436 protein-coding genes, 9 tRNA genes, 1 rRNA gene, 1 other RNA gene, 6 pseudogenes and 1 riboswitch (1 of these 454 only partly in view) are annotated in these 455037 nt (G+C 68.6%); of the genes and pseudogenes, 207 read left to right on the top strand and 246 right to left on the bottom strand.

All coding sequences use genetic code 11. The features are described 5' to 3' along the window. A protein-coding gene (locus HQ306_RS08580) for a class II 3-deoxy-7-phosphoheptulonate synthase (RefSeq protein WP_027505831.1) crosses the window boundary here: on the bottom strand, positions 1-758 show its 5' portion. It extends 628 nt beyond the left edge of the window; the window shows 758 of its 1386 coding nt (coding positions 1-758); its start codon is at positions 756-758; its stop codon lies beyond the left edge, outside the window. A gap of 46 nt (positions 759-804) precedes the next feature. Further along, entirely contained in the window at positions 805-1314 is a 510-nt protein-coding gene (locus HQ306_RS08575; protein ID WP_027505830.1) for a polyadenylate-specific 3'-exoribonuclease AS, read from the bottom strand. A 39-nt stretch (positions 1315-1353) separates the two neighbouring features. Between HQ306_RS08575 and HQ306_RS08570 the strand changes: the two genes are divergently transcribed. Beyond that, a complete protein-coding gene (locus tag HQ306_RS08570; RefSeq protein WP_222630563.1) occupies positions 1354-2631 on the top strand; it encodes a glycosyltransferase 87 family protein in 1278 nt (425 codons plus the stop codon). A 1-nt stretch (position 2632) separates the two neighbouring features. Here the strand turns inward: HQ306_RS08570 and HQ306_RS08565 are convergent, their stop codons facing one another. The 6 genes from HQ306_RS08565 to HQ306_RS08545 form a co-directional block, all read right to left on the bottom strand. Beyond that, positions 2633-3370 (bottom strand): 1-acyl-sn-glycerol-3-phosphate acyltransferase, encoded by a 738-nt coding sequence (locus HQ306_RS08565; protein ID WP_027505828.1) that lies wholly within the window; start codon positions 3368-3370, stop codon positions 2633-2635. 190 nt (positions 3371-3560) lie between these two features. After that, positions 3561-4544, bottom strand: coding sequence for an ROK family protein (locus HQ306_RS08560; RefSeq protein ID WP_027505827.1), 984 nt, complete (start codon positions 4542-4544; stop codon positions 3561-3563). A gap of 37 nt (positions 4545-4581) precedes the next feature. Beyond that, positions 4582-4980, bottom strand: a complete 399-nt coding sequence (locus HQ306_RS08555) for a hypothetical protein (RefSeq protein ID WP_222630548.1) — start codon at positions 4978-4980, stop codon at positions 4582-4584. Beyond that, the gene (locus HQ306_RS08550; protein ID WP_308116147.1) at positions 4973-6199 is read right to left on the bottom strand and encodes an ArsA-related P-loop ATPase; all 1227 of its coding nucleotides are present in this window, start codon (positions 6197-6199) and stop codon (positions 4973-4975) included. Before HQ306_RS08550 ends, HQ306_RS08555 begins: the two co-directional genes overlap by 8 nt. A 29-nt stretch (positions 6200-6228) precedes the next feature. Beyond that, positions 6229-6666, bottom strand: coding sequence for an SRPBCC family protein (locus HQ306_RS22155; protein WP_027505826.1), 438 nt, complete (start codon positions 6664-6666; stop codon positions 6229-6231). Positions 6667-6790: 124 nt separating this feature from the next. Next, positions 6791-7168, bottom strand: a complete 378-nt coding sequence (locus HQ306_RS08545; RefSeq protein WP_222630538.1) for a polyketide cyclase / dehydrase and lipid transport — start codon at positions 7166-7168, stop codon at positions 6791-6793. 135 nt (positions 7169-7303) lie between these two features. Here HQ306_RS08545 and HQ306_RS08540 point away from each other — a divergent pair, with 135 nt between their 5' ends. After that, the gene (locus tag HQ306_RS08540) at positions 7304-9112 is read left to right on the top strand and encodes a long-chain fatty acid--CoA ligase (RefSeq protein ID WP_027505824.1); all 1809 of its coding nucleotides are present in this window, start codon (positions 7304-7306) and stop codon (positions 9110-9112) included. On the opposite strand, the gene HQ306_RS08535 is transcribed toward HQ306_RS08540, so the two are convergent. From HQ306_RS08535 to HQ306_RS08515, 5 genes are all read right to left on the bottom strand, one after another. After that, positions 9100-10224 carry a glycosyltransferase family 4 protein gene (locus tag HQ306_RS08535; protein WP_222630536.1) on the bottom strand — a complete coding sequence of 375 codons (1125 nt, stop codon included), beginning with the start codon at positions 10222-10224 and terminating at the stop codon, positions 9100-9102. The genes HQ306_RS08540 and HQ306_RS08535 overlap by 13 nt on opposite strands. 26 nt (positions 10225-10250) lie before the next feature. Then, positions 10251-11567, bottom strand: a complete 1317-nt coding sequence (locus HQ306_RS08530; RefSeq protein WP_235578979.1) for a hypothetical protein — start codon at positions 11565-11567, stop codon at positions 10251-10253. Beyond that, positions 11537-12538, bottom strand: coding sequence for a C40 family peptidase (locus tag HQ306_RS08525; RefSeq protein ID WP_222631415.1), 1002 nt, complete (start codon positions 12536-12538; stop codon positions 11537-11539). The genes HQ306_RS08530 and HQ306_RS08525 overlap by 31 nt, the downstream gene beginning before the upstream one ends. Positions 12539-12828: 290 nt before the next feature. Beyond that, positions 12829-13398, bottom strand: a complete 570-nt coding sequence (locus HQ306_RS08520; protein ID WP_027505820.1) for a C40 family peptidase — start codon at positions 13396-13398, stop codon at positions 12829-12831. Positions 13399-13414: 16 nt separating this feature from the next. After that, positions 13415-13580, bottom strand: a riboswitch (cyclic di-AMP (ydaO/yuaA leader). Between the two features lie 113 nt (positions 13581-13693). Further along, on the bottom strand, positions 13694-13984 hold the full coding sequence (locus tag HQ306_RS08515; protein WP_261769350.1) for a hypothetical protein: 291 nt from the start codon (positions 13982-13984) through the stop codon (positions 13694-13696). 175 nt (positions 13985-14159) lie between these two features. Between HQ306_RS08515 and HQ306_RS08510 the strand changes: the two genes are divergently transcribed. Continuing rightward, positions 14160-15902, top strand: a complete 1743-nt coding sequence (locus HQ306_RS08510) for a DEDD exonuclease domain-containing protein (protein WP_231476318.1) — start codon at positions 14160-14162, stop codon at positions 15900-15902. 64 nt (positions 15903-15966) lie between these two features. Then, positions 15967-16242, top strand: a complete 276-nt coding sequence (locus HQ306_RS08505; protein WP_027505818.1) for an Lrp/AsnC family transcriptional regulator — start codon at positions 15967-15969, stop codon at positions 16240-16242. A gap of 1 nt (position 16243) precedes the next feature. Here HQ306_RS08505 and trpD read toward each other — a convergent pair whose 3' ends face one another. Both trpD and HQ306_RS08495 read right to left on the bottom strand, forming a co-directional pair. Further along, complete coding sequence (gene trpD, locus HQ306_RS08500) at positions 16244-17287, bottom strand: anthranilate phosphoribosyltransferase (RefSeq protein ID WP_222630534.1); 1044 nt, start codon at positions 17285-17287, stop codon at positions 16244-16246. Positions 17288-17298: 11 nt separating this feature from the next. Then, positions 17299-17790, bottom strand: coding sequence for a hypothetical protein (locus tag HQ306_RS08495; RefSeq protein WP_222630532.1), 492 nt, complete (start codon positions 17788-17790; stop codon positions 17299-17301). 287 nt (positions 17791-18077) lie between these two features. Here HQ306_RS08495 and HQ306_RS08490 point away from each other — a divergent pair, with 287 nt between their 5' ends. The 4 genes from HQ306_RS08490 (at position 18078) to HQ306_RS08475 (ending at position 22617) form a co-directional block, all read left to right on the top strand. Continuing rightward, positions 18078-18692: a heme-copper oxidase subunit III gene (locus HQ306_RS08490; protein WP_027505815.1), complete on the top strand. Its 615-nt coding sequence runs from the start codon at positions 18078-18080 to the stop codon at positions 18690-18692. Positions 18693-18770: 78 nt separating this feature from the next. Then, the gene (locus tag HQ306_RS08485) at positions 18771-19652 is read left to right on the top strand and encodes a c-type cytochrome (RefSeq protein WP_056446281.1); all 882 of its coding nucleotides are present in this window, start codon (positions 18771-18773) and stop codon (positions 19650-19652) included. Next, positions 19649-20884, top strand: a complete 1236-nt coding sequence (locus HQ306_RS08480; protein ID WP_081821261.1) for a ubiquinol-cytochrome c reductase iron-sulfur subunit — start codon at positions 19649-19651, stop codon at positions 20882-20884. The genes HQ306_RS08485 and HQ306_RS08480 overlap by 4 nt, the downstream gene beginning before the upstream one ends. Beyond that, positions 20881-22617 carry a cytochrome bc complex cytochrome b subunit gene (locus tag HQ306_RS08475; protein ID WP_037185718.1) on the top strand — a complete coding sequence of 579 codons (1737 nt, stop codon included), beginning with the start codon at positions 20881-20883 and terminating at the stop codon, positions 22615-22617. The genes HQ306_RS08480 and HQ306_RS08475 overlap by 4 nt, the downstream gene beginning before the upstream one ends. A 255-nt stretch (positions 22618-22872) precedes the next feature. Here HQ306_RS08475 and HQ306_RS08470 read toward each other — a convergent pair whose 3' ends face one another. From HQ306_RS08470 to HQ306_RS08460, 3 genes are all read right to left on the bottom strand, one after another. Further along, positions 22873-23760, bottom strand: coding sequence for an alpha/beta fold hydrolase (locus HQ306_RS08470; RefSeq protein ID WP_222630530.1), 888 nt, complete (start codon positions 23758-23760; stop codon positions 22873-22875). Between the two features lie 214 nt (positions 23761-23974). Then, positions 23975-24391, bottom strand: coding sequence for a cytochrome c oxidase subunit 4 (locus HQ306_RS08465; RefSeq protein WP_027505813.1), 417 nt, complete (start codon positions 24389-24391; stop codon positions 23975-23977). Positions 24392-24397: 6 nt separating this feature from the next. Next, positions 24398-25444 (bottom strand): cytochrome c oxidase subunit II, encoded by a 1047-nt coding sequence (locus HQ306_RS08460; RefSeq protein WP_371831725.1) that lies wholly within the window; start codon positions 25442-25444, stop codon positions 24398-24400. Between the two features lie 295 nt (positions 25445-25739). Here HQ306_RS08460 and asnB point away from each other — a divergent pair, with 295 nt between their 5' ends. Continuing rightward, complete coding sequence (gene asnB, locus HQ306_RS08455; RefSeq protein ID WP_027505811.1) at positions 25740-27665, top strand: asparagine synthase (glutamine-hydrolyzing); 1926 nt, start codon at positions 25740-25742, stop codon at positions 27663-27665. A gap of 14 nt (positions 27666-27679) precedes the next feature. Here asnB and HQ306_RS08450 read toward each other — a convergent pair whose 3' ends face one another. The 3 genes from HQ306_RS08450 to HQ306_RS08440 all read right to left on the bottom strand — a co-directional run bounded on the left by HQ306_RS08450 (position 27680) and on the right by HQ306_RS08440 (position 30348). Next, positions 27680-28654: a carbohydrate kinase family protein gene (locus tag HQ306_RS08450; RefSeq protein ID WP_027505810.1), complete on the bottom strand. Its 975-nt coding sequence runs from the start codon at positions 28652-28654 to the stop codon at positions 27680-27682. 166 nt (positions 28655-28820) lie between these two features. Beyond that, entirely contained in the window at positions 28821-29201 is a 381-nt protein-coding gene (locus HQ306_RS08445; RefSeq protein ID WP_027505809.1) for an iron-sulfur cluster assembly accessory protein, read from the bottom strand. A gap of 97 nt (positions 29202-29298) precedes the next feature. Further along, complete coding sequence (locus HQ306_RS08440) at positions 29299-30348, bottom strand: glycerate kinase (RefSeq protein ID WP_222630528.1); 1050 nt, start codon at positions 30346-30348, stop codon at positions 29299-29301. Between the two features lie 85 nt (positions 30349-30433). Here HQ306_RS08440 and HQ306_RS08435 point away from each other — a divergent pair, with 85 nt between their 5' ends. The 4 genes from HQ306_RS08435 to cobS are packed head-to-tail and all read left to right on the top strand — an operon-like array spanning position 30434 to position 33481. Continuing rightward, positions 30434-31102, top strand: a complete 669-nt coding sequence (locus tag HQ306_RS08435) for a DUF3043 domain-containing protein (RefSeq protein WP_374197727.1) — start codon at positions 30434-30436, stop codon at positions 31100-31102. Between the two features lie 11 nt (positions 31103-31113). Continuing rightward, positions 31114-31680 carry a bifunctional adenosylcobinamide kinase/adenosylcobinamide-phosphate guanylyltransferase gene (locus HQ306_RS08430; RefSeq protein WP_308115557.1) on the top strand — a complete coding sequence of 189 codons (567 nt, stop codon included), beginning with the start codon at positions 31114-31116 and terminating at the stop codon, positions 31678-31680. Beyond that, on the top strand, positions 31674-32729 hold the full coding sequence (gene cobT / locus HQ306_RS08425) for a nicotinate-nucleotide--dimethylbenzimidazole phosphoribosyltransferase (RefSeq protein WP_374197726.1): 1056 nt from the start codon (positions 31674-31676) through the stop codon (positions 32727-32729). Before HQ306_RS08430 ends, cobT begins: the two co-directional genes overlap by 7 nt. Continuing rightward, positions 32729-33481: an adenosylcobinamide-GDP ribazoletransferase gene (cobS, locus tag HQ306_RS08420; RefSeq protein ID WP_261769347.1), complete on the top strand. Its 753-nt coding sequence runs from the start codon at positions 32729-32731 to the stop codon at positions 33479-33481. Before cobT ends, cobS begins: the two co-directional genes overlap by 1 nt. 4 nt (positions 33482-33485) lie before the next feature. Here the strand turns inward: cobS and HQ306_RS08415 are convergent, their stop codons facing one another. Beyond that, entirely contained in the window at positions 33486-34589 is a 1104-nt protein-coding gene (locus tag HQ306_RS08415) for a branched-chain amino acid aminotransferase (protein ID WP_027505804.1), read from the bottom strand. A 33-nt stretch (positions 34590-34622) separates the two neighbouring features. Next, the gene (gene gcvT / locus HQ306_RS08410; RefSeq protein WP_222630526.1) at positions 34623-35720 is read right to left on the bottom strand and encodes a glycine cleavage system aminomethyltransferase GcvT; all 1098 of its coding nucleotides are present in this window, start codon (positions 35718-35720) and stop codon (positions 34623-34625) included. Positions 35721-35825: 105 nt separating this feature from the next. On the opposite strand from gcvT, the gene HQ306_RS08405 reads away from it, so the two are divergent. Further along, positions 35826-37334 carry a leucyl aminopeptidase gene (locus tag HQ306_RS08405; protein WP_222630518.1) on the top strand — a complete coding sequence of 503 codons (1509 nt, stop codon included), beginning with the start codon at positions 35826-35828 and terminating at the stop codon, positions 37332-37334. 22 nt (positions 37335-37356) lie between these two features. Here HQ306_RS08405 and HQ306_RS08400 read toward each other — a convergent pair whose 3' ends face one another. Further along, entirely contained in the window at positions 37357-37689 is a 333-nt protein-coding gene (locus HQ306_RS08400; RefSeq protein ID WP_222630516.1) for an oxidoreductase, read from the bottom strand. 310 nt (positions 37690-37999) lie between these two features. On the opposite strand from HQ306_RS08400, the gene sucB reads away from it, so the two are divergent. The 5 genes from sucB to HQ306_RS08375 all read left to right on the top strand — a co-directional run bounded on the left by sucB (position 38000) and on the right by HQ306_RS08375 (position 43565). Beyond that, positions 38000-39850, top strand: a complete 1851-nt coding sequence (sucB, locus tag HQ306_RS08395) for a 2-oxoglutarate dehydrogenase, E2 component, dihydrolipoamide succinyltransferase (protein ID WP_222630508.1) — start codon at positions 38000-38002, stop codon at positions 39848-39850. A 138-nt stretch (positions 39851-39988) separates the two neighbouring features. Next, positions 39989-40876 carry a TIGR01777 family oxidoreductase gene (locus HQ306_RS08390; RefSeq protein WP_027505799.1) on the top strand — a complete coding sequence of 296 codons (888 nt, stop codon included), beginning with the start codon at positions 39989-39991 and terminating at the stop codon, positions 40874-40876. 24 nt (positions 40877-40900) lie between these two features. Then, positions 40901-41668 (top strand): lipoyl(octanoyl) transferase LipB, encoded by a 768-nt coding sequence (gene lipB, locus HQ306_RS08385; RefSeq protein WP_056445660.1) that lies wholly within the window; start codon positions 40901-40903, stop codon positions 41666-41668. Between the two features lie 24 nt (positions 41669-41692). Further along, entirely contained in the window at positions 41693-42730 is a 1038-nt protein-coding gene (gene lipA, locus HQ306_RS08380; RefSeq protein WP_027505797.1) for a lipoyl synthase, read from the top strand. Positions 42731-42812: 82 nt separating this feature from the next. Beyond that, entirely contained in the window at positions 42813-43565 is a 753-nt protein-coding gene (locus tag HQ306_RS08375; protein WP_056445665.1) for a DUF4191 domain-containing protein, read from the top strand. Between the two features lie 69 nt (positions 43566-43634). Here HQ306_RS08375 and HQ306_RS08370 read toward each other — a convergent pair whose 3' ends face one another. Next, positions 43635-44108, bottom strand: a complete 474-nt coding sequence (locus HQ306_RS08370; RefSeq protein ID WP_222630506.1) for an RDD family protein — start codon at positions 44106-44108, stop codon at positions 43635-43637. 226 nt (positions 44109-44334) lie between these two features. Here HQ306_RS08370 and glnA (HQ306_RS08365) point away from each other — a divergent pair, with 226 nt between their 5' ends. From glnA (HQ306_RS08365) to HQ306_RS08345, 5 genes are all read left to right on the top strand, one after another. Next, positions 44335-45771 (top strand): type I glutamate--ammonia ligase, encoded by a 1437-nt coding sequence (glnA, locus tag HQ306_RS08365; RefSeq protein WP_027505794.1) that lies wholly within the window; start codon positions 44335-44337, stop codon positions 45769-45771. 238 nt (positions 45772-46009) lie between these two features. Further along, positions 46010-46660 (top strand): ABC transporter permease, encoded by a 651-nt coding sequence (locus HQ306_RS08360; protein WP_027505793.1) that lies wholly within the window; start codon positions 46010-46012, stop codon positions 46658-46660. After that, complete coding sequence (locus tag HQ306_RS08355; protein ID WP_056445669.1) at positions 46653-47858, top strand: ABC transporter ATP-binding protein; 1206 nt, start codon at positions 46653-46655, stop codon at positions 47856-47858. Before HQ306_RS08360 ends, HQ306_RS08355 begins: the two co-directional genes overlap by 8 nt. Then, on the top strand, positions 47855-48667 hold the full coding sequence (locus HQ306_RS08350; RefSeq protein WP_027505792.1) for an ABC transporter permease: 813 nt from the start codon (positions 47855-47857) through the stop codon (positions 48665-48667). Before HQ306_RS08355 ends, HQ306_RS08350 begins: the two co-directional genes overlap by 4 nt. Further along, positions 48667-49641 carry a glycine betaine ABC transporter substrate-binding protein gene (locus HQ306_RS08345; protein ID WP_027505791.1) on the top strand — a complete coding sequence of 325 codons (975 nt, stop codon included), beginning with the start codon at positions 48667-48669 and terminating at the stop codon, positions 49639-49641. Before HQ306_RS08350 ends, HQ306_RS08345 begins: the two co-directional genes overlap by 1 nt. A gap of 87 nt (positions 49642-49728) precedes the next feature. Here the strand turns inward: HQ306_RS08345 and HQ306_RS08340 are convergent, their stop codons facing one another. From HQ306_RS08340 to HQ306_RS08330, 3 genes are all read right to left on the bottom strand, one after another. Continuing rightward, positions 49729-52743 (bottom strand): bifunctional [glutamine synthetase] adenylyltransferase/[glutamine synthetase]-adenylyl-L-tyrosine phosphorylase, encoded by a 3015-nt coding sequence (locus tag HQ306_RS08340; RefSeq protein WP_056445676.1) that lies wholly within the window; start codon positions 52741-52743, stop codon positions 49729-49731. 167 nt (positions 52744-52910) lie between these two features. Continuing rightward, positions 52911-54251: a type I glutamate--ammonia ligase gene (gene glnA, locus HQ306_RS08335; RefSeq protein ID WP_027505789.1), complete on the bottom strand. Its 1341-nt coding sequence runs from the start codon at positions 54249-54251 to the stop codon at positions 52911-52913. A gap of 103 nt (positions 54252-54354) precedes the next feature. Further along, positions 54355-55944: an alpha/beta hydrolase gene (locus tag HQ306_RS08330; protein WP_308115558.1), complete on the bottom strand. Its 1590-nt coding sequence runs from the start codon at positions 55942-55944 to the stop codon at positions 54355-54357. A 134-nt stretch (positions 55945-56078) separates the two neighbouring features. On the opposite strand from HQ306_RS08330, the gene panB reads away from it, so the two are divergent. The 4 genes from panB (at position 56079) to HQ306_RS08310 (ending at position 59941) form a co-directional block, all read left to right on the top strand. After that, a complete protein-coding gene (panB, locus tag HQ306_RS08325; RefSeq protein WP_222630502.1) occupies positions 56079-56915 on the top strand; it encodes a 3-methyl-2-oxobutanoate hydroxymethyltransferase in 837 nt (278 codons plus the stop codon). Positions 56916-56984: 69 nt separating this feature from the next. Continuing rightward, the gene (locus HQ306_RS08320; protein ID WP_308115559.1) at positions 56985-57398 is read left to right on the top strand and encodes a hypothetical protein; all 414 of its coding nucleotides are present in this window, start codon (positions 56985-56987) and stop codon (positions 57396-57398) included. A gap of 2 nt (positions 57399-57400) precedes the next feature. After that, the gene (gene pip, locus HQ306_RS08315; RefSeq protein ID WP_222630500.1) at positions 57401-58366 is read left to right on the top strand and encodes a prolyl aminopeptidase; all 966 of its coding nucleotides are present in this window, start codon (positions 57401-57403) and stop codon (positions 58364-58366) included. Positions 58367-58405: 39 nt separating this feature from the next. Next, complete coding sequence (locus HQ306_RS08310) at positions 58406-59941, top strand: CYTH and CHAD domain-containing protein (protein ID WP_222630498.1); 1536 nt, start codon at positions 58406-58408, stop codon at positions 59939-59941. A gap of 43 nt (positions 59942-59984) precedes the next feature. Here the strand turns inward: HQ306_RS08310 and HQ306_RS08305 are convergent, their stop codons facing one another. The 3 genes from HQ306_RS08305 to rnpB all read right to left on the bottom strand — a co-directional run bounded on the left by HQ306_RS08305 (position 59985) and on the right by rnpB (position 62496). Next, positions 59985-61412, bottom strand: a complete 1428-nt coding sequence (locus tag HQ306_RS08305) for an RNB domain-containing ribonuclease (RefSeq protein WP_374197728.1) — start codon at positions 61410-61412, stop codon at positions 59985-59987. 4 nt (positions 61413-61416) lie between these two features. Next, positions 61417-61602, bottom strand: a complete 186-nt coding sequence (locus HQ306_RS08300; RefSeq protein ID WP_037185713.1) for a hypothetical protein — start codon at positions 61600-61602, stop codon at positions 61417-61419. A 470-nt stretch (positions 61603-62072) separates the two neighbouring features. Further along, an RNA gene (gene rnpB / locus HQ306_RS08295) (RNase P RNA component class A) lies at positions 62073-62496 on the bottom strand. A gap of 174 nt (positions 62497-62670) precedes the next feature. Here rnpB and HQ306_RS08290 point away from each other — a divergent pair. Further along, entirely contained in the window at positions 62671-63198 is a 528-nt protein-coding gene (locus tag HQ306_RS08290; protein WP_056445695.1) for a DUF1697 domain-containing protein, read from the top strand. Beyond that, positions 63198-64463 (top strand): SLC13 family permease, encoded by a 1266-nt coding sequence (locus tag HQ306_RS08285; protein ID WP_374197712.1) that lies wholly within the window; start codon positions 63198-63200, stop codon positions 64461-64463. Before HQ306_RS08290 ends, HQ306_RS08285 begins: the two co-directional genes overlap by 1 nt. A gap of 3 nt (positions 64464-64466) precedes the next feature. Here HQ306_RS08285 and HQ306_RS08280 read toward each other — a convergent pair whose 3' ends face one another. From HQ306_RS08280 to cobC, 4 genes are read right to left on the bottom strand one after another with little or no spacing between them, the layout of a single operon-like run. Beyond that, a complete protein-coding gene (locus HQ306_RS08280; protein WP_056445698.1) occupies positions 64467-65579 on the bottom strand; it encodes a bifunctional RNase H/acid phosphatase in 1113 nt (370 codons plus the stop codon). After that, entirely contained in the window at positions 65576-66313 is a 738-nt protein-coding gene (locus HQ306_RS08275; protein ID WP_027505779.1) for a zinc ribbon domain-containing protein, read from the bottom strand. Before HQ306_RS08275 ends, HQ306_RS08280 begins: the two co-directional genes overlap by 4 nt. 13 nt (positions 66314-66326) lie before the next feature. Further along, on the bottom strand, positions 66327-67487 hold the full coding sequence (locus HQ306_RS08270) for a Nif3-like dinuclear metal center hexameric protein (protein ID WP_222630493.1): 1161 nt from the start codon (positions 67485-67487) through the stop codon (positions 66327-66329). Continuing rightward, entirely contained in the window at positions 67487-68548 is a 1062-nt protein-coding gene (gene cobC / locus HQ306_RS08265) for an Rv2231c family pyridoxal phosphate-dependent protein CobC (protein ID WP_222630485.1), read from the bottom strand. The genes HQ306_RS08270 and cobC overlap by 1 nt, the downstream gene beginning before the upstream one ends. A gap of 35 nt (positions 68549-68583) precedes the next feature. Here cobC and HQ306_RS08260 point away from each other — a divergent pair, with 35 nt between their 5' ends. From HQ306_RS08260 to HQ306_RS08250, 3 genes are read left to right on the top strand one after another with little or no spacing between them, the layout of a single operon-like run. Then, positions 68584-69273 carry an HAD-IA family hydrolase gene (locus tag HQ306_RS08260; protein WP_222630483.1) on the top strand — a complete coding sequence of 230 codons (690 nt, stop codon included), beginning with the start codon at positions 68584-68586 and terminating at the stop codon, positions 69271-69273. Then, positions 69270-69728, top strand: a complete 459-nt coding sequence (locus HQ306_RS08255; protein ID WP_027505775.1) for a low molecular weight protein-tyrosine-phosphatase — start codon at positions 69270-69272, stop codon at positions 69726-69728. The genes HQ306_RS08260 and HQ306_RS08255 overlap by 4 nt, the downstream gene beginning before the upstream one ends. Positions 69729-69765: 37 nt before the next feature. Next, on the top strand, positions 69766-70680 hold the full coding sequence (locus HQ306_RS08250; protein ID WP_027505774.1) for an SURF1 family protein: 915 nt from the start codon (positions 69766-69768) through the stop codon (positions 70678-70680). Here HQ306_RS08250 and HQ306_RS08245 read toward each other — a convergent pair. Then, complete coding sequence (locus HQ306_RS08245) at positions 70609-71583, bottom strand: cobalamin biosynthesis protein (RefSeq protein ID WP_027505773.1); 975 nt, start codon at positions 71581-71583, stop codon at positions 70609-70611. The two genes, HQ306_RS08250 and HQ306_RS08245, sit on opposite strands and share 72 nt — an antisense overlap. 70 nt (positions 71584-71653) lie before the next feature. On the opposite strand from HQ306_RS08245, the gene HQ306_RS08240 reads away from it, so the two are divergent. Further along, complete coding sequence (locus HQ306_RS08240) at positions 71654-72349, top strand: acetoacetate decarboxylase family protein (protein WP_222630481.1); 696 nt, start codon at positions 71654-71656, stop codon at positions 72347-72349. 43 nt (positions 72350-72392) lie between these two features. Further along, positions 72393-72800, top strand: coding sequence for a PaaI family thioesterase (locus tag HQ306_RS08235; protein ID WP_056445720.1), 408 nt, complete (start codon positions 72393-72395; stop codon positions 72798-72800). Between the two features lie 183 nt (positions 72801-72983). Here HQ306_RS08235 and HQ306_RS08230 read toward each other — a convergent pair whose 3' ends face one another. Then, on the bottom strand, positions 72984-74363 hold the full coding sequence (locus tag HQ306_RS08230; protein ID WP_222630479.1) for an amidase: 1380 nt from the start codon (positions 74361-74363) through the stop codon (positions 72984-72986). A gap of 189 nt (positions 74364-74552) precedes the next feature. Here HQ306_RS08230 and HQ306_RS08225 point away from each other — a divergent pair, with 189 nt between their 5' ends. Next, the gene (locus HQ306_RS08225) at positions 74553-76022 is read left to right on the top strand and encodes an MFS transporter (protein WP_027505769.1); all 1470 of its coding nucleotides are present in this window, start codon (positions 74553-74555) and stop codon (positions 76020-76022) included. Here HQ306_RS08225 and HQ306_RS08220 read toward each other — a convergent pair. After that, positions 76016-76921 (bottom strand): LysR family transcriptional regulator, encoded by a 906-nt coding sequence (locus HQ306_RS08220; RefSeq protein ID WP_222630477.1) that lies wholly within the window; start codon positions 76919-76921, stop codon positions 76016-76018. The genes HQ306_RS08225 and HQ306_RS08220 overlap by 7 nt on opposite strands. Before the next feature lie 120 nt (positions 76922-77041). Between HQ306_RS08220 and HQ306_RS08215 the strand changes: the two genes are divergently transcribed. Further along, on the top strand, positions 77042-78532 hold the full coding sequence (locus tag HQ306_RS08215; protein WP_042575241.1) for a CoA-acylating methylmalonate-semialdehyde dehydrogenase: 1491 nt from the start codon (positions 77042-77044) through the stop codon (positions 78530-78532). Between the two features lie 105 nt (positions 78533-78637). Continuing rightward, positions 78638-79795 carry an iron-containing alcohol dehydrogenase gene (locus HQ306_RS08210; protein WP_222630469.1) on the top strand — a complete coding sequence of 386 codons (1158 nt, stop codon included), beginning with the start codon at positions 78638-78640 and terminating at the stop codon, positions 79793-79795. A 67-nt stretch (positions 79796-79862) separates the two neighbouring features. On the opposite strand, the gene HQ306_RS08205 is transcribed toward HQ306_RS08210, so the two are convergent. The 4 genes from HQ306_RS08205 to HQ306_RS08190 form a co-directional block, all read right to left on the bottom strand. Beyond that, entirely contained in the window at positions 79863-80159 is a 297-nt protein-coding gene (locus HQ306_RS08205; RefSeq protein WP_261769464.1) for a DUF1272 domain-containing protein, read from the bottom strand. Positions 80160-80169: 10 nt separating this feature from the next. After that, positions 80170-80241: transfer RNA gene (locus HQ306_RS08200), tRNA-Val, on the bottom strand. 31 nt (positions 80242-80272) lie between these two features. After that, positions 80273-80737, bottom strand: coding sequence for a peroxiredoxin (locus tag HQ306_RS08195; protein WP_204868236.1), 465 nt, complete (start codon positions 80735-80737; stop codon positions 80273-80275). Then, entirely contained in the window at positions 80737-81159 is a 423-nt protein-coding gene (locus tag HQ306_RS08190) for a DUF3052 domain-containing protein (RefSeq protein ID WP_027505760.1), read from the bottom strand. Before HQ306_RS08190 ends, HQ306_RS08195 begins: the two co-directional genes overlap by 1 nt. A 370-nt stretch (positions 81160-81529) precedes the next feature. On the opposite strand from HQ306_RS08190, the gene aceE reads away from it, so the two are divergent. The 6 genes from aceE (at position 81530) to HQ306_RS08160 (ending at position 90088) form a co-directional block, all read left to right on the top strand. Beyond that, positions 81530-84316, top strand: a complete 2787-nt coding sequence (aceE, locus tag HQ306_RS08185) for a pyruvate dehydrogenase (acetyl-transferring), homodimeric type (protein ID WP_239533026.1) — start codon at positions 81530-81532, stop codon at positions 84314-84316. Positions 84317-84351: 35 nt separating this feature from the next. Continuing rightward, positions 84352-85716: a CdaR family transcriptional regulator gene (locus HQ306_RS08180; RefSeq protein ID WP_222630466.1), complete on the top strand. Its 1365-nt coding sequence runs from the start codon at positions 84352-84354 to the stop codon at positions 85714-85716. Positions 85717-85844: 128 nt separating this feature from the next. Next, positions 85845-86762, top strand: a complete 918-nt coding sequence (locus tag HQ306_RS08175; protein ID WP_222630464.1) for an ACP S-malonyltransferase — start codon at positions 85845-85847, stop codon at positions 86760-86762. A 191-nt stretch (positions 86763-86953) separates the two neighbouring features. Then, positions 86954-87265 (top strand): meromycolate extension acyl carrier protein AcpM, encoded by a 312-nt coding sequence (gene acpM / locus HQ306_RS08170; RefSeq protein ID WP_027505756.1) that lies wholly within the window; start codon positions 86954-86956, stop codon positions 87263-87265. Between the two features lie 8 nt (positions 87266-87273). Beyond that, positions 87274-88524 carry a KasA/KasB family beta-ketoacyl-ACP synthase gene (locus HQ306_RS08165; RefSeq protein WP_027505755.1) on the top strand — a complete coding sequence of 417 codons (1251 nt, stop codon included), beginning with the start codon at positions 87274-87276 and terminating at the stop codon, positions 88522-88524. Positions 88525-88654: 130 nt separating this feature from the next. Then, positions 88655-90088, top strand: a complete 1434-nt coding sequence (locus HQ306_RS08160) for an acyl-CoA carboxylase subunit beta (protein ID WP_222630462.1) — start codon at positions 88655-88657, stop codon at positions 90086-90088. Positions 90089-90157: 69 nt separating this feature from the next. On the opposite strand, the gene HQ306_RS08155 is transcribed toward HQ306_RS08160, so the two are convergent. Further along, on the bottom strand, positions 90158-90661 hold the full coding sequence (locus HQ306_RS08155) for a DUF3145 domain-containing protein (protein ID WP_027505753.1): 504 nt from the start codon (positions 90659-90661) through the stop codon (positions 90158-90160). A 147-nt stretch (positions 90662-90808) separates the two neighbouring features. Next, complete coding sequence (locus HQ306_RS08150; protein WP_308115407.1) at positions 90809-91636, bottom strand: serine hydrolase domain-containing protein; 828 nt, start codon at positions 91634-91636, stop codon at positions 90809-90811. A 71-nt stretch (positions 91637-91707) separates the two neighbouring features. Between HQ306_RS08150 and HQ306_RS08145 the strand changes: the two genes are divergently transcribed. Next, positions 91708-93948, top strand: a complete 2241-nt coding sequence (locus HQ306_RS08145) for a molybdopterin-dependent oxidoreductase (protein WP_222630454.1) — start codon at positions 91708-91710, stop codon at positions 93946-93948. Here the strand turns inward: HQ306_RS08145 and HQ306_RS08140 are convergent. Further along, a complete protein-coding gene (locus HQ306_RS08140) occupies positions 93867-95711 on the bottom strand; it encodes a bifunctional diguanylate cyclase/phosphodiesterase (RefSeq protein ID WP_222630452.1) in 1845 nt (614 codons plus the stop codon). The genes HQ306_RS08145 and HQ306_RS08140 overlap by 82 nt on opposite strands. Before the next feature lie 241 nt (positions 95712-95952). Here HQ306_RS08140 and HQ306_RS08135 point away from each other — a divergent pair, with 241 nt between their 5' ends. From HQ306_RS08135 to HQ306_RS08120, 4 genes are all read left to right on the top strand, one after another. Beyond that, on the top strand, positions 95953-96360 hold the full coding sequence (locus HQ306_RS08135; protein ID WP_222630450.1) for a PAS domain-containing protein: 408 nt from the start codon (positions 95953-95955) through the stop codon (positions 96358-96360). Between the two features lie 69 nt (positions 96361-96429). Continuing rightward, entirely contained in the window at positions 96430-97152 is a 723-nt protein-coding gene (locus tag HQ306_RS08130; RefSeq protein ID WP_051613357.1) for a hypothetical protein, read from the top strand. Positions 97153-97174: 22 nt separating this feature from the next. Next, the gene (locus tag HQ306_RS08125; RefSeq protein WP_222630448.1) at positions 97175-99280 is read left to right on the top strand and encodes an Rv1355c family protein; all 2106 of its coding nucleotides are present in this window, start codon (positions 97175-97177) and stop codon (positions 99278-99280) included. Positions 99281-99353: 73 nt separating this feature from the next. Next, complete coding sequence (locus tag HQ306_RS08120) at positions 99354-101183, top strand: bifunctional diguanylate cyclase/phosphodiesterase (RefSeq protein WP_261769343.1); 1830 nt, start codon at positions 99354-99356, stop codon at positions 101181-101183. A gap of 3 nt (positions 101184-101186) precedes the next feature. On the opposite strand, the gene HQ306_RS08115 is transcribed toward HQ306_RS08120, so the two are convergent. Further along, the gene (locus tag HQ306_RS08115; protein ID WP_197027787.1) at positions 101187-101333 is read right to left on the bottom strand and encodes a hypothetical protein; all 147 of its coding nucleotides are present in this window, start codon (positions 101331-101333) and stop codon (positions 101187-101189) included. Positions 101334-101400: 67 nt separating this feature from the next. Here HQ306_RS08115 and HQ306_RS08110 point away from each other — a divergent pair. Beyond that, positions 101401-101474: transfer RNA gene (locus HQ306_RS08110), tRNA-Ile, on the top strand. 226 nt (positions 101475-101700) lie between these two features. Beyond that, the gene (locus HQ306_RS08105; RefSeq protein WP_222630440.1) at positions 101701-104016 is read left to right on the top strand and encodes an EAL domain-containing protein; all 2316 of its coding nucleotides are present in this window, start codon (positions 101701-101703) and stop codon (positions 104014-104016) included. Between the two features lie 3 nt (positions 104017-104019). Here HQ306_RS08105 and HQ306_RS08100 read toward each other — a convergent pair whose 3' ends face one another. Further along, positions 104020-104760 (bottom strand): GAF and ANTAR domain-containing protein, encoded by a 741-nt coding sequence (locus HQ306_RS08100; protein WP_056445747.1) that lies wholly within the window; start codon positions 104758-104760, stop codon positions 104020-104022. A gap of 197 nt (positions 104761-104957) precedes the next feature. Between HQ306_RS08100 and treS the strand changes: the two genes are divergently transcribed. The 8 genes from treS to HQ306_RS08060 all read left to right on the top strand — a co-directional run bounded on the left by treS (position 104958) and on the right by HQ306_RS08060 (position 114355). Further along, positions 104958-107141, top strand: coding sequence for a maltose alpha-D-glucosyltransferase (treS, locus tag HQ306_RS08095; protein WP_027505747.1), 2184 nt, complete (start codon positions 104958-104960; stop codon positions 107139-107141). A gap of 37 nt (positions 107142-107178) precedes the next feature. Then, the gene (locus tag HQ306_RS08090) at positions 107179-108126 is read left to right on the top strand and encodes a methionyl-tRNA formyltransferase (RefSeq protein WP_056445750.1); all 948 of its coding nucleotides are present in this window, start codon (positions 107179-107181) and stop codon (positions 108124-108126) included. 103 nt (positions 108127-108229) lie between these two features. Next, positions 108230-109330, top strand: coding sequence for a diguanylate cyclase (locus HQ306_RS08085; protein ID WP_222630438.1), 1101 nt, complete (start codon positions 108230-108232; stop codon positions 109328-109330). Positions 109331-109390: 60 nt separating this feature from the next. Then, the gene (locus tag HQ306_RS08080) at positions 109391-110425 is read left to right on the top strand and encodes an NAD-dependent epimerase/dehydratase family protein (RefSeq protein WP_056445755.1); all 1035 of its coding nucleotides are present in this window, start codon (positions 109391-109393) and stop codon (positions 110423-110425) included. A gap of 45 nt (positions 110426-110470) precedes the next feature. Next, the gene (locus tag HQ306_RS08075) at positions 110471-111535 is read left to right on the top strand and encodes a YihY/virulence factor BrkB family protein (protein WP_222630436.1); all 1065 of its coding nucleotides are present in this window, start codon (positions 110471-110473) and stop codon (positions 111533-111535) included. Positions 111536-111586: 51 nt separating this feature from the next. Continuing rightward, positions 111587-112693 carry a diguanylate cyclase gene (locus HQ306_RS22575; protein ID WP_056445761.1) on the top strand — a complete coding sequence of 369 codons (1107 nt, stop codon included), beginning with the start codon at positions 111587-111589 and terminating at the stop codon, positions 112691-112693. A gap of 170 nt (positions 112694-112863) precedes the next feature. Next, complete coding sequence (locus HQ306_RS08065) at positions 112864-113796, top strand: SDR family oxidoreductase (protein ID WP_051613353.1); 933 nt, start codon at positions 112864-112866, stop codon at positions 113794-113796. 4 nt (positions 113797-113800) lie between these two features. After that, positions 113801-114355: a hypothetical protein gene (locus tag HQ306_RS08060; RefSeq protein WP_222630434.1), complete on the top strand. Its 555-nt coding sequence runs from the start codon at positions 113801-113803 to the stop codon at positions 114353-114355. Here HQ306_RS08060 and HQ306_RS08055 read toward each other — a convergent pair. Next, entirely contained in the window at positions 114322-115215 is an 894-nt protein-coding gene (locus HQ306_RS08055; RefSeq protein WP_056445764.1) for a siderophore-interacting protein, read from the bottom strand. The genes HQ306_RS08060 and HQ306_RS08055 overlap by 34 nt on opposite strands. A 167-nt stretch (positions 115216-115382) precedes the next feature. Here HQ306_RS08055 and HQ306_RS08050 point away from each other — a divergent pair. Together HQ306_RS08050 and HQ306_RS08045 are read left to right on the top strand one after the other, a co-directional pair. Further along, a tRNA-Asn gene (locus tag HQ306_RS08050) sits at positions 115383-115455 on the top strand. A gap of 129 nt (positions 115456-115584) precedes the next feature. Continuing rightward, a complete protein-coding gene (locus HQ306_RS08045; protein ID WP_027505741.1) occupies positions 115585-115821 on the top strand; it encodes a hypothetical protein in 237 nt (78 codons plus the stop codon). Here the strand turns inward: HQ306_RS08045 and dnaG are convergent. The 7 genes from dnaG to HQ306_RS08010 are packed head-to-tail and all read right to left on the bottom strand — an operon-like array spanning position 115818 to position 123359. After that, positions 115818-117743 (bottom strand): DNA primase, encoded by a 1926-nt coding sequence (dnaG, locus tag HQ306_RS08040; RefSeq protein ID WP_056445766.1) that lies wholly within the window; start codon positions 117741-117743, stop codon positions 115818-115820. The two genes, HQ306_RS08045 and dnaG, sit on opposite strands and share 4 nt — an antisense overlap. Positions 117744-117800: 57 nt before the next feature. Next, positions 117801-119072, bottom strand: coding sequence for a deoxyguanosinetriphosphate triphosphohydrolase (locus HQ306_RS08035; protein ID WP_222630427.1), 1272 nt, complete (start codon positions 119070-119072; stop codon positions 117801-117803). Then, positions 119069-119758: a YdcF family protein gene (locus tag HQ306_RS08030; RefSeq protein WP_027505738.1), complete on the bottom strand. Its 690-nt coding sequence runs from the start codon at positions 119756-119758 to the stop codon at positions 119069-119071. The genes HQ306_RS08035 and HQ306_RS08030 overlap by 4 nt, the downstream gene beginning before the upstream one ends. 46 nt (positions 119759-119804) lie before the next feature. Then, positions 119805-120413, bottom strand: a complete 609-nt coding sequence (locus HQ306_RS08025; RefSeq protein WP_027505737.1) for a response regulator transcription factor — start codon at positions 120411-120413, stop codon at positions 119805-119807. After that, complete coding sequence (locus tag HQ306_RS22570) at positions 120410-121609, bottom strand: histidine kinase (RefSeq protein WP_222630425.1); 1200 nt, start codon at positions 121607-121609, stop codon at positions 120410-120412. Before HQ306_RS22570 ends, HQ306_RS08025 begins: the two co-directional genes overlap by 4 nt. A 35-nt stretch (positions 121610-121644) precedes the next feature. Continuing rightward, the gene (locus tag HQ306_RS08015) at positions 121645-122448 is read right to left on the bottom strand and encodes an ABC transporter permease (protein ID WP_222630423.1); all 804 of its coding nucleotides are present in this window, start codon (positions 122446-122448) and stop codon (positions 121645-121647) included. Beyond that, positions 122445-123359, bottom strand: a complete 915-nt coding sequence (locus HQ306_RS08010; RefSeq protein ID WP_222630415.1) for an ABC transporter ATP-binding protein — start codon at positions 123357-123359, stop codon at positions 122445-122447. The genes HQ306_RS08015 and HQ306_RS08010 overlap by 4 nt, the downstream gene beginning before the upstream one ends. A 127-nt stretch (positions 123360-123486) precedes the next feature. Here HQ306_RS08010 and HQ306_RS08005 point away from each other — a divergent pair, with 127 nt between their 5' ends. The 3 genes from HQ306_RS08005 to HQ306_RS07995 all read left to right on the top strand — a co-directional run bounded on the left by HQ306_RS08005 (position 123487) and on the right by HQ306_RS07995 (position 126825). Next, a complete protein-coding gene (locus HQ306_RS08005) occupies positions 123487-125508 on the top strand; it encodes a TPM domain-containing protein (protein ID WP_222630414.1) in 2022 nt (673 codons plus the stop codon). A 4-nt stretch (positions 125509-125512) separates the two neighbouring features. Next, a complete protein-coding gene (locus HQ306_RS08000; protein ID WP_222630412.1) occupies positions 125513-126319 on the top strand; it encodes a hypothetical protein in 807 nt (268 codons plus the stop codon). A 74-nt stretch (positions 126320-126393) separates the two neighbouring features. Further along, entirely contained in the window at positions 126394-126825 is a 432-nt protein-coding gene (locus tag HQ306_RS07995) for an SRPBCC family protein (RefSeq protein WP_027505731.1), read from the top strand. Between the two features lie 3 nt (positions 126826-126828). Here the strand turns inward: HQ306_RS07995 and HQ306_RS07990 are convergent, their stop codons facing one another. After that, positions 126829-128214 carry a glycine--tRNA ligase gene (locus HQ306_RS07990; protein WP_222630410.1) on the bottom strand — a complete coding sequence of 462 codons (1386 nt, stop codon included), beginning with the start codon at positions 128212-128214 and terminating at the stop codon, positions 126829-126831. 202 nt (positions 128215-128416) lie between these two features. Here HQ306_RS07990 and HQ306_RS07985 point away from each other — a divergent pair, with 202 nt between their 5' ends. Continuing rightward, positions 128417-128764 (top strand): metalloregulator ArsR/SmtB family transcription factor, encoded by a 348-nt coding sequence (locus HQ306_RS07985; protein ID WP_027505729.1) that lies wholly within the window; start codon positions 128417-128419, stop codon positions 128762-128764. Further along, on the top strand, positions 128761-129165 hold the full coding sequence (locus tag HQ306_RS07980) for a Fur family transcriptional regulator (protein WP_027505728.1): 405 nt from the start codon (positions 128761-128763) through the stop codon (positions 129163-129165). Before HQ306_RS07985 ends, HQ306_RS07980 begins: the two co-directional genes overlap by 4 nt. 1 nt (position 129166) lies before the next feature. Here the strand turns inward: HQ306_RS07980 and HQ306_RS07975 are convergent, their stop codons facing one another. The 4 genes from HQ306_RS07975 to HQ306_RS07960 are packed head-to-tail and all read right to left on the bottom strand — an operon-like array spanning position 129167 to position 131717. Then, positions 129167-129571: a hypothetical protein gene (locus HQ306_RS07975; RefSeq protein ID WP_027505727.1), complete on the bottom strand. Its 405-nt coding sequence runs from the start codon at positions 129569-129571 to the stop codon at positions 129167-129169. Next, positions 129568-130374: an isoprenyl transferase gene (locus tag HQ306_RS07970; RefSeq protein WP_027505726.1), complete on the bottom strand. Its 807-nt coding sequence runs from the start codon at positions 130372-130374 to the stop codon at positions 129568-129570. The genes HQ306_RS07975 and HQ306_RS07970 overlap by 4 nt, the downstream gene beginning before the upstream one ends. Next, positions 130325-131158, bottom strand: a complete 834-nt coding sequence (gene recO, locus HQ306_RS07965; protein ID WP_027505725.1) for a DNA repair protein RecO — start codon at positions 131156-131158, stop codon at positions 130325-130327. The genes HQ306_RS07970 and recO overlap by 50 nt, the downstream gene beginning before the upstream one ends. A 58-nt stretch (positions 131159-131216) precedes the next feature. Further along, positions 131217-131717: an SRPBCC family protein gene (locus HQ306_RS07960; RefSeq protein ID WP_222630408.1), complete on the bottom strand. Its 501-nt coding sequence runs from the start codon at positions 131715-131717 to the stop codon at positions 131217-131219. A 139-nt stretch (positions 131718-131856) separates the two neighbouring features. On the opposite strand from HQ306_RS07960, the gene HQ306_RS07955 reads away from it, so the two are divergent. After that, positions 131857-134226 (top strand): FdhF/YdeP family oxidoreductase, encoded by a 2370-nt coding sequence (locus tag HQ306_RS07955; RefSeq protein ID WP_222630406.1) that lies wholly within the window; start codon positions 131857-131859, stop codon positions 134224-134226. 55 nt (positions 134227-134281) lie between these two features. Here HQ306_RS07955 and era read toward each other — a convergent pair whose 3' ends face one another. The 7 genes from era to hrcA all read right to left on the bottom strand — a co-directional run bounded on the left by era (position 134282) and on the right by hrcA (position 141535). Next, positions 134282-135190: a GTPase Era gene (gene era / locus HQ306_RS07950; protein ID WP_027505722.1), complete on the bottom strand. Its 909-nt coding sequence runs from the start codon at positions 135188-135190 to the stop codon at positions 134282-134284. After that, positions 135177-136514 carry a hemolysin family protein gene (locus HQ306_RS07945; RefSeq protein ID WP_056445784.1) on the bottom strand — a complete coding sequence of 446 codons (1338 nt, stop codon included), beginning with the start codon at positions 136512-136514 and terminating at the stop codon, positions 135177-135179. Before HQ306_RS07945 ends, era begins: the two co-directional genes overlap by 14 nt. Further along, positions 136511-137074 (bottom strand): rRNA maturation RNase YbeY, encoded by a 564-nt coding sequence (ybeY, locus tag HQ306_RS07940; protein ID WP_027505720.1) that lies wholly within the window; start codon positions 137072-137074, stop codon positions 136511-136513. The genes HQ306_RS07945 and ybeY overlap by 4 nt, the downstream gene beginning before the upstream one ends. Positions 137075-137126: 52 nt before the next feature. Then, positions 137127-138146, bottom strand: a complete 1020-nt coding sequence (locus HQ306_RS07935; RefSeq protein WP_056446329.1) for a PhoH family protein — start codon at positions 138144-138146, stop codon at positions 137127-137129. Positions 138147-138486: 340 nt separating this feature from the next. Continuing rightward, complete coding sequence (locus tag HQ306_RS07930) at positions 138487-139248, bottom strand: 16S rRNA (uracil(1498)-N(3))-methyltransferase (RefSeq protein WP_222630398.1); 762 nt, start codon at positions 139246-139248, stop codon at positions 138487-138489. An 18-nt stretch (positions 139249-139266) separates the two neighbouring features. Further along, complete coding sequence (gene dnaJ / locus HQ306_RS07925) at positions 139267-140418, bottom strand: molecular chaperone DnaJ (protein WP_027505717.1); 1152 nt, start codon at positions 140416-140418, stop codon at positions 139267-139269. Between the two features lie 73 nt (positions 140419-140491). After that, positions 140492-141535, bottom strand: a complete 1044-nt coding sequence (hrcA, locus tag HQ306_RS07920) for a heat-inducible transcriptional repressor HrcA (RefSeq protein ID WP_027505716.1) — start codon at positions 141533-141535, stop codon at positions 140492-140494. A 107-nt stretch (positions 141536-141642) separates the two neighbouring features. Here hrcA and HQ306_RS07915 point away from each other — a divergent pair, with 107 nt between their 5' ends. Beyond that, complete coding sequence (locus tag HQ306_RS07915) at positions 141643-141948, top strand: type II toxin-antitoxin system VapB family antitoxin (RefSeq protein ID WP_027505715.1); 306 nt, start codon at positions 141643-141645, stop codon at positions 141946-141948. A 7-nt stretch (positions 141949-141955) separates the two neighbouring features. On the opposite strand, the gene hemW is transcribed toward HQ306_RS07915, so the two are convergent. Then, on the bottom strand, positions 141956-143131 hold the full coding sequence (gene hemW, locus HQ306_RS07910; RefSeq protein ID WP_056446332.1) for a radical SAM family heme chaperone HemW: 1176 nt from the start codon (positions 143129-143131) through the stop codon (positions 141956-141958). 298 nt (positions 143132-143429) lie between these two features. On the opposite strand from hemW, the gene HQ306_RS07905 reads away from it, so the two are divergent. The 5 genes from HQ306_RS07905 to HQ306_RS07885 all read left to right on the top strand — a co-directional run bounded on the left by HQ306_RS07905 (position 143430) and on the right by HQ306_RS07885 (position 149168). Beyond that, the gene (locus HQ306_RS07905; protein WP_056445789.1) at positions 143430-145130 is read left to right on the top strand and encodes a nitrite/sulfite reductase; all 1701 of its coding nucleotides are present in this window, start codon (positions 143430-143432) and stop codon (positions 145128-145130) included. A gap of 70 nt (positions 145131-145200) precedes the next feature. Beyond that, complete coding sequence (locus HQ306_RS07900; protein WP_027505713.1) at positions 145201-145932, top strand: phosphoadenylyl-sulfate reductase; 732 nt, start codon at positions 145201-145203, stop codon at positions 145930-145932. Further along, complete coding sequence (cysD, locus tag HQ306_RS07895) at positions 145929-146855, top strand: sulfate adenylyltransferase subunit CysD (protein ID WP_222630395.1); 927 nt, start codon at positions 145929-145931, stop codon at positions 146853-146855. The genes HQ306_RS07900 and cysD overlap by 4 nt, the downstream gene beginning before the upstream one ends. Next, positions 146855-148612: a GTP-binding protein gene (locus HQ306_RS07890; protein WP_222630393.1), complete on the top strand. Its 1758-nt coding sequence runs from the start codon at positions 146855-146857 to the stop codon at positions 148610-148612. The genes cysD and HQ306_RS07890 overlap by 1 nt, the downstream gene beginning before the upstream one ends. Positions 148613-148685: 73 nt before the next feature. After that, positions 148686-149168 carry a hypothetical protein gene (locus HQ306_RS07885; protein ID WP_222630391.1) on the top strand — a complete coding sequence of 161 codons (483 nt, stop codon included), beginning with the start codon at positions 148686-148688 and terminating at the stop codon, positions 149166-149168. Position 149169: 1 nt separating this feature from the next. On the opposite strand, the gene HQ306_RS07880 is transcribed toward HQ306_RS07885, so the two are convergent. The 6 genes from HQ306_RS07880 to HQ306_RS07860 form a co-directional block, all read right to left on the bottom strand. Continuing rightward, entirely contained in the window at positions 149170-150216 is a 1047-nt protein-coding gene (locus HQ306_RS07880) for a sulfate/molybdate ABC transporter ATP-binding protein (RefSeq protein WP_051613350.1), read from the bottom strand. Beyond that, positions 150213-151016 carry a sulfate ABC transporter permease subunit CysW gene (gene cysW / locus HQ306_RS07875; protein WP_027505710.1) on the bottom strand — a complete coding sequence of 268 codons (804 nt, stop codon included), beginning with the start codon at positions 151014-151016 and terminating at the stop codon, positions 150213-150215. The genes HQ306_RS07880 and cysW overlap by 4 nt, the downstream gene beginning before the upstream one ends. After that, positions 151013-151915 carry a sulfate ABC transporter permease subunit CysT gene (cysT, locus tag HQ306_RS07870; protein ID WP_222630389.1) on the bottom strand — a complete coding sequence of 301 codons (903 nt, stop codon included), beginning with the start codon at positions 151913-151915 and terminating at the stop codon, positions 151013-151015. The genes cysW and cysT overlap by 4 nt, the downstream gene beginning before the upstream one ends. A 2-nt stretch (positions 151916-151917) precedes the next feature. Beyond that, complete coding sequence (locus tag HQ306_RS07865) at positions 151918-152937, bottom strand: sulfate ABC transporter substrate-binding protein (protein ID WP_222630388.1); 1020 nt, start codon at positions 152935-152937, stop codon at positions 151918-151920. A 120-nt stretch (positions 152938-153057) separates the two neighbouring features. Next, the gene (locus HQ306_RS22765) at positions 153058-153147 is read right to left on the bottom strand and encodes an Ms4533A family Cys-rich leader peptide (protein ID WP_321163718.1); all 90 of its coding nucleotides are present in this window, start codon (positions 153145-153147) and stop codon (positions 153058-153060) included. A gap of 117 nt (positions 153148-153264) precedes the next feature. Next, complete coding sequence (locus tag HQ306_RS07860; RefSeq protein WP_037185709.1) at positions 153265-153504, bottom strand: hypothetical protein; 240 nt, start codon at positions 153502-153504, stop codon at positions 153265-153267. Between the two features lie 67 nt (positions 153505-153571). Here HQ306_RS07860 and HQ306_RS07855 point away from each other — a divergent pair, with 67 nt between their 5' ends. Next, positions 153572-155620 carry a glycoside hydrolase family 15 protein gene (locus HQ306_RS07855; protein WP_222630386.1) on the top strand — a complete coding sequence of 683 codons (2049 nt, stop codon included), beginning with the start codon at positions 153572-153574 and terminating at the stop codon, positions 155618-155620. A 3-nt stretch (positions 155621-155623) separates the two neighbouring features. Here HQ306_RS07855 and HQ306_RS07850 read toward each other — a convergent pair whose 3' ends face one another. The 3 genes from HQ306_RS07850 to HQ306_RS07840 are packed head-to-tail and all read right to left on the bottom strand — an operon-like array spanning position 155624 to position 159296. Continuing rightward, positions 155624-156316 (bottom strand): TetR/AcrR family transcriptional regulator, encoded by a 693-nt coding sequence (locus HQ306_RS07850; RefSeq protein WP_222630384.1) that lies wholly within the window; start codon positions 156314-156316, stop codon positions 155624-155626. 28 nt (positions 156317-156344) lie between these two features. Next, positions 156345-158231, bottom strand: a complete 1887-nt coding sequence (gene lepA, locus HQ306_RS07845; RefSeq protein WP_308115408.1) for a translation elongation factor 4 — start codon at positions 158229-158231, stop codon at positions 156345-156347. A 36-nt stretch (positions 158232-158267) separates the two neighbouring features. Further along, positions 158268-159296: an iron-siderophore ABC transporter substrate-binding protein gene (locus tag HQ306_RS07840; protein WP_200933839.1), complete on the bottom strand. Its 1029-nt coding sequence runs from the start codon at positions 159294-159296 to the stop codon at positions 158268-158270. A 106-nt stretch (positions 159297-159402) separates the two neighbouring features. Between HQ306_RS07840 and HQ306_RS07835 the strand changes: the two genes are divergently transcribed. Further along, complete coding sequence (locus HQ306_RS07835) at positions 159403-159984, top strand: type II toxin-antitoxin system PemK/MazF family toxin (RefSeq protein ID WP_056445806.1); 582 nt, start codon at positions 159403-159405, stop codon at positions 159982-159984. Positions 159985-159991: 7 nt separating this feature from the next. Here HQ306_RS07835 and HQ306_RS22565 read toward each other — a convergent pair whose 3' ends face one another. Further along, positions 159992-160411 carry a hypothetical protein gene (locus HQ306_RS22565; protein ID WP_051613347.1) on the bottom strand — a complete coding sequence of 140 codons (420 nt, stop codon included), beginning with the start codon at positions 160409-160411 and terminating at the stop codon, positions 159992-159994. 192 nt (positions 160412-160603) lie between these two features. Between HQ306_RS22565 and HQ306_RS22560 the strand changes: the two genes are divergently transcribed. Next, positions 160604-162037: an ATP-binding protein gene (locus HQ306_RS22560; RefSeq protein ID WP_222630382.1), complete on the top strand. Its 1434-nt coding sequence runs from the start codon at positions 160604-160606 to the stop codon at positions 162035-162037. Here the strand turns inward: HQ306_RS22560 and HQ306_RS07820 are convergent. Genes HQ306_RS07820 through HQ306_RS07810 form a run of 3 tightly spaced genes read right to left on the bottom strand, consistent with a single transcriptional unit; the run spans position 162021 to position 165495 of the window. After that, entirely contained in the window at positions 162021-162851 is an 831-nt protein-coding gene (locus HQ306_RS07820; RefSeq protein ID WP_222630380.1) for a transglutaminase family protein, read from the bottom strand. The two genes, HQ306_RS22560 and HQ306_RS07820, sit on opposite strands and share 17 nt — an antisense overlap. Before the next feature lie 8 nt (positions 162852-162859). Continuing rightward, positions 162860-163831 (bottom strand): alpha-E domain-containing protein, encoded by a 972-nt coding sequence (locus tag HQ306_RS07815; RefSeq protein ID WP_027505702.1) that lies wholly within the window; start codon positions 163829-163831, stop codon positions 162860-162862. Next, positions 163831-165495 carry a circularly permuted type 2 ATP-grasp protein gene (locus HQ306_RS07810; RefSeq protein ID WP_197027785.1) on the bottom strand — a complete coding sequence of 555 codons (1665 nt, stop codon included), beginning with the start codon at positions 165493-165495 and terminating at the stop codon, positions 163831-163833. The genes HQ306_RS07815 and HQ306_RS07810 overlap by 1 nt, the downstream gene beginning before the upstream one ends. A 266-nt stretch (positions 165496-165761) precedes the next feature. Here HQ306_RS07810 and rpsT point away from each other — a divergent pair, with 266 nt between their 5' ends. Continuing rightward, positions 165762-166022 carry a 30S ribosomal protein S20 gene (gene rpsT, locus HQ306_RS07805; protein WP_027505700.1) on the top strand — a complete coding sequence of 87 codons (261 nt, stop codon included), beginning with the start codon at positions 165762-165764 and terminating at the stop codon, positions 166020-166022. A 137-nt stretch (positions 166023-166159) separates the two neighbouring features. On the opposite strand, the gene holA is transcribed toward rpsT, so the two are convergent. The 10 genes from holA to HQ306_RS07755 form a co-directional block, all read right to left on the bottom strand. Beyond that, positions 166160-167149, bottom strand: coding sequence for a DNA polymerase III subunit delta (gene holA / locus HQ306_RS07800; RefSeq protein ID WP_308115409.1), 990 nt, complete (start codon positions 167147-167149; stop codon positions 166160-166162). Continuing rightward, positions 167146-168672, bottom strand: coding sequence for a ComEC/Rec2 family competence protein (locus HQ306_RS22555; protein WP_222630376.1), 1527 nt, complete (start codon positions 168670-168672; stop codon positions 167146-167148). The genes holA and HQ306_RS22555 overlap by 4 nt, the downstream gene beginning before the upstream one ends. Then, positions 168669-169388, bottom strand: a complete 720-nt coding sequence (locus HQ306_RS07790) for a ComEA family DNA-binding protein (protein WP_222630374.1) — start codon at positions 169386-169388, stop codon at positions 168669-168671. Before HQ306_RS07790 ends, HQ306_RS22555 begins: the two co-directional genes overlap by 4 nt. 77 nt (positions 169389-169465) lie before the next feature. Further along, positions 169466-170188: a diglucosylglycerate octanoyltransferase gene (octT, locus tag HQ306_RS07785; protein WP_222630366.1), complete on the bottom strand. Its 723-nt coding sequence runs from the start codon at positions 170186-170188 to the stop codon at positions 169466-169468. After that, positions 170188-170829, bottom strand: coding sequence for a histidine phosphatase family protein (locus HQ306_RS07780; RefSeq protein WP_222630364.1), 642 nt, complete (start codon positions 170827-170829; stop codon positions 170188-170190). Before HQ306_RS07780 ends, octT begins: the two co-directional genes overlap by 1 nt. Beyond that, positions 170826-171281, bottom strand: coding sequence for a ribosome silencing factor (rsfS, locus tag HQ306_RS07775; RefSeq protein WP_051613344.1), 456 nt, complete (start codon positions 171279-171281; stop codon positions 170826-170828). Before rsfS ends, HQ306_RS07780 begins: the two co-directional genes overlap by 4 nt. Then, positions 171278-172024, bottom strand: coding sequence for a nicotinate-nucleotide adenylyltransferase (gene nadD / locus HQ306_RS07770; RefSeq protein WP_268788579.1), 747 nt, complete (start codon positions 172022-172024; stop codon positions 171278-171280). The genes rsfS and nadD overlap by 4 nt, the downstream gene beginning before the upstream one ends. Before the next feature lie 58 nt (positions 172025-172082). Next, positions 172083-173525 carry a VWA domain-containing protein gene (locus HQ306_RS07765; protein ID WP_222630362.1) on the bottom strand — a complete coding sequence of 481 codons (1443 nt, stop codon included), beginning with the start codon at positions 173523-173525 and terminating at the stop codon, positions 172083-172085. A 3-nt stretch (positions 173526-173528) separates the two neighbouring features. After that, entirely contained in the window at positions 173529-174410 is an 882-nt protein-coding gene (locus tag HQ306_RS07760) for a MoxR family ATPase (RefSeq protein ID WP_056445834.1), read from the bottom strand. A gap of 41 nt (positions 174411-174451) precedes the next feature. After that, positions 174452-175729, bottom strand: a complete 1278-nt coding sequence (locus HQ306_RS07755) for a glutamate-5-semialdehyde dehydrogenase (protein ID WP_222630360.1) — start codon at positions 175727-175729, stop codon at positions 174452-174454. A gap of 156 nt (positions 175730-175885) precedes the next feature. Here HQ306_RS07755 and HQ306_RS07750 point away from each other — a divergent pair, with 156 nt between their 5' ends. Further along, on the top strand, positions 175886-176989 hold the full coding sequence (locus HQ306_RS07750; protein ID WP_222630358.1) for an NADH:flavin oxidoreductase/NADH oxidase: 1104 nt from the start codon (positions 175886-175888) through the stop codon (positions 176987-176989). A gap of 34 nt (positions 176990-177023) precedes the next feature. Here the strand turns inward: HQ306_RS07750 and HQ306_RS07745 are convergent, their stop codons facing one another. Continuing rightward, a complete protein-coding gene (locus HQ306_RS07745; RefSeq protein ID WP_082544536.1) occupies positions 177024-177674 on the bottom strand; it encodes a TetR/AcrR family transcriptional regulator in 651 nt (216 codons plus the stop codon). Between the two features lie 74 nt (positions 177675-177748). Here HQ306_RS07745 and HQ306_RS07740 point away from each other — a divergent pair, with 74 nt between their 5' ends. Then, on the top strand, positions 177749-179095 hold the full coding sequence (locus HQ306_RS07740) for a DUF3533 domain-containing protein (RefSeq protein ID WP_222630356.1): 1347 nt from the start codon (positions 177749-177751) through the stop codon (positions 179093-179095). On the opposite strand, the gene HQ306_RS07735 is transcribed toward HQ306_RS07740, so the two are convergent. The 10 genes from HQ306_RS07735 to HQ306_RS07690 all read right to left on the bottom strand — a co-directional run bounded on the left by HQ306_RS07735 (position 179030) and on the right by HQ306_RS07690 (position 190025). After that, a complete protein-coding gene (locus tag HQ306_RS07735) occupies positions 179030-180016 on the bottom strand; it encodes a D-2-hydroxyacid dehydrogenase (RefSeq protein ID WP_222630354.1) in 987 nt (328 codons plus the stop codon). The genes HQ306_RS07740 and HQ306_RS07735 overlap by 66 nt on opposite strands. Then, positions 180013-181185: a M20 family metallopeptidase gene (locus HQ306_RS07730; protein WP_222630352.1), complete on the bottom strand. Its 1173-nt coding sequence runs from the start codon at positions 181183-181185 to the stop codon at positions 180013-180015. The genes HQ306_RS07735 and HQ306_RS07730 overlap by 4 nt, the downstream gene beginning before the upstream one ends. Beyond that, positions 181182-182408, bottom strand: coding sequence for a PLP-dependent aminotransferase family protein (locus tag HQ306_RS07725; RefSeq protein WP_027505687.1), 1227 nt, complete (start codon positions 182406-182408; stop codon positions 181182-181184). The genes HQ306_RS07730 and HQ306_RS07725 overlap by 4 nt, the downstream gene beginning before the upstream one ends. Positions 182409-182413: 5 nt before the next feature. Continuing rightward, complete coding sequence (locus tag HQ306_RS07720; RefSeq protein WP_027505686.1) at positions 182414-183598, bottom strand: Xaa-Pro peptidase family protein; 1185 nt, start codon at positions 183596-183598, stop codon at positions 182414-182416. An 82-nt stretch (positions 183599-183680) separates the two neighbouring features. Further along, positions 183681-184367, bottom strand: a complete 687-nt coding sequence (locus HQ306_RS07715; RefSeq protein ID WP_308115410.1) for a GntR family transcriptional regulator — start codon at positions 184365-184367, stop codon at positions 183681-183683. Then, positions 184364-185842 carry an NAD-dependent succinate-semialdehyde dehydrogenase gene (locus HQ306_RS07710; RefSeq protein ID WP_051613385.1) on the bottom strand — a complete coding sequence of 493 codons (1479 nt, stop codon included), beginning with the start codon at positions 185840-185842 and terminating at the stop codon, positions 184364-184366. The genes HQ306_RS07715 and HQ306_RS07710 overlap by 4 nt, the downstream gene beginning before the upstream one ends. After that, a complete protein-coding gene (locus HQ306_RS07705) occupies positions 185839-187155 on the bottom strand; it encodes an aspartate aminotransferase family protein (protein WP_222630350.1) in 1317 nt (438 codons plus the stop codon). Before HQ306_RS07705 ends, HQ306_RS07710 begins: the two co-directional genes overlap by 4 nt. Before the next feature lie 45 nt (positions 187156-187200). Next, positions 187201-188550: an allantoinase AllB gene (gene allB, locus HQ306_RS07700; protein ID WP_222630348.1), complete on the bottom strand. Its 1350-nt coding sequence runs from the start codon at positions 188548-188550 to the stop codon at positions 187201-187203. After that, on the bottom strand, positions 188547-189608 hold the full coding sequence (gene alc / locus HQ306_RS07695; protein WP_222630346.1) for an allantoicase: 1062 nt from the start codon (positions 189606-189608) through the stop codon (positions 188547-188549). The genes allB and alc overlap by 4 nt, the downstream gene beginning before the upstream one ends. 3 nt (positions 189609-189611) lie before the next feature. After that, the gene (locus HQ306_RS07690) at positions 189612-190025 is read right to left on the bottom strand and encodes a gamma-glutamylcyclotransferase (RefSeq protein ID WP_027505680.1); all 414 of its coding nucleotides are present in this window, start codon (positions 190023-190025) and stop codon (positions 189612-189614) included. A gap of 139 nt (positions 190026-190164) precedes the next feature. Here HQ306_RS07690 and HQ306_RS07685 point away from each other — a divergent pair, with 139 nt between their 5' ends. The 4 genes from HQ306_RS07685 (at position 190165) to HQ306_RS07670 (ending at position 195757) form a co-directional block, all read left to right on the top strand. Further along, positions 190165-190917, top strand: a complete 753-nt coding sequence (locus HQ306_RS07685) for an aspartate/glutamate racemase family protein (RefSeq protein WP_027505679.1) — start codon at positions 190165-190167, stop codon at positions 190915-190917. An 11-nt stretch (positions 190918-190928) separates the two neighbouring features. Then, entirely contained in the window at positions 190929-191822 is an 894-nt protein-coding gene (locus HQ306_RS07680) for a PfkB family carbohydrate kinase (protein ID WP_222630344.1), read from the top strand. Next, a complete protein-coding gene (locus HQ306_RS07675) occupies positions 191819-193906 on the top strand; it encodes a RecQ family ATP-dependent DNA helicase (protein WP_222630342.1) in 2088 nt (695 codons plus the stop codon). The genes HQ306_RS07680 and HQ306_RS07675 overlap by 4 nt, the downstream gene beginning before the upstream one ends. A 102-nt stretch (positions 193907-194008) precedes the next feature. Beyond that, entirely contained in the window at positions 194009-195757 is a 1749-nt protein-coding gene (locus HQ306_RS07670) for an ABC transporter ATP-binding protein (protein ID WP_027505676.1), read from the top strand. Here the strand turns inward: HQ306_RS07670 and HQ306_RS07665 are convergent. Both HQ306_RS07665 and HQ306_RS07660 read right to left on the bottom strand, forming a co-directional pair. Further along, positions 195740-196384 carry an SDR family oxidoreductase gene (locus tag HQ306_RS07665; RefSeq protein WP_222630340.1) on the bottom strand — a complete coding sequence of 215 codons (645 nt, stop codon included), beginning with the start codon at positions 196382-196384 and terminating at the stop codon, positions 195740-195742. The genes HQ306_RS07670 and HQ306_RS07665 overlap by 18 nt on opposite strands. A gap of 66 nt (positions 196385-196450) precedes the next feature. Then, entirely contained in the window at positions 196451-197992 is a 1542-nt protein-coding gene (locus HQ306_RS07660) for a hypothetical protein (RefSeq protein WP_222630338.1), read from the bottom strand. A gap of 320 nt (positions 197993-198312) precedes the next feature. Here HQ306_RS07660 and ectA point away from each other — a divergent pair. From ectA to HQ306_RS07640, 5 genes and pseudogenes are all read left to right on the top strand, one after another. Continuing rightward, a pseudogene (gene ectA, locus HQ306_RS22125) lies at positions 198313-198816 on the top strand (diaminobutyrate acetyltransferase); the annotation flags it as partial. 60 nt (positions 198817-198876) lie between these two features. Continuing rightward, positions 198877-200154, top strand: a complete 1278-nt coding sequence (ectB, locus tag HQ306_RS07655; RefSeq protein WP_027505675.1) for a diaminobutyrate--2-oxoglutarate transaminase — start codon at positions 198877-198879, stop codon at positions 200152-200154. A 43-nt stretch (positions 200155-200197) separates the two neighbouring features. Then, a complete protein-coding gene (locus HQ306_RS07650) occupies positions 200198-200596 on the top strand; it encodes an ectoine synthase (protein ID WP_027505674.1) in 399 nt (132 codons plus the stop codon). A 206-nt stretch (positions 200597-200802) separates the two neighbouring features. Beyond that, positions 200803-201582 carry a Sir2 family NAD-dependent protein deacetylase gene (locus tag HQ306_RS07645; RefSeq protein WP_027505673.1) on the top strand — a complete coding sequence of 260 codons (780 nt, stop codon included), beginning with the start codon at positions 200803-200805 and terminating at the stop codon, positions 201580-201582. Further along, on the top strand, positions 201579-202757 hold the full coding sequence (locus HQ306_RS07640) for an MFS transporter (RefSeq protein WP_222630336.1): 1179 nt from the start codon (positions 201579-201581) through the stop codon (positions 202755-202757). Before HQ306_RS07645 ends, HQ306_RS07640 begins: the two co-directional genes overlap by 4 nt. A gap of 8 nt (positions 202758-202765) precedes the next feature. Here HQ306_RS07640 and proB read toward each other — a convergent pair whose 3' ends face one another. From proB to HQ306_RS07570, 14 genes are all read right to left on the bottom strand, one after another. Continuing rightward, on the bottom strand, positions 202766-203887 hold the full coding sequence (proB, locus tag HQ306_RS07635) for a glutamate 5-kinase (protein WP_222630327.1): 1122 nt from the start codon (positions 203885-203887) through the stop codon (positions 202766-202768). Then, positions 203884-205335 carry a GTPase ObgE gene (obgE, locus tag HQ306_RS07630; RefSeq protein WP_027505671.1) on the bottom strand — a complete coding sequence of 484 codons (1452 nt, stop codon included), beginning with the start codon at positions 205333-205335 and terminating at the stop codon, positions 203884-203886. The genes proB and obgE overlap by 4 nt, the downstream gene beginning before the upstream one ends. Before the next feature lie 188 nt (positions 205336-205523). Further along, positions 205524-205787, bottom strand: a complete 264-nt coding sequence (rpmA, locus tag HQ306_RS07625; RefSeq protein ID WP_027505670.1) for a 50S ribosomal protein L27 — start codon at positions 205785-205787, stop codon at positions 205524-205526. Between the two features lie 104 nt (positions 205788-205891). After that, on the bottom strand, positions 205892-206203 hold the full coding sequence (gene rplU / locus HQ306_RS07620) for a 50S ribosomal protein L21 (RefSeq protein ID WP_027505669.1): 312 nt from the start codon (positions 206201-206203) through the stop codon (positions 205892-205894). Between the two features lie 247 nt (positions 206204-206450). Next, on the bottom strand, positions 206451-209852 hold the full coding sequence (locus tag HQ306_RS07615; RefSeq protein WP_222630325.1) for a translation initiation factor IF-2 N-terminal domain-containing protein: 3402 nt from the start codon (positions 209850-209852) through the stop codon (positions 206451-206453). 433 nt (positions 209853-210285) lie between these two features. Next, entirely contained in the window at positions 210286-210699 is a 414-nt protein-coding gene (gene ndk, locus HQ306_RS07610; protein WP_056445877.1) for a nucleoside-diphosphate kinase, read from the bottom strand. A 46-nt stretch (positions 210700-210745) separates the two neighbouring features. Further along, entirely contained in the window at positions 210746-211144 is a 399-nt protein-coding gene (locus tag HQ306_RS07605) for a DUF4233 domain-containing protein (protein WP_027505665.1), read from the bottom strand. Then, complete coding sequence (locus tag HQ306_RS07600) at positions 211141-212544, bottom strand: glutamate ligase domain-containing protein (RefSeq protein WP_027505664.1); 1404 nt, start codon at positions 212542-212544, stop codon at positions 211141-211143. Before HQ306_RS07600 ends, HQ306_RS07605 begins: the two co-directional genes overlap by 4 nt. A gap of 29 nt (positions 212545-212573) precedes the next feature. Next, positions 212574-215225 (bottom strand): valine--tRNA ligase, encoded by a 2652-nt coding sequence (locus tag HQ306_RS07595; protein ID WP_222630323.1) that lies wholly within the window; start codon positions 215223-215225, stop codon positions 212574-212576. A 9-nt stretch (positions 215226-215234) separates the two neighbouring features. Then, positions 215235-217289: an alpha/beta fold hydrolase gene (locus HQ306_RS07590; RefSeq protein ID WP_222630314.1), complete on the bottom strand. Its 2055-nt coding sequence runs from the start codon at positions 217287-217289 to the stop codon at positions 215235-215237. A gap of 18 nt (positions 217290-217307) precedes the next feature. Then, positions 217308-218279 carry a DUF3445 domain-containing protein gene (locus HQ306_RS07585; protein ID WP_222630312.1) on the bottom strand — a complete coding sequence of 324 codons (972 nt, stop codon included), beginning with the start codon at positions 218277-218279 and terminating at the stop codon, positions 217308-217310. Then, the gene (locus HQ306_RS07580; protein ID WP_222630310.1) at positions 218276-219196 is read right to left on the bottom strand and encodes a PDR/VanB family oxidoreductase; all 921 of its coding nucleotides are present in this window, start codon (positions 219194-219196) and stop codon (positions 218276-218278) included. The genes HQ306_RS07585 and HQ306_RS07580 overlap by 4 nt, the downstream gene beginning before the upstream one ends. Continuing rightward, entirely contained in the window at positions 219193-219573 is a 381-nt protein-coding gene (locus HQ306_RS07575; protein ID WP_051613335.1) for a dimethylamine monooxygenase subunit DmmA family protein, read from the bottom strand. The genes HQ306_RS07580 and HQ306_RS07575 overlap by 4 nt, the downstream gene beginning before the upstream one ends. Positions 219574-219613: 40 nt before the next feature. Then, entirely contained in the window at positions 219614-220603 is a 990-nt protein-coding gene (locus tag HQ306_RS07570) for an iron-siderophore ABC transporter substrate-binding protein (protein ID WP_222631375.1), read from the bottom strand. 164 nt (positions 220604-220767) lie between these two features. Between HQ306_RS07570 and fdhD the strand changes: the two genes are divergently transcribed. Then, positions 220768-221616, top strand: coding sequence for a formate dehydrogenase accessory sulfurtransferase FdhD (gene fdhD / locus HQ306_RS07565; protein ID WP_222630308.1), 849 nt, complete (start codon positions 220768-220770; stop codon positions 221614-221616). Here the strand turns inward: fdhD and HQ306_RS07560 are convergent. From HQ306_RS07560 to HQ306_RS07550, 3 genes are read right to left on the bottom strand one after another with little or no spacing between them, the layout of a single operon-like run. After that, positions 221585-222943 carry an amino acid permease gene (locus HQ306_RS07560; RefSeq protein ID WP_222630306.1) on the bottom strand — a complete coding sequence of 453 codons (1359 nt, stop codon included), beginning with the start codon at positions 222941-222943 and terminating at the stop codon, positions 221585-221587. The two genes, fdhD and HQ306_RS07560, sit on opposite strands and share 32 nt — an antisense overlap. Before the next feature lie 18 nt (positions 222944-222961). Next, a complete protein-coding gene (locus HQ306_RS07555; protein ID WP_222630304.1) occupies positions 222962-223606 on the bottom strand; it encodes a CoA transferase subunit B in 645 nt (214 codons plus the stop codon). Then, positions 223603-224349, bottom strand: coding sequence for a CoA transferase subunit A (locus HQ306_RS07550; RefSeq protein ID WP_037185784.1), 747 nt, complete (start codon positions 224347-224349; stop codon positions 223603-223605). Before HQ306_RS07550 ends, HQ306_RS07555 begins: the two co-directional genes overlap by 4 nt. A gap of 107 nt (positions 224350-224456) precedes the next feature. Here HQ306_RS07550 and HQ306_RS07545 point away from each other — a divergent pair, with 107 nt between their 5' ends. Together HQ306_RS07545 and HQ306_RS07540 are read left to right on the top strand one after the other, a co-directional pair. Continuing rightward, positions 224457-225278 (top strand): IclR family transcriptional regulator C-terminal domain-containing protein, encoded by an 822-nt coding sequence (locus HQ306_RS07545; protein ID WP_222630296.1) that lies wholly within the window; start codon positions 224457-224459, stop codon positions 225276-225278. Positions 225279-225323: 45 nt separating this feature from the next. Then, positions 225324-226532, top strand: coding sequence for an acetyl-CoA C-acetyltransferase (locus HQ306_RS07540; RefSeq protein WP_222630294.1), 1209 nt, complete (start codon positions 225324-225326; stop codon positions 226530-226532). On the opposite strand, the gene HQ306_RS07535 is transcribed toward HQ306_RS07540, so the two are convergent. The 6 genes from HQ306_RS07535 to HQ306_RS07510 form a co-directional block, all read right to left on the bottom strand. Further along, entirely contained in the window at positions 226529-226798 is a 270-nt protein-coding gene (locus HQ306_RS07535) for a SelT/SelW/SelH family protein (RefSeq protein ID WP_027505655.1), read from the bottom strand. The two genes, HQ306_RS07540 and HQ306_RS07535, sit on opposite strands and share 4 nt — an antisense overlap. A 108-nt stretch (positions 226799-226906) precedes the next feature. After that, on the bottom strand, positions 226907-228187 hold the full coding sequence (gene clpX, locus HQ306_RS07530) for an ATP-dependent Clp protease ATP-binding subunit ClpX (protein ID WP_027505654.1): 1281 nt from the start codon (positions 228185-228187) through the stop codon (positions 226907-226909). A 225-nt stretch (positions 228188-228412) separates the two neighbouring features. After that, entirely contained in the window at positions 228413-229078 is a 666-nt protein-coding gene (locus HQ306_RS07525) for an ATP-dependent Clp protease proteolytic subunit (RefSeq protein ID WP_027505653.1), read from the bottom strand. A gap of 79 nt (positions 229079-229157) precedes the next feature. Further along, positions 229158-229754: an ATP-dependent Clp protease proteolytic subunit gene (locus HQ306_RS07520; protein WP_051613384.1), complete on the bottom strand. Its 597-nt coding sequence runs from the start codon at positions 229752-229754 to the stop codon at positions 229158-229160. Between the two features lie 241 nt (positions 229755-229995). Then, positions 229996-231414: a trigger factor gene (tig, locus tag HQ306_RS07515; protein ID WP_222630286.1), complete on the bottom strand. Its 1419-nt coding sequence runs from the start codon at positions 231412-231414 to the stop codon at positions 229996-229998. Between the two features lie 115 nt (positions 231415-231529). Further along, a tRNA-Pro gene (locus HQ306_RS07510) sits at positions 231530-231603 on the bottom strand. A gap of 192 nt (positions 231604-231795) precedes the next feature. Here HQ306_RS07510 and HQ306_RS07505 point away from each other — a divergent pair. Then, positions 231796-231869, top strand: a tRNA-Gly gene (locus HQ306_RS07505). A gap of 55 nt (positions 231870-231924) precedes the next feature. On the opposite strand, the gene HQ306_RS07500 is transcribed toward HQ306_RS07505, so the two are convergent. Beyond that, positions 231925-232341 carry an STAS domain-containing protein gene (locus tag HQ306_RS07500; protein WP_051613329.1) on the bottom strand — a complete coding sequence of 139 codons (417 nt, stop codon included), beginning with the start codon at positions 232339-232341 and terminating at the stop codon, positions 231925-231927. A 229-nt stretch (positions 232342-232570) separates the two neighbouring features. Between HQ306_RS07500 and HQ306_RS07495 the strand changes: the two genes are divergently transcribed. The 4 genes from HQ306_RS07495 (at position 232571) to HQ306_RS07480 (ending at position 236715) form a co-directional block, all read left to right on the top strand. Beyond that, positions 232571-233404 (top strand): universal stress protein, encoded by an 834-nt coding sequence (locus HQ306_RS07495; protein ID WP_222630270.1) that lies wholly within the window; start codon positions 232571-232573, stop codon positions 233402-233404. Between the two features lie 88 nt (positions 233405-233492). After that, entirely contained in the window at positions 233493-234827 is a 1335-nt protein-coding gene (locus HQ306_RS07490; RefSeq protein WP_222630268.1) for an EAL domain-containing protein, read from the top strand. Between the two features lie 18 nt (positions 234828-234845). Then, on the top strand, positions 234846-235862 hold the full coding sequence (locus tag HQ306_RS07485; RefSeq protein ID WP_222630266.1) for an iron-containing redox enzyme family protein: 1017 nt from the start codon (positions 234846-234848) through the stop codon (positions 235860-235862). Between the two features lie 37 nt (positions 235863-235899). Beyond that, on the top strand, positions 235900-236715 hold the full coding sequence (locus HQ306_RS07480) for a DUF1542 domain-containing protein (RefSeq protein ID WP_222630264.1): 816 nt from the start codon (positions 235900-235902) through the stop codon (positions 236713-236715). Positions 236716-236827: 112 nt separating this feature from the next. Here the strand turns inward: HQ306_RS07480 and HQ306_RS07475 are convergent, their stop codons facing one another. Next, positions 236828-237625 carry an Fpg/Nei family DNA glycosylase gene (locus HQ306_RS07475; protein WP_027505647.1) on the bottom strand — a complete coding sequence of 266 codons (798 nt, stop codon included), beginning with the start codon at positions 237623-237625 and terminating at the stop codon, positions 236828-236830. 39 nt (positions 237626-237664) lie between these two features. Then, a complete protein-coding gene (locus HQ306_RS07470; RefSeq protein ID WP_027505646.1) occupies positions 237665-238162 on the bottom strand; it encodes a ribose-5-phosphate isomerase in 498 nt (165 codons plus the stop codon). A 16-nt stretch (positions 238163-238178) separates the two neighbouring features. Here HQ306_RS07470 and HQ306_RS07465 point away from each other — a divergent pair, with 16 nt between their 5' ends. Then, positions 238179-238889: a DUF429 domain-containing protein gene (locus HQ306_RS07465; protein WP_231476312.1), complete on the top strand. Its 711-nt coding sequence runs from the start codon at positions 238179-238181 to the stop codon at positions 238887-238889. A gap of 39 nt (positions 238890-238928) precedes the next feature. On the opposite strand, the gene HQ306_RS07460 is transcribed toward HQ306_RS07465, so the two are convergent. After that, entirely contained in the window at positions 238929-239540 is a 612-nt protein-coding gene (locus HQ306_RS07460; protein WP_027505644.1) for a DsbA family protein, read from the bottom strand. A gap of 188 nt (positions 239541-239728) precedes the next feature. Here HQ306_RS07460 and pepN point away from each other — a divergent pair, with 188 nt between their 5' ends. Next, positions 239729-242311 (top strand): aminopeptidase N, encoded by a 2583-nt coding sequence (gene pepN / locus HQ306_RS07455; protein WP_222630261.1) that lies wholly within the window; start codon positions 239729-239731, stop codon positions 242309-242311. A gap of 82 nt (positions 242312-242393) precedes the next feature. On the opposite strand, the gene HQ306_RS07450 is transcribed toward pepN, so the two are convergent. The 3 genes from HQ306_RS07450 to HQ306_RS07440 are packed head-to-tail and all read right to left on the bottom strand — an operon-like array spanning position 242394 to position 243879. After that, positions 242394-242876 (bottom strand): DUF5130 family protein, encoded by a 483-nt coding sequence (locus tag HQ306_RS07450; RefSeq protein ID WP_222630258.1) that lies wholly within the window; start codon positions 242874-242876, stop codon positions 242394-242396. Beyond that, the gene (locus tag HQ306_RS07445; protein WP_261769336.1) at positions 242863-243138 is read right to left on the bottom strand and encodes a hypothetical protein; all 276 of its coding nucleotides are present in this window, start codon (positions 243136-243138) and stop codon (positions 242863-242865) included. The genes HQ306_RS07450 and HQ306_RS07445 overlap by 14 nt, the downstream gene beginning before the upstream one ends. 18 nt (positions 243139-243156) lie before the next feature. After that, complete coding sequence (locus tag HQ306_RS07440; protein ID WP_231476311.1) at positions 243157-243879, bottom strand: HNH endonuclease; 723 nt, start codon at positions 243877-243879, stop codon at positions 243157-243159. Between the two features lie 236 nt (positions 243880-244115). Here HQ306_RS07440 and HQ306_RS07435 point away from each other — a divergent pair, with 236 nt between their 5' ends. Together HQ306_RS07435 and HQ306_RS07430 are read left to right on the top strand one after the other, a co-directional pair. After that, positions 244116-245069 carry a mechanosensitive ion channel family protein gene (locus tag HQ306_RS07435; RefSeq protein WP_222630254.1) on the top strand — a complete coding sequence of 318 codons (954 nt, stop codon included), beginning with the start codon at positions 244116-244118 and terminating at the stop codon, positions 245067-245069. A gap of 20 nt (positions 245070-245089) precedes the next feature. Further along, complete coding sequence (locus HQ306_RS07430) at positions 245090-245485, top strand: globin (RefSeq protein ID WP_222630239.1); 396 nt, start codon at positions 245090-245092, stop codon at positions 245483-245485. A gap of 10 nt (positions 245486-245495) precedes the next feature. Here HQ306_RS07430 and HQ306_RS07425 read toward each other — a convergent pair whose 3' ends face one another. Continuing rightward, entirely contained in the window at positions 245496-245927 is a 432-nt protein-coding gene (locus HQ306_RS07425; protein ID WP_222630235.1) for a cupin domain-containing protein, read from the bottom strand. 247 nt (positions 245928-246174) lie between these two features. Here HQ306_RS07425 and HQ306_RS07420 point away from each other — a divergent pair, with 247 nt between their 5' ends. Next, a complete protein-coding gene (locus tag HQ306_RS07420) occupies positions 246175-247788 on the top strand; it encodes an alpha-amylase family glycosyl hydrolase (RefSeq protein WP_374197743.1) in 1614 nt (537 codons plus the stop codon). A 21-nt stretch (positions 247789-247809) separates the two neighbouring features. Here HQ306_RS07420 and HQ306_RS07415 read toward each other — a convergent pair whose 3' ends face one another. The 6 genes from HQ306_RS07415 to HQ306_RS07390 all read right to left on the bottom strand — a co-directional run bounded on the left by HQ306_RS07415 (position 247810) and on the right by HQ306_RS07390 (position 258211). Continuing rightward, on the bottom strand, positions 247810-248481 hold the full coding sequence (locus tag HQ306_RS07415) for a hypothetical protein (protein ID WP_374197723.1): 672 nt from the start codon (positions 248479-248481) through the stop codon (positions 247810-247812). Beyond that, the gene (locus HQ306_RS07410) at positions 248478-248909 is read right to left on the bottom strand and encodes a thioesterase family protein (RefSeq protein WP_027505634.1); all 432 of its coding nucleotides are present in this window, start codon (positions 248907-248909) and stop codon (positions 248478-248480) included. Before HQ306_RS07410 ends, HQ306_RS07415 begins: the two co-directional genes overlap by 4 nt. 61 nt (positions 248910-248970) lie before the next feature. Continuing rightward, complete coding sequence (locus HQ306_RS07405; protein ID WP_222630229.1) at positions 248971-253836, bottom strand: NAD-glutamate dehydrogenase; 4866 nt, start codon at positions 253834-253836, stop codon at positions 248971-248973. A gap of 154 nt (positions 253837-253990) precedes the next feature. Further along, on the bottom strand, positions 253991-255670 hold the full coding sequence (gene ettA, locus HQ306_RS07400; RefSeq protein ID WP_027505632.1) for an energy-dependent translational throttle protein EttA: 1680 nt from the start codon (positions 255668-255670) through the stop codon (positions 253991-253993). Between the two features lie 142 nt (positions 255671-255812). Next, positions 255813-256259 (bottom strand): single-stranded DNA-binding protein, encoded by a 447-nt coding sequence (ssb, locus tag HQ306_RS07395; protein WP_056445933.1) that lies wholly within the window; start codon positions 256257-256259, stop codon positions 255813-255815. A 137-nt stretch (positions 256260-256396) separates the two neighbouring features. After that, complete coding sequence (locus HQ306_RS07390; protein ID WP_222630227.1) at positions 256397-258211, bottom strand: ABC transporter ATP-binding protein; 1815 nt, start codon at positions 258209-258211, stop codon at positions 256397-256399. Between the two features lie 73 nt (positions 258212-258284). Here HQ306_RS07390 and HQ306_RS07385 point away from each other — a divergent pair, with 73 nt between their 5' ends. Next, positions 258285-258725 (top strand): MarR family winged helix-turn-helix transcriptional regulator, encoded by a 441-nt coding sequence (locus HQ306_RS07385; protein WP_027505630.1) that lies wholly within the window; start codon positions 258285-258287, stop codon positions 258723-258725. Positions 258726-258761: 36 nt separating this feature from the next. Here the strand turns inward: HQ306_RS07385 and HQ306_RS07380 are convergent, their stop codons facing one another. Continuing rightward, positions 258762-260300 (bottom strand): MFS transporter, encoded by a 1539-nt coding sequence (locus HQ306_RS07380; RefSeq protein WP_222630198.1) that lies wholly within the window; start codon positions 260298-260300, stop codon positions 258762-258764. 125 nt (positions 260301-260425) lie between these two features. On the opposite strand from HQ306_RS07380, the gene HQ306_RS07375 reads away from it, so the two are divergent. Both HQ306_RS07375 and HQ306_RS07370 read left to right on the top strand, forming a co-directional pair. Beyond that, positions 260426-261088: a TetR/AcrR family transcriptional regulator gene (locus HQ306_RS07375; protein WP_222630196.1), complete on the top strand. Its 663-nt coding sequence runs from the start codon at positions 260426-260428 to the stop codon at positions 261086-261088. 47 nt (positions 261089-261135) lie between these two features. Then, a complete protein-coding gene (locus HQ306_RS07370; protein WP_155957030.1) occupies positions 261136-261537 on the top strand; it encodes a GtrA family protein in 402 nt (133 codons plus the stop codon). Here the strand turns inward: HQ306_RS07370 and HQ306_RS07365 are convergent. After that, the gene (locus HQ306_RS07365) at positions 261534-263570 is read right to left on the bottom strand and encodes a cytochrome c oxidase assembly protein (protein ID WP_222630193.1); all 2037 of its coding nucleotides are present in this window, start codon (positions 263568-263570) and stop codon (positions 261534-261536) included. The genes HQ306_RS07370 and HQ306_RS07365 overlap by 4 nt on opposite strands. Positions 263571-263717: 147 nt before the next feature. Beyond that, the gene (locus tag HQ306_RS07360) at positions 263718-264809 is read right to left on the bottom strand and encodes an XdhC/CoxI family protein (RefSeq protein WP_261769430.1); all 1092 of its coding nucleotides are present in this window, start codon (positions 264807-264809) and stop codon (positions 263718-263720) included. 114 nt (positions 264810-264923) lie between these two features. On the opposite strand from HQ306_RS07360, the gene HQ306_RS07355 reads away from it, so the two are divergent. Next, positions 264924-264999, top strand: a tRNA-Arg gene (locus tag HQ306_RS07355). Between the two features lie 6 nt (positions 265000-265005). On the opposite strand, the gene HQ306_RS07350 is transcribed toward HQ306_RS07355, so the two are convergent. After that, complete coding sequence (locus HQ306_RS07350) at positions 265006-265644, bottom strand: YoaK family protein (protein ID WP_027505624.1); 639 nt, start codon at positions 265642-265644, stop codon at positions 265006-265008. 40 nt (positions 265645-265684) lie between these two features. On the opposite strand from HQ306_RS07350, the gene HQ306_RS07345 reads away from it, so the two are divergent. Continuing rightward, positions 265685-266104 carry a DUF732 domain-containing protein gene (locus tag HQ306_RS07345; protein WP_222630174.1) on the top strand — a complete coding sequence of 140 codons (420 nt, stop codon included), beginning with the start codon at positions 265685-265687 and terminating at the stop codon, positions 266102-266104. On the opposite strand, the gene HQ306_RS07340 is transcribed toward HQ306_RS07345, so the two are convergent. Further along, the gene (locus tag HQ306_RS07340) at positions 266068-267633 is read right to left on the bottom strand and encodes an AMP-binding protein (RefSeq protein WP_222630158.1); all 1566 of its coding nucleotides are present in this window, start codon (positions 267631-267633) and stop codon (positions 266068-266070) included. The two genes, HQ306_RS07345 and HQ306_RS07340, sit on opposite strands and share 37 nt — an antisense overlap. Positions 267634-267699: 66 nt before the next feature. On the opposite strand from HQ306_RS07340, the gene HQ306_RS07335 reads away from it, so the two are divergent. Then, entirely contained in the window at positions 267700-268476 is a 777-nt protein-coding gene (locus tag HQ306_RS07335) for a LuxR C-terminal-related transcriptional regulator (RefSeq protein WP_222630155.1), read from the top strand. Here HQ306_RS07335 and HQ306_RS07330 read toward each other — a convergent pair. Beyond that, positions 268465-269643 (bottom strand): winged helix DNA-binding domain-containing protein, encoded by a 1179-nt coding sequence (locus HQ306_RS07330; protein ID WP_222630153.1) that lies wholly within the window; start codon positions 269641-269643, stop codon positions 268465-268467. The genes HQ306_RS07335 and HQ306_RS07330 overlap by 12 nt on opposite strands. 249 nt (positions 269644-269892) lie before the next feature. On the opposite strand from HQ306_RS07330, the gene HQ306_RS07325 reads away from it, so the two are divergent. Continuing rightward, positions 269893-270552, top strand: coding sequence for an excalibur calcium-binding domain-containing protein (locus HQ306_RS07325; RefSeq protein ID WP_222630150.1), 660 nt, complete (start codon positions 269893-269895; stop codon positions 270550-270552). A 34-nt stretch (positions 270553-270586) separates the two neighbouring features. On the opposite strand, the gene HQ306_RS07320 is transcribed toward HQ306_RS07325, so the two are convergent. After that, positions 270587-270769: a hypothetical protein gene (locus HQ306_RS07320; protein ID WP_222630147.1), complete on the bottom strand. Its 183-nt coding sequence runs from the start codon at positions 270767-270769 to the stop codon at positions 270587-270589. Positions 270770-270809: 40 nt separating this feature from the next. On the opposite strand from HQ306_RS07320, the gene HQ306_RS07315 reads away from it, so the two are divergent. Then, positions 270810-271034: a PASTA domain-containing protein gene (locus HQ306_RS07315; RefSeq protein WP_222630145.1), complete on the top strand. Its 225-nt coding sequence runs from the start codon at positions 270810-270812 to the stop codon at positions 271032-271034. A 190-nt stretch (positions 271035-271224) separates the two neighbouring features. Here the strand turns inward: HQ306_RS07315 and HQ306_RS07310 are convergent, their stop codons facing one another. The 3 genes from HQ306_RS07310 to HQ306_RS07300 are packed head-to-tail and all read right to left on the bottom strand — an operon-like array spanning position 271225 to position 273848. Beyond that, positions 271225-271473 carry a hypothetical protein gene (locus tag HQ306_RS07310; RefSeq protein ID WP_027505620.1) on the bottom strand — a complete coding sequence of 83 codons (249 nt, stop codon included), beginning with the start codon at positions 271471-271473 and terminating at the stop codon, positions 271225-271227. 11 nt (positions 271474-271484) lie between these two features. Beyond that, positions 271485-272696 (bottom strand): acyl-CoA desaturase, encoded by a 1212-nt coding sequence (locus HQ306_RS07305; protein ID WP_027505619.1) that lies wholly within the window; start codon positions 272694-272696, stop codon positions 271485-271487. A 30-nt stretch (positions 272697-272726) separates the two neighbouring features. After that, complete coding sequence (locus HQ306_RS07300) at positions 272727-273848, bottom strand: ferredoxin reductase (protein WP_222630142.1); 1122 nt, start codon at positions 273846-273848, stop codon at positions 272727-272729. A 202-nt stretch (positions 273849-274050) separates the two neighbouring features. On the opposite strand from HQ306_RS07300, the gene HQ306_RS07295 reads away from it, so the two are divergent. Together HQ306_RS07295 and HQ306_RS07290 are read left to right on the top strand one after the other, a co-directional pair. Further along, complete coding sequence (locus tag HQ306_RS07295) at positions 274051-274728, top strand: TetR family transcriptional regulator (RefSeq protein WP_222630139.1); 678 nt, start codon at positions 274051-274053, stop codon at positions 274726-274728. A gap of 20 nt (positions 274729-274748) precedes the next feature. After that, positions 274749-275558, top strand: a complete 810-nt coding sequence (locus HQ306_RS07290) for an alpha/beta fold hydrolase (protein WP_222630136.1) — start codon at positions 274749-274751, stop codon at positions 275556-275558. Here HQ306_RS07290 and HQ306_RS07285 read toward each other — a convergent pair. Together HQ306_RS07285 and HQ306_RS07280 are read right to left on the bottom strand one after the other, a co-directional pair. Beyond that, the gene (locus HQ306_RS07285) at positions 275555-276151 is read right to left on the bottom strand and encodes a GyrI-like domain-containing protein (RefSeq protein WP_222630133.1); all 597 of its coding nucleotides are present in this window, start codon (positions 276149-276151) and stop codon (positions 275555-275557) included. The genes HQ306_RS07290 and HQ306_RS07285 overlap by 4 nt on opposite strands. Further along, entirely contained in the window at positions 276148-277479 is a 1332-nt protein-coding gene (locus tag HQ306_RS07280; RefSeq protein WP_235578968.1) for an MFS transporter, read from the bottom strand. Before HQ306_RS07280 ends, HQ306_RS07285 begins: the two co-directional genes overlap by 4 nt. Positions 277480-277502: 23 nt before the next feature. Here HQ306_RS07280 and HQ306_RS07275 point away from each other — a divergent pair, with 23 nt between their 5' ends. Then, on the top strand, positions 277503-279515 hold the full coding sequence (locus tag HQ306_RS07275) for an NADPH-dependent 2,4-dienoyl-CoA reductase (protein ID WP_222630103.1): 2013 nt from the start codon (positions 277503-277505) through the stop codon (positions 279513-279515). A 39-nt stretch (positions 279516-279554) separates the two neighbouring features. Then, on the top strand, positions 279555-280361 hold the full coding sequence (gene cmrA, locus HQ306_RS07270) for a mycolate reductase (protein ID WP_222630100.1): 807 nt from the start codon (positions 279555-279557) through the stop codon (positions 280359-280361). Positions 280362-280365: 4 nt separating this feature from the next. Here the strand turns inward: cmrA and HQ306_RS07265 are convergent, their stop codons facing one another. Beyond that, entirely contained in the window at positions 280366-281940 is a 1575-nt protein-coding gene (locus tag HQ306_RS07265) for a helicase HerA-like domain-containing protein (protein WP_222630097.1), read from the bottom strand. A 123-nt stretch (positions 281941-282063) separates the two neighbouring features. On the opposite strand from HQ306_RS07265, the gene orn reads away from it, so the two are divergent. Beyond that, positions 282064-282666: an oligoribonuclease gene (gene orn / locus HQ306_RS07260; protein ID WP_222630093.1), complete on the top strand. Its 603-nt coding sequence runs from the start codon at positions 282064-282066 to the stop codon at positions 282664-282666. Between the two features lie 80 nt (positions 282667-282746). Then, a tRNA-His gene (locus tag HQ306_RS07255) sits at positions 282747-282819 on the top strand. 54 nt (positions 282820-282873) lie between these two features. Here HQ306_RS07255 and HQ306_RS07250 read toward each other — a convergent pair. Further along, the gene (locus HQ306_RS07250) at positions 282874-284097 is read right to left on the bottom strand and encodes a DUF4185 domain-containing protein (RefSeq protein ID WP_261769330.1); all 1224 of its coding nucleotides are present in this window, start codon (positions 284095-284097) and stop codon (positions 282874-282876) included. Between the two features lie 515 nt (positions 284098-284612). Between HQ306_RS07250 and HQ306_RS07245 the strand changes: the two genes are divergently transcribed. Further along, positions 284613-285362, top strand: a complete 750-nt coding sequence (locus HQ306_RS07245) for a M23 family metallopeptidase (protein ID WP_231476309.1) — start codon at positions 284613-284615, stop codon at positions 285360-285362. A 4-nt stretch (positions 285363-285366) separates the two neighbouring features. Here the strand turns inward: HQ306_RS07245 and HQ306_RS07240 are convergent, their stop codons facing one another. Continuing rightward, positions 285367-286581: an Ig-like domain-containing protein gene (locus HQ306_RS07240; RefSeq protein WP_261769329.1), complete on the bottom strand. Its 1215-nt coding sequence runs from the start codon at positions 286579-286581 to the stop codon at positions 285367-285369. Between the two features lie 481 nt (positions 286582-287062). Between HQ306_RS07240 and HQ306_RS07235 the strand changes: the two genes are divergently transcribed. Genes HQ306_RS07235 through HQ306_RS07220 form a run of 4 tightly spaced genes read left to right on the top strand, consistent with a single transcriptional unit; the run spans position 287063 to position 290503 of the window. After that, positions 287063-287455: a molybdopterin-binding protein gene (locus HQ306_RS07235; protein ID WP_222630091.1), complete on the top strand. Its 393-nt coding sequence runs from the start codon at positions 287063-287065 to the stop codon at positions 287453-287455. After that, positions 287455-288273 carry an ABC transporter permease gene (locus HQ306_RS07230; RefSeq protein ID WP_231476328.1) on the top strand — a complete coding sequence of 273 codons (819 nt, stop codon included), beginning with the start codon at positions 287455-287457 and terminating at the stop codon, positions 288271-288273. Before HQ306_RS07235 ends, HQ306_RS07230 begins: the two co-directional genes overlap by 1 nt. After that, complete coding sequence (locus tag HQ306_RS07225) at positions 288270-289379, top strand: sulfate/molybdate ABC transporter ATP-binding protein (protein ID WP_082544551.1); 1110 nt, start codon at positions 288270-288272, stop codon at positions 289377-289379. Before HQ306_RS07230 ends, HQ306_RS07225 begins: the two co-directional genes overlap by 4 nt. Then, positions 289376-290503, top strand: coding sequence for a TetR/AcrR family transcriptional regulator (locus HQ306_RS07220; protein WP_222630088.1), 1128 nt, complete (start codon positions 289376-289378; stop codon positions 290501-290503). The genes HQ306_RS07225 and HQ306_RS07220 overlap by 4 nt, the downstream gene beginning before the upstream one ends. 36 nt (positions 290504-290539) lie before the next feature. On the opposite strand, the gene glgX is transcribed toward HQ306_RS07220, so the two are convergent. Continuing rightward, positions 290540-292594, bottom strand: coding sequence for a glycogen debranching protein GlgX (gene glgX / locus HQ306_RS07215; RefSeq protein WP_222630085.1), 2055 nt, complete (start codon positions 292592-292594; stop codon positions 290540-290542). A 150-nt stretch (positions 292595-292744) separates the two neighbouring features. On the opposite strand from glgX, the gene HQ306_RS07210 reads away from it, so the two are divergent. Continuing rightward, complete coding sequence (locus HQ306_RS07210) at positions 292745-293608, top strand: YhjD/YihY/BrkB family envelope integrity protein (protein ID WP_222630082.1); 864 nt, start codon at positions 292745-292747, stop codon at positions 293606-293608. Here the strand turns inward: HQ306_RS07210 and HQ306_RS07205 are convergent. Next, the gene (locus tag HQ306_RS07205; RefSeq protein WP_222630079.1) at positions 293541-294266 is read right to left on the bottom strand and encodes a CDP-alcohol phosphatidyltransferase family protein; all 726 of its coding nucleotides are present in this window, start codon (positions 294264-294266) and stop codon (positions 293541-293543) included. The genes HQ306_RS07210 and HQ306_RS07205 overlap by 68 nt on opposite strands. A gap of 10 nt (positions 294267-294276) precedes the next feature. Next, a complete protein-coding gene (locus HQ306_RS07200) occupies positions 294277-294573 on the bottom strand; it encodes a hypothetical protein (protein ID WP_027505601.1) in 297 nt (98 codons plus the stop codon). Positions 294574-294786: 213 nt separating this feature from the next. On the opposite strand from HQ306_RS07200, the gene HQ306_RS07195 reads away from it, so the two are divergent. The 3 genes from HQ306_RS07195 to HQ306_RS07185 are packed head-to-tail and all read left to right on the top strand — an operon-like array spanning position 294787 to position 298653. Beyond that, a complete protein-coding gene (locus tag HQ306_RS07195) occupies positions 294787-295152 on the top strand; it encodes a PLD nuclease N-terminal domain-containing protein (protein WP_222630076.1) in 366 nt (121 codons plus the stop codon). Between the two features lie 49 nt (positions 295153-295201). Beyond that, positions 295202-296905, top strand: coding sequence for an ABC transporter ATP-binding protein (locus HQ306_RS07190; protein ID WP_222630073.1), 1704 nt, complete (start codon positions 295202-295204; stop codon positions 296903-296905). Further along, positions 296902-298653 (top strand): ABC transporter ATP-binding protein, encoded by a 1752-nt coding sequence (locus HQ306_RS07185; RefSeq protein WP_222630070.1) that lies wholly within the window; start codon positions 296902-296904, stop codon positions 298651-298653. Before HQ306_RS07190 ends, HQ306_RS07185 begins: the two co-directional genes overlap by 4 nt. 3 nt (positions 298654-298656) lie before the next feature. On the opposite strand, the gene HQ306_RS07180 is transcribed toward HQ306_RS07185, so the two are convergent. Beyond that, positions 298657-299577 carry an MSMEG_6728 family protein gene (locus tag HQ306_RS07180; RefSeq protein WP_222630068.1) on the bottom strand — a complete coding sequence of 307 codons (921 nt, stop codon included), beginning with the start codon at positions 299575-299577 and terminating at the stop codon, positions 298657-298659. Between the two features lie 106 nt (positions 299578-299683). Then, positions 299684-300685: a LacI family DNA-binding transcriptional regulator gene (locus HQ306_RS07175; RefSeq protein WP_037185774.1), complete on the bottom strand. Its 1002-nt coding sequence runs from the start codon at positions 300683-300685 to the stop codon at positions 299684-299686. Between the two features lie 161 nt (positions 300686-300846). Here HQ306_RS07175 and HQ306_RS07170 point away from each other — a divergent pair, with 161 nt between their 5' ends. The 3 genes from HQ306_RS07170 to HQ306_RS07160 are packed head-to-tail and all read left to right on the top strand — an operon-like array spanning position 300847 to position 303714. Further along, positions 300847-301770, top strand: a complete 924-nt coding sequence (locus HQ306_RS07170) for a sugar phosphate isomerase/epimerase (protein ID WP_027505594.1) — start codon at positions 300847-300849, stop codon at positions 301768-301770. 35 nt (positions 301771-301805) lie between these two features. Further along, positions 301806-302840, top strand: coding sequence for a Gfo/Idh/MocA family protein (locus tag HQ306_RS07165; RefSeq protein WP_222630066.1), 1035 nt, complete (start codon positions 301806-301808; stop codon positions 302838-302840). Position 302841: 1 nt separating this feature from the next. Then, the gene (locus HQ306_RS07160) at positions 302842-303714 is read left to right on the top strand and encodes a sugar phosphate isomerase/epimerase family protein (RefSeq protein WP_222630064.1); all 873 of its coding nucleotides are present in this window, start codon (positions 302842-302844) and stop codon (positions 303712-303714) included. 19 nt (positions 303715-303733) lie between these two features. Here the strand turns inward: HQ306_RS07160 and HQ306_RS07155 are convergent, their stop codons facing one another. Further along, positions 303734-304396 carry a GNAT family N-acetyltransferase gene (locus HQ306_RS07155; protein WP_027505591.1) on the bottom strand — a complete coding sequence of 221 codons (663 nt, stop codon included), beginning with the start codon at positions 304394-304396 and terminating at the stop codon, positions 303734-303736. Between the two features lie 82 nt (positions 304397-304478). Between HQ306_RS07155 and HQ306_RS07150 the strand changes: the two genes are divergently transcribed. Next, complete coding sequence (locus HQ306_RS07150) at positions 304479-305504, top strand: LLM class flavin-dependent oxidoreductase (protein ID WP_056448617.1); 1026 nt, start codon at positions 304479-304481, stop codon at positions 305502-305504. Here HQ306_RS07150 and HQ306_RS07145 read toward each other — a convergent pair. After that, complete coding sequence (locus HQ306_RS07145; RefSeq protein WP_222630061.1) at positions 305478-306059, bottom strand: TetR/AcrR family transcriptional regulator; 582 nt, start codon at positions 306057-306059, stop codon at positions 305478-305480. The genes HQ306_RS07150 and HQ306_RS07145 overlap by 27 nt on opposite strands. A 35-nt stretch (positions 306060-306094) precedes the next feature. Here HQ306_RS07145 and HQ306_RS07140 point away from each other — a divergent pair, with 35 nt between their 5' ends. Genes HQ306_RS07140 through HQ306_RS07130 form a run of 3 tightly spaced genes read left to right on the top strand, consistent with a single transcriptional unit; the run spans position 306095 to position 307813 of the window. Further along, the gene (locus HQ306_RS07140) at positions 306095-307042 is read left to right on the top strand and encodes a DMT family transporter (protein WP_222630047.1); all 948 of its coding nucleotides are present in this window, start codon (positions 306095-306097) and stop codon (positions 307040-307042) included. Next, positions 307039-307335 carry a hypothetical protein gene (locus tag HQ306_RS07135; protein WP_222630033.1) on the top strand — a complete coding sequence of 99 codons (297 nt, stop codon included), beginning with the start codon at positions 307039-307041 and terminating at the stop codon, positions 307333-307335. The genes HQ306_RS07140 and HQ306_RS07135 overlap by 4 nt, the downstream gene beginning before the upstream one ends. 28 nt (positions 307336-307363) lie before the next feature. Then, positions 307364-307813: a Rieske 2Fe-2S domain-containing protein gene (locus HQ306_RS07130; RefSeq protein WP_222630030.1), complete on the top strand. Its 450-nt coding sequence runs from the start codon at positions 307364-307366 to the stop codon at positions 307811-307813. Here the strand turns inward: HQ306_RS07130 and HQ306_RS07125 are convergent. The 4 genes from HQ306_RS07125 to HQ306_RS07110 form a co-directional block, all read right to left on the bottom strand. Beyond that, positions 307794-309293 carry an amidase gene (locus HQ306_RS07125; RefSeq protein ID WP_222630026.1) on the bottom strand — a complete coding sequence of 500 codons (1500 nt, stop codon included), beginning with the start codon at positions 309291-309293 and terminating at the stop codon, positions 307794-307796. The genes HQ306_RS07130 and HQ306_RS07125 overlap by 20 nt on opposite strands. A gap of 87 nt (positions 309294-309380) precedes the next feature. Next, a complete protein-coding gene (locus HQ306_RS22760; RefSeq protein WP_374197713.1) occupies positions 309381-309596 on the bottom strand; it encodes a hypothetical protein in 216 nt (71 codons plus the stop codon). Positions 309597-309822: 226 nt separating this feature from the next. Further along, positions 309823-310521, bottom strand: a complete 699-nt coding sequence (locus HQ306_RS07115; RefSeq protein ID WP_222630006.1) for an aquaporin — start codon at positions 310519-310521, stop codon at positions 309823-309825. Between the two features lie 217 nt (positions 310522-310738). Further along, the gene (locus tag HQ306_RS07110) at positions 310739-311158 is read right to left on the bottom strand and encodes an Asp23/Gls24 family envelope stress response protein (protein WP_222630003.1); all 420 of its coding nucleotides are present in this window, start codon (positions 311156-311158) and stop codon (positions 310739-310741) included. Positions 311159-311392: 234 nt separating this feature from the next. Between HQ306_RS07110 and HQ306_RS07105 the strand changes: the two genes are divergently transcribed. Both HQ306_RS07105 and HQ306_RS07100 read left to right on the top strand, forming a co-directional pair. After that, positions 311393-312067, top strand: a complete 675-nt coding sequence (locus tag HQ306_RS07105; RefSeq protein ID WP_231476307.1) for an RNA polymerase sigma factor — start codon at positions 311393-311395, stop codon at positions 312065-312067. Then, on the top strand, positions 312058-312579 hold the full coding sequence (locus tag HQ306_RS07100; protein WP_222630002.1) for a hypothetical protein: 522 nt from the start codon (positions 312058-312060) through the stop codon (positions 312577-312579). Before HQ306_RS07105 ends, HQ306_RS07100 begins: the two co-directional genes overlap by 10 nt. Here the strand turns inward: HQ306_RS07100 and HQ306_RS07095 are convergent. Further along, entirely contained in the window at positions 312563-313420 is an 858-nt protein-coding gene (locus HQ306_RS07095) for a cyclopropane mycolic acid synthase family methyltransferase (RefSeq protein WP_222629999.1), read from the bottom strand. The two genes, HQ306_RS07100 and HQ306_RS07095, sit on opposite strands and share 17 nt — an antisense overlap. A gap of 197 nt (positions 313421-313617) precedes the next feature. Here HQ306_RS07095 and HQ306_RS07090 point away from each other — a divergent pair, with 197 nt between their 5' ends. Further along, positions 313618-313848: an acyl carrier protein gene (locus HQ306_RS07090; RefSeq protein ID WP_222629984.1), complete on the top strand. Its 231-nt coding sequence runs from the start codon at positions 313618-313620 to the stop codon at positions 313846-313848. A gap of 30 nt (positions 313849-313878) precedes the next feature. Continuing rightward, positions 313879-315090, top strand: a complete 1212-nt coding sequence (locus HQ306_RS07085; RefSeq protein ID WP_222629981.1) for an alcohol dehydrogenase catalytic domain-containing protein — start codon at positions 313879-313881, stop codon at positions 315088-315090. Between the two features lie 69 nt (positions 315091-315159). Here HQ306_RS07085 and HQ306_RS07080 read toward each other — a convergent pair whose 3' ends face one another. The 4 genes from HQ306_RS07080 to HQ306_RS07065 all read right to left on the bottom strand — a co-directional run bounded on the left by HQ306_RS07080 (position 315160) and on the right by HQ306_RS07065 (position 317507). Continuing rightward, positions 315160-315564: a four-helix bundle copper-binding protein gene (locus HQ306_RS07080; RefSeq protein WP_027505583.1), complete on the bottom strand. Its 405-nt coding sequence runs from the start codon at positions 315562-315564 to the stop codon at positions 315160-315162. 80 nt (positions 315565-315644) lie between these two features. Continuing rightward, positions 315645-316577, bottom strand: coding sequence for a TIGR01777 family oxidoreductase (locus tag HQ306_RS07075; RefSeq protein ID WP_222629978.1), 933 nt, complete (start codon positions 316575-316577; stop codon positions 315645-315647). Next, positions 316574-317245 (bottom strand): TetR family transcriptional regulator, encoded by a 672-nt coding sequence (locus tag HQ306_RS07070; protein ID WP_222629975.1) that lies wholly within the window; start codon positions 317243-317245, stop codon positions 316574-316576. The genes HQ306_RS07075 and HQ306_RS07070 overlap by 4 nt, the downstream gene beginning before the upstream one ends. A 106-nt stretch (positions 317246-317351) precedes the next feature. Next, complete coding sequence (locus HQ306_RS07065; RefSeq protein ID WP_197027779.1) at positions 317352-317507, bottom strand: hypothetical protein; 156 nt, start codon at positions 317505-317507, stop codon at positions 317352-317354. Positions 317508-317630: 123 nt separating this feature from the next. Between HQ306_RS07065 and HQ306_RS07060 the strand changes: the two genes are divergently transcribed. From HQ306_RS07060 to HQ306_RS07040, 5 genes are read left to right on the top strand one after another with little or no spacing between them, the layout of a single operon-like run. Further along, positions 317631-317858 (top strand): hypothetical protein, encoded by a 228-nt coding sequence (locus tag HQ306_RS07060; protein WP_056448660.1) that lies wholly within the window; start codon positions 317631-317633, stop codon positions 317856-317858. Further along, positions 317855-318775 carry an ABC transporter ATP-binding protein gene (locus tag HQ306_RS07055; RefSeq protein ID WP_222629972.1) on the top strand — a complete coding sequence of 307 codons (921 nt, stop codon included), beginning with the start codon at positions 317855-317857 and terminating at the stop codon, positions 318773-318775. Before HQ306_RS07060 ends, HQ306_RS07055 begins: the two co-directional genes overlap by 4 nt. Then, the gene (locus tag HQ306_RS07050) at positions 318772-319557 is read left to right on the top strand and encodes an ABC transporter permease (protein ID WP_027505580.1); all 786 of its coding nucleotides are present in this window, start codon (positions 318772-318774) and stop codon (positions 319555-319557) included. Before HQ306_RS07055 ends, HQ306_RS07050 begins: the two co-directional genes overlap by 4 nt. A gap of 40 nt (positions 319558-319597) precedes the next feature. Further along, the gene (locus HQ306_RS07045; protein ID WP_222629969.1) at positions 319598-320737 is read left to right on the top strand and encodes a sensor histidine kinase; all 1140 of its coding nucleotides are present in this window, start codon (positions 319598-319600) and stop codon (positions 320735-320737) included. Then, positions 320734-321339 carry a response regulator transcription factor gene (locus HQ306_RS07040; protein ID WP_027505579.1) on the top strand — a complete coding sequence of 202 codons (606 nt, stop codon included), beginning with the start codon at positions 320734-320736 and terminating at the stop codon, positions 321337-321339. The genes HQ306_RS07045 and HQ306_RS07040 overlap by 4 nt, the downstream gene beginning before the upstream one ends. Positions 321340-321345: 6 nt before the next feature. Here HQ306_RS07040 and HQ306_RS07035 read toward each other — a convergent pair whose 3' ends face one another. Beyond that, entirely contained in the window at positions 321346-321708 is a 363-nt protein-coding gene (locus HQ306_RS07035) for a metalloregulator ArsR/SmtB family transcription factor (protein ID WP_027505578.1), read from the bottom strand. A 15-nt stretch (positions 321709-321723) separates the two neighbouring features. Next, positions 321724-322986: an MFS transporter gene (locus HQ306_RS07030; protein ID WP_222629955.1), complete on the bottom strand. Its 1263-nt coding sequence runs from the start codon at positions 322984-322986 to the stop codon at positions 321724-321726. Between the two features lie 69 nt (positions 322987-323055). Between HQ306_RS07030 and HQ306_RS07025 the strand changes: the two genes are divergently transcribed. Then, the gene (locus HQ306_RS07025) at positions 323056-323259 is read left to right on the top strand and encodes a zinc-ribbon domain-containing protein (protein ID WP_027505576.1); all 204 of its coding nucleotides are present in this window, start codon (positions 323056-323058) and stop codon (positions 323257-323259) included. A gap of 1 nt (position 323260) precedes the next feature. On the opposite strand, the gene HQ306_RS07020 is transcribed toward HQ306_RS07025, so the two are convergent. From HQ306_RS07020 to HQ306_RS07000, 5 genes are all read right to left on the bottom strand, one after another. Next, entirely contained in the window at positions 323261-324445 is a 1185-nt protein-coding gene (locus HQ306_RS07020) for a phytanoyl-CoA dioxygenase family protein (RefSeq protein WP_222629950.1), read from the bottom strand. A gap of 117 nt (positions 324446-324562) precedes the next feature. After that, positions 324563-325579 carry a LacI family DNA-binding transcriptional regulator gene (locus tag HQ306_RS07015; protein ID WP_027505574.1) on the bottom strand — a complete coding sequence of 339 codons (1017 nt, stop codon included), beginning with the start codon at positions 325577-325579 and terminating at the stop codon, positions 324563-324565. 60 nt (positions 325580-325639) lie between these two features. Continuing rightward, complete coding sequence (locus HQ306_RS07010; RefSeq protein ID WP_222629924.1) at positions 325640-329164, bottom strand: AAA family ATPase; 3525 nt, start codon at positions 329162-329164, stop codon at positions 325640-325642. 31 nt (positions 329165-329195) lie between these two features. Continuing rightward, positions 329196-329846, bottom strand: coding sequence for a dihydrofolate reductase family protein (locus HQ306_RS07005; RefSeq protein WP_222629921.1), 651 nt, complete (start codon positions 329844-329846; stop codon positions 329196-329198). A gap of 33 nt (positions 329847-329879) precedes the next feature. After that, entirely contained in the window at positions 329880-330512 is a 633-nt protein-coding gene (locus HQ306_RS07000) for an isochorismatase family protein (RefSeq protein ID WP_222629918.1), read from the bottom strand. Between the two features lie 154 nt (positions 330513-330666). Here HQ306_RS07000 and HQ306_RS06995 point away from each other — a divergent pair, with 154 nt between their 5' ends. Continuing rightward, complete coding sequence (locus tag HQ306_RS06995; RefSeq protein ID WP_222629915.1) at positions 330667-331635, top strand: GlxA family transcriptional regulator; 969 nt, start codon at positions 330667-330669, stop codon at positions 331633-331635. Between the two features lie 63 nt (positions 331636-331698). Here HQ306_RS06995 and HQ306_RS22120 read toward each other — a convergent pair. Continuing rightward, positions 331699-331941: pseudogene (locus HQ306_RS22120) on the bottom strand (hypothetical protein); the annotation flags it as partial. A 56-nt stretch (positions 331942-331997) separates the two neighbouring features. On the opposite strand from HQ306_RS22120, the gene HQ306_RS06990 reads away from it, so the two are divergent. Then, positions 331998-332981, top strand: coding sequence for a bile acid:sodium symporter (locus HQ306_RS06990; RefSeq protein ID WP_222629912.1), 984 nt, complete (start codon positions 331998-332000; stop codon positions 332979-332981). Between the two features lie 128 nt (positions 332982-333109). Then, positions 333110-333445 (top strand): hypothetical protein, encoded by a 336-nt coding sequence (locus HQ306_RS06985; protein ID WP_222629909.1) that lies wholly within the window; start codon positions 333110-333112, stop codon positions 333443-333445. A gap of 175 nt (positions 333446-333620) precedes the next feature. On the opposite strand, the gene HQ306_RS22550 is transcribed toward HQ306_RS06985, so the two are convergent. Both HQ306_RS22550 and HQ306_RS06975 read right to left on the bottom strand, forming a co-directional pair. After that, positions 333621-334433: a MerR family transcriptional regulator gene (locus HQ306_RS22550; protein ID WP_222629893.1), complete on the bottom strand. Its 813-nt coding sequence runs from the start codon at positions 334431-334433 to the stop codon at positions 333621-333623. Between the two features lie 12 nt (positions 334434-334445). After that, a complete protein-coding gene (locus tag HQ306_RS06975) occupies positions 334446-334781 on the bottom strand; it encodes a nuclear transport factor 2 family protein (RefSeq protein ID WP_222629890.1) in 336 nt (111 codons plus the stop codon). Between the two features lie 161 nt (positions 334782-334942). On the opposite strand from HQ306_RS06975, the gene HQ306_RS06970 reads away from it, so the two are divergent. From HQ306_RS06970 to HQ306_RS06955, 4 genes are read left to right on the top strand one after another with little or no spacing between them, the layout of a single operon-like run. Then, the gene (locus tag HQ306_RS06970) at positions 334943-335920 is read left to right on the top strand and encodes an intradiol ring-cleavage dioxygenase (protein ID WP_222629887.1); all 978 of its coding nucleotides are present in this window, start codon (positions 334943-334945) and stop codon (positions 335918-335920) included. Between the two features lie 23 nt (positions 335921-335943). Continuing rightward, entirely contained in the window at positions 335944-336177 is a 234-nt protein-coding gene (locus HQ306_RS06965) for a twin-arginine translocase TatA/TatE family subunit (RefSeq protein ID WP_027505561.1), read from the top strand. Continuing rightward, positions 336174-336956: a twin-arginine translocase subunit TatC gene (gene tatC, locus HQ306_RS06960; RefSeq protein WP_222629884.1), complete on the top strand. Its 783-nt coding sequence runs from the start codon at positions 336174-336176 to the stop codon at positions 336954-336956. Before HQ306_RS06965 ends, tatC begins: the two co-directional genes overlap by 4 nt. Continuing rightward, on the top strand, positions 336944-337411 hold the full coding sequence (locus HQ306_RS06955) for a preprotein translocase (protein WP_222629881.1): 468 nt from the start codon (positions 336944-336946) through the stop codon (positions 337409-337411). Before tatC ends, HQ306_RS06955 begins: the two co-directional genes overlap by 13 nt. Positions 337412-337566: 155 nt before the next feature. Here the strand turns inward: HQ306_RS06955 and HQ306_RS06950 are convergent, their stop codons facing one another. Beyond that, positions 337567-338514: an ABC transporter substrate-binding protein gene (locus HQ306_RS06950; protein WP_056448699.1), complete on the bottom strand. Its 948-nt coding sequence runs from the start codon at positions 338512-338514 to the stop codon at positions 337567-337569. A gap of 152 nt (positions 338515-338666) precedes the next feature. Here HQ306_RS06950 and HQ306_RS06945 point away from each other — a divergent pair, with 152 nt between their 5' ends. Continuing rightward, positions 338667-339182: a hypothetical protein gene (locus HQ306_RS06945; protein ID WP_222629878.1), complete on the top strand. Its 516-nt coding sequence runs from the start codon at positions 338667-338669 to the stop codon at positions 339180-339182. 9 nt (positions 339183-339191) lie between these two features. On the opposite strand, the gene HQ306_RS06940 is transcribed toward HQ306_RS06945, so the two are convergent. Continuing rightward, the gene (locus HQ306_RS06940) at positions 339192-339812 is read right to left on the bottom strand and encodes an NAD(P)H-dependent oxidoreductase (protein ID WP_056448705.1); all 621 of its coding nucleotides are present in this window, start codon (positions 339810-339812) and stop codon (positions 339192-339194) included. Positions 339813-339910: 98 nt separating this feature from the next. Between HQ306_RS06940 and HQ306_RS06935 the strand changes: the two genes are divergently transcribed. The 3 genes from HQ306_RS06935 (at position 339911) to HQ306_RS06925 (ending at position 342305) form a co-directional block, all read left to right on the top strand. After that, positions 339911-340486 (top strand): TetR/AcrR family transcriptional regulator, encoded by a 576-nt coding sequence (locus HQ306_RS06935; protein ID WP_235579002.1) that lies wholly within the window; start codon positions 339911-339913, stop codon positions 340484-340486. A gap of 100 nt (positions 340487-340586) precedes the next feature. Then, the gene (locus HQ306_RS06930; RefSeq protein WP_222629875.1) at positions 340587-341804 is read left to right on the top strand and encodes an FAD-dependent monooxygenase; all 1218 of its coding nucleotides are present in this window, start codon (positions 340587-340589) and stop codon (positions 341802-341804) included. A gap of 30 nt (positions 341805-341834) precedes the next feature. Continuing rightward, entirely contained in the window at positions 341835-342305 is a 471-nt protein-coding gene (locus HQ306_RS06925; RefSeq protein WP_027505555.1) for a MarR family winged helix-turn-helix transcriptional regulator, read from the top strand. Between the two features lie 3 nt (positions 342306-342308). Here HQ306_RS06925 and HQ306_RS06920 read toward each other — a convergent pair whose 3' ends face one another. Then, positions 342309-343589: an EAL domain-containing protein gene (locus tag HQ306_RS06920; RefSeq protein WP_222629872.1), complete on the bottom strand. Its 1281-nt coding sequence runs from the start codon at positions 343587-343589 to the stop codon at positions 342309-342311. 199 nt (positions 343590-343788) lie between these two features. Between HQ306_RS06920 and HQ306_RS06915 the strand changes: the two genes are divergently transcribed. The 3 genes from HQ306_RS06915 to HQ306_RS06905 are packed head-to-tail and all read left to right on the top strand — an operon-like array spanning position 343789 to position 346003. Further along, on the top strand, positions 343789-344640 hold the full coding sequence (locus HQ306_RS06915; RefSeq protein ID WP_082544688.1) for an NAD(P)-dependent oxidoreductase: 852 nt from the start codon (positions 343789-343791) through the stop codon (positions 344638-344640). A 59-nt stretch (positions 344641-344699) separates the two neighbouring features. Then, a complete protein-coding gene (locus HQ306_RS06910; protein ID WP_308115411.1) occupies positions 344700-345353 on the top strand; it encodes a helix-turn-helix domain-containing protein in 654 nt (217 codons plus the stop codon). Beyond that, positions 345350-346003: an enoyl-CoA hydratase-related protein gene (locus tag HQ306_RS06905; RefSeq protein ID WP_222629866.1), complete on the top strand. Its 654-nt coding sequence runs from the start codon at positions 345350-345352 to the stop codon at positions 346001-346003. Before HQ306_RS06910 ends, HQ306_RS06905 begins: the two co-directional genes overlap by 4 nt. A gap of 18 nt (positions 346004-346021) precedes the next feature. Here the strand turns inward: HQ306_RS06905 and HQ306_RS06900 are convergent. Next, a pseudogene (locus HQ306_RS06900) lies at positions 346022-347524 on the bottom strand (flavin-containing monooxygenase). A gap of 156 nt (positions 347525-347680) precedes the next feature. On the opposite strand from HQ306_RS06900, the gene HQ306_RS06895 reads away from it, so the two are divergent. Then, positions 347681-348535, top strand: a complete 855-nt coding sequence (locus HQ306_RS06895; protein ID WP_222629863.1) for an alpha/beta hydrolase — start codon at positions 347681-347683, stop codon at positions 348533-348535. Here HQ306_RS06895 and HQ306_RS06890 read toward each other — a convergent pair. Then, the gene (locus tag HQ306_RS06890; RefSeq protein ID WP_162246787.1) at positions 348516-349397 is read right to left on the bottom strand and encodes a bifunctional 2-polyprenyl-6-hydroxyphenol methylase/3-demethylubiquinol 3-O-methyltransferase UbiG; all 882 of its coding nucleotides are present in this window, start codon (positions 349395-349397) and stop codon (positions 348516-348518) included. The genes HQ306_RS06895 and HQ306_RS06890 overlap by 20 nt on opposite strands. A gap of 48 nt (positions 349398-349445) precedes the next feature. On the opposite strand from HQ306_RS06890, the gene HQ306_RS06885 reads away from it, so the two are divergent. Both HQ306_RS06885 and HQ306_RS06880 read left to right on the top strand, forming a co-directional pair. Further along, positions 349446-350258 carry a class I SAM-dependent methyltransferase gene (locus HQ306_RS06885; RefSeq protein WP_222629860.1) on the top strand — a complete coding sequence of 271 codons (813 nt, stop codon included), beginning with the start codon at positions 349446-349448 and terminating at the stop codon, positions 350256-350258. Next, positions 350249-351235, top strand: a complete 987-nt coding sequence (locus HQ306_RS06880) for a phytanoyl-CoA dioxygenase family protein (RefSeq protein ID WP_222629857.1) — start codon at positions 350249-350251, stop codon at positions 351233-351235. Before HQ306_RS06885 ends, HQ306_RS06880 begins: the two co-directional genes overlap by 10 nt. On the opposite strand, the gene HQ306_RS06875 is transcribed toward HQ306_RS06880, so the two are convergent. Then, complete coding sequence (locus tag HQ306_RS06875; RefSeq protein WP_222629843.1) at positions 351207-351356, bottom strand: hypothetical protein; 150 nt, start codon at positions 351354-351356, stop codon at positions 351207-351209. The genes HQ306_RS06880 and HQ306_RS06875 overlap by 29 nt on opposite strands. A 37-nt stretch (positions 351357-351393) precedes the next feature. Here HQ306_RS06875 and HQ306_RS06870 point away from each other — a divergent pair, with 37 nt between their 5' ends. Beyond that, positions 351394-352653 (top strand): hypothetical protein, encoded by a 1260-nt coding sequence (locus HQ306_RS06870; RefSeq protein ID WP_222629828.1) that lies wholly within the window; start codon positions 351394-351396, stop codon positions 352651-352653. Between the two features lie 31 nt (positions 352654-352684). Here the strand turns inward: HQ306_RS06870 and aztA are convergent, their stop codons facing one another. Continuing rightward, positions 352685-353329 (bottom strand): zinc ABC transporter ATP-binding protein AztA, encoded by a 645-nt coding sequence (aztA, locus tag HQ306_RS06865; protein ID WP_222629825.1) that lies wholly within the window; start codon positions 353327-353329, stop codon positions 352685-352687. Positions 353330-353383: 54 nt separating this feature from the next. Here aztA and aztB point away from each other — a divergent pair, with 54 nt between their 5' ends. Genes aztB through aztD form a run of 4 tightly spaced genes read left to right on the top strand, consistent with a single transcriptional unit; the run spans position 353384 to position 357656 of the window. Continuing rightward, entirely contained in the window at positions 353384-354241 is an 858-nt protein-coding gene (gene aztB, locus HQ306_RS06860) for a zinc ABC transporter permease AztB (protein WP_308115412.1), read from the top strand. A gap of 33 nt (positions 354242-354274) precedes the next feature. Continuing rightward, complete coding sequence (locus tag HQ306_RS06855) at positions 354275-355492, top strand: ABC transporter (RefSeq protein ID WP_222629822.1); 1218 nt, start codon at positions 354275-354277, stop codon at positions 355490-355492. Further along, on the top strand, positions 355492-356415 hold the full coding sequence (gene aztC, locus HQ306_RS06850; RefSeq protein ID WP_261769321.1) for a zinc ABC transporter substrate-binding protein AztC: 924 nt from the start codon (positions 355492-355494) through the stop codon (positions 356413-356415). The genes HQ306_RS06855 and aztC overlap by 1 nt, the downstream gene beginning before the upstream one ends. A gap of 32 nt (positions 356416-356447) precedes the next feature. Next, positions 356448-357656 carry a zinc metallochaperone AztD gene (gene aztD, locus HQ306_RS06845; RefSeq protein WP_222629819.1) on the top strand — a complete coding sequence of 403 codons (1209 nt, stop codon included), beginning with the start codon at positions 356448-356450 and terminating at the stop codon, positions 357654-357656. Between the two features lie 54 nt (positions 357657-357710). Here aztD and HQ306_RS06840 read toward each other — a convergent pair whose 3' ends face one another. Then, positions 357711-358163: a hypothetical protein gene (locus HQ306_RS06840; RefSeq protein ID WP_222629816.1), complete on the bottom strand. Its 453-nt coding sequence runs from the start codon at positions 358161-358163 to the stop codon at positions 357711-357713. A 29-nt stretch (positions 358164-358192) separates the two neighbouring features. Further along, positions 358193-359077, bottom strand: coding sequence for a DUF6745 domain-containing protein (locus tag HQ306_RS06835; RefSeq protein WP_261772338.1), 885 nt, complete (start codon positions 359075-359077; stop codon positions 358193-358195). Positions 359078-359632: 555 nt separating this feature from the next. Between HQ306_RS06835 and HQ306_RS06830 the strand changes: the two genes are divergently transcribed. From HQ306_RS06830 to HQ306_RS22755, 3 genes are all read left to right on the top strand, one after another. After that, positions 359633-359809 carry a hypothetical protein gene (locus HQ306_RS06830; protein WP_155957009.1) on the top strand — a complete coding sequence of 59 codons (177 nt, stop codon included), beginning with the start codon at positions 359633-359635 and terminating at the stop codon, positions 359807-359809. 61 nt (positions 359810-359870) lie between these two features. Further along, a complete protein-coding gene (locus HQ306_RS06825) occupies positions 359871-360302 on the top strand; it encodes a hypothetical protein (RefSeq protein WP_027505539.1) in 432 nt (143 codons plus the stop codon). Continuing rightward, positions 360244-360660, top strand: coding sequence for a helix-turn-helix domain-containing protein (locus tag HQ306_RS22755; RefSeq protein WP_374197742.1), 417 nt, complete (start codon positions 360244-360246; stop codon positions 360658-360660). The genes HQ306_RS06825 and HQ306_RS22755 overlap by 59 nt, the downstream gene beginning before the upstream one ends. 150 nt (positions 360661-360810) lie before the next feature. On the opposite strand, the gene HQ306_RS06815 is transcribed toward HQ306_RS22755, so the two are convergent. Together HQ306_RS06815 and HQ306_RS06810 are read right to left on the bottom strand one after the other, a co-directional pair. Next, a complete protein-coding gene (locus tag HQ306_RS06815; RefSeq protein WP_261769317.1) occupies positions 360811-361449 on the bottom strand; it encodes an HAD family phosphatase in 639 nt (212 codons plus the stop codon). A gap of 115 nt (positions 361450-361564) precedes the next feature. Continuing rightward, complete coding sequence (locus HQ306_RS06810; protein WP_222629806.1) at positions 361565-361900, bottom strand: antibiotic biosynthesis monooxygenase; 336 nt, start codon at positions 361898-361900, stop codon at positions 361565-361567. A 249-nt stretch (positions 361901-362149) separates the two neighbouring features. Between HQ306_RS06810 and HQ306_RS06805 the strand changes: the two genes are divergently transcribed. Both HQ306_RS06805 and HQ306_RS06800 read left to right on the top strand, forming a co-directional pair. Then, positions 362150-362815, top strand: a complete 666-nt coding sequence (locus tag HQ306_RS06805; protein ID WP_222629803.1) for a MerR family transcriptional regulator — start codon at positions 362150-362152, stop codon at positions 362813-362815. A gap of 201 nt (positions 362816-363016) precedes the next feature. After that, positions 363017-363373, top strand: coding sequence for a hypothetical protein (locus tag HQ306_RS06800; protein WP_222629792.1), 357 nt, complete (start codon positions 363017-363019; stop codon positions 363371-363373). Here HQ306_RS06800 and HQ306_RS06795 read toward each other — a convergent pair. Both HQ306_RS06795 and HQ306_RS06790 read right to left on the bottom strand, forming a co-directional pair. Then, positions 363351-363626, bottom strand: a complete 276-nt coding sequence (locus HQ306_RS06795; protein WP_222629790.1) for a hypothetical protein — start codon at positions 363624-363626, stop codon at positions 363351-363353. The two genes, HQ306_RS06800 and HQ306_RS06795, sit on opposite strands and share 23 nt — an antisense overlap. 373 nt (positions 363627-363999) lie before the next feature. Then, positions 364000-364491: a hypothetical protein gene (locus tag HQ306_RS06790; protein ID WP_222629788.1), complete on the bottom strand. Its 492-nt coding sequence runs from the start codon at positions 364489-364491 to the stop codon at positions 364000-364002. A 541-nt stretch (positions 364492-365032) separates the two neighbouring features. On the opposite strand from HQ306_RS06790, the gene HQ306_RS06785 reads away from it, so the two are divergent. Then, positions 365033-365239, top strand: coding sequence for a hypothetical protein (locus HQ306_RS06785; protein ID WP_222629752.1), 207 nt, complete (start codon positions 365033-365035; stop codon positions 365237-365239). A 295-nt stretch (positions 365240-365534) separates the two neighbouring features. Next, positions 365535-366230 carry an SMI1/KNR4 family protein gene (locus HQ306_RS06780; protein WP_222629750.1) on the top strand — a complete coding sequence of 232 codons (696 nt, stop codon included), beginning with the start codon at positions 365535-365537 and terminating at the stop codon, positions 366228-366230. 79 nt (positions 366231-366309) lie between these two features. On the opposite strand, the gene HQ306_RS06775 is transcribed toward HQ306_RS06780, so the two are convergent. Next, positions 366310-367716: a cytochrome P450 gene (locus HQ306_RS06775; protein WP_222629747.1), complete on the bottom strand. Its 1407-nt coding sequence runs from the start codon at positions 367714-367716 to the stop codon at positions 366310-366312. 236 nt (positions 367717-367952) lie between these two features. Between HQ306_RS06775 and HQ306_RS06770 the strand changes: the two genes are divergently transcribed. The 3 genes and pseudogenes from HQ306_RS06770 to HQ306_RS06760 all read left to right on the top strand — a co-directional run bounded on the left by HQ306_RS06770 (position 367953) and on the right by HQ306_RS06760 (position 371229). Next, positions 367953-368651, top strand: a complete 699-nt coding sequence (locus HQ306_RS06770) for a TetR/AcrR family transcriptional regulator (RefSeq protein ID WP_222629744.1) — start codon at positions 367953-367955, stop codon at positions 368649-368651. Continuing rightward, positions 368648-369574, top strand: a pseudogene (locus HQ306_RS06765) (ATP-binding cassette domain-containing protein). Before HQ306_RS06770 ends, HQ306_RS06765 begins: the two are co-directional and overlap by 4 nt. After that, positions 369571-371229 carry a hypothetical protein gene (locus HQ306_RS06760; RefSeq protein ID WP_222629741.1) on the top strand — a complete coding sequence of 553 codons (1659 nt, stop codon included), beginning with the start codon at positions 369571-369573 and terminating at the stop codon, positions 371227-371229. The pseudogene HQ306_RS06765 and the gene HQ306_RS06760 overlap by 4 nt, the downstream one beginning before the upstream one ends. A gap of 54 nt (positions 371230-371283) precedes the next feature. Here the strand turns inward: HQ306_RS06760 and HQ306_RS06755 are convergent, their stop codons facing one another. From HQ306_RS06755 to HQ306_RS06740, 4 genes are all read right to left on the bottom strand, one after another. After that, the gene (locus HQ306_RS06755; protein ID WP_261769313.1) at positions 371284-372561 is read right to left on the bottom strand and encodes a serine hydrolase; all 1278 of its coding nucleotides are present in this window, start codon (positions 372559-372561) and stop codon (positions 371284-371286) included. Between the two features lie 145 nt (positions 372562-372706). Beyond that, positions 372707-373195, bottom strand: coding sequence for a DUF3995 domain-containing protein (locus HQ306_RS06750; RefSeq protein ID WP_222629738.1), 489 nt, complete (start codon positions 373193-373195; stop codon positions 372707-372709). Positions 373196-373357: 162 nt separating this feature from the next. Then, a complete protein-coding gene (helR, locus tag HQ306_RS06745; RefSeq protein WP_222629721.1) occupies positions 373358-375469 on the bottom strand; it encodes an RNA polymerase recycling motor ATPase HelR in 2112 nt (703 codons plus the stop codon). A 125-nt stretch (positions 375470-375594) separates the two neighbouring features. Next, positions 375595-375795: a helix-hairpin-helix domain-containing protein gene (locus HQ306_RS06740; protein WP_222631355.1), complete on the bottom strand. Its 201-nt coding sequence runs from the start codon at positions 375793-375795 to the stop codon at positions 375595-375597. Positions 375796-376022: 227 nt separating this feature from the next. Here HQ306_RS06740 and poxB point away from each other — a divergent pair, with 227 nt between their 5' ends. Then, positions 376023-377756 (top strand): ubiquinone-dependent pyruvate dehydrogenase, encoded by a 1734-nt coding sequence (poxB, locus tag HQ306_RS06735; protein WP_222629707.1) that lies wholly within the window; start codon positions 376023-376025, stop codon positions 377754-377756. Positions 377757-377928: 172 nt separating this feature from the next. On the opposite strand, the gene HQ306_RS06730 is transcribed toward poxB, so the two are convergent. The 5 genes from HQ306_RS06730 to HQ306_RS06710 all read right to left on the bottom strand — a co-directional run bounded on the left by HQ306_RS06730 (position 377929) and on the right by HQ306_RS06710 (position 381427). After that, positions 377929-378885: a hypothetical protein gene (locus tag HQ306_RS06730; RefSeq protein ID WP_156380571.1), complete on the bottom strand. Its 957-nt coding sequence runs from the start codon at positions 378883-378885 to the stop codon at positions 377929-377931. A gap of 90 nt (positions 378886-378975) precedes the next feature. Then, positions 378976-379236, bottom strand: coding sequence for a hypothetical protein (locus HQ306_RS06725; RefSeq protein WP_155957006.1), 261 nt, complete (start codon positions 379234-379236; stop codon positions 378976-378978). A 581-nt stretch (positions 379237-379817) separates the two neighbouring features. Continuing rightward, positions 379818-380021, bottom strand: coding sequence for a three-helix bundle dimerization domain-containing protein (locus HQ306_RS06720; RefSeq protein ID WP_027505531.1), 204 nt, complete (start codon positions 380019-380021; stop codon positions 379818-379820). A gap of 279 nt (positions 380022-380300) precedes the next feature. After that, positions 380301-380903 (bottom strand): hypothetical protein, encoded by a 603-nt coding sequence (locus HQ306_RS06715; RefSeq protein ID WP_308115414.1) that lies wholly within the window; start codon positions 380901-380903, stop codon positions 380301-380303. Positions 380904-381211: 308 nt separating this feature from the next. Next, positions 381212-381427 (bottom strand): hypothetical protein, encoded by a 216-nt coding sequence (locus HQ306_RS06710; protein ID WP_222629701.1) that lies wholly within the window; start codon positions 381425-381427, stop codon positions 381212-381214. A 39-nt stretch (positions 381428-381466) separates the two neighbouring features. Here HQ306_RS06710 and HQ306_RS06705 point away from each other — a divergent pair, with 39 nt between their 5' ends. Next, positions 381467-381604 carry a hypothetical protein gene (locus HQ306_RS06705; protein ID WP_222629686.1) on the top strand — a complete coding sequence of 46 codons (138 nt, stop codon included), beginning with the start codon at positions 381467-381469 and terminating at the stop codon, positions 381602-381604. Positions 381605-381651: 47 nt separating this feature from the next. On the opposite strand, the gene HQ306_RS22750 is transcribed toward HQ306_RS06705, so the two are convergent. From HQ306_RS22750 to HQ306_RS06690, 3 genes are all read right to left on the bottom strand, one after another. Then, the gene (locus HQ306_RS22750) at positions 381652-382479 is read right to left on the bottom strand and encodes a VOC family protein (RefSeq protein ID WP_374197714.1); all 828 of its coding nucleotides are present in this window, start codon (positions 382477-382479) and stop codon (positions 381652-381654) included. A gap of 204 nt (positions 382480-382683) precedes the next feature. Continuing rightward, positions 382684-383331, bottom strand: coding sequence for an SRPBCC family protein (locus tag HQ306_RS06695; RefSeq protein WP_222629684.1), 648 nt, complete (start codon positions 383329-383331; stop codon positions 382684-382686). A gap of 4 nt (positions 383332-383335) precedes the next feature. Next, on the bottom strand, positions 383336-383725 hold the full coding sequence (locus HQ306_RS06690; protein WP_056448796.1) for a helix-turn-helix transcriptional regulator: 390 nt from the start codon (positions 383723-383725) through the stop codon (positions 383336-383338). A gap of 108 nt (positions 383726-383833) precedes the next feature. On the opposite strand from HQ306_RS06690, the gene HQ306_RS06685 reads away from it, so the two are divergent. Next, positions 383834-384640 (top strand): MerR family transcriptional regulator, encoded by an 807-nt coding sequence (locus tag HQ306_RS06685; protein ID WP_308115415.1) that lies wholly within the window; start codon positions 383834-383836, stop codon positions 384638-384640. A gap of 302 nt (positions 384641-384942) precedes the next feature. Then, complete coding sequence (locus HQ306_RS06680) at positions 384943-385659, top strand: DUF899 family protein (RefSeq protein WP_222629681.1); 717 nt, start codon at positions 384943-384945, stop codon at positions 385657-385659. Positions 385660-385746: 87 nt separating this feature from the next. Here the strand turns inward: HQ306_RS06680 and HQ306_RS06675 are convergent, their stop codons facing one another. Both HQ306_RS06675 and HQ306_RS06670 read right to left on the bottom strand, forming a co-directional pair. Continuing rightward, positions 385747-386169 (bottom strand): antibiotic biosynthesis monooxygenase, encoded by a 423-nt coding sequence (locus HQ306_RS06675; protein ID WP_222629678.1) that lies wholly within the window; start codon positions 386167-386169, stop codon positions 385747-385749. A gap of 475 nt (positions 386170-386644) precedes the next feature. Then, on the bottom strand, positions 386645-387364 hold the full coding sequence (locus tag HQ306_RS06670; RefSeq protein ID WP_374197715.1) for an alpha/beta fold hydrolase: 720 nt from the start codon (positions 387362-387364) through the stop codon (positions 386645-386647). A 702-nt stretch (positions 387365-388066) separates the two neighbouring features. On the opposite strand from HQ306_RS06670, the pseudogene HQ306_RS06665 reads away from it, so the two are divergent. From HQ306_RS06665 to HQ306_RS06645, 5 genes and pseudogenes are all read left to right on the top strand, one after another. Further along, positions 388067-389367: pseudogene (locus HQ306_RS06665) on the top strand (alpha-hydroxy-acid oxidizing protein). Positions 389368-389766: 399 nt separating this feature from the next. Then, positions 389767-389979 carry a hypothetical protein gene (locus tag HQ306_RS06660; RefSeq protein WP_261772217.1) on the top strand — a complete coding sequence of 71 codons (213 nt, stop codon included), beginning with the start codon at positions 389767-389769 and terminating at the stop codon, positions 389977-389979. Beyond that, positions 389976-390146, top strand: a complete 171-nt coding sequence (locus HQ306_RS06655) for a hypothetical protein (RefSeq protein WP_155957004.1) — start codon at positions 389976-389978, stop codon at positions 390144-390146. The genes HQ306_RS06660 and HQ306_RS06655 overlap by 4 nt, the downstream gene beginning before the upstream one ends. Positions 390147-390668: 522 nt before the next feature. Beyond that, complete coding sequence (locus tag HQ306_RS06650) at positions 390669-391709, top strand: LLM class flavin-dependent oxidoreductase (protein WP_222629673.1); 1041 nt, start codon at positions 390669-390671, stop codon at positions 391707-391709. Between the two features lie 1157 nt (positions 391710-392866). Further along, positions 392867-393889 carry a Gfo/Idh/MocA family oxidoreductase gene (locus HQ306_RS06645; RefSeq protein WP_222631343.1) on the top strand — a complete coding sequence of 341 codons (1023 nt, stop codon included), beginning with the start codon at positions 392867-392869 and terminating at the stop codon, positions 393887-393889. 37 nt (positions 393890-393926) lie between these two features. On the opposite strand, the gene HQ306_RS06640 is transcribed toward HQ306_RS06645, so the two are convergent. The 4 genes from HQ306_RS06640 to HQ306_RS06625 all read right to left on the bottom strand — a co-directional run bounded on the left by HQ306_RS06640 (position 393927) and on the right by HQ306_RS06625 (position 397286). Next, a complete protein-coding gene (locus HQ306_RS06640; RefSeq protein WP_222629670.1) occupies positions 393927-394796 on the bottom strand; it encodes a sugar phosphate isomerase/epimerase in 870 nt (289 codons plus the stop codon). A gap of 60 nt (positions 394797-394856) precedes the next feature. Further along, positions 394857-395135: a GntR family transcriptional regulator gene (locus tag HQ306_RS06635; protein WP_222629667.1), complete on the bottom strand. Its 279-nt coding sequence runs from the start codon at positions 395133-395135 to the stop codon at positions 394857-394859. Between the two features lie 72 nt (positions 395136-395207). Continuing rightward, positions 395208-396200 (bottom strand): substrate-binding domain-containing protein, encoded by a 993-nt coding sequence (locus HQ306_RS06630; RefSeq protein WP_222629652.1) that lies wholly within the window; start codon positions 396198-396200, stop codon positions 395208-395210. A 105-nt stretch (positions 396201-396305) separates the two neighbouring features. Beyond that, positions 396306-397286, bottom strand: a complete 981-nt coding sequence (locus HQ306_RS06625; RefSeq protein ID WP_222631341.1) for a LacI family DNA-binding transcriptional regulator — start codon at positions 397284-397286, stop codon at positions 396306-396308. Between the two features lie 196 nt (positions 397287-397482). Here HQ306_RS06625 and HQ306_RS06620 point away from each other — a divergent pair, with 196 nt between their 5' ends. Together HQ306_RS06620 and HQ306_RS06615 are read left to right on the top strand one after the other, a co-directional pair. Then, positions 397483-398658, top strand: a complete 1176-nt coding sequence (locus tag HQ306_RS06620; protein WP_222629641.1) for a Gfo/Idh/MocA family protein — start codon at positions 397483-397485, stop codon at positions 398656-398658. A 31-nt stretch (positions 398659-398689) separates the two neighbouring features. Continuing rightward, positions 398690-399691 (top strand): sugar phosphate isomerase/epimerase, encoded by a 1002-nt coding sequence (locus HQ306_RS06615; RefSeq protein ID WP_222629638.1) that lies wholly within the window; start codon positions 398690-398692, stop codon positions 399689-399691. A gap of 1 nt (position 399692) precedes the next feature. Here the strand turns inward: HQ306_RS06615 and HQ306_RS22745 are convergent, their stop codons facing one another. From HQ306_RS22745 to HQ306_RS06590, 5 genes are all read right to left on the bottom strand, one after another. Then, positions 399693-400061 carry a hypothetical protein gene (locus tag HQ306_RS22745; RefSeq protein ID WP_374197735.1) on the bottom strand — a complete coding sequence of 123 codons (369 nt, stop codon included), beginning with the start codon at positions 400059-400061 and terminating at the stop codon, positions 399693-399695. A gap of 404 nt (positions 400062-400465) precedes the next feature. Further along, positions 400466-401449, bottom strand: coding sequence for a hypothetical protein (locus HQ306_RS06605; protein WP_222629632.1), 984 nt, complete (start codon positions 401447-401449; stop codon positions 400466-400468). 129 nt (positions 401450-401578) lie between these two features. Further along, positions 401579-401941: a hypothetical protein gene (locus tag HQ306_RS06600; protein ID WP_222629629.1), complete on the bottom strand. Its 363-nt coding sequence runs from the start codon at positions 401939-401941 to the stop codon at positions 401579-401581. Positions 401942-402004: 63 nt separating this feature from the next. Further along, positions 402005-402178, bottom strand: coding sequence for a hypothetical protein (locus HQ306_RS06595; protein ID WP_222629626.1), 174 nt, complete (start codon positions 402176-402178; stop codon positions 402005-402007). 222 nt (positions 402179-402400) lie between these two features. After that, a complete protein-coding gene (locus tag HQ306_RS06590) occupies positions 402401-403405 on the bottom strand; it encodes a helix-turn-helix domain-containing protein (RefSeq protein WP_222629623.1) in 1005 nt (334 codons plus the stop codon). 198 nt (positions 403406-403603) lie between these two features. Between HQ306_RS06590 and HQ306_RS06585 the strand changes: the two genes are divergently transcribed. Continuing rightward, the gene (locus HQ306_RS06585; RefSeq protein ID WP_222629620.1) at positions 403604-404236 is read left to right on the top strand and encodes a LysE family translocator; all 633 of its coding nucleotides are present in this window, start codon (positions 403604-403606) and stop codon (positions 404234-404236) included. Positions 404237-404384: 148 nt separating this feature from the next. Here HQ306_RS06585 and HQ306_RS06580 read toward each other — a convergent pair whose 3' ends face one another. Together HQ306_RS06580 and bla are read right to left on the bottom strand one after the other, a co-directional pair. After that, entirely contained in the window at positions 404385-404660 is a 276-nt protein-coding gene (locus HQ306_RS06580; RefSeq protein ID WP_222629617.1) for a hypothetical protein, read from the bottom strand. A 43-nt stretch (positions 404661-404703) separates the two neighbouring features. Continuing rightward, positions 404704-405633 (bottom strand): class A beta-lactamase, encoded by a 930-nt coding sequence (bla, locus tag HQ306_RS06575; RefSeq protein ID WP_222629614.1) that lies wholly within the window; start codon positions 405631-405633, stop codon positions 404704-404706. A gap of 163 nt (positions 405634-405796) precedes the next feature. Between bla and HQ306_RS06570 the strand changes: the two genes are divergently transcribed. After that, positions 405797-406681, top strand: coding sequence for a LysR family transcriptional regulator (locus HQ306_RS06570; protein WP_222629611.1), 885 nt, complete (start codon positions 405797-405799; stop codon positions 406679-406681). Beyond that, positions 406678-407559: a serine hydrolase gene (locus HQ306_RS06565; RefSeq protein WP_222629593.1), complete on the top strand. Its 882-nt coding sequence runs from the start codon at positions 406678-406680 to the stop codon at positions 407557-407559. The genes HQ306_RS06570 and HQ306_RS06565 overlap by 4 nt, the downstream gene beginning before the upstream one ends. A 77-nt stretch (positions 407560-407636) precedes the next feature. On the opposite strand, the gene HQ306_RS06560 is transcribed toward HQ306_RS06565, so the two are convergent. Continuing rightward, positions 407637-408221, bottom strand: coding sequence for a dihydrofolate reductase family protein (locus tag HQ306_RS06560; protein WP_222629590.1), 585 nt, complete (start codon positions 408219-408221; stop codon positions 407637-407639). Between the two features lie 454 nt (positions 408222-408675). Here HQ306_RS06560 and HQ306_RS06555 point away from each other — a divergent pair, with 454 nt between their 5' ends. Then, a complete protein-coding gene (locus HQ306_RS06555) occupies positions 408676-408954 on the top strand; it encodes a hypothetical protein (RefSeq protein ID WP_222629574.1) in 279 nt (92 codons plus the stop codon). 282 nt (positions 408955-409236) lie between these two features. On the opposite strand, the gene HQ306_RS06550 is transcribed toward HQ306_RS06555, so the two are convergent. Together HQ306_RS06550 and HQ306_RS06545 are read right to left on the bottom strand one after the other, a co-directional pair. Then, on the bottom strand, positions 409237-409869 hold the full coding sequence (locus HQ306_RS06550; protein WP_222629571.1) for a hypothetical protein: 633 nt from the start codon (positions 409867-409869) through the stop codon (positions 409237-409239). A 189-nt stretch (positions 409870-410058) separates the two neighbouring features. Beyond that, positions 410059-410637 (bottom strand): TetR/AcrR family transcriptional regulator, encoded by a 579-nt coding sequence (locus tag HQ306_RS06545; RefSeq protein WP_308115417.1) that lies wholly within the window; start codon positions 410635-410637, stop codon positions 410059-410061. A gap of 78 nt (positions 410638-410715) precedes the next feature. On the opposite strand from HQ306_RS06545, the gene HQ306_RS06540 reads away from it, so the two are divergent. The 3 genes from HQ306_RS06540 (at position 410716) to HQ306_RS06530 (ending at position 412743) form a co-directional block, all read left to right on the top strand. After that, positions 410716-411099, top strand: a complete 384-nt coding sequence (locus tag HQ306_RS06540; protein WP_222629568.1) for a VOC family protein — start codon at positions 410716-410718, stop codon at positions 411097-411099. A gap of 159 nt (positions 411100-411258) precedes the next feature. Beyond that, positions 411259-411846, top strand: a complete 588-nt coding sequence (locus HQ306_RS06535; RefSeq protein WP_222629565.1) for a dihydrofolate reductase family protein — start codon at positions 411259-411261, stop codon at positions 411844-411846. A 93-nt stretch (positions 411847-411939) separates the two neighbouring features. Further along, complete coding sequence (locus tag HQ306_RS06530; protein WP_222629562.1) at positions 411940-412743, top strand: alpha/beta fold hydrolase; 804 nt, start codon at positions 411940-411942, stop codon at positions 412741-412743. A 516-nt stretch (positions 412744-413259) separates the two neighbouring features. Here the strand turns inward: HQ306_RS06530 and HQ306_RS06525 are convergent. Together HQ306_RS06525 and HQ306_RS06520 are read right to left on the bottom strand one after the other, a co-directional pair. Continuing rightward, positions 413260-413460 (bottom strand): three-helix bundle dimerization domain-containing protein, encoded by a 201-nt coding sequence (locus tag HQ306_RS06525; protein ID WP_222631572.1) that lies wholly within the window; start codon positions 413458-413460, stop codon positions 413260-413262. A gap of 67 nt (positions 413461-413527) precedes the next feature. Then, positions 413528-413770: a hypothetical protein gene (locus HQ306_RS06520; protein WP_222629559.1), complete on the bottom strand. Its 243-nt coding sequence runs from the start codon at positions 413768-413770 to the stop codon at positions 413528-413530. Between the two features lie 293 nt (positions 413771-414063). Here HQ306_RS06520 and HQ306_RS06515 point away from each other — a divergent pair, with 293 nt between their 5' ends. Both HQ306_RS06515 and HQ306_RS06510 read left to right on the top strand, forming a co-directional pair. Next, positions 414064-414351, top strand: a complete 288-nt coding sequence (locus tag HQ306_RS06515) for a hypothetical protein (RefSeq protein ID WP_222629555.1) — start codon at positions 414064-414066, stop codon at positions 414349-414351. Between the two features lie 259 nt (positions 414352-414610). Continuing rightward, a pseudogene (locus tag HQ306_RS06510) lies at positions 414611-414913 on the top strand (epoxide hydrolase N-terminal domain-containing protein); the annotation flags it as partial. Positions 414914-415251: 338 nt separating this feature from the next. Here HQ306_RS06510 and HQ306_RS06505 read toward each other — a convergent pair. Beyond that, a tRNA-Lys gene (locus tag HQ306_RS06505) sits at positions 415252-415324 on the bottom strand. Between the two features lie 92 nt (positions 415325-415416). After that, positions 415417-415638 carry a DUF3618 domain-containing protein gene (locus HQ306_RS06500; RefSeq protein ID WP_027505503.1) on the bottom strand — a complete coding sequence of 74 codons (222 nt, stop codon included), beginning with the start codon at positions 415636-415638 and terminating at the stop codon, positions 415417-415419. Between the two features lie 112 nt (positions 415639-415750). Here HQ306_RS06500 and bcp point away from each other — a divergent pair, with 112 nt between their 5' ends. Further along, entirely contained in the window at positions 415751-416224 is a 474-nt protein-coding gene (gene bcp, locus HQ306_RS06495) for a thioredoxin-dependent thiol peroxidase (protein ID WP_222629529.1), read from the top strand. On the opposite strand, the gene HQ306_RS06490 is transcribed toward bcp, so the two are convergent. After that, positions 416202-417593 (bottom strand): dipeptidase, encoded by a 1392-nt coding sequence (locus HQ306_RS06490; protein WP_222629511.1) that lies wholly within the window; start codon positions 417591-417593, stop codon positions 416202-416204. The two genes, bcp and HQ306_RS06490, sit on opposite strands and share 23 nt — an antisense overlap. Positions 417594-417624: 31 nt before the next feature. Continuing rightward, positions 417625-418971: a hypothetical protein gene (locus HQ306_RS06485; protein ID WP_222629508.1), complete on the bottom strand. Its 1347-nt coding sequence runs from the start codon at positions 418969-418971 to the stop codon at positions 417625-417627. Between the two features lie 348 nt (positions 418972-419319). Between HQ306_RS06485 and HQ306_RS06480 the strand changes: the two genes are divergently transcribed. Further along, complete coding sequence (locus HQ306_RS06480) at positions 419320-419931, top strand: TetR/AcrR family transcriptional regulator (RefSeq protein WP_027505499.1); 612 nt, start codon at positions 419320-419322, stop codon at positions 419929-419931. A gap of 39 nt (positions 419932-419970) precedes the next feature. Here the strand turns inward: HQ306_RS06480 and HQ306_RS06475 are convergent, their stop codons facing one another. Continuing rightward, the gene (locus HQ306_RS06475; protein ID WP_027505498.1) at positions 419971-420363 is read right to left on the bottom strand and encodes a holo-ACP synthase; all 393 of its coding nucleotides are present in this window, start codon (positions 420361-420363) and stop codon (positions 419971-419973) included. Continuing rightward, complete coding sequence (locus tag HQ306_RS06470; protein WP_308115418.1) at positions 420360-429560, bottom strand: polyketide synthase; 9201 nt, start codon at positions 429558-429560, stop codon at positions 420360-420362. The genes HQ306_RS06475 and HQ306_RS06470 overlap by 4 nt, the downstream gene beginning before the upstream one ends. 451 nt (positions 429561-430011) lie before the next feature. On the opposite strand from HQ306_RS06470, the gene HQ306_RS06465 reads away from it, so the two are divergent. The 4 genes from HQ306_RS06465 to HQ306_RS06450 all read left to right on the top strand — a co-directional run bounded on the left by HQ306_RS06465 (position 430012) and on the right by HQ306_RS06450 (position 431650). Then, positions 430012-430695: a hypothetical protein gene (locus HQ306_RS06465; RefSeq protein WP_222629502.1), complete on the top strand. Its 684-nt coding sequence runs from the start codon at positions 430012-430014 to the stop codon at positions 430693-430695. A 12-nt stretch (positions 430696-430707) separates the two neighbouring features. After that, positions 430708-430792, top strand: a tRNA-Leu gene (locus HQ306_RS06460). A 70-nt stretch (positions 430793-430862) separates the two neighbouring features. After that, positions 430863-431276, top strand: a complete 414-nt coding sequence (locus HQ306_RS06455; RefSeq protein ID WP_027505496.1) for a hypothetical protein — start codon at positions 430863-430865, stop codon at positions 431274-431276. Between the two features lie 59 nt (positions 431277-431335). Beyond that, positions 431336-431650 (top strand): DUF3817 domain-containing protein, encoded by a 315-nt coding sequence (locus HQ306_RS06450; RefSeq protein WP_373425275.1) that lies wholly within the window; start codon positions 431336-431338, stop codon positions 431648-431650. Here the strand turns inward: HQ306_RS06450 and rdgB are convergent. The 7 genes from rdgB to clpS all read right to left on the bottom strand — a co-directional run bounded on the left by rdgB (position 431640) and on the right by clpS (position 436627). After that, the gene (gene rdgB, locus HQ306_RS06445) at positions 431640-432251 is read right to left on the bottom strand and encodes an RdgB/HAM1 family non-canonical purine NTP pyrophosphatase (protein ID WP_308115419.1); all 612 of its coding nucleotides are present in this window, start codon (positions 432249-432251) and stop codon (positions 431640-431642) included. The two genes, HQ306_RS06450 and rdgB, sit on opposite strands and share 11 nt — an antisense overlap. Beyond that, positions 432244-432996, bottom strand: coding sequence for a ribonuclease PH (gene rph, locus HQ306_RS06440; RefSeq protein WP_027505493.1), 753 nt, complete (start codon positions 432994-432996; stop codon positions 432244-432246). Before rph ends, rdgB begins: the two co-directional genes overlap by 8 nt. A gap of 72 nt (positions 432997-433068) precedes the next feature. After that, entirely contained in the window at positions 433069-433827 is a 759-nt protein-coding gene (locus HQ306_RS06435; protein WP_037185729.1) for a cyclic nucleotide-degrading phosphodiesterase, read from the bottom strand. 91 nt (positions 433828-433918) lie between these two features. Further along, complete coding sequence (locus HQ306_RS06430) at positions 433919-434563, bottom strand: rhomboid family intramembrane serine protease (RefSeq protein ID WP_056448929.1); 645 nt, start codon at positions 434561-434563, stop codon at positions 433919-433921. A 67-nt stretch (positions 434564-434630) separates the two neighbouring features. After that, entirely contained in the window at positions 434631-435689 is a 1059-nt protein-coding gene (locus tag HQ306_RS06425) for a P1 family peptidase (RefSeq protein ID WP_222629477.1), read from the bottom strand. Beyond that, positions 435689-436273, bottom strand: a complete 585-nt coding sequence (locus HQ306_RS06420; RefSeq protein ID WP_222629466.1) for a DUF2017 domain-containing protein — start codon at positions 436271-436273, stop codon at positions 435689-435691. The genes HQ306_RS06425 and HQ306_RS06420 overlap by 1 nt, the downstream gene beginning before the upstream one ends. Before the next feature lie 42 nt (positions 436274-436315). After that, entirely contained in the window at positions 436316-436627 is a 312-nt protein-coding gene (gene clpS, locus HQ306_RS06415) for an ATP-dependent Clp protease adapter ClpS (RefSeq protein ID WP_027505488.1), read from the bottom strand. Positions 436628-436687: 60 nt separating this feature from the next. Between clpS and HQ306_RS06410 the strand changes: the two genes are divergently transcribed. From HQ306_RS06410 to HQ306_RS06400, 3 genes are read left to right on the top strand one after another with little or no spacing between them, the layout of a single operon-like run. Further along, complete coding sequence (locus HQ306_RS06410) at positions 436688-437977, top strand: nicotinate phosphoribosyltransferase (RefSeq protein WP_308115420.1); 1290 nt, start codon at positions 436688-436690, stop codon at positions 437975-437977. A 2-nt stretch (positions 437978-437979) separates the two neighbouring features. Further along, positions 437980-438534, top strand: a complete 555-nt coding sequence (locus HQ306_RS06405; protein WP_027505486.1) for an isochorismatase family protein — start codon at positions 437980-437982, stop codon at positions 438532-438534. A gap of 42 nt (positions 438535-438576) precedes the next feature. Beyond that, positions 438577-440634: an ATP-dependent DNA helicase gene (locus HQ306_RS06400; RefSeq protein ID WP_308115421.1), complete on the top strand. Its 2058-nt coding sequence runs from the start codon at positions 438577-438579 to the stop codon at positions 440632-440634. A gap of 12 nt (positions 440635-440646) precedes the next feature. Here HQ306_RS06400 and glgP read toward each other — a convergent pair whose 3' ends face one another. Further along, positions 440647-443226: an alpha-glucan family phosphorylase gene (glgP, locus tag HQ306_RS06395; RefSeq protein ID WP_222629460.1), complete on the bottom strand. Its 2580-nt coding sequence runs from the start codon at positions 443224-443226 to the stop codon at positions 440647-440649. 238 nt (positions 443227-443464) lie between these two features. On the opposite strand from glgP, the gene HQ306_RS06390 reads away from it, so the two are divergent. From HQ306_RS06390 to HQ306_RS06380, 3 genes are read left to right on the top strand one after another with little or no spacing between them, the layout of a single operon-like run. Continuing rightward, positions 443465-445471, top strand: coding sequence for a maltotransferase domain-containing protein (locus HQ306_RS06390; RefSeq protein ID WP_222629457.1), 2007 nt, complete (start codon positions 443465-443467; stop codon positions 445469-445471). Further along, positions 445468-447684, top strand: a complete 2217-nt coding sequence (gene glgB / locus HQ306_RS06385; RefSeq protein WP_222629454.1) for a 1,4-alpha-glucan branching protein GlgB — start codon at positions 445468-445470, stop codon at positions 447682-447684. Before HQ306_RS06390 ends, glgB begins: the two co-directional genes overlap by 4 nt. After that, positions 447681-449144, top strand: a complete 1464-nt coding sequence (locus tag HQ306_RS06380) for a metallopeptidase (RefSeq protein WP_308115422.1) — start codon at positions 447681-447683, stop codon at positions 449142-449144. Before glgB ends, HQ306_RS06380 begins: the two co-directional genes overlap by 4 nt. Here HQ306_RS06380 and HQ306_RS06375 read toward each other — a convergent pair. Together HQ306_RS06375 and HQ306_RS06370 are read right to left on the bottom strand one after the other, a co-directional pair. Next, positions 449141-450022 carry a tetratricopeptide repeat protein gene (locus HQ306_RS06375; protein WP_056448951.1) on the bottom strand — a complete coding sequence of 294 codons (882 nt, stop codon included), beginning with the start codon at positions 450020-450022 and terminating at the stop codon, positions 449141-449143. The genes HQ306_RS06380 and HQ306_RS06375 overlap by 4 nt on opposite strands. A 69-nt stretch (positions 450023-450091) precedes the next feature. Then, positions 450092-450484 (bottom strand): DUF3817 domain-containing protein, encoded by a 393-nt coding sequence (locus HQ306_RS06370; protein ID WP_082544701.1) that lies wholly within the window; start codon positions 450482-450484, stop codon positions 450092-450094. A gap of 150 nt (positions 450485-450634) precedes the next feature. Here HQ306_RS06370 and mce point away from each other — a divergent pair, with 150 nt between their 5' ends. Both mce and HQ306_RS06360 read left to right on the top strand, forming a co-directional pair. Beyond that, positions 450635-451111 carry a methylmalonyl-CoA epimerase gene (mce, locus tag HQ306_RS06365; protein WP_027505478.1) on the top strand — a complete coding sequence of 159 codons (477 nt, stop codon included), beginning with the start codon at positions 450635-450637 and terminating at the stop codon, positions 451109-451111. A gap of 70 nt (positions 451112-451181) precedes the next feature. Continuing rightward, positions 451182-452150 (top strand): hypothetical protein, encoded by a 969-nt coding sequence (locus HQ306_RS06360; RefSeq protein ID WP_056448957.1) that lies wholly within the window; start codon positions 451182-451184, stop codon positions 452148-452150. A 3-nt stretch (positions 452151-452153) separates the two neighbouring features. Here the strand turns inward: HQ306_RS06360 and HQ306_RS06355 are convergent, their stop codons facing one another. The 4 genes from HQ306_RS06355 to rrf all read right to left on the bottom strand — a co-directional run bounded on the left by HQ306_RS06355 (position 452154) and on the right by rrf (position 455029). Beyond that, positions 452154-452474, bottom strand: coding sequence for an ATP/GTP-binding protein (locus tag HQ306_RS06355; protein WP_082544702.1), 321 nt, complete (start codon positions 452472-452474; stop codon positions 452154-452156). 23 nt (positions 452475-452497) lie between these two features. Beyond that, positions 452498-453202, bottom strand: coding sequence for an endonuclease NucS (gene nucS / locus HQ306_RS06350; protein ID WP_222629450.1), 705 nt, complete (start codon positions 453200-453202; stop codon positions 452498-452500). A 31-nt stretch (positions 453203-453233) separates the two neighbouring features. Beyond that, positions 453234-454784, bottom strand: coding sequence for an adenylate/guanylate cyclase domain-containing protein (locus HQ306_RS06345; RefSeq protein ID WP_222629447.1), 1551 nt, complete (start codon positions 454782-454784; stop codon positions 453234-453236). Between the two features lie 128 nt (positions 454785-454912). Then, positions 454913-455029, bottom strand: a 5S ribosomal RNA gene (gene rrf, locus HQ306_RS06340). Positions 455030-455037 lie beyond the last annotated feature (8 nt).

The following is a 455037-nucleotide window of genomic DNA, read 5'->3' as shown; positions in this document are numbered from 1 at the left end:
TCGAGCACGAGCGCCTCGTGAGAGGCGTAGATGGTGGCCTGGTGCAGGTTCGGATCCGTGACGCCGCACGCGTCCATGAACTTGAGACCGTTGTCGATCTCGGAGGCGAGCTGCTCGTACCGGGCACCGGCCGGCGAGTTCTGCACGAACTCGCGGTTCCAGTCGTGCACCTTGTGCAGGTCGGCCATGCCGGCGCCGGTGAGCGCGCGCACCAGGTTCATCGCGGCGCTGGCGTTGGCGTAGGCGCGGACCAGGCGCGACGGGTCGTGCTGGCGGACGGCGTCGTCGGCCACGAGGGAGTTGACCATGTCGCCGCGGTAGGACTTCAGGCCCAGAGCGTCCACGTCGGAGGAGCGGGGCTTGGCGTACTGGCCGGCGATGCGCGCGACCTTCACCACGGGCATCGACGCGCCGTAGGTGAGCACGACGGCCATCTGCAGCAGCGTGCGGATGTTGCCCTTGATGTGGGGCTCGGTGTTGTCGACGAAGGTCTCGGCGCAGTCACCGCCCTGCAGCAGGAACGCCTCGCCGCGGGCGACGGACGCGAGCTTCTCCGACAGCGCCTCGACCTCGCTGGCGACCGTGATGGGCGGCACGCTCTCGAGGACCTTGCGCATGGCCTCCGCCTGATCGGCGGGCCAGCTGGGCTGCTGCGCCGCCGGCTTGGCCAGCGCCACGTCGAGTTGCTCGCGCATCGACTCGGGCAGCGGGGGAAGCTCGGGCAAGCGTTCGATCGGAACGTCGACAGTCCAGTTCACGCGTACAGAGTAGTCGCCCGCTCCGACGGCCGGGACCAGCGGTGTGTCACTCCCGACCGGACCACGCTCTCGCGGCCTCGACGGCCCGGAACTTCGCGAGATTGTGCCGGGCGTCGGCGAGCGCGTCGTGCGAGTCGTCCGGCACCGGCGGCAGCGCGGGCGACCCGTGCTCCTCCCAGTACTGCTTCAACTCCCGCGTGTACCGCGGCATGATCCGCGGGAGCGCCGTCATCGAACCCCACAGCTGGCACAGCGCGACGTGGTCGTACGCCGCCACCCAGGCCCACATCTCGACGGTCGGTCCGACGGTGCCGTGCGGCGCCGACACGAACTCGAGAATGTCGTCGCGGATGCGGCTGCGCGAGCGCCAGAGCGGCGACGAGAACGGCGGGAGCTTCGGCAGGACGTTGCGGCGGACCCAGGTGCCCGCGCGCTCGGGATCGAACTCCGTGGACACGGCGTAATATTCACGCCCGTCCTCCGCCACGATCCCGATGGACACCAGATCGATCGTGCGGCCGTCCTCGATGAACTCGCAGTCGTAGAAGTAACGCACGTCTGCGAGCCTAGGTCACCGAAAGGATCCACCCCGACCATGACGTGGACTCTGCCGTCCGCCCCTCCCTACACCGGGCCGGGGGCGTCGCTGCCCCGACCGGTCGCCGTGATCGCGAAGGTCGCGGTGTGCGTCGGGCTCGTGGCGGGCATCGCGTTCAACGTGGTCGGTCTGCCCCCGCTGCGGGAGTGGGGTGCGATCTACCGGCTCGACCTCGACGTGTACCGCATCGGTGGCCGCGCTCTGCTCGACGGCGTGAATCTCTACGGAGTCCTGCCGCGCACCTCGGTGAACATCCCGCTGCCGTTCACCTATCCCCCGATGGCCGCGGTGTCCTTCGCGCCGATGGCGGTCCTCCCGCTGCCGGCGGCCTCGTTGATCATGACGGCGATGACGATGATCCTGCTCGCCGTCACGGTGGCGGTGTGCCTGCGCTCTCTGGTGCACCTGTCGGCCGGGACGACGGCGTGGGTCACGGGCGGCATCACCGCGATCGCGTTCGCGCTCGAACCGGTGTGGTCCACCCTCGACTACGGGCAGATCAACGTCGTGTTGATGTGCCTCGTCGTTCTCGACGTCCTGCTGAAGCGCACCCCGTGGCCGCGCGGTCTGCTCATCGGCTTCGTCACGGCCATCAAGCTCACGCCGGCGGTGTTCGTCCTCTACTTCCTGCTGCGCAAGCAGTACCGGGCGGCCGTGGTCACCGGCCTGTCGTTCCTCGGGTTCACGGCACTCGGATTCGTCGCGACGTTCCGCGACTCGGTGCAGTACTGGACCGAGGTGCTGCTCGACTCGGACCGCATCGGCGGGCCGGGGTACATCTCGAACCAGTCCCTCACCGGGATGCTCGCGCGGCTGGGTCTCGCGGACGGCCCGCGGACGATCGTCTGGATGGTGTGCAGCGCCGTCGTGGGGCTGGTGGCCCTCGTCGCGATGCGACGCGCTCTGGCGGCACACGAGTACCTGCTGGCCCTGTGCGTCAATGCCGCTCTGGGCCTGCTGGTCTCACCGGTGTCGTGGTCGCATCACTGGGTGTGGACGGTGCCGATGCTGATGGTCCTGGTGCACGTCGGCGTGACGCGGCGCGCCCCCGCACTGGTGGCCCTCGCCGTGATCGGCGCAGTGCTGCTGCACTATCCGTCGCACTGGCGCCTCGCGCCCGGACGCTGGAACGGCCTGGGCTGGCCCCTGTGGGACCAGATCCAGGCCTCGTCCTACGTGTGGTGGGGACTGGTGTTCGTGATCGCGGTGGCGGCGGTGCCGCTGCGCGATCGACGCAGTCCCGAACGCCCCGGGGTGACCGCCGAGGCGGTCTGACTCAGCCCGCGCGGGTGTCGGGGATGCGCGCGGCCTCGGTCGACGGAGCCGGATCCACCACGGGGGCGGGCGTCTTCTTCATGCTCGCCGCGTACACGTCGACGTACTGCTGACCACTGAGCTTCATGAGCTCGTACATCACCTCGTCGGTGACGGCGCGCTCGACGAACCGGTTGCCGGCCATGCCCTCGTACCGCGAGAAGTCCAGCGGCTTACCGAACTTCACGCCGAGCTTGGTGGGGCGCGGAATCCGCGAGCCGATGGGATTCATCTTCGCGGTGCCGATCATCGCGACCGGAATCACCGGGACGCCGCTCTCGAGAGCCAGACGCGCCATACCCGTCTTGCCCTTGTAGAGCCGATCGTCCGGCGAGCGCGTGCCCTCCGGGTAGATACCCAGCACCTTGTTCTTCGCCAGCACGCGCAGTCCCGCGTCGAGCGCGTCCTGCGCGGCGGAGGCACCGGTGCGATCGATCGGGACCTGTCCCGCCGACGAGAAGAACCACTTCTGGAAGCGGCCCTTGAGGCCCTTGCCGGTGAAGTACTCGCTCTTCGCGAGGAACGTGATGCGACGCGGCACGACCAGGCATGCGTAGAACGAATCGAACACCGCCTGGTGGTTGCTGGCGAGAATCACCGGCCCGTCGTCGGGGATGTTCTCCAGGCCCTCCACGCGAGGACGGCCCATCACCTGCAACACCGGCCCGAGAAGGACGTACTTGAATATCCAGTACCACATGCCCGACATGCCTTTCTCGAAGTACCCGCGACCCGCACCGCGATGCCCGCGGCCCGCTCGGACATCTCGTGGGCGTAACTGTACCGGGGCTTTATGACACCAGCCACAGTTCGAGCGTCAGCTCGGACACATCTCACACCGCCGTCATCACCCGGCCATCGGCCGGACACGAATCCCTCCGCCGAACCGGTCAGGCGCGTGCCGCGCCCACCTCGACGCGCGCCAGCTCGGCCGCGCCGATCATGCCCGCGGCCTCCCCCAACTGGGTTCCGCGTATCCGGGCGAGGGGCCGGTGGCCGGCGCCCGTGATCTGCGCGGCGTAGTGCTCACGGGCGGTGTCCAGGAACAGCGCGGACGACGTGGCGACGCCGCCGGCGATGACCATCCGGTCGGGGTCGTAGACGTCCGACACCAGCGCCAGTCCGATGCCGAGCCACCGTGCGAACTCGGACATCGTCTCGATGGCCACCAGGTCACCGTCCTGCGCGGCGTTGGCGATGCGTCGACCGGTGAGGGATCCGGGATCGAGGAAGGCCTCACGCGCGAGCACCGTCGATCCCCGCGGGTTGGCGGCGAGGAGCTCGATCGCCGTGTCCACCAATGCGGTACCGCTGCAGTAGCGCTCCCAGCAGCCGCGCTTGCCGCACGCGCACTGACGCCCGTCGGGAACCACCTGCAGGTGGCCGAGTTCCGGCGCGATGCCGTAGCTGCCGCGGTAGAGCTTGCCGTCGATGAGGAGTGCGGCGCCGATGCCGGTGCCGATCGCGATCATGACGACGTTCCCACCGCCCGCGGCCGCACCGAAGCGGTGTTCCGCCCACGCGGCGGCGTTGGCGTCGTGCTCGAGGATGACCGGGATGCCGAGGCGTTCCGTCATCTCTCGCGCGACCGGGCGGTTCACCCACGGCAGGTGGGGGGCGAAACGCACGACGGTGCGGTCGGAGTTGATGAACCCGGCGACGGCGAGACCGACGGCCGCGATGTCGTGGCGGCTCGCGAGTTCACGCACGGCCCGGTCGATGCCGTTCTCGAGTGCGCGGGAGGACTGCGGCGTGGGCGCCTGGGTGGAGTCGAGCACCTGGCCGTCGACGTCGACCACCGACGCGCGGATGCTGGTGCCGCCCACGTCGATGCCGATGGTCAGAGGCCGGCTGGACCGGGACTGGGCGCTCACGTCTGCGGCATCCTCACGTGGTGGCGGGCGACCGGTGTCACCGGTCGCGATCGGGTCTGCGTGCCGGGTCGGGTTCACGCGTCCTGGTCACCGTAATCGGCTGGTAGCTCGCGGGGCGAACGACGGGTGGCGCAGCGCCCTCCGGCGCGTCGGCTCGTTCCGCGGCGCCGGGCGTGTGTCGCCCCGAACCGTGGGTCTGCAGGAAGTCCCGGAGCACGTCGATCAGACCGTCCATCTCACCGGTGACCAGCGTCAGCAGATCGTGGCGTTCCCCGCGCAGGGCGGCGGCGAGAGCGCAGAACGGGCACCAGGAGCAGCCCTGCCACTCGGGCGCGTCCTCGGTGTCGAGGCGGCGCAGCACCGGCTCGACCCGGTCGATGAGCAACTCGGCCAGCACCCGGAGCTCGGCCGCCAGGTCCCGCCGGCCCTCATCCATCGCCGGACTCCCCCGGTACGTCCGTCTTCTGCAGGTTCTCCGGCCACAGCGCCGGGTCGGGGGCGAAGGTCACGGACAGCACGCCGTCGTCGACGCCGGCACCGGTGACCACGCACCGACGCAGCACCGACGCCAACCGCAGTCGTCGTCGACTGCCCTGCGCACTCACGATCACGTCGTCCTCCACCCGACCCACCGCCACCGAGTCCGTGTCGACGAACGGCAGCGGGACGTCCATCACGTACACCGAGTCCAGGCCCTGCCCGGACTCGTGCCGCACCCGCGGCGACAGCGCGGGCAGCGCGCCGCCGTGTCCGGCCGCCACCTGCCCGTTCAGGTCGGCCGCGACGGCCCCCAGAGCAGTCGACCCTACCGGCTCGGTGGGCTGGGCCGACACGACGTCGACGCGGAGGTCGCCCACCGCGCCGCGGAACTCCGCCAGCGCCGCGCGATGCTCCGCGTGCGCCCGGTCCATCCAGAACACGCCGGGATGCGTGCCCAGCACGGACGACGGCGCCCCGGCCCCGAGGTCCGGGATCACCCCCACGGCCACCACACGATCGACGCGGACGCCGTGGAAACTGGTGACGGCCACCAGCTCTCGCGCCGTTGCGAAGGACCGCGCAGTCGGACGCGAGACTACGACGGCAGAGGTCCGTCCGTCGTCCTCGAGCACGGCGGTGACCGACGTCGCCGCCGCCACGACACGATCGACGAGCTCCACCAGGACGGCCGCGCGGACGTCCTGGCCCGTCGAGGCCACGACGCGGGCATGACGTGGCCAGATGCGTTCGACGTACCCCGCGACAGCTCCGGGGGTCGCGACGATCTCCCGCCAGGACATCGGTCCGGGGCAGTCGACGATCACGTCGTCCCACTCGCCGCTGTCGGCGACGCGCACCACCTCGAGCAGCGCGGTGAGCGGCTCGGCGCCCGGCAGCGACGTCAGCTCCTCGGGATCCGGCAGCGTCGGACCGGCGCCGTGGTCGTGGCGTCCGGCCATCGCCAGAGCCGTGGTCAGCAGGCGGTACTGCGATTCGAGAACGGCCGAGGGGTCGATGCGCAGCACCTCGACGGCGACGTCGGGCACCAGGTCCGACGGATCCGCGCCGTCGACGGACGCGAGAAGCACACGCCGACCGGCGCGGTGTGCGTCGACGGCCAGGGCCGCGGCGACGGTGGACTTGCCCGCACCGCCGGCTCCGACGACGAACGTGATCCGCGCGGCGGTCTCGGGAACGCGATCGCTCAGCCTTCGACTCGCTTCTTCAATTCCTTCAACGCGGTGTCGGTGATGACCTTCTCCGCCTTGCGCTTGAACAAGCCGATCATGGGAATGGCGAGATCGACCGTCAGTTCGTAGGTCACCTCGGTGCTTCCGGCACCTTTCTCGGTGAGCACATAGGACCCGACCTGGGACTTCTGCATCTCCCCCGCGACGAGCGTCCACGACACCGCGGTGCCGTCCGGCCGCCAGTCGTACTCGAGCTCGTAGGTGTCCTTGACCATGCCCGCGTCGAGCACGAACCGGACCCGGCGAGCCCGGCCGGACTCCCCCTCCTCGAGGATCTCGACCGACTTGGCCGCGGTGACCCATTCCGGATACCTGGGGAAATCGGCGATGACCGCCATCACCTCGTCCGGCGCCGCTCCGACGACGATCGATTTCGTGGTCTTGTCTGCCATGGAACTCGTTCCCTCCGCGCCGCGTGCCGTCACCTGATCGGCGTCCGTGTACCCACATGATCGACCGTCCGGTGGCACCGCCCGAACGGCGGGGTCGGTTCCTGTCGCCGCGAGTACCCGCGAGTCAGGACCGAAGCCCCGGGACCGGCGGTTCTCCCGCCGCCCGCCCGGCCTCGAGGAGCGCCTTGATCTCGAACGACATCTGCTTGCCCAGTACTCGTCGGCGGTGGGTGGACGGTTCCTGCACTCCGTCGGTCGGCTCCGCGTGCAGGAAGTAGTGGAGTACGACGCCGTCGAGCATCGGCTCGAGCCACACCTCCATGGTTCCCCGGAGCTGTCCCGCGACGACCCATCGGACACCCTTCTCGGCCCGGTCCTCCTGGACCGTGACGGTGAGACCCGGGAACCAGGCCCGCCATCGACGGGTGTCCGACACGAGCGCCGCGACGTCCTCGGCCCGCGCCGCGACGAACGTCTGGTCGGCGACCTGCACACTGCTCATGCGGACCAGAATCCCACGTGCCCTCGTCGACGGCGTCGACGACCTCGGTCGACGAGCACGTGCCGGTGACATCCGGGGAATGGACAGGATTACTGTGAAGCCTCGTCCGAAACCGCTACGACATCGGAGGAATCCGTGCGCGAGTTCACCGTCCCGGCACCATTCACCATCGAGGACGACGCGTCGGTGGTCGACGCCGTGTTCGCGCACGAGAAGACTCGGCCCGACGTCGTGGTGTACCGCCGCGCCACCCGCGACGGGTGGTCGGACGTCCGCGCAGCGGACTTCGCGGCCCAGGTTCGCGCAGTGGCCAAGGGGCTCATCGCATCCGGCGTCAAGCAGGGCGACCGGGTCGCCCTCATGTCGTCGACCCGCTACGAGTGGCCCCTGCTCGACTACGCGATCTGGTCCGCCGGCGCCGTCACCGTTCCGGTGTACGAGACGTCGTCGTCGGACCAGGTGCGGTGGATCCTCGAGAACTCGGGCGCCGCCGCGATGATCGCCGAGACGGTGGCCCACACGAACATCCTCACCGACATCCTTCCCGTGCTGCCGGGTGTCGCGACGGTACTGCAGATCGACGCCTCCGCCGAGCGGCCCGGCGCCATCGACGTCCTCACCGACGCCGGTGCCCAGATCACCGACGCGACGGTGGCCGACCGCGTCGCGGCGCTGCGCTCCTCGGACCCGGCGACGCTCGTCTTCACCTCCGGCACCACGGGACGGCCGAAGGGCTGCGTGCTCACGCACTCCAACCTGATCGCCGAGTCCCGCGGTATCGCCGCCAGTTCCATCGGCCGCATGCTCACCGAGGGACGCACCACCCTGATGTTCCTGCCGATGGCCCACGTGCTGGCACGTGCGGTGTCCATCGCCGCCTTCGACCAGGGCGCGACACTCGGGCACACCCACGACATCCCGCACCTCGTCGACAACTTCGGCTCGTTCCGACCGCACTTCATCCTCAGCGTCCCGCGCGTGTTCGAGAAGGTCTACAACACCGCGCGTCAGAAGGCTCACGGCGACGGCAAGGGCAAGATCTTCGACGCGGCCGCCGACACCGCCGTCGCCTACAGCGCGGCGCGGGACACCGGTGGCCCGTCGATCGTGCTGCGCGCCAAGCACGCTCTGTTCGACCGTCTGGTCTACGGCAAGCTTCGCGCAGCGCTCGGTGGGCAGTGCGAACTCGCCATCTCGGGCGGCGCCCCGCTGGGTGAGCGCCTCGCGCACTTCTACCGCGGCATCGGTGTGACCATCTACGAGGGTTACGGCCTGACCGAGACCACCGCCGCGGCAGCGGTGAACACGCCGGACGAACAGCGCATCGGCACCGTAGGAAAGCCGTTGCCGGGCAACGCCGTCCGCATCGCCGACGACGGCGAGATCCTGCTCAAGGGCGGCGTGGTCTTCGAGGGCTACTGGAAGAACGACGACGCCACCGCCGAGGCGCTGACCGACGGGTGGTTCCACACCGGCGATCTCGGCGCCGTGGACGAGGACGGCTTCATCGCCATCACCGGGCGCAAGAAGGAGATCATCGTGACGGCGGGTGGCAAGAACGTCTCACCCGCCGGCCTCGAGGACTCGCTGCGGGCCAGTGCGCTCATCGGTCAGGCCATGGTCGTCGGTGACCAGAAGCCGTTCATCGGCGCGCTCATCACCATCGACCCCGACGCGTTCCCCGGCTGGAAGCAGCGCAACGGCAAAGACGAGGGCGCCACCGTCGCCGACCTGACGAAGGATCCCGACCTCGTCGCGGAGATCGACGCTGCCGTGGCCGAAGCCAACAAGACGGTCTCGCACGCGGAGTCCATCAAGAAGTACCGGATCCTGCCGGCGGACTTCACCGAAGAGGGCGGCGAGCTGACCCCGACGATGAAGCTCAAGCGCGCCGTGGTCCAGAAGTCCTACGCGAGCGACATCGAGGCCATCTACAGCAAGTGAGCCAGTCGGGCGGCGAGGTCGTCCCACCGCCACTCGGTGGAGACGAACCCGCGTCCCGCGGCCCCCATCGCCGCGGCGCGGTCACGATCGGACAGCACGTCCACGACGGCGCGCCGGACGTCGTCGACCGAGGTGCCGTCGACGGTTGTGCCGGTGACGCCCTCGACGACGGTCTCCGGCGCTCCACCCGACCGGCCCGCGACCACCGGCACGCCGGACGCGGACGCCTCGAGGAACACGATGCCCAGGCCCTCGACGTCCAGACCGGCACCGCGGGTGCGACACGGCATGGCGAACACGTCGGCGAGGGTGTGGTGTGCCGCCAGTTCCTCGGCCGGCACCGACCCCGTGAACACGACGTGATCCGCCACCCCGCACGACTGCGCCAGAGCCCGCAGGGTGTCGCCGTACGGACCGCCGCCGACGACGACCAACACGGCCCCGTCGATCTCCGCGCGAATCCCCGGTAGCGCCCGGATCAGCATGTCCTGCCCCTTGCGCGGCACCAACCGCGACAGGCACAGGACGGTCGGCCGATCACCCAGGCCGTAGCGCGCGCGCAGTGTCTCCCGTGCCGACGTGTCGGGCGCGAACACGGTCGAGTCGACCCCCGGCGGCACGTGTTCGAGGGCCGCGTCCGCCCCGAAGGCCGCGGCGAATCGGCCCCGCGTGTAACGGCTGACGAAGGTGACGACGTCCGCCGTCGAGCCGATACGACCGAGCACCTGCCGCGCCGCCGGCAGCATCGACCAGCCCACCTCGTGACCGTGGGTGGAGGCCACGACGCGCTCGGCTCCGGCACGGCGCAGGTGCGGTCCGAGCACGGCGAGCGGAGCAGCGGCCCCGAACCACACCGTGTCGCACTGTCGGTCGGCCACCAGCCTGGCCGCTCGACGGGCAACGGCCGGTGTCGGAAGCATCAACGTCGTCGGGTGCCGCACCACCTCGAAGGGCTGCTCCGCGTCGAACCGCACGTGGGAGTCGCCACGCCACCGCGGTGCGTAGACCACCAGTTCGTCCGCGGGCAACAGCTGGGCGAAGGTGTGCAGATACGACTGGATGCCGCCGCGCCGCGGAGGAAAGTCATTGGTCACCAGCAGCGTTCGACGCATGGGACCACCGTAGACGGAGACCGCCGTCAGCTCTGCCCGGCGGCCTGTTCCGCCACCCACTGCCCCCACTGCGCGAGGAAGTCGACGGTGCCGAAGCCCAGCGTGGCCGAGAAGACCGAGTCGGTCACGGTGGGATCGGTCGGTCCGGCCGCGAAACGGTCGTACAGCTGCCGGAGCACCGGCTCCCCGAACCGGTCGGCGACGAACGAGGCCACCGACCAGGCGGACTCGTACGCGATCGATCCGCGACTGCCACCCGCGGCGAAGTCCGAGTCCTCCGGGAGGACCCTGGGCGGTCCCGCCGCGCGGACCACGGCCGCGAGGGTGGGCGCGATCTCGTCGAAGGACAGTCCCGAGCCTCGATAGCCCGAGTAGTCGGCGAAACCCTCGAGCATCCACAGGGGCGCGTCCTCCCCGGTGACCGCGCGCATGGCCACGTGGGTGAGCTCGTGGCGCAGCACGGTGCGGCGGGTCGAGTCGGTGAGCCGGTCCGGCGCAGTCGGGCCGAAGACGATGCGCTGGCCGGTGACCAGGCCCCCGCGGACCGGATCCGCGATCGTCGAGGCCGCGACATCGGTGGACGTGAATCCGTCTGCCGCGCTGATGAACTCGGCATCGGAACCGGTGACCGTCAGGACCGCGCGGCGAGACCATCCGAGCCCGGCGAACTCGGTCACGGCCGCCACCGCGGAGGGCAGCTCCGCCGCGAGGTCGTCGATGAAGGCGCGCTGCGCCTCGTGACCCACGACGAGCGACGTGGTCGACCCGGTGGCGACTCGCTCCGTGACCACCGGCCCGAAGTCCCACGGGCCACGCCACGTGGTGCGCCCGTACTGCGGCAGGTCGGCATCGGAGACCAGACGCCACGTGTCGCCCCGACGAGCGACGACGAGTGCGATGTCGCGACTCGTGGAACCGATGTCGGCGTCGGCCCAGGCGTAGCGCAGTGCGACGTTCGGCGCCCACACCTCGGTGGCCGCGAGTGCATCCGCCCGATCGACCGGCACCGGAGTCTCCGGACCCGGAGTGATCTCGTAGCCGAAGTCGGACAGCGGCAGACCGCGCAGCGCCTGCGCGCGGGCGATCTCGCGATCAGCGAATCCCGGGTCAGCGTCGGAGTCGATCAACTCGCGCAGCGCGGCCTCGTCGTCGGAGCGGAGTGCGGCCGTCCATGAGTCGAGCAGTGCCGTGACACCGACGGTGCGGGCGTCCGGGCCCGCAGTCGTCGTGGGCGTCTGCTCGTCGGGTGCCGACGGCGAACACGCCACCAGAAGGGAGAGAACCAGGCCCAGCGCCGCCAGGGCGCGGACCGTCAGTAGCGGCGAGCGCCGTAGAAGGGCCACGATGCCATCGACTCGACACGAACGGGAACACCGAAGGTCGATGCATGGACCACGTTGCCGTTACCGGCGTAGAGACCCACGTGCGATGCGTCGGGATAGAACAGGACCACGTCGCCGGGCTGGAGGTTCGCCTTGTCGACGGGGGTGCCGCCGGCGCCCTGCGCCTGACTCGACCGCGGGAGAGTCTTACCGATCTGCTTGTAGGCCCACACCACGAGGCCCGAGCAGTCGTACCCGTCCGGGCCGGTCGCACCCCACACGTACGGCTTGCCGATCTGCGTGAACGCGGCCGACAGTGCTCCGGCCTGCGATCCCGGCGGGAGGGCGCCGAGGATGGCGGAGGGATCGAAGCCCGGCGGGAACGCGGCGCCGGCCAGCCCCTGCTTCTCCGTGTCGGACAGCGAACCGAACGCGGCGACGACATCGGCTATCTCGCTCTGCAGACGGCTCTGCTTGCCCTGCAGGTCGTCGCTGACAGCCTTCGCCTGCTCCGTGGCCACCCGGGCCGCGTCGGCGGACTGCTGTGACGCCGCCTCGGCTGCCGCTGCGGCGTCGCTGGCCTCCCGGAAGGTGCCGACGGTGGCGGCCGCGTCGGTGGAGATGATGTCGAGAGCGGACATCTGGTCGAGCAACTGCTGCGGGGAATCACTGACCATGACCGCGAAGAGCCGGTTCGTCCGAGCGCCCTGGTAGTTGGCACGGGCGATCTTGTCGACGGCGGGCCGCACCGTGTCGATCTGCGCCGTGGCCGCGTCGAGGGCGGCACGGTCGGCGTCGTGTCGAGCGTCCGCCTCCTGCTGGGCGGCGAGCTTCGCGTCGAGCTCGATCTGGGCGTTGTGCATCGCCTCGGTGGTCTGCTCGGACTCGCGCGAGAGATCGGTGAGCTTCGTGACCGCCTCGGAGGCGGACGCGCCGGGAACCGGGTCGGCGCCGGCGGGACCGGCGGGGAGGACGGCGATCGCCGCTGTCATCGCACTCGCGATCACCAGTCCACGCAGTCTCGTACGAGAAGTGGGACGAACGCGGGGGTGGACCGATGACGGCACGATGAACGGTTCTCCGATCTGGACGAGTCCGGGTCGCTCGGCGGCGCGGATGATGGCCGAGGACGTCACGGAAAGATTACGACGCGAACGATGATTCTGTCCACGAAGCCCGAGAACCCGTCGAAAACGGCGGATTCACCGACTGACGCCGCACAGAACCGACCGGGCGATCGGTTTCGTGCGGCGTCAGGGTGTCGAGCGAAGGTGTCGCTGCGTCAGGCGTAGCGACGTGCGCCGTCGAAGGGCATCGACGACAGCGGAGCGATCTTGACGGGCTGGCTCTCGGTGGACGCGTGGACGACGTTGCCGTTGCCCACGTACATGCCGGAGTGCGAGCCGCCGTAGAAGGACACGACGTCGCCGGGCTTCAGATCCGCCTGCGAGACGGGCACGCCGGCCGCGGCCTGGTCGTAGCTCGTGCGGGGAAGCTCGATACCGGCCTGCTGGTACGCCCACTTCATGAGACCGGAGCAGTCGAACGCACTGGGGCCTGCGGCTCCGTAGACGTACGGTGCGCCGACCTTGCTCTCGGCTGCCTGCACGGCGACCTGCGCGGCGCTGGACTGCGGTGCGGCCGGGCCGGGAAGCGCGGGGACCTGCGGCATGGGGGGAAGCTGGCTCAGGATCTGGTCCGGGACCTCGAAGGTGCCGATACCGGGGATCTCCACCGGTGCCGCGAAGGCGGGGGCGGCGGGGATGGCGACAGCGCCTGCGGTGAGCGCGCCGGCGACGAGAACGTTGCGGACCGGCCGCGAGGCAGTGCTGGGTTTGCGGTGTTTCGCCACGAAAAGATGTGCTCCGTTTCTTCCTGATATCCGCCGACCGAGTTAGCTGACGGGTTCGGGCTGGGAAGATCAGCCCTACCCGACGAGCCGCTGGTGCGACTGCGACGGGATTCACCCCGGTGTAACGGTGGGTTCCCGGTACGACCACCCGGAAGAGGTGGCCGATTAGGCGGTGACCTTGCGGCGCAGTCCCTGGTGGCTCTGCTCGACTCCGCAATGTCTCGGAAAGATTACGAAACGGCATCCCCGATGTCGAGCCCAGCCGACTCGTGTCGCGAAACGATCACGGTCCGACTCACCCCGCGGCGTGCTCCGGCCCCGCAGCGGGTCGGTCGTGGCCGGTCTCCTGCGGTGAGGGAATTTCTCTGCCTACCAACCGCAACCGGGGCACCAACCCGCTTTCCGCCAGAACGGCCATCGCCTCCTGTTCGTCCTGCTCGAGACGCATTCGGCGCGTGGCGAAGGGGGTGTCACGCGGGCCGCCGGCCGACGCCGCGGGCATGCCCGGCACCCCCAGCAACACCGAGACGACACAGTCCGAACACGCGTCTCCGCGCACGGTGCACTCGCCGCAATCGACAATCATGTGATCTCCGTCTCATTGTGGTTCACGGTCTCTCGCCGTGATGTTCAGCCCGGATCACACCCGATCCGACGCTCGATCACGCCTCGGAAACGGACGCTAACGACGTGCACCGACACGGCGTGCTCGTCGTGGACGGACCGGGTTCCTGTCGGTGGGACCACCTACGGTGACGCACGTGACTGATGGGGCGACTGTGGTGTCGGGGCATGCACGCGGTGTGCAGCTCGCATTCGACGAACTGGACCAGTCGTTGCGGGACACGACCTTCGTGGTGGTGGACCTCGAGACCACCGGAGGCCGACCGGGCGAGGACGCGATCACCGAGATCGGTGCCGTCAAGGTTCGCGGCGGCCGGGTGATCGGTGAGATGGCGACGCTCGTGGACCCGGGCCGGTCCATTCCGCCCGCCATCGTCGCGTTGACGGGCATCACCGGTGCGATGCTTCTCGACGCCCCTCGTATCGAGCGGGTCCTTCCCACCTTCGTCGAGTTCGCCCGCGGCAGCGTGCTGGTGGCGCACAACGCGCGCTTCGACACCGCGTTCCTCCGCGCGGCGGCGACGCGAATGGATCTGGCGTGGCCGTCGTTCCGGGTGCTGTGCACCGTCACGCTCGCCCGGCGGGTGCTCACCCGTGACGAGGCGCCCTCGGTCAAGCTGTCCTCGCTCGCCACCCTCTTCCAGGTGTCCACCAGGCCCACCCACCGGGCTCTCGACGACGCACGGGCCACGGTCGACGTGCTGCACGGGCTGATCGAACGGGTGGGCAACCAGGGCGTCCACAGCTACGCCGAACTCGTCGACTACCTGCCGACGGTGTCCTCGGCGCACCGCGCCAAACGCACGCTCGCGGCGGGCCTTCCGCACGCCCCCGGTGTCTATCTCTTCCGCGGACCGTCCGACGAGGTGCTCTACGTCGGCACCTCGCGCAACCTCCACCGCCGCGTCCGGAACTACTTCACGGGATCCGAGACCCGCGGACGCATGAAGGAGATGGTCGCCCTCGCGACCCGGGTCGACCACGTCGAGTGCAGCCATGCCATCGAGGCGGGCGTGCGCGAACTGAGGCTCATCAGTGCGCACACGCCCCCGTACAACCGTCGATCGAAGTACCCCCGCAAGGGCTGGTGGCTGACCCTGACGAGCGAGGCGTTCCCGCGCATCTCCATCGTCCGGACACCGGCGCCCGGCGCGCTCGGACCGTTCTCCGTTCGCGGGGCGGCCGCCGAGGCCGCCGCTCTCGTCGCCGAGCACACCCGGCTGCGCTCCTGCACCCACCGCATCGCCGCCTCGGCGGTGCACGACTGTTCCACCGAGGCCGTCGGTGGATGCACGGCGGCGACGGCGAGCCCGCTCACTCCCGAAGAGTACGCCGACGCGCCCGTCGCCTTCCGTGCTCTCACCGAGGGTGCCGACGCAGCGGTGCTCGATGCCGTCGCCGCCCGGATCGACGCACTGTCCGAGGATCTGCTCTTCGAGTCCGCGGCCCGCCTGCGCGACCGCGCGGCCACCCTGTTGACGGCCCTGCGGTCGGTGCAGCGGCTGCAGGCACTCGCGGCCATCGAGCAGCTGATCGCCGCGCGCCGCGCCGACGACGGCGGGTGGGAGTTCGTCGTCGTCCGGCACGGACGTCTCGCCAGTGCCGGTCGTTCCCGCCGCGGCGTCGCGCCCATGCCCGTGGTGGAAGCACTCGTCGCCGGTGCGGAGACCGTCGTGCCGGACGCCACTCCCCTACGCGGTGCCACGCCGGAGGAGGTGGCGCTGATCGCGCGGTGGCTCGAGTCGGGTGGCGTCCGCATCGTCGACACCACGGACGGATGGTGCGAACCGGCGCACGGAGCGGGGCGATGGGCACAGTGGTGCGCCGCCGTGCGCGACGTCGGACGCCGCGAGAAGGAACGCACGATGGCCTGGGGATGACCGCACGGCCGAGAACTAGGCTGACCCGCAGTTCGCCCTCTCACGACCGTTCGGAAGGTTCACCATGATCACCGCCATCGTTCTGATCCACGCCGAGGTGCACTCCATTCCGGAGACCGCGCGTGCCGTCGCCGACGTACCGGGTGTGTCCGAGGTGTACTCGTGCGCCGGCGACGTCGACCTGATCGCCGTGGTCAAGGTGCGTACGCACGAGGAGATCGCCGAGGTGATCACCGAGCGCGTCAACCGCGTCACCGGCGTGGTGCGGACAGACACGCACATCGCGTTCAAGTCCTACTCGAGCGCCGACGTCGACGCGGGCTTCTCCATCGGCGAGTGACTCAGGCCGACGTGAACGCCGCCCACCGCGTCAGCAGGGTCTGAGCGGCTCCGTCGTCCACCGCGGCGGCTGCCGTGGTCAACGCACCGGCCATCGCGTCCTCGAGCGAACCGTCGACGCCGCGGAACGCCGCGATGGCACCTGCTGCATTGAGCAGCACCGCGTCCCGCACCGGACCCGTCTCACCGGCGAACACGCGCCGCGCCGCCGCCGCGTTGTCCTCGGCGTCGCCGCCGCGAAGAGCGTCGAGCGGCACTCGCTCGATGCCGAGATCGCGCGGATCGAGCACCGCGTGGTCGACGACACCGTTCCGGACGACGCGCACCGACGTGGTCGTCGACGTCGTGATCTCGTCCAGCCCGTCGTCGCCGCGCACCACGAGGACGGAGTTGCCGCGCGCCGCGAACACGCCCGCGACGACGTCGATCAGATCGTCGAACGCGCATCCCACCAGACCGGCGCGCGGACTCGCAGGGTTCGTCAGCGGCCCGAGGACGTTGAAGGCCGTGGGGATGCCGATCTCCTTGCGAGGCGCCGCGGCGAAGCGCAGCGCCGGGTGGAACACGGGCGCGAAGCAGAACCCGATGCCCAGCTCGGCGACACTCGCCGCGACCCGCTCCGGCCCCTGGTCGATACGCACGCCCAGCGCTTCCAACACGTCGGCTCCACCGCTCTTGGACGAGGCGGCCCGGTTGCCGTGCTTGACCACCCGGATTCCCGCGGCCGCCACCACCACCGACGCCATCGTCGAGATGTTCACCGTGTGGGACCGATCGCCGCCCGTACCGACGATGTCGACGACGTCGTCGTCCACGGGCACGCGCTTGGCGTGGCCGAGCATCGAGTCGGCCAGTCCGCGCAGTTCGTCCGACGTGGGGCCCTTCATCTTGAGGGCGACACCGAAGGCAGCGATCTGGGCCGCGGTGGCGTTGTCCGACATGATCTCGTCCATCGCCCACGCCGTGTCGGCACCCGTCAGGTCCTGGCGTGATGCCAGGGCCCCGAGGACCTGTGCCCATGTACGCGTGCCATCCCCAGCGCTCATGAGCGGGAAGCCTAGTGCTCCGGCGATGCGTCCTCGGCAGCCGGTTGGAGGGCGTCCCAGCCCAGTACCACCCCGTCGCGCCGTTGGGCCAACCCCGCCATCCGTGACCGTTCCTGCGAGCAGTGCAGCGCGTCGAGCACCTGCACCCGCTGCAGCACCAGGACGGTCGCGTCGGAGACACCGCCGGGCAGATGCCCGGGAGTCTGCGCCATGGGACCTGCGGTCGCCTCGCTGTAACCGTCCTGCGCCGCCACCGACACCGCGTCGGCGATCTGATCGGCGGGGAGGAGCAGGTGGTGGCGCAACACCACGTCGTCGTCCGCGGACCAGAGGGGGTCCGTGTGCGCCGCGCGCTCGAGGGTCGTCGAGCACGCCTCCACGTCGTCGAAGCACGACGCGACCACGACGAGGTCCGCGCGAGTGGGGTCGAGGGGCTCCGGAGCCGCCCGGCCGAACAGCCGCTGCCACCACCGTGTCCGCCCACGACCAGAGCCCGAAGTCATGTCACGACAGTGCCAGATGCCGCCGGAACCGGTCCCGGAGTCGCTCGGGAGGCATCGAGTCTGAAGCTCGGGTCGAGACTCCGGCGTGCGGGATACATCACGGGCGCAGGGGTCGACGGAACCCGGTCCGACGTGCACAGACGAGTACTATTGAACAGAAAGTCCAGGAAGACGGGCCGACCGGACCACGAGGAGGCATTCTGTGTCACGCGCGCGCGAACGATGCTCGACTCGCCAATACCGCCCCGGCTATGCCATCCGTACTACGACGAGTCATACTTCTCGATGTGACGAGCGCAGTAGGTACTTCGGGATCCGCCATCACCCAGCGTGTCCACTCGCTGAACCGACCGAACATGGTCAGCGTGGGCACCATCGTGTGGCTGTCCAGCGAGTTGATGTTCTTTGCCGGCCTCTTCGCGATGTACTTCGTCGCGCGGGCTCAGGCCGCTCCCGGCCAGTGGCCGCCGGAGCCGACCGAGCTCAACCTGACGCTGGCCGTCCCCGTGACCGCGGTGCTCATCGCATCGTCCTTCACCTGCCAGCTGGGCGTGTTCGCCGCCGAGCGTGGCGACGTGTTCGGACTGCGCCGCTGGTACACGATCACTCTGGCCATGGGCGCGTTCTTCGTCGCCGGCCAGGGCTACGAGTACTACCACCTCGTTCACGAGGGCACCTCGATCTCGAGCAGCGTCTACGGCTCCGTCTTCTACATCACCACCGGCTTCCACGGCCTGCACGTGATCGGCGGTCTGATCGCCTTCGTCTTCCTGATCGCCCGCACCCTGGTCAGCAAGTTCACGCCGGCCCAGGCCACCGCCGCCATCGTCGTGTCGTACTACTGGCACTTCGTCGACATCGTCTGGATCGCGCTGTTCGCGACGATCTACTTCATCCGCTGACCGAGCAGGCGTCGAATACCCGATGACAGCCTCATCGGTCGCATCCGACAAGCCGTCCCGACACGACAAGGGATACAGATGAGTTCCTCTCCCCCCGCCACTCCCGACGACGACGGCACCGTCGTGTCCGCCGGTACGCCGGACGCCTCGGCGACCAAGGCGCGTCGCAAGCGTCGTACCCGTCGCCGGGTCAGTGGCGCCATGGCGCTGTTCATGGGTCTCGTCGGCGCGGGCTTCCTCGCCGCAGCCCTCACCCCCGACGCTCAGGTCGCCACCGCGCAGGAAGACAGCGCGGCCATGGTGCGCGAAGGCCAGCAGATCTACGACACGTCCTGCGTGACGTGCCACGGCGCCAACCTCCAGGGTGTCCAGGACCGCGGACCGTCCCTCATCGGAGTCGGCGAAGCAGCCGTCTACTTCCAGGTCTCCTCCGGTCGCATGCCGATGGCGCGCAACGAGGCCCAGGCCGAGCGGAAGCCCCCGAAGTACAACCAGTCGCAGGTCGACGCCCTCGGCGCCTACATCCAGGCCAACGGCGGCGGACCCACGGTGGTGCGCACCGACAACGGTGAGATCGCGCAGGACTCCCTCCGTGGCGGCGACATCGCCCGCGGCAGCGAGCTCTTCCGCCTCAACTGCGCGTCCTGCCACAACTTCACCGGTCGCGGCGGCGCGCTGTCCTCGGGCAAGTACGCACCCACACTCGACCCGGCGAACGAGCAGCAGATCTACCAGGCGATGGTCACCGGCCCGCAGAACATGCCCAAGTTCTCGGACCGCCAGCTCACGCCCGAAGAGAAGAAAGACATCATCGCGTACGTCAAGTCCTCCTCCGAGACGCAGCCTCCCGGTGGATACGGACTCGGCGGCTTCGGCCCCGGTACGGAAGCCATCGCCATCTGGGTGGTCGGCATCGGAGCGGTCGTCGCAGCAGCACTGTGGATCGGAGTGAGGTCATGAGCGACGACAACCGCAAGGACGACGGCGTGCCCGGCGATCCGAACAAGTTCCCCGAGGGCTTCGACCCGGACCGCAAGTACACGGACGAGGAACTGGCCGCCATGAGCCGCGACGAGCTCGTCGCACTCGGCACCAACCTCGATCACGTGGACGTGGCGTTCCGTCGCGCACGCTGGCCCGTCCCCGGAACCAAGGCCGAGAAGCGCGCCGAGCGCAGCGTCAGCCTCTGGTTCTTCCTGGCGGGTGTGTCGGCCGTGGCCTTCATTGCCATCTACCTGTTCTGGCCGTGGCAGTACGCCGGCATGGGCGAGGACAGCTATGGGCTGTACAGCCTGTACACACCGCTGATCGGTCTCACCATGGGTCTCGCGATCATCGGTGTCGGCGTCGGCGCCGTGCAGTTCACCAAGAAGTTCATCCCCGAAGAGGTGTCCATCCAGGACCGCCACGACGGTGGATCGAGCGAGGTGGACAAGAAGACGGTCGTCGCCGAACTCAGCGACTCCTTCGACACCTCCACGCTGGGTCGACGCAAGATGATCAAGCGCAGCCTCGTCTTCGGCGGCGGCGCGCTCGGCGTCATGTCGATCCTCCCGCTCGGCGGTCTGATCAAGAACCCGTGGGCCGAGGGCGACGAGTCCTCGCTCTGGGTCTCGGGTTGGACGCCGAACTACGAGGGCGAGACCGTCTACCTGCGTCGCTACACCGGACGCGTCGACGACATCGTTCTGGTCCGCCCGGAGGATCTCGACGCCGGCGCCATGGAGACCGTCTTCCCGTTCCGTGAGTCGGAGCGTGGAAACGAGGAGGAGCTCTCGCACGCACTGAAGGGCATCCGCAACGCGGTCATGCTCATCCGTCTGCGTACCGAGGACGCCGACCGCACCATCAAGCGGAAGGGCCAGGAGAGCTTCAACTACGGCGACTACTTCGCCTACTCGAAGATCTGCACCCACCTCGGGTGCCCCACATCGTTGTACGAGCAGCAGACCAACCGGATCCTGTGCCCGTGCCACCAGTCGCAATTCGACGCGTTGGAGTACGCCAAGCCGATCTTCGGACCGGCCGCCCGCGCTCTTCCGCAGCTGCCCATCACGGTCAACGACGAGGGCTACCTCGTCGCCGCGGGCGATTTCATCGAGCCGCTCGGACCCGCCTACTGGGAACGTCCGGCCGGAGTACACGAGCAGGAGAGCGCTTCTGCTGCGTCGTCATCGGAAGGTTCACGATGAGTCCATCCATCGCCACGCTCGCTGCGAAGCAAGCCGAGGACGTCGACTCCCGCTATCACCTCTCAGCGGGTATGCGTCGTCAGATCAACAAGGTCTTCCCCACCCACTGGTCGTTCCTGCTGGGCGAGATCGCGCTGTACAGCTTCGTCATCCTGCTGCTGTCCGGTACGTACTTGACCCTCTTCTACGACCCCTCCATGACGGAGACCACCTACCAGGGCGCCTACGCTCCCCTGCGCGGTGTCGAGATGACCAAGGCGTACGCCACCACGCTGGACCTGTCCTTCGAGGTGCGCGGCGGTCTGTTCATCCGCCAGATCCACCACTGGGCAGCTCTGCTGTTCGCCTGCTCGATCATCGTGCACATGATGCGCATCTTCTTCACCGGTGCGTTCCGTCGCCCGCGTGAGGCGAACTGGGTCATCGGCTCGCTGCTGCTCATCCTGGCGATGTTCGAGGGCTTCTTCGGCTACTCGCTCCCCGACGACCTGCTGTCCGGTACCGGCCTGCGCGCCGCCTTCTCGGGCATCACGATCTCCATCCCGGTCATCGGAACGTGGATGCACTGGCTGATCTTCAACGGTGACTTCCCCGGCACGCTGATCATCCCGCGCCTGTACGTCGCGCACGTGCTGCTCCTGCCCGCCATCATCCTGGCGCTCATCGCAGCTCACCTCGCGCTCGTCTGGTACCAGAAGCACACGCAGTTCCCCGGCCCCGGCCGCACCGAGACCAACGTGGTGGGTGTCCGCATCCTCCCGGTCTTCGCGGTCAAGTCCGGCGCCTTCTTCGCCATGACCTTCGGTGTCCTCGCGGTCATGGGTGGCGTACTGCAGATCAACCCGGTGTGGGCTCTGGGCCCGTACAACCCGTCGCAGGTCTCGGCCGGCTCGCAGCCCGACTTCTACATGATGTGGACGGACGGCCTGGCTCGACTGTGGCCCGCGTGGGAGCTCTACATCGGCAACTACATGATCCCGGCCGTCTTCTGGGTCGCCGTCATCATGGGTGCGGTGTTCGCGATCATGATCGCGTACCCCTGGATCGAGAAGCGCTTCACCAAGGACGACGCTCACCACAACCTGCTGCAGCGTCCCCGCGACGTTCCGGTGCGTACCGCGGTCGGCGCCATGGCGATCGCCTTCTACGTGGTCCTGACGCTCAGCTGCGTCAACGACATCATCGCGTACAAGTTCTCGATCTCCCTGAACGCGATGACCTGGATCGGCCGCATCGGCCTCGTGGTCCTGCCTCCGATCGTCTACCTGCTGACCTACCGCTTCTGCATCGGTCTCCAGCGCAGCGATCGCCAGGTGCTCGAGCACGGCATCGAGACGGGTGTCATCAAGCGTCTGCCCCACGGCGCCTACGTCGAGATCCACCAGCCCCTCGGCCCGGTCGACGATCACGGCCACCCGATCCCGCTCGAGTACCAGGGTGCTGCGATCCCGAAGAAGATGAACAAGCTCGGTTCCGCCGGCAAGCCCGGCTCGGGCAGCATCTTCACTCCGGACTCTGACGAGGAGCACCGGCTGCACGAGCGTTTGTCGCACGAGGGTGAGCACGATCAGCTCACCATGCTCCGCACCTACCAGGCGAAGATCCTGTCGCAGGGCAACGGGCACTCGAACGGCAACGGGCACTCGAACGGCAACGGCTCGTCCAACGGCCACTCGAACGGCAACGGCTCGTCCAACGGCAACGGTCACGGACCGGAGTCCAACGGGCACTGAGCGACCCGCTGAACGGTAGAAGAGGCGCCACCCACTCGGGTGGCGCCTCTTCTCGTCTGTCCCCTCCCCCACCGCTCGTTCCCGCACCCGTCGTCGCTCGGCGAGGCGGGGTGTCAGCGCAGTCCGAGATCCGCGCCGGCGGATCGGGATGCCACCCACCACTCTTGTGTGCAGTGATCCGCGCCCACCGCGGATCACTGCACACGAACACCCCGCCCCAGCAGATCCGGTGCACGGGACCGTGTGGAGCGCGGGCTACTGCACTGAATCCCACCGCTCCGCCGAGGCGAGGAACGGCAGCAGCGCGTCGACGAGGTGGTGCGGGGCCTGCTCGGCCATGTGGTGTCCCGAATCGATGCCGTGCCCGACGACGCCCGGCGCCCACGCACGCCAGATGGTCAACGGATCGCCGTACAACTCCTCGAGATCGTCCTGTGTGGACCACAGCACCTGCACCGGCACGGCCACCGTCCTCCCCTGCGCTCGGTCGGCGCGTTCGTGGTCGGCGTCGACGGTGAGTCCTGCTCGGTAGTCCTCGAGCATCGCGCGTACGACATCGGAATCGTGGATCGCCGTCAGCCACTCACGGTGGTTCTCCACTCCCATGAGGGCCGGATCGCCGCGGTACCACGAAGAGGGATCGGCAGTGATGGCGCGCTCGGGGAGGTCGGGCTGGGCGTAGAAGAACCAGTGCCACCATCGGGTCGCGAATCGACTGTCCGCCCGGTCGAGGTGCTCGCTGATGGGGATGCAGTCGAGCAGGGACAGCGCGGTCACGAGGCCCGAGTGGTCCAGGGCCAGGCGCAGGGCCACGTAACTTCCACGGTCGTGACCGACCACGGCGAAGCGTCGGTGCCCGAGTGCGGCCATCACCTGCACCATGTCCGAGGCCATCGCCCGCTTCGAGTGGGCGGAGTGGTCGGGTGTCGGCGCCGGGCCCTGCGAGCGGCCGTACCCGCGCAAGTCCGGGCAGACGACCGTATGTCCTGCGTCGACCAGCAGTGGGGCGACACGGTGCCACGTCGCCGACGTACGCGGGTGCCCGTGCAGCAACAGCACGGGGAGATCGCCCGCGCCGCAGTGCCGGGTGAGGATCGACGCGGCCTCGACCTCGATCATCGATTCGTCGAAGTTCTCGAACACGTCGTCATCATTGCGCGAGCGGCCGGCAGGGCACCAGTTCCCGCACCCTTCCTCGCGTCACGCATGCGTGTTGCTCGGCAAGGCGACGTGCGACGGCGCAGCGTGGGTGCGGGAACACCGGGGGCGCGAGAAGCCCACCAGAGGGGCGCAATCCCACCCCACCGACGCCGAACGCCCCCGACCACAGGCCGGGGGCGTTCGGGGTGGAGCCGTGTCAGTGCTTCTCGGGTCCCACGTGGTACTCGAAGACCAGTCCGGCTGCGGCGGCGATGATGGCGAGGGCGCCGACCGCGAGCATCCAGGGCTCGTAGAACGCGAATGCCAGGGCCATGAAGGCGGCGCATCCGGCGAGGATGATGGGCCAGAAGCTACCGGGGCTGAAGAAGCCCAGGTCGCCGGAACCGTCGGCGATCTCCGCGTCGTCGTAGTCCTCGGGACGGGTGTCCAGTCGACGAGCGACGAACCGGAAGTACGTTCCGACGATCAGCGTCAGGCCCGCCGAGAGGGCGATGGCGGTGAGGCCGGCCCACTCGATGCCGGTCCGCGAGAAGCCGGTGAACACGCCGTAGAGGATTCCGACGAGGATGAAGAACCCGGTCAGGATCTCGAAGAGTTTCGCTTCGATCTTCATGAGATGTCAGTTTCCTTCTGCCACGGTCGCAGCCTTGACGGTGCGGTCGGTGTTGAACGGCGAGGTGGAGGTCGCGCGAGGCTCTTCGCCGATGGACTCCAGCGCCTGAGCGTTGGTCTGGCCGTCGCGACGCGCCGCCATGTAGTTCTCGAAGGCCTCGGGGCTGACCGCGCGAACCTCGAAGTTCATCATCGCGTGGTACGTGCCGCACATCTCGGCGCAGCGCCCGACGAAGGCACCCTCACGCTCGATCTCGCTGATCTGGAACACGTTGTCGGAGTTGTTCTCGTCCGGGTTCGGCATGACGTCGCGCTTGAACAGGAACTCGGGAACCCAGAACGAGTGGATGACGTCGGAGGACGCGATCTCGAACTCGATGCGCTTGCCCGTGGGCAGCACGAGGATCGGGACCTCGGAGCTGGAGCCGACGGTCTCGACCTCGTTGTAGTGCAGGTAGGACTGGTCGGACTTCTCGCGGCCGAACAGGGGGCCCGGCTCCTCACCCTCGGGGGTGCCGGCCTCCTCTGCTGCCTGCTCGCGCTCCTGGTCGGTGCCGTCGTACAGCGGCTGCCCGTCCTTGAGGTCGACGGTGCGGTAGCCGAACTTCCAGTTCCACTGGAACGCGGTGACGTCGACGACCACGTCGGGGTTGTCCTGCTTCTCCTGGACGTAGTTCTGCACGACGACCGTGAAGTAGAAGAGGACGGCGATGATGACGAACGGCACGGCCGTGTAGAACAGCTCGAGCGGGACGTTGTACGCGGTCTGGCGCGGGAACTCCGGCGAGTCCTTCTTCTTGCGGTGGAACGCCACCGTCCAGAAGGTCAGGCCCCACACGATGACGCCCATGATGAGCGCCGCGATGACGGACCACGTCCACAGCTCGCGCATCCGCTCGGCCTGCGGCGTGACGCCCGACGGCCATCCGAATCGAAGTACGGAATTGTCGATGCCGCAGCCCGACAGCACCACGGCGGCCACTGCAAGAGAGGCCACCAATCCGACTCGTCGTGTCGTCCGACGACCGGATCCACCACCACGCTGCGCCACGATCACGCCTTCCTGATTGCCAGATGGAGAGTACGAGAACCGTCCGGACGAGCCACCGAAGTCGCTCACACGCACGAGGTACTCGTGTACTACGCAGCGTAGACCAAAGCGGGCTCGGTTCTCGTGTCGGGTCGGGTGCGAGTTGGGCGGCGACACCGGGCCCGGCCGGTCACTTCGGCGTTCCCGCCGCACTGCGGCATACTCGGACCGATGCGCGTCGGGCCGTCGAGGTCCCGGCGACGCCTGTGACCAGGCCCGCTACCGGGCCGACACCCGAACGAAACGAGGCGTACCGACCGTGTGTGGACTGCTGGGACTGCTGACGTCGAACGCATCCGCGGAAGATGTCGTCGATGCCGTCGGCCACGCGTCGCACTGCATGCGACACCGCGGGCCGGACGAGCCGGGAACGTGGCACGACGACGATCTGGCGCTGGGCTTCAACCGGCTCTCGATCATCGACATCGAGCACTCGCACCAGCCGCTCCGCTGGGGCCCCGCGGAGAGTCCGGAGCGCTACGCGCTGGTGTTCAACGGCGAGATCTACAACTACCTCGAACTGCGCGAGACGTTGGCACGCGAGCACGGCGCGACGTTCGCCACCGAGGGTGACGGCGAGGCCATTCTCGCCGCGTTCCACTTCTGGGGCGACGACGCCGTTCGACGCCTGCGGGGCATGTTCGCCTTCGCGCTGTGGGACACCGAGAAACGGGAACTGTTCCTCGCGCGTGACCCGTTCGGCATCAAGCCGCTGTTCTACTCGACGGGCGCCGCGGGCACCGCGTTCGCGAGCGAGAAGAAGAGCATTCTCGAACTCCTCGAGTCGTTGGGCGTGTCCGACGAGCTCGACCCCCGCGCCCTGGAGCACTACACGGTGCTGCAGTACGTGCCGGAACCCGAGACGCTCCACGCGGGCATTCGTCGCCTGGAGTCCGGCTGCACCGCTCGCCTGACTCCCGGCTCCGAGCCGACCGTCACTCGCTACTTCCGGCCGACGTTCCCGGTGCGTCCCGTCCCGTCGGGCACCGAGGCGGCGCGCTACCGCGAGATCGCCGAGGCGCTCGAGGACTCCGTCGCCAAGCACATGCGTGCCGACGTCACCGTCGGCTCGTTCCTGTCCGGCGGCATCGACTCCACGGCGATCGCCGCGCTCGCCATGCGGCACAACCCGGATCTGGTCACCTTCACCACCGGTTTCGAGCGTGAGGGCTACTCCGAGGTGGACGTCGCGGCCGAGTCGGCCGCCGCGATCGGCGCCAAGCACGTCATCAAGGTCGTCGGGCCCGAGGAGTTCGCCGCGGCGATCCCCGAGATCGTCTGGTATCTCGACGATCCGGTGGCGGACCCGGCGCTGGTGCCGCTCTACTTCGTCGCCAAGGAAGCACGGAAGCACGTCAAGGTGGTGCTGTCGGGCGAGGGTGCGGACGAGCTGTTCGGCGGCTACACCATCTACCGGGAGCCGTTGTCGCTCGCACCGTTCGAGAAGCTGCCACCCTCCCTGCGACGCGCCGCCGGTCGACTGAGTGAGCGCATCCCGGAGGGCACCCGCGGCAAGAGTCTCCTGCACCGCGGGTCGATGAGCCTGGAGGAGCGCTACTACGGCAATGCGCGCAGCTTCAACGATGCGCAGTTGCGGTCGGTGTTGCGCGAGTTCCGGCCCGAGTGGACCCACCAGGACGTGACGGCGCCGATCTACGCCCAGTCCGCCGGCTGGGACCCGGTGGCGCGGATGCAGCATCTGGACCTGTTCACGTGGCTGCGCGGCGACATCCTGGTGAAGGCCGACAAGATCACGATGGCCAACTCGTTGGAGTTGCGCGTGCCGTTCCTCGACAACGAGGTGTTCCGGGTGGCGGAGCAGTTGCCGCTGGAGCAGAAGATCACGAAGTCGACGACGAAGTACGCGCTACGCAAGGCACTCGACGGCATCGTGCCCGATCATGTGCTCAACCGCGCGAAGCTGGGTTTCCCTGTGCCGCTTCGGCATTGGCTGCGGGGCACCGAGCTCTTCGACTGGGCGCACCAGCAGATCGCCGATTCCCAGACCGATCACCTGCTCGACAAGGCCGCGATCACCCGCATGCTGAACGACCACCGCGAGGGACGCAGCGATCACAGCCGCCGGTTGTGGACCGTGCTCATCTTCATGGTGTGGCACGGCATCTTCGTCGAGAAGCGCATCGTGCCGGCCATCGCCGAACCCACGTACCCGGTTCGGCTCTAGCCGGCAGACGCGAACTACTGCGGGAGGATCGCGGCGATCTCGGCCGCGGCCTCGTCGCCGTACGCGTCGGTGAGGCGCTTGATCGCGTCGTCACGGACGAGCGTCCATTCCTGGGTGCCGGTGGTCTCGAGCACGAGCACCGCGATGAACGATCCGAGCTGGGCGGCGCGCTCGAGGCCCAGCCCGTTGGCGCGGCCGACGAGGAAGCCGGCGCGGAACGCGTCACCGACACCGGTGGGGTCGACCTTGCTGGTCTCCGGAACCACGGAGACGCGAATGTCCGTGCCGTCGGCGCCGACGATCTCGACGCCGTTCTTGCCGAGCGTGGTCACGCGCAGGCCGACGGTGTCGCGGATCTGGCGTTCGGTCAGCCCGGTCTTCTGACGGAGGAGGCCCCACTCGTACTCGTTGGTGAACAGGTACTCGGCACCCTGGATGAGCTCGGTGGCCTGCGTTCCGTCGAGGCGTGCGAGCTGCTGCGACGGATCCGCGGCGAAGGGGATGCCCAGTTCGCGGCACTCCGCCGTGTGGCGCATCATCGCGGCCGGGTCGTTGGCGCCGACCAGGACGAGTTCCAGGTCGCGACCCTCGGCCACGGTGTGGACGGAGATGTCGCCGGCCTCGGTCATCGCGCCGGGGTAGAACGAGGCGATCTGTGCCATGTCCTCGTCGGTGGTGCAGACGAAACGCGCGGTGTGAGCCGTCTCGGAGAGGGTGACGGCGGAGCAGTCGACGCCGTTGTCCTCGAGCCACGTCTGATACTCGGCGAAGTCGGGACCGACCGAGCCGACGAGCAGCGGTGCGCCGCCCAGAACACCCATGGCGTAGGCGATGTTGCCGCCCACCCCGCCCTTGCGGATGACGAGGTCGTCGACGAGGAAGCTCAGCGAGACGTGTGCCAGCTGATCGGCGAGGAACTGGTCGGCGAACCGACCGGGAAACCGCATCAGATGGTCGGTAGCAATGGAGCCGGACACCGCAATGGTCACGTCCGAGGGCCTTTCGCAGCAGGTGGAGGAGAACTGCTGTGAACCTTACCCGGGTGACGAGTGGGTGAACCCCATCAGACGGACGCCCCGGGACGACGCACCCCGGACACACGTCGTCCCCGGCACCCACGCGGGGTGCCGGGGACGGCGGGAGACTACGCGGGACTCAGTTGAAGGAGTCACCGCACGCGCACGAACCCGTGGCGTTGGGGTTGTCGATCGTGAAGCCCTGCTTCTCGATGGTGTCGACGAAGTCGATCGATGCGCCCTCGACGTACGGCGCGCTCATCCGGTCCACGGCGAGCGTGACGCCGCCGAAGTCCTTGACCAGGTCGCCGTCGAGCGAGCGGTCGTCGAAGAACAGCTGGTAGCGCAGCCCTGCGCACCCGCCGGGCTGAACCGCGATGCGCAGCGCCAGGTCGTCGCGGCCTTCCTGATCCAGCAGTGCCTTGGCCTTGGACGAGGCCGCTTCGGTCATCAGGACGGCGTGCGTCTCGGTGTCGGTGGTGGTCACGTCACTGGTGGCGACGTCGTTCTGCACAGTCATGGGTTCTCCCTATCGTTCGTGCCCTCTCGGCGACAACGCCGGCGAACACAGTCAACGGTACTCCCGACCCCGCTATTCCACACGATCGCCGGGGCGGTCACGCCCACGAGCCGGTGCGGGCGACGTCCGCGGCGAGGCCGGTCAGCTGGGCACGCGCGTCCGACATGGCGAGGTCGACCGATCCGGCGAAATCGGTCACCGAGTGCGCCGACTCGATGCCCGCCGCGCGCATGTCGTCCTCGCCCAGACGCACCTGACCGGCGAGGACCACCGTGCGCACACCGTGCTCGCGAGCCGACCCCGCGAGAGCGGTCACCACCTTTCCGCGCAACGACTGCGAGTCGAACTTCCCCTCGCCCGTCAGCACCACGTCGACCGTCGGCATCACCTCGTGGCGACGGGTGCGCTCGGCCACCAGATCGGCCCCGGACGTGCGGGTCGCTCCCAGCGCGAGCAACGCGGCGCCCAGGCCGCCTGCCGCACCCGCCCCCGGCAGGTCCGCCACCGCGCGCTCGGCGACGCGATCGAGCTCGACGCACCAGTCGGCGTTCCGCTCCTCCAGGACACGCACGGTGTCCGCGTCCGCACCCTTCTGCGGTCCGAACACCGCGGCCGCACCGGCCGGACCCAGCAACGGATTGTCGACGTCCGTGGCCGCGACGAGGTCGACGTCCGCGAGAGCCGCAACCGCCGCGTCGGGTCCCCCGAGGGCCTCGATCATGCCCGCGCCGCCGTCGGTCGAGCTGCTGCCACCGAGACCGACCACCACGGTGGTCGCACCACGGGTCAGCGCCTCCGCGACGATCTGCCCCACTCCCCTGCTGGACGCCGCGACGGCCGACTCCGGATCCGGCGAACGACCGAGGAGTCCGAGACCGACGGTCTGCGCGACCTCCACGTAGGCGGTCGCGCCGTCGAGCAACCAGCGCGCGGTCACGACGTGGCCGAGAGGTCCGGACACGGTCGACTCGATCACCTCGCCGCCGTCGGCCGCGAGTGCGTCGACGAACCCGGGTCCGCCGTCGGACTGGGGCGCGAGGATCAGCTCGTCGTCGCGCGCGCTCGACCACCCCGCCGCGATGGCATCGGCTGCTTCGGCCGCGGTCAGGGTGTCTCCGAAGGAATCGGGGGCGATGAGAACGCGCATCGGAACACTCTAACGAGGAGCGTCGGTCGTGAGAGCCCACGACTGCGGTGTTCGCGTGGAGGTGAACGTCGAATAACCTGTGGGGGTGAAGCTGCCCTTCGGTAAGTCGAGTGAGAAGTCCGACACCCAGACCCCCGTCGACCACGAGTCGACGAGCCTGGACGAGAGCACGGCGCAGACCCGCGGCAACGTCAGCCTCGGCAAGGGCCGTCCCACGCCCTCCCGGCGTGAGGCCGAGGGCCGCCGCCGTGGCCCGGTCGCACCGGCACCGCTGACGGCCAAGGAGGCCCGGGCGCGACGCAAGGCGACGCGGGGCAGCAAGGACGAGCGCAAGGCCGCCTCGGCCGAGCGTCGCGCGAAGGCCGCGGACCAGCGTGCCCGGATGATGGCCGGCGAGGACAAGTTCCTCCTCCCCCGCGACAAGGGCCCCGTCCGCGCCTACGCGCGTGACCTGGTCGACTCGCGCCGCAACTTCGTCGGACTGTTCATGCCGATGGCCCTGATCCTGCTCGTGGCACTGTTCCTGAGCCCCGAGGTGCAGTCGATCGTCACGCTCGCGCTGTTCATCATGATGATCTTCATGGGTATCGACGGCTATCTGCTCGGCCGCCGCGTCAACAACAGGGTGCGGGACCGTTTCCCCGAGACTCCGGACGGCGGCTTCAAGCTCGGCTGGTACTCGTTCGTCCGCGCGTCGCAGGTCCGCAAGATGCGTGCCCCCAAGCCTCGCGTCGGCCCCGGCGACGCGGTCTGAGCGCACCCGCGGTGACGCGCACGCTCGTCCTCGGAGGTGCCCGATCCGGCAAGTCCGGCCATGCGGAGTCGTTGCTGGCCGGTCACGCCGAGGTCCGGTACGTGGCCACCGGGCGGCGGAACAGTGCGGACGCCGATTGGGACGCCCGCATCGACACGCATCGACGGACGCGGCCGGAGCACTGGTCCACGGTCGAGATCACCTCGTACGCGGCACTGTCCGAGGCCCTGCGGGACGACGTGCCCACACTGGTCGACGACCTGGGGACCTGGCTCACCGGCGCGCTGGACGATCTGCGCGCGTGGGACTCGCCGCGGGGCACGGTGGTGGGGGCGGTCGACGACCTGGTGACGGCCGTCGACCGGTTCGAGGGTCCGCTGGTGCTCGTCTCCCCCGAGGTGGGTCTGGGCGTGATCCCGGAGTCGCGGGCGGGCAGACTCTTCCGCGACGAGATCGGTGCCGCGAACGCCCGTCTCGCGCAGGTGTGTGACGCGGTGACGTTGGTGGTGGCCGGGTTGTCCGTCCCCCTCAGCCGACCGAGTGACCGACCCACCGACCGATCGAGAGGCACGTGGTGACCGAGAGTTCCGCACTGTTCCGTCCGGTGGATCCACCCGACGCCGAGATCGCCCGCGAGGCGAGAGCCAGGCAGTCGTCGTTGACCAAGCCCGCGGACTCGCTCGGCCGTCTCGAGGACCTCGCCGTGTGGGTCGCGTCGTGCCAGGGCGTGAGCCCTCCGCATCGGTTCGCTCGGGCTCGCGGCGTGGTCTTCGCCGGCGATCACGGCATCGCCCGCGGTGGGGTCTCCGCGTACCCGCCCGAGGTGACGGCGCAGATGGTCGCGAACATCGCCGCCGGCGGTGCCGCAATCAACGCGTTGGCGACGGTGTCCGGTGCGACCGTGCGAGTGGTGGACATCGCGGTCGACGCGGACACCGACGACTCCGTGTCGTCGCACAAGGTGCGTCGCTCCAGTGGGTCGATCGACCGCGAGGACGCACTGTCGCAGGACGAGGTGATCGCCGCCCTGACAGCGGGCCGTGACATCGCCGACGAGGAGGTCGACGGCGGCGCCGACCTGTTGATCGCCGGCGACATGGGCATCGGCAACACCACCCCCGCCACCGTGCTGATCGCTGCCGTCACCAACACCGAACCGGTGGCGGCGGTCGGCCGCGGTACCGGCATCGACGACGCGGGGTGGATCCGCAAGACCGCCGCGATCCGTGACGCCCTGCGGCGTGCGCGTCCCGTCACCCGCGACCCGATCGCACTGCTGCGCACCGTCGGCGGCGCCGATCTCGCCGCGATGACCGGCTTCCTGGTGCAGGCCGCGGTGCGTCGCACACCGGTGCTGCTCGACGGCGTCGTCGTCACGGCGGCGGCACTGGTCGCGAACGATCTCTCGGTCGGCGCCTCGTCGTGGTGGCTGGCCGGCCATCGGTCGACGGAACCGGCACACGCCTTGGCGCTCGCACACCTGCGACTCGATCCCCTGCTCGACCTGTCGATGCGCCTCGGCGAGGGCTCGGGGGCGATGGTCGCGCTGCCGATCCTGTCCGGTGCCGTCGCGACACTCGCCGACATGGCGACGTTCTCCGATGCCGGAGTGAGCACGCGGCCCTGATGTTCCTGGACCCGGTGCGCCTGGCGTTCTCCTGGCTGACGGTGCTGCCGGTGCGTGGTCCGGACGCCGTCGATCGCGACGACGCACGCCGCGCGATCGGGATCGTCCCGCTCGTGGGCCTGGCGCTGGGCGGCGCGGCCGCACTGGTGGTGTGGTCGTGCGCCGCAGCCGACCTGCCGCCGACGCTCGCGGGACTGCTGGGCGTCGGCACCCTGGCGCTGCTGACCCGCGGAATGCATCTCGACGGGCTCGCGGACACCGCGGACGGACTCGGGTCCTACGGCCCGGCCGAGCGTGCGCTGGCGATCATGAAGTCCGGGTCCACCGGACCGTTCGGGGCCGCGACCCTCGTTCTGATTCTCGGCGTGCAGGCGGTGGCCATGGGCGAACTCGTCTCTCGGGGAGACGCTCTCGCGATCGTGGTCGCTGCCGTCGTGTCCCGGTGCGCCGTCGTGATCGTGTGCCGCCGCTCGGTGCCCGCCGCCACCGGCAGTGGCTTCGGCTCACTCGTCGCGGCGTCGCAGTCACCCGCCGTGGTCACCCTGTGGGTCCTCGTGGCACTCGCCGCCGGGCTGCTCGCCGTCCCCGGCGTCCCGCTGCAGGGAGTGGCAGCCGTCGCGGTGGCACTCGCTGCCGTCACTCTGCTCGCCCGGCACTGCGTTCGGCGATTCGGCGGTCTCGTCGGTGACGTGCTCGGGGCGAGCATCGAGCTGACCACCGCCGTGGTGCTCGTGCTCTGCCTCGTCGGCTGAGCGATCAGTCGCGCAGCGTGCTCATCCAGCCGTGGGTGTCGGCGAAGGTGCCGCGCTGGATTCCGGTGAGTGTGTCGCGCAGCGCCATGGTGACCTCGCCGGGCTCTCCGGTACCGATGCGGAAGTCGCCCTCGGCCGACTTCACACTGCCGACGGGGGTGATCACGGCTGCGGTGCCACACGCGAAGACCTCGGTGATCTCGCCCGACTCCGCCTTCTTCTGCCACTCGTCCGTGGAGATCTTGCGCTCCTCCACGGCGAAGCCCGCGTCGGTGGCGAGCGCCAGCAGCGAGTCACGCGTGATGCCGGGCAGCAGCGAGCCGGACAGGGACGGCGTGACCAACCGCGCGTCGGGTCCGGAGCCGAAGACGAAGAACAGGTTCATCCCGCCCATCTCCTCGACGTAGCGGCGCTCGAGAGCGTCGAGCCACACGACCTGGTCGCAGCCCTGGTCCGCGGCCTGCGCCTGGGCCAGCAGGGAGGCCGCGTAGTTGCCCGCGAACTTCGCGGCTCCGGTGCCGCCCGGCGCGGCGCGCACGTACTCGGTGGAGAGCCACACGCTGACCGGCTTGACCCCGCGCGGGAAGTACGCGCCGGCGGGCGAGGCGATGAGGAGGTAGCGGTAGGAGGACGACGGGCGCACGCCCAGCCCCGCCTCGGTGGCGAACATGAACGGCCGCAGGTAGAGCGCGTCCTCGCCGCCGGCGACGGGCACCCACTCGTGGTCGACGGCGAGCAGCTGCTCGATGGACTCGCGGAACAGCTCCACCGGCAGGGCCGGCATCGCCAACCGCGCGGCCGAGCTCTGCAGGCGCTCCGCGTTCGCGCCGGGGCGGAACGACGCGAGACTACCGTCGGGCTGGCGGTAGACCTTGAGACCTTCGAAGATGGCCTGGCCGTAGTGCAGAACCATGGCCGCGGGATCCATCGGGAACGGCGCGTAGGGCGTCACCACCGCGTCGTGCCACCCGGTGCCGGCGTCGTAGTCGATGGCCACCATGTGATCGGTGAAGTGCACGCCGAACCCGGGCGCCTGCAACACCGCTGCCCGCGCTTCCGCGGTGGCGGGCGACGGGTGCTCGTGACGCGTGAATTCCAGGCCAGTCATGCCGAACACTCTAAAGCAGCGTGGTGTGGCATCTCACCGCACGTGCGCCTCGACGAACGGCGGCCTGACCACCTCGCACGCGATCGCCCGACCACGCACGTCCACGTCGACCGCGTCACCGACGGCGACGCCCGCCGCGGTGTCGAGCAACGCGAGCGCGATGCCCACCTTGAGGGTCGGCGAGAAGGTGCCGGACGTGGTCGCACCGACCGGTTCTCCGGAGCGCAGGACGGTCAGATCCGGACGCAGCACACCGCGTCCGACGGCGCGGAGGCCGACGAGGGTGCGGGGTGCGCCCGCCTCCTTCTGCGCCACGAGGGCGTCGCGTCCGCGGAACTCGTCCTTCTTCCAGCCCACCGCCCAGCCGCAGCGCGCTTCCAGCGGACTGATGTCGACGGACAGCTCGTGCCCGTGCAGCGGGTAGCCCATCTCGGTGCGCAGCGTGTCGCGCGCTCCGAGACCGGCGGGCTCGCCGCCCACCTCGCGCACCGCGCCCAGCAGCGCCTCGAACAGCGACGCGGCCGTGTCCCACTGCGGCAGCAGCTCGTACCCGTGCTCCCCCGTGTAGCCGGTGCGACAGACCCGTACCGAGCCGGATCCGAACGCGACGTCCTCGAACGCCATGTAATCGAGGGAGGACGGCAGCCCGACGGCGGCGAGGACGTCGGCCGACCGCGGTCCCTGCACGGCGAGGACGCCGTACTCCCGGTGGGCCGAGCGGACCTCGATGCCGGCCGGGGCACCCTGCGCGAGCACCTCGACCACGGCGGCGGTGTTGGCCGCGTTGGGCACGAGGAACACCTCGTCGTCGGACACGAGGTAGGCGATGAGGTCGTCGACCACTCCGCCGTTCTCGGTGCAGCACAACGTGTACTGCGCCTGGCCGGGCCCGATGCGGTCGAGCGCGTTGGTCAGCACCGAGTCGACGTACGCCGCGGCGCCGGGACCGGAGACGACCGCCTTGCCCAGGTGACTCACGTCGAACAACCCCGCGGTGGTGCGCGTCGACGTGTGCTCGGAGACGGTGCCCGCGTACGACACCGGCATCGTCCACCCGCCGAAGGGGGCGAACGTGGCTCCGAGGGCGACGTGCGCCTCGTGGACCGGACCGTGCAACAACTCTTCGCTCATGGTGGGGAACGCTAACTCAGACGAGCCCGATGTCGGGGTCGGCATACGATCGACTGCGTCGCTCCACCCTCACCGACCGTCCCCGACCATCAGGAGCAGCAGCACGTGAGCAGTCAGTCGCAGCGCACACTCGGACCCGAACTGGTCCTCGCCGGAACCATCGACAAGGCCGTCGAGGTCGTCGTCGTCGGACTCGAGAAGACCGACGACGGTGTCCGCATCGTCGGCGAGGACTTCCTCGGGAACGCCGCCGCAGACGTCCTCGCCGCGGTCACGGCCCTCGGCGCCACCGGCCGGGCCGATCAGGTCACCCGCGTTCCCGCACCCTCGTCCCTGCCCGCCGCCAGCGTTCTCGCCGTCGGTCTGGGCACCGCCGCCGAGCGCACCGACGACGTGCTGCGTCGTGCGGCCGGATCGGCGGCGCGCGCGCTCACCGGCATCGGCCACGTCGCGACGACCCTGTCCGCCGTCGGCCTCGCCGCCGCCGCGGAGGGCCTCTACCTCGGCGCCTACCAGTTCAGCGAGTACAAGCAGAAGTCGGCGCCCAAGGACGACGCGACACCGATCACGCGGGTGGATCTGCTCGTCGGATCGCCGCGCGACAAGCAGGCTCGCGCCGAACTCGCGCGCTCCGAGGCCGTCGCCGAGGCGGTCGCCACCGCGCGTGACCTCGTCAACACGCCCCCGAGCCACCTCTTCCCGGCCGAGTTCGCCGAGCGCGCCCGTGCCCTCGGGACCGAGGCCGGCCTCACCGTGCAGGTGCTCGACGAGAAGGCACTCGAGCGCGGGGGCTACGGCGGCATCGTCGGCGTCGGCAAGGGCTCGTCCCGCCCGCCGCGTCTGGTCCGGCTGTCCTGGTCCGGCGGAAAGAAGAAGTCCCCCACCGTCGCTCTCGTCGGCAAGGGCATCACGTTCGACACCGGCGGCATCTCGATCAAGCCCGCGGCGGGCATGGAGAACATGACCTCGGACATGGCCGGCGCGGCCGCCGTCGTCGCGACGGTGGTGCTGGCGGCCAAGTTGAAACTGCCGATCGACGTCACCGCGACGGTGCCGATGGCCGAGAACATGCCGTCGTCCACGGCGCAGCGTCCCGGCGACGTGCTGACCCAGTACGGCGGCACCACGGTCGAGGTCATCAACACCGACGCCGAGGGCCGCCTCATTCTCGCCGACGCCATCGTGCGCGCCTGCGAGGACGAGCCGGACTATCTCATCGACACCGCGACCCTCACCGGAGCGCAGATGGTCGCCCTCGGCACGCGCACCCCGGGTGTCATGGGCACCGAGGTGTTCCGCGACCGCGTCGCCGCCATCTCGCAGCGCATCGGCGAGAACGCCTGGGCGATGCCGCTGCCGGCCGAACTGCGACCCGATCTCGACTCCCGCGTCGCCGACCTCGCCAACGTCACCAACCACCGGTGGGGCGGCATGCTCGCGGCCGGGCTCTACCTGAAGGAGTTCGTCGCCGAGGGCGTCCAGTGGGCGCACATCGACGTGGCCGGGCCGGCCTTCAACACCGGCGGGCCGCACGGCTACACGAGCAAGGGCGGCACCGGTGTCCCGGTGCGCACCATGATCTCGGTGCTCGAGGACATCGCCGAGCAGGGCTGACCCGCTCGCGCGAGCGGGGAGCTCAGGCTCCCTGCTCGCGCCTCCGGATGATCTTCTGTCGGGCGTCGTGGTCCCGCATCCGCTGGGGATACCCGGTCTTGCGCACGTCGTAGACCGGGATCTTCAGGTCCTCGCCCAGCGTGCGCGCGCCCTTCTCGCCGCCCACCGCGCGGCGGGTCCACTGACCGTCGTTCGCGACCAGCACCACGGTGATCGGAGTGACCGTCGTCTCCGGTTCGACGTAGGCCTCGACGCCGATGCGGGCGGCCGTCCAGTCGGCGAGATGCGCTCTGTCGGACGAGGACGCTCCGCCTCGGGATCGACTCGGGCGCTTGAATCTGTCGAACAGTCCCACGGTGTCTCCTCCATCCGCCGAGCAGTGCACGCGACTCTCGCGTGCACGAAATGCACTCAATCCGGTCCACACCATCATCCGGACGGCACGCCGACCCCACCGAGCGCGAACCGTCTCACGAAGTGACAGGATGATCGGGCATCGCGTGAACCATCTCACGGTGCGCGTCACCCGTTACCGGCACAACTCGCCGCGAGAACGGTGCGACGCGGCCACAATGGTCCACGTACCGCGACCGGCTAGACACCACACCCGCTAGCGACCACGAGTCGCTACACCCGTACTACAACTTGTCGAGGAGTCAACAGACATGACCTTCTCCGTCCAGATGCCAGCTCTCGGTGAAAGCGTCACCGAGGGGACTGTCACACGGTGGCTGAAACAGGAGGGGGACACGGTCGAAGTCGACGAACCCTTGCTCGAAGTCTCCACCGACAAGGTGGACACGGAGATTCCGTCTCCGGCAGCGGGTGTCCTGACCAAGATCGTCGCGCAGGAGGACGACACCGTCGAGATCGGCGGTGAGCTCGGTGTCATCGGTGACGCGGACGAGGCACCGTCCGACGGCGACGACTCGAGCAGCGACGACTCGAGCAGCGACGAAGCCGACGCAGGCCCGTCCGACGCCGCCGAGCAGGCGTCCGTCGAGGGCGAGAGCGAGGCCGACGCGCCCGCACCCGACAGCGACGACGACGGCGGTGCGAGCAGCGGTTCCACCGGTGGCGGCGACGGCACTCCCGTCACGATGCCCGAACTGGGCGAGTCCGTCACGGAGGGCACCGTCACCCGGTGGCTCAAGGCCGTCGGCGACGAGGTCGCCGTGGACGAGCCGCTCCTCGAGGTCTCCACCGACAAGGTCGACACCGAGATCCCGTCCCCGGTCGCCGGCACCCTGCTCGAGATCAGCGCCGAGGAGGACGACACCGTCGAGGTCGGCGGCCAGCTCGCCGTCATCGGTTCCGGTGCTCCCGCGAAGAAGGAGTCCGCGCCCGAGCCCGAGCCGGAGCCCGAGAAGAAGCCCGAGCCCGAGAAGAAGCCGGAACCCAAGGCCGAAGCGAAGCCCGCCGAGAAGCCCGCCAAGCAGGCCGATCCCGAGCCCGCCGGCGAGGTCTACACGCCGGAGCCGAAGTCCGAGAGCAAGTCCGAGAACTCCTCGAAGTCCGAGTCCGAGGCGCCTGCAGGTGATTCGAACGCAAGCGGTTCCAGCCCGTACGTCACTCCCCTGGTGCGCAAGCTCGCTACGGAGAACGACGTCGATCTGAACTCCGTCAAGGGCACGGGCGTCGGTGGACGCATCCGCAAGCAGGACGTCCTCGCCGCAGCCGAGGCGAAGAAGGCCCCGGCCGAGGAGAAGGCCGCTCCGGCTGCCGCAGCTCCCGCCGCGTCCGCCAAGCCCTCGGCACCGTCCACTGCCGGCGTGCGGCCCGAACTCGCGCACCTGCGCGGTTCGACGCAGAAGATCAACCGCATCCGGCAGATCACCGCCAAGAAGACCCGCGAGTCGCTGCAGACGTCGGCGCAGCTCACGCAGGTGTTCGAGGTCGACCTGACCAAGGTGGCAGCACTGCGCACCCGCGCCAAGGCCACGTTCAAGGAGCGCGAGGGCGTCAACCTGACGTTCCTGCCGTTCTTCGCGAAGGCCGTCGTCGAGGCGCTCAAGGTTCACCCCAACGTGAACGCGAGCATCGACGAGGAGAAGAAGGAGATCACGTACCACGACGCCGAGCATCTGGGTATCGCGGTGGACACCGAGCAGGGCCTCCTCTCCCCCGTCATCCACAACGCGGGCGACCTGTCGCTGGCCGGCATCGCACGCGCCATCGCGGACATCGCGGCACGGGCACGGTCGAACGGCCTCAAGCCGGACGAGCTGTCCGGTGGCACGTTCACCATCACCAACATCGGCAGCCAGGGCGCCCTGTTCGACACGCCGATCCTGGTTCCGCCGCAGGCCGCCATGTTGGGCACCGGGGCCATCGTCAAGCGCCCGGTCGTGGTGACCGACGCCTCGGGCAGCGAGTCCATCGGTGTCCGCTCCATGGCGTTCCTGCCGCTCACCTACGACCACCGTCTCGTCGACGGCGCCGATGCGGGTCGCTTCCTGACCACCATCAAGCACCGCCTCGAGGAGGGCGCGTTCGAAGCCGACCTCGGCCTCTGACGCTTCTTCGGTAATCTCGGAAGTCCCCGACACTTCGCAGCCCCGACCTCCGGGAATCTGTGACCTGTCGAACGAGGGGGCACTCGCTGCACACCGTGCAGTGGGTGCCCCCGTCGCCGTCCCAGGAGGCAGTCACTCGTGCGCATCGTCATCGCAGGTTCGTCCGGACTCATCGGCACGTCGCTCGTGGCGGCGTTGCGCAGCGGAGGGCACGACGTCTTCCGCCTCGTCCGCCGTGCACCCGCGGGACCGGACGAGATCGGCTGGGATCCCACCGCCGGGTCACTCGACCCGGAGGCTCTCCAGGGCGCCGACGCCGTGGTGAACCTGTGCGGTGTCGGGATCGGTGACAAGCGGTGGACCGGTGCGTACAAGCAGGCCGTCCGCGACAGTCGCATCGTCCCCACCGAGGTGATCTCCCGCGCCGTCGTCGAGGCGAAGGTGCCGACGCTCGTCAACGCCAGCGGCATCAACTTCTACGGTGACACCGGCGACACCGTGGTCGACGAGACGGCGCCGGTCGGTACGGGCTTCCTCGCCGAGGTGTGTCGCGACTGGGAGGACGCCACGTCCTTCGCGGCCTCGAACGGCGTCCGGGTGGTGTTCCTGCGCAGCGCTGCCGTCCTGTCCCGGCACGGCGGCATGATGGGCAAGCTCCGCCCGCTGTACCTCTTCGCGCTGGGCGGTCGGCTCGGCAGCGGCCGCCAGTACTTCCCGTGGATCTCACTGACGGACGAGGTCCGGGCGATCGTCTTCACCCTCGAGAATCAGGACATCACCGGACCGGTCAACCTCCAGGGGCCCGCACCGGTGACCAACGCCCAGTTCAACAGCGCCATGTCGCGAGCGGTGCATCGCCCGGCACCGTGGATGGTGCCCGGGTTCGCGATCTCCGCGATCATCGGCGAGTTCGCGAACGAGGCCATCCTGCACAATCCGCGAGCCATCCCCGCGGTGCTCGAGAAGCACGGATTCACGTTCGAGCACAACACCATCGGAGAGGCGCTCGCGGACACCGTCGGCTGACCCGGCGGCGTACTCTTCGATGTCATGATCACCCGCTCCGCCCGCGCCGACTCCCGGCCGATGCTCGTGCGTTCGCTCGGCACGATCGACTACCTCGACGCTCTCGAGATCCAGCGCGAGGTCGCCGGCCGTCGTGCCGAGAACGTCGGCGCCGACGAGTTGCTGCTTCTCGAGCACCCCGCCGTCTTCACCGCGGGTCGGCGTACGGCTCCCGAGGATCGGCCGCGCGATGGCACCCCCGTCATCGACGTCGACCGTGGCGGCAAGATCACCTGGCACGGTCCCGGGCAGCTGGTCGGCTATCCCATCGTGCGGCTCGCGGAGCCCGTCGACGTCGTTCGGTACGTCCGGCTGATCGAGGAGGCACTCATCGCCGTGTGCACCGATCTGGGCCTCGAGGTCGGGCGTATCGACGGCCGTTCCGGCGTCTGGCTCGCGGCCGGCGAGGTGCGCGGAGCCCGAAATTCTGGTCCGGGACGGCAGCCCGAACGCAAGGTGGCTGCCATCGGGGTCCGCGTGCAGCGGGGTGTGGCTCTGCACGGCTTCGCCCTGAACTGCAATGCGTCCCTGGAGGGCTTCGGCACCATCGTTCCGTGCGGTATCGCGGACGCCGGCGTCACCACACTGTCGGACGAACTCGGCCGCGACGTGACCGTCGACGAGGTCACTCCGGCGGTCACGCAGCGCATCCTGGACGCACTCGACGGTCGCCTGCCGTTGGCGGTGCACGATCTGGACAGAACGCCCGTCGCACCCACGCCACGCTTCACCACGGTGAACTTCGGCGGATGACCCCCCGCGAGTAGCATCGATGCGGTGACCGTCGCACCCGAGAACTCTCCTGCACAAGCTCCGAACGGACGCAAGCTTCTCCGCCTCGAGATCCGAAACGCGGAGACCCCGATCGAACGCAAACCGTCGTGGATCAAGACCCGCGCGAAGATGGGCCCCGAGTACTCCGAACTCAAGGGACTCGTCAAGCGCGAGGGACTGCACACGGTGTGCGAAGAGGCCGGGTGTCCCAACATCTACGAATGCTGGGAAGACCGCGAAGCCACGTTCCTCATCGGCGGTGAGCAGTGCACCCGTCGCTGCGACTTCTGCCAGATCGACACCGGCAAACCTGCCGACCTCGATCGGGACGAGCCGCGCCGCGTGGCCGAGTCGGTGCAGGCGATGGGTCTGCGCTACTCCACCATCACGGGTGTCGCCCGCGACGATCTCGAGGACGGCGGCGCCTGGCTGTACGCCGAGACCGTCCGTGAGATCAAGCGCCTCAACCCCAACACCGGTGTCGAGCTGCTGATCCCCGACTTCAACGCCGACCCCGACCAACTGGCCGAGGTCTTCTCCTCGCGCCCCGAGGTGCTCGCGCACAACGTGGAGACGGTGCCGCGCATCTTCAAGCGCATCCGTCCCGCGTTCCGCTACCAGCGCAGCCTCGACGTCATCACCGCGGCGCGCGACGCCGGCCTGGTGACCAAGTCGAACCTGATCCTGGGCATGGGCGAGACCTACGAGGAAGTCACGCAGGCGATGCAGGACCTGCACGACGCCGGCTGCGACATCCTCACCATCACCCAGTACCTGCGCCCGTCGCCGCGGCACCATCCGGTCGACCGGTGGGCCAAGCCGGAGGAGTTCGTCGAGCACTCCAAGGCCGCCGAGGCCATGGGCTACGCCGGCGTCCTCGCCGGTCCCCTGGTCCGCTCCTCGTACCGCGCGGGTCGCCTCTACGCGCAGGCCATGGCTCACCACGGCCGTGCGATCTCCGAGAACATGTCCCACCTCGAGCACGGCGGCGAGGCGTCCCAGGAAGCCAGCTCGCTGATGGCGCGCCTGGCAGCCCGCTGACCCCACACCCCCAGCGACACCACGCGGCCCGCCGTCCTACCGGATGGCGGGCCGCGCTGCGTCTGCGCCTATCCTGGGAGCCATGGCGAACGGCGGTACAGCAGGCAAGGGCAAGGCCTCGAAAGAGGCGAAGGCCGCGGCGAAGGCAGCACGCAAGCAGGCCTCGAAGGAACGGCGCTCCCAGTTGTGGCAGGCCTTCCAGATGCAGCGCAAGGAGGACAAGCTCCTCCTGCCGCTGATGATCGGATCGGTCGTCGGCATGGCGGTGCTGTTCTTCCTGATCGGGCTGATCTTCGGGATCGAGTGGCTCCTGCTGCCGTTCGGGCTCCTCATCGGTGTGCTCATCGCGTTCGTGATCTTCGGTCGCCGCGTGCAGAAGTCGGTGTACGGCAAGGCCGAGGGCCAGGCCGGCGCCGCCGCGTGGGCACTGGACAACCTGCAGGGCGGGTGGCGTGTCAAGACCGCCATCGCCGGCACCACGCAGCTGGACGCCGTGCACCGCGTCATCGGTCGTCCCGGCGTCATCCTGGTGGCCGAGGGCGCACCGCAGCGCGTGAAGGCACTGCTGGCGCAGGAGAAGAAGAAGACCGCACGCCTCGTCGGCGACACCCCGATCTACGACGTCGTCGTCGGCAACGACGAGGGCCAGGTGCCGCTCTCGCAGCTGCAGAAGTACCTGACCAAGCTGCCGAAGAACATCGACAGCAAGCGCATGGAGACCATTGAGTCACGGCTCTCGGCGCTGGGCGCCCGCGGTGGCCCGGCACTCCCCAAGGGACCGATGCCGGGCGGCGCGAAGATGAAGGGTGTGCAGCGCACCATCAAGCGTCGCTAGTGGCCTCCGGCCCTGTGCGCCTTGTGCGTACCCAGGGATGCGCAAAGGGCGCACGAGGGGTGAGCCCCACTACCGGGACATGAGGAGTGCGGTGCCCGTCGCGCGGTCGTGCATGCCGCGGCTGTCGATGTCGGTGATGACGGCGGGCACCACGAAGGCGATGAAGACCTGACGCACCAGCGCGCGCACGACTCCCACGCGGCCCGGAGCGTCGATGCGCGCCACCTGCATGCCCATGCAGAACTGACCGGGCGTGAAGGAGAACAAGCTCAGGGACACGAATCCGAGCAGGAACCACACTCCCAGGGTCAGGGTCGACAGGTTGCCCCCGGCGACGCTGCCGCCGAGGAACAGCGCGGACACACCCATCGACATCAGCCAGTCGATGGCCAACGCCGCGACACGCCTCGGTGTCGGCGCGAGCGAACCCGGCCCCACCTTGGGAAGTCCCAGGTACTCGCCCTGGTAGGCCTGCTGCTCGTGGTCACCGTCGGGCAGCGCGGCGGCGGGGCCCGAGAGCCACGATCCGGTCATCCGTGCCATGAGTGTTCTCCATACTGGTGTGAGTGCGGGGCCATTGCTCCAGGATAGGTGTCGCCCCGGCGGGAGGGTCCTCCCACCGGCCACCAGCTGCGACGACGGGACGCGTAACACCGACGAAACACGGACTTGACGGTGAGGCAACACCACTTCCCTACCGTCGGCGTGGCGCAGCTGCCGCACTCACACAGACGTCGCGGACCAGCACTCGACAAGAAGGAGTTCCAGCGTGGATTTCACCACGGCCGAAGAGGTCATCAAGTACATAGCGGATGAGAGCGTCGAGTACGTCGACATCCGTTTCACCGATCTCCCGGGTATCCAGCAGCACTTCTCGATCGCGGCGAAGGCGTTCACCAAGGACACCCTCGAAGACGGTCTCGCGTTCGATGGCTCGTCCGTGCGTGGCTTCCAGTCGATCCACGAGTCGGACATGATGCTGCTTCCCGACTACGGCACCGCTCAGATCGACCCGTTCCGTCACGCCAAGACTCTGAACATGGACTTCTTCGTCCACGATCCGTACACCCGCGAGTCCTACAGCCGCGACCCCCGCAACGTCGCGCGCAAGGCCGAGGAGTACCTCGCCAGCACCGGCATCGCCGACACCGCGTTCTTCGGTCCCGAGGCCGAGTTCTACATCTTCGACTCGGTGCGCTACGACTCCCAGATGAACGGCGCGTTCTACGAGCTCGACTCGAGCTCCGGCGCCTGGAACACCGGCGCCGAGACCGAGGCCGACGGGTCCCCCAACCTCGGCTACAAGGTCCGCCCGAAGGGCGGCTACTTCCCCGTCGCGCCGTACGACCACTACGTCGACATCCGCGACGCCATCTCCACCAACCTGCAGAACGCGGGCTTCGAGCTCGAGCGCGGCCACCACGAGGTCGGCACCGGCGGCCAGCAGGAGATCAACTACAAGTTCAACACCATGCTGCGTGCAGCCGACGACCTGCAGCTGTTCAAGTACATCGTCAAGAACACCTGCTGGCAGCACGGCAAGTCCGCGACCTTCATGCCGAAGCCGCTCTTCGGTGACAACGGCTCGGGCATGCACGTCCACCAGTCGCTCTGGAAGGACGGCAAGCCGCTCTTCTACGACGAGAAGGGCTACGCGGGTCTGTCGGATCTCGCTCGTCACTACATCGGCGGCATCCTGCACCACGCGCCGTCGCTGCTGGCGTTCACGAATCCGACGATCAACTCGTACCACCGCCTGGTGCCGGGCTATGAGGCCCCCATCAACCTGGTGTACTCGGGCCGTAACCGCTCGGCCGCCGTCCGTATCCCCACCACGGGCAACAACCCGAAGGCCAAGCGTCTCGAGTTCCGCGCGCCCGACGCGTCCGGTAACCCGTACCTGTCGTTCGCCGCGCAGATGATGGCCGGCCTGGACGGCATCAAGAACAAGATCGAGCCGCTCGCTCCCGTCGACAAGGACCTCTACGAGCTCCCGCCCGAGGAAGCGAAGAACATCCCGCAGGCACCCACCTCGCTGCCTGCCGTGATCGACCGCCTCGAGGCCGACCACGAGTACCTCACCGCCGGTGGCGTCTTCACCACCGACCTGATCGAGACCTGGATCTCGCTCAAGCGTGAGAACGAGATCGCGCCGGTGAACCTCCGTCCGCATCCGTACGAGTTCCAGCTGTACTACGACTGCTGAGTCACGCTCCACCACGTCGAGCCCGCTCCGGACCCTGTCCGGCGCGGGCTCGCGTCGTTTCCGGGACGATTCGGGAACGATGCGGACACGACTCGACCGAAAGCTGGATTGAACTCCGAACTTTCGGGGTAGACACGGGTGTCCGCTGTGTTCCGGGTGACGATCCACCCGGCCGCCGGACGTCGTGGCACCACCACAGTCGCGTCTCTCCTGTTGCCGAGCGAAGGATCTGCACCTGATGGATGCTCTGTGGGACTTCATCGTCGGCCGCCGAAGGCAGCTCGCGATCGATTCCTATCTTCACGTCTCCGCCGTCGTCCAGTGTGTCGTCATCGCGACCATCCTGGGTGTCGCCATCGGAGTTCTCGTCTACCGCAGTCCCGCCGGCTCCGCCGTCGCCACCGCTCTCGCGAGCACGGTGCTCACCATCCCGTCGTTCGCGCTGCTGGGACTGCTGATTCCCATTCTCGGTCTCGGCGTCAAGCCGACCGTCACCGCGCTGGTGCTGTACTCGTTGCTGCCGATCATCCGGAACACGGTGGTCGGACTCGACGCGGTGAATCCGGCGGTCAGCGATGCGGCACGCGGTATCGGCATGAGCCGAGCCACCGTGTTGCGTCGCATCGAGATTCCTCTCGCCTGGCCGTCGATTCTCACCGGGATGCGCGTCAGCACTCAGATGGCGATGGGCATTCTCGCCATCGCCGCGTACGCCAAGGGCCCCGGCCTCGGCAATCTCCTGTTCTCCGGCCTCGCCCGCGTCGGCAGCCCCACCGCAGTTCCCCAGGCCCTCACCGGCACCGTCCTGATCGTCATCCTGGCGCTGATCCTCGACGGGATCTACGTCCTGATCGGCAAACTCACCACCTCGAGGGGTATCCGTGACTGACACGACTCGCACCACCACCGGAGCAGAGATCGTCCTCGAGGACGTGACGAAGTCCTACCCCAACCAGAAGGCCGCCGCGGTCGACCACGTGTCGCTCACCATCCCCGCGGGTGAGGTCGTCGTGTTGGTGGGACCGTCGGGCTGCGGCAAGACGACGACGATGCGGATGATCAACCGCCTCATCGAGCCCACGTCCGGCCGGATCACGATCGGCGGCAAGGACGCGCTGTCCATCGATCCGAACGAGCTGCGACGCACCATCGGCTACTCGATCCAGCAGGCCGGCCTGTTCCCGCACATGACGATCGCGCAGAACGTCGGCATGGTCCCCGGGCTCATCGGGTGGAACAAGAAGAAGATCTCCGACCGCACCGACGAGATGCTCGATCTGGTCGGACTCGATCCGGGCCAGTACCGCGAGCGCTACCCGCGCCAGCTCTCCGGTGGGCAGCAGCAGCGCGTGGGTGTGGCCCGCGCTCTGGCGGCCGACCCCCCGGTGCTGTTGATGGACGAGCCGTTCGGTGCCGTCGACCCCATCACCCGCGGCCTCCTGCAGGACGAGCTGATGCGCCTGCAGGCCGAGCTGGGCAAGACGATCGTCTTCGTGACACACGACTTCGACGAGGCCGTCAAGCTGGGCGACCGGATCGCCGTCCTGGGCAACCAGTCCCGCATCCTGCAGTACGACACCCCCGAGGCCGTGCTGGCCAATCCCGCCGACGAGACGGTGGCCGGCTTCGTCGGCGCCGGTGCGGCTCTCAAGCAGCTCACCCTCATGCGTGTGCGCGACATCGAGCTCAGCGATGTTCCCGCCTTCGGTGAGGACGAGCCCGTCGAGACGATGAACCGGGCGCTCGGCACCGATCCGGAGGCGTGGGGTCTCATCCTCGACTCCCGCAAGCGGCCCATCCGGTGGACCGACCGTCGTCACCTCGCCGGCGTGGGCAGCCTCCGCGACGTCGGTGTGCCGATCGGTGAGCTCGTGTCGATCCAGTCCACGCTGCAGGACGCGCTCGAGGCCCTGCTCGCCGAGGGCAACGCGACGGCGACCGTGACGGGCAAGCGCGGCGAGTACGTCGGCACCGTCACCATCGAGGCACTGATCGACACCATCAAGACCATCCGTTCGCAGCACGCGCACGACCACGACGACGTGGTCGACGCGGGCGCGGCGTCCGTCTCCGGCGCGTCGTCGTGACGGCGTCGGTCGAGGCGTCCGTCGTCGACGATCCCGCCGACGCAGAGGGCGATGCGAAGTCCGCGGCCAGGGCAGCGCGGCGAGCCGAACGGATCCGTCTGGTCGTCCAGCCCGCACTGGTTCTCGTCCTCGTGGTGGTCACGCTGGTCTACGCCCTCACGCGTGATCTCACGGCGACGCAGGCGGCGACGATCAACGTCGCCACGATCTCCCAGCGCGTTCTCGAGCACGTCCTGATCACGTTCGTCGTGACGGCACTCGTCGTGCTGATCGCGGTGCCCCTCGGAATCATCCTCACTCGCAACGGCTATCGACGACTCGCTCCCGTCTTCATCGGTATCGCGAACATCGGTCAAGCAGCGCCTGCCGTCGGCCTGCTCGTCCTGTTGTTCCTCGCGACCGGCAGCACCGGGTTCTGGGTCGGTGTCCTGCCCATCGCGTTCTACTCGCTGCTCCCGGTGCTGCGGAACACCATGCTGGGGTTCCAGCAGGTGGACGCCAGTTACATCGATGCCGCACGCGGACAGGGCATGTCGGGCTCCGGCATCCTGTGGCGCATCGAGTTCCCACTCGCGGTGCCGTACATCCTCGCCGGCCTGCGCACCTCTCTCGTGCTGGCGGTCGGTACCGCCACGCTGAGCTTCCTCGTCGGCGCCGGCGGCCTCGGCGTGCTCATCGACACCGGGTACAAGCTCAATCAGCCGCTCATCCTCGTCGTGGGCGCCGTGCTCGCGGTGGCGCTGGCGTTGCTCGTCGACTGGTTGGGCGCTCTCGCCGAGGCCTTCCTCGGACCGAAAGGACTGCGCTGATGCGCCGTACCCTGATCGCACTGTGCGCGGTCTCCACCCTCGCCCTCACCAGCTGCGGGCTGCAGTCCGGCAGCGCGGTGCCCCTGGCCGTCGAACCCGGAAGCATCACGGCGCAGCCGGGTCTCGAAGGTGCCGAGCTCACCGTCGGTTCCAAGGACTTCACCGAGCAGATCATCCTCGGCTACATCCTGGAGTTCGCGCTCGAGGCGGCGGGGGCGAACGTCCGCGACCTGACCAACATCTCGGGATCCAACAGCACGCGGCAGGCCATGATCAGCGGCCAGGTCGACGTCACCTACGAGTACACCGGCACCGGCTGGATCAACTACCTCGGCAACGAGACTCCCATTCCCGACGCGACAGAGCAGTACGACGCGGTGCGCGACGCGGACAAGGCGAACGGCATCGTCTGGGTCAACCCGGCGCCGATGGACAACACGTACGCACTCGCGATGAACCAGCAGACGGCGCAGGAGACCGGCGTGAAGACGCTGTCCGACTACGCCGCCCTGGTGCAGCGTGATCCCGCCGCCGCGGCGGTGTGCGTGGAGACCGAGTTCAACTCCCGCCAGGACGGTTTCCCCGGCATGGCGGCGGCGTACGGCTTCGACGCGAACGCGGTGAACCGCCAGATCCTGCAGACGGGCATCATCTACCAGGCGACGGCGGACGGCTCGCAGTGCAAGTTCGGCGAGGTGTTCACCACCGACGGCCGCATCAAGGGCCTCGACCTGGTGGTCGTCGAGGACGACAAGCTGTTCTTCCCGCGCTACAACGCGACGGTGAACCTGCGTCAGGAGATCGCCGACCGCTACCCGGAGATCGCGGAGATCACCGCGCCGGTGTCCGCGGCGCTCACCATCGACGCCATCACCGAGCTGAACAAGCAGGTCGACGTCGACGGCCGGGAACCCGCCGAGGTGGCGCGTGACTGGATGGTGCAGCAGGGTTTCGTCACCGCCGGGGCCGACTGACACCGAGGTACACATACTGCACAGAAGACGACCCCGCCTGGCACAGTCGGCCGAGCGGGGTCGTTCTCTGTGCAGAACCGGTACGGGTCAGGAACCGAACGCGCGTTCCACCACGGCCTTGGCCCGACGGGTGACGCGCAGGTAGTTGTCGAGGAACTCCCCCGCGTCGCCACTGGGCCAGCCGGCCACCTGCGCGACGGCCGACAGCACCTTGCCGGGAGCCGGCAACTGATCGGTCGGCTTGCCGCGCACCAGGACCAGCGCGTTACGGGCCTTCGTGGCCGTGAGCCACGCCTGGCGCAGGAGGTCGACGTCGCCCGGGCTCATGAGCTCCGCGGCGCCGATCGCGTCGAGGCACTCCAGGGTCGACGTGTTGTGCAGCGCCGGAATGCGGTGGGCGTGACGCAGTTGCAGCAACTGCACGGTCCACTCGACGTCGGCCAGTCCCCCGCGCCCCAGCTTGGTGTGCGTCTTCGGGTCGGCTCCCTTGGGCAGTCGCTCCGCGTCGACCCGGGCCTTGATGCGCCGGATCTCGCGGACGGCGTCCTCGGAGACTCCGCCCTCGGGGTACCGGATGCGGTCGGCCATGAGCAGGAACCGGATTCCCAGGTCCTGATCGCCGGCGACCTGGTGGGCGCGGAGCAGGGCCTGCACCTCCCACGGCTGCGCCCACTGCGAGTAGTACGCGTCGTAGGCCGAGAGTGTGCGCACGACAGGCCCGTTGCGCCCCTCGGGACGCAGTCCGGTGTCCACCTCCAGCGGCGGGTCCTGGCTCGGCGAACCCAGGAGCTTGCGGACACGATCGGCGATGGCGTTGGCCCACTTGACGGCGTCGCTGTCGTCGGCGCCCTCGGCCGGCTCGCACACGAACAACACGTCGGCGTCGGACCCGTAGCCCAGTTCACCACCACCGAGTCGACCCATGCCGATGATGGCGATCGACGCGGGAGCGGTGCCGCCGCGCTCGGCGACGGACGCACGGACCGCCGCGTCCAGGGCGGCGTTGATGACCGCTGCCCACACCGAGGACAGCGCCCGGCACACCTCGGGGACCTCGAGCAGTCCGAGGATGTCCGCCGAGGCGACCCGCGCCAGTTCGTAGCGACGCAGGGACCGCGCCGCCGCGACCGCGCGTACCGGATCGTCGTAGCGCGCAGAGGACTTCAGGATGGCGCCGTACGTCTCGGTGGGATCGACGTCGAGCAGTTTGGGGCCGGTCGATCCGTCGGCGAAGAGCCGGATGACCTCCGGCGCGTTGACCAACACACCGCGCAGGTACTCCGACGACCCGAGCACCTGCATCAGGCGCTGCGCCACCGGGCCCTCGTCGCGGACCAGCCGCAGGAACCAGGACTGCTCGGCGACCTCCTCGGACAGCCGTCGGTAGGCCAGCAGGCCCGCATCGGGATCCGGTGTGTCGCCCAGCCATTCGAGCAGCGTCGGCAGCAGCAGGGACTGGATGCGACCCTTGCGCGCACCCATGCCGACGAGTGCGCTCAGGTGTCCGAGCGCGTTCTGTGGAGCCGAGTAGCCGAGCGCCGAGAGCTGCCGGATCGCGGAATCCGAACTGAGGCGCAGCGAGTCGCTGTCCAGCCGGGCCACCGATTCGAGCAGAGGGCGATAGAACAGCCGAGCGTGCAACCGCCGGATCCGCTGCGCGTTGCGACGGATCTCCTGGCGCAGAACGCCGGTCGCGTCGTGGTTGCCGTCGGGACGCATGTGGGCGGCGCGGGCGAGCCAGCGCATCGCCTCGTCGTCGTCGTCCGGCGGCAGGAGGTGCGTGCGCTGCAGCTTCTGCAGCTGCAGCCGGTGCTCGATGAGGCGGAGGAACTCGTAGGACGCGGTGAGGTTTGCCGCGTCGTCACGCCCGATGTAGCCGCCGGTGGCGAGAGCGGACAGCGCGGCGACGGTACCGCGTTCGTGGAGGGAGTCGTCGGCTCGTCCGTGCACGAGTTGCAGCAGCTGGACGGCGAACTCGACGTCACGCAGGCTGCCGCGCCCCAGCTTGATCTCGCGCTCGCGCAGCTCGGCCGGCACCATCTCCTCGACGCGGCGGCGCATCGCCTGCACCTCGGGGACGAAGTCCTCGCGCTCACTGGCCACCCACACCATCGGCGTCACCGCGTCGACGTAGGCCTGGCCCAGCTCGGCGTCACCGGTCATGGCACGCGCCTTGAGCAACGCCTGGAACTCCCAGGTCTTCGCCCACCGCTGGTAGTACGCCAGGTGCGAGTCGAGAGTGCGGACCAGTTCGCCCTGCTTGCCCTCGGGACGCAGTGCGGCGTCGACCTCGAAGAAGGCGGACGAGCCGATGCGCATCATCTCGCCGGCCATGCGGGTGGCGAGGGAGTTGGAGGGTTCGGCGACGAAGACGACATCGACGTCGCTCACGTAGTTCAGTTCCTGCGCACCGCACTTGCCCATCGCGATGACCGCGAGTCGGACCGAGCAGGGCCCGTCGGGGAACGTGACGGTGACGGCCACCGACAGTGCCGCGGTGAGCGCCGCGTCCGCCAGATCGGACAGCTGACGACCGACCACCTCGTAGGGCACGACGGGCTCGTTCTCCACGGTCGCCGCGAGATCGGCGGCGGCCAGGATCATGAGGTGGTCGCGGTACGCCGTACGCAGCGCGATGATGGCCTTGGGTCCGGTCAGCTCGGCCCGGAACACCTGACCGAGGGCGTCGTCGCCCGTCTCCGCGACGGCACCGACGCTCGCGAGCATCGAGTCGCGCAGCTCGTCGGCCGTGGGCAACGACTCCGTGCAGGTGGTGAGCAGGCGCCACTTCTCCGGCTCGGACACCAGGTGGTCACCGAGAGCGCTGGACGATCCGGCGAGAGCGAACATGCGGCCGCGCAGACTCTTGTCGGTGCGCAGGCGGGCGTCGAGGTCGGACCAGTTGTCACCGAGATCCTCGGCGAGGCGCGCGAGAGTGCGCAGCGCGAGATCGGCGTCGGGCGAGCGCGACAGCGACCACAGCAGCTCGGTGCTGTCCTCGTCGGTCCAGCCCAGGAGCGACAGGTTCGCCGGGGCCGACGCCTCGACGAGACCGAGCCGTCCGGGGCTGGGCACGGTGGAACGGGAACTGGGCGGAATCACGGGCGAGCCTCCACCACGGTGTACGAGTCGACCGCCGGGTCGGCGTCAGCGAACGTCGGGTGGACGAACCGCGGGTCGACGAATCTCGGGACGGTGGTGCATTCCGACATGTTCATGGCGTGTCGACGTTACTCGACAGCCCCGTCCACTCGACAATCGCGCAGTCGCTACAGACCCAGGTAGGTCTTGAGCTCGAATGGCGTCACGTGCGAACGGTACGACTCCCACTCACGACGCTTGTTGCGCAGGAAGTAGTCGAAGACGTGCTCGCCGAGCGCCTCGGCCACCAGCTCGGAGCCCTCCATGGCGGCGAGCGCCTCGTTGAGGCTGCTGGGCAGCTCCCGGTAGCCCATGGCGCGGCGTTCGGCGGAGGTCAACGACCACACGTCCTCCTCGGCCTCGGGCGGCAGCGTGTACCCCTTCTCCACACCGCGCAGTCCGGCCGCGAGCAGCACGGCGAAGGTGAGGTACGGGTTGCACGCCGAGTCGGGGCTGCGGATCTCGACGCGGCGAGACGACGCCTTGTTCGGCGTGTACATCGGAACGCGTACCAGCGCAGAGCGATTCGACGGACCCCAGGACGCCGCCGTGGGGGCCTCGCCGCCGTGGATCAGACGCTTGTAGGAGTTGACCCACTGGTTGGTGACCGCGCTGATCTCGTTGGCGTGCTCGAGGATGCCCGCGATGAAGGCCTTGCCGGTCTCGGACAACTGCATGGGGTCGTCCGGGTTGTGGAAGGCGTTGGTCTCGCCCTCGAACAGACTCATGTGCGTGTGCATGGCCGAGCCGGCCTGATCGCTGAACGGCTTGGGCATGAACGTCGCACGCACGCCCTCGTCGATCGCGACCTCCTTGACGAGGTAGCGGAAGGTCATCACGTTGTCGGCCATGGACAGGGCGTCGGCGTAGCGCAGGTCGATCTCCTGCTGACCGGGCGCGGCCTCGTGGTGGCTGAACTCCACCGAGATGCCCATGGACTCGAGGGCGTCGATGGCGTGACGCCGGAAGTTCGGCGCCTCGTCGTGGACGGCCTGGTCGAAGTAGCCGCCGTTGTCCGCGGGGACGGGGGGCCGACCGTCGTCGGGCAGTTCCTTGCACAGGAAGAACTCGATTTCGGGATGCACGTAGCAGCTGAATCCGAGGTCCGCGGCCTTGGAGAGCTGTCGACGCAGCACGTGCCGGGAGTCGGCCCAGGACGGCGACCCGTCGGGCATCGCGATGTCGCAGAACATGCGGGCGGAGTGCTGCTCGCCCTTGCTGGTGGTCCAGGGCAGGATCTGGAACGTCGTGGGGTCGGGCTTGGCCACGGTGTCGGCCTCGGAGACTCGGGAGAAGCCCTCGATCGCCGAGCCGTCGAAGCCGATGCCCTCCTCGAACGCGCCTTCGAGTTCGGCCGGAGCGATGGCCACGGACTTGAGGTAGCCGAGCACGTCCGTGAACCACAGACGGACGAACCGGATGTCGCGCTCCTCCAGAGTGCGAAGCACGAATTCCTTTTGGCGATCCATGACCGTCAGGCTAGGCACGTTGCATTAAATCCGTGTTACATCGTGAAACCGGTCGCACTTTCTGGACCTCACAGCGCGGTGGCGACGACTGTGAGGTCACGACTCAGCAGCGCAGACCTGCTGGTGGAGGCGTCAGGTCGACGAGGTACGCGGACACGGCGTCGTCGATGCAGGCGATCCCGGCGAACGAGGCGGTGTGCTGATTCCCCTCGTAGGTGACCAGCGACGAGCCCAGCTGCGCGGCCAGGGCGACGCCGGCCTCGTACGGGGTGGCGGGATCGTCGGTGGTCGAGACCACCACGGTCGGTGCGAGTCCCGGTATCGAGACCGGCCCCGGGTCGGCCGCCGAGGGGACCGGCCAGAAGGCGCACGGCTCGAGCGGCGCGGTGCCGTTGCCCCGGCCGTCGTCGAGGAACGGCGCGGCGGCGCGGAACCGGGCGTCGAGCGCGCCCTCCTCCGCCCGGTCGGTCACCCGCGGATCGTCGACGCAGCGCACGGCCGTGAACGCGTCGTTGATGTTGCTGTACGTGCCGTCACTCAGGCGCCCGTTGTAGAGATCGGCGAGCGAGAGCAGGATGTCGCCCTGGCCGTTCTCCAGCTGAGTCAGACCGCGCCGCAACGGTGCCCACAGTTCGGTGCTGTAGAGCGCCTGCTGCACGCCGGCCACGGCGTCGTCGTAGCTCAGCGAGCGGGCACCCTCCGGCCCGGTGAGCTCGGTGCTCGCGGGCCGGTCCACCAACGGATCGACCAGGGCCCGGAAGGAACCCACGGCTCCCGCCGGGTCGGTACCGAGTGGACAGTCGGACCGTCCCGCGCAGTCGGCCGCGAAGGCGTCGAACACCGACTGGAAGCCTGCGCCCTGGGCGACCACCTCGTCGGCCGCGTTCGCAGCGGGGTCGAGAGCGCCGTCGAGCACCATCGCGCGCACGTTCTCGGGGAAGAGTTCGGCGTAGGTGTAGCCCAGCCGCGTCCCGTATGAAAATCCGAGATACGTCAGCTGATCGTCGCCGAGCACCGACCGGACGACGTCCATGTCCCGCGCGACGTCGGCCGACGTGAGGTGTTCGAGCAACACCGGATCGTTGCGCTCGGCGCACCGCGCGGCGTAGTCCTGATTCTCCTTCTCGGTCTCGGCGATGCCGGCGGGCGAGGTGTCCACGTCGTTGTCCGCACGCTCGGCGTCGAACTCCCGCGGAGTGTCGCAGCGCACCGCCGGCACCGACGCACCGATGCCCCGAGGGTCGAATCCGATGACGTCGAAGGACGATTCGACGGCGGTACCCCGCGCCACGGTCGCGGTGGAGAGGCCCGATGCGCCGGGTCCGCCCGGATTGACGAGCATCGAGCCCACCTTCTCCCCCGTCGCCGCCGACCGGGACAGCGCCAGCGAGGCGGTGGGCCCGGCGGGATCGTCGTAGTCGATCGGCACGGTCACCCGGCCGCACTGCAGGCTCGGGTCCAGCTCGGACCCGTCGGTCACGAATCCCTCGCACGATCCCCACGTGACACGCTGCGCCCGAAAGGCGTCCAGCGTCGACGGTTGATCGGCACGCGTCTCCGTCGTCGTGACGGGCACGGACCCACCCTCGTCGTCGGTGGGAGTGCCGCCGACATCGGAGCCGCACGCCGCGGCCAGCACTGCGAGAACCGAGAGGGAGACGGCGAGACGGACGGACACGCGACGGGAGGACACCTCTCGATGGTGGCACGGCGTGGTGTGTGACCAAGCGCACTCGTGCCGCGGAACCCGGCGGTGGCAGACTGAACGCGTCATCACCTCTACCCGGGGACCCGCCGAGCGGGCCTCGAGGACGAAAGGGACGCTCGATGTCTGCTGCTGAGACCCCGCTGTACGGATCCGCACCCACGGGCCGCAAGACCCGCACCCACCACCTGCAGGCGATGAAGGCCTCCGGCGACCGCTGGAGCATGCTCACCGCCTACGACTACTCGAGCGCGCGCATCTTCGAGGAGGCCGGCATCCCCGTCCTGCTCGTGGGCGACTCGGCCGCCAACGTCGTCTACGGCTACGACACCACGGTGCACATCGACATCGTGGAGCTCATCCCCCTGGTCCGCGGCGTGGTCCGTGGTGCCCCCAACGCACTCGTGGTCGCCGACCTGCCGTTCGGCACCTACGAGATCTCTCCGCAGCAGGCCGTCGAGACCGCTGTCCGCTTCATGCGCGAGGGCCAGGCCAACGCGGTCAAGCTCGAGGGCGGCGAGCGTGTCGCCCCGCAGATCGCCGCCATCACCGCCGCCGGTATCCCCGTGATGGCGCACATCGGCTTCACCCCGCAGAGCGTCAACGGACTCGGTGGTTTTCGCGTGCAGGGCCGCGGCGACGCGTCCGAGCAGCTCGTGGCCGACGCCATCGCCGTCCAGGAGGCCGGCGCCTTCGCCGTCGTCATGGAGATGGTGCCCGCCGATCTCGCCGGCCAGGTGACGCGCAAGCTGACGATCCCCACCGTCGGCATCGGTGCCGGTCCGGAGTGCGACGCCCAGGTTCTCGTCTGGCAGGACATGGCCGGCTTCACCAGCGGTCGCACCGCCAAGTTCGTCAAGCGTTTCGGCGACGTCGGCGACCAGCTGCGCGCCGCGGCGTCGACCTACGCCGCCGAGGTGCGGTCGGGGGCCTTCCCCGCGCAGGAGCACAGCTTCTAGGACTGCGACCCCTGGCGAGCGACGCGGGCGAGCCGGTCGGGGAAGCACCCGGGTGGCACACTCGGGGCCATGATGATGCGACATGGACTCGCCGCGGCGGGTGTTCTGGCAGCAGCGACCGTGACCCTGACGTCGTGCGCAGGCGGGACGGACACCACCACTGCGTCGACGACGGCCGCTCCCACGACGACCACGTCGGCGGCTGCGGCCACCCCGACGGTGTCCGAGGATCAGGCTCAGTCGCTGTGCACCGACCTCGAGGCACAGCTGTCGAACTGGCGCGTGCAGGGCCCGACCGTGGGCCGCGGCGGCCTGAACATCCTGGTGCAGACGTGGGCGGCACGCTATGGACTGAACGCCGCGGTGATCCAGAACCGCGGGATCGTCGACACGGCCGCGACCGACGCGTGCTCCGACGTCCGGAGCCAGGTCGTCGACATCCTCGAGATTCCCGATCTCGCGTCGGGCCTCGTGGGGCTGTGACGATGACGGCGCTCCGGTCCCTCTACCCCGAACTCGACCCGCACGACTCGGGGATGCTCGACGTCGGCGACGGGCAGCACCTCCACTTCGAGGTCAGTGGCAACCCCGACGGCGCTCCGGTGGTGTTCGTGCACGGCGGACCGGGCGGCGGCACGGGTCCCGATCAGCGTCGCTACTTCGATCCCGAGGCCTACCGGATCGTGCTGTTCGACCAGCGCGGGTGCGGTCGGTCCACGCCGCACGTCGCCGACGGCGCCGATCTCTCCGTCAACACCACCGGACACTCCATCGCCGACATGGAGGTCCTACGTGAGCATCTCGGCATCGACACGTGGTCGGTGTTCGGCGGGTCGTGGGGATCGACGTTGTCGCTCGCGTACGCCCAGGCGCACCCGCACCGCGTCACGTCACTGGTGCTGCGCGGCATCTTCCTGCTGCGTGAGTCGGAGATCGACTGGTACTACCGCGGCGGAGCGGGACACCTCTTCCCCGAACTGTGGGAGAGGTTTCTCGCCCCGATCCCGGCGGCGGAGCGCGACGGCGACCCCGTGGAGATCTACCACCGACTCCTTCACTCGTCCGACCCGGAGACCGCGCTGAACGCGGCGGTCGCCTGGTCCACGTGGGAGGGCGCCACCAGCACCCTGCTCCCGAAACCGGAACGCGTGGAGCAGAACTCCGAGGCACGGTTCGCACTCGCGTTCTCGCGCATCGAGAATCACTACTTCGTGCACCAGGGGTTCCTGGAACAGAATCAGTTGCTGGCGAACATGGACTCCATCGCCCACATCCCCGGTGTCATCGTGCAGGGCCGTTACGACGTGGTGTGCCCGGCCACGAGCGCCTGGGATCTGCATCGATCCTGGCCGTCGTCGACACTCCACATCGTCGACGACGCCGGGCACTCCGCCGCGGAACCGGGAATCATCCATCACCTCGTCGAGGCGACGGACTCCTTCCGCCGCTGACGAACCGGCCGTTCACCTGCAGGTGGTAAAGATGTCACCATGAGTTCAGGTGGTGCGGATGCGCACACGGAGATCGAGGCCAAGTTCGACGTCGGCATGGACACGCCGGTTCCCGAGCTCACGGGGGCGAAGTCGATCGTGTCCGCGTCCGCGCCGGAGCTGACACACCCGGTCTCCACGTACTTCGACACCCCGGATCTCGATCTGGCGCGTCGACGCATCACGGTGCGTCGACGGACCGGAAGCTCCGACGCGGGCTGGCACATCAAGATGCCCGTCTCGTCCGACGAGCGTCTCGAGCTGCGGAGCCCGCTGTCCGCGGGCGGCAACACCGCTCGCGTGCCTGCCGAGGTCGCCGATCGTGTGACGGCGCACGTGCGAGGCAAACCGCTCGTGCCCGTCGCGAGCATCGAGACCCGCCGCATTGTCACCGTCGTGGCCACGAAGCGGCACCAGACCGCCGCGGAGCTGTGCGACGACACCGTCACCGCCCGGAACCTGTTGGACGACACCACCGTTCGGTGGCGTGAATGGGAGGTGGAGTTGCTCGACGGTGACCGCCGAACCCTGGAGAAGGTGAGCACCTACCTGCTCTCCCACGGCGCCGACCCCGGTTCCTCACCCTCGAAGCTCGCACGGGCGCTCGGATCCCGCCTGGCAGATCTCCGGACCGGCGATGCCACGCCCGACGGCACCGCCGGGTCCGCGCTGCTCGCCGCCCTGGCCACCGACGTGTCCGCTCTCCTCGCGGCGGATCCGCGCGTGCGGGAGAACGACGACGACGCGGTGCACGCCATGCGCGTCGCCACGCGGCGACTGCGCAGCGTGCTGCGGTCCTACCGTGACCTGCTCGACCGACCGTCCGTCGACACGGTCCGCGGCGAACTGTCCTGGCTCGCCGACATTCTCGGCACCGCTCGCGACGCAGAGGTGCTGGCGGCCCGCTACGACGCGTCGCTCTCGGCGCTGCCGTCCGACGCTGTGCGCGGTCCCGTGGTCGAGACCCTCGTCGGCACCCAGCGACGGCTGTACACGCTCGCGCACGAGGAGATCGTGCGGGAGTTGAGCGGCGAGCGCTACTTCGCCCTGCTCGACGCGCTCGATGCACTCCTGGCAGCACCCACCGTCGGTCCGTCGGACGGCCGCGCGGACAAGGTCTTCCGGAAGGTGCTCCGCGGCCAGTACCGCACGATCGCCCGAGCCGAGGCTCACGCGGCCGCGCTCACCGGCGACGAGCGTGCCGAGGCTCTGCACGACGTGCGCAAGAACGCCAAGAAGCTGCGCTACGCGGCCGAGGCAGCGGCGGGCGCACTCTCGGACGGAGCAGTACGCACGACGGCCGCCGACGTCGCGAAGGCAGCGAAGAAGGTGCAGTCCGTCCTCGGCGACGTCCAGGACAGTGCGGTGTCGCGCGCCACGATCCTGACCGAAGCCGCCTCCGCGGCCGAGCGAGGCGAGGACACCTTCACCTTCGGTGTCCTGTACGCGAACGAGGGACACGACAGCGCGGACGCGCTGGAGCCGCTCCCCCGCGCGTGGACGAAGCTGCGGCGCCGCGCAGCCTCCCTCGGCTGACAACCTGAGCGGCCTACCCGACCACCGACGACCGGCCTCCGGCCTACCCGACCGAGAACTCCACTCGCCGGGTCGCGACGTCCACCGGCCCCACCCGCACGGTGACGGTCGTGCCCTCGGCCGGGTCTCCCGAACACCGGCCGACGACGGTGTACTCGGGAACGAAGACCTCGGCGGGCCGCTTGTCGGTTCGTCCGCGCAGCACGACGGCCGAGACGGTGTCGCCGACGCGGTCCGCCAGCACCCTGGCCTCGACGAGGTCGATACACGCACGGTCCACCTTCGACGCCAGCGAATCGCTGCGCCGCATCGCGTCGGGCAGCTCTGCGAACTCGGCGAGCACCCAGTCGGGGACAGCGGTTCCGGCACAGTGAGCGAGACACACCTCGGTGGCGTACCTGTCGACGCGCCGACGTAACGGCGCGGTGACGTGGGCGTACGGGCCACCGATCCCGGAATGGTCCGGCTCCTCGGGTGTCTCACCGTCGAAGGCGACGTACGCGGCACCGCGCAACAGCGTGGTCGCCTCGGTCATCACGGCGAGAGTCGTGGGAGCCGCCGGGTCCAGGCCGGCGAGAACCTGGCCGGGCGAGGCACCGGTCGGCCACTGCAGGCCCAGTGCCCGCACCACCGCCCGCAGTGCCTCGACGTCCGACGCGCCCGGCGGCGGGAGAGTGCGCAGGATGCCGACCTTCGCCTCGAGCATGATCGCGGCGGCGCACATTCCGGTGAGCAGGGACATCTCGGCGTTCCACGCGTCGGCCTCGGTGCGCGGCGCGATCTCGAGGCGCCATCCGCCGCGGTCGGAACCGTCGGCGACGACCTCCTGTTCGGGAAGCGCGAGCTCGATGGCGCCGCGCGCGACCGCGAGGGCCCGCCGCGCCCGACCGAGATCCTGCAGCGCCGTCAGCGACGGATGCACGGTGCCGGAGTCGACAGCCGACTGCACCTCGGCGTAGGTGAACCGTTGCCGTGAGCGCACCGTCGCCGGCTCGACGTGCCAGGACGTCGCCGTCCCCGCGGGGTCGGTGTCGATGGTCCACAGCGCGGCCGGCCGTACCCGGTCCGGCAGGAGGGACGACGCGTCCTCGGACATCTGCCGAGGGTGCAGCGGCACGCTGTCGTCCGGGAGGTAGAGCGTCTGTCCACGGCGGCGCACCTCCTCGTCCAGCACGCTTCCCGGCGCGACGACCGCACCGACGTCGGCGATGGCGTAGTACAGGCGGAAACCCGCGTCGGTGCGGTGGACGACGAGAGCCTGGTCCAGATCCATCGACCCGGGCGGGTCGATGGTCACGAACTCCAGGTCGGTCGCGTCGCGCCGCGTCGGACGAGAGTCCGCCACCGGGACCGCGTCGGGCGGGTACCCGGTCGGCAGGTCGAACTCGGCGCGCACAGCCGAGAAGTCGACACCGTCGACCCGAGGCGCAACGGCCCGCCTCGATACCGACGCGGTCACGAGCGCGCCGATGCGGTCACGAAGACCAGGTGTCGTCGGCGTCGTCCGCGGCCTTGTTACGCTCCGCGGCGATCTCGAGGGCGCGCTCGGCGGTGGCCCTGTCGGGGTAGGGGCCCATGCGGTCCATCGCACCGGCCTCCTTGCCCTGCACGACAGCCTTGTCGCTGATACGGAAGTACCACTGATCGTCGTCGTCACTCATGATCGACAGTGTGCCCCAGATCTGCCCCGACGGAACAGACTTCGCGTTCTGCGGCCCCGCGATTCACGGTCGGCGACGCGCTGACCGCACACACCGCGGGACCAGCGGCCGCGTTACACTTCTCGCATGTCCGGGTACACACGCCGGACCGGAGCCGGACCACGCACCCGATAGGAGTACGACATGTCGACCCTTCTCTTCGATCAACTGTTGCCGCTGATGGGCCATGACGCCGCGACGTACTGGGCCACCCTGCTGGTGGTCGACCCCATCTGATCCACTCTGCTCACGAACGGCTCCGCCCTCATCGAGGACGGGGCCTTTCGTCGTTCAGGAGGACTCGATACGTGGCGGCGGGCCGACGCTTCCCGTAGTTTCCTACCGCCGGCCCGCCGAGACTCACTGTAGAGGACATCGAACATATGTTCTAGTCCGCCCTCCACCGCAGCGGTCCGTGCTGGTCGTGTGCGCGGACGAGTCGGCGTGTAAGCCGGATCCTGTCCCCGGGACGAATCCCGGGTGGCGACCATCCATCTGGGCACACCGTCGCCGGGTACCTCGAGCGATCAACCCGCAGGCTCGGGCGAGCAGCCCTCGAACACCTGCGCAGACGCACCACCGCGAACGGCGGTGCGACCTTCGATCTTGCTCCGGGCGGGGTTTACCGAGCCACCCCGGTCACCCGGGGTGCTGGTGCGCTCTTACCGCACCGTTTCACCCTGACCGACCGATCCGAGGACCGGTCGGCGGTCTCTTCTCTGTGGCACTGTCCCGCGAGTCGCCTCGGGTTGCTGTTGGCAACCGCCCTGCTCTGTGGAGTCCGGACTTTCCTCGGCTCGAAGCTTGACGACGCCGGTCGTCAGTTCTCCGTGCCGCGGCCGCCCGGCCAACTCGTCCGCCCCGTCATGGTAGCCGCTCCGCCACCCCCGTCCCACCCCCGCTCCGACCCCCGCGAGTACGTCCGAACCGTCGCTGGGCGAGCCCCGATCACGACAGTTCGGACGTACTCGCGGGGGGTGGGTGTGCCGAGCGGACGGACGGTCGGACCGGGGATCTAGAGTCACGCGCATGACCTTCGTCGTCCTCCTGCGCGGCATCAACGTCGGCGGCATCCGTATCTCCATGGCGGCCCTGCGGTCGTCGCTGGAGGACGCCGGATACACCGCGGTGCGCACCGTTCTCGCGTCGGGCAACGTGGTGCTCACCGCGACGACGCAGGACCCGGCCGTGGTGCGCTCCGACGTGGAGGGCGTCCTGCGGCAGGCCTTCGGCTACGAGGCGTGGGTGGTGGTCGTGACCGTGGAGCAGCTCGCCGAGATCGTCGCCGCCTTCCCGTGGGAGACCGACGAGGCGGTACGCCACCCGTACGTGATCTTCTCGACGGACGGTGTGTCCACCACCGATCTCGCGGCGATCGGCGAGACGGCCGACCCTGCCGTCGAGAGGTCGACACTCGGGCCCCATCACGTCCTGTTCTGGGAGGTCGTGCGCGGTGACACCCTGTCCAGCGTCGTCGGCAAGGCCAGTGCGCGCGCGTCCTACAAGTCGACGACGACCACGCGAAACCTCCGCACGCTGCGCAAGATCCTCGCGTGATCACCGATTCCACCGCGCGGACCGTCGTGGCCGCGCTGCTGGTGGCTGCCGTCCTGGTCTTCGCCATCGCTCGCCCTCGCGGACTCCCCGAGGCCACCATCGCCGTTCCGGCCGCGGCACTGGCGATCCTGCTCGGAGTCGTGTCGACGAGCGACGCACTCGAGGAGACGGCGGAGCTCGCCCCCACGGTGGCGTTCCTCGCGGCCATCCTGGCTCTCGCTCACCTCGCCGACGCGCACGGTGTGTTCACGTGGATCGCGTCCGTCCTGCACGCCCGGTCGCGATCCTCCCCCACGCGGCTCCTGATGCTCGTGTTCGTCACCGCGTCCCTCACCACGGCAGTGCTCAGTCTCGACGCGACGGTCGTCCTGCTCACCCCGGTCGTCATCGCCGCCGCCCGCCGCGCCGAGATGTCGCCACGGCCGGCGTCGTATGCGGTGGCACACCTGTCGAACTCGGCCTCCACGCTGCTGCCGGTCTCGAATCTGACCAACCTGCTGGTGTTCTCGGCCACCGGTCTGTCGTTCCTGCACTTCACCGCGCTGATGGCAGCGCCGTGGCTCGTCGCGATCGCACTCGAGTACGCCGCGTTCCGTTGGTTGTTCCGCGGCGACCTGCGCGAGGTGGAGAACCCGCCGGACGACGACGGTCCGTCCGTGGCGGCGCCGACGCTCGCCCTCGTCGTGATCGGCTGCGCCCTGGTGGGTTTCGCGATCAGTGGGTCGCTCGGCCTCGAACCGGTGTGGGTGGCCGCGGCGGCCGCGATCGTGCTGGCCGTTCCTGCGCTGCGCCGGTCCGAGACGACTCCCGTCGCGATCGTGCGTGCACTCGATCTGTGGTTCTGCGTGTTCGTCTTCGCGCTCGGGGTGGTGGTCGCGGGACTCGCCGGGGGTCCGGTCGGCGAGGCCGTCACCGAGATCCTGCCGACGTCGTCCACGCTGTTCGCGCTCCTGACCGTCGCCGCGGTGGCCGCGGTCGCCTCCAACGTGCTCAACAACCTGCCCGCGACGCTGCTGCTGCTCGCCGCACTGACGTCGACGACAGGCGCTGCACCGGTGGGCGCGCTGCTCGCCATGCTGATCGGCGTCAACCTCGGGCCCAACCTCACCTACGTCGGGTCGCTCGCGATCATGTTGTGGCGCCGCGTGGCTCGCGCGGAGGGCGAGCCGCCGAGCCTGCGCACGTTCACCGTGGTGGGTCTGGCGACCACACCGATCACCGTGGTCGCGGCGACCGTCGCCCTGTGGCTCGCCCTGCAGGTGTAGTGGTCAGGCCCAGAGGAAGGACGTGTCGTTCACCAGGCGTACGGAGGCCGCGTCGTCGTCGAACCAGTCGACGATGCTGATGGACGCCAGGTCGAGGTGCATCCGGTAGAGGATCGAGGGGCCGACGTCCAGGCCGAGCTGCAGGAGCGTCTTGATGGGCGTCACGTGCGAGACCACGACGACGGTCTTCCCCGCGTACTCGGTCGCGATGTGCTCGCGGACCCGGCGCACCCGTTCGAGAACGGCGTCGAAGCTCTCGCCGCCGGGCGGCGCGACGGACGTGTCGCCCATCCACCGCCGATGCAGCTCGGGATCGCGCTCGGTGGCCTCGAGGAAGGTGAGGCCCTCCCACTCGCCGAAGTCCGTCTCCGTCAAATCCTCGACGACGGTGACGGGGACGTCGATCGCGCGGGAGACGGCCGACGCGGTGTCGAACGCCCGGCCCAGCGGTGAGCTCAGGACGACGTCGACGCCACCCAGCAGTGCGACACGCTGCGCCGCAGCGGCCGCCTGCGCTCGCCCGAGCTCGGTGAGCTCCGGGTTGCCTCGGCCGGAGTACCGACGATCCACCGACAGGGCGGTCTGGCCGTGCCGCAGCAGGATCGTGCGGGTCGCGGCACCCGAGACGGACTGCCAGGCAGGCCGTTCCGACACCGGCGTCGGTGCGCTCGCGACCTCGGCCGCACCGGTGAGCAGCGCGTCCTCACCGTCCATCGCCTGGTTGGCCAGCCGGTCGGCATGCGAGTTCTCGGCACGCGGGATCCACGCGTACTGCACGTCGTCGAACGTGTCCGCGACAGCGGCTGCTCGCGCGCGCAGCGGAATCATGTCCGGGTGCTTGACCTTCCAGCGGCCGGACATCTGCTCGACCACCAGCTTGGAGTCCATCCGCACCGAGACGCGCGAGGCCCCGAGTTCGCGGGCCGCCTCGAGACCGGCGATCAGTCCGCGGTACTCGGCGACGTTGTTCGTCACCACTCCCAGGTGTTCGCGGCGCTCGGCCAACACCGTGGCTCGCGCCGCGTCCCACACGACGGCGCCGTATCCGGCGGGCCCGGGGTTGCCTCGCGATCCCCCGTCGGCCTCCACCAGGACGGAGTCGGGATGGGGACTCACAGACCGGACTCGTTGGTGCGCACCAGGATCGCGTTGCACTCCGAGCACCGCACGACCACGTCGGGCGCGGTGCCGGCGATGCGCGCGATCTCGCCGCGATCCAGCTCGATCCGGCACGCACCGCAGCGCCGACCACGCAGCAGGGCGGCACCGATGCCCGACCTCTCACGCTGCTTCTCGTACATCGCGGACACCTCGGCGGGCAGCTGCGCGGCGAGCTCCTCGCGCTGCGCCGACCGAGTGCGCTCGGCGTTCTCGACGTCGGCGAGCGCGTCGTCGCGTCGACGGGTGGCGTCGACGATCGTGTCCTCGACCTGTGTCAGATTGGCACCGGCGTGCTCGTAGTCGCTCTGCGACGCCTCGCGCTGCTCCATGACCTCGAGCAACTCGTCCTCGAGGATGCCGCGGCGGCGCTCGAGGCTGCCCAGCTCGTGCTGGAGTTCGCTGAGCTGCTTCGCAGGAGCCGCCCCGGAGGCCAGCGCAGCGCGGTCCTTCTCCTCGCGGCGGCGCACGGCGTCGACCTCACCCTCGAGCTTGCGAATGTCGCGGTCCAGATCGTCGAGCGAGATCTGCACGCCCACGGCGGCGTCCTTGCGGTCGATCCGCTCGCGTTCGAGTGCGTCGAGCTCGACCTGCTCGGGAAGAGTGCGTCGACGGTGTGCGAGCTGGGCCAGTTCGGTGTCCATGGCGGCCAGGTCGAGGAGGGAGAGCTGGATCTTCGGGTCGACGTTCACGCGTGTCACGGTACTAGTCCTGCGGGGGACGGACGCCGATGCTCCACGGATCCGTTCTGATCGTCAGTGTCCGGGTGGTCCAGCCGTCGCGATCACCGAACGCGCTGTCCAGCAGGTCGCGCGCCTGGGCGCACCACGGGAACTCCCCCGCCCAGTGCGCGACGTCGATCAGCGCGGGTCCGCCGGCCCGCAGGTGTTCGTCCGCCACGTGGTGTCGCAGGTCGGAGGTCACGTAGGCATCGACACCCGCTGCCGTGACGGCGCCGAGCATCGAGTCCCCGGATCCACCGCACACGGCCACCCTCCGGATCGTCGCGTCCGGGTCGCCGGCGGCACGCACTCCCCAGGCAGTGGACGGGAGCCGGCTGCCGACGCGTTCGGCGAAGGCGCGCAACGACATCGGCTCGGCCAGCGTCCCGATCCGGCCCAGCCCGCAGTCGGTCGGCAACCCGGCCGTCTCGACGACGTCGAACGCCACTTCCTCGTAGGGGTGCGCCGAGCGCAGCGCGGTGAGAACGGCCGCGCGTGCAGAGCGCGGAGCGACCATCTCGACGCGCCGTTCCTCGACCGACTCGACGGCGCCGACGGTGCCGATCGCCGGCCGCGCGTCGTCGACGGGACGGAACTGGCCGTCGCCCACGACGCTCCAGCTGCACTCGCGGTAGTCGCCGATCGACCCGCCGCCCGCGTCGAACATGGCCTGCCGCACGGCGGGGGCGTCGGCCACCGGGACGTACACACCCCACTTGTCGAGGCCCCCGTCCGACTTCTCGTCGAGGGGGCGCAGATCGGTGAGGCCCAGCAGTGTCGCCAGCGCATCGGACACTCCGGGCTGCGCCGAGTCCGCGTTGGTGTGGGCGGTGAACAGAGCGCACCCCGCCGTGATCAGGCGATGGACCAACGCGCCCTTGGGCGTGTGGGCACCGACCGTGTCCACACCGCGCAGCAGCAGTGGGTGGTGCACCACGAGCAGATCGGCACCGGCGGTGATCGCCTCGTCCACGACGGCGGCCGTGGCGTCGACGGCGAACATCACGGTGGTCACGGAGTTCGCGGGATCGCCGCACACCAGACCGACCGAGTCCCAGCTCTCGGCGAGCCGGGGCGGGTACGCCGCGTCGAGCACGTCGATGATCTCGGCCAGGGTGGGCGCTGCGGTTCCCGTCGATGCCATCACTCGACCCTAGGTGTGCCCATCTCGCGCACCACGTCACCCCACGCGTCGGCGAGTCGGTCGACGGAGTCCGCGCCCCGCACCGCGATCCGCAGGTGATCCGGGCCGAGGCCGGGAAAGGTGTCGCCTCGGCGGACCGCGACGCCGCGGTCCCGCAACGCGGCCCGGATCGCTGCGCCGTTCTCCGCGCGGACGAGCACGAACGACGCCGTCGCCGGTGCCGTCACCTCCACCCCGAGTACGCGGAGCCGTTCGACGAGGTACTGCCGCTCGCGGGCGAGCACGAGCGCGTCGGCGTCCACGGACGCGACGGCGTCGGGTTCGCAGCACGCCTCGATCGCGGCCAGCTGCAGGGTGCCCAGCGGCCAGTGGGGTCGGCCCCGGTTCAGTGTGGCGAGGACGTCCGGCGCTCCGAGCGCGTACCCGCACCGCAGCCCCGCGAGGGCGAACGACTTGGTGAGGCTGCGCAGCACCACCACGTCGGGACGAGACTGCGACGCCAGGGACTCGGGCTCGCCGGGCACGGTGTCGGCGAATGCCTCGTCCACGACGAGCACGCGTCCCTCCGCCCGGAGTGCGAGCACGTCCGCGCGGGGATGGCCGATGGACGTCGGGTTGGTGGGATTGCCCAGCACCACCAGGTCGGCGTCGTGCGGAACGGCGGCGTCGACGAGCCGGTACGGCGCGGGCAGGACGACCCGATGCACCGGGACGTCGGCACTGCGCAGGGCGAACTCCGGCTCGGTGAAGGACGGGTGGACGACCGCGGCTAGGCGCGGGCGCAGCCGGGGCAGCATCGCGAATCCTTCGGCCGCTCCGGCGAGCAACAGCACCTCGTCCGGAGATCGACCGTGGCGCAACGCCACTCGGTCGCGAACCCGCCGGTCCTCGGCCTCGGACGGATACGCCGCGAGTCGGTCGACGGCCTCGATCAGTTTGCGCCGCAACCACTCGGGGGGCCGGGACCCACGAACGTTCACCGCGAAGTCGAGCATGCCCGCCTCGACCTCCACGTCGCCGTGGTGGCGAAGCAGCGGATCGATACGGGCGTCGCCTGTCACTCGGGTGACTGTAGGCGCTCCATATACTGACCCCCATGTCCACCACAGCCGTCGACCTCGTCCTCTTCGACCTCGACGGCACCCTCACCGATTCCGCACCCGGCATCCTCGCCGGTTTCGATCACGCGCTCGCGACGGTGGGGAGCCCGCCGCCCGGCGACGACGTCCGGGCGCACGTCATCGGTCCGCCGATGATCGACACGTTCCGGTCCCTCGGTCTCGACGAGGACAGGGTCGAGCGCGCCCGCGCCGCCTACACGGAGTACTACGACAGCCGCGGCTGGTCCGAGAACCGGGTGTACGAGGGCATCGTCGACGTGCTGGACGCGCTCATGGCCGCCGGTGTCCCGATGGCGGTCGCGACGTCGAAGAACGAACGATTCGCACGGCGCATTCTCGAACACTTCGGCCTGGCCGACTACTTCCGCTTCATCGCGGGCGCCAGCGACGACGGCAGCCGCCGGTCCAAGGCGGACGTCGTCGCGCGCGCACTCGAGCAGGTGGGGCGCCCGGCTCGGTCCACGGCCGAGGGCGGTACCGCGTCGGTGGTGATGGTCGGCGACCGCGACCACGACGTGTTCGGCGCCGGGCACTGGGGCATCCCCGTCGTCCTGGTCCGGTGGGGATACGGATTCGAGTCCGAGCACGACGCGGCCTCGTGGTCCGTCGGATCGGCGGCGGAACTCACCACGCTGCTCTCCTCGCTCACGACGGACGCGGCATGACGGTGCACGTGACCTTCGTCTGCACGGGCAACATCTGTCGGTCGCCGATGGCCGAGAAGATCGTGACGCAGGCCCTCGCGGATGCCGGGATGGACGACCGGGTGCGCGTCACCAGCGCCGGCACGGGCGACTGGCACGTCGGCGACGCCGCCGACCCGCGCGCCGCTGCCGAGCTGGAGTCGCACGGCTACCCGTCGGCCCATCGCGCCCGCACCGTCGATGCCGAGATCCTGGGTGCGGACCTCGTCGTCGCGCTGGATCGAACTCACGAGCGCGACCTCCGTCGCCTCGGCGTCCCCGCGGACCGGCTGGCACTGCTGCGCTCGTTCGACCCGGACGCCGATTCCGACTCGGTGGCCGATCCGTACTATGGCGACGACGGCGACTTCCGGACGGTGCGCGAGCAGATCGAGGCGGCCGTCCCCGGTCTACTCGAGGCCCTCACGCAGCACTGACACCCCCGTCGCGACGCGACGACTACGCTGTGTAGTCGTGCGCCGACTGTCGTTCCTTCTCCGTCCCGGGTGGTTGGCACTCGCGGCTGTCGTCATCCTCTTCGCGTACCTCTGCTTCTCCGTTCTCGCGCCCTGGCAACTGGGCAAGAACACCACCACGTCGGCGCGGAACGAGCAGATCAGCCGCTCCTTCGACGCGGAACCGGTCGATGCTGCCGACCTGTTGACCGAGCAGGTCGTCGCCCCCGAGGACGACTGGCGACGGGTCGTGGTCACCGGGACGTACGACGCCGACAGCGATGTGGTGGTCCGCCTGCGCAGCGTCGACGACACCCCGGCCTTCGAGGTCCTCACCCCGTTCGTCACCGACGCCGGGCCCACGATCCTGGTGAACCGCGGCTACGTGCTGCCCACCACGGGTATCGACGTCCCGACCTTCGATCCCCCGCCGGCCGGCACCGTCACGCTGGAGGGCCGCCTGCGCGTCTCGGAACCGTCGGTTCCGGACAAGCCCGCCGTCGCCGGTCCCGGGGTCCCGCAGGTCTACACGATCACGCCCGCCCAGGTCGGTGAGTTGACCGGCACCGATCCGGTCGACGGGTACGTGCAGCTCGCCGACGCGCAGCCCGGCGGTCTCGGTGTTCTCGCGCTGCCGCAGCTCGACGCCGGGCCTTACCTGTCCTACGGGTTGCAGTGGCTGGCGTTCGGCATCATGGCTCCGCTGGGTCTGGCGTACTTCGTGCGCGCCGAGATCAAGGAACGGCGGCGTGGCAACGCCGAGTCGAGTGACGATCTCGAACCGAGCGACGATCTCGAGCCCACCGCCGCTCCCGACGAGTACGACGACGGACTGGACGCGCTGCTGAAGCCGCGGCGAGGCCTACGAAGGAAGTCGGCGCCCGCGGCCGAGTCGACGACGCTGCTGACCGATCGCTACGGCAAGAAGCGCTGACACCGCCGCGGCGCTCGCCTGCACCGCGGCCGACAGGCGCACCGCACGCCGCAGATCGTTCGTCGTGGGGACGCTTCCCCGGCCCAGGACGGGCCGCTGTTCGACACCGTGCGCGTAGGCCGTCTCGCCGCCGAGCCGTACTCCGAGGGCGCCCGCGGCGGTCGACTCGGTCACTCCGGCATTCGGGCTCGGATGGTCGGACGCGCTCGCGCGCCACGCGGCCAGGGCGTCCCGCGGCGTCCCACCCACCGTCGGCGCCGATGCTGCCGTGAGGAGTCCGGTGAGTCGGGCGGGGATCAGGTTGACCACGTCGTCGAGCCGGGCGGCACACCATCCGAACCGTTCGTAGCGCGGCGAGTGGTAGCCGATCATCGCGTCGAGGGTGTTGACGGCGCGGTAGCCGACGGCGCCGGGAGCCCCTGCCACCGCGGCCCAGAAGAGCACGCCCGTCGTCGCGTCCGAGGTGTTCTCGGCCACCGATTCGAGCGCCGCCCGCGCCGCGCCCGCGTCGTCCAGCAGAGCGGGATCACGCCCGCAGAGCGACGGCAGAATCGCCCGCGCGGCCGGAAGATCGTTGGCGTCCAGGGCGTCGGCCAGCGCGAGACCCGTGCGGGCCAGCGTCGTTCCGCCGAGACACGCCCAGACCGCGGCGGCCGTCAGCGTCGCACGCGGAACCGGGTGATCGCGCACGAGTCGATCCGCCGCGGCCGTCGCGCCGATGGCTCCACCGACGAGCAGTGCGGTGTGGACGGTTCCGGCGAGTCGGTCGTCCCGGTACGTCCGCGTCTCGAGGGCGGCGGCGAGAGATCCGAAGGCGGCCACGGGATGACGGCGTCGTGGATCCCCCAGCATCAGGTCGGCGAGGTATCCGGACACGATTCCGACGGCGGGTGCGGTGATCATCGTCTGCGATCCTATCCGCCGCGTCACGGTCAGATAGTCGGACGTCCACGTATTCGGCTACCCTGTGCGCATGACGGAGTCGGCGCGGACGCAGGACTGGCACACCGGCGCGGACGGCGAGCTGTATCCGCCGGAGCCCTGGTACCTCGGCGGCACCCTGCTGGTGTCGGTCTACCGCGTTCCCGTCCACGAGCTCCCGCAGGACGTGGTGTCCGCCGTGTCCGACGCCGATGCCCGGCTGGTGACGGTCGGCGGGCACGCTGTCGTCTCCGCGGCCTTCGTGCGCTACACCTCGGGCGGCGTCCTGTCCTACGACGAGTTGATCGGCTCGGTACTCGTCCGGCGCGGCGTCACCGTCATGGCCACCATCCCGCACATCTGGGTCGACAGTCCGCAGTCCCGCACCGGTGGGCGCGAACTGTGGTCCATACCGAAGCATCTGGGCGAATTCCGCCGCGAGACGAGCGGGCCGCGTGTCACCGCGTCGATGACGTTCGACGGTGCCCCCGTCGCGGCGCTCGACGCGCGGGTCGGGCGCCGACTCACACCGGGCACGCCGCGCATTCCGCTCACCACCGCACAGCACCTCGGCGGTCGCACCGTCGTGTCCCGCAACACGATCTACGCGACCACCCGCGCGCTGTCGACGACGTGGACGTTCGCATCGGACGGTCCGCTGGGTCACCTGCACGGACGCACGCCGACCGTGAGCGTGGCACTCGCCGACGCCTCCATCGTGTTCGGTGGACACGTCGACCGACGCTGAGCTCGTTGGGGTTGACTGTGGGTCCGCCTACACAGGAGACCCCATGACCGACCTACAGAACTTCGCCGACACCGTCTTCACCGCCGCAGCCGGGCTGCAGGTCACCACGGCCACCGGCACCGAGGTACGCGGACACATCGATCTGACGAGCGATCATCACACCCCGTGGGGCGTCGTGCACGGCGGCGTCTACGCCTCGGCCGTCGAATCGGCCGCGAGTATCGGTGCGAGCGTGGCGGTCTCGGACCGCGGACAGTTCGCGGTCGGCGTCCACAACGGAACGGACTTCCTCCGGTCGATGACCGAGGGGCGGGTCGACGTGGTCGCCACCCCGCTGCAACAGGGCCGGGTACAGCAGCTCTGGCAGGTGATCATCACCAGCGCCGACTCAGGTAAGGAGATCGCCCGCGGTCAGGTGCGACTGCAGAACGTGGCGAACCCGAACGCCTGACTAGAAGCTCCAGCCGCGGAACAGGTAGCTGATGCGGATCAGGATGTCGACGAGCCCTGCGGACATGTGTTCCTCCGACGTTCGTGCCTGTCAGCGGGCTCGGGTCGCCCCCCTGTCCCAGAACACTAGGCACCAGCCGGCCCGTCGGGGGTCGCAACACGGAGAACGGGCGACGTTCTCGTGTCAGTCGGCGAGGGAACGCCACGGTGCCGCGCCCTCGATCTCGAAGGCCACCTCGAGCAGCGTTCGCTCGTCGCCCTGCACACCGGAGAACATGACCCCCACCGGCAGTCCGGCGCTCGAGCGCCCCAGCGGCAGCGACATCGCCGGCGCTCCCGCCACGTTGTGCAGCGGAGTGAACGCGGCGTAGGACGTGAGCTTCTCGAGGTACTCGTCGAACGGCACGTGCGGCGACAGATGCCCCAGCCGCGGCGTGGTGTGCCCGAGCACCGGGGACAGCACCAGGTCGACGCTCGCGAACATCGAGGCGTAGTCGGCACCGGCCCTGCGCAGTCGACGCACCACCGACGGCAATCGGTACCGCGTACGACGGAAGCGGTCCGCGAGTCCCACGGTGAGCGTGTCGAAGTCGCGTTCCGTGCGGCCCTCGAGACGCGGCGTCGTCTTCTGCAGAACGTAGGCGAGGAACGACCAGTACTCGACGAAGTCCTCGGGAAAGCGTGGGTCGATCGGCACGGTGGTCATCTCGTCCACCGTGTGACCGAGGCGCTCGAGGAGCGCGGCGGCGTCGTCCAGCGCGGCGAGCGTCTCGACGTCGGTGGGGCCGCCCGCGGGCGACTGCCGGATCACACCGACCCGCAGTCGCCGCGCCGACGGGCCCGTCACGGTGCCGATCGGTCGCAGGCGTCGTGCACTCGCGTGATCGGCCGCGGCCCAGAACGCGGCGGTGTCACGGACACTGCGCGTCAGCACGCCCTCGGAGACGATCGCGACGGGCAGAAGCTTCTCCAGCGCCGGCAGCACGAACCTGCCGCGCGACGGCTTGAGGCCCACGAGCCCCGTGCAGGCCGCTGGGATCCGGATCGAGCCGCCGCCGTCGTTGCCGTGTGCGAGGGGAACCGCCCCCGCTGCCACCAGCGCCGCGGATCCGCCCGAGGACGCGCCCGTCGAGTACTCGGTGTTCCAGGGGTTCCGGGTGGGCGGCCGGGTCGGGAACTCGGTCGACGCGCTGAGTCCGAACTCCGGCAGCGTCGTCTTGGCCATCACACCGAACCCCATCGAGAGCATCTCGCGGGCCACGGGACCGTGCCGGTCCGCGGGACGAGCACGGATGATCTCGGAGCCCTGGCCCGTCGGCAGCCCTCGGACGTCGCTGTTGTCCTTGATCAGCGTCGGCACACCCGCGAACGGCCCCGCCTGGTCGCCGACAACGGGAGTCGTCAGTGGAGGCCCCACCAGCGCGTCCAACTCGGCCATCTTCTCGATGCGCGACAGTGTCGCCGACGCCAGTTCCGCGGCGGAGACCTCGCGCCTGCGCACTCGCAGCGCGAGCCCCACCGCGTCGTCGCGCCCCAACGCATCGTCCGTGAACGCATGTGTCATCGAAGATCCCCCTCGCTTCCGTCACCGGCGCCGCGGTGATTGCGTGCGCGTCCCGCGGGGAACGCTGCACCCCGTGCGCCGCGGTCCGTGGTGCACGCAACTCTAGAGAATGCGGCCGCGACCGGTCCGAGACTCACGTCTTCACCGAATACGGTCGTCAGTTCCTGTCCTGTGCGAAAGGTTTCTCGGGTGTCCACCACTTCCACCTCGGCCGACAATGCGGCCCCCGCGGTCTCCCGACGCGCCTGGCAGTCGTTGATCGTCCTGCTCATGGGCATGTTCATCGCCCTGCTCGACACGACCATCGTCAACGTCGCGCTCCCCACCATCCGCACGAGCCTCGACGCGTCCGAGGCCACCCTGTCCTGGATCATCTCCGGATACGCGCTCGCGTTCGGCCTGGCACTGATCCCGGCGGGTCGGGTGGGCGACCGCATCGGCCACAAGTGGGTGTTCTTCACCGGACTCGCCCTCTTCACGGTGGCCAGCCTCGCGTGTGGACTCGCGCAGAACGATCTGCAGCTCGTCGCGGCGCGCATCGTGCAGGGACTCGCGGGCGGCATCTTCGTCCCCGCCGTCACCGCCTACATCCAGTTGCTGTTCCCGCCGCAGATGCGGGGCAAGGCCTTCGCCATCATGGGCGCCGTCATCGGCGTCTCGTCCGCACTGGGCCCCATCATCGGCGGTCTGATCATCGAGGCCGCCGGCAGCGAGAGCGGGTGGCGGTTGGTCTTCTGGGTCAACCTGCCGTTCGGACTCATCGGCTTGATCCTGGCCGCGAAGATCTTGCCGACCCGCTCCGAGATCGACTCCCCCGACGCCCCCGCCCGCGGTATCGACTGGGTGGGTCTCGCACTCGTCACGGCAGGTCTCGTCGCGATCCTGGTCCCCCTCATCGAGGGCCAGGACACCGGATGGCCGACCTGGACGTATGTGACACTCGGCGCCGGCATCGTGCTCATCGGGCTGTTCGGCGCGTGGGAGGTGCGCTACTCGCGTGCCGGCCGCACCCCTCTTGTCCCGCCGCGACTGTTCACCCGGCCCGCGTTCACCGGCGGGGTCATTCTCGCCCTCGTCTACTTCGCTGCCTTCACGTCGATCTTCTTCACCATCTCGATCCTGTGGCAGACCGGTCTCGGCAACTCGGCGCTCGCCTCGGGCGTGGTGTCGATCCCGTTCGCGATCGGCAGCATAATCTCGTCGTCGCAGTCCAACAGGCTGGCCGAACGTCTCGGCCGTAACGTCCTGGTGCTCGGCACGGCCCTCGTCACCCTGGGACTCGTGTGGGCCTGGTTGGTCCTGCTGTTCACCGATGCGTCGGCCCTGACCAACTGGAAGCTGCTGCTGCCCCTGTTCATCGCAGGCCTGGGCAACGGCGCCTTCATCGCTCCCAATGCGCAGTTCATCGTCGCGACAGTCGATCGGCCCGACGCGGGCGCCGCCAGCGGTGTCATCTCGACGATGCAGCGGGTCGGCAGCGCGATCGGCATCGCCATCATCGGCAGCGTCCTCTTCGGCTCGCTGAACGTCATGGGCCCCGGTGAGGACGCCGTCGCGACGGCGTTCACCGACAGCGCGGCGCACGCCATGGGAGTCAGCGCCGGATTCGCCGTGCTCGCGTTCGTCCTGGTCTTCGCACTACCGCGACGGGCTCACTGATCGTCCGCATCCGGTGCCAGCAGGTGCACGTCGTCGGCGACGATCGATCGCAGTAGTTCGTCGACGGCCTTCACCCGCGCCAGTCGCGTGAGGTCGCGAGGCATCGCGGTCCAGTAGTCGCGGCGCACGGCGAACTCGTCGGGCAACACGCAGACCAGCTGGTCGTCCGGCTCGCCGATGTAGTTGGGCAACGGTGCGATCCCGAGCCCGTGGCGGGCCGCGAGCCAGTGCCCGGTGATGTTGTTGGTCTGGAACTGCGGTCGACCGTCGAGGTGCATGGCGTCGAGGATGCGCAGCGGCACCACGTCCAACAGCGCGTCGACGTACCAGATCAGGACGTGCCGACGCAGGTCGTCGAGGCTCTCCAGTGCGGGCGCGGCGCGGAGGTAGGACGGTGACGCGTACAGCCTGAGCTCGTACGACGCCAGCTTCCGCGATGACATGAATCGCGGCGACGGCCGCTCCAGGCTCACGGCGACGTCGAAGCCGCGGGTGCTCAGCGCGTCGTGCTCCGTGGCGGTGACCAGCTCGACGTCGAGTCGGGGGTGGTCCCGGCGCAGCCGCGTCAGCTGCGGCGTGAGCACGAAGGCACCGAAACCGTCCGGGGCGGCGATCCGCACGGAGCCGGTCAGCGAGCCCACGGACGTCGTCTGGTCCTCGAACGCCGCGATCAGCGTCGACTCCACTGTCTCCGCGTAGCCCACGAGGCGCCGACCCGCCTCCGTCAGCCGCCAGCCCGACGGCGTGCGATCGAAGAGTCGATGGCCCGCCGCCTTCTCCAGACTGGTGATGCGGCGGCCCACCGTCGTGTGGTCGACACCCAGCACTCGCGAGGCGTCGTTGAGGCGCCCGTGGCGCGAGACCTCCAGGAAGAAGCGGAGGTGATCGGCGGAGAACATGCCGTGAGCGTACCCACGACGTGCAGATCTGCACGCAAGAGTGCGCCTTTGGCCTTTGACAGACGCAATTCTGCTAGGGAGACTCAGGTCACAGGCCAGCACTCGACCGAAGGAATCTCCGTGAACACGATCACGCACTGGGTGGACGGCAAGCCGTTCGCCGGCACCTCCGACAAGACCTCCCCCGTCACCAACCCGGCCACCGGTCAGGTCACCGGCGAGCTCGCTCTCGCCACCGTCGAGGATGCCCGCGTCGTCATCGACTCGGCCACCGCCGCCTTCCCCGCCTGGCGCGACACCTCGCTGTCCAAGCGCACCGCGATCCTCTTCAACTTCCGCGAGCTGCTCAACGCGAAGAAGGGCGAACTCGCCGAGATCATCACCGCCGAGCACGGCAAGGTCCTCTCCGACGCGCTCGGCGAGATCAGCCGCGGCCAGGAAGTCGTCGAATTCGCCTGCGGTATCCCGCATCTGCTCAAGGGCGGCTTCACCGAGAACGCCTCCACCGGAGTCGACGTCTTCTCCCTGCGCCAGCCGCTCGGACCCGTCGGCATCATCAGCCCGTTCAACTTCCCGGCCATGGTGCCGATGTGGTTCTTCCCTATCGCCATCGCCGCCGGCAACACCGTCGTGCTCAAGCCGTCCGAGAAGGACCCGACGGCGAGCATCTGGATCGCCGAGCTGTGGAAGGAAGCGGGCCTACCCGACGGCGTCTTCAACGTTCTCCAGGGTGACAAGACGGCCGTCGACGAGCTGCTCGAGAACCGCAACATCAAGTCCATCAGCTTCGTCGGCTCCACCCCCATCGCGCAGTACGTCTACGCCACGGGCACCTCGCACGGCAAGCGCGTCCAGGCCCTCGGCGGCGCCAAGAACCACGCCATCGTGCTCCCCGATGCCGACCTCGACCTCGCTGCCGACGCCATGGTCAACGCCGGCTTCGGCTCCGCCGGTGAGCGCTGCATGGCCATCTCCGCCCTCGTCGCGGTCGGCGACATCGCAGACGAGCTGGTCGCCAAGATCGCCGAGCGCACCACCCCGCTCAAGACCGGCGACGGCACCCGCGGCGCAGACATGGGCCCACTGGTGACCAAGGCGCACCGCGACAAGGTCGCCTCCTACGTCGACGCGGGCGAGGAGTCCGGCGCCACCATCGTCGTCGACGGCCGCACCGTGAAGGCCGACGGCGGAGACGAGGGCTTCTGGCTCGGACCGACGCTCATCGACCACGTCACCCCCGAGATGAGCATCTACACCGACGAGATCTTCGGACCGGTGCTCTCCGTGGTCCGCGTCGACACGTACGACGAGGCGCTGCAGCTCATCAACGACAACCCCTACGGCAACGGCACCGCCATCTTCACCAACGACGGTGGCGCCGCCCGACGCTTCCAGAACGAGGTCGAGGTCGGCATGATCGGCATCAACGTGCCGATCCCGGTTCCCATGGCCTACTACAGCTTCGGTGGCTGGAAGAACAGCCTCTTCGGCGACACCCACGCCCACGGCACCGAGGGCGTGCACTTCTTCACCCGCGCCAAGGCCGTCACCTCCCGCTGGCTCGACCCGAGCCACGGCGGCATCAACCTCGGATTCCCCGAGAACGACTAGTCAGGTCCACGCCGCGCCGCATCGTCTCTCCGCAGTTCGGGAGGCGGTGCGGCATCGGCATTTCCGCTTCACGCACGCCCGACCACGAGAAGGAGCACGACGACGATGTCGACATCCATTTCCTTTCCCCGCTTCCTGCGTATGGGACCCGGCGCCGTCGAGGACCTCGGCCAGGTACTCGACGACCTCGGAGTCGAGCGCCCCCTCCTCGTGACCGACAAGTTCATGGTCAGCACGGGTGCAGCAGACCGCGTCATGGGCATCATCGCGGCCGCCGGCAAGACCGGCGCGCTGTTCGCCGAGACGGTTCCCGACCCCACCACCGACTCCCTCACCGCCGGGGTCGCCGCCGTCGCAGCGCACGACGCGGACGCCGTCATCGGCTTCGGCGGCGGGAGCCCCATGGACACCGCGAAGGCACTGTCGGTGCTGAGCAAGGGCGGCGGCGTCATGCGCGACTACAAGGCACCCGGCCCGTACACCGGACCGGCGCTGCCCATCATCGCCATCCCGACCACGGCCGGAAGCGGTTCGGAAGCAACGCAGTTCACCGTCATCACCGACAGCGAGTCGGACGAGAAGATGCTGTGCCCCGGCCTGTCCTTCCTCCCCATCGCCTCCGTCGTCGACCCCGAACTCACGATGTCCATGCCGCCACGCCTCACCGCGGACACCGGTGTCGACGCGTTGACCCACGCCATTGAGGCGTACGTCAGCAAGAAGGCGAACCCGATCTCCGATGCGTTGGCCCTCAACGCCATGCGCACCATCGGACGGTTCCTCGTACGCGCGTACACCGACGGGGACGACGCCGAGGCGCGCGCCGCGATGATGGCCGCGTCCACCCAGGCCGGGATGGCGTTCTCCAACGCCAGCGTGTGTCTGGTGCACGGCATGAGCCGACCCATCGGTGGCCACTTCCATGTCGCACACGGCTTGTCGAACGCGATGCTGCTGCCCGCCGTCACCGCGTTCTCCATCCCCGGCGCCCCGGAGCGGTACGCGGAGTGCGCGCGGCAACTCGGCGCCGCACATGAGGGTGACGGCGACGACGTGGCCTCGGCAGCACTGGTCACCTACATCGAGAACCTCTGCGCGACGGTCGAAGTGCCATCCCCGAGCGCGCACGGTCTCGATGCGGACAAGTGGGAGAAGCTCGTCCCGTTGATGGCGGAGCAGGCACTTGCCTCGGGCTCGCCGAACAACAACCCGGTGGTCCCCACCGCCCAGCAGATCGAGGAGTTGTACCGGCAGGTGTTCTGACGCTGCCCGGGTCGCTGCGCCGCGCTTGCTTAGTCCGCCGCGCGCTGCGCCCGGCGGTCAGCCCCGTTCACCGCTCAGCCGGCGGCACACCCTTCACCCGGTCCACGAACTCGTCGAGCTCCGCTTCGGTGTACGGCGTGTGCACTCGCACGGTCGATCCGGGTCGCAGCGCCACCGACAACCCCGGCCGCCATTCGCGAGCCGGTCGAACCGGACGCGGGGCGAATCCGCCACCGCAATTGGGGCACACGTTCGACAGGCGCGTGACGCAGGCGGTGCAGAAGGTGCACTCGTAGGTGCAGACATGGGCGTCGACGGACGACGGGGGCAGATCCACGTCGCACCGTTCGCAGTTGGGCCGCATGTCCATGATGTGGGCGCAGAGGGGTTCGAACCCCCGACCGCTGGTGTGTAAAACCAGAGCTCTACCGCTGAGCTATACGCCCCGTCGTTCCCCGACCGAGCCGGGGAACGCGCTCAAGAATCTAGCGTGGCGAGGGCCTTCTCCCAAGCCCCCTGGTCACGGGCCTCGCCCGGACCCATCATCTCGGCGAACCGCACCACTCCGGACGTGTCGATGAGGAAGGTGCCGCGGTTGGCGAACCCGAGGTCCTCGTTGAACACGCCGTACTGCTGCGCCACGGCGCCGTGCGGCCAGAAGTCCGACAGGAGCGGGAACGTGTATCCCTGCTCGGCGGACCAGATCTTGTGCGTGGGAGGCGGACCGACCGAGACGGCGAGCACTGCGGTGTCGTCGTTCTCGAACTTCGGCAGCTCGTCGCGCACCCGGCAGAGTTCACCCTGGCACGTGCCGGTGAACGCGAGCGGGAAGAAGATCAGCAGCACGTTCTTGGTGCCGCGATAGTCCGACAGCGTGACGGGCTGGTTGTTCTGGTCCTTCAACGTGAAGTCGGGAGCCTCGACTCCCACCTCGAGCGTCATCAGCGCTTCGTGGGCTGAGCCTTGGGCTGCACCAGCCGACTGCCGATCCACGCACCGAGGTTCGTGGTGGAGGTCTGGGTGAGGCCCGCGGTGGGTGCGGACTCGGCGATCTCGCTGGGCTCGACATGGCCGGACTGGCCTGTCTTGGGAGTGAGGACCCACACGAAACCGTCGTCGGAGAGGGGGGTGATGGCGTCCATGAGGGCGTCGACCAGGTCTCCGTCCCCGTCGCGCCACCACAGCAGCACGACGTCGACCACCTCGTCGGAATCCTCGTCGACGGTCTCGCCGCCGATCATCTCCTCGACGTCGGCCCGCAAGTCGTCGTCGGTGTCCTCGTCCCAACCCAACTCTTGCACGACCATGTCGCGGGTGACTCCGAGCTTCTGGGCATAGTTCTGGGCGTCCGCCGCGGCGACCACGGTCGTGTCCTCCTTCGAGTCGTGAACCCGATCGAGACCGACCGGGCGATACAGCAAAGTGTGCAGTAGTCAAAGCGAACAGGGTCGGGCGCCCCGGCGCAAGCCGACGCGGCGATCTGCGCGTTTTTCCGTTGCATTGATTTCACGCTTACCCAATCGGGAACCACCTGCACCAAGCGGGGTCCGATGGGGCAGGATTGACCTCGATCACCCGAGATTGACCCAGATCACCGTGAAGCTGCACAGCGGGCCGGCGTCACAGGACCGGCTCGCACTGGACCGGGAGCACACCATGCTCCCGCCACATCGAGGAGAACACACGTTGTCGGAATCGACGAAGGAAGAGCGCACCGACGCGGCAGACGCCGCGATGGGCGCTGTCGCCAGGAAGGCGAGCACGGACGGCCGTGTTCGCGTCATCCGAGAGGGGGTGGCGTCGTACCTTCCGGACATCGACAGTGACGAGACCGACGAGTGGATGGAATCCTTCGACCAGCTCCTCGAGCGCTCCGGGCCGCAGCGCGCCCGCTACCTGATGCTGCGCATGCTCGAGCGTGCCGGTGAGAAGCGTGTGTCCATTCCCGCGCTGACGTCGACCGACTACGTCAACACCATCCCCACCGAGAACGAGCCGTGGTTCCCCGGCGACGAGTCCATGGAACGCCGCTACCGCGCCTGGATCCGCTGGAACGCCGCGATCATGGTGCACCGCGCGCAGCGCCCCGGCGTCGGCGTCGGTGGCCACATCTCCACGTACGCCTCGTCCGCTGCTCTGTACGAGGTGGGCTTCAACCACTTCTTCCGCGGCAAGGACCACCCGGGCGGCGGTGACCACATCTTCATCCAGGGCCACGCCTCCCCCGGCATCTATGCCCGCGCGTTCCTCGAGGGTCGCATTCCGGCCGAGCGCATGGACGGCTTCCGCCAGGAGTACAGCCACGCGGATCAGGGTGGCGGCCTGCCGTCGTACCCGCACCCGCGTCTGATGCAGGACTTCTGGGAGTTCCCGACGGTGTCGATGGGCCTCGGCCCGATGAACGCCATCTACCAGGCGCGCTTCAACCACTACCTCGCCGACCGCGGCATCAAGGACACCACCGATCAGCACGTGTGGGCGTTCCTCGGCGACGGCGAGATGGACGAGCCGGAGTCGCGAGGCCTCGCTCACGTGGCGGCCACCGAGGGTCTGGACAACCTGACCTTCGTCGTCAACTGCAACCTGCAGCGCCTCGACGGCCCGGTGCGCGGCAACGGCAAGATCATCCAGGAACTGGAGTCGTTCTTCCGCGGCGCCGGCTGGAACGTCATCAAGGTCGTATGGGGCCGCGAGTGGGACACGCTCCTGCACAAGGACCGCGACGGCGCCCTGGTGAACCTGATGAACACCACGCCCGACGGTGACTTCCAGACGTACAAGGCCAACGACGGCAGTTACGTCCGCGACAACTTCTTCGGGCGCGATCCGCGGACCAAGGAACTGGTCAAGGATCTGAGCGACGCCGAGATCTGGAACCTCAAGCGCGGTGGCCACGACTACCGCAAGGTCCACGCCGCGTACGCCGCCGCGATGGAGCACAAGGGCCAGCCGACGGTGATCCTGGCGCACACCATCAAGGGCTACACGCTGGGCAAGCACTTCGAGGGCCGCAACGCGACCCACCAGATGAAGAAGCTGACGCTGGACGACCTGAAGGCGTTCCGCGACATCCAGCACATCCCGATCTCCGACGAGGAGCTCGAGAAGGATCCGTACCTGCCCCCGTACTACCACCCGGGCGAGGACTCCCCCGAGATCCAGTACATGCTCGATCGCCGCAAGGCCCTGGGCGGATACGTCCCGGAGCGTCGCACGTCGGCGAAGCCGCTGCCCATGCCGCCCGACTCGACCTACAAGTCGATCATGAAGGGCTCCGGCAAGCAGGAGGTCGCGACGACCATGGCGCTCGTCCGCGTCATGAAGGAACTTCTTCGCGACAAGGAGATCGGCCATCGCGTCGTGCCGATCATCCCCGACGAGGCCCGCACCTTCGGTATGGACTCGTGGTTCCCGTCGCTCAAGATCTACAACCGCAACGGCCAGCTCTACACCTCGGTCGACTCGGAACTGATGCTCGCCTACAAGGAGAACGTCACCGGCCAGATCCTGCACGAGGGCATCAACGAGGCCGGCTCGACGTCGTCCTTCACGGCCGTCGGCACGTCGTACGCCACTCACGGCGAACCGATGATCCCGCTGTACATCTTCTACTCGATGTTCGGTTTCCAGCGGACCGGCGACGGCCTCTGGGCCGCTGCCGACCAGATGGCCCGCGGCTTCGTGCTCGGCGCCACCGCCGGCCGCACCACCCTCACCGGTGAGGGCCTGCAGCACGCCGACGGACACTCGCTGTTGCTCGCGGCGACCAACCCGGCGGCCGTCGCGTACGACCCGGCGTTCTCGTTCGAGATCGCGCACATCATCAAGGACGGTCTGCGCCGGATGTACGGCGGCACCGAGGGTGTGGAGGGATTCGGTGGAGAGAACATCTTCTACTACATCACTCTGTACAACGAGCCGTACCGCCAGCCGGCGGAGCCCGAGAACCTCGACGTCGAGGGTCTGCTGAAGGGCATCTATCTGTTCCAGAAGGGCAAGGCCGACGGCCCGAAGGCACAGATCCTGGTCTCCGGTGTGGGCATGCCGTCCGGGCTGCGTGCGCAGGAACTCCTCGCCGAGGACTACGGCGTGTCCGCGGACGTCTGGTCGGTGACCAGCTGGGGCGAACTCCGCCGCGACGGTGTCGACGCCGAGACCGAGGCCCTGCGCAACCCCGGCGACGAGCCGCGAGTCCCGTACGTCACCAGCAAGCTGCAGGAGGCGGAGGGACCCTTCGTCGCCGCGTCGGACTGGATGCGTGCTGTTCCGGATCAGATCCGTCAGTGGGTTCCCGGCCATTACACGACGCTGGGCACCGACGGGTTCGGCTTCTCCGACACCCGCACCGCGGCACGGCGGCACTTCAACGTCGACGCGGAGTCGATCGTCGTCGCCGTGCTGTCCGCGCTCGCCCGCTCGGGTGAGGTGGACAAGGACAAGGCCGTCGAGGCAGCCGAGCGCTACCAGATCGACGACGTCCTGGCCGCTCCGATCTCCACGGCCGATCCGGGCGTCGCCTGACAGTTGCACCAGGCACGCCGCGTAAGTTCGTGGCCATGGCCGACATCGCTCCCGATTCCCCCGACGGTTCGCCGGAGGGGGAATCGGAGCGTGTCCGGGAACGCCGCGAGCTCCGCCGCGCCGCCGCGGAGGCCCACCGACCCGGTGGCGCGATCCGCGCGAGACAACAACGAGTCCCGCTTCCCGATGCACTGCTGCGACGGGTGAAGCAGTTCTCCAGCAGGCTCTCCACCGAGGCGCTGACCCAGATGCAGGATCAGCTGCCGTTCGTGAGCGACCTCGATGCGTCGCAGCGCGCGAGTGTGCAGATGCTCGTGCAGACGGCCGTCGTCAACTTCCTCGAGTGGTTGCAGAACCCCGACAGCGACATCCGCTTCAGCCTCGACGCGTTCCAGGTCATCCCGCAGGATCTGGCGCGGCGCCTGACTCTGCGGCAGACCGTCGACATGGTGCGGGTCGCCATGGAGTTCTTCGAGCAGTGGCTCCCGGCCCTGGCGCGCAACGATCAGCAACTCGTCGCGCTCACGGAAGCAGTGCTGCGCTACGGGCGCGAGTTGGGATTCGCCGCCGCGTCGGTGTACGCGAGCGCGGCCGAGTCGCGTGGCGCGTGGGACACCCGGCTCGAGGCCCTCGTGGTGGACGCCGTCGTCCGCGGCGACACCGGCTCGGACATGCTCTCGCGTGCCGCGACCCTCAACTGGGACGCGACCGCGCCGGCCACCGTGCTCGTCGGATCGCCTCCACCGGATCAGGGCGTCTCCGTCGTCGGGACCGTGCACACGGTGGCGCAGCGCCACCATCGCGCCGCGCTCGCCGTCGTGCAGGGCACGCGTCTGGTCATGGTGGTCTCCGGTCATCTCTCCGGCGACCCGACCAGTGCCGCCTTCCTCGACGACCTCATGCGCAACTTCTCCGACACCCCGGTGGTCATCGGCCCGACGACCCGCACCCTCGGCGCCGCGCACTCGAGTGCCGTGGAGGCGTTCGCGGGGATGCAGGCGGTGGTCGGATGGCGGGGAGCACCGCGGCCGGTGCACGCGGGTGAACTACTGCCGGAACGAGCGTTGCTGGGCGATCAGGCGGCGGTCACGTCGCTCAACGAGCTCATCGTCCAGCCGCTCCAGGCTGCCGGATCGGCACTCTCGGACACGCTCGATGCGTATCTCGATTGCGGCGGAGCGGTCGAGACGTGTGCCAGGTCACTGTTTGTTCATCCAAATACTGTGCGATATCGGCTCAAGCGAATCGGGGAGGTGACTGGTCGGGATCCCACCAATGCCCGTGATGCGTACGTCCTGAGAATCGCGGCAACAGTGGGTCGCCTGTCGCAATCCCATAACGAAAGCCCATCACCGATAACAACAGTCACAGCCGGAACATTTGGGAATCTCATACAGTAACGGATCTTGCGCCAGGAGCGATGCGACCCATCCTGCAGGGCGTTTGTAGGGTTCTGACAAATACGACCGACAAGGTTCATCGCGTAGAACATCTCCTGAAACGGCCTTCACAGTGTTTTCTTAGTTCCGTGATTGCAGTGCTTTCGCCCGGACAGGGCTCTCAGACACCCGGCATGCTCGTGCCGTGGCTCGGACTCCCCGGGGCCGCGGATCGTCTCGCCCTCTGGTCGCAGGCGTCGGGCCTCGACCTGACGCGGCTCGGAACCACCGCCACGGCGGAGGAGATCACCGACACCGCCGTGACCCAGCCGCTCGTCGTGGCCGCTGCGCTCCTCGCCTTCGAGGAGATCGAGCGCACGCACGGACTGCCGGAGAACATGGTCGTCGCCGGCCACTCCGTCGGTGAACTCGCCGCAGCCGCCGTCGCGGGCGTCATCTCCGCCGACGACGCCGTCGCTCTCGCCGCGATCCGCGGCGCCGAGATGGCCAAGGCCTGCGCACTGGCTCCGACCGGCATGTCCGCCGTGCTCGGTGGCGACGAGGACGCGGTCCTCGAGCGTCTGACCGAGCTCGGCCTCGAGGCCGCCAACCGGAACGCCGCCGGCCAGATCGTGGCCGCCGGTCTCCTCACCGACCTCGCCGAGCTCGCCGCGAACCCGCCCGAGAAGGCGCGCATTCGCCCGCTGCCCGTCGCCGGCGCGTTCCACACGCGCTTCATGGCACCCGCGCAGGACGCCGTGGTCGCCGCAGCTGCCTCCATCACGCCGTCCGAGCCGACGCGTCGCCTGCTCTCCAACCTCGACGGCCGCGAGGTCACCTCCGGCGCGGACGCACTGGCCAAGCTCGCAGGCCAGGTCACCCGGCCCGTCCGGTGGGATCTGTGCACCGCGACGCTGCGCGCGGCCGAGGTCGCCTCGATCGTCGAGCTCCCGCCGGCCGGCACCCTCGTCGGGATCGCCAAGCGCGAGATGCGCGGCACCCCGACGGTCGCCCTCAAGACTCCGGAGGACGTCTCCGGCCTCACCGCCCCGGTATCGGTCGGTTAGGTTACTGCGCGCAACCCCGCCGGTCCGTCACGGACCGGGCCGGGGATGCGCATCGCTCACCGCACGTCGTGAGGTGAGCGGGGCCGGTACGTAGCCGGCCCGACTCGAGAACGAGCGTTCGTCGAGACAGCATCCGCACCGGCGCACAGTCGCGTCGTGTGCACAGTTCCTTACACGAAGGGAGCCACTCCGTGGCCACGCAGGAAGAACTCATCGCCGGACTCGCCGAGATCATCGAAGAGGTCACCGGCATCGAGCCGTCCGAGGTGACCGTCGAGAAGTCGTTCGTCGACGACCTGGACATCGACTCCCTCTCCATGGTCGAGATCGCAGTGCAGACCGAGGACAAGTACGGCGTCAAGATCCCCGACGAGGATCTCGCCAGCCTCCGCACCGTCGGCGACGCCGTGAACTACATCCAGAAGCTCGAAGCCGAGAACCCCGAGGCCGCCGAGGCCATCAAGGCGAAGCTCGACAACCAGAGCGACTCCGCAGGCGAGTGAGCACGACCGTGACCACGCCCAGCACAGCCAACGGGGGCTTCCGCAACGTCGTCGTGACCAGCCTGGCGGTGACCACCTCCATCGCCGGTGACGTCGACGCGACGTGGAAGGGACTGCTGAACGGGGAGAGCGGCATCGACGTGCTCGAGGACGATTTCGTCACCGAGTTCGATCTTCCGGTTCGCATCGGCGGCCATCTGGCCGTCAATCCATCGACTCTTCTCTCTCGCGTCGAGCAACGACGCATGAGCTACGTCGAGCAGATGGCATACGTCCTGGGCAAGGAGGTGTGGAAGAACGCCGGCAGCCCCGAGGTCGACTCGGAGCGGTTCGGCGTCTCGATCGGCACCGGCCTGGGCGGCGGAGACGCACTGCTCGACGCCGACAAGAAGATGCGCGAGGGCGGGTACCGCAAGGTGTCCCCGCTCGCCGTGCAGATGATCATGCCGAACGGACCGTCGGCTGTCGTGGGGCTCGACCTGGGTGCACGCGCCGGTGTCATCACACCGGTGTCGGCATGCTCGTCGGGATCGGAAGCGATCGCTCACGCATGGCGGATGATCGTCATGGGCGACGCGGACATCATGGTCACGGGTGGGGTCGAGGGACACATCGACGCGGTGCCGATCGCGGCCTTCTCGATGATGCGTGCCATGAGCACACGCAACGACGATCCGCAGGCGGCCTCGCGGCCGTTCGACAAGGATCGTGACGGCTTCGTCTTCGGCGAGTCCGGTGCGCTCATGGTGATCGAGAGCGAGGAGCACGCCAAGGCTCGCGGCGCGACGATCCATGCTCGCCTTCTCGGCGCCGGCATCACCTCGGACGGGTACCACCTGGTGGCTCCCGATCCGGCCGGAACCGGTGCGGCGCGTGCGATGCGCCGGGCCATCGAGACGGCGGGACTGACGGCGCAGGACATCTCGCACGTCAACGCCCACGCCACGGCCACTCCCATCGGGGACACGGCCGAGGCCACCGCGATCAACGCTGCGGTGGGCAACCACGCATCGGTGTACGCACCGAAGTCGGCCCTCGGGCACTCCATCGGCGCTGTCGGCGCCCTGGAGTCGATCCTGACAGTGCTCAGCATCCGGGACGGGATCGTTCCGCCCACGCTGAACCTGGACAACCAGGATCCGGAGATCGACCTCGACGTCGTGTCGGGCGAGGCCCGTCGCGGCGAGATCGAGTACGCACTGAACAACTCGTTCGGATTCGGTGGGCACAATGTTGCGCTCGCCTTCGGACGCCACTGACGGCTCCGCAGCCGTCACGGCGTGACAGTCGTACGCGCACGAGGGCGGAGGTCCGGCGACCGCGGTCGCCGGATCTTCGCCCGCACCACCACTCCCCTGCCGGGAGCGGCAGTATGAAGGGGAGAACACGATGACCGTCCTCGCTCCGCACACCCGCCACTCCTCGTCGCGTGACCCGCGCGACCCCCTCGCCCGTCTCGAGAAGCTCTTCGACTCCGGTACGACCACCCCGCTGCACGACCGTGACAAGTCCGGTGTGCTGGCCGCCTCGGGTGAGATCGACGGAGTCCGCACCATCGCCTACTGCTCCGACGCCACCGTCATGGGCGGCGCAATGGGAGTCGACGGCTGCAAGCACATCGTCTCCGCCATCGACGAGGCCCTGGACTCCGGAGCGCCCATCGTCGGCATCTGGCACTCCGGTGGGGCCCGTCTCGCCGAGGGCGTCGAGGCCCTGCACGCCGTCGGGCTGGTCTTCGAGGCCATGGTCCGTGCGTCGGGCACCGTTCCGCAGATCTCGGTTGTGCTCGGATTCGCCGCCGGCGGCGCCGCGTACGGCCCCGCGCTCACCGACGTCGTGATCATGGCCCCCGAGGGCCGGGTCTTCGTGACCGGTCCCGACGTGGTGCGCAGCGTCACCGGCGAGCAGGTCGACATGGCCTCGCTCGGTGGGCCCGACACCCACTTCCGTAAGTCCGGCGTCTGCCACATCGTCGCCGACGACGAACTCGACGCCCTCGCACGGGGACGTCGGCTCGTGTCGATGTTCAGTGAGCAGGGCGAGTTCGACCTGGCCGCCGCCCAGCACGGCGACACCGATCTCAAGGCACTCCTGCCCGCGTCGAACCGCCGCGCGTACGACGTGCACCCGGTCGTCCACGAGCTCCTCGACAACGTCGAGGGCGAGTCGTCCTTCGAGGAGTTCCAGGGTGGTTGGGCGCGCAGCATCGTCACCGGGCTCGGCCGCCTCGGCGGTCGCTCGGTCGGTGTCATCGCCAACAACCCGATCCGCCTCGGTGGGTGCCTCAACTCCGAGTCCGCCGAGAAGGCCGCCCGCTTCGTCCGCCTGTGCGATGCCTTCGGCATCCCGCTCGTCGTCGTCGTGGACGTCCCCGGATACCTGCCAGGCGTCAGCATGGAGTGGGAGGGCGTGGTCCGCCGCGGTGCCAAGCTGCTGCACGCGTTCGCCGAGGCCACCGTGCCCCGCGTGACACTGGTGACCCGCAAGATCTACGGCGGCGCGTACATCGCGATGAACTCACGGGCTCTCGGAGCAACGGCCGTCTACGCCTGGCCGGAGTCCGAGGTCGCGGTCATGGGCGCCAAGGCGGCCGTGGGCATCCTGCACAAGAAGGCACTGGCAGCGGCGCCCGATCACGAGCGCGAGGCGCTGCACGACCGTCTGACGGCCGAGCACGAGGCCATCGCCGGTGGTGTCGAGCGGGCCGTGGGCATCGGCGTCGTGGACGCGATCATCGATCCGGCCGCCACCCGCAGCACTCTCACCCGCGCGCTGGCGGACGCCCCGGCGCGCCGTGGTCGCCACAAGAACATCCCGCTCTGAGTGGCGTCGCCCCGTGAGCCTTTTGCGCATCCCTGGATGCGCAAAAGGCTCACGGGGGCCGGAGGCCCACTAACTCGCGAGCCAGGTGACCTCTCCGCCGACTCCACCGAGACGGAACTGTTCGAGCTCCGCGTCCCAGGCGGTACCGAGAACGTGATCCAGCTGCGCGTACACGTCGCCGCGTCCCTGTTCGAGGATCGACCGCAGCCGCTGCTCGCCCACCATGACGTCGCCGTTGGCACTGGTGGCGCCGTGCCACAGGCCGAGGCCGGGCACGTGCGCGAAGCGTTCACCGTCGACACCCTCACTGGGGTCCTCGGTGACCTCGAAACGCAGCATCTGCCATGAGCGCAGCACGCTGGCCAACCGGGCGCCGGTGCCCACGGGGCCGGTCCAGTTGGTGGTGGCCCGCAGTTGACCGTCGAATGCGGGCTGCGCGGTCCACTTGAGATTTGCTCGGCAGTCGAGCGCATCGGACAGCGCCCATTCGACATGCGGGCACAGCGCGGCCGGCGACGAGTGAATGTAGACGACACCCGTGGTCGAGTCCGCGAATTGGTTCAGTGCGTTCACCGTTGCCTCCAGCTTCGACGAGGGACGTCTTCCCCAACGGCCTGACGCGTCTGCTGATGTACGGCTTCTACCAGTGTGCCTCGAGTTACCCCTGTTACACCAGTCGTTCGGTGTGTCGGGTGGGTTCCGGCGGCGTGTCGCGGCGGGTCACACGCCCGCGAGCACCGTGTCACCCAACGCGGTCCACAACGGCTTGGCCCAGTCCCCGAAGGCGCGGTCGGCGAGCACGACGCACGAGACGCGGGCTTCGGGGTCCACCCAGAGGAACGTTCCCGACTGCCCGAAGTGCCCGAACGTGCGCGCCGAGTTCGTCTCCCCCGTCCAGTGCGGCGACTTGTGGTCACGGAGCTCGAAGCCCAGACCCCAGTCGTTGGGTCGCTGCGACCCGTACCCGGGGAGGATGCCTCCGAGTCCCTCGAACTGCACGCTCGTCGCCTCGTCGACGGTCTGGCGGGAGACGAGCGTCGGTGCGAGCAGTTCTGCCGCGAACGCCTCCATGTCGCAGAGATTGGAGCGGGCTCCGTGGCCGGCCGACCCGTGCAGCTCGGTCGAGGTCATACCCAACGGTTCGAGCACGGCGGCGGACAGGTACTCCCCGAACTCGATGCCGGAACGCTCGGTCACGTGCTCCGCCAGGATCTCGAAGCCGGCGCTCGAGTAGATGCGCTTCGTCCCCGGCGCCGTGGTGGGCCGTCGATCGTCGAACGCGACTCCCGAGGTGTGGGCGAGAAGGTGTCGGACGGTGGATCCTTCGGGTCCCGCCGCCTCGTCGAGCTCGACGGCACCCTCCTCCACCGCGACGAGCGCCGCGTAGGCGACGAGGAGCTTGGTGACCGAGGCCAGTTCCTGCACGCGGTCCCGATCACCGTGCCGCGCGGCCACGTCGGGACCGTCGGTGATCACCGACGCCGACACCGCCGGGACCGGCCAGTCGGTGAGTGAGGACAGAATCTCGGATGCGTTGCCGGTGACCACGAGCCCGACTGTAATTCACACTCGTCACAGAATCTCGATGCGTCCGGGTACACGCGACTAGCGTGCGTGGAATGACCTCGGCTGGAACCACCCGCACCGCCCACGGCACCTGCACCCTCTGCGAGGCCATGTGCGGACTCGAGTACACGGTGACCGACGAGGGTGTGCAGTCCGTCCGCGGGGACAAGAAGGATCCGTTGTCCCGCGGACACATCTGCCCCAAGGCGACCGCGCTCGTCGACATCCTGAACGACCCCGACCGTGTCCGCCGACCGCTGCAGCGCACCGAGTCGGGGTGGCGCGAGATCGGGTGGGACGAGGCGGTGGACCTCGTGGCCCGACGCCTGTCCGCCATCCGTGACGAGCACGGCGCCGACGCCGTGGGTGTCTATGCGGGCAACCCCAACGTGCACAGTCTCGGCGCCATGACCCACGGCATCCCGTTCCTGTCGATGCTGCGCACCCGCAACCGGTACTCCGCCACGTCGCTGGACCAGTTGCCGCACCAGCTGACCAACATGTTGTTCTACGGGCATCAGCTCCGTCAGCCGATCGCCGACATCGACAACACCGACTTCTTCCTCGTCCTGGGCGCCAACCCGATGGCGTCGAACGGATCCATGATGACGGTGCCCGATTTCGGGAAGCGGGTGAAGGAACTGCGCGCACGTGGCGGGCGCATGGTGGTGATCGACCCGAGGCGCACCGAGACGGCGGACGTCGCCGACACCCACCACTTCATCCGTCCCGGCACGGATGCTCATCTGCTGCTGGCGCTCGTTCACGTCGTCCTGGCCGACGGCGCCGCTACCCCCGCCCCGTACGTCGACGGCGTCGAGGGTGTGACCGAGGCGGTGGCGGCGTTCACGCCCGAGGCCGTGGCACCTCTCACCGGTATCGACGCCGACGTGATCCGCACGCTGGCACGCGATCTCGCGAGTGCCGGATCGGCCGCGGTCTACGGCCGGATGGGTGTCTCCACCCAGGAATTCGGCACCGTGTGCCAGTGGGCGGTGCACGTCCTGAACATCCTGACCGGCAATCTCGACCGGGTCGGCGGCGTGCTGTTCACCGATCCGGCCGTCGACCTGATCGCGAACAAGATCACCGGCCGCGGTCATTTCGACAAGTGGCGCAGCCGGGTGCGGGATCTGCCCGAGTTCAGTGGCGAGCTCCCGGCGTCGACCCTCGTGGACGAGATGACCACCGACGGGCCCGGGCGCGTCCGCGCCATGGTGGTGGCGTCGGGCAACCCGGTGCTGTCGATGCCGGGCGGCCCCCGGCTCGACGACGCGTTCGCCGGGCTCGATTTCATGGTGTCCTTCGACATCTACGTCAACGAGACCTCACGCCACGCCGACATCATCCTGCCGTCCACGGTGGCCCTCGAGCGGGACCACTACGACCTGATCTTCTCGACGTTCGCGGTGCGGAACACCGCCAAGTTCAATCCGGCCGTCCTGCCGAAAGAGGCCGACGCGCGCCACGACTGGGAGATCTTCCGCGATCTGAGTCTGCGCTACGCCGCCGTCCGCCGCCGCGGAACGCGTGCGCGGACCCTGGGTCGGGTGAACGCCGCGGCCGTGGTCCGTGAGGTGCGCACTCGGCTGTCCCCCGCCCGAACGGTCGAACTCCTGCTGCTGCGCGCTCGCGGGGTCACTCTGCGGACACTTCGTAAGAACCCGCACGGCACCGACCTCGGTCCGCTGCGTCCCGGTCTGCCGGGCAAGCTGCTCACCCGCGATCGGCGTATCGGTCTGATGCACGACGTGATCACCCCGGACATCGACAGACTGCGGAGCGCTCTACTCGCCGCGACGCCGTCCGCGGACGGCGAACTGCTCCTGATCGGGCGCCGCCACGTTCGCAGCAACAACTCGTGGATGCACAACGCGCCGCGTCTCGTGAAGGGCAAGCCGCGCCACGGTCTGCTGGCACATCCCGCCGATCTCGACCGTCTCGGCATCGCCGACGGGGACACCGTCGAGGTCGTGTCCGCCGCCGGCTCCGTGCGCATCGAGGTGACGGCGAGCGACTCGGTGATGCCCGGCGTCGTGAGCATCCCGCACGGTTTCGGGCATGACCGCGACGGTGTGCGACTGACGGTGGCCCGCGACGTCCGCGGACCGAGCGTCAACGACCTCACCGATCCGGACCGCGTCGAGGGCGTCGCGGGAAATGCCGTCCTCAACGGTGTCCCGGTGACGCTCCGGCTCGTCGGGACCGATGATCAGGACACGTCGAGCAGCCGGGTCCCGTCGACGAGCAGCGAGCGGAGGGTGGGTTCGTCGACGGGCGGACAGATGGCGTGACCCTGCGCGCGGTGGCAGCCCAGCTCGACCAGAGTGCGCGCCGCCGCGGACGTCTCGACTCCGTTGGCGACGACGTCGAGCCGGAGTGACCGAGCAAGTCCGATCATGACCGAGACGAGCGCACGATCGTCGCCGTCCACGCCGAGCCCGTCGGTGAAGTGCCTGTCGATCTTGAGCACGTCGAGCGGCAACCTCTTGAGATGCAGCAGTGACGAGTAGCCGACACCGAAGTGGTCGATGGCCGTCCTGATCCCCCTGTCGCGCAGGGAGGTGAGGGCTGCGCCCGATCGCGCCACCGAATCCACCACCGCGACCTCGGACAGCTCCAGGCAGAAGCAGGCCGGGTCGATCCCGTGGGTCCGCAGGACGTCCGCCACCTCCTGCGCGAAGTCGCGCACGGCGAGGTGGACCGGTGAGATGTTCACGCGCAGAACCAGGTCGGTGCGACCCGTGGCGTCCCGCCAGCTCACATACGCCCGGCACGCCGCATCGATGACCCAGCGCCCGAGTTCCGGGGCGAGGTTCGCCGCGTCGGCGATGGGCACGAACACGTCGGGCCCGAGCATGCCGCGGGTCGGATGCGGCCAGCGGACGAGAGCTTCCACTGCGGTGATCTCACCGGAACGCAGGTCCACCTCGGGTTGGAAGTGCAGCACCAACCGGTCGTGAGAGATGGCATGGCCCAGCGTCAGCTCGACGTCGGTCCGCAGGTCGTTGGTCGCCGCGATCTCGTCCGAGTAGAGGACGACGCCGTTGCCACCCGACGACTTCACGTGCAGCGCCGCCTGATCCGCCCGGCGCAGCATCTCCGACGGATCCGCGGTTCCCACGGCCACGCCGATACTCGCGGTGCGGGTCACCCTGTCGTCCCCCACCACCATCGGCTCGGCGACCACCGACCGGACCATCTCCGCACGCTCCGCACCGTCCTCGGCCGTGGGCGCACCACCGAGGACGACGACGAACTCGTCCCCGCCGAGCCTCGCCACCACGTCCCCGTCCGGCAGTCGGCGGCGGATGCGGTCCGCGACGGTGCGCAGGAACTCGTCACCCATGCGATGGCCGAGGAAGTCGTTGAGAGCGGCCAGCCGGTCGATGTCCACGAACAGCACGCCCACCGCGGTGCCGTCGCCGGCGCGCCCGTCGAGCAGCTCGGTCAGCCCGTGACGGTTCATCAGCCCGGTCAGTTCGTCGATCATCGCGGTGTGGCGCAGTTCGTTCTCCGCGGCCACGCGCCTCTGCACCTGAGCGAGCATCGCTCCGACCGCAGTGACGGCCTCGAGCTCCTCCGCGGTCCACTGGCGGTCGGCGAATCGAACGAAACCCAGGACGCCCAGGGTGCGGCCGTCGCCGACCAGGGGTACCGCGACCATCGTGGTCGCCGGAACCCCTGATGCGTCCTTCACCCGGTCGCGGTAGTTCTCGGGCTGATCGCTCGGCCTGTAGATCTCGACCTCGGTCTGGCTGCGCGACCGGGCGAACACGGGATCCGCTCTGTCGAAGTACACGACGCCCAACGGATCCGGGTCGGGAACGACGGGCCGCGGGGGCCACTCCGCGACGAGAATCGACGCGTCGATGCGCTCGTCGTTGTGCCGGAGAAAGCACGTGTCCATCCCGAAATCGGTGGACAGGTCTCGGAGCAGCGCCCGGTACGCCTCGACGACGTTCGCGGAGTCGGCACCGAGCAACCGCGTCGCCAACTCGGACACGAGCGTGTTGAGGGGCCGCCGGATACTCGTCCGACCTTCCATCCGATCCATGACTTCTCCTGAAATCCCCTGATCGGCCCGATGCCCCCGCACGGCCGTCACCACCCCACCCGGTCGATGCAGCGTGTCGTACTCGCAGCTCGAGGCATCTTCCGCGCATTCTGATCAACATCTGATCCGAAAATGCAGTGACCTGCAACTCATGACATCACACATAAAAACCGACTATTTACCGGTTTTGCCTCAGTTGCACCGTGGCAGAACCGTAAGTCACTGTGCCACTATCGGTCCCATGTCGGACCTGGTATCGATGAATACGTCAGCGAGCCCGGTCACGGCTGCCCCTGACCTCTCGTCCCTGTACTACCGAGTCGTGCGGTCCGACCGGGCGACGACGCTGCACGACGGCTCCGGCGCTCTCGCGTTCTACAACTCCGCGTGCAGCAACCTGCTCGGCTACGACTCGGGCGAGCTCGCGCTGCTCGGATCGTCCGCAGTGCTCCATCCTGCCGACACCGAGGCCCTCGCCGATGCGACCGCGCGGGCGTATGCCGCCCTCGACGGCTCGGCCGACGCTCGGCTCCGGCTGGTCCACAAGGACGGTGGGGCCGTCGAGGTGGATCTCGAACTCTCCCGGGTACAGGTCGGGGACCGTCGATACCTGCTCGTCGAGTCGACACCGGTCGCCCCCGCGGCCTGACTCGCCGAGCCGGAGGCACGACCGCTGAACCCCGGTGGACGACCATCCCGAGTACAGGAGCGCCAGACCATGACGGCCCCGCCACTCTCGACCACGCACACACGCCCCACACACGCCTTCGGGTACTACGACGATCCGGTGTTCGAGTGCACCGTGGTCGCCACCTCCCCCACCTCCCGCCCGGATCTGTGGCGTCGCTACCTCGAAGGTGCTCGCATCAGTTACGAGCGGCACGACGTGTCCGTCGCCCTCGAGTACGACACCATCCGAGACGGGCGGAACACGACCATCTTCCTGTGCGCCCTGGATGCGTCCGGGCGCATGCTCGCCGGCATCCGCGTCCAGGGTCCGTACGAGCACGCCCGTCAGACGCACGCCGACCTGGAGTGGCAACGGAACCCGTTGGCGCGGAACGTCTTGCGAGACGCTGTCAACGACCGTCTGCGAGAGGGAGTCATCGAGCTCAAATCGGGCTGGGTGGATCGTGCAGCGCCACGGGACAAGCGTCTCGTCGACATGATCGCGCACGCAGGGCCGCTGGCGTGCTCGTTGCTCGGGGTGCGTTTCGCACTCTCCACCGCTGCGGACCATGCCGTGTCGATGTGGCAGAAGTCGGGGGCCGTGGTGGCCGATACGATCGACCCCACGCCGTATCCGGACGACCGCTACAGCACGAGGGCCCTCTGGTGGGATCTGAACACGTTCCGAGAGACCGCTCACGCGCATCACGCTCGACGGATCGACGACGCGGCAGCGCAACTGGTCCACACCTGGTCCACGGGAACGACATAGGCCCGACACGAAGGAGCGACTCGTGACCGATGCGCTGACAGGCTCTGCTGCACTCGTTCTCGATCCACACTCGGAGAACGATCGAGCGGTCGTCGAGTCTCTGCTCGGCGACGGTGTGACCGTCGTTCTCGACACACTCGACGCCCAGGCACGGGGACTGTCCGCTCTGGTCCCCCGGCCCGATGCCGACGTTCTGGACGAATCCCCTCGCTGGGTGCACTATCCGTGGCGCCGCACGCTCGTCCGCGTTCTCGGGCCTTGCGGGTTCCGGCGGCTCCGGCTCGACCGCAACCGCAACAAGATCACCGCCGAGGAGCAGGACCGGTTCGGCGCGGCGAAGATCGGCGTCGTGGGTCTCAGCGTGGGGCACGCAGTCGCGCACACCCTCGCCCTCGAGGGACTGTGCGGGGAATTGCGGGTCGCCGACTTCGACGAGTTGGAGCTCTCCAACCTCAACCGGATCCCGTCGACCGTTCTCGACCTGGGCGAGAGCAAGACCGACATCGTCGCTCGGCGCATCGCCGAGCTGGACCCTTACCTGTCCGTGCGCGTCGAAGCACGCGGCATCACCGCCGACACGGTCGACGACTTCCTGGACGGCCTCGACATCGTCGTCGAGGAATGCGATTCCCTCGACGTGAAGGTCCTGCTGCGTGAAGCCGCCAAGCGGCATCGCATCCCGGTGATCATGGAGACCAGCGACCGCGGACTTCTCGACGTGGAACGGTTCGATCTCGAGCCCGATCGTCCGATCTTCCACGGCGCCGTCGGCACTCTCTCGTCGGGCGCCCTCACCGGTCTCAGCACGCGCGACAAGGCACCCCACGTCATGTCGATCCTCGGTGCATCCGACGTGTCCGCGCGGTTCGCCGCGTCCATGGTCGAAGTCGACCGCACGATCTCGACGTGGCCGCAGCTCGGGAGCGACGTCGCTCTGGGAGGGGCGACGGTCGCAGCGGTGGTGCGGCGCATCGTGTTGGGGCAATCCATGCCGTCCGGTCGCACCCGTGTCGACGTCGACGGCGCGCTCGACACCCTCGGAACGACCGAGAGCGCCGGGGACCCCATCGACGAGCCGGCGCCCACGACGGCGCCCACGACACCGACCTCGGTCGTGGACTCCATGGTGGAGGCCGCTCGGCGCGCTCCGTCCGGCGGCAACGTTCAGCCGTGGATCGTGACCACGTCCGACGACGTCGTCACGATCACGCTCGATCCTCTGCGCACCACCGGTCTCGATGTCGCGCACCGCGGGAGCCGAATCGCTCTGGGCGCCGCGGTGTTCAACGCTCGGGTCGCCGCGGCCCGAGCCGGACTCACGGCGGTGCCTACCGTCGTCGACGAGGGGGACGGTCGCGTACGCGTCGAACTGACACCGGCGCGAAGGCCGGACACTGCCCTCGCTCCCCTCCACGAGGCCATGATGCGGCGTTCGACGAACCGTCACCCGGGCACACCGACCGCACTGGCCGACGAGGTCGTGCGCGACCTGTGCGCGGCGGCTGCAGCGGAGGACGGCTCAGCGGTCGTGATCACGGATCGGGCGGCGCTGTCCGAGATCGGCGAGATCCTGGCGGAATCGGACCGACTCCGCTACCTCACCACCACGCTGCACGCCGAGATGATGTCCGAACTGCGGTGGCCCGGAGACGACGACCCGGACACCGGTATCGATGTCGCCACTCTGGCCCTCGACGCCACCGACCTGGTCAAGCTCGACGTCGCCCGACGACCCGACGTGATGCGTCTTCTCGCGGACTGGGACGCCGGCACGGCGTTGGGCGACGACACGCGCGATCGGATGGCGACCACGTCCGCGGTACTCGTCGTGTTCGCGCCGGGAACCACCGGCCGCGATCACGTCGTCGCCGGCGGTGCAGTGGAGCGTGCGTGGATCACGGCCGAGTTGCACGGTCTGGCAGTCCATCCCGTGTCTCCCGTGTTCCTCTACGCCTCGGAGGAGCACGAATTCGACGCTCTGTCCCCGCGTTACGCCGAGCGACTACGCGCACTGCGTCACCGCTTCCTCGATACCGCTGGTCAGCCGCGAGACAAACCGGTCGGCCTCGTATTGCGACTGTCTCACTGCGCAATTCCCGCCGTTCGAAGTCGGCGTCGACCTCGCTGACGGCACTCTTCGCGGTACAGTCGGCTGAACGAGTGCAGTCCAGCGCTCCGCAGCCACGCGAGGAGACCCGACGTTGGAGCGCCGTCCGAGCTTCGACGTGCTGGTGACCCGGGTGGCGACCCATCTGATCGGCGTCAACGCCGCCACGGTCGGTGCGGGCTACGAGAAGGTCCTCTCGAATCTCGTCGACTACTTCGACGTGGACGCCGCCTATCTCCGGCATCACGACGCGCAACGCCGTGCCACCGTGATGGTGGCGGAGTGGCCCGCGCGTACCGACGTCCCTGATCCCGACCCATTGGGGACCGTCACCTTTCGAGACGCCGACCCCGTGTTCGCCGCGACGGAGCACCTCAAGGAGCCGCTGCTCTTCCGCCCCGATCCCGCCATGGAGGACTACCGCCGACGCGTCGAGAGCGCCTCCGGTTACCAGAGCATCTCGATGGCATCGGTCCCGCTCGTCACCCGCGACACGACGACCGGAACCCTGGGGTTGGTCGCGTCGGGCGACCGCGAGTGGTCCGACGAGGAGGTCGAGGCGCTGAAAGCGATCGCCACCCTCTTCTCCCAACTGCAGGCTCGGATCGACGCCGAGGAGCACCTGCGGTGGGCCGCCACGCACGACGCGTTGACGGGGTTGCTCAACCGGCGGGGTGTCTCGGAGCTGCTGTCCGCTCGACTCGCCGGGGGCGGTGACGCATTCGCGGTGCTCTACTTCGACCTCGATCGCCTCAAGGCCCTGAACGATTTCCTGGGGCACTCGGCCGGTGACACGTTCCTCCGCACGGTCGGTGCACGGCTGCAGCGGCATTCGGACGCGGACACTCTTCTCGCACGGTGGGGCGGCGACGAGTTCGTGGTCGTTCTTCCCGGTCCGATGACGGAGGACGACGCGTACGCCGAGGCCTGCCGCATTCTCACCGTGGTGACCGCACGGGTCGACATGGCGGGCGAGTACGTCTCACGTACCGCCAGTATCGGTGTCGCACTGGGCATCCCCGGCAGCGGTACGGTCGATTCGGTGATCGCGGACGCCGACCAGGCTGCGCTGGCCGCCAAAACGGCCGGGGGCAATCAGGTCTCGCTGTTCAGTTCCGAGATCCGCGAACGCCACGAGTTGCAGAACGACATCGAGCTGCATCTGCGCGCAGCGATCGAGGGCGAGTCACTGCTCCTGTACTTCCAACCCGAGATCGACCTCACGACCGACCGCATCACCGCGGTCGAGGCCCTGGTGCGGTGGCAGCATCCCACCCGGGGCATGCTGCCGCCCGTCGAGTTCATTGCCATCGCCGAGGCCGTCAACCTGGCCACCGACCTCGGACGGTGGGTGCTCCACACCGCGTGCAGAACGTACGCGTCGTGGCGCTCGACGTTGGGAACACTGGACATCGCACTGCGGGTCAATGTGTCACCCGCACAATTGGTCTCGCTCGACTTCGTGCACACCGTACGAGAGGCGTTGTCCCGGTACTCCCTCGAGCCGCAGTACCTGTGCATCGAGATCACCGAGGTGGCGGTGGTCCACGACATCGTCCTGGCCGCACGGGCTCTGCGCGACATCCGTGCACTCGGGGTACGCGTGGCCATCGACGACTTCGGCACCGGGTACAGCTCGCTCTCGCATCTCAAGACGCTGCCGGTCGACGCCGTCAAGATCGATCGCGAGTTCGTCACCCACCTCGCGACCAGTAGGGACGACCGCGCGATCGTCGAGGCCGTCACCGCCCTCGCTCGGGCCTACGACCTCGACCTCATCGCGGAGGGGCTCGAGGACGTCGACGCCCGTGCCGTGTTGCTGGAACTGGGGTGCTCGCGCGCGCAGGGGTACCTCTACGCCCGCCCCCAGCCCGCCGACGTCGTCCTCGAGATGCTGCGAGTCGGAACGCTCACACCGAGCTGAACGTCAGCCCTCCGCCTGGTCGGGCTGCGTTCCGGCCGCGTCGTCCAGTTCCGACGGGTCCGCGTCGGGGTCGCGCGAGGAGTCGTAGGGCCTCTCCGAGGAGGTCGAGGGTTCGTCGGACACGGGCGAGTCGCCGTTCGGTTCGGTCATGCGGCACGCGTACCCGCGGCCGCCGTCGCTAATCCTGCCCAGGTATCGTGAGCGCGCGTCAGCGCCGGGGGCGGTAGCTCAGTCGGTTAGAGCCGTGGACTCATAATCCATTGGTCGCGGGTTCGAGCCCCGCCCGCCCCACTCGGACCCTTCGCCTTCCCGCACCTCGGTCGTCAGGCCAGGACGTCCCCCTCGCCGGGACACCGTTGTCCCGACACGCACACACCGTCGTTTCGGCTGTTCGTCTGCTATATTTTGAACTCTAGGTTTGTTTCGAAGCGATCGACCCGGCTACCCGTCTGTTCGTCGACTCCGAACGGTGACGAGAGAGGCAGGACCGACGGCAGAGCCGTGAGGAACGACGATGATGCCCGACGAGGATGGATCAGACCCGCGCCCGACGCTGTCGGAGGCCTTCATGTCCTCGCGACTCGGTCTCGCGACGGTGTTCGACCATTCCCCCGACGTGGTGCTCGTGTCCACGTCCGACGGCCGGATCGTCCACGCGAATCCCGAGGCGTCGAGGACTCTCGGACTCGACGGCGGTGAGCACGGGCCGCCGGACGAACCGACCGTGGACGCCGTCGTCGTCCCCACTCCCCCCACGACGCTCACGGACATCCTCTCGGCTGTCCAGCTCCACGGAACTTGGCTCGGCCGAACAGAACTGGTGCATCACCTCACAGGAGAAAGGCTCGCGGTGTCCACCTCAGCATTCGCCGTACGCGGCCACGACGACGACTCGTCCCTGGTCGTCTCGATCCATCGCGACGCCTCTGCACAGAATGCCGACGACCATCTCCTGCAGAAGGCTCTGGACGCGTCGACCTTCCGGGCGTCCGAGCAGCGGGTCGTCGCCGAGCTGAGCAGGCTCGCTCTGCGCGGCCGGCTCGACGACCTTCTGTCGGCGGCCACCGACGCCGTCGTGACGCTGTACGGGGCGCGGTGCGCCGTCATCACCCGCGCGCACGACCTGCCCGCCACTCTCGAGATCGTCGCCGCCACGGGGGACGACGCACCGCACGATCTGTGCGCCACCGGGCCCTCCTCGATCACCGCGTTCGCCAGCCGATCGGCCACCCGGATCAAGTGGTCCGGGGACGCGCACGAGTCCAGGTTCGACGTCGCCGCCCTCGTCGCGGGTGGTGTCGACAACGCGGTCGCCGTGCCGATCGACGGCACCGGCCAGCCGTGGGGTGTGTTGACCGTCCTCGGGGTCGACTCGCGCTATCTCTCCTCCGCCACCGGGTCGTCCGTGCCGATCATCGACATCACGACGGCCGGGCCGCCGATTCTGGTCCCGGACAATCCGATGCTCGACACCGGCGCCCTCGACACTGTGTCCGACGTCGTGTCCGCAGCCGTGCATCGTGTCGGCGTCGAGAGCGAACTGCGCTACCGCAGCCTCCGGGACCCGCTGACGGGGCTCCCCAATCGCGCACTGGCGTACGACCGCATCGAGTCCGCCGTCGAGCGGGGCGTCGCGAAGGCCACCACGACGGCCGTCATGCTCATCGACCTCGACGACTTCAAGTCCATCAACGACGGGCTGGGGCACGAGGCGGGCGACTCGGCTCTGGTGTCCATCGGCAACCGCCTCACCCGGGCATCGCGCCCCGGCGACACCGTGGCTCGCCTGGGCGGCGACGAGTTCGTGGCGGTCTGCGAGAACCTCTCCGGTCCGGAGGAGTCGATCGCCGTGGCGCAGGCCTACGCGGACGCCGTGCGGGCGGCCATCGTCGTCGACGGCAACGAACTGCGCATCACCGCGAGCATCGGCGTCGCGTTGGCGGACGACACCGTGCCCGGCAACGAGCTCATCCGCCGCGCCGACGTGGCGATGTATCGCGCGAAGGACACCGGTCGCGGGAACGTCGCGGTGTTCGACACCGACGATCGAGAGCACCGCCGCAACCAGTTGGCTCTGTCGGCCGATCTCCGGTCGGCTCTCGACAGCCAGATCCTGACGCTCGCGTACCAGCCCATCTTCGACATCGCGACCGGCCGCATCACCGCCGTGGAGGCACTCGCGCGGTGGCAGCACCCCACCCTCGGCTCGGTGAGCCCGGAGACCTTCGTCCGGATCGCCGAGCGCACGGGCCAGATCAACACCCTCGGCCTGTGGGCTCTGCACACCGCGTGCGTGCAGGCGGCGGAGTGGCAGGCCATCTCGGACGTCGGCGTGCGGGTCAACGTCAGTGCCCTGCAGCTTCGCCAGCCCGAGTTCGTGGCCAGCGTCGCCCGCATCCTCGCCAGTTCCGGTCTGCCGGTGGGCCGACTCGGCCTGGAGATCACCGAGACGGTGTGGCTCGCGGACACGGCGCAGGTGCGGGACGCTCTCACCGAACTGCACGAGATGGGCGTGTCCATCCTCCTGGACGATCTGGGCAGCGGCCACAGCTCCGTCACCTACCTCAGCCGGTATCCCGTCATCGAGGCGTTCAAGATCGATCAGACGTACATCCAGGCCATGCCGGGCAAGCAGCCCGAGGCCATCGTGTCCGCCATCGTGTCCCTGGCACACGCGTTCGACGTCGCCGTCGTCGGCGAGGGTGTCGAGTCACAGGCCCAGTTCGACCGTCTGCGGGACAGTGGTTGCGATCTGGCCCAGGGCTTCTGGCTCGCCCACCCGGCCAGCGCGAACGAGGTCACCTCGATGCTGCTGGAGCGACGCGCCGGCTGACCGTCAGCCGGCCGGATCGGTCCTGGTGGCATCGCGCACGAAGTCGGCGGCCACCTCGCGAACTCGCACGTTCCGGCGCTGCGCCTCACGCGAGAGCACGTCGAACGCGGCGTCCGCGTCGAGACCGCGCATCGCCATCAGAATGCCCTTGGCCTGCTCGATGGGGGCGCGTCGCGCCATGGCGTCGCGCAGTCCGCTCACCGTGGTGGTGGCGTCGGTGTAGCGAGCATGCTCCCCGATGGCCCGTCCCACCGTGGTGGTGAGGCTGTCCAGGATGTCGGCGTCCATGTCGTCGAAGGCGTCGGCGGACGAGCCGTACAGGTTGAACGAGCCGATCACGCCGTCGAGAGTCCTGATGGGCGAGGCGAGGAACGAGTGCACACCCTCGGTGCGCGCCGCGGCCGCGAACTCCGGCCACCGCTGCTCGGTGCTGTCGCAGTCGACGACGATCGTGGTGTCGGTACGGGACGCCTCGAGGCACGGACCCTCGCCGGTCTCGTACTGCATCTCGTCCACTGCGAGGGTGGTGCTGTCGGTGTAGACCGCCGTGTACGTGGTGCCGTCGTAATCGATTGTCACGCCGCAACTGTCGGCGCCCCTGATGACGTCGTGCGCGAGATCCACCGACCGCTGCAGCAACTCGCCGAGCTCGTCCGTGTCCTCGATGCGTCGACCCAGCGAGCCGACGATCTCACCGAGTCGTTCGGGTGTCAGGCCACCTTCGGCCCGCCCTTCCGTGTCCATTGCACCATTCGATCACACGCCCGCCGATCCACCGAGGCGTGTTCGGCACACTCCGTCGGTCCGTGCGTAGTCTGAGGTGCGGTCGGCGTTTCGGTTCGTCGACCCTCGGGTAGTTCCCCGGACGGCATGCAGACCAGGCACGCCTGTGGGAGCTTCCCATCGAAGATGTCCGCGCGTCCCGTCACATCGGAGGAACAGTGGATCCGGAAGTTCAGCACGAACCCAGCGAGATCACGTACGACGAGAGTTTCTACCCGGCCAGGCCTCGCCCACTGAAGCCGTCGGTGCGTCGTGCGTACCGCACCGCGGGCGCGCTGCCCCAGGGTGACGCCGACGCCTCCAATCCCGAGTACGTGTCGTGGCTCGTCGACCGGTCGATGCTGCACGATGCCAAGCTGATCGCGGAACAGTTGTCCGGCAAGGGCAGCATGTGGCAGAACCCCTACGCGTCGCCGGATCCGCGCGGAGCCGTCGAGCGCGCACCCGTGTGGTTCACCGCGTACCCCATCTCGCTCATCGCGGCTCCAGGACAGAGCTTTCTCGGCACGCTCGGCGACGAGGCTCTGTGGCAGGTGTTCTCGGACATCGGCATCACGGCCGTGCACACCGGCCCCGTCAAGGAGGCCGGCGGACTGCACGGGTGGCATGCCACACCGTCGGTCGACGGCCACTTCGACCGCGTCAGCATGCAGATCGACCCGGCGTTCGGCTCCGAAGAGGAGTTCCGGCGGCTGTGCGTCGTCGCGTCCGCCTACGAGGGCATCGTCATCGACGACATCGTCCCCGGACACACCGGCAAGGGCGCCGATTTCCGATTGGCGGAGATGAACGTCTCCGACTACCCCGGCATCTACCACATGGTGGAGATCGAGCCGCAAGACTGGCACCTGCTCCCCCGCGTCAAGGCGGGCCAGGACTCGGTGAACATCGATGCCGAGTCCGAGGCCAATCTCGCTCGTGCCGGGTACATCGTCGGCCAGCTCCAGCGCGTCATCTTCTACGAGATGGGCGTCAAGGAGACCAACTGGAGTGCCACGCCGGTCATCCGCGGAGTCGACGGGGTCGAGCGCCGCTGGGTGTACCTGCACTACTTCAAGGCGGGTCAGCCCTCCATCAACTGGCTCGATCCCTCGTTCGCCGGTATGCGCCTCGTCATCGGCGACGCCTGCCACTCCATCGCGGACCTCGGCGCCGGCGCACTGCGTCTCGACGCCAACGGTTTCCTCGGAGTCGAGCGCCGGACCGAGGGTCCGGGATGGTCCGAGGGCCACCCGCTCTCGGAGGCCGCCAATCACCTCATCTCCAGTGTGGTGCGCAAGATGGGTGGCTTCACCTTCCAGGAGCTGAACCTCACCATCGACGACATCAAGGCGATGGGAAGCAGCGGCGCCGATCTGTCCTACGACTTCATCAACCGCCCCGCCTATCACCACGCGCTCGTCATGGGGAACACCGAGTTCCTCAGGCTCACCATGAATCTGGCGCGGGACCACGGTGTGGACACCGCCTCGCTGGTGCACGCGCTGCAGAATCACGACGAGATGACCTTCGAGCTGGTGCACTTCGCGACCCTGCACCGTGAGGACGAGTTCTCGTACGGCGGCGACGTGATCAAGGGCGGCGATCTGGGTGACCAGATCCGCGCCGAACTGTGCGAACGACTCACCGGCCGGTGGGCGCCGTACAACCGCACGTTCACCAACAACGGGATCGCCTGCACCACCGCGTCGGTCATCACGGCGTCGTTGGGCATCCGCGACCTCGACCGGATGGACGACACCGACATCGAGACGGTCAAGCGCGCCCATCTCATGCTGGCCATGTACAACGCGCTGCAACCGGGCGTGTTCGCGCTGTCCGGCTGGGACCTCACCGGCATCCTCCCGGTGCCGGCGGAGGAGGTCGCCGATCTCATCCGCGAGGGCGACACCCGCTGGATCAACCGTGGGGCGCACGACCTCATGAACACCTCGCCCGACGCCACCCGGTCGGAGTCCGGGATCCCCCGCGGCCGCAGTCTCTACGGCTCGTTGCCGGAGCAGATGAAGGACTCGACGTCGTTCGCGCGTCAGCTGTCCCGCATCCTCGATGTGCGGACGAGGTACGGCATCGCGACGGCCACCCAGCTCGACGTCCCGTCCGTGTCGCACAAGGGACTGCTCGTCCTGGTGCACCAGCTGGGCAACGGATCCATCTCGGCGACGGTGCTGAACTTCACGGGCGACGAGATCCACGCGACGGTGCAGTCGAAGCACCTCACCGGCGGGGCCACGGTGGTGGACCTGTTCACCGACCAGGACATCGCCGTCGTCGACGAGCTGGGCAGTTTCCCGATGACCCTGCAGCCCTACCAGGGCGTCCCGGTGATGCTCAGGGGCTGATGCCGAGAGGTGGCCGGGGAAGGTTAGGCTAACCAGCATGCGAGTGGCGATGTTCGGCTATCAGACCTGGGGACACACGACGCTTCGGACGGTCATCGAGTCCGATCACGAGGTGGTCCTGGCCGTCACCCATCCTCCCAGTGAGCACTCGTACGAGTCGATCTGGTCGGATTCCGTGGAAGATCTGGCACGCGCCCACGACGTGCCGGTCCACCTCGCCCTCACTCCGGACGATGCGCTGCGCGTCGCACTGGAGGAGGCGAAGCCGGACATCATCGTCGCGAACAACTGGCGCACCAAGCTGCCCCGGTCCATCTACGACATGCCGCCGCACGGCACCCTCAACCTGCACGACTCACTGCTGCCCCGGTTCACGGGTTTCTCCCCCGTGATCTGGTCGCTGATCAGCGGCGCGGCCGAGACCGGCCTGACCGCGCACCGTATGGACGACGAACTCGACACCGGCGACGTCGTCATCCAGCGGTCCGTTCCGATCGGCCCGCGCGACACAGCGACCCAGTTGGTGCAGGCGACCATCGACCTCATTCCCGAGGTACTGCTCGAGGCGCTCGGCGCGATCGAGAGCGGCACCGCGGTGTGGACCCCGCAGGACCTCTCGCAGCGGACGTTCTTCCACAAGCGTGCGGACATCGACAGCCGTATCGACTGGACGTGGCCGGCCGAGGACATCGACCGTCTGGTCCGCGCTCAGTCCGACCCCTACCCCAACGCGTGGACCCATCACCGTGGCCGTCGGCTCCGCATCGTCGAAGCGCATGTGTCGCAGGGCATCTACGGCGGTACACCCGGTCGCGTCTTCATCCACGAGGGTGACGGCATGGCGATCGTCTCCGGCCCGAACGCCCACCTCGGCCGTAACCGAGCGCTCGTGATCGACGCGGTGCGCACCGAGGACGACGACCGCACGATCCCTGCTGCGGAGTACTTCCCCCGCGGCGGCGGGTACCTCACCGACGCTCCCTGACGTCCGGTTCCGGCTGGTCGCGCGAACGGGATCACGAACGGGTCGGGTCGAGTACATTTCACCTGGAAGCGGGTGACGGGGGCTGGTCACGAGGACGGTCTACATGGCGAGAATCACCGGTCCCGGTTCGTGGACGGACCGTGCGCAGCACTCACGGACGGTGTGGCGATCCACGGCGCGCGCGGGTGATCCGGTGCGCTCCGACCTCGTCATCGTCGAAGGACTCGCCACCATCACGGCACTCTGCACGCTCCTGTTCGGCGCTGTCCTGGTCTGGATGACGACGGCCGACGACTACGCGTTCTCCTGGTGGTCGAAGACCTACACCTTCGGGGTCACGGTGACCGCCGCAGTCACCTGGTGTGCGTTGCACACCCCGCGTGCCGGCATCTTCTACCGGCACACGGACGCGGTAACCCTGGTGGCCGCGATTCTCGTCGTCGGCAGTCCGGTCCTCGCCTATGCCAGCGCGGGGTCTGCGTACCCGGCCTTCGGACTCGTTCTGGCCATCGTGGCCTTCGCCGGAATACTCCAACGTCGCGCCCACATCGTCACGTTCACCACGCTGGCGGTGTGCGCGTGGACGGCGTTGGCGGTGGCTCACGGCACCGACGTGAGCGTGCAGACCTTCGCGGTGTCGGTGCTGCGAACCGTTCTCGTCGTCGCGGTCATCCACTACTTCCGCATGAAGACCATCGACCTGCTGTGGGAGAAGTATCGGATGGTCGACGAGCAACGTGCCAGGGCCGACTCCCTGTCGCACGTCGACGATCTGACCGGCCTGGCGAACCGTCGCGGCCTTCAGCGACGTGCGGCGACCGAACTCGATCGGTGCCGACGAGAGTCTCGGCCCGTGAGCGTTCTCTACCTCGACGTGGACGGTCTCAAGGATGTCAACGACACCCTCGGGCACGATGCCGGAGATGCCGTACTGGTACGACTCGCCGAGATGCTGGGGACCGCGTTCCGCGGCAGTGACATCGTCGCCCGCGTCGGCGGTGACGAATTCGTCGTGGTTCTCCCCGACACGGACCGGACCGTGGCGCTGGATCTGGGTGCGTCCATCCGCGATCTCTCGATGACCACCGAGGTGTCCGTCAGTGTCGGACTGGCAGTGTGGGGTCCGGGACCACACGCGCCGGATCTCGACGACCTGACGAGGCGCGCCGACAACGCGATGTATCGGGTCAAGTCACGGCGCTGAACGGCGACGCGGGAGCCGGGGTACCCGTTTGGCTCCCCGACGCACGGGTATCGCCACGACATGCCGGAACAACGCAGTGGGCTCGTCGTGGCCGTGACCGGAGCGACGGGAAACCTCGGGACCTCGGTCGTCGACGCGCTGGTCGTCGACCCGGCGGTCTCCGCAGTCCGTGCGATCGCGCGGCGCTCGCCCGTGCCGACGAACGGTCGTCCGGCGTGGGCTCCCGCACGGACGACGTTCGTCGAGGCGGACATCGCACGGGACGACCTGGTTCCGCTGTTCGACGGAGTCGACGTCGTCGTACACCTGGCGTGGCAGTTCCAGCCGTCTCGCGATCCGGTGCAGACCTGGGACGTCAACGTCGTCGGCGCGATGCGGGTCTTCGACGCCGCGGCGGCGGCCGGAGTGAGCGCGTTGGTGCACGCGTCGTCGGTCGGTGCCTACTCCCCGGGATCGAAAGACGTTCGGGTGACCGAGGACTGGCCGACGCACGGCTGGCAGGGCGCGGCCTACACGCGCGAGAAGTCGTATCTCGAGCGTGTGCTCGACCGGGTGGAGACGCGGAATCCCGACCTCCGGGTCGTCCGGATGCGGCCGGCCTTCGTCTTCGAGGCGTCGGCGTCCACGGAACAGCGTCGACTGTTCGGCGGTCCGTTCGTCCCGGCCCGGCTGGTGCGACCCGCGTTCGTCCCGGTCTTCCCTGACATCGCGGATCTGGTGTTCCAGGGAGTGCACTCCCGTGATGTCGGACGAGCATTCGCCGCGGCGGCGGTGCGCGAGGTGTCGGGCGCGTTCAACCTCGCGGCGGACCCCGTCATCACCCCGGCCACCTTCGCGGAGATTCTCCACGCGCGATTGATCCCTCTGCCCGCGTCCGCGGTGCGACTCGCCCTCGATGCTCTGTTCACCGCACGCCTCGTTCCCACCGACCCCGGCCTGTTCGACGCGGTGCTGCGGCTTCCCATCATGGACTCCGGTCGCGCCCGCGACCTGCTGGAGTGGGCGCCTCGACACACTGCGCAGGACGCTCTCGCCGAGTTCGTCCGCGGCGTGCACGAGGTGGAGGACGCCCCGACCCCGCCGCTGTCCGCGTGACCCGGCGGCGGTTTGCGTCGGGTGAGTGCGGGTAGTCCGCAGTCCATGACCCGAGAGCAGACGACGGGTGACGACCCGGCCCACGCGGACCCGGACGATCCTCGGAAGCCCGATTCACCCACCGATCTCACCAAGCCGTCGTTCTTCTACGTCCTGCGCAAGACCGCGCGCGAGTTCTCCAAGGACCAGTGCACCGATCTGGCCGCTGCTCTCACGTATTACGCGGTGCTGTCGCTGTTCCCGGCTCTTCTCGCCGTCGTGTCCCTTCTCGGCGTGTTCGGGCAGGGCGAGCGCACCGTCACCGCGGTGCTCGACATCGTGTCCGACCTGGGGCCGTCGTCCGCCGTCGACACACTGCGCGGACCGGTCGAGCAGCTCGTCCAGGCGCCCACCGCCGGACTCGCCCTGATCATCGGTCTGGCCGGCGCCCTCTGGTCGGCGTCCGGCTACGTGGGCGCGTTCGGCCGCGCCATGAATCGGATGTACGAGGTGGACGAGGGCCGACCGATCTGGAAGCTGCGCCCGGTCATGCTGGTCGTCACTCTGGTCGGCCTGATCTGCATCGCTGCAGCGGGACTCATGCTGGCCGTCAGCGGTCCCGTCGCCACGGCCGTGGGTGACGCGATCGGTGCCGGCGACACCGCACTGACGGTGTGGAACATCGCGCGGTGGCCCGTCGTCCTCGCGCTGATCGTCCTGGCCGTCGCGATCCTCTACTACGCCACACCCAACGTGCAGCAGCCGAAGTTCCGATGGATCAGCACGGGGGCCAGCATGGCCATCGTCGTGTGGATCCTCGCGTCCGTGCTCTTCGGTTTCTACGTCGCGAACTTCAGCAGCTACAACAAGACCTACGGCTCGTTGGCCGGCGTGATCATCTTCCTGCTGTGGCTCTGGATCACGAACCTCGCTCTGCTGTTCGGGGCGGAACTCGATTCCGAACTCGAACGCGGCCGCCAACTCCAGGCCGGCATCGAGGCCGAGGACCATCTGCAGCTTCCACCGCGCGACACGCGCGTCTCGGAGAAGAACGAGGAGACCGATCGCGAACACGTCGAACGTGGTCGCGCCCTGCGCCTCTCACGTGGCGAGGACTCGTCCGCCCGGTAGCGTGGTGGTGACACGGGCCATGGGAGCCCGGAGCGAGGGTGGTCTGCGCGAGTGAGTGACACGGGGGCGGGCGCGCTGGTGGCGTCCGCACGCCGAGCGCGTCGGCAGTGGCGCGACAGCGCCCACGACGGCGATCCGGTGCGATCGGACGTGGTGGTCGTCCAGGGCCTCGCCGCGATCTGCGTGCTGAGCACCGTTCTGTACGGAGCGGTGTTCCTGTGGGTGGTGACGGACCCCGACTACGCGGTCCACTGGTGGGTTCAGTCCTACAACCTGCTGGTCGCCGCGCTCGCGGCCACGACGTTCTGGGCACTGCACACGCCGCGGGCCGTGTGGTTCTACCGTCACACGGACGTCGTGACGTTCGTCGCCGCAGCCCTGATCATCGCCAGTCCCGTTCTGGGCAACGCCGATGCGGACTCCGGTTTCCCCGCCTTCGGACTCGCGCTCTCCATCGTCGCCGCCGCCGCGCTGCTGCAACGACGATGGCACGTTGTCGTCGTCGTCACCGGGGGCGTACTGGCCTGGATCGCCCTTGCCTCGGTCAACGGGATCGGAGACGTCGGGGTGCGCACCTTCGCGGCCGCGATCGTGCGCACCGTTCTGGTGGCGGGGTTGATCCACTACGTGCGGATCCGCACCATCGGTCTGCTGTGGGAGCGCTACAGGTCGGTGGATCGAGCACGCGCTCGAGCCGATTCGCTGTCTCACCGAGACGACCTGACGGGGCTGCTGAACCGGCGCGGTCTCGCGCGGGGCGCCTCGCCCGCGCTCGCCGACTGCGAACGTGATGCCGTGCCCGTCGGTGTCCTCTATCTCGATCTCGACGGTCTCAAGGAGATCAACGACCGAGCCGGCCACGACGCGGGCGACACGGCGCTGGTACGACTGTCCGGCATTCTCCACAGAAGTTTTCGCTCCGACGATCTGATCGCCCGCGTCGGCGGCGACGAGTTCGTGGTCGTCCTCCCAGGGGTCGGCGAACAGGAGGTCCTCGACCTCGGGGCGACCGCCCTCGACGGGCTCGGCGCCGCGCAGCTCTCCGTCAGTGCGGGGGTCGCGGTGTGGAACCCCGCCCCCGGCGGCGTCGGCCCGGACCTCGACGAACTGATGAGGCGGGCGGACAACGCGATGTATCGCGAGAAATATCGGCGTTGATCGGTCTCGTCCTGCTCGTGACTCCGAATTCGGGGTACTGCTCTGGGACGCCGCCGGTCACATCCGCGGCGTCGACGGCGTCGAGAACTGGCGTCACCATCGACGGTCTCGGCCGTCGACTCTCCGGACGCGCGCCGACGTCGGCAGCGCGTCGATACTCGAGGTGATCCATGACCCAGTCCATCTCTCCCACCGATCGTCGATCCGCCGGGACGATCCTGATCACCGGCGCGTCCAGCGGTATCGGTCGCGCCACCGCCCACCTCTACGCCGAGCGCGGCTGGTCCATCGTCGTGTGTGCCCGTGGCCGTGACGGTCTGGCCGCCGTGGCCGACGAATGCCTGCAACGCGGCGCCGCCGCGGTGGCCGTCAAGCCGGTCGACGTGGTGCGCGGCGACGACGTGACCAAGGTCGTCACCGAGGTCGTCGAGCAGTTCGGCCGCCTCGACGTCTGCGTGCACTCCGCCGCGGTGATGTCCTACGGGACGTTCCTCGACACCCCGGCAGAGGTGTTCGATCACGCCGTGTCGGTCGACCTGCTCGGGTCCGCGAACGTCGCACGGTCGACGCTCACGGTGTTCCGCGACCAGGAGCACGGCCACCTCGTGGTCATCGGCTCGTTGCTGGGCCGTATCGCGGTGCCGTGGATGGGCACCTACGTCACGTCCAAATGGGGGCTGCGCGGCCTCACCCGTGTTCTCCAGCAGGAGGTTCGGCAGTATCCCGGCGTCCACGTCAGCGCCGTCGCACCCGGTGCCGTGAACACGCCGATCTACGAGCAGGCCGCCACCGTCGTCGGGAGAGCGGGATCGCCGCCTCCCCCCGTCGCGGAGCCCGAGGTCATCGCCCGTGCCGTCGCGGCGGTCGTCCGGCGCCCACAGCGTGAGCGGGACGCCGATGCGGTGTTCGGCCTCGTCAACAAGTTCGCGTCGGCGGGCTACTCGCTGGTCCCGGCGGTCTTCGATCGACTCGTCGGGCCGTTGATGTGGCGTTTCGGCATCGCACGCGAGCCCAAAGACGATTCGGAGGGCAATGTATTCCACTCCAGGACCGCACCTCCCCCGCGGAAAGTGACCGCGCGGACCGGAGACCGTCCACACTGAGTCCATGACCACCCGACGCCGGTTGCCCCCACAGAAGCTCGGATCCCTCATCGGCGCCGTGTTCGGACTCGTGTTCGTGGTGGTCAACTCGGCGTCGTCGCCGACACTCCTGCGTCTCGCGTTCTGTGTGGCCGCTGCGGCGGCCGCGATCACCGTTCTCGTGGGAATCGCGCGCAATCCCGTGGCCACGGTGCCCGCGGGTGTCACACCGTTCGGACGCGGTTACGCCATGATCGTGCTCGCCGAGGTGGTGCTGCTCTTCGTCGGTATCCGCGTCGTGGCGGGGCCTCTCGGACTGCCCGAGGCCGGGGTCGCCTGGGTGGCCGTCGTGGTCGGCGTGCACTTCGTCGTCCTGGCGCGCCTGTGGCACCTGCGACTGTTCGACGTCCTGGGCGCGCTGCTGACCGTTCTCGGGGTGCTCGGCTTCGTCCTGGCCGTCGCCGGGTCGGACCGGATGTGGATCGACATCGTGGCGGGGGTCGCTTCGGGTGCGGTGCTCCTGGAGTTCGCGCGCCGAGGAGTGCGTCAGAGACCCACCTTCTCCAGCGCTTCGTCGTAGATCAGAGCCGCCTCGGACTCCGAACGGCCCTCCTGCAGCGCGCCCACGTAGACGGCGGACACCTCCTTCTCCACCGCCGTGTACTTCGCGAGCCACTGCTCGGCTCGCACGCGCCAGTAGCCGATGATGTCGAAACGGTCGACGCCCATACCCTGCTCGCGGCGCACGTACTTGCGGACGGCACGCGAGTCCGCGGCCTCCCCCGCGAAGAAGACGTAACCCTCGCCCGGCGGGAACTCCCACGCCTGCACCGCGTCCGGCAGCACTCCGGGACCGTGCCCGTTACCGGACCCGATGCACCACTGCACTGTCACCTCGGCCGCCGACTCGAACGTCTGCACGTCGGCCTCGTCGAGAACCTCGACGATCGCATGGGCCCGAGTGTTCGCGGGCAACTCCTCGAGCACTCGGCCCAGCGCCGGAAGCCCGGCGAGATCCGCCGCGAGGAGGAACCACGCGGTGTCCGCCGGCGGCGCGAACCAGTGCCGCGGCGGAGTGACGACCACGACGTCGCCCGGTCGCGCCGACAGCGCCCAGGACGCGGCCACCCCGCCGTCGTGGGCGACGAAGTCGATCACCAGCTCACCGGCGTCCGTCACCCGTCGCACCGTGTAGTTGCGTCCCTCGGGACGGGTGGCGTCGTCGTGGTACCACCAGACCCCGTCGACACACTGCATGGCCGGCGGCCGAGCGTCGCCGGGAGCCGGGAAGTAGAGCGCGACGCACTCGTCGGCCACACCGGCCGGGCGGTACCGGCGCAGGTCCTCTCCGCCGAAGGTGAGGCGAACGAGGTTGGGGCTCAGTGTCGTCCGGTCCACCACCTCGGCCCAGTAGAAGGTCGGCTCGGTGTCGTCGGTCATCGTCGGTGCTCCCGCAGTCGAGGTCGTCGTTCCGAGTTAGGTTACCCTGACCAGGCCGGGTGTGGTGGTGCCAGGACGAGGCGATTTGGTGGTCGACGGGTGCCATGGGTTAGAGTCTCTTCTCGGCGAGGATGCATCCGAGAGGGTGCTGTCGGAGCCACGAACATTCCCCCATAGCTCAATTGGCAGAGCATTCGACTGTTAATCGAAGGGTTTCTGGTTCAAGTCCAGATGGGGGAGCACGCAGAGCCCGTGACCGTCGTCGGTCACGGGCTCTTCTCGTTTCGCCGCACCCGCCCCGGGGAGTTCGCCGTGCCCGGTCACGTCGGGCAGGATGGAATCAGACGTCTCGAAAGGACTCACGCTCACATGATGGGAATGTTGGCCGGCATCGCTGCCGGATACGTGCTCGGCACCAAGGCGGGGCGTGCGCGCTACGAACAGATCAGCCGCGCGACGAAGGCGGTGGCGTCGAGCCCCGCGACGAAGAAGGTCGTGTCGGCCGGACGCCAGAAGTTGGCCGACACCCTCAGCACGCAGCCGAAGCTCGAGCCGATGAAGCAGGTCGACGACACTCAGCTCTACATCCCGCACGACAAGCTCTAGACGGCGGGGAACTCCGCGTCCGTGGTGCTGCCGACGGCCTGCTCCAACAGGCTGCGGCGGTACTGCTCGAGCGCGATGAGGTCGCCGAACAGCGCGTTGTAGTCGTCCGGCTTCTCGATGGGTGACATGCGCTGCAGCTTCGACTTCAGTTCCGCGACCTGCCGGCCGACCCACACCTCCTGCAGACGCGCGAGCACCCCCGAGATGTAGCGCGGGGTCGCCTCGTCGGAGATGGGCATGGCCTCGACTGCCAGTTCCGTGACCAGGGAGCGCAATCCCTTCGGCTCCGCCTTCTTGCCGACGGCGTCGAGCCACTCCCCGCCCCCGAGCCCCGCGGCCGTTCCACCGGCCTCGCGGACCGCCTCGGATACCGCGGCGTACGCCGGGTGCCCGAACGTCTCGGGGGGCAGCGAATCGAACACGGACCCGGCGATACCGGGGTGCTGCATGACTGCCTTGAGGGCTTCGCGCTGCGGCCACAGCGTGGGGTCGTTGCGCGCCGGATGGGCCGGTCCGACCGGCGCAGCCTTCTCGGTCTCGGTACTGCGCACCGGCCGCCGGAGCGGCGCCGGAGCGCCACCCTTCGCGATCTTGGCCGCTTCCTCGCGCACCCGGTTGACCACCATGCGCTCGTCTATCCAGCCCACCCAGCCGCTGAGCCGAGCCGCGTAGTTGTCGCGGAGCGCACGGTCCTTCATCTGGGCGACCATCGGCACGGTGCGGCGCAGGGCTTCGACCTGCCCCTCGGCGGTGTCGAGATCGCACTCGGACAGAGCGCCGCGAATGGCGAACTCGAAGAGCGGGGTACGACGCGCGACGAGATCACGTACTGCCGCGTCCCCCTTCTCGAGGCGCAGGTCGCACGGATCCATCCCGTCCGGAGCCACCGCGATGAACGTCTGGCCGGCGAGCTTCTGGTCTCCCGAGAAGGCCTTCATCGCGGCGGCCTGACCGGCGGAGTCCCCGTCGAAGGTGTAGATGATCTCGCCGCGCCAGAACTTGTCGTCCATCAGCAGGCGACGCAGGAGCGCGAGGTGCTCGTCACCGAAAGCGGTACCGCACGAGGCGACCGCCGTCTTAACTCCCGCCAGGTGCATGGCCATGACGTCGGTGTAGCCCTCGACGACGACGGCCTGATGCCCCTTGGCGATGTCCTTCTTCGCCAGATCGAGGCCGAACAGCACCTGAGACTTCTTGTACAGCAACGTCTCCGGGGTGTTGACATACTTTCCCGGCATCGTGTCGTCGTCGAAGATCTTGCGTGCGCCGAAGCCGATGACGTCACCGGACAGGTTGCGGATGGGCCACAGCAATCGACGGTGGAACCGGTCCATCGGACCCCGCTTGCCCTCGCGGGACAGCCCGGCCGCCTCGAGTTCCTTGAACTCGAAGCCCTTGTTCAGCAGATGCTTGGTGAGCGTGTCCCACCCACTCGGGGCGAACCCGCACCCGAACTCCTGTGCCGCGGCAGCATCGAAGTTGCGCTGCGTCAGGTAGTCCCGCGCCGCCTGCGCCTCGGGTGATCCGAGTTGCTCGGCGTAGAACTGCTGCGCTGCCGCATTGGCCGCGACGAGGCGGGACCGGGTCCCACGATCACGCTGGACCGAGGTGCCGCCACCCTCGTACGAGATGGAGTAGCTCAGCCGATCCGCGAGTTGCTCGACGCTCTCGACGAACGTGATGTGCTCGATCTTCTGCAGGAACGTGTACACGTCGCCGCCCTCACCACAGCCGAAGCAGTGGAAGGTGCCGTGATTCGGCCGGACGTGGAACGACGGGTTCTTCTCGTCGTGGAACGGGCAGAGCCCGCTCATGGAATCGCCTCGCGGAGCCTTCAGTGCGACGTACTCGCCGACTATGTCCTCGATGCGAGTGCGTTCGCGAATGGCGGCTACATCGCGTTCAGGTATCCGGCCGGCCACGAGCCCAGTCTAGTGCCGGGTCCGACACGGCTCCCCCGCCGTACCGACCCGGACCCGCTAACCCCAGGACGCCTGCGCTCCGAGGCTGCTCTTGTCCACCCGTTCGAGCCGCGACTCCGTGTAGGACGCGATCTGATCCACCACGACGCGGACGCGTTGGGCGTCGTCCGCGGCGGCGTTCCACACGGGAACGAACATCGGATCGAGCGAGGCCGGCGCCGAGTACAGCAGCCAGGCCGCGACGCGGTGGATGCGATCGCGCTGACGGTCCTGCCGGAGCCGGTGCCCGGCGTCGGACATCACGTAACGCAGCGCCATCGTCTTGAGCAACGCCACCTCCGCTCGGACCAGCGACGGCACGGAGAGATCCGCCTCGTAGCGCCGCACAGGCCTGCCGTCGGCCGCCTCCCGGGTGCTGGAGATGGCGGCGGTGGTGAATCGGCCCACCAGTTCGCTCGTCATCCGCTTGAGCGCCACCGAGCGGACGAGAGTGCCGTCGTAGCCGGACGCATCGGTGACCACCGGCATCTCCGACAACCGCTGAGCGGCCTCGCGCATGTGGTCACGGTCGAAGCCGCGGAACTCGCTCACCGACATCTCGGCGAGGGCCGACTGCTCGCTGGGGTCCGCCAGCGACCGGAGGTCGATGCGCCCGGCGATGATGCCGTCCTCCACGTCGTGCACCGAGTACGCGACGTCGTCGGCCCAGTCCATCGCCTGCGCCTCCAGGCTCTGACGACCCTCGGGTGCGCCCTCGCGGATCCAGGTGAGGGTGTCGGCGTCGTCGTCGTAGGCGCCGAACTTCGCGCCCGGCCGCGGCCGCAGCCACGGGTACTTGATCGCGGCATCGAGCGAGGCACGAGTGAGGTTCAACCCGGCGCTGGCGCCGTCCTCGGTGAGGACCTTCGGTTCCAGCACCGTGAGGATCCGAAGGTTCTGAGCGTTGCCCTCGAACCCGCCGCAGGACTCGGCCACCTCGTCGAGAGCTCGCTCGCCGTTGTGGCCGTAGGGCGGGTGGCCGATGTCGTGGGCCAGCCCGGCCAGTTCCACCAGATCGGGGTCGCACCCGATGCCGTCGGCGATGCTGCGCCCGATCTGGGCGACCTCCAGAGAGTGCGTCAATCGGGTGCGGGGCGTGTCCCCCTCACGGGGACCGGTGACCTGAGTCTTGTCGGCGAGGCGTCGCAACGCGGCCGAGTGCAGCACCCGGGCGCGATCACGGGCGAAGTGTCCTCGCGAATCGCCGGGTGTCTCGGTGAGCACCAGCGCGGCCGTCTTCGGCCCCTCCGCCACCAGTCGTTCGAGGTCCGCCGCGTCGTACTGCGTCACTGGCTGGCCGTGTACTGGAAGTCCGCGGAGTAGTGCGTCAGCTGGTACCACAGCAGAGCCGCTGTCTCCCTGGCGATCCCGTGGATCTGCGACTCGCGGGTGAACACGGCGGGGCCCTGGCGAGTGGGCGACGTCCACGCGTCCAGACCGGCGTCGCGCGCCATGGTGCGGGTGCGCAGCGAGTGCCACGGATCGCTCACCAGGGTGATGTCGGTCAGTCCTCGCGACTGCAACTCCGCCGCGACGGCCTCGATGCTCAGCAGGGTGTCCGACCCCTCCTCGACGGCGACGATGTCCTCGCCCGGAACACCCTGATCCATCAGGTAGTTCCGACCCGACGCCGCCTCGGTGTAGTTGTCGCCCACCTGCTTGCCACCGACCGTCACGATCAGCGGAGCGACCCCGCTGGAGAACAGCGCCGACGCCTGTTCTAGTCGCGCCTCGAAGACCGACGAGGGGACGCCGTCGTACTGGGCCGCGCCGAGCACGACGATGGCGTCCGACGGCGTGTGATCGTCGATCCGAGCCACCTGCCACACCCGCACGGCGGTCCCACCGACGAGGAGCACTCCCACGAGGACCACGCCCGCCACGAGCCGACGGAGCCAGCGCGCGACGGTGCCGCCGAAGCCGAGACGATCGGGCTGCGGCACGTACGGGTCGTCGTAGCGGTAGTCGGTACTCACACGTCGATTCTGCCAGCCGCACCCGCGGAGATCGGTCCGGCGCGCCTCACAACCACCCGTTGTCCTCCGCGATGCGCACGGCCTCGGCGCGCGTGGTGGCACCGGTCTTCCCGATGGCGGCGGAGAGATGGTTCCGCACCGTGCCCTCGGAGAGGTGCAGTGCGGCGGCGATGGACCCGGCGGTGGTCCCGGAGCGAGCCGCGGACAGGACGTCCCGCTCCCGCGGTGTCAGGGGCGAGTTCCCGGCCGTCAGCGTCTCCGTCGCCAGTGCCGGGTCGATGACGCGCATCCCGGCGTGGACCCGCCGGACCGCCTCGGCGAGCTGGCGAGCGGGCGTGTCCTTGACCACGAATCCGCCGGCACCGGCGTCGATGGCCCGCCGCACGTACCCGGGCCGTCCGAAGGTGGTGACCACGAGCACGCGACACGTGGGGACTGCCGCCCTCAGCAGGGCGGTGGTCGCGATGCCGTCTCCCCCGGGCATCTCGACGTCGAGCAGCGCCACGTCGGGACGGTGCTCGAGCGCTGCGGGCACCACCTCGTCGCCGCGCCCCACCTCCGCGACGACGTCGAGATCGTGCTCGAGTCCCAACAGGGCGGCCAGAGCGCCGCGGACCAGGGCCTGGTCGTCGGCCAGCAGGAGTCGGATCGTCACGGCGCCGTCACCGTCACCGTGAACCCACCGTCTCCTCCGCGCGCGACCCGGACGACGGCGCCGAGGGCGTCCGCGCGGTCGGTGAGTCCCCGCAGGCCGGTGCCCGTGGACTCGCCCTGCGGCCCGATGCCGTTGTCCGCGACGGTGATCCGGCGGGCATCGAGTCGCACCCGGCACTCGGTTCCGCCGCTGTGACGCACCACGTTCGTCACCGCTTCCCGGAGCGCCCAGGCGAACAGCTCACGGAACTCCTCCGCCACGTCACGCACCGACCCCTCGATGTGCAGTGTCATCCCTGCCGCTTCGACGGCGCTGCGCACTCCGCGTATCTCGGTGTCGAGTCGCAGGTGTCGCAGCCCGCCCACCGTCGATCGCACGTCGGCGAGCGCTGCGCGCGAGAGGCTCTCGACGTCGGCGATCTCGACAGCGGCACGCGCCGGATCCACCTCGACGAGTCGCCCGGCCAGCTCGGCCTTCATGGTGATGACGGTCAGCGAGTGGCCGAGGATGTCGTGGACGTCGCGAGCGACTCTCTCGCGCTCCTCGACCACGGCAAGGTCGGACAGGCGGCGGCGCGCCTCGGTCAACTGGATGTTGCGAGCGACGAGTTGGCTGATTCCCCAGGCGGCGAACGCGGCCACCGCCACGGTGAACCCGGCGGAATCGTCCGGGGTCCACTTCGGGACGACACGGGGAAGCACCTCGACCGCGGCGACATTCGCAGCGAGCACGAGGAGACCTGATCGGGGCGGGAGGGTCATGACGGCGAGAACCGCCACGAACACGCATCCCGTCAACACGGAGTCGCCGGCTGCGGGAGCGACCGGAACCAGCAGCAGCATCAGCGCCACCACCACAGCCCACTGTCGGGGTACTCGCACCTGCGCCTCGGCGTGCAGCCGACCACGGAAGTCGCGGAAACCACCCAGGAACACCGCGGCGAAGGCAAGCAGACACAGCGCTGCGGCCACCTGCCAGTGGACGGGCCCGTCGTAACTCCACACCGCCCGTACCGGATAGATCAGGTAGGCCAGCCACACCGCACTGAAGATCCAGCCTCGGCGCACGGCGGCGCGCAGTCGCGTCCCCTCGCTGTCGTCGACGTTCACCTCGCGCGGCTCGATGACGACATGCGACCGAAGTGACTGCACGAGGCCCTGACGACGGCCGAGCGCGGCGGCGGTGGTCCTGCTCACCGCCGCCACGCTAGACCCCCTGGTGTCCGGACGTGTCATACGCGGGCGGTGTCCTTGCGGAACATCGTCATCGCGCCGATCACGAAGATCGTCGTCCACACCGCGACGTTGACGAGCGCCTCCACCAGCGACGTCCACGAGGTGTCCCCGAGCGGCGACCGCGCCAACGTGGCCACCCCGTACGTGGGGACGAACTTCGCCACAGTCGCGAACCATCCACTCGCCGGGACGAAGAGACCACCGGCGAACGCGAGCACAGCGAGACCGGGTCCGAGAATCTGCATCACGTTCTCCGACGGCAGCAGGTACCCCATGAAGAGGCCGAACGCCGCGAACACGATCGAGGTGATCCAGGCGAGCACGAAGCACTCCACCCATGCCGCGGCGGGAAGAGTCGCGCCTGTCGCCGCACCGACGGCGAAGACGACGGCCACGGACACGAGCCCGAGCGCCATGGCGACGACGACCTTCACCGCGATGTACGCGGTGGGGGTCAGCGGGGTGAGCCGCAGCTGACGGCTCCATCCGAGTCCGCGTTCGATCGAGACCATGGCGCCGCCGCTCGTGGTGGCCAGCATCGCGCCGTAGAGCGCCATGCTCACCATGACGTAGCCGGTGACGTTCGCCGATCCTGCCGACTCGGTCTTCAGATCACCCTGCAGCCCGAAGATGAGGAAGAAGATCGGCGGGACGACGAGTGCGAAGACGACGGTGCGGCGGTTCCGCAACATCCGGCGCATCTCGAGTGCGAGGAAGCCGGCGTTGAATCCGCCCCGAGCCGGCAGCGTCCGGACGGTGGTAGTGGTGGTGGTGGTGGTGGTCGAATCGGTGGCGGTCATGCGAGGCTCCCGGTGGTGTCGGTGGTGAGGGTCAGGAACGCGTCCTCGAGAGTGTGGGGAACGATCTCCACCTCGCGAGCTGCGGTGTGTGCGAACAGGTATCGAGCGACCGCATCCGAGTCCGTCGCGTGGACGGTGAGCCGGTCACCGTGGATCTCGACGTCGTCGACGCCGGGAACGGCCAGCAGATCGGCTGCCCGCGCGCCCGGCAGGATCGCCGAGACCCGCCGGCCGGACGCCACGTTCTTGATCTCGGCCGCGGTGCCGTCCGCCACGATGCGCCCGTCGCGCAGCAGCACGATGCGGTCGGCGTAGGCGTCCGCCTCGTCGAGGTAGTGCGTGGCGAACAGGACCGTGCGTCCGTGCGAGGTGTCCTCGCGCATGGCGGCCCAGAACTCACGTCGGCCCTCCACGTCCATGCCCGTGGTCGGCTCGTCGAGCACGATGAGATCGGGATCCGGGAGCAGGGCGAGCGCGAACCGCAACCGCTGCTGCTGACCGCCGGAGCACTTCCCCACCATCCGGCCCCCGATGTCCGCGATGCCTGCGCGTGCCAGGACCTCCGAGACGGGCCGCGTGGACGAGTACAGGGTGCCGATGAGGCGAAGGGTCTCCTCGACGGTGATGTCCTTGAGCAGTCCCCCGCTCTGCATCACCGCCGACACGCGGCCCGTCGCGACGGCGTCCTCGGGCGATCCGCCGAAGAGGGCGACGGAGCCCTCGTCGGGTCGACCGAGGCCCAGCATCATGTCGATCGTGGTGGTCTTGCCGGCGCCGTTGGGCCCGAGGAACGCGACGATCTCGCCCGGGTGGACGACGAGTGACAGGTCGTCGACGGCCTGGACACGGGTGTGGCCCGGCCCGGCGAACGACTTCCGCAGATGGTCGAGGTGAATCGCTGGTGTGGTCATGAGAAGAACACTGCTCCGATGCGAGGGACGAACCCTCGTTCGTGCGTCACGACCGCGGCATGACAGTTGTCACGGGTCTCTCGTCCTCGTTCGCACCGTTCGGCCACGCTCCCGGTAGGTTCCCACCATGACCCGGGTCCGAGTGCTCCTGCGTGCCGCCACCACCGCGATCCTGTTCGTCCTCGCCGTGGTCGGTGTGGGCGTGCCCGCCTCCGCCGAGGAACCGTTCCGAGTGCCCGAGCAGGTCACCGATCAGGCCGGCGCACTCGATGCCGGTGAGGTGTCCGAGGTGCAGTCCGCCGTCGACACCCTCTACGACGAGCAGGGCTTCCGGCTCTGGGTGGTCTTCGTCGACGACTTCTCGGGCCAGGCTGCCACCTCGTGGGGTGAGCGCACGGCGTCCACCAGCGACTTCGGGGACCGTGATGTGCTCATGGCGGTCGCGACGCAGGCCCGCTCGTACGTCCTGAACGTTCCCCAGGCGCTGTCGAGCATCTCGGACTCGGAGATCTCCGAACTCGAGCAGGCCTCGATCGAACCGGCGCTGCGCGAGGAGAACTGGGCGGGCGCGGCGACGGCGGCAGCCACCGGCCTGGGCAAGGCGGCGTCGACCACCGGCTCGGGATCGGCAGGTCTCTGGGTCGCCGTCGGCGTGATCCTCGTCCTCGTACTGGGCGCCTTCGCCTTCACTCGGCTGCGCGCACGGCGGCGGCGAGCCGATGCACTGGAGGCCGCCGAGCAGTTGGACGGCAGTGACCCCGCGGCCTTCGCCGCTCTCCCGCTCGACGTCCTGGACGAGCGTTCCCGCGCTCTGCTGGTGGAGACCGACGAGGCGATCCGGGCCAGTGCCGACGAGTTGTCCACTGCCGTCGGCGAACTGGGACAGGCCGCGGCTCGCCCGTTCGTCGAGGCTCTCGACGGCGCCCGCCGCGCGCTCGCGGCCGCGTTCGAGACGAGGCAGCGTCTGGATGACGCGATCCCCGAGTCGCCCGACGAGCGGCGCCAGATGCTCTTGTCGATCATCACCTCGTGCAGTGACGCGGACCGGCACCTCGACGAGAAGGTCGCCGAGTTCGACGAGATCCGGAACCTGTTGATCGACGCGGACTCCCGTCTCGACGCGCTCACGCGCGGGCAGGTGGAGCAGACGGCGCGGCTGGACGCGGCGGCGGCGACGCTGACGAGCCTCGCGGGGCGGTACGACAGCTCCGTCCTCGCGCCGGTGGCGAACAACGTCGACCTGGCGAAGGAACAGCTCGAGCTCGCCGACGCGAGCATCGACGAGGGGCGTGATGCCGCCGCGCAACCGGTGGGTCACCAGGGACCGGTGGTGGCCGCGGTGCGCACCGCGGAGAGTGCGCTGTCGCGCGCCCGATCGCTGCTCGACGCCGTCGAGCACGCCGACGCCGACATCGAGGCCGCGCGCTCCGGGCTCGACGCGGCGATGGCCGACGCGGAAGCCGACATCGCATCGGCGGACCGCCTCGCCTCGCACGGCGGAGACCGACTCGCCGCGGCACGGGCCGCCGTCGCCGAGGCGTTGGGTCGGGCACGGACCCGCGGCACGCAGGATCCGCTGGGCAGTATGAACGCCCTCGTCGCAGCCGACGCGCAACTCGACTCCGCACTCGCCGTCGCCACACAGAGCAAGGAACAGGACGACCATGCCCGCGCTCGACTGGACCGGGACCTCGCGTCGGCGCAGGCACAGGTGCGGGCCGCGAGCGAGTACATCGGCGCCCGCAGCGGCGCGGTGAAGGTCCAGGCGCGTACGCGGCTCGCCGAGGCCGAACGGCACGTCCAAGCCGCCCAGCAGCTGGGTGCCACGGACGCGCCACGCGCTCTGCAGCACGCCGCGGCCGCCCTGTCCCTCGCTGCGCAGGCGTCGCACCTCGCTCAGGCGGACGTCGCCGACTGGGAGGCGACACAGCGCCCTCGGCACAGCGGTGGGTACGGCGGCTCGTCCTCGGCGGGCGGCATCCTCACCGGCGTGCTCATCGACAGCGTGCTGCGGGGCGGCTTCTCCGGGGGCCGCTCGTACGGGAACCGTCGTGGCGGTGGCTACGGCGGATTCGGCGGCGGTCCGCGCTCGTTCGGCGGCTCCGGCAGCTCGGGACGCATCGGACGCTCGTCCGGCGGACGTTTCTGAGCCGGTGACCGCTCGGGTCGCGGCGAGCGCCCTCGCCCTGACACTCCTCGTCGGCTGCGCACCGTCGCCGCCGGAGGTCCGCGCCCCCGTGAGCGCATCCACCTACCGGAGCCGCGACGACGACGCGGTGGGCGGACAGCTTCAGGTGACGCTCACCGGCGCGTCGGAGCAGCCGGTCACCGTCCGGTCGGTCGCACTGCGTTCTCCCGGCTTCGAGACGGTCGACGCGACACCTCGCGAGATCACGCTCGACCGCGGCTCCCGCATCGACGTCACAGTGCCGTACGGAACAGCGCTGTGCGATGTCGGAGCGGAACCGGCGACAGCGGTCGTCGAGACGAGTGACGACATCGCGGTCGAGGTGCCGCTCGCGTCGCAGAACGACACCCTGAACCGAATCCACGCCGAAGAATGTGCCGCCGCCGAACTCGCCGACATCGTCGCGGTCACCCTGGTTCCCGGCCCTCCACCGGCGGACCCCGCGGCGCCTCTGTCGGCGGTGCTCACCCTGGATCGCCGAGGCGGTGACGACCCGTTGCGCCTCGACGAGATTCGCGGCAGCCTCCTCTACGCGCTGAGCAGCGAGGAGGTGCCGGTCACGCTGGCGTCGGGAACAGCGAGCATCGACGTCCCGGTCACGCTGTCGACGGCGTCCTGCGAACCGCATGTCATCGCGGACGCCAGGAAGCCCTTCGTGTTCCCCGCGTGGATCGCAGTGGGTGACGGTGTGCCGGTCTACACCCGCATCCCGGTACCCGTGTCGGTGCAGCGCCAGTTGGTGGAGTACCAGCAGCGCGCATGCGCCAGGTAGCTCCAGATTGGACCGAGTCCGACGAGGGCATCCCTGCCCGGTACGCATCCTCGAGCTCAGGAGTCCGACACGCCATGGTCGATGTCACCCGCACCTTCACCGTCACCCGATCACGGGCGGACGTGGCCGCGTACCTGCGCGACTTCGCGAACGCCACCGAATGGGATCCGGGCACCGTGGAGTGCACGCAGTCCACGCCCGGACCGGTCGCCGTCGGCACGGAATGGAACAACACGTCGAAGCTGTACGGCATCTCGACCGAGCTGACCTACCGTCTCGAGGTCGACGAGCCCGGCCACATCGTCCTGAAGGGCACGAACAAGACCGCGACGAGCACCGACGACATCACGCTGAACGAGGCCGGCCCGACCTCCACCGAGATCACCTATCACGCGAACATCGAGTTCAACGGCCTCGCGAAACTGGCCGACCCGCTCGCCGGCATCGCCTTCGAGCGGGTCGGGAAAGAGACCGAGGAGCAGATGACCGCTGCTCTGCAGAAGTAGCGGTCAGCAGCCCAGCAGGCGGGTGGCGAGGTAGCCCTCGACCTGATCGAGGGCGATCCGCTCCTGTGCCATGCTGTCGCGCTCGCGGATGGTGACCGCATGGTCTTCCAGCGTGTCGAAGTCGACCGTGATGCAGAACGGGGTGCCGATCTCGTCCTGGCGACGGTAGCGGCGACCGATGGCGCCGGCGTCGTCGAACTCGACGTTCCAGTTCTGTCGCAGAGTCGCCGCGAGGTCCTTGGCCTTGGGCGTCAGGTCGGCGTTGCGGCTCAGCGGGAGCACGGCGGCTTTGACCGGCGCCAGACGACGATCGAGTCGCAGCACGGTCCGCTTGTCCACGCCGCCCTTCGCATTGGGCGCCTCGTCCTCGTGGTACGCGTCGACGAGGAAGGCCATGAGCGAACGCGTCAGTCCCGCAGCAGGTTCGATGACGTACGGCGTGTAACGCTCGTCGTTGGCCTGGTCGTAGAAGCTCAGGTCGGTGCCCGAGTGCTTCGAGTGCGTCGACAGATCGAAGTCGGTGCGGTTGGCGACGCCCTCGAGCTCGCCCCACGCGCTGCCCTGGAACTCGAAGCGGTACTCGATGTCCACGGTGCGCTTGGAGTAGTGCGACAGCTTCTCCTGCGCGTGCTCGTACAGGCGCAGGTTCTCCGGGTCGATGCCCAGGTCGGTGTACCACTTCATGCGGTAGTCGATCCAGTACTGGTGCCACTGCTCGTCCTCGCCGGGCTTGACGAAGAACTCCATCTCCATCTGCTCGAACTCGCGGGTGCGGAAGATGAAGTTGCCGGGCGTGATCTCGTTGCGGAAGCTCTTGCCGATCTGGCCGATGCCGAACGGCGGCTTCTTGCGCGACGTGGTGAGCACGTTGGCGAAGTTGACGAAGATGCCCTGCGCCGTCTCGGGGCGGAGGTAGTGCAGGCCTGCCTCGTCGTCGACAGGTCCGAGGAACGTCTTGAGCAGTCCGGAGAACGCGCGCGGCTCCGTCCAGGAACCGGGCTCGCCGGTCTCGGGATCGCGGATGTCGGCGAGTCCGTTCTCCGGCGGGTGGCCGTGCTTCTCCTCGTACGCTTCGAGAAGGTGATCGGCGCGGTAGCGCTTGTGGGTGTGGAGCGACTCGACCAGCGGATCGGAGAACGTCTCGACGTGGCCGGACGCTTCCCACACCTCGCGCGGCAGGATCACGGACGAGTCGAGACCCACCGTGTCCTCGCGGCTGGTGATCATGTTGCGCCACCACTGCTTCTTGATGTTGTCCTTCAGCTCCACGCCGAGGGGGCCGTAATCCCAGGCCGACTTGGTTCCGCCGTAGATCTCGCCACACTGATAGACGAGTCCCCGGCGTTTGGCCAGGTTGGCGACGGTATCGATCTTGGACTTCGGTGCCACGGGGCCAGCTCTCCATCTCGGGTGGTCGGTAGTACTGCCGAGCGAGGGGGTGTCCCTCTGCTCGCGACACATCAGACTATCCGGCGACGTCCCGGTCTTCGAGCACCGGTGAGTTGACATGCACGTCCGCGCATATCAGAGTAGGTGTCGAAAGTGGTTACTGTTTCCATTAAGCACCATCCGACAGTGCAGGAGGACCTTCATGAGCATCGACGACACGGTGGTCCCTCCCGCGGCTCCGAGCCCCGTTCCGCTGCCGTCCAAGGACGTGCTGGGCGGCGCAGGCGACCTGCTGCGTGCACTCGCTGCTCCGGTGCGCATCGCGATCGTGCTGCAACTGCGCGAGTCGGAACGGTGCGTGCACGAGCTGGTCGGTGCGCTGGGCGTGACGCAGCCCCTCATCAGCCAGCACCTGCGTGTCCTCAAGGCCGCGGGCGTCGTCCGCGGTGAGCGTGCCGGACGCGAGGTCCTGTACCGCCTGGTGGACGACCACCTCGCCCACATCGTCGTCGACGCCGTCGCCCACGCTCAGGAGGAGAACCACTCGTGACCGCTCCCCGCACCATCGGTGTGCGCTCGACCAAGCAGCGCAGCGCCATCTCCGAACTGCTGGAGACCGTCGACGAGTTCCGGTCGGCGCAGGAGCTGCACGACGAACTGCGCAAGCGTGGCGACGGTATCGGCCTCACCACCGTCTACCGCACCCTGCAGGCCCTCGCGGACGCCGGCACCATCGACGTCCTGCGGACCGATTCCGGTGAGTCCGTCTACCGCCGGTGCTCCGACGGTCACCACCACCATCTGGTGTGCCGCGACTGCGGCTTCACCGTCGAGGTGGAAGGTGCCGCCGTGGAGCGCTGGACCAAGTCGGTGGCGTCGAAGCACGGTTTCAGCGACGTCAGCCACACCGCCGAGATCTTCGGCACCTGCAGCGAGTGCGCCGCGCGATGAGTCACGGCACCAGGCCGACGCGCGCCTTCTCCACACCCGAGAGCACCAGGACGAGCATCGTCATGAGTGGTTCGTCGTCGAGACCCGACGCCGGGAACGTGTAGCGCATCACGACGTCGGCCTGCGACCCGTGCGTCGTGAGCGAGATCGAGCCGAACTGGGACTCGCTGTTGCGCACCGCCACTCGCGCCCGCAGCGTTCCCGACGACGGACGGTCCCAGGCCAGCACGGCCGTCAGAGCGAGCACCTCGAGTCCCGGACTCAGAGCGACCGCACGCAGCGAGCAGAGTGCGCCCGCGTAGCTGAACCCGAGCGATCCGTCGTCGCCCACGGACACGTCCGCGAACTGTCCGAGTGCCAGCCGGGCACGGTCCTGCAGGGCCGCCACGATGTCCTGCTCCGTCATTTCACACCACCGAATCTGCGGTCACGCGAGGCGTACTCGACGCACGCGGCCCACAGGTCGCGGCGATCGAAATCGGGAAAGAGCTTCTCCTGGAACACCATCTCCGCGTAGGCGGACTGCCAGATCAGGAAATTGGACGTGCGCTGCTCGCCGGACGGCCGCAGGAAGAGGTCCACGTCGGGCATGTCCGGTTCGTCGAGGTACTTCGCGAAGGACGCCTCGGAGATCTTGTCGGGATCGAGCTGTCCGGCTGCTGCGCGACGGGCGATCTCGCGGGCTGCGTCCACGATCTCGGCGCGGCCGCCATAGTTGACGCACATCGTCAGCGTCATGACGGTGTTGTCCTTCGTGAGCTCTTCGGCCGTCTCGAGTTCGTTGATGACGCTGCGCCACAGACGAGGTCGGCGCCCCGCCCAGCGGACGCGCACCCCCATCTCGTGCATCTCGTCGCGGCGGCGGCGGATGACGTCGCGGTTGAAGCCCATGAGGAACTTCACCTCGTCCGGGCTGCGGCGCCAGTTCTCCGTCGAGAACGCGTAGGCGGACAGCCACCGCACGCCGATGTCGATGCATCCGCAGACCGTGTCCATGAGGACGGCCTCGCCGCGCTCGTGACCGGCGGTGCGGGGCAGTCCGCGATCCTGCGCCCAGCGTCCGTTGCCGTCCATGACGAGCGCCACGTGGCGGGGAATCAGCTCCGGCTGCAGGATCGGCGCGCGGGCACCGGACGGGTGCGGATCGGGCGCGCGGACCTCACGCCGGGTGGGCTGCTCGCGTGGACTTCGACGGATCACGGGTCTCATCCTGCCCGACCGGAGTTTCTCCGGCGGGTGCGGACCCGGCGGTCCCGGACCCGCCGCTGCGTTCGACGAACGGGAGGGTGCGGAGTTGCCGTTCGAGATGCCACTGCAGGTGCGCGGCCACCAGACCGCTCGCCTGCACGCGCATCGAGTCGGTCGACGCCTCGGTACCCGCCCAGTCGCCGCTCTGCAGGGCCGACATCAGGTCGAGCACACCCACCGAGGGTGTGCTGGACCCGGCGGGGCGACAGTGGGTGCACACCGCTCCCCCGGCAGAGACGTGGAACGCGCGATGCGGACCGGGCGCAGCGCACGTCGCGCACTCGTCCAGCGACGGAGCCCACCCGGCGAAGTTCATCGCCCGCAGCAGGAACGCGTCCAGCACCAGTTCCGAGTCGCGAGCCCCGGAGGCCAGGGTGCGCAGCGCGCCGACGGTCAGGTGATGCAGACGAGGCGCCGGAGCATGCTCCTCACCCGCCAGTCGCTCGGAGGTCTCGAGGACGGCGCACCCGGTGGTGTAGCGGCCGTAGTCGGCGACGATGTCGGACGCGAACGACTCGACGGTCTGTACCTGGGTCACGATGTCGAGGTTGCGACCGGGATACAGCTGCACGTCGATGTAGGCGAACGGCTCGAGCCGGGCGCCGAACTTCGACGTCGTGCGGCGCACGCCCTTCGCTACTGCGCGCACCAGTCCGTGGCGGCGGGTGAGGAGCGTGACGATGCGGTCGGCCTCACCGAGCTTGTGCTGGCGCAGGACGACGGCATGATCGCGATACGACCTCACACTCCACCTCTGCTCGCCGGCACCGTGCCATTGTCCCACGCAGGACGACCGGGCGAGGTCAGGGAGCGCCGAGCTCGGCCTGCAGATTCGCCAGCGTCCGCGCGATGTTGCGGCGCTGGAAGGACGCGAAGGAACTGCCCCCGGTGGCCACCTTGTCGAACAGCGCGGCAACCGCGTCGGGCCACGGCCGATCGTCCGTCCACGTCTCGGTGACGCGGGTGCCGCCGTCCACTGGCGCGAAGGTGTACTCCCAGCTCGCGTTCCGTGCGCGGACGATCGGCTTGCCGGGTCCGATGACCTCCACCCGGAACGCGAATCGCCGTGCGGGCTCGGCGGCTGTCACCACGCACCGCGTGCTCCACGTCGCCCGGCCGCGCTTGTTGCGGCCGACGAACGTCATGCCCTCGTAGGTACCTCCACGGCGCGGCTCGTCCACCACCGCTCCCGTGTTCTCGGGGCTCCACCGATGCGTCTGCGTCGGATCGCTGACCAGTGCGTAGACCTCGTCGGGCGATGCCGCGACGTCGACGTGATCGGACACGGTGCGAGTTCTCGTCATGGCCTCACGCTAGGCGACGGGTACGGAATCGTCGGCGCGGGTAGACAGGAGTGGAAGCGCGTCGTCCGACCGGTCGTGTCGGCGCCGCGCACTACCCTCGACCAGAGGGGCACGCGCGACATGAAGGAGTGACGGATCGATGACACGCACACACGACTCTCGGGACTACGACGAGGCCGACCTGTCGATCGAGAAGCCGAAGACGCATGCCGCCGGTCCGACCGCCGTCGCCGTCTCGATGAAGCGCTCGCTCGAGCGCATGGGCCCGGTGCGGACCGCACGGACCCTGCTCGACCTGAACCAGGCCGAGGGCTTCGACTGCATGAGCTGCGCGTGGCCCGATCCGGATCCGGGTCACCGTCACGCCGCGGAGTTCTGCGAGAACGGCGCGAAGGCCGTCGCCGAGGAAGCCGACAAGCGCCGCGCCACCCCGGAGTTCTTCGCGCGCCACAGCATCGCCGACCTCGACTCGCACAGTGAGCACTGGCTCGGTCAGCAGGGACGCATCACGCACCCGATGGTCAAGCGGTCGGGCGGCACCCACTACGAGGCGATCGGGTGGGACGAGGCATTCGACCTCATCGGTGAGGAGCTGCGCTCGCTGCACCCGGACGAGGCCACGTTCTACACGTCGGGCCGCGCGTCGAACGAGTCCGCGTTCGTGTACCAGCTCTTCGTTCGCGCGTACGGCACCAACAACCTGCCGGACTGTTCCAACATGTGTCACGAGTCCACGTCGTTCGCTCTGCAGGAGTCGATGGGCATCGGCAAGGCCAGCGTCGTGCTCGACGACGTGTACGGCGCGGACCTCATCATCCTGGCCGGACAGAACCCGGGCACCAACCACCCGCGCATGCTGTCCGCGCTGGAGAAGGCCAAGCAGAACGGCGCCAAGATCCTGGCGATCAACCCGTTGCGCGAGGCCGGCCTCATCAACTTCAAGAATCCGCAGACCCCGCGCGGCATGGTGGGACCCGGCACCGATCTCGAGGACATGCACCTGCCGATCCGCATCAACGGCGACCTGGCGCTCTTCCAGGCCATCGGCAAGCTGCTGGTCGAGTGGGACGCCCTCGATCACGAGTTCATCGAGAAGTACACCAACAACTTCGATCTGTGGAAGCAGCACGTCTCGGCGGTCGACTGGGACGAGGTGGAGACGGTCACCGGTCTCTCCCGAGCCCAGATCACAGACGCAGCGAAGCTCCTGCGCGACTCGAAGGCCACCGTCTTCTGCTGGGCCATGGGCATCACGCAGCACCGCAACGCCGTGAACACCGTCAAGGAGATCACCAACCTCGCGTTCGCTCAGGGCAACATCGGCAAGCCGAACGCGGGTGTGCTGCCCGTGCGCGGTCACTCGAACGTTCAGGGCGACCGCACCATGGGCATCTGGGAGCGGGTACCGAAGCACTTCCTCGACGCACTCGAGAGCGAGTTCGGCTTCGATCCGCCCCGCGAGAACGGTCTCGACACGATCGACTCGATCCGCGGGATGCGCGACGGCAAGGTGAAGTTCTTCCTCGGTCTCGGCGGCAACTTCGCCCAGGCCACGCCGGACAGCACCGTCACCTTCGATGCCATGCGCAAGACGAACATGACGGTGCACATCTCGACGAAGATCAACCGCTCGCACCTCGTCACCGGGGACGTGGCGCTGATCCTGCCGACCAAGGGCCGCACCGAGAAGGACATCCAGGCCAGCGGGCCGCAGTGGATCAGCGTCGAGGACTCGACGTGCTCGGTGCACTCCTCCCGCGGTCCGCTCGATCCGCCGAGCCGGCACGTCAAGTCCGAGGTCGAGATCATCACGCAGATCGCGGAGGCCACGATCGGCGACCGCTACGGTCTCGACTGGAAGGGCATGCGCGACGACTACCGCACCATCCGTCAGCACATCTCGCGGGTGGTTCCGGGATGCGAGGGCTACGAGGTCAACGCTCGGCGCCCCGGAGGCTTCGTCCTCCCCCACCCGCCGCGGGACTCGCGGACCTTCCAGACGGAGTCCGGCCTCGCCGAGTTCTTCGTCTCGCCCATCGAGGCTCTGCAGGTGCCGCCGAAACATCTTCTGCTGCAGACGTTCCGGAGCCATGATCAGTTCAACACCACGATCTACGGACTCAGCGACCGGTACCGGGGAATCGAGGGCGGCCGCCGCGTCGTGTTCGTCAACCGCGGCGACATCGCGGAACTCGGCATGAAGGACGGCGACTTCGTCGACATCACCACCAAGTGGGACGACGACGACGTGGTGCGCGTCGCCGAGAACTTCCGGATCGTCGAGTACCAGACGCCCAAGGGGTCCGCGGCCGCCTACTACCCGGAGACCAACCCGCTGGTTCCGCTGGACTCGTCGGCGACCGACAGCAACTGCCCCACGTCGAAGTCGATCGTCGTCTCGTTGAGTCCGGCCAGGGCCGGCAGCCCGGGAGTGGGGCACGGCGGCCAGGACGCCATGCGCTCCGACGAGCACCACAAGACCCAGACGGAGCCTGAGCACCTCTCCTGAACCTGGACCCGGCTACCGTGTCGCGACGATTCGATCGCGGCACGGTAGCGCGGGGTCAGAAGCCCAGCTTGCCCATCTGCTTGGGATCGCGCTGCCAGTCCTTGGCCACCTTGACGCGGAGGTCGAGGTAGATGCGGGTACCGAGCAGCTTCTCGATCTGACCGCGAGCCGCGGTGCCCACGTCGCGCAGTCGAGCCCCACCCTTGCCGATGACGATCGCCTTCTGCGACTGACGTTCGACGTAGAGAATGGCGTGCACGTCCAGCATCGTGTCCGACCCCTCGCGGGGCCCGACCTCCTCGATGACCACGGCGAGGGAGTGCGGGAGCTCGTCGTGCACTCCCTCGAGCGCTGCCTCCCGGATCAACTCGGCCATGAGGGTCTCCTCCGGCTCGTCCGTCAGCTCACCGTCGGGGTAGAACGCGGGCCCGGGCGGCAGCACCTTCGCGAAGACGTCGACGACCACCTCCACCTGCTCGCCGGACGCGGCGGACACGGGGACCACCTCGCAGTCGGGACCGAGCAGGTTCGAGACGGCGATCAGTTGCTCCATGACGCGCTGCTTGGAGACCTTGTCGATCTTGGTCACCAGACCGACCAGCGCTGTCCTGCCCGCGTTGTGGCGGACCTGCTCCAGGATCCAGCGATCGCCGGGGCCGATCTTCTCGTCCGCTGGGATGCAGAGACCGATGGCGTCGACCTCCGAGTAGGTGTCGCGCACCAGGTCGTTCAGACGCTGCCCGAGCAGGGTTCTCGGCCGGTGCAGGCCCGGGGTGTCCACGAGGATCAGCTGCGCGTGGTCCCGGTGCACGATGCCCCGAATGGTGTGGCGTGTGGTCTGGGGCCGGGAGGACGTGATGGCGATCTTGGCCCCCACCAGGGCATTCGTCAGAGTGGACTTGCCGGTGTTGGGCCGTCCGACGAAGCACACGAACCCGGAGTGGAAATCGTCAGTCTCGGTCATGGTCGATCTCGTCTCTCTCGTCCGACGACTCGGAGTCCTCGTCGTCGGCGTCCGGTTCGGGAAGCTTCTCGGCGGTCACGGTGCTCACGCGCACTCGTCCGCGCGCATCGGAGCCGCCCTCGGCCACCAGGATCAACCCGTGTGCCTCGACACGGGCGCCCGGCAGCGGGACGCGCCCGATCTCGTAGGACAGCAGGCCGCCGACGGTGTCCACCTCGTCGTTGTCGATCTCGATGTCGAACAGTTCGCCGAGGTCCTCGAGAGGAAGCCGGGACGACACCCGGAAGCGGCCGTCCTCGAGTTCCTCGATCGGGGCCACCTCGTCGGTGTCGTACTCGTCCGCGATCTCGCCGACGATCTCCTCGAGCACGTCCTCGATGGTGACGAGGCCGGCGACGCCGCCGTACTCGTCCACCAGGACGGCCATGTGCTTGCGGTCCCTCTGCATCTCGGCCAGCAGGCTGTCCAGCGGCTTGGAGTCCGGGACGAACACCGCGGGACGCATGACCTCGTCGACACGCACGCTGCGGCCACCGTCGGACGACGTGTACGTCTGTTGCACGAGGTCCTTGAGATAGACGACGCCGAGGATGTCGTCGACGTTCTCGCCGATCACCGGGATCCGCGAATGCCCGCTCCGCACGGCGAGGGTGGTCGCCTGTCCGGCGGACTTGTCACGCTCGATCCACACCATCTCGGTGCGCGGCACCATCACCTCGCGTGCGGAGGTGTCGCCGAGCTCGAACACCGACTGGATCATGCGGCGCTCGTCGTCGGCGACCACGCCGCGCTCCTGCGCCATGTCGACCAGTTCCCGCAGTTCGATCTCGGAGGCGAAGGGACCGTTGCGGAAGCCGCGGCCGGGCGTGATCGCATTGCCGACGAGAATGAGCAACCGGCTCACCGGGCCCAGCAGGATGCCGATGGCGCGCAGCGGGTAGGACGACCCCAGCGAGATGGAGTACGCGTGCTGGCGGCCCAGTGTGCGGGGCCCCACGCCGATGACGACGTAGTCGACCACCACCATGACGCCGGCGGCGATGGCCAGCGCCTGCGCCGGCGCGAGCAGGTCCAGCAACGCTCCGGCGAGCAGAACCGTGGACCCGATCTCGCACAGGATGCGCAGCAGCACCATCAGATTGACGTACCGCGGACGGTCCTCGAGGATGCGGAGCAGTTCGCTCGCCCCGCCCCGAGATTCCTTCACCATCTCCTCGACGCGTGCTGAGGAGACGGTGTTGACGGCGGAGTCGATGGCAGCGAAGAGGCCACCGAGAGGGACGAGGACAACCGCGAGCACGATCAGTGCCGGAGCGCTGGTCACCGGGTCGACTCACCACCGGCATCGGTCCGGGGATTCGCGAAGCCGGTGCTGCCCAACAGTTTCGCGTCCCGCGCAGCCGACAGAGCGTCGCGCTCGGCCTGGCGCAGACTCTCGTACCAGTCCTCGAGGATGCTGTTCTGCAGGCCGAACATCTCCTTCTCCTCGTCCGGCTCCGCGTGGTCGTAGCCGAGGAGGTGCAGCACACCGTGCACGGTGAGGAGTGCGAGTTCGTGCTCGAGCGGGTGCCCGGCCTTCTCGGCCTGGTCCGCCGCGAACGACGGGCACAGCACGATGTCTCCGAGCATCGACGGACCGGGGTCCGGTGAGTCCGGGCGACCGCCCGGCTCGAGCTCGTCCATCGGGAACGACATCACGTCGGTGGGACCTGGCAGGTCCATCCAGCGCATGTGGAGATCGGCCATGGTGGCGGAGTCGACGAGGACCATGGACAGCTCGGCTGCCGGGTGCACGTCCATCTGCGCGATGGCGTAGCGCGCGACCGCGATCAGATCCTCTTCTCCGACGTCCATCCCGGATTCGTTGGAGACCTCGATGCTCATGCGAACACCGTACTAGTGCGCGGCGACGCCCCCGTGCCCGTGCACGCCCACATCAGTGATGCGCGGCGCGGGGACCGCCACTGCGACGCGCAGCGCGGTTGGCGGACTTGGCGTCCGCGGCGTCGAAACGGTCGTAGGCGTCGACGATGTCGGAGACCAGTCGGTGCCGGACCACGTCGCTGCTGTCGAGCTTGGCGAAGTGGATGTCGTCGATGTCCACCAGGATCTCGGTGGCGGCACGCAGTCCCGAACGCGATCCTCCGGGGAGATCCACCTGGGTGATGTCACCGGTGACGACGATCTTCGAGTTGAAGCCGAGGCGGGTCAGGAACATCTTCATCTGCTCGGCCGTGGTGTTCTGCGCCTCGTCGAGGATGATGAACGCGTCGTTCAGGGTGCGGCCACGCATGTAGGCCAGCGGTGCGACCTCGATGATGCCCGCCTGCATGAGCTTCGGGATGGCTTCGACGTCCATCATGTCGTGCAGCGCGTCGTGGAGCGGACGCAGGTACGGATCGATCTTGTCGTGCAGTGTGCCGGGGAGGAACCCGAGTCGCTCCCCCGCCTCGACGGCCGGGCGCGTGAGGATGATGCGGCTGACCTGCTTCGCCTGCAGAGCCTGCACCGCCTTGGCCATGGCCAGGTAGGTCTTGCCCGTTCCGGCGGGACCCACGCCGAACACGATGGTGTTGGCGTCGATCGCGTCGACGTAGCGCTTCTGGTTCAGCGTCTTGGGCCGGATGGTCTTGCCGCGTCGGGACAGGATGTCCAGGCTCAGGACCTCGGCGGGAGACTCACTCACGCCGCGGCTGAGCATCGCGACGGTGCGCCGCACCGCGTCCGGAGTGACCGGTCCGCCGGCGACCACGACGGCGGCGAGCTCGGTGAGCACCCGCTTGCCGACGGCGATGTCGGACGGTGCCCCCTCGAACGTGACGACGTTGCCGCGTACGTGGATCTCGGCGGAGAGCACCTGCTCGAGCGCCCGGAGGTTACCGTCGGCGGACCCGAGCAGAGGGAACATCACGGCGGGGTCGAGTTCGATGGACTCGGTCACACGCGCCTCGGTCAGAACCGGGCGTGAGGACTGCCGCTTCTGTCCGCGGGACGCACGAGTGGTGTCCTGCGCATCGTCACCTCTGGTGCCGACGAAAGGGATGTTGTCACTCACGTGGTGGCTATGGCCTTCTCTCGGGTTTCGATACTCGGTTCGCCGCGACGGGAACCTCTCACCACTTTAACGTCTCCCCCGAGAAGCGCATTCCAGTATGTCGCGCGCAACCCTCGTAGCTGCCCCTTCCCTCACACGGGCCGGGCGGCGCCAGGTGCTCCGGTTGCAGCAACCTGCTCCGGTCGCGACAGGAGCGAGTTGCGGAAAACGGAGCACGTGCACCAGCGGCCCGCGCCGCAGATCAAGCAGGCGGTGCGCCGGACCAGCGATCGGTCAGGACGCCGAGCGCGCCCAACGCCACGGCCGCCGCGGTCGATGTCCGCAGGACAGTCGGCCCCAGGAGCGCGGGCGTCGCGCCGGCACCGACGAGCATGCCGATCTCCGTGTCGTCGAGCCCGCCCTCGGGTCCGACGACGAGCACCACCTCGGGTGCGCCGCGGAACGGGAGGTCCGCGAAGGCCCCGGGGGCAGCCTCGTGCAGCGCGACCACGATGCCCCCACGTGCGACGACGTCCTCGACCAGGCTGCGCACCATCCGGGTGTCGTGCAGGTCGGCGACGTCGGGAACGAAGGCACGCCGCGCCTGCTTGGCGGCAGCGGTGGCAGCGTTCCGCCACTTCGCGACACCTTTGACGGCCTTCGGGCCGTCCCATCGCGACACGCAGCGCAGCGACTGCCACGGCACGATCGCGTCCGCTCCCGCCTCGGTCGCCGTCTCGACGGCCAGTTCCGAGCGCTCCGACTTCGGGAGGGCCTGGATCACGGTCACCGTGGGCCGGGGCGGCTCCGCGGTGGTGACGGAGAGCACCGTGAACGAGAGCCGGGCCTTCTCGACGCCGGTGACCTCGACGGCCGCGAGCGAGCCGCGGCCGTCCGACAGCACCAGCCGCTCACCGACGGTCGTCCGGCGCACCGTGGCCGCGTGCCGACCTTCGGCCCCGTCCAACGCGCCCGACTCCCCCGGAGACGGCAGCGGATCGAGGAAGTAGACGGTCGCCGCCACCAGTGGTCCCCCGCCCGATCAGCGACTGAAGGCGTCGCGCAGACGGGAGAACAGTCCCCCGGTGTGCTGCGATGCGGTGGTGACCACCTCGGCGTTGTCGCGTTCGCGGTGAGTGCGCAGTTGCTGCAGCAACTTGGTCTCCGTGGAGTCCAGGCGGGCCGGGACGACCACCTCGAGGTGCGCGTGCAGATCGCCGCGGACACCGCTGCGCAGCTTGGGCATGCCGTGACCGCGCAGGACCTGCACCGAGCCGGGCTGCGTGCCGGGGTCGACGGTGATCGTCGTGGGACCGTCGAGAATCGCGTCGACGCTGACGGACGTGCCCAGGGCGGCGTCCGCCATCGGCACGCGGATGGTGCAGTGCAGATCGTCGCCGTCGCGGACGAACACGTCGTGCGACTTCTCGACCACCTCGGCGTACACGTCACCGGCGGGACCGCCGCCGGGGCCGACCTCGCCCTGCGCCGCGAGGCGGATGCGCATCCCGCTGCCGACACCGGCCGGCACCTTCACGGCCAGTTCGCGGCGGGCACGCACGCGCCCGTCGCCGCCACACTTGCGGCAGGGATCGGGGATCGTCTCGCCCGCGCCGCGGCAGGTGGGGCACGGACGCGCCGTCATGACCTGTCCGAGGAACGACCGCTGGACCGACTGGACCTCGCCGGCACCGTTGCACGTCTCACAGCGGACCGGCGTCGAGTCGCCGTTGGTCCCGGAACCGGTGCACACGTCGCACAGCACGGCCGTCTCGACGGCGATGTGCTTGGTGACGCCGGTGGCGCACTCCTCCAGCGTCAGCGTGGTGCGCAGCAGCGAGTCCGAGCCGGGCTGGACGCGACCGCGGGGTCCGCGGGTGCCGCCGCCGTTGCCGCCGAAGAACGCCTCGAACACGTCGCCCAGTCCGCCGCCGAAGCCGGCACCGCCGAAGCCGCCTGCTCCGCCTCCGCCGCCACTCTCGAGCGGATCGCCACCGAGATCGACGATGCGTCGCTTCTCGGGATCGGACAGCACCTCGTACGCGGAGCTGATGTCCTTGAAGCGGGCCTGGGCCGACTCGTCGGGGTTGACGTCGGGGTGGAACTCACGCGCGAGTTTGCGATACGCGCGCTTGATCTCCTGGTCCGACGCCTTGTTGTCGACGCCCAGAGTTCCGTAATAGTCGCGTGCCACGTGTGTACTCATATCCTCTTGGTGGAAGGTGGGTCGGGAAAAGTTCGGGTGGGGCAGGTGAGTGCACCGGCCGTCATCGTTCGGCCAGCACCTCTCCGATGTATCGAGCAACAGCCGCGACCGACGCGATCGTTCCCGGGTAGTCCATGCGAGTGGGGCCGAGCACACCCATACCGCCCAGCACGTTGCCCGCCGAGCCGTAGCCGGTGGAGACCACCGAGGTGCCCCGCATCTCCGGGGCCATGGTCTCCTCGCCGATCCGGACGGTCACTCGGCCGGTGTCCTGGGTCGCCGCGATGAGCTTGAGCACCACGACCTGTTCCTCCAGCGCCTCGAGCACGGAGCGCAACGACCCCGGGAACCCACTGAGCGCGGCGAAGTCGGCGGCGTTGCGCGTCAGGTTGGCGGTCCCCCCGAGCACGAGCCGCTCCTCCGGGTGTTCGACGAGCGTCTCGACCAGCACGGTCGACGAGCGCACCACGGCGTCGCGCAGATCCTCGGGCGCCGTCTCGGCGAGTTCGGCCACCGCGGCCGACGCCAGGGCGAGACGCTTGCCCTCCAGCGCGCCGCCGAGCAGCGACCGCAGACGCGAGAGGTCCTCGTCGTCGATGACGTCGCCGAGTTCGACGATGCGCTGATCGACGCGGCCGGAGTCGGTGATGAGCACCAGCAACAGTCGCGCCGGCGTCAGGGCCACCACCTCGAGATGGCGGACCGACGACGCGGACAGGGTCGGGTACTGCACGACGGCGACCTGACGGGTCAGCTGGGCGAGCAGGCGAACACCGCGCCGCAGCACGTCGTCCAGGTCGACGCCGGTGTCGAGGAACTGCAGGATCGCCCGTCGCTCCGCCGCGGAGAGCGGCTTGACGTCGGCGATGCGGTCGACGAACTGCCGGTAGCCCTTGTCTGTGGGGATACGACCCGAGCTGGTGTGCGGCTGCGTGATGTAGCCCTCGGCCTCCAGCACGGCCATGTCGTTGCGCACGGTAGCGCTGGACACTCCCAGATTGTGTCGATCGACCAGTGCTTTCGATCCGATGGGCTCCTGCGTCGCGACATAGTCGGCGACCAGGGCACGCAGGACCTCGAAACGTCGATCCTCCGTACTCGACATCGCAACCCTCCTACGCTCGGGACCGGTGGCTGTGCGGGACCAGCCGATTCTAGTCGGCGACGCGCGGGTGCCCCATTCCGCTCGCCCGAGTCACTACTGTGACCGGTGTGATCTTCAAGGGAGTGCGCGACGGCAAGCCGTATCCGGAGCACGGTCTGTCGCTCCGCGACTGGTCCAAGATTCCGCCACGTCAGTTGCGCCTCGACGAGATCGTGACCACCACGAAGGTGCTCGAACTCGACCGTCTGCTGTCCGAGGACAGCACGTTCTACGGGGACCTGTTTCCCCATGCCGTGCATTACCACGGCGTCGTGTACCTCGAGGACGGCCTGCACCGGGCGGTGCGGGCTGCGCTGCGAAACCGTGTCGTCCTGCACGCGCGGGTGTTCGATTACGACGCGATCGGGGCCTGAGCGGCACTCACTCGAGAATGTCGCGCACGACCCCGTCGGCGAGCAACCGCCCACGGTCGGTGAGGACGTACCGATCGCCCAGACGGACGAGCAGTCCGTCGGACGCGATCGAGTCCGCGCGGGCCACCTCGTCCGTCGACAGATCACCAGCGGCCATTCCCGCCCGCAGCCGCGCGGTCAACATGACACGTTCCATGTGTTGCTCGTCGCTCGTGAGAGATTCGCTGTCCGCGATCGGCAGCGCCCCGTTCGCCAGCGTCTCCGCGTATCGCGCCGGATGCTTGACGTTCCAGAACCGCGTCCCGTTCACATGGCTGTGTGCGCCGGGACCGATGCCCCACCAGTCACCGCCGTCCCAGTACCCCAGGTTGTGCCGGCACTCCGCACCGTCGCCCCGCGCCCAGTTGGACACCTCGTACCACCCGAAGCCGGCCGCGCCGAGACGCGCGTCGATCCGCTCGTAGCGCGACGCCAGCACGTCGTCGTCCGGAGCCGGGAGCTCGCCCCGGCGCACCCGTCTCGCCAGGGCCGTCCCGTCCTCGACGATGAGCGCGTACGCGGACACGTGGTCGACACCGGCGTCGAGCACCGCCGTCAACGACGCGTCGAGGTCGTCGTCACTCTCTCCCGGCGTTCCGTAGATGAGGTCGAGGTTCACGTGGTCGAACCCGGCCGCCGCCGCTTCCCGTGCCGCGTCCCCGGCGCGTCCCGGGGTGTGGGTGCGGTCGAGGATCGCGAGCACATGCGGTGCCGCCGACTGCATGCCCAACGACACACGTGTGTAGCCGGCCGCGCGGATTCCGTCGAAGAAGGCCGGCGACGTCGACTCGGGATTCGACTCCGTCGTCACCTCGGCATCGGCCGAGAACGTGAAGGACGAGCGCGCGGCACCGAGGAGATCGGCGAGGCCGTCGGCACCGAGCAGCGACGGCGTTCCGCCGCCCACGAACACGGTGTCGACGCTGGGCACGCTGCCCGACTCCCGCGCGAACGTCGCCGCGGCGAGGTCGAGCTCGCGGCGCACCCCGTCGAGCCAGGACTGCGGTGACGCCGACGTTCCGAGCTCCCCGGCGGTGTAGGTGTTGAAGTCGCAGTAACCGCAGCGCGTCGCGCAGAACGGCACATGGAGGTAGAGGCCGAACGGCGCGGCCGGACGATCGACGAACGACTCGGGTGCGAGCACACCGACAGCGGGAGGAGCGAGTGGAACGGGGATCACCGGACCAGTGTCCTCCTCCCTCCTCGTCGACGCCCTGGTCGGGGGAGGCACCCGCGTCGTGGCAGAATAGGGCTCATGACAGTCGTGGAGATCATGCTCGTGGCTCGGCGCCACGTCGATCTCGCACGCGTCTGCAGCTGTCTGAGGCCGCTCGTCTGACCCTCCCGCCAGCCCGCACACCCCCCGGCCGGTCAGGGACGAGGTGTGCGGACCAGCCCTCCGAGACACCCCTTCCTGTTCGGCGCCCGACCTTGGAGCGCCCATGACGAACACCCCCGACACCGCTGCGCCGCGCGCACGGTCGACCCGTCCCGCCAAGCGGAGGTCCGAGGGCCAGTGGGCACTCGGCTACCGGGAACCGCTCAACGCGAACGAACAGAGCAAGAAGGACGACAACCCGCTCAACGTCCGCGCGCGGATCGAGAACATCTACTCCAAGCAGGGTTTCGACAGCATCGACAAGGCCGATCTGCGCGGGCGCTTCCGCTGGTGGGGGCTCTACACCCAGCGCGAGCAGGGCTACGACGGCACCTTCACGGGCGACGAGAACATCGACCTGCTCGAAGCGAAGTACTTCATGATGCGCATCCGCTGCGATGCCGGCGCACTCAGCGCGTTGCAGTTGCGCACTCTGGGTGAGATCTCGCAGGAGTTCGGCCGCGACACCGCCGATCTGTCCGACCGGGAGAACGTGCAGTACCACTGGATCGAGGTGGAGAACGTCCCCGAGATCTGGCGGCGCATCGAGTCTGTCGGTCTGAAGACCACCGAGGCGTGCGGCGACTGCCCGCGCGTCGTGCTGGGCTCCCCGCTCGCCGGCGAGTCGCTCGACGAGGTCCTCGATCCCACGCCCGCCATCGACGAGATCGTCGAGCGCTACATCGGCCGGCCGGAGTACTCGAACCTCCCCCGCAAGTTCAAGACCGCGATATCCGGCCAGCAGGACGTGGTCCACGAGGTCAACGACATCGCCTTCATCGGGGTGAACCATCCCGAGCACGGTCCCGGCCTCGACGTCTGGGTCGGCGGCGGTCTGTCCACCAATCCCATGCTCGCGCAGCGGCTCGGGGTCTGGGTGCCGCTGCACGAGGTCGCCGACGTGTGGGAAGGCGTCGTCTCGATCTTCCGTGACTACGGGTACCGGCGTCTGCGCAACAAGGCGCGGCTGAAGTTCCTGGTCAAGGACTGGGGCGTGGAGAAGTTCCGGGAAGTGCTCGAGACCGAGTACCTGAAGCGGCCGCTGCTCGACGGCCCCGCCCCCGAGAAGCCGACCCGGCCCGTCGACCACGTCGGGGTCCAGAAGCTGAAGAACGGCCTCAACGCCGTCGGACTCGCCCCCATCGCGGGCCGCGTCTCCGGCACCATCCTGACGAAGGTCGCCGACGCGGCCGCGCGGGCAGGGTCGGATCGCATCCGGTTCACCCCGTACCAGAAGCTCATCGTCCTGGACATCTCCGACGAGAAGCTCGAGGACTTCATCGCCGAGATGGACGCACTGGGTCTGCCGGCGCGGCCGTCCATCTGGCGCAAGAACCTGATGGCGTGCAGCGGCATCGAATTCTGCAAGCTGTCCTTCGCCGAGACCCGCAAGCGTTCGCAGGTGCTCGTCCCCGAACTCGAGCAGCGGCTGGCCGACGTCAACGCGCAACTCGACGTCCCCATCACCGTGAACATCAACGGCTGCCCCAACTCGTGCGCTCGTTCGCAGGTCGCCGACATCGGGTTCAAGGGTCAACTGGTGGACGACGGTGACGGCGGACAGGTGGAGGGCTTCCAGGTCCATCTCGGTGGAAGCCTCGGCTTCGACAGTGCCTTCGGCCGGAAGTTGCGCCAGCACAAGGTCACCAGCGCCGAGCTGGGCGACTACATCGACCGGGTCGTCCGCAACTTCGTCAAGCAGCGCGACGAGGGCGAGCGGTTCGCGCAGTGGGCCGTACGCGCCGACGACGCGGATCTGCAGTGAGCGAGCACGGGAATCGCGTGTCCCGCCCTCGCGTTGTCTCCTGGACCGTCCGCCCGCGAAAGGTTGTCTCATGAGCGTCGCCACCCATCGCCACCTGACCGAGTCCGAGCTCCGCGCCATCGCCGAGCGGGGTGCGCGGGAGATGGACGGCGCCTCGGCGGACGAGCTCATGCGCTGGACCGAGGACACCTTCGGCGACGACTACATCGTCGCGTCGAACATGCAGGACGGCGCGCTGGTCCATCTGGCCGCGCAGGTGCATCCGGGTGTCGACGTGCTCTTCCTGGAGACCGGCTACCACTTCGCCGAGACCATCGGTACTCGTGACGCCGTCGAGTCGGTCTACGGGGTCAACGTCATCGACGCGAAGACGACCGTGTCGGTGGCCGAGCAGGACAGGCTCGAGGGCAAGGATCTCTTCGCCCGCGATCCCGCACGCTGCTGCGCACTGCGCAAGGTCGTGCCGCTGAAGCGTGAGCTGGCGAACTACAGCGCCTGGGTCACCGGCATCCGCCGCGTCGAGGCACCCACGCGCGCCAACTCGCCGCTGATCTCCTTCGACGAGGCGTTCGGCCTGGTGAAGATCAACCCGATCGCGGCGTGGTCCGACGACGAGATGCAGTCCTACATCGACGAGCACGGCATCCTCGTGAACCCGCTCGTCGACGAGGGCTACCCGTCGATCGGGTGCGCACCGTGCACGGCCAAGCCCGCTCCCGGAGCGGACCCGCGCAGCGGTCGCTGGGCCGGCAGCACCAAGACCGAGTGCGGACTGCACTCGACCGAGGAAGGAACCCGATGACAGCCGCCACGAGCGTGGACGTCACCCACGTCGACGAGCTCCGGGCACTCGAGGCCGAGTCCGTGCACATCATCCGCGAGGTGGTGGCCGAGCTCGAACGACCCGTACTGCTGTTCTCGGCGGGCAAGGACTCCATCGTCCTGCTCCGCCTGGCGGAGAAGGCGTTCCGCCCCTCCCCCGTTCCCTTCCCGGTGATGCACGTCGACACCGGACACAACTTCCCCGAGGTCATCGAGTTCCGCGACCGACGACTCGAGGAGGGCGGCCATCGCCTCGTCGTCGCGTCCGTCCAGGAGTCGATCGACTCCGGTCGCGTCCGCGAGGTCGGCGGGTCCTCCGGCTCACGCAACCGTCTCCAGACCCGGACGTTGCTGGACGCGTTGGAGGAGAACAAGTTCGACGCCGCCTTCGGTGGTGCGCGGCGCGACGAGGAGCGTGCGCGCGCCAAGGAGCGTGTGCTGAGCTTCCGCGACGAGTTCGGCCAGTGGGATCCGCGGGCCCAACGCCCCGAGCCGTGGTCGCTGTACAACGGCCGCATCAAGCGCGGTGAGCAGGTCCGCGTGTTCCCGCTGAGCAACTGGACCGAGCTGGACATCTGGCGGTACATCGAGCTCGAGCAGCTCGAACTGCCGTCCATCTACTTCGCCCACGAGCGCGAGGTGTTCGAGCGCGACGGCATCCTGCTCGCCACCTCGGAGTTCACCTCCCCGACCGAGCACGAGACCGCTGCCGTCGAGATGGTGCGCTACCGCACGGTGGGCGACCTCACCATCACCGGCGCCGTGCGCTCGCACGCCACCGACATCGCCGGGGTGATCACGGAGATCTCCGCGGCCACCGTGTCCGAGCGCGGCGAGACCCGCGCCGACGACCGCACGTCCACAGCCGCGATGGAAGATCGCAAGCGCGAGGGGTACTTCTGATGACCATCACCAATCCGCTTCCGGTGTCGGACGTTCCGGTGTCCCCGGCTCCCACCGCCCCGCGTCAGCTGCTGCGCATCGCCACAGCCGGCTCCGTCGACGACGGCAAGTCCACCCTCATCGGGCGGCTGCTGCACGACACGGACAGTCTTCCGCTCGATCACCTCGACGCCGTGACCGACGAGGAGGGCGTGGCCGACCTCGCCGCCCTGTCGGACGGTCTGCGTGCCGAGCGCGAGCAGGGCATCACCATCGATGTCGCCTACCGCTTCTTCTCCACGCCGAGTCGCAGCTACGTCCTCGCAGACACCCCGGGACACGAGCGCTACACGCGCAACATGTTCACGGGAGCCTCCAACGCGAACGTCGCCATCCTGCTCGTGGACGCCCGCGCCGGCGTGTTGCGGCAGACGCGTCGTCACGCCCGGATCGCGACGCTCGTGGGTGTCGACCGCCTGGTGGCGACCGTCAACAAGATGGATCTCATCGACTTCGACGAGTCCCGCTTCCGTGACGTCGAGCGCGAGCTCGCCGACCTCGGTGCCCGCCTCGGCACGGAGATCCTGGTCATCCCGATCGCGGCGAAGCTGGGCGACAACGTCGTTCGGCCGTCCTCGACCATGCCCTGGTACACGGGCCCCACTCTGCTCGATCACCTCGAGAGCATCGACCTGGTCGCTCCCGCACCGGTCGCCACGGAGCTGCGGTTGCCCGTGCAGTGGGTCTCTCGCCCCACCGACGGCGAACGCCGTCGGTACACCGGCCGGCTGTCCGCCGGCACCGTGCAGATCGGCGACTCGATCGTCGCGCTGCCGTCCGGATCGCGCAGTGTGGTCACGGCGCTCGACACGCTGGACGACGCCCGCGACGTCGCCGTGGCTCCGCTCAGCGTCTCCGTCGAACTGGCCGACGACATCGACGTGGCCCGCGGCGACGTCCTGGTCAGTGGCGAGCCCGACGCCCACCTGCCCACGCTCGCACGGGAATTCGATGCCACCGTGTGCTGGCTGGCGGAGGCACCTCTCGGTGTCGGCGACCGACTGGCGATCAAGCACACCACCACCACGGTGCGCGCGACGGTGCAGCGCATCCACTCGCGACTCGATCCGGAGACGCTCGACGAGCATCCCGGCTCGGAGAACCTGTCGCTCAACGACATCGCGCGGGTGACGCTGCGGACCAGTGCGGTGATCGTGACCGACGACTACGCGGACAACCGCGACTCCGGTGCGTTCATCCTGCTGGACGAGCACACGAACGACACCGTGGCCGCGGGCATCATCGAGGGGTCCCGCGCGGTGCTCGACCGCTCGGACACCCCGTCCTGGGTTCCGTCGTCGATCACCCGCGACGAGCGTGTCCGCCGTACCGGTCAGCACGGTGCGACGATCTGGCTCACCGGCCACCCGTCCTCGCACAAGGCCGCCGTCGCCGTCGCGCTCGAGGACGCACTGACCGCCTCCGGTCGCACCGCCTACATCGTCGGCGGTGACAACGTCCGCGGAGTCCTCGACATCGACGCCGCAGCCGGAACCCGCGCCGCGACGGTGCAACTCGCCCGGTTGGCCCGGTTGTTCGCGGATGCCGGAGTGGTCGCGATCGTGCCCATCTCGTCGGCGGACGGCGAGGATCTCGCTGCCGCGCGAGTCGAGATCGCTGCGGCCGGGATCCCGGTCACCGATCACCACGTCGATGCCGACGACACCGCGACGCCGGCCGAGGTCGCGGCAGCCGTGCTGCGCGCATCGAACGCGTAAGGAAGAGACGCCCCCGCGTCGAGACGACGTCAGGAACCGCCGACGACGGCAGTGGAGCATGCAGGGTCGAGTCATGACCTTGCGTGAACTACTGCCGTCGCTGTCGTCTCCGGACGATGCTCGTGCGCTGTGGCCCGGGGAGATTCACACCCACGGGGGCAGGCTGTGTGTCCGAAGCGACGGGCGCGCCGAGACGTTCCTCGACGATCTGTGCGACGAGTACGGCGACGCCGTGGCCGTCCGAGCGGACACCGCGGTGGTGACGGTGACCCGGGTCCGGTCGGTGGACGTGTACCGAGGGCTCCTCCGCGTCGTCACGACCGGTGCCGACTCGGGTGTCGCCCCGGTGTCCGTCCGCGTAGCCTCGCGCCATCCGGTGTGCCGACCGGTTCCGTGTTGCCTCTGCACCCGGTCGGGGCGCTGCGTGTGCCCCGCGCTCGACCTGCCGTCGGACATCCACGCCGGCGACGTGCTGGCGATGGTCACGCGATGCGGTGATCCGGCGTTCCGTGGCCCGACCGTGAGTGTCCGGTCGGGGTGCGTCGACCGCGCGTGAGTCAGCCGGGGATCACCGGCACGCGCGTGGCACGCACGTACACGGTCTCCCCGCTCTGCAGCCCCAGCGCCTCGTTGTCGCCGCGGGTGATCTGCGCGAAGAACAGCTCGTTGGTGGCGCCGTTGCGCAACTCCACCCGCACCTCGAAGCCCAGGTGCACGACACGCTCGACGGTCGCCCGCAACACCCCCGCGTTCTCGGCCGTGCCGGTCTGCTGCGCGTTCGCGAGATCCGGTGTGCGGCCGACCCGGATGTCGTGCGGACGGACCAGCTGGCCGTTGAGCCGCGACACCTCGCCGAGGAAGGACATGACGAAATCGTTCGCCGGGGTGTCGTAGAGATCGCGAGGGGCGCCCACCTGTTCGATCCGGCCCTTGTTCATGACCGCGATCCGGTCGGCGACGTCCAGCGCCTCCTGCTGATCGTGCGTGACGAGCACCGTGGTGACGTGCACCTCGTCGTGCAGTCGACGGAGCCACGTGCGGAGATCGGCCCGCACCTTGGCGTCCAGGGCACCGAACGGCTCGTCGAGCAGCAGCACCCGCGGATCGACGGCGAGCGCGCGGGCCAGGGCCATGCGCTGACGCTGGCCACCGGACAGTTGCGCCGGGAAGCGCGTCTGGAATCCCGAGAGACCGACGATGTCGAGCAGCTGATCGACGCGCTCGTCGATCTCGGCCTTGGGCCGCTTGCGGATCTCGAGCCCGAAGGCGACGTTCTTGCGCACGGTGAGGTGCTTGAACGCGGCGTAGTGCTGGAAGACGAACCCGATGTCGCGCTTCTGCGGACTGACGGTCGTGACGTCGTCGCCGGCGATGACCACCACGCCGGAGTCCAGCTCCTCGAGTCCGGCGATCGACCGCAACAGTGTCGACTTGCCCGACCCGCTGGGCCCCAGGAGCGCCGTCAACGATCCGGACGGGATGTCGAGGGACACGTCGTCGAGGGCCGCGAAGTCGCCGTAGTTCTTCCGCGCTCCCCGGACGGAGATCTCGATGCCGCCCGTGCGCTTCTCTGTCGTCGTGGTCGTCGTCGTCACGGTGCTCATTCCTTGGTTCGCTTGCGGTCCAGAACCGTCATCAGCAGCAACACGATGACGGCGACGACCATGAGAAGTGTCGACGCGGCGTACGCGCCCGGTTGGTTGAAGTCCTCGTACCTGGCGTTCACCAGCAGCGTCAGCGTCTGCGAGATACCCGGCAGGTTGGTGGAGACGATGATGACGGCACCGAACTCGCCGAGCGCGCGGGCGACCGTCAGGACGACGCCGTACGTCAGCCCCCAGCGGATGGCGGGAAGTGTGATGCGCCAGAAGGTCTGCCACGACGTCGCGCCCAGAGTGGCCGCGGCCTCCTCCTGTTCCTGTCCGATCTCGTGCAGCACCGGTTCCACCTCGCGCACCACGAACGGCAGCGTGACGAAGATGGTGGCCAGCACCATGCCGGGCAGCGCGAAGATGATCGTGATGCCCCACTCGGCGAGGAAGCCGAACCAGCCGCCGGCACCCCACAGCAGGATGAGTGCGACACCCACGATGACCGGGGACACGGCGAACGGGAGATCGACGACCGCCTGCACGAGACCCTTGCCACGGAAGTTGCCGCGCGCGAGAGCCAGGGCCGTGACGACGCCGAACACCACGTTCAGCGGCACGACGATCGCGACTATGATCAGCGACAACTGCAACGCCGACTGTGCGGCCGGCGTGGTGATGAGCTGGAAGAACGAGACGATGCCGTTCTCGAACGTGCGGTACAGGATCGCACCCAGCGGGAACACCACCAGCACGGCCAGGTAGAGCAGTGCGACCGTACGGAGGCTCAGTCGAGTTCCGGTGGACAGCTTCACTTCTGCTCCTCCCGCCGGGCGAGGCGGCTACCGGAGATGCGCAGCACGAACAGCACCACGAAGGCGATGAGCAACAGCACCACGGAGATCGCGGCCGCGTCGACGGGCTGATCGGTCTCGATCTGCTCGCGGATGAGCTGCGACGCGATCTGCGTCTCGCCGGGAATGTTGCCACCGATGAGGACGACGGATCCGAACTCGCCGAGTGCCCGCGAGAAGGCCAGTCCGGCACCCGAGAGGATCGACGGCAGCAGTACCGGCAGCACGACCCGCCGGAAGATCACCAGATTGCTCGCACCGAGCGAGGCGGCTGCTTCCTCCACTTCCTGGTCGAGCTCGATGAGGACCGGCTGCACCGCGCGGACGACGAACGGCAGTGTGACGAAGGCGAGGGCAAGCACGACACCGGCCTTGGTGGCGTTCAACGTGATGCCCACCGGACTCATCGGTCCGTACAGCGACAGCAGCACCAGGCTCGCGACGATGGTGGGTAGGGCGAACGGCAGGTCGATCAGTGCGTTGACGACCGACTTGCCCGGAAAGTCGTCGCGCACCAACACCCAGGCGATGACAGTGCCCATCACCACGTTGATCAGCGCCGCCACCACCGAGACCTGCACCGTCACGCGCAGGGTGGCCAGCGCCCGCGGATCGGTGACCGCGTCCCAGAACTCGGCGGGTCCGTCGGACAGGGAGCGACTCAGCACGGCCGCCAGGGGCAGCAAGACGATGACTGAGAGCCACAGGACGACGGTGCCGAGCGTGAGCGACCCCCCGGGAAGGTGGGAGGCCGGCCGGCGAGGGGCGGGAAGGCCGGAGGCCGGCCGGCGACGGGCGGGAAGGCCGGAGGCCGGCCGGCGAGGGAGGAACTTTCGCCGACCGGCGACCTCTGTCGTCATGGTCAGCTCGATGCCTTGTAGATCGCGTTGATGGCACCGTTCTCGCCGAACAGGTCACTGTCCACCGCAGCCCAGCCACCGAGGTCGTCGATGGTGTACAGCTTCTGCGGCGTCGGGAACTTGTCGGTGTAGTCGGCGGCGACTGCGGGGTCGACGGGACGGAAACCGCTGTCGGCCCAGATCTTCTGGCCCTCCGCGGTGTAGAGGTAGTCGTTCAACGCGTTGGCCTGCTCGAGATTCGCACTGGAGTTGATCACGGCGACGGGGTTGTCGATGCGGAAGGTCTGGTCCGGAACGATGTGCTCCACCGGCTGACCCTGCCCCTCGAGCAACAGCGCCTCGTTCTCGTAGCTGAGCAGGACGTCGCCCTGGCCCTGGAGGAACGCCTCGGACGCGGAGCGGCCGGAGTCGGGCTGCACCGGGAAGTGCTTCACCAGTTCGGTGACGTAGTCCAGGCCGGCCTGGCGATCCTGGCCGCCGTTGCTCACGGAGGCGTAGGGCGCCAACAAGTTCCACTTCGCCGAGCCGGAGCTGAGCGGGCTGGGGCTGATGACCTGCACGTCGGGGCGGATCAGGTCCTCCCACGTGCGAATGTTCTTCGGGTTGCCCGGTCGCGTCACGATGGACACCACGGAGCCGAACGGCACGCCACCGTAGGCGTTCTGGTTCCAGGCCTCGTCGACCTTGCCGGCCTTCACCAGTCGGGTGACGTCGGGCTCGACCGAGAAGTTGACGATGTCGGCAGGTGCGCCGTCGGCGACCTTGCGCGACTGGTTGCCCGAGGCGCCGTAGTCGGCGTTGATGGTGACGTTGTCACCGTTCTCGGTGGAGGCGAACGCGGCGCCGATGGCATCCCACCCGTTCTTGGGCACGGCGTACCCGACGAGGGTGAGCGACGGACCGGACGTGGACGCGGCGGACTCACCGACGGTGTCGGAGGACCCGGTGGAGCACGCGGTCAGGGTGAGGGCGGCCGCGACGGCGGCGGCGGACAGCAGGCGGACACGACGTGATGGGAACACGGTGGACCTCTCGAGGAGTGCGGCACACGCAAGGGCGCGGCGGCACGGACATGAACAGCGGTGATGGACGGAACTGACGAGCGGAACGCGCCGGAATCGGTGAGGGCGCGCCGTGTGGGGTCAGCGACAGTCGACGTCAGCGACCGCGAGCATGCCGACAGCGATCAGCGCCAGTTCATGGCGGATCGGGTGCGGGGCTGCGTCGGACACAGCCGAGAATTTAGCAGAAAGTCGGAGAGAGCCTGCTACCGAGTCAACAGCCACGCGACGATCACCAGCACGATCAGCGCGATGAGGGCCAGGGTCACACGGGAGCGGGGCACGGTGTCACTTCTCTCGGGGGTCGGAGTTGCCGGTGGTCACGGCTGCGGGATCCCGGTCGGCGGGCGTCCGGCGGAAGTAGCGCCGCCTGGCATCGAAGAGCGCAGACAACACGATGTCGACGACGTACGCGGTGAGTGCCGCTGCCGGCACGACCACCAGCAGGACGACGGCGACCTGGGGCACGAACGGCAACCCGGCGATCCAGAGTTCGACTCCGTCCCACCACGTGGCCACTGCGTTCACACCTCACGACAGTAGTCCCTCGCTCTCCGCGGTGGACTGGGGCGCCGGACGGCTTCATGATGGGCGGATGAGCCCGTTCGACGAACAGTCCGTGGTCCCCCGCGTCGCCAGCGCGGGGGAAGCCGTCTTCGGCCCCGGCGCGGCCGAGCCGGCCGAGGAGGGCGGCGCGCTCGACACCGTTCCCGGCACGGCCCAGACCTGGCTGCCGCATCGCACGACGTTTCCGCCGATCGACGACTACGCCTTCCTGTCGGACTGCGAGACCACGTGTCTGATCGCTCGCAACGGTGCGGTGGAGTGGATGTGCATTCCGCGACCGGACTCCCCCAGCATCTTCGGAGCGGTGCTCGATCGCGGTGCCGGGCAGTTCCGCATCGGCCCCTACGGTCAGAACGTGCCCGCGGCGCGGCGCTATCTCCCGGGCGGTCTGATCGTCGAGACCACGTGGCAGACCGAGACCGGATGGTTGGTGGTCCGCGACGCTCTGGTGATGGGCAAGTGGCACAACACGGACGAGCGCTCCCGCACGCACCGCCGGGCCCCGTCCGACTGGGACGCCGAGCACTGCCTCATCCGCAGCGTGAAGTGCGTCAGTGGAACGGTCGAGCTCGAGATGAGTTGTGAGCCCGCGTTCGACTACCACCGCAAGCCTGCCGTGTGGGAGTACACCGGCAACGTCTACGAGGAGGCGACGGCCACCGCCACGGCGGGCGACGGCACCGAACCCACCCTCAAGTTGACCACCAATCTGCGCATCGGCCTCGAGGGGCGAGAGGCCCGCGCCCGGACTCGGATGACGGAGGGCGACAACGTCTTCGTCGCGCTGTCGTGGTCGACGCTCGATCCTCCCCGCACCTTCGAGGAGTCAGCCGAAAAGATGTGGCAGACGGCGGAGTGCTGGCGCCAGTGGATCACCATCGGCCGCTTTCCGGACCATCCGTGGCGCGGGTTCCTGCAGCGCAGCGCGCTCACCCTCAAGGGTCTCACGTACGCACCGACCGGCGCGCTGCTCGCCGCGAGCACCACGTCGTTGCCGGAGACGCCGGGCGGAGAGCGGAACTGGGACTACCGGTACGCCTGGGTACGCGACTCCACCTTCGCCCTGTGGGGTCTGTACACGCTCGGCCTCGATCGCGAGGCCAACGACTTCTTCGCCTTCATCTCCGACGTGACGTCGGGCCCGGACGGCGAACCCGTTCCGCTGCAGGTGATGTACGGCATCGGCGGCGAACGCACGCTCGAGGAGGAGGAGCTCGGACACCTGTCCGGGTACGACGGAGCCGTCCCCGTGCGCATCGGTAACGGTGCCTACAACCAGGTGCAGCACGACATCTGGGGCACGATGCTCGATTCCGTCTACCTGCACGTGCGCTCGCGGGAGAATGTTCCGGAGTCGCTGTGGCCCTTGCTGAAGCGTCAGGTGGAGGAAGCGATCGAGCACTGGCGCGAGCCCGACCGGGGCATCTGGGAGGTACGTGGGGAACCGCAGCACTTCACGTCGTCCAAGGTGATGTGCTGGGTGGCGCTCGACCGCGGAGCGAAACTTGCTGTGCTGCACGGCGAGAAGGCGTACGCCGAGGAATGGTCAAGCATCGCCGACGAGATCAAGGCCGACGTTCTCGAGCACGGCGTCGACTCGCGCGGAGTCTTCACCCAGCGATACGGCGACGACTCACTCGACGCCTCGTTGCTGCTGGTGCCGCTCCTGCGGTTCCTGCCGTCGGACGACGAGCGCGTCCGGGCGACGGTGCTCGCCATCGCCGACGAGCTCACCGAGGACGGCCTGGTACTGCGCTACCGCGTCGACACCACGGACGACGGGCTCTCCGGCGAGGAGGGCACCTTCACCATCTGCTCGTTCTGGTTGGTGTCCGCACTGGTCGAGATCGGCGAATTGCACCGCGCGAAGCGACTGTGTGAACGGCTGCTCGGGTTCGCGAGCCCGCTGAAGCTCTACGCGGAGGAGATCGACGCGAAGACGGGTCGGCACCTGGGCAACTTCCCACAGGCGTTCACCCACCTCGCGCTGATCAACGCCGTGGTGCACGTCATCCGGGCGGAGGAGGCAGCGCAGGCCGGGCAGTTCCAGCCCGCCCACGGCCATGCGCACTCGTGACGGTCAGTCGAGTCGGAGGGCGTTGACCCACAGGCGCGTCGCCGCGTGCACCAGCTGATCCGACGACCACGTCGGCGGCTCGCCGAGGGACGGCTCCACCACGAAATGGGTGAACGCCAGCCGGGAGATCATGCCCGACAACGCGAGTGATGCGACGACGGGATCCACGCCGCTGTCCGCCAGGCCTCGTCGCTGGAGACCGGCGATGCTGCGCGCGTTGCGACGGACGAACGCGTCGGCACGGTTGCGTCGGAGCCGCCGGAACCGGATGTCGATGGCCGCCACCTGTTCGAGCAGTTCCATCAGCTTCGCGTTGCGTTCGTACGCCTCGAAGTACGCGCGCGTGCTCGCCTCGATGACGGCGACCGGATCACCGTCGTCCGGCACGTGTTCGGTACCGGGGTGCATCATGTCGTCCTGCGACACCTCGAGCACCGCCGCGAAGATCTCTTCCTTGCTCGCGAAGTAGGTGTAGAACGTGCCGGACGAGCAGCGAGCCTCGGCGGTGATGTCCACGAGACGGGCGTCGAGGTACCCGGCACGCTCGAACACCACCCGCGCCGCCGCGACGAGCGCAGCGCGCGTGCGCACTCCGCGCGGCGTCGCCGGCGGGGTACGGAGCAGGTCCGCGTCGGCCAGCGACGGCGGCTCGTCGTCGCTGGGGGACCCGGTGCCGGCCGGCGGGGTCCTGGTCATGGGTGTCCCCGCGGGAGCGACCGCGGACCTACTTCTTCTTGTCCGCGGACGCGTCGGTGGACAGGGCGGCGACGAACGCCTCCTGTGGCACGTCGACACGACCGATGGTCTTCATCCGCTTCTTGCCGGCCTTCTGCTTCTCGAGCAGTTTGCGCTTACGGCTGATGTCACCGCCGTAGCACTTCGCCAGGACGTCCTTGCGGATCGCACGGATGTTCTCGCGCGCGATGATCTTCGACCCGATCGCCGCCTGGATCGGGATCTCGTACTGCTGGCGCGGGATCAGGTCCTTGAGTCGGGTGGTCATCTTGTTGCCGTAGGCACCGGCCGCGTCGGCGTGCACGATGGCCGAGAACGCGTCGACGGCCTCTCCCTGCAGCAGGATGTCCACCTTCACCAGGTTGGCAGACTCCTCGCCGATCTCCTCGTAGTCGAGGCTCGCGTATCCGCGGGTGCGCGACTTGAGGATGTCGAAGAAGTCGAAGATGATCTCGGCCATCGGGATGGTGTAGCGCAGCTCGACGCGGGTCTCCGACAGGTAGTCCATGCCGCCGAGCTCACCGCGGCGGCTCTGGCACAGCTCCATGATGGACCCGATGAACTCGCTCGGCGAGATGATGGTGCACTTGACCATCGGCTCGAACACCGCGCGCGCCTTGCCTTCCGGCCAGTACGACGGGTTGGTGACGATGTGCTCGGCGCCGTCGTTCATCTCCACCCGGTACACGACGTTGGGCGAGGTCGAGATCAGGTCGAGCCCGAACTCGCGCTCGAGGCGCTCGCGGGTGATCTCCATGTGCAGCAGACCGAGGAATCCGCAGCGGAACCCGAACCCGAGAGCGACGGACGTCTCCGGTTCGTAGGTGAGGGCGGCGTCGTTCAGTTGCAACTTCTCGAGGGCGTCGCGCAGATCGGGGTAATCGGACCCGTCCACCGGGTAGAGACCCGAGTAGACCATCGGCCGTGGCTCGCGGTATCCGGTGAGCGCTTCGGTCGCGCCGTTGCGGGCGCTGGTGACGGTGTCTCCCACCTTCGACTGACGCACGTCCTTGACGCCGGTGATGAGATAGCCCACCTCACCGACGCCGAGGCCCTTCGTCGCCTTGGGGTCCGGCGAGACGATGCCCACCTCGACGAGCTCGTGCGTCGAACCGGTCGACATCATGGTGACCTTCTCGCGCGGCAGGATCTTGCCGTCCACCACGCGCACGTACGTCACCACGCCGCGGTACGCGTCGTAGACGGAGTCGAAGATCATGGCGCGTGCGGGGCCGTCGGCGTCGCCGACCGGCGCGGGCACCAGACGGACCACCTCGTCGAGCAATGCCTCGACGCCCATGCCGGTCTTGCCCGAGACGCGCAGCACGTCGTCCGCCTCGCAGCCGACGATGTGGGCGATCTCCGCGGCGTAGCGGTCGGGGTCGGCCGCGGGCAGGTCGATCTTGTTCAGCACCGGAATGATCGTCAGATCTTTCTCGAGTGCCAGGTAGAGGTTCGCGAGCGTCTGCGCCTCGATGCCCTGTGCAGCGTCGACGAGGAGCACGGCACCCTCGCACGCCTCGAGTGCACGCGACACCTCGTAGGTGAAGTCGACGTGTCCGGGGGTGTCGATCAGGTGCAGGACGTGCTCGGTGTCCCCCACCTTCCACGGCAGGCGGACGTTCTGCGCCTTGATGGTGATGCCGCGCTCACGCTCGATGTCCATGCGATCGAGGTACTGCGCGCGCATCGACCGGTCGTCGATGACACCGGTGAGCTGCAGCATGCGGTCGGCCAGCGTCGACTTGCCATGGTCGATGTGGGCGATGATGCAGAAGTTACGGATCCTGGTGGGATCCGTGAACGTCGTGTCCGCAAAATTGGTGATGGGGTACTCCTGACGAAACGGCCGTGGTGACGTACAGAATATCTGCACGTCACCACGGCCGGGGTCCCGGGCAGGCCGGAGGGGTCAGGCGGGGGCCGTGGTGGTGGCCGCTCCGGCACCCGCGAGGGTGCTCTCGAATGCCGGTACGAGCGAGTCGAGCAGGTACGGCAGACTCAGCGGCGAGGTGAAGTAGATGGCGCCGGCCGTGATCGCGTCGGTGAAGACGAGCCTGTTCTCCCGCACCTCCTGCAACGACGAGTACACCGGGTCGGCCTCGAGGGTCGCGCGGTCCTCCGGGGACTCGGTGGCCCAGAGCAGCACGTCGGCGGTGTCGAGCACGGAGAGGTTCTCCAACGGAATGTACGCCTGGGCGTCCTCCTCCTGGACGAAGGCGTCGAGCTCGGACGGGATCTCGAACCCGAGCGAGGTGAGGAAGTCCGTGCTCAGACCGTCCTGATAGGCGATGGCGTTGCCGTCGTAGATCGCGTTCTGCAGGAGGACGGCCTTCTTCCCCGCGAACTCGGGGTGGGCCTCGGCAGCCTCTCGGTACCGGGTGCGGACGTTCTCGACGAGCGCCTCCGCCTCGTCGGGCTTGCCGAGCGCGGCTCCGATGGTGCGGGTCTGTTGATCCCACGGCTCGAAGTAGGGGGAATCGACGTCGCTGTGGGCGATGGTCGGGGCGATGGCGCTCAACCGGGTGTAGTCGTCCTGCGTCATGCCGGCGTTGGTGCCGATGATGAGGTCGGGTTCGAGGGCGGTGACCTTCTCGAACTGGATGCCGTCGTCCTGGGTGAGCACCTCGGGCCGGGCGTCACCCAGCAGATCGTGAGCCCAGGGCCACGTCGCGTCCGGCTGCTCTCCGTACCACTCCGTGACACCGACGGGAACGACGCCGAGAGCCAGCAGGGTGTCCTGCTCGGTCAGTCCGACCGAGACCACACGCTGCGGATCGGCCGGCACGACGGTCTCGCCGTAGGCGTGAGTCACGGTCACCGACCCCTCGGTCGATCCGCTCTCGGTGTCGGACGAGCACGCCGACACCAGCGCCAGGACACTCAGTCCGACGGCCACCACCGTGCGGCGACCCACACGTCCGACACTTCCACGCCTCACGACAACCCTCTTTCACATCGGGAATCTCCCGAAATCGGACTTAGGGTAGCCGAACCTCACTCACGGGTGGTGAGCTACGTCCTCGGGTCTCGGTAGCCTGGTCGGCATGGCAACTCTGGCGTCGATCGGCAAGAAACTGGGACGACTCGCAGTGGCGGAAGGCCCGCGCCTGTTCCGGCAGCTGCAGCGGTCCGGCGCCCTCGACAAGGTGACGCAGTCGTTGGGTTCACGCATCGGCGCGTCCGGTGCCGGTGGCACGTCACCCACCGGAGCATCGTCGGGACGGCCCGTGACGTCGACCTCGGTTCCCACCGCCATGCGCGCACGGCGCATCGAGTACTCCCCCGCGCTGGACGGCGCCGCGGATCCGGGCGAGGTCGTGTGGACGTGGGTGGCCTACGAGGAGGATCCGTCGCAGGGCAAGGATCGACCGGTGCTCGTGGTCGGCCGCGACGGTTCCACTCTGCTCGGCCTCATGCTCTCGAGTCAGAGCAAGCACGACGGCGACCGCGACTGGCTCGGCCTCGGCGGCGGGCCGTGGGACGCGCAGGGACGCCCGAGTTGGGTCCGTCTCGACCGCGTGCTCGACGTTCCCGAGGGCGGGATCCGACGAGAGGGAGCCGTCCTCCCCCGTGATCGTTTCGACCTGGTGGCACAGCGCCTGCGCTCCGACTTCTCCTGGCACTGAACTCGGATCACAGTCGATCGACGGCGTTCTTGGCCTCGAGCAGCGACAACCCGGTCCGCTCGCGGAGCAACTTGATCGCGACGATCGCCTGTCCCTCGTTCTTCAGTGCCGTGAGGCGTGGAACGAGGTCGTCCCACTGCGCCGGGCCCGGCGTGAGGGACTCACCGCGTTCGAGGGACTCGACCGCCACCTTCGCGTCGCGCAGTCCGGCGCCAGTTCGCTCCCGATAGACCTTGATCGCCTGAATCTTCTTGTCGGCGGCCAGCAGTCGATGAATCTCGGCGCGAGCACCGTCATCCAGGCCGACCGTTCCGACCTCGCCGGAGGTCGTGGGCCTGCCGGATGCGGCGCGTCCGAGAAGTCGGAACGCGAGAACGGCGGCGACGAGAACGATCAGGGCGACGAGGAACCATCCAGTGGCCGACATGGTCTCCAGTGAATCACCTCCGCCCGGACGCCGCGAGGGTCGTCAGCTCCGGCCGGCTCTGGCGCACATCCATGCCGCGGTGCTACCGTGTCCGTGCGGATGTGATTCTCCGCCCCCCTCTTCCCCTTCCTCACGGGCGCCACATCCCGCGTCACATTCCTTCGAACCATCCGCACTGGTAGTGCGTTCACTGTGACCCTCACGCATTCCCCGGACTCCCTCGACATCGTCAGCGGAGCCCTGTCCCATCTCTCCCATCGCGCCCGGGCACTCGACACCGGTCCGCTCGAAGAGCCTGCGCTGCACATCTTCTCGTACCTGGCGGTGCCTCCGGATGCGGTGATCTCGCATCGCCGCTCACTCCCCGCCTATCAGGCCGCGACCCTCGTCCTTGCCGTCGAGGCCTATGCCGATGACCGCCCGGAGGAGTCGACATCATCTGCGGCACAACGATGGTCGTCGGTTCGTGGCCACGAGCGGTACCACGACGATCTCGTCGCCATGCTGAGTTCCTGCCGTCGCGGTGGCAGTTGTCGCGGCGTACCGGTCGAGTACCGGTCGGTGGACGTCGGTCCCGCGTCGACGATGTCCGTCCCGGTGTTCGGGTTGCTCGACACCCACTCTCCCGGCGGCATGCCCGTGGCGGTCGCGCTCCACATTCCCGACCCAGCCCACCAGGCTCCACTCCAGATCGAGGTGCTGTCCGGCGATCGAGACGCCGGTGCGAGCACGCTGGACGCCCTCCTCTCGCTCATGACCGACCACGACGTCATGCGCGGGCAGGTCCTGACCCTCGGAGGGGGCGGTGGACGCGGCAACGGCCTCGTGAGGTTCATGGCGAGGCCCACCGTCGCGGGCGAGGACTTGATCCTTCCCGACGGCACCCTCGAGGCGATGACTCGCCATCTCGTCACCGTCGGGTCCTCGGCAGCACGACTACGTGAAGCGGGCCAACACGTGGGTCGCGGCATACTCCTGTACGGCCCACCCGGAACCGGCAAGACCCACACCGTCCGTCACCTGCTGGGACTGGTGCCGACCAGCACGGTGATCGTACTGACCGGGTCCGCGATGCGGCACATCTCGGAAGCCGCCGCGCTCGCGCGTCGACTCACCCCGTCGGTCGTGGTCGTCGAGGACGTCGATCTCATCGCCCGGGAGCGCGAGGAAACGGGTGTGAACTCGCTCCTGTTCGCCTTGCTCGATGCGATGGACGGCATGGACGGCGACGCGGACGTCACGTTCGTCCTGACCACCAACAGACCGGACTCCATCGAGCGAGCGGTCCGGGACAGGCCCGGCCGTATCGACCTCGCGGTCGAGATCCCGTTGCCCGACACCCGCGGTCGCGAACGGTTGGCACGGCTCTACCTGTCGGCCGTGAACGTGGCAGCCGATCTCACACCGCTGGTGGAGGCGACCGAGGGTGGAACGGCCTCGTACGTCCGAGAACTCGTGCGCCGCACCGTGGTGGCCGCGATCGAACGCGACGACCATGGCGCCGACGGGCACACGACGGTGATCACCGACGACGACATCGCCGCGGTGCTCACCGCCTGCGTGGACGAGCGTCAGAGACTGACGCGCTCGCTGTTGGGCGGATCGGGCGTCAGGCCAGCCGGGTGATCTCCACGACGACGTCGAGTTCCGTGGAGCCGCCACCGGAGAAGATTCCCTTGAGGGGTGGCACGTCGGCGTAGTCGCGTCCGATTCCCACCGAGACGTGCTGTTCGTTCACCGGCACACCGTTGGTCGGGTCGTAGCCCCACCACGATCCGGTCCACGCCTCGATCCACGCGTGTGACTGACCCTCGACCGAATCACCGACCACCGCTTCGGCATTCGGGTGCAGGTAGCCCGAGACGTAGCGGGCAGGAATGCCGATACTGCGGAGCAACACCAGCGTGAGGTGTGCGTAGTCCTGGCAGACGCCCTTCTTCTCGGCCCACGCCTCCACCGCGGACGTGTGCACCCCGGTGGTGCCGGGAACGTAGGACATCTCCTGGTTCACCCAGTCGCAGACGGCCACCACGGCGTCGTACGGCCCCAGATCCTTCGCCAACTTCTTCGCGACGGACGTCAGCTGACGGTTCCGAGGGACGTAGGTGCTGTGGCCGAGCAGCTCGTTGAACCTGTCCACCACGGGGTCTGCGGCCAGGTCCTCCCAGTCGAGGGTCTCCTCCGGCGGGACGAACGCGTCCGTCTCGACGACGGAGGACCCGGCCACCTCGAGGGACGTGTGCGGAGCGTGCAGATCGAACGCCGTGACCGCGGTGCCCCAGTAGTCGGTGTACCGGTACGACCTCGTCGCCGGATCGGTCTCGACACGGTTCAGAATGACGTTCTGCCGGGTGTCGCTCCGCGGCGTCAGTCGCGCCTCGTTGTACGAGGACGTGACCGGTGCGTCGTAGTTGTACCCCGTGGTGTGCACGACGCGCATCCGCCAGCTCACAGTTCACCCTCCAATTGTGCTTCGTCCGTTCGGCTTCCGGCGTCCGTCCAGGCGACCCAGGGCGCTGCGTGGAAGTACTGCTTGGAGATCGCCTCACCCACCTCGCGGCAGGTCTCCTGCAACGACATCAGACGGTCCTGCAGGTCCTCCAGCAGAACACCCGGCTGCAGGAACTCGAGTTCACTGCGAGCGCGGCCGAGAAGTCGCTGCGCCTCGGCACGGGATCCGACGCGCATGTCGGGGTGATGGTCGAGGCTGTCGAGCGAGTGTTCGGCCTCGCTCAGTGCGTAGAACACCGAGCGCGGGAACAGCCGATCGAGCAGCATGAACTCCAGGACGCGTTGAGCGTCGAGAGCGCCGCGGTAGGTGCGCAGATACGTGTCGTGTGCACCGGCCGACCGCAGCACGGTGACCCACGCCGGCGACGACGGTCGGTCGCCTGCGCGGGCGAGCAGCAACCGGACGGTCATGTCGATGCGTTCCACGGAGCGACCGAGCAGCAGGAAACGGTAGCCGTCGTCGCGGCTGAGCGTCGAGTCGGCGAGCCCGGCGAACATCGCGGCGCGCTCCTCGATGAACCCCAGGAACTCGTGGGGGCCCAGACGCTTCGACGCTCGGATGCGTTCACCCAGTGCGTTGTACGTCGTGTTGAGGCATTCCCACATCTCGCTCGAGGTGACCTCGCGTGCGCCGCGAGCGTTCTCGCGGGCACTGGACAACGAGTCGACGATGGAGCCGTTGCCCTCGCGGGAGAACGCGACGAGTTCCGTCAACGACCACACGTCCAGGCGCTCGTCGGGAAGCTCGAATCCCAACACCCGCAGCAAGACTCGGGAGGTGTGGTCGGGATCGACGGTCGCGTCCTCGAGCAGCTGGTGCACCGTGACATCGAGGATGCGCGCGGTGTCGTCGGCGCGTTCGACGTAGCGGCCGATCCAGTACAGCGATTCGGCGTTACGAGCCAACATCAGCGGGCACCGTCCTTCGGGGAGTGGGTCAGCTGTTGCTGCTGCTGTTGAATCTGCTGGCTGTTGAGCTCGGGGCCCTGCTCCGCGGTGGGTGACGACGGGGGTTCGGACACGATCTCCGCCCCGCCGAGCTCACGCTCGTCCTCCTTGGTGGCGCGGCCGGCCAGCACCCACGTGTCCTTGCTGCCGCCGCCCTGGCTCGAGTTGACCACCAGGGAGCCTTCGGGCAGCGCCACGCGGGTCAGACCGCCGGGCAGCACCCACACGTCGTCGCCATCGTTCACGGCGAAGGGCCGCAGATCGACGTGCCGCGGTGCGAGCTGGTCACCGATCTTGGTGGGCACCGTCGACAGCTGCACCACCGGCTGCGCGATCCATCCGCGCGGATCGGCCCGGATCTTCTTGCTGATCGTGGCCAATTCCTTGGGCGACGCGTCCGGACCGAACACGATGCCGTATCCGCCGGAGCCCTCGACGGGCTTGATCACCAGTTCGTCGACACGGTCGAGCACCTCCTCGCACTCGTCCGGCAGCCAGCACCGGTACGTGTCGACATTGGCCAGGAGCGGCTTCTCGCCGAGGTAGTACTCGATGATGGTCGGCACGTACGTGTAGGTGAGCTTGTCGTCGCCGACACCGTTGCCGATGGCGCTGGAGATGACGACGTTGCCGGCACGTGCGGCGTTGACCAGTCCGGCCACACCGAGAACGGAGTCGGGTCGGAACTGCATGGGGTCGAGGTAGTCGTCGTCGATGCGGCGGTAGATCACGTCGACCTGGCGCTCGCCCTCGGTGGTGCGCATGTAGACGACGTTGTCGCGGCAGAAGAGGTCGCGGCCCTCGACCAGCTCGACGCCCATCAGCCGGGCGAGGAGGGAGTGCTCGAAGTACGCAGAGTTCGCGACGCCGGGTGTGAGGACGACGACGGTGGGGTCCGCCTCGTTGATCGCGGCAGCGGCACGCAGGGCGCGCAGCAGGTGCGTGGCGTAGTCACCGACCGCACGCACCCGGTGGCTGGCGAACAGGTCGGGGAACACGCGCGCCATGGTGCGGCGGTTCTCCATCACGTACGAGACCCCCGACGGCGAGCGCAGGTTGTCCTCGAGGACACGGAACGTGCCCTCGGCGTCCCGGATCAGGTCGATACCGGCGACGTGGATGCGCACACCATTGGGCGGCACGATGCCGAACGCCTCGCGGTGGAAGTGTTCGCACGACGTCACCAAAGATTTCGGGACCACGCCGTCACGCAGGATCTCCTGCTCCCCGTAGATGTCCGCCAGGAAGAACTCGAGTGCCTTGACCCGCTGCTTGATCCCGCGCTCGAGCTTGTTCCACTCGGACGCCGCGATGACCCGGGGCACCTGGTCGAGAGGGAACGGGCGCTCCTGCCCCTCGAGCGCGAACGTGATGCCCTGATCGACGAAGGCGCGGCCGAGGGCGTCCGAGCGGGCGTCCAGTTCCGCGGCGTCCGACGGCGCGAGCGCCTTGTGGATTCCCTTGTACGGTCCACGCAGCCCGCCGTCGCCGTCGAACATCTCGTCGAACGCCAGTCCGTACTTCCCGATGTCCCGGTAACCGTCGAAGACGCTCGGCCCGGACGAGGACTGCGACTGCGAACGGCTCTTCTTCGCCTGTGGTGCAGCGCTTGATCGGGGACTCATGGTCGCCATGCTGCCTCACAGGTACCCCTGGAGCACGGTGGACACGTTAATTCCATGCAACCTCACGAGTCACGTGCACACCGACTCCCTGCAGCGAGATCACCGAATTGGGTTACCGGACCGACGCTGGTAGTCTCGTACGTCGGACGTGGGCACGCTCGTGCGCACCCACCGTTACCAGCTTTCACAAGCACTGCACGTACGGCTCGAGAGTGTTCCCCGGAGTCAGCCGTCCCGGACCGAGAAGAGACGAAGGATAACTACGCGTGGCCAACATCAAGTCCCAGGTGAAGCGAATCGCTACCAACGAGCGTCAGCGCCTGCGCAACCAGTCGGTGAAGTCGTCGCTCCGCACCGTGATTCGCTCCTTCCGTGAGGCGACCGAAGCCGGCGACAAGGCCAAGGCCGAGGAGATCCTGCTGACTGCGAGCCGCAAGCTCGACAAGGCAGCCAGCAAGGGCGTCATCCACAAGAACCAGGCTGCCAACAAGAAGTCGGCACTGTCGCTGGCCTTCAACAAGCTCTGATCTCTCCCGAGCCCTCGCGGCTCCTCTCGAGAGTCCCTGTGCAGTTCTTCTCGAGAGTTCCTGTGCAGTAGCTTGTCAGCACTACGCCCCGGGCGAGCACGATGCCCGGGGCGTAGTCGTGTGCCCGGGCGGCGCTGTCAGCGCGAACTCAGCCCCGCCACCACGTTCACGGCGCGTTCCACCGCGTAGTCCGCGTCGGCGGCCTGGCCCTTGACGTCCGCGTTGAGCGCGGCCACCACCTGCAGTGCCTCGGCGATGCGCTGCGGATCCCACATGCGGGCCTGCGCCTGCGCCTTCTTGATCTTCCACGGCGGCATCCCCAGTTCGGACGCCATCCGGAACGGATCGCCGCGGCCCGCCGAACCGACCCGCGCCACCGTGTGAACGGCCTCGGCCAGTGCGTCCGCGAGCAGCACGTGCGGTGTGCCGCCCAACATCGCCCACCGCAGTGCCTCGAGGGCGCCGGCGCGGTCACCCGACACGGCCTTGTCGGCGATGTCGAAGCCCGTGACCTCCGCACGGCCCGAGTAGTAGCGGCGGACGGCCGCGACATCGACCTTCCCCGCCGTGTCCGACACCAGTTGCGAGCACGCGGCGGCCAGTTCGCGGAGATCCGACCCCACCGCGTCGACGAGTGCGGCGATGGCGTCGGGAGCGACGCGTGTCTCCGAATGGGAGCGGAACTCGGCCCGCACGAAGTCGACGCGCTCCGCCGCCTTGGACAGCCTCGCGCACTCGTGGACCACGGCACCGGACTTCTGCAGCGCCCCCACCATGGCCTTGGCCCGGCCTCCACCCGAGTGCAGAACGATCAGGACCACACCGTCCACCGGCGTCGCCGCGGCGTCGAGAACCAGCGTCATGGCGTCCTTACCGGCCTCCGCGGCCGCCTCGAAGACGACCACGCGATCCTCGGCGAAGAGGGAGGGGCTGAGCAGTTCCGCGAGCTCGGCGACCGTCGTGTCCCCCGCCCGCAGACGGTCGACCGGCACCTCGGCCCCGGCCCCCACCGTTGCCGCGCGCATCGCGGCCACGATGGACGACACCGCACGCTCGACGAGGAGCTCCTCGTCGCCCAGGACGAGGTGCAGGGGCTCGGGACGGGTGCTGCTCGCTGTCGAACTCACCGGTCGATGGTGCCACGGTGGGCCGACAGCCACCGACGCCGGACCAGCACCGCCGCGCCCGCCGCGACGAGGACACATCCCCCGACGACGGCGGCGCCCCGAGGCCCGGTCGGAGTGAGCACCGTCGCACCGGGAGCGTCCGCCGTGTACGCGGCCACGGCCAGCAACCACCGCAGCGGCACCCACGCCACCCCGGCGACGACAGCCCCGGCCTCCACGCTCACGACGGCCACCACGGCCGCCAGCGCGCCGATCACGGTGACCGGCCCGACGACGGGTGCGGCGAGCACGTTCGCCGCCACCGAGTAGACGGAGAACGTTCCAGCCATGGCGGCGACCAGCGGTGCGGTCACCAGGTGCGCCGCCAGCGCCACGGCCACGGCGTCGAGCACCGGACGCCGGCGACCGGGCGGTGCGTCGGCGGGGCTCACCATCGCCGTCAGCACCGGGGCGAGCAGCACGAGAGCGACCGTCGCGGTCACCGACAGCGCGAACCCCCACGACACCGCCAGTCCCGGATCGACGGCCAGCAGCACCAGCACCGCGGTGCACAGGGCCGGCATCACATGGCGACGGCGGCCGGTCATCACCGCCAGCAGACCCAGCACACCCATGACCGCCGCACGCAGGACGCTGGGTGACGGTCTCGCCACCACGACGAACGCGACGAGGACGATTCCCGCGAGCGCCGCGGTGGTTCGAGGGCCGGCCGAGAGCAGCCGAGAGCCGAGGACGACACACCCGATGACGAAGGAAAAATTGGCGCCCGAGACAGCCGTCAAGTGGGACATTCCGGCCGCCGTGAACGAGTCCTGGACGGAGACGTCGAGTCCCGACCTGTCCCCCACCACCATCCCCGGGAGCAGCCCCTCCTCCTCACGTGGCAGAGCGATGGCAGCGGCCTCCGCGAGAGCACGTCGCACCACGCCCGACCACCGGAGCAGCGCCGGCGCGCTCCCCACCTCGGGTGGCCCGGTGGCACGTGCGACGGCATCCACCGCGCCCACACGATCGGGAGCCGCGAGCCGCGCCCGGAACGTCACCGACACACCCGGTTCCAGTGCCCGCCACGGATCCGGGGGCGCGAACACGGTGATCCGGGCCGACCCATCGACGACGGTGCCGCGCAGCGTCACTCGGCTCGCTCGTATCGGCACGAGCACCTGATCCGCGAACGAGCCCGTGATCGGACGTGGATCGTCCGTGACGACGCCCTCGACCGTCGCGTACGCACCGCCCAGCGCGCCCTCGCGGACCGGGCCCGTCGTCACCTCGTGCATCCGCAGGGACGACATCGCCGCGAACGCCGCGGTGACGCAGCAGGCCGCCACGACGACGAGCATCACCACCGATCCCCAGCCGTGCCGACGCCGGCACCACCAGCCGACGACCGCCACGAGCACGCACACCGCGGCCAGAGCCGCCGCGGGCCGCCACCCCGCGCCGACGGCCACCACGGTCGCAGCCCACGCCCCCACCGCACTCGGGACGAGCCGCAGATCCACGGCCGGTGCGTCGGTCACACCGTGACCAGGGGCGTCAGCTTCTCGAGCCGAGCGGGGCCGACACCGCTCACCTCGGACAGCTGATCGACGGACGTGAAGCCGCCGTTCTCGTTGCGCCACTGAACGATCGCGCCCGCGGTCACCGGACCGACACCGGGCAGGGCATCGAGCTCTGCCTCCGTCGCCTCGTTCAGCGACACCAGACCCGGGGCCTTCCCGCCGGCATCGGACGACCCCTCACCGGCCACGGACACGGGCCCCGGAGCGAGCGGTACCGACCCCGTCGTCGACCCCACCACCACCTGGTCACCGTCCGACACCTTCGCCGCCCAATTGAGCCCGAAGAGGTCCGCGTCGTCCCGGCGCCCACCCGCGGCCGCGACGACATCGGCGATGCGGGACTCGGCGGGAACGGTGACGAGTCCCGGGCGCATCACAGCGCCGAGCACGCTGACCACGACTCCCGCGGATTCCGGTGCCGACGTCGTCGGCGTCTCGGACTCGGTGATCAGAGTGGGAAGCGGCGGCACCGCGGTGACCTGCGGAGAATCTCGCATCACCACCGCCCCCACGGCGCCCACGAGAAGGACGGCGGCCACGGCGAGGGCACGGACGCCGCGGGACCCCGGATCGATCCGGAAGCGCGAGCCGACGAGACCCGCGCGGCGATGCACCGCGTCGGACCGGCCGCCGTCGGGGTCGGCCGGCTCGGGAGCAGCGATCTCGGGTGCCATGCCCGCGACGGTAGGCCCGGGCCAGGACGAGACGAGCCGCCGCCGGGCTCATCTGTGGACGGCCACGACCCTGTGGATCAGATGCGGGCGGAGGCGCGCACGGCAGCGACGACGGACTCGGCCACGCGCACGTGTGCGTCCCAACCCCAGTGAATACCATCGGGATTCGCGTTCCCGGACACGATGTTCTCCTCGACGGCCGCCTTGAGGTCGACGAGCGGGAGATCGTGTCCCACCGCCCACGCCGTAGTCGCGCGCACCGCTGGTTCGCGGCCGGTGTGCACTCGTCCGTAGGCGTCGCATCGATGCACCGACGGGAGCGTCGCGATGACGGGTATCTCCGGACGCACTGCCGCGAGGGCGGCGCGGATCTGCTCGAGGTAGTCGACACTCAGATGCGGCGGCAGGGCCACCGGACGGCCCAGGTGTGAGAGCCGCGGCTGCAGCCACCCGTAGGCGGCGCGCACACCGCGCCGCAGGATGGGCGGTCGGACGTAGCGGATCTGCTCCCGCAGGGCCGTCGGCAGAGGTGACGGCAACGAGTCCATCCCGCCGGTCGCGAGGACCACCGCCCCGGCACGCGGTATCGACGCCCACACACGGGGATCCTGGGTGAGTGCCCACCAGGCGTCGCGGCAGGTCCAGCCGATGCGGCCGACGAGCTCGACGTCCCAGCCCAGTTCGCGCGCGACGAGGGTGGGCCAGATGCGGGGATGGTCGGCCGGCAGTCCGCCCTCGGGACCGTAGTACGCGAGCGAGTCCGCGAGGACGAGCAGGACCGGGCGATCCGCCTCGGACATCAGAGAACGTCACCCGCCACGGCGGCCGTCGCATTCCACACGTCCAGGCGCCAGGAGACGTCGTCCGTTCCGTGTCCGGCGACCTGCACCCAGCTGGCGTTGCCCAGTCCCCCGAGCACCGGCCACCGGTCGACCGGCAGATCGAGCAGTGCGGCCGTGAGCGCGGCGATGGTTCCACCGTGGGCGACCACGACGACGGGCGCCGTGGTCCACTCCGGGTCCTTCAGCAGCTCCTGGATCAGCGGCATCGAGCGCTCGGCGACGTCCACGCGCGACTCGCCGCCCGGCGGACGGAACGCGGCGTCGGCGCGCCACGATTCGCGGACGCCGGGTGAGACGTCGTCGACGTCGAGGTGCGTCAGCCCCTGCCAGTCACCGAGGTGCGTCTCGCGGAGCCGCTCGTCGAGCTCGACGGGAACACCCGTGGCCGTCGACAGCGCGGTCGCCGTGTCGTGTGCCCGTCGCAGATCGGACGAGACGATGCGGTGTGGCTGCAGCAATGCCAACGCTCGAGCGGCGACCTCGGCCTGTGTGCGACCCAGCTCGGTCAGGTCGGTGTCGAGATGACCCTGCATGCGCGAGGCCGCGTTGTACTCGGTCTGACCGTGCCGGAGCAGCACCAACCGACGAACGGACGTCACTCGTCCGGTTCGGTGACGCGATCGACACCGTGGTCCAGGGCGTCGTCGACACCGTGATCGTCGGTGCCGTACTGCGTCGAGGTGTCCGTGGCTCCGAGACCCTCGATCTCGAGGACCGGGCAGTCCTTCCACAGACGCTCGAGGGCGTAGAAGTGACGCTCGTCGTTGTGGAGCACGTGGACGACCACGTCGACGTAGTCGAGCAGTGCCCATCGGCCCTCGCGGGTGCCCTCACGACGAACGGGCTGGCTGCCCGCCTCGCGGAGCTTCTCCTCGATGTTCTCGACGATGGCGTTGACCTGGCGCTCGTTGGGTGCCGACGCGATGACGAAGCAGTCGGTGATGACCAGCTGGTCGGAGACGTCGAGGGCCATGACGTCGGCGGCGAGCTTCTCGTCCGCCGCGAGTGCGGCGATGCTGGCGACCCTGATGGCCTCGGGTGTAGCGCTCACGTGGTGTTCTCTCCTGGTAGGGCTGATGCGGTGGTGGCGGAAGTGCCGGTGTGCTGGGGTGCGGGCTCGGAGACGGTCGCGATGCCGTCGTGACGCTCCTCCCCGGCGGGTCGGTACAGGTCCCGCTTCGAGATGTACTGGACGACGCCGTCCGGCACGAGGTACCAGACGGGACGGTTCTCGGCGGCACGCCGTCGACATTCCGTGGACGAGATGGCCAGAGCCGGGATCTCCACGAGGGTCAGGACGTCCTTCGGCAACCGATCGAGGTACTCGGCCAGATGGTCGGCACCCAGTTCGTACCCGGGGCGGGACACGCCGACGAAGCGGGCCAGCTCGAACAGTTCCTGCCAGTTCTGCCACCCGATGATGCTGCTGAGAGCATCGGCCCCGGTGATGAAGAACAGCTGGTCACCGGGATGCTGGTCGGCGAGATCGCGAAGCGTGTCGACGGTGTACGTCGGCTTCGCCCGGTCGAGGTCGACGCGGCTGACGGAGAAGCGAGGGTTGGACGCGGTGGCGACCACCGTCATGAGGTAGCGGTCCTCCGCCGGGCTCACCGTCCGGTCCTGCTTCTGCCAGGGCTGGCCGGTGGGAACGAAGACGACCTCGTCGAGCTGGAACCGGTCGGCGACCTCACTGGCGGCCACGAGGTGCCCGTGGTGAATGGGGTCGAACGTGCCACCCATGACGCCGAGACGTCGCGGGCGTCGGCCCTCGGGCGGCGTCGTCGGTTCCTGCACGAGTGACGACTCTACGTGGACCTGCCCCGAACAGAGGATTCGGCCGAACCGAGAGACGTCAGGATCCCGTGGGCAGGAGCCGCGACACGACCTCGGCCAGTTGCGCCGCCGACCGGCACTCGTGCATCGAGATCACCCGCCGATAGACGTCGGCGGCCGAGTCGCCGGTCCCCCACTGCGCCTTCGGCTCGGGGTTGAGCCAGTGCGCGTGCCGGGCGACGGTGACCATGCGGGCGAGGGACTCGGTGCGCGGATCGCGGTAGTTGGTGCGGGCATCGCCCAGGATCAACAGCGACGCCCGAGGACCGATGGCATCGAGGTGATGCGCGGTGAAGGTCTCGAAGGAGTGGCCGTAGTCGGAATGGCCGTCGTAGGTGATCAGCTCCGACTCCGCGATCATGCGCGACATCGACTCGGCGAGCGACGCGCGTCCGGCCGAAGCGTCGAAGAACCGGGTCACCTCGTCGGCGGTGTCGATGAACGCGAAGACACGCACTCGGGAGAACTGTTCGCGCAACGTGTGCACGAGCAGCAGGGTGAACTGGCTGAAGCCGGCGACCGATCCCGAGACGTCGCAGAAGATCACCAGTTCGGGCCGCGCGGTGCGGGGCTTGCGGTTGACCAGGTCGATGGGGACGCCGCCCGTCGACAAGGACTTGCGCAGGGTGCGCCGCAGGTCGATCGACCCCGCTCGCGACCGCCGTCGACGGGCCGCCAGCCGGCTCGCCAGGAGCCGCGCCAACGGAGCGACGTTCTTGCGGAGGGCCGCCAGTTCCGACTCGGACGCGCGGAGGAAGTCGACGTCCTCGGCCAGGCGCGGGACGCCGTAGGACGCCACCCGTTCCTTGCCCAGCACCTCGGCGGTGCGGCGACGGGTCTCCTTCTCGATCATCGACCGGAACTCCGCGATGCGGACCGCGGCCGTCCGACGGGCCAGTTCGGACTCGAACTCGCCGGTCGTGGGTGCACCGGGACCGCTGGAGCGGCCGATCAGTCCGTCGAGAATCTTCGCCAGCAGCGTCGACGGCTCCACCGTGCGCAGCGTCTGGTATTCCGAGAACGACTCGCCGCGGCTGGAGCTGTACTTGCCGTAGGTCTCGACGATGTGACCCACCAGGCGCTCGACCTGCGCCATGGCCTCCGCCGAACCGTCCGCGAGCAGCTCCGCCAGCACGTGTTTCAGAGCGTCGAGATCGACGGTGCCGTCCTCGGCGAGAGGCGGGCCGACCGTGTTCTCCTCGTCGGCGGTCCGCGCACCGATCGCGGCCGGGAACCACAGATCGAAGAGCGCGTCGAACGCGGGTCGATGGCCGGGTCGGCGCACCAGCGCGCACGCGAGACCCTCCCGCACCACCTCCCGATCGAGGATGTCGAGAACGGCCAGCACCGCGCCCGCATCTACCGTCTCCGACGGGCCGACGTCGATACCGCGGCGACGCAGCGCCTCCACGAACCCCACCAGGTGTGCGGGGATGCCGGAGATGTCCACCGTCCCGGTCACGGGTCAGCCGAGTCGGAGTTCGGCGACGGCGCGGTCCTGATCGGAGCGGTGCTTGAGAATGACGCCGAGCGTCGACCGCACGGCCGCGTCGCTCACCTCGTCCATGCCCAGAGCCAACAGGGTGCGGCCCCAGTCGATGGTCTCGGCGACCGACGGCAGCTTCTGCAACTGCATGTCCCGCAGCACCTGCACGATGCGCACCATCTGCTCGGCCATCGCCTCCGGCAGCTCCGGGACCCGGCTGGCCAGGATGCGCCGCTCCAGGTCGGCGTCCGGGAAGTCGAGATGCAGGAACAGGCAGCGACGCTTCAGCGCCTCCGACAACTCGCGTGTCGCGTTGGAGGTCAGCACCGTGAACGGCCGCCTGGTCGCCGAGATGGTGCCGAGCTCCGGCACGGTGATCGCGAAGTCGCTGAGCACCTCGAGAAGCAGGCCCTCGATCTCGATGTCCGCCTTGTCGGTCTCGTCGATCAGCAGCACTGTGGGATCCGATCGACGGATCGCCGTGAGCAGGGGCCGCGACAGCAGGAACTCCTCGGAGAACACGTCGTGGCGTGTCTCGTCCCACCCCGCGCCGGAACTCGACTGGATGCGCAGGATCTGCTTCGCGTGGTTCCACTCGTACAGTGCCCGCGCCTCGTCGACGCCCTCGTAGCACTGCAGGCGGACCAGTTCGGCTCCCGCGGCCTGCGAGACGGCGCGAGCCAGCTCCGTCTTGCCGACGCCTGCCGGGCCCTCGATGAGCAGCGGCTTGCCCAGACGATCGGCGAGGAACACCGCCGTGGCGGTCGCCTTGTCGGCGAGGTACCCCGTGGCGGCGAGGCGGGTCGCCACGTCGTCGACGTCGGAGAAGAACGGAACGATGTCGGAGTACGTCTGCGTCACGCCGGGCCTTTCGGTTGTTCCAGAGAGGTGGTGGAGGCGGGTCAGGCCGGACGAATGTGCCCGTCGCCCTGCACGATCCACTTGGTCGAGGTGAGTTCCCGCAGCCCCATCGGGCCGCGGGCGTGGAGCTTCTGGGTGGAGATGCCGATCTCGGCTCCGAAGCCGAACTGCTCACCGTCCGTGAACGCGGTGGAGGCGTTGACCATGACGGCCGCTGCGTCCACCCGAGCCGAGAACGCCCGTGTGGCAGCGAGATCCGATGCCACGATCGCCTCGGTGTGTCCCGTGCCGTACCTGTCGATGTGCGCGACGGCGGCATCCAGGTCGTCGACGACGGCGAGGGCGATGTCGTCGGACAGGTACTCGTCGGCCCAGTCGTTCTCGGTGGCCGGAACGAGACCGGGAAGATCGCCGTGGACACGTACGCCGTTGTGCGACAACGCCTGCACCAGACGCGGCACCGCCACGTCGGCCACGGCGGCGTCGATCAGCACCGTCTCCGCGGCGTTGCACACGCTCACTCGACGTGTCTTCGCGTTGAGCAGGATGCGCTCGGCCATGTCGAGGTCCGCGGACGCGTGCACGTAGACGTGGCAGTTGCCGACACCGGTCTCGATGGTGGGCACCGTCGCGTCGCGCACCACCGCCGAGATGAGGCCGGCCCCACCGCGCGGGATGACGACGTCGACGAGTCCGCGAGCCCGGATGAGGTGCGTGACCGTCGCTCGATCCTCGCTGGACAGGAGTTGGACGGCGTCGGCGGGAAGGTCCAGCGCCGACAGGGCCGCCCGCAGAACACCCACCAGCGCGGCGTTCGATCGCGCGGCGGAGGACGACCCCCGCAGGAGGACGGCGTTGCCCGACTTCAGAGTGAGCCCGAACGCGTCGACCGTGACGTTGGGCCGGGCTTCGTAGATCATGCCGACGACGCCGAGCGGCACCGCGAGCTGCCGGATCTCGAGTCCGTTGGGCAGGGTCCGACCCTCGAGGAGCTCCCCCACGGGATCCGGCAGAGACGCCACCTGGCGCAGTCCGGCGGCGATGCCGTCGATGCGGTCGGGGGTCAGCCGCAGTCGGTCGAGCTGCGAGGGCGGGGTGCCGGACGCCTCGGCGAGTGCGAGGTCCTCGCTGTTGGCGGCGAGGATCGCGTCGGCGGAGGCCAGGACGGCGTCCGCCGCGGCGTGCAGCGCGTCGTCCTTGCGCGCGGTCGTCAGCAGAGCGAGCGCGCGCGCGGCGGCCCGGGCGCGGGCAGCAGCGGCGTGCACGTCCGCTTCGAGAGCATCGGGGGTGGACACCTCGGCGCTGGTGGTGGCAGTCACGCCGTCCAGGGTAGGTCACGCTCCCACCAGCCCGTACGCCCGAGCGCACCCGGGACGATCCGGCCGACGGGAATGATCGCCCGGCCCGATTGTTCGTTCATCCTGAGCGCTGTCGTCGTGGACGGCGCGCGTGTAGGACGAGACGAGGAGATGACTGTGAGCCTGCTGTTCGAGCCCTTGACCCTGCGTGAGGTCACCTTCCCCAACCGGGTGTGGATGTCGCCGATGTGCCAGTACTCGGCGGACGCGGAGGGACCCTCGACGGGCGCGGTCACACCGTGGCACCGGACTCACCTCGTCTCGCGTGCCGTCGGCGGCGTCGGCCTGGTGATGACCGAGGCGGCGTCGGTGAGCCCGGAGGGCCGCATCACGCCGTGGGACCTCGGCATCTGGAACGACCAGCAGACGAACGCGTTGGCCGAAGTGGTCACCGAGATCCGGCAGCACGGCAGTGTGCCCGCGATCCAGTTGGCCCACGCAGGTCGCAAGGCGTCCACCGACGCACCGTGGCGTGGCGGAAAGCCGCTGGCGGCGGACGACTCCCTCGCGTGGGAGACGGTCGGACCCAGCGCTGTCGAGTTCGGCCACTACCCGGCTCCGCGCGAGATGACGACCGCGGACATCGACAAGGTCGTCGACGACTTCCGCTCCGCCGCGGTACGCGCGCTGGCCGCCGGTTTCGACGTGGCCGAGGTGCACGCGGCGCACGGTTACCTGCTGCACCAGTTCCTGTCCCCGGCCAGCAACCACCGGACCGACGAGTACGGCGGCAGCTTCGAGGGTCGTATCCGCCTGACCCTGCGCGTGGTCGACGCGATCCGCGAGGTGTGGCCGGCCGACAAGCCCGTCTTCGTGCGCGTGTCCGCGACCGACTGGACCGGCGAGGAGCGCGGCGTCGACTCCGAGGCCTGGACGCCCGACCAGACCGTTCTGCTCACCCAGCAGCTCGAGGATCACGGTGTCGACCTCGTCGACGTCTCCACGGGTGGCAACGTCGCGAAGGCGTCAATCCCCGTCGAACCCGGCTACCAGGTGCCGTTCGCCCGGCGCATCCAGAGCGAGACGCGCATCCCCGCGGCCGCTGTCGGACTGATCACCGAGCCCAAGCAGGCCGAGGACATCATCGGGTCCGGCGAGGCCGTGGCCGTGTTCCTGGCGCGCGAACTGCTGCGCGACCCCTACTGGGCCCGTCGTGCGGCACGCGAGCTCGGCGCGGACATCACCCCGGCCACACCTCCGCAGTACGAGCGGGCGTTCTGAGTCGGCGCTCGCGCGAGAACGACCATGTGCGGAGTCAGCGCTCGCGCGAGAACGACCATATGACCGCGGCCACGAGCTCGAGGGCGAGTCGCGCGGGTACCGGGTTGGCCGGCTCGATCATCGCCTGGGCCATCGCTCCTTCGTAGGCGGCGACGACACCCCGACCGAGGGTGTCGTCGTCCACCGCCACCTCGCGCCCGTGGGTCGCAAGACCGTGAACGATCATGGGACGCAGGGCGTCACGGAGCGCGGCCCGGTGCCCGGTCACCACGGCCGCCAGCCCCGGGTTCCGCGCCGCGTGGGCGCCGAACTCCGCCATGAGTACGTGCCACGACACGTCGCCGACCAGTCCGCTCAGCGCTGCCACGACGATCTCCTCGAAGGACCGTCCGTCGGACGCGTCGTACTCCAGGGCGTCGACCACTCCGCGTACCCGCGTGATCAGTCCCGACGCCTGTCGCGTCCACAGTTCGAGAAAGACCTCGTCCATCGACGAGAAGTTCGAGTAGAACGCTCCGCGAGTGAATCCCGCTCGCTCGCAGATCTGTTCCGGGGTCGATCGCCCGAAACCCCGTTCGACGAACACCTCGAGGGCGCCGTCCAGCACTCGCTCGCGAGTCTGTGCTCTGCTGCGAGTGGCGGTCCTGCCTGTTCTCGCGGTCACGTTGCCTGAAGTCGCCGCCATGATGCACTATCGTATCGAACGAGACGATACAGATGTGTATCGGTCACCGAGAACTTGCCGACGGAAGGCCCGCCATGTCCCCCGAAGCCGCTGCGCCCGCATTCCGGCGCCCCACCACCTGGGTGCTGCCGGTCGTCGCGGTCTCCGTCGTCATGTCGCTGCTCGCGGCGCTGTACCTCGGCGGCATCCTCGACCCCAAGGAGAACCTCCGCCACTTCCCGGTGGCACTGGTGGTCAGCGACGAGGGCGACGTGCTGCCGAACGGTGAGCAGGCGAACCTGGGGCAGCAGATCGGCCAGGGCATCGCGGACGGCATCGACGCGGAGAAGATCGATCTGAAGCAGGTCGGTATCGCGGAGGCGCAGAACCTCCTCGCGAACGGCGACGTCTACGGCGCGATCGTCGTGCCGAGCGACTTCACCAAAAGAGTGTCGATCCTGACGCAGGCCTCCGTCGTGGCGGGCGACATCGAGCGACCCATCGTGACGATCATGACCAATCCGCGTGCCGGCACACTCGGGTCCTCCCTCATGACCACCATCGGCGACACGGCGCTCGACTCCGCGAACGGCACTCTGGGAGAACGACTCACGACGCAAGTGACCGAGGCACTCCCCGCGGGCGCCACCCTCTCCGGGGCCGCGGCCCTCACACTGGCTGCGCCGGTCGACATCGTCGTCACTCCATACGACCCACTTCCGGACGGCACGGGGCTCGGGCTGTCCGCCTTCTACTACGCCCTGCTGCTCGTGCTCGCCGGCTTCACCGGCGCGATGATCGCCAGCGCTCTCGTCGACGGCGCACTCGGCTTCGTGCCGCTCGAGTTCGGCCCCACCTTCCTGCAGCGTCGCCGATCCACCGACAGTCGCCTGCGCGTGCTCGCCGCGAAATGGCTCACGATGGTGGTGATCGGGTTCGTGGTGTCCGGTCTCTACGTCGCGATCGCCACCGCACTGGGCATGCCGATCCCGAATGCGCTGGGCCTGTGGCTCTTCGGAGTGCTGGCGATCTCGGCCGTCGGGATCACCGCGGTGTCGGTGCTGTCGATCTTCGGCACTCCGGGGCTGATCCTCAACCTCGTCGTCTTCGTGATCCTGGGACTGCCGTCCGCCGGCGCCACCATCCCGATCCAGGCGTCACCTGCGCTCTTCGGGTGGCTCGCGCAATTCGAACCGATGCATCAGGTGTATCTCGCCGTGCGCTCGATCCTCTACTTCGACTCACGCTGGAACTCGGGTCTCGCCCACGGACTCGGCATGACGCTGCTCGGGCTCGTCATCGGCCTGGTCCTCGGCGCTCTGGTGATCGCGATCTACGACCGCAAGGGATACGACCGGACGCCCGCGGTCACCGGGTCACCCGGCGACGAACCCGAGGGACTTGTCGACGACGTTGCGGAGCGGTCGGCCGGCGGCGAATAGTTCTGCGTTGTCGGCGAAGCCGGAGTAGAGCCGGTCGCGCCACCCCACGGTGTCACCGCTCATGTGTGCGGTCAGCAGCACGTGGTCGAGGGTCCACAGCACGTGCTCGGGTGGCAACGGCTCGGTGTCGAACACGTCGAGGGCAGCTCCCCCGACGTGGCCGCTGCGCAGAGCGTCGACCAGCGCGTCGGTGTCGAGCAGTTCGCCACGACCCACGTTGATCACGCGCACGCCGGGATCGGCCGCCGCGAGTACGTCGCGGCCGACCATGCCCCGTGTCGACGGTGTCAGCGGTGCGATGAGAACGAGGTAGTCGGCGCCGGGTACCACCGACGCGAGATCCGCACTGGCGTGGACGGTTCCGAAATCCGCATCACCCGTGCGAGCCGTCCGCCCGACTCCGGCGACGTCCATACCGACGGCACGCAACATGCGCGCCGTGGCCCGGCCGATACTGCCCGTGCCGATCACCAGAGCTCGACGCCCCGCGATGTTCTCGGTCTCCCGGCGCAACCATCGCGCCTGCCGGCCGAGTTCGACGGTGCCGCGCACGTCCTTCGCCAGAGCGAGCACGGACGCGAGCACGAACTCGGCGATCGGCACGTCGAACACCCCGCGCGCGTTGGTCACCACGACGTCGGACGCCGCGAGGTCGTCGAACAACAGCTTGTCCACCCCTGCTGCGGCGACGTGCACCCATTCGAGTGCGGAGCAGCGCGACCACTGGTCCCGGAGCGCCGACGAGAAGAAGTCCCACAGCAGGACCGCCCGCGCGCCGTCGACCGCATCGCCGAACGTATCGGCGGTGGCATGCCGCACCTCGTACGAGGTGTCGAGTTCCTGCACCCGGTCGGGAAGGAGTCCGTCGTGCAGGACGGTGATGATCGGCCTCGCTCCGCCGTTCGTGCGGGAGGGGCTCACGGTCGCTGCTCCGTCATCAGTCGAGCGTAGGCCCGGGAGAGGCGAGCGACCTCGAGCAGGTCCACGGACTCGTCGGGCTGATGGGCCTGCGCCTCGAGATCACCGGGACCCAGCACGATGGTGGGCACTCCGAGGTCACGGGCGACGAACCCCCCGTCGCAGGACGCCGTCCACACCGCGGTCGACGGGTTCGGCGCACCCGTGGAGCGCAGCGCCGCCAGCGCCGACTCGACGAGCGGGCTCGACTCGTCGGTGAGGAATCCCGGCATCTCCATCTCGACGTACGCGTCGACGTCCAGATCCGTGACGAGGCCGGCCCGGCGGAGCAGGTCCGCGACGACGGCGTCCACGTCGTCGTCCGGCAGCAGGCGGCGATCGATCTCCAGCCGGCAGCGGCCCGCGACGATCGACGGTCCGGTCCCACCGTCGATCCGGCCGACGTTCCACGACGCGGCGCCGAGCACCGGGTGCGGCACGGTGGCCAGTTCCGCGTGCAGCCCGTCGATCTCGCCCACGAGGCGGGCCGCCGCGACCACGGCACTGCGACCGTTCTCGGGCCGGCCGGCATGCGCGCTCCGACCGGTGACGGTGAGCACGATGTTCGCCGCTCCGCGGCACCCGACGATCACGGTGCAGGCCGTGGGTTCCGCCACGACACATCCCGTGAAGGCCGGAGGCCGGCCGGTCTGGTCGGTACGGTCGGACACCCATGCCCGGATGCCCAGGCCCGTGTCCTCCTCGTCCACCACGCAGGCGAGTGTCACGGTGCGCGCCGGGACCACACCGCGCCGGGCCAGTGACCCCATCGCGGCGAGTACCGCGGCGAGACCACCTTTCATGTCGCAGGCGCCGCGTCCCACGATCCGACCGTCGTGCACCCGCGAGCGGAACGGGTCCCCGGTCCAGCCCTCCCCGGCGGGCACCACGTCCGAGTGTCCGAGGAACAGCAGGCCCGGGCCGGGCTCGCCGGGAAGGACCACCTCGACGTTCGGCCGCCCCGGCGACGCGTCGGTGACGACGGTCTGCAGACCGAGACTCTCTGCGATGCGGCAGATCTCGGCAACCACGGCGGACTCGTCGGGACCGGCGTCGATCAGCGCTCTCGTGATCCGCTCGACCGTCGCGACGTCGGTCGACGCGCGATCCTGCTGGAGGTCGGCCGCCGTCACAGTTCGGCTCGGGCCGCGTCCAGCGCACCCGCCAACCGCTGCACCCCGACGTCGATGCGCTCGGGGGTCGAGGACGCGAAGCACAGTCGCATCGCATCGCCGAAGAGGCCGTTCGCGGACAGCGCCGGACCCGGGATGAAGGCGACACCGTGCGCGAGTGCGATCTCGAACAGCCGCCGCGTGTCCACTGCGGCATCGTCACCCACCAGCGTGACCCACAGGAAGAAGCCGCCCTCGGGATCGGTGGTGCGCACCCTCCCACCGAGGTGCCGCTCCAGGCTCGTCTGCATCGCGATCTTGCGGGGCAGGTAGATGTCCGCGAGGGACGCCAGGTGCTCGGTGAGCAGTCCCTGTCGCAGGAACTCGGCCACGATCCGCTGGTTCGGCACGTTGGTGCACGTGTCCATCGCCTGCTTCGCGTTGATGATCAACCGGCGAGCGGCGGGGTCCGCGTCCACCCACCCGACGCGCAGACCCGGGGCGATGAGCTTCGAGAACGTGCGCACGGAGAACACGAGCGGGTCGTCGGGAGCGAGCGCTCGCAGGCTCGGAACCGGATCTCCCTGGAAGCGGAGGTGGCCGTAGGGGTCGTCGTCGAGCACCACGGCGCCCCACTCGCGGGCGAGTTCCAGGAGCGCCAGTCGGCGCGGCAGCGACATGGTCGTCCCGGACGGATTCTGGAACGTCGGGATGGTGTAGATCATCGTGGGCAGTCGGCCCGCGCGGGCGACCGACTCGGGAAGCGCCTCGACGATCAGCCCGTCGGAATCCATCGGCGCCTCGAGGATGTCGCCACCGTAGCTGAGCACGGTCGCGGTGCCGTTCGTGTACGTCGGGCTCTCGACGATCACCAGATCGCCGGGGTCGACGAACAGCGTGCACGCGAGATCGAGCCCCTGCATGCCACCCGACGTGATGACCAACCGATCGGGAGACGTCGGTTCACCGAAGGCGTCGCAGAAGGCCACCAGCTGCTCGATCAGAGCCGGATCACCCTCCGTCGCACCGTAGTCGAAGGCATCTGCGGTCAGGACCCGGCCCGCGATCTCCGCCATCGCCGCGTGCGGAACCGCCTCGGCGGCGGGCGATCCCATGGCGAAGCGCACGATGTCGTGCTTCTGCGCGGCGAGCAGCGAGGTCGACGAGTCGATCATCGACCCGACGAGGTGATCGGTGCGCAGCGCCCACGGAAGCGTGGTCGTCTCGTACGTCTGTGCGTGCATGTCCGTCACTCCTTGACTGTCAGGCATCGCGGGTAGGCGGTGAAGGTGTCGATACCGGTGTCGGTGACCACCACGGACTCGGACACCTCGTATCCGTAACCGTCGAGCCACATACCGCCGATGACGTGGAACGTCATGTTGCGCTGCAGGATCGTGGCGTCGTCGCTGCGCAGGCTGATGGTGCGCTCGCCCCAGTCCGGCGCGTACGCGATGCCGATCGAGTACCCGATGCGGGAAGGCTTGTGAAATCCCGCCCGGCCCAGTTCACGGTTCCACGTCGCCGCGAGGTCACTGGTCTGCACTCCGGGCCTCATCTCCGCGAGCACGGCTCCGAGTGCGTCGTCGGTGGCGGCGGCGAGACCGGCCATGCGCGGGTCCGGTCGCCCGAGCGAGACCGTCCGCGCCATCGGGACGTGGTAGCGGCGGAACACCCCGGTCAGTTCCACCACGGTCGACTCCCCGTCCCGGAACGGCCGGTCGGTCCAGGTGAGATGCGGGGTGTCCGCACCCTCACCGGTGGGCAGCATCGGAACGATGGCCGGGTGGTCGCCGCCGAAGTCGTCCGTGCCGCGTACCTGCGCCGCGGAGATCGCCGCGGCGGCGTCACACTGGCGCACACCGACGGCGATCGCGTCCATCGCGGTCGCCATGGCGCTCTCGCAGATCGCCGCCGCCCCGCGCATCAGCTCGATCTCGGTGTCCGACTTCACCGATCGCACCCAGTTCACCAGCTCACGCGAATCGACGAACCGGTACTCCGGCAGGCACTTCACGAGTGCTTCGAACGCCTTCGGGCTGAAGTAGTAGGAGTCCATCTCGAGCCCCACCTGGCCGTGCTCGAAGTTCGAGACCAGGCTCAGTCCGCGCAGCGTGTCGGCCACCCAGACGAAGGGATGGGTGTCCGGCCGTTGGACCAGGGTCTCCGGATAGCCGAACACCTGGTCGTCGGGAAGCCACGACGTGCGTGAGGCGCCGTGCGCGTCCATGGCGCGGGCGAAGAACAGCATGTCGCCCTCGGCCGGCACGAAGAGCACCTGCGGGGTGTAGAACGACAGGGCGTTGTAGGCCGTCAGATAGTAGATGTTCGACGGATCGGTGATCATGAGCGCCGCGAGACCCCGCTCGGCCATGACGGCACGCACGGCAGCGAGGCGGGAGCTGTGTTCGGCCGTACTGATCGTGTCGATCATGCTGTACCCCTGACAGTTTCGAGGTTATCCGGGTTCCTGGAGCGAGCGTAGGTGCTCGCACCCACGGGCGCAGCGCGAGTGACTACGCGGTCTCCGCCGACTCACGTAGCGACGCCGTCAGATCGTGCACGGCGGTGTCCATGTGTTCGCGCAGAGCAGGTTCGAGCCGGGGCCAGTCCTGCGCTCGCAGCAGATCGACGAGCAGCGTGTGCTCCTCGATCAACGCGTCGGGCCGGTGGTACGCGGTCTCGAGGTTGGCCATGCAGATGCGGGCCTCGGCGGCGAGCGTCGCGTACATCCGGCCCATCCGGCTGTTGCCCGTCGCCGCGACCAGTGCGGTGTGGAACGCGAGATCCCGCTCCGCCACCGACCGCCAGTCACCCCGGTCGATGGCCGGCTGCATCTCGACCACGATGCGCGACAACGCGTCCGCGACGCGTCCGGAGTCACCACGCCGCAGAACGGTGAACGCGGCACCGATCTCGATGGCCGCGCGCGCCTGGTAGATCTCGGCGACGTCGGACTCACCCAGCTCGACGACGAAGACGCCGCGATTGCGGAAGGAGACGAGCAGCCCCTCCTGACTCAGCCGCTGCAGCGCCTCGCGAACGGGTCCGCGGGAGACGGCGAGTTCGGTCGCGACCGTCGCCTCGTGGACCTGCTCCCCCGGTGCGAACGATCCGTCGATGATGCGCTCGCGCAACTGGTCCGCGATGACGATCGACGTGGTGCGGGCGTCGAGGGGCGTCAGCCGTCGAGTGGCCGTCACAGCGTCCGCCCCGGCCGACGCGGCACGGCGAAGTACTTCACCTCGAGGAACTCGTCGATGCCGAGACGCCCGCCCTCACGTCCCAGGCCGGACTGCTTGACCCCGCCGAAGGGTGCCGCGGGGTTGGACACCAGCCCGGTGTTGAGACCGACCATGCCCACCTCGAGACGCTCGCCCAGATCGAAGGCCCGGTCGACGTCGCGAGTGAACACGTAGCCCACGAGACCCCACTCGGTGTCGTTGGCGATGCGCACCACCTCGTCCTCGTCGTCGAAGGTGATGATCGCGGCGACCGGCCCGAAGATCTCGGTGTGCACGATCTCGGCGTCCGGTGGGACGTCCACCAGCACCGTCGGAGGGTAGAAGTATCCCGGCCCCTCCGGCGTGGCACCGCCGGTCAGGACTCGCGCCCCGCGTCTCACCGCGTCGTCGACGAGGCGCTGCACCTTCGCGCGGCCCTCCGCATCGATCAGCGGGCCGACCCGGACACCCTCGTGCGCACCGTCTCCCACGGTCAGCTCGGCCATCCGCGCGGTCAGCTGCTCCGCGAAGGTGTCGACGACGGACCGATGGACGAACAACCGGTTGGCGGCGGTGCAGGCCTCCCCCATGTTGCGCATCTTGGCGATCATGGCTCCGTCGAGCGCCGTCCCCAGATCGGCGTCCGCACAGACGACGAGGGGCGCGTTCCCGCCCAGTTCCATCGACGTCCGCATGACGGTGGACGCCGCCTGGCCGAGCAACAGCCTGCCGACGGCGGTGGAGCCCGTGAAACTCAGCTTCCGAGCCACACCGCTGCGCAACCACGGTTCGACGACGCCACCCGCGTCCGAGGTCGTGACGATGTTGAGGACGCCGTCCGGCAGTCCGGCCTCCTGAAAGATGCGGGCCAGAGCGAGCGAGGTGAGCGGTGTCTGTTCGGCCGGCTTGAACACCATGGTGCATCCGGCGGCCACAGCGGGCCCGATCTTGCGGGCACCCATGGCCAGCGGAAAGTTCCAGGGCGTCACCAGCACACACGGTCCCACCGGTACTCGTGTGACCACCATGCGCGTCGACCCGTCGCCGGTCAGGGTGTGATCGCCGGCGATGCGGACGGCCTCCTCGGAGAACCAGCGAAGGAACTCGGCTGCGTAGGCGACCTCGCCGCGCGCCTCGGCGAGCGGCTTGCCCATCTCGGCGGTCATCACGGCGGCGAGGTCCTCCGTCCGCTCGACCACGAGGTCGAACGCACGGCGCAGCACGACGCTCCGCTCCCGCGGCGACGTCGCCGCCCACGCAGACTGGGCGGCGCTCGCGGCATCGAGCGCCAGAGCGGCGTCGGCGGGCCCCCCGTCGGCGACGCGCGCGATGGTCTCGCCGGTGGCAGGGTTCTCGACGTCGAACGTGCGGCCGTCCACCGCGTCCCGCCATCGACCACCGATCAGAATGCTGCGATCGGCCACCGGCACGGGTCGGTCGACCGTCGTCGTCACGACCGAACTCCCAGCGCCGCGTCGCACGCCTCCGCGATGCGCTCGAGTCCCAGCTCGACCTCGTCCCGCGTCACCACGAGGGGCGGGATGATGCGCACCACGTTGCCCAGCGCACCGCACGTCAACAACAGGAGATCGCGGTCCAGCGCTGCCTTCTGCAGAGCGAGCGCGGCGCCCGGATCGGCGTCCCCGGCGTCGTCGACGAACTCGAATGCCGCCATCAGACCGAGCCCGCGGGCATCTCCGATCTCGTCGTGCCGAGCCGCGATCTCACGCAGTCCACCGAGAAGCTGCTCCCCGCGCAGACGGGCGTTCTCCACCAGGCCCTCGTCCTCGACCACGTCGAGCGTGGCGACGGCGGCCGCCGCGGCCACCGCGTTCCCGCCGTAGGTGCCGCCCTGCGATCCCGGCAGGGCGGTACTCATGAGGGCGGTCGAGGCGGCGATCGCGGAGATCGGGAAGCCGCTGGCGAGACCCTTGGCCGTGATGAGAACGTCCGGGGTGGAATCGGAGAACTGGTGACCCCAGAACTTCCCCGTGCGGCCCACTCCCGCCTGGACCTCGTCCACGATGAGCACGATGCCGTGCCGGTCGGCTCGCTCTCGGAGTCCGTCCAGGAACGCCGGCGGGGTGGGAAGGTAACCACCGTCGCCCAGGACCGGCTCGATGATGAACGCCGCGGTGTCGGCGACGGCGGACACGGTCTGCAGCAGGTAGTCGAGCTCGCGCAAGGCGAAGGTCACCGCGGTGTCGAGGTCCCAGCCGTACCGGAACGCGTACGGGAACGGCGCGATGTGGACGCCGCCCATCATCGGAGCGAAGCCGGACCGGAACTTGGTCCCGGCTGTGGTGAGTGTCGCCGCGGCGACGGTGCGACCGTGGAAGCCGCCGTGGAACGCGATGATGTTCGGGCGGCCGGTGGCCATGCGCGCCAGACGAATCGACGCCTCGACGGCCTCGGACCCCGAGTTGGCGTAGAACACGCTGTCCAGGCCGACCGGCAGGACGGTGCCGAGCTTCTCGGTCAACTCGAGCAGAGGTGTGTGCATGACGGTCGTGTACTGCGCGTGGATGATCTTGCCGACCTGCTCACGCGCCGCCGCGACCACGCGCGGATGGCAGTGTCCGGTGCTGGTCACGCCGATACCCGTGGTGAAGTCGAGGTAGCGGCGCCCGTCGGTCCCGGTGATCCAACTTCCCGACGCGTGATCCACGACGATGGGTGTGGCCTGCTTCAGGGCGGGCGACAGCCGAGCGGTGGGAGCACCGGTGGAGGCGTCGGCTGTTCGAGGCACGAATGCTGCTGCAGTCATGCCCTCACTGTCGAGGACGATCGTCTGATTGTCAACAATCTGCAATCAGCCGCGCGTCAGCAGCCCTCCCCGCGGTGGACCGTCGAGATCGATGCGTCGTCCGGCGAGCCAGGTCGAGCGCACACAGCCCGTCACCGTGCGGTCGTCGTACGCACTCACCGGATTCCTGTGCCTCAGTTCCTCCGCGTGCACCACGAACTCCTGGTCCGGTGCGAACACCGCCAGGTCGGCGTCCTTGCCCACCGCGATCGCGCCCTTGCTCTCCAGTCCGACCTGAGCCGCCGTCGCCGCGGACATCCACCCGACGACGTCGGCGAGAGAGTGCCCACGCCGACGGGCCTCGGACCACACGGCGGCCAAGGACACCTGCAGCGAGGCGATGCCGCCCCACGCGACACCGAAGTCGCCGATGTCGAACCGCTTGAGCTCCGTGGTGCACGGCGAGTGATCGGTGACCACCGTGTCGATCACGCCGTCGGACAACGCCTGCCACAACGCGTCCCGGTTGTCGGCCTCCCTGATGGGCGGGCAGCACTTGAACTGGGTCGCCCCGTCCGCGATCTCCTCCGCCGCGAACGACAGGTAGTGCGGGCAGGTCTCGGCAGTGATCCGCACACCGTCCTTCTTCGCCGCCGCCACGAGCGGCACGGCGTCGGCACTCGACAGGTGCAGGATGTGGACGCGGCATCCCGTCCGCCGCGACGCCGCGATCACGTCGGCGATGGCCGTGTTCTCCGCGGCGCGCGGTCGCGACGCCAGGAAACCGGCGTAGTCCCGGCCGCCGGCGTTCTCGGAGTCGGCGATGATCTGCGCGTCCTCGGCGTGCACGATCAGCAGTCCGTCGAACGAGGCGATCTCCCGCATCGCCTCCTCGAGCTCGTCGGGCGAGAGAGGCGGGAACTCGTCGACACCCGAGTGCAGCAGGAAGCACTTGAAGCCGAAGACACCGGCCTCGTGCATCGCGCGCAGGTCCGGGACGTTGCCGGGTACGGCGCCACCCCAGAAGCCGACGTCGATGCGAGCCTCGGGCTCGGCCACCGCTCGTTTGACGTCGAGTGCGTCGGTGGAGACCGTCGACGGAATACTGTTGAGCGGCATGTCGATCAGGGTCGTGATGCCCCCGGCGGCCGCGGCGGCCGTCGCACTCGCGAAACCCTCCCACTCGGTGCGACCGGGCTCGTTCACGTGCACGTGGGTGTCCACCAGGCCCGGGAGCAGTACCTCGTCGTCGGCCAGGTCCACGACGACGTCCGCATCGACCGGATCGTCGTGACCCACGACGGCGACGATGCGGCCGTCCCGCACCCCCACCGTGCACGCCGTCTCGGTACGGGAACCGTCGGCCGCGGTCACGACCGCACGGCGCGCGCGGAACGCGAGATCCCACGCGCTCATGCCGGGGCCTGCTCGGCGAGGAGTGCGCGGTGTTCGGCGGGAAGCCCGTCCCACCAGGCGGCGCGCGCGTCGACGCGGCCACGCTCGTCCGGATCGCCGAACAACCGCAGCCGGGACAGACCCCCGTCCGGGTAGACGTCGAGGCGCAGATGTGTTGCGGCAGGGGCGCCGTCGAGAAGGAACAGGTGCCGCGTGTCGGGCTGGACCGCCGTACGCGGCAGGACCTCGGCCCACGCGGACGGATCCGCGACGTCGGCGACCCGATCGTCGACGGTGCTCAGTCGCACCCAGCCCGGGGCGTTGCCGACGTAGTACGACGTGTCCACCTCCACGTGCCGCGGCACCCCGGCGACAGCGAGAGCGAACGTCGCGTGGTCGTTTCCGCCGCCTCGCCGACGCGAGTTCTCCCACCCCTCACCCATGTTCCGGGCACGGCCGGGCAGGATGATGTTGGCCGGAGACGCGTAGAACGCGTCCGAGCACTCCACGAGCCGCCCACCGTGTTCCGCCGCCAGCAGATCGACCGTTCCGGTCAGGAACCGCGGGTCGGGCACCACCTCGCCGTGCACCCGCAACCGCGCCACTCCCCCGTCCGGATAGATCGACAACCGGACGTGGGTCCAGCGACGGGTGTCGGTCACGGGATACAGATTCGCCGTGTCGCCGTCGGCCGGCGACTTCTCGACGATGGTGTGCCACTGCACCGTCGACAGTTCCTCGGCGGAGGGGTAGCCCTCGACGGACGCGGCCTCGACCGACACGAACGGCGGATAGTTGCCGCGGAAGAACGCGGTGTCCACGACGACGCCGTGCACGATGCCCGCCGCACCCAGCCGCACGAGAGCCCAGTCGTGCCCGTCGTCGCGTCGGCGGCGGGTCTCCCAGCCGTCGTACACCTTGCCCTTGTGGCCGAACTCCGACGGATCGAAGAACGGCGCCGTCGGCTTGATGAGGTTCTCGCGCTGGGCGAACAACTCGTCGTTGGCGGCGCTCACCGACCCGCCCAGAGCCCGCGAGGCGAGATCGGGAAAGAGGAGGAAGTCAGCAGTGGCGGACACGACTCATGCTCCCGCAGAGACGGTCTCGTCCGGATCGGGAAGCCCGCGATAGGCACGCCACCCACCGAGATCCGTGATCTCGGTGAGCTCGGCGGACAGCGAGTCGACCAGGCCCGGTCGCAGCACCACGGCCATCACCGACCGTCCGTCGGCGAGCTCGATGACCGAGAGTTCGAGTTCGACGGGCTCCTCCGGCAGGAAGTCGGTGCGGATGTTCTCCATCGGGACGTCGTACAGCTCACCGGCGATGGAGGCGCCACCGGTCTCGGTCAGCAGCAGGCCGGGGAACTCGTCGCGCACCGCGAAGAACCGGTAGTTCGGCGCCGTCCGCACCGAGCCGAGGAAGGTGTGACTGGAGACGTTGTGGTGCAGGTTGCCGCCACGCATGGCGCCTCCGTTGCAGAACAGTTCGGCCATGGTGTGGGTCCGGTCCTCTCGTTCGGTTCACGCTCGTGCGCTGCCAACGTAACCGAGTTCGCGATATATCTTCCGGCCTGCGGAGCGGGTCTACTCTGAGCGACGCCGAACCCCGTTCCCGTCGAACTCCGGAGCTGCCGTGCGCATCCTCGTCGTCAACGTCAACACGACGCGATCCATGACCGAGGCCATCGGTGCGCGCGCCCGCGAGATCGCGTCGCCGGGCACCACCGTGGTCGCGCTGACGCCGGCGTTCGGGGCCGAGTCGGTGGAGGGCAACTACGAGTCGTACCTCGCCGCCGTCGCGGTCATGGAGACCGTTCGCGCGTACGCGGAACCGTTCGACGCCGTCGTGCAGGCCGGCTACGGCGAGCACGGCCGCGAGGGCCTGCAGGAGCTGCTCGACGTTCCCGTCGTCGACATCACCGAGGCCGCGGCGAGCACCGCGATGTTTCTGGGGCGTTCGTACTCGGTGGTGACCACCCTCGATCGCACGGTCCCGCTGATCGAGGACCGACTCCTCGTCGCGGGCCTGCACACCCGCTGCGCGTCGGTCCGCGCCAGCGGCCTCGGGGTGCTCGACCTCGACCGTGATCCCGACGCGGCGGTGCGCGCCGTGGTCGACGAGGCGGAGCGCGCGGTGCGCGACGACCGAGCCGAGGTGATCGTCCTGGGGTGCGGCGGAATGTCCGGTCTCGACGCCGCCGTGCGGGCCAGGGTCGACGTTCCCGTCGTCGACGGGGTGACCGCGGCGATCACCGTCGCCGAGGGGCTGGTCCGGCAGGGTCTCCGCACGTCCAAGGTGCGCACGTTCGCGCCGCCGCGGAGCAAGTCGTTCGTGGACTGGCCGCCCGCTCGTCGAGACGGCTCGGGTGTCCGAACCACCCGTTAGTGTCGTGCACCATGGCCGATCCTGACACCGCACGTCCCCGCATCACCATCGTCGGCAGCATCAACATGGACCTCGTCGCCCGCACCCCCACGCTGCCCGCACCGGGTGAGACGGTCCTCGGCAGCGCGTTCCGCACCTCCCCCGGCGGCAAGGGCGCCAATCAGGCGGTCGCCGCCGCTCGGGCCGGCGCCGAGGTGGTCTTCGTTGGAGCAGTCGGCTCCGACACCTTCGCGCTCGAACTGCGCGAGACCCTCGTCGGGGCCGAGGTCGACGCGTCGCTGCTGCGCGAGGTCGAGGGCGCGAGTGGCGTCGCTGTCATCACGGTGGACGACGCCGCGGAGAACTCCATCGTCGTCGTGGGCGGTGCCAACGAGACCCTGACCGAGCTCACGGCGGAGGAACTGGCTGCCGTCGCCGAAGCCGACGTCCTGCTGTGCCAACTCGAGACGCCCGTCGCGACGGTCGTCGCGGCGGCGCGACACGCGCGGGCCAACGGCACGCTCGTGTTCCTCAATCCGTCACCGGTGCAACCGCTCTCCGACGATCTGCTGGGTCTCGTCGACGTCGCGATCGTCAACCGCGACGAGGAGAACGCCCTGGGGGTCGACGCACTCGCCCGCATTCCGCACGTGGTCACCACGCTGGGGGCCGACGGTGCCCGCCATCACGGCGCCGACGGCGTCGTCACCGCCCATCCCTCGCCCGCCGTCGAGGCCGTCGACACCACGGGCGCCGGCGACGTCTTCGCCGGCACGCTCGCCGCCGCGTGGCGCGACGGCCCCGCCGCCGCGGTTCGGCGCGCGTGTGCGGCAGGGGCCGTGGCCACCACGCGCGACGGCGCGGGGTCCTCGGCTCCCACCGTCACCGAGGTCGACCGGGCCCTCGCCGGGACGCGTGACGCATGAGTACCCGTGAGCGCGCACAGGAGCTGCTGACCGACCTCGCCGGCCCCGATGCCGTTCTCCGTGAGGACCAGTGGACGGCGATCGAGGCGCTCGTCGTCCATCATCGACGCGCACTCGTCGTGCAGCGCACCGGATGGGGAAAGTCGGCCGTGTACTTCATCGCCGCACGCCTGCTGCGCGAGCAGGGGCTCGGACCGACCGTCATCGTGTCGCCTCTGCTCGCGCTCATGCGCAACCAGGTCGCGGCGGCCGAGCGCGCCGGGGTCACCGCCGCCACCATCAACTCGGGCAACGTCACCGAGTGGGACGACGTCCACGCACGCGTCGCGGCCGGTGAACTGGATGTGCTGCTGGTGAGCCCGGAGCGGCTGAACAATCCGGACTTCCGCGATCAGGTGCTGCCCTCGCTCTCCGCGGACGCGGGGCTCGTCGTGGTGGACGAGGCGCACTGCGTCTCCGACTGGGGTCACGACTTCCGGCCGGACTATCGCCGCATCAGGTCGCTCATCGCCGAGTTGCGCGAGGGGGTCCCCGTTCTCGCCACCACGGCCACCGCGAACGATCGGGTGGTCGAGGACGTCGCGGCACAGCTCGGTGTCGGCGGGGCCGACACCACCGTCCTGCGTGGCGGTCTCCAGCGCGAGTCGCTGCACCTGTCCGTGGTCACCATCCCCGATCCGACGGCGCGCATAGCCTGGCTCGCCGACCATCTCGAGACCCTGCCCGGCTCGGGCATCGTCTACTCGCTGACGGTCGCGGGAGCCAACGACCTCGCGGCGCTGCTGCGCGATCGAGGAATGGAGGTGGCCGCCTACACCGGCCAGACCGATCCGACGGAACGCGAAGCGGCGGAACAGGATCTGCTGCAGAACCGTGTGAAGGCGCTCGTCGCGACCTCGGCGTTGGGCATGGGTTTCGACAAACCCGATCTGGGGTTCGTCGTGCACGTGGGTGCACCGTCGTCGCCCATCTCCTACTACCAGCAGGTGGGCCGCGCGGGTCGCGCCACCGAGCGCGCCGACGTCGTCCTCCTGCCCGGTCCGGAGGACCGGGAGATCTGGAGCTACTTCGCGTCCGTCGCCTTCCCTCGCGAACACGTCGTACGTCGGGTGCTCGAGGTGCTGGACACCGAGCGCGCCCAGTCCACCCAGGCTCTCGAACCGCTCGTCGAGCTCGGACGCACTCGGCTCGAGATGGTGCTCAAGGTCCTCGACGTCGACGGTGCCGTCCGGCGGGTCAAGGGGGGTTGGCTCGGTACCGGGGAACACTGGCACTACGACCGGGAGCGCTACGAACGACTCGACGAGGCACGGCTGTCCGAGCAGCGCGCGATGATCGAGTACCAGAGCACCGACGAGTGCCGGATGGCGTTCCTGCGCCGGCAACTCGACGATCCGTCCCTCACCGGGGATGCGGAGGCGGACCGGTGCGGGCGCTGCGACAACTGCACCGGGCAGCACCTCTCCGCGGACGTGTCGGCCGATCACGTGGAGTCGACCCGGCGGCGTCTCGATCGACCCGGGCTGGACCTCGCCATCCGCAAGCAGTGGCCGACAGGACTGAAGAAGGTCGGCGTCGAGCTGTCGGGGAAGATCAGCGACGGCCCGGAGACCGGCCGCATCCTCGGCCGCCTCACCGACCCGGTGTGGGGACCACGCCTGCGCGCGCTGACGGACGGCGAGGACGGTCCGGCACCCGACGGGCTGGAGGCCGCGTGCATCAAGGTCCTCGCGGAATGGACGTGGGACGAGCGGCCCACCGGGCTGATGGTCATGGAGAGCGACTCCCGACCGGCGCTGTTGAACGACCTCGGGGAGCGTCTGGCGAGGGTCGGCAGGCTGGAGTCACTGGGCGTTCTGCACCGTCGGCCCGATGCCCGGCCCGTCTCGGGCGCGAACTCCGCGTTCCGCGTCGCCTCGTTGGTGGACGCCTTCGAGGCACCCGATCTGACGGCGCATCGCGGACCCGTCCTGCTGCTCGATCTCTCCACCGACACCGGGTGGACGCTCACCGTGGCGGCGCGGGCGCTCCGGCAGGCGGGGGCCGATGCGGTGCTTCCGTTCGCGTTGATCGGTCGCGGGTAGGCCGGAGGCCGGCCGCGGGTGGTCGGGTAGGCCGGAGGCCGGGCGGGTAGGCCGGAGGATCGACAGAAGGGGTGTCTGTCGGCGCGCGACTAGTGTGACGAGGTGACGACAGCTACTCCCGATGCACCAGGTCGGCTCCCCAATCTCCGCCTCCTCTGGACCTTCATCCGCCCGCATCGCCGGTTGTTCCGGTTCGGTCTGCTCCTCGGTCTGCTGGTCACCGCGTCGTCCCTGGCCACTCCGCTGGTCACCAAGCGACTGCTGGACTCCTTCGACGTCCCGGGCGCCACGCGGTCGGCCATCGTCCTGTTGGTCGGGCTCCTCGTCGTGGGGATCATCGTGGGTCTGGCTCAACGTCTGCTCCTGGGAACCATGGCAGAACGCGTCGTGCTCGAGGCGCGATCATCGATGGTGCGGCGGTTCTTCGGCGCCACCATCCCTGCGGTCACCGCTCGTCCCGCGGGCGAGATGCTCACGCGGGTCACGTCCGACACGATGCTGCTCCGCGAGGCGTCGTCCTGGGCGCTGGTCGAGATCGTCAACGGCAGCATCGCGATCGTGGGTGTCATCGTGCTCATGGCGACCCTCGACCTCCCCCTCCTCGGGACGGCTCTGCTCGGCATCGGTCTCATCGGTGTCGCCGCCGGGTTCCTCATGCCGAAGGTGGCTCGCGCTCAACGCAATGCACAGGAGGCGATGGGTCGGCTCGGCGGAATCCTGGAGGGCGCGTTGCGCGCCGTTCGCACGGTCAAGGCCAGTCGGGCGGAGAGTCGTTCGAGCGAGCTGGTCATCGAGGAGGCCCGCGTCTCGGCGTCCTACGGTATCCGGGCAGTGCGTCTCGAGGCCTGGGCGTGGACCATCACCGGTTCCGGGATCCAGCTCACCATCATCGCAGTGCTCGGCGTGGGCGCGTATCGGGTGAGCTCGGGAGCGCTGGCCGTCTCCAGCCTGGTCGCGTTCCTGCTCTACGCGTTCCAGTTGGTGGGCCCGGTCGCCCAGCTCACGCTCTACGTCTCGCAGCTTCAGCGCGGCATCGCCGCCGCGGCCCGTATTCGTGAGGTGCAGGTGATGGACCTCGAGAAGGAGGCGCCCACCGCGGTCGCGGACCTGCCGGCGAGCGCGGAGGTCTCGGCGCTCACCCTCACTCGGGTCACGGCCGGGTACGGCGACGAGGGCGCCGCGGTGAACGCGATCGACATGAGCATTCCGTCGCGCGGCCACACCGCCGTCGTCGGGCCGTCGGGCGCCGGCAAGACGACGCTGTTCTCGTTGATCCTGCGCTTCCTCGAACCGCGGGACGGCGAACTCGCCCTGAACGGTGTCCCGTACTCGGCCTTGTCCCACAGTCAGATCCGCGCGCGCATCGGCTACGTCGAGCAGGCCACACCCACACTGCCGGGCACGATTGCCGACAATCTCCGGCTCACCCACCCGGACGCGACCGACGCCGAGCTGTGGGCGGCACTCGAACGCGTGCGGCTGGCCGAGAAGATCGAGCTGTTGCCGGCCGGTCTCGCCACCGAGTTGCGCGACTCGGCGGTCTCGGGCGGCGAGCGTCAGCGCATCGCGTTGGCCCGTGCCATCGTCCGCCCACCGGACATCCTGCTGTTGGACGAGGCCACCGCGCAGGTGGACGGCATCACCGAGGCCGCCATCCACGACGCCATCCGCGACCTGTCGGTGCACGGTGCCGTGGTGACCATCGCGCACCGCCTGTCGACGGTCATCGACGCGGACACCATCTTCGTGCTCGAGCGCGGACGTGTCCGGTCGAAGGGAACGCACCGCGAGCTGCTCGACACCGACACCCTGTACCGGGATCTCGTCGAGGCGCTACGTATCGCCGTCTGACGCCGCGGCCACCAGCCGTCGGGCCGTCTCGTCGGCCGACGTCGGATCGGTGTCGACGGCGGTGACGCGCACCCCGGTGCCGACCAGGTCGCCGGCAAGTTGCGCGGCGAGCCGATCGATGACGACGGAGGCCAGCGACGACGCGTCCAGCCCCGCGTCGCCTGCGGTCGGCAGGCAGCGCGGAACGAGGATGAGACCGGAGTGCTGGCACACCATGTGCCGTGCGGCCGCCCGCGCGGTGATGAAGTGGGCACGCAGCGCGTCCAGGACCGGACGTTCGAGATCCGCGACCTCGGTGCGATCGAGCCGACGCGCCGACGCTTCGGAGGGGGTCGCACGCGACGCCCGGCCAGGGATGATGACGTCGATCGACACGTCGATGCTCCCGGAACAGGCGGCGACGACGTCCACGTACTCGTCGACGTCGACCTCGTCCAGCACGTCGATGACGGCCGCCTCGGCGTGGCCACCGTCCGCGCGGATGATGTCGACGACGTGCTGCATCTTCGTCCGGGAGCGGCCCGCGAGGTGCACGCGCGCTCCGTCGCGGGCCAGGGCGACGGCCAGCCGGCTCCCGACGACACCGCCGCCCCCGTAGATCAGTGCGTTGGCTCCGTCGAGCAGCACGTCACGCTCCTCCGCCCACCCGGCGCCGACAGGTATTCCTGCCGCGGGATCGTCCGGCCGGTGGTCCTAGCGTACGGAGGACGAGACGCTGTCGTCCTCGGTTCGGTCGGCCTCGTCGGCGTCGTTCTCGACAGCCGCATCGGCGCCGTGGTCGACCGGTTCCGCGTCGTCGATCGTGCGATGCGCGGCCAGGACGGCCACCGATACAGCCACCGTGACCAGTGCGGCGATCACCGACACGAGCGAGGTGACGATGCTTCCGCCCGCGGCGGCGTTCTCCAACGACCGGACCAGTTGGCCGAGGGGGGTGAAGAGTCCGACCGTGTCGGGCAGACCACCGACCCCGCGCAGGACCAGCCCGCCGAGCACCACCTGGACGAGCCCGAGGACCCCGAGCACCACTCCGGCACGGACGGCTCCGAGTGCGGTGCGCAATGCACGGGCCGCGGTAGTCACCGCGGCGACCCAGACTCCGATCAGGACGGTCGAGACCATCGAGCCCGAGAGACTCGCGCCGGTGTCGGCGAACGTCAGGGCCAACACCATCGTCGACGCGGTGGCCACCGCCCCCAGGACCGCGGCGCGGGCGCGCGGGACGAAGAATCCGACGAGCGCTGCTGCGACCAGGGCGAACGCCGCCGCGAGGTACGGCCACGCGTCCGAGGCGGACCGCACCACGTACGAGGTACCGCCGCCGGCCGGGTCGGGTTCGATCCGCTCTGCTGCCGGCAGCGAGGTGGACGCTTTCTCCACGTTGGTGCGCAGGGTGGAGAACATGGTCTCCATCGGGCCGACTCCCCCGACCAGGCGCGTGGTGCCATCGACGAGGCGTACCCCGCCGTCGTCGAGCAGGACGAGGCCGTCGCGCAGCTGCGCGGATCCGTCGGTGGCACGCACCATGCCGTCGACGAACTCCGAGGACGGGTCGTCGAGTTGGTACGCCACGGTGCGCGCACCGTCGCGCAGCGTCTGCAGGTCGGTCATCACCCCGGCGTTCAGTCCCTGGGTGCGCAGCAGGTCGAGGACCGGCCGCAGCTGATCCGCGGACGCGGCGGCGCCCGGATCGGTGGACGCGGCGAGCGAGTCGAGAGTCTGCTGCACGATCAGTTCGATCTGGCCCTGCGCGGCTCCGACGCCGGTGAGCGCACCCACCACGCGATCGACTCCTCCGCTCACCTGCGACGAGCCGTCACCGAGCTGCCAGAGGCCGGCTCGGAGCTGGGTCATGCCGTCGGCGAGTTCGGCCGAGCCGTCGCGGGCCTGGTGCAGGCCGTCGGACATCTGGTGAGCGCCGTCGTCCAGCTCCACGCTGCCGTCGGACAGCTCGGCCATACCGCCACTCAGGATCTGCAGCGGCAGGACCGTGTTGGTCAGGGCGGCCCGACTCGACCCGAGCGGGTCCGTCGTCGACCCGCCCGCAGTGGCGGCGACGGAAACGGTGCCGGTGGTGGCGGGGCGATCGGTCTGCGAGACCCAGAACACTCCGGCCGCCACGGTGGGGAGCAGAACGGCGAGCACCATCGCGACGGGGGTCGAGCTGGCTGCACCGACACGTGCAGCGGCGCCTCGCAGTCGGGCGGGCCGGGGAAGTCTGACCGTGGGAGTCATAGTGTGCCGGACATTAGCCATCACCGAACGGGAACGGTGGGTGCCTCGCCGGGCTCTGACCATTTATTTCACCGTCGTCGAGACCATTCAGTCTTGATCACCCTGTTCACACTGGTCACAGCAGCCCCACTCCGCGGTACCGCTGCGAGGGTTCCCGCGCCTCCCGCGGGCCGCGGCAGGCCCCCGAGTCGCCGGCGAACGCATCGTCGTGTGACCACACTCACAAGGGGCGAACGTACTGGCGATAGGCGTGCCATTCTCGTGCCTGACGACGAGGGCGCCTGACATGTCCGGTCAGCCTTGTTACGTTCGTCTGCAATATGACGCCAGTGTTACAGAGAGCCGCCCCGACCGACGACATCGATTTCTCGTTCCGCCCACCACGCGTGGCCGACGGGACGCGATTGTGGGAGATCGCGAGGGACTCCCGAGTACTGGACGTCAATTCCAGTTACTCGTACGTGCTGTGGTGCCGCGATTTCTCCGACACCTCGATCGTGGCAGTGGACGCCGACGACCGTCCGGTCGGCTTCGTCACCGGATACATCCGTCCCGACGCCGACGACACCCTGTTCGTCTGGCAGGTGGCGGTCGACTCCGACCAGCGCGGGCACGGCCTGGCCGTGCGCATGCTGCAGGGCCTCGTCGACCGCACCACCCCACGCGGAGCACGCCTCCTCGAGACCACCATCAGCCCCGACAACGACGCGTCGATCGCCCTCTTCACATCTTTGGCGCGACGACGCGACACCACCATCACCCGACGAGATCTGTTCGCAGCGAACGACTTTCCCGACAGCCACGAGCCGGAGGACCTCTACACGGTCGGCCCGTTCGACGGCACGCTCGCCGACACTTCCGACGACCACACCCGAAGGACCTCGATGACCACCAGCATCACCCCGACCGACACCACCACCGACATCTTCGAGGCCCGCGAGTCGCAGGTCCGCAGCTACAGCCGACAGTGGCCCGCAGTGTTCGACACCGCGCAGGGTTCGTGGATCACCGACGAGAACGGCCGCCGCTACCTCGACTTCTTCGCCGGAGCCGGTGCGCTCAATTACGGCCACAACAATCCCGTGCTCAAGCAGGCACTGGTCGACTACATCATGCGGGACGGCATCACGCACGGTCTCGACATGTCCACCGTCGCGAAACGTGAATTCCTCGAGTCGTTCACCACGCGCATTCTCGAGCCCCGCGGGTTGGATTACAAGGTGCAATTCCCCGGACCCACCGGAACGAACACCGTGGAAGCCGCGCTCAAATTGGCGCGAAAGGTCACCGGCCGTTCCTCGGTCATCAACTTCACGAACGCGTTCCACGGCATGACGCTCGGCGCTCTGTCCGTCACCGGCAACTCCATGAAGCGCGCCGGCGCCGGTATCCCGCTGGTCCACGCGACCCCGATGCCGTTCGACAACTACTTCGGCGGCGCCACGGACGACTTCCAGTGGATGGAACGAGTGCTGGACGACTCGGGAAGCGGCATCAACCGCCCCGCGGCCGTCATCGTCGAGACGGTCCAGGGTGAGGGCGGCGTCAACGTCGCCCGTGCCGAGTGGCTGCGCGGGCTCGCAGACCTGCTGAAGCGCCGCGACATCCTGCTCATCGTGGACGACGTGCAGATGGGCGTCGGCCGCACCGGGCCGTTCTTCTCCTTCGAGGACGCCGGCATCGTGCCGGACATCGTCACGCTGTCGAAGTCGATCGGCGGCTACGGCATGCCGATGGCACTGACGCTCATGCGCCCGGAACTCGACGTCTGGGGTCCCGGCGAGCACAACGGCACGTTCCGCGGCAACAGCCCGGCCTTCGTCACCAGCAAGGCCGCGCTCGACCACTACTGGGCCGACGGCGCGTTCGAGGCGTCGATCCTGGCCAAGGGCGAGCGCATCCAGGACGCGTTCATCGATCTCTCGGCCCGCTTCGAGGGTCTGAGCACCCGCGGTCGCGGCATGGTCCAGGGTCTCGTGTTCGACGACGCGGAGAAGGCGTCGAAGGTCACCGCGCTCGCCTACGACAAGGGCCTGCTCGCCGAGACGTCCGGACCCTCCGACGAGGTGGTGAAGCTGCTTCCGCCGCTCACCATCACCGAGGAGGATCTCGATCACGGCCTCGGCATCCTGGCCGACGCCACCGCGACCGTCTGCTCCTGACCGAATCGCGTTCCGCACGTCTGCACAGCACGAGGAGGACCACATGATCGTTCGCACCACCGAGGCCATCACCGGAACCGAGCGCGACATCGCGAGCGAGGACGGCCAGTGGCGGTCCAAGCGGATCGTCCTGGGCGGTGACAAGGTCGGGTTCTCGTTCCACGAGACCACCATCGAGCCGAACACCGTCAACAACTTTCATTACGCCAACCACGTCGAGGCCGTCTGGCTCATCGAGGGCGAGGGCACGCTCACCGACCGCGAGACCGGTGAGACGTACGACCTGGGTCCGGGGTCGATGTACCTGCTGAACGGGCACGAGCGTCACACGGTGGAGACGCGGACCCGCATGCGGATGCTGTGCGTGTTCAACCCGCCCGTCGTCGGCAACGAGCGTCACGACGAGAACGGCGTCTACCCGTTGATCGAGGTTCCTGCCTGACGCCACGGGCCGACCGAACACACCCTGCCGCGAGCGACGACACCCTTCAGGATGCAGCGGGGTGTGTTCGCTCTGTGGCAGGTGTGCACATCCCACCCTGCCGCCCCACCCCAGCCGACGCGGCGACCTACTCTGGAGACGTGACCTCGGTTTCCCCACGCTCTCTCGATCGGTCGCCGCGCAGCGCCCTCTCTCTGCAGGACGCGATGGCCGACGGCCGCGTCGTCGCGCTGACCGGTGCCGGGATGTCCACGGACTCGGGAATTCCCGACTACCGGGGCCCGGACTCTCCGCCGCGCAACCCGATGACGTTCCAGCAGTTCATCGGCGACGACGATTTCAGACGTCACTACTGGGCTCGCAACCACGTGGGCTGGCGCCACATGGACGCCACCCGTCCCAACGCCGGGCACCGCGCCCTCGCCGAGCTCGAGCGCGTGGGTACCGTCTCCGGCGTCATCACGCAGAACGTCGACATGCTGCACACCAAGGCCGGCTCCCGCTCGGTGATCGACCTGCACGGTGTGTACGGCCGGGTCCGTTGCCTCGACTGTGATCGCCTCGTCTCCCGCGTGGCTCTCGACGAACGTCTGACCGCTGCCAATCCCGGCTTCATCGAGTCCGTCGTCGGTGCCGACGGCGTCGAGATCGCCCCGGACGCCGACGCGATCATCGAGAGCACCGCCCACTTCCGCATGGTCGGCTGCGAGGTGTGCGGTGGCATCCTCAAACCCGACATCGTCTACTTCGGTGAGAGCGTGCCCAAGCCGCGCGTCCGGAGCGCCTACGACATGGTCGACGCCGCGCGCTCGCTCGTGGTGCTGGGGTCCTCGCTCACCGTCATGTCCGGACTGCGCTTCGTCCGGCACGCGTGGAAGAACGACATCCCGGTGTTCATCGTCAACCGAGGACGCACCCGCGGGGACGAGTTCGCCGCCCAGAAGATCGAGGCCGGCTGCTCCGAGGTCCTGGCGTCCTTTCTGTGACGGACGGCAGGACCGTCGGCGGTGCCCCGTGGGCCGTCGCGGCGATCTTCTTCGTCAACGGTGCGGTGCTCGGTAACTGGGCGCCGCGCCTGCCTGCGATCCGCGATGCTCTCGAACTCGACGCGTCGGTGCTCGGTCTGGCGCTCGCGGGAGTCGGCACCGGCGGCCTTCTCGCCACTCCCCTCGCCGCCGTCGGTATCCGGCGGCTCGGCAGTCGCCGAGTCGTCCTGCTCTCCGCGACGGTGCTGTGCCTGGCGTTCGTACTCCCGGCACTCGCCGGGACGTGGTGGGCACTGGCACTCGCTCTCGCCGTCCTGGGCGGGGCCGACGCCGTCATGGACGTGGCGATGAACGCGCAGGGGGTGATCGTCGAGAAGAACCGGCGGCGTTCGCTTCTCAACCGATTCCACGCGGCGTGGAGCGCAGGGGCCGTCACCGGCGGCCTCACGGGCGCCGCCGCGGCCGGGATCGGACTCGCCGTGCTCGTCCACTTCGCTCTCGTCGGTGGGGTCCTGCTGGCGCTCGCGCTGGTGGCTCACCGCTCGCTGGTTCCCGACGGACGCGCCGTGCCCGACACCGTCCCTCGACCGTCCGGCCGAGGGCCACGGCGCGTGTTCTCCGGCGCCCTGGCGTTGCTCGGAGGGCTCGTGTTGGTGTGCGCCCTGGTCGAGGACGTGCCGCAGTCCTGGGGTGCGATCTACTCCACCGATCTCGGGGCCGGGCCGGGACTGGCGGGACTCACCGTCGTGGCCTTCTCGTCCGCGATGTTCGTCGGACGCCTCGTCGGTGACGCCGTGGTGGACCGTGTCGGACGCCACGCAGTGTTGATGGGCGGCGCACTGCTCATCGCGGCCGCGTTCCTGGCGGCACCCGTGGTGAGCTCGCCCGTGATCGCCCCGGTGATGTTCGCCGTCGCGGGATTCGGTGCGGCACCGATCTTTCCGGCTGCGTTCGGGTTGGCCGGACGACTCCCCGGCATCACCGCGGGCACGGCCCTCACAGTGGTGTCGCTGATCGCCCGGATCGGGGTGCTGCTGGCACCCGTCGCGTTCGGCTCTCTCGCGGAGCTGACCGGCTTCGGCTGGGCGTTGTGGTCGATGGTTACGGCCGGTGTCGCGGTGGCGCTACTGGCCCTCGCACTCCGGCGCGTGCTCGCCGCCTCGGCTCCGGCCTGACCGGTCGCTCAGCCCGGGACGAGGTCGTCCGCGTGCACCACGGGGCGTCGGGCCTCGGGGGCGAGATCGCCCGTCGAGCGACCGATCATGCCGGCGAGCTCCGCCGCGTCGTACGCGACGACTCCGCGCGCGACCACGGTGCCGTCGACGCCGTGCAGGGTCACCACGTCGCCGGCGTCGAACGAGCCACTGACCGAGACGATTCCTGCCGACAGCAACGAGCGTCGCCGGCCGATCACCGCGGTGACGGCGCCGTCGTCGAGCGTGAGGGCGCCGGCGGTGTCCGCGGCATGACGAACCCAGAATCGGCGGGCCGACAACCTGTTCGGGCGCGCGGTGAACGTGGTCCCCACCGGTCCACCACTGAGGGCGGAGGCCGCCTCGGACGCCGCCGCCAGCAGGACGGGAACACCCGCGTCCGCTGCCAGGCGGGCCGCGGACAACTTGGACGCCATGCCGCCGGTGCCGAGGGAGCCGCCCGATCCGGCGACGACGCCGTCGAGATCCTCGGGACTCGCGACCTCGCGGACGAAGGTCGCGTCGGGGTCCTTGCGGGGGTCGCCGTCGTAGAGGCCGTCGACGTCGGACAGCAGCAGCAACGCGTCCGCGCCGACGAGGTGCGCGACCAGGGCTGCGAGACGGTCGTTGTCGCCGAAGCGGATCTCGGCCGTCGCGACGGTGTCGTTCTCGTTGACGACGGCCACGGCGCCGAGTGAGCGCAGTCGGTCGAAGGTGCGCTGAGCGTTGCGGTGATTCGACCGACGGGCGATGTCGTCCGCCGTCAACAGCACCTGACCGACGGTCCGACCGTAGCGGCCGAAGGAGGTGCCCCACGCGTGCGCCAGCGCCAACTGGCCGACACTGGCCGCGGCCTGCTTCGTCGCCAGGTCACGAGGCCGCTGCTTGAGACCCAACGGCGCCATACCGGCACCGATCGCTCCGGACGACACGACGACGACGTCGGACCCGGCACGCATCCGCGCCTCGATCGCATCCGCCAACGCGTCCAGCCGGGCGAGGTCGAGTCCGGCCTCCATGCTGGTGAGAGCCGACGACCCGATCTTCACGACGATGCTGCGCGCCGACGCGATGATCTCCCGCGTACTCCCGTGCGGCTGCGTCGCGGTCACTGCTCGTCGCTCTCCAGCCCTCGACGGACACGGCGGGCGTGCTTGCGCTCGGGCGCGCCGATGCGCTCGACCTGGTCGATGCGCGAGTCGGTACCGCGGCCGGTCATGGTGACGTCGACACCGGCGGGGGTCTGCGGCTCCCACTCGAAGCTGACGTCGCCGATGGTCACGGACGCCCCGGGCTGCGCGCCCTGCTTGACCAGTTCCGCCTCGACACCGAGACGAGCGAGTCGGTCGGCGAGGTAACCGACGGCCTCGTCGTTGTCGAAGGCCGTCTGCATGACCCACCGCTCCGGGCGCTCGCCGCGCACGATGAAGCCGCCCGGCTCGTCAGGATCGGAGATGACGCTGAAGCCCGCCTTGTCGGTGGCGACGGGCCGGATGACCTGCCGACGCGCGACGGCCTTGGGATGATCGATGCGGTACTGCGCGACCAGCTCCGCGAGGGCGAAGGTCAAGGGGCGCAGACCTTCCCGACTCACCGCGGAGATGGCGAAGACGGGCCAGCCGCGGGCCTCGAAGTCCTCGCGCACCATGTCGGCCAGTTCCTGCGCCTCGGGAACGTCCACCTTGTTGAGCACGACGATGCGCGGGCGATCGGCCAACTCGCCCAGGCCGGCGTCGCTCGACAGGGCGGGCGTGTACGCGGCCAGTTCGGCCTCGAGAGCGTCGACGTCGGACACGGGATCACGACCCGGATCGAGGGTCGCGCAGTCGACGACGTGGGCGAGCACGGCACAGCGCTCGAGGTGACGCAGGAAGTCCAGGCCCAGCCCCTTGCCCTGGCTGGCGCCGGGGATGAGGCCGGGGACGTCGGCGACGGTGAACGTGGTGTCGCCGCTCGAGACGACGCCGAGGTTCGGGACCAGTGTCGTGAACGGGTAGTCGGCGATCTTCGGCTTGGCGGCCGAGAGCACGGAGACGAGAGACGACTTTCCGGCGCTCGGGAAGCCCACCAGACCGACGTCGGCCACGGACTTGAGCTCCAGGACCAGGTCGCGCTCGACCCCGTCCTCGCCGAGGAGCGCGAAGCCGGGCGCCTTGCGTGCTCGCGATGCGAGGGCGGCGTTGCCCAGGCCGCCGCGACCGCCGGCCGCCGCGTCGAAACGCGTGCCCTCGCCCACCAGGTCGGCAAGGATCCGGCCGTCGCTGTCGAGAACCATGGTGCCGTCCGGGACACCCAGGATCAGGTCCTCGCCGACGGCGCCGTCGCGATTGCTGCCGGCCCCCTGCGTGCCGTTTCCTGCCTTCGCATGAGAGTGGAAGTGGAAGTCGAGAAGGGTGTGCACGCTCGGATCCACCACGAGGACCACGTCGCCGCCGCGGCCGCCGTTGCCACCGTCCGGACCACCGAGGGGCTTGAACTTCTCCCGGTGGACGGAAGAGCACCCGTTACCGCCCTTTCCCGCACTGACGTGCAGGGTGACACGGTCGACGAAACGCGACATGGGTGGAGGGTCCTTCCGAAAGGCAGATGATGCTGAACTGCTGAGAGATCGGCGGCCGACAGGGCGCCGAGGGGTGAAACGCCGTCAGGGGCGGACGGAGGACGAGCCCTCCGAACCGCCCCTGACGGGAACGTGCACTGACGTCGCGCGAACGGCCGAAGCCGGGCCTCGCGGGCGCCGCAGGAGAATCAGGCCTCCGCGGCGGCCGGGACGATGTTGACGGTCTTGCGGCCACGCTTGGTGCCGAAGAGAACTGCACCCGCCGAGAGGGCGAAGAGCGTGTCGTCGCCGCCACGGCCGACGTTCACACCCGGGTGGAAGTGGGTGCCGCGCTGACGGACGAGGATCTCGCCCGCGCTGACCGACTGTCCGCCGAAGCGCTTGACGCCGAGACGCTGAGCATTGGAATCGCGACCGTTGCGTGAGCTGGACGCGCCCTTCTTGTGTGCCATGAGAAACCCTCCCGGGGTTGGTGGAGCCGGTGCCGTGATGGACGAGCCCTGGTGGAACGAGCCGTGGTGACGCAGAGACGCCGGATGGAGACCGGTATCAGGACTTACTTGATGCCGGTGACCTTCAGGACGGTCAGCTTCTGCCGGTGTCCCTGACGCTTGTGGTACCCGGTCTTGTTCTTGAACTTGTGGATGCGGATCTTCGGGCCCTTGGTGTGCTCGACGACCTCACCGGTGACGGTGATGCCGGCCAGCTTGTCGGCCCCGGTGGTCAGCTCGGACCCGTCGACGACGAGAACAGGAGCAAGCGAGACAGCCGTTCCGGGCGCTCCCTCGATCTTCTCGACCTTGACGAGGTCACCTACAGCGACCTTGTACTGCTTTCCGCCGGTCTTGACGATCGCGTACGTTGCCATCGGAGGGCTACCCCTTGCTTCTTTGATGCGTTCTCACGTCCCTGGTCGGGGACGTGACTGGTCTCGTGGCTGCGGTTCCGCAGCCCCTGCTGGTCACACTCTTGCGCCGGCGAACCGAAGTCCGGGTGGCTGCGCCCGCTCACCTCGCGGAGGACAGGACGGAGCCACGTCGCCGGCAGCGACTGTCCAAGATTACGGTAGAGCCCGTGGCCCGGTCAAACCGCCGGGCCCGGTGCTCGGCCGCAGCTCAGGCCTCGTCGTCCACCGGCGGTCCGGCCGGCCGACCCGCTGCCCGACGGCGCGGACGCCGGACCGGTGCGACGGGCTCCACGGAGGCGCCGCCCCCGACGGTCACTGCAACGGGTTCGGCAGCGCCGCCCTCGTCGCCGCTGTCGGAAGTCGGTGCTGCCGTGGACGTCTCGGGTGCCGAGGGCACCACGATGACCGTGCCGGCGGAGTCCCCGGCCGGCGCGGACGCCGCTCGGGACACCCGACGACTGCGGCGCGGACGCGTCGCGGCGATGGGTTCGGGAGCGACAGGCTCCGGCGCCGCGGGTTCGGGTGTGGCGGAATCGGGTGTCGACGGCGTGTCCGACGTCTCGGTCACCTCGGCGGCCGAGTCCGATCGGCCGTTGCGGCCGGCGGCGTCGCGCACCGCTGCCACGGCGGCCGTCGCGTCCTCGATCGGATCCGACACGGTGTCCGCCACCTCGGCGACATCGTCCGGATGCAGGTGCGCCGCCATGGCCAGAGCGACGGGATGAGCACGACGCACAGCCGTGTCGCTTCCCGACTCGGACTCGGTGGTCTCGGCCGTCGTCGTCTCGTCGACTCGATTCTCCGAACGGTCCCGGCCGCCGCGCTTGCGACGCGAGCCGCCCTCGGAGGCCTGGCTGTCGGAGCGGGAGGTGGTGTCCGAACGGGAGTTGTCGGACCGCGACCGATCGGAGCGGGAGTGGGAGCGCCCACCCTCGTCCTTGGCCGGCTCGACGGGGAACTGATGCATGATCAGCCCACGCCCGTGGCAGTGCTCGCACGTCGTGGAGAACGCCTCGATGAGACCAGTACCCATGCGCTTGCGCGTCATCTGGACCAGTCCGAGCGACGTCACCTCGGACACCTGGTGCCGTGTGCGATCGCGGCCCAGGGCCTCGGTCAGGCGACGGAGCACCAGGTCGCGGTTGGACTCGAGCACCATGTCGATGAAGTCGACGACGATCATGCCGCCGATGTCGCGCAGGCGCATCTGCCGCACGACCTCCTCGGCCGCCTCGAGGTTGTTCCGGGTGACGGTCTCCTCGAGGTTGCCGCCCTCACCGGTGAACTTGCCGGTGTTGACGTCGACCACGGTCATGGCCTCGGTGCGGTCGATCACCAGCGTGCCGCCGGACGGCAACCACACCTTGCGGTCGAGCGCCTTGGCCAGCTGCTCGTCGATACGGAAGGCACCGAAGACATCGACGTCCTTGGACGCCGAGGTGTACCGCTCGACGCGGGGCAGCATGTCGGGGGCGACGGTCTCGATGTAGTTCTGCACCGTCGACCAGGCACGGTCGCCCTCGATGACCAGCTTGGAGAAGTCCTCGTTGAAGAGATCGCGGACCACCTTGACCAGGAGGTCGGGCTCCTCGTACAGCGTGACCGGAGCCGACGACTTGGACGCCTCGGCACCCGTCGAACGCTCCGAGACGGTGGCCCACTGCGCCTGCAGACGGGTGACGTCGCGCTCGAGCTCCTCGGCGCTGACGCCCTCCGACGCGGTCCGGATGATGACCCCGGCCTCGGACGGGACGATGTCGCGCAGGATGTCCTTGAGACGCTTGCGCTCGTTGTCGGGCAGCTTGCGGCTGATGCCGGTGGACGAGCCACCGGGCACGTAGACCAGGAAGCGGCCGGCGAGCGAGATCTGCGTGGTCAACCGGGCGCCCTTGTGCCCGACGGGATCTTTGCTGACCTGCACGAGCACCTGGTCACCGGGCTTGAGGGCCTGCTCGATCTTGCGGCTGTTGCCGCCCAGCCCGGCGGCGTCCCAGTCGACCTCGCCGGCGTACAGCACACCGTTGCGGCCCTTGCCGATGTCGATGAACGCGGCTTCCATGCTGGGTAGCACGTTCTGCACGCGGCCGAGGTACACGTTGCCCACGATGGAGCCCGAGGCCGTGCTGGTGACGAAGTGTTCGACGAGAACGCCGTCCTCGAGCACCGCGACCTGGGTCAGGTCCGGGTGCCCGGCCAGCGACTTCTCGCGCACGACCATCGTCCGGTCCACCGACTCGCGGCGCGCGAGGAACTCGGACTCGGTCAGGATCGGCGGACGGCGACGGCCGGCGTCACGACCGTCGCGGCGACGCTGACGCTTCGCCTCGAGCCGGGTCGACCCGGTGATGCCCTGGACCTCGTCCTTGGACTTGGCCGCGCGCTGACGCGGCTCGCGTTCGTGCACCACCGTGTTGGGCGGATCGTCGTCGGTCGTGGTCTCGGAGTCCGCGCTCTCGCCACCGCTCTTGCGGCGACGACGGCGGCGCCGACGACGGCTCGCGCTGTCCCCGGTCGAGTCGTCGTCGTTGTCCCCGGAGGCACCGTCGTTCTCCCCGGAGGCACCGTCGGTGTCCTCCGCGGACGGTTCCGTCTCGCCGGCAGTGGTGTCGGTCGTGCTCGACGCGTCGGTCGAATCGGTGGTCTCGGGCGCGTCCGAGTCGGCGGACGTGTCCGCCCGCGACCCACGACGGCTGCGCGAGCGGCGGCTCGAGGAGCGCTTCGGCGCGTCGTCGCCCTCCGCGGCGTCGTCCGTGTCCGTGGTCTCCGGTTCCGCCGTCGCGTCCTCGGCGGCAGGCGCATCGGAGCGATCCGCGGCGGACTCGTCCGACTCGTCGTCGTCGTTCTGATCGTCGTTCTGGTTGTCGTCGTTCTGGTTGTCACCGCGTCCGCGACCACGGCCACGACGGCCACGGCGGCGGCGGCGAGGACCGGACGATCCGTCCTGCTCGTTCGCGTCGTCGTCGGTGCCCTCGTCGGACGCGGAGGCATCGGACGAGGAGGTGTCGGACTCGGTCGCCGTCTCGACGACAGGGGTGCTCTCGGCGGGGGCGGACACCTCGACAGGGGTGGACACGTCGGCAGTGCCGTCGGCCTCGGGTGCGTCCGCTGTCGTGGTCTCGTCGACCTCCGCCTTCTTCGGCGCGGATCGAGCGCGACGTGCCCGCGTCCGGGGAGCCTTCGGCGCCTCGGTGACCTCGGGCTGCAGGAACAGCGGCGCGGTGGCGGGGTCGGCGGACGACGGGGCCGTCGCCTCGGCCGTCTCGATGTTCGTGAAGAGGTCCGGCTCGGTGGGAGAGGCCGGACTCTCGTCGGCCGTGGACGCCGAGCTGGTCTCCTCGGCGGCGGGAGGTGTGCTCTCGGCAGCGGGCAGATCTGCCACGTCGGCGGCGTCGAGCGCCGGAGCACCCAGTGCGGAGGCGACGGTCTGCGCGTCGTCACGAACGACGCTGGACTGGACGCTGCGGACGTCCACGCCCATCTCGGCCAGCTGGGCGACGACCTGCTTGCTGGTCACTCCCAGCAGCTTGGCGAGCGCGTGAACGCGGATGCGCTCGGGGAAGGTGGGGGCGCCCTGATCGAGCGGCTCCTGGGGCGGCACGGTGTCGGCCACGTGTTCTCCTCGGGCTCCCGGGCGCGAACATCCACGGCCGAGGTGCCCGATCGGGCGTCGTCCGTCGAATGGCACGCGGCCACGCGGGAGTCATGGTTCGTTCGCGGGATCGGACGATCCGACGAAAAAGCGGGTTCGCACTGCGTCAGGTCGTCGACCGGAACGGTCGGCGACTGTCACCGCACTGCCTGGGCGGATGGCCGATCCGAGCACCTGATCTTCAGCGGGACGCGTCGGCGGTGCGAGAAGGAGACTCGCATCGATGCCTGCGCGTGTTCGCGATGACGGGCTTCGGTCCGTGATTGTCATCCGGTCACGTTCGCGTGGTGCGCGTCGCGACCTAGGCCAGTATCCCACACTCCCCGACCGCCGCGTGCCAATGCGGGGTTCGCGGTGCGGCCCGGCGGTCGGGGGTGGGACTCGAGGTGGAGCGTCAGCCGAGCTCGGGGAACCAGAGCGCGATCTCACGAGCAGCGGACTCGGGCGAGTCGGAGCCGTGGACCAGGTTCTTCTGTCCGTCCAGCGCGAGGTCGGCGCGGATGGTGCCGGGCGTCGCCTTGGCCACGGGGTCGGTGCCACCGGCGATCTGACGGAAGGCCTCGATGGAACGAGGACCCTCGAGCACCGCCGCGACGAGCGGTCCCGAGGTGATGAACTCGATGAGGTCGGGGAAGAACGGCCGCTCGGCGTGCTCGGCGTAGTGCTTCTCCGCCACCTCGCGGTCCACCGTCAGGAGCTTCAGGGCGACGAGGTCGAGCCCCTTGCGCTCGATACGGCCGAGGATGTCGCCGACGTAGCGACGTTCGACGCCGTCCGGCTTGATCAGTACGAGAGTGCGTTCGGTCACGAGCGCTGAGCCTAGAGGACCCTCGATCGGCCCCGGAGCACCGGCGTCATTCTCGCTGGCTCGGCAACCGGCCCTCGGCGATGCGCTTGCGGAGATCGCGGCGCAGATACAGCAGGTACACCCACACGGCGAGGAACAGCACGCCCACGACGGCGATCGACGGGTGCGCGAAGAAGCCGAGGATCACCAGGACCTGCAGCGCGAGATCGAAGGACAGAGCCCACGACCGACCCTGCAGTCCTGCACCGAGCAGCATGACCACGCCCAGCGCGATGATGTACGTCCCACTGATCCACGTGAGTCCGCCGCCGACGGTCGCGACGACCGGGAGCGACAGGAAGACGACGATCGCCTCGAGGACGAGGGTGCCGGCGCAGACGCCGCGGAACCCCTTCCACGGATCGCGTGCGGGCGGCGGGACCTGGCCCGCCTCGGGGACTGTCATACCGGGTCCTTCCCGAAGAGAGTGCGTGCCGCACCGGCGGTCACCACGGATCCCGTGACGACGACGCCGGCACCGGAGACGGCCTCACCCTCGTCCGCGACGTCCTCCGCGATGCCGATCGCGATCTCGAGTGCGTCCGGGAGCGTCTCCGCGACGACGACACGCTCGTCGCCGAACTTGGCCACGGCGGCGTCGGCGAGTGCCTCGACGTCGAGCCCGCGCGGGGAGCCGTTGTGGGTCACGACGATCTCGTCGAGTACGGGTTCGAGTGCCTGCAGAATGCCGTCGACGTCCTTGTCCTTCATCACGGACACGACGCCGACGAGCTTGCGGAAGTCGAACTCGGCCGTCAGCGTCGCGGCGAGTGCGGCGGCGCCGTGCGGGTTGTGCGCGGCGTCGACGAAGACCGTCGGTGCGTTGCGCACCCGCTCGAGTCGGCCCGGGTTCACCACCGAGGCGAAACCCTCGCGCACCGTCTCGACGTCGAGTCCGTGGTCGGCACCCGCGCCGAAGAACGCCTCGACCGCCGCGAGGGCCAGCGAGGCGTTGCGCGCCTGGTGTTCACCGTGGAGCGGAAGGAAGATGTCGTCGTACACGCCGCCGAGGCCGCGGAGCTCGAGCTGCTGACCGCCGACCGCGACGCGACGGGCCAGGACCACGAACTCGGACCCGGCGCGGGCCACCGCCGCGTCCATCTCCACGGCACGCCGCAACAGGACGTCGGTGACCTCGGGTTGCTGCTCGTCGAGAACCGCCACCGTGTCGACCGGATCGAGCCGTTCGGGGGCCTTCTTGATGATGCCGGCCTTCTCCTCGGCGATACCGGCCAGATCGGTACCGAGGTACTCGATGTGGTCGATACCGATCGGGGTGATGACGGAGACCTGCGCGTCCACCACGTTGGTGGCGTCCCACCGCCCGCCGAGACCCACCTCGACGACGGCGACGTCGACCGGGGCCTCCGCGAACGCCGCGAACGCCATCGCGGTCACCACCTCGAACTTGCTCATTCTGGGCCCGCCCGCGGCCTCCGACTGCGCGTCGATCATCTCGACGTACGGCAGGATGTCGCGGTACGTGTCGACGTACTGGCGAGGGGTCAGCGGCACCCCGTCGACCGCGATCCGCTCGGTGGCCAACTGCAGGTGGGGGCTGGTGGTGCGACCGGTGCGCCGGTGGAACGCCCGCAGCAGCGACTCGATCATCCGGGTGACCGACGTCTTGCCGTTGGTGCCCGCGACGTGGATGGACGGGTAGCTCGCCTGCGGGGACCCGAGCAGGTCCATCAGCGCACTGATGCGCGTGAGCGACGGCTCGATGGTCGTCTCGCCCCAGCGCTGGTCCAGTTCGGACTCCACCAGCGTGAACTCGGCGAGATCGACCGGGGAGGGTCCCGTCACCCCCTCCGGCCCGGAGTTTCCCGGATAGCTCACGCCGGCCCCATCTCACGCAGACGTGCGGTGATGCGCTCGACGTCCTCGCGGGCGATCTGCTGCCGTGCGCGGATCTTGTCCACGACCGCCTCGGGGGCCTTGCCGATGAAGGCCTCGTTGCCCAGCTTGGCCGTGGTGGCGGCGAGTTCCTTCTCCGCGGCCGCGAGATCCTTCTCGGCGCGCTTGCGCTCGGCCGCCACGTCGACGGTGCCGGACGTGTCGACGGAGACGACGACGGTACCGAGCGAGAGTCGAACCTCGATGGACGCCGTCTCGGCGAAGTCCTCCTCCGGCTCCGTCAGGAAGGCGAGCGCACGGGTCGCGGGGATCTGTGCCGTGAGGTCCGCCTCCTCGACCCCGAGCAGCCGCGCCGGGACCTTCTGCTTCGGCTTCACGCCCTGGTCGCTGCGGAAGCGGCGCACCTCGGTGATGAGCTTCTGCATGTCGGACACGCGTTGCAACGCGACGGGATCGGCTCCGACCCCGGTCTCCTTCGGCCACGGTGCGACCACGATGCTCTCGCCGCCCGTGAGCGCCTTCCAGAGCGTCTCGGTGACGAACGGGACGACCGGATGCAGCAGGCGGAGAATGGAGTCGAGCACGACACCGAGGACGATACGAGTGGGTTCCGCCGCGCTCTCCGACGAGAACTGCACCTTGGCCAGTTCGAGGTACCAGTCGCAGACCTCGTCCCAGGCGAAGTGGTACAGCGCCTCGCACGCCTTGCCGAACTCGTAGCGGTCCAGCGCGTCGTCCACCTCGGCGCGTACCGTCGCCAGCCGGTCGAGGATCCAGCGGTCGGCGTCCGTGAGCGTCTCGCGGGCCGGGAGATCCCGCACCACAGCGCCGTTCATCAACGCGAACTTGGTGGCGTTGAACAGCTTGGTGGCGAAGTTGCGCGAACTCTGCGCGTTGTCCTCGCCCACCGAGAGGTCACCGCCGGGATGCGCGCCGCGCGCCAGCGTGAAACGCAGTGCATCCGCACCGAATCGGTCGACCCAGTCGAGAGGGTCGATGCCGTTGCCCTTCGACTTCGACATCTTGCGGCCGAACTCGTCACGCACCAGCCCGTGCAGGAACACGTCGCGGAACGGCACCGGACCGGGCAGCTCGTCGCCGACGGTGGTGCCGAACATCATCATGCGGGCGACCCAGAAGAACAGGATGTCGTAACCCGTGACGAGAACGCTGGTGGGATAGAACTTCTCGAGGTCGGGAGTGCGGTCGGGCCAGCCCATCGTCGAGAAGGGCCACAGGCCGGACGAGAACCACGTGTCCAACACGTCCGGGTCCTGCACCCAGCCCTCGGGCGGCGTCTCGTCGGGGCCCAGGCAGACCGTCTCACCGTCGGGTCCGTACCAGATGGGGATGCGGTGCCCCCACCACAGCTGGCGCGAGATGCACCAGTCGTGCATGTCGTCCACCCAGGCGAACCACCGCGGTTCCTGACTCTTCGGGTGCACCACGGTGCGCCCGTCGCGCACGGCGTCGCCGGCGGAGGCCGCCAACGTGGTGACGTTCACCCACCACTGGAGGGAGAGTCGCGGCTCGATGGGCTCGCCGCTGCGCTCGGAATGGCCGACACTGTGGACGTACGGACGCTTCTCGGCGACGACGCGGCCCTGCTCCGCGAGTGCCTCGCGCACGGCGACACGAGCCTCGAAGCGGTCCATACCGTCGAACTGCGTTCCGGTGTCGGCGATCCGGCCCGACGTGTCCATGATCGACGGCATCGGCAAGCTGTGCCGGAGACCCATCTCGAAGTCGTTGGGGTCGTGTGCCGGCGTGATCTTCACGGCGCCGGTGCCGAACTCGGGGTCGACGTAGTCGTCGGCGACGACCGGGATCTCGCGGTCGAGGAACGGGTGCGGAAGCGTCGTTCCCACGAGGTCCCGGTAGCGCTCGTCGTCGGGGTGAACGGCGACAGCGGTGTCGCCGAGCATCGTCTCGACACGAGTGGTGGCGACCACCACGTGCGGTTCGTCGTCGTTCAACGACCCGTAGCGCAGCGAGACCAGTTCGCCCTCGACGTCCTCGTACTTGACCTCGATGTCGGAGATCGCCGTCTTCAGCACCGGCGACCAGTTGACGAGGCGCTCGGCGCGGTAGATCAGGCCACGATCATGGAGCAGCTTGAACATGGTCTGGACGGCACGCGAGAGGCCCTCGTCCATCGTGAACCGCTCGCGGCTCCAGTCGACGCCGTCACCGATCCGGCGCATCTGCTCGCCGATGGTGCCGCCGGACTCACGCTTCCACTCCCACACCTTCTCGATGAAGGCGTCCCGGCCCAGTTCGTCCTTGGACGTTCCCTCGGCGACGAGTTGCTTCTCCACGAGCGACTGCGTGGCGATGCCCGCGTGGTCCATGCCGGGAAGCCACAGCACCTCGTAGCCCTGCATCCGCTTGCGACGGGACAGGACGTCCATCAGTGTGTGATCGAGGGCATGGCCCATGTGCAGGCTGCCGGTGACGTTGGGCGGCGGGAGCACGATCGAGTACCCCGGCTTCGCGCTGTCCGGATCGGCGACGAAGTACCCGGAGTCGACCCATCCCTGGTAGAGGCCTGCTTCCACGTCACCGGGATTCCAGGCCTTGGGCAGGCGGTCGGCAGGGTTCTCGTCGGGCGCTGTCGTCGATCTGGTCACCGGGTGATTCTAGTGCGCGTCGGGATCGACGGTCCGGCCCGGTCGCGCCGCGAGGATCTCGGGCATCGGAGTGGATTGTCCGAGTACGTGCTCGGCCAGGAAGGCGTGCACGGCGCCGTACCAGACAGCGGTGTGCTGCGGCGAGAGGATCCAGTGGTTCTCGTCGGGGAAGTACAGGAACCGGTGCACGGTCTCCCCGTTCTCGTCGGCGGGAGAACCGGACTCGGACAACAGCTCCCACCACAACCGCAGCGCTTCGCCCACGGGCACGCGATAGTCCTTGTCGCCGTGGATCACCAGCATCGGGGTGACGATGTCCGCGACGGCCAGGTGCGGTGAGTTCTCGAACGCCATCTCCGGCGTCATCTCGTGCGCCCAGTACGACGCCTCGTCGGTGGTGGGACCGAACTGGTCCAGCGCCCACAGACCGGCGTGCGAGACGATCGCCCGGAAGCGGTCGGTGTGACCTGCGACCCAGTTGGCCATGTAGCCGCCGAACGAGCCGCCCATCATCGCCGTGCGCGTGGAGTCGATGTCCTCGCGTTGCTCGACGGCGTCGGTGACGGCCATCAGGTCCGTGTAGGGCTCCGTCCCCCATCGGCCCCAGCCGCGCTGCACGAACGCCTGCCCGTACCCGGTGGACAGTGCCGGATCGGGGAGCAGGACGGCGAATCCCTGGGCCACCAGCATCCACGGATTCCAGCGCCACGACCAGGCGTTCCACGATCCGAGCGGTCCGCCGTGCGCCCACAGCACCAGCGGCGCGGGCCAGTCGGCGGACGTGCCCGTGGGGAGAGCCAACCAGGCGCGCACCCGCACACCGTCCTCGGCGGTGGTCTCGACGTCCTCGAGGGTGCCCGGCAGTGCCGGCGTGGCGGCCGGTGATCGCAGCTCGGTCACCGCACCGTCGACGAGCGTGATCCGGACCGGATGCGGCGGAACGAGATACGACGAGCGCAGCGCGTGGACGACATCACCGTCCGGAGCCGGGCGCAGGTCGGTGTAGGCGTGGTCGTCCTGCGTCAGGCGGCGGGCCGCGTCGCGCGTCACGACGAAGATCGGTGCCCGGCCGTCGTCGTCCGCCGTCACCAGGATGCTGCGCCCGTCGGCGGACCACACCGGCGACGACGGCCACCGGTCCCACCCGGCCGCCCACTGCTCCGGCAGCCCGGTCGTCAGGTCGAGGACGTGCAGCGTGGTCCGCGGCGCCGCATCCGGTTCCGGATGCGTCTCGCGCACAAAGGCGACGCGCGTTCCGTCCGGCGAGACGGCAGGGGCTCCGACGTCGGCCACCGGGTCGTCGACCAGCACGGCGTCGGCACCGTCCGAGGTGTCGATCCGGACGAGCACGTGCCGTGTGGTGGCATCGGCTCCCGCGACCCTGCGTGTGGCCACCAGCCACGAGCCGTCGGGAGCCACCGCGACGGAGGTGTCGCGGTACGCGCCGCCGCCCGCCGAACCGCCGGGTCGCGGCGTCACCGTCCGCAGTGCGACGTCGGTGTCCTCAGTGTCGCCGAGGTTCCCCACGAAGACGTGCGTGGACGCCGGACCGAGGTCGCTGTCCCAGTGCCGCATCGGATATCCGCTGTGCAGGATCGCGGAGACGGCCTTGTCCTTCCGCAGCGCGCGCAGCGTCTCGTCACGGTCGACGTCGCCCAGAACCTCACCGGAGACAGCGAACACCGGCGCGTCGGTCGCGGCCACGACTCCCCCGACCCCTCCGCCGCGGTGCGCGACTCTGCGGGCCTCTCCGCCCCGCGAGGACAGCGCCCACACCGCGGACGGTGCGTCGTCGTCACCGGACGCCGCTCGCACGAAGAGCAGGTCGCCGTTCGCGGCGAAGGTCGGTGCGGAGTCACCTGTGGCGGACCGGGTGAGCCGGCGCGGCGCCGACGTGCCGTCCGTCGCGATGGACCACAGACTCGAGACGTACTTCGTCCGTGCGGCATTCAGCTCGGACATCGTGGTGACGAGCGACGCTCCGTCGACGGACAGTGCGAGCCCCGCGATGCGGGGAAGGTCGAGGTAGGCGTCGGGAGTCCGGAAAGCGCTCGCGTCGGTCATGCCCCCGAACCTAGGCGATCACCCGAGCACCGCGCGACGTCTGCTCCGCCACCAGCGGTCGATCGCCGGTCGCAGCGCGGTCAGCCCCTTGTAGTCGGCCATGTCACGCGGCAGCTCCGCGGTGACCGCGACGACGCGCTCCGCCCAGCCGGGCACCGCGGCGAGTTCGTCGAGCGAGGCCTGATGGGTGCGGATGAGGAAGAGGATCGCACCGGACGGAGCGAGGCGCGTCAGGTGCTGCACCTCGACCCGCAGGCAGAGGCGCCGGCCGACCTCGTCGACGGACGCGGTCTCGAGGTGCCGTCGCGCGGGTGCCCACTCCCCGCGCGTCTCCAGAGAGGCGTCGAGCCGATGATCGACCCCGAGCGACCAGTTGGTGCGCCGCACGATCGCTCCCGCACCCAGCCCGAGGAGGAACGCGCGCGCCCGCGCCACGACCCCTTCCTCCCGCACACGCGGGACGGGACCGTGGATGTCCTCGAAGCTCGCACCCAGAGCGAAGTTCACGGACCACCCCGACGCGAACGTCACCACGCCCGCGTCGGCGAACAGCTCGCCCCTGCGGGTGTCGAGCAGGACGAGATCGTCCGGGGTCTCCCCCGCCGCCAGCAGCAGTGGGTCGACGCTCGGGTCACCTCTGGCGACGTCGATGCTGGTGCCGGACAATCTGTTCGAGAAACGGACACGCCCGTCGTCGAGATCGAGCGTCGTCTCGTCGGGCATGCTGCGGTGCAGTTCGGTCAGCACCGTCTCGAGCGCGTCCCACCCGGCCGGCGCCATGTGCGGCAACGACACCGCTCGCCGGGGGTCCCGTGCGAGGATGCGGGCGCGTTCGGCCAGCGCGCCCCGATAGTCGGTGCCCGGTTCGACGACGTGCTCACCCCAGCCGCCCGCGGCGGTCCGATGAGCCGTGCGCGCCGGTTCGAGATTCGTGCTGTACCGGTACGTGTCACCGTCGAAGGGGAACGGGAAGGCCCGTAGGTCGGTCACAGGTCCACCACCAGACGGTCCCCCGCGGCGCGGGACACGCAGACCATCATCGAATCCGACCGTGTGCGTTCGTCGTCGGACAGGAACAGGTCGCGATGATCGACGGCGCCCGCGAGCACGGGCGTCCGACACCGACCGCAGACACCGTGACGACACTGCCGGTCGACGGACACGGCGGCAGTGTCGAGGACGTCCAGCACCGACTCGTCGGCCGACACCGGCAGGGTGCGACCGCTGCGCGCGAGTTCGAGCACGAACGACCGGCGAGGAGTATCGGGGCGGATGAACGCCTCGGTGTGCAGACGGCTCTCCGGCCAGCCCACCGCACGCGCGGCAGTCAGCGTCCCTTCGACGAGAGAGGGTGGCCCGCAGACGAACAGGTGAGTTCCCAGTGGCTGCCGGGTGAGCGCGTCCGCCAGTCCGCTCGTGAAGTCCTCGCGGGTGGTGCTGATCCGCGCATCGCACGACGTGGCCACGTCCTCGGCGAACGCGCCGCGTTCCGGCCGGTGGACGTAGTGCACCTCGGCGGTCGACCCGAGCCACCGCGCCAGGGACAGGATCGGCGTGATGCCGATCCCGCCGGCCACCAGCAGGTGCCTCCGCGCACGGAGAACCGGAGCGAAGGTGCTGCGCGGAGTGTCGACCTCGACGAGGTCACCCGGGCGCCGGCTCTGCAGCCATCGCGACCCGGCGCCGACGGCGAGTACCGCGCACGAGTAGAGGGACGGGGCGTGCGGCGGCCCGATCAGGGAATAGGCGTTGTACGGGGCGGACGCGTCGTCGCCGCAGCGCACCACCACGTGGCTTCCGGGCACGAACGACGGCAGCGCGTCCCCCGAGCGCAGCGGCGCGAGGTCGATGCGCCGCACCGCACCGTCCGGAGTGACCGCGGTCGAGTGGACCACCCGCAGTGTCACGACGCGGCGTCCGGAACGCCGAGGCGAGCAGCGAGACGGCTCGAGACATGGTCGGTCACCACGAGATTCGCACCGCAGGACCCACAGGGCGGTGCCGGTCCGACCGTTCCGCACACCGGGCAGTAGACGTCGACACTGCCGTCCTGCGTGACGACGACGGAGATCTCGTCGGGTTCTGCGCCCGCCCGCAGCGCCCGCTCACGGTAGACCGCGACATCGGCTGCGGAACCGATCAGCACACAGCGCCAGCCGACCACCGCACGGTCCGTCTCGGCGTCGAACCACGCGTCCGACTCCGGACCTCGCACCGCGAATCGGCCCGGGCTCTCACCGGCCGAGTCCGGACGGTCGGCGTCGCCGATGATCAGCACGGTCACGCCGCCGACAGTACCGCCGGCCGATCCGCAACCGGGCGTGTCAGCGCACGAGGGGTGCCAGCCGACCGGGGATCTCCTGCAACGCGAACGGCAGGCTGAGCACGGTGCTCCACGCCATGGCCTCGGCCGCCTCGTCCTCGAGAATGATCACGCGATTCTCCTGGACGGCGGACAGCTGCTGGTAGACGGGAGTGGCCGCCAGCTCGGCACGAAGCTTGTCACCGAAGCCGCCACCGGCGTACCAGACGAGCACGTCGACGTCGGCGAGAGACAACTGCTCGGTGCTCACGGTGGCGAAGTTGCGCTCGCCCACCTGGTCGACGACCGGCGGATTCACGAAGCCCAGTTCGTTGAGGAAGCGCACCTTCGGGTCCTGCGCGCCGTAGACACCGAACTGTCCGGGCCCCTGCAGCGCTCCGAGCAGCACCGTCTTGCCGGCGAACGACGGGTTGGCGGCAGCCGTGTCGGCGAACTCGCGCTCGAGATCGGTGATCAGCGTGCTCGCCTGATCAGCCCGACCGAGCGCCTGGCCGAGCAGTGCGGTCTGGTCGCGCCACGGAATGCCGTAGTCGACGAAACCGGTCGGCTGGGTGACGGTCGGGGCGAGCTGGGACAGCGAGTCGAACTCCGACTGCGTGATACCGGCATAGGTACCAACGATGAGATCGGGGCCTGCCGACGCCACCTTCTCCACGTCGATGCCCTCGGACGCGGTCCCGACGATCGCCGGTGCGGCGCCCCCCAGCGCAGACTGCGCCCAGGGCCAGGTCGCGGACGGGTAGTCGCCGTACCAGTCGAACACTCCGACCGGAACGACACCCAGCGCGAGCAGGGTGTCCTGGTCGTTGTACCCGACGCTGACGACGCGCTGCGGATCCGACGGCACGCTGACCTCGCCGTACTTCGTGGACACGGTCGCGCCGGAGTCCTGCGATCCGCCGGAGTCCGAACTGCTGCACGCAGCGGCCACCGCGACGATCGCGCCGGTGGCACCGAGGAGGAAAGAACGACGTGAGACGCCGGCCGACATGGCCATGGTGAGGTGGTCCCTTCGATGGACGGCGGGGACCCAGCCCCCCTGGTGTAGGCAAGGCTAACTTATGCACCGCCGCCTCGGACACGGGTCCGTCCGCGCGCCGGGCCGACGCGGGTCCACTATGGAGTGATGAGCACGTCGCACGAGAGCCACCACTGATGGGCCGCGCCACCGTCCGCCGACCGGTCGTCCGCATCCGCGGACCGCACCGCTCGTCACGGCCCGACACCGTGGTCGCCGAGGAACCGTTGGAGTTACGCGTCGGCGGCAAGGCGTTGGCCGTCACCATGCGTACGCCCGGACACGACGTCGAACTCGCGCACGGGTTCCTCGCCACCGAGGGCGTCATCGGCGGCCGCGACGACATTCTGGCCGCACGGTACTGCGACGGTGTCGACGACGAGGGGCTCAACACCTACAACGTGCTCGATCTCGCTCTGGCACCGCACGTCCCACCACCCGACCCCGGGGTCGAACGGAACTTCTACACGACGTCGTCCTGCGGCGTCTGCGGCAAGGCGTCACTCGATGCGGTGCGGCTCAAGACCCGCCACTCCCCCGGAGCCGACGGCGCGACAGTCACGACGACCGTCCTGACCACGCTCCCGGACACCCTCCGCGAGCACCAGCGCATCTTCGCGTCCACGGGCGGGCTGCACGCGGCCGCGCTCTTCGACACGGACGGCACGCTTCTCGCGGTGCGGGAGGACGTAGGCCGACACAACGCCGTGGACAAGGTGATCGGGTGGGCGGTGCTCGAAGGACGGGTTCCCCTCACGGGAACGGTGCTCATGGTCAGCGGACGCGCATCCTTCGAGCTCGCGCAGAAGGCCGTCATGGCCGGGATCCCGATCCTCGCCGCGGTGTCCGCGCCGTCGTCGCTCGCCGTCGACCTCGCTGACGAGTCCGGCCTGACTGTCGTCGGCTTCCTCCGCGGAGACGGTATGAACGTCTACACCCACGCCCACCGTGTGATCAGCGAGCCGCCGCCCGACGACGCCCGGTGACCAGACCGACGACGGTCAACAGCACGACCACCGCGAGGGTGGCGAGTACCTGACGACGGGACGACGCGTCCGTCAGCATGAGCACGGTCAGGCCCACGAGGAGCGCGAGCGCCATCCAGCTGAGGTACGGGAACGCCCACATGCGAACGGGCAGTGGACCTGCCGCCTCCAGACGGCGTCGTAGTCGTAGCTGCGATGCCACCGTCATCGCCCAGATCGCCAACAGGGACGCGCCCACGGCGTTGAGCAGGAACGTCAGCAGACCGTCGAGGTCGAGATAGTTCAGCAGCACGGCCACGAAGCCGAAGAACACCGAGACGAGCAGCGCGGCGCGCGGGACCCCCGACGCATCCACCCGCGCCAACGGCCCCCTCCGGCCTTCCCGCAACGCCAGCGAGTACATCATCCGGCTGGTCGCGTAGATCTGCGCGTTGAAGGCACTGAGCAGTGACAGCACGATGACGGCCTCCATGAAGCCGACCACCCCGGAGAGGTTCGCCTGCTGCAGCACCAGCGTGAACGGGCTCTCCGCGGCCGACTGCGCCTCGTCGAGGCGGTTCCACGGCAGCAGCAACGTGATCACCAGGATCGACCCGAGGTAGAAGACGCTGATGCGCCACACGACGCTGCGCACCGCGCGCCCCACCGACAGGGCCGGGTCCTTCGACTCGGCCGCCGCGATGGTCACGATCTCGATGCCGCCGAAGGCGAACGCCACGACCAGCAGCCCCGCGGCGATGCCCGAGACGCCATTGGGCGCGAACCCACCGAGACCGGTGAAGTTGGCGGCGCCGACAGGGGCCGAACCGGGGAGCAGGCCGAACACCAGCAACGTCCCGACGACGAGGAACCCGATGATGACGGTGACCTTGATGGCGGCGAACCAGAACTCGAACTCGCCGAAGTTCGACACCTTCGCGAGGTTGATCGCGGCGAAGACGACCATGGCCACGAGGGCGGGGATCCACGGATCCACGCCGAACCATGCACCCATGAAGGCTGCGGCGCCGGTCATCTCGGCGCCCATGACCATGACGAGGGTGAACCAGTACAGCCAGCCGGTGACGAAGCCGGCGGTGCGGCCGAACGCCATCTCGGCGTAGGTCGAGAACGATCCCGACGACGGCGAGGCGGCGGCCATCTCGCCGAGCATGCGCATGACGAGGATCACGAGGAAGCCGGCGATGGCGTAGGACAGGAGGACGGCGGGTCCCGCGGCGGCGATGCCGGCGCCCGTGCCCAGGAACAGCCCGGCGCCGATCGCGGAGCCGAGGCCCATCATCGTCAGGTGGCGGACCTTCAGTCCGTCGGTGAGTGAGTCGACCATGAGAAGGAAACGGTAACGCTACGTCCGGACGCGGACCTCGGCGCCCGTCGCCGCGAGGACGTCGTCGACCCCCACGCCGGGTGCGGTCTCGATCAGTTCGAGCCCGTCCGCCGTGACGTCGAGGACCGCCAGATCGGTGATGATGCGGTGCACGCAGCCGCGACCGGTGAGCGGGAGCGTGCACCTGTCGACGATCTTGGGCTCCCCGCTGCGGGAGACGTGTTCCATCATCACGATGACGCGTCGCGCTCCGTGGACCAGGTCCATCGCGCCGCCCATCCCCTTGACCATGTGGCCGGGGATCATCCAGTTGGCGAGATCACCGCGGCTGTCCACCTGCATCGCGCCGAGGACGGCGACGTCCACGGCGCCGCCGCGGATCATGCCGAAGGACTGTGCCGAGTCGAAGAACGAGGCCCCCGGGAGCACGGTGACGGTCTCCTTGCCGGCATTGATCAGCTCGGGATCGAGTTCGTCCTCGGTGGGGTACGGGCCCACGCCCAGAACTCCGTTCTCCGAGTGCAGGATCACGGTCCTGTCGGGGGGAATGTGGGCCGGGATCAACGTGGGCATACCGATGCCCAGGTTCACGTACTGCCCGTCCTCGAGTTCGGCGGCCACCCGTGCCGCCATCTCGTCCCGTGTGCGCGGAGTCGGGGTCATGACCGCACCGTCCTGCGCTCGATCCCGACCGTCACGGGCCCGACGACGACGACGCGCTGAACGTGGATTCCGGGCGTGTGCACGTCCTCGGGCGTCAGCTCCCCCGGCTCGACCAGATGCTCCACCTGGGCGATGGTGATGCGCCCCGACTCCGCTGCCGGTGGATTGAAGTTGCGGGCGCTGGCCCGGTAGACGAGATTGCCGTACCGATCACCCTTCCAGGCGTGCACCAGTGCGAAGTCGGCGGCGATCCCGCGCTCGAGGACATGGGTGACACCGTCGAACTCGCGCGTCTCCTTCGGGGCCGAGGCGAGAGCGACCCCGCCGGCGCCGTCGTACCGCTGTGGCAGCCCGCCCTCGGCGACCTGGGTCCCCACCCCCGCGGGGGTGAAGAAGGCCGGGACTCCGGCGCCGCCCGCTCGCAGCCGCTCGGCGAGCGTGCCCTGCGGTGTCAGCTCCACTTCGAGTTCACCGCCGAGGTACTGGCGGGCGAACTCCTTGTTCGACCCGACGTACGAGCTGACGGTCCTGCGGATCCGGCCCTGCTCCAACAGGATTCCCAACCCGAAGCCGTCGGTCCCGCAGTTGTTGCTGATGGTCTCGAGATCGGTCGCACCCTGATCGAGCAGTGCAGCGATCAAAAGCTCCGGCACACCGACCAGACCGAATCCGCCCACCGCGATCGACGATCCGCTCGGGATGTCGGCCACCGCCTCGGCGGCCGAGGCCACCACCTTGTTCATCATGACCGTGACCCTAACGCACCGTTCGACAAGTGAACAGAAGTCCGCGATGCGAACACTGTGCTTCAATGAGACACGCGCATCCGAGCCGACGAGGAGTGGACCCCATGACCGAGCCCGCACCGCCGCAGACCCGCGCTGCCGCCGCGGATCACGTGCAGTCCCTCGCCCGCGGACTCGCGGTGATCCGGGCCTTCGACGCGGACCATCCCCGTCGCACGCTGTCCGAGGTCGCCCGAGCCACCGATCTCACCCGCGCCACGGCCCGTCGCTTCCTGCTCACCCTGGTCGAACTCGGGTACGTCCGCACCGACGGCACCACCTTCGCGCCGACTCCGAGGGTCCTCGATCTCGGCTACTCGTACCTCTCGTCGCTCTCGCTCCCCGAGATCGCCGGACCGCATCTCGAGGCATTGACCGCGCGCGTGCACGAGTCCTCGTCGGTGTCCGTCCTGGACGACCTCGACGTCGTCTACGTCGCCCGGGTCCCGGTGAGCCGCATCATGACCGTGTCCATCACCATCGGCACCCGTTTCCCCGCCTACGCCACCTCGATGGGCAGAGTCCTGTGGGCCGGTGTCGACGAGAACGCTCTCGCGGACCTTCTCGCGCGCACCGACCTCCGCGACCTCACGGGACGGACGGTGACGACGGAGTCGAGCCTGCGCGCCGAACTCGATCTCGTTCGGACACAGGGCTTCTGCATCGTCGACCAGGAACTCGAGATCGGACTCCGCTCGATCGCCGCGCCGCTGCACGGGCACGGCGGCGCCGTCACCGCCGCGGTCAACATCAGCACGCCCGCGGCGCGCTACTCGCTCGACGAGTTGAGAACCACCGTCGTGCCGGCGCTGCTGAGCACCGCGGCCGCCATCGACGCCGATCTCGCCCGCGTCGCGTCGCGGTCGGACGCAGCCCGCACCTCCTGACCTCTCCCCCCACCCGACCACCGACACACGAGACGAGACCACGCCATGCTCGACGCCGTCATCTGCGCTCCGCTGCGCACCCCCGTGGGCCGCTTCGGCGGGGCCCTGAAGACCGTTCCCGCAGCGGACCTCGCGTCTGCCGTGATCATCGAGATCCTCTCGCGCACCGGGCTGTCCGGCGCCGACATCGATGACGTGATCCTCGGGCAGGGCGCACCGAACGGCGAGGCACCGGCGATCGGACGCGTCGCCGCACTCGATGCGGGGCTCGGCATCGGCGTCCCCGGCCGCCAGGTCGACCGCCGCTGCGGGTCCGGGCTGCAGGCCGTTCTCGACGCCTGCATGCAGGTCTCCACGGGCGTGAGCGACGTCGTGCTCGCGGGCGGCGTGGAGTCGATGAGCTCCACCGAGTTCTACACCGACGGTGTGCGGTGGGGCGTCGGCGCCGACTCCGTGCCCCTCCAGGACAGGCTCGCACGGGCCCGGATCACGGCCGGCGGCACACACTTTCCCGTGCCCGGTGGGATGATCGAGACGGCCGAGAACCTCCGCGAGCAGTACGGTGTGCCCCGCGCCGACCAGGACGCCTTCGCGGTGCAGTCCCACCAGCGCGCCGTCGTGGCGCAACGGAGCGGCGTCTTCGCCGAGGAGATCGTGCCCGTCACAGTGCCTCGGCGCAGGGGCGATCCCATCGTCGTCACCGACGACGAGCACCCCCGAGCCGACACCACCCTCGAGTCGCTGTCCCGGCTCCGCCCGATCCGCGGAACGATCGATCCGGAATCGACGGTCACCGCCGGCAACGCCAGCGGCCAGAACGACGGCGCCGCGCTCTGCCTCGTCACCACGGCGGACAGGGCCGCAGCGCTGGGGCTGACACCCCTGGTCCGACTCGCCGGATGGGCGGTGGCCGGTGTCGCGCCGGCGACGATGGGCATCGGCCCGGTCCCGGCGACGGCCGCCGTTCTCGGCCGGCTCGGCCTCACCCTCGACGACATGGACGTAATCGAACTGAACGAGGCGTTCGCCGCCCAGGTGTTGTCGGTGCTGACCGAATGGTCGATGGACCCCGCCGACCCTCGGCTCAACCCGCACGGCTCGGGCATCTCCCTCGGCCACCCGGTCGGCGCGACCGGCGCACGCATCCTGACCACCCTCGCTCACGAGATGGTGCGACGAGACGTGCGGTACGGCCTCGAGACGATGTGCATCGGCGGCGGCCAGGGACTCGCGGCGGTGTTCGAGCGCGTCTAGGGACGGTCCGCGTGCCCGAGGTCGCGCTCCGGGTCGACCTCGTCTCGAACGAGTTGCTTCAGGACGGTGATTTCGGGAAAACCGCCGCGCTCCTTGCGATCCCACACCACGGACTCCCCCACCACGACGCGGAAGACTCCGCCGGTGCCGGGAATCAGCGCCACCTCGGTGAGGTCGGATCCGAAAGTCTGCAGCAGTTCCTGCGCCATCCATCCGGCTCGCAGGAGCCACTGACACTGGGTGCAGTACGTGATCGCGACGCGCATGGCGGCGACCCTACCCCCGACGTTCCGGAGCCCCGACGCTCCAGAGCCCCGACGCACGAGAACCCCGGCGACCATCGGTCGTCGGGGCTCTCGATCGAGCTGAGGGGGTCAGGCGCTCTTCTCGCGCCGTTCCGGCCGGTCCGGCTTGCGCGGCACGATGGTGGGGAGCACGTTGTCGTTCACGGTCTCCGCCGTCACGACCACCTTCGCCACGTCGTCACGACTGGGGATGTCGAACATGACCGGGTTGAGCACTTCCTCCATGATCGCGCGCAGTCCACGAGCGCCCGTGCCGCGATGGATGGCCTGCTCGGCCATCGCGTCCAGCGCGTCCGGGGTGAACTCCAATTCGACACCGTCCATGTCGAACAGGCGCGTGTACTGCTTCACCAGAGCGTTCTTCGGCTCCGACAGGATGGTCACGAGGGACTCCTTGTCGAGATGCGTGACCGACGCGACGACCGGCAGGCGACCGATGAACTCGGGAATCAGACCGAACTTGATCAGATCCTCGGGCATGACCTCGGCGAAGTGGTCCTGCGTGTCGATCTCGGCCTTGGAGTGGACCTCGGCGCCGAAGCCGAGGCCGCGCTTGCCGATGCGGTCCGACACGATCTTCTCGAGCCCGGCGAACGCACCGGCGACGATGAAGAGCACGTTGGTCGTGTCGATCTGGATGAACTCCTGGTGCGGGTGCTTGCGTCCACCCTGCGGAGGGACACTGGCCTGCGTGCCCTCGAGGATCTTGAGCAGGGCCTGCTGCACACCCTCGCCGGAGACGTCGCGCGTGATCGACGGGTTCTCGCTCTTGCGAGCGATCTTGTCGACCTCGTCGATGTAGATGATGCCGGTCTCGGCGCGCTTGACGTCGTAGTCCGCGGCCTGGATCAGCTTGAGGAGGATGTTCTCGACGTCCTCACCGACGTACCCCGCCTCGGTCAACGCGGTGGCGTCGGCGATGGCGAACGGGACGTTCAGCATCTTCGCCAGCGTCTGCGCGAGGTAGGTCTTGCCGCAACCGGTGGGGCCGAGCATCAGGATGTTGGACTTGGCCAGTTCCACGGTCTCACCACGGGCGTCACGGGCCTTGTCGCCGGCCTGGATGCGCTTGTAGTGGTTGTAGACCGCGACGGCGAGACGACGCTTCGCCGTGTCCTGACCGATGACGTAGTTCTCCAGGAAGTCGCGGATCTCCGCGGGCTTGGGCAACTCGTCGAGCTTGACCTCGCTCGACTCGGCCAGTTCTTCCTCGATGATCTCGTTGCACAGATCGATGCACTCGTCACAGATGTAGACACCTGGTCCGGCAATGAGCTTCTTGACCTGCTTCTGGCTCTTTCCGCAGAAAGAGCACTTGAGCAGATCACCACCGTCACCGATGCGTGCCATGAGCGTTAGTCCTCACTAGTGAAAGAGAATCTCTGCGTGCGACCGTACCCGCCTTCGCGGTCGGAGGTCGACTTCTGACGCAACCCGAGCAGGCATGTCGGAGCGGCGTCGCACCCCCTCGGACGTGGGTGAATCGATGCAGTCCGGGGGCTCGGAACCGGCCGGAGCCACCCGTCGACGACCCGTCGTCCGGGCGTGTCGGGAGCGGCCTCCGGCCGGCCGGCGTCACTTGCGTGCGGAGAGCTTGCGGTATTCGAAGACGGTGTCGATGATCCCGTAGTCCTTGGCCTCCTCAGCCGTGAGGATCTTGTCGCGATCGGTGTCCTTGCGAATGACGTCGGCGTCCTTGCCGGTGTGGCGACCGAGGGTGGTCTCCATCAGACGACGCATGCGCTCGATCTCCCGAGCCTGGATCTCGAGGTCCGACACCTGGCCCTGCACACCGCCGGTGGACGGCTGGTGGATGAGGACGCGAGCGTTCGGCAGTGCCGCACGCTTGCCGGGGGCACCCGCTGCGAGCAGCACGGCGGCGGCCGACGCGGCCTGACCGAGGCAGACGGTCGCGACATCGGCGCGCACGTACTGCATCGTGTCGTAGATCGCCATCAGCGACGTGAACGAGCCACCGGGCGAGTTGATGTACATCGTGATGTCGCGGTCGGGATCGAGACCCTCGAGCACGAGCAACTGCGCCATGATGTCGTTCGCCGAGGCGTCGTCGACCTGCACGCCGAGGAAGATGATGCGCTCCTCGAAGAGCTTGTTGTACGGGTTCGACTCCTTGACGCCGTAGCTCGAGTGCTCGACGAAGGACGGGAGGATGTAGCGGGAATCGGGCCCGGCGGGCGAGCTGGAGCCGGGGAGAGAACGGGGATCGAAGAGCTGGGACATCAGTACTCCAAGGGTGTGGGTGAAGAGATCGGACGACCGACAGGAGCGAGCGCGTCGCGCGCTGCGCTGTCCGGTCCGATCAGTTGTCGGCTCCGCTGGTGCCGCCGGCCTGCTCGGCGCGTGTGATGACGTGATCGACCATGCCGTACTCGAGGGCCTGCTGCGCCGTGAACCACCGGTCGCGGTCGGAGTCCTCGGTGACCTGCTCGAACGACTGCCCGGTGTGCTGTGCGATCAGTTCGGCCATCTCGCGCTTGGTGAGGGCGAACTGCTCGGCCATGATGGCGATGTCCGCCGCGCTGCCGCCGATTCCGGCGGACGGCTGGTGCATCATGATGCGGGCGTGCGGCAGGGCGTAGCGCTTGCCCTTGGTCCCGGCGGTGAGCAGGAACTGGCCCATCGACGCCGCCAGGCCCATCGCGTAGGTCGCGACGTCGCACTCGGCGAAGTTCATCGTGTCGTAGATCGCCATGCCGGCCGAGACGGAACCGCCGGGCGAGTTGATGTAGAGCGCGATGTCGCGAGTGGGGTCCTCTGCCGAGAGCAGGAGGATCTGGGCGCACAGCTTGTTCGCGATGTCGTCGTCGACCTGCGTGCCGAGGAAGATGATGCGCTCACGGAGCAGACGCTCGTAGACGGAGTCGCTGAGGTTGAGTCCGGCGGTCGCGGACGTCATGGCCGGAGCGGTCACGATCGACCCTGCCTGACGGGACGGCCCTGCCTGGTCGGTGTTGGTCGCCGGGTTCGTGGTGGTCACGGTACCTGCCTTCTCGTGCTCGATGTGGTCTCGCCTGAACGAGTTTCTCGCTGTGAGCGCGAACGTTCCCTGTGGACGGAACGCTCACGTTCTCTGTCACCGACACTAACGAAGGACGGCGGCCCCGGAGTCCCGGAACCGCCGTCGTTCGCTGTGAGCGTTACTTCTGCTGTTCGCCCGCAGACGAATCGTCCGCAGCCGACTCGTCCGTGGACGACTCGATCTCCGCCGACTCGGTCTCGTCGGTGGCCTCGTCCTTGGGATCTCCGAAGAGCTCCTTGGTGTCGACGCTCGCACCGGCGGTGTCGGTCACGGAGACGCGATCGACGATCGCGGCGAGTGCCTTGCTGCGTCGGATGTCGGCGAACAGTGCGGGCAGCTGGTTGGCCTGCTGCACCTGCTGGATGAACTCCTCCGGTGCGATGCCGTACCGCTGTGCCTGGAAGACGATGTTCTGGGTCAGCTCTTCCTGTCCGACCTGGACCGACTCGGCGTCGGCGATGGTGTCGAGCAACAGCTGGGTGCGCACGGACTTCTCGGCACTCTCACGCGCGTTCGTGTCGAACTCCTCGCGCGAGGAGCCTGCGGCCTCGAGCTGCTGCGCGAGCTTGTCCTCGTCGTGGTCGAGCGGATGGATCGCGTCGTGCAGCGCGGAATCGACCTCGGCCTTGACGAAGGCCTCGGGAACCGGGACCTCGACGGACTCGAGCAGAGCCTCGAGCACCTTGTCGCGGATCTGTCCGGCCTGCTCGACCTTCTTGACGCGGGCCACGCGCTCGCGCAGATCGGCCATCAGCTCGTCGAACGTGTCGAACTGGCTCGCCAGCTGGGCGAACTCGTCGTCGGGCTCGGGCAGCTCGCGCTCCTTCACCGACTTCACCGTGACGGTGACCTGCGCTTCCCGGCCGGCGTGCTCACCGGCGAGCAGCGTCGTCGGGAACTCCTTGGAGTCACCCACGGACAGGCCGACGATCGCGTCGTCGAGACCCTCGATGAGCTGGCCGGAGCCGACCTCGTGGGACAGGCCCTCGGTCGAGGCCTCCGCGACGTCCTCGCCGTCGACCGTGGCCGACAGGTCGATGGAGACGAAGTCGCCGGTCTGCGCAGCGCGCTCGACACCGGTGAGGGTGCCGAAACGCTGACGCAGCGAGAGCAGCTGCTCGTCGACGGCCTCGTCGGTGATCTCGACCGGGTCGACGGTGACGGTGACGCTCGAGAAGTCGGGCAGCGTGATCTCGGGACGCACGTCGACCTCGGCGGTGAAGACGATCTCCTCGCCGTCCTCGAGCTTGGTGATCTCGATGTCCGGCTGGCCGAGGGGCTTCAGCTCGGTCGAGCTGAGCGCGTCGTTGTACTTGGCGGGCAACGCGTCGTTGACCACCTGGTTCAGGACGTTCGCGCGGCCGACGCGTGCCTCGAGAAGCTTCGCGGGCGCCTTGCCGGGCCGGAACCCGGGCAGGCGGATCTGCTGCGCGAGCGTCTTGTAGGCGCGGTCGAAATCAGGCTTCAGCTCCTCGAAGGGCACCTCGACGTTGATACGGACTCGCGTCGGGCTCAGCTGCTCGACAGTGCTCTTCACGAACGTGCTCCTTCATCTGCTCGACTGCAGTGACTCGGTGTCGGACTGTGGTGGTGCGGGGTGGTTCCGGTGGGAAGGTGGATCTGGACCATTCGATCGCGGCGACCGACGTCTGTCGGGATGACAGGATTCGAACCTGCGACCCTCCGCTCCCAAAGCGGATGCGCTACCAAGCTGCGCCACATCCCGTTCCTCGTGCACGCCGTCACCCTCGATCGTGGCGATTCGCACCGGCAAGGCCACAGCGACGTGCGCCGACGATCCTACGGCGGTACCGCGGAGGCGCCGACGGCGGGCCGATTTCTCGATCGCGCGCGACGTTCGGTACAGTTCCTCAACGCAGGCGGCAGGAGCTGGCGATCCCAGCACCGCCGCAGGCATGCGGGCGTAGCTCAATGGTAGAGCCTCAGTCTTCCAAACTGATTACGCGGGTTCGATTCCCGTCGCCCGCTCCACGAACACGAGAGCCCCCCGATTCACCGAATCGGGGGGCTCTCGTGTGTTCGGGGGTCAGCCGGCGTCGGACAGGACTCCGGCGCCGTCGCGCGCCGAGGTGACCAGCGACACTGCCTCGAAGATGCTTCCGCACACGGTGATCGGCGAGCAGACGCCGAGGAGCTCGAGCGGGCGCCGCACTGCGGGGTCGGTGGCCACCAGCACCATCGGACGGACCGACAGCGAGGACGCCGCGCCGAGGAGAAGGACGGCGCCGGCGCTGCCCAGGAAGGTGACGTCCGACAGGTCGAGAACCACGTCCTCGTGGCCGCGAGCGGCCACGCGTGCCAGGACCTCGCGGAGTTCGGGCGTGGTGCTCATGTCGATCTCGCCGCCGACCGACACCACGGCGACGTCGCCGCGTTCGTATTCGAGGACGGTGAGATCGGCAGCGTCGAAAGAGAAGTGGGTGTCGAGTCCGTGTGCGGTCATTGCTGTGTCTCCCGGTTCGTGTGCGTCGATCTCGTTCCTCGGCGTCTGCCTTAGATTCGCCCGCCAGAGTGACGAGGCTGCGTGCAGAGCATCACGATCCGATAACGTTCACAGCACATCGAAATAACGCCGTTGCAGACTCAACTGCCTGTTCCGGGCATGACATCGCCTCGCGTCGGGAACACTGTCGTCATCTCGGCACCGTCCGTTCGAACCGCTGGAGGCCTGCATGCCCGTGTCCCACCCCGTCGTCGTCGGAGTCGACGGATCGTCCGCAGCGCTCGCGGCCGTGCGATGGGCCACGCGGCTCTGCACCGCTCGCGACCTGCCCCTCGTGCTGGTCACGGCGGTGTCCGCGCCGGCCTTCGCGGACGTCGACGACACTGCAGCGAGTGCACTCGACCGCATTCTCGCCGACGGAGTGGACGCGGCGCGGGCCGTGGCGGCCGACGTGTCGGTCTCCACCGAGACCCACCATGGCACCCCCGCCGGAGTACTGGTCGAACGATCGACGGACGCCGCGATGATCGTCGTGGGGACGCGGGGGCTCGGCGAGTTCACCGGAGGACTCTCCGCGTCGGTGAGCACGGCGGTGGCGACACACGCCTCGTGCGCCGTCACCGTGGTGCCTCTGGACACGCCGCCGAACGAGGGCACGGGACACGCCGTCGTCGTCGGCGTCGACGGCACGGACAACAGCGTGCCCGCCGTCCGCTGGGCGTTCGAGATCGCCTCGTCACGTGGGGCATCGCTGATCGCCGTGCACGCGTGGAGCGACATCGACGTTCCCGGCGGCCGCGGTCGGTCTGCCGAGGACGAGGAGGCCGTCCTCGCGGAGACGATGGCCGGGTGGTCGCAGGACTACCCCGACGTCGAGGTGGAGCGCGTGGTGGTCCAGGACCGGCCGGTGCGGGAACTCGTGGCCAGATCGGCCGAGGCGGACCTCGTCGTCGTGGGTCGCCGCGGGCGGGGTGGATTCACCTCGCTTCTGCTGGGATCGACCAGCCGAGCCGTGATGCACTCGGTGGACGTCCCTGTCACCGTCGTGCCGTCGCCCGTCTGATCCGTCCTCGCCCTCGCGAGGGGTGATCGGCCTACTGTTTCAGATGCTGCAGGCACGCGGACTCGGTCCGCCGACGAGAGGACCGGGCGTGGAAGAGATCCCCGCAGGCCTGACGGTCCACTCCCTTTACCAACCCGTCGTCGACCTCTCGACGCGCGCGCTGGTCGGCTACGAGGCCCTCGCCCGCGGCCCCGTCGGCACACCCTGGGAGTCACCCGCCGCACTGTTCGAGTCGGCGCGTGCGCACGGGACCGTCGGTCAGCTGGACTGGATGTGCCGAGTCAGTGCGCTCCGGGGGGCGCTGGAGGCCAATCTGCCGACCGGGTTGCAGTTGTTCGTCAACATGGAACCCAGCGCGATGAACCTCGCGCCTCCCGCGGGGGTGGCCGCTCTGCTCGCCGAGGCGTCGCGACTGTCGGTGGTCGTGGAGATCACCGAACGTGACCTGCTCGCCGACCCCGCATCGCTGCTCGAGGCAGTGGAACGAGTGCGCGACCGACGGTGGCTCGTGGCGGTGGACGACGTGGGAGCCGAGACGGCGAGCCTGGCCCTCCTGCCGTTCCTGCGGCCCGACATCATCAAGCTGGACATGACGTTCACCCAGCAGCGGGCGACGGCGGACACCGCGCGGGTGCTCGCGGCGGTCTCGGCGGAGTCCGACCGCACGGGCGCGGTGGTCCTCGCCGAGGGCATCGAGACCGAGGAACACCTGCATCTCGCGCGTGAGATGGGCGCTGCTCTCGGCCAGGGCTGGCTCTTCGGCACGCCCGCTCCGTTGCCGCGCCGTGAGCCACACGCCGGCCCGACCGCCGCCGACCTGCCGTCGGACTCCCCCTTCGCCGTCGGGCTCACCCACCGCATGCCGTCCGCGCCGACGCCCTTCGCACTCGCCGCGGCCACCGGTGGCATCCGCCGCGGGCGTCTGTCCCTGCTCTCCACGATCATCGACCAGTTCGCGCTCCACGCGGCGGCCACCGGACCGTCGACCATCGTGCTGGCCACGGTTCCGCACTCGTTCGAGGTGTCCGCCGAGCAGATGCATCAGGCCGCGCACCTCGCCGCGTCCGGGACGCTCGTCGCCCTGTTCGGACGAGGCGGCGCCGCGACCACACCGCCGGTGCCCGGCCTGCACACCATGAGGCTGCCCGCCGCGGACCCGCTGTTGCGGGAACTGTCGGTGATCGTCGTGAGCCCGCACTTCACCGCCGCCGTCATCGGAGCCGAAACGGACGGCGACGGATCGACCGAGTCGGACCCGGTGTTCGACTACCGCCTGACGTACGACCGCGAACTGGTGCTCGACGCGGCCACCCTGTTGCTCCGCCGCACCACGCCCGTACCGACCGAACCCGGATCGGGTCCGCTGCCCGTCTTCGGACCCCAGCGACCGCCGCGCATGTTCGGACACGGTCGAAACGGGTAGTCGGACGAGGTGACCGCGATGCTGAACGACACCCCGACCTCCTCGACCCCGGCTACCGCAGCCGCGCTGCCGACGGCGCGTGGGCCGCTGTCCTCCGCCGTCCTGTCCGCACTCGTGCAGTCCCCGTCGGACGCGGGCAGCGTCGTCGTCCCCGTCACGGACGCCGATCCCTACGGCGACGACCTTCATCTCGCGTTGTACCTCTGTTACGAACTGCACTACCGCGGGCTCCCCGGTGTGGACGACGCCTGGGAGTGGAATCCCGACCTCCTGCGTCTGCGTGCCGAGATGGAGAGCGCCTTCCTCGCCGACGTCCGTGCGCACGTGACGGTGGGCGGCTCGGCGGCCGACGAGATGGACCTGTTGTCGACGGAGCACGTCGACGGGTCCGGCCCGTCCTTCCACCTCCGAGACACCGGCACCGCCGAGCAGATGCGGGAGTACCTCGCGCACCGGTCGCTGTACCACCTCAAGGAGGCCGACCCCCACGCGTGGACGATCCCGCGGCTGCAGGGTCAGGCCAAGGCCTCCTACGTCGCCGTTGAGTTCGACGAATTCGGCGGCGGGCGCGGAAGCCGGATGCACCAGAACCTCTTTCGCGACCTCCTGGCAGCGGCGGGACTCGACGCGACCTACCTCGGTTACCTCGACCGGGTGGGTGCACCGACCCTCGCACCGGTCAACCTGATGTCGATGTTCGGTCTGCACCGATCGCTGCGGGGTGCCGCCGTCGGACACCTCGCCGCGACCGAGATCACCTCCTCACCCGGATCGCAGCGGCTGGTGAAAGCGTTGCAGCGGTTGGAGTTCCCGGCCGAGTGTGTCGCGTTCTACGCCGAGCACGTCGAGGCGGACGCGGTGCACGAGCAGGTCATGCGACACGACGTGGTGGGCGACCTCATCGCGCGCGAACCGGAACTCGAGGCGGACGTCGTCTTCGGGATGCGCGCCATCGACCATGTCGAGAACGTCCTGGCGGACCATCTCATGGACGCGTGGAGCAACGGCCGGGAGTCGCTGCGCCCCGCGTCGTGATCCGCGACCGGAACCGGACTCTCCGTACACTGGGACCATGGAACCTCTGCTCCTGATCATCGTCGTCGTGGCTCTGGTCGTCGGCGTCGTCGTCGTGTCCCAGCGCAGGTCCGGCCGACGGAGTCTCGAGTCGCTCGACGACGCCAAGGCCGACGCGCGTCAGGCCATCGAGCGCCTCGGCGGCCAGGTGTACAACCTGGTCGGCTCGGACACTGCCTCCAAGCAGGCTCTGGCCGACGCGTCCGAGCGCTACACGGCCGCGGGCTCACAGATCGATCAGGCGCAGTCCCCCACCCAGGCGCGTCTGGCCAAACAGACTGCGCTGGAAGGGCTCTACTACATCCGCGCTGCCCGGCTGGCGATGGGCATGGACCCCGGCCCCGAGGTCCCCACCATCGAAGGACAGAAGTCCGCGGGCGAGGTCACCGAGGAACGCACCGTCGACTACGAGGGTCGGGCCGTGACCGCGAGCCCCGGACCGTCCGAGAAGACGCCGAACTACTACCCCGGCGGACGTGTGGCGGGTCGCCCCGTCCCTGCGGGCTGGTACTCCGAGCCGTGGTGGAAGCCCGCCCTCGTGGCCGGCGCGTGGGGCATGGGATCTATGTTCCTGTTCTCCGCGATGTTCTCCGGGATGGCCGGCGTGGGCTACGGGGCGGACAACTTCGCCAGCGGTGAGGGCGACGGGACCGACATGAGTGACGGCGGCGACATGGGCGGCGACACGGGTGACGGTGGCGGCGACATGGGCGGCGATGCCGGGGGCGACCTCGGTGGTGGCGACTTCGGCGGTGGTGGCGACTTCGGGGGCGGCGGCGACTTCGGGGGCGGCGGCGACTTCGGAGGTTTCTGACCTCCACGGGCGCCGGTCCGCACACCCCCCGGTGCCGTGCACCCCGTCCAGTCAGCGGAACCGGGTGCGCGCCCCCCGGAACTCGTGCGGACGGATCAGTGCTCGACCGACCTCACGTCGCCTGACACGTCGGGCACCAGAAGAGGTTGCGGCCCTTCATGTCCGCGGTGAGAATCGTCGTGCCGCAGATCAGGCACGGCTGGCCGTTCCTCTTGTAGACGTAGGAACGCGGGCGTCCCGGTCCTCGCGACCCGGTGCCCGAGTCGTGTTCCTTGTCCAGCGTGATGATGCGCCCGCGTCGCACGCCCACCTTCATCAGCTCGACGAGATCCGTCCACATCTCGTCCCACTCCTCGTGGTCGAGGTGCTTGCCCGTGCGGAACGGGCTCACGCGGTGCCGGAACAGCAGCTCGGCCCGGTAGACGTTGCCGATGCCGGCGATGACGTCCTGCTCCATCAGCAACGCGCCGACCGCCATGGCCGACTTGTGGATCCGGTGGAACGCCTTCTCCGGGTCGGACTCCTTGCGCAGCGGATCGGGACCCAGGCGCGCCACCAGCGCGTCGACCTGAGTGTCGTCGAAGATCTCGCAGCGGGTGGGGCCGCGCAGATCGGTGCCGTACTCCTCCCCCACCATGCGCATCCGCACCTGGCCGACGGGCTCCTTCATGGGAACGGACTGCTCGCCGAACTTTCCGTACAGCCCGAGGTGGACGTGGACGATCGCCCCGTTGTCGTACCGGTGGAGCAGATGCTTGCCCCAGGCGTCGGCGCGCTTCAGGACATGCCCGGAGACCCACTCGGCACCGTCGACGAAACGTCCCTGCGGACTGGACACCTCGATGACCTGGCCGCCGAAACGCTTCTGGTGCAGTCGCGCCAGACGATGGAGAGTGTGCCCCTCGGGCATGGGTGGTACCTGACTACTCGGGCTGTGGTGCGGACCCTCTTATTCGGAGCCGCCGTCGGCCGAGGGTGCACCGGGAACGGCCGGCGCGTCGCCGGTGCGCTCGTACTCGGACAGGATGTCGATGCGGCGCTGGTGGCGCTCCTCGCCCGACCACGGGGTCTCGAGGAACGCGTCCACGATCGCGAGCGCCTCGGGCAGCGTGTGCATGCGGCCGCCGATGCCGATCAGCTGCGCCTTGTTGTGCTGACGCGCGAGCTGGGCCGTCTCGACGCTCCAGGCGAGAGCGCACCGCGCGCCAGGGACCTTGTTGGCCGCGATCTGCTCACCGTTGCCGGAGCCACCGAGCACCAGTCCGAGGCTCTCCGGGTCAGCGACCGTGCGGCGAGCCGCCTCGATGCAGAACGCCGGGTAGTCGTCCACCGCGTCGTACGTGAACGCACCGCAGTCGATCGGCTCGTGTCCCGATTCCCGCAGGTGGTCGATGATCTGATTCTTGAACTCGAAGCCGGCGTGATCGGCACCCAGGTATACGCGCATGGCTAGAGTTTGACAGGTGCCCCCCTCCGCCCCGACGCCACCGTGCGGGTGGGGCCCCGTCGCCGGGGTGGATGGCGCCGCGGGCCGGTGGGTGGTGGCTCGCCTCCACGAGGGACGAGTGTCGTTGACCCTGGTCGACACCGTCGCGGCCGTCCTGGACACCACCCGGGACTGCGCGGCCGTCGGGGTCGACATGCCGCTGACCGTTCCCGACGCCGGAGTGCGGGCGAGCGAACTCCAGGTTCGGACGTTCCTGGGCCCGGCGCGATCGTCGCTCTTCCCCACGCCGGTACGCGACGCGGTGTGGGCGGCCTCCTGGGAGGACGCCTGCGTGATCGCCCGCGCCCGCACGGGCAAGGCCATCAGCAAGCAGTCCTGGTACCTCACCGACCACATCCGGGCCTGGGACGCGGCCGACCCCGACATCGCGCGGGTGATCGAGGTGCACCCGGAATCGTCGTTCCGGGCACTCGCCCCCGCCACCCGCTTCACGTCGAAGAAACGAGCCCGCGGCATCGCGCAACGGCTGCAAGCACTCTCGGTGGTGGTGGACGTGCCGGCGCTGCTGGAGGCCACGAGTGCGATCGAGGACGGGCCCGCGATGGACGACGTGCTCGACGCGGTGGCGGCCGCCTGGTCCGCGCGTCGCTGGCTCGGTGGCGAGGCACTGGAGTTCGGGGACGGCACTCGCGATCGCCGCGGCCGTCCCGACCTCATCGTGGTCTGACGCACCCCGCCGGAATCACCGACGGGGTGCGCGGTCGACTCAGTCGAACTGCGGGTCCTCGTTGCGAGAACGCTTGAGCTCGAAGAAGTGCGGGTACGACGCGAAGATCACCGACGCGTCCCACAGCTTGCCGGCCTCCTCGCCGCGCGGGATCCTCGACAGCACGGGACCGAAGAAGGCGACACCGTTGACGTGGATGGTCGGCGTGCCGACGTCCTTGCCCACCTTGTCCATTCCCGCGTGGTGGCTCTTGCGCAGCGCGTCGTCGAACTCACTGCTCGCGGCGGCCTCGGCCAACGAGGCCGGGAGGTCCAGTGCAGCGAGCGACTTCTGGATCACGTCCGGGAAGTCCTTGTTGCCCTCGTTGTGGATTCGCGTCCCCATCTCGGTGTAGAGCGGCGCGAGGATCTCGTCGCCCTTCTCCTGCGCGGCCGCGATCGCGACGCGGACGGGACCCCACGCCTTCTTCATCATGTCCTGGTACTCGTCGGGAAGATCGCGTCCCTCGTTGAGGACCGCCAGGCTCATGACGTGGAAGTTCGTCTCGATGTCGCGAACCTTCGCCACCTCGAGAATCCAGCGCGAGGTGATCCAGCACCACGGGCAGAGCGGGTCGAACCAGAAATCTGCCACGTCCTTGCTATCGCTCACGTCGGTCCTTTCGTCGTCGGGTAGTGCTCGGTGTTCGGCTGGTCTGCGGAGCGTCCCGCACAGTGGGCCGGTGACACGAACTCTGCACACCTGTTCTACCCGCCCGCGGCGACCGGCGTCATGATGGGATGGACACAGCCGCGACCGCAGTTCGGCGGTGGCAGAAGAAATCGACAGAAAGGGTGCACGTGGTTGCCCCCAATTTGACCAGGGACCAGGCAGAGGAACGGTCCTCGCTGCTCACGGTCACGCACTACTCCATCACTCTCGACCTGACGGACGGAGCCGGTGGCCCGGGCGAGAAGACCTTCTCCTCGACCACCACCGTCACCTTCGACGCGACTGCCGGAGCCTCCAGTGTCGTCGACATCGTCGCCGCCTCGGTGAGCTCCGCGACGCTCAACGGAACCGACGTCGACGTCTCCTCCTACGACGAGTCGACGGGCATCGCGCTCACCGACCTCGCGGAGCACAACGAGCTCACCGTGGTCGCGGAATGCGTCTACTCCCATACCGGTGAGGGCCTGCACCGCTTCGTCGATCCGTCGGACGGCTCCGTCTACCTGTACAGCCAGTTCGAGACCGCGGACGCCAAGCGCATGTTCGCGTGCTTCGACCAGCCGGATCTCAAAGCGACCTTCGACGTGACGGTGACGGCACCGAAGGACTGGGCCGTCATCTCCAACGCGGCTGCCGCGGAGACCTCCGAGGCGTCCGGTGCCACGACGCACGTGTTCGAGACGACTCCTGTGATGAGCACCTACCTCGTCGCGCTCATCGCCGGCCCGTACGCGCAGTGGACCGATTCCTACTCGGACGACCACGGCACCATTCCGCTCGGAATCTACTGCCGCGCATCGCTGTCGGAGTACATGGACGCCGATCGCCTCTTCACCGAGACCAAGCAGGGCTTCGAGTTCTACCACCGTAACTTCGGTGTCCCGTACGCCTTCGGCAAGTACGACCAGCTGTTCGTGCCCGAGTTCAACGCGGGCGCCATGGAGAACGCCGGCGCGGTGACCTTCCTGGAGGACTACGTCTTCCGGTCCAAGGTGACGCGCTACTCCTACGAGCGCCGCGCCGAGACCGTGCTGCACGAGATGGCCCACATGTGGTTCGGCGATCTCGTGACCATGCGGTGGTGGGACGACCTGTGGCTCAACGAGTCCTTCGCCACGTTCGCGTCGGTGCTCTGCCAGTCGGAGGCCACCGAGTACACCAGCGCGTGGACCACGTTCGCGAACGTCGAGAAGAGCTGGGCCTACCGCCAGGACCAGTTGCCGTCGACGCACCCCATCGCCGCGGACATTCCCGATCTCGCCGCAGTCGAGGTCAACTTCGACGGCATCACCTATGCCAAGGGCGCCAGCGTCCTCAAGCAGCTCGTCGCCTACGTCGGGCTCGAGGACTTCCTCGCGGGCCTGCGCAGCTACTTCCGCGACCACGCCTTCGGCAACGCGACCTTCTCGGATCTGCTGTCGGCTCTCGAGGCCTCGTCCGGTCGCGACCTGTCGGACTGGGGTGATCAGTGGCTGCGCACCACCGGCCTGAACACCCTGACACCGGAATTCGAGATCGACGACGACGGCAACTACTCGTCCTTCTCCGTCGTGCAGGGGGCCGCGGCACCCGGCAAGGGTGAGCGCCGCGTGCACCGCATCGCCGTCGGCATCTACGACGGTGACGACTCCGGCGCGCTCACTCGCACCCAGCGGGTCGAGCTCGACGTCGAGCCGCAGGAGCGCACCGAGGTTCCCGCGCTGGTGGGCACGCCCGCCGGTCGGTTGGTGCTCGTCAACGACGACGACCTGACGTACTGCTCGCTGCAGCTGGATCCGACCTCGCTCGAGACGCTCATCGCGCGCATCGGCGACATCACCGAGTCGCTCCCCCGCACCCTGGCGTGGTCGGCGGCGTGGGAGATGACCCGGCAGGCCGATCTGAAGGCACGCGACTTCGTCGCACTGGTGCAGCGCGGCATCACCTCCGAGACCGAGGTCGGAGTCGTGCAGCGGCTCCTGCTGCAGGCGCAGACCGCGCTCGGCAGCTATGCCGAGCCGGGGTGGGCGCAGTCCACGGGATGGCCCGAGTTCGCCGACCGTCTCCTCGAGCTGGCGCGCGCGGCCGACGGTGGGTCGGATCATCAGCTGGCCTACGTCAACGCGCTGGCCTCGTCCGTGCTGGCCGAGCGCCACACGACAGCGCTGCAGGCGCTGCTCGACGGAGACGTGGACGGCCAGGATCTGGGCGGCCTCACCGTCGACACCGATCTGCGCTGGCGGTTCGTCACCGCTCTGGCTCGCAGCGGCGCGATCGACACGGGGTCCGACACACCCGTGATCGACGCCGAGGCAGAGAAGGACAACACCGCGGCCGGTGCCCGCAACGCGGCGGCGGCGCGAGCTGCCCGCCCGCAGGCCTCGGTCAAGGAGGAGGCGTGGACCACGGTCATCGACAACGACTCCCTACCCAACATCACCGCACGTGCCATCATCGGCGCGTTTCCCGGTGCGGGCCAGGGAGAGTTGTTGGAGCCGTTCGTCTCCCGCTACTTCGACGCCATCTCCGATGTCTGGGCACGTCGTTCCAGCGAGGTCGCGCAGACCGTCGTCGTCGGTCTGTACCCGACCTGGTCCATCACTGAGCAGTCGGTGGCGGCGGCGGACGAGTTCCTCGCGGGCGACCACCCGCCGGCCCTCGCGCGCCTCGTCGTCGAGGGTCGCGCGTCCGTGGTGCGGTCACTCGCCGCCCGAGCGGCGGACGGTGCCTGACCGCACCTGACTCGCGCACGGACAAGGGCCCATCATCCTCGCGGATGATGGGCCCTTGTCTCTGTGCCGGGGTGGCGCCGTGTCAGGCGGACGGGCCGGTGATAGCCGCGCTCATGACGCGCACGGCGGCGACGAGGCCGTCGATCAGGTCGCCGTCACGGAAGGATCCCGTGGCCGCGGTGATACCGAGCTGCGCGATGCGGTCGTCGACGAGATGGGCGACGCCTCGACCGGAACGAACCTCGATGGCGCGCTGGTTCGGTGAGACGGCGATGAGCACCGAGTACTCGGCCTCGGGCGTTCCCGCGAGAGCGGCGTCCGCACCCGCGGCGGTGTCGGGGCCGAGGTCACCGACCAGCACGTTGAAGCGGATGCCCGTACGGCGGGTGGCCTCGATGAGCGACTCGTCGAGCTGGATCAGCTCGTCGGTCGCGAACGGGGACAGGTCGGGGTTGACGGTGCCCACCTGGTGCACACCGGAGACTCGACCGCTCGCGGTCACCACATGGCCGACGGGAAGGTTCTCCTCGTCGATCCGACGGGTCGAGAGTTCACCACTTGCCACTTGCCCGGCCTCCTACCAGCGAAGCCGAACCCGCGGTGAGTTCGGCGTGTGTCGAATGCGCAGCGTGCTGCGAGTACGGCGTCACCTCGTCCGTGGCCGACCACAGCACCGGGGCGTGGTCCCACTGCTGCCCGAGTCGGTAGGGGGCGGGACGCGGCGCGGGATCGGTCGACGTGATCTTCGCGAACACGAAGAGCGCGAGGAACAGTGCCAACGGAATCAGTCCGAAGATCAGCGCGGTTTCGAGGATGCTCACGCCCATCACCTTAGTGGACGGGTGTCAGGCCGCGCCCTCACCCAGGTACGGCAGCCAGGTGGGATCGAGTTCCTTGATGCTCGCGAGCAGTCGCCAGTGCGGACCCTTCGGCGGGACCAGCGCGGCGCGCAGGGTCCACCCCAGCTCGCTGAGCATCTTGTCCGCCTTGCGGTGATTGCAGGAAGCGCAGCACGCGACGCAATTCTCCCAGGAGTGACCGCCGCCGCGACTGCGCGGCACCACGTGGTCGATGGTCTCGGCCTTGGAACCGCAGTACGCGCACCGGAAACGGTCCCGATGCATCAGAGCCGCCCGCGTCATCGGGATGCGCGCCCGGTAGGGCACCCGCACGTACGAGCGGAGGCGGATGACCGACGGCACCTGCAGAGCGATGTCCGCCGAGTGGACGACGGGACCGTCGTCGTCGTCGTGCACCACGACGGCCTTCTCGCAGACCAGCAGGACGACGGCACGCCGCATGGGCAGCGCGGTGAGTGGTTCGAACGTGGCGTTCAGGAGGAGTACGCGCCGCTTCACCCAGGCGGGGACGGCGTCCTCGTGATCGAGGTGCCCGTCGACGTCGGCCGGATCGGAGTGATCGGTGACGGCGTGCAACGACGCGCCGCCGAAGACGACAGGGTGTTCGGACTGGGGTCGCGCCCCCGACGCGCCGCCCTGCACGGCGTCGGTGGGCGACAGTTGTCGATGCCCGGCCCGAACCTTCGCGACAGTCCCGCTCTTCTTCATGCCACCTCCAGTGACCACTGCGCGCGGCGCGACTACCACTGGTTTGCGACAGCCACCGCCCGCACGTGAAGACCAACCACAGTGCATCACGAATCGGTGCCGTTCGCACGCTCATTCGAGGTCCGGCCGACGGCCACGCGGTGAACTCCGGGTGTCCCCCCGCACGGGTGGCGGGGTGGGTGCCGAGACGGGTGGTGACAGGTGGCGTGCGCCGAGGAGATCCGTAGACTTTTCGGGTGTATTCCTTCGACCCGAACGACGTCCTCGCCCTCTCGCTCTCCGACACCGGTCGCGACTGGCTGATCCAACGCCCGCTCCAGGTTCTGGGGTACGCCCTGCTCGCCGTGGTTCTGCGTTACGTCCTGCACCGCATGATCGACCGGTTCACCAGCCGCTCACCCGGCGCGGGTCGCAGCGCTGCGGGTAAACCGCCCCTGCTGAGGCCGCTGCGCGAACGTGCCCCCGCCGGCGTCACCACCACCATCCTGAACGAGCGCCGCAACCAGCGCGCCCGCACCATCGGTTCGGTGCTCAAGTCGGCGGTCTCCGTCGGCATCCTGGTCTGGTTCGTGCTCTCCGCGCTCTCCATCGTCGGTGTGAACGTCGCCCCCTTCATCGCGTCCGCAGGCATCGTGGGTGTCGCGCTCGGTTTCGGCGCGCAGAACCTCGTCCGCGACTTCCTCTCCGGCATCTTCATGCTGCTCGAGGACCAGTACGGAGTCGGCGACATCGTCGATCTCGGCGAGGCATCGGGCACGGTCGAGACCGTGGGCCTGCGGGTCACCACGGTCCGCGACATCTCCGGGACGCTCTGGTACGTCCGCAACGGCGAGGTGCTGCGTGTCGGCAACATGAGCCAGGGTCACGCCGTCGCGGTGTTGGACCTCCCCGTCAGTCATTCCGCCGACATCGACGTCGCGTGCGAGGTGGCCGAGCGCACGGCGCGCGAGTCCATCGAGCGTGGCGAGTTCCAGGAGGACATTCTCGAGGCCCCGCAGATGCTCGGCGTCGACGCCGTCACGTCGGACACGGTGACGCTGCGCCTGACCATCAAGGTTCGACCCGGCCGACAGTGGGCCGTGCAGCGCCAGTTGCATCGTCAGATCCTCGACGCCTTCGACGAGTCCGGCATCGCGGCGCCCTACCCCAACGGGCGGCCCTTCGGACCCGCCCCGAGCATGAGCACGTGATCGTGGAGAACAATGGAGCCATGACCGAGCCGGCACAGACCTTCTACGACGCGGTCGGCGGTGCGGAGACGTTTCGCACCCTGACCGCGCGCTTCTACGCCGAGGTCGAGCGGGACGAGATTCTGCGGCGGCTGTACCCGGAGGAGGACCTGGGCCCGGCGGAGCGCCGGATGCGCATGTTCCTCGAGCAGTACTGGGGTGGTCCGCGTACCTACTCGGACGAGCGCGGCCACCCGCGTCTGCGGATGCGGCACTCGCCGTTCGTCATCGGGCCGTTCGAACGCGACGCCTGGCTGCGCGCGATGCACACGGCCCTGGCGTCGATCGACTCTGACACGATGGACGATGTGCATCGACAGCAGTTCGTCGACTACATCGAGATGGCGGCGAACTCGATGGTGAACTCGCCGCTGTAGTGCTGCGCGCTCAGCCGAGGGCGCCGGAGCGGCCCTTGCCCCGCAGCTTGCGGGCGACACGCATCGCGAACCACAGGGGACGCGGGATGTGGGGGCGCAGGATGGCGTGCTTGCGCACGTAGTGCGGCACGTGCCACTCGGCCCAAGTGCCGGCGTAGAACAGAGCGGCATCCCCGGCGCGGAGCACGCGGGGCTCGTTGCCCGCGGACTGGACGACGACCTCGCCCTCGATGACGTGGATGGTCTCGTCCTGCTCGAAGTACCAGTTGAAGGTGCCGGCGGTGCAGTCCCAGACCCACGACGACGTGGTGGTGTCCGGGCTGCAGGACCACTGACCGCTGCGCGCGACGGGAGCACCCTCGAGGATCCACGAAGGATCGATCGGAGCCGGCAGGAGCTCGACGGAGTCGAGACTCACGGCTTCGAAAACAGGAGTCGTCATGGAGGTTCCTTTACCGTCGCTTGAAGTTCCGCCTGAAAATACCCCACCAAACAAACTTTGGGTAGTTTTCACGCCGATCGTTCCGATTTTCTTGACCTCCCCATGGCATGAACGGCGGACGCGTGGTGATTCTCGTGGGAGCCGGGCAGGCCGGAGGCCGGTCGTCACGAGAGGCCGGGCAGGCCGGAGGGGTCGTGGTGACGGGCGCACCGCCCCTCGCGGCTCGGCCTTTGGCACTATTGCGCCTGTGAGCACTCCGATCGACGCGTCCGCCGGCCCGTCCCCCGCCGACGGCCCGTCCGCCCCGGCCCCCTGGTGGTCCGACGCCGTCTTCTACCAGATCTACCCCCGCTCGTTCGCGGACTCCGACGGCGACGGGATCGGTGATCTGGGTGGCATCCGGGACAAGCTCGGATACCTGGAACTGCTCGGCGTCGATGCACTCTGGCTCAGCCCGGTGATGCGGTCACCGATGGTCGACCACGGATACGACGTGTCCGATCCACGCGACATCGATCCGCTGTTCGGATCTCTCGAGACGATGGACGCCGTGGTGACGGAGGCGCACGCGCGGGGCATGAAGGTCACGATGGACCTGGTCCCGAACCACACCAGCGATCAGCACGAATGGTTCCAGGCCGCTCTGGCCGCGGCGCCCGGGAGCCCGGAGCGGGCCCGCTACGTGTTCCGGGACGGCAAGGGCGACGGCTCCGAGCCGCCGAACAATTGGCCCAGCATCTTCGGCGGTCCCGCGTGGCACCGCGTCACCGAGTCGGACGGCACACCCGGTCAGTGGTACCTCCACATCTTCGCGCCCGAGCAGCCGGATCTGAACTGGACCGAACCCGAGGTGCTCGCCGATCTGGAGGCGACGATCCGGTTCTGGCTCGACCGCGGTGTCGACGGGTTCCGCATCGACGTGGCCCACGGCATGGCCAAGCCGGCGGATCTCCCGGACATGGATCTGTCCGTGAACGAGCTGATGCGCAACGAGGACGGGGACCCCCGTTTCGACGACGACGGGGTGCACGAGATCCACCGCGCCATCCGCCGGGTCGTGGACGAGCACGACGGCGCGATGACGGTCGGCGAGGTGTGGGTCCAGGACAACGAACGCTTCAGTCGCTACATCCGTCCCGACGAGCTCACCCTGGGCTTCAACTTCCGGCTGGCCGAGTCCGCGTTCGACGCCTCGGCCATCAGGGATGCCGTCGACAACTCGCTCGACGCGGTCGACCGTGTCGGCGGCACGCCGACGTGGACCCTGTCCAACCACGACGTCGACCGCGAGGTCACCCGGTACGGCGGAGGTGAGCAGGGTCTGCAGCGCGCACGCGCGATGGCCCTGGTCCTGCTGGCGCTCCCCGGTGTCGTGTTCGTCTACAACGGCTCCGAGCTCGGGCTGCCCAACGCGGACCTCCCCGACTCCGCTCTGCAGGATCCCGCCTGGTTCCGATCCGGCGGCCAGGAACGCGGACGAGACGCGTGCCGCGTCCCGCTGCCGTGGGAGGGCACCGAGCCGCCGTTCGGATTCTCGACGGCGCGGGAGACCTGGTTGCCGATTCCCGCCGAGTGGGCCCCGCTGACCGTGGAGAGCCAACTCGAGGACGTGGACTCCATGCTGAGCCTCTATCGGACGGCGTTGAGCCTGCGGGCCGCGCGGCCGGAGTTCAGCGAGCCCGGAGTCGAGTGGTACGGGAGCCCTCCCGGGTGTCTGGCGTTCCGGCGCCGCGGCGGCGTCATCTGCGCTCTGAACACCACGTCCGAGCCCATCACCCTGCCGCCGGGAGCGCTGCTGCTCGCCAGCGCACCGCTGCAGGACGAGCTGCTTCCGGCCGACGCGGCGGCCTGGCTCGTCTGAACGAGTCGCGGTGCGGGTCGGTCAGGACACCATGAGCGGGATCGTGGCGCCCCGGCTGCGGAACACCGATCCGTAGCGGGCGTCGAGCCGGATCCACGACCGAGCGATTCGCACCCGGACGCGCGCGTCGTCCGCACTCCGCAACGAGTCGGACACCGTGGGCACGAACTTCATGGCGTTGAGCGCGAAGATCATGCGCATCGACACGGGCACCGCCTCGCCGTCGGCCTCGACGGTCACCACGTCCTGATCGAGCAGCGACACGGGCGGGCCGTGATCGGTTCCGTGTTCGCGGGCCAGGGCGACACCACGCTCGGCCAGCTCCACGAACACCGGACCGGGGACGTCGTCCACATGGGTCCACCCGACGTCCGGCGGCACCGGGCCGCGCCAGGCGGAGTCCATGCCGAAGCCGGGATCGAACGGTGCAGGTCCGGCGGATCGCATCGCCGAGAGGAGCCCGTCCGCGGCCACGGTGACGTCCGACGGCAGCACCCGGGCGCGGATCACGCGGGCGGCGAGGACGTCGAATCCGGTCTCGATCCACGCGACCACGTGACTGTCACCGCGGCGCCGGAGGCGCACCACCGCGCCCGGGTCGAGTCGCGCGGCGTGGGTCAGAAAGGTCGACAGATCGTCCCGGTCCCGCGCGTCCGGGACGGTCACCGACCGCTCGGCCAGTGCACCCGTCACGGCCGCTGCCAGCGCTGCAGGTACTCGCGCTCGTCGCCGGACAGCCGGCGCAGGCGCTGGGTGTCGATGTCGAAGGCAGCGATCTGCGTCGACGCCACGATGGCCGGCGGAGTACTCATCGGTGCGCCGTGCGGGCGCACCTCGTATCCCGCCGTGAAGTCGACGGCCCGCAACTGCTCCACCCACATGAACACGTCGAGAGGCGTGTCCTCGTGGCGCAACTGGCCGCGGTAGCGCACGTGCAGGTCGGCGATCACCGCACTGTTCCGCAGGGTCGCGGTGGGGACACCGTCGGCCATGAGCCACGGGATGCGGGCCTCCTCCAGCAGCGTCACCATGCGTGCGTGGTTGATGTGCTGGTACACGTCCATGTCCGACCAGCGCACCTCGACGGGGCAATGGAAGCCGATGAGCTCGTCGTCTGTCACGCCCCCAACCTATCCGGCCCGGCGCGGCGCCGGGCCGGGCACGTCCGTCCCCCGGGCGTGGTCAACGCGAGACGTCGGTCCGCGCACCCGCTCCTCGCACCATGCTGCGGATCTGCCGCGCCGCCACCGAGAGCGTCGCCAGATCCAGCGTTCCGGACTCGCCGATCTCCGTCAGGGCCGCTCGGGCACGAGCGAGCCGGGAGGCATTGGTGGACTCCCAGTCGGCGATCATCTCGTCCGCCGTCTCCCCCGGTTCGCCGCCGCCCGTCACGTCGAGCGTGAGGGCACGCAGCGACGAGTACAGGTCGTCCCGCAACGCCAACCGCGCCAGGGAGTGCCAGCGGTCGCCGCGTTCGAGCGTGGACACCGCAGACAGCAGCCAGTCGATGCCGAGGTGCTCGCTGAGGGCGTAGTAGAGGCTCGCCATCACCTCGTCGTCCTCGTTCGCGATGTCCGCCGTCTCGATGACGTCGAGCAGGCAGAACACGTCGAGGAGCCGGAACACTCTGTGCGCGAGCTCTTCCGGCGCGCCCTTCTCGATGGCGGACGTGGCACGGTCGAGTCCGCTGCGTGCCTGCCGACCCTTCAGCCAGGTCGGGAGCTGCGATTCCAGGATCCGCACCTTGCGCGCGAACCTCGTGATCTCGGCACCGACAGCGATGGGCTGCGGCCGGTTCGACAACAGCCAGCGGGATCCTCGGTCGAGGAGGCGACGAGACTCGAGCACCAGTTCGTCGGACGCGTCCGTGGGCATGTCGGCCGCGGCGATCGCGGCCCAGATGTCGTGCAGACCGAAGATCTCGCTCGTCGCCGCGAACGCTCGCGCCGCGTCCGTGCTCCCGACTCCCGAGTCCTCCGCGAGGCGGAAGGCGTAGGTGATGCCGCCGTGGTCGACCGTCTCGTTCGCCACCCGCGTGGCCACGATCTCCCGGCGCAGCGGATGCGCCTTGATGGCACCGGCGAAACGTTCGCGCAACGGCGTCGGGAAGTAGTCCGTCATGAGCGGGGCGAACACGTCGTTGTCCGGCAGATCCGATGCCAGCAGGTCTTCCTGCAGCGCCAACTTCACGTGAGCCATGAGAGTCGACAGCTCGGGCGAGGTGAGACCCAGGCCGTTCTGCAGGCGCCGCGAGATCTCCGACTTCGTCGGCAGCGCGTCGAGCGACCTGTCCACCCGGCCCGACGCCACCAGGTCGGCGATCAGTCGAGCGTGGACGCCCAGCAGTTCGGGGGCGTGTGCCCGTGAGACACCCAGCAGCTCGTTCTGCGCGACGTTGTCCTCGAGAACGAGGGCGCCCACCTCGTCCGTCATGGAGGCCAGCAGGGACTCCCGGTCCTCCGCGGCCAGGTCACCCGACGTCACGGTGGAATCGAGCAGGATCTTGATGTTGACCTCGTGATCGGAGCAGTCGACGCCGGCGGAGTTGTCCACGGCGTCGGTGTTGATCTTGCCGCCCGCGGCGCTGTACTCGATGCGGCCGAGCGCGGTCACCCCGAGGTTGCCGCCCTCTCCGACCACGCGCGCCCGCAGGTCCGCGCCGTTCACGCGCACCGGGTCGTTGGCCTTGTCTCCCACGTCGGCATCGCTCTCGGTGCGCGACTTCACGTAGGTGCCGATGCCGCCGTTCCACAGCAGGTCCACCGGCGCCGTGAGGATGGCGCGCATCAGTTCGGGCGGTGACAGGGCGGTGACGTCGTCCGCCAGTCCGAGAGCCGCGCGCACCTCGGCGCTGACCGGTACCGACTTCACGGTGCGTTCGTGTACTCCGCCACCCCTGCTGATCAGGGAGGTGTCGTAATCCGCCCACGACGAGCGCGGCAGTTCGAGCAGTCGCCGTCGCTCCGCGAAGGAGGCGGCCGCGTCGGGTGCGGGATCCAGGAAGATGTGCCGGTGGTCGAACGCGGCGACGATGCGGAGATGTTCACTGAGCAGCATCCCGTTGCCGAACACGTCGCCACTCATGTCACCGATACCGACCACGGTGATCTCGTCGGACTGCGTGTCGATGCCGTACTCGCGGAAGTGACGCTTCACGCTCTCCCAGGCACCCTTGGCGGTGATGCCCATCGCCTTGTGGTCGTACCCCACCGACCCGCCCGAGGCGAAGGCGTCACCGAGCCAGAAGCCGTACTCGGCGGACACCTCGTTCGCGAGATCGGAGAACGTGGCAGTGCCCTTGTCCGCCGCCACCACGAGGTACGAGTCGTCGTCGTCACGTCGCACCACGCGCTGCGGTGGGATCGCGGCGCGGGTGGCGCGGTCGAGGTTGTCGGTGACGTCCAGCAGCCCCGCGATGAACATGCGGTAGCAGGCTCTCCCCTCGGCGGTGGTCGCGGAGCGGTCGGTCGCAGCATCGCCGGTCGGAGACGGCGGCTGCTTGACGACGAAGCCGCCCTTCGCCCCCACCGGCACGATGACCGCGTTCTTGACGGCCTGCGCCTTGGCCAGTCCGAGCACCTCGGTGCGGAAGTCCTCGCGCCGATCGGACCAGCGGAGACCACCGCGCGCGACCATGCCGAAGCGCAGGTGCACGCCCTCGACGCGCGGCGAGTACACGAAGATCTCGAAACGCGGGCGCGGCTTGGGCAGCACGTCGATGCCGCGAGGGTCGAACTTCAGGGACAGGAAATCGCGCTCGCGACCCTGCTCGTCGACGACGAAGTGGTTGGTGCGCAGCGTCGCTCGCACGAGGGTGAACAGGGCACGCAGCACCCTGTCGGCGTCGAGGCTGACCACCTGATCGATCAGTTCGGCGAGCTCCGACGCGATCTCGTCGGCACGCTCCTCGGACGCCGAGGCGGGATCGAACTGCGCGTCGAACAGGTCGACGATCAGTCGAGCCGTCACCGGGTTGGCGAGGAGAACACCCTCGATGCCGGTCTGGCTGAAAGGGAAAGCGGCCTGGCGCAGGTACTTCGCGTACGCCCGCAGCACCACCGCGCGGCGCCACTCGAGACCGGCCCGCAGAACCAGTTCGTTGAAGCGGTCGGCCTCCGCGTGGCCGTTCCACACGGCAGCGAACGCGTCGGTGAATCGTCGGCTGACCACACTCGTCTGGTTCTCGGCGCCCTCGATGACCTCGGGCTCCGCGGACAGGCCGAAATCGTAGATCCAGCAGCGCGTTCCGTCCTTGCGCACCACGGCGTACGGCCGCTCGTCGACCACCTCCACACCGAGGCTCTGCAGGACGGGCAGCACCTGGCTCAGCGAGACCTCGCTGCCGGTCACGTAGAGGGAGAAACGCCAGTGACCCGCCTCGGCGTCGCGCGGGCGGTACAGGCACATGTCGATGTCGTCGCCGACGAGCGCGTCGAGTCGAGCGATGTCGACGAGCGCCCGGTCCGCGTCGAAGTCCTGCTTGTAGGCCTCGGGGAAGGCGACGGCATAGCGCGCCGCGTTGTCGGGCGACACCGACGGGTCGGCCGCGGCCGCCTCACGCAGAGCGTCGTCCCACGTGCGGGTGGCGTCGGTGATCAGGGCCCGGATGCGGTCGCGGTTGGCGTCCGTGACGTCGACGGCGTCCGCGCTCTGTCCGTCGAAGCGAACAGTGAAGTGCACCAACGCGAGTGGGCTGTCCGAGACGCGTGCCTCGTACTCGACGTCGGTACCGCCGAGCTCGTGCAGCAGGATCCTGCGGGTCTCGAGACGCAGGCGGGTGGTGTAGGAGTCGCGCGGAAGGTAGACCAGCGCCGACACGAACCGGCCGTACCCGTCGCGGCGCAGGAAGAGCAGCACCTCGCGGCGCAGGGCACTGCGCTCCACGGCCGAGATGGTGTCGAAGAGCGACCTGCTGTCCGCCGAGAAGAGTTCGGTGCGCGGGAAGGACTGGATCGACTCGAGCATGGCCTGGCCGGAGTACGACGACAGGGTGTGCCCGGCGCGCTCGATGACGGTGCGCACGCGGTCACCCACGACCGGGATGTCGAGGACGTTGCCGTGCAGTGCGGAGATGGTGAAGAGCCCCGTGAACCGGTGCTCTCCCACCGTGTTTCCCTCGTCGTCCAGATCGTGGACACCGACGAAGTAGGGGTGCACGGCGCGGTGCACCGACGTGGAGCTCGATGCGCGGGTGAGCACGAGAAGGTCCTCGCGAGCGACCACTCGGTCGATCGGCAGGTCGAAGCCCGCGACGGCGCCCGGATCGTCGGATCGCAGGATGCCCAGCGCGGACTCGGCGACGGGTTCGAGACCCGCCTCCGTCGCGGTGTACCGGCGGCTGCCGAGCACGCGGAAGTTGCCCTCGGACAACCACCGCAGCAGGCGGGCGGCGTCGTGCCGCGCCTCGGGGGTGACGGACTCGGTTCCGTCCGCGTCTCCGCGGCGTGGTCGTTCCAGACGATCGGCCAGTTCCAGCTGGCGACGCTGCATGGCCTCGGTGTCGTCGACAACGCGACGGACGTCGGCGAGCACGTCGGCCAGCGAGCTCTCGAGCGAGGCGAAGGCCTCCTCGCTCGCCGCGGGGTGCAGAGCCACGTGGATCCACGATTCGAGGATGCTGCCGTCCGCGAGATCGCCGGTCTCGACGTCGGACGGGGTGGCTCCGCCTCGGATGGAGAGGAGCGTGCCGGACTCGTCGCGCACGACGCGCAGGATCGGGTGCACCACCTCGACGACCGCGATGCCGGCTCCGGTGAGCCAGGCGGTGACCGACTCGACCAGCATCGGCATGTCGTCGGTGACGATCTGCAGGGCCACGCCGACGGTGCTGTCGGGTCCGCGGTGCAGGGCGAGAGAGGCGACGCCGGGATCACGACGCTCGGCGAGCTCGAGATGTCGGTGCACCACCGCGGTCGGGTCGGCTCCCGTGGTGGTCCGCAACACGTCCAGATCGACGTGCCCGAAGTACACCGCGCGGAGGTCGTCCGCCCGATCGAGCACCGAGTTCGGCGCCGTTGCCGCCTCGGAGTGCTCTCCCGCTGAAGTCATCGCTGTCGCCTTTCGATCACCACGAGCGGCGGATCCACCGGTCGGGGCGACGTTGTCCGTGGGGTTCGGCTCCCGACCCTAGCCTCGAGAGGCCGGGAGCCGAACACCGCGGTGACGTGGCGTGCGATGAAAATAGGTTACTTACCAGTACATTTCAGTCGCGCGTGAGCTTCCGGTGCGTCACGCGGTGCGGGCGAGCGGCGTCGGGACCGAGGCGCTCGACCTTGTTGGCCTCGTAGCCCTCGAAGTTGCCCTCGTACCAGTACCAAGCGGCCTCGTTGTCGCCGAATCCACCTTCCCACGCCAGGATGTGCGTGCACGTCCGGTCGAGGAACCACCGGTCGTGCGAGATCACGACGGCGCAGCCGGGGAACTCCTCGAGGGCGTTCTCCAGCGAACCGAGCGTCTCGACGTCCAGGTCGTTGGTGGGCTCGTCGAGCAGGATAAGGTTGCCGCCCTGCTTGAGCGTCATCGCCAGGTTGAGGCGGTTGCGCTCGCCACCGGACAGGACTCCGGCCGCCTTCTGCTGATCGTGACCCTTGAACCCGAAGGAGCTGATGTACGCCCGCGACGGGAACTCCTGCGTACCGATGGTGATGAAGTCCAGGCCGTCGGACACGGTTTCCCACACGGTCTTGGCGGGATCGATGCCGGATCGGTTCTGGTCGACGTAGCTCAGCTTGACCGTCTGACCGATCTTGACCTCGCCGCCGTCCGGCTCCTCGAGACCGACGATGGTCTTGAAGAGCGTGGTCTTTCCGACGCCGTTGGGGCCGATGACACCGACGATGCCGTTTCGCGGAAGCGTGAACGACAGGTCCTTGATCAGCACGCGGCCGTCGAAGCCTTTGTCGAGGCTCTTGACTTCGACCACGACGTCGCCGAGGCGCGGCGGGTTGGGGATCTGGATCTCGTCGAAGTCGAGCTTGCGCATCTTGTCGGCCTCGGCCGCCATCTCGTCGTAGCGATCGAGACGTGCCTTGTTCTTGGCCTGGCGAGCCTTGGCGCCGGAGCGGACCCAGGCGAGTTCGTCCTTGAGGCGCTTCTGCAGCTTCTGGTCCTTCTTGCCCTGGACCTCGAGACGCTCGGCCTTCTTCTCCAGGTAGGTGGAGTAGTTGCCCTCGTAGGGGTAGAGGCGACCACGGTCGACCTCGCAGATCCACTGCGCGACGTGATCGAGGAAGTACCGGTCGTGGGTCACGGCCAGGATGGCACCCTGGTACGCGGCCAGATGCTGCTCGAGCCAGAGAACCGACTCGGCGTCGAGGTGGTTGGTGGGCTCGTCGAGCAGCAGCAGGTCCGGCTTGCTCAGCAGCAGCTTGCACAACGCCACACGACGCTTCTCACCACCGGACAGGTGGGTCACACCCTCGTCCGGCGGCGGGCAGCGCAGTGCGTCCATGGCCTGCTCGAGCTGCGAGTCGATCTCCCACGCGTCGGCGTGGTCGAGCTTCTCCTGCAGCTCGCCCATCTCCTCCATCAGCTCGTCGGAGTAGTCGGTGGCCATCAGCTCGGCGATCTCGTTGTACCGCTTGAGTTGGACCATCGTCTCGCCGAGACCGTCCTCGACGTTCTCGCGAACCGTCTTGTTCTCGTCGAGCTCGGGCTCCTGCATGAGGATGCCGACGGTGGCGCCCTGCGCGAGGAACGCCTCACCGTTTCCGGGCTGGTCGATCCCGGCCATGATCTTGAGGATCGAAGACTTGCCGGCGCCGTTGGGGCCGACGACGCCGATCTTCGCTCCCGGCAGGAAGCTCATCGTCACGTCGTCCAGAATGACCTTGTCGCCGTGCGCCTTGCGCACCTTCTTCATGGTGTAGATGAATTCCGCCACGAGTTCCTCTCGATGTGCTCACCAGCGTGTGTGCCGGGCGGATCGCGCCGGCTGAGATGCCGACGACGGGGCCGACAACTGGGAGATGTGCTCGACGCGGAAGTCTACCGGGACCGACCGGTGCCCGTGAAACCGTTCGCGGTCAGCCCACCGGCACCGGCTCGGGCTCGGCCGTGTCCACCGCGGCCTCGGCGACGGTCTCGCCGGACTCCTGCCGCTCGGCCGCCTGACGCGGCCGGTCCACCCTGACGTGGCACCGAGCGAGATCGGGTCCCACCGCGGTGGCTCGGATCTCGAGATCGGCTCGGCCCACGCCCTCCTTGGTCGTGTACTCGTTGGTGTGCGCCTGCCCGAAGACGATGACCGAATCGCCCTTCATCAGCGACGCTCCGACCCCCGACACCAGACGTCGCCAGCAGCTGACCGAGGCGTAGAGCGTGTCCCCGTCCTGCCACTCCCCACTCTCGCGGTCCATGCGGCGCGAATTGCTGGCCACGCGGAAGCTGAGCACCTCGTCGCCGGACGGCGTGGTGCGCTTGATCGGATCGGTGATGACGGTGCCCACCACGGTCAGATACGACTCGTACATCGTTCCCCCCTCTCGCGGTCGATCCGGTACCGACCGCGCCCCCGACTCTGCGCCGCTCGCACCGCGGACAGAAGGGCCCGCGAGCACCTGTGGACGGCCGTCCACAGGAGCGCCGCGGGGGTTGACAGGAGGAGTGGTCAGGCAGTGACCAGCGAGTCGCCGGACGCCGCCAGCAGTGCGGCGTAGGCACCGCCGCGGGCGACGAGTTCGTCGTGGGATCCCGATTCGACGATGTGCCCGTGATCGAGCACCACGATGCGATCGGCCGACCGCACGGTGGAGAGTCGGTGGGCCACCACGATGGTGGTGCGGTCCTGCTCGAGCTGGTCGATCGCGTCGGCCAGAGCACGTTCGGTGGTGGTGTCCAGAGCGCTGGTGGCCTCGTCCAGAACGAGGACGGGCGGGTTGCGCAGAACGGTGCGCGCGATGGCGAGGCGCTGCTTCTCGCCGCCGGAGAACCGGTAGCCACGCTCCCCCACCATCGTGTCGTAGCCGTCGTCGAGCGAGGCGATGAAATCGTGGATCTGCGCTGTGCGAGCGGCATTCTCGATGTCCGCGTCGGTGGCGTCGGGCCGCGCGAAGCGGAGGTTCTCGCGGATCGTGTCGTGGAAGAGATAGGTCTCCTGCGACACCACCCCGACCGTCGCGGACACGTCGGCGAGCGAGAGATCGCGGAGATCGACACCGTCGACCTCGACCGACCCGGACGTCGGATCGTAGAGCCGCGCCGTCAGATACCCGAGTGTCGTCTTGCCGGCGCCGGTCGCTCCCACGATCGCCAGGGTGCTCCCGGCGGGGACCGTGAGGTCGATGTCCGTGAGCGTCGGATGTGCCGCACCCGGATAGTCGAAGCCCACGTGGCGGAAGCGCACCTCACCGCGTCGGGCCGTCGGATCGATCGGCGTCGGTACGGCGGGTTCGTCGATGTCCACCGGGAGATCGAGGTACTCGAAGACCCGGCCGAACAGAGCCAGGGAACTCTGCACCTCGACGCCGGTGTTGAGCAGCATCATCGTGGGGCGGAACAGCTGTGTCTGGAGGGTGGTGAACGCGACCAGCGTTCCCACCGTCAACGCGCTGCCGTTGCCGATGGTGATGCCGGCGAACCAGTAGACCAGGGCCGGCATCGCGGCGAAGCTGATCGACATGGTCGCCATGCGCCACTTGCCCGCCATCATCGAGCGGAGTTCGACGTCGGCCACCTCGGACGAGCGTTCGGTGAACCGATTCGTGAGGACCGACGACGCGCCGGTCGTCTTGCCCAGCAGGATGCCGCTCACCGAGAGCGACTCCTCCACCTGGACGGACAGATCGCTGAGCAGGCGTTGCCGCACGGTGGAGATACGGCGACGCTCGTCGCCGACCCGCCGAGCGATGCGGACGAACACCGGCAGGATGGCGAGCGAGAAGAGGGCCAGTTTCCAGTCGAGCAGGAAGAGCGCGACGACGGTGGCCATGACCGTGGTCGCGTTCTGAGCGATCGACGTGGCCGTGTTGGTGACGACGGACTGCATGCCGCCGATGTCGTTGGCGATGCGCGACTGCACCTCGCCGGTGCGGGTGCGCGCGAAGAAGCCGAGAGACTGACGCTGCAGGTGCGAGTAGACCTGCACGCGGAGCTGATGCATCAGGGCCTGCCCGATGCTGTTGGACATCCAGGTCTGGGCGACGCCGAGACAGCTGGTGACGACGGCGATCGCGATCATGCCGGCCGCGAGGATCGTCACCAGCGTGACGTCGGCGTTCGGGATGGCGTGATCAAGCATGTCGCGCAGGAGCAGCGGCGATCCCAGTGCCACGACGGCGCTGAGGGTGATGACCGCGCTCACCGCGGCGACCCGGCCGCGATAGGGGCGGAAGAGGGCGACGACGCGCCCGAGCGGTGCGGGCTGGTGGTCCGCAGATGTCACGGGGGACTGCACCGGCCTTGCCGGTGTGGTGGAGGAACGCATATGACCTCCCTGATCGGGTAGAACTGAGGTTACCTCATTATGAGGTCGACCGCTGCAACGCTAGTATCGTCCCGTGCATTCCCACGAGAAGGACCCGGCCGATCTGGTCATGATGGTGGCCAGGTCGATGCGGCGCCGCCACATGGCCGCACTCGAACCTTTCGGACTCTCGCCCTCACACGGACGGGCACTGCGCGTGCTGTCCGGCGCGGCGGGACCACTTCGGCCCGGAGATCTGGCGGAACGGTTGCGCATCGCACCCCGATCGGCAACCGATGTCGTCGACGCGCTGGAGTCGGCCGGCTACGTCGCACGGCACGCCGATGCCACCGATCGTCGCGCGGTTCTCCTCGACCTCACCGACGAGGGGCGGGCACTCGCGGACACCATCGCACAGGCGCAGCGCAGCGCGTCCGAGGCGATGTTCGCCGGCCTGAGCGCGGACGACCGAGCGACCCTCACCGACCTGCTCACCCGCATCCACGACGAATCCGGTGCAGAGAACCGCGTCTGACACGGTTCTCTGCACCGGATCCGGTGACTGTGTACGTCAGTGAGCGACGACGGTGGCACCCTCGGGTCCGTCGGGCAGCTTGCCCGAGCGGACGAGCAGCGCTGCCATCACCGAGCCGGCGAGGAAGATGCCCGACGCCCACCAGAACGTCGTGGTGTAGCTGGCGATCTCCGCGTTCATCCGGAGCAGCGTCGCGGCGGCCTGCGGATCCGCGGCCTGAGCCACGGCCGCCTGGTTGTCGGTCGCGTAGTTCGTCGCTGCCGTCGCCGCGATGGTGCTGAGCAGCGCCGTACCGATGGATCCGCCGATCTGCTGCATCGTGTTGACGGTCGCGGAGGCGACGCCGGCGTCGTCCGGCGAGACTCCGGACACGGCGCCCTGCATGGCCGGGGCCATCGTGGCGCCCATGCCCACGCCCATGACGAGCAGGCTCGGCAGGATGTGCGCGGCGTAGGAACTGTCGATCGAGATCTGGGTCAGCAGGGCCATGCCAGCCGACGCGATCAGCATGCCGGCGGACATGAGAACGCGAGGCCCGAAGCGCGGCAGGATGACCGACGTCGCGACGGTGGCCGTGACCACGAGGGTCGCGATCATCGGCAGGAACGCGAACCCGGTGGTGATGGGCGTGTAGCCGAGCGTGCTCTGCAGGTAGTACGTGAGGAACAGGAACACGGCGAACATGCCGGCACCGATGACGAACACCGCGAGGTACGCGCCGCCGCGGGTGCGGTCGAGCACGATGCGCAGCGGGAGAAGCGGATGCGTCGCCCGCGTCTGCAGGTAGACGAAGACACCGAGCAGGACCACACCGACCGCGAGGAAACCGATGGTCACCGCGTTGCTCCATCCGTCGGACTCGGCGTGCGCGAATCCGTAGACGATGGAGAACAGCGCCGCGGACACGGTGAGGGTGCCGGGGATGTCGAGTACCGGACGCTCGGTGGCGCGGTGCTTGGCCAGCAGGAGGAAGCCGCCGACGAACGCGATTCCCGCGAAGATCAAGTTGACGTACAGGCTCCAGCGCCAGTTCGCCCACTCCGTGAGCACACCGCCGAGAAGCAGGCCGATGGCGCCGCCGGCACCGGCGACCGCGCCGAAGATGCCGAACGCCTTCGCACGTTCCTTCGGATCCGTGAACGTCGTGGTCAGCAGGGACAGCGCTGCGGGAGCGAGCAGGGCGCCGAAGACACCCTGTCCCGCACGGGCCGCGACCAGCATGCCGAAGTTGACGGCTGCGCCGCCGACGGCGGACATCACCGCGAAGCCGACGAGTCCCACGAGGAACGTGGTGCGGCGACCGAAGAGGTCACTGAGTCGACCACCGAGCAGCAGGAGGCTGCCGAATGCCAGAGCGTAGGAGGTGACCACCCACGAGCGGTCCGCGTTGCCGAAGCCGAGATCGAGCTGTGCGGCGGGAAGCGCGATGTTCACGACGGTCGCGTCGAGCACGACCATCAGCTGGGCCAGGCCGAGTACGCCCAGGATGAGCCAGCGAGTGCGGTCGGGCGCGTCGTGCGCGCTCGACCGAATCGTCGGTTGGACGTTTCCGACGTCGGATGTGGTGGAAGACATTGATCCTCGCTTCGGTACGGCGTGAAATGGAGCTATACGGAGGCGTACGCTCCGGATAGCAAGACGATAGCAGCGATGCGGAGGTATGCCCTCCGGTTAACCGACGAACCAGGACGAAACGGACTGTGAAACCCACCACAGCGGCGAAGCCGCTTCGAGCGGACGCCGAGCGGAACAAGCTCAAGATCATCGACTGTGCGCGAGAGTTGTTGGCACGCAAGGGTCTTGAGATCACGCTCGACGATGTCGCTGCGCGCGCCGGGGTGGGTGTGGGCACCGTGTACCGGCGGTTCGCCAACAAGCAGGAACTCATCGACGGCATCCTCGAGCAGCGTCTGGTCGACGTGCTCAGCCGCGCAGAGGTGGCCGCGGAGGCCGACGATCCCTGGGCTGCGATGGTCGATTTCTTCGAATTCATGTGTCGACACATGGCCGCGGACCGTGGTCTCGGTCACGTCGTCCTCGGGTGCGACGACGGCCTCGACCGCATCGCGGCAGTCCGGTCCAAGCTCGAACCGACCATCAACACTCTCATCCAGCGCGCCCAGAAAGCCGGGAAGCTCCGCCCGGACGTGCAGCCCGGCGACCTCTTCACCCTTGTGCGGATGATCGTGGCCGGCGCCGAGGTTGCAGACGAGGTGGACGAGGACAACTGGCGACGCTATTTCGCCCTGGTGATCGATTCCCTCGCGGCGGTGCCGGACCGGTCGGTGCCCCTGCCGGGTCGAGCGCTGACACCGGACGAGATCGTCAGCGTCAAGAGCAGGTTGCACGGGAGGGCGTCGTGATCGACAACGTGGTCTCCCCCGTGCTTCCCTCGCACCGCGGGCATCCGATGCTGGTGGCGCTGCGCAGTGACGGAGCGTTCCCCCAGTTGGTCCGCTTCGCACTGGTCGGCGGGCTCAGCAACGTCCTCTACGTCGCCGTGTTCGTCGCGATGCACAGCGAGGGTTCCATCGTGGCCAATGCCGTCGGAGCAGTGGCGTCGACCGTTCTCGCCAACGAACTGCACCGCCGTCTCACGTTCCACGCTGCCGATCGGGTGGGCTGGTTCACCGCGCAGTGGGAGGGCGGCGGACTGGCACTCATCGGTCTGGGCGCCAGCACCGCAGCGCTGACAGCGCTCGACGTCGCACTGCCGACCGCCGGCGCCGCGTTGTCGGCCCTGATCCTGGTCGGAGTCACCGCCCTCGTCGGCGGGCTCCGCTTCCTCGCCCTGCGCGGTCTGGTCTTCTAACTGCGCTCACGCTCGCGGCGCGCCAGCTCCGCGAACATCGCGTTGTGCGCCGCGAGGTCCGCGCCGTCGTCGCGATCGGCCGCCCGGTCCGTGCGGACTGCTTCCTTCCGGTCCGTGTTGGACCACTGCACCAGCAACGCCAGCATGACGAGGATCAGCGGGATCTCGCCCGTCGCCCACGCGATGCCGCCGCCGAGTCGCTGATCCGCCAGGAGGTCGGAGTTCCACGGCAGCGACAGGCCGCGGAAGAAGGTCTGGCCCATCACCGTCTCGGTGCTCATCAGCGCGATACCGAAGAAGGCATGGAACGGCAGCGATCCGAACACCATCGCCAGCTTGGTCACGGGCGACAGTCGACGCGGTGCCGGATCGACGCCGATGACGACCCAGTAGAACAGGTAGCCGCTCAGCAGGAAGTGCGCGTTCATCAGCAGGTGGGCGCCGTGCGAGTCGACGGTCGCGCCGTAGATGCCGCCGAGGTAGAGCGCGTAGAAGCCACCCACGAAGATGACGGCCGCGACCAGGGGCTGGGTGAGGAACCGGGACACCGGGCTGTGCAGGGCCTCGAGGATCCACTCGCGCGGTCCCGGCACACCGTCCCGGCCGGCCGCCGGCAGCACCCGTAGGGCCAGGGTCACGCCGCCGCCGAGCGCGAGCAGCACCGGGGTGAGCATCGACAGCACCATGTGCGAGCCCATGTGCACGCTGAACATCGCCATCGAGTAGCGGTAGACACCCGATGACGTCGCGAACAGCAGCGTCGCGCAGCCCAGGACCCAGGCGATCGTGCGACCCACCGGCCATGCGTCGCCACGGGCCCGCAGTCGACGAACGCCGAGGAGGTAGACGACGGCCATGACGACGGCGGCGGTGCCGAAGATCAGGTCGAACCGCCAGTCGAAGAGGAAACGCTCGAGGCTCGGGGGCGCGGTGAGGTCGTACCCCAACTCCGCCTCGGTGAGCGTCAGCTCCCGAGCGCTCCCCAGCGGGGGCGGTGTCCGGGAGAGTCCGACCGCGAGCCCGATCGTGGCCGCGAAGACCAGTACCTCGGCACCGGCGAAACGCACGAGATTCGCGCGCGACGCCGGGTCCGCGGCGAGCGCGGGCAGGGCGCGTCGACGCTGGGTGTAGCCGAACACGCCGAGGACGACCAGGGCAACGACCTTGGCGAGTACGAGTCGGCCGTAGGTGGTGTCGAACAGATCTGCGGGCTCGACGCGGACGAAGGCGTTGACCACTCCACTGACACCCATGACCACGAACGCCACCGTGGCGACCGCGGAGAAGCGGCGCGCCGCGACATCGGTGTGCGCGCCGGCGCGACGGGCGTGCGCCAGGACGGCGAACAGTCCGCCCGCCCAGAGCGACGCGGCGAGAAGATGCAGGATGAGGCTGTTGGTGGCGACGTCGTGCGATCCACCGGACGACGAGTGCCCCGACAGTGCGAGAGGCATGAGCGAGCCGAGCGCGACCACCAGCAGGATCGGCGTCCACGACCACCGCAGCACGGCACGTGTCCCGAGTGCGAGCACGATCGCGATGATCGCGGTCCACTGCCACGCGCGGGCCAACTCGATCTGCGACAGGCCCGACCACAGGTTCTCGGGACGCAGCGCCTCGGACACCGGCTGACCGGACGTGTCCGAGAGGGTCAGCGGCACCAGCACGATCGCGCAGGCCGCCCACACGATTGCCGCCGACGACGCGGTGCGCAGCGCGCGATAGCCGTCGATGTCGAGGACGCCCGATCTCTGCGGCGGCACGAGGAAGGCTGCGAGCAGCAGAGAGCCCACGGCGATGACGGCCGCGACCTCCCCGAGCGCGCGCACAGCGGGCAGACCGTACGTCGTCACCGGACCCGGATCCGGGATGCCGAGCAGGACCAACGCCTGCGATGCGGACAGCGCGACGATCAGGCCGGCCACCACCGCGGCGATCAGTCCGGCACTCGCGAACACGCCTGCCGATCCGGCTCGTCGCGCCCCACCGTCCGGTTCCGCGGTCGCGGAACGCGGTGCCTCAGTCGTTGCCATACCTCCAGGGTAGGAGGTGACCGGAATCGCAGCACCTACGGGACGTAGTAGACGCGCAACTCACACGTCACCCCCTCCGGCGAGTACGCCGGAAACGTCGTGATCCTCCGTGCTGCAGCAGCAGTTCGGACGTACTCGCGAGGGGCGTCAATGGTGAATGCGTCCCTCGCGCTCCCCCAGCGGCCGTCCGTTCCCGCCCCACCGCCTCGCGACGATCTCCGCCGCGATCGACACCGCCGTCTCCTCCGGTGTCCGGGCGCCGAGGTCGAGCCCGATCGGGGACGACAGTCGCGCGAGCTCGTCGTCGCCGATTCCCACCTCGCGCAGTCTCGCGACCCGATCGTCGTGGGTTCGCCGCGACCCCATCGCACCCACGTAGCCGACGCGGGGCAGCCGCAACGCCACCTCGAGCAGCGGCACGTCGAACTTGGGGTCGTGGGTCAGTACGCAGATCACGGTGCGCTCGTCGATCTCACCCTCGGCCTGCAGTCGCTCGAGGTAGCGGTGCGGCCACTCGACGACCACCTCGTCGGCCGTCGGGAATCGCTCGGTTGTCGTGAACACCGGCCGCGCATCGCAGACGGTCACGCGATAGCCGAGCAGCGCACCCTGACGCGCCACCGCCGACGCGAAGTCGATCGCACCGAACACGATCATGCGAGCACGGGGCGTGAAGAAGTTCACGAACACCGTCATTCCCTCGCCGCGCCGCTGACCGTCGGGGCCGTAGTGCAGGACGTCGGTGCGGCCCGCTTCGAGAAGGCCACGGGCGTCGTCGATCACCGCGGCATTCGCGCGGGGCGACCCGAGCGTGCCGGACGCCGCCACCGGGTCGACGACCAGGCGAGAACCGACCCGCGCAGCATCGGGGTGCTCGATGACAGTGGCCACCGCGACCGGCCGGTGCTCCGCGATCGCCGACGCCACCGCACCGAGCTCCGGAAAGGAGGATCGGGACACGGTCTCGACGAAGACGTCGAGGATGCCTCCGCAGGTCAGACCCACCGCGAACGCATCGTCGTCGCTGACTCCGTAGCGATGCAGACCCGCCTCACCGTTCTGCGCGGCCTCGTACACCGCGCCCTCGACGCAGCCACCGGACACCGACCCGACGACTCTGCCGTCCGCGAGCACAGCCATCGACGCACCCGGCGGACGCGGTGCCGATCGGAACGTGCGCACCACGGTGCCCACGCCCACGGACTCCCCCGCGCGCCACGCCGCGAGCACCTGGTCCATCACGTCCTGCACGCCTGCTGCCTTCCCTCGGAGCGAGAAGTCTAAGCCGCACCTCCGGCCCGGGCAGGGCGCAGCGCCTCGCTACACTCGACGGCGCATCGGACACTGATGCACGCCTCCGTAGCTCAGGGGATAGAGCAAGGGCCTTCTAATCCCTTGGTCGCAGGTTCGAATCCTGCCGGGGGCACCACGGCGCTCATTCGCCCATCGAGAAGACGACGACGGCAGCCACGAGCACCGCGATCAGCGCCACCACGGGTGCGCCGAGTCCGACGATCGCGAAGGCCGCGGCGCCGAGAATCGCTCCGCCCGCGAGCGCAGCCCACATCAACAACGGGCGGACCCAGGATTCCGAGCTGCGCCCCTGGATCCGAGCGGCGATCGTGCGTGCCATGGTCACGAGCGTCCCGGTCATGTACGTGAGGCTGATGCCGCCGTCCCGCTCGAACACCGCGTTCTCGGCGCCCATCGCTGCCGCCACGATCAGAGCGGACACCAGGGTCGCGCCGCCGCCGAGGTGCACGACGCCGGCCGCCGCCAGCAGTACCGCGACGAGCAGGAGGACGACCGTCTTACGTCGCCGGCCGGCAAGGTCGCCGACGAGCGACCCGGTGACGACCCCGCCCACGAACGACACGATCACCACGAGCCCGACGGACGCCGCACCGAGATGTCCCGCAGTGAGTTCGACGGCCGCCCGAGTGGTGTTGCCCGTCATGAAAGAGACGAAGAAGCCGCCGAGAGCGAGGAAGCCGACGGCGTCGACGAAGCCCGCCACAGCGGCGAGACCCAGCGCCACGTGGGCATCGCGGCGGCGGTCGTGGGTGCGCTTCACGCGGTCATTGGATCACCACGAGAGCGGTAACGTCGCACCGGTGACCCGCCGCGCCGCTACCCTTCTCCTCCTCGCGACTCTGAGCGTGGCGGGGTGCGGCGGTGACCCGGCGACACCCCCGGCCGACGACCCGGCTCCGGCGACCTCGACGTCCGAGGCGCCCAGCACGCCGTCGGTGGCCGGTCCCTCCGTGCCGACGGGGCCCGACGCCGTCGCCGCGGACGACCTCTTCATCGCAGGGTTGGACAGTGGCGCCATCGAGTACACCGACCCGGAGACGATGAAGATTCTCGGGCGCGGCATCTGCGCCGAACTGCAGCAGGGGCAGCCGGTGATCGCCGAGGTGGACGCCGTCACGACGGGCAGCCGCGGCAAATGGGACGAGAGCGCCGCGGGCGCCATCGTCGGTACCGCGATCGGCGCCTACTGCCCCGAGTTCCGGGCGCTGCTGCCCGGCTGACGGCTCCGGCGCAGCAGGAAGCGCTGCACCTTGCCGCTGGGCGTCTTGGGCAGTGCGTCGACGAAGTGCACCGTGCGCGGGTAGGCGTGCGCGGCGAAGTTGGACTTCACCAGCTGCTGCAGCTCGGACTCCAACTCGGCGGTACCCGAGACGCCCTCCGCCAGAACGACGTACGCCTCGATCACCTCTCCGCGGATGTCGTCGGGTTGGCCCACCACCGCCACATCCATGACCGACGGGTGTTCCACGAGAACGCTTTCGACGTCGAAGGGCCCGATCCGGTAGCCGGCCATGATGATGACGTCGTCGTTACGCGCGGAGAAGAAGTAGGAGCCGTTCTCGATGCGTCCGGCATCGCCCGTCAGGTACCAGGACCCGTCGTCGGTGAACCGTTCGGCAGTCTTGTCGGGAGCGTCGACGTATCCGGTGAACCACATCAGCGGGCTGCCCGCCACCTCGAAGCCGATCTGATCCTCGACGACTCCGGCGGTGAAGCCCGGCAACGGCTTTCCCATCGAACCCGGGATCAGCGGCTCACGCACCGCGTCGTGCCAGGCGTTGACGATGACCATCCCGTGCTCGGTCTGACCATAGTGATCACGCACCGGCACGCCGAGCGCCGACTCCGACCACACCAGAACGTCCGGCGTCAGCGGCTCCCCCGCCGACGACGCCCGTCGCAACGTGATGCCACCGACCGACGGGTCCTTGCTCAGGCTCCGGTACACCGTCGGCGCCGCCGCGAAGTTGGTGACCTCGAACTTCTGCATCACCGCGACCGTGAGCGCGGGGGTGAAGCCGGCATGCAGCATCAGACTGCGACGGCCCATCGCCATCGGGCCGAGAATGGCGTAGTAGAGCCCGTAGGCCCAGCCGGGGTCGGCGGCGTTCCAGAAGACGTCGTCCTCGGACACGTCGAGGCCGTAGGTCATGTAGGCGACGAACGACGCCAGCGCCGACACGGGCACCGGCACGCCCTTCGGCTTTCCCGTCGTGCCGCTGGTGAAGAGTTGGATCATCACACCGTCGCCGCCCACGGCCACTGAGGCCACCATCGGCTCGTGCTCACGAACCAGAGCGTCGAAGCCCTCCCCCGTCTCGATCACCGTGATGCCCTCGATCGAGTCGAGCTTCTCGCGCTGGTCGGTCTCGGTGATGACGACGCGCGCCTGCGCGGCCTCGACGCGCATCGCGATCGCCGGAGTAGCGAAGGCGGTGAACAGCGGGACGTGCACCGCGCCGAGTCGCCAGAGCCCGAGCAGGGCGACGACCAGTTCGAGCCGCTTGCTCATCAACACTCCCACGCGGTCACCCCGGCCGACGCCCATCTCGGCGAGGCCCGTCGCGAATCGCGCCGACAGCTCGTGCAGCTCGCCGTAGGTGAGGTCGCGCGCCGTGAGATCGCCTTCGATGAAGGTGAACGCGATCGCCGCCGGGTCGTGGTCGTCGCACAGCAGGGCGGCGAGGTCGGCGTCGGCGGATCCGTAGGTCGCCAGCAGGCGTGCGACATCGTCGGTCAAGGTCGTCATGGTGAGAGTGTGGCGCGGAACACTCGCGGCCCGATACCCTCCGAAGAGGGTAGGAAGACGGAGAACATGATCGACACACATTTCGACGCCGCCGTGGACCGGTTGCGCGTCGGTTCGGGCGTCACGCTCGCTTTCGGCGGAGTCATGACCGCGGGACGGCGATTGACGCTGCGCCATTTCGCCGGGCAGTCCGTCGGGGCGCTCGACGGTGTCGAACTCGAGGCAGGTCACGGTCTCGGCGGCAAGGTGTTGCAGGTCAATCGCACCGTCGCGCTCGACGACTACATGCGGACTCCGAAGATCAGCCACCGATACGACGCCATCATCTCCGCCGAGGGCCTGCGCGCCATGATCGCCGCCCCAGTCGTCGTCGGGCGGACAGCCGTCGGCGTGCTCTACGGCGCGATGCACACGGCCGGCCACATCGGGGATCGCGTGCTCGACGTGCTGACCCTCGAAGCGGGGGTTCTGGGCCAGGACCTCGCCGTCGACGAGGCGCGGCGCGATGCCGACCGGCTGCGCGAGGACGTCCGTCAGACGTACACGCGGCTGCGGGCGGTCGCGGCACGGTCGGACGCACCCGAGCTCACGTCCGTGCTCGACTCGATGCGCGCCTTCCTGGAACCCGCCGCACCGATACCGTCCGCTCCGCACGTGACGGCCCGCGAACGGGACGTGTTGTCGCTGGTGGCGCTGGGCCGGTCGAACATCGCCATCGCCGAGGAGCTCGGCCTCACCGTGTCCACAGTCAAGAGCTACATGAAGTCGATCATGGCCAAGCTCGACGCGTCGACCAGACACGAAGCCGCGCACGCCGCCCGGCGTGCAGGCCTAGTTCCCTGATCCTGTCCGCAGCGCCTTCTCGAGCGGAGTCGGAAAGGTCGGGGTGATGGACGCGCCGTCGAGATGGGCCTCGAGACGTGCAGCTTCCGCCGCGACCTGCTCCTCGTCGGCCTTCTCGAACAACCGGAACACCACCTCACCGGCGCCGCGTACGGCCCAGCCGCCGACCACCCGGCCGTTCGACCACACGGTGGGGCCGACATTGCCGAAGGTGTCGAACAGGTCCGGTCGGTACTCGTCCGGCAGGAACCAGCGGCGGTCCTTCCAGCCCATCGGCGTCGCGTCGAGAGCCGGCAGCAGCGCGACCCCACCGTGCATTCCGTCGATATCGCTGTCGCGGAGCATGATTCCCGGTCCTGAGGAGAGCTCGACTTCCACCGTGTCCAGCGCCGCCACCGCCTTCGTGGTGTGACCCTTGTTCCAGCCCGTCCACCACTGCAGATCGTCCATGGTCGCCGGACCGAACGACTCGAGCCACGCGCGTGCCAATTCGACACGCGCCTCCGCTTCGTCCATATCCGGTACGCCGTCGGGCCACCAATAGGCGACGGGCGCCCACGTGTGGTGGCGAGAAGTCCACGAACCCCGAGGTTCCACCCGAACTATCCGACCTTCGGCCGACAACAGGGTCAGCACCTGCGACGTCACGTAACGCCGGACGTCGTATGCCTTGTCCGTCGTCGGGAGGAACGCGGTACGCAACTGCGGTACAGCCGTGGACAATTCGGCTCCCGTGGCGGTTCCCGCTGCCGCGAGCGCCGCATCGACATCGCGCTCCACCCGGTCCAGCCACGTCGGCACGTCGTCGATCACCGGATCCGTCGGCATGGTCGACAGTTGTTTGACGAGGCGAGTTCGCAGAGTCCGCGCCACTCCCGCGCTCGCGCCGGCCTGCACGATCGGCATGAACGTCCTGTCGATGACGAACAACGTGCGCCGCATCGCCATCACCCGCACCAGGCTGTGATCGGTGTACATCGCGTCGCGCATGGCATCGAGCGTCGCCGTGGTCGACCGCGCCAGCACCTGCAGAGACACAGTGGCCGGATCCGTCGCGTGCAGGGCAACCAGTCGCGTCGTCACCTCCGCCGGCGTCAGCGTCATACCCGCGCCGACCGCATGACGGCGCACCAGCAGGTGGCGCCGCTCCTCGTCCGTCACCTTCATCGGCTTAGTCTGACCGACCCCGCTCCCGTGCGCACCCAAGCTGGGCGCTGCTCGGGTGCTTGTCGGGTGCGCCCCGCTTCGGGTGCTCCCCGCGCGCACCGCCCGTCGCTCCGCGCACTCCACACCCTGCGCGCTCCACCGCGCGCTGCGCCCGGCAAAGTCGCAAACCTCGCGAAAGCATCCTCTCGAACCCCGCGGTCTGGTTACTATCAGCCGTTCTTAAACACCCCCTTAGACCGAGGTCCCTCAATGAAGCGCTTTATTGCCGGTGTCGGCGTGGTGTCCTGCGGCGCCGTCGTCGTCGCCCTTGCAGTAGCCGCGCCCGCGTCGGCCGATCCTGCTCCGACCCTTCCGTCCGCATTCGTGACCGAGGTCGTCGACGGCGACTCTGTTCGCGTCGTCGACGTGACCCGCGGTGCGATCACCGTGCGAATCGCAGGAGCTGACGCTCCCGAGCTGAACGAATGCTACGGACCCCAGTCGCGGGACTTCACGCGATCCGCACTCGAGCGGCAGCTCGTCGCCGTGATCGTCGATCCGTCACTCGGCGGTGCCGACGCCTCTGGAGAGCTTCCCGCCTACATAGTTCGCGTGGACGGGTGGAATCACAACGTGGAAGCCACCCGCGCCGGCGCCGCAAGGGCGAGCGGAGAGGTGTCGCGCTCCGCGGAAATTCGAGATGCCGAGAACGGCGCTCGCCAGGTCGGTGCAGGCTTGTGGTCGGCGAACTGCGGTACCCCGGCACCGCAACCCCGTCCGCAGGCAGCACCTCAGCCGAGCGGCGTCTACTACGAGAATTGCGACGATGCTCGAGCACGTGGCGCAGCACCCGTGCTGCGCGGTCAGCCCGGCTACCGCGCCGGGCTCGATCGCGACAACGACGGTGTCGGCTGCGAGCCGACGCGATGACACTGGACAGGACGAGACGGCCTTCGAGGCGTCGTCACGCGGCAGTGCTTGCGTTCACGGCGATTTCGGCACTGATGATCACGGCGTGCGGCAGCGAAAGCGACTCCGGAACCACCACCACGGTCGAAACATCGACAGAGACGGTCACCGTTGAGGCGACAGCGTCACGCGTACCGGCCACTACTTCAGCGGTGGCGGAACCTCCCGCAGTGGTCACGTCTGCTCCAGCTCCCGCACCTGTGGCAGCGCCGGCATCCATGCCGGCGGTGGTCTGCATGAACTTGCAGGACGCTCAAGATCTGATCCAAGCCGCCGGGGTCTTCTACTCCAGAAGCGACGATGCGACCGGCGCCGGCAGGAATCAGGTCCTCGACGCGAACTGGTCGGTGGTGGCACAAAGCCCGGAGCCGGGCGCACTGGTCACCGAGGGGGAAGCGGTGTTGTCGGTGGTGAAGCTCGGCGAACCGGGCGACTGTTCCTGACGGAACCCACCGCCGCGCGCACCGCCCGTCGCTCCGCGCACTCCACACCCTGCGCGCTCCACCGCGCGCTGCGCCCGGCAACCGCGCACCGGCCGCTTGGCAACCGCGGAGCGCAACGGCAACGACCGAGCCGGCACCCCCACACGACAACGGCGCCGCACCCGTCATGGGTGCGGCGCCGTCGTGAGGGTCAGCGACCGTTCGACCGCCTGGACGACTCCTCGAAGTCCCCCTCGATCACCTCGAAGGTGCGCGTGTCGGACTGTGCCCGGCGCGACGCTTCCCTCATCTCGATGCCGTCGGTGACGAGGTCACCGATCTCGCGGGTGACGTCGCGGACTGCCGTGGCGATGATGACCGCGATGCGTCCGACGTGGGTCGCCGCGGACTCGGTCAGTTCCTGCACGGTGTCCTTGTTGCGTTCGAACTTGCCGACCATGGCACTACCTCTCAGGCTGCAGCTTTTTCGCGCTCGATGATCACACCGGTCACCTTGTCCACACCGGTGAACCGGTCGGGAAGGGCGAGTCGGAAGATCTTGCCCCACACAGTACCGATCTGATGGAAGAAGCCACCAGTGTTGTACGGAAGGCCGTACTCCTCACAGAGCGCCTTGACCTCGGGTGCGATCTGCGGGTAGCGGTGCGCGGGCAGGTCGGGGAAGAGGTGGTGCTCGATCTGGTGCGAGAGGTTGCCGGACATGATGTGGAACAGGTCCCCACCCTCGATGTTCGCGGAGCCGAGCATCTGACGCACGTACCACTGGCCGCGGGTCTCCTGCGCGGTCTCCTCGACGGTGAACGTCTGCACGCCCGTCGGGAAGTGGCCGCAGAAGATGATCGAGTATGCCCACACGTTGCGGACGATGTTGGCGGTGAAGTTGCCCACCAGCGTCGGGACGAACATCGGCCCGGTCAGCGCGGGGAAGACGATGTAGTCCTTGAGGACCTGTCGTCCGGCCTTCTTCCACCAGCCCTCGAGCAGGGGCTTGACGTCGTGCCACTTGCGCTTGCCCTGGATGACGTTCTCGGCCTCCAGGTCGTGCATCATGACGCCCCACTCGAAGAAGGTCATGAGCAGGAACGCGTAGATCGGGTTGCCCAGGTAGTACGGGTTCCACTTCTGCGCGCTGTCCATCCGCAGGATGCCGTAACCGATGTCGCGGTCCATGTCGAGGATGTTGGTGTACGTGTGGTGCATGTAGTTGTGCGAGTGGCGCCACTGGTCACCGGGGCAGGTGTTGTCCCACTCGAAGACCTTGGAGTTCAGGCCCGGCTCACGCATCCAGTCGTACTGGCCGTGCATGACGTTGTGACCGATCTCCATGTTGTCGAGGATCTTCGACAGGCTCAGGGCGCTGACGGCGGCGATCCAGGCCGGCGGGAAGAAGCCGAAGTACATCAGTCCGCGACCGGCGACCTCGAGTCCGCGCTGCGCCTTGATGATCTTGAAGATGTAGTCGCGGTCCTCCTGACCCAGATCCGCGACGGTGCGGGCGCGCAGGTCGTCGAGCTTGCGTCCGAGTTCCTCCACGGCTTCGTAGCTCAGGACGACAGGTCCGTCGGTTCCCGGCTCGTCCATCACGTCGACGCCGGACGTCGCGGTGTCGGGCGCCGAGCTGGAACCGATGAACGGGAGAAAGGACAGTGAGAGTCCGAACATGGTGACCTCCTCTTCGAGTATGTGGATGGGTCAGACGTCGATGTCGACGTCGCCCACGGGGACGGAGATGCAGAGCTGGATTTCGTTGTCCGGATCGGAGTCGAGCTCACCGGTCTTGACGTTGCGGGTGCATCCCGACTTCTTGATTGCCGTGCAGGTGAAGCAGATTCCCATCCTGCAGCCGAATTCCGGTGTCAGCCCGGCATTCTCGGCCTGCTCCAGGAGGGTGGCGCCGTCGTTCTCCGCCTCGACGGACGAACCCGAGAACGACACGGTTCCCGAGGCATCCCCGTCGACGACCGGAACTGCGGTGACGAACTCCTCCGAGAACAACGACTCGGAGAGTCCGAGTTCGTCGAACACCGACCTGACACCCTTCATCAACCCGGGCGGCCCGCACAGGAACGTCTGCGCCGAGGCGTGCCAGGGTGCTGCGACGTTCAGATGCTCGGTGTCGAAGAATCCGTGCAGATGACCACCGTTCTGCTGATCGGTGTACGCGTACAGAACGTCCACATTGTCGTTCTCGGCCGCGATGCGGTCGAGTTCGGCGCGGTAGCAGACGTCGTTCTCCGTGTAGGCGTAGTGCAGGAACGCCACGCGTCCGGTGTACCCCTCGTGCACCAGCGTGCGCAGCATCGACATCACCGGGGTGATGCCGCTTCCACCACTGATCAGCAGAACGTGGTCCGGCCGCGGGCTCGGGAGCTCGAAGGTGCCCGTGGCCGGCGCGAGATTGACCACGAGACCGGGCTTCGCCGAGGCGACCAGGTAATTGGACACGATGCCGTCGGGCTGAGCCTTGACGGTGAGCTCGATCGTGTCGTCGTCGGTTCCGGCGGTACCTGCCGGGGAGTAGCAACGCGTGTGCCGGACGCCGTCGACCACGACACCGATCTGCACGAAGTGGCCGGCGGAGAACCCCTTCCACTGCCACGTGGGGCGCAGCGTCAGCGTGACGGTGTCGGCAGTCTGGTGACGGACGGCCACCACCTCGGCGCGCATGTCGTCGACAGTCATCATGGGGTCGACGAGTTCGAGGTACCGATCGACCGCGTGCGGCGTCGTCAGCGTCTCGAGCAACCGGGGCCGCAACCTGGACAGCAGCGAACTGCGACGGCCGCGCGCTGTGGGTGTGGTGGCGATGCTCAAGTCGTCCTCCTCGAATGACGGGCCGGTGACCGGATCACTTCTCCAGTGCACACTCGTTCACTGGAACCGAGTGTGACAGCCCGTACCGGCAACTTTCAAGGCCAATGTGACGACGGACACGTACCGTGAGCAGCAGTGACCCGCCAGGCTCTCGCGCGGCGGAAGTGCACACCCATACACCGATGTCGGTTAATGTCGAGGAATGTCCGAGAATTCCGTAGGTTCCACGACGGCCAGCAGGGCCGAACGCAAGGAACGCACCCGGCGGGCACTCGTGGACGGAACGCTGGACGCCATCGCGGACCGCAGTTTCTCCAGCGTGAGCCTGCGGGAGGTCACGCGCGCGGCAGGAATCGTACCGACAGCCTTCTACCGCCACTTCGCGTCGATGGAGGACCTCGGAGTCGCGGTCGTCGAGGACAGCATGCGCGTCCTTCGCAAGATCCTGCGCGACGTCCGTCGTCACCCGTCCGCGGACAACGCGCGCGAGTCGCTCGAACTGCTGGTGGGCGAGATCCGCGAACACGACGTCCAGTTCCGCTTCCTCATCCGCGAGCGGTCCGGCGGGGTGGTGGAGGTCCGGCGCGCGATCGAGACCGAACTGCGAATGATCGTGCACGAGCTCACTCAGGACCTGTCCCGGATCTCCGCCCTGTCGTCGTGGCCCGGCGATGATCTCGAGATGGTCGCCGACCTCATCGTCAACACGATGCTGGCGACGGTGGTGGACCTGGTCGAGGTGACGCCCGCCGGCGCGGCCGAACGCGACATCGTCGAACGCGCGCTGTCCCAGCTGCGCGTGATCATGCTGGGAATGGGCCAGTGGCAGCCTCGGAACGTCCGCGGCGCACGGACGTCGGCAGCCGCCCTCGGAGCGTGAGGACCCGATAGCCTTTCCCCATGCAGATCTCAGTCGGTGACCTGACCTTCGACGCGGACCGCTACGGAACCCCCGGCGACCGCCCGGCCCTTCTCCTGCACGGTTTTCCCGAGACGTCCGCGAGTTGGCGCGACGTGGCGATCCGCATGGCGGACGCGGGCCGCGACGTCGTCGTGCCGAACCAGCGCGGGTACTCCCCCGGTGCCCGTCCGATCGGTACCGACGCTTACCGCATCGATCTGCTGGTCGCCGACGTCATCGGAATGCTCGACGAACTGGGCTTCGCGGCAGTCGATCTCGTCGGGCACGACTGGGGGTCGATCGTCGCCTGGTACGTCGCGGCGCTGCATCCGGATCGCGTGCGCACCCTCACCGCAGTGTCCGTCCCGCACCCGGCCGCCTTCGGGTGGGCGATCCGCGAAGACGAGGACCAGAAGAAGCGCAGCGAGTACATGACTCTCTTCCGTCAGCCCGGCAAGGCGGAGGATCTGCTGCTCGAGGACGACGCCCGCCGGTTGATCGCCATGTTCTCCGGTGCCGCCGATCCGACGATCGTCGCGCAGCATCTTCCGGTGGTCGGCCGACGTGACACGCTCACCGCCGCGCTGGAGTGGTACCGCGCCATGACGCGCGACTTCGCGGATCTCCCGTCCGTCGAGGTGCCGACCACCTACGTGTGGGGTAACCAGGACACGGCGGTCGGCCGCGCCGCCGCCGAGCGTTGCGCCCAGCACGTCACCGGCCCGTACGAGTTCGTCGAGTTGAGTGTCAGCCACTGGGTGCCCGAGGACGATCCGGACCGTCTGGCGGACGAGATCCTCGCGCGTTAGCGCGTGACCGGTTGTCGCAGAATCGTTCTCAGCTTGTCGGCCACCACACGCCGTGGGTCGCCGAGATAGATCTCGTGATGACGTCCTGTCATTCGGAGCGAGTGCGCCGGGACGACGACGTCGTGCATGTGCGCGAGCACCGGCGCCTCGTCCTCGTAGGACCCGACGTGCAGCGTCTGCACGCACAGCCCCTCGTCGAGACGTATCAGGCGCACGTCGCCTGTCCGCGGGCCCGCCTTCTGTTCGCGGACGGCCTCCAGATGCTCGGCCGTGATCCAGTCGGGGGTCATGATCATCGCGGTCCATCGCCATCGCGACGGGTCCCGCTCGCGGGTGAACGACGCCCAGTCGTCCGCCCACCACAGCGCTTCGAGCGGCATCACCACGTGGTCTCTGCCGAGTTCACGCTTGCCGAGGAACTTCAGGCCGTACGCGAGCGGATACAGAGACGACACCGCGTCGGTCCAGGCGGTCGTGTTCGGATCACCGTCCCCGTCGATCGTGAGGTACTGCAGGGGCGGCACCTCGACCACGTCGAACACCCCGAGTCGAGCGCTGTACGTCGCGATCTCCTTCTTGTGGTCGACCTTCACGCCGCCGCGTCCCTCCCCCGATCACCCTCGGGTGCCGCGACGCGGAGAAGGGCCAGTAGCCCGGCCGCCAGCACCAGCACGATGCCGATGATGCCGGCCCGATCCGCGTCGAAGAGGAAGACGAAGAGTCCGAAGAGGCTCGGAGCGAGGAACGAGACCGCGCGTCCCGTCGTGGCGTAGAGGCCGAACATCTGGCCTTCCCGGCCGGGCGGGACTATGCGGGTCAGGAAGGTGCGCGACGCCGACTGTGCGGGTCCGACGAACAGGCACAGGATCAGTCCGAAGATCCAGAACATCAGGGGACCCGAGACGGCGAGCAGGACCAGCCCGGCGACGATCATCGACACGAGCGAGACGACGATGACGAGCTTGGGCCCCAGCACGTCGTCGACACGCCCCGCGACGACGGCGCCGAGTGCGGCGACGACGTTGGCGGCGACCCCGAAGAGCAGCACGTCGGCACTGGAGATGCCGTACACGGTGACGGCCAACACCGCTCCGAAGGTGAAGACCCCGGCCAGACCGTCACGGAACAGAGCGCTCGCGACGAGGAACCACACGGTGCGGCGGTCGGTGCGCCACAGCTCGGACACATCGCGCCACAGCACGCGGTACGACTCGAGGTAGCCGGCTCGCGCGGCCGCCGCCTCGGGGTCGGTGACGGGGAGTTCGGGAACCGCGAAGAGCACGGGAAGCGAGAACACGAGGAACCACACCGCCGCGAGCAGCGCCACGAGCCGGATGTTGAGGCCGTCCTCGGTGGTGATGCCCAGCAGGCCCCGCTCGTCGCCGTCGCCGGCGATGAACCCGAAGTAGCACATAAGCAGCAGGACGATGCCGCCGAAATAGCCCATCGCCCAGCCGAATCCGGACACCCGACCCAGATTGTCGGGCGTCGAGACCTGACGCAGCATCGCGGTGTAGGGCACCTGCGCCACCTCGAAGAGCACCGAGGCGACGGACAGCAGGATCAGGCCCAGCCACAGGTAGTGGTAGTCGTCCTTCACGAAGAACAGTGCCGCCATGCACACGACGGTCGCGGTCGACAGTACGAAGAGGAGCCGTTTGCGGCGACCTCTGGCATCGCTGCGCTGACCGGAGACGGGAGCCAGGACCGCGACCAGAACTCCGGCGATGCCGAGCGACCACCCCAACCACGACGTGGCGGACACTCCGCCGGGCAGATCGGCACCCACCGAGTCGGTCAGGTACACCGAGAACACGAACGTGAGGATCACGGCCTGGAAGGCGGCGCCGCCCCAGTCCCAGAAACCCCACGCCAGCACCTGCTTCTTCGTCACGACACCGGGCGCGCCCACGACCACCATGTCTCGCAGCATAGGGTGCCGAGATGACCGACTTCCCTGTTCTGCTGTCGCCGATCACGGTCGGTCGTACGACGTTGCCCAACCGGGTGATGATGGGTTCGATCCACACTGGACTCGAGGATCGGGCGAAGGACGTCGAGAAGCTCGCCGCGTACTTCGCCGAGCGCGCCCGAGGTGGTGTGGGACTCGTCGTCACCGGGGGCTACTCCCCCAATCGCACCGGCTGGCTGCTGCCGTTCGCGGCCAAGTTGACCAACCGTCTCGAGGCCCGTCGCCACCGACGCGTGACCGATGCCGTGCACCGCGAGGGTGGTCGGATCGTGCTGCAGATCCTGCACGCGGGCCGCTACTCCTACCATCCGCTCTCGGTGAGTGCGTCGGGTGGAAAGTCGCCGATCACCCCGTTCCGCGCCCGCGGCCTCACCGATCGGGGCGTGGAACGGCAGATCAGCCACTACGTCCGGTGCGCGCGCCTGGCGCAGCGCGCAGGCTACGACGGCGTCGAGATCATGGGCGGCGAGGGCTACTTCCTCAACCAGTTCCTCGCACCGAGGACGAACCGTCGCACCGATCGATGGGGCGGGTCCGCCGAGAACCGGCGCCGCCTTCCGGTGGAGATCGTGCGTCGCATCAGAGCAGCGGTCGGACCGGACTTCCTGCTCTCGTTCCGGATCTCGCTGGCCGATCTGGTCGAGAACGGTCAGACGTGGGAGGAGATCGTGGCACTCGCCACCGAACTCGAAGGAGCCGGGATCGATCTGTTCGACTCCGACTTCGGCTGGCACGAGTCGCGCGTGCCCACCATCGTGACGTCCGTACCGAGGGCCGCGTTCATCGACTTCACCCGCCGCCTCACCGAGGTGGTGACGGTGCCGGTGGCGGCGGCGAACCGGATCAACATGCCGGAGGTCGCCGAACGCCTGCTCGCCGACGGCAGCGCGCACCTGGTGTCGCTGGCCCGCCCGATGCTGGCGGATCCCGACTGGCTGCTCAAGGCGAGGAACGGCCGACGGGACGAGATCAACACGTGCATCGCCTGCAACCAGGCCTGTCTCGACCACGTCTTCGTCCACCGCAAGGCGTCCTGCCTGCTCAATCCGCGGGCCGGGCGGGAGACCGAACTCGTGCTGTCCCCGACTCGCTCCGCGAGAACGGTCGCCGTCGTCGGCGCCGGCCCGGCGGGACTCGCCACCGCGGTCGCACTGGGGCAGCGTGGTCATCGCGTCACCCTCTTCGAGGCGCGCGACGAGATCGGCGGCCAGTTCGCGATCGCGCAGCGCATCCCCGGCAAGGAGGAGTTCGCCGAGACGGTCCGCTACTTCACCCACGCACTCGCCGCAGCGACGGTCGACGTTCGGCTCGGCACGACGGCCGGCGCCGCGGACCTCGTGCACTTCGATCGCGTCGTCCTGGCCACGGGTGTGGTGCCGCGCATCCCGTCCATTCCCGGCATCGATCACCCCAGCGTCGTCACGTACGCCGAGGCGGTGCTCGGCCACCGCGACGTCGGCAGGCGCGTGGCCGTCATCGGGGCCGGCGGCATCGGTGTCGACGTCTGCGAGTTCCTCACCACGGAACACTCCTCGACTCTGGACACCGCGGAGTGGCGTCGGGAATGGGGAGTCACCGACGATCCGGCGGCCGCGGGTGCCGTGGCCACCGCCGTCGCTCCCCCCGCGGCTCGCGAGGTGTACCTGCTGCAGCGGACGGCGGGACGGATCGGGACGCGACTCGGCAAGACCAGCGGCTGGGTGCATCGCGCTGCCCTGCGAAGCAGGAACGTGACGCAGTTGTCGGGGGTGCGGTACGACCGGATCGACGACGACGGACTTCACATCACCGTCGACGGACGGACACGCGCACTGGAGGTCGACACGATCGTCGTGTGCGCCGGTCAGGAGTCGGTGCGCGATCTTCTGGACGATCTCACAGCTGCGGGAACAGTAGTCGACGTCATCGGCGGCGCCGACGTGGCGGCGGAGGTGGACGCGAAGCGGGCGATCGAACAAGGGACCCGCCTCGCGGCCGCCCTCTGACGTCGCGTGCTCCGCAGCGTCACGCTAGCCTCGGTGACCGTGAGCCTCCCCGCACCCACCGCAGAGTCCCGTGCCGTCGTCACCGGAGCGTCGTCCGGCATCGGAGAAGCACTCGCCACCGAACTCGCCGCCCGTGGTCATTCGCTGATCGTCGTCGCCCGTCGAGGCGAGTTGCTCGAGGCGCTGGCGGCGAAGCTGACCGCCGAGCACGGCGTCACCGTCGAGGTCCGCGTGAACGATCTGTCTGATCCCGTTCAACGCCAGACCCTGGCGGACGAACTGGCCGGCCGCGACATCTCGGTGCTCTGCAACAACGCCGGCATTGCCACCTTCGGTCCGGTGTCGGCGCTGGATCCCGCCTACGAGCGCGCCCAGGTGCAGCTCAATGCTGTTGCGGTGCACGATCTCACGCTGGCGGTCCTGCCCGGCATGATCGAGCGCGGCGCCGGCGGCATCCTCGTCACCGGCTCGGCCGCGGGCAACATGGCCATCCCCAACAATGCGACCTACGCCGCCACCAAGGCGTTCGTGAACACGTTCTCCGAGTCGTTGCGATCGGAGCTCGCCGGCACCGGCGTGCACTGCACGCTCCTCGCACCCGGCCCGGTCCGCACCGAGACGCCCGATCCCGCGGACGCCTCCATCGTCGACAAGCTGGTGCCGGACTTCCTGTGGATCGACAGCGCGTACACGGCACGGCTGTCTCTCGACGGGCTCGCGAAGAACAAGATGCGCATCGTTCCCGGAATCCTCAGCAAGGGCATGTCCGTTGCGGGCCAGTACAGTCCGCGCTCGATCAGCGCTCCGATCATCGGCAGCTTCTACAAGAAGCTCGGCGGTTCCTGACCTTCTACCTCCGACGGCGGCGTCCGGTCCCGAAGATGCTCCGTGAGATCTCGCGACCGGCCGCACTGGCTGCCGACCGCAGGAAGCTCTTCACGGCGGGGTTGGCCATGATGCGTTCTGCGGCCGACGGCCCTTCCGGCTCCGGCGCGGGCAGCGGCGGCAGGTCGTAGGTCTGCGGCAGCGGCGGGAACTCCGGCTGCTGCGGCGTCGGTTCGGGGGCCATCCGTGCGTTCAGCAACTCGTACGCGGACTCGCCGTCGACGGTGGTGCCGTACGTCGCGTACAACGGACTGGCGGTCGCGGCGGCCGTGATCGCGTCCGTTCCGATGGTGTCCATCAGCGACTGCGGCGGACGAATCCTGGTCCAGGCCACGGGAGTCGGCGCGCCCCGCTCGGACAGCACCGTGACGATCGCCTCGCCGGTCCCGAGGGTGGTGAGTGCCTCCTCCAGGTCGTAGTCCGCACTCTTGGGATAGGTCCGTACCGTCTTGGTCAGCGCCTTCTGGTCGTCCGGGGTGAAGGCGCGCAGCGCGTGCTGCACCCGCGCGCCGAGCTGGGAGAGCACCGGCCCGGGAACGTCCGACGGCAGCTGCGTGCAGAAGAAGATGCCGACACCCTTGGAGCGGATCAGTTTCACGGTCTGCTCGACCTGCTGGAGGAAGGCCTTCGACGCGTCGGCGAAGAGCAGATGTGCCTCGTCGAACACGAACACCAGCTTCGGTGCGTCGAGGTCCCCCTCCTCCGGCAGGGTCTGGAAGAGATCGGCCAGCACCCACATCAGGAACGTGGAGAACATGACGGGACGCGCTGCGAGAGCGCCGAGTTCGAAGAGGGTGACGATGCCGCGTCCGTCCGGTGCGGTGCGGATCAGGTCCTCCGTCCGCATCTCCGGCTCACCGAAGAACGTGTCGCCGCCGTCGGCCTCCAGGTTCACCAGTGCCCGCAGGATGACACCGGCGGTGGACGACGAGACGCCGCCGATGCCCTTCAGGTCGGCCTTGCCCTCGTCGCTCGTGAGGTGCGTGATGACGGCACGCAGATCCTTCAGGTCGAGCAGCGCGAGCCCCTGCGTGTCCGCCCAGTGGAAGATCAGTCCGAGGGTCGACTCCTGAGTCGCGTTGAGCTGCAACACCTTGCTGAGCAGGATCGGGCCGAACGCCGTGATGGTCGCGCGTACCGGCACCGCGCCACCCTCGGTACCGAGGGAGAGGAACTCGACCGGGAATCCCGTGGGCGCCCACCCGTCCGCGCCGGTCTCGCCGGCCCGGCCGCGCAGGCCGTCCGAGTCCGCGCCCGGAGCGGACAGTCCCGAGAGGTCGCCCTTGACGTCGGCCAGCACCACCGGAACACCGGCCGCGGAGAGCTGTTCGGCGATCACCTGCACGGTCTTCGTCTTGCCGGTTCCCGTGGCGCCGGCCACGAGGCCGTGACGGTTCACCATTTTCAGCGGTAACCGGACCCGTGCGGTCGGATCCGCGACGCCGTCCAGCACCACACTGCCGAGTTCGATGGCGGGACCTTCCGTGGCGTACCCCGCTGCGATCGCGGCCGCGCGGCCACCCTCCGTCGGTTGCGTCATCGTCACTCGTGCTCCCGTTCTCGTGTCGCCGGCGGTACGGGCTGAACTCTATCGCCGGTACCGACACGTGCGGGTCTACTGTGGCAGCGGTACCGATGGACACGACGGATACCGAGGATGTGCGTGAACGACAAACTGGTCTGGATCGACTGCGAGATGACGGGCCTCGAGCTGGGCTCGGACAAGCTCATCGAGATCGCGGCCCTGGTCACCGACAGCGACCTCAACGTTCTCGGCGACGGCGTGGACATCGTGATCCACTGCGACGACGACGCACTGGCCTCGATGCCGGACGTGGTCACCGAGATGCACGCCAAGTCGGGGCTCACCGAGGAGGTCCGTGCGTCGACGGTCACGATGGAGCAGGCGCAGGAGAAGGTGCTCGAGTACATCCGGCAGCACGTTCCCGCCGGCACCGCGCCGCTCGCCGGCAACTCGATCGGCACCGACCGCGGCTTCATCGCGCGGGACATGCCGGAACTGAACGACTACCTGCACTACCGGATGATCGACGTCAGCTCCATCAAGGAGTTGTGCCGCCGGTGGTACCCACGCATCTACTTCGGTCAGCCTCCCAAGGGCCTCGCGCACCGGGCACTCGCGGACATCGAGGAGTCGATCCGGGAGCTCAAGTACTACCGGCAGACGGCCTTCGTGGCGGCTCCGGGACCGACCACCGAGGAGATCGGCGCTGTCGTGACGACGCTGACCGGTGGCGACGCGTGACACAGGGAACCGATTGGCTTCCCGCGTATCGGTCACGCTAGTATCGAACGCGCTGCATCGCCGCAGGGTGTGCAGCAATGGTGGGCGTAGTTCAGTTGGTAGAGCACCAGGTTGTGATCCTGGCTGTCGCGGGTTCGAGTCCCGTCGTCCACCCCGAACACGAAGGCCCCCGACTCGCGAGTCGGGGGCCTTCGTCGTGCGTGGGGCTCAGCGGGGCAGCGAGTCGAGGTCTGTCCGCATGAGGATGACGTTGTAGGACGAGTACTGCGACGCCGTGAAGTACAGCGAGTCACCGGCCGACCTCGGGTGGATGTAGGGCGCGTAGAGGCCACCGCCCGGGTAGTTGCCGATGTCGTTGTTCACCACCAGCGCGGTGGGAGCGCTCCACGGCCCCTCGGGCGCCGACGCGGTCCGCGCCATGATGCGGCCCTCGACGTCGTTGCCGTACAGCATGATGTAGCGATCGAGATACGCATTCCACGCGACGGACATCTCCCCGACCGGCTGGCCGACCACAGGAGCGGCGGCGGCCAGGTCGGAGGACCAGGACCCACCGTTCCAGTACTCGTACCGGGTGAGGTCCAGCATCGCGTCGGGTGCGACGCGGGCCAGGTAGGCCGCACCGAGACGGCCGTTCGGTGTCCCGTAGTGGTACACGAACCCGTCCTGGCCGCGGACGAACGCCGCCTGCTGGAAGCGGGCGTCCAACTGCTCCGTACCGGGGACGGTCACGCCGCTGTTGAACCGGATCGTGCCGGGCTCGGGGAACCACGTCTGCCCGTTGTCGCGCGACGTCGCGATTCCCGCGTAGTTCGTCGACCACACCGAGCCGCTCCACTCGCGGACCGACATGAAGTGCAGATACTGCACGCCGTTCACGGCGATCGCCGACGTGGGAACGATCGTGTACTCGAGAGGTGAGAGCCCGAGAGCCGAGAGCAGTTGGGTGGCGAATCGCGGATCGTTCCCGGCCACCACCGCACCGGAGTTCACGTCACCGGGCACACCGTCGGCGAACGTGATGCCGTCCGACAGGTCGGTGTCGTTGCTGCGCAACAGAACATTGTGCCGCCACTGCCCGCCCGGGACCGCGCAGTTCCCGAAGGTGTCGCCGAACGCCATGAGGGTCTGACCGGCTCCGTTGTCCCAACTGATGCCGAGATCGGTCCCCGAGATTCCGAAACGATCGAACGTCCGGTTCACACTCTCCTGACCGGTCACCCACCCCACGGTGGACGTCGACGGCCCGTTGTAGGCGGGCACCGGACCCTGCCGTCCCGCAGGTGGCTGACCGGGAAAACCTGTTCCGTCGATCCCGGTACCGGGCAGTCCTCCACACGGTTCGGCCGCCGCCACGGGCGCGAGCACCAGGCTCACTCCCCCCACCAGTGCCAGTGCCAGCGCAGCCGCCATCGCCCGTTGTCGTCGCATACAGAACATCCCCCACAGTCGCGCCACACGCGGCAGTAACCCGCCCCCGAACGCAAGGTACCAGTCCGGACACGGTCCGATCTCCGCACGGGGACGGCCCCACCGCCGAATTACACGTATGTGTTTTCGCAGGTAGGCCGGCACAACCGAATTACGTTGGTGTAATTGAGCATTCGTGTTACCGAGCGATACTGCTGTCCCGTAGAGTGACCCGTGGCGCTCTTGGGGAAGGTGCGCCGTGTGTTACTCGTGTTGTTCGCTCGACGGACGTGAATGCCAAGGGAAGGGCATTCGACTTCGCCGAGCGGTGCGCCGTGGGCGACTGCTCGTCCGGTACCGGTCGGTGAGACCGGTACGGGACAGAGGGACGTCGACGGCCGTACCGCCGTGGACAGCGCAGCAGCGACGGGACTCCTCCCCCGGGTCGGCGCCGACCGAATGGCGACGCCCGTGGGCGCATACGGAGGTAGCTCGTGCACCGAACATCACACTCGAACACCGCATCACAGGACACCGTGGACGCATCGCCGTCACCGGTGCGCCGCCGTGGTCGCTGGGGATCCGCCGCCATGGTGGGCGTCGCGGCCACCGGAGCTCTGCTCTTCGCCGGGACACCCACGGCCGCAGCAGCACCCGCGCTTCCGCCGCTCCCCGCTCTGCCCGCGTTCCAGATTCCCGGTGTTCCGCTGAGCGCCAAGCAGCAGGCGGCGATCCTCGCCGCCGTCTTCGACGCGACGGGCGTGCTGGTGCAGGAGGTCGCGGGGCTCGTTCTCGGCGACATCACCCTCACCCCGGTGACTCCCGACGCCGCGCCGGACGCCACGTCGCCCTTCCAGGCGGCCCCGCTGGGCGTCGGCGGATCACGACTCCCCTTGACGCCCGGCACCTTCGAGGTCACGTCCGGTTACGGCGGGCGCAACAACCCGACCGGCGGCGGACGGCAGAACCACGAGGGCATCGACCTCGGAGCCGCGCAGGGCACCACGATCTACGCGGTCACCGGCGGCACCGTCACGCAGGCCGGTGACGCGGGCGACGGGTACGGCAACCTGGTGAAGATCCAGAAGGGCGACACGGAGGTCCTCTACGGACACCAGAGTCGCATCGATGTCGCCGTGGGTGACACCATCGCTCCCGGTCAGGCCATCGGCGCGGTCGGCAGTACCGGCGACTCCAACGGCCCGCACCTGCACTTCGAGGTGCGACGCGGCGGCGAGGCCGTGGACCCGGTCGGTTACCTCACCGCTCTGGGCCTGAAGGTCTAGCGGCTCAGACGGACTGGGCGTTGCCGGCTTTCCACTCGTCCCACGGGATGTTCCAGTCGCCCAGTCCGTCGGTACCCGACAGCGTTCCACCCACGGTGTTCTTCACGACGGTGATGTCACCACGCTTGGTGTTGTCGTAGACCCACTTCGCGTTCGACGGGCTCAGGTTCAGGCAACCGTGGCTGACGTTCGAATAGCCCTGCGATCCGACGGACCACGGCGCCGAGTGGAAGAAGATGCCGCTGTAGGACATTCGCGTCGCCCAGTCGACCGGAGTGCGGTAGCCCTGCGCGGAGTCCACGGCGACGCCGTAGGTCGACGAGTCCATAACCATGGACGCGAACTTGTCACCGATGATGTAGACCCCGTTGTCGGTGGGCGAGCTGTCCTTGCCCATCGACGTCGGCATGGTCTTGACGTCGACTCCGTTGACGGAGAACGTCACCTGCTTGGTGGCGTCGTCCGCGGTGGCGATGACGGCGTCACCGATCGAGAAGGACGACGACGCGTTCTCCTGGCCGAAGAGTCCCTCGCCGAGGTCGCGACCGAAGACGTCCACCGTCACGGTGACGCGGGTGCCGGGAGCCCAGTAGTTCTGCGGGCGCCACCGCACCTCTTTCTGGTTGACCCAGTAGAAGGCACCCTCGACCGGCGGGTCCGTCACGACGGTGATCGCGTTCTGCGCGGCGATCTTGTCGGGGATCGGCTCGTCGAACTGCACGGCGACCGGTTGGCCGATGCCCACGATCTCGTTCTCGGACGGCAGCAGGTACGGCTTGGTGACGTTGTCCGGCGAACTGGTGGTGAAGGACGAGACGGACGACGCCTCACCGCCCAGACCGTAGGCCCGCGTACGCAGCGTGTAGGTGCCGTTGTAGTCGAGCACCTCGCTGTTCGTCCAGGACGACCGATCCTCGGACAGTGCTCCGGGGACAGGGGTGCCGGCGTCGTCGGTGAGCGTCACCTCGGACAGGGTGCCGTCCGCCACGGTCACCGCGACCGGAGCACTCGGGGAGAATCCGACGGACGCGTCGGGCGCCGGCAACGACACCTTCGGCTTCATGAGCTCCGACAGCGGGTTGGAGTCGATCGGCGCGGGAGCCGCCGTCGGTGTCTGACCCGACCCCGCCGTGCACCCGGCCGCGGAGAGTGCGAGCACCGTCATCGCGGCCACCAGAGTCGAGCGCCCACGACGGGTCCTACCCCACGACATCGTCATTCTCTCGACTCCACTCACCTGCGCCCGAACCATCAGCTATCACGCACATGATGCCATCCACCTGGGATTTCTCACCACTCCGGAGCTGGGGAACACGGTCACGGTCGAGTACCGATCGAGCATCGACCCGGCTCCTCACCAGCGGTCCGGAGCCTCTGCCAGCGGGAATGCGGACCGGGCGTCCCGTTTCGATGATCGCGGGTGCTGTTGGTGTGCGTCACAAGCGACCCCGGACAGCACGATGCCGCCGAGCGTGAACTCGGCGGCGTCGAGGACGGAGTCGGCCGTGCGCCTCTCGGCAGAAGGCCGCTCGTAGCGGCGAAAGGGGTGGTACCCGGGGCATGGATCCGACTCCGTCGAGCTGTGCAACGCCGACACCCCCGAGTCTGTTCCCGGCCGCTAGCATCACGTGGATGCGCGCCCTCGGTCCCACGTCGTCCGCATCTGCGCCGCGCCCCGTCTCGTTCCGGCGTGCGACCCGATGAGTGATCTGCGTGTCCGAGACGCCGCCGCCCTGGTCGGTGTCAGCGACGACACCGTCCGCCGGTGGATCGAGAGTGGTGTCGTCGGGACGTCGAAGGACTCGGCCGGACGCACCGTCGTGAACGGCGCCTCGCTCGCGGCGCACGCTCGGGCCCGCGCCGCCGCACCGCCGGATCCGAGCGGCACGGTCAGCTCCGCGCGCAACCGTCTGGCCGGACTCGTCACCTCGGTGGTCGTCGACACGGTGATGGCCGAGGTACAGATGCAGTGCGGCGCGTTCACCGTGACGTCGCTGATGAGCGCAGAATCGGTGCGGACACTCGGACTGGAACCCGGCAGCGTCGCCGTCGCGGTGGTCAAGGCGACCACCGTCATCGTCGAGACACCGTGATCTCCGTCCTCGCGGGCGGGACGCGCGGCCACCGCGACGCGGTGCGTCCGCCCGCCTGGATCCTCGTGCCGGCCAGCCTCGGCACGGCGCTCGTCGTGCTCCCTCTCGTGGCGATGCTGCTCTCGGTCGACGTGGCTCGCTTCGTTCCGCTCGTCACCTCGGAATCGTCCCGGGCCGCGCTGCTGCTCAGCCTGCGCACGGCGGCCGCCAGCACTGTCCTCTGCATCCTGCTGGGGGTGCCGATGGCCCTGGTCCTCGCGCGGTCGACCGGGCGGATCGTCGCCGTCGTGCGCGCACTCGTCCTGCTCCCCCTCGTCCTGCCCCCGGTGGTGGGTGGGCTCGCCCTGCTCTACGCGTTCGGCAGGCAGGGACTGCTGGGTGAACACCTGCGGGCGTGGGGCATCGACATCGCCTTCACCACCACCGCGGTGGTCCTCGCGCAGACGTTCGTCGCCCTCCCCTTCCTCGTGATCAGTCTCGAGGGCGCACTGCGCACGGCGGGCACGCGGTACGAGGTCGTCGCCGCGACCCTCGGAGCCTCACCCGGCACCGTCCTGCTGCGGGTCACCCTTCCCCTGGTCCTGCCCGGGCTGGCGTCGGGTGCGGTGCTCTCCTTCGCCCGCGCGCTCGGCGAGTTCGGCGCCACCCTCACGTTCGCCGGGTCGCTCCAGGGCGTCACCCGCACCCTCCCGCTCGAGATCTACCTCCAGCGCGAGACGGATCCCGATGCGGCGGTGGCCCTCTCGCTGGTCCTTATCGTCGTCGCGATCGTCATCGTGATCCTCACTCGCAGTCGGCGTCCGGCAGGCGTGCTGTGACACCCACCGACACTTCGGTCGTCCTCGACGTCCGTCACCGAGCACGCGGCGCCGACCTCACGCTCACGGTGCCGTCGGGCGGTGTGGTGGCGATCCTCGGGCCCAACGGTGCCGGGAAGTCGACGCTGCTGTCGATGGTGGCCGGACTCGTCCGGCCCGACGACGGCGTGGTCCGCATCGGAGCGCGCACCCTCACCGACAGCGCGCAGCGCATCGACGTCCCGCCGCATCGCCGACGGGTGGCTCTCCTCGCCCAGGACGCGCTGCTGTTCCCACACCTGTCCGCGCTGGCGAACGTCGCCTTCGCGCCCCGCTCACGAGGTGCCGGACGAGCCGAGTCCGAGCGACTCGCGCGCCGATGGCTCGAGGCCGTCGACGCGGCAGACCTCGCCGATCGGCGGCCGCGCGCACTGTCCGGCGGACAGGCCCAACGCGTCGCCCTCGCCCGCGCACTCGCGGCGGACCCCGACGTGCTCCTGCTCGACGAGCCGTTCGCGGCGCTCGACGCCGAGTCCGCACCGGCCATGCGCCGCGTGCTCCGCGAGGTGCTCGCCGAGACCTCGCGTACCACCCTGCTGGTGACCCACGACCGGGTCGACGCCCTGACGCTCGCCGGTGAGGTGGCCGTCGTCGACGCCGGACGAGTGGTCGAACACGGCACCGTCCGCGACGTTCTGACGGCTCCGCGTACCCGGTTCGCGGCCGCCCTCGTCGGAGTGAACTCGATCGAGGGCACCATCACCGCTCCGGACACGCTCACGACCGCGTCGGGTGTCGCCGTGCAGGGCCGCGCCCCGGATCCTCTCGACGCGGGCTCATCGGCGGTGGCCCTGCTGCACCCCACCGCCGTCTCCGTCTTCGTCGACCCACCGCGGGGCAGCCCCCGCAACGTGCTGCCCGTGCAGATCGGCCACGTGGAGTCCACCGGATCGTCGGTCCGCATCACGTCCACCGCGGCCGCGGGTCTGCCCGCGCTGCACGCCGACGTCACCGTCGCGGCGGCCACCGAACTCGACCTCGTGCCCGGCCGTCGCGTCCACTTCGTCGTCAAGGCCGGCGAGGTGGCACTGCACGCCGCGGCTCCCGGCGCGCCCACACCGCGGTGACCGGTGGGTCGCCCCGGCCGCGGCGACTGCTCGACGCGGCAGCGGATCTGTTCGGCGCCCGCGGCTACGCGGCCGTCGGCATCGACGACGTCGCGGCGGCCGCGGGCGTCTCGGGGCCGTCGGTGTATCGGTGGTTCGACTCGAAGTACGACCTGCTCCGCACGCTGCATCTGACCGCGGTCGAACGCCTCGAACGGCGCATCGCTCGGGAGGGCGCTCCCGCCGATCACCACGCGCTCGCTCTCGGCGCCCTCACCGTGCGCCGCTCGCTCGGCACGCTGCGCCGCGACCGCCCGCATCTGCACGACCCCGACATCGGTTCGGTGACCACGGTTCTCGATGCCGTCACCGCGGCAGCACGTCGTGCCGATCCGATCCTTCGGCCCTCTCGCGACTCCGACGTCACGACTCGGGCGGTGCTGTCCACCCTCTCCAGCATCGGGACGCACCGCCTCGCCGTCCCCGCCGCCGCGGTGCTCGAGGTTCTCGACTCCGCGTGCGCCGCGGTCCTCTCGGCGGACCTGCCGGACGCCGTCGACGATCCGGAACTCCCGCACGGCGTCCCGCCCGTCGGGCGACGGGACGCACTCCTGCGCTCGGCCGCGGCGCTGTTCGACGAGAGCGAGCCCGCCAACGTGACGATGGCGGCCATCGCCTCCTCGGTGGGCATCGCGGCGTCGAGCACCTACCGCTGGTTCGGCGGCAAGACCGTGGTGCTGGACGAGGTGTGCCTCGGCGCCGCGCGCCGGGCGGCAGACGAGACGGCGCGTGTGCTCGCCCGGTCGGACACGCCGCACCAGGCGCTGGCCGGGCTGGCGCGGCGGCGCGTGGCCCTCGCGACGCGGGCGCCGGCACTGCGGGTACTCCGGCGCCACGGCCTCTCGACCGGTCCGGCGACGGCACGCGAACTCACCGTGATGGCTCGCCAGGAGCGCGGAGAGTGGGTGCACCTCCTCGCGTCGACGATGCCGGGACGCTCGCGGGCACAGTCGTCGGTTCTCGTCGAAGCAGCGTTCACCGTGGTGAACGACCTGTCACGGCACGTCGACGAGCGTCGGCTCGCCGCGGTGATCACCGCGATGCTGGGTGTGGACGACGGCGGGCCCCGATCACCACATCGGTGATCGGGGCCCGCGTCGGATCTGCCGTGCCGCGACCGGCTACTGAGCCTGCAGCAGCGTGAACGACCTGTCTCGTACCAGCAGTGACGTCGGGTCCTCGCCCACCTGCTGCTCGGGGTCGCTCGAGATCGTGAGTGACCACGTCTCGTCGGGCAGGGTGAACTCGACCGGGGTGTCGGAGGCGTTCATCAGCCACAGGAACACGGTGTCCTCGGCCGACGACTTGAACAGCACGGCGATCGACTTGTTCGATCCGGTGGTCCAGTCGTCGTCACCCATCGCGACGCCGTCCGCGCGCTGGAAGTCGATCGTGTCGGGTCGACCGCCGCTCGTGTCGGTGGTGGTGTCGTCCTCGCCGTGGCGGAACCACACCGGACGCAGCGCCGGATGCTCGCGGCGGAGTGTGATCAGCGCCGTGGTGAACTCGACGAGTGCGTCGTCGGCGACCGCCCAGTCGAACCACGAGATCTCGTTGTCCTGGCAGTAGGCGTTGTTGTTTCCGCCCTGCGAGCGCGCGAGTTCGTCGCCTCCCAGAAGCATCGGAACGCCGGCCGAGAGAAGCAGCGTGCCGAGGAAGTTGCGGCGCTGGCGATCGCGCAGCGCGTTGACGTCCGCATCGTCCGTCGGCCCCTCCGCGCCGCATCCCCACGACCGGTTGTCGGACTCGCCGTCCTGGCTGTCCTCGCCGTTCTCCTCGTTGTGCTTCTCGTCGTACATCGTGAGGTCGGCGAGAGTGAAGCCGTCGTGCGCGGTGATGAAGTTGACACTCGCGAGGGTGGGCCGGCGATCGTTCTCGTAGACGTCGGGGCTACCCGAGATACGTTGCGCCAGAGCGGGAAGGCTACCCTCCTCGCCGCGCCAGAAGTCGCGGACGTCGTCGCGGAACTTACCGTTCCACTCCGACCACCGCGCCGGGAAGCCGCCGACCTGATAGCCGGCGGTGTCCCACGGCTCGGCGATCAGCTTCACCGGGGCGAGCACCGGATCCTGATGCACCATGTCGAGGAACGCGCTGTGTCGGTCGAGGTCCTCGTCCTGACGGGTCAGGGTGCTCGCGAGGTCGAAGCGGAAGCCGTCGACGTGCATCTCGGTGACCCAGTAGCGCAACGAGTCCATGATGAGGGCGAGTGCGGCGGGATGGCCGACGTTCAGGCTGTTGCCCGTTCCCGTCGTGTCGTAGTACGAGCTGTGGTCCTCGGGGACCAGCCGGTAGTAGGACGCGTTGTCGATTCCCTTGAGGGACAGGGTGGGTCCGAGGTGATTGCCCTCGGCGGTGTGGTTGTAGACCACGTCGAGGATCACCTCGAGGCCGGCCGCGTGCAGCGCCTTGACCATCGACTTGAACTCGGTGACCTGCCCACCCGTGTCGCCCGCACTGCTGTACTCGTTGTGCGGCGCGAGGAAGCCGATCGAGTTGTATCCCCAGTAGTTCCGGCGACCCTCCTCGAGCAGGTGCGAGTCCTGGACGAACTGATGCGTGGGCAGCAGTTCGACGGCGGTGATGCCCAGCCGTGTCAGGTGCTCGATGGCGGACGGATGCGCGAGACCCGCGTAGGTCCCGCGGACGGCCTCGTCCACGTTCTCGTCGAGCTGGGTGAAGCCCTTGACGTGCACCTCGTAGACGACGGACTCGGACAACGGGATTCGCGGCGCGGCGTCGTCTCCCCAGTCGAACGAGTCGTCGACGACCACGGACCGCGGCATGAAGGGCGCGGAATCGGCGTCGTTGCGGGTCTCGGGCTCGTCGTGATGGTGGGAGAACACCGCTTCGTCCCATTCCACGGACCCCGCAACGGCTTTCGCGTAGGGGTCGAGGAGGAGCTTGGCGGCGTTGTGGCGCAACCCGGCGGCCGGATCCCACGGGCCGTCGACCCGGAATCCGTATCGCGTTCCGACGGACATGTTCTCGACGATGCCGTGGAACACGTGGCCGGTGTACTCGGGCAGTGTCGTCGACGACAGTTCGGTACCGTTCTCGTCGTACGTGACGACGGTCACCGACTCGGCCGTCTCGGTGTAGACCGCGACGTTCGCGCTCCCGTCGGGTCGAAGACTGACACCCGCGGGGTAGGGGGTGGAAGGCTGTCGTGTCACTGATGGCACCAGTTCTCTGTCGTAGGTCCAGCTCGTGGAGGGACCGGAAGTCACCCACGGAAGTCGTGCGGGTCCCAGCGTTCTTACCCGCGCACCGCCCGGACGAAACGGTGCAGGTTGAGCGCACGGGCCACCGGGTAGACATGCCCCATGACGGGCGTCCGCACGACTCGACGCATCGTGCGTGAACGAACGGCCGTCGCGGCGGGAATGCGACGTCGGCTGGCGGCGCGCGACACGGCCCTGGTGGCGGCGGGCATCACGTTCTACGGCGGCATCGCCGTCGTGCCGATGTTGCTGTTGGGTCTGCGCCTCACCACGCTGCTGCTGGGTGAGGAGACCGTCGTCGGGTACGGAGACGCCATCGCCGGACTGCTGCCGGGCGCAGCGGGCGCCCCGGGTGCGGTGCGGACCCTGTTCGACGCCGGGACCCACCTCGGGTGGCTGGGCGGCCTGGTCGCGATCCTGCCCGCCACCTTCTACGGCGAGGGCATGCGACGGGCCCTGCTCGTCTACGAGCCCGTGCGCGAATCGTTCGTCGGCTGGCGCGGTCGCGCGTCGGCGCTCCCGGTCCTGATCGTCACGCCGCTGCTCACCATCCCCGTTCTCGTGGTGGGCAACGCACTCGCCTCGGTGAACGGCGGCATCGGCGCGGGAGCGTTCCGCGTCTGGCTCGGATTCGTCACCGTCTGGCTGGTGCTCGCCGTACCCATCGGATGGACGTACCGGGTGGTCGCGCCGACCACCCTCTCACGTACGGCCGTCGCGATCGGTGCCCTGACCACCGCGTCCTTCGTCTCGGGATTCCTGCAGGGCTACGTGCTGTTCCTCGCGATACCCATCGACTGGTCGGGCCCGTTCGGCGGCCTCGAACCCGTCGGAGCGGCCGTCGCCACGGTGCTGTGGCTGTTCCTGCTGCACATCATCGTGCTGATCGGCTGGGTGTTCACTCGCGAGTGCGACCGGGTCGCGGAGCGGGAAGCGCACTCAGAGCGTGATGGATCGACACGCTGATCTGACTGAAGCCGACGACGGCGAGGATCAGGGACACGGCGGCGCCGATGGTGCCGAACAGCGGACCGGTGTCCACCACCGAGGCTCCCAGGAGAGTCACCACGACGGCGATCACGCGGGACGGGCGCTCCCACACCGTCACGACTCCGATCGACGCCATCCCCGCGGACACCGCGCGTGCCCGCGCCGTCTCGTGCAACAGGGTGAGCAGCGCGACCGCGACCACCAGGGGTGCGGGCGCTCCCAGCACGAGGAGAACCGCGAAGACGAGCATGTCCGAGAGTCGATCGGCCACCGAGTCGGCAACGTAGCCGAATGCCGTCGATCGACCGCGGAGCAGTGCGACGGCGCCGTCGAGGCTGTCCACCAGCGCCGACAGGACGAGAAGCAGTGCCGCCGCGCCGGCGCCCCACGGACCGGAACCCGCGACGGCGAGAGCGAGGACAGCGAACAGAACCCCCACAGCGGTGACCGCGGTGGGGGCGACGCGCGCCCGAGCGAGCGGACGGGCCAGAACGTACGTGATGGTCAGCCAGCCGTGCACCAGTGCCGACGAGTGCACGTCGTACCCGCCGTGCAGCTCGGACCACGCACGGAAGTACTGCGTGCGAGTTCTCGGCACGGTGACGACGGGTTCCGACGCATCGGAACCCGTCACGTGATCGTGGTCAGTGACCACCGGGATCGGTGAGGGACTTGCCCTCGGCCGCCTTGACGCGCTTGCGCTCGAGCAGGACCACGGCGAGGCCGGCGAGCAGGAGAACCGGGCAGGCGATGCCGGCGACCAGCACCCATCCCTCGAAGCCGCCGCCCGCTGCGGTCAGGCCCAGTCCGAGCGCGACGAAGCCCAGCGCCATCAGGAAGTAGCCCGGCCATGCGCGGCTGTCGGTGATGGCCTCACCGGCGTGCGCACGCGTGGTGCGTGCGAAATCCTGCGGCTGCTCGTTCTCGTTCTGCGCGACCACGACTTGTCCTTTCGTCGATACATCCGTGCATGCCCGTCGAACCGCCGGGGGAAACCCGGTCGGTGGGCGCTCACAGAGGGCATTCGGAACCACCTACCCCCGCGACGGCTCGTACGGAGTGACGAGGGCGACGTCGGGCGCTAGGGTGAGCGCGTCAACAGACCATGCGGTTCGCGAATCGGGACGTGAACCGCTCTACGTGAGGACGCGCCCGTGCCCTATCTCGGCCTGATCGTCGCCGTGCTCTGGATCTTCTGCCTCATCGACGTCATCACGGCCGACGAGGGTGGCATCCGTCACCTCCCGAAGACGGTCTGGCTCCTGCTCGTCGTGTTCCTTCCTCTCGCCGGGTCCGTGGCCTGGCTCGTGGCGGGCCGGCCCGTCGGCGGCGGCATCTGGGGCGGTCCCGACGCGGGACGCCGACCGAGCGCGACCCGTTTCGCCGAGTACGACGTCCGTCCCGGCCGCGCGGTCGCGACGAACTCCGAGTCCGACGAGGAGTTCCTGCGTCGGTGCCGGGAACGCGCTCAGCAGCAGCGCGACGCCGCCCGTCGCACCAGGAATCCCGAGCACGACTGACGCGTACGCGTCGTCCCGACCGGTCGGCCACGTGGGTTAGGGTCGGCTAATGCATGACGCACCTCCGTCGACCGGCGGGGCCATCCTGCGCCGCACCACCCGGCGCCACCGTGTGCGACTCGTCGGTTCGTCGGCCCTGTTCTGTGTGCACCAGTTCTGCGAGACGATGGTGCCGGTCGCCATCGGTCTCATCATCGGCCGCGCGGTCGAGACCGGCGACGTCACCGCGATGATCGTCTCGTTGCTGGGGCTGGCGGGTCTGTTCGTCGTCCTCTCCTACGCGTACCGCATCGGCGCCCGCATCATCGTCGTCGCGATCGAGCGGGAAGCACACCTGCTACGCGTGGAGGTCGCGGGACGCGTGCTCGACCCGCGCGGCGTCCAGGTCGATCTCGGCCCCGGCGAGTTGTTGACGGTCAGCACCTCGGACGCCGAGAAGACCTCGTGGGCGCTCGACGCCATCGCCCGGGTCGCCGCCGCGGTCACCGCCCTCGTCGTCACGGCGGTGGCACTTCTCGTCATCGATGTGCCGCTCGGGCTGGCCGTCGTCATCGGCACGCCTGTCCTTCTCCTTCTCCTGCAGTTGTGTGCGCCGTTCCTCACCCGCGCCGCGACCGATCAGCAGGCGGAGGTGGCCCGCGTCTCAGGTCTCGCCACCGATCTCGTCAGCGGCGTACGGCCCCTCCGCGGTATCGGCGCCGAGGACGTCGCGTCCCGGCGGTTCGTACAGTCGAGCCGACGTGCACTGGCCGCGACGATGCGTCTGGCCCGTGGCAACAGCGTGTATCTCGGTGTCTCGGCAACGGTGGGCGCGCTGCTGTCCGCCGCCGTGGCCGGCACGGCCGGGTTCCTCGCTCTCGAGGGCCGAATCTCCGTCGCCGAGTTGATCACTGTCGTCGGACTGGCGCAGTTCCTCATCGAGCCGCTGAGTTCGCTCTCCCGACTTCCCGGCTTCCTCGCGGTCATCCGCGGATCAGCGGACCGGTTGGCATTGGTTCTCGGCGCCGACCCGGTGGTCACCTCCACCGGTACGCGGTCCCCCGACACCTCGTCCGTCGGACTCGACGACCTGTCCTACGGGACGTTGACGCATCTCGACCTGCATCTAGGGCGCGGCGAGATCGTCGGCGTCGTCGCCTACCGGCCGCAGGACGCCGATGCATTGGCCGCCGTCCTCTCCGGGCAGGTGTCGCCCGACGACGTCACCGGACGGCTGACGGTCGGCGGCGTCGACGTGACCGAGCTCGCGCTCCCCGAGGTCCGCCGCACCGTGCTGGTGGAACCGCATACGTCGGATCTGTTCGCCGGCACGGTGCGGTCCAACATCGCCCTGGACCGCGGGAGCGACCTCGACGCCGCGGTGACCGCCTCCGCCGTCACCGACATCGTCGCCATGCACGACGGCGGTCTCGACCATCCGGTGACCGACCGCGGTGCCAGCCTGTCCGGTGGGCAACGCCAACGAGTCGCCCTCGCCCGCGCACTCGCGGCGCAGCCACCGGTACTCGTCCTCCACGATCCGACCACCGCCGTCGACGCGGTGACCGAACACGCCATCGCCACCGGCATCGCGGGACTGCGTCACGACGGCGACGCCCGCACCCAGACGACGGTGCTCATCACCACCAGCCCCGCGCTCCTCGCGGTCACCGACCGCGTCGTCGTGCTCGACGAGGGGCGCGTCGCGACCGTCGGCACCCACCACGGGTTGGCGGAGACGGACGAGCGCTACCGAGAGGCGGTTCTGCGATGACCGAACCGACCGCACTGCTGCCCATCGCGAGTGGACGGCGATGCTGGGCGTTCCTTCGCGGCGAACTCCGTGCGCGGCGGGGATCGGTCGCGCTCACCGTCGCCATCGGCGTGGTCGCGGCGGCGATGGCGCTGATTCCCGTGTACGTCTTCGGCATGCTCGTCGATCGGGTGACCGAGGGCGCACCGACGTCCACGATCGTCGGTGTCGTGACGGTCATCGGCGCCGCGGCGGTCGCGGGCGGTGTCTTCACCGGGATCGGCGCCTACACCGTCAGTCTGCTCGGCGAGAAGATGTTGGCCTCGCTGCGCGAGCGCGTCCTCGGTCGCGCACTCCACCTCCCGGTGAGCACACTGGAGCGAGTCGGCAAGGGAGACCTGCTCTCCCGCGTCGGGGACGACATCGCGGTGATGGCGAAATCGCTCGGCGAAGTGGTGCCGAACATCCTCGCGGCCGTGCTGCTGGTCCTGCTCAGTCTGATCACGATGCTCGGGCTCGACTGGCGTCTGGGACTCGCGGGCATGGTCGCGATCCCGATGTACGTGATGGCCCTGCACTGGTATCTGCCGCGGTCCGCCCCGATGTACGCCGCCGAGCGCGTCGCGATGGCGGAGCGCGCCCAGTCTCTGGTCAGCAGCATGCAGGGGGCCCGCACCGTGCGGGCGTACGGCATGGAGGGTGAGCACCTCGCGCGCATCGACGCATCGTCCGGCAAGGCTCGCGACATCGCCGTCACCGTCTTCCGTCTCTTCACCCGGTTCGGCTCGCGCAGCAACCGGGCGGAGTGCGTCGGCCTCTCGGTCATCCTCACCGTCGGCTTCCTGCTGGTGCGCGAGGACGCCGTCACCGTCGGTCAGACCACCGCGGCGGCACTGCTGTTCCACCGGCTCTTCAACCCGATCGGCATGCTGCTGTACTCGTTCGACGACATCCAGTCGGCCGGGGCCTCCCTCGCACGACTGGTGGGCGTCATCGATCTGCCCGACGACCGCTCCCCCGGGACCGAGGCGGAGCCCGCCGACGGCACCGTCGTCGTGACGAACCTCCGCCACTCCTACGACGGGGTCGACGACGTCCTGCACGGGATCGATCTGCGGATCGACGACGGCACGACGGTGGCGCTGGTCGGCTCGACCGGCGCCGGCAAGTCCACCATCGCCGCGCTCGTGGCGGGCTCGATGCGAGCGGACTCCGGATCGGTCCGGGTGGGCGGGGTGTCGCTCGACGACATCGGCTCCGATCGACTGCGCCGGCACGTCGCGATCGTCAGCCAGGAGGTGCACGTGTTCGCCGGACCGCTCATCGACGATCTGCGGCTCGCGGCACCGGACGCGGATCGGGAGACGGTCGAACACGCGCTGCGGACGGTCGGCGCGCACTCGTGGGTGAGCACCCTCGAGGACGGTCTCGACACGGTGGTCGGCGAGGGCGGCGTCGAGCTGACTCCGTCTCGCGCGCAACAGATCGCATTGGCCCGTATCGTCCTGGCCGATCCGGCGGTCGCCGTCCTCGACGAAGCCACCGCCGAGGCCGGCAGCGCCGGCGCGCGCGACCTCGAGGAGGCCGCCCGGGCCGCCACTCGCGGACGGACGACGATCGTCGTCGCCCACCGCCTCACCCAGGCGGCGAGCGCCGACAGCGTCGTGGTGCTCGAGCACGGCCGCATCGTCGAGCAGGGGCCGCACCGGGACCTGGTGGAGGCCGGCGGCCGGTACTCCGAACTCTGGTCCGCGTGGCGAGGGCGCTAGTCCTCACGTCGTCAGACGGAGCGACGGAACAGCCGCGAGCTCGCCCGGCACCGCGGCACCGGACGTGACCACCAGCGCGTACTCCCCGGCATCGCGCACGGTCGCGCCACGGCGGAACACGCGCAGACGCCCGGGATCGCGGCCCTCGGCCCGCATCGCCTCGACGTCCTCGGGGGTCGGCTCGCGCGCGACGGACGCCGACACCGTGCCGCCCGGCTCGGCGGACGGTTCGGGCAGCGGGAGGTCGGGAGCGAGCGGGTCGGTGTCCAGCAGGAGAGCCGTGCGGCCCGGCCGCACCAGCGCTGCAGCGACCGTCAGCAGACGGGGGTTCGTCGTCCGCACCTGCGCGGATCGGCCACGGTGCAGGGCCCGCAGGGCGGACCACTCCTCCGTACCCGGGTCGAACAGCTCTGCGGGCGCGCCCATCTCGATCATCGAGGACACCACGGCACTGGGCGTGGTGTCGCCGACCGTCAGGGGCCAGCGCGGGAAGAGGGATCCGGGCCAGACGTACCCGATCTCCCCCGCCCAGTCGGCCGGGTACGCCTGCGGCGCCTTCGCGGCCAGGGCGCGACGATGGCTCGCATGCACCGAGTCGTCACCGAGCCAGGGCGGCAGTCGGCCGTCGTCGCGCAACTCGTCGTACGTCCACGCACGCCCGTCGCTGTAGTCGAGGAGCCGTGCCTCCAGGGCCTCCGCCCGCCCGCGGGCCGCCCACTCCCGGCAGGTCGCGATCCCGTAGGCCACGAGCGCCGGGGTGAATCCCCGCCACATCACCACCGCCGGGTGGTTCTTCCACCCGTAGGAGGGCCATACCAGGGCGCGCAGGATCTGGAAGGTCTCGACGCGTTGCTTCCCGAGCCGCTTGTCGTCGAGCAGCTGTGCGCTGCGGGCGAAGCCGGGGTCGGGGAGGAACGTCTGCATCCCGAGAGGGTGACCGAGGAGGGCCGCGTCGAAACGAGGGTACCGCTGCGGAGTTGCGACCTGCTCGAGTCGAAACCCGGGGCGGGTCGACCGCCCGCGAACTGCGTCAGGTGCGCCGGGCCGTCTGACGCGCGACCGTGCGCACGGGCCCGGTACTCCCGCGCACGACGAGTGACGGCTCGACCACCAGCTCGGCGGGCGCGAGGCTCTCGTCCTCGAGGCGGGCGATGGCGAACCGCACCGCCGTCGCGGCCAGACCCTCGGCGTCCTGCCGGACGGTCGTGAGATCGATGCGCGAGAGGTGCGCCAGCTCGCTGTCGTCGTATCCCACTACCGAGACATCATCGGGCACAGCGATTCCGGCGCGGTGGAACGCGTCCATCAGTCCCACCGCGCACAGATCGTTGCCGGCCATCACCGCGGTGGGCACCCGCCGCTCGGCGACCATGCGCGTTCCGGCGGCACTGCCCGCCTCCTCGGTGTGCGCACCCGGCCACACCACGGCGGGAAGACCGCGCTCGTCCATCGCGGCACGGAAGGCGGCGCGACGCTCGGTCGCACCGGAGTCGGTACCACCGTCGACGTGGTGGATGTCCACGTGCCCGAGACCGACGAGGTGGTCGACCGCCTGACGCACTCCGTGGTCGTCGGCGCTGCGCACGATGTCGAAGTCGGTGGCGGGCAGGGCCCGTCCGATCATGACCACCACGGCCCGCTCCTCGAGATGCGCGACGTACTCGGGTGAGGACGACGGACCGAGCAGGATCACGCCTTCGCAGCGATGGCTGAGCAGCGCCTCGATCGCCTTCGTCTCGTCCCGGCCGGGCGCACTCGCGGACAGCAACACCTCGTACCCGGCCGCCTCGGCCACGGGATAGATGTGGGTCACGAGATCGGCCTGGAACGGCTGTCGCACGTCGATCACGACCCCCAACGTCCTGCTCCGCCCGCGCGCGAGGAGTCGCGCAGCGTTGTCGGGTCGATAGTCGAGTTCGCGCGCAGCGGCGAGGACACGGTCGCGAGTGTCGTCACTCGCACCCGGTTTGCCACTGAGGACGAACGACACCAGGGTCCGGGACACTCCCGCCAGAGCGGCGACGTCACTCATCGTCGTCTTGCGGCTGCGGGGCGGCGTGGACACCGGCACTCCTCTGGGACGGGGCTTGACACGGAAGCGTGATCCACCTCATAGTAGCTTAAGCGCGTTACTTAAGCGCGTTAGTGCCACAGCACGAGCGCCGGACATTCTTCGAGAGGAACCCCCGAGACATGAGCACGATTCGCGTCGGATCCGCCCCCGACTCCTGGGGAGTGTGGTTCCCCGAGGATCCTCAGCAGACCCCGTACGGCCGCTTCCTCGACGAGGTGTCGGCGTCGGGCTACGAGTGGATCGAACTGGGCCCGTACGGCTACCTGCCCACTGATCCGCAGAAGCTGCTGTCGGAGTTGGGCTCTCGGGGTCTCAAGCTGTCGGCGGGCACGGTGTTCGAACACCTGCACCAGGACGACGCGTGGGACGCGGTGTGGACTCAGATCGAGGACGTCGCCAAGCTGACCGCCGCCGCCGGCGGCAAGCACGTCGTCGTCATCCCCGAGATGTGGCGTGACCCCTCCACCGGCGCGGTGCTCGAGGACCGCGACCTCACGGCGGACCAGTGGCGCAAGAAGACCGAGGGCATGAACGAGCTCGGCAAGCGCATGTTCGAGCAGTACGGCGTCAAGGCGCAGTACCACCCGCACGCCGACAGCCACGTCGACACCGAGGAGAACGTGTACCGCTTCCTCGACGGCACCTCGAGCGAGTTCGTGAACCTGTGCCTCGACACCGGCCACATCAGCTACTGCGGCGGTGACAACATCGCGATCATCGAGCGGGCGCCCGAGCGCATCGGGTACCTCCACCTCAAGCAGGTGAACGAGGAGGTCCGCGCCAGGGTCGCAGCGGAGGATCTGCCGTTCGGCGAGGCCGTCAAACTCGGCGCCATGACGGAACCGCCGCTCGGCATCCCGGACATGCCCCCGCTCCTGAAGACCATCGAGCGCCTCGCGGACGACGGCAAGCTCACCGCGGACATCTTCGCGATCGTCGAGCAGGACATGTACCCGTGCGCCGTCGACGCTCCCCTGCCGATCGCGCAGCGCACCCGGAAGTACCTGGGCTCCTGCGGCATTCCCGCCGTCACGTTCGCCTGACCACACTTTCGCACCTACAGAAACGGATTGACACGATGACCACCGAACTCCGCATCGCGGTCCTGGGTGTCGGCATGATGGGTGCCGATCACGTCGCCCGCATCACCTCGAAGATCACCGGCGCCCGCGTCGCCGTGATCAACGACTACGTCAGCGCGAAGGCCCACGAACTCGCCGCGACCATCCCCGGCTGCCGCGTCGTCGAGGATCCCCTCGACGCGATCGCCGACCCCGAGGTCGACGCCGTCGTCCTGGCCACTCCCGGCCCGACCCACGAGAAGCAGCTTCTCGCGTGTCTCGAGCACGGCAAGCCCGTCATGTGCGAGAAGCCGCTGACCACCGATGTGGCCACGTCCCTCGCCGTCGTGGAAGCTGAGGCCGCGCTGGGCAAGAAGCTCATCCAGGTCGGATTCATGCGCCGCTTCGACACCGAGTACGACCAGCTCAAGGCACTCATCGATTCCGGCGAGCTCGGCCGTCCGCTGGTGGTGCACTGCGCACACCGCAACCCCGCCGTGCCGCCGCACTTCGACAGCGCGATGATCGTGCGCGACTCGCTGGTGCACGAGGTGGACGTCACGCGCTTCCTCCTCGACGAGGAGATCACGTCGGTGCAGATCATCAGCCCGTCGGCCAATCCGTCGGCACCGCAGGGCCTGCGGGATCCGCAGATCGCCATCTTCACCACGGAGTCCGGTCGACACGTCGACGCCGAGGTGTTCGTCACCACCGGCGTCGCCTACGAGGTGCGCACCGAGGTCGTGGCCGAGCACGGCAGCGCGATGATCGGTCTCGACGTCGGCCTCGTCCGCAAGTCCGCTCCCGGAACCTGGGGCGGCACCATCACTCCCGGCTTCGTGCAGCGCTTCGGCCAGGCCTACGACACCGAGATCCAGCGCTGGGTCGACGCGGTGAAGGCCGGCGCCGAGACGGGCAACTACGTCGACGGCCCCGGAGCGTGGGACGGATACGCTGCAGCCGCGGTGTGCGAGGCCGGCGTGAAGGCGCTCGAGTCCGGTGCCCCGGTCGCCGTCGAGATGGTGCAGCGCTCGTCCATCGTCGGAGCCTGAGATGAAGATCGCGCTCGATCCGACGCCGTTTCATCATTCGCATTCGCTGCTCGAGCTGCCCGCCGTGGTGGCCGATCTGGGGTACGAGTGGTTGCAGCTGACGCCGCACGTGGACATGATCCCGTTCTTCGGCCATCCCAAGGCCGATGACGGGTTGGTCGCGAAGTTCCGCAAGGCGTGCTCGGACGCCGGCGTCGGGATCGCGTCGGTGTTGCCCGTGCTGCGGTGGTCCGGTCCCGACGAGGACGCCCGCGAGGCGGCCGTGCGCTACTGGAAGCGGGCCATCCAGATCACCGTCGACCTCGGGGTGTCGACGATGAACACGGAGTTCTCCGGTCGACCGGAGAAGCCGGAGGAGTCCGAGCGGGCGTTCTACCGGTCGATGGAGGAACTGGTCCCCATCATCGAGCGCGAGGGGCTCGACGTCCTGATCGATCCGCATCCGGACGATTTCGTCGAGGACGGGCTCGCCGCGATCCGCACCATCCGCGGGATCAACTCCCCGAACATCGGCATGGTGATCGTGGCGTGCCACCAGTTCCACATGGGTGGTGACCTGCCGGCGATCATGGCCGCCGCCGGGGACATGGTGCGTCTTGTGCACGTGGCGGACACGATGGATCATCACCGCTCGCACGGGTTGCGGTACATCACCAATCCGCCCGGCAACGCGGTGCGGGTGCACCAGCATCTGAAGATCGGCGACGGGGACGTCGACTGGGACCAGTTCTTCGGCGGCCTGGGCTCACTCGGGTTCTACGACAACGACACCGTCATGGTGTCGAGTGTTTTCGCCGAGAACGAGAACGCCCACGACGTCTCCCGCTACCAGCTCGAGACGATGACCCGGTACGTCGAGAAGTACCGGGCCTGATCGCCTCTCACGAGAAGTGTCAGGACGGCTGGACCCCGGGGGTGCGCACGATCATGGGCACCCCCGGGAACACCGCCGCCATCTCGGCGCGCGACTTCCGCAGCGCCGCAGTGCCGTAGCCCTTCTTCCGGTGTCCGGGGTGGATCCACACCCGGAGGTCGATGTCGCCACCGGCGAGCTCGCCGAAGACGATGCCCACCTTCTCCGCGCCCTCGCGTGCGACGAACCACGCGGCCTGCTCGGAGTCGAGGCGGTCCCGTGCCGCCGCCAGCTCGGTGTCCAGATCACCGGCTGCTCCGCCGGATCCGTCACCCGCGGAACCGACGTCCGCGAGGCGGGCGGCGAACAGGTCGCGGTCGTCGTCCGAGAACGCTTCCAGCACCAGGGTCTCTCCCGCGCTGGCGGGACGCTCGGCCAACGTGAAGTTCAGGCGGCTGTCCAAGTCCTCGAGCTCGGCGGCGTTGCTCCGGCGGGCGTCCTTGGTGAGGCTGGCGAACGACATGCCCATGACGGCCTCGCCGCCCAACCGTGACGTGCCGAGCAGGGTGGCGATCGCCTCCACGGCGTCGGGCCGGGTCTCGGCCTCGACGATGACGTCGAGCACCTCGTGACGACGTTCGAAGGCCGCCAGTAGGGCGGACGTGATCTCTCGGCGAGCGGCAACATGATCGTGATCGGTCATCGCGTGATCATAGGGCTTCGCCCCCGTGCGCGGTTTGCGTACTCGGGGATGCGCGAAAGGCTCACGGGGGGATCATGGACCCATGCACCCGAGACCGCTGCGCAGGATGGGTTTTCTCACGATCGGACTGTTCGACGGGGACGACCCCGCGGCCGGGCACGAGTCGACGCTCGCGATCATCGAACTGGGCGAACGTCTCGGCTTCGACAGCGCCTGGTTGCGGCATCGCCACCTGCAGTACGGCATCTCCTCCCCCGTCGCCGTGCTGGCCGCCGCATCGCAGCGGACCTCGCGAATCGAGTTCGGCACCGCCGTGACTCCGCTGGGGTGGGAGAACCCGGTGCGGCTGGCCGAGGACCTCGCCACCGTCGACATCCTGTCCGGCGGGCGCCTGAATCCCGGGGTCAGCGTGGGCCCGCCGATGAACTTCGACCGGCTCAGGGATGCGCTGTACCCCGACACCGCCGATCGGGAGGACTTCAGCTACGCCAGGGTCGAGCGGCTCCTCGCCGCGATCCGAGGCGATCGTCTGACGGACTTCGAGGGGATGGACGGCATCGAGGTGCATTCCTCACGCGCACAGCCTCATTCGCCCGGTCTCGCGTCCCGGATGTGGTACGGCGGCGCGTCGCTCGGGTCGGCTCGCTGGGCCGGCGCGAACGGTATGAACTTCCTGACGAGCAGCGTCGTGAAGGCCGAGGAGGACGACGACTTCGACCGCATCCAGCTCTCCCACATCGAGGCGTTCCGCTCGGCACACTCGGCGGGGAACGGTGCTCGGGTCTCGCAGGGCTTGGTGGTGATTCCGACCGACTCGGCCACACCGAGCCAGCGTGCCCGCTACCAGGAGTACGCCGATGCCCGTCTGGGCCGCACCCTGTCACCGGTCGGCCCGGCCCGCCTGCTGTTCGCTCCCGATCTGGTGGGCACCACCGAGCAGCTCGTGGAGCAGTTGCAGGCGCGCGCAGCCTTCCGGGAGATCGACGAGGTGGCGTTCGCTCTGCCTTTCAGCTTCGACCACGACGACTACGTGCAGATTCTCACCGACATGGCGACGACGCTCGGGCCGGCGCTCGGGTGGTCACCGGCCGGTGGGCTCGAGGAGTAGACGCGCGGCAGCACGCGCACGGTCGAAGGGCCGCTCGACCACTCCCATTCCCGCGCACACCAGCGCGCCCTCGTGCACGAGCATCAGCAGGTCGGCCGTGCCCACCGGATCGGGCACTCCTGCGGCCGCGAGGATGTCGACGAACAGATCGGCCATCCAGCGCTTCTGCCCGATGATCACCGGATAGGCCGGGTGGGCGGGGTCGCTGATCTCCGCGTGCGCGTTGACCATGCTGCATCCCTTGCCACTTCGCTGCGCCGTCCACTCGGCCGAGGCGACGAGCACCGCATCGATCCGATCGCCGGCCTCGTCGGCGGAGACGGCACCCAGCCGGACGGCGAGGAACTCGCGCCACTGACGGTCACGTTCCCGCAGGTACTCCACGACGAGCCGTTCCTTGGACTCGAAACGGTCGTACAACGTCTTCTTCGTGACGCCGGCTCGCGCCGCGATCGTGTCGACGCCGACCGCGTGAATGCCCTGCTCGTAGAACAGCTCGTCGGCCGCGGCCAGCACGGCACGCGCCTTCGGCGTCCAGGCGACCTCGGATGTCATGTTTCGAACTATACCGATCTGTGTAGTCTGCTGTCATGAGTAGACAGATCGGTATACCTGTGGATCGACGCACTGCCGTCGGGTCGGTACTGGCGGGCGCGGCGTTCGTACTCTGCTGGTCGTCCGGTTTCATCGGCGCGAAGATCAGCGGTGAGGACGCTGCCGTCACCACCGTCCTGATGTGGCGGTTCCTCCCCCTCGCCCTGCTGCTCGCACCGACGTGGCTCCTCGGGTCTCGCCGAGTTCGAGGCCCGGACCTGCGGCGGCAGGTGATCGTGGGCTTTCTGTCGCAGTCCGGCTACCTCCTCACCGTGTACTGGGCCATCGGCCTCGGGGTCTCTACCGGCACCACGGCCCTCGTCGACGGAGTGCAGCCACTCGTCGCGGCAGCGCTGGCGGGCCCCCTGCTGGGCGCGGCGGCCTCGGGCCGACAATGGATCGGGCTCCTGATCGGTGCTCTCGGCGTCGCGCTCGCCACCGTTGCGGACGCCACGGCGACCACCGCGACCACCCCGGCGTGGGCCTACCTCGTTCCGCTGGTGGGAATGATGTCTCTGGTCGCCGCGACCTTCGTCGACCGTCGCGCCCAGCGACCGGCACCCTTCAGCGCCCTCGGAATCCACTGCGCCACATCGGCCGTCGTCTTCACCGCCGGCGCGGTCGCGACGGGCACCGCGTTACCGCCGACGACACTCGACTTCTGGGCGGCGACGGCGGGACTGGTGGTGTTCGCGACGTTCGGCGGGTACGGGCTGTACTGGTATCTGCTCGACCGGGTGGGGGTGACGAGGGTGAACGCTCTGATGTTCCTCGTACCGCCCGTCACCACCGTGTGGGGCGCCCTGCTCTTCGGCGAGCCGTTCACCGCCCTCACCGCGATCGGTCTGGCGCTGACCTTCGTGGCCATCACTGTCGTCACGATGCGTCCCCGGGCCGGAACCCGACGGGACATCCCGGAGTCGTCGCTAGCATCGGTGTCATGACGGACGGCCTAGAGTACACCGAGGACGGCCACCACATCGTGATCGACGGGCGGAAGTGGCGCGCCACCGATCCCGACATTCCCGAGGAGCGCAGCGCCGAACTGCGGTCGATCCTGATGGCGTGGCGACGCGACGTCCGCCGGACCGGCGGCGCCACGGAGTCCCGCGCCGGTGTACAGGCCGCCAAGGTCGCTCTCGGCGAGCGCGGCACGCCGTGGTGGGAACAGTCCGACGACGAACGCCGCGCGCGTTGGGAGACCGACGTCCCGAGGCCCGGTACCGACGACGCGTAGTCGGCCGCCGTCCGGGTAACCCTCGCCCATGGCCGACGACCGCGCCCCCGCCCCCGCCCCGCGACCGCGCAGCGTGCTCCCACCCGTGCTCCACGATCAGCCGATCCGGGCACGCGGGCGAGACCTCGTGCGTGTCGCCGATCTGGACGAGAGCGGCGTGGCCGAGGTGCGCACCGACGACCACGGGGTGCTCGCGGTCGGCATCCGGCCCGACGGGACACCGTTCGCCGTCGGGAACACGTGCCGACACCAACTCGCCAAGCTCGGGCGCGGGCGGGTGACCGAGAACGGCTGCCTCCAGTGCCCCTGGCACAGGGCGGAATTCGACGTGACCGACGGGTCCATGGTGTCCGGGCCCAAGGGAGTGATCTTCGGTTTCCCGCCCTACTCCGCAGTGGTGGCCGCCGTCGGACGCGCCGTACCGCTCACCACCGCGCAGGTGGAGATCGTCGACGGCGTCATCCGACTCGCTCACTGACCACGTCCGCGGGGATCCTGTCGAACCACGGCCGCGCCACCTCGAGCTCCGCGGCGAGCACCAGCAGCCGAGTCTCCCCACCCGGTGGCGCCAGGAAGTGCACGCCGACGGGCAGACCGTCGACTGTCGCCGAGAGCGGAACACTCATCGCCGGCCGCCCGGTCAGATTGGCCGATTGCGTGTACGGGACAGCGGACAGGCTGCGCATCACCGCGTCCTGCACCGCGCCGAGCCGTCCGAGAATCGGTCCGAGTCGCAGCGCGAGCGCGAGCCGGGCGCCCACCCTCTCGACGAACGGGGTGTCGAAAGCGCCGATCAGCGGCGCGGGACCCGCCGTCGTGGGTGTCATGAGCAGATCGAAGCGGCGGTGGAATGCAGCGATGGCGCGGACGTGGTCCTGCCAGCGTGCCAGTGCCGCACCGTGATCCACCGCTCTCGTGGCGCGCCCGATCTCGGCGAGGACCAGCGTGTCGAGTTCGAACTGCGTTGTGGTGGGCCGCGCCGTGGCCGACGCGGACGACACCTCGGCGGCGAGGTGGACGAACCACGGCACGAGGAAGTCTCGGGCCAGCTGCTCCTCGTCGAACGGCGAGGCGACCTCCTCGACGGTGTGGCCCAGTTCGACGAGCAGGTCGCGGGCGCGGTCGAGCGCGGCGAGGACGTCCGGGTGGGGTGCGTCGTTCAGCGCCGATCGCGTCGCGACCCCGATCCGGAGCCGAGGACCCGGCCGGCCGAGTGCCTCCACATAAGACGTCGACGGGGCCGCGAACTCGAAGGGAGCGTCGTCGTCCGAGCCGCGCACGATGTCGAGGAACGCGGCCGAGTCGCGCACGGAGCGGGTGAGCACACCGGTGACGGCGCTCCCGAAGAGCATCTCCCCGGCGCGGGGCCCGGCAGGGACGACTGCCCGGCCAGGCTTGAGTCCGAACAGGCCGCAGTACGCCGCGGGGATGCGGATGGAGCCGCCGCCGTCACTGGCGCCGGCGACGGGCACGATGCCCGACGCCACCGCGGCGGCCGAACCACCGGAGGAGCCACCGGGTGTGCGGGCGGGATCCCACGGGTTGCGGGTCGCACCGTGCGCCTGCGGCTCGGTGACTCCCTTGGCGCCGAATTCGGGTACGGCCGTGCGTCCCAGGACGACGACCCCGGCGTCGAGCCACCGTTGCACCACGGTGTCCGTGACCCGGGGCCTGGACGACGCCCCCGAGCGTGACCCCGACGTCTCGACGATCCCGGCCTGAGCCTGGAAGAGATCCTTGAGCAGGAACGGCACTCCCGCCATCGGACCGGACAAGGCGCCCGCGGCCCGCACTCGCGCGGCATCCTCCTGCCACTGCACGAGGGCGTTCAGGGTGGGATCCACCTCGCGCGCTCGCATGATCGCGACCTCGACCAACTCCGCGGCCGTCACGTCGCCGGACGCGACCAGCTGGGCGAGCCCGGTCGCGTCGTGGGCCCGATACTCGTCGAATCTCATGGCGCTCAGACTAGGTGCGAGTGCCGCCGACGAGCGCCGGTGTCGTCGAAGTCTGGACACCGCACGGCCCGTGACCCCGCGAACCGATCACGTTCCAGCAGAGACGATCGCTCGGTCCACGATGCGCCGCAGCTGCTGCTGCTCTGCCTCGTTCCGAGGTGCGTAGAGGTAGAGATAGCTGTCCGGCAGTCCCACGAGGGAACGCCCGGCCAGCGGATGCCGCTCTCCCCAGCCACGCGAGACGATCTCGGCGACGTCCCGCGGATCGGCGACCACGTGCATCGACCCCTGCGCGTCGTGCACGTGGGCGATCTCTCCGCGAGCACGCCGAGCGGCGGCGCTGCGCGGGTGATCGACGTGGAGCGCGTCGCCTCGACGTTCCAGATGGCTACGCGCGCTGTGGCGCGCAGACCTGGCGTACGACGAACCGTGTTCATGACCCACCCCCATGTGCGACGGCCCCCACGACCGACCGTCGCATCATGCCCCGGGTGCACCCGACGAGCAACGGGCTCGTCGCACACGAGAGTCAGTGCGCGGCGACCGCCTCGGCGGGCCGCACGGCCTTGTAGGCGAGTGCACCGACCACACCACCGATCAACGGGAAGACCAGGAACACCCACAGTTGCGAGAGTGCGCTTCCGCCGGCGATCAGCGCAGGCCCGATGGAGCGCGCCGGGTTGACCGACGTCGAGTCGACCCCGATGGCGAGCAGATGCACGAACGCGAGCGTCAGTCCGATCGGAACCCCGGCTGCCGCAACGGAATGCGGCCCTGTCACGCCGAGTACGACCAGCACGAGAACTGCCGTTGCCACGATCTCCACGATCGCGACGGCGAGAAGCGAGTAGTTTCCTGCCGAGGCGTCGCCGTATCCGTTGGCGCCGAGACCGTCGACCGTCCGGTCGTATCCGGGTCGACCCGTCGCCATGGCGTAGACCACCAGGGCGCCGACGAATCCGCCGATCACCTGTGCGGCGGCGTATCCGGCGGCGCGGGCGGCCGTCATGCGGCCCGTGACGAGGAACGCGAGCGTGACCGCCGGGTTGATGTGGCAACCGGACACGGGTCCGAGCACGAACACCATCGCGAGCAGTGTCAGGCCGAAGGCGAGCGCGATTCCGGTGGTGCCGACGTCGTCGCCCGCCAGGACGGCGGTGCCCACACCTCCGATCACGAGAACGGCGGTGCCGATGGCCTCGGCGATGTAGACGGTGAACTTGGTCATCGTCGTCCTCCTCGTCGGGTGCGGCGCTCGTCGATCTTGCGCTTGGCGTAGCCCCACGTCACGCGGCCCAGGCCCTCGAAGAGTCGGCTGGACAGGCTCCGACGGGCGCTCATGCGCGCACCTCGTCGGTGCGTTTCTCGATCGTGGTCATCATGGTTCCTCTCTTCGACCGGCCCGCGGAGTGCGAGTCGGTGTGTGTGGTCGGACGAGACTGTGGTCAGGCGGCCGTGCGGTGGCCACCGACCTGCACGTCGTGCACGACGACGTCGACGCGGCTGCAGGTGAGTCCGGTCAGTGCCGTCACCGCGCTGGAGACGTTGCGGCGGACGTCCGCTGCGACGTCGGCGATGGATATTCCGTAGTCCGCCACCAGATCGAGCGAGACGACTGCGGTGCGGTCGTCCACCTCGACCGACACCCCCTGTGTGTGCCTCGCCCCGTCGACGCCCACTGCGGACCGGAGTACGTCGAGCGCACGAGAACCGGCCGGTTCCAGGGCGTGGAGGCCCGGTACCTCTCGTGCGGCGATGCCGGCGACGGTGGCGACCACGGCGTCCGCGACGACTGTGCGGCCGCGATCTCTGCGGTCGGTTCGGTCGTCACTGTGGTCGACGGTCGATGCGACGGACGTCCTCACGGCGTTTCCTGTCGCAGTCTGCGGGGCGTTCACTTCAGGTCCTCTCTCTGGACTGTGACGGCTCGTCACAGTCATTGAGTCGGGTCCTCACCACGAAAACGCACGTCGGAAATCAAGTGATGCGCATCACATCGGTTTGCGTGTGATCCTGCGCGGGAACAGTCACATCGGGGAAATTAGTTGCTTCATCAATCTTCGGGGTGGGTCACTCCGACGGCGGTTCGGGGGGGAACAGTGCTCAGTCGTCCGTCGATCGCGCCCGATCCCGGTAGTCCCGACGTGGCCGGTGATGTCAGCCTCCCGTCCATCGCAGCACCGTCGGCGGACCGCGACACGTCCACTCGTCCGACGTTCGCCGCCGACCACCGCGAGCTCGGCGATCGCGCCCTCGCCGCCGCCGCGGGCATGGGCGACCGACGCGCGTTCGAGGAGATCGTGCGCCGACTCGGACCGGACATGCTGCGCTACGCGACCCACCTCCTGTCCGACCGAGGCGCTGCCGAGGACATCGTCCAGGACGCGTTGGTCGACGCCTGGCGCGGACTGCGCCACTTCCGTTCCGACTCGTCGCTGCGCACCTGGTTGTTCAGCGTCGTTTCCCACAAGGTGACGGATCATCGGCGGCGCCGCAGCATCGCGCCCGTCGAGGACTGGGTGTTCGAGAGGCCGAGCCAGGACCCGAGGGACGACCCGTCGCGCACCGTGTCCGACGCCGACTTCCTGTCCGCGTTGGACGATGCCCTCGCTGAGCTACCGTATCGCCAGCGGGCCTGCTGGTTGCTCCGTGAGGTCGAGGGCATGAAGCACACCGAGATCGGCACGGTCATGGCCCTCTCCCCCGGTGCCGTCCGCGGCCACCTCACGCGTGCACGCGCCACACTCGAGACACGATTGGAGACGTGGAGATGACGTCGGGTCAGCCTGATTCGACACCGCCGCAGACGGATTCGACGCTCCGCCGAGCCGCGAGCGTGCTGCGCGACGCGCCCGTGCACGGGTGGGTGGACATCAGCGCCGCCGCCCTCTCACGCGTGCGAGCCGCCGGGGTCCGGACGTGGCCCCTCGACGCCCGCTACCCCGACGAGGGCGTCGTCGAGGGAGTGGACGTCGACGCGGACACCCTTCGGGTCAGTGACGTCGTCGTCCGTATCGCCGTCCGCAGCGCCGTCGCCGAGGTGGCGGGCACAGAGCCCGCCGACATCTCGCTCTACACCGAGGGTCACCGGTGCACGGGCGGTCTGGTGACGGTGATCGCCGCCTACGGCACGGATCTCCAGGAGGCCGGCGATCTCGTCGCGAGCCGGGCAGCTGCCGCTCTGACGGATGTCCTCGGACTTCCCTACAGCGCCGACGACATCGGCGTCGTGATCGCGGAGATCGACGCCCCCGACCAGGCGACGGCGTCTACTTCACCATCGTGAACTGGCGGACGTCGATCAGTTCCCGCCGGAAGAAGTCGGCGCAGCCGGGCAGGTACCGCATGTAGGTCTGGTACATCGCCTCGTCGGCGATGGCGACGGCTTCGTCCTTCCTCGCCTCCAGCGCGGCCGACCACAGATCGAGCGTTCGAGCGTAGTGCTGTTGCAGCGACTGGACCTTCTCCACGCGGAAGCCGGCTCGCTCGCCCTTCTCGATCACCACCTGCGGGATCGGGAGCTCGCCGCCGGGAAAGATCTCGCGGCCGATGAAGTCGGCGAAGTCCATGTCCGCCCGCGTCACGCGCGACTTCTGCCGGAACATGTCGCGGCCGAGTTGCACGATGGTGTGCAGCATCATCCGGCCGTCCCCGGGCAGGATCGAGTAGGCGCGGGCGAAGAAGTCGTCGTAGCGGGGGGAGGTGAAGTGCTCGAAGGCGCCGATGCTGACGATGCGATCGACCGGCTCGTCGAACTCCTCCCACCCCTGCAGCCGCACCTCGGTGGTGCGTCCCGTGTCGAGCCCGTTCAGCATCGCCGACACGTGCTCGTACTGGTTCCTGCTCAGGGTCAGACCGACGACGTTCACGTCGTACTTCTCCACCGCTCGCCGAAGCGTCGCGCCCCACCCGCAGCCGACGTCGAGCAGACGCATGCCCGGACGGAGGTCGCACTTGGACAGCGACAGGTCGATCTTCGCGAGCTGCGCTTCCTCGAGTGTCATGTCCTCGCGCTCGAAGTACGCACAGCTGTAGGTCTGCGTCGGATCGAGGAAGAGCCTGAAGAACTCGTCCGAGAGGTCGTAGTGAGCTTGGACGTCGTCGTAGAACGGCTGAAGATCGGACACTGAGTTCCTCCACGGGTCACCGGACAACCGAGCCCCACCCGACGGTGGTGCTGCGGCGCCCGTGTTCCCGCGATCGTCGCGTCGAAACACGCCGTCAGATCCTCGATCAGGGAGTTTCGGTCGGTCCGACCGCGGTACCCGTGCCCGACCGCGTCACCGAACACCGGAGGTGACCGAAACGGATGAAGGAGACGACGATGCCTGCAGGACAGACCGGATTCGACGACGTGACGTTCGACCTCGTGTCGGTGCAGTACCACGCCCTCAAGGCCGGACACGACTACGGACAGTACGTCCGCGATGCACGCAACGCGGGTCGCGACGACATCGCCGAGTTCTTCGAGAACGTCATGGCCGAGGACACGCAGCGCGCACACCGGTGCCACGAGTTCCTCGCCCAGCTGACGAGCTCGACCAGCGGCAGCTGACGCGCCGACACGCACGACGAGAGGACACGTATGAAGGCAGTGGTGTGGCACGGAACCGGCGACATCCGACTCGACGACGTCGACGATCCGGTCCTGCAGAATCCGACCGACGCGATCGTGCGCGTCACCGCGAGCGCGATCTGCGGCACCGATCTGCACATGGTGCGCGGAACGATGCCAGGAATGAAACCGGGCACCGTCCTGGGGCACGAAGCCGTCGGCGTGGTGGAAGAGCTGGGCTCGGCGGTCCGCGGCTTCTCCGTGGGAGACCGCGTAGTGGTCTGTTCCACGATGTCGTGCGGGTGGTGCTCCTACTGCCGGGCCGGCTACACCGCGCAGTGCGACAACGCGAACCCCGGCGGTCCGCTCGCGGGGACGAGCTTCTTCGGCGGTCCGGAGGCCACGGGCTCGATCGACGGTCTCCAGGCGGAGCGGGTGCGCGTCCCCTGGGCGCCGAACACGCTGGTGCGGGTACCGGACGGAGTGAGCGACGATCAGGCCATCCTGGTCTCGGACATCTATCCGACGGCGTGGTTCGGTGCCGAACTCGCCAAGGTGCGTGACGGCGACACCGTGGTGGTGTTCGGCGCCGGCGTGGTGGGACAGTTCGCAGCGGCATCGGCGAAGCAACAGGGCGCGGGACGAGTGATGGTCGTCGACGGCATCGCCTCCCGACTCGAGGCGGCCCGGCGACAGAATGCCGAGACGATCGACTTCAACGCAGAGGATCCCGTCGAGGCCGTTCTCGATCTCACCGGAGGGATCGGCGCCGACCGGGTGATCGACGCCGTCGGTGTCGATGCGCAGACACCGTCGAGCGGTCCCGCCGCGGATGAGGCCGGACAGCAGCGCGAGACGTTCGCGAGCGAAGTGCAGCAAGCTGCACCGGATGCTGCGCCGAACGGCGACCTGTGGAGGCCGGGTGACGGTCCCAGCCAGGCGCTGCGGTGGGCCGTCCAGGCCGTGGCCAAGGCCGGCACCATCGGCATCCTCGGTGTGTATCCCCCCACCTTCGACGGCTTTCCCATCGGCACCGTCCTGAATCGCAACCTCACCGTGCAGGCCGGGAACTGCAACCACCGCCGCTACGTGCCGATGCTGCTCGACCGTGTCGCGAGCGGGTCGTTCGATCCGTTGAACTTCATCACGCAGACCGAGACACCGGTCACGGCCGTCGATGCCTACGAAAGTTTCGACCGTCGGGAGGAGGGCTGGCTCAAAACTGTTCTTGCAGTGAGCTGATCGACGGTGACTCGATCGACACCGCGTCCGCCGCACCCGCCGTACGTGCGAGTGCGGCGGACGCCGTCCTCACATCGGTGTGCCCGGCGCGGCCAGCAGGTCGCGGCACGCCCGCGCGCATCGCCGACATGCGTCCGCACACGCGGCGCAGTGCTCGTGCATCCCCGCATGCCGGGCGCACTCGTCGGCACAGTCGTCGCACGCGGACGCACAGGCGATCAGCGCGGCGCGTGCCGTCTCGGACCGGGCACCGCTCCGCGTGATGATCCGGGCGGTCGCGGCACACAGGTCGGCGCAGTCCTGATCGAGTCGAATGCACGACCTGAGTCGCGCGACGGAATCCTCGGCGAGGCAGGCGTCGGCACAGACGGTGCACGCCGTCGAACAGTCGAGACACGCCTCCACACAGGCCGCCACCAGTGCACGATCACCATCGAGGGGATGGGTGGCCAGTAGGTCCGTCACGGTCGTCATCGCTGCTCCTTCGTCGCACGGATCGCGTCGGTGTCGGCTACCCGCGGACCGTCGGCGGAAACGGCGCGTACGACGTCGCGTCAGCCCAGGGTGACCGGCAGCAGACCGCGGGACGTGTGGCGAGCGATCTGCTCCAACGCCGGACCGAGGCGCGGATACTCGAACTCGAAATCACTGCGCCGCAACACCTCGGGATCCACCCACCGACTCTTCAGGACCAGTTCCGGTTCGGTGCGGATGACAGCGGCGCCGGCGTGCAGCAACCATGCGGGGGTCGCGACACCTCGTGACCGTCCCAGGTGACGTCGGACCTCGCGCATCATGGTGGCGTTGTCCACGGCGAACGGTGTCGCGAGGTTCACCGGTCCCGCGATGTCCTCGCGCGCGTACAGATGGTCGATGGACCGGAGCACGTCCGCGACGTGGATCCAGCTGAACATCTGTGTGCCGTCACCCATCCGGCCGCCGAGTCCGAGCCGCGCCAGATCGATGAGGGGGTTGACGGCGCCGCCACCGGCACCCAGGACGATCGCCATGCGCAGAGCGATCTTGCGGACGCCGGTGGGCGCGTCGAACAGTTCGCGCTCCCACGCGCGGGCCACCTCGACGGAGAAACCCGTCCCCACGTCCCCGTCCCGCTCCGTCATCGGCCGGTCACGAGCATCGCGGTAGATGGTTCCGGTGCTGGCGTTGAACCACAGGTCCGGAGCGCGGTCCACACGCGAGAGGGCCTGGCCCAGTGCGGCCGTCGTCTCCACCCGCGAGGAGAAGATGACGTCGGCGGTACTCTTGGTGTAGCGGCAGCTCACCGAACGGCCCGCCAGATTGATCACCATGTCGGCTCCGTCGAGGACACGGGTCAACCGGTCACGGTCCGACCACGACGCGTCGTTGACGGCGCCGCGGCCCACGGATCTCACGTCGATTCCCCGGTCCCGATACGCCCTCGCGAGGTACTGCCCGATGTATCCCGTCGCTCCACAGATCACGACGGTCCGTACGTCTCTCGTCATCGCCCGCTTCCCTTCTCGGATGTCATGGTGTCCACCAGCCCGACGATGTCGCCGAGCAGTCCTCGCGCGACCGGCAGTCGGGACAGGCTGATCGTCTTCGTGACGACGGGAACGAGACCGTCGACGAGCGCGCGGGTGCGGCGTTGGTCGTCGGATCCGTCCGTGACCCAGTGCAGGGTCACACCCAGGTACGCGACCCACAGCAACGTGGGGAGACGACTCTCCAGCGATGCCGGTCCGCGCTGCTTGGACTTCTGCAGAGTCAGTCGCATGAGGTCCACGGCCATGTCTCGCGCGGCGGACGATTCGGGCGAGAAGGGACTGGAGGTCGACTGCAGGGGAAGCGCCGACTGGAGGAACGAGCCGCCGAAGCTTCGGTAAGGGTGCATCACGTCGAGACCGGCGTGCAGCACCGCCGAGAGGTTGTCCGCCAGCGAGGCGCCGTCACGGAGCAGGGGTATCGCGCGCGTCCGATGCTCGCGTTGGACGACGAGATACAGCTCGTGGACCAACTCGTCCTTGCCGGCGAAGTAGTAGTAGGCATTGCCCAGCGAGACGCCCGCCTCGGTCGCGATGCGCCGCATCGTGGTCGCCTGGAACCCGTCCTCCCGGAAGAGTCGAAGCGCCACCTCCACCAACCGCTCCCGCGTCGCCGTGTCTCGCACCATTGTCGGACTCCCGTCTTGAACGTGTTCAACAACGACCGTAGCGAAGTTGAACACGTTCAACAAGTGCCACCATGAACTCGCGACGAGAATCGAGGGGAGGGTGCGATCAGGAGATACGGCGACGGCGAACCGCCGTCACGACCGCGCTGACGACGAGGATCAGACCGAGAAACTGGAGTCCCGGTGAGTCGTCGGCGCCGCCGAGAACGATCGCCGCCAGACCGAGCACCCCGAGCAGCGCGACGACGAACCATCCGTTCATGGTCGACACGCTACTCGGCCGTCCGGTTCATGACGTTTGTCATCGCTCGACCGTGACGGTGTCATCTCGACCGATGCGTCCTGGCACTGCCGGTCCTGCCGCACGATCCGAAGAATTGTTCTCATGAAGCAACCAGACGAAGGAAACCTCTTCACCGACCTCATGGAGATCGGACCCGCGCCGACCCCGGCCCGCGAACTGGTGGTGGCCGTCATCTCGGTGGCCCTCATCGCGGTGCTGATCGCGATCGTCGGAGTCTCGGTGCCGACCGTGGCAGCGGCTGCCGTCGTCGCCGCGTTCCTCGCCGTCCGCGTCGCCGTCGGGCGTCGGCACTGGGGGCGAGCGTCATGACCGTCATCGAGGTGTCGGGAATGACCCGCCGCTACGGCTCCGGCAAGACAGCGTACGACGCGGTCCGCAACCTCGACCTCGACATCGCGGAGGGCGAACTGTTCGGACTGCTCGGCACCAACGGCGCCGGCAAGACGTCGACTCTGGAAGTCGTCCAGGGTCTGTCGCGTCCCAGCGAGGGCACGGTCCGCATCCTGGGACTCGACCCCGTCGCGGATCGGAGAAAGGTCCGGCCCGCCCTGGGCATCATGCTGCAGAAGGGTGGACTACCGCAGGACCTGACCGCGGCCGAGAGCCTGCGGATGTGGGCCGGCACGTGCAGCGATCCACTGCCTGTCGACGACGTCCTGGCGCGCGTCGATCTCGAAGCCCGTGCGGACACCCGAGTGAAGTTCCTGTCGGGCGGCGAGCAGCGTCGTCTCGATCTCGCCTGCGCGATCATCAGCCGACCGCGAGTCCTGTTCCTGGACGAACCGACCACCGGACTCGATCCCGAGAGTCGGCGCAACACGTGGCAGCTCATTCAGGAGCTCAAGAACTCCGGGGTGACCATCATGCTCACCACGCACTATCTCGACGAGGCGGAATCGCTGTGCGATCGGTTGGCGATCATGCACCGCGGCAGCGTCGTTCGCAGCGGAACGGTCGACGACGTGGTCGCCGGTCACCCGGCGCGCATCGAGCTGAAGGACCCGCGGACCGCACTGCCGCAACTCCCGGGAGCCGACGTCGACCGGAAGGGCGACACGGTGTCGATCACGACGAACTCGGTACAGGAGACGCTGACCGAGTTGCTCGTGTGGGCCCGCGACAGCGGCGTCACCCTGCACGGTCTCGACGCGCGAGCCGCGTCTCTCGAGACCGTGTTCCTCTCCATCGCAGACACATTCGACGACCCCGAGGTGATCACGGCATGAGTACGATGACCGCACTGTCCCGAGCGGAATTCACGCTCCTCGGACGCAACCGCGTCCTTCTCTTCAACGCTCTGGTCATGCCCCTCGTCCTGCCGATCGTCCTTCTGGTCGTCGCGGGTCGAGACGGTGGGCTCACCGACGCCGGCGTGTCGGCCGCGCTGGAGATCTTCGCCCTGTTCCTGCTGGTGTTCCTGGTCTACTACAACCTCCTGTCGGTCTACGCGACGCGTCGAGACGAGTTGGTGCTCAAACGTCTCCGCACCGGGGAGAGCACGGACGCACAGATCCTTCTCGGACCCGCGGTGCCGTCGTTCCTCCTGACCCTCCTCCTCGGAGTGATCGTCGGCGTGGTCGTGGTGGTCCTCGGCGGCGGCACTCCCGTCAACGTCCTGCTCATCGCGGCGGCACTGGTCGGTGGTGCGGCGCTCTTCGCCGCACTGGCCCTCATCACGTCCGCCTTCACCCGCAACGCGGAAGCAGCACAGATCACCAGCCTGCCCGTCATCCTGCTGGCGATGCTCGGATCGTCACTACTGCGCGACGTGGTACCCGAGTCCCTCGCCGACGTGGTGGCTCTGACACCGATGGCCGCGGTCAGCGATCTCCTGAACCTCGGGTGGTTCGGCACCACCTCGGTGGGTGATGCCGCCGGTGGCGCCGACTCGGTGGGCTTCGCGTCGACGTTCGCGGAGGCTGGTCAGCCGGCTCTCGTCATGCTCGCCTGGATCGCGGGCAGCGTCCTGATCGCCCGGACCCACTTCCGCTGGGAACCGCGCTCCTGACGTCCCGCCACCGACCGTCCGATCTGCAAGGCTGGAGACCATGAGACTGCGCGATCATCTCGACCCGACACTCGGCTGGCGGGGCAGCAGCGACGTCGAGAAGGTCCGCACCTACACCCGGCAGTCCTTCCAGTTGATCGTCGTCGCGGTCGCGGTGGCCTCGATGGCGGCCTCGGCGCAGGCGGGTGACGCGATCTCCACCGCCGCCGCGCTGGTGTGCGTGGTGTCTGTACTCGTTGTCCTGCACCGTATTCCCGCACTCGGTGGCGCTTCGAGTGCGGACGTCCGGGCACCGTTGTGCGTACAGATCGCAGCGGCCGCCGTGCTCGTCGTGGTGGGCGCTGCACCGAACCTCCTGTGGGTGGCCATCCTGGTGACGACACCGATCGCGGCACTGGTGGACCTGCGCTGGTCTCTCGGCGCCGCGGTGGTCGCCCCGGTGGTCGCCGCCGCATCGGGCTCGACCGCCCTCGAGATCACACTCCTGGCCTTCTGCATCGTCGCCATGGCCACCACGGTGCGCCTGTCGATGTGGTTGCTGCGCATCGTCACCGAGCTGGCCACCACCCGCGACGCCGCCGCCGCCCTGTCGGTCGCCGAGGAACGACTGCGCTTCTCCCGGGACCTGCACGACGTCGTCGGTCGCGCGCTGTCCGCCATCGCGGTCAAGAGCGAGCTCGCCGCCGCGCTGGCTCGGCGAGGAGACGACCGAGCTGCCGCGCAGATGGACGAGGTACGTGTGCTCGCCCGGGAGTCGATGACCGACGCTCGGGAGCTGGTGCGCGGCTACCGTTCCGTCGACGTCGCGGCGGAACTCCGCGGCGCCCAGTCCCTGTTGTCCGCCGCCGGTATCCGGACCGAGCTGACGGGGACGGTCGCCGACATCCCCGGCGCAGTAGCCGAACAGGCCGCGTGGGTGGTGCGGGAAGGCGTCACGAACATCCTGCGCCACTCGCGTGCCACCTACTGCCGTATCGAGTTCGGTGACGACCGGCTCCGCATCGTCAACGACCGGCCGACGTCGCCGGAACGTGCGGGCGACGGCACCGGTCTCGCCGGTCTCCGTGAGCGTCTGGTTGCGGTAGGAGGTTCCCTCACCGTCGAGGCCGGAGCCGACACCTTCACCCTCGCTGTCGAATTCGCACCGACGACGACATCCCCCACGAAGGGCACATCATGATCCGGGTACTGCTGGCAGACGACGAGAACCTCATCCGGGTGGCCCTGGGCACGATGCTCGATCTGGAGGACGACATCGAGGTCGTGGGACATGCGGACTCGGGCGAGGCGGCGGTGACCGAGGCCGCGCGGACCACCCCCGACGTCGCGGTGCTGGACCTGCAGCTCGGCGGGATCGACGGTATCGAGACGGCCCAACGCATCGCCGCGCTGCTTCCCGACTGCCGGTCGATCATCGTCACCAGCCACGGTCGGCCCGGATACCTCAAGAAGGCGCTCTCTGCCGGCGTCGGCGGATTCCTCCCGAAGACCACGTCCGCGGCGACCCTCGCCGAGGTGGTGCGCACGGTGGTGAGCGGCGGACGCTACGTCGATCCGAGTCTGGCGGCCGAGGCCATCGGCGCGGGCGATTCGCCGCTGACACCGCGCGAGTCGGACGTGCTCGAATTCGCCGCGGACGGAGCCACGATCGCCGAGATCGCCCAGCGCGCACATCTCTCACCGGGGACGGCACGCAACTATCTCTCGGCTGCCGCGGCCAAACTCGGCGCCGCCAATCGCCATGAGGCATGCGCGATCGCCCGGCGCCACGGGTGGATCTAGACCCGATCAGTGATGTGGAGGCTCGCCGGTCACGGTGTGATCGGCGAAGTTGAGACCCTCTCGTACCAGCCGGGCCAGGTGGCCGTCGGCGAGTCGGTAGATGACGTTGCGGCCGCTGCGTTCGGTCTCGACCATGCCGACGAAGCGCAGCTTCGCCAGATGCTGACTCACCGCTGTGCGGGACGCGCCGGTCTCCTCCGTGAGTGCCGTGACGTCGGCGGGTCCGTGGCTCAGCGTCCAGAGCAGGTGCAGCCGAGTGGGATCGGACAGCATGCGGAACGTGTCGCCGGCGGCCTCGAGACGCGCGCGGTCCGGGCGGTCGGCGTGGTCGAGACTCGCGTGAGCCCGCTTCTCGTCCGATGCCGTCATGATCGCCGCTTCCGTCTACTCGGTCGGTGGCGCGCCCACCGTCGATGCCGGAGTCCAGAGCCGACCGGCACCCAGCGCGGCAAGTGTAGCGAGGACGGCGATGATCGACGCGGCGACGACCTGACTCACCTCGGCGCCCACCCAGCCCGCGACCGGATAGGTGAGCAGGAAGCACGCATGAGACAGCGAGAACTGCGCCGTGAAGAGCTCGTCCCGGTCACCGTCGTCGGAGTCTCGGGTGATCACGCGCGCAGACGGGGTGGAGATCATCGACGTTCCGGCGCCCACCACGGCCCAGACGACGGCGAGTGACGCCCAGCCCGCGGCACCGCTCGGACGGAGGGCGGCGAGCGCGACAGCACCCGTCGTCCCGAGAGAGACGACCACACCACCGGCGAGCATCAGCCGACGGTCGTCGACGACTGTGAGAATGCGGGGAACTGCGAACGCCACCACCATCGACCCGCCGCCGAAGACCCCGAGGGCCACGGCCAGGGCGCTGGCCGGCCCACCCACGATGTCGCGCACGTAGACGACGCTGTTGACGATCACCAACGCCGTTCCGGCCGCGACGACGAGGTTCAGTGCGAGCAGCCCCCGGAGCGCCGGACGAGTGCCGAAGCGGCGCACTCCGGCCACGAGTCGGTCACCGAACGACCGAGACCCGTCCGGAGCGGACCGGGGCTCTCTGTCCGGAATTCGGGTGTTCACCACGAGGACGGCCGACAGCGCGAAACCTACTGCTGTGCCGACGAACAGCGAGTGATACGACACGACGGTGAGCAGCGCCGCGGCGAGCATCGGACTCACCAGCGACTCGAGGTCGTAGGCGAGCCGGGACAGCGAGAGCGCGCGGGTGTACTGATCGTCGCGGGAGATCACCGCGGGAACGACGGCCTGGAAGGTCGGCGTGAAGGTGGCCGAGGCCGCCTGCAGGACGAACACGAGCACGTACACCTGCCACACCTGCGTCACGAACGGCAGCAGTACCGCGATCACGATCCGTACGACGTCCGCGGACACCAGCACGGTCGTGCGTGGCAGACGGCCGGTGAGCACGGACATGACCGGAGCCACCCCGACGTAGGCGACCATCTTGACGGCCAGCGCCGTACCGAGGACAGCGCCGGCGGAACTACCGGCGATGTCGTAGGCAAGAAGTCCCAGCGCCACGGTGAGCAGACCGGTGCCGACCAGTGCCACCACCTGCGCGGTGAAGAGCCTGCGAAACGCCGGGACCGCGAGAACGGACTCGGATCGAACCTGCAGAACGGCCATGCCGACGACCATACCCATGTGTGCGCACGTGCGCACACATGGGAGTTCGGTGGCCTCTAGGCTGGTCCGATGTTCTTCCTCTTCGGATACGGCACGAAACGGTCCTCGCTCGGCGCCGGCAGCACTCGGACGTGCCCCCGCTGCCACAACACCACCCAGTGGGAGCGGATGCGGCAGTACACGCAGCTCAGCGTCTTCTTCATCCCCGTCGCACGCTGGAAGCGGCGCGTGCTCGAGGTGTGCGGAATCTGCGGGACCGCGACCGAGGTGTGAGTCACGCCCGGTGGCGGGCGAACAGATCCGCCGCGGCGGCGTCGAACTCGGCGGCGTCGAGCCCGCTCGCCAGCGCGCGCCGCACCAGTTCGGCGTGCGTCTCCCCCGCCAGACCGCTGATCGGCTGGTCGAGGTCGAGGTTCGACGGGAACGCGTAGCCCTCGGCCGACGCCGCGATCACGTTGGCGACGTCCCGCTCACGACCCTCCGCCGCCCAGTCCACCAGCGTCGGATACAGGGCGGACACGATCGTCTGCCGGTCGACGCTGTCGAGCGCGCGGCCGAACGGCGAGGAGATCTGCAGCAGGTTCGCCATCCTGAAGATGTCGGTCGAGGTGTTGTGCCCTGCCGCGTGGAACAGCGCCGGATTGAAGAACACGGCGTCGCCCTCCCGAAGCGGAAGCTGAACGTGGTTGTCGGCGAAGTACTCCCGGAACTCGGGGAGCTTGAAGGCGATGTAGCCGGCCTCGAACTTCTGTGAGTGCGGCAGATACATCGTCGGGCCGCTCTCGATCGGCATGTCGCAGTGCGCCACCGCTCCCTGCAGTGTCAGCGCCGGTGACAGGCGGTGGATGTGCGCCCGGAACGCCGCGGCCGTGTCGGTCGACATGAACCCGAGGTGGTAGTCACGATGCGGATTCTGGGCGGCGCCACCGGGATTGACGACGTTGATGGCGGACGTGACCTGATACATCGGCCCGAGCCACGCCTCCGCCACCAGCGCCAGGAGGTCGTTGGCGTAGTACCGAGCGAACTGCTCGGGCTCGGCGACCGCCAACTTCTGCAGGGCCGACCAGATGCGATCGTTCGCTCCCGGCTTCGCGAAGTGGTCACCGTTGCTCACACCGCTCTCGCGCTGGCCACGAATGACGTCCCGGTACGTGCGGGTGGTCTCCGCGACCGCGTGGTCGGCCGTGAAGGCACCGCGGAACACCACGATGCCGGGGCCGTTCAGGAGTGCATTCGCCAGTTCGTCCTGGATGTCGGCGCGCACCTGGTCGTCGGTCGCCCGCCGCGCGAGCTCCGGTCCGTCGTACACGAGCACGTTCTGCACCACGTCGGACGCGTGGGGGTGGTCGGCGAGCTGGGTGCTCTCGGACACCAGTGCCCGGAACTCCTCGATGTCGCAGTCGGCCGCGCGGAGGCGATCCGCGCGGTGCGAGTGGCTGCTGATGTTGCTGGTCATACCTGCTCCTCGGTCCCGATGGCCGTTGTCGTCATGGTCGAGCCTGCCGGGCGCGGACACCTCGAGACAAGGCTTCGAACCCTCAGTTTCCCCTCGAGACGGGACCCGCCCGAGCGGTCAGGGCATGTTGAACGGGGTGACGATGCGGATGGGTGACGAGGATCCGCGGACCGCGGTCGAGGCATCGCGCGCGTGCAGCACCATCCGACACGCACGCTGAGCGTCCGCGCGCATGTCGTGCTCGAGAACCGCGCTGATCTGTCGGCGATACAGCAGGTCCCGGTTGTCCGCATCGAGGTCGTGCGCGACGAACACCCGGCAGGGTCGATCCAGCGTCCGGAAGGCCCGCACGATGGCCGAGTTCCCGCCGCCACACGAGTAGACGGCGGAGATGGTGGGGTGACGATCGAGGGCGTCGAGAACCAGCGACTCCACGCGATCGTCGAGCCCGTCGTTCTCCGCGATCTCGACGACCGTCCGCACAGGTCCGGGTAGTCGTCGCAGCGCGGTGCGAAAGCCCATCTCCCGCTCCTCCTCGCCGTGGAACGCGTTGCTGCTCAACGTGATCAGGACGTCACCCGGGTGATCGGCCATCATCGTGGTGATCAGATAGGCGGCCGTCTCCCCCGCTGCACGATTGTCCATTCCCACGTACCCGGACCGTCGGCTCCCCGGAATGTCGGTCACGTAGGTCACCACGGGAATCCCGGCGGCCACGAGGCGATCGACCGCGGCGGCGACGTCCGGTACGGCAGGCGCCTTCAGAATGACGCCCTGAGATCCGCTGCCCGACAGCCTGTTCAGCCGCGCGACCACCGCCTCGGCGGTGGCGCTCTCCTGCAGATGAAACCGTGCGCGCACCGTGGCGGGTTCGAGACTCGGCAGTTCGGCCTCGACCGCACGCTTGAAGGTCTTCGAGAAACGATCGGGCGCAGACATGACGACATCGAGCATGTATTTGCGTCCACTGAACCGCAGTTGTTCTCGTTGGCCGTCGAGATCGGCGATCGCCCGCGCCACCATCTCCCGTGTCGACGGGCGGACACCGGGGCGATCGTTGAGCACACGGTCGACCGTGGCCTCGCTCAACTCCGCTTGTTGCGCGATCTCTCTGACCCGGTAACGATGCGCCACTGCTGCTCCTGAGGTGACGACGGCACTGCGCCGCGCGACTGCCCGATCAGCGACACGCTATCAAGTCCGACGTGGTCCTCTGGGCTGTCGGGGCCGTCGGTCGGGAGTGCCCGGGCCGAGCGGAATCTCCTCGAAACGGTCGAGCAACGCCGCCGCCTCGCACTCTCGCGCCGTCGACCGGGCCGCACGAACGTCGACCGCGTCGACGGGCTCGCCGCGGGACACCGCGATGCGAGCGGCGAGGAGCACACTCTCGGCCTCCCACATCCGATAGCCGCGAGCGGCGTGCGCGGCGCGGGCACGCCGGACGTGAGCGTGCGCGTCGTCCCACCGTCCGAGTGCCGCGCAGAGGTCGGCGAGATGGTGGTGAACGATTCCGAGGACACCGGGAGTCAGCAGGACGGTGTGATCGGCGTAGGGAGCCAGCAGTGCGAGCGCGTCCTCGCACACCGCGGTGGATGCCGTCGCCGCAGCCGCGCGCGCCGCCAGGACGACAGTGATGAGCCACAAGGTGTCGACGGAGAGCGCCGCCAGTCTGCCGTTCTCGAACCACTGCACGAGGGATCGGGCGCCGTCCGTGTCGCCGCTGTCCACGGCGGACAACGCGAAGGCTGCTCGATAGGCGGGGAGAGCCTCGAAGAGTGGCTCCATGTCCCGCTTCATCGCCGCGAACTCACCGAGCCCGTCTCGGAACATCCCGAGCAGGAAGACGGCATTCATCTCCCGGCCCCACGTGTGCCGCCCCATCGGCGCCGGCGGCGGGCGGCGAACGTCGTCCTCGAGAACCTCTGCGGCACGGCGCAACTCACCCGTCGCGACGAGAAGTCCGACCCGCATGCACTGCACCGTCCAGAGGGCCTCCTCGTCCAGCGCGAGCCGCGTGGCCGACACGGCGTCGAGAGCCGCGGCGGCCTCGCGCGGCTCACCGGACTCGATGTGCGCCCGCGCCATGGTGACGGCGAGCGACGGATCGAGGTGCCCCGGTCCGAGGTCCACCAGTCGCACCAGCTCGGCGAGCGCCTCGGCCCGCTGCTGCCGGAAGCGAGGCAGCCGCAGGCCGGTGAGAACGGCGCGCAGAGCGTGGGCGAGGGCGTCGTCGTCTCCTGCACCGCGCGCCATGTCGGCCGCGCGCGCGAGGTCTGCAGCACGACCCGACCATCCGGTCGAGGTCCATGCCAGTTCCTCCACCATCTGGGTCAGGAGCTCGGAGGCAGCGCCGGAAGCACCGCGACCCGCCCTCTCGAGAGCATCGAGCCCTGTCCGCAGGTGCTCCGTCCGCCTCGGGTCGGGTTCGTAGAGCTGGAACAGGGCGATGCCGTCGATGACGTCCGCGGTGAGCGCGTCCAGCAGCAGATCGAGATCGCCCAGTCGGCGCGCCATCTCGGCGGCGTCCAGCAGGGTCGCGCCGTAGCCGCGGTCCAGTGCACGCCGCTGCGAACGCCCCTGCCGGATGAACAGTTCGCATCGTGCGCGGGTGTCGCCCCCGGGAACGCTGCGCTCAGACGCCCTCTGAAAGAACTCGGCGGCGTCCTCGTACGCCGCGACGGCGTAGGACCTCTCGCCCGCACGACGTAGATACTCCGCTGCCGCCGACCGGTCGGCGTCGAGCGCGCGTTCGAGGTGACCTGCGGTCCTGGCGAGCTCGTCGACGGTGGACGTGGCCCCCGAGCCGATGAGTGCGGCCGCGACGGCAGAATGCGCCGCCGCGCGATCGGCCCCGGACAGCGTGGCGTCGACGACGTCGACGATCAGCGCGTGGCGTAGGTGCAGGACGTCCTGCGCTCGTCCCTCGATCACCAGACCGGCGGCGGCCAGTTCGTCGAGCGCCCGAGCGAAGGAACGGTCGTCGAGGGTGGCGAGCGCGGTGCGCACGACGACGCGCGTGGCGCTGACTCCTGCGACGGCACACAGCGTCACGATCTCCCGCGCGGTCGGAGTCAGGCGGTGAAGGACCCACAGCACGGCGTCCGCCAGGGACGCCGGTGACGGTCCGTCCGGCTCGCGCCGATGCGCGTCGAACACGGCCTCGAGGAAGATCGGTGATCCGGATGTCCAGCCGTGCAACCAGATCGGGTCCAAGGTGCTGCCGCACCGGCGCGTCCAGTCCTGCACGTCCTCGACTGTGAGGGCCGGGATCGACACCGTGTGCACCGAGGACGGCGGCAGGGCCGACCGCAGGTCCGCCGCAGGACCGTCGAGCTGCGCTCCGCGCATCGTCACGACCACACAGAGGCGATGGCGGGCCGCCGCGTGTACGAGGAATCGCAGCACGGAGAGCGTGGCCTGCGACGCCCACTGCAGATCGTCGATCGCGAACACCGTCACCCGACGACGGGTGGGACCGGTCAACCACCGTTCCATCGCCGACGAGAGCATCGCGCGATGATCCGCGTCGGGTCCCTCGGCCGACCACCGATCCGTGTCGACCCACCCGGTCGTCAGCATCTCGCGGACGGCGGAGGCGGCGGGAGCATCGTCGTTCCGGTCGTTCTCGCGCCCGAGTGCGTCGATGAACGGTTCGAACGGGACGACCGTGTCCATGCTGCACCGCCCGTAGAGCACGTCGGCGCCGGCGGAGTCGGCACGGTTCAGCGCCGCGGTCACCACCGTCGACTTGCCGACGCCGGCGTCGCCGGAGACGACGACGAGCTGACCGGCCCCACCCGCGGCCGCCTCGACGGCCGACGCGATGACGTCGAGTTCCCTGGTACGTCCCACGAGCAAGGGCGAATCGCCCGGAGGAGTGGCCCCGACGCGGTCCACCTCCGCTCGTCGAGCCGGGACGACGACCATCTGCGACGACGACGGTGTCGTCACCTCGATCGCGTCGGGATCTCGGAGCAACTCGACGAACACTCGCTGGGTCTCCGCGGACATCTCCACGCCGAGTTCGGTGGCCAGCACGGTGCGGCACCGCTCGGCGACACCGAGGGCGCGAGCGCGGTTTCCCAGGGCGTCGTGCGCACGCATGGCGACCCGGTAGGCGGCCTCGCAGAAAGGGTCCGAGTCGAGCAGCTCCTGCGCCCGGGCCAGCGCGTGCTCGTGGCGACCGAGTTCGAGCGAGGCGGCGGCGTCCACCTCCAGTGCACGAAGACGGATGCGGCCGAACACGGTGCGAACCTCGTCGGCCCAGGTTCCGTGCAGGCCGTCCAGAGGTGGAGCGTCGAGCAGGCCGAGCAACTCACCGGCGCGATCGGCACGCGCATCCGCCGAGTGGTGATCGGGATCCAGGTGCCGACGCGCCAGGTCCAGATCCACGATCACCGTGGGGCCGAGCGTCAGTGTCACCGCTCCTGATCGACTGGACACGGTGGTGCCCGCCAGCGCTGCACTCGTCGCCAGCAGCTCGCGGACCTTGGACAGGACGCTCCGAACGGCCGACGACCAGGTGGTGGGTCGATCGGTCGACCAGATCACCGAGGCGAGCTCGCCGTACACCACACCGCGTCCGTGATTCATCGCCAGATACGAGAACACCGTCGCACACCGAGGTCCGCCGAAGGCCCGGACGTCGACGACGCCCGCGTCGCTCTCCACCCGCGGCGATCCGATGAGCCGGATCACGGCACGAGAAGGAAGCGACACAGTTGTAAGTTATCCCGGGTCGGCGGGAACCTTACGTCTGATGGCGCCTCCAGAACAGATGGTGCACGACACCGCTCGCGCTGGGAACGACCTCGTGCTCGAAGCGATCGTTCAGATCGTCCGGGGACTCCCACAGCGCCAGGCCCGGTCCGAGATCGACGGGTGCGACCGCGACGTGCAGCGTGTCGAGGAGGTCGGCGTCGAGGAACTCCCGGACCGTGGTGACACCGCCACCGATCCGGACGTCTCGACCGTTCGCCGCAGCCTTCGCCTGCGTCAGGACATCGGACGGGGCGGCATCGACGAAATGGAACGTGGTGTCGGACAGGGTGAGGGACGGCCGCACATGATGCGTCATCACGAAGACCGGCGTGTGGAACGGCGGCTCGTCACCCCACCATCCCTGCCATTCGTGATCGGCCCACGGTCCGCGTTGTGGGCCGAACTTGTTGCGCCCCATGATTTCGGCACCGATGTTGTTGGCGAAATCCCGAGCGAAGTAGTCGTCGAGGCCGCGCGTACCGCCGGATCCGGGGCGTCCCGGCATGCTCGCGGTGCCGAGATACCACGACATGAGCTCACGATGGTCCAGGCCGAACGGGTTCTCGAGGCTCTGCTCGACGCCGGCGGCCACCCCGTCGCGGGACACGGTGAAGTTCTGCACTCTCGACAACTGCGTCATGTCTGCTCCCGACTCGAGGAAGGTGGTCGGTGATCAGACTCGCACGGCGTCACGGCCGGTCATCGCGGACTCGACGAGATTGCTCTTGTCGAGCGGCGTCTCTGCGCGCACCGCGTCGGACCACGCGGTCGTCGTGGCCACCGCCGCGAAGTTCGAGTGCAGCAGCGTCATGAGCGTCGTGTGCACGACCTTCGCGGACGCGGTTCCCGCCGCGTTGGAGAGGTCGATCGCACCGGACGCGTCCGACAGGATCTCTGCCGCGAAGCCGAGACCTTCGGCCTCGACGGCAGTCGCGAGGTCACAGTTGTTTGTCATGAAGCCGACGATCGTGATCGTGTCGACGTCTCGGGCCCGAAGCTGCTCGGCCACGTCCGTTCCCGCGAAGACGCTGCCGTACTGCTTCTGCACGCGTGTGACGCCCGCAGGCAGCGCCGACTCGATGTCCTGGTGCAGGGCGTAGCCGTCGGTGCCCGGGGCGAAGACCGGTGCGCCCTCGGGCATGCTGTGTTGTACCGCGAGGACGGGAATTCCTGCGTCGACGGCCGTCTCGATGGCCGACACGATGTTGGCGAGCGACTCGGCGCGAGGCGGGTAGGCGATCTCGAGGGGCCCCGAGAAGTACTCCTGCTGCACATCGACGACGATCAGTGCCCGGCGTGGTGTCATGTCTCCTCTTTCCTGACGGTGTGTGACGTGGTCTGCCCGACCGGGCCGACCCACCACCTCAGTGTTCTCCCGCCTTCGGTCGCAGAACAGTGGCACGTATGCACGCTTACGATGAATTCGAGCCAACTCGAGTTCTGTATCGGAGGAGTCACCCGTGCGTATCGCGATCTACGCGTTCGACGACGTCACCATGTTCCACCTCGCCGCCCCGCTCATGGTGTTCGGCGAGGTGCAGCGGCTGGGTCTGGCATCCGACTGGGAAACGACGCTGTGGTCGGACTCGCCCGGCAGCATCAGGACCTCCGAGGGATACGTGCTCGGTGACGTGGTGGGTCCAGATGTCACCACCACGGCCGACATCGTGATCGTGCCGTCCTGGCACACGTCGCTCCCGCGTCTCGGCGACACCGTCGGACACGCTGTCCGCGAGGCACACTCGCGCGGCGCCGTGATCGTCGGCCTGTGTCTGGGCGCCTTCGCCGTGGCCGATTCGGGCCTCCTGGAAGGACGCTCCGTCGTGACGCACTGGGCTGCACTCGCCGACCTCGCGGAGCGCAGCGACGGCAGCACCGTGGACCCCTCCGTTCTCTACATCGATCACGGCGACGTCGTCACCTCGGCAGGAACCGTCTCCTCGATCGACGCGTGTCTGCACCTCGTCCGAAAACATCTGGGCGCCGCCGCCGCCACTCGGGTCGCGCGGCAGCTGGTGATCGCACCGCACCGCGAGGGTGGGCAGGCGCAGTACATCGAACGGCCTCTCAGCGAACCTGCCGCCGACACGACTATCGCCGATGTCCAGGAGTGGATCCTCGGCCATCTCGACGAGGAGTTGTCGATCGACCGCCTGGCCGATCATGCGCGCATGAGCCGCCGCAGCTTCGTTCGTCACTTCGCGCGCTCGACGGGCGCGACGCCCGCGCGGTGGGTTCTCGAACGTCGGCTCGACGAGAGCCGGCGGCTGCTCGAGACGACGGACTGGTCCATCGACGCCGTGGCGTCCGCGTGCGGATTCGGTAGCCCGGTGACGTTTCGTCAACGCTTCGCCGCCTCCTTCTCGACCACGCCGTCGGAGTACCGCCGCCACTTCACCTCACGCGATCGGGCGCACCTCCCGGCCTGACCGGAAGGTCCGATCGGGCCGGAAGGATGGTGGACTGCGTCGACCTCGAGGGGGTGGTGGCGGTCATCTGCTGGTGGCTGCGCCACACCCCGACCGCGGTGACTCGCAGCAGACGTCGCCCCTCCATGCATTTCTGCCCTCACGCACCGCAAGAACCGAGATGACAAGAGCAGCAACGGGATCGGCCCACGACCATCCGAGAGTCGCATGCAGCGCCAGCCCGATGAGGACGACGGCCGACAGGTACGTGCACAGAAGGGTCTGCTTCGAATCGGCCACCGCCGTGGCAGAACCGAGTTCGCGACCGTTTATTCTGAATTCATCGATTTCTGAACAGTGGTTCCCTCGCTTAGTGTCGTCGCATGACCGACTGGGCGAACAACCCCGCCGCACAGTGGTGGGACAGACACCAAATCGGCTTGTATCTCGCGGCACTGACCGTCGGAGCCATTGTGGGGCTGACCTTCCCGCAGAGAGCCCCGACCTTCGAACACGCCATCGATCCGGTACTCGTCGCCCTGCTCTACGCGACGTTCCTGGCAGTCCCGTTCGCGGAGATCGGTCGATCCCTCCGCGATGACCGCTTCCTCGCAGCCGTCGCGGTCCTCAACTTCGTGGTGGTCCCGGTGGTCGTCCTCGCCCTCACGCGGGTCGTCGCGGACGAGAGGGCGGTACTCGTGGGCATCGTGCTCGTCCTGCTGGCTCCGTGTATCGACTATGTCATCGTGTTCAGTGGGCTCGCGGGTGCCGCGTCGACGCGGCTTCTCGCTGCCGCTCCCTTGCTGATGCTGCTGCAGGTCGCCTTGCTTCCCCTCTGGCTGTGGGTGTTCGCCGGATCCGAGACGGTGGCCGTCATCGACGTGGCACCGTTCGTGGAGGCCTTCGTCCTGCTCATCGTCGTCCCTCTGACGGTGGCCGCACTGACGCAAGCACTCGCCCGACGGCATCGGGTCGGCCTGCAGCTGATGGACGTGATGGCCGCCGCGATGGTGCCCCTCATGATGGCGACGCTCGCGGTGGTCGTCGCGTCGCAGATCGATTCGGTCCGAGGCGAGTTCGACCGACTCATCGTCGCGGCCCTCGTCTTCGTCGCGTTTCTCGTGGTCATGGCACCGGCCGGCATCGGCGTGGGTCGGGTGTTCGGTCAGGACGTGCCGTCGACACGGGCACTCGTCTTCTCGGGTGCGACTCGTAACTCTCTCGTCGTTCTCCCCCTTGCCCTCGCCCTTCCGCCGGCACTCGACCTCGCTGCCGTCGTGGTGGTGACACAGACACTGGTCGAGCTGCTCGGCATGGTGGTCTACGTGCGACTGGTTCCGAGACTCGTACCCGCCGCGCGAACCTGATGCCGTGTGTGATGGTGCGAGCACCTGTCGGTGGACGCCGCGCGGCGTCCGCCCACAGACGGGCCATGAGGAGCCGCCGTACGAACCGATCGGTACGCTGAGGAGATCCGCCACGTGAGGAGAAGCAGATGACCGTGATCCCGGCCGTCGCGCTCGTCGTCATCGGCAGCGCTCTGGCTGCAGTGGGTGCCAAGGTCACGGCTCGGGAGAACCCGCGAGTCGTTCTGTCGCTCACACATGAGAACACCGCGACTCGGATCACGACGAGAATTCGCCTGCTTCGCGGGCTCGGCGTCTTCGCGCTGATGCTCGGCAGCTTCTACCTCGGACCGGCGTTGTGGCCACATTCCTTCGCGGGACCCATCGCGCTGAGCGCGGCAGTGCTGACGATCGGCTACTTTCTTCCCCACGTCGTCATCACACGCCGCCACAATTCGGCCGTCGAGGGTCGGGTGACCTCGTGATCGCGGCAGCACTCGTCTTCGTCGTCGCTGCGGCGCTGCGCATCTGGACCGATTTCCAGGTGTCCGCCGTGAATGTCGGCCACACGTCCTCGCCCTCTACGTTCCGAGCGTGGTCATCACCACCACTCACAATCGTCATCACGCAACGCGCGCAACCGGACCTTGACGGTCGCGGTCACAGCGCGGTGGGGTCCCGGACCGGCCAGCCGATCTCCGTCACCAGTTCACCCTCGAAGACGACGCCTCGCGGATAGCGCTCACGCACGGGTCCTTCTCGTCCGATGCCGTGTTCTGCGGCATGGGTGCCGAGCGCAGAGTACGTCTCGTCGATCCGGGCGTCCGGACCGTCGTGCAGCGCCACGGCGAAGTGGCCTCCGGCAACCGTCACCACGTCGAGAGCGCACCGAGCCGCGCGCGTCGCGTCGACGGGGTACCACAATGATGCGGAGCCCGTCTCGTCCGCGAACAGTTCCTTGTCGAAGTCGGCCCCGAGCGGCCCGACAGCCTCGATCCCAGCACTACTCAGGCGCTCGATCAGGGTGTGGTGCGCGGTATTCCACCAGTCCGCGACGCCGGACAGCGTCACGGTGCCGCTGACGGCCACGGCGACGATCGGGGGGTCGGTCCGCATCTCGATCGACGGCGACGTCGTCGACTCGTTCACCAGTGCGCGGAGAGATGACACCGCGTCGTGCGTCCGCCGCAATTCCGACTCCAGGCGATCGAGGTGCTGCGTGAGCACACTGCGCCGAACACTGTCGTTCTCGGCGGTGACGTAGGACCGCACATCAGGAAGCGGCATGTCGAGGTCGCGCAGTCGCTTGATCACTTGTGCACTCGCGACCTGGGAGACGTCGTAATAGCGGTACCCGCTCGACGGATCGACGTCGACCGGTTCCAGGAGGCCAGCATCGTGATAGAGCCGCAACGCTTTTCGCGTCAGTCTCGTCATCGTCGAGAACTCGCCGATGGTCACCCGCGCCGCCACGGACCCAGTCTCTCATCCACCGATGGTCAACCGTGAGATCACGCCGTCGGCGAGCTCGAATCGGTAGACGAGGTCGGCCACCCCACCGGGGAAGTTCCCGGCGATACGAACCGAGACTCGATGATTCCTCGCATCGACGAGCTCGGACCCCGTCACCGTCGTGGTGTAGGTGTAGCGGCCGGCCACGGTCTCACGCCACGCGCGGATCTCGTCGCGGCCCCGGTAGGTGTGGCCTTCGTCCGTCACAGTTCCGTCCGGAGCAAAGCATGACGTGAGTGAGTCGCTGTCGTCGCGGTCGGCGGCATCGAGGTAGCGGAGAACGACGTCGGGAGCATCTGTGGTGGTCATGCGTCGAGAATCAGCCCTGCCCCGAGGTGAAGGTCAAGTGGTGGCCGGACCACACACGCTCCCGGGTGCCTCACAGCTGGCGTGCAGGCCGCTCCCCGGAACCTCACGAAGTATCGACTCCACACCGAAACGCACACCGCGACAACCGAGGAGCTACAGCAATGAGCGCCGTTCCCGAACCCACGCCCACACCCGACGGGCCCACCTACGCCGGGCGCCCACTCCCCCGGCCCGACGAGGACGTCGTCGATCAGGGAGTCGGTTTCGACATCGCCACTCTCGTCACCCGCCGCCGAGTCCTCAGCGTCGTCGGCGCCGGAGCCGGAGCACTGGCCCTGGCCGCGTGCTCGGGGTCGTCCGACACCGCGAGCACCACGACCACCACCGCTGTCGCCGCCGCAGTCGCCACGAACGAGATCCCCGACGAGACCAACGGCCCCTACCCGGCCGACGGAAGCAACGGCGTCAACGTCCTCGAGGAATCGGGAATCGTCCGCGCCGACGTCACCTCGAGCCTGGACGGCGGCACCGTCGCCGCCGGAGTTCCGTTGTCGATGACCTTCACCGTCACCGACCTCGCGAACGACAACAACCCCTTCACCGGCGCCGCCGTCTACCTGTGGCACTGCGACGCAGCCGGCAAGTACTCGATGTACTCCGACGGCATCGAGGACGAAACCTATCTGCGCGGCGTCCAGGTCGCCGATGCCGCCGGCGTCGTGACCTTCACGACCATCGTCCCGGCCTGCTACTCCGGCCGCTGGACGCACATCCACTTCGAGGTCTACCCGGACGTCGCCTCCGCCACCACCGCCGACAACGCGATAGCCACCTCCCAGGTCGCTTTCCCCCAGGACATGCTCGACGCCGTCTACCAGCTGGACACCTACGCCGGGTCGACTGAGAACCTCACCCAGATCGGCAGTCTCGACAACGACAACGTGTTCGGCGACGGCCACGACCTCGAGATGGGCACCTTCACCGGCGACCCCACCTCCGGCTACGTCGGATCACTGGCCGTCGCCGTCGACACCACCACCGAACCCGCCGCCGGCGCAGCACCCGCCGGGGGCGGGCCCGGCGGCGGCGGACAACCTCCCATGGGCGGCGGGACCCCTCCCGCCGCACCGTCCAACTGACCACTCACACAGAAGGAATCATCATGTTGCACAACCTGACCGGCTGGCACGCACTCATCGTCCTCGCCATCCTGCTTCTCGTCTTCGGCTCGACCAAGCTCCCCTCCCTCGCCAAAGGCGTCGGGCAGTCCATGCGCATCCTCAAGGACGAGGTCCGCGACGACACCCCCACGCCGTCGACGGGACGCGTCGACGCCGTCGACTCGACCACGACCGCCGCGGACGGCGTCCCGGTGCCGTACCGACACGCCTCATGACCACGACCACCGCCGCGCGAGGCACTATGCCCCTCGCCGGGCATGTCAGCGAGGCACGCCGCCGCGCGACCCGCGCGGCGGTGTCGCTTGTCGTCGGAGTGATTCTCGGCTTCGTACTCTCCGACCAGATCCTCGACGTCCTGCGCACACCGGTGGAGGAACTCGCGCAGTCTCGTCAGGCCAGCCTGAACTACGACACCGTCACCGGGGCCTTCGACCTGCAGATGAGGATCGGCCTCTTCTCGGGAATCATCCTGTCGAGCCCGGTCTGGCTGCGAGAACTGTTCGCCTACCTCACCCCCGGCCTCACGGCTCGGGAGAAGAAGTACGTTCTCGGCTTCACCGCGGCGGCGGTGCCACTGTTCGCCGCCGGGTGCGCCTTCGGCTTCCTCATCTTCCCCCGCATGGTCACCGTCCTCGCGAGCTTCTCCTCCGAGGATGACAGCACCATCCTCGACGCCTCCTACTACGTGGACTTCGTCATGAGGATCGTCCTCGCCACCGGAGTCGCGTTCGTCCTGCCCGTACTGCTGGTGATGCTCAACTGCCTCGGAGTCCTGTCCGCCCACCGTCTACGCAGCAGTTGGCGGATCATCGTCGTCGTCATCGCCCTCTTCAGCGCGCTCGTCACGCCGGCGGCCGACGTGCTGTCGATGTTTCTCGTCGCACTGCCGATGTCGGCGCTCTTCGGAGCCGCCGTGGCCATCACCACCGTGCACGACCGGCGGGCACTCACCTCGAACCCCACCACGATCGGGAGAACCCCATGTTCGGACTGACTCTCGAGAAGCTGTTCTTCGTCGCCGTCATCGCCGGCCTCGTCCTCGGACCGAGCCGGCTGCCCGGCTACGCACACCACCTCACCCGCGCGATTCGAACGCTGAAGCAGTTCGTCGAGACGACGCGCGCCACGGCGGAGCGGGAAATGGGCGTGCCGCTTCACCGTTCGGAGTGGGAGTCGCTCGACCTACGGCAGTACGACCCACGACGCATCGTGCGCGACGCACTCCACGACACCACCCCGAACACCGTCGTGACCGACGACATGATCGAGCAGGCGGAGCGGATACGGCCGGGCCAGAAGTACCTGGTGACAGGACCGTCCTCGCATCCCGTCCGCACCCTCATCGCCTCGTTGCCCGCCGACGACCCCCGACGAATTGCTGCGAGACTCGTGGCAGAGGTAGACGCGCCTGCCGCTGATGCGAAAGACCTCCAGCGAGAGACGCTGTAGGGCTTCTAGTCGGCAGTGTCGCTCGACATGAGGGACGCCGCACGGGTTCCACGTCGTCCACACCCCCTTCAGCCGGCTGGAGGGGGTGTGGTGCGCTGCGACCCGTGCAGCTGGTCGACGACGCCTGTGCCGAGCACGTCCGCGCCGGTGACCGCTCAGCCGGCCGACCCGTACATCTGTTCGACGAGGTCGAGTGACCACTGCGCTGTGATCGGCCCACCGTCGTTGGTGAACTTGTCCGTTCGCACCACCCGCCCGTCCCGCACAGCCGGCAGATCGGCCCAGAGTCGATTCGACTCCAGTGCTCGTAGATCGTCACTCGACGTGATGGCCGCGAGAAGAACGTCCGAATCCGCTGCGACAGGGATGTTCTCCGCTGCGAAGTCGGCCTCGGGACGAGCCGATTGCCAGGCCTGTCCGAATCGAGCTCCGACGTCCTCCAGCACCAGCGAGGTGATTCGCTCCCTGTTGATCGAGATGCCACCGCCGTCTCCGGTGGCGATCGACAACACCGTCGTGTCACCGAGAGGTCCTGCGAGTTGCTGTCGAAGCGCGTCGACGCGGTCCGAGTACTCGTCGAGCAGTGTGGCGGCCGTGTCCTCGCGACCCAGTGCCGCACCGACCCTGGTCACGTCGTCCTGCCAGGACACCCCGGAATCGGTCGACCCCACGGGGAGCACAGGCGCGACGGCGCTCAACTGGTCGTAGATCTCCTCGACCACCTCGTCACGCGCGATGATGAGGTCGGGATCCGCTGCGGCCACGGCTTCGATGTCGATGCTGTTGCGCGGGAACAGCTCCGCGACTCCCCGCGACAGCAGGTCTCGGGTCGGTGCCGTCAACGGCCCCGGGATCTCCGGCGGAGCCTCGGACTCGACGGGCATGCCGACGACAGGGAGGCCGAAGGACAGGGCGATGTCCAGATCCCGACGCCCGTCGATGACCACGACCGACCGGATCTCGTCGGGGACGACGATGGCCCCCAGGCTGGTGTCGACCGTGCGGCCCGTGGCGTCGTCGGCCGAGACGTCCGCACTGCAGGCGGTCAGCACCGCGACGGCACCGGCAACTGCGAAGACTTTGGTAAAGGATTGGTAATGCACGCCTCACCGTAGCGAGGTGGCCGACAGCATTGTGGTGCCAGCTCGGGCCCGAGCATGTGTGAACGGTCACGATGCGTCAACGACACCGCAACGCCGACCGGACTCGCGCTCACCCACCACCCTGGTCCCTTTCGTCCCGTATCGTGCCACTCGTGTCTTCCTCGTGGTTCAGACGTCTGGCCGTCACAGGTTCCGCAGTCGTCGGCGTACTCGCGACATCACCCGGCCTCGCATCGGCCCACCACCAGGAGTTCACACCCTTCCCGTACAACATCTCACTGGGCCGGGGAATGTCGTTGCCGTGCGCCGGCGAGGTGGGTGGCGACGTGTACACACCCCACGACAGGCCCGGCATCGCTGTAGTCACTCTGACCTGGAGGACGTTCGTCACCGACGCGTGCCCACTGGCCGTCTACGTGAACATGAACAACACCGACGCACCTCGCGTGGATCCCTACAGCGGCGCGAAGCCGACAGGCGGGACCTGGATGGTCCATCTCGAGTCGGCCGCCATCGGCACGGTCCCACCCGCGGGCAGGAAGTGGACCGAGCAGATTGCGATCGACATCGGTTCCGGCAGAGCGGGACTGACCCTCACCACGGACGCTCCACTCAACACCACCCTGCTCGACCCCGCGGGCAACACGGTTCGCTTCACGGTGGCCTAGCCACCGAGTTCACGCCCGCGCACCGGAAGCCTCCGCCGCCGAGGAACGGACCCGGGCCGCCACGCCGTCCACGATCGCCCGCGCTTCCCGGGCGAGGGAGTCACGTGAGCGCGTCTCCGCGTCGTGGACGATTCCCGTGTGCCCGGTTCGCGCGCCGGTGTATCCGAGAATGCCGGTGATGATCTGGGTGGACAGGGCGGTGTCGTAGCCGCGCTTAGCGAATCCCTCGGCGTCCTCCCCCGCGACCATGGCCAGATGCACGGTCAGGTGGTCGAGCCTGCGTCCGGTCGGCGTGACTCCGGTGTCGAATGCCCACCCGTCGGTGAAGACGCGATCGACCCACCCCTTGAGGAGCGCGGGCATCGACCACCAGTAGACCGGAAAGACCAGAACCAGGTCGTCGACACCGTCCAGGCGACGCTGCTCGGCGAGCACATCCGCAGGAGGAGTCCCACCCGCCGGATATCCGGCGCGGTCCTCGAGCGAGAACCGTGGATCGAAGCCCTCGGCATGAAGGTCGGCGACAGCGGTGGACACGGCGTCCTCGGTGAGTCGATCGGCGACGGAGCGAGCGAGACGCTGGGTGAAGGACGTGGTGTCGGGGTGGGCGACGACGACGAGCGCGGTCATGATGATCCTCTCGGTCGGGATGTACCATCAGTAGGTTACCGGTGGTAGGTTACCTACGGTACATAAGAGACAAGGCGGTGTCGATGGCACGGGTGCGAATGACGAGAGAGGATCGCCACGGGCAACTGGTGACCCTCGCCTGGACGATCGTGCGCGAGGAAGGCGCCGACGCGCTGACGCTGGGTCGACTCGCGCACGCGGCCGGTATCACCAAACCTGTTGTGTACAGTCACTTTCCCTCACGCGCAGCCTTGCTGGTGGCCTTGTTCGAGGCGTACGACGCGACGCAGACATTCGCACTGGAGCAGGCGCTCGACGCGGTCGAGCACTCACTTGCCGAGCGAGCGCGCGCCATCGCCACGGCGCACGTCGACTGCGTGGTCACCCACGGGCGCGAACTGGCGGGCGTCGCCGCGGCCCTGGAAGGCGCACCCGAGTTGGCCGACTACAAGCGCCGGTCGGACGCCGCCTACTCGGATCGGTGTCGATCATTCCTCGAACCGTTCGCCGAGGGAGCGCTTCCGGCGTCGACCATGACCGCCGTTCTCGGTGCAGCGGAGGCACTCTCGGCAGAAGCAGCTGCGGGAAACTTGGACACTCGGGAGGCGTACGACGAACTGACAGCGACCATCGTCGACGGAGTGGAACGCAGCCGTCGACGCGTCGCCGACTGACCGAGACGAGGCCGCAAAGGACTCTTCATGGTGAAGTTACTTCACAGTGAAGTTATAGTGGTGGCGGGTCGGCCTCGACCCCCCATCGAAAGGCTCGACCGTGACCGCCTCACAGCAGCACCCCGTCCGCGTCCTCGTCACCGGCGCGAGTGTTGCCGGCCCGACCCTCGCATGGGGGCTTGCACGCACCGGTTTCGACGTCACCCTTCTCGAACGGTCGGCGTCGCCGCGTGAGACGGGACAGAACATCGACATTCGCGGCCTCGGCCGAGAGATCGTCCGACGCATGGGTGTCGATCACTCGATCATGGAGCACCTCACCGGGGAAGAAGGCACCCGCTTCGTCGACGAGCGCGGAGAACCCTCCGCAGTCTTCCCTCGCGAGGAGGGTCGCGACGGCCCCACCGCGGAGATCGAGATCCTGCGGGGCCGACTGGCGCAGATCCTCGTCGACGCGGTCCCCGACAGTGTCGAACGCCGCTTCGGTGACTTCATCTCCGCCGTCGAGCAGGATGCCTCCGGTGTCGACGTGACCTTCGACAGCGGATCCACCGAGCGCTTCGACCTGGTGCTCGTCGCCGAAGGACGCAGTTCTCGCACACGGCGCCTGATGTTCGGAGCCGAGACCGAGCTGCGCGACTTCGGTGTGAGCATCACCTACGGCACCCTCGATCGGCGTCCCGAGGACGTGAACACGTGGGACTGGTACACGGCGACCCGCGGACGCGTCGCGTCCGTCAGGCCGGACAACGAGGGCACCATCAGAGCGAGCATGTCCTTCCGGTCCGAGCCGTTCGGCTTCGAGAAACTGCCCGTGGCAACCCAAGTGGAGATTCTGCGTGAACGGTTCCGCGGTGCCGGATGGCAGACGGACCGCATCGTGGCGGGGTTCGCGGCCCGTCCGGACGAGTTCTACACCCAGCGCATGGAACAGGTACTCGTCTCCACCTGGAGCAAGGGCAGGGTGGCGCTCGTCGGGGATGCCGCGTGGGGCTCGGGTCCGACCGGAATGGGCACCACACTCTCCCTGGTCGGAGCGCACATCCTCACCGGCGAGTTGGCCGCGCACCCCGATCGACCGGACCTCGCCTTCGCTCGCTACGAGGAGCTCATGCGTGGCTACGCCGACAGCGCGCAAGGACTCCCCCGCGGCGGCGCGAAGCTGCTGCATCCGATGTCTCCCACGGGAGTGCGGGCACTCCGCGTCGGCCACCGCGTGGCGGCTTCGGCGCCGGTGCGCAGACTGTTCCAGTCGACCCTCCTGACGAGCGAGAAGCATGTTCCCCGCCTCGCGGAATACCCTCGTCTCCGTGCCTGACATCGCCCACGCGGGAAAGACCACCCACCGATGACCTCACCCCAGACGCGCGTTCTCCAGGCCCTCCGGCTGTACGCGGTGAGGTACCAGGAATCGGCGCATCTCCTCGCCCGCTGGATGGACCTGCCGACCACGGACGGAACCGCACTGGGAGAGGTGATCTGGGCCGAACGCGAAGGCAGCCCGCTGACTCCCGCGGCGCTGTCGCGGCGGGTGGGCCTCACCTCCGGTGCCACCACGGCGTTGATCAACCGGCTGGAAGAGAGGGGGTTCGTTTCCCGCAACCGCGAGAGCAGAGACCGCAGATCGGTGACGCTGCGGGCCACCGAGGCCGCCCACGAGCGGATCGACCCCTTTCTTCGACGGTCCTCGGCGGCGCTCGACACTGCACTCGGGGACTACGACGCCGACACCGTGGACGCGATCAGCGAATTCCTCGTTCGATTCGCCGATGTGCTGCCGGGGGTCTCCGACGCGGAAGGTCACGTCGAGGACGCGTGAGGATCATCCGCGAGACGGCAGCACGCGCCTCATCAGCGACCGTGCCGCCGACACGACCAGACGACGGTCGTGCGTGAGGATGAACTCGAATCGCCGATCGGCGTCGGGAACGTCGACATCGCCGAGGTCGCGAGCTATCAGCGCCGCGAAGTAGTGCCGGCCCACCGCCGTCACCGTCCACTCGCCCGAGAATCGTTCTGTTGCATCCAGTGCGGCACCGCGCACTCCGGGGGCCGGCTCGTCCGGCAGGCCCACCCCCAGCGCGGCGATGAACGGGTGCAGGGCCGCGAGATCGGCGTACCGGTCGACCACGTTCGGCGCGAACCACCGGGCACGTTGGAATGCCGAGAGCACGATGAGTGGGTCCACAGCGCCGCGGGCGTGGTCCTCGATCTCACGAGCCATGCTCAGCACGAACGCTTTTCGCCCCACCAGGGGTGGGATCTCCCCGAACAGGTCGGACGGCACCTCCGGCACTGCGGAACCGGCCGACGACCGTCTGCGTGACACCACCGACGGCGTCCGGTCGAGAACGTCGCGGCGTCGCGACGTGTCGGACGGCAACGCCGCGGGTCGGCCGAACAACCAGCCCTGCCCCAGGGTGGCACCGAGCGCTCTGGCACGGGCCAGATGCTCCTCGTTCTCCACACCCTCGGCGAGAATCGTCGCGCCGGTGAACTCGGCGTGCGCACGCACCGCAGCGATGACACGCGCTTGTGCCGGACTCGGATCGGACTGCACCAGCGTGCAGTCCAGCTTGATGATGTCCGGTGCCACGAACTCCAGCATGGTGACCGTGGCCTCGTTGGCCCCGACGTCGTCGAGGGCCACCGAGCACCCGAGTCGTCGAGCAGCGTCGACCACCGCCAGCAACGTGGCGGGATCGGACAGCAGCGACCTCTCGGTCAGTTCGATCACGACGTTGATCGGCCGGTCGAAGCTGTCGAGCATTCTCCGTGCGAAGTCGGGTATGACGGGCCCGTTGTGCGGTTCGACGTTGATGAAGACGCTGTACTCGGTACTCAGACCGGCCTCCGCGGCACCGGAGAGTGCGGCCAGTCGGCATGCCCAGTCGAGCTCACGCACCACACCTCGATCCGCCGCCTCGTCGAACACCCGTCCGACATCCACACCGGGTACCGCGGGCCACCGAGCCAACGCCTCGTAACCGACCACCACCTCGGAGTCCAGGTCGACGATCGGCTGATACACCGATCGCGCTCCCCACACGTCCGCCAGGACGGCCTCGACCGCGCGGGATTCGGGATCGACGATGCGCTGCACGCCACCCTCTCCGACGGACTTCCGGGGTTGGTCCGCCGCCGCTCGACTACGGAGCGACTGTGATCACCCCCAGCCTACGGGTCCCGCGCGTGTCGGGACGCTGATCGGGGTTCGAGTAACCGAGCATCCGCTCTGCTACGGTCCGAGGAGTCCGCGGTACTCACCGTTCACCGCGACATCGACGAAGGACGGATGCCTCATGACTTTCTCGGGTAAGACCGTGTTCATCTCCGGGGCCAGCCGCGGCATCGGGCTGGCCATCGCGAAGCGCCTCGCAGCGGACGGCGCCACCATCGCGCTGCTGGCCAAGACTGCCGAACCCCACCCCAAGCTCGACGGGACCGTGTACACCGCGGCCGCGGAGATCGAGGAGGCGGGCGGGCAGGCGCTGCCCATCGTCGGAGACGTTCGTGACGGCGAGGCGGTGCAGGCCGCCGTCGGCGCCGCCGTGGAGCAGTTCGGTGGCATCGACATCTGCATCAACAACGCCTCGGCGATCAACCTCGGATCCATCGACGAGGTTGCTCTCAAACAGTTCGATCTGATGAACGGCATCCAGGTGCGCGGGACGTACGCCGTGTCGCAGGCGTGCCTGCCCCACATGAAGGGCCGCGACAACCCGCACGTCCTCACGCTCTCACCGCCCTTGCGCCTCGAACAACGGTGGCTCGTGCCGACCCCCTACATGATGGCCAAGTTCGGGATGACGTTGTGCGCCCTGGGAATCGCGGAGGAGATGCGGGAGATCGGCATCGCATCGAACACGCTGTGGCCTCGCACGTTCATCGCGACCGCCGCGGTGCAGAACCTGCTCGGCGGCGACAAGGCGATGAGCGAGGCACGGAAGCCCGAGATCTACGCGGACGCGGCGTACGCGGTGCTGAGCAGACCGGCCCGCGACTACACGGGACAGACTCTGCTGTGCGAGGACGTCCTGCTGGAGTCGGGCGTGACCGACCTGTCGGCATACGACTGCACGCCGGGAGGCGACCTCGCAGTGGACATCTGGGTCGACGAGCCCAATCCCCCGGGCTACCGACCACCCGCCTGAGGCAGCCCGCCGGCGACCACCGTGCCGTAACAGAGCACATGCTCTGGTATGGTTCGGTGGTGCCTCGCCCCCGCCTCCACGACCTCGACGCGCTGATGGACGCCGCCGAGTCGCTGGCGGTCGACTCCGGCGCCTCCGCCGTCACGATCCGCGCGATGTCGGAGCGCACCTCGATCTCCAACGGCGCCATCTATCACGCGTTCGGGTCACGAGCGGGCCTCCTCGGACGAGTGTGGGTCCGTGACGCACGTCGGATGCTCACTCTGCAGAACGATGCGGTGACCACGGCACTCGAGCACCGGCCCGGACGTGACTCCGCCGTCCGGGCCGTCGTGGCAGCCGCAGACGCACCGGCTGCCTTCCTTGCCGAATCACCCGTCGCAGCACGGTTTCTCATGACGGTCTCGCGGCGAGAGCTGTTGGGCACCGACGACCTGCCCGACGAGGTCGCCGCAGACCTGCGCACCCTCGACGAGACACTGGCCGCACTGCTCGTCCAACTCTCCCGAGCCCTGTGGAACCGCGCCGATCGTGAGAGCGTCGCCGTCGTCAAGGACTGCGTCGTCGGGCTCCCGACAGCACTGTTGCTGCGCGGCACCACATCACCCGACATCGCCGCCCGGGAACGACTCGCCGCCGCTGTCCGCGGCATTCTCGCCCTGCCCCCACCGACCACGGATCACGCCCCGCCCAGACGAAAGGCCTCCTCATGACCGCCACCCTCGACCTCCGCGACGGCATCGCCGTCCTCACCCTCGGGGACGACGAGAATCGCTTCTCCCCGGACTGGCTCGACACCGTCGGCGCCCAGCTCGACAAGGTCGAAGCCGACGCCCGCGGACTCGTCACCGTCGGCACCGGAAAGTTCTACTCCAACGGACTCGACCTCGACTGGCTCATGGCCAACGGCGAGCGCGCCGACTGGTACGTCGGCCGCGTGCACGCTCTGTTCGCCCGCATCCTGACGTTCCCGCTCCCCACCGTCGCCGCCGTCAACGGCCATGCCTTCGGCGCCGGCGCGATGTTCGCTCTGGCGCACGACTTCCGCACCATGCGAGCCGATCGCGGTTACTACTGCTTCCCCGAGGTCGACATCGACATTCCTTTCACCCCGGGCATGGCGGCGCTGATCCAGGCGAAGCTGTCACCGCAGGACGCCGTCGTCGCGATGACCACGGGGCACCGTTACGGCGGCGCCGACGCACTGGCCGCGAGACTCGTCGACGCCATCGCCCCCGACGACGAGGTCGTCGGTGCCGCGATCGAGCGGATCACGCCCATTGCCGGCAAGGACCGCGGCACCCTCGGCGCGATCAAGACCACCATGTTCGCGCCGGTCGTCGCGGCTCTGCGCGCGAGCTGAGTTCGACCTCGGCGGCGATCAGCCCGCCCGTCCACCGAAGGCGTAGTCGGCCAGGGGGAATCGGCGGCTGCGCCATGCCGCCTCGGGAGTGGTCGACGCCCGGAACGGCACGTCCCCGTTCGCGGTGAAGTAGTAGCTGTTGGCGCCGGCACACGTCGGATCGGTGAAGACCTGCCACGACCGACGTGCCAGTATCGCGCTCATGTACTGCTCCTGCGCCGCCGAGGTCACCTCGGCGAAGGTGGCCCGGCGTCGACGAGCCTCGGTCAGGACACGCACGATGTGCGCGGCACTGTTCTCGACCAGGGTGAAGAACGAGGCGCCGTTGTATCCGTAGGGGCCGAAGACGGTGAAGAAGTTCGGAAAGCCCGCCGTCGCGACGCCCTGATAGGTGTGGAACCTCTCGGCGTCCCAGTGCTCCGCCAGATCGGTGCCGTCGGCGGAGGTGAGCGGATACGTCGGCAGTGCGTCCCTGTCGGTGACCTTGAATCCGGTGGCGAGGACCAACACGTCGAGCTCGTGCTGCACGCCGTCGCTCGTGCGGATGCCGCCGGGCGTGATCGCCTCGATGGACGTCGTCTGCAGAGAGACGTTGTCCCGGTTGAAGGTCGAGAGATACGAGTTGTGGAAACTCGGCCGTTTGCACCCGAGCGCGTAGGTCGGAGTCAGGGCGTCCCGTGTGGCCGGATCGTGTACCTGTGCGGCGATGTACCGACGCGCGGCGACCTGGAGAGCCGCGGTGGCGGGAACCCACTTGTGAAAGTGCGCCAGCACCGGGAACGTCGCCTCGACGAACGCCTGGCTCGCCAGGCGGGCGATCTGCCGGACTCCGGGGACTGTCTCGAGACTCGCGCGTCCCATTCGGCCGAGCGGGAAGTCCGGCTTCGGCAGGCACCAGATGGGCGTGCGTTGAAACACCGTCAGATGGTCCACCTCCGGTGCGATCTCCGGGACCACCTGCACCGCCGTCGCGCCGGTACCGATGATGCCGACCCGCTTACCGGCCAGCGAGACCTCGTGGTTCCACCGGCTGGTGTGCATCGTCGCGCCCTCGAAGGTGTCGATGCCCTCGATGTCGGGGAGCTTGGGCTGGCTCAGCGGCCCGCCCGCGTGGATCAACCAGCGTGCCGTCACGTCGCCGGCGCTGGTCGAGATCGACCACGTCGCGGACGGCGCATCGAACGAGGCCCCGTGTACGCGCGTGCCGAACTGCAGATGAGGCGCCAGGCCGTACTCGTCGACGATCTGCTCGGCTTAGGCACGCAACTCGCGGCCGGGGGCGTAGCTGCGCGACCAGCTGGATCGCTGAGCAAACGAGAACTGGTAGCTGAAGGACGGGATGTCGACCGCCACGCCCGGATAGGTGTTCCACTGCCACGTGCCGCCGGGACCGTCACCGTCGTCGACGATGAGAAGATCGTCGAAACCGGCCTTGCGAAGCGCGATAGCGGTACCCAGGCCGGAGAAGCCTCCGCCGACGATGACGATCTCGTGGTGCCTGCGCGGTGACGTGTCGGGCATGAGGCCCCTTCTGCGACGGTGTGTGGCCGTCGAGGTGCGTCCCTCGTGGCCTCGTGACTCTGCGACGGTACAACCGTGACCCGAATCGGACAGCGAAACGTGCAGCGCACGTACTTCCACCGTCATCACGAGGTCCGACCTCCTAGTGTCTGCACCATGACCGTCGAACGAGTACCGGCGTCGGGCGGACACATCACCGTCGAGACACTCACGGGCAGCTCCGATCCGATCCTCGTGATCCACGGGGTGTCCAGCCAGCGCATGCTGTGGAACTGGCTGCACGCGGAGGCGCCACACCTGACGCTCGTCGCGCCGGACCTCCGCGGCCGCGGTGACAGCGTCGACGTCACGGGCGCGTCGTCGCTCGCCCGTCACGCGGACGATCTGGACGCCGTTCTCGAGGCCCTGGGACTCGACTCCGTGCACGTGTGCGGCATGTCGATGGGTGCATTCGCCGCAGTGGAATTCGCAGCGCGGTTCCCGTCCAGAGCGAAGAGTCTCGTTCTCGTCGACGGAGGCGTGCCGGTGGAACCGCCTGCCGGTCTCACCCGAGACACCGTCGCGGCCGTGTTCGAGGACAGGATCGCGCGAACGCGGCAGCGATGGGACGACCTCGACGACTACCTCGACTTCCTGGTGTCGACGTCGTCACCGCTGCTGGACCGTGACGATCCGCTCCTCCGGGAGTACGCCGCTCATGATCTGGCCGACGGTGCGATCCGGCTGTCGACCGATGCGGTCGTCGCGGACGCCACGGACGTCTTCTTCGGTGACTCGCGGTTCCGCGACCTGACGGTGCCGATCCGATTCCTGCACGCGCAGTGGAGCGTCGGGGCAGGGTCTCCGCCGATGTACTCGCCGCAGGACATCGACGCTCTCGAGCTGACGTCCGTCAGAGCACTGGACGGCCTCGATCATGCCGGCACGATCATGACCGCCGTGGGCGCGGCTGCCGTGGGCGAGACGATCGACGACGCACTGCGGGACGGGGTCAGTGACGGGACGCGGTGAACACGTCCACCGGATGCGGCACTCGAAGGCCTCCGTCCGCGCCGGGGACCGACACCGCGTCGAGGTAGGCCCGCACCGGGCCCTGTAGATCGGGGGTCAGCCTGGCCTGCACCGCGAAGTCGAGCACCTCGTCGCTCGCGGACGCCAGATCGACCAGCGCGTGCAGAGTGGCCACGTCGTCGACGACGATCCCGGCGTCGACGAAGGCGTCTCCGACGTCACCGCTGAACCACTGTCGATGACCCTCGAGCGGAGGTGCGAGAACTCCCACCAGCGCGTTCAGCTCGGCCGACGGTGCGACGGCCACCCACAGTTCGCCGCCGGGACGTAGCAGCGCGAGAGCAGCGCGCAGGGTCGCCCCGACATCGGCGACGTAGTACATCGAGTGCACGAACATCACGACGTCGAAGGTCTCGTCGTCCACCGGGGAGTCACCGAAGGACGCCACGTGGCCGTCGGCACTCAGCTCGTCGGCACCCAGCGCGGCCATCGTGGCGGTGAAGCGCTCGACACTGCCGATCCACGGATCGATTCCGACGTACCGCACGGGGCGCCCTGGCACCGCCAACACCAGACCGGCGGCGAGACGGACGTCCAGCACGCCGTCACCGCATCCCACGGACAGCACCGAGATCGGTCCGTCCCCCCTGGTACCCAGCCTGCCGGCAAGGTGCTCGGCGATCAGATCGCGCTGATCGGAGAGCAGTTCGAAAGCGGAATGCAGGCGGGCGTAGGAGTCGGGTTCGAGGCCGGCCAGGGCCGGAGCTCCCCGCCGCACGGCGCGCACACCGTCGAGAAGCACTGCGGCGAGCTCGGTGGGCGGAGGCGCAGCTATGTTGGACATCAGATACGAGTCAATCACGACGCCTCATCCGGTGTGTTGCGGTCGGCTCCTTTCAGGAGGAGTGACATGAGCAGCGGAGACACAGCAGAGCGCAGCCTCGAGCACTGGAGCGAAGCCGGTCGCACGGGCATGGAGGCGTTCTACGCTCTCGCGACCGAGGACTACCGGCAGCTGGCGTTGGCCGCCGACTGGCCGACGCTCCTCGGCGACCGCGCGCACGAGGGCTGGTCGCTGCTCGACGTGGCGTGCGGCAGCGGAAAGTTCCCCACCGCGCTGCGCCGCTACACAGACCTGTCGGCGGTTCCCGAGCTGGCCTACGACCTTCTCGACCCGTCCGCGTTCTCCGTCGCCGAGGCACGCGGCGCGCTCGGCGCGCCGTTCGCGGCCCGGCACGACCTGGTGATGACCCTGCAGGACCTCCCCGCGGATCACGCCGGCTACGACGTCGTCTGGGCCACCCACGCTCTCTACGCACTGCCGCCGGACGAATTGGACGCTGCGGCAGAACGATTCGTGGCCGCACTGGCTCCCGGAGGCCTGGGCCTGATCGCACAGGCCACGGCTGCCTCGCACTACCTCGCGTTCTACGACGCCTTCCGCGCCGGGGTGCGCGAGGCGACGCCGTACACGACCGCCGAACAGGTGCGCGACGCACTGACACGAGCCGGCGCGGACGTACGCGACCAGCGCGTCACCTACACGACCGGTACCTCCGACCGTGGCATCGCCGAAGGTTTTCTCCAGCGCTGCGCGTTCGACGACTCGGTGTCGCTGGAGGAGATGGAAGCCGCTCCGGTGCTGGGCGAGTACCTGGCCTCCTGCCGCGACGCGTCCGGTTCCTACACCTTCTCGCACGAGGCGGCGCTGCTGTGGCTCTGAACGACTCGACCACCAATGATCGCCTGCCCGAACAGAACCGGGACGGCGGTATCGATCAGGACTGGGCAGGCGACGATCAGGACTGGTGGGACTGGTACGTCACCCTGGCCGCGAACGATGCGGCGCCCGCCGAACTGGTGGACGGTCCCGGCCTGCCCGATGTCGAAGCCGCCACGGACGAGCAGATCGAGCGCGAGCTGGCCGAGCCCTACGTCCTCGATCCCGCTTCCGTCGAGGCCTTCGCACGGCAGGCTTTCGTGCGACTGCCCGCAGTGCTGTCGCCGGCGGTGGTGCGCCGCCTCGCCGAGCGACTCGAGGAGTTGCTGCGCGCGGAGCACGGTGACGACGTCGCCGGGCGATTCACCGCGCTCGAGCAGATGTGGCTCCACGACGATCTGATGCGCACCGTGGCGCTCTCGCCCCGCATCGGCGGTCTGGCTGCGGCACTGCTCGACGTGCCCGGAGTTCGCCTGTACCACGACAATGCGCTGTCCAAAGAGCCCGGCTGCGGGCGCACGCCGTGGCATCACGACGCCGAACACTTCCCCCTGCAGACCACCGACGCCGTCACCGCGTGGATGCCGATGTCGGCCATCCCGGGCCGGATGGGTCCGCTGTCCTTCGCCCGCGGCCGGGACGTGTTGGACGAGGTCGCCGATCTGGAGTTCGACAAGGTCGGCACGTCGTACGACGAGGCCGTCACCCAACGCTTCCTCCAGCGCGACGTCGCGGTGGAAGCGGAGCCGTTCGCAGTGGGAGACGTGTCGTTCCATTCCGCGCTGTGCTTCCACACTGCGGGCCCGAACCGGACGACGCAGCCGCGTCGAGCACTCGCCACCACCTACTTCGCCGACGGCACCCGTGTCGTGGAATCGCCGACCCTGATCAGCGGTACGTGGCGCGAGTTCCTCCCCGGCATCGAGCCGGGCGGACTCGCGGACTCCGAGCTCAACCCGGTGGTGGGTCGCCGGGACTGAGTCGGCCGGCGGCAGCGGCCGTCGTCTGTGTCTGCACTCCGTCGTCGGTCGGTGACACCGTCTGCGGCAGAACGCGCCAGTGGGCGCGTGGGTCGTCCGGCTGCTCGTGGTCGGTACTCATCGCTGCCTCCGTGTGTCACCGCGGTAGTTTGGTCGCCGTGCAGTGGCGACAATACGACCCTCGGGCGAGCGCCGCCGCCGGAACGGGCGCCTTCACAGCGTGTCTCGCGGTGATGTCCACCCCGCCCACCGATCTGATGTCGGCAGAGCGCGATTCTCCTGTCAGCTCCGTGTTCCTCACTCCCGCATGGGCCGGCGTCGTCGCAGTCGTGGTGGTACTGACGGCTGTCCGTGTGGCGTTCACTCACTCGCGGCGGGGCTTGATCACCGGTGTCGGCGCGGCGGGAACCGCCGTCCTGGCAACGCCGGCGGTGGTCGACATCTCCACGGCGTGGTCCGTGACTGTGGCCGGTGTCGGATCCGGACTGATCCTCGTCACGGCGGTGACACTGGCCCACACCAGTCGCACCGCATTCGTCGCTCTGGCTCTCGGAGCCGCATCGGCCTACCGCTTCTCCCCACTCGTTGCGCAGCAGTATCCGGACCACTTCCGATGGTCGGTGAGTCTGCCGGGCGACGCATTCTTCCCCGAGCCGGTCGTGCCGATCCCGGTGCTCGTGGTGACCGCAGTGCTACTCGCGAGCACGATCTCGATGCCGCACGTCGTGACCCGTGGTCCCCGAACTGTGCACTGGCGCATGGCCGCTGCGGTCGGTCTGCTGTGGGTCGTGTACGCGCTCCTCGGTGACTACAGTGCGTCCGTCGGTCAGTGGACAGTGGCCGCGGCAGCGACGGTCGTCGTGATCGTCGGGGCAGCCATCGGTTCCGCGGACAGCGGTGCATTCTTGTGCGCAGGGCTTGCCGTGGCCTGCACCTTCGTCGGAGGAATGGTGTGGAACGCGTGGTGGCTCGTTCTCCTCGCGATCGCCGGCTTCACCGTCGGCGCCCTCGCAGCGCGGTGGGCACCCTCCACTCCGGTGGGCTGCTGCATCCTCGCGCTCGTCTGCGCGTCGGCTCTGTTCCCGTACGGCCCCGTGTCCACCGTCGGGTATGCCGTGGTCCTGCCTGCTGCCATCGTCTATTCGCTACTGTCGTCCCGACCGTCCGATCCGACGATCACTTCCGTGGGCCTGCTGATCCCGACCATGCTCGCCGTCGTCACACTGTCCGCTCCTCCGGACCGTCCGTACGAGTTCGGATGGACGGGTAGTGCCGACCGGATTCTCGTTCTCGACCCCGGGACCGTGGGTTCCCGCTCGGTACTCGCGGTCGTGGTGGCGATGTGCGCGGCCGTCGTCGCAGCGGGGGTTGCAGCACGTGTCGACCGTCGGAACCACAAGCAGCAGAGCCCCTCCTGAGTCGTAGCGATCGGTGACACTCGAACGCCCATCAGCGGACCACCCGCCCCGCCTCGAGCTTCACGACCCGATCGGCCATGTCGATCACGAGCGGATCGTGAGACACGCAGGCGACTGCCACGCCGCGCCGGGCTTCAGCCCTCATGACGTCCCGAATGCGATCCCCGCTCGTCGCGTCCAGACCCGTCGTGGGTTCGTCGAGAAGCAGAAGATCAGCGCGACGCGCGAGGCCCTGCGCGAGCAACGCCCGCTGTCTCTGACCGCCTGACAACGCGGAGAAGGGCATGTCTGCGAGCTCGCTGATACCGAGGCGATCGAGCGCGTCGTCGACGACACGGCGAGACTCGGCATCGAGACGGCGCCACGCCCGCGTCCCGCCCCAAACGCCGACTGTCGCGACGTCCCGCACCGTCACCGGCAGTCGGTCCGGGACCGCCGCGCGCTGTGGAACGAATCCTAGTGCCCGCGTCGCGACTCGGGTGCCGGACGTCAGCGCACGCGTTCCCGCGATCATCTCCAGCAGTGTGGATTTGCCGGCACCGTTCGGACCTGCGATCGCCGTCACCTCTTTCGCGACGACATCGAGGTCGACCCCGTCGATGGCCACGTGTCCGTCGAACTCCACGCGGGCACTGCGCAGCCGAGCAGCGAGTCGGGTCGTGTCGATCTGGCTCATGGACTCACCTTAACGATTTTGGAAACCATTATCACTATCGTTACGATCCCAAGCGTGACATTTCAGGCGCTCATCGAGCCCTTCTCGCTCGCCTTCGTGCAACGCGCCCTCGTCGGGGGCGCACTCGTGGCGGTGCTGTGCGGGGTCGTCGGTACGTGGGTCGTCATCCGCGGCATGGCTTTTCTGGGAGAAGCCCTCGCGCACGGGATGTTGCCCGGGGTCGCCCTGGCGACGGTCCTGGGGGCGCCCGCGCTGGTGGGCGGCGCGCTCAGCGCGGTCGTGATGAGCCTCGGCATCGCTGCGCTCCAGCGTCGCGGATCCCTCTCCTACGACACGAGCATCGGCATGCTGTTCGTCTCGATGCTGGCACTGGGAGTCATCATCATCTCCCATTCGGGAAGCTTCGCCACCGATGCCACGTCCATCCTGTTCGGAGACATCCTGGCCATCACGTCCGTGGACATCGCACTCCTGGCCGTCGCTGTGGTGGTCGGCATGACGGTGGCCGCGGGCTTCCACCGCTCGTTGGTGGCGCTCGCGCTGGATCCCCGCATCGCGTCGGTACTGGGCCTTGCTCCCCGCGCGGCACAGGCTGCTCTGGTCGCCCTGGTGACGCTTGCTGTCGTGGCCTCCTACCAGGCTGTCGGCTCGCTTCTGGTCGTCGGACTCCTGCTCGCACCTGCCGTCGCCGCCGGGCAGTGGACCACTCGGATACCGACTCGAATGGTGGCGGCCGCCTCGATCGGTGTGCTGTCGGTGTTCGTCGGTCTGCTCATCTCGTGGCACGCGGCCACGGCGGCCGGCGCCACGGTCGCCGCGACGGCGATCGCGCTGTCGGGCCTGTCGGTGGCGGCAAGGGCGGCGACCGCGTCGATCGGACGCACGACATCAGCGCCGGCGCTCTCCGTCTGACACCGGCCGACCCGATTCACCCGAAAGGACACTGTGCGACAACACATCACGACCACCGCTCTCGCCCTCGTCGTCGGCCTGACCGCGTGCTCCACCGAGCAGGCTCCGACGATCCCCGCCGACGAGGTACCCGCCGAAGGCCACGGAGCGATCGCCGACGCCGCGGAACTCGCCGAGCCACGACTCGGCCTCACGACCATCGATCCCACCGGCTCGATCTCGCACCTGGACCTACTGGACGAATCGGTGTCCGACCTCGGCACCATCGGTGCACCCGAGGCGATGAGCACCGACGGACGCTACCTGTTCGCCGGGACGGACGCGGGAATCGAGATCGTGGACAGTGGCGTCTGGACCTGGGACCACGTCGACCACTTCCACTACTACCGCGCCGAACCCCGGCTTCTCGGCACCGTCGAGGGCGCCGGCGACGCGACCGTGGCCACGTCGAATCAATCCACCTCGGGCGGAACCGGGCTCTACTTCCCCGACTCCGGCGACGCCGTCCTGCTCGACACCGCGGCGTTGTCGAAGGGCGAGATCTCCGAGTCGTTCCGGCTGCAGAACCCGCCGGGAGACGGCATGGTCGTGCCCGTCGGATTGTTCGCCCTCGTCACCGACGGGGTCGGCCCCTCACGGACAGTCGTCGGACACACCTCGGACGGAAAGCGCACCGGTCTCGTCGAGTCGTGCCCCGACGCCGCCGGCACCATCACCACGCGTGTCGGCACCGTGATCGGCTGCTCCGACGGCGCGCTGCTCGCGTCCGCCACCGGAGACGAACTCACAGTGGAAAAGATCCCGTACCCGACTGACGTGTCCGCCCCTCCCGCAACGTCGTTCGACAATCGCGAGGGCCGCCCCACCGTCGCCGGCCTCGCCGGCGATCAGGGCATCTGGTTACTCGACACCCGCCAGAGATCGTGGACGCTCCTTCCCGCTCCCACTCGCTTGACGCATGTGTCGGCGGTCGACGACAGCGACGACCATCTTCTCGGCCTCTCGGCCGACGGCCGCGTGTTCGTGCTGGACGGAGCCGACGGTTCGGTCGTTGCCGAGACGGGCGCGCTCGTCGCCGCATCACAGGCCGCCGGTGAGACACCCACTCTGATCGCCGACCAGCAGCGCGCCTACCTCAGCGCGCCCACCGAACGGAAGCTGTACGAGATCGACTACGCCGACGACGCCCGCGTCTCCCGCACGTTCGAGACCGCGTCCGAACCGGCCTTCACGGCCGAGACGGGACGCTGATGATGCGAGGACACCCGACGGGCAGTCTCCTGGCCGCGGCGGCAGTGGCTGTGGTGGCCCTTCTCGCTGGATGTTCGGCGACAGCCGACGACCGTCCGGTGGTCATGGTCTCCACGAACATCCTCGGCGACGTCGTCGAGGAACTCGTCGGCGACGAGGCAGAGGTCGTGACGCTGATGAAGCCGAACGCCGACCCACACTCGTTCGAGATCTCCGCGCAGGAGGGCGCGCGTCTGCGCTCGGCGGACCTCGTCGTCTCGAACGGGCTGGGATTGGAGGAGGGACTACAGCAGCATCTCGACGCCGCAGCCGCAGAGAAGGTTCCGACGTTCGTCGCCGGGGACGTCATCGACGTGCTCGACTACCGGGAGGGCGACGCGGCGGGCAGCCCGGACTCCCACTTCTGGACCGATCCTGCCCGCATGATCGCCGTCGTCGATGCCTTGGAACCGGTGCTCGGCGATCTCGACGGAGTGGATCCGGCCACCATGTCGACACGAGCGGCCGAGTACCGCGGACAGCTGCAGAGTCTCGACGAGGAGATGTCCGCCTCGTTCGCCGCGATCCCCGACGAACGGCGTGCGCTCGTCACCAACCACCATGTCTTCGGTTACCTCGCTGACCGTTTCGACTTCGAGGTCGTCGGGGCGGTCATTCCCGGCGGCACCACCCTCGCCGCACCGTCGGCGTCCGACCTGTCCGATCTCGTCGATGCCGTCGACTCCACCGGTGTCCGCACCGTCTTCGCAGAATCGTCCTCGCCCGACCGACTCGTTCAGGCACTCGCCAGTGAAGCCGACATCAGCGTGGACGTCGTGCAGTTGTTCACCGAGTCGCTCACCGGTCCCGACGGCGGCGCCCCCGACTATCTGACGATGATGCGCGTCAACACCGAACGCATCGCCGCCGGCCTCTCCCCCTGATCGGTATCGTTCCCACACAGAAAAGGATTCATATGCGTCTTAATCACTTCCGGCGGGCAGGCTCCACTGTGCTCGCGCTCGGCGCGGTCGTCACTCTCGCGGCGTGCTCCTCCGGAACCACGACCGCCGCCGACTCCACCACGAGCACCACCGCAGCGATGCAGGCCGGCCCTCGTGTCGCGGTCTCCTACGACGGCGGCGTACAGGTGCTGGACGCCGCCACCCTTGAGACCGTCGCGGACTTCGACTCCGAGGACTACACACGCCTCAACCTCGCCGGCGACGGGCGCAACGTCATGGTGACCACGAGCAAGGGCTTCCAAGTACTCGACACCGCCGCGGGCACCACGGACGCACCACAGCTCACGGACACGGTCTTCGAGGCGGAGAAGGCGGGCCATGTCGTCCGGCACGGCGGCAAGACAATCTTGTACGCCGACGGTACCAGCGACACCACGATCTTCGACACGGCAGCACTGGAGTCGAGCGACGGTCTCCCCGAGGTGGAGAGCATTCCCGGTGTGGAGGCGCATCACGGAGTCTCGGTCGTTCTCGAGGACGGCACGTTCCTCACCACCGTCGGTAATGCCAACGGACGCACCGGTATCGAGGTGCGCGATGCCGCCGGTGCGGTCATCGCGCGCAACGATCAGTGCCCCGGCGTCCACGGCGAGGGAACGGCACAGAACGAGATCGTCGTATTCGGCTGCGAGAACGGTGTCCTGGTCTACGACAAGGGCGAGATCACCAAGCTCGACGCTCCGGACCAGCCCTACGGGCGTACGGGCAACGCGTACGTCAGCGAGACCAGCCCCTTGGTCGTCGGCGACTACAAGAACGACGCAGACGCGGAAGGCTCACTGCTGCAGGCGGTCACCGTCATCGACACCGTGGCGAAGACGCTGGACGTCGTCCAGATGCCCGACGGTGCCGAGTACACCTGGCGCGGGGTCTCCCGTGGACCCGACGACAAGGCCTACATCATCGGAACCGACGGCGCCCTGCACGTCTTCGATCCCGAGACGCGCGAGTTCACCGCTTCCTACCCTGTCATCGGTGAGTGGGAAGGCCCCAGCGAGTACCAGGACGCACACCCCGGCATCTCCATCACCGGCGACACCGCCTACGTCACCGAACCGGACACCGACAGCATCCACGCCGTGGATCTGACCACCGGTGACGTCACCGTCAGCAGCGAACTCGACGTCACTCCGAACGAGTTCGTGGCCGTCACCGACTGATCCTGTCGTCACCAGGGGCGCGGTGTCAGCCGCGCCCCTGGCTGGTCGCGTGCGTCAATCCGCGACCAACCGCGCTGATCGGAAGTGTCGACCCACTCCACGCTCGCGTTGCCTGCTGATGACGTAGGAGCCCGGCGCAATTCCTGTCGCACCGTGTTCGGGATGAATCAAGTACGCCGTGACCTCGGTGTCGAGGATGCCCAACGCAAGGCCGTTCGGATCGAACACCGGAGTGGACCACATGCAGTGGCCTTTCTCGCAGACGAGACTGTGAGGGTTGCCGCCGGCAGCGCTGCGAAGCAGTTCGACGCCGGTGAGGGGCACGTCGTCGGACCGCGTGCCCCGAAATGCCTGTACGTGGAGGATCATCGGACGCGGCACGACGATCAGGTCGCCCTGAGCTTGAAGCCCGTCGACGACGGGTATCGACACGTCTCGATCGAGATAGTCGAAGACGTCGAGGCCGGTCAGGGCCGTGAGTGTGGACAGAGTCATGGTCGTGGTCATCGAAGTCACCTCGGGTCGGCGGGATGTGGTCACGTGCGGCGCACGAGACGGGAGTAGTCGTCGCCGGTGATGCCGTAGGTCCATCCGGCGGCGTCGAGTGCGGCCGTCATACCGTTCGGAACCGGCAACCCGTAGCGTCGCCGCCGACCGTCCCGCTCGACAGAACCGTTGACCACGAGCAGAATTCGGCCGTCGTCCACCCAGCTGGTCGGCGTGGCGTAGAGCGACAGCTGGGCGCCGGCATTTCCCGGATCGTCCGTCCGGTCGACGAGTTCGAGTCCGGCCTCGTCGATGTAGACGTCCCACCCGATGCGCTCTATGGCGCACCGTCGTACCTCGATGTTCCGTTCGCGTGCGATGCGCTCGACGGTGGGTTCGGTGATCACCCACTCGGGAACGATGGTCCCGTGATCGACATGAACGGATCGTCCGTCGGCGAACTGGACTGCGGGCTCGTTCTGTCCGTGCAGTCGCCGTTCGTTGTGCACCGCTCCCGGAAGAGGTTCGGTCTGAAGAATTCCAGGTCGCTCGGACATGACGCAGACACTGTCGAATGCCCACCACCAGCCGGTCGCCCCCGCGAGGGCTGTCTGAGTATCGAGGATGGCGTGATCCGTACCGCGGAAGGCAGAGATGCCCAGTGTGCGATGGATGTCGTAGTACGCGAGCCGGTGCGCTTCCTGCTGCCCGTACCACGCCACGCTTCCCGTCGGTCGCTGAACGAGTGACCGCACAGCGGCCGCCACTCCATCGAACAAGCTCGTGCGCAACGAATCCCACACCGCGATTCGCAGCAACTCGTCGGGCGCGATCCCCTGCCGCGCGGACTCCGCCAGTGGCTGCGTGCGTGCAGCCCAGAGGGAGCGACTGTCGGAAGGCCATCGTCGCGACACCCCGCCCGTGCGGTTGTCCATGCGTTCGCGTGACCGTGAGACGGTCGACGCGATTCGAGCGGCAGCACCGGACGTCAGGGAGTTCGTACCCGACAACTGTTCGGAGACAATCAGTTCGGCGCCAGCCGGTGGGGACGGTACCCACACGAACTCGGGACAACGGAACCCTGCATGCCTGTACAGATCCGCTACGGCGGCCTCGGCGGTCGGCCTGTCGGACGGCAGAGTGGACACACCCAGCGCGAGCCACGTGTCCCGCAACGTGGGTACGGATGCCATCTGATGAATCGATGACGATGCGGTTCTTGCCCTGACCGCGAAGGGTGTTGCTGCGGCGCTCACGCGAGGGTGGCGGTGTCCGCCTTTCCGGTTGTCATGCGTCCGAGAATGACACGTCCCGCGACGCAGCGCAAGAGTCGGTGCCGATACCCGCAGCAGGATCGGCACATTCGGCCGAAAGTTCTCCAGAGGGGCAGCGCACCGGACCTGTCATTGTCGAGCGATAGACCATTCGTGCGCTGCCACTCATTCGCCTTCGGCGTTGATGCGGCGTCGATACAGGCATACGGTGCCGTCATGGGAAATCCACGCACCGCCGCGATCGGCCTCTACCTGCTCGCGGTGATCGTGCGCGTGGCGACGTGGGGAGGCACGTCGGCGGCCGATCGCAGCGACGACGTGGTGCTCCTCCTGCTGGTCGGAGCCCTGGTCGCAGCGATTCTCTCGGTCAGGTCTCGCACGGACACGCCGTGACCCGCCCGTGCGCGGCAGCGGCGAGCACGATCTAGACCGATCAGTTGGTTACAGTGGTGCGATGTCGTGGACGTCGTCGCCCAAGGATTCGGTGCTGGGCCTCGCCGTCCTCCTGTACATCGGAACGGCATTGGTGGTGCCCATCTCGGTCGCCGCAATGTCCGCCCTCGGCGACGCTCCCTACGACGTTGTCCCCGGGTGGTTCGCGATGGGTGTGTTCGCGTTCTGCATCGGTGCGTACACCACGGTCTATGCCGCCTACGGGTTGTACCTGAAGGCGGTGTCGGCGCACAGACGGAGAACAGGGCCAGTCCTGGCGGCGCGCCTGGAGACCGGCGCAGTGGTCCTCGCATGGGTGTCACTCGTTGCGGGATTGACCTCCCTCGCACCGGGCGTCGCCGTCGCGAGCGGCCTTGTCTGCGCTGCGGTGTGTAGTGTCGCCGGCGCCGTCGTTCGTCGACGTGTGTTCGGACAGAGCGAACGCCGTACGTGACGCATCGGTGCGTCCGGGCACTCCGGCTCTACTGTCCTTCCGACACGGTGGCATTGTCCAGGGCCGCGGCGAAAGCGTTGATCGTTTTCGTGTAGCGCTGAAAGCTCCTGTTGGTGCCGTAGTCAGAAAGAAAACGATCCTGCGAGCATTCGCCGCCGATACGGGACTGACCTACGGATGCTGGCGGACACGCGCTCGAATGATCGTTGCGGCCGACCTTCTCGAGCGGGGACACACCTCGCCGACACGGCAGCAGCCGGGTTACAGCACCAGCAGCGGGTTCATCGCTGCCTTCGCCCACGAGTTCGGCGTGACACCGTCGCGGTATGCCCGGGCGAGGAACGAGGTCCGCTCGTAGTCGACCCGACGGGTAGTCGTCCACGACCACCCGAGAGATCTCGATTTCAGCGATCGCACCCGCACGGCGAGAACTCGGACCACCCTCGAGTACGCCTGTCGCCCGGTGAGCCGAACGGGTTCCCACGGTGAGATGCGGGACGGCGCAGAGTCAGTCGAACCCGCATTCCCACTCCTCCAGCCAGGGCAGCACGTCCGTCAGATCCTCGGTGACGATCGAGAAGGTCGCGGCCTGCCTGGCGGCGACACCGGCATTGAGCGCAAGTGATGTCGGGAGCACCTCGAACAGCGGGATGTCTGATCTGCTGTCGCCGATGGCACAACAGTGACGCAGCGGCACGCCCTGTTCTGCCGCGAGGGCAACCGCTCGGTCCCGCTTGTCGTACTCGTCGAAGTGCTCGGCCACAGTGCCGTCGAACGTCGATCCCGACATCCCCACGCGAGGACCACCGTTGGGCGTGAAGCCGAAACGTGTCGCGATCGAGTCACTGACCGGCTGCCACGCCAGCGACGCGAGAACCGGCTCTATCAGACGACTGCGGCACCACGCCGTCACCTCGTCGATTCCACTGATCAGCGGCAACTCCTCGAGCCAGCGGTCCACAGTGTCGGCATCGATGCCGCGCCAGCCCTCGGCATCGATGACACTGACCTGTTCATTCGTCAATTCGCCGGCGGCATAGCGCAGCTCGGCGTTGTCGAGCACCTTCTGGTGTCCCAGTCGCGCTGCCAGGAAACTGCCACTCGACTTCGAAGGGACCAACGTGCCGTCGATATCGAAGAACACCATGCCCCGCACCGTCACCCCCGCAAGATACCCAGTTCGATGCAGGATGGCGACGTACACGAGATCGTCCGAACGAACCCTCGACTGGGTGGGACACGACCGTGCGACGGACCGCCTGTCACCGACGACCACGTCTTCTGCCGAGCCTGCTGTGAGCGTCCGTCCAGCTCGGACGAATCGAGGACGAGGTTGTCCCGAACGTGAACTCCGCATCCGCAGTGTGTTTCCGGAAAGCCTTCATCATCGAGCGGTGCGGTTCGGTGGACACCATCGCATCGATCGCGTCGCGGTCGCGCCAGGCGCTCAGCGTGTAGAACTCTCGGCGTAGTGGCCGTGCGATCAGGGCGACACCGATCGCCCCGTCCGATCGGCGCACCTGACTATGTATGCGCAGCGATGCGACCAGGAATTGCGGAACATGGCGAGGGGACGCGAGTTCGAATCTCGACGCCATGACGACAGAGTCGTCGAGTTCGTTCCTGTCCTGTGGGCCTGCGAGCCAGGGCAGTGCAACCATGCAATCCTCCAAGGGCGGTAGCGAGTCGCCGCGCATGCGAACCGCGAACTCGATGGTCGGGTGCTCAGATGGGGCGCCCCACCGAGAACCGGCGCCAGGTGAGCATCGCGACTCGATCATTATGGACACCTTCAGTATCTATAATGGATAGTGCTAGTCTCTGATCGTGATGTCAAGGCTCCCATCATGAAGGTTTCCGAGCTCAGTACGCGTTCAGGCGTGCCCATCTCGTCGATCAAGTACTACCTACGCGAAGGGCTTCTCCAGAGCGGCGTCAGAACGGCGACCAATCAGGCGGACTACGGAGAGCCACACGTGCGCCGGCTCAGACTCATCCGCTCGATGACCGAGATCGGCGAACTCCCCCTCGCACGCGTCCGCGCCACCTTGGCCGCCGTCGACGACGACACGGTGACACTGCACGACACCTTCGGTGCCGTGATGCACGGCCTGGACGACGGTCTTGACCCACACGGCGCAGACCCTGACCTGACTGCCGCGCACGACGAGGTCACGGCATGGTTGACCGAGCGACACTGGCATTTCGATCCAGTTGCGCCTGCGCATCACCGACTGGCAGAACTGATCACCACGATGCGCCGCTTCGGGTTCCCGGTGTCGCTGACCGATTTCGACGCTGCGGCTGACCATGCCGAGGCCGCAGCCAGAGGCGAAGTGGCCTACGCCAGAGCGAAGGAAGACCGTGCGTCCGCTGTCGAAACCATGATCGTGGGTACCGTCGTCATCGAGCGAGTGCTACTCGAGATTCGCCGGCTGAGCCTCGAATCCGCCAGTTTCGACCTCGAGAATGCTGACGCCATGCCGCCGCCTACCGCACACCCGACCGACTGACCGCCTCTCGACCGAAGCGTGGTGAGAGTGCTGTGCTGCCAGCCCCTCCATGAGGCAGGTGACTCACCAGATCTGTGCGCAGGGATGGGGGTTCCTACTCTGTCCTCGGCTGCGATCACCTGCGAGCGTTACGCCGGCAGCACACACCTTTCTCGGGTGACGCGAGGCGACTACGCCGGGGGAAGAAATTGGAGGACAACAATGAAGATGTACCTGATTGCAGGGCTTGTCGTCGCCACCGTTCTGACGTGGACGGGGCTGGGAATCTTCGAGACGTCGTTGTGGACAGCGTTGGCCGTCATGGCTGCGTGCGAAGCTGTTGTCGCGGCGGTGCTCTTCGCGTCGAGGTGGCGCAACAGGCGGGCCGCGGTTGTCCTGGCGGTGTTGTCGGTGTACCAGTTCGGTCAGAGCTATTTCTACGAACGCGCCCAGTACACATCGAGTGACCCGGTGATCCCGATCGACAACTTCGGCGTACTGATTCTCAGCGGGATCGCGATCAGCCTGATCGCGGCGGGACCCTTTCCTCGGGACGTCACGGGAGCACAGCTTCGATGAAGCCCATCGCAATCGTACTGAGGGACAGCCCGCCGGTGCCGAACGCTGCCGCGGCGCAGACTGCCACCAGCACGTCCTCGCGCGACGGGACAGGCGGTTCGATGGTCTGGCTCATGAATTGGAACGGGACTGCCCAGGCAATCTCGATACTGTCGTGCGCCAGTGTCAGGTCGCCGAACGCGTTTCGACCAGTGTCCGTGGAGCCGTCGAGAAACCTGCTGTCGTTCACGGTCGTGGCAGCGAGGGTGAGCACTCGTCGATCGAACTCGATCCGGACACGGTAGGACTTCTTCAGGAGTCGCCCGGACCCGGGGATCATCACGACTTCGCGGCCGTCGACGAATGCTTCCAGGGCCGATTCGCTCCGCGTTCCGATAGGTGTGTCGCGCGTTCTCTCGCCTGTGCGTCGAATCGACGCGGTGGTCTGCGGCTCGTCCGTGTACACGGCGATGGTCTCATCGTCGGACCTCGTCACCTCGATATCGCCGTAAAGGTAAGTTTCGACACGGTACGTTCCCACATCGGTCCTCTCAGTACTCGAAAGTGCCATCGATCAGCATGTGGTCACGAGCCGATGTAGGAGTCTGCACGTGCGCCGTCGTCACGAGACACGACGGCCAAATTCCTCACGGCGTCACCTCGACCTGCCAGACTCTCCACTTGACTGAAACGCCGCTCTCGATGCTTCCCGCAGGGCGGTACTCGAGCGGCCCGTACAGCTCGGGAACACTCCATCCAGCGTGCACAGTCGGATGCCGTGTCACCTGCTGCACCACGTATCCCACGAAGTTCAGGACACGGACACGTCCGGTCGTCGGTGTTCGAAAGTCCGTCCACAAGTATCGATCCCACACGAGAGCACCCGTCAGAACCGCCTCACCGCCTGGTGCGTGTCCGGCGCCCAGGATCGTCGTGAATCCGTCTCCGAGGTGCGCGACACGCTCTACACCCCTCTCGACTCGAACGGTGACAATGGAGGCGGCGACCTCGGACACCACTTCCCGCGGTAGTCCGATCTCCGATGCACTCGCCCAATAGGTCGTGGGCGAACGCAGCGCGCCAGGTGTCGGGTCGTCCGGCCACCATTCCTCGTCGTCGAGCATGAAGACGGTCGTCATGGCCGGACACCCGCGTCACCGGTCGATGCCAGGCGCGCAACGGGCACAGGCACTCGGCTCACCGCTCCACACCTAGCCGCAGCCGTTCTGCAGCATGGCCCAGTCGAACCGCTGCCGCTGTTCGTCGACAGGCCCGGGGTCCGCGGGATCGAAAACTCCCCTGTTACGTGCCACATATGCAAGCGTAGGTCGTTCAGTACCGCTCCCGCTGCTCTTGCACAAACGAGAGGCGGTTCCGCCGTACCCTGGCTCTCATGTCTGGCCGCTCCGGTAGTGGTGGCGATGGCCGACGCCCTCGCGTCCGACCTGACGTCCCCGATGCACGACACCTTCACCTCTCCGCAGAGACACTCCGGTGACGTGACCGCCCGGGTGACGCGCAGGGTCTCCTACCGGCGCAGCCGAACTGGGGACCTGCCTCTCGCATCATCTGCGCGTCGCTGCGCGATGAGTAACGCAATTGACGAGCCCCGACAGTGCCAGACCACCACCGGGGTACAGAAGCATTGCGGGCGAGAAGATTTCGGTCGAGGAAGCGTGCGTGATCATCCACACGGCGCCGAACGCAGTCACTGCGAGCCCGATTGACGGTCGCGGCAATCTTCGTCCCCAAGCTCTGCTGGGCCAACCTGCTGGAGAACAACGCAGCCAGTCCAGCGAAGGCGCACAGGAAGATCGACCCGATGAACAGGCCGTCCAGATCGAGCACGCGGGCCACCGCGAACAGCGCCGCACCGATCGCGAGTAAGACCAGTTCCGCAACCGGGTCGCGGCGGGTACGCAGCGCGCCCATCACCGGCGGTCTCGTCGCGGCAAGACAGCTGGATGCACTGATGCGGTACGCCTGCCGTGGGCCGGGCTGCGGTGCGTGATGGTCTGCATCTGTTCCACGCTTGCACGGACTCACCGCGAGCGACAGCGTACAAACCCCTACAGATCCAGGCACTCGACACGTGCGACAAGCGCCGACCGACACTGTGCGCCAACCAGCGGCCTTCGCCACGATCCGGCGATGAAGAATCAGGTCGTGGGAGACTTGGGCGATGGCCCACGAGGACCTCGACGCCGCAGAGATTGCCACCATTCTGACCTCTGCCGATGCCAGCGATATCGCCAGATTGCTGACAACGCCCGCTCCGAGCTCAGTCGACAGACAGTGGGCCCGGGTGTCGGCCATTCTCGAAGCGAATATCGGCGTCAGTTTTCGCGGCGCGACAGACGCGGACATCGCGGCGGCAGAGAAGGCGACGTGCCCGTGGACCGACGAGGTGCGGAATCTCTACCACCACGCCGAGCCGACTCCAGAGCAACGCGGTATCGCTCTGATGCCACCCGGCTTCGAGCTCCTGAGCCTGAACAGGTTACTGAACGATCATCGACTGTGGATCGACTTCAACGCCAACCCGGCATTCGGGGAGCCCATCGACATGGACGAAGAGACGGCAAAGCCGGCGGGATCACCAGCGCCGATGATGCTGCCCGGGTTCGTGGCTTTCGCCAAGTCGAACGCCGACACGCTGTTCGTCGACACTCGGACAGGCCCCCTGCACGGGTGCGTCAACATCCACCCCGACGCGGACGCACCCTGGAAGCCTCCGCTGTGGAGATCACTCAGCGCCATGCTCGAGCAACTGGCGTTCTCCCTCGAACGCAACACCACCTTCGACATGCGCGTCACACTGTGGTCGAAGTACCAACCCTTCATCGAGGGCGCTCGCCTGGTCTGGGAATACCGTTGACGGTTGGCTCCCCGCGCGGAACACGACGCCAACCCGTCAGCTGCCCTACACAGCGTCCTCCTCAATCCAGCAGAGATCGTCAGAATGGTGCGTGACGGCCGACCTGCAGGCGTAAGTCCCGCGGTTTCAGCGTGATGGTCTCCTCCACCCGCAGAACGTAGCCGGGCTCAGGAACCAGGGTCCGCTGCTGAACAATCATCGCCAGAGCGACCACTATTTCGTGATACGCGAACTGACGACCGATGCACGCCCGCATTCCGGTGCCGAACGGCTTGTACAGGTCGGCAAGATTCGCCGGCACCCGCGACCGTTCGAACCGGTCGGGGTCGAACGCCTCGGGATCGTTACCCCACCCGGCGTCACGATGAAGTTGCAGCAGGACGACGAAGACCCACTCCCCCTTCTCGAATGGATGCTGTCCCACCCGCGTGTCCTGCCGCGCCTTGCGGAAGTAGCCGGGCGCCACTGGCCACAACCGCAGAGTCTCGTCGACGACGCGGCGCAGATACCGCAGCTTGCCCACGTCCTCGAAACGAAGCTCGCCCTCGGGTCGAATCAGCTCCACCTCCGCCCGCACTCGTTCCGCGACCTGAGGATGCAACGACAGGAAGTGGAGCGCGAAGGCCATCACACCGGCCGACGTCTCCTGCCCCGCCACGAGGAACGTCAGGATCTGGTTGCGAATGTTCTCGTCCGAGAGTCCCTGTCCTGTCGCAGGATCGACCGTGTCGAGCATGAGACCGAGCAGGTCGCTCCCACCGTCTCGACTGCCGCGCCGTGCTGCGACGATGTCGTCGACGATCCGGCGAACAGCCACCACGTCGGCCTCGTGCTGGTCGCGCTGACGGCGGAACACGATGGCCTCCACCAACGGATGCGAGTAGGCCGCGCGGTTGATGTAACGCAGCGCGCGCGAGGTGCGCGCAATCAGCTCGTGGGGCTCGGAGGTGTCGAACGACGCGAAGTCGTGCCCGAAGGCGACGTCACCGATGATCTCGAGAGCAAGTTTGTTGGTGTCCGCGGGAACATCGACCCAGGCGTCAGCACCGAGTCCGTCCCAATACGCTAGTAGCCGAGTGGTCTTCGCGACCATCGCATCGTGGTAGCCGCGCATCGACGACTGCGTGAACGCCGGCGCCAGGATGGCGTGCGCCGCAGCCCACGACGGCTCCGAGTTGTGGGCGGTGAACAGACCGTCCCCCGCGACGGAACGCAGGTTCCGCAGCGGCACACCGAGGAACTTGGCCCACGTCTTCTCGTCGTTGACCGCAGCCACCTCCGTGGGCCCGGACACGTAGGTGACCCGAGTGCCGACGACGTTGCGTTCGAAGATCGAGCCGTATTTCTGCGCGTCGCGCATGCCCCACTGGCTGGACTCCGTCACGTGAAGATCGAGTACGTCTCCCAGCACACGCAGGCGCCTCGGCGGATGCGGCAACCTTCGGTCGCTCGCTCGTATCGCACGCGTCGTCTCGAACGTGGTCATGCAGGCCCCCCAGCCGTGGATGAATCGACGAGTCCGGCAGCCGGCCCTCATCGGACGAATGGGGCCGCCGTGCTCGAGTGCTCCGCAGAAGGCTACGTCGATCGTCGCGCGGGAAACATCGGCGGACCGAATGCCGTTGGCTCCGAATCGAGACGACTTCGGGCGCGGTGGCGTGGGCGGGATCGGGCGGAACAGAGCCCTTGACGCGGCCTGAACATACGTTTAGCATCCTGAACATGCGTTCAACCGCCACCGATCGCGATCTCACAGCACGAGCACGTATCCGCGACGCCGCGATCGACGTGTTCGTGAGCGACGGCTTCGGTGCACCCATTCGCACGATTGCGGTCCGAGCGGGAGTGAGTCCGGGGCTGGTCATCCACCACTTCACGAACAAGGCGGGATTGCGTGCCGAGTGCGACGCGCACGTGCTCGACTCGACCCGGAATCGCACCGGCCGAATCCTGGGAGCAGATGGGAGCGACTCGTCCGGTGGCGCAGTGGGGGATGCGGTGAACGAGACGCTGCAGTCCATGGCCGAACACGGACCGCTACTGGTGTACGTCACTCGTCTGATGGCCGAAGGTGGGGATTCTGCCCGGACGTTCGTCGATCGACTGGTGGATGACGTGGAAAGTTCGATGCGGGCTGCGGTGGCGGCCGGAACCGTCCGCGCCTCTGTCGACGAGGCAGCGCGCGCCCGTTATCTCGTCACGATGGCGCTGGGGACGCTGACGATCGACATGGCGATGAATCCTCCACCAGACCCGAGCGACGGTGCCGCCATCCTCCGCGCCTACAGCGACCGCACGATGGTGCCCGCCGCCGAGTACGCCACCCACGGACTACTCACCGACAATTCGGCCCTCGACGCCGTCCTCGCTGCCCACGCCGCGGGTTCTCCGCTCGACGGAACAGGAGACAGCCGATCATGAACGATGCCGGCAATGCGATCGAGATAGCCGGACTGGTCAAACGATTCGGCCGACACCGGGCGCTCGACGGGCTGGACTTGACGGTGTCCGAAGGTTCGATCGCGGGGTTCCTCGGCCCGAACGGCGCGGGCAAGTCCACGACGATCCGCATTCTTCTCGGATTGGTGCACCGCGACGCCGGCACTGTCCGACTGCTCGGCGCAGACCCGGTGCGTGATGCCGTGAGTGTCCATCGGCGTCTGGCCTACGTACCCGGCGACGTCGCGTTGTGACCACGCCTGACCGGAGGAGAGACGATCGACCTGCTGCTCGGAATGCGCGGCGCTCGCGTGGACGCCCAGGCACGCGAGTCCCTGATCGAGCGCTTCGACCTCGACCCCACCAGACGTGTCTCGACCTACTCGAAGGGGAACCGTCAGAAAATCGTGTTGATCGCTGCGTTCGCGGGGCACGCCGACCTGGTCGTCCTCGACGAACCCACGTCCGGCCTGGATCCCGTCATGGAGAACGTGTTCGCCGAGTGCGTTCGGGAGATCGCCGACCAGGGAACATCGGTGCTGTTGTCCAGCCACATCCTGTCCGAGGTCGAGAAACTCTGCGACACAGTCACGATCATCCGCGCCGGGCGGACGGTGGAGAGCGGCACGCTGGCCGACCTCCGCCATGTCACCACCGTGCACGTGACAGCGGAGGTGACGGGAGACCCGGGGTCGTTGGCGAGAACCCCCGGCGTGAGCGACCTCGACGTCGTCGGGTCCGCCGAGACCGGTCGACGGCGCGTCACCTTCTCCGTGACCCGTGCGGACATGCCCATTGCGGTCGCCGCTCTCGGCGCTCTCGGCGTCGTGGATCTGACGGTGGCGCCACCGTCTCTGGAGGACTTGTTCCTGCGGTACTACGACTCCGACGGTGATCGTTCATGACCACGCTCTCCGACCGGCGCGACACTGCTGATCGCCCCGGCGACCGCCCACCGGGCCGGCTCACCGGAACCACGTACCTGCTTCGTCTCGCCCTGCGCACCGAACGATTCACGACCCCGGTCGGCGTCCTGGTGGTGCCGGTCCTGTACCTGCTGACCGCGGCGTCGCTCGCGCCTCTGTACCCGGATGCGACGTCGCGCGCCGCACTGGCCGACGGCTCGGCAGCGAACCCGGTCTTCCGGATCCTTCTCGGCCCGCTTCGCGACACCTCGGGCACCGCCCAGATCGCCGTCTGGCGGGTGGGCGCCTTCGCGCTTCTCGTCGTCGCGATCATCGTCGCCGCAACGGTGACGCGACACCCTCGCGGCCCGGAGGCCACGGGGCGGATGGAGCTCGTGCGGGCGGGCGCCATCGGCGCAGCGGCACCTCTGGCGGCTGCGGCGATCACCGCCATGGGGGCTGCGGTCGCGACCGGCGTGTCGACCGGTGCGGCGGCCGCACTGGCCGGAGTGCCCGCGCCGGCCGCGATTTTTCTCGCTCTCCAGTTCGTCGGCGCCGGACTCGCCGCGACAGGTGTCGCCGCGGTCGTCGACCAGGTCGTGACGACGTCGCGAACGGCCATCGCCACGTCGGCGGTCGTGCTTCTCACCGCGTACCTCGTCCGAGGGATCGGTGACGCCGTGGGCGGATTCGCCTGGATGACGTGGCTGTCACCTCTGGGGTGGGCCGAACGCGTGGACCCACTCGGCGACCGCGCCGTATCGCCGTTCCTCGCGTGCGTGGCCCTGTGTGCGGTCGGCCTCGGAGTTGCGGCAGCGGTCGTGCGCAGGCGTGATCTGGGTGCAGGCCTGGTGCAGCCACGACCGGGCCCGCCGGTCGCACGGTGGCCGATCTCGATTCTCGGAGTCACCGTCCGGACCATGGGAACCTCGCTGGTGCCGTGGACGTCCGGTGCCTTCGCCTACTGTCTCCTCGTCGGGCTGCTCACCGACTCCACCGACGATCTCGTGGGTGCGTCCGGGGCGACAGGTGACGTACTCCGAGACATCGGAGGCGGTTCCGCGGCCGCGTCATCGGACCTCGTCGGCGCGTTGATCGACACCGTCCTCGGCATCGTGGCGATCGCCGCGTCGGCTGCCGCGGTGTCCGTGGTCGGGCACCTGCGCGAGGACGACCGGACGGGTCGCGCGGAAATACTCCTCGCTACCGCCGTCTCCCCTGTGTCTCGTCTGCTCGCCGCTGCCGCCACGGCGACAGTCACGGCAACCCTCGTGTTGCTTCTGGCAGGTGTCGGGCTCGTCACCGGGGCTGCTGCCGTCGGCGGAGACGGCCCCGGTGTCGTCGACGTGCTCGTCGGAGCGGTGTCGCAGCTGCCGGCAACCCTTGCCGTCGCCGCGATCGCCTACGCCGCATACGGATTCGGAAGCCGGTGGATCGCGGTCGGGTGGGCGGCAGTCGTCCTCGACCTGCTGCTGGGGCCGCTCGGTACCCTCATCGGCGCTCCCCAGTGGTTGCGCGACACAGCACCGCACACGCATCTTCCCGCCGACGTCGGCGCGCCGGTTCCACTCACCGCCGCGTTCATCCTCGTCATCGTGGCCACAGCACTTCTGGCCACCGCATCGTGGGCTCTGCGCCGCCGCGACCTCGTGTGAACGCCGGACAGGGCGTCGGCGAGTGCACACCAGCGACACTCCCGATGCCTGACCTCACTGCGCCCCACGGACACGACGGCACCCCACGACCTGCCCGAACACGTCGACCACGGCGGCCGCAGCGATCGCCACGAGCAACATCCACACCAGCAGAGCCACGTCCGGGGCCCACCTGCCTGCCACCGACAACCCCGCGCCGGTCGTCGCAGACAGTCCGAACAGGATGGCGACAGCGGCCGCTGTCCCTACCCCGACCGCCACGACCCCGCGCACGACGGCGACTCTTATGGTCCGCTGGGATGTCCTGCCCGAGACGATGCGGACCGTGTGGACGCCGATGCCGACCACCAGCGTCGCGATGATCGCAGCGAGCGCTCCGAGCACGGTGGACGCCGAGGACTCGGGAAGCTCGCTCGTCCGTCCACCCGTCACCGACGTCGTCAGGTTCCGGCCGACGGCCGCGAGTCGATCGGCCTCGATCTCACCGTATCGGTTCGCCGCCAACACGATTGCTGTGTCCAGGGATGGAATCAGAGAGACGTAGGTGTAGTAGCCGGGCACCGCACCCGCATGCCACCAGACATCGTGGCCATCGATCCTCTCGTGGAACAGGCCGTCACCGTAGGTCGAACCCTGAGCCGTCGGCACCTCGCGATACCGGGCTTCGCCGTCGTGACGTTCCCGCAGTCGCCACGACGCATAGCGTCCCAGGTCATCGATGGAGCCGGCGAGGTAGCCGTATCCCAACCCCGCCGAATCGACACCGACGTCGACCGGGCGGGTGGAACCGAAGAACGGAACGTGTCCCCGCGGAACACTGTCGACGAACAACTGCGGGTCGGTGATGGCGTCACTGCCGGCGGGATCGAGTACGACGCGGCGCACGGCGTCCGCGTAGGAGGACCCTCCCGCCTGCTCGATCACAGCCTGCAGGAGCAGGTAGTTCAGACTCGAGTACCGGAACTCACCACGAGGACCGGCCCCCTTCGGCGCGTCGAGGGCGGTGACGGCGTCTGTCGCGGAACCCCTTCGGGTCCACTCGTCGGTGACGGTGAGGTCGTGCGGCAGCCCGCTGGTGTGATGAACGAGGTCGTCGACGGTCACTGCGGGGTCGGAGAGCACTCGGCGAGCCTGCGGGACCACCTCGACGACAGGGCTGGTGGCGTCGAGAACGCCCTCGCGCTCGAGGCCCCTCGCTGTCGCTGCCGCGAACTGCTTCGACACCGACCCCCAGACGAAAGGGGCCGACCCGTCGATGTCGTGACCGTCCCCGTCGACTCCCACGAATGCCGCAGACCGTGCACCGTCGCTGTCGACGATCCGTGCGGCCATGCCCGTGCACCGATCTCCGAGGCCCACCGAGTGACGAGGCCCTGCAACGACTCCTCGTCGTGCCCTCGACCGGCTGCTGGGCAGATCGACAGTGCGAGCAGTGTCAGGGCGCCCAGAAACACAGCAACCACTCGTCGTGCCGCGGTCATCGTCGTACTCCCGTCAGCGCTGTGGCCCGGTGCGTGGTGGACCACAACCCGGTCAGCAGCGCTGCGCCCCAGACCGTGAACAGCGGATCCCAGACCACGGCATGCCCGATCATCGCGGTCCGGTCGTACCCGCCGTCGGGCACGATGACGCCGGCGAGCACCCCTGCCGCGGACACCGTCGACACTGCGCCCCACACGGAAAGCACACCGCCCGCGCACCACCCGCACATGCGGACATGCCGATGACCGTGGCCTCGGACCCGCTCATTCACCCACGGGAGGACAGCAGCGCCGGCCTTCACGACAGCGACGACACCGAGCGCGAGACCGCTCACCACCGGTCGGTCGTCGGCCAGGGTCACCGCCCAGTGCCCCACCGAGGCGAGCTGCCATCGACCACCCACCGCCCAGTACGCGCTCGCGGCCGCATGCAGCAGCCCGGCTGCCGCAGCGAGGAGAAAGGCCACCGCCGCAGGCATTCTCATGCGTGTCGTTCCCGAGGGTGTCTGCACACGATCGACACTAGGAACGTTCCGCTCGCCCGAACATCCGGGAACACCCCGACCCCACCCTGAGACAGACGAGGTCTCGACCGACGAGGGACACCAGGAATGCCGTCTCGGAACCATCCCACCCGCACCAGTCGATCAGCTCAGCACCACGAGTTGCCGGGTCGCCCGCGTCATCGCCACGTATCGGTCGACGGCGCTGTCCACACCCGGCCCCTCGACGAGGACGACGAGATCGAACTCGAGCCCCTTGACCGACCAAGCGCTCAGAGAACGGATCCGCTCGGTGTCCGGCCGAGCCGGCACACCGATGACGCATGCCACGCCCTCACCGGCCGCGGCCCACTCGTCGAGAATCGCGTCCAGGTCGTCCACTCCGGCCTGGCGAACGCCCACCCCGGTGCTGCGGACCGAACGAGGCACGTTCGCGTCGGGGAGGACCGCTCTGATGACCGGTTCGGCCGCGGCCATGATCTCGGCCGGTGTGCGGTAGTTGACGTCGAGCGTGGACACCGCCACGTCGGTGAATCCGACACGCGCCAGCCGCGCCTCCCAGGATTCCGGGAAACCGCTGTGGGCCTGCGCCCGGTCACCCACCACCGTGAGACTGCCCGACGGGCAGCGGGCACGGACCATTTGCCACTGCGCATCCGTCAGTTCCTGGGCCTCGTCGACGACGATGTGGGAGAACGGACCAGCAAGCCGATCCGGTTCGCCCGTCGAGAACTCGGTCTCGTCCAGCACGTTCTGCAGGTCGTCGCCGCGGAGCATCGACATGACGCGAAGCTCCGAATCGTCGGACTCGACGAGATCGTCGACCACCGCGCGTCGGCGCGCACGCTCGGAGGCGATCGTCCGGGCACGGCGCACGCGCATCGTCGTCGCCCGTGGGTCTCCGAGGCGGCGACGAGCGACGTCCAGAAGAGGGAGATCCGCTGTCGTCCAGGGAGCACCGAGGTCTCTGCGGACCGCGGCCCTGTCGTCCTCGTCCAACCAGGGCGCGCACTGGCGTAGGTATGCCGGCACGGCCCAGAGGTCGGCGACGAGATCGGGAGCATCGATCACCGTCCACGACGACTCGACGCAGTCGCGAAGCTCGTCGATCTCCCGCAGCGACGACGTCAGCTCGGCGTCCGACACGTCGCCGGCGAGGCGGTCGACGACGATGTCGCTCAGCGCCGCCCAGATCTCCTCTCTCGCATCGTTGTGCGGAGTCTCCGCGTCGGGTGCCGCGAAGGCTTCCGCCCAGTCGGTTGCCCGGAGCAGCACTGCACCCCACTCGGTCTCGACGACCATGTCGTTCGCGGGCGGTTTCTCGTAGAAGCGGATCGCGCGATCGATCATCTCCGTCATCGACGCGGAGCCTTTCACCGCGGCGGCGCGTGGCGAGCTCTCTGCGACTGCATTCCGGCCCTCGGGAACCATCTCGTCGAGCAGGCACACCCGGACGCTGTCCTCGCCGAGATCAGGAAGCACGTCGGCGACGTACGACAGGTAGGGCTCGTGCGGTCCGATCACCAGGACCCCGCCGCGGTGGTGCCCGACCTGCGGATCCGCGTACAGAAGGTAGGCCGCACGGTGCAGTGCGACCACGCTCTTTCCCGTTCCGGGGCCGCCGTCCACCACACGCACTCCTCTGGACGGGGCGCGGACGGTCGCATCCTGGTCCGCTGCGATGGTGCCCAGCACGTCGCGCATGCGGGACGACCGCGCCGCCCCGAGATCGGCGACGAAGGCCGACCGATCGTCCAATGCCACGGCGCCGTGGGGGATCTCGGCGGTGAACACCTCGTCCCAGTAATCGCTCACTCGTCCTCCGGTCCACCGGTAGCGACGACGCCAGGCAACACCCATCGGACGTGCCGGGGTCGCGGCGAAGAACGGTGCTGCTGCTGGTGAGCGCCAGTCGACGAGCAGAGGATGACCGGCCTCGTCGAGAAGTCCGCGCCGCCCGACGTACACCGGGGCCGTTCCGTCCGCCGGCACGAGTCGCCCGAGACACATGTCCCGCCCGACACGACGCACTACGCGAATCTCGGCGGTGAGTCGGTGTGTCTCCAAGTCGCGTTCCATCGCGTCCTGGCCGGATCGGCCGGGGGCGACGCGAGTCCGGGCGAGGCGTCGTTCGAGATCCGCGAGGGACCGACGCAGGGCCGCGTCGATTCTGGCGAGATGTCGATCATCCGCCGCGATCGAGGCGGGGTCGGCCTTGGCTCGGCGGTGCGGGGGCAGGGCGAACACGGTGTCCACAGGTCGGCTCCGATCGGGGAAACGTGCAGGTCATGGCATCGAGCGAGCCATTCTGCGCCGACCGCGGGGGCTTGCCGCAAGCCCCACCGTGCGCTATACCTTGGAGGTGGAAGGGATCGTTCCCGTCAACGCCGATCGTCGCGCACCTCGGCCAGCCGCCTGATCGCCGACGGCCCCACTCCGTGCAGCGCGGACAACACCGCGAGGTCCGCCGGAAGGTCGAGCACCGTGCGATACCCGGCGTCGATCAACGCGCACGTCGCAGGCCTACCGATGCGGACACCGTCGAACACGGGCCCACGATCGGTCGGCGCGTCGTTCGTCATGCTGCTCACCGCCTTCCGCTCGTCGTCTTTCTCTGCATGGATCCATTCTGACGCTCCCCGGGACGACATAGGCCCGGCTGTCCCCAGAGCTCGCCCGGGCACCTGCTGCAGTATTCGCCCACAGCGCTTTCGCCGGTCCTCACCGATCTCCACGAGTGTCCGAGCCAGGACGATCGGTCACTCGTTCCACGACGCTTCCGGTGCGGATCCGGCGCATACTGTTCGCCATGGCGACCGTGGCAGACCATTTCGTGCAGACCCTGACCGAGAGCGGCGTGACCCACGTCTACGGTCTTCCGGGCGATTCGTTGAACGGCTTCACCGACGCGATCCGCCGGAACGACGGCATGACGTGGCAGCACGTCCGCAACGAGGAGACTGCCGCCTTCGCCGCAGCCGGTGACGCGGCGATCACCGGCGAACTCGCGGTGTGCGCCGGCAGTTGTGGTCCCGGCAATCTCCACCTGATCAACGGGCTGTTCGACGCGCACCGCAGCCGTGTCCCCGTGCTCGCGATCGCGGCGCACATCCCGCGCAGCGAGATCGGATCGCAGTACTTCCAGGAAACTCACCCCCAGAACCTCTTTCAGGAATGCAGTGTCTACTGCGAGCTGGTCAGTGACCCGGAGATGGCGGAACACGTGTTCGCGATGGCGATGCGGGCGGCGATCGAAGAACGCGGTGTCGCAGTGGTCGTCGTCCCGGGCGAAGTGCTGCTGGCGCATGCCGAACAGAGAAAGGCCACCCCGGCCATCCGCGCGACCACGTCCCACGTGCGTCCCGACGATGCCTCGCTCGACGAGGCGGCGTCGATCTTGAACTCGTCCGACAACATCACCATTCTGGCCGGCGCCGGTGTGGCGGGTGCGCATCGACAATTGCTCGAGATCGCCGGCGCGCTGCAGGCTCCTGTCGTGCACGCACTGCGCGGCAAGGAGCACGTCGAATACGACAATCCCTACGACGTGGGGATGACGGGGCTGCTCGGCTTCGCCTCGGGGTACCGCGCGATCTCGCATGCCGACGTTCTTCTCATGCTGGGCACCGACTTTCCGTACCGCAACTTCTATCCCGACGACGCGAAGATCATCCAGGTGGACATCCGTGGCCAGAACCTGGGCCGCAGAGCGACCCTGGACCTCGGGTTGGTGGGTACCGTCGCCGATACCGTGGACGCTCTGCTCCCCCGTATCCACGCGAAGACGGACAGCAAGCATCTGGACACATCGGTCAAGCACTACCGCAAGACACGCAAGAATCTCGATTCGTTCGCCGTGGACGACCGGCACCGCACACCCATCCGGCCGGAGTATCTGGCGCGCATGGCGAACGAGCTGGCCGACGACGATGCCGTCTTCACCGTCGACGTGGGGTCGCCTGTCGTGTGGGCCGCCCGATACCTGACGATGAACGGCAAGCGCCGGCTGCTCGGGTCGTTCAATCACGGGTCGATGGCCTGCGCTCTCCCGTTGGCGATCGGTGCGCAGACCGCTCAGCCGGGAAGGCAGGTGGTGGCCTTCGCCGGCGACGGCGGATTGACGATGGGCTTCGGTGAGCTGATCACGTTGATGCAGAGCGGTCTGCCGGTCAAGGTCATCATCTTCGACAATTCGTCGTTGAACTTCGTCGAACTCGAGATGAAGGCTGCCGGCATCGTCAACTACGGCACCGACCTGAAGAACCCCGACTTCGCTGCTGTGGCACAGGCTCTGGGGATGTTCGGCCGACGAGTGGAGAAGCCGCAGGATCTGGAGGCGGCTCTGACCGACGCGTTCGCGTACGACGGCCCCGCCGTCATCGACGTCGTCACCGCGGCACAGGAGCTCTCCATTCCCCCCAAGATCACCCTCGAGCAGGCAAAGGGGTTCACGCTGTACGGCATTCGGACGATCCTGTCCGGCCGGGCCGACGAACTCGTGGACCTCGCGGACACCAATGTCCGTCGGCGGATCTTCGACTGAGAGCTTTGCTGGCCGGACTGGCGTGATCCGATGCCACGGTCGTGGTCGACGCGCAACCATGCAGGCGTCGAGTGGTGAAACGTGCGCCCCAACCACGTTCTGCTCTGTGAACGGCGATCAACGGAAACCACGGCCGTCAGGGCTCGACCCGACGTGGCCGACAGACGTCAGGTCACGACGCTGCGCTGACGATCGAGTCGACGACAGAGGCGGGCGCCGACAACGGAGTGAAGCCGTCGCCCAGGATGCGCCGGCACCCGTCGAGTTCGATATGGACGTCGATCATGACCAACTCGTCCCCGATCGTGGACTGCGTCGAGGTGGTCGCCAGCGACGTCGCGCGTTCACCGCAGGGACCGGCGGGCTCGACGTCGATGAGGGCGGCGTTCCAGTCGAGGTACGGCTCGGATTCGTACCGATCCGCCCCGGTGAACATCAGATCGGGTCCGGCGGTGTCGAAGCGGCAGAACCCGGACGGTGTCAACGTCAGGTCGAGTAGCGACCGAGACCCCGGCACCGGTGTCGAGACGATCGGCGAGCACGAGTAGAAGTAGGTGATCCCGGCAGCATCGAGGCGGACGCGGTGTTCGGTGGCCTCTACCTCCGGGAGCTCGAGAATCTTGGCGAGTCCCAGGGTATTGTCCAGGCCGCAGTCACCACGCGGGTACGACGGTTGTACGGCGCGGCCGTCCACGTCGACGAGCCACATGTCGACCGGCGCCGCAGCGAGCACGGACGCCAGACATTCGGCGTCGAAGATCGAGCGACGCGTGGGCGGCCCGTTCAGCTCCCGCACAGCGCTGCCGAAGTCCCCGGCGTAGCGGCGTTCGACATAGGTCACGGTCCCGTCGGCCTCGACGTGGTCTCCGATACCGATGTCGCACACCACGGCTGCCACCGGCTCGAACCCCTCGGGCACCGTGCCCCGCGCCGGACGGGGAGCGAAGCTCTGCTGCGGCGGCGGGGCCGCCAGATAGCCGCCGACGTCCTGTGGCAACGCGCAGACGAAGTGATCGGCCGAACCGATCTCGGCGACCGACCTCGGCTCAGGAGTGGTCAGGACGCCGTAGGACGCGAGAGCAACCGTCACCACCAGAAACAACGCGAGTCCCACATGTCGACCGGTCATGGCCGGAAGCATCCCACCTCGCGCAGTCGCGGTGAGTCTCGCCGAGGACGACTCAGCGGCAGCTGACGAGGCGTTTCGAGGACCAGTGGGTCACTGCCAGGCGGGGACGTTGTGACGATGCAGCGAGCGGGTACGGCACTGCAGGCGCAGCGCCGCGATCTCGGGCGCCGACAACGCCTGCGCCACCGTCGGGTCGCCGCTGTCGAGGACACGAGCGAGCCGCTCGTGGAACTGATACCCGGGGACACCGAACGTCACGAGGATCTCCTCGTCAGGACCGCCGCCGTAGGGCAACCACCGACGCGCGAACTCGATCATCCCGCGAAGGCCCTCGGCCTGACTCGTGCTCATCGCACCATCATCGCGGCCGACGAGCCGTCCCACCCGGCGGTGAGCCGAGTCGACACCCGCTGTTCACCGCACCGCCACTCCGACTACCCGCGGAGCGGGCACCCCTCACTCGGCGCAGCCCCACCACGACCCGACCCGAGGAGTCCCCCGATGTCCTACATCCTCTTCGACACCCTGCTCCCCTACCTCGGTGAGCACACCGCCGCGTACTGGGCTCAGCTGCTGGTGATCACCCCGGTCTGATCGGAACCGTTCACGGCGGCAACCCATTGGGACAACCGATGATCCACCGTTCGTTCACCAATGCTCGGTACCAATGAACAGGCATTCCTGCCACCACCACACGACCACGGGAGCTCCCATGATCACCGACCTCGCAAGCTTCGTCGACTTCCTCGGCGCCCTGTCCGACATCTTCGGCGGCAGCGGCGACTTCCTCGACGGACTCAGCTTCTTCAGCTGACACACCCCGGGCCGATCTGATCCGCGCCGCAGCAAGCGCGATCCGATCGGTGAATGGCCGCACCGTGCACGGTCGCCCGCGTTCTGGGCGGCCGTGTATTGCTGTGCGACAGGTGGTGTCAGTGCGGTGCGACGGAGCGCAGTGCCTCTCGTGCGTTGCGCTCGACGAACAGCGGCACGAAGTCGCGCACCGAGCGTCCCTCGAAGCGGGCATACTCGGCCGCCACGGTCTGTTCGATGTCGTGTCGGCTCACCCCGGGCAGGGCGGCGGTGAGCCGGTCCTGCACCGCCGCGAGATGCTCCGATTCGTTGGTGGTTGTCATCTACTCAGAATCGACCTCGTGTCAGGACCGAGTCAAGGTTTCGACGATATTGTTCGCAGCAGTAACGATCACTCTGCTCATTCATTCTCGCGTCCGAGCCTGTCCACGCGGACGGTGCGATCGGCGAAGTTCCTCATCGACGACGGGGAACCGATCGTGCGGTGATCGCCCGAAGTATCGCCGCATCCGAACGATGCGGCGACGCCGAGATCTATGGCGTGCGACCTCGCCTGCACCGCCGCACCGAGCTACATTCTGGGGCGGGTCACGTGAGCCGTGCTACCTGGCAGCGCTGACGTCATCAGCGGCCGACTGCGGGTCGCCACTCGACGCGCCGGCGTCAGTGCCGGTGGCGATACGGCGGGCCAGCAGTACGGCGCCGACCAGAATCAGCAGGCCGTGAGCGATGCGAATCCACGGCGGAGCGAAGAACTGCGGTAGGAACAGGACGAAACCCGCCGCGAACACTGTGGCGCCGACGCCCCCGGTGCGCACTGCCAGCATCACGACTCCGGCCGCGATCAGCATCAGGCCGACGCCGAACATACTCACCTGGACCACGCCGTAGCGGATGGGGTCGGCGAGTTCGAGGAGATCCGTGTGGCCTAGGTCGAGGGCGTCTTGCCCCACCGCGTACAGCGCGAACGTCTCGGCGCCGTAATAGGGCAGCACCAAGGCGACACCGAGGATGACGGTCGTGTCGACGAGTGCACCCGCGTGCGCCTGGCGCGCGACGAACACCAGACACGTGAAACCGAGCATCGCAGCGACGTGAGCCGCTACCCACAGTGGCGATGCGAAGGCTCGGGCGCCTTCGCTGCCGACCTCGGTGGAGTACGGGCGCAGGGTCGCGTAGAGAGCGAACAGGAGTCCTGTGGTCACGAGCAGCAGGAGTGTCGGGCGTGAACGCATCGGGCTCCTCGGTCATGGAGAGCGGTGCTCTCGGTAGCCGCCAGTATGAACAGAGGCGATGATGACCGCAAGAGCGACTGTCTCCCTTCGGCGTCCTCACGATGCTGCGATCGACCTCGCCGCGAGCGTCTGACGTGCACACACGGCAATCAGGGCGCACCTCGACATCGAGATCGGCTGACCAGTGATCATTCACCGTTCATCTCGGCGACGCTCGCGCCGTCGATCGCTGCCTTGTCACCCGTTCACCGGTAGCTCGGCCGATCCAGTCACCGTCGTCACGTCTCCGTTTCACCGAGTGTGTCGAATCGCATCGCCATCCACGTCGTCCAGCTGCTGCCGTCGGACCGTTCCCAACGAGCCGTCATGTGCTCGGGGCCGGCTCTGATGTGGAACCAGCTACGAATGCCGTACCCCTCCAGAAGGAGCAGTTCGGAGTCGTGCATCGACAGCCGCGTGAGCCCGGGTTCGGCGGAATCGTCGAAGGCGTACATGAGCCATCCCCCGTCGGGGTGCGATCCTCCGATGACTTCGTGAACGAGTGCGTGCTGCGCGCCCACGACGACATCGACGTCGTGGGTGATCCATTGCCCGCCCGGCAGTATGGAGTACGTGTCCGTACCCGCTATCTCGCCGTCAGGTTTCCCGTGTCGATCCAGCACGACGCCTGAGCTTCGCCACCGGCCGAGGAGCGGATCCAGGAGACTCAGCGGGGGCGTCACCGGCCGCTCCGGACTGCGGCGTCCAGCGACGCCAGCGATTCGTCGAGGAAGGTCGGCGGAACCGCCGGGAGGCCGCCGATCTGCTCTCGTATCGTCGCGGGGGTATCCGCCCAGTCGTACGTGAGGGTCACCCGCGTTCCTTCGTCGTGCGGTGCCAGGTCGTAACGCCACCACCATCCCCCTGCGTCGAGGCCGCCGGAGGTGTTCTGCGTACACGGAAGCCACGCGATGTGGCGGTCTCGCTCGAACGCGGTGACGACGTTGTGCATCACGTACTCGCCGCCCGCTTCGTCGAGATACATGTTGATCGCGAATGATTGTCCAGGACCCACGATTCGGGCAGAGTCGACGGCGCCGCGGACCCAGTCGGTCGGCTCGGTGTGTTGGTGTTTGTCGGGGTCGGTCAGAAACGCGAAGATGTCCGACGGTGACGCAGCCATCGTGCGGTGCGAGATGTACCGCTCGGTCCCGGACATCGTATCGACCAATGACCGGGACAGGATCACGGTGTTGCCGGCGGGGTCGGTGAGCATGGCGAGCTCGAACTGCCCTGAAGGGACCGTGAACTTTTCGGCGTCGATTCCGCGAGAGCGGAGCTCCGACAGCGTGCTGTCGAGGTCGGGCACGCCGAGGACGACATCATGACCGCCGGCCCGTGCCTGGTCGAGGTAGACCTGAACTCCGCGTCCGTCGCCGAGGTCCCATTCGGCGTCGGGGTCCATCGGCCGTCGATCGAACGTGCGGCCGAACAGTTTCGTGTACCAGTCGATGGCGGCGTCGTGATCGTCGACGAACAGGACGGCCAGGGTATCCGTGATCTGCATGCTCATTCCTTTGCATCGGTCAGCGTCCAGGTTGTGACCGATCAGCGCCCGGAAACTCATCACACCGCAGCGACGTGCTCCGGCGTCATCGGTGAACCGTGGAAGAACGAGGCCAGGACGGGCCACAGACAGTGGGCCTCTCACCCCTCATGCGTGGGTGTTCACTGCGACTGTGGCTCCGTCTGCGTCGATACCATCTCTACCTCACTCGGAATACCGGGTGGTCAGGTAGAAGTCGATGGTGGCCTCGACCGCAGCCGCGACGTGGTCGGGGTCGCCGCCACCGGCGAGGTGGGCCTCACCCCAGGCGGCGGCGCTTCGGCGGGTGAAGTCGGCACCGGCGGGTGATGCCGCGAAATTCTGATGGTCGAGAACTGCGCCGTCGAGAATCGAGGCGAGGGCGAGGAGATGCAGGTCCCAACCGACGCCGCCGGCACCCGGGCCGTAGGTGGGAAACATCGGCTCCCCGACAGCGATGGAATGGACGAGTTCGAACTCGGTGCCCCCTAACGAATCAGGCGCCAGGCGCACCTCGACCTCACTCGTACCAGGCCACTCGTCGGCGCCGGGGCCGAACATCCAGGACACCCGCAGTATGCGCGGTGGCTCGCATCGGATAATGTCGCCGTGCTCGCCGCCGTCCAGCTCGAACACGCCCCCCGGACGCAGGTCACCCGTGACCGGTTTCATCCAACGACTCAGGCGTTCCGGATTCGTGATGGCGTCCCACACGTCGTCTGGATCCGCGTCGTAGCGACGCGTCAACTCCACCGTGTAGGCCCCACCGGCAGGAAGTGTGGCCGTGCCCATCGTCCGGCGGGCGGCGGCGAGTTCATCGAGTACATCTTTCATCGTCCTACTCCTCACGGTCGGTCATTCTTGTCGACCCAGAACCTTTCTGGGCCAGCGGTGAGTGGTGTCTGCCAGCGGCGCGGCGACCACGCGCGAGCTCGGTCTCCAGTGCGTCGAGTCGTTGATCCCAGAATCGACGGAACGGACTCAACCACGCGTCGACCTCCAGCAGCGGCGCGGACTCCACGGTGTAGTACCGACGAGTCCCCTCTGCCCGGACCGACGAGAAGCCGTGCTCGCGAAGGACACGAAGGTGCTGGGAGACGGCCGGTTGCGACAGCGCGAACTCGGCTCTGATCACGTCCGTGATCGCGCCCGACGTGCGCTCACCATCGACGAGCAGTTCCAGGATGCGCCGACGAACCGGGTCGCCGAGGACGTCGAACGCGTGCACAGGCGAACTGTATCAGTGCTGACTTATATATGTGACGGTCGGGTTTTGCGGAGCGTCCGACTCGGAGGAGTTGCTCCTGACGCGGCGTGAGGTTCTAGCGTCATTGGTGTGAGCGAGAATGCAATCCAAGAGGGCTCGGGCGAGGTGTGGAAGGTGGGCGCCTTGGCGCAGCGGACCGGACTGTCGGTGCGTGCGTTGCACCACTACGACCAGATCGGGTTGCTGACCCCCTCCCAGCGTTCCACGTCAGGACACAGGCTCTACAGCGCTACCGATGCTGAACGGCTGTATCGGATCCGCGTGTTGCGGCGCCTGGGTTTCCCGTTGGACCACATAGCCGACCTGCTCTCCCAGTCGCAATGGCAGCTCGAACAAGCCGTCGCCAACCACCTCGTCGATGTTCGACGTACTGCGTCGGTCGCGACTCGACTGGTCACGCGGCTCAGCGACATCGCCACGGCCCTCCAGGCAGTGGAGGGTCTTTCCACCGAACAATTGTTCTCCACGATCGAGGAGATGACCATGCTCGAGACACCGATCCGCGAAACGACGTCGATGCTGGTCTATGACGACCTGGCCGCTGCCCACGATCATCTGGTGCACGTCTTGGGCCTGTCGGCCGGCCCACTGCACGTCGACGACGACGGCGCCGTGGTGCACGCGGAGGTGCGCGCCGGTCACCACGTCATCTGGCTGCACCCCTGTGGTGAGGGCTATCAGCCTCCGGCGCGACTGGGGGCCGCCACAGGCATGACAGTCATCGTGGTCGACGACGTCGACGAACATCACCGGCGCTGCACCGCCGCGGGTGCCGAGGTCATCGAGGAGCCGATCGACCAGCCGTACGGGGTGCGGGAATGGGGCGCCCGCGATCCGGAAGGTCAGCAGTGGTTCTTCCACTCACCACCCCTATGAAGGACTCCGACCGGTGCGTGCCACGGAATCACGCCTCCCGAGTACCCTCACCACAGCATCGCCTCCCTCCACACGACACGAGCTCGGCCACCGTTCGACAGGACGAGTGAATCGAGTCGTTCTCGAACACAGGGTCGTTCGATCAGCAGTGAGGGAGAACCGTCCGCAGTGCGGTGCCGGCATCGGCGGCATGTACGACGCTTCATCAGGGAGGATGGGCGGGGCACTGGCGGCCTCGACGAGGCTGCCTCGACGCAGATTCATGCTGGATCGCGGATGTCGGGAGTGCCTACGATGCGGGTATGAGCATCGCTAAGCCTGCCGTCGTCTCCGCCTCCGAGTGGGAGTCCTCCGTCGCGGCCCTCAGGTCGCAGGAGGAGCGTCTGGCCGCCGTCCTCGAGGAGACCGCGGCGGCGCGCAAGCGGATGCCGATGGTCCTCGTCGAGGACGAGTATCTGTTCGAGGGGCCGGAGGGCGTGGTCCGGCTGGTGGATCTGTTCGAGGGGCGCAGCCAGCTGATCCTGTACCGCTTCTTCTTCGAGGAGGGTGTCGCGGGCTGGCCCGATGCCGGATGCGCGGGCTGCTCCTCGTGGGCCGACGGGGTCGGGGACCTCGGACTCCTCCACGCCCACGACGTCACCTTCGCCATGACGTCACCCGCGGAGCAGCCGCAGCTCGCGGCATACAAGGCGCGGATGGGGTGGGACGACGTGCCCTGGTACACGATCAGGACGCCCTCCTTCACGAGCGACTTCGGGGCGACGGAGTGGTTCGCGCTCAACGTCTTCCTCCGTGTCGGCGACAGCGTGTACCGCACGTACTTCCTGCAGAACGGAACCGTCGTCGGCGATATCGGAAGCGTCAACAGCCTCCTGTCGCTCACGCCCTACGGCGGCCAGATCGAGGGCGAGGACGTTCCCGAAGGGTGGCCGCAGGCGCCGCACGCGTTCTGGATGCGCCGTCACGACGAGTACACGGAACCCGCACCGTCCGCTGCGAGCAGACCTTCCGAAGACTGAACGCGCGGAGGTCGGGCGAGGGGCGACGGAGGTGCGCGCGCAGCTTCATGCTTCCCCCCGGGGAGGCAGTAAGACACACGTGGCGTTTCAGGGAATGACGCGGAGACTCGAAGTCAACGGGCTGTAGATCGTCACCCCGGCACTGGTAAGTGCCTCTCGAAGCTCTGCGTTCGGCTCGCCGCACACCTCGCCGGTCATGACGCATACCTCTGAGAGGGGCTCCATCATTCGGCCGATGTTGCGCATGTGCTCCAAGCCGGCTGCCGAGTCACGATAGCGCTCATGCACGAACGCCTCTGTGCCCTCGGCGTTCAGATAGAAGCAGTACTCCAACGTGCCGGTGTCGAGGTCGCGGACGATGTCGACGCACTCTCGGGCGAGTTTCTCGAATTTCTCGAGCCCACCATCGAAGATCTGGATCCGCGAGGTCCCATGCAGCTCGTCGGCGGCAAGGCGTTCCGGCTCGGAGGGCTGCCGGGCGGGCTCGTCGTGCTCTCTGGAGCTCTTCATGGTGGAAAGCGTAGTGGCCGCGATCACGCGGGGCGATGAGCCGGTACTGCGCCGCCACCGCTGTGAGGTGCTCCGATTCGTGGGTGGTTGTCATCTGCTCATAAACGACCTCGTGTCGCGAATGAGTAAAGATTCCGACGATATTATTCGCACCAGTAACTATCACTCGGCGATCAGAGCGAACCCCGTGCGCAGGTTCTCCGACTGCCGGGTCACTTCCCGTGCTTTCCGCTTGTGAGCCTCAGCCTGTTGCTTGTGCCACGTCGAGAGCATTGTTGCCTCGCGCCCGAGCTCCGGGGGCGAGCCGGCGGGCGCCATCCAGCACTCCGACGCCCCTCCCCATTTCGCAGAACAGCCAATGCGGTCAAGGTGCGGTGCCGTCGTGCTGCATCCTGCGGCCTGACAAAGTCCGCCCGAGGAGAATCTGAGTTGTGCTGCAGCTACCGTTGCTGCCGCACCCAGACTCCGGCACGCCTCATCCAACACAGTCCAACCACGTCCGGAGCGCTGCGGCAAACTCGATGGGCCGGCCCGTCTGACCGTACTCACCACCGAGAAACCCCTGATGTCCGCCGGGGAAGACGACAGCGTCCTGGCCCAACAGACGGGCCACCGCATACGCTGCACGACCGGCCATCTCGCCGTCCTCAGGCCCACCGGACTCTTCGCCTACCGCGATGACGATGCGAGTCGACGCTGCCGTCAGACGCTCCACGTCGGGCACGTAATCGACGCCCAGTCCACGCATGTTCGACATCAGCGGATCGGTACGAGAACCGTCGTCCTCGGTCGGGAGTCCGAACTGCGCCGGGTCCGGCGCCGGCCCTGCGAGGTACGCCTCGTCGACAGGACCGCGGTGCATCACCAGGCGGATGAACTCGGCCATCGCCGGCCCCGTCCCCGCCGCGTCGTAGGACTCCACCATGTGCGTGCAGGCAGCCGAGATGTGGTTGTGGTCAGCGAGTGCACCACCGGCGGGTGGCTCGTGGGCGACGAGAGTTCGGATCGCGCCCGGCCGGCGTTCGACGCAGACGAGGGCGTTGACCGCGCCGCCGCTCGACGCGAACACGTCGACAGGTCCGGACCCCAGCGCTGTGATCAACGCATCCAGATCGGCGGCGTGCTGCCACGGCGTGACCGCAGCCGTGGGTTCGCCACAGACGCTGCGGCCGGTGTTGCGTGGGTCGTAGGTCACGACCGGTCGATCGATGAAATGCGTACGGAGCGTAGTGAACCCACTCGCATCCATCGGTGAACCGATGAGCAACAGGGGTGTATCCGAGGTCAGTGGACCATGGACGTCGTAGGTGATGGTGGCGCCGGAAACGGCGAGCGTGTGTGTAGTCATGCCGTGTCGACTCGGGTGCGCTGCCGAACTCATCACCGGACAGGCACGCCGTGTCGACGTCACATCGGCACCTCGCCGTCAGACCTGTGGTCCACGGTCTCGGAAAATAGTAGTGAGTAGCATCTGAACCAGAAGGGACTCGAACCCCGGACCCAGTGACTGTCCCCGGCCGAACTCGGTAATCCAGTGGGACCATGAATCCCACCTCAGTAGCGTGGATCAAGAGTCACATGACCATGTGGGACCATCACGGTTCCGATGAGACCGCAATAGCAGTCGGGAATCATTGCTGTCAGTTACCCCGGTCGCACGGGCAACGGCTTTCATGACGAGACGGCGCACAACCTTGTAGGTGAACGACGAGCGGACGAGGACGCAAGGGCAACCGCGCACACGGAGACCTCACCGAATTTGTGCCGCTGCACACCCTTGAGCTGCGCATTCTTCGCTAATCCGAGCTCGTGTACCGTCCCCGCCATGCCGACGCACCATCGATCGGTCGACGGCAATGCCGACCAAGTGGGCCACGACTCGGGAACGGATCCGCACATGCCACTCTCCACCGGACGCGAACGCCAAAACCACATCTACACAGCGGGGGTGGCCGGACGAACACCGACTGTTCCCACGGATTTCCCGGGATTGGAACGGCGTGCACTCACGAAGATGTCCGACCGAGCGCGTGCCTACATTGCGGGTGGGGCCGGCTCCGGCACCACGATGGACAACAACCGCCGCGCTCTCGACCGGTGGAACATCGTGCCTCGGGTCCTTCGGGACGTGTCTGCGAGAACCACCGAAAGCGAACTCCTCGGCCTCACGCTTCCGGCACCCGTGTTGTTCGCTCCGGTCGGAGCCGGGGGCGCAGTGCATCGACAGGCAGATCTGTTGATCGGCCAAGCCGCCGCCACACTGGGACTTCCCTACATCTTCTCCAACCAGGGGTCCGTCGCGATGGAGGAGGTCGCTGCCGGCATGGACCGGATCGCGCCCGGGTCCCCGCGGTGGTTCCAGCTCTACTGGTCGACCGACGACGACCTGGTCGATTCCCTGCTCACGCGGGCCGAGCGCTCCGGTGCCAGTGCGATCACGGTGACCCTCGACACGACACTGCTGGGATGGCGACCACAGGACCTCAACCTTGGGTCGCTACCGTTTCACGTGGCATCGGCATCAGCCAATACACCTCGGATGCTCGGTTCCGTTCGATCGTCGCGGAGCGCCTGGCGGCCGGCGCCGAAAAGCCGAATCTCCCCATCACGGGCCCGTCGAGTGCACTGTCCGCGCTGTCCACCCTGTTCTCGATCGCACGGAACGCACCGGGCAGCACCGTGGCCAATCTCCTGTCGCCCGAGCCGCGCACCGCGGTGACGACGTTCACCGACATCTACTCGCGAGAAAGCCTGAACTGGAACGATATCGCCGGACTGCAGGACCGCACGTCCCTGCCGATCGTCTTGAAAGGCGTTCTGCATCCCGACGACGCCCGACGCGCCGTCGATCTCGGCGTCGCCGGAATCATGGTGTCCAACCGCGGGGGACGACAGATCGAGGGAGCGATCGGAGCCGCTGACGCTTTGCCGGGGGTCGTCGACGCAGTCGACGGACGCGTGAGGGTGTTGTTCGACTCCGGAATCCGATCAGGGTCGGATGTGTTCAAGGCACTCGCCCTGGGCGCCGACGCCGTGTGCATCGGCAGACCGCACATGTACGGACTCGCTCTGGCCGGTGCCGCCGGTGCCGCCGACGTCGTCGCCAATATCGTTGCCGAATTCGACCTCGTCATGGCACTCGCCGGCCACTGCTCACCCGACAGCATCGATCGAGACTCCCTGTGGCGAGCACCATGACACGATCGAGTGCAGCGCAGTGAGCCACGACGGAGCCGCGGCGCGAACCCTACTTTCCTCGCGAATACAACAGACCCTGGACGGCGAACCGCCGTCCGGCATCCCGGTGTGCCGATCACTCGCAGCTCAGCTCCGATCATCAAGGCGATCGCCCACAGACGGAACAGCAAGACCACCCAAACGCACTGCGAGCAAGGTCGTTCGGGCCGCGGCCGAGTGAATACAGGACGCCACCATGACCACGCCGACACCCTCGGGTACGACCGGACCCCAGCGACGTGTATGGAGACGACGTACCACATCTCGTCTATTGGTCCTCGCCGTCGTCGGCGTTCCTCTCACCGTCCGACAACGCACTGTCGCAGACAAGCGCGCCCAGGCCTGGCAACGCATCACATGGTGCCTCGAACGCACACCAGTGACAACGGCGACGAGGCCGAACTCGGCCGGGACATCTACGCCACGGTCACCGACTCGGCGCTGACCACCAGGACCGAGGAAGACGTTCTGGTCGCTGTCACCGACCGTGCAGCGGCACGGCGGGCGCTGGTGCCGCCGACCGAAACCGAGGACACTGACAGCCAGAGCGAGCAGCAGGAGGACCCCCGATGACCGCCACCGAGGAACGCAGTGACCGACCGGCCGAGCGGCCCAGGGTGGCTGCTGCCGCTGCCCGCGCCTCCATCGCCATCCGCGAGCGAAGCGGACGAGAGGTACCGCAGTGGCTTCGCGACACTGCTGCCGGCCGTCCCACCACGCCACCGCCTGATCTGACCTGACCTTTCAGCGGTGCAGCGGCTGCGTGGAAGGTGAACACCAACTGGCGCAGCAGGCGTAGAACACTTGTCCTTCGCTGTGGCGTTGCTCGGGGAACCGACCGATCAGCGCGCTCAGCCCGAGAAGGGCTGTACACGGTCCATCCGTCGCTGCGGCGTATCGCCGCCGTCTCGATACCACGACCTCGAAGCTGAGAGGCTCGGTCATGGAGTGTTTCTCCCGGCTCGGTAGAGGTAGCTGTGTCCGGCTGTGCTGCGCGAGGCGGTGCTCACCGAGCTGGGTTGTGTTCTTGTCCCAGTTGCCGCCCCGGGTGCCAGGTTGCGGGGCGGCATAGCCGTCGAGTGTCACTAAAGGTCCGGGGTTCAAGTCCCTGTGGGCGCACCACAAAAGGGCCCCTGATCAGCAGCCGTGCCGATCAGGGGCGCGGAGAGGTGGGTAGCCCTGGGAACAGTTTCTCGGTCGAGATGGTTGACTTGTAAACTAAACCAGGGTCGACGTCGTGGCCCCGACCGAGAGGTTCAGCAATGCATGTAGGTGTGGACAGCTTCGTGTCCTCCGTAACCGACCCGACCGACGGCCGCGTGATCGGCGCTGCCGAGCGGATGGAGCATCTGCTCGAGGAGATCACCCTCGCCGACCGGGTGGGTCTCTACTCGTTCGGGATCGGCGAGCACCACCGCAGCGAGTACTACGATTCCGCTCCGTCGATCATCCTGGCGGCCGCGGCAGCTCGCACGGAACGAATCCGGCTGGGCAGTGCGGTCAAGGTACTCAGCGCGGACGATCCGGTGCGAGTTTTCCAGGAATTCGCCACCCTGGATTTGATCTCGAAGGGGCGGACGGATCTGGTCGTGGGCCGCGGCTCGTTCACCGAGTCGTTCCCCCTGTTCGGTCTGGACCTGGCCGACTACGACTCGCTGTTCATCGAGAAGCTCGAGCTGCTGCTGCAGATCCGGGACAACGTCGAGGTGACGTGGTCGGGCAAGCACCGGCCGGCGCTGACGCGGCAGAGCATCTATCCGCGTCCGATGCAGGATTCTCTGCCGATCTGGGTGGGTGTCGGTGGCAGTCCCGAATCATTCGCTCGCGCAGGTCTGTTGGGGTTGCCGCTGATGATCGCGATCATCGGCGGTGAGCCGCGCCAGTTCGCGCCGCTCGTCGATCTGTACCGCCGCGCGGGTGCGCAGGCAGGTCATGCGCCGGAGAAATTGAAGGTGGGCCTGCACGTGTTCGGGTTCGTCGCGGAGAGCACGCAGGCGGCGGCGGACACCATCTACCCCGGGTGGAACGAGATGTTCACGAAGATCTCGCGGGAGCGAGGATTCGCGCGACCGACCCGAGCGCAGTTCGATGCCACGTCCGGACCTAACGGTGCCTTTTTCATGGGTGACCCGCAGACGGTGGCCGACAAGATCGCGCGAGTGGGCGAACAGCTCGGCGGTGTGGATCGGCTGTCCCTGCAGATGACCAATCCCCGCTTGGCTCACAGTGATCTGCTCCGCGGCATCGAGCTACTGGGAACGGAGGTCGCACCGCTGGTGGCCGATCTCCGACCGTGGGCTTGATCATGACGAGCTAGCGGACCTACGGCCGGTTCTGCGTGAATGCTCGGGCGTGTTCGACCTCGATTTCCAGCCGACGTAGATTCCGTGGATCTTCGCCCGCCGTCCAAGTTCGGACGGCGGGCTCTGACGCGAGATTGCATTATGCCCCGCCCGGAAAATATTCGATTCACAGTCGCCGATCCCTCGACCGGTAGGGCCGGCCTTGTCTCAGGTGCCGGGTGAAGAACCGGTCCGCCTCGTCGCTGGCGTATTCGGGGACGCCGACGTGCCCACCCTAATCGGCGTGCAACATTCGGTGGTGGTCCACAGTGCGGTGATGAGCTCGTCGCCCCCGTTCGAGTCGGAGATCGGAGTTCGACGGTGTAGATGTACGGCAGGGGCGCTCCCACGATGCACAGCAACCCCCACTCCGCCCGGGGGACGATGTCGCCGTCCGAACTCTCTGTAGCGGACGGTGGCACCCCAGGCGTCGCAGTGGGCGCGAGCAGCCTGCACCGCAGGTCTATCGGACCCGGTACAGACAACTTTGCAGCCGCCTGAGCGGGCACAATGCGTCGTTCGATATGGCCGAGAAGACCCGAAACCTCGAGTTTCGAGTTGCAGTCATGAATAAGTAGTGAGTGGCACCGAAACCAGAAGAGCCCCTGACCAGCTAACTGCTGATCAGGGGCCCTTTGTGGTGCGCCCACAGGGACTCGAACCCCGGACCCAGTGAGTATGCCCGGCGAAACCCAGGAAGCCGAGTGGGACCACGAAAGTCCATCTGACCAGCAAAGATTAAGAGTCACATGACCAGACGGGACCACCACGATCCTGGTGAGACCAGAACGAAAGTCATGAATAAGTGATGAGTGGCCTGATGAGTGTCGAGTCAGCACTCAAACCAGCAAGTCACCTCGGGGAAGAGATCGAACAGCTCACGAGAAGAGCGGTTCGCCGCCCATCCGCAGTGACAATGCTGCGCCCGACCGCGCAAATGCTCACCTGCGATCTGTCAATCCATGCCTCGAGGCCGGCCTGCCTGTTCGTGAGAGCGATCGACACGGCAGTGGGCAGTGTCGACGGAACGAATGCCCTCCTTGCAGTGACGGGTGTTCCTCCGGCGCCTAAGCAAACCAACAGCCCCAACCTTGTTCTGTTGTCTATACAATTTGTCCATGACTGTGAAACTTGGCCTCGTCGGATTCGGCCTCGGCGGCCGGTATTTCCACGCACCGTTCATCACGGCGGCCCGCGGAATCGAACTGGCCGGAATCGTGGCGCGGTCACCGCAGCGGATCAGCGAAGCGCACCAGGATTTTCCCGACGTCCCGGTCTTTCCATCTTTACGAGAGATGGTCGGCCATGTCGACGCCGTCACGATCACCACACCGCCTGCTACCCGACGATCTCTGGTGATGGAGGCAATTTCTCACGGACTACATGTCGTCGCCGACAAACCGTTTGCACCCGATCTGGACGGCGCCCAAGAGTTGATCGCCGCAGCAGAGAATGCGGCTGTGCTCTTGGGCGTTTATCAAAACCGTCGTTTCGACGCCGATATCCGAACGCTCCGATCGGTGCTGCCTCGGGTAGGTCGGGTGTGGCGAGCGGAGTCGCACTTCGACTTGGATGGCGCGGACACGTTGGAGGCCGGTCCGGACGGAGGACTGTTGCGAGACATGGGCGCTCATGTCGTCGATCAGATGGTGTGGTTGTTCGGTCCGGCGGAGCGTGTGTACGCGCACCTCGATCACGTCGATCGTCCTGAAGGCCGCACCGATGCGTCATTCGTCATCGACATCAGCCATCGGAGCGGTGTCTTCTCCACCGTGTCGTCGAGCAAGGTCAACCACCTCGATGCCCGGCGCCTGCGAGTGTTCGGCTCCGAGGGCAGTTACGTCAGCGACGGAACCGACGTGCAGGCGCAGGCGCTGTTCGCGGGGCGCCGCCCGGCTGACGACACTGCGAACTGGGGGTACGAGGCACCCGAAAGGTGGGGCACCCTGCGCACCTCTGCCGGCGTGGAGGCAATTCCGTCACTGCAAGGTGCGTACCAGGACTACTACTCGACCTTCGCTGCTGCGGTGAAAGGTGAGGGGACGCAACCGGTCCCGGCAACCGAGGCGTTGGACACCATCGCGATTCTCACAGCGGCACGCGAATCGGCATCCTCGGGTCGAGCCATAACTCTCGGCTGAGGGCGGCGACATTTCGCCTGCCCCCAGCCGGTGCGGGTCAGGAGTACTTCTCGACGTACTTGTTCATCGTCTCGAGTTGGTAGCGGGAGACGTCGTGGGCGTTCTCGTTCTCGGCGAACACACTCGACACCATGACGGTGTCCTTGTCGTAGAACCCGAGTGAGCCGAGGCCGCCGAAGGACTGGTCCCAGTCGACGTCCCCGTCCCCGATCTTCAGATGCTGGTGCACCCGCACCGCGTTGCCGGGCGGATTGGTGATGTACCGCAACCCGTGCGAACGGTGATGATCCATCGTGTCCGCCACGTGCACCAGACGCACCATGTCCCCGGCGGCGGCCATGATCGCCGGCAGGTCACCACCCATGTGGAACTGGTGGCACGCCACGATCACCATCCCGATGTTCGGGGAGTTGATCCCGCGGATGGTGCGGATCGCAGCGAGCCCGTCCTCGACGAAATCGTCCGGATGCGGATCGATCAGGACGTCGAGCCCCTCGCGCTCGATGATGGGGACCAGTTCCTCCATCGACCGGTAGAACGCCCGCTCGGACTCCTCCGGCTTCTCCGGTCGCCCCGAGAACTCGGTGTTCATCGTCGACACCCCGAGGTCGACGGTGATCTGGATGGCCCGCTTCCAGTACCGCACGGCCGCCTCGCGGGCGTCCTCGTCGGGACCGGACCACCGCAGCACCGGCAACACCGAGGCGACGCGGACGCCGGCGTCCGAGCAGGCCTTGCGGAACTTCGCGACCAATCCGTCGTCGGCCTTGGGATGGTTGAAGAAGGGGATCATGTCCACGTGCGGGGTGAGCTGCAACCACTCGTACCCCAGATCGGCCACCACGGCGGGCAGCTCGAGCAGCGAATGCGAATGATGAAACGGCGTCGGATCGAGCGCGATCTTCATGAAGGGTCCTGTATTGATCGAAGGCGGGCCGGGCGTGAACATGCTGTCGCACACAAGTTTTCAGGATGCGAGAACACACTGCGGTATCGAGGTCGGGGTTCTGGCGACGAGCCCCCCGGACTCGACTCGCACTGCGTAGCCGTCTCGGACGAGCACGCGCTGAGCGTGGATGACGGTGTCGCGGGAGACGCGCAGCCGCCGCGACAGTGAGCGGGCGCTCTCGAGCGCGTCGCCGTCGTCGAGTGCCCCCGAGTCGATCATCGATCGAATTTGTTGTGCCATCTGGTGATAGATCGGAACAGGGCTCGACGTGTCGAGCTCGATGCGGTGGTGTGGCATGAGTCCGTCGTTTCGACAGGAACGGTCCGCGCCGGGGGACAGAATGACAGTGCCGGCGCGGACGTCCGAGTCCTAGCGGGTGCCGCCGGCGGCGAGGTCGGCAATGGCGTCGATATTGGTCTCGTCGATGAACGACGGTCCGGTCAACACAGCCTGTCCCCCGCCGATGGTGTTCTTGTTGTTCAGGTACAGCCAGAGCGAGTCCACCGCCAGGTAGCCCTGCAGGTAGGGCTGCTGGTCGATGGCCCAGGCCACGTCTCCGGACTTGACGGCGTCCACGAGTGCTGCATTGGTGTCGAAGGTGGCGATCTCGGCGTCGCTACCGCTGGCACTGACCGACTCGATGGCCGTCAGTGCGATCGGTGCGCCCAGGGTGAGAATGGCGTCGATGCTCGGGTCCTGCTGCAGTTTGGCCTGGATGGTGGCCTGGACGGACGGGAGATCCTGCCCGTTGACGTTGAGGTTCTCGATCTTGCCGCCGAAACCCTCTGCGGCACCTGCACACCGCGCCTCGAGCTGCACGGCGCCCTGCTCCTGGATCACACAGATGGCGTTGGTGGCGCCGTCGGTCTTCAGTCGCTCACCGGCGGCAATGCCGGAGGTGCGCTCGTCCTGGCCGAAGTATCCCTGGACGCCCATGTCCTTCCAATTGTCGTAGCCGGAGTTGAAGGCGACGACCGGGACACCGGCGGCGATGGCGCTCTCGACGTTCGGCTGCATGGCATCGGGTTTCGCGAGCGTGACCGCCATGGCGTCGACGCTGGAGTCGAGCGCATTTTGCACGAGGTTCGCCTGGTTGGGTGCCTCGACCTCGCCGTTGTACTGCAGGTCGATGTTGTCCTTCGCGGCCGCAGCTTCCGCGCCGCGTCGGATCAGGTCCCAGAACGTGTCCCCGGGAGGCGCGTGCGTGATCATCGCGATCGTGGCGCGCGGGGTGTTGGCGACGCCGGCGTTCGCGCCGCCGCCGTCGGTCGATTCGGGAGCGCCACCGGTGCTGCTGCACGCGGTGAGTGTGGTGGCGGCAGCGAGTGCCACTGCGACCGCAGCGCGACGTGTCGAGATCACGAGGAGTCCTACTTTCACGGGAGTAGATGGGTCTATTTGACCGGTCTAGTCGGAACTATGACCCACGCCACACGTGCTGTCAAGAAAATGGGCGGGACGGGCGACTCAGCGCGGGGCGGGACCCGAGGTGGATCGCGTGATGAGGCGGGGCCGCAAGACGACCGACCGCGCCTCGGTGCGGCCGCGGTCGAGCCGGTCAACGGCAGCATCGACGGCCTTGAGCGCCTGCTCGCGGGGTTCCTGACTCACCGACGTCAGATCCACGTGCGCCATCTGGGCCAGCATGCTGTCGTCGTATCCCGTTACCGACATCTCGCCCGGCACATCGATCCCGGCACGCTGCAACGCGTCGAGAAGCCCGACAGCACTGCGGTCGTTGGGCGCCACGACGGCGGTGGGCCTGGTCTTCATGGAGATCAACTCTGCCGCTGCTCGGACGCCCGACGCCTCGGTGAAGTCGCCGTCGAGGATTTCCACGAAATCGTCGAGTCCGTGACGGTGCATCGCGCGCACGTAGCCGGCACGGCGGTCTCCGGCGATCGGATTGGCGCCGCCGGAGAGATGCGTGATGTGGCGGTGCCCCAACTCCACCAGGTGGTCGACGACCGAGCTCATACCCCGGTGGTCACCGGCGCGCACCACATCGAGAGCCGATCCCGGCATCCGCCGACCCACCACGACCAGGGGAACCCTGCTGTTCCATTCCACGAGCGATGCCGCCGCAGACTCGGGTCCCAGCAGAATCACTGCTTCGCACCGGAAGTCGAGAAGGGTGCGAATGACGCTCTCCTCGCCGTGCGTGGGCGTAACGGCGCCGAGCACGACCTCGTACCCGTGCCCGTCTGCCTGCTCGACGAGGTGTTCGACCATCTCCGCATGGAAAGTGTTGCGGATGTCGGTCGTGACGCCGAGTAGGTGTGTGCGGCGCAGCGACAGCAGCGCCGCACTGCGGTTGGGCCGGTAGTCCAGCTCCGCAGCGACTTCCATCACCCGCTCGCGCGTCGATGCGCTCGGGCCCTGGACACCGCGAAAGATCATGCTCACGAGCGCTTTCGACACCCCCGCCCGGTCGGCGACGTCCTGCATCGTGGTGCTGCGCGCGCCGGAACGCGCACCTGACTGCGAGGTCGAATTGTCTGCCACGGGTGCCTCTCGTCATCGATGACGGGTCTGCCCCGACGTCCTTGACACCGCGTGACCCGTGTCTCATAGTAGTGCAACTAGACCGGTTCAATAAACCGGGCAAGTTCCCACGACCACGAATCTCGAGAGAGCAGTTCTCATGACCCACGACTCGATCGGCGTCGCCGTCATCGGCGGCGGTATGGCCGGCCGCGCCCACGCCGCCGGATACCGCATGGCCTCCACCCTCTTCGGCACCGACCGACCCGACGTCCGCCTCGTCGCCGTCGCCGACACCAACGCCGCGGTCGCCGACGACACCGCCAAGCGCTACGGCTACGAGCGGGCCGAGTACGACTGGCAGTCGATCGCTGCCGCCGACGACATCGACGTCGTCAGCGTCGTCGTCGCCAATCACCTGCACCGCGAGATCGTCGAGGGCCTGCTTGCCGCCGGAAAGAACGTGCTCTGCGAGAAGCCCCTCGCCGGATCCCTCGCCGACGCCGAGTCGATGGTCGCCGCAGCCTCGGCATCGTCCGGTATCGCCTCCGTGGGGTACACCTACCGCCGCTCCCCCGCCGTCCAGGCCATCGCCGACGAACTCGCAGCCGGTCGACTCGGCGACATCGTGCACTTCGACGGCCGGTACCGCGCCGACTACTCCCTCGACCCCACCGGTCCCATGACCTGGCGCTACCGCGGCGGCCCCGGCACGGGTGCACTCGCCGATGTGGGCAGCCACCTCATCGATCTCGCCGAATACGTCGCCGGGCCCATCACCGAAGTACGCGGAGCCCAGTTCGCTACCGTCATCACCGAGCGGCCCGTACCCGTCGGCGTCACCTACGGACACACCAAGGCCGAGACCACCGGTGAGATGGCCCCCGTGGAGAACGAGGACGTCGCCACCTTCACCGTGGCGTTCGCGGGCGGGTTCGTCGGGACGTTCTCCGCCTCACGCGTTTCCCATGCCAACCCGGACGGACTGTCCTTCGACGTCTTCGGCACAAAGGGATCCGCGTCCTGGGCGCTCGAGCGCGCTGCCGAATTCCACATCTCCACCACCGACATCGACGACACCGTCAACGGCCGCCGCCAGGTCATCATCGGGCCGCAGCACCCCTACATCCGTGGCGGACTCCCGATGGACGCCGGCGGCGTCGGTCACGGCAAGGCCGAGTTCTTCGCCTACCAGGCCCGCGCCTTCCTCGACCAGGTCGCCGGAATCGACGGCCTGCCGCCGCTTCCCGACTTCGCCCACGGCCTTCGCGGACTGCAACTCGTAGCCGCCATCACCGAATCTGCGGCGAACAACGGCATCGCCGTCAAGATCTGACCACTCGACCACCACACACTAAGGACCAGCCATGAAGCTCGGCGTCTACAACGCGATCCTGCACGACAAGCCACTCCCGGAGGCGCTGAAGACCGTCGCCTCCCTCGGCCTCGAGGGCATCGAGATCAACTCCGGCGGGTTCCTCCCGCCGGTGCACATCCCCGTCGACGACCTCCTCGCCGGAACCGTCAGTCCCGCCGACTATCTCGCAACCTTCGAGGGAACAGGCGTCTCGATCGCCGGCCTGAACTGCAACGGCAACCCCCTGCACCCCGATCCGGAGGTGGGACCGGAGGACGCCGAGGATCTCCGCAAGTCCATCCGTGTCGCCGGGCTCCTCGGTATCGATCGCGTCGTCACCATGTCCGGCCTCCCCGCGGCGCATGCCGGCGGCGCCTGGCCCGCATGGCACGTCAACACCTGGGACTCGGGTTACCTCGACTCGCAGGACTACCAGTGGGACGAGGTCGCGGTGCCGTTCTGGAAGGAGATCGATGCCCTCGCACGCGAGCACGGAGTCAAGGTCGCCATCGAGATGCACCCGCAGAACCTCGTCTTCAACCCGCCGACCATGAAGCGACTCGTCGACAAGGTCGGCGCCACCAACGTCGGCGCGGAGATGGATCCCTCGCACTTGTTCTGGCAGGGCATCGACCCGGTCAAGGCTGTCGAATGGCTGGGGCCGTTGGTGTTCCACGCCGCTGCGAAGGACACGCGCATCAACCCGAACTGCGAGATCTACGGCGTCCTCGACGATCGCTTCACCCGCATCCCCGAAGATCAGAACCCGGTGGGCCTCGGCGGCAAGCACGTGGTCAACAAGTGGCCCGAGGACTCGGCGTGGGACTTCGTCGCCGTCGGCAACGGGCACGACACCGCCTTCTGGACACGCTTCCTCGAAGCCCTGTACAAGGTCGACCCCAACATGGCCGTCAACATCGAACACGAGGACACCGCCTACGGGCCCCTCGAAGGATTGCAGATCGCAGCCCGGACCCTCACCGACGCAGCACGATCAGCAGGCGTCCAGTAAGTCACCCGCCCACGCACCGACGCCCCCGGCAGATCCCACGGCCGGGGGCGTCGATGTGTATGCGCGCGTCGGCGACCCGCGTCGGACTCACATCGGGAGGGGTCGATTGTCGATAATGTTCTTCATCACCAGGGTGGAACTGAGCTGCTCGCCGCGATCCCCGCACTGCTCGGCTACGTCCCCGCCGACAGCGGATGTCGGAGAGCGGCCGACCAGCAGACAATTGCGCGTCGGAGTCGTCGTACCGCTGCCCTCCGTTGTGGGAGTGCTCGCGGGCCTCCGCTTCATGCATCAGTGCCTTCTCCACGAACTGCGACCACGACTTGTCGCCGTCGAGGTGGGATGTTGCCCGGTAGACGCCGCGGGCCATCACCGCCGAACTGTTCAACACACTTGCCCGACTGAGATGAGTCTCGCCGGCCGTCGCATTGTCAACGGGACCACCGCTCCCCCGACGCCGTCAGCACACCGGCCTCCACGACGTCGAGCTTGTCGGGATCCACCACAAGCCTCCCCTGTCACCGAGAGCCAAACGTGCGGCCATGCAGCGCACTTCTGATGTCAGAATGTCAGAAGACACGTGCACTGATCCACAAATCGCCAGCAGAGGGTGCGGTCGCCTTTTGAGACTGACAGCAGAAGTCGACTGCGCACTTGCGCCAGAAACGTTCGTTTCTGGCATTGAACCGACTCCTCGCCGCACCCGGGTACCCAGGCAGCTCGGCTAGCTGAGCTATCACCGACGTGTCGTCGACGTCCCGGCGACAACGCCAGTCAGAGATCGTCGAGCAGGGCGAGGGTGCGGCGCAGCAGTTCCTCCGCGCGGTCCTCCACCTTGTCGAGGACGTCCCCCACGTCGGCGAGGGCGGTGTGCGCCGCCGATCGGGCCGCGACACCGGCGGCATAGGTGTCGGACAGTCCCGTGTTGTCATCGCAGGGCACCACCGACGGCTTTGCCGACGACCTTGCCGGTCCGGGGCGTGTGGGAAGGGGTCGGTGTCGTGCGGGTGTTCCCGCCAGGTGGTTGGTCATCACGGATGTGATCGCCGCCGGTGTCATCACCGTCGGCGGGAGCGGGACCGCGCCCCATCGGTCGATCGGCACCACCACCGGCCCCGACACACGCGGCATATCGTCGTCGGGGTCGGGAAGCGCGCCTGCCCGTAGGTGCTGCTCGAGCACCCGCGTCGACGGGTGCTCCTGCACCACTCGCAGCACCTGCTCCCACCGCCGCCACACCGCCGTGTAGTCGATGACCGCAGCACCGGCGCCGTCGACGTCGGGGTGTAGGTGCAGCTGGTGGCGACCACCGATGCGCACACCGTCCCCGACGATGGCGATGTCCCGCCGGTCGAGGCGGCTGATGTCGACCGCACGCAACCCCGCCGCGTACAGAGCGAGGATCACCGCGTCGCGGCGCCCGAACATCCCGGTCGGCCACCCCGCCACCGGGAGCGCGGCGATGATCGGTGCCAACCGTCCCCGCAGCACCGCTGCCCGGCCTGTGCGGGCCCGATCGAGCTGCAGACGGATCGCCGTCACCGTTCCCGGCGCGGGGTACCCGGCAACGGTGTGAACGCGGTTGACGACCGCCACCCGCCGACGCTGGGCAACGTTCCCGGCGGGATTCTCGGCCAGGAACACCGCCACCGTGAGTGGTGACGCCGGCAATGCGGCCAGATCGGCGGCGGCGCACCAGTCCGCGAACAGCGCCCACTCGTACCGGTACCTGCCCGGCACATCAGCACCTGTCGCCATGACCGACGACGTTATCGCCACTGCCCGACACCCTCTTCCCCCGGCGCCGGGGGCTCACAGCGGCGAGAACACATCGACAGAACTCGTGCGCCTGTTCGCCCCGGGACTCGGCAACCGGATCGGGGTGAATCAGAACATCGACAGTTGCGCCGGATCCGGTCGCGGCCGCCGCCGGCGCGGTGACACCGCCCCCGAGGTGCCGCGGTGGTGCCCCGGAGCGGGCGCAGCGGGATCGACGACGCCGGCGCGGGCGGCGATCATCGCGCGGACCGCGGTGCGGTCGTCCGCCCGGACGGCACTGGTGAGCGCACCCGGGGCACCGAATCGGGTCCGCCAGGACGCCGAACCCGGTGTGGGCGCGCCCATCACCGAATCGGTCAACCGGTCGAGCAGCACGTCGAGGCGGTCGTGCAGCACCCGCACCGCGTCGTCGACCGCCGCACTGGGCACACCGGGTGCCGAGTCGCTGTGCCGGTCAACGGGTGTCGCCATGACGGTCACCGTACGCCGCCTGCTCGCCGAGACAGCGGACCTCGCCCGGACAAGGTCGGCGGTTCAGGTGGATCCGGTCGGTTCCGTGTCGGCTGTAGCGCTGTTCTGCAGACGCGGCGACGCGGTGGACGCGCGACCACAGTGGCCAGCGGTGTTGTCCGACAGCACGATCGCGCGCACGGTGTCGACGGCGAGCTCGTGCGGCAGGGGCGGTCCGGCGAGGGTGCGAATGCGCATGAACCTCATCGTGCCGCCGGGGTCCGACACGGTCGGCCTCGGTGATGCTCCCTGGTGCACGCGGCGCGGTGCGGCAAGAGGTCAGGGACTCTTGGTCGTGAATCAGGAGACCGGTGCCGTGGTGGCGTACGCGGTCTGGTTCCGGCCGTACGACTTCGCCGCGTACAGGGCTCGGTCGACGGCGCGGTCCCCGCGTCCAGCACGGCAAGGACTGCATGGTCGTCATGCCGGCGTTCCGGGTCGATCACCGCTCCGCGAGAACGTGTCTCGGTACAGGCTCGGGCTTGTTCCGAGATGACGTCGGAAGTGTTTGCGCAGGTTGGTAGCGGTCCCCAGTCCGCACTTCCGGGCCACGACCTCGACGCTCGCGTCGCTGGTCTCGAGTAGTCGTTGGGCCAGGTGGACGCGTTGGCGTTGCAGCCATTGATGTGGTGTGGATCCGGTGGTGGCGGCGAAGTGCCGCATGAAGCTGCGCGGGCTCGTGTGGGCTCGGCGGGCGAGGCTCGCGACGGTCATCGGCTCATCGAGGTGTTCGAGCATCCATGTCATCGTGGTCGTCAGCGGGTCGAAATGGCCGGTCACGGGCATCGGTGTCTCGATGAACTGGGCTTGTCCACCGCGGCGGTGCGGTTGCACCACCAGTGACCGTGCGAGTCGACCGGCCATGTCCGCTCCGTGATCGAGTCGCACGATGTGCAGGCACAGGTCGATGCTCGCGGCGCTGCCCGCCGAGGTCAGGATGTCGCCCTCGTCGACGTACAACACGGACGGATCGACGGTGACCGCCGGATACGCCTCGGCGAAAGCGTCGCAGTCTGCCCAGTGGGTGACGGCTCGGCGACCGTCGAGCAGTCCGGCGCGGGCGAGCACGAAGGCTCCGGTGCACAGCGAGACAATCCGGGCACCGCGCTGGTGTGCCTGCCGAAGGGCGGACAGCACGCTTTCCGGCACCGTCGATGCGTCGGCGCACGGTGGGACGATGACGGTACCGGCTCGGGAGACGGCTTGGAGTCGGCGCGGAACCTGCATCGAGAGACCGTTGTCCATTCTCACGTGGGCGGTGTCGCCGCACACCGACATCGCGTACCAGTCTCCTCCGAGCTGCGGCACTTCATGGGGCCCGAAGATCTCGACTGCTACCGCGAACTCGAACATCGACAGTCCGTCGTACGCCAGGACGGCGACGTGCCTCGATCGAACAACCGGGCTGGCAGTTTCCGAGCGCATGTAGTCATTATCGCCACTGTCAGCGCGGTCCGCGACGGCGCACGATCGATCCATGAGGTCGACCGAGACCGACAGTGCGCGGCGCCGCGCCAGTCTTGATGCCGATGGGGCGCCCGCCGGCAGCGGTCGCTGCGGTGCCGGTCCTCGGCGTGGTCGTCGGCCCACGCTCGTCGGCATCGGTACCGGGGCCGGGGCGGTATGACGGTCGACGTCGCGGTCCTCCCCGGGTACATGGCAGTGATCGTGCTGTTTCTCCTGCCACCGGGCCCGGACATGGCGTACATGATCGCGGTGGGTCTCGAAGGTGGTCGTCGGGCGGCTGTCCGCGCGATCCTGGGAATCGGAACCGGAATGGCGCTGTACGCAACTGCCGTCGTCCTGGGGGTGGGAACGCTCGCCCGCGACCACCCACATCTGCTCGACGCCGTCACGCTGTTCGGTGCGGGGTATCTGTTGTCGTTGGGCGTGACCACGGTGCGCCGCGCGCGGGACGCCCCAGAGCCCAGCGCCGTCACTGTCGGCCGGTGGTACACGCGCGGTGTACTGGTCACAGTGACCAACCCGAAGATCATGCTGTTCTTCCTCGCGGTACTCCCCGGGTTCGTCGGTGAAGCCCGGAACACTCTCGCGCAGTTCACAATGCTCAGCGCGGTGAACATCTCGAGCGAGGTCGTCCTGTACGGCGGCATCGGCGTGATGGCGGCGGGTCTTCAGGCGCGGTTCAGCCACGCTCCCCGCGGCGCCACCGCCCTGCACTACATCGCCGGCAGTGTCTTCGTAGTCCTGGCGATCGTCATCGCTGCCGAGTCGACGGTGACGATGGGCCGATAGCTGTTCCGATGCGGTGGACAGAGGTGACGAAGACGCGGCGGTATCCGCAGCCCGGGGCGAGGCTCAGCACTCGTCGAGGCATGCGAGAGAGGCGCCGGCGGACTGAACCGGCCGAACGCAGGCGGCGACAGGTCCCCGTTGAGTCGCGTCAGCGGGCCGCGACCCACCACGGCACGAACGGGCACACCCCCGCGCACAATGCGGGCAGGAAGTACGTCCACAGGCGTGGGTTGTCCACCAGAGCAGGCAACGCGATCGATGTCGGGATCACCACTGCCAACGCGATCCCGAGAAGCAGTCGCACGCTCGACGATTTCCGTAACGACGGTCGTACGTGCGCCACGATTTCCTCGGTCGCCACCGCGATCAGCACGAGAACTGTGCCGACCAGGAGCGCGAGGACCATCAGCACCGCGATGATCATCCGGCGATCACCGCTCTGTGTGCGGCGAACGCCGACCAGGCGGTCATGCGTGGCCGAATGCGTTCATGACCGTTCGGACGGTGTCGGCGATGGCGTCGTTGAACGGTGCCGCGTCCTGTCGATCGTCACCCGAACGCGTCATGACCGCCAGGAGAATCTGCTGATCTCGTGGCCCGAGCACCAGTCCGGCGTCGTTGGTGGACCCGTAGTTGCCGGCCCCGGTCTTGTCCGCGCTGGTCCAGCCCTGCGGCAGTGCTGCCCGGAATCGCTTGTCTGATGTTCGGGTGGCGCGCATCCAACTGGTCAGGCGGTCGCGTTGCGTGCTCTCCAGCGCATCTCCGACGAGTATGGCGGTGTATCCGGTGGCCAACGCCTGCGGTGACGTCGTGTCACGGAGGTCGCCGGGTACGGCTTCGTTCAACTCTGGTTCCCACCTGTCGAGGGTGGTGCGGTCATCACCGATGCTGCGGGCGAAGGACGTGACGGCCGTGGGGCCGCCGATCGCTCGGAGCACGATGTTCCCGGCGGTGTTGTCGCTGTCGGTGAGCGCTGCTTCGCAGGCCCGCGACAGAGTGATCGAGCTTCCGATCATGGTGCTGAGAACCGGTGAGTTGACGACGATGTCCGCGGCGGCGACGGGGAAAGCCTGCTCGAGATCCAGTCGCCCGCTGGACGCGAGTCGGAGCGCCGCCGCGACGGCGTACGGCTTGAACGTCGAGCACATCGCGAACGCCTCCTCGGACCGGTACGCCGCTGATGTGCCTGTTTCCAGGTCGGACGCCCACACCCCGATGCGTGCGCCGTGACGTTTCTCGAGCGCCTCGATATAGGAACTCAGGTCCACGGGCGGGGGTGCTGTCTGCGAGAAAGTCGGCGTCGATGGTGAGTCGGTGCGTCCGCAGCCCATGAGAGCTGTTGTCCCCACCGCGAGGGATCCGAGAAGTGCCTGTCGACGAGTGAGGGGAAGATTCATGGCTCGAACCGAAGCACGTGGCGTCGCCTGTGGGCCAAGTCGCCAGCCGATGCCGGGTGATTCCGATCGGCGATAACCGCAGCTCATCAGGGTCTGTGTCGCGATCGACTCGGTGGTGTGTCGGATCGGCCCGGTTCGGCCGAGCGCGTGTTGACTTGTCGTCATGGACTTGATCGTTCACCTTCGTTACTTCGTCGCCGTTGCCGAGCACCGACATTTCGGTCGGGCGGCTCAGTCGCTGGGGGTGACGCAACCGCCCGTGTCGCAGGGGGTGCGCCGCCTCGAGGAACACCTCGGTCTGAAGTTGTTCGAGCGAACACGCGAGGGGACCGTGCTGACGGTTGACGGCTCGAGCCTGCTGCCGCGCGCTCGGGTCATCGTCGACGACGCCGCACGGTTCATCGGCGATGCCCATCGCCGCCGGGGATCGCTGGCGGGGTTGAGGTGGGGATGTGTCCCCCAGCTCGACGACGAGCTGCTCGCGAGGTGCACCTTCGGGGTGCAGAAGGCGTTGTCGCCTCCACCCGATCATTCCGTGATCCCCATGGTCGCCGGCACGGCGCACCTTCTCTCGGAGTTGCGCCGCGGTGCGCTCCACCTGGCGGTCGTGCAGTTCCCCGCCGACACCGACGGGTTGGACACCGGTCCGGTCATCACCGTTCCCCGGTCGGTGGTTCTGCCGGCCGGCCACCCTGCCGCGACGTCGCCGTCACCGCGCCCGAAGATGCTCGACGGCCTGCGCCTGGTTTCCGTTCCGCGAGAACACAACCCACCCACCTTCGATCTACTCGTCGACAGCCTTCGGCGCCGCGGGCTCGATCCGGAGACCGGTGTCGCGGCAACCCACCGGGACGTTGCGACCGCCGCGGCCACCGGCTCGTGTTTCGGTTTCGCCACCCCGACTGCTCCGGTGCACACCGGCACGGTGCACACGAGGATGCTGTCCAACGAAGCCGCCCTGCGACTGCGGCTCGTGACCGTACCCGGTGTCGATCTGAGCGACATCGTCTACGCCGTCGACCGAGAATTGCTCCGGGGCAGGAAGTGATCGCCGCGCACCAACGCATCGTCGAGACGTTCCACGACGCCGGATGCCGAGGTTGGTTGCACGCCAGGCGGATTGATGGGCAGGGGCCGACGGTGGACGTGAACGGACACCAACCCGTCGTGGCAGCGTCGGTGTACAAGATCGTGGTCCTCGTGGCCGCAGCGCGGGCATTCGATGCCGGCCACCTCCAACCACACACGCAGGTGCGTGTCGTCCCAGCGGATTGCACACCCGGACCCACTGGGCTGAGCACGTTCAGCGACCCGGTCACCCTGTCGTGGCTGGACCTGACCCGTTCGATGATCACCGTCTCCGACAATGCCGCCGCGGATCTTCTCCTGGCAGCGGTGGGGATGGAGAGCATCGAGCAGGTCATCGCGGACTTCGAGCTGACGAACACGCGGATACTCGGCGGCACCGCCACACTGCAACAACAACTCGTTCACGACACCGGCGCACTCAGCCTCACCGAGGCGGTCGGTCTGCTCGCCAGCAACAACACAGTTCATGAGACCTCGGCGTACGACCCGGCCTACACCACCGCCACCAGCGCAGCGGACATGAACAGCCTCCTGTCAGCGATCTGGGAAGGGCGGGCCGCATCTATTCTGATGACCGAGACAATGACGAGAATTCTCTCTCAACAGGTGTGGCAACACCGAATACGATCCGGGTTCCCCCATGCAGACGTCACGATCGCCGGAAAGACCGGCACGATCGGAGCAGTTCGCAACGAGGTCGCGGTGATCGCCTTCTCAGACGAGCCGCCCATAGCCGTGTCCGTGTTCACCAGGGCCGCTCGCTCCGACCTGCACCTCCCGCTTATAGATCGAGCGATCGGCGATGTCGCGAGAATCGCCGTGAACGCACTCCGCTGAGCCGCAGCACGTCTCGAATGATCCTGTCTTCGAGTGGCGGCACCGCAGCGTCGAATGCGCATCGGAAGGACGAGAAGTCATCGATGGTGCGGGCGGTATCTGACTTCGACCAGTTGTGAATCCTTCAGTACGCGCGCGCTCGTCAGTTCGAGTGCGGCGGCATCACCGGTAAACAGCTTGGTGCCTGCGCCGGTAAGTCCGGCTCCGATCAGCACGATCAACTCGTCGACGAGGCCGAGTGACAGAAACGGATTCCACGTCGTGGCACTTCCGAACATCACCAGGTCGCCATCGACGTGCTGTTTCAGATGCCTGATGAGGTCAGGTGCCTCGGAACGCGAGACGACGCGCGATGTGGGAGCCCACGGATCGTCGCGGTCGATGGTGAGGGAATCGCTGACGATCACCGAGTCCAGTGTGGTGACCAGAGTCGCGGTCTCGCGGTCGCGGTCATTGCTGGACGGATCGGCGGCCACCGCCGACCACGAGCGCCAGTTGTTCTCGAACCAGGTGCTGCCGTACACGACGGTGGACGCGTCGCGCAGGAGTGTCAGGTTGTGGTCGTTGAACGCGTCCTCGAACGGCAGCGAGCCCAGGTCGCCACCGGGCCCTTCGTAGTATCCATCCAGCGATGTCAGAACCGACACGACCAGTCTTCCCATGTTCCGACCTTACGAACGCCGACGGAGCCGAGTCAATAGCGGCACGGCCCACTCGCCTCGCCGGTGTGGACGGTGCCGACCGACCACCGGCGGTGCGGACAGCTGTGACAGTCGGACACGGCTCGGACACGAGCCATGGGTGCTGCGCAGGAACTCATGACGGCGGTGTTCGCCCCGCCTTCTCCGCGACACCGGTACACGCCCTGATCTGCACAGGACCGTCAGTGGACAGAACACGCGCTGCGGCACCGCCGAAACGTGAGGCACGACGCCGGATTCGTCGCCCACGGACCGCCGCATCGGAGTCGACGACCGTGTCCGTGAGTTTGCTCGTACGTGTCCACTTGTTCGTTTTCACCGCCCGCATTCGCCTGTACTGTGCGATCGATTCAGCCCGAAACCGTACGGCGTTGTCTTCCCTGAATGTGATGGTGCCCAGTGGCGAGACCGACCGATGACTGAGCCCTCGCCCGGTGAACCGGTGTACCGCAACGGCGCCGGCAACACCGCGGTCGTCGCCGGCGTCGTTGCTCTGGTCTGCGGGTTTGTTCCGTTCATCGGGGACTGGGTCGCGGTCCCTGTCGGCGTCCTCGCGGTCATCTGCGGTTGGATCGGCGTGGGTCGCGACGAGGACGGGATCGCGACGAACGGGCGCGACGCGATGATCGGCGCAGCCCTGGGAGGCGCGGCACTGTTCGTGGTGTCCTTGACCTTCGCCGCCACCTTCGTGTGATCGGTGCCAGCACGTCGGCCGCAGAAGCGGAGCGGTGCCCCGCTGGGGTGCGATCGACCCGTAGGCAGCGGGTGACGGCGTGTCCAGAACCTCGTAGTGCAGGTCGAGCCCGTTGAGGGGGATGTGACCGCTTCGAGTTCGACCAGTTCCCGTTGTCTCACTTTCGACTCTTCGGATAGACCTCCGGCGGGGCGAATGTCATCGGTGTGATCAGGATTTGGACGACTGGCCTCATTCATCCGTCGGGCAGACATGACGGCTCGATAGTCATGGCGGGGACGATTACACGGCGTCGCTGAGGCCATCTGCTCGAGAGTGCGGCGCGGCTTCGGCGGGGGTGAGATCGGCGCCGGACGAGATGCGTCGCGCGAGCATCACGGCGCCGACGAGTATCAGCACGCCGTGGGCGATGCGAACCCAGGGCGGCGCGAAGAACTGCGGCAAGAACAGCACGAAGCCCGCCGCGAACACAGCCGCAGGGACTCCGCCCGTGTGAACGGCGAGGACCACGGCCGCCACCGCGATCAGTATCAGGCCCGCACCGAACATGGTGGCCTGGATGACTCCGTAACGGATGGGGTCGGCCAGATCGAGGAGACCCGTGCGGCCGGTATCGACGGCGTCTCGTCCGACCACGTGCAGCGCGAACGTCTCGGCACCGTAGTACGGAAGAATCAGCGCGACACCGACAAGAGTAGTGGTGTCGGCGAGCGTGCCCGTGCGCACTTGACGCACGAACAACGCCAGGGTGATGAATCCGAACATCGCAGCGAGATGGGCAACGATCCACAGAGGCGATGCGAAGGCCTCCGCGCCGGCCTCCCCGACTTCGACCGAGTACGGGCGCAGAATCGGATAGAGAGCGAACAGGATGCCGGTCGTCACGAGCAGCAGAGGTGTCGCGGGTGTGGTCATGAGGCTCCCCAGTCCTGGAGAGCGGTGCTCTCCGTGGCCGCCAGTATGGAGACGGCCCGCCACGCTGGCAAGAGCACCGTTCTCGCCCTCTCGATCCCCGAATGGCGCCGCCCACACCGCCTCACGTGCGCGAACAAGTACACGTCGGGTGTTGCACCCGCATTCCATCGGACATTGATCATCCGGTGTTCATGACCCGGCAATCGAAGTCGGGGTCCTTAGGCCTCGGAGCATGACCGTCAGTGCCGTGAGCACCGCGTCGGGGTCGCCTCCTTCGGCGATCCACAGGGCACCGTCGTTCATCGCTCCGCTGAGCAGAGCTGTAGCCGCGTCGGCGTCCACGGCGAGATCCGGAAGTGCCCGCAATCCTTCGGCCAGCTTTCTGCCCGCGTATTCGGTGTCGGATCGACGCCACTCCTGCCAGCCGAGAACGGCAGGGCCGTCGACGAGCAGAATGCGGCGGACCTCCGGAGCGATCGCGGCGGCCAGGAACGCCGCGCACCCCGCCTCGAGTGCATCCCATCCGTCGCCCTCGGAGGAGGCGGCCACGGCCGCGCCGACGATCTCCTGCGCGTGAGCCACCACGTCGGCGAAGAGAGCTCGCTTGCCGTTCCAGTGGTGGTAGATCGCGCCTCTGCTCACGCCTGCAGCAACGGCGACCTGCTCCATGCCGACGTCGGCGTATCCATACTGCGCGAAGAGCTTCGCGGCGATCTGACGCAGCTGCCGAGCGGTCTCGACGCTCTGCTCCTTGGTCGACCGTCCCACGGCACACCCCTTCCATTACCGACACAGTGTTTGTATTATTCACTCGTCGATACAAACACTACGTATGTAAGGATCCCCATGATCACCAGCGTGTACCCGGTCCTGATGAGCCGGTCGGTCGCCGCCACCGCAGCTTTCTTCGTCGACCACTTCGGCTTCGAAACCACCTTCGACGCAGACTGGTACATCTCCCTGCGACGCGGCGACCACGAGCTGGCCGTCCTGGACGCGTTGCACGAGACCATCCCTGACGGCTATCGCGCCCCCGCCACGGGCATCCTGGTCAACATCGAAGTCGACGATGTCGATGCCCTGCATCGGGAGCTGTCCGACGCTGGTGTGCCCGTGGCCCGTCCCCTTCGCTCCGAAGAGTTCGGGCAGCGACACGTCATCGTCGTCGCACCCGGAAACGTCTTGGTCGACGTCATCGAACCCATTGCGTTCACAGGCCAGTACGCCTGAAGGACACTAAATTCTCGGCACGTACTTTCGACGCCGAGTGGTGGAGTTGGCCGGGACCCGTGGCGCGGGTGACGAGCATGTGGGGATTGGCGATGACTATCGGCGTGCCGCCGGGTCACAGTGAGTGACGATCCCAACACCACGCGAAGGGCTCCAGCGATGTCCAAGATCACTGTCTTTCAGAGCATCACCGCCGACGGCGTGATGCAAGGCCTCGGCCGCCCCGACGAGGACACACGCGGCGGGTTCGTCCACGGCGGCTGGGGGCAGGGCTATCAGGACGAGGTGTCGATGACGTTCGCGGCGGAGGGGATGGGCGAAGAGGGTGCGCTCCTGTTCGGCCGACGGACCTATGAGGACATGCTCGGTTTCTGGACGACGCTGCCCGAGCCGAATCCGTTCACAGAGGTGTTGGTGCAGTCGCCGAAGTACGTGGCGTCTCGGTCGAGCGGCACGACGCTTGCGTATCCGAACTCCGAACTGGTCGCCGGCGACGCCGCGGATGCGGTACCAGCTCTGCGAGCGCAGATTGGCATCCCGTTGACGATCATGGGCAGCGGTGAGCTGGTGCGCAGCCTGCACGCGCGGGGTTTGATCGACGAGTACGTGTTACAAGTCCACCCCATCGTGCTGGGATCGGGCACGCGATTGTTCGGGTCGGCGGACCGGGCCGACCTCGAATTGGTCCGTTCGATCACCACGACGACGGGTGTGATCATCGCGCACTACACCGTCCGGCACCGATGACTTCGGCGGTTAGCCCGCTGGTTGGCGGCTCAGACCAGCTGATCATCCACGCACACAGTTCGACCCGTAGTCAACGACCTGGAGGACCTCGAAATGCCGCATGCCTACTCCCCCGATGGCACCGCGATCGGTTACGACCACCTCAGCGATGACGGAGCGATGTTGGTGCTCATCGGAGGCGCCTTGGACGACGGCACTGAGAACGTCCCGTTGGGCGAGTACCTCACCGGCAGCTTCGCGGTCGTCAACTACCGACGCCGGGGCCGCGGCGACAGCAGTGACGGCCGTTCGTACGCCGTGGAGCGGGAAGTCGAGGACCTCGCGGCGGTGATCGACGCCGCGGGAGGGCGGGCGCACCTGTTCGGAGCGTCGAGCGGAGGTGCGCTCGCGTTCGAGGCGGCCGCTTCGGGACTTCCGGTCGATCGTATCGCCGTCCACGAGGTGCCCTACCAGGTCGACGATGCATCGATCTCCGCGTGGCAGTCGTACCGGGCCGACCTCGACGCCGCTCTCGAGGCCGGCGACCGCGAGGAGGCGCTTCGACTGTTCATGCGGCTCGCCGGATCCTCCGTGCACGACATCTCCGGCGCCGAAGCATCGCCCATGTGGCCTGCGTTGCAGGCGCTGGCGTCGACGCTGCGCTACGACGCCGCATGCCTGGGTGACGGCCCGGTGCCTGCGGACCGGCTCTCGACGGTGCGGCAACCGGTGCTTCTGACCACGGGCGCTGTGGTCGACCCACATATGGGTGGCCTTCCCGTCGACTTCTTCGGTGCAGCTGCGGACGCTGCTGCTGCCGCCTTGCCCGATGCTCGCCGGGCCACCCTCGAGGTCGAGGGTCACGTGGCCGATCCTGCCGTGCTCGGCCCGCTTCTGGAAAAGTTCTACGGCGGTTGACGCGGAGCGTGCAGAAAAGTGCTGCTCAGATGTCGCGATCGGGCAATGCTCTCCGCGAGTCCGCTGACGAGGACGTTCATCTCCTGAGACAGCGTCGAAGCATCTCGAACGCCCCATGGGCAAACCTCGGAGAGCACGCGCCTCGTACTGGGCGCACCTGCTGGTGACCGACCCGATCTACGCGAACCGTTCACGGACGCGAGGACGTCGCGGTCGTTCACAGGTCACCGTTCGTTCACCGGTGATCGGTACCGATGAACGGCATTCCTGCCTCGACCACTCGACCACCAGGGGAGCTCCCATGATCACCGACCTCGCCAGCTTCGTCGACTTCCTCGGCGCCCTGCCCGACATCTTCGGCGGCGCCGGCGACTTCCTCGACGGACTCAGCTTCTTCAGCTGACCCGCACCCTGCGGACCCGACCCACCCGACACCAGGGCGCCAGGTCCTGAAGACACCACAGTGCACGACCGCTCACGTTCTGAGCGGTCGTGCACTGCTGCGTGCAGGCGGTGTCAGTGCACAGCGGAGCGAAGCGCCTGACGAGCATTGCGCTCAACGAACAACGGAACGAAATCCCGCACCGCACGCCCCTCGAAGCGGGCGTACTCCGCCGCCACGGCCTGTTCGATGTCGTGTCGGCTCACCCCGGGCAGGGCGGCGGTGAGCCGATCCTGCACCGCTGCGAGATGCTCCGTTTCGTTGGTGGTTGTCATCTGCTCAGAGTCGACCCCTGTCACCACTGAGTCAATGATTCGACCATATTGTTCGCACAGGTAATGGTCACTCCACGGTCAGCGGGAACCGGGTGCGTAGGTTCTCCGACTGGCGGGTCAGTTCCCGCAGCGTCCGCTTGTGAACCTTGAGCTGCTGCTCGTGCCACAGGGCGAGGGCAGTGTTGCCTCGCGCCCGGGCTTCGGCGGAAAGCCGGCGAGCGTCGTCGAGCAGTGCGGCCACGGCTGATATCTCCTCGGTCAGCGCTGCCAGGAACACCCGCGCCTGCGCCACATCCGGATCCTCTGCCACTCGAGGTCACGCTCCTCACCGATCGTTCCGACAGTCGCCTGGTGACGCCCGAAAGGGTCGATCAGACGTCCGACCACGGTACTGGTCCGCGCATTGCGGGCGGCGAAGCGGGCACCAGGCGCGCGTAGACGGCGGAAACACAGCACGACGTCGTCACGGCGCGTAGAACGGGTGTTCATCCCGGTGCTCGTGCCTGCACCCGGTGATGTGCCCGCCGTGGTGCCTCGTCGCGGCGTTGTTCTACGCGGTCGACGTCGGGATGGTTCGCGGAGGATACGGAAGGTCAGCGCGAGATGATCGAGGAGTTCTACCGACGCATGCGGTCGGCGGAGACCCACCGCGGGGCTCCACCTCGGGTCATCGACACCGAATTGGCGGGGATGCTGGCGATCTGGGACGAGGTGAGCTCCGCCCATCAGGACCCGTGGCGAGCGGTCCGCACCGAGTGCTCGATGTACCGGTTCGACAATCACTGGCCATGGGCGTCGGCAGCGACCAGCGAGAACTTCCTCCTGACGCTGAGAGCAGTGCTGGAGGGACGCGGGCTCGGCATCAGCGACACCCCGTACCACATTCGGTGACGGCACCGGGTGATGGCGAGCCGACGGCAGCGGCGATCGTACGAGAGAGTCCGACACCATGTGGTTCGCGCTTCGAGGCGCAACCACGCGGAGATCAACAGGTAATGCCGGATCAAGGCGCGCCGCCGGCGGTTGCGGACTGCGACTGTCCTCGATCGCTGCCAGGCTCGCAGGCATGAGCATCGAACCGTTCGTACTCCACGTTCCCCAGGATGAGATCGACCTCCTCCACAGTCGGTTGGAGTAGACGCGGTGGCCGGCGCCGCTTCCCGGTGACTCCTGGAACACCGGTGTGCCGGTGCACTACGTGAAGCATCTCGCCGGACGGTGGCGAACGGACTACGACTGGCGGGCCCGTGAAGCGCGCCTGAACGCGTTCCCGCAGTTCACCACCAGCATCGACGGCACACGCATCCACTTCGTCCACGTCCGATCCTCGCACCCCGGCGCCCTGCCGCTGATCCTCACGCACGGGTGGCCCGGGTCGGTGTTCGAGTTCCTCGACATCATCGACGCGCTCACCGATCCGACCGACCCCGCCGACGCCTTCGACGGACGGTGACCGCAACCGACACGAACAGGACACCTCATCACCTGGTGCACCCCCACCGTGCAATGGAGAAACCCGCACTCGGTCCTCGAAAAAACACTTTCCATGCGGACTGCGGTGGACGTCGATGGCTACACGACTCTTAGTCACGCCGTCTATTGGAACCGATACAGAACTGACTTGCGACGCTCTGCCCTGCAATTCGTTGACCAGTAACAACGCAACACAAGCATGCCTCCGGAGAGACGGAATCAGTGAGCTTCGAGTTGAAAGTCATGAATAAGTAGTGAGTGGCACCGACACCAGAAGGGCCCCTGAACAGCATAACCGCTGATCAGGGGCCCTATTTGTGCGCCCACAGGGACTCGAACCCCGGACCCAGTGATTAAGAGTCACTTGCTCTACCAACTGAGCTATAGGCGCATGGTCGGAGCGGCTCGCGCTCCTCGGTGCGTGAAAGACATTAACACCTGGCGCGCAGGGAGTGAAATCGATTCACTGACCTGCGCGGATGCTCAGCTGACGATCTTGCGGATCACCAGGATGGCGACGACGGCGCCGACGCCGATGAGCGAGAACTTCACGGCGGGCTCGTTGAGGGTGCCCACGACGCTGCGCTTGGTGTTCTCGACCAGCCGCTTCGGGTTGGCGCGCACGCTGAGCTCGTCCAGGGTCGACGCGAGCTGGTCGCGTGCGGCCTCGATGTCGCGCTCGATGTTGTCGGTGTTGCGTGCCACGAAAGCCCTCCCGGCTGGACGAAGATGCAGAACTTCTGCGGTCGCCTCAAAGCCTAGAGCACGACGCCCGGCGCGCCTGCCCGGCTCGGACGAGTCGGCTAAGTTTGGCATCGTGACCACGACCTCGAGACTGTCCGCAGGCGACGCTGCTCCCGCCCTGTCCCTTCCCGACGCCGACGGCAACACCGTGTCGCTGGCGGACTACGCCGGCCGACGCGTGGTCGTCTACTTCTACCCCGCCGCGGCGACGCCGGGGTGCACGAAGCAGGCGTGCGACTTCCGCGACAGCCTGGCGCAGCTCAACGATGCGGGCCTCGAGGTGATCGGGGTGTCGCCGGACAAGCCGGCCAAGCTGGCGAAGTTCCGCGACGACGAGAGCCTCACGTTCCCGCTGCTCTCCGATCCGGAGAAGTCGACCCTGCAGGCGTGGGGCGCATTCGGCGAGAAGTCGATGTACGGCAAGACCGTCACGGGCGTCATCCGCTCGACGTTCGTCATCGACGCCGACGGCAAGGTCGAGGTGGCTCAGTACAACGTGAAGGCCACCGGCCACGTCGCCAAGCTCATTCGCGATCTGAAGCTCTGAGCCGCCACTGCTCGGGCAGGCGGCTCAGGAACGCTGCTTCGGCCACCGCGATGGTCTCGATCTCGCTGGGGTCGACGCTCTCGTTCGGTGCGTGAATGGTCGACAGCGGCTCCTCGACGCCCATGAGGACGATCTCCGCGTCCGGAACCGCGCGCTGCAGCGCGGTGCACAGCGGAATGGAACCGCCCTGCCCGGCGAACTGCACGGGCTCGCCGTAGGCGTCGCTCAGCGCGGTCATCAGCGTGCCGTACGCGGGGCCGTCCGTACGGGCGGCGAAGGGTGATCCGACGGCATCCGGCGTGACCGTCACCCGCGCGGACCACGGCGCCGCATTCGTCAGGTGAGTGATGAGCAGATCACGCGTCTTCTCGGCGTCCATGCCGGGCGGTACGCGCAGTCCGATGCGCGCGGACGCGCGAGGCACCACGGCGGCGGCGCTTCCCACCACGGGTGGGCAGTCGATGCCCATGACGGTGACGGACGGCCGGGCCCAGAGATGGTCCGCGATGGACCCGCTCCCGGTGAGCTCCACACCGTCCAGCACGCCCGCATCCGTCCGGAAACGCTCGACCGGATACTCGGCACCGTCCCACACGCCGGAACCGTCCACCCCGTCGATGGTGGTGTCGCCGTTGACGTCGTGCAGCGTGGCGAGCATCGCCACGAGGGCCACCAGTGCGTCGGGCGCAGGACCGCCGTACATGCCGGAATGCACTGCGCCGCGGAGTGTCTCGACGTCGACCCGCACGATCGCCATGCCGCGCAGCGAGGTCGTCAGCGTCGGCGTTCCGACGGCGATGTTGCCCGTGTCGCCGATGACGATCACATCGGCCGCGAACAGTTCGGGACGATCGTGCACCAGGTCCTCGAGGCCACCGGTCCCGGTCTCCTCTGAGCCCTCGCACACCACCACAATGCCCACCTCGGAGTCGGAGCCGAGCGCACGGAGCGCCGCGAGGTGCATCAGCACGTTGCCCTTGCAATCGGCCGAACCGCGGCCGAACCAGCGACCGTCCCGATCGGTCAACTCGAAAGGCGCGCTCTTCCAGAGAGACTCGTCGCCCGCAGGCTGGACGTCGTAGTGCGAGTACAGCAGCACCGTCGGAGCACCGTCCGCGGCGCGGCGCCGACCGATGACGGCCGCCGATCCATCGGACGTCTCGTGCAACTCCGTGTCTTTCACGCCGGCGTCGCGGAACGCGTCCCGCACCCACTCCGCGGCGGAGCGGCACTCGGACGGCGGCGCTTGCTCGGGATCGGCGATGGAGCGAAAGGCAACGAGGTCTGCCAGTTCGGCGCGCACTCGCGGCATGCTCGCACGCACGCGGTCTCGGAGCTCGGACAACTGCGCATCGGTACCAGAGGTCATGGAAAACAGTCTGGCACCTCGACGCGTCGACCTACTGCGGGAACTCCTGGTTCAGCCACTGCCCGGTCTGCTGCCAGTGCTTCGCCCACGCCTCGTCCTGCAGCTGCTGCGGGGACTTGTTCGGATCCTGCTCGGGCACCGGGACGGTGAACTGCGGAGCGGGTACCGCACTGGGCGAGGACGACTGCTGCTGTGGCGGCGTGGTGGTCCACGGCGTGGGCGCCGGCGCAGCGGCGGTCGGCGACCAGGGTGCTGCCGACGGCGCGGTCCAGTCGGAGGCCGCGGCGTCTGCTGCGGCGTCCTCTGTCGGAACCGGCGCTGCCGGAGCAGCGGGGGCCGGCGACGCGGCCGGAGCAGCGGGAACCACCGGTGCCGCGGCTGCGGGAGCATCTGCCACCGGGGACGCGGAGCCACCGTTCGGGGCCTGCTGCTCAGCGGCGGTGTTCTGGGGCACGCTGTCCGATCCACCGGTCATCACGGCAGCGGTACCGATGCCCGCCGCGACCAGCGCTGCTGCTGCAGCAGCGCCGGCGAACCCGACGAAACGGCGCGAGCGGCGACCGGTGGGAGCGACGGACGCGGCCGTCACCACCGGGATGGCCTCGGTCCGAGCATCGTCGATCGGATCGACGACAGCAGGTGCCACGACGGCGGGGAACACCTCGGTGTCGGTGTCGGTGTCGGACGACGTCGTGGGAGGAATGACCTCGTCGACGGGCGTGACCTCGTCGGCGGACGCGACTCGGGGTCGAGCAGCCGCGGCGGCGGCACCTGCCACACCGGCACGTGCCGCTGCGGACTTCGAGATCGGCGACGCGGACGCGCCCGACTTCACGACGCCGGACTTCCCCGCACCGGTCGCAGACCGGCGTACCGGCTTGGCCGGGACGGGACGCGTCGGGCGCAGAGGTGGGCGGGCTGCCGCTGCGGCGGCGGCGACAGCGGAGGGTGTGGTCCGCTGCCAGGGCGCGACATCGTCGGCAGGAGGAGTGGCGTCGTCGTCGAGTGTCGCGCCGGCGGCGGGCGTGTCCGCGACGACCGGGGTGGGAGAGTCGAAGACGGGAACACCGAACGCGAGTTCGAGGATGGGCGGAGCCACGTCGATGTCAGCGGCAGCGCCCGAGGTCACGACGGACATGACACAGGCGTCGGCGACGTCCACCAGGTCCCACAGCATCGGCACCGTCAGCCCGATCTGCTCGGGCGAGAAGTCCTCGAGGTCGATCGACTCGGCGACGCCGAGGTCCGACCCGTCGATGGGAGACAGCAGGGACGCCGTCACCGTGGACCCGTCCAGGTGATACAGCAGAACGGCGGAGACCACGGTGGTGTCACCACGGGTCTCGGGTGCGCTGCTGTTGCGGGGGGTGTCGTTCATGATGTGCCTCCTCTTCTCGAAGACGAACCGGAAGCCGACACAGCCGTCGTGACTCCCCCGAGACCGGCCTGAACGATCGACTACTTGCTCCGTCAGTGAACTATGCGTCTTGTAACAGTCTCTAAACATACCGTAAGTTCATATTGAATGCGGCCGAACGGTAGCTCACTGTTCGAGAACGGTGGGTCGACCGATACTGTTGGTGACGTGGAGTCGACCGACGGAGCACCGGGGCGCAGCACCCCGATCACCGAGGAGACAGCGCACGAACAGGGCCTTCACGACGAGACCGATGTCCGCGACGGGGCCGACACCAGCGAGAACGCGGACGAGAACGAGCCCGTCGAGCTGCTCCCCCGCCGCCGCCCCACCCAGGAGCGCAGCAAACGGAAGTTCGACGCGTTGTTGACGGCGTCGCGCGAACTGTTGACCGACGTGGGGTTCGAGTCGTTCACGTGCGAGGAGGTCGCGGCCCGCGCCGGGCTGCCCATCGGCACGCTGTACCAGTTCTTCGCCAACAAGTACGTCATCGTGTGCGAACTGGGTCGCCAGGATCTCGCAGGCGTGCGCCAGGAGTTCGCCGACTTCGACGGCGAGGTTCCGTCACTCGACTGGCTACGCTTCCTCGACGACTTCCTGGACCATCTCTCCAGCCTGTGGACGTCGGATCCGTCCCGACGCGAGGTGTGGTTGGCGATGCAGTCCACCCCGGCCACACGCGCCACCGGCATGATCCACGAGAAGGCGTTCGCCGCCCAGGTGGAGCGGGTGCTCGCACCGCTCACACCCCGCACCCCACGTGCCCGCCGCAACCTCATGGCCGAGGTGCTCGTGCACGTCGTCTACTCCATGCTCAACTTCTCGGTGCAAGACGGTCAGAGTCACGCCGACGCCGTCGCCGAGCTGAAGCGCCTGATGGGCGCCTACCTGTTGGTGGCAGAAAAGGAGAGCCGACGCTGATCGCGTCGGCTCTCCTCTTCTCCGTCATTCGTCTGACGATCACTCCTCGAGGATCGCCACCGCTCCCGCCATGTCGCCGTCGTGGGTCAGCGACAGGTGGATCTTGACCGTCGGCAGGAACTCCGCGGCCATGCCGTGCAGCTTGATCGACGGACGTCCCCACGCGTCGTTGACGACCTCGATCAGCGGGTACGGGTTGTCGCCGATCTGGGGCGCACGAGCGAAACGTGATGCGGCCCAAGCTTTCAGCACCGCTTCCTTGGCGGCCCACCGCGCGGCGTAGTGCCGCGCGGGGTCCGCACTGCGCGTGGCGGCGTGGCGGCGCTCGCCGGCAGTGAAGCTGTCGCGGACCATGGTGGTCCCGACCTTCTCCATCTGCTCGGCGAACTCCGAGACCGACACCAGATCCAGACCGACTCCCAGGATGCTCACTCGGCCACCGTACGGTAGACGTCGTCCGCGCCGAGGCGAGAATCTTCGCTCAGCAGCAGATCGATCTCGAGCTCGTGCTTCGCATCGCTCGACGTGCCGTCGTGGCCCAGTCGGCGATCCTCCGGACGCTCGTACAGCGAGGATCCGCCGCACATCGCCTCCATCAGCCGCCGCTTGCCGGCCACCACACGTGCCTGCGACTTCGCCGTGTACTCCTCGCGCTGCGCGGCCGGAACCGCCTCGAGGAACGCCTGCGGGTGCACCACGGCGATGATGCCGGACACATGGCCGAAGCCGAGGCTGGTCAGCAGACCGGCCTTGAACGGCAGCCGCTCCCCGAAGCGCAGCGGTTCGCGTACCCAGACCAGGTTCTCGAACTCGGTCATCGTGTCGTCGACGCAGTCGAGACTGCGGTTCGGCGGCACGACGCCCTCGGCCAGCACCTGGCAGAGACCGATCAGCTGGAAGGCGGCAGCGCCGCCCTTGCTGTGTCCGGTCAGCGACTTCTGCGAGACCACGAAGAGGGGGTTGCCCTCCGTGCGGCCCAGTGCTCGGGCCAGACGCGTGTGCATCTCCGCTTCGTTGGGATCGTTCGCGTTGGTCGACGTGTCGTGCTTGGAGACGATCGCGATGTCGTCCGCAGAGACGCCGAGTGCGCTGAGCGACAACGCCATCGCCGAGTCCTGACCGCCGCGGGCAGCGCCGAGGGCGCCGAGACCGGGAGCCGGGATCGACGTGTGCACGCCGTCACCGAAGGACTGCGCCCATCCGACGACACCGAGGACGGGCAGGCCCATCTCCAGAGCGAGGTCACCGCGAGCCAGCAGAATCGTTCCGCCGCCGTGCGACTCGACGAAGCCGCCGCGTCGACGGTCGTTGGCTCGGGAGAACCGGCGATCCGAGATGCCCTTGGCGTGCATCGCCGAGGCCTCCGCCGTCGCCGACATGTCGCCGAAGCCGATGATGCCCTCGGTGCTGAGGTCGTCGAACCCGCCGGCCACGACGAACGTCGCCTTGCCGAGCCGGATCTTGTCCACGCCCTCCTCGACCGAGACCGCCGCCGTGGCGCAGGCCGCGACCGGGTGGATCATCGCGCCGTAGGACCCGACGTACGACTGCACCACGTGCGCCGCAACGACGTTCGGCAGCGCTTCCTGCAGGATGTCGTTCGCACGAGCGTCACCCAGAAGGGTGTCGATGTACAGCGAGCGCATCGACTCCATGCCGCCCATACCGGTGCCCTGCGTATTGGCGACCAGCGAGGGGTGCGTCCAGCGCATGAGCTCGGACGGGGTGAAGCCGCTGGTGATGAACGCGTCGACCGTGCAGACGATGTTCCACAGCGCGACCCGGTCGATGGAGCTCGCCATGTCCGGCGAGATGCCCCACTTGGTGGCGTCGAATCCCGTGGGGATCTGACCACCGACCGTGCGCGTCAGCTTCATCTGACGCGGTACGCGGATCTCGGTGCCCGCCTTGCGCGTGACCTGCCAGTCACCCTCCGCGTTCTGGTTCACGACCGTCCGCTCGGGATCGGCACCGACGAAGGCGCGTGCCTCCGCCTCGCTGCCGACGACGAACGTCAGATCGTTGTCCAGGAACACCGAGGTGAGCAGCGGCGCGGTGTTGTTCACCATCGCGCCGTCGTCCTCGTACTGCCGGATACCGCAGCGTTCGACGACCGTGTCGTGGTACCGGTCGGCGATCTCCGCCTCGGGCACCAGATCGCCCGACTCGGCGTCGTACCACCCCGGCTTGGGATCGTTCTCCCAGACCACCAGACCGGTGTTCCACGCGAGTTCGAGAACGCCTGCCGCCGAGAGCTTCTCGTCGACCTCCATCTCGAAGCGGGTGCGTGCGCTGCCGTACGGCCCGAGCTCGCCCGTACCGACGATGACGACCATCTCGGACGGCTCGATGTCCAGAGCGGTCCACGCGGGTGCTGCGGGCTGCTCGTCGAGCCGCGGCGGCGCGGGAAGCGCGTCGACGGTGGCGAGTGCCTCGGCGACGGCGTCGTCCGCGACGGCCTCGTCGGCCGCCTGCTTGGCGAGTGCGGCCAGATCGAGGCCCGCCTCGGCGAGGCCGCCGGTGAGATCGACCTCGAGCGGTGCCTGCGCGGCGGCGGTCCGGGACTCCTCGTCGCAGGTGGCGAGCAGCTGCTCGGCCATCTCCGCCGTGGACCAGGTGCGCACACCGGCCGCCTCGGCAGCGTTGGCCACCGGGTCGTTGTGACCCATGAGGCCGGTGCCGCGGACCCAACCGATACGGGCGTGCACCAACGTGACTCGCTCGGCCCAGGTGCGCTCCGCCTTCCAGCGGTTCATCACGGCGTCGAGCGCTGCCTTGGACTCGCCGTAGGCACCGTCGCCACCGAACAGTCCGCGGTTCGGCGAACCGGGAAGTGTCACGTGCAGACGGGTGTCGACGTCGCGGTCGTGACCGATCTTCGACAAACCACCGATGAGACGCTCGACCGACCAGAGCAGGACGCGCATCTCCATCTCGGCGCGGGAACCGGCGTCGGACAGCTCGCCGGCGACCCGCGGTGCCGCGAAGGGGAACAGCATCGTCGGGGTGACGGCGGGCTTGACCAGCTTCTTCGCGCCACCGGCCGAATCGATCTGGTCGCTGCCGATCCACTCGATCAGGGCATCGACGTCGGCGTACGAGGCCATGTTCGCCGGGACCACCCAGAGGGCTGCTCCCGCAGTGGCATTCGTGCGGTAGAGCTCACGGTAGAACCCGACTCGGCTCTCGTCGAGACGCGAGGTGGTGAGGAACACGGTCGCACCGCCGGCGAGCAGTTCCCCGGTCACCGCAGCGGCGATCGAGTTCTTGCTGGCGCCGGTGACGACCGCGACCTGCCCGGTCCAGCGGGTGGACGCCTCGGTCGACTGCGCCGCAGCCGACGCGATGGCGCCGTAGGTGGCCGCCAGGTCGCCGCGCCCCTGGGCGTCAGCCTTCTGCTGCCACCAGCTCGCCTGGGACGCGACAGCCCTGCCGGTTCCGGCGAAGGTGTCGACAGCGAGTGCCTGAGCCTTCTCGTCCCCCAGCCACAGTCGGGCGAGATCCTCACGCGCACTGGCCCAGCGGTCGTCGATCAGCACCGCCTTGCGGGCGTCGAACGACGGAGCGACCAGACGCGGCCAGTCGGTGCCGAGCTCGGTGGACACCAGGTCGACCAGCTCGGCCTCGCTCGCGTCCGCCTCGGGCAGGGTGAGGTTCTCGGCGAATCCGAGCTGTTCGAGGACCAGTCGGGCCGCCGAGGCCAGCACTCCGCTGCGCCCGGTGATGTTCTCGGTGAACTCACCCAGGGCGGCCGCGTCGACGGTGCCACCGCCGCCGCTGCCTCCACTGGAGGGCATGGACACCTGGATGCCGCGTCGCTGACCGACCGCAGTCACGGCTGCGTCGATGACCGCGTCGACCGCGGCACCGTCGGCGACGGCACCGTCCGCGAGACCACCGAGGTCGCCGCCGCGGATCGATGCGCCGTCCCTGGTGCCGAGAGCGACCTCGGCGGTGACGTGGTGGGCCCACCCGTCACCGAGCTGCCACACCTTGGCGACGCGCTCCGCGATGGAGCCGGGACGACGTCCCGACGGTCCGAACACCTTGCGCAGGTGATCGTTCACCGAGTCGCTGAGCACCGGCCCGAACGGACGGTAGGTACGTGCCAGCTTGTTGACGGTGCCGGCGAGGGCACCCATGTCGGCGTCGGCCGCGCCGTCGATCGCGCCGAGCGACAGCTCGGAACCGAGATCGACGAGCAGCTGGTTACGCCGGGACGAGACGCCGTCGCACAGTGCCTCGATGGTGTCGGCGGGGCCGATCTGATCGATGCGGAGCTTGGTCCACAGGGCGATCAGCACGGTCGTGGCGTCCGACGCCGTGAACGCGATGTCGTCGGGACGCGGTCCACCGGCCGGGGCCGCGGGAGCCGCGACCGGGGCGGCGACGGCTGCAGGGGCAGCCGCCGGATCGGCAGCGGGAGTCTCGGACTCGGGCTCGTCCACCATCTCCGGATCGGTGTCCGTGGAGAAGACGACGGCCGCGTCGCGCTCGATGTTGAGCACCTCGACGGGGTGGCCGATGCGACCGGGAAGCTTGAGCGTGTTGGTCGCCAGGTTGGCCACCGTGGGAACGGATCCCAGACCCACCTCGACGAAACGCTCGATGCCCAGTCCGCCGTCCGACTCGTCGGCGAACAGCAGGTCCTGCGTCTCGATCCACCGGACCGGGCTGGCGAACTGCCATGCCAGCAGCTCGGTCAGGATCACGCGGCACAGATCGGCCGGGCGGGCGGCCCAGTCGTCCCACCGACCCAGGACGTCGGCCAGCGGCTCGGACGGCACCAGGTCGGCGATCTCCTGCACGAAGTCACGATCGAGCGTGAACAGACGCGGAACCAGGTTGGGGATGTAGCGGCCGACGAGGATCGACGGGTCGATCGTCTCCGGGAGCAGCTCGAGGAGACGAGCCCGGAAGTCGTCCACACCGCCGCGCAGAACGGTGGAGTGGAACGGGACGTCGATGCCGGGGACCAGGATGAAGGCCCGCTTGCCGCCGAACTCGGCACGGCGACGGTCGATCTCGCGCTCGAGCTCGTCGAGACCCGCGACGGTGCCGGCGATGGCGTACTGGGAGCCGCGCAGGTTGAGGTTGACCACCTGCAGGAACTCGCCGGTGCGCGCACCGATGGACTCGACGAATCCGATGACGTCGTCGTCGGCGAGGCCGACCTGGGACGGACGGATGGCGGCCATGCGGTACTGGCTGCGGCCCTTCGCATCACGCGGGACCAGCTGGTGCATGGCGGAGCCGCGCTGGAAGACCACTTCGAGGACGGCCTCGAGCGGCAGGACCCCGGCGACGGCGGCGAGAGCGTTGTACTCACCGACGGAGTGGCCGGCGAGGAACGAGTCCTCGACGAACGCGCCGGACTCGCGGAGCTCGGCCACCTGGGCGACACCGAGCACGGCCATCGCGACCTGGGTGAACTGGGTCAGGTGCAGGACGCCGTCGGGATGACGGTGGGTCACTCCCCTGGCCCGCAGCTCGGTCGGATTGTCCCGCACGACAGCGAGAATGGAGAAGCCGAGGGCAGCGCGGGTGTGCTTGTCCGCACGCTCCCAGATCTCACGGGCGGCCTTCGAGCGAGCCCGTGCGTCGAGTCCCATACCCGGCTGCTGTATGCCCTGGCCCGGGAACGCGTAGACCGTCTTCGGTGCGGCGATGCGGCCGGTGGCCATCATGACCATGTCGCCGTCGACCTTGCAGGAGACCTCGACGATCTCGGAACCGGCCTCGTAGCCGACGCGATCGACGCGGACGTCGATCGAGGCGCCGGGACGCACCATGCCGAGGAAGCGCGTGGTCCACGCCGTGAGGCGACGCGGCGGAGTCGTCGCGGCCGGATCGACGGCGGTGACCACCTGCTGCGCGGCGGCCGAGAGCCACATGCCGTGCACGATGGGATCGCCGAGACCGGCGAGACGTGCTGCGGCGTCCGAGGTGTGGATCGGGTTGTGGTCGCCGGAGACCTGAGCGAACGCACCCATGTGACGCGGAGCCGTGATGGTGGTGTCGCGGCGACGGCGGCGCGGGGTCTCGACCAGCGCGTCGGTGACCGACCCGCCGGCGCGCGGCGGATCCGACAGCGTGCCGGTGCCGGTGCGGCCACGGATGGCGAACCGCTCGACGAGGGTGGCGACGACGGGAGCGTCGAGGCCCTCGCCCAGCATGGCGCCGATCTCGACGGAGACCTCGACCACGCGGCCGAGATCGGTGTCGATGACCTCGCCCGACTGCGCCTTCACCACCAGGATGCTGTGGTGGTCCGGGAGCGTGCCCATGAGATCGATGCGGTGGTCGAGGTGCACCAGGTCGAGCATGCCCTCGATGACGGAGCCGGCGTCGGCGGTACGCGCCGAGCCGAGCACGGCGAACACGGCGGGCCAGCACGCTCCGACGAGGACGTCGGGCACGGCCGAGTGGCCGACGCCGTAGTCCGCGGGGAGGCCGGAGCCGGTGACACCCGCATGGTCGGCGACGAGGTCGGGCGACCAGGCGATGTTGAGGCGAGCAGCGCCGCCCTTGACCGTCGGGAGTTCCTGTCCCGCAGCGACTCCGAGCAGTGCGGACATCGACGACTCGGCGTCCGCGTCGGTGACGAGCGGCGCTCCGCCGTCGACCGCCGAGGCGGGGACGGTGATGCGGATGTCGACGCTCTTGCCGGGCGAGAGCGGGACCGAGAGGAGCACCTGGTCCGAGCCGGCGACGGTCAGCGTGGCGCCGGTACGGGCGTGGGTGGCGGCCTCGTCGGACACGACGTCCCACTCGGACAGTGCACCGAGTCGACGAACGGGGTTGGGCGCGAGGCGCGATGCCCAGGTGATGTCCGGAGCGGCGAGCACCATGCCCACGAGACCGCCCGCGATGTCGGGATGACGGCGGGTGGCGACGGCGACGGAGTCCGCGCCGGAGCCGAGCAGGCGATCCGCGGTGGCCTTCTCGAAGCGGTTCAGCAGATCGCCGACCGGCTCGTTCAGCCGGTCGATGCCGGCGACGGCCACGGTGCCGGGGATGACGCAGACCTGGTCTGCCGAGTACCGCGCGTCGTGGGCCTGCCACAGCGAGTCACTGCGCCACCAGCGGCGAACGTCCTTGTCCACGACGGGAACGAAGTTGACCGGCTTGCCGGGGATGCGGCACAGCGAGATGAAGAACGGCACGTCGGCCGGGTGCAGCTCGACCGTCGAGGCATCGGGGTAGGCCGCGACGAGTGCCCGCAGGGCATCGGCGGGGCGATCGAGGATGTCGTCCTCGGCGAAGAGGGTGGGAACGGGGCCACGGTCGACGGGGTGCAGGCGGGCCTCGGCGCGCTGGAGCATGTCGCGGAAGCGGACGCGCCACGTGACGTCGAGCCACGGAGTGTCGGTGTCGATGTCGTGCCCGACGGCGAGCTCGAGGTAACGCTCGAGCCAGCGCAGGTACGTCATGGACGCGACGTCCCCGAAGTACGGCTTCGCGGTGGCGTCGAGAGCGGCGATGATTTCGTCGCGGCGGGCGGCCACGGCCTCGTCGTCGCCGGCGACCTCGTCGAGCAGACGACCGGTCCGCGAGGCGGCGTTGTCGATCTCGTGGATGTCCGCGCCGAGCTGGCTGCGGCCGGAGGCCATGCCGCCGATCGCGGTGCCGGCACCGACCCAGTCGGGCGTTCCGGGGGTGTCGACGAGGAGCTGCTTGACCTCGGGGGACGTTGTCGCCTCGAGCGTGGCCATCGCGGCGGTGCCGACGAGGATGCCGTCGAGCGGCATGGCCGGGAAGCCGGCGGCCTCCGACCAGCGTCCGGTGAGGTAGTCGGCTGCGCGCTCGGGAGTTCCGATGCCGCCGCCGACGCAGATGACGATGTTGTCGTGCGACCGCAGCTCCGCGTAGGTGGCTACCAGCAGGTCGTCGAGGTCCTCCCACGAATGGTGGCCACCGGCGCGGCCACCTTCGATGTGGACGATGACCGGATAGTCCGGAACCTCGTTGGCGATGCGGATCACCGCGCGGATCTGCGCCACCGTGCCCGGCTTGAAGCAGACGTGGCTGATGCCGACCTCGGTCAGCTCCTCGATGAGCGCGACGGCCTCGTCGAGCTCGGGGATGCCCGCGGTGACGACGACGCCGTCGAACGGCGCACCCGCCGTGCGGGCCTTCTGCACGAGGCGCTTGCCGCCGAGCTGCAGCTTCCACAGGTAGGGGTCGAGGAAGAGCGAGTTGAACTGCACGGACCGGCCCGGCTCGAGGAGCTCCTGCAGCTCGGCGACGTGGCCGGCGAAGATCTCCTCGGTGACCTGTCCGCCACCGGCGAGCTCGGCCCAGTGGCCGGCGTTGGTCGCGGCGGCGACGATCTTCGGGTCGACGGTGGTCGGGGTCATGCCCGCGAGCAGGATCGGCGACCGACCCGTCAGCTTGGTGAAGGACGTCTCGACGGCGGTGTATCCGTTCGGGAGGGTGACCACGGACGGGGCGAAGTCGCTCCACGGCCGGTCCACCTCGGGTGCGGCGCCGGGAGTGAGGAGGTTGCGGTGCCCGGTGCGGGTCGACGCGGCGACGACGCCCACGCCGTGGCCACTGATGTTCGATGCGGTCAGGCGGGTGAGGGCGTCACCGGGACCGAGGTCGAGGATCCACGAGGCGCCGGCGGTGACCACGGACTCGGTCGCGGCGACCCAGTCGACCGGATCGACCAGGATGGCCTGCGCGAGTGCGCGGGCACGAGAGACGTCGACGCCACAGCGCTCGGCCCACTGGCCGACGACGTCGACGGCCTCACCCATCTGCGGGTGGTGGAAGCCGACCTCGATGTCGAGGGGTTCGAAGACGGGAGCGAAGATCGCGCCGCCACGCTTCTTGGCCTCACGCTCGCGGGTCTCGGTGGCCGAGATCTCCTCGCAGCGCTGCTGCACGCGGACGAGCTTGGTGTACGGACCGCTGAGGACGACGCGGCGGCGACCGTTGCGGATGGCGACGACGGCGGACGTCGTGGCGTCGTCGCCCGCGACCTCGTCGACGATGGCCTGCAGACGGACGGGGTCGACGGCGGAGACGGCGATCATGGGAGCCCGCTCGCCCGAGCCGATGAGGGCACGGCGGCGGCCGACGAGACCGGCTGCGGCACCGATGAGCTGCGCGACGGCCAGCAGTTCGGCGTCACTGCGTCCGAGATCGGCGACAGCCGCCTCGGCGAGGACACCCTGCGAGTGGCCGATGACGGCGGAGGGCGGAGTGGCGGTCCAGTCCAGTCCCTGCACCGACAGCGCGCGCAGTGCGGCCATCTGGGTGAGGAGGACGCCGGGGACGGAGACGGCCGCGGAGGCGAGGGCTGCGGTGGACGGACCGGCCGACGGATCGTCGGCGAGCTCCTGCTCCAGCATCCAGGCGATGGGATCGAAGCCGAGGGGCCGCACGACCAGGAGCTCCTGCGCCACGGGCGCGAGGATGTCGGCCGCGGTGTTGACGAGATCGGTGATCTGCGGCTCGAGTGCACAGTCCCGGGTCAGCTCGTCGAGGGTGGGCAACCAGGGCGCACCCTGGCCACCGAAGGCGAACGCGTAGGGCTCGCCCGCGACGAACCGCTCCGCGAGCGACTCCGCCCGATCGGTGGAGCGCTGGCGGTTGGGGGGAGTGCTCTCGTTGATGGTCACGCGTGCGTGTCCTCTCCTACCTCGGATCGCGAGGTGCTGGGTACTTCTGACGCTGGGCTCGTTCGACGTGGCTGAGTTGTTCGACGTTGCTGGGCCACCGGCGACACGAGACTCCGGGAGCCCGAGACGGTGGGCAGTCGTCATCGACGGACCACTCGCATCTCGTGGGCTCAAGGATGACACGGAATCATGAGGAATTCCTCACGTTCTGTTTGACGTCCTAGTGCTACCCGCGGGTACGTCGTGATCGTGGCCAGAAACGGCGGCTCAACTGACCCGAAAGTAGGGTCGATCGCTGCAGACCAGGGCGGTTTTCGCGGGCGAGGAACCTGAGGGATTCCTCGTGTTCATCGTTACCAATTCGTTATACCAGCGGACGGGCGGTTCCTGTCGGACCGTCCGTCTACCTTCCTGATCGCACACGTCGTGCACCGAGACCGGGGGGACTCACATGACCGACACCATCGCAGCGATCATCGACCGTTCGACGCAGACTGCCACCGCTACCGCCGTCGACGCGGTGATTCCACGGGAGACCTGGCCGTTCTGGTTTCCGGGGTGGGCCGGGGACGTCGAGGCCGCTCTCCTCGACGCCGTGTTCTCGTCGAGAGCGACGTACGGCGGTCCCACCACGGGAGTGCGCCGGGTGATCGCCGCGTGGCGGCACTCGCGCGGCGGCGCGGTGGACGATCTCCGCGCTCTCACCACGCTCGATGCCGACGTCGTGGACAACCGGCAGCGGGTTCCGGGGAATCACTCGACCAAGGCCGACGCCGCGCGGGCCGTCGCCGCCGCACTGCTCGCAGTCGGGGTGACCGGGGCGACGGACGTGGACGGGTCCGAGACGCAACACGACGCGTTCGTCTCCGTCGCAGGTGTCGGCGAGCTGTCATGGGAGTGCTTTCTCGGCGCCCTCGGCGTGGCGTCACCGCTGAGCGACGCCGGGGTCGACGACTTCCTGCGCGTGACACTCGCCGTGACCGTCGACGGAGTCGAGGACCGGAGTGCCGTCCTGGACGCGGTCGCAGGTGACCTCGACACCGACCGCGCGACGCTGCGGCACGCGGTGTGGCGCTACCAGCGTTCGCTCGTCCGCAGGCCGCGGACCCGCGAGGTGCCGGCCGAGGTCGTCTAGACTCACCTGCACGCGCGAGTGGCGGAATGGCAGACGCGCCACACTTAGGATGTGGTGTCCGACGGACGTGGGGGTTCAAGTCCCCCCTCGCGCACCAGCAGGTGAGTCCCACCACGACCCCTACGACGCGGTGTCGTTGACCGTGCGCGGTCCGGTACCGTCGTGGTGTGGATCAGAGCCGGGACACCACCCCCAGGACGCGCCGCCCAGCACTCATCGTGCTGGTCATCGTCGCCGCCTGCGGATGCCTGGCGCTCGGGTACTGGCAGTGGGAACGATTCGAATCGTCGTCCGGCACGGGTCAGAATCTCGGCTACGCCTTCCAGTGGCCCCTTTTCGCCGCCTTCGTCGTGTTCGCCTACCGACGGTTCGTCCAACTCGAGGACACCGTGGACGAACCGGTGGAGTCCACGGTGATCACCGAGATCCCCACCGATCTCCTCCCGCAGCGCCCGACAGCTCGGACGACCCGCCTGCCCGACGACACTGCCGACGACGAGGAGACTCGTCAACTGCGGGAGTACAACAGCTATCTCGCGGAGTTGGACGCCGGCCGCGAGAACGACAGGAGCACTTCGTGAGCACCGCAGAACCTCGTCCCGCCGCTCGAAGCACCGGGGGTCGGCCGACCGACCGGCGGATCGAGCCCGCGCTTCTGCGCTATCGCGTTCTCGCCTACGCCACCGGCGTATGGCTGCTGGTGCTGACCGCGGAGATGGTGGCCAAGTACGTCTTCGGCGTCGAGAACCTGCCCGGGTGGATCGCGATCGTGCACGGCTGGGTCTACTTCGCATACCTGATCGTCACGCTCGACCTCGCCGTGAAGGTGCGCTGGCCCGTCGGCCGCACCATCGGCACGCTCCTCGCCGGCACCGTGCCGTTCCTGTCGTTCGTCATCGAGCACCGCCGCACCCAGCAGGTGAAGCGGGACTTCGCCGTCCGACCTACTGCGTGAGCGCGGTGATCTCGGGGAGCAACCGGCGCAGCGCGACGCCGCGATGGGACGACGCGTCCTTCTCCGCGGGCGTCATCTCGGCAGCGGACTGCCCGGCACCGTCCGGAACGAAGATCGGGTCGTAACCGAATCCACCGCTTCCGGCACGGGTTCTCGACACACTCCCCCGCCACTCGCCGCGGACCACGTGCTCACGTCCGTCCGGCAGCACCAGCGCACAGGCGGAGACGAACGCCGCACCGCGCCGCTCGTCCGGTACGTCGGCCAGTTGCGCCAACACCAGCGCGGTGTTCGCCTCGTCCTGGCCGTGCTGCCCCGACCATCGCGCCGACAGCACTCCGGGCATACCGTTCAGCGCGTCGATCGCGATCCCCGAATCATCTGCCACACACGGCATTCCGGTCGCGGCAGCGCCGTCCCGAGCCTTGATCAGAGCGTTCTCCTCGAAGGTCGCCCCGGCCTCGGGAGTCTCCGGGTACTCGGCGACCTCGTCGAGCCCCACCAGTTCCACGCCGCCGACCTGCGCGGCATCGAGCACCCGCCGCAGTTCGGCGAGCTTCTTCGCGTTGCGGCTGGCGACGAGGAGCCGTACGTCAGGCACCGGGCAGCTCACCGGGGTAAGGGGCCGCGAGAGCCTCCTTCTGGATCGCGAAGATGCGCTCGCAGCCGGCGAGGGCATTGTCGAGCATGGCGTCGAGGGTGGACCGCGGGAAGGTCGCGCCCTCGCCGGTGCCCTGGATCTCGACGAGTGTTCCGGTGTCGGTGGCCACGACGTTCATGTCCACCTCGGCGCGGGAGTCCTCCTCGTACGGCAGGTCCAACCGGACGCGGCCGTCCACCACGCCGACCGACACGGCAGCGATGGCGCAGGAGATGGGCTGCGGATCGGCGAGCTTGCCGTGAGCCGCGAGATAGGTGACTGCATCGGACAGTGCCACGAAGGCACCCGTGATCGCCGCGGTGCGCGTCCCGCCGTCGGCCTGCAGCACGTCGCAGTCGAGGGCGATGGTGTTCTCACCGAGAGCGGCGAGATCGATGCAGGCCCGCAGCGAGCGCCCGATGAGTCGGCTGATCTCGGACGTGCGTCCGCTGACCTTGCCCTTCACCGATTCGCGGCTGTTGCGGGTGTGCGTCGCGCCGGGAAGCATGGCGTACTCGGCGGTGAGCCAGCCGAGCCCGGATCCCTTGCGCCACCGCGGCACCCCCTCCTCCACGCTGGCGGTGCACATCACCCGGGTGTTGCCGAACTCGACCAGCACCGATCCTGCCGGGTGCGAGGTGAAACCGCGGGTGATGGTGATGGTGCGGAGTTCGTCGTCTGCTCTGCCGTCTTCACGTGTGGACACGCCTGCCACCCTAGTCGGGTCGCCGACACGGCCCGGGGACGGACTGCCGCGCCCCGAGGGACGTGCGAGCGGTCAGACCTCGACGACGTAGCCGGGTGAGACGGCGTGCACCGGACCACCGAACTCGGCCTTCGCCTCCGCGACGACGTCCTCGCGTGACGTCCACGGCGGGATGTGGGTGAGCAGCAGTTCCGAGACCTCCGCCATGGCCGCCAGCCGGCCGGCCTCGGTACCCGAGAGGTGTACGCCCTGAGGGCGATCCGCGGCGTGTGTCCACGACGCCTCGGCCAGGAGCACGTCGGCCCCGGTCGACAGTTCGACCACCGCGTCGCACATTCCGGTGTCCCCGGTGTAGGCCAGGACGGTTCCACTCTCGGTGGTGATGCGCATGCCGTAGGACTCCGGCGGGTGGTACACGCGTCGCGGCTCGATGGTCAGCGCACCGAACGTCACCACGGAACCGTCTCGGAGGTACCGCAGATCGAGGGTGTCCGACATGTCGTCGATCCGGCCACCGCTCTCCGCGGACGCCACGCCCAGACGGAACGCCATGTCCGACGGCCCGAGGACCACGGCACGGCCCTCCACCGCAGTGGGGCCGTACCGGCGCCAGACCAGCAGTCCGGGGACGTCGAGGCAGTGATCGGCGTGCAGGTGCGACAGCAGCACGTGCACGTCGGCGGGGTTCACGTACTTCTGCAGGGCACCGAGAACACCGGGCCCGAAGTCCATGACGAGCGGAGCGGTGTCGGGCGCCTCGATGAGATATCCCGATGCCGGCGAGTCCGGACCCGAGACACTGCCCGAACAACCCAGAACCGTGAGACGCATGGGTGTCATGCTGCCACGCGCGGTGAGAGGTCCGAGAGAGTTCGGCGACACACCGTGTCGTGAGATGTCCGAAGGGTGCGCACGGCTCCTGTCACCGGTGCAGGGTGGGCGACGGCGGGAGCGTGCGCGCGGCGCGTTGCCGACGTGCGGCACCGGCGAACATCCAGGCCGCCAGTACTCCCGCGAGTGCGCCGAACAGGTGGCCCTGCCACGACACGTCCTCCTGCGTCGGGAGCACCCCCCACAACGCGCTGCCGTAGACGAGCAGCACCAGGACCCCGACGAGCAACTGCCCGAGATCGCGGGCGAAGACGCCGCGCACGATGAGGTAGGACAACCACCCGAACACGATGATCGAGGCGCCGACGTGCAGGGACGCGGTCTCGCCCGTCAGCCAGGTGCCCAGCCCACCCACGATCCACACCACCGCGGTGACGGCCAGACCGCGCGCGATGCCCGAGAGCATCAGCACGAATCCCAACACCAGCAGCGGAACGGTGTTGGCGAACAGGTGGTCCCACCCGTGGTGGAGCAGAGGGGCGAAGGCGACGCCCTGGAGACCGTCGACCGATCGGGGGCCGATGCCGTGCCGGTCGAGGGCGAGACCGGACGCCACGTCCACCGCCTCGATGACGTACAGAACGGCGACGAAGCCACCGATCACCATGGCGGCGCTCGCCCAGCGCGAGCGTCGCGGCTGCGTGGCCGGCTGCGCGCCGGAGGTTCCGAGGGTCATGGCGTTCCCGATCGTGAGGCGAGAGGTGATGTCCGGTTTCGACGATACTCGAGAGTGCGGGTCGGGCTCACGCGCCGGAACTCGGGAACACGTCCCGATAGGCGGGAACCCCGGCCACCGCCTTCGCGGCGAGGATCGCCCGCGCGATGGCGCGCTCGACCACCGGGGCGACCGCCGCGCACACTCCGTCGAGCACGGCCAGATCGGGCATCATCATCGGCATGTCCACCTCGGCGGGGCGGGCGGCCGCCCGTCCCGTCGCGATGGCGAAGATCGTGTCGCCGTCCAGCGGCGAGTGGGCCGGTCGGATCGCGCGTGCGAGCCCGTCGTGTGCGGCGACGGCCACCCGCCGGCACTCCGACTCGGTGAGCTGCGCGTCCGTGGCGACGACGCCGATGGTCGTGTTGAGGGAGGTGTCCTTCGGCGCGAGCTCGGCGGCCGCCCGCACGTCGTCCGCACTCGGGGTTCGCAGGCCCACCTCCGGGACGGACGCCGCACTCCACAGGACACCCGTCGCGGGGTCGAAGACCGATCCGACGGGATTGACGACCATCAACGCGCTGACCACCAGACCCGCCGCGGCGCCGGTCTCGATCCGTGTCGACGCGCTGCCGACGCCGCCTTTCAGGAGCCCGGCGCGCGCGCCCGTCCCCGCGCCGACGCATCCGAGCGCGAAGTCGGCGGACGCGGCTGCCGCAGCTGCTCGTCCGAACTCCGCGTCCGGTCGCACGGACCAGTCCCCCATCGGTAGATCGAAGATCACGGCGCCCGGCACGATCGGGACGACACGGTCGTCTCGGCCCATCCGCACGCCGCGCCGATGCTCCTCGAGGTGGCGCATGACTCCGTCCGCCGCCGCGAGACCGTAGGCGGAACCGCCTGTCAGCAGCACCGCGTCGATCTGCTGCACGGCGTGGGACGGATCCAGCAGGTCGGTCTCGCGGGTACCCGGCCCGCCGCCGCGGACATCGACGGCCGCGGTGACCGGCGCGTCCGTCATGACGACGGTGCAGCCGGTCGCGCGTCCGACGCCGTCGTGGTGCTCGTCGGACAGCGTGACCTCGGGATCCAGCACGTGGTGGTGTCCGACGGTCAGTCCGGCGACGTCCGACAGCAGGTCGCGCATCACGGCATGAGTACCTGGACCAGCGAGTCCTGCATCCAGGTGAGCCAGTGGTAGACGTCCAGGTGCGGTGCTCGCGGATCGTCCTCCTCGAGTTGGTCGGGGGTGTCCGCATCGATGCCGAGGGTGGTGCCGAGGGCCAGCCGGACGTCGTTCAGCCCGGTCAGCCAGGAGTCGGCCTGCTCGCGGGTGAGAACGATCTTGCCGCCGCCGTTCGGCAGCGTCGACAGGATGGTCGCGCCTGCGGCGCGCTTGATGTCGATGATGTCCGGCTCGTACAGGCTGCGGAGGGCGCCGTTGAGGTCGGCCTGCTCGGCGAGCGCGTCGGACTCGGCCGTGTCTGCGCCCTCGGGCCGGTGGAAATCGGGAAGCAACCGCGCGAGCGTGGGGTCCTCGGGAGCGGAGGTGTTGCCGGATCGCATGCCGGTGAGCTCGGCCAGGTCGTCGGTCGGCGCCTCGTCGCCCCGTCGCTCCAGCAGCCCCACCACCGACTCGACGAGCGACCGCAGGACGGCCACCTCGCGGCCGTCCATCTCCGACTTGAACTTGACGCCGCCCAGCGCGTTCTTCCGGGTCCACATGCGCACGACGACGGTCCTTCCAGAGTGGGTGAGACGAGTGTTCGAGAGTCAGACGTCGTGCTGCATGGTGGCCCACAGGCCCGCCGCGTGCAGCTTCTGCACGTCGATCTCCATCTTGTCGCGGGGCCCGCTCGAGACGACCGCCTTGCCTTCCGAGTGCACCTGCATCATCAGCTCCGTCGCCTTGTCCTTGCTGTAGCCGAACAGCTTCTGGAAGACGTAGGTGACGTAGTGCATCAGGTTGACCGGGTCGTCCCAGACGATGGTGACCCAGGGTGTGTCCGTCGCGGTGTCCTCGGACACCTCCACAGCCTCGTCGGGCGTGGCCTGCGGAAGTGTCGCGGTGAGATCCGAAGCCATGCCGCCCAGGATACGGCGTACATCGGTCGCCCCGTGACACGGTGACCGCTCTAGGGTGCAGTGGTGACCTCCACTGCGCTGTTCACCGATCAGTACGAGCTGACCATGCTGTCGGCCGCCCTCCGCGACGGTTCGGCGCATCGCGCCTGCACCTTCGAGGTGTTCGCCCGGCGGCTTCCCGACGGGCGGCGGTACGGCGTCGTCGCGGGCACGGGCCGCTTCCTCGACGCTCTCCGCGACTTCCGCTTCGGTGAGGACGAACTCGCGTCGTTGTCGTTCCTCGAGGCGGACACCCTCGACTGGCTCCGGAGCTACCGGTTCGGCGGAGACATCGACGGTTACCGCGAGGGCGAATTGTTCTTCCCCGGCTCCCCCGTTCTGTCCGTGCGCGGCACCTTCGCCGAGTGCGTGATCCTCGAGACGCTCGCACTGTCGATCTACAACCACGACAGCGCCATCGCCGCCGCGGCCACCCGCATGGTCTCCGCGTCCGACGGCCGGCCGCTCATCGAGATGGGTTCTCGACGCGCCCACGAGGAAGCGGCGGTGGCCTCGTCGCGCGTCGCGTACATCTGCGGTTTCGCGGCCACGTCCAACCTCGAAGCGGTCCGCCGCCACGGCATTCCGGGCGCCGGAACCAGTGCGCACGCCTTCACGCTGCTGCACACGGGCGTCGACGGGCCGGACGAGGCCGCGGCGTTCCGCTCGCAGATCGCCGCCCTCGGTGTGGGCACCACGCTGTTGGTGGACACCTACGACATCACCGCCGGCGTCGCGACGGCCATCGAGGTGGCCGGGCCCGAGCTCGGCGGCGTGCGCATCGACTCGGGCGATCTCGGTGTCCTGGCGCGGCAGGTCCGTCGGCAGCTCGACGACCTCGGCGCCACGCGCACCCGCATCGTCGTCTCGGGCGATCTGGACGAGTACGCCATCGCCTCGCTGCGGGCCGAGCCCGTGGACACCTACGGCGTCGGCACGTCCGTCGTCACGGGATCGGGCGCACCGACCGCCGGCATGGTCTACAAACTGGTCGAGGTCGACGGCATCCCCGTGGCCAAGCGCAGTTCGCACAAGGAGTCGCGCGGTGGACGCAAGCGCGCCGTCCGCCTGGCCCGCAGCACGGGCACCGTCGTCGAGGAGCTGGTGACGAAGGCCGGCGCGCCGTTGCCCGCGACCGATCCGTACACGGTGCGGGAGCTGTCCGTACCCATGGTGCGCGGCGGCGAGATCGTGCACACCGCCACGGTCGAGGACGCACGCACGCTGGTCGCGGAGGGCCTGCGATCACTGCCCTGGGAGGGACTCGGTCTGTCCCAGGGAGATCCGGCCGTGCCGACGGTATTCTCCTGACCGTGGCCACCGCACTCGTCGTCGTCGACGTCCAGAACGATTTCTGTGAGGGCGGCTCGCTGGCCGTCGAAGGCGGGGCGCGAGTCGCCGCCGCCGTCAGCACGCTCGTCGCCGGCGCGAGCTACGACGCCGTCGTCGCGACACGTGATCACCACGTCGACCCCGGCGCCCACTTCTCCGAGACCCCGGACTACGTCGACAGCTGGCCGCGGCACTGCGTTGTCGGCACACCCGGCTGCGACTTCCACCCCGATCTCGACCTCACCCCGATCGAGGCAGTCTTCTCGAAGGGCGAGTACGACGCGGCCTACTCCGGTTTCGAGGGTGCCGACGAGTCCGGCACAGGCCTCGCGGAGTGGCTCCGCGCTCGGAACATCGACGCCGTCCACGTCGTCGGCCTGGCCACCGATCACTGCGTCCGCGCCACGGCCCGCGACGCCGCGCGCGCCGGCTTCGAGACGACGGTGCTGCTGGACTACTGCGCCGCGGTGAGCCCCACGACGGTGCCGGCAGTTCTCGCCGAACTCGCCGACGAGGGTGTACACGCCGACCGCTGACCGAGAGCCCGACGCGTCGGCACACCGGCGTAACCTCGCACGGTGCCGCCGAAGTCGAAGTCCGAGTTACCCACCGTTCCGAGTCTGCTCAGCACCGCGGTGACGGCGCTCGGCGGCACCGAGCGCACGGCCCAGCTCACCATGGCCTCGGCCGTCGCGCACAGCATCGACACCGGCGAGCACCTCGCGGTGCAGGCGGGCACCGGCACCGGCAAGTCGCTCGCCTACCTGGTTCCGTCGCTGCGGCACGCGGTGACGTCGGGGAAGACCGTCGTCGTGTCCACGGCGACCATCGCGCTGCAGCGTCAGCTGGTCGACCGCGACCTGCCGCGTCTGTCGAAGGCTCTCACCACGGCCCTCGCGCACGAACCGACATTCGCGATCCTCAAGGGCCGCGGCAACTACCTGTGCCTCAACAAACTGCACGGCGCACCGTCCGACGCCCCGGAGGAGGAGCTGTTCGACGCCTTCGCCGTGTCGCGGCTCGGCCGTGAGGTCAAGCGCATCACCGAGTGGTCCTCGGACACCGAGACCGGTGACCGCGACGAGCTGAACCCCGGCGTGTCCGATCAGGCCTGGCGGCAGATGAGCGTGACCTCCCGCGAGTGTCTGGGGAAGTCGCGCTGCCCCTACGGCGAGGACTGCTTCGCCGAGCTCGCCCGGGTGGACGCGGCGCGCGCCGACGTCGTGGTCACCAATCACGCGATGCTCGCCATCGACGCCATCACCGGCATCTCGGTGCTGCCCGAACACGACGTCGTCGTGGTGGACGAGGCGCACGAGCTCGTGGACCGGGTGACGTCCGCGGCGACGGCGGAGATGTCCGCGACCGCGGTCGGCGCCGCCATGCGTCGCTGCGGGAAGCTCGTGGAGGACGAGATCCTCGACCGACTGGCCGGCGCTGCAGAGGGTTTCGCCGCGTTGCTCGACGAACTCGAGGGCGGACGCTGGGAGGAGTTGCCCCCCGGCGCGTCCCAGACGATCGCGAGCATCCGCGACGCCGCGTGGGCCGTGCGCACGGCCATCGGGCCGGCCAAGCAGGGCGGCGCCGCCGCGGACCCCGACGCGGCGGCCGCGCGGACCGCGGCTCTCGCCGCCATCGACGACGTGCACGACACCGCGGTGCGCATTCTCGAGACGTACGAGGAGAGCGATCCCGCGAAGCGGCGGGACGTGGTGTGGTTGGCCGTCGACGAGTTCCGCGGCGTCGTGAAGCGGGTGGTCCGGGTGGCACCGCTGTCCGTCGGCGGACTGCTCCGGACCCGGCTGTTCGCGGAGTCGACCGTGGTCCTCACCTCCGCGACGCTCACCGTGGGCGGCTCGTTCGACGGTCTCGCCGTCAACTGGGGTCTGCCGGCCGCCAACCCCACCCGCGTCGACGCGGCCCTCGCGACCGGCACCGAGGCACCGTCCGACGCGGACACGTTCCGGTGGAACTCGCTCGACGTGGGATCGCCGTTCGACCACGGCAGGGCCGGCATCCTCTACATCGCCAAGCACCTCACCGCACCGGGGCGCGACGGTACGTCGCCGAGTCAGCTCGACGAGATAGCGGGGCTCGTGCGCGCCGCGGGTGGCCGCACTCTGGGACTGTTCTCGTCGATGCGGGCGGCGAAGGCCGCGGCGGCCGAGATGCGCGAACGGCTGGACACCCCCGTGCTGTGCCAGGGCGACGACGCCACCGGCGCCCTGGTCGAGCGCTTCGCGCAGGACGAGGCCACGTCACTGTTCGGCACGCTCTCCCTGTGGCAGGGCGTCGACGTCCCCGGTCGGTCACTGACACTCGTGATCGTCGACCGCATACCGTTCCCGCGACCCGACGATCCGCTGCTGGTGGCGCGGCAGCGCGCCGTCGAGTCGCGCGGAGGCAACGGGTTCCTCGCCGTCGCCGCGAACCACGCGGCGCTACTGCTGGCCCAGGGTGTCGGCCGACTGCTCCGCAGCGTCGACGACAAGGGCGTCGTCGCCGTGCTCGACTCCCGACTGGCCACGGCGCGATACGGCGGCTACCTCCGGGCGTCGCTCCCACCGTTCTGGGAGACGACGGACCCGGAGATCGTGCGCAAGGCGCTGACGCGCCTCACCGCCACCCAGACCTGAACCTGGAGGGACCTACATCGGGGACGGACCCGCGACCCGACCGAGCTCGGCGTCTCCCGCGAGCAGCGGATGGTGCGGCAGGACCCGCACCGTGTATCCGACCGACCCGGAGAGCGGCAGCGTCGTGTCGGCGAGAAACCGCTCGCCGCCCGCGGCCGATCCCTGGTGCAGCATCGGGACCGTCACGACGTCGCCGAGCTGCTCGTCCTGATCGACGTGGCCGAACACGGCCTGCACGGACACGTCCGACGGGCCGAGTCCGCCGAGCCCCACCGTCGCGGACAGGGTGAGTGTCGAACCCAGCACCGGGGTGTCCGGCAGCCCGTCCGCCTCGACGTCGGTCACCGTGACCGCGGGCCACGCCGCATCGACGCGGCGCCGATAGTCGGCCATGGCCTTCGCACCGGCGTAGTCGTCGGAGATCGCCGCCGCACCCGCCCGGGTGGCGGGACCGTAGTACTGCTGTGTGTAGTCGCGAACCATCCTGGACGCCAACACCTTCGGGCCCGTGACCGTGAGGGTGTGCCGCACCATCTCGACCCAGCGCGCCGGCAACCCGTCGTCGCCCCGGTCGTAGAACTTGGGGAGCACCGACTTCTCGAGCAACTCGTACAGCGCCGCGGCCTCGAGATCGTCGCGGCGGTTCTCGTCGACGACGCCGTCGGCGGTGGGGATGGCCCAGCCGTTCTCCCCGTCGTACATCTCGTCCCACCATCCGTCCCGGATGGAGAGGTTCAGTCCACCGTTGAGAGCGGACTTCATGCCCGAGGTGCCGCACGCCTCGAGCGGCCGCAACGGGTTGTTGAGCCAGACGTCGCATCCCCAGTAGAGGTAGCGGGCCATCGACATGTCGTAGTCGGGCAGGAAGACGATGCGGTGCCGAACGTCGTGCTGATCGGCGAATCGCACGATCTGCTGGATCAGCGCCTTGCCACCGTCGTCCGCGGGGTGCGACTTGCCGGCCACCACCAGCTGTACCGGGCGGACCGGATCGAGCAGCATGGCGCGCAGGCGCTCCGGTTGCCGCAGCATCAACGTCAGTCGCTTGTAGGTGGGGACACGGCGCGCGAATCCGACCGTGAGCACCGACGGGTCGAACACGTCGTCCGTCCACGCGAGTTCGGCGTCGGTGGACCCGCGCTCGAGGGCCGAGTGGCGCACGCGGCGGCGCACTTCCGCGACCAGATCGGACCGCAGCGCCGAACGCGTCTCCCACAGGTCCGATGCGGAGACCTCGGCCAGATGCTCCCAGCCCTGCGCCTCCTCCATCGTGCGGGTTCCCACCGTGCGCGCCGCGAGGTCGAGCCACCGCTGCGACGCCCACGTCGGTGCGTGCACGCCGTTGGTGACCGAGCCGATGGGGACGTCGGACGCGTCGAATCCGGGCCAGAGTTCGTCGAACATGCCGCGACTGACGATGCCGTGGAGCTTGGAGACTCCGTTCGCGCGCTGCGCCGACCGCAGCCCCATGTGGGCCATGTTGAACACCGCGGGGTCGCTCTCGCGGCCGAGTTCGAGGATGCGTTCCATCTCGATGCCGGGCAGCAGCGACGACTCCGCCGTGCCGTCTCCGAAGTAGAGGCGAACGAGATCCGCGGGGAAGCGGTCGATACCGGCGGGCACGGGAGTGTGCGTCGTGAAGACGGTGGACGCTCGCACCGCGGCGAGCGCGGAATCGAAGTCCAGCCCGCCCGCGTGCAGTTCACGGATGCGCTCGAGACCGAGGAAGCCGGCGTGGCCCTCGTTCATGTGGAAGACGCTGGGCGCGGGAAGCGAGTGGTACTCGGTGTAGGCACGCACGGCGCGGACGCCGCCGACCCCGGCCAGGATCTCCTGCTTCACCCGGTGGTCCTGATCGCCGCCGTAGAGACGATCGGTCACGCCGCGCAGCTCGGGATCGTTGTCGGCGATGTCGGAGTCCAGCAGCAGCAGCGGGATGCGTCCGACCTGGGCGATCCAGATACGCGCGCGCAGCACGCGGTCGCCCGGCATCGCGACGTGGACGAGCACCGGGGAATCGGACTCGTCGGTGAGCAGTCGCAGCGGCAGACCCTGCGGGTCGAGGGACGGATACCGCTCGGCCTGCCAGCCGTCGGCCGTCAGCGACTGGCGGAAGTACCCGGAGCGGTACAGCAGGCCCACGCCGATGAGGGGCAACCCCAGATCGGACGCGGCCTTGAGGTGATCGCCGGCGAGGATGCCGAGACCACCGGAGTAGTTGGGCAGCACCTCGGAGACGCCGAACTCCATCGAGAAGTACGCGATGCCCACCGGCAGATCCGCACCGGAGTCGACCTGCTGCTGGAACCATCGGGGTTGCGCCAGGTAGAGGTGCAGATCGGCGACGAGATCATCCACGCGCTGGACGAACGCGTCGTCGTTCGCCAGGTCCTCGAGGCGGGACGAGCGCACCTCGCCGAGGATGCGCACCGGATCGCGGTCACCACTGACCCACAGGTCCGGATCGATGCTCTCGAACAGCTCCAGGGTCGGCGGATGCCACGACCATCGCAGGTTGACGGACAGTTCGGCGAGTCCGGAGAGTCGGGCCGGGAGCTGCGCGCGGACGGTGAATCTGCGGAGTGCTTTCACGATTCCGAAGACTACTGCGGGCGACCGCCGCGCACCGTGGTTCCGCGTTTGCCGAGGAGCCGTTCGGGTACTTCTCCCGGTGGCGTCCGAGACTGCCGCGTGCCTCGTCCGCAGGTCGCGTCGGTGCTCTCGGTCGGTTTCGAGAAAGACCGGGGCATCTCGTCTACGGTTGACTTCGAGCTCAGCCCGACAACCCGACATCGACAGAACTGCGACAACCAGCAGAAAAGGGGCTTCGGTGACAGGCCGTATCGGCATCGACGACGTACTACCCAACACATCGTCCGGTAAGTATCCCGCCAAGGCCGTTGTGGGAGAGACATTCCCGATCACGGCCGCGGTGTGGCGCGAGGGGCACGACGCCGTCAACGCGACGTTGGCGGTTCGCGGGCCCGGCCAGGGCAAGTCGGTCCACATCCCGATGGTCCCCGGCGAGCAGCCGGACATCTTCCACGGTGTGTTCACTCCCGACGCCGAAGGCTTCTGGATCGCCCGCATCGAGGGCTGGGGTGATCCGATCGCCACCTGGATGCATGCGGTCGAGGCGAAACGCGGCGTGGGCCAGGGGCCGGCCGAACTGGCCAACGATCTCGAGACCGGCGCACGCCTGTTCGAACGCGCCGCGAAGAACGTCGGTCGCTCGGAGAAGCCACTGCTCGAGAACGTCGTGACGGCGCTGCGGAGCGACGCACCGCTGCCGTCACGCGTCGCACCGGCGTTCACGCCCGAGGTGCGCGAGATCCTGCACGAGACGCCGCTGCGCGAGCTGGTGACGCGCGGCGAGGCGATCAACGTCTGGGTCGACCGCCGCGAGGCACTCGTCGGATCGTGGTACGAGCTCTTCCCCCGCTCCACGGGCGGCTGGAACGAGGACAGCACTCCTCGCCACGGCACGTTCGAGACCACCATCGGCGCGCTCCCCCGCGTGGCGGCCATGGGCTTCGACGTCGTCTACTTCCCGCCGATCCATCCGATCGGCAAGGTGAATCGCAAGGGCCGCAACAACACTCTGACTCCGGGACCCACCGACGTGGGCTCGCCGTGGGCCATCGGCTCGTCCGAGGGCGGCCACGACGCGGTGCATCCCGAGCTGGGGACGGTCAAGGAGTTCCGCGCACTCGTCACGGCCGCGCGCAAGCTCGGCCTCGAGATCGCCCTGGACCTCGCCCTGCAGTGCGCCCCGGACCACCCCTGGGCCGCCGCACATCCCGACTGGTTCACCGTGCTCCCCGACGGCACCATCGCCTACGCGGAGAACCCGCCCAAGAAGTACCAGGACATCTACCCGGTCAACTTCGACAACGATCGCAAGGGCATCTACGCGGAGGTGCTGCGCGTCGTCAAGTTCTGGATCAGCCAGGGAGTCAAGATCTTCCGGGTCGACAATCCGCACACCAAGCCACCGGACTTCTGGGAGTGGCTCATCGCCGAGGTCAAGAAGACGCACCCCGACGTGCTCTTCCTCGCCGAGGCGTTCACGCGTCCCGCGCGGCTCTACGGTCTCGCGCGACGCGGTTTCACGCAGTCCTACACGTACTTCACGTGGCGCACGGCCAAGTGGGAGCTCACGGAGTTCGGACAGGAGATCGCCGCCAAGGCCGATCTGGGTCGACCCAACCTGTTCGTCAACACGCCGGACATCCTCCACGAGAGCCTGCAGAAGGGCGGCCCCGGCATGTTCGCGCTGCGTGCCGCTCTCGCCGCCACCCTGTCCCCCACGTGGGGCGTGTACTCGGGATACGAACTCTACGAACACGTTCCGGTGCGCGAGGGCAGCGAGGAGTACCTCGACACGGAGAAATTCGAGTTGCGCCCCCGCGACTTCGAGGGCGCACGGGCTCGCGGCGAATCGCTCGAGCCGTGGTTGACCATGCTCAACGCCGTCCGCAAGGCGCACCCGGCGTTGCAGCAGTTGCGCAACATCCACTTCCACCACGTCGACAACGACGCGATCATCGCCTACTCGAAGTTCGACGCGGTGACCGGTGACGCGGTGCTGGTCGTGATCAACCTGAACCCGTTCGGCGCCGAGGAAGGCACCGTCTGGCTCGACATGCCGCAGATCGGCCGCGACTGGCAGGAGCACCTGACGGTCACCGACGAGGTGAGCGGTCAGCAGTTCCAGTGGGGCCAGGCCAACTACGTCAAGCTCGAGCCGTGGCGGTCGGTCGCCCACATCCTGGCGCTGCCGCCCGTCCCGTTCCCCGCCCGCACCGAACTCGCCTTCCGGAAGGAGATCTCATGACGGAACGCACCACCCCCGGCGCGAGCACGGACACCCTCGCCGCTCCCGGTGATCACGACCTCTCGCTGCTCGCCCGCGGGCAGCACCACGACCCCCACTCCGTTCTCGGCGCGCACCCCGTGCCGGGCGGCACCGCCATCCGGGCGTTGCGTCCCAACGCTCTCAGCGTCACCGCGGTCATCGGCGGGAAGGACCACGAGCTCACACACGTCGCGCACGGCGTGTTCTCGGCCCTGGTGCCGGTGGAGGACCTCGCGGACTACCGGCTCCGCGTCGAGTACCCGGGCGGTCACCAGGTGACCGTCGCCGACGGCTACCGCTTCCTGCCGACCCTCGGCGAGCTCGATCTCCATCTCTTCGGAGAAGGGCGCCACGAACGACTCTGGGACATCCTCGGAGCGCATCTGCAGAGCTACACCACGCCCGACGGACCTGTGAACGGCACCTCGTTCGCGGTGTGGGCCCCGGGCGCCGTCGGCGTCACCGTCGTCGGCGAGTTCGACGGCTGGGGCGGACAGACCTGGCCGATGCGCGTGCTCGGCACCACCGGTGTGTGGGAGCTGTTCGTCCCCGACATCGGCGCCGGCACGCTGTACAAGTTCCGGGTGCACGGCAAGGACGGCTCGGTGAAGGACAAGGCCGACCCGATGGCCTTCGCCACCGAGGTCCCGCCGTCGACGGCGTCGGTCGTGAACCAGTCGTCGTACGAGTGGTCGGACGGTGACTGGATCACCGCCCGCGCCGAGCTGGAACCGCACCGGGCGCCGATGAGCGTGTACGAGGTGCATCTCGCCTCCTGGCGCCCCGGACTGAACTATCGCGAACTGGCGGAACAGCTCTCGGCTCACGTCCGCGAGACCGGCTTCACCCACGTCGAGCTGCTGCCCGTCGCCGAACACCCCTTCGGTGGATCGTGGGGATACCAGGTCACCTCGTACTACGCACCGACGTCGCGCTTCGGCACCCCCGACGACTTCCGCGCCTTCGTCGACCTCCTGCACCGTGACGGCATCGGCGTCATCGTCGACTGGGTCCCGGCGCACTTCCCCAAGGACGACTGGGCCCTCGCGCGGTTCGACGGCTCCCCGCTCTACGAACACGGCGACCCGCAGCGCGGCGAGCAGTTGGACTGGGGCACCTACGTCTTCGACTTCGGTCGTACCGAGGTGCGCAACTTCCTCGTCGCCAACGCGCTGTACTGGATCGAGGAGTTCCACATCGACGGGCTCCGCGTCGACGCGGTCGCGTCGATGCTCTACCTGGACTACTCGCGCCCCGAGGGTGGGTGGAGCCCCAACATCTACGGCGGTCGCGAGAATCTCGAGGCCGTGGCGTTCCTGCAGGAGATGAACGCGACCGTGCACAAGCTGCACCGCGGCGTCGTCACCGTGGCCGAGGAGTCGACCTCGTGGCCCGGCGTCACGCGTCCCACCAGCGTGGGCGGCCTCGGCTTCTCCATGAAGTGGAACATGGGCTGGATGCACGACACGCTCGGGTACATCGGGCGCGATCCGATCCACCGCGCGTACCACCACCACGAGGTCACGTTCTCCCTGGTCTACGCCTGGAGCGAGAACTTCGTGCTGCCCATCAGCCACGACGAGGTCGTGCACGGGAAGGGCACGCTCTGGTCCCGCATGCCGGGTGACGACTGGGCGAAGGCCGCGGGTCTGCGCGGCATGCTCGCCTACATGTGGGCGCATCCCGGCAAGCAACTGCTGTTCATGGGCCAGGAGTTCGGCCAGACCGCCGAGTGGTCCGACGAGCGCGGTCTCGACTGGTGGGAGATCGGCGAGGAGGGAAGCGGCTCGCTGCACCGCGGTGTGCAGCAACTGGTCGGCGACCTCAACCGCACCTACGTCGCAGGCCCGGAGTTCTGGACACAGGACGGCTCGCCCAGTGGCTTCTCGTGGATCGACGCCAACGACACCGCGAACAACGTGCTGAGCTTCCTGCGCTTCGGCGACGACGGCTCCGTCACGGCCTGCCTGTTGAACTTCTCCGGTTCCCCGCACGGCGACTATCGTGTTGGATTACCCGAGCCGGGCCGATGGGTCGAGATCCTCAACACCGACGCGGAGGTCTACGGCGGTTCGGGAGTGGGCAACCTCGGTGAGGTCACCGCGACCGAGCACTCGTGGCACGGTCGTCCGGCATCCGCTCGGGTCGCCCTTCCGCCCTACGGAGCGATCTGGCTCAGACTGGAGAGATGATGCGCGGGGCTCGCGTCCGGTTCGGCTGGTCCGCGAGCCTCCTCGCACTCGCCGTCACCACTGCGCTCACCTCGTGTGGCGCGGTGGTGACGGGCTCCCCCGTCTCCATCTACGACGACCCCTTCACCGTCGCCGGTCTCCCCGTCACGGACGGCCCGTCCGGCCCGAGACCCGGTGTCTCCCATGCCCAGCTCGACGTCGACGGCGCAGCCGGAACGGACGTCGACCTGCTCGCGACGGATGCCGTGGACGACATCCAGAAGTTCTGGCGCACCACGTACTCGACGCTGTTCCGCGGATCCTTCCAGCCCGTCCGGTCGCTGGTGTCCTGGGACGCCACCGCCGACGCCGGCGAGGGTCCGCTCTTCTGCAGCGAACCGACGGACGGACTCGCCAACGCCGGATACTGCTCACTCGACGACAGCATCGGCTGGGACCGTGGTCTGCTCATGCCGGCCATGATCGACGCCTTCGGACCCATGTCGGTGGTCATGGTGCTCGCCCACGAGTACGGCCACGCCGTGCAGACGCAGTCCGGCCTCGTCGGGGACGACGACCCGACCATCGTCGCCGAGCAACAGGCAGACTGCTTCGCGGGCGCCTTCATGCGCCATGTCGCCGAGGGCGACTCGACCCACTTCACGCTCGACACCTCGGACGGGTTGAACGACGTCCTCGCGGCCACCGTGGCCGTCCGCGACGTCGACCCCGGTGATCCCGACTCAGTGCACGGCTCCGCGTTCGAACGGGTCACCGCCGCCCAGATCGGCTTCACCGACGGCGCCGGGGCCTGCACGCGCATCGACGAGAAGGAAGTCGAGTCGCGGCGCTCGACCCTTCCCCAACAGTTCGACAGCCCTCTCGACACCGGCGAGCTCCCCGTCACGCAGGACTCGCTCGAGCAGTTCGCCGCGACGTTCGAACAGGTGATGCCCACCACGGATCCCCCGACGGTCGACTACTCCGGCGCCGACACCGGGTGCGCGGACGCGCTCACCACCGAACCGGTCTCCTACTGCCCCTCCACCAACACGATCGGTATCTCGGTCGACGCGCTGGCCGATCGCGGACGTCCCACCGAGGTGAGCGAGGACGACATCGTGCCGCTCGACGTCACCGGTGACTACGGCGCCTATGTCCTCTTCGTCTCCCGGTACGTGCTGGCCGTGCAGAACGAGGCCGGCCAGGGCCTGACGGACGCCCGAGCCGCGCTCCGGTCGGCGTGCCTGTCGGGAGTGGTCACCGCAGCACTGAGTCCCTCCGACACGGACGCGGCGCAGAGGTCGACGGTGACACTGTCACCGGGCGACCTCGACGAGGCGGTGTCGGGTCTGTTGTCGGACGGGCTCGCCGCGAGTGACGTGGACGGTCGCACGGTCCCCAGCGGCTTCGCGCGCGTCGACGCGTTCCGCTGGGGCGTGCTGGGTGGCCGGGAGGCGTGCGACGGCCGCTACTCCTAGTAGAGGGCGGACGCCAGCTTGCGTCGAGCGGTGACCACCAGCGGATCCGCCGGGTCGAAGAGCTCGAACAACTCCAGCAACCGGGCGCGAGCACGGGCGCGATCGTCCTCACGCGTGCGCCGGACCAGCTCCACGACACGAGCGAACGAGTCCTCGGTCCGCTGCTGATACAGCAACGCGTCGGCCGCCTGGAGACCGAGATCGACGTCGTCCGGCGCCGCGTCGGCCTGCTCGACGATGTCGTCCGGCAGCCCCTGGACGCGTGCCAGGAATCGGACCTGACGCACGCCGTTCAATGCCTGCTTGTTGGCCGGCTCGGCGTCGACGATCTCCTGGAAGGCCGCCTCGGCACCCGCGAGGTCACCCTCGGCGAGCGCGGCCTCGGCTGCGTCGAAGCGCGGGTCCTCGGGCTCGGGGGCCGGTTCGTCGGCGTTCGGGACACCGGTCAGCTTCCCCTCGACGGCGCGGGCGATGGCCGCCAACCACTCACGCAGGCTCTCCTCGGGCTGCAGGCCCTGCAGATCCGCGAGGGGCTGGCCTGCTGCGACGGCGACCAGCGTGGGAACGGCCTGCACGCCGAAGGCCTGCGCGATGCGCGGATTGACGTCGACGTCGACGTTGGCGAGCACCCAGGCGCCGTCACCCTCGACCGCGAGGGCCTCGAGGGACTGCGTCAGCTGCAGCGACTGCGGGGAGCGCGGCGACAGCAGATTGACGATCACGGGGACCTGGCTCGAGCGCACCAACACCTCGGCCTCGAAGTCCACCTCCGTCACCGTGACGGAGACCGCGAGACCGTTGGCGGCGGTGGGAGACGGCGGCGCGGACGCGGCCTGCGCCTTGGCCTTGAGCGCCGAGAGGTCGACCGCGCCGGACATGGCGGCGGCTGCCGCGGCCGACGGACGTACTGGTGGGCGAGATCCGGGTCGAGTCACGAGGTTATTTTGTCACTCCGCCGCGGCCCGCGGCGATGCGGCTCCGGCCGATCGAACCAGACGTCCGGTCCTCGACGCCCACACCTCGAAGACGATGGTGCCGAAGGGCGGGATGCTCGCGAGGAGTGCGAGCACCGTGACGCCCTTGCTCCACCGCAACGCGAGGGCGGTCAGCACGGTGATCACGAGGTACAGGACGAAGACCGCGCCGTGCAGCATGCCCGGGATCCGGACACCACTGTCGATGTTGGGGTCGGGGACGTACTTGACGGCCATGCCGATGAGCAGCGCGACCCAGGTGACGGCTTCCGCGACCGCCACGACGCGGAACCACCGCACGATCGGCGGCTGCGAGACCGTGGAGGACGCGGCAGGTGCGGTGCTGGACAGCTGGTTGTCGGCCATGTGTCCATTCTGCCGCAGTCGGTGAACGGTCCTCGACCATCGGCGGCGTCGCCTTGGCCACACAGAGTTGGCGGTCGTCCAGAGATGCCGACGATCGATTGTGACCCAGACCACGCCCGAACTGCCGGGAAAAAGGTCTAACGTCAAAGTATGACGACCACCGACGAGCACACGACGGCGACCGCGGACGCGGTGACGGCAGGCCTCGTGACGGCCATCGACCACGTGGGGATCGCAGTGGCCGACCTGGACGTCGCCCTCGAGTTCTACCGGGACCACTTCGGGATGACGGTGACCCACCGCGAGGTCAACGAGAGCCAGGGTGTCGTCGAGGCGATGATCTCCGTTCCCGGTGCCGCCGACGGCGCCGCGCAGATCCAGCTCCTCGCTCCCCTCGACGAGACGTCGACCATCGCCAAGTTCCTCGACCGGAACGGTCCCGGCCTGCAGCAGCTCGCCTTCCGCGTCCGCGACGTCGAGGAGACCGCGGCGTTCCTCCGCGAGCGTGGTGCCCGGTTGCTGTACGACGCTCCCCGCCGCGGTACCGCCGATTCCCGGATCAATTTCGTGCACCCCAAGGATGCCGGCGGCGTCCTCGTCGAACTGGTCGAGCCCGCCGCGAGCTGACCCCTCCCCGGAACCCGTCGTGATCAGCACCCGACGGCCGAAACGGGGCGCGTGACGGTAGGTTGTCCGCATGGCACCAGAGAACGTCAGCGGTAGCAGCTCCCTGCCCTTCAGCGTGGTCCGCAAGGGGTACGACAAGGACGAGGTCCAGCGGTACTTCGAGCGGTTCGATGCCGAGCTCCGCGTCATCGCGACCGATCGCGACGCGGCGGCCGCGCAGGCCCGCGATCTCGCGGTCCAGCTCGAGGACGCCCGCGACGAGATCGACGATCTCCGTAAGGACATCGATCGGCTCTCGGTCCCCCCGACCACCGCCGAGGGCATGAGCGATCGCATCTCTCGCATGCTGCGACTCGCCTCGGACGAGGCGTCCGAGGTGCGCGCCAAGGCCGAGGCCGACGCTGCCGAACTCGTGTCCGTGGCCGAGCAGGACGCCACCCGCATGCGCGGCGAGTACGAGGGCCTGGTCGCCGAGCTCAAGGACCGACGGTCCGCACTCGAGACCGAGCACGAGCAGACCATGGCCGAGGCACGCACAGCCGCCGCCCGCATCGTCGAGGAGGCGCAGGCCGAGCGTGATCGCCTCGCCGCCGAGGCCGAGAAGAAGCGCGCCGCGGTGCAGGAGGACTTCGAGATCACGATGGCCGATCGCCGCACCAAGGTGATGAACGCCGTCGACGAGCTCGAAGCCGACTCCAAGGCCGAGGCGGATCGTCGGCTCGCCGATGCCACCGCCGAGGCCAAGCGTCGGCTCCAGGCCGCCACCGAGCAGTCGGAGCGCCGCATCGCTCACGCCAAGGAGCTCGCCGAGGAACTGCGAGTCCTGCGTGGCCGGGTGCTCGCTCAGCTGCTCGGCATCCGCGGCCAACTCGATTCCGTGCCGGCCATGCTCGCCTCGGTCAACCGGGAGAGCGAACTGCTCGACGCACCGTTGGCGCCGGACGATCTCGAGATCGACGAGTCACTCCTCGACGATGCACCGGCCGAGACGTCGACCGAGCGCTCCTCGAACGGCCAGTCGAGCTCGACCCAGTCCTGAGAGTCAGGACCACCTGCGGGTGAGCCCGCGGGTACCGCGTCCGGACCAGCAACCCGTGTGCCAGTGCCGCCTGTCGTCGGGTCCGCCGAGTTTCTCGGCGGGCCAGACGACCACGTGCGCCACACCGGGCATGATCTCGTGGTCGCAGCCGGGGCACCGATAGGTCTTGGTCGCACGAGCGCCGGGAATCGGGCGCACGACGTACTCCTCGTCGCCGTCGAAGGACGGGCCGCGCTCCACTCGCGCCGTGGCGTCACCGAACGTCGGCGCGGGTCGCCCAGGTCGGCCCGACCGGCCGGCTCGTTGGTTGTTGCGTCTCGGCACTCGACCGATGGTAGGCGACCGCGTCAGAAGAGCGTGAACGCGGACGATTCGATTCCGCGGAGCGAGTCGTAGTCCAGTGTGAGGCACCGAATCCCGCGATCCTCCGCGAGCGTCTTCGCCTGCGGCTTGATCTGCTGGGCCGCGAACACGCCCCGCACCGGAGCCAGCAGTGGATCACGGTTCAGGAGTTCGAGATAGCGAGTCAGCTGCTCGACACCGTCGATGTCTCCTCGACGCTTGATCTCCACCGCGACCGTCGCACCGTCCTCGGCGCGGCACAGAAGGTCCACGGGTCCGATCGCCGTCGGGTACTCCCGGCGTACCAGGGTGTACCCGTCACCGAGCGTGTGCACGTGCTCGGCGAGCAGTTCCTGCAGATGGGACTCGACGCCGTCCTTGGTCAGACCCGGATCGACACCCAGCTCGTGGCTGCTGTCGAGTTCGATGTCCTCGATCGTGATGCGCAGTTCCTCGCCGGCCTTGTTGGTCACGACCCACAGCTGTCGGTCCGCGGGCACGACGTCGCCGTCGGCAGGGAAGGCCTCTGCAGGGTTCTCGACCAGCCAGCACGGCGGCGTCATCCAGTTGAGCGGCTTGTACGCCCGATCGTCCGCATGGACGCTCACCGATCCGTCGGACTTGACGAGCAGTAGACGCTTCGCCCACGGCAGATGGGCCGTCAACCGACCGACGTAGTCGACCTGACACCGAGCAATGACCAGACGCACCGGGCCACCCTATCGACCGTGTGGGCCGCCGTCAGGCAGGGGTCGCGAGCTGCGTCTCCTCCGACCGCCCCCGCAACGTCACGCTCTTGCCGAACGACCACGCGTCACTCGACTGATTGTGGGCGTGCTCCACCGTGCGTGCCGACGCCACCAGACGCCCGTCGGCAGACTTCGCGAGCTCGGACAACCGGGCCGCCTCGTTCACCGGATCACCGATGACCGTGTACTCGAATCGTTGCTTCGCACCGATGTTGCCCGCGACGGCTCGCCCGGACGCGATACCGATGGCTGCCTGGCAGTCCGGGACCTCGTTCTCGAGTCGCCGCATGATGGCGCGAGCCGCGCTGAGGGCCTCCCCGCAGTGATCGTCGAGATCGCCGGGAGCACCGAAGATGGCCAGCGCCGCATCGCCCTCGAACTTGTTGACGAAACCGTGATGCTTGTCCACCTCGTCGACCACCACGTCGAAGAAGCGGTTCAACAGATCCACCACCTGCGCCGGGGGCTGGGAGGCCGCCAGCTCCGTGGATCCGATCAAGTCGATGAAGAAAACGGCGATGTCGCGCTCCTCGCCGCCGAGCTCGGGATTGCTCTTCAGCGCGGCCTCGGCGACCTCCATGCCGACGTGGCGACCGAACAGGTCCCGGATCTTGTCCCGCTCGGCGAGGCCCTCGGCCATGCGGTTGAAGCCGCTCTGCAGTTCGCCGAGCTCGGTGCCGTCGTAGACGGACACCCGTGCGTCGAGGTTGCCGCGTTCGATCTCGACCATCGCCGAGCGCACGTTGTCGATGGGCGCCGTCGTCGCCAGACCGCCGAGCAGCGTCAGCGCGAAGCCGAACAGGAACGTGATGCCGCCGAGCGCGAGGATGGCGACCGCGAACTGGTCGGCGGTGGTGTCATCGCGGATGAACGAGGCGATGGCGATGACCATGAGTCCCGCCACGGGGACGCCGGTACCGAGGAGCCACGAGAGGATGGAGCGCCCCATCACCCCGGCGATACGGATACGGCGGAGATCGCCGGCCTCGAGAGCACGCGCCGCCGCCGGGCGCAGAGCGAACTCCGTCAGCAGGTAGCTGAACGCGCAGACGGTCGCACCACCGAACGCGATGGTGAACGCGACCTTGGGGATGGAGTTGGGATCGATGATGCCGTCGGCCGTCGTGACGATGACGAGCCCGCCGATCCAGAGGCCGATCTGCAACCGGGTGAGCCGCCACGGCATCGCCAGCGTGCGCTTCTGTTCCTTGCGGGTGGGCACGCGGTCCTCGATGGCCCAGCGCAGTCCCTTGACGGTGCGCTTGGTTCCCCACCCCACTCCGATGAGGAACGCGACCACGAGGTAGCACGGGATGAGGATGAAGTTCACCCACCAGTACTCACGGGGCGTGACGACGTCCGGCCCCGGCACGACCACGCTGATGAGTGCACCCACGATCACGGCGCCGATCGCGTTGGCGCCCAGCAGGAAGACGGTGAGCAGAATCTGCACCCGGATACGCCGGCGACGCGGTGATTCCTCGGTGTGCCCGAGCAGCGGGGAGCCCAGAGGCGAGATCGAGCGTCGTGGTTTCTGCGGCATGGTGGATACGAGACTATCCCGGCGCGCGTAGGACGGGACTCTGCTTGATCGGACTGTGTCCGGACACCGATACCCGTGAATGCAGAAAGCCCCCCGACCGGTGGTCGGGGGGCTTTCTGGGAAGGGTTGTTCGGCGGTGTCCTACTCTCCCACACCCTGTCGGGTGCAGTACCATCGGCGCTGGAGGGCTTAGCTTCCGGGTTCGGAATGGGTCCGGGCGTTTCCCCTCCGCTATGGCCACCGAAACTCTGTG

It is taken from the genome of Rhodococcus sp. BP-160 (genome assembly GCF_019836205.1).
Taxonomy (GTDB): domain Bacteria; phylum Actinomycetota; class Actinomycetes; order Mycobacteriales; family Mycobacteriaceae; genus Rhodococcoides.
This window is presented reverse-complemented; position numbering and strand designations above follow the sequence as displayed.

What these genes read in the sequence shown, in the direction of transcription:
- HQ306_RS08570 (WP_222630563.1), top strand. Translation starts at nt 1,354, where the DNA reads ATGACGTGGACTCTGCCGTCCGCCCCTCCCTACACCGGGCCGGGGGCG.
- HQ306_RS08565 (WP_027505828.1), bottom strand. Translation starts at nt 3,370, where the DNA reads ATGTGGTACTGGATATTCAAGTACGTCCTTCTCGGGCCGGTGTTGCAG.
- HQ306_RS08555 (WP_222630548.1), bottom strand. Translation starts at nt 4,980, where the DNA reads ATGGATGAGGGCCGGCGGGACCTGGCGGCCGAGCTCCGGGTGCTGGCC.
- HQ306_RS22155 (WP_027505826.1), bottom strand. Translation starts at nt 6,666, where the DNA reads ATGGCAGACAAGACCACGAAATCGATCGTCGTCGGAGCGGCGCCGGAC.
- HQ306_RS08545 (WP_222630538.1), bottom strand. Translation starts at nt 7,168, where the DNA reads ATGAGCAGTGTGCAGGTCGCCGACCAGACGTTCGTCGCGGCGCGGGCC.
- HQ306_RS08535 (WP_222630536.1), bottom strand. Translation starts at nt 10,224, where the DNA reads ATGCGTCGAACGCTGCTGGTGACCAATGACTTTCCTCCGCGGCGCGGC.
- HQ306_RS08525 (WP_222631415.1), bottom strand. Translation starts at nt 12,538, where the DNA reads ATGACAGCGGCGATCGCCGTCCTCCCCGCCGGTCCCGCCGGCGCCGAC.
- HQ306_RS08515 (WP_261769350.1), bottom strand. Translation starts at nt 13,984, where the DNA reads ATGATTGTCGATTGCGGCGAGTGCACCGTGCGCGGAGACGCGTGTTCG.
- HQ306_RS08505 (WP_027505818.1), top strand. Translation starts at nt 15,967, where the DNA reads ATGATCACCGCCATCGTTCTGATCCACGCCGAGGTGCACTCCATTCCG.
- trpD (WP_222630534.1), bottom strand. Translation starts at nt 17,287, where the DNA reads ATGAGCGCTGGGGATGGCACGCGTACATGGGCACAGGTCCTCGGGGCC.
- HQ306_RS08495 (WP_222630532.1), bottom strand. Translation starts at nt 17,790, where the DNA reads ATGACTTCGGGCTCTGGTCGTGGGCGGACACGGTGGTGGCAGCGGCTG.
- HQ306_RS08485 (WP_056446281.1), top strand. Translation starts at nt 18,771, where the DNA reads ATGAGTTCCTCTCCCCCCGCCACTCCCGACGACGACGGCACCGTCGTG.
- HQ306_RS08480 (WP_081821261.1), top strand. Translation starts at nt 19,649, where the DNA reads ATGAGCGACGACAACCGCAAGGACGACGGCGTGCCCGGCGATCCGAAC.
- HQ306_RS08475 (WP_037185718.1), top strand. Translation starts at nt 20,881, where the DNA reads ATGAGTCCATCCATCGCCACGCTCGCTGCGAAGCAAGCCGAGGACGTC.
- HQ306_RS08465 (WP_027505813.1), bottom strand. Translation starts at nt 24,391, where the DNA reads ATGAAGATCGAAGCGAAACTCTTCGAGATCCTGACCGGGTTCTTCATC.
- HQ306_RS08445 (WP_027505809.1), bottom strand. Translation starts at nt 29,201, where the DNA reads ATGACTGTGCAGAACGACGTCGCCACCAGTGACGTGACCACCACCGAC.
- HQ306_RS08440 (WP_222630528.1), bottom strand. Translation starts at nt 30,348, where the DNA reads ATGCGCGTTCTCATCGCCCCCGATTCCTTCGGAGACACCCTGACCGCG.
- cobS (WP_261769347.1), top strand. Translation starts at nt 32,729, where the DNA reads ATGTTCCTGGACCCGGTGCGCCTGGCGTTCTCCTGGCTGACGGTGCTG.
- HQ306_RS08415 (WP_027505804.1), bottom strand. Translation starts at nt 34,589, where the DNA reads ATGACTGGCCTGGAATTCACGCGTCACGAGCACCCGTCGCCCGCCACC.
- gcvT (WP_222630526.1), bottom strand. Translation starts at nt 35,720, where the DNA reads ATGAGCGAAGAGTTGTTGCACGGTCCGGTCCACGAGGCGCACGTCGCC.
- sucB (WP_222630508.1), top strand. Translation starts at nt 38,000, where the DNA reads ATGACCTTCTCCGTCCAGATGCCAGCTCTCGGTGAAAGCGTCACCGAG.
- lipB (WP_056445660.1), top strand. Translation starts at nt 40,901, where the DNA reads ATGATCACCCGCTCCGCCCGCGCCGACTCCCGGCCGATGCTCGTGCGT.
- HQ306_RS08375 (WP_056445665.1), top strand. Translation starts at nt 42,813, where the DNA reads ATGGCGAACGGCGGTACAGCAGGCAAGGGCAAGGCCTCGAAAGAGGCG.
- HQ306_RS08370 (WP_222630506.1), bottom strand. Translation starts at nt 44,108, where the DNA reads ATGGCACGGATGACCGGATCGTGGCTCTCGGGCCCCGCCGCCGCGCTG.
- HQ306_RS08360 (WP_027505793.1), top strand. Translation starts at nt 46,010, where the DNA reads ATGGATGCTCTGTGGGACTTCATCGTCGGCCGCCGAAGGCAGCTCGCG.
- HQ306_RS08345 (WP_027505791.1), top strand. Translation starts at nt 48,667, where the DNA reads ATGCGCCGTACCCTGATCGCACTGTGCGCGGTCTCCACCCTCGCCCTC.
- glnA (WP_027505789.1), bottom strand. Translation starts at nt 54,251, where the DNA reads ATGGATCGCCAAAAGGAATTCGTGCTTCGCACTCTGGAGGAGCGCGAC.
- panB (WP_222630502.1), top strand. Translation starts at nt 56,079, where the DNA reads ATGTCTGCTGCTGAGACCCCGCTGTACGGATCCGCACCCACGGGCCGC.
- HQ306_RS08320 (WP_308115559.1), top strand. Translation starts at nt 56,985, where the DNA reads ATGATGATGCGACATGGACTCGCCGCGGCGGGTGTTCTGGCAGCAGCG.
- pip (WP_222630500.1), top strand. Translation starts at nt 57,401, where the DNA reads ATGACGGCGCTCCGGTCCCTCTACCCCGAACTCGACCCGCACGACTCG.
- HQ306_RS08310 (WP_222630498.1), top strand. Translation starts at nt 58,406, where the DNA reads ATGAGTTCAGGTGGTGCGGATGCGCACACGGAGATCGAGGCCAAGTTC.
- HQ306_RS08300 (WP_037185713.1), bottom strand. Translation starts at nt 61,602, where the DNA reads ATGAGTGACGACGACGATCAGTGGTACTTCCGTATCAGCGACAAGGCT.
- HQ306_RS08290 (WP_056445695.1), top strand. Translation starts at nt 62,671, where the DNA reads ATGACCTTCGTCGTCCTCCTGCGCGGCATCAACGTCGGCGGCATCCGT.
- HQ306_RS08270 (WP_222630493.1), bottom strand. Translation starts at nt 67,487, where the DNA reads ATGGCATCGACGGGAACCGCAGCGCCCACCCTGGCCGAGATCATCGAC.
- HQ306_RS08260 (WP_222630483.1), top strand. Translation starts at nt 68,584, where the DNA reads ATGTCCACCACAGCCGTCGACCTCGTCCTCTTCGACCTCGACGGCACC.
- HQ306_RS08255 (WP_027505775.1), top strand. Translation starts at nt 69,270, where the DNA reads ATGACGGTGCACGTGACCTTCGTCTGCACGGGCAACATCTGTCGGTCG.
- HQ306_RS08245 (WP_027505773.1), bottom strand. Translation starts at nt 71,583, where the DNA reads ATGATCACCGCACCCGCCGTCGGAATCGTGTCCGGATACCTCGCCGAC.
- HQ306_RS08240 (WP_222630481.1), top strand. Translation starts at nt 71,654, where the DNA reads ATGACGGAGTCGGCGCGGACGCAGGACTGGCACACCGGCGCGGACGGC.
- HQ306_RS08235 (WP_056445720.1), top strand. Translation starts at nt 72,393, where the DNA reads ATGACCGACCTACAGAACTTCGCCGACACCGTCTTCACCGCCGCAGCC.
- HQ306_RS08230 (WP_222630479.1), bottom strand. Translation starts at nt 74,363, where the DNA reads ATGACACATGCGTTCACGGACGATGCGTTGGGGCGCGACGACGCGGTG.
- HQ306_RS08220 (WP_222630477.1), bottom strand. Translation starts at nt 76,921, where the DNA reads ATGTTCTCCGCCGATCACCTCCGCTTCTTCCTGGAGGTCTCGCGCCAC.
- HQ306_RS08210 (WP_222630469.1), top strand. Translation starts at nt 78,638, where the DNA reads ATGTCGACATCCATTTCCTTTCCCCGCTTCCTGCGTATGGGACCCGGC.
- HQ306_RS08205 (WP_261769464.1), bottom strand. Translation starts at nt 80,159, where the DNA reads ATGCGGCCCAACTGCGAACGGTGCGACGTGGATCTGCCCCCGTCGTCC.
- HQ306_RS08195 (WP_204868236.1), bottom strand. Translation starts at nt 80,737, where the DNA reads ATGACGCTCGAGGTGGGAGTCGAGGCTCCCGACTTCACGTTGAAGGAC.
- aceE (WP_239533026.1), top strand. Translation starts at nt 81,530, where the DNA reads ATGGGCGCTGTCGCCAGGAAGGCGAGCACGGACGGCCGTGTTCGCGTC.
- HQ306_RS08180 (WP_222630466.1), top strand. Translation starts at nt 84,352, where the DNA reads ATGGCCGACATCGCTCCCGATTCCCCCGACGGTTCGCCGGAGGGGGAA.
- HQ306_RS08160 (WP_222630462.1), top strand. Translation starts at nt 88,655, where the DNA reads ATGACCGTCCTCGCTCCGCACACCCGCCACTCCTCGTCGCGTGACCCG.
- HQ306_RS08145 (WP_222630454.1), top strand. Translation starts at nt 91,708, where the DNA reads ATGACCTCGGCTGGAACCACCCGCACCGCCCACGGCACCTGCACCCTC.
- HQ306_RS08140 (WP_222630452.1), bottom strand. Translation starts at nt 95,711, where the DNA reads ATGGATCGGATGGAAGGTCGGACGAGTATCCGGCGGCCCCTCAACACG.
- HQ306_RS08135 (WP_222630450.1), top strand. Translation starts at nt 95,953, where the DNA reads ATGTCGGACCTGGTATCGATGAATACGTCAGCGAGCCCGGTCACGGCT.
- HQ306_RS08130 (WP_051613357.1), top strand. Translation starts at nt 96,430, where the DNA reads ATGACGGCCCCGCCACTCTCGACCACGCACACACGCCCCACACACGCC.
- HQ306_RS08115 (WP_197027787.1), bottom strand. Translation starts at nt 101,333, where the DNA reads ATGACCGAACCGAACGGCGACTCGCCCGTGTCCGACGAACCCTCGACC.
- HQ306_RS08105 (WP_222630440.1), top strand. Translation starts at nt 101,701, where the DNA reads ATGCCCGACGAGGATGGATCAGACCCGCGCCCGACGCTGTCGGAGGCC.
- HQ306_RS08100 (WP_056445747.1), bottom strand. Translation starts at nt 104,760, where the DNA reads ATGGACACGGAAGGGCGGGCCGAAGGTGGCCTGACACCCGAACGACTC.
- HQ306_RS08090 (WP_056445750.1), top strand. Translation starts at nt 107,179, where the DNA reads ATGCGAGTGGCGATGTTCGGCTATCAGACCTGGGGACACACGACGCTT.
- HQ306_RS08085 (WP_222630438.1), top strand. Translation starts at nt 108,230, where the DNA reads ATGGCGAGAATCACCGGTCCCGGTTCGTGGACGGACCGTGCGCAGCAC.
- HQ306_RS08080 (WP_056445755.1), top strand. Translation starts at nt 109,391, where the DNA reads ATGCCGGAACAACGCAGTGGGCTCGTCGTGGCCGTGACCGGAGCGACG.
- HQ306_RS08075 (WP_222630436.1), top strand. Translation starts at nt 110,471, where the DNA reads ATGACCCGAGAGCAGACGACGGGTGACGACCCGGCCCACGCGGACCCG.
- HQ306_RS08065 (WP_051613353.1), top strand. Translation starts at nt 112,864, where the DNA reads ATGACCCAGTCCATCTCTCCCACCGATCGTCGATCCGCCGGGACGATC.
- HQ306_RS08060 (WP_222630434.1), top strand. Translation starts at nt 113,801, where the DNA reads ATGACCACCCGACGCCGGTTGCCCCCACAGAAGCTCGGATCCCTCATC.
- HQ306_RS08055 (WP_056445764.1), bottom strand. Translation starts at nt 115,215, where the DNA reads ATGACCGACGACACCGAGCCGACCTTCTACTGGGCCGAGGTGGTGGAC.
- HQ306_RS08045 (WP_027505741.1), top strand. Translation starts at nt 115,585, where the DNA reads ATGATGGGAATGTTGGCCGGCATCGCTGCCGGATACGTGCTCGGCACC.
- HQ306_RS08015 (WP_222630423.1), bottom strand. Translation starts at nt 122,448, where the DNA reads ATGACCGCCACCGATTCGACCACCACCACCACCACCACTACCACCGTC.
- HQ306_RS08010 (WP_222630415.1), bottom strand. Translation starts at nt 123,359, where the DNA reads ATGACCACACCAGCGATTCACCTCGACCATCTGCGGAAGTCGTTCGCC.
- HQ306_RS08005 (WP_222630414.1), top strand. Translation starts at nt 123,487, where the DNA reads ATGACCCGGGTCCGAGTGCTCCTGCGTGCCGCCACCACCGCGATCCTG.
- HQ306_RS07995 (WP_027505731.1), top strand. Translation starts at nt 126,394, where the DNA reads ATGGTCGATGTCACCCGCACCTTCACCGTCACCCGATCACGGGCGGAC.
- HQ306_RS07985 (WP_027505729.1), top strand. Translation starts at nt 128,417, where the DNA reads ATGAGCATCGACGACACGGTGGTCCCTCCCGCGGCTCCGAGCCCCGTT.
- HQ306_RS07975 (WP_027505727.1), bottom strand. Translation starts at nt 129,571, where the DNA reads ATGACGGAGCAGGACATCGTGGCGGCCCTGCAGGACCGTGCCCGGCTG.
- HQ306_RS07970 (WP_027505726.1), bottom strand. Translation starts at nt 130,374, where the DNA reads ATGAGACCCGTGATCCGTCGAAGTCCACGCGAGCAGCCCACCCGGCGT.
- HQ306_RS07960 (WP_222630408.1), bottom strand. Translation starts at nt 131,717, where the DNA reads ATGACGAGAACTCGCACCGTGTCCGATCACGTCGACGTCGCGGCATCG.
- HQ306_RS07955 (WP_222630406.1), top strand. Translation starts at nt 131,857, where the DNA reads ATGACACGCACACACGACTCTCGGGACTACGACGAGGCCGACCTGTCG.
- era (WP_027505722.1), bottom strand. Translation starts at nt 135,190, where the DNA reads ATGACCGAGACTGACGATTTCCACTCCGGGTTCGTGTGCTTCGTCGGA.
- ybeY (WP_027505720.1), bottom strand. Translation starts at nt 137,074, where the DNA reads ATGAGCATCGAGGTCTCCAACGAATCCGGGATGGACGTCGGAGAAGAG.
- hrcA (WP_027505716.1), bottom strand. Translation starts at nt 141,535, where the DNA reads ATGTCGAGTACGGAGGATCGACGTTTCGAGGTCCTGCGTGCCCTGGTC.
- HQ306_RS07905 (WP_056445789.1), top strand. Translation starts at nt 143,430, where the DNA reads ATGACGAACACCCCCGACACCGCTGCGCCGCGCGCACGGTCGACCCGT.
- HQ306_RS07900 (WP_027505713.1), top strand. Translation starts at nt 145,201, where the DNA reads ATGAGCGTCGCCACCCATCGCCACCTGACCGAGTCCGAGCTCCGCGCC.
- cysD (WP_222630395.1), top strand. Translation starts at nt 145,929, where the DNA reads ATGACAGCCGCCACGAGCGTGGACGTCACCCACGTCGACGAGCTCCGG.
- HQ306_RS07890 (WP_222630393.1), top strand. Translation starts at nt 146,855, where the DNA reads ATGACCATCACCAATCCGCTTCCGGTGTCGGACGTTCCGGTGTCCCCG.
- HQ306_RS07885 (WP_222630391.1), top strand. Translation starts at nt 148,686, where the DNA reads ATGACCTTGCGTGAACTACTGCCGTCGCTGTCGTCTCCGGACGATGCT.
- HQ306_RS07880 (WP_051613350.1), bottom strand. Translation starts at nt 150,216, where the DNA reads ATGAGCACCGTGACGACGACGACCACGACGACAGAGAAGCGCACGGGC.
- cysT (WP_222630389.1), bottom strand. Translation starts at nt 151,915, where the DNA reads ATGACGACAGAGGTCGCCGGTCGGCGAAAGTTCCTCCCTCGCCGGCCG.
- HQ306_RS07855 (WP_222630386.1), top strand. Translation starts at nt 153,572, where the DNA reads ATGAGCCCGTTCGACGAACAGTCCGTGGTCCCCCGCGTCGCCAGCGCG.
- HQ306_RS07850 (WP_222630384.1), bottom strand. Translation starts at nt 156,316, where the DNA reads ATGACCAGGACCCCGCCGGCCGGCACCGGGTCCCCCAGCGACGACGAG.
- HQ306_RS07835 (WP_056445806.1), top strand. Translation starts at nt 159,403, where the DNA reads ATGGCAACTCTGGCGTCGATCGGCAAGAAACTGGGACGACTCGCAGTG.
- HQ306_RS22565 (WP_051613347.1), bottom strand. Translation starts at nt 160,411, where the DNA reads ATGTCGGCCACTGGATGGTTCCTCGTCGCCCTGATCGTTCTCGTCGCC.
- HQ306_RS07820 (WP_222630380.1), bottom strand. Translation starts at nt 162,851, where the DNA reads ATGCGCGTCGTGCACACCACGGGGTACAACTACGACGCACCGGTCACG.
- HQ306_RS07815 (WP_027505702.1), bottom strand. Translation starts at nt 163,831, where the DNA reads ATGTTGGCTCGTAACGCCGAATCGCTGTACTGGATCGGCCGCTACGTC.
- HQ306_RS07810 (WP_197027785.1), bottom strand. Translation starts at nt 165,495, where the DNA reads ATGAGTCCCCGATCAAGCGCTGCACCACAGGCGAAGAAGAGCCGTTCG.
- HQ306_RS07790 (WP_222630374.1), bottom strand. Translation starts at nt 169,388, where the DNA reads ATGGCACCCGAGATCGCTGCTCCCGAGCCGGCCGACCCCGACGGCGGC.
- octT (WP_222630366.1), bottom strand. Translation starts at nt 170,188, where the DNA reads ATGTCCGAGGCGGATCGCCCGGTCCTGCTCGTCCTCGCGGACTCGCTC.
- HQ306_RS07745 (WP_082544536.1), bottom strand. Translation starts at nt 177,674, where the DNA reads ATGGCGGCGACTTCAGGCAACGTGACCGCGAGAACAGGCAGGACCGCC.
- HQ306_RS07740 (WP_222630356.1), top strand. Translation starts at nt 177,749, where the DNA reads ATGTCCCCCGAAGCCGCTGCGCCCGCATTCCGGCGCCCCACCACCTGG.
- HQ306_RS07725 (WP_027505687.1), bottom strand. Translation starts at nt 182,408, where the DNA reads ATGCACGCACAGACGTACGAGACGACCACGCTTCCGTGGGCGCTGCGC.
- HQ306_RS07720 (WP_027505686.1), bottom strand. Translation starts at nt 183,598, where the DNA reads ATGATCGACACGATCAGTACGGCCGAACACAGCTCCCGCCTCGCTGCC.
- HQ306_RS07705 (WP_222630350.1), bottom strand. Translation starts at nt 187,155, where the DNA reads ATGACTGCAGCAGCATTCGTGCCTCGAACAGCCGACGCCTCCACCGGT.
- allB (WP_222630348.1), bottom strand. Translation starts at nt 188,550, where the DNA reads ATGAGCGCGTGGGATCTCGCGTTCCGCGCGCGCCGTGCGGTCGTGACC.
- HQ306_RS07690 (WP_027505680.1), bottom strand. Translation starts at nt 190,025, where the DNA reads ATGGCCGAACTGTTCTGCAACGGAGGCGCCATGCGTGGCGGCAACCTG.
- HQ306_RS07680 (WP_222630344.1), top strand. Translation starts at nt 190,929, where the DNA reads ATGGCCGATCCTGACACCGCACGTCCCCGCATCACCATCGTCGGCAGC.
- HQ306_RS07675 (WP_222630342.1), top strand. Translation starts at nt 191,819, where the DNA reads ATGAGTACCCGTGAGCGCGCACAGGAGCTGCTGACCGACCTCGCCGGC.
- HQ306_RS07660 (WP_222630338.1), bottom strand. Translation starts at nt 197,992, where the DNA reads ATGACTCCCACGGTCAGACTTCCCCGGCCCGCCCGACTGCGAGGCGCC.
- ectB (WP_027505675.1), top strand. Translation starts at nt 198,877, where the DNA reads ATGACCACCAGCATCACCCCGACCGACACCACCACCGACATCTTCGAG.
- HQ306_RS07650 (WP_027505674.1), top strand. Translation starts at nt 200,198, where the DNA reads ATGATCGTTCGCACCACCGAGGCCATCACCGGAACCGAGCGCGACATC.
- HQ306_RS07645 (WP_027505673.1), top strand. Translation starts at nt 200,803, where the DNA reads ATGGCCGACGGCCGCGTCGTCGCGCTGACCGGTGCCGGGATGTCCACG.
- obgE (WP_027505671.1), bottom strand. Translation starts at nt 205,335, where the DNA reads ATGTCGCGTTTCGTCGACCGTGTCACCCTGCACGTCAGTGCGGGAAAG.
- rpmA (WP_027505670.1), bottom strand. Translation starts at nt 205,787, where the DNA reads ATGGCACACAAGAAGGGCGCGTCCAGCTCACGCAACGGTCGCGATTCC.
- rplU (WP_027505669.1), bottom strand. Translation starts at nt 206,203, where the DNA reads ATGGCAACGTACGCGATCGTCAAGACCGGCGGAAAGCAGTACAAGGTC.
- HQ306_RS07605 (WP_027505665.1), bottom strand. Translation starts at nt 211,144, where the DNA reads ATGACAGTCCCCGAGGCGGGCCAGGTCCCGCCGCCCGCACGCGATCCG.
- HQ306_RS07590 (WP_222630314.1), bottom strand. Translation starts at nt 217,289, where the DNA reads ATGACCGACGCGAGCGCTTTCCGGACTCCCGACGCCTACCTCGACCTT.
- HQ306_RS07570 (WP_222631375.1), bottom strand. Translation starts at nt 220,603, where the DNA reads ATGTCGGCCGGCGTCTCACGTCGTTCTTTCCTCCTCGGTGCCACCGGC.
- fdhD (WP_222630308.1), top strand. Translation starts at nt 220,768, where the DNA reads ATGGGCCGCGCCACCGTCCGCCGACCGGTCGTCCGCATCCGCGGACCG.
- HQ306_RS07560 (WP_222630306.1), bottom strand. Translation starts at nt 222,943, where the DNA reads ATGGTCGACTCACTCACCGACGGACTGAAGGTCCGCCACCTGACGATG.
- HQ306_RS07555 (WP_222630304.1), bottom strand. Translation starts at nt 223,606, where the DNA reads ATGACCCCGACTCCGCGCACACGGGACGAGATGGCGGCACGGGTGGCC.
- HQ306_RS07550 (WP_037185784.1), bottom strand. Translation starts at nt 224,349, where the DNA reads ATGAACAAGGTGGTGGCCTCGGCCGCCGAGGCGGTGGCCGACATCCCG.
- HQ306_RS07545 (WP_222630296.1), top strand. Translation starts at nt 224,457, where the DNA reads ATGACCGAGCCCGCACCGCCGCAGACCCGCGCTGCCGCCGCGGATCAC.
- HQ306_RS07540 (WP_222630294.1), top strand. Translation starts at nt 225,324, where the DNA reads ATGCTCGACGCCGTCATCTGCGCTCCGCTGCGCACCCCCGTGGGCCGC.
- HQ306_RS07535 (WP_027505655.1), bottom strand. Translation starts at nt 226,798, where the DNA reads ATGCGCGTCGCGATCACGTACTGCACCCAGTGTCAGTGGCTCCTGCGA.
- clpX (WP_027505654.1), bottom strand. Translation starts at nt 228,187, where the DNA reads ATGGCACGCATCGGTGACGGTGGTGATCTGCTCAAGTGCTCTTTCTGC.
- HQ306_RS07525 (WP_027505653.1), bottom strand. Translation starts at nt 229,078, where the DNA reads ATGTCCCAGCTCTTCGATCCCCGTTCTCTCCCCGGCTCCAGCTCGCCC.
- HQ306_RS07520 (WP_051613384.1), bottom strand. Translation starts at nt 229,754, where the DNA reads ATGACGTCCGCGACCGCCGGACTCAACCTCAGCGACTCCGTCTACGAG.
- HQ306_RS07500 (WP_051613329.1), bottom strand. Translation starts at nt 232,341, where the DNA reads ATGACCGCACACGGACTCGACACCCACTTCTCTTTCGACGCTGCCGAT.
- HQ306_RS07495 (WP_222630270.1), top strand. Translation starts at nt 232,571, where the DNA reads ATGCCCGTGTCCCACCCCGTCGTCGTCGGAGTCGACGGATCGTCCGCA.
- HQ306_RS07485 (WP_222630266.1), top strand. Translation starts at nt 234,846, where the DNA reads ATGCTGAACGACACCCCGACCTCCTCGACCCCGGCTACCGCAGCCGCG.
- HQ306_RS07480 (WP_222630264.1), top strand. Translation starts at nt 235,900, where the DNA reads ATGGAACCTCTGCTCCTGATCATCGTCGTCGTGGCTCTGGTCGTCGGC.
- HQ306_RS07475 (WP_027505647.1), bottom strand. Translation starts at nt 237,625, where the DNA reads ATGCCCGAGGGGCACACTCTCCATCGTCTGGCGCGACTGCACCAGAAG.
- HQ306_RS07470 (WP_027505646.1), bottom strand. Translation starts at nt 238,162, where the DNA reads ATGCGCGTATACCTGGGTGCCGATCACGCCGGCTTCGAGTTCAAGAAT.
- HQ306_RS07445 (WP_261769336.1), bottom strand. Translation starts at nt 243,138, where the DNA reads ATGGGCGTGAGCATCCTCGAAACCGCGCTGATCTTCGGACTGATTCCG.
- HQ306_RS07440 (WP_231476311.1), bottom strand. Translation starts at nt 243,879, where the DNA reads ATGAAGAAGAGCGGGACTGTCGCGAAGGTTCGGGCCGGGCATCGACAA.
- HQ306_RS07430 (WP_222630239.1), top strand. Translation starts at nt 245,090, where the DNA reads ATGACCGAGCCGGCACAGACCTTCTACGACGCGGTCGGCGGTGCGGAG.
- HQ306_RS07425 (WP_222630235.1), bottom strand. Translation starts at nt 245,927, where the DNA reads ATGACGACTCCTGTTTTCGAAGCCGTGAGTCTCGACTCCGTCGAGCTC.
- HQ306_RS07405 (WP_222630229.1), bottom strand. Translation starts at nt 253,836, where the DNA reads ATGACTTCAGCGGGAGAGCACTCCGAGGCGGCAACGGCGCCGAACTCG.
- ssb (WP_056445933.1), bottom strand. Translation starts at nt 256,259, where the DNA reads ATGTACGAGTCGTATCTGACCGTGGTGGGCACCGTCATCACCGATCCG.
- HQ306_RS07390 (WP_222630227.1), bottom strand. Translation starts at nt 258,211, where the DNA reads ATGCGTTCCTCCACCACACCGGCAAGGCCGGTGCAGTCCCCCGTGACA.
- HQ306_RS07380 (WP_222630198.1), bottom strand. Translation starts at nt 260,300, where the DNA reads ATGTCTTCCACCACATCCGACGTCGGAAACGTCCAACCGACGATTCGG.
- HQ306_RS07370 (WP_155957030.1), top strand. Translation starts at nt 261,136, where the DNA reads ATGCTGGTGGCGCTGCGCAGTGACGGAGCGTTCCCCCAGTTGGTCCGC.
- HQ306_RS07365 (WP_222630193.1), bottom strand. Translation starts at nt 263,570, where the DNA reads ATGGCAACGACTGAGGCACCGCGTTCCGCGACCGCGGAACCGGACGGT.
- HQ306_RS07360 (WP_261769430.1), bottom strand. Translation starts at nt 264,809, where the DNA reads ATGGACCAGGTGCTCGCGGCGTGGCGCGCGGGGGAGTCCGTGGGCGTG.
- HQ306_RS07340 (WP_222630158.1), bottom strand. Translation starts at nt 267,633, where the DNA reads ATGACGACCTTGACCGACGATGTCGCACGCCTGCTGGCGACCTACGGA.
- HQ306_RS07335 (WP_222630155.1), top strand. Translation starts at nt 267,700, where the DNA reads ATGATCGACACACATTTCGACGCCGCCGTGGACCGGTTGCGCGTCGGT.
- HQ306_RS07330 (WP_222630153.1), bottom strand. Translation starts at nt 269,643, where the DNA reads ATGAAGGTGACGGACGAGGAGCGGCGCCACCTGCTGGTGCGCCGTCAT.
- HQ306_RS07325 (WP_222630150.1), top strand. Translation starts at nt 269,893, where the DNA reads ATGAAGCGCTTTATTGCCGGTGTCGGCGTGGTGTCCTGCGGCGCCGTC.
- HQ306_RS07315 (WP_222630145.1), top strand. Translation starts at nt 270,810, where the DNA reads ATGCCGGCGGTGGTCTGCATGAACTTGCAGGACGCTCAAGATCTGATC.
- HQ306_RS07310 (WP_027505620.1), bottom strand. Translation starts at nt 271,473, where the DNA reads ATGGTCGGCAAGTTCGAACGCAACAAGGACACCGTGCAGGAACTGACC.
- HQ306_RS07305 (WP_027505619.1), bottom strand. Translation starts at nt 272,696, where the DNA reads ATGTTCGGACTCTCACTGTCCTTTCTCCCGTTCATCGGTTCCAGCTCG.
- HQ306_RS07295 (WP_222630139.1), top strand. Translation starts at nt 274,051, where the DNA reads ATGTCCGAGAATTCCGTAGGTTCCACGACGGCCAGCAGGGCCGAACGC.
- HQ306_RS07290 (WP_222630136.1), top strand. Translation starts at nt 274,749, where the DNA reads ATGCAGATCTCAGTCGGTGACCTGACCTTCGACGCGGACCGCTACGGA.
- HQ306_RS07280 (WP_235578968.1), bottom strand. Translation starts at nt 277,479, where the DNA reads ATGGTGGTCGTGGGCGCGCCCGGTGTCGTGACGAAGAAGCAGGTGCTG.
- HQ306_RS07275 (WP_222630103.1), top strand. Translation starts at nt 277,503, where the DNA reads ATGACCGACTTCCCTGTTCTGCTGTCGCCGATCACGGTCGGTCGTACG.
- HQ306_RS07265 (WP_222630097.1), bottom strand. Translation starts at nt 281,940, where the DNA reads ATGACGCAACCGACGGAGGGTGGCCGCGCGGCCGCGATCGCAGCGGGG.
- HQ306_RS07250 (WP_261769330.1), bottom strand. Translation starts at nt 284,097, where the DNA reads ATGCGACGACAACGGGCGATGGCGGCTGCGCTGGCACTGGCACTGGTG.
- HQ306_RS07240 (WP_261769329.1), bottom strand. Translation starts at nt 286,581, where the DNA reads ATGACGATGTCGTGGGGTAGGACCCGTCGTGGGCGCTCGACTCTGGTG.
- HQ306_RS07235 (WP_222630091.1), top strand. Translation starts at nt 287,063, where the DNA reads ATGAGTGATCTGCGTGTCCGAGACGCCGCCGCCCTGGTCGGTGTCAGC.
- HQ306_RS07210 (WP_222630082.1), top strand. Translation starts at nt 292,745, where the DNA reads ATGACGGGCGTCCGCACGACTCGACGCATCGTGCGTGAACGAACGGCC.
- HQ306_RS07190 (WP_222630073.1), top strand. Translation starts at nt 295,202, where the DNA reads ATGCATGACGCACCTCCGTCGACCGGCGGGGCCATCCTGCGCCGCACC.
- HQ306_RS07185 (WP_222630070.1), top strand. Translation starts at nt 296,902, where the DNA reads ATGACCGAACCGACCGCACTGCTGCCCATCGCGAGTGGACGGCGATGC.
- HQ306_RS07180 (WP_222630068.1), bottom strand. Translation starts at nt 299,577, where the DNA reads ATGCAGACGTTCCTCCCCGACCCCGGCTTCGCCCGCAGCGCACAGCTG.
- HQ306_RS07175 (WP_037185774.1), bottom strand. Translation starts at nt 300,685, where the DNA reads ATGAGTGACGTCGCCGCTCTGGCGGGAGTGTCCCGGACCCTGGTGTCG.
- HQ306_RS07170 (WP_027505594.1), top strand. Translation starts at nt 300,847, where the DNA reads ATGAGCACGATTCGCGTCGGATCCGCCCCCGACTCCTGGGGAGTGTGG.
- HQ306_RS07165 (WP_222630066.1), top strand. Translation starts at nt 301,806, where the DNA reads ATGACCACCGAACTCCGCATCGCGGTCCTGGGTGTCGGCATGATGGGT.
- HQ306_RS07160 (WP_222630064.1), top strand. Translation starts at nt 302,842, where the DNA reads ATGAAGATCGCGCTCGATCCGACGCCGTTTCATCATTCGCATTCGCTG.
- HQ306_RS07155 (WP_027505591.1), bottom strand. Translation starts at nt 304,396, where the DNA reads ATGACCGATCACGATCATGTTGCCGCTCGCCGAGAGATCACGTCCGCC.
- HQ306_RS07150 (WP_056448617.1), top strand. Translation starts at nt 304,479, where the DNA reads ATGCACCCGAGACCGCTGCGCAGGATGGGTTTTCTCACGATCGGACTG.
- HQ306_RS07145 (WP_222630061.1), bottom strand. Translation starts at nt 306,059, where the DNA reads ATGACATCCGAGGTCGCCTGGACGCCGAAGGCGCGTGCCGTGCTGGCC.
- HQ306_RS07140 (WP_222630047.1), top strand. Translation starts at nt 306,095, where the DNA reads ATGAGTAGACAGATCGGTATACCTGTGGATCGACGCACTGCCGTCGGG.
- HQ306_RS07135 (WP_222630033.1), top strand. Translation starts at nt 307,039, where the DNA reads ATGACGGACGGCCTAGAGTACACCGAGGACGGCCACCACATCGTGATC.
- HQ306_RS07130 (WP_222630030.1), top strand. Translation starts at nt 307,364, where the DNA reads ATGGCCGACGACCGCGCCCCCGCCCCCGCCCCGCGACCGCGCAGCGTG.
- HQ306_RS07125 (WP_222630026.1), bottom strand. Translation starts at nt 309,293, where the DNA reads ATGAGATTCGACGAGTATCGGGCCCACGACGCGACCGGGCTCGCCCAG.
- HQ306_RS07115 (WP_222630006.1), bottom strand. Translation starts at nt 310,521, where the DNA reads ATGACCAAGTTCACCGTCTACATCGCCGAGGCCATCGGCACCGCCGTT.
- HQ306_RS07090 (WP_222629984.1), top strand. Translation starts at nt 313,618, where the DNA reads ATGCCTGCAGGACAGACCGGATTCGACGACGTGACGTTCGACCTCGTG.
- HQ306_RS07085 (WP_222629981.1), top strand. Translation starts at nt 313,879, where the DNA reads ATGAAGGCAGTGGTGTGGCACGGAACCGGCGACATCCGACTCGACGAC.
- HQ306_RS07080 (WP_027505583.1), bottom strand. Translation starts at nt 315,564, where the DNA reads ATGACGACCGTGACGGACCTACTGGCCACCCATCCCCTCGATGGTGAT.
- HQ306_RS07075 (WP_222629978.1), bottom strand. Translation starts at nt 316,577, where the DNA reads ATGACGAGAGACGTACGGACCGTCGTGATCTGTGGAGCGACGGGATAC.
- HQ306_RS07070 (WP_222629975.1), bottom strand. Translation starts at nt 317,245, where the DNA reads ATGGTGCGAGACACGGCGACGCGGGAGCGGTTGGTGGAGGTGGCGCTT.
- HQ306_RS07065 (WP_197027779.1), bottom strand. Translation starts at nt 317,507, where the DNA reads ATGAACGGATGGTTCGTCGTCGCGCTGCTCGGGGTGCTCGGTCTGGCG.
- HQ306_RS07060 (WP_056448660.1), top strand. Translation starts at nt 317,631, where the DNA reads ATGAAGCAACCAGACGAAGGAAACCTCTTCACCGACCTCATGGAGATC.
- HQ306_RS07055 (WP_222629972.1), top strand. Translation starts at nt 317,855, where the DNA reads ATGACCGTCATCGAGGTGTCGGGAATGACCCGCCGCTACGGCTCCGGC.
- HQ306_RS07050 (WP_027505580.1), top strand. Translation starts at nt 318,772, where the DNA reads ATGAGTACGATGACCGCACTGTCCCGAGCGGAATTCACGCTCCTCGGA.
- HQ306_RS07045 (WP_222629969.1), top strand. Translation starts at nt 319,598, where the DNA reads ATGAGACTGCGCGATCATCTCGACCCGACACTCGGCTGGCGGGGCAGC.
- HQ306_RS07040 (WP_027505579.1), top strand. Translation starts at nt 320,734, where the DNA reads ATGATCCGGGTACTGCTGGCAGACGACGAGAACCTCATCCGGGTGGCC.
- HQ306_RS07035 (WP_027505578.1), bottom strand. Translation starts at nt 321,708, where the DNA reads ATGACGGCATCGGACGAGAAGCGGGCTCACGCGAGTCTCGACCACGCC.
- HQ306_RS07030 (WP_222629955.1), bottom strand. Translation starts at nt 322,986, where the DNA reads ATGGCCGTTCTGCAGGTTCGATCCGAGTCCGTTCTCGCGGTCCCGGCG.
- HQ306_RS07025 (WP_027505576.1), top strand. Translation starts at nt 323,056, where the DNA reads ATGTTCTTCCTCTTCGGATACGGCACGAAACGGTCCTCGCTCGGCGCC.
- HQ306_RS07020 (WP_222629950.1), bottom strand. Translation starts at nt 324,445, where the DNA reads ATGACCAGCAACATCAGCAGCCACTCGCACCGCGCGGATCGCCTCCGC.
- HQ306_RS07005 (WP_222629921.1), bottom strand. Translation starts at nt 329,846, where the DNA reads ATGACGCAGTTGTCGAGAGTGCAGAACTTCACCGTGTCCCGCGACGGG.
- HQ306_RS07000 (WP_222629918.1), bottom strand. Translation starts at nt 330,512, where the DNA reads ATGACACCACGCCGGGCACTGATCGTCGTCGATGTGCAGCAGGAGTAC.
- HQ306_RS06990 (WP_222629912.1), top strand. Translation starts at nt 331,998, where the DNA reads ATGACCGACTGGGCGAACAACCCCGCCGCACAGTGGTGGGACAGACAC.
- HQ306_RS06985 (WP_222629909.1), top strand. Translation starts at nt 333,110, where the DNA reads ATGACCGTGATCCCGGCCGTCGCGCTCGTCGTCATCGGCAGCGCTCTG.
- HQ306_RS06975 (WP_222629890.1), bottom strand. Translation starts at nt 334,781, where the DNA reads ATGACCACCACAGATGCTCCCGACGTCGTTCTCCGCTACCTCGATGCC.
- HQ306_RS06970 (WP_222629887.1), top strand. Translation starts at nt 334,943, where the DNA reads ATGAGCGCCGTTCCCGAACCCACGCCCACACCCGACGGGCCCACCTAC.
- HQ306_RS06965 (WP_027505561.1), top strand. Translation starts at nt 335,944, where the DNA reads ATGTTGCACAACCTGACCGGCTGGCACGCACTCATCGTCCTCGCCATC.
- tatC (WP_222629884.1), top strand. Translation starts at nt 336,174, where the DNA reads ATGACCACGACCACCGCCGCGCGAGGCACTATGCCCCTCGCCGGGCAT.
- HQ306_RS06955 (WP_222629881.1), top strand. Translation starts at nt 336,944, where the DNA reads ATGTTCGGACTGACTCTCGAGAAGCTGTTCTTCGTCGCCGTCATCGCC.
- HQ306_RS06940 (WP_056448705.1), bottom strand. Translation starts at nt 339,812, where the DNA reads ATGACCGCGCTCGTCGTCGTCGCCCACCCCGACACCACGTCCTTCACC.
- HQ306_RS06935 (WP_235579002.1), top strand. Translation starts at nt 339,911, where the DNA reads ATGACGAGAGAGGATCGCCACGGGCAACTGGTGACCCTCGCCTGGACG.
- HQ306_RS06925 (WP_027505555.1), top strand. Translation starts at nt 341,835, where the DNA reads ATGACCTCACCCCAGACGCGCGTTCTCCAGGCCCTCCGGCTGTACGCG.
- HQ306_RS06915 (WP_082544688.1), top strand. Translation starts at nt 343,789, where the DNA reads ATGACTTTCTCGGGTAAGACCGTGTTCATCTCCGGGGCCAGCCGCGGC.
- HQ306_RS06905 (WP_222629866.1), top strand. Translation starts at nt 345,350, where the DNA reads ATGACCGCCACCCTCGACCTCCGCGACGGCATCGCCGTCCTCACCCTC.
- HQ306_RS06895 (WP_222629863.1), top strand. Translation starts at nt 347,681, where the DNA reads ATGACCGTCGAACGAGTACCGGCGTCGGGCGGACACATCACCGTCGAG.
- HQ306_RS06885 (WP_222629860.1), top strand. Translation starts at nt 349,446, where the DNA reads ATGAGCAGCGGAGACACAGCAGAGCGCAGCCTCGAGCACTGGAGCGAA.
- HQ306_RS06875 (WP_222629843.1), bottom strand. Translation starts at nt 351,356, where the DNA reads ATGAGTACCGACCACGAGCAGCCGGACGACCCACGCGCCCACTGGCGC.
- aztA (WP_222629825.1), bottom strand. Translation starts at nt 353,329, where the DNA reads ATGAGCCAGATCGACACGACCCGACTCGCTGCTCGGCTGCGCAGTGCC.
- aztC (WP_261769321.1), top strand. Translation starts at nt 355,492, where the DNA reads ATGATGCGAGGACACCCGACGGGCAGTCTCCTGGCCGCGGCGGCAGTG.
- aztD (WP_222629819.1), top strand. Translation starts at nt 356,448, where the DNA reads ATGCGTCTTAATCACTTCCGGCGGGCAGGCTCCACTGTGCTCGCGCTC.
- HQ306_RS06840 (WP_222629816.1), bottom strand. Translation starts at nt 358,163, where the DNA reads ATGACCACGACCATGACTCTGTCCACACTCACGGCCCTGACCGGCCTC.
- HQ306_RS06835 (WP_261772338.1), bottom strand. Translation starts at nt 359,077, where the DNA reads ATGGACAACCGCACGGGCGGGGTGTCGCGACGATGGCCTTCCGACAGT.
- HQ306_RS06830 (WP_155957009.1), top strand. Translation starts at nt 359,633, where the DNA reads ATGGGAAATCCACGCACCGCCGCGATCGGCCTCTACCTGCTCGCGGTG.
- HQ306_RS06825 (WP_027505539.1), top strand. Translation starts at nt 359,871, where the DNA reads ATGTCGTGGACGTCGTCGCCCAAGGATTCGGTGCTGGGCCTCGCCGTC.
- HQ306_RS06815 (WP_261769317.1), bottom strand. Translation starts at nt 361,449, where the DNA reads ATGGTGTTCTTCGATATCGACGGCACGTTGGTCCCTTCGAAGTCGAGT.
- HQ306_RS06810 (WP_222629806.1), bottom strand. Translation starts at nt 361,900, where the DNA reads ATGGCGTCGAGATTCGAACTCGCGTCCCCTCGCCATGTTCCGCAATTC.
- HQ306_RS06805 (WP_222629803.1), top strand. Translation starts at nt 362,150, where the DNA reads ATGAAGGTTTCCGAGCTCAGTACGCGTTCAGGCGTGCCCATCTCGTCG.
- HQ306_RS06800 (WP_222629792.1), top strand. Translation starts at nt 363,017, where the DNA reads ATGAAGATGTACCTGATTGCAGGGCTTGTCGTCGCCACCGTTCTGACG.
- HQ306_RS06790 (WP_222629788.1), bottom strand. Translation starts at nt 364,491, where the DNA reads ATGACGACCGTCTTCATGCTCGACGACGAGGAATGGTGGCCGGACGAC.
- HQ306_RS06780 (WP_222629750.1), top strand. Translation starts at nt 365,535, where the DNA reads ATGGCCCACGAGGACCTCGACGCCGCAGAGATTGCCACCATTCTGACC.
- HQ306_RS06775 (WP_222629747.1), bottom strand. Translation starts at nt 367,716, where the DNA reads ATGACCACGTTCGAGACGACGCGTGCGATACGAGCGAGCGACCGAAGG.
- HQ306_RS06770 (WP_222629744.1), top strand. Translation starts at nt 367,953, where the DNA reads ATGCGTTCAACCGCCACCGATCGCGATCTCACAGCACGAGCACGTATC.
- HQ306_RS06760 (WP_222629741.1), top strand. Translation starts at nt 369,571, where the DNA reads ATGACCACGCTCTCCGACCGGCGCGACACTGCTGATCGCCCCGGCGAC.
- HQ306_RS06755 (WP_261769313.1), bottom strand. Translation starts at nt 372,561, where the DNA reads ATGGCCGCACGGATCGTCGACAGCGACGGTGCACGGTCTGCGGCATTC.
- HQ306_RS06750 (WP_222629738.1), bottom strand. Translation starts at nt 373,195, where the DNA reads ATGAGAATGCCTGCGGCGGTGGCCTTTCTCCTCGCTGCGGCAGCCGGG.
- HQ306_RS06740 (WP_222631355.1), bottom strand. Translation starts at nt 375,795, where the DNA reads ATGACGAACGACGCGCCGACCGATCGTGGGCCCGTGTTCGACGGTGTC.
- poxB (WP_222629707.1), top strand. Translation starts at nt 376,023, where the DNA reads ATGGCGACCGTGGCAGACCATTTCGTGCAGACCCTGACCGAGAGCGGC.
- HQ306_RS06730 (WP_156380571.1), bottom strand. Translation starts at nt 378,885, where the DNA reads ATGACCGGTCGACATGTGGGACTCGCGTTGTTTCTGGTGGTGACGGTT.
- HQ306_RS06725 (WP_155957006.1), bottom strand. Translation starts at nt 379,236, where the DNA reads ATGAGCACGAGTCAGGCCGAGGGCCTTCGCGGGATGATCGAGTTCGCG.
- HQ306_RS06720 (WP_027505531.1), bottom strand. Translation starts at nt 380,021, where the DNA reads ATGACAACCACCAACGAATCGGAGCATCTCGCGGCGGTGCAGGACCGG.
- HQ306_RS06710 (WP_222629701.1), bottom strand. Translation starts at nt 381,427, where the DNA reads ATGTACGCCTTCGACGATTCCGCCGAACCCGGGCTCACGCGGCTGTCG.
- HQ306_RS22750 (WP_374197714.1), bottom strand. Translation starts at nt 382,479, where the DNA reads ATGCAGATCACGGATACCCTGGCCGTCCTGTTCGTCGACGATCACGAC.
- HQ306_RS06695 (WP_222629684.1), bottom strand. Translation starts at nt 383,331, where the DNA reads ATGAAAGATGTACTCGATGAACTCGCCGCCGCCCGCCGGACGATGGGC.
- HQ306_RS06680 (WP_222629681.1), top strand. Translation starts at nt 384,943, where the DNA reads ATGAGCATCGCTAAGCCTGCCGTCGTCTCCGCCTCCGAGTGGGAGTCC.
- HQ306_RS06675 (WP_222629678.1), bottom strand. Translation starts at nt 386,169, where the DNA reads ATGAAGAGCTCCAGAGAGCACGACGAGCCCGCCCGGCAGCCCTCCGAG.
- HQ306_RS06655 (WP_155957004.1), top strand. Translation starts at nt 389,976, where the DNA reads ATGACCGCCACCGAGGAACGCAGTGACCGACCGGCCGAGCGGCCCAGG.
- HQ306_RS06650 (WP_222629673.1), top strand. Translation starts at nt 390,669, where the DNA reads ATGCATGTAGGTGTGGACAGCTTCGTGTCCTCCGTAACCGACCCGACC.
- HQ306_RS06645 (WP_222631343.1), top strand. Translation starts at nt 392,867, where the DNA reads ATGACTGTGAAACTTGGCCTCGTCGGATTCGGCCTCGGCGGCCGGTAT.
- HQ306_RS06640 (WP_222629670.1), bottom strand. Translation starts at nt 394,796, where the DNA reads ATGAAGATCGCGCTCGATCCGACGCCGTTTCATCATTCGCATTCGCTG.
- HQ306_RS06635 (WP_222629667.1), bottom strand. Translation starts at nt 395,135, where the DNA reads ATGCCACACCACCGCATCGAGCTCGACACGTCGAGCCCTGTTCCGATC.
- HQ306_RS06625 (WP_222631341.1), bottom strand. Translation starts at nt 397,286, where the DNA reads ATGCAGGACGTCGCCGACCGGGCGGGGGTGTCGAAAGCGCTCGTGAGC.
- HQ306_RS06620 (WP_222629641.1), top strand. Translation starts at nt 397,483, where the DNA reads ATGACCCACGACTCGATCGGCGTCGCCGTCATCGGCGGCGGTATGGCC.
- HQ306_RS06615 (WP_222629638.1), top strand. Translation starts at nt 398,690, where the DNA reads ATGAAGCTCGGCGTCTACAACGCGATCCTGCACGACAAGCCACTCCCG.
- HQ306_RS22745 (WP_374197735.1), bottom strand. Translation starts at nt 400,061, where the DNA reads ATGGCCCGCGGCGTCTACCGGGCAACATCCCACCTCGACGGCGACAAG.
- HQ306_RS06605 (WP_222629632.1), bottom strand. Translation starts at nt 401,449, where the DNA reads ATGGCGACAGGTGCTGATGTGCCGGGCAGGTACCGGTACGAGTGGGCG.
- HQ306_RS06600 (WP_222629629.1), bottom strand. Translation starts at nt 401,941, where the DNA reads ATGGCGACACCCGTTGACCGGCACAGCGACTCGGCACCCGGTGTGCCC.
- HQ306_RS06595 (WP_222629626.1), bottom strand. Translation starts at nt 402,178, where the DNA reads ATGCGCATTCGCACCCTCGCCGGACCGCCCCTGCCGCACGAGCTCGCC.
- HQ306_RS06590 (WP_222629623.1), bottom strand. Translation starts at nt 403,405, where the DNA reads ATGCGCTCGGAAACTGCCAGCCCGGTTGTTCGATCGAGGCACGTCGCC.
- HQ306_RS06585 (WP_222629620.1), top strand. Translation starts at nt 403,604, where the DNA reads ATGACGGTCGACGTCGCGGTCCTCCCCGGGTACATGGCAGTGATCGTG.
- HQ306_RS06580 (WP_222629617.1), bottom strand. Translation starts at nt 404,660, where the DNA reads ATGATCATCGCGGTGCTGATGGTCCTCGCGCTCCTGGTCGGCACAGTT.
- bla (WP_222629614.1), bottom strand. Translation starts at nt 405,633, where the DNA reads ATGAATCTTCCCCTCACTCGTCGACAGGCACTTCTCGGATCCCTCGCG.
- HQ306_RS06570 (WP_222629611.1), top strand. Translation starts at nt 405,797, where the DNA reads ATGGACTTGATCGTTCACCTTCGTTACTTCGTCGCCGTTGCCGAGCAC.
- HQ306_RS06560 (WP_222629590.1), bottom strand. Translation starts at nt 408,221, where the DNA reads ATGGGAAGACTGGTCGTGTCGGTTCTGACATCGCTGGATGGATACTAC.
- HQ306_RS06555 (WP_222629574.1), top strand. Translation starts at nt 408,676, where the DNA reads ATGACTGAGCCCTCGCCCGGTGAACCGGTGTACCGCAACGGCGCCGGC.
- HQ306_RS06550 (WP_222629571.1), bottom strand. Translation starts at nt 409,869, where the DNA reads ATGACCACACCCGCGACACCTCTGCTGCTCGTGACGACCGGCATCCTG.
- HQ306_RS06540 (WP_222629568.1), top strand. Translation starts at nt 410,716, where the DNA reads ATGATCACCAGCGTGTACCCGGTCCTGATGAGCCGGTCGGTCGCCGCC.
- HQ306_RS06535 (WP_222629565.1), top strand. Translation starts at nt 411,259, where the DNA reads ATGTCCAAGATCACTGTCTTTCAGAGCATCACCGCCGACGGCGTGATG.
- HQ306_RS06530 (WP_222629562.1), top strand. Translation starts at nt 411,940, where the DNA reads ATGCCGCATGCCTACTCCCCCGATGGCACCGCGATCGGTTACGACCAC.
- HQ306_RS06525 (WP_222631572.1), bottom strand. Translation starts at nt 413,460, where the DNA reads ATGACAACCACCAACGAAACGGAGCATCTCGCAGCGGTGCAGGATCGG.
- HQ306_RS06515 (WP_222629555.1), top strand. Translation starts at nt 414,064, where the DNA reads ATGATCGAGGAGTTCTACCGACGCATGCGGTCGGCGGAGACCCACCGC.
- HQ306_RS06490 (WP_222629511.1), bottom strand. Translation starts at nt 417,593, where the DNA reads ATGACCTCTGGTACCGATGCGCAGTTGTCCGAGCTCCGAGACCGCGTG.
- HQ306_RS06485 (WP_222629508.1), bottom strand. Translation starts at nt 418,971, where the DNA reads ATGAACGACACCCCCCGCAACAGCAGCGCACCCGAGACCCGTGGTGAC.
- HQ306_RS06465 (WP_222629502.1), top strand. Translation starts at nt 430,012, where the DNA reads ATGACCGACACCATCGCAGCGATCATCGACCGTTCGACGCAGACTGCC.
- HQ306_RS06435 (WP_037185729.1), bottom strand. Translation starts at nt 433,827, where the DNA reads ATGCGTCTCACGGTTCTGGGTTGTTCGGGCAGTGTCTCGGGTCCGGAC.
- HQ306_RS06430 (WP_056448929.1), bottom strand. Translation starts at nt 434,563, where the DNA reads ATGACCCTCGGAACCTCCGGCGCGCAGCCGGCCACGCAGCCGCGACGC.
- HQ306_RS06425 (WP_222629477.1), bottom strand. Translation starts at nt 435,689, where the DNA reads ATGCGCGACCTGCTGTCGGACGTCGCCGGACTGACCGTCGGACACCAC.
- clpS (WP_027505488.1), bottom strand. Translation starts at nt 436,627, where the DNA reads ATGGCTTCGGATCTCACCGCGACACTTCCGCAGGCCACGCCCGACGAG.
- glgB (WP_222629454.1), top strand. Translation starts at nt 445,468, where the DNA reads ATGACGGAACGCACCACCCCCGGCGCGAGCACGGACACCCTCGCCGCT.
- HQ306_RS06380 (WP_308115422.1), top strand. Translation starts at nt 447,681, where the DNA reads ATGATGCGCGGGGCTCGCGTCCGGTTCGGCTGGTCCGCGAGCCTCCTC.
- HQ306_RS06375 (WP_056448951.1), bottom strand. Translation starts at nt 450,022, where the DNA reads ATGTCCGGCGCGGTCGACCTCTCGGCGCTCAAGGCCAAGGCGCAGGCC.
- HQ306_RS06370 (WP_082544701.1), bottom strand. Translation starts at nt 450,484, where the DNA reads ATGGCCGACAACCAGCTGTCCAGCACCGCACCTGCCGCGTCCTCCACG.
- mce (WP_027505478.1), top strand. Translation starts at nt 450,635, where the DNA reads ATGACGACCACCGACGAGCACACGACGGCGACCGCGGACGCGGTGACG.
- HQ306_RS06360 (WP_056448957.1), top strand. Translation starts at nt 451,182, where the DNA reads ATGGCACCAGAGAACGTCAGCGGTAGCAGCTCCCTGCCCTTCAGCGTG.
- HQ306_RS06345 (WP_222629447.1), bottom strand. Translation starts at nt 454,784, where the DNA reads ATGCCGCAGAAACCACGACGCTCGATCTCGCCTCTGGGCTCCCCGCTG.